Origin of the sequence: Pseudomonas sp. B21-010, from assembly GCF_024749325.1 — a bacterium.
Taxonomy (GTDB): Bacteria; Pseudomonadota; Gammaproteobacteria; order Pseudomonadales; family Pseudomonadaceae; genus Aquipseudomonas; species Aquipseudomonas kilonensis.
Map to the genome: position 1 here is coordinate 1,776,735 of NZ_CP087198.1, position 457,485 is coordinate 2,234,219.

Annotated in this window: 420 protein-coding genes, 1 other RNA gene and 3 pseudogenes (2 of these 424 running past the window's edge); 241 read left to right on the forward strand and 183 right to left on the reverse strand. The window is 60.1% G+C overall.

The genetic code is table 11. The annotated features are described in order from the left end of the window. The 21 genes from fliM to LOY50_RS07950 all read left to right on the forward strand — a co-directional run. Positions 1-289: the 3' end of a flagellar motor switch protein FliM gene (gene fliM / locus LOY50_RS07850; protein ID WP_018611773.1), read on the forward strand. Its footprint begins 680 nt before the window's first position; only the last 289 of its 969 coding nucleotides appear in the window; its start codon lies off the left edge, out of view; its stop codon occupies positions 287-289. A gap of 71 nt (positions 290-360) precedes the next feature. After that, complete coding sequence (gene fliN / locus LOY50_RS07855; protein ID WP_003199107.1) at positions 361-819, forward strand: flagellar motor switch protein FliN; 459 nt, start codon at positions 361-363, stop codon at positions 817-819. Continuing rightward, on the forward strand, positions 820-1,257 hold the full coding sequence (gene fliO, locus LOY50_RS07860; RefSeq protein WP_253472433.1) for a flagellar biosynthetic protein FliO: 438 nt from the start codon (positions 820-822) through the stop codon (positions 1,255-1,257). Then, a complete protein-coding gene (gene fliP, locus LOY50_RS07865) occupies positions 1,257-2,006 on the forward strand; it encodes a flagellar type III secretion system pore protein FliP (protein WP_253472435.1) in 750 nt (249 codons plus the stop codon). The genes fliO and fliP overlap by 1 nt, the downstream gene beginning before the upstream one ends. Before the next feature lie 23 nt (positions 2,007-2,029). Beyond that, positions 2,030-2,299: a flagellar biosynthesis protein FliQ gene (gene fliQ, locus LOY50_RS07870; RefSeq protein WP_003199113.1), complete on the forward strand. Its 270-nt coding sequence runs from the start codon at positions 2,030-2,032 to the stop codon at positions 2,297-2,299. Positions 2,300-2,303: 4 nt separating this feature from the next. Further along, the gene (gene fliR / locus LOY50_RS07875) at positions 2,304-3,086 is read left to right on the forward strand and encodes a flagellar biosynthetic protein FliR (RefSeq protein ID WP_214510742.1); all 783 of its coding nucleotides are present in this window, start codon (positions 2,304-2,306) and stop codon (positions 3,084-3,086) included. A gap of 3 nt (positions 3,087-3,089) precedes the next feature. Then, complete coding sequence (flhB, locus tag LOY50_RS07880; RefSeq protein WP_253472437.1) at positions 3,090-4,226, forward strand: flagellar biosynthesis protein FlhB; 1,137 nt, start codon at positions 3,090-3,092, stop codon at positions 4,224-4,226. A gap of 232 nt (positions 4,227-4,458) precedes the next feature. Continuing rightward, a complete protein-coding gene (gene flhA / locus LOY50_RS07885; protein WP_253472439.1) occupies positions 4,459-6,588 on the forward strand; it encodes a flagellar biosynthesis protein FlhA in 2,130 nt (709 codons plus the stop codon). Positions 6,589-6,599: 11 nt separating this feature from the next. Continuing rightward, positions 6,600-7,949, forward strand: a complete 1,350-nt coding sequence (gene flhF, locus LOY50_RS07890) for a flagellar biosynthesis protein FlhF (protein ID WP_258690586.1) — start codon at positions 6,600-6,602, stop codon at positions 7,947-7,949. 116 nt (positions 7,950-8,065) lie between these two features. Continuing rightward, complete coding sequence (gene fleN / locus LOY50_RS07895) at positions 8,066-8,896, forward strand: flagellar synthesis regulator FleN (RefSeq protein ID WP_003184001.1); 831 nt, start codon at positions 8,066-8,068, stop codon at positions 8,894-8,896. Continuing rightward, the gene (gene fliA / locus LOY50_RS07900; RefSeq protein ID WP_014337177.1) at positions 8,893-9,636 is read left to right on the forward strand and encodes an RNA polymerase sigma factor FliA; all 744 of its coding nucleotides are present in this window, start codon (positions 8,893-8,895) and stop codon (positions 9,634-9,636) included. Before fleN ends, fliA begins: the two co-directional genes overlap by 4 nt. A gap of 167 nt (positions 9,637-9,803) precedes the next feature. Further along, the gene (locus LOY50_RS07905) at positions 9,804-10,175 is read left to right on the forward strand and encodes a chemotaxis response regulator CheY (RefSeq protein ID WP_003199125.1); all 372 of its coding nucleotides are present in this window, start codon (positions 9,804-9,806) and stop codon (positions 10,173-10,175) included. 18 nt (positions 10,176-10,193) lie between these two features. After that, positions 10,194-10,979 carry a protein phosphatase CheZ gene (locus LOY50_RS07910; protein WP_214510745.1) on the forward strand — a complete coding sequence of 262 codons (786 nt, stop codon included), beginning with the start codon at positions 10,194-10,196 and terminating at the stop codon, positions 10,977-10,979. Positions 10,980-11,009: 30 nt separating this feature from the next. Next, positions 11,010-13,262 (forward strand): chemotaxis protein CheA, encoded by a 2,253-nt coding sequence (locus LOY50_RS07915; protein ID WP_258690587.1) that lies wholly within the window; start codon positions 11,010-11,012, stop codon positions 13,260-13,262. Between the two features lie 48 nt (positions 13,263-13,310). Next, positions 13,311-14,456, forward strand: coding sequence for a chemotaxis response regulator protein-glutamate methylesterase (locus tag LOY50_RS07920; RefSeq protein WP_253472443.1), 1,146 nt, complete (start codon positions 13,311-13,313; stop codon positions 14,454-14,456). Further along, positions 14,456-15,196, forward strand: a complete 741-nt coding sequence (locus LOY50_RS07925) for a flagellar motor protein (RefSeq protein WP_072408495.1) — start codon at positions 14,456-14,458, stop codon at positions 15,194-15,196. Before LOY50_RS07920 ends, LOY50_RS07925 begins: the two co-directional genes overlap by 1 nt. A gap of 15 nt (positions 15,197-15,211) precedes the next feature. After that, on the forward strand, positions 15,212-16,096 hold the full coding sequence (gene motD / locus LOY50_RS07930; protein ID WP_214510748.1) for a flagellar motor protein MotD: 885 nt from the start codon (positions 15,212-15,214) through the stop codon (positions 16,094-16,096). Positions 16,097-16,145: 49 nt separating this feature from the next. Then, positions 16,146-16,937, forward strand: coding sequence for a ParA family protein (locus LOY50_RS07935; protein WP_214510749.1), 792 nt, complete (start codon positions 16,146-16,148; stop codon positions 16,935-16,937). A gap of 96 nt (positions 16,938-17,033) precedes the next feature. After that, on the forward strand, positions 17,034-17,909 hold the full coding sequence (locus LOY50_RS07940; RefSeq protein ID WP_253472445.1) for a CheW domain-containing protein: 876 nt from the start codon (positions 17,034-17,036) through the stop codon (positions 17,907-17,909). A 72-nt stretch (positions 17,910-17,981) separates the two neighbouring features. After that, the gene (locus LOY50_RS07945) at positions 17,982-18,467 is read left to right on the forward strand and encodes a chemotaxis protein CheW (protein WP_003199144.1); all 486 of its coding nucleotides are present in this window, start codon (positions 17,982-17,984) and stop codon (positions 18,465-18,467) included. 1 nt (position 18,468) lies between these two features. After that, positions 18,469-18,864, forward strand: a complete 396-nt coding sequence (locus LOY50_RS07950; RefSeq protein ID WP_024618185.1) for a DUF2802 domain-containing protein — start codon at positions 18,469-18,471, stop codon at positions 18,862-18,864. Between the two features lie 450 nt (positions 18,865-19,314). On the opposite strand, the gene LOY50_RS07955 is transcribed toward LOY50_RS07950, so the two are convergent. Next, on the reverse strand, positions 19,315-19,644 hold the full coding sequence (locus LOY50_RS07955) for an EscU/YscU/HrcU family type III secretion system export apparatus switch protein (protein WP_253472447.1): 330 nt from the start codon (positions 19,642-19,644) through the stop codon (positions 19,315-19,317). Then, positions 19,641-21,212: a flagellar hook-length control protein FliK gene (locus LOY50_RS07960; protein ID WP_253472450.1), complete on the reverse strand. Its 1,572-nt coding sequence runs from the start codon at positions 21,210-21,212 to the stop codon at positions 19,641-19,643. The genes LOY50_RS07955 and LOY50_RS07960 overlap by 4 nt, the downstream gene beginning before the upstream one ends. 198 nt (positions 21,213-21,410) lie before the next feature. Here LOY50_RS07960 and ccmA point away from each other — a divergent pair, with 198 nt between their 5' ends. From ccmA to LOY50_RS08015, 11 genes are all read left to right on the forward strand, one after another. After that, complete coding sequence (ccmA, locus tag LOY50_RS07965; RefSeq protein WP_258690588.1) at positions 21,411-22,046, forward strand: cytochrome c biogenesis heme-transporting ATPase CcmA; 636 nt, start codon at positions 21,411-21,413, stop codon at positions 22,044-22,046. Further along, entirely contained in the window at positions 22,043-22,711 is a 669-nt protein-coding gene (ccmB, locus tag LOY50_RS07970; protein ID WP_003199151.1) for a heme exporter protein CcmB, read from the forward strand. The genes ccmA and ccmB overlap by 4 nt, the downstream gene beginning before the upstream one ends. Positions 22,712-22,805: 94 nt before the next feature. Continuing rightward, positions 22,806-23,561, forward strand: coding sequence for a heme ABC transporter permease (locus LOY50_RS07975; protein WP_258690589.1), 756 nt, complete (start codon positions 22,806-22,808; stop codon positions 23,559-23,561). Then, the gene (gene ccmD, locus LOY50_RS07980; protein ID WP_042729135.1) at positions 23,558-23,734 is read left to right on the forward strand and encodes a heme exporter protein CcmD; all 177 of its coding nucleotides are present in this window, start codon (positions 23,558-23,560) and stop codon (positions 23,732-23,734) included. Before LOY50_RS07975 ends, ccmD begins: the two co-directional genes overlap by 4 nt. After that, the gene (gene ccmE / locus LOY50_RS07985; RefSeq protein WP_003199160.1) at positions 23,731-24,186 is read left to right on the forward strand and encodes a cytochrome c maturation protein CcmE; all 456 of its coding nucleotides are present in this window, start codon (positions 23,731-23,733) and stop codon (positions 24,184-24,186) included. Before ccmD ends, ccmE begins: the two co-directional genes overlap by 4 nt. 3 nt (positions 24,187-24,189) lie before the next feature. Then, positions 24,190-26,178 carry a heme lyase CcmF/NrfE family subunit gene (locus LOY50_RS07990; protein ID WP_258690590.1) on the forward strand — a complete coding sequence of 663 codons (1,989 nt, stop codon included), beginning with the start codon at positions 24,190-24,192 and terminating at the stop codon, positions 26,176-26,178. Then, positions 26,175-26,711 carry a DsbE family thiol:disulfide interchange protein gene (locus LOY50_RS07995; protein ID WP_214510756.1) on the forward strand — a complete coding sequence of 179 codons (537 nt, stop codon included), beginning with the start codon at positions 26,175-26,177 and terminating at the stop codon, positions 26,709-26,711. Before LOY50_RS07990 ends, LOY50_RS07995 begins: the two co-directional genes overlap by 4 nt. After that, the gene (locus LOY50_RS08000) at positions 26,708-27,181 is read left to right on the forward strand and encodes a cytochrome c-type biogenesis protein (protein ID WP_253472459.1); all 474 of its coding nucleotides are present in this window, start codon (positions 26,708-26,710) and stop codon (positions 27,179-27,181) included. Before LOY50_RS07995 ends, LOY50_RS08000 begins: the two co-directional genes overlap by 4 nt. Next, positions 27,174-28,376, forward strand: a complete 1,203-nt coding sequence (ccmI, locus tag LOY50_RS08005) for a c-type cytochrome biogenesis protein CcmI (protein WP_253472462.1) — start codon at positions 27,174-27,176, stop codon at positions 28,374-28,376. Before LOY50_RS08000 ends, ccmI begins: the two co-directional genes overlap by 8 nt. Positions 28,377-28,390: 14 nt before the next feature. Continuing rightward, positions 28,391-28,798: a hypothetical protein gene (locus LOY50_RS08010; RefSeq protein ID WP_258690591.1), complete on the forward strand. Its 408-nt coding sequence runs from the start codon at positions 28,391-28,393 to the stop codon at positions 28,796-28,798. Positions 28,799-29,253: 455 nt separating this feature from the next. Next, positions 29,254-31,347 carry an LTA synthase family protein gene (locus LOY50_RS08015; protein WP_253472468.1) on the forward strand — a complete coding sequence of 698 codons (2,094 nt, stop codon included), beginning with the start codon at positions 29,254-29,256 and terminating at the stop codon, positions 31,345-31,347. Positions 31,348-31,411: 64 nt separating this feature from the next. On the opposite strand, the gene LOY50_RS08020 is transcribed toward LOY50_RS08015, so the two are convergent. Further along, positions 31,412-31,564: a DUF3309 family protein gene (locus tag LOY50_RS08020; protein ID WP_253472471.1), complete on the reverse strand. Its 153-nt coding sequence runs from the start codon at positions 31,562-31,564 to the stop codon at positions 31,412-31,414. A 312-nt stretch (positions 31,565-31,876) separates the two neighbouring features. On the opposite strand from LOY50_RS08020, the gene LOY50_RS08025 reads away from it, so the two are divergent. The 3 genes from LOY50_RS08025 (at position 31,877) to csrA (ending at position 33,434) form a co-directional block, all read left to right on the forward strand. Then, positions 31,877-32,692, forward strand: a complete 816-nt coding sequence (locus LOY50_RS08025; protein ID WP_003199173.1) for an SDR family oxidoreductase — start codon at positions 31,877-31,879, stop codon at positions 32,690-32,692. Positions 32,693-32,749: 57 nt separating this feature from the next. Further along, positions 32,750-33,082, forward strand: coding sequence for a YnfA family protein (locus LOY50_RS08030; RefSeq protein ID WP_214510871.1), 333 nt, complete (start codon positions 32,750-32,752; stop codon positions 33,080-33,082). Positions 33,083-33,233: 151 nt separating this feature from the next. Further along, entirely contained in the window at positions 33,234-33,434 is a 201-nt protein-coding gene (gene csrA, locus LOY50_RS08035; RefSeq protein WP_003199177.1) for a carbon storage regulator CsrA, read from the forward strand. Here csrA and LOY50_RS08040 read toward each other — a convergent pair. The 5 genes from LOY50_RS08040 to mnmC form a co-directional block, all read right to left on the reverse strand. Next, positions 33,423-33,650 (reverse strand): YheU family protein, encoded by a 228-nt coding sequence (locus LOY50_RS08040; RefSeq protein ID WP_003199186.1) that lies wholly within the window; start codon positions 33,648-33,650, stop codon positions 33,423-33,425. The two genes, csrA and LOY50_RS08040, sit on opposite strands and share 12 nt — an antisense overlap. 211 nt (positions 33,651-33,861) lie before the next feature. Further along, a complete protein-coding gene (locus LOY50_RS08045) occupies positions 33,862-35,052 on the reverse strand; it encodes an osmoprotectant NAGGN system M42 family peptidase (protein ID WP_063322377.1) in 1,191 nt (396 codons plus the stop codon). A 187-nt stretch (positions 35,053-35,239) separates the two neighbouring features. Next, entirely contained in the window at positions 35,240-36,985 is a 1,746-nt protein-coding gene (ngg, locus tag LOY50_RS08050; protein ID WP_258690592.1) for an N-acetylglutaminylglutamine synthetase, read from the reverse strand. A gap of 3 nt (positions 36,986-36,988) precedes the next feature. Beyond that, positions 36,989-38,761: an N-acetylglutaminylglutamine amidotransferase gene (locus LOY50_RS08055; protein ID WP_258690593.1), complete on the reverse strand. Its 1,773-nt coding sequence runs from the start codon at positions 38,759-38,761 to the stop codon at positions 36,989-36,991. Between the two features lie 278 nt (positions 38,762-39,039). Then, positions 39,040-41,022, reverse strand: a complete 1,983-nt coding sequence (gene mnmC / locus LOY50_RS08060; RefSeq protein WP_258690594.1) for a bifunctional tRNA (5-methylaminomethyl-2-thiouridine)(34)-methyltransferase MnmD/FAD-dependent 5-carboxymethylaminomethyl-2-thiouridine(34) oxidoreductase MnmC — start codon at positions 41,020-41,022, stop codon at positions 39,040-39,042. A gap of 516 nt (positions 41,023-41,538) precedes the next feature. On the opposite strand from mnmC, the gene pap reads away from it, so the two are divergent. Together pap and LOY50_RS08070 are read left to right on the forward strand one after the other, a co-directional pair. Continuing rightward, the gene (gene pap, locus LOY50_RS08065) at positions 41,539-43,053 is read left to right on the forward strand and encodes a polyphosphate:AMP phosphotransferase (protein WP_258690595.1); all 1,515 of its coding nucleotides are present in this window, start codon (positions 41,539-41,541) and stop codon (positions 43,051-43,053) included. A gap of 103 nt (positions 43,054-43,156) precedes the next feature. Continuing rightward, the gene (locus LOY50_RS08070; RefSeq protein WP_258690596.1) at positions 43,157-44,341 is read left to right on the forward strand and encodes a thiolase family protein; all 1,185 of its coding nucleotides are present in this window, start codon (positions 43,157-43,159) and stop codon (positions 44,339-44,341) included. Positions 44,342-44,530: 189 nt separating this feature from the next. On the opposite strand, the gene LOY50_RS08075 is transcribed toward LOY50_RS08070, so the two are convergent. Further along, positions 44,531-44,728, reverse strand: a complete 198-nt coding sequence (locus LOY50_RS08075; protein ID WP_253472489.1) for a DUF6316 family protein — start codon at positions 44,726-44,728, stop codon at positions 44,531-44,533. A 190-nt stretch (positions 44,729-44,918) separates the two neighbouring features. Here LOY50_RS08075 and LOY50_RS08080 point away from each other — a divergent pair, with 190 nt between their 5' ends. After that, positions 44,919-45,881, forward strand: coding sequence for a DMT family transporter (locus LOY50_RS08080; RefSeq protein WP_258690597.1), 963 nt, complete (start codon positions 44,919-44,921; stop codon positions 45,879-45,881). A 174-nt stretch (positions 45,882-46,055) separates the two neighbouring features. Here the strand turns inward: LOY50_RS08080 and LOY50_RS08085 are convergent, their stop codons facing one another. After that, on the reverse strand, positions 46,056-47,450 hold the full coding sequence (locus tag LOY50_RS08085) for a class II fumarate hydratase (protein WP_253472495.1): 1,395 nt from the start codon (positions 47,448-47,450) through the stop codon (positions 46,056-46,058). A gap of 202 nt (positions 47,451-47,652) precedes the next feature. Between LOY50_RS08085 and LOY50_RS08090 the strand changes: the two genes are divergently transcribed. The 7 genes from LOY50_RS08090 (at position 47,653) to LOY50_RS08120 (ending at position 55,650) form a co-directional block, all read left to right on the forward strand. Further along, on the forward strand, positions 47,653-48,180 hold the full coding sequence (locus LOY50_RS08090; protein ID WP_214510769.1) for a DUF2059 domain-containing protein: 528 nt from the start codon (positions 47,653-47,655) through the stop codon (positions 48,178-48,180). A gap of 12 nt (positions 48,181-48,192) precedes the next feature. After that, positions 48,193-48,492, forward strand: a complete 300-nt coding sequence (locus LOY50_RS08095; RefSeq protein WP_014337210.1) for a BolA family transcriptional regulator — start codon at positions 48,193-48,195, stop codon at positions 48,490-48,492. 260 nt (positions 48,493-48,752) lie between these two features. Further along, positions 48,753-49,694, forward strand: a complete 942-nt coding sequence (locus LOY50_RS08100) for a rhodanese-related sulfurtransferase (RefSeq protein ID WP_214510770.1) — start codon at positions 48,753-48,755, stop codon at positions 49,692-49,694. Positions 49,695-49,730: 36 nt separating this feature from the next. Beyond that, complete coding sequence (locus tag LOY50_RS08105; RefSeq protein ID WP_258691213.1) at positions 49,731-50,333, forward strand: DsbA family protein; 603 nt, start codon at positions 49,731-49,733, stop codon at positions 50,331-50,333. Beyond that, positions 50,326-52,152 (forward strand): ABC transporter ATP-binding protein, encoded by a 1,827-nt coding sequence (locus tag LOY50_RS08110; RefSeq protein ID WP_214510771.1) that lies wholly within the window; start codon positions 50,326-50,328, stop codon positions 52,150-52,152. The genes LOY50_RS08105 and LOY50_RS08110 overlap by 8 nt, the downstream gene beginning before the upstream one ends. Before the next feature lie 190 nt (positions 52,153-52,342). Further along, a complete protein-coding gene (locus tag LOY50_RS08115) occupies positions 52,343-54,802 on the forward strand; it encodes an EAL domain-containing protein (RefSeq protein WP_258690598.1) in 2,460 nt (819 codons plus the stop codon). Between the two features lie 77 nt (positions 54,803-54,879). Continuing rightward, positions 54,880-55,650, forward strand: a complete 771-nt coding sequence (locus tag LOY50_RS08120; protein WP_250886181.1) for a TenA family transcriptional regulator — start codon at positions 54,880-54,882, stop codon at positions 55,648-55,650. A gap of 273 nt (positions 55,651-55,923) precedes the next feature. Here LOY50_RS08120 and LOY50_RS08125 read toward each other — a convergent pair whose 3' ends face one another. The 5 genes from LOY50_RS08125 to LOY50_RS08145 form a co-directional block, all read right to left on the reverse strand. Then, complete coding sequence (locus tag LOY50_RS08125; protein WP_214510773.1) at positions 55,924-56,850, reverse strand: GGDEF domain-containing protein; 927 nt, start codon at positions 56,848-56,850, stop codon at positions 55,924-55,926. A 354-nt stretch (positions 56,851-57,204) separates the two neighbouring features. After that, entirely contained in the window at positions 57,205-57,945 is a 741-nt protein-coding gene (locus LOY50_RS08130; RefSeq protein WP_258690599.1) for a YciK family oxidoreductase, read from the reverse strand. A 229-nt stretch (positions 57,946-58,174) separates the two neighbouring features. Then, on the reverse strand, positions 58,175-58,846 hold the full coding sequence (gene mupP / locus LOY50_RS08135) for an N-acetylmuramic acid 6-phosphate phosphatase MupP (protein WP_214510775.1): 672 nt from the start codon (positions 58,844-58,846) through the stop codon (positions 58,175-58,177). Positions 58,847-58,850: 4 nt separating this feature from the next. Continuing rightward, positions 58,851-59,549, reverse strand: coding sequence for a bifunctional 2-polyprenyl-6-hydroxyphenol methylase/3-demethylubiquinol 3-O-methyltransferase UbiG (ubiG, locus tag LOY50_RS08140; RefSeq protein ID WP_014337219.1), 699 nt, complete (start codon positions 59,547-59,549; stop codon positions 58,851-58,853). 61 nt (positions 59,550-59,610) lie between these two features. After that, positions 59,611-60,942 (reverse strand): TRZ/ATZ family hydrolase, encoded by a 1,332-nt coding sequence (locus LOY50_RS08145; protein WP_214510776.1) that lies wholly within the window; start codon positions 60,940-60,942, stop codon positions 59,611-59,613. A 106-nt stretch (positions 60,943-61,048) separates the two neighbouring features. On the opposite strand from LOY50_RS08145, the gene mtnA reads away from it, so the two are divergent. The 28 genes from mtnA (at position 61,049) to LOY50_RS08285 (ending at position 94,882) form a co-directional block, all read left to right on the forward strand. Next, positions 61,049-62,125, forward strand: a complete 1,077-nt coding sequence (gene mtnA, locus LOY50_RS08150) for an S-methyl-5-thioribose-1-phosphate isomerase (RefSeq protein ID WP_253472502.1) — start codon at positions 61,049-61,051, stop codon at positions 62,123-62,125. Between the two features lie 445 nt (positions 62,126-62,570). Next, complete coding sequence (gene gyrA, locus LOY50_RS08155; protein ID WP_253472505.1) at positions 62,571-65,240, forward strand: DNA gyrase subunit A; 2,670 nt, start codon at positions 62,571-62,573, stop codon at positions 65,238-65,240. A gap of 280 nt (positions 65,241-65,520) precedes the next feature. Beyond that, positions 65,521-66,606, forward strand: a complete 1,086-nt coding sequence (gene serC / locus LOY50_RS08160) for a 3-phosphoserine/phosphohydroxythreonine transaminase (RefSeq protein ID WP_003199231.1) — start codon at positions 65,521-65,523, stop codon at positions 66,604-66,606. Then, positions 66,606-67,700: a prephenate dehydratase gene (gene pheA / locus LOY50_RS08165; protein ID WP_014337224.1), complete on the forward strand. Its 1,095-nt coding sequence runs from the start codon at positions 66,606-66,608 to the stop codon at positions 67,698-67,700. Before serC ends, pheA begins: the two co-directional genes overlap by 1 nt. Positions 67,701-67,713: 13 nt before the next feature. Continuing rightward, complete coding sequence (hisC, locus tag LOY50_RS08170) at positions 67,714-68,826, forward strand: histidinol-phosphate transaminase (RefSeq protein WP_253472508.1); 1,113 nt, start codon at positions 67,714-67,716, stop codon at positions 68,824-68,826. 28 nt (positions 68,827-68,854) lie between these two features. Then, the gene (locus LOY50_RS08175; RefSeq protein WP_258691214.1) at positions 68,855-71,062 is read left to right on the forward strand and encodes a bifunctional prephenate dehydrogenase/3-phosphoshikimate 1-carboxyvinyltransferase; all 2,208 of its coding nucleotides are present in this window, start codon (positions 68,855-68,857) and stop codon (positions 71,060-71,062) included. After that, positions 71,059-71,748: a (d)CMP kinase gene (gene cmk, locus LOY50_RS08180; RefSeq protein WP_014337227.1), complete on the forward strand. Its 690-nt coding sequence runs from the start codon at positions 71,059-71,061 to the stop codon at positions 71,746-71,748. The genes LOY50_RS08175 and cmk overlap by 4 nt, the downstream gene beginning before the upstream one ends. Positions 71,749-71,868: 120 nt before the next feature. Next, complete coding sequence (rpsA, locus tag LOY50_RS08185) at positions 71,869-73,563, forward strand: 30S ribosomal protein S1 (RefSeq protein WP_014337228.1); 1,695 nt, start codon at positions 71,869-71,871, stop codon at positions 73,561-73,563. 230 nt (positions 73,564-73,793) lie between these two features. Continuing rightward, positions 73,794-74,072, forward strand: coding sequence for a hypothetical protein (locus LOY50_RS08190; RefSeq protein WP_018602958.1), 279 nt, complete (start codon positions 73,794-73,796; stop codon positions 74,070-74,072). Positions 74,073-74,208: 136 nt separating this feature from the next. Next, the gene (gene ihfB, locus LOY50_RS08195) at positions 74,209-74,505 is read left to right on the forward strand and encodes an integration host factor subunit beta (protein ID WP_003199243.1); all 297 of its coding nucleotides are present in this window, start codon (positions 74,209-74,211) and stop codon (positions 74,503-74,505) included. 26 nt (positions 74,506-74,531) lie between these two features. Next, complete coding sequence (locus tag LOY50_RS08200) at positions 74,532-74,756, forward strand: LapA family protein (protein WP_253472511.1); 225 nt, start codon at positions 74,532-74,534, stop codon at positions 74,754-74,756. A gap of 190 nt (positions 74,757-74,946) precedes the next feature. Continuing rightward, positions 74,947-75,981, forward strand: coding sequence for an LPS O-antigen chain length determinant protein WzzB (locus LOY50_RS08205; RefSeq protein ID WP_253472514.1), 1,035 nt, complete (start codon positions 74,947-74,949; stop codon positions 75,979-75,981). Positions 75,982-76,914: 933 nt separating this feature from the next. After that, a complete protein-coding gene (tviB, locus tag LOY50_RS08210; protein ID WP_253472517.1) occupies positions 76,915-78,192 on the forward strand; it encodes a Vi polysaccharide biosynthesis UDP-N-acetylglucosamine C-6 dehydrogenase TviB in 1,278 nt (425 codons plus the stop codon). Positions 78,193-78,252: 60 nt separating this feature from the next. After that, positions 78,253-79,278, forward strand: a complete 1,026-nt coding sequence (locus LOY50_RS08215; protein WP_258690600.1) for an NAD-dependent epimerase/dehydratase family protein — start codon at positions 78,253-78,255, stop codon at positions 79,276-79,278. Positions 79,279-79,295: 17 nt separating this feature from the next. Next, the gene (locus LOY50_RS08220; RefSeq protein ID WP_253472523.1) at positions 79,296-79,871 is read left to right on the forward strand and encodes a DapH/DapD/GlmU-related protein; all 576 of its coding nucleotides are present in this window, start codon (positions 79,296-79,298) and stop codon (positions 79,869-79,871) included. Positions 79,872-79,970: 99 nt separating this feature from the next. After that, a complete protein-coding gene (rffA, locus tag LOY50_RS08225) occupies positions 79,971-81,101 on the forward strand; it encodes a dTDP-4-amino-4,6-dideoxygalactose transaminase (RefSeq protein ID WP_253472526.1) in 1,131 nt (376 codons plus the stop codon). Next, positions 81,098-82,504, forward strand: coding sequence for a lipopolysaccharide biosynthesis protein (locus LOY50_RS08230; protein ID WP_258690601.1), 1,407 nt, complete (start codon positions 81,098-81,100; stop codon positions 82,502-82,504). The genes rffA and LOY50_RS08230 overlap by 4 nt, the downstream gene beginning before the upstream one ends. Continuing rightward, a complete protein-coding gene (locus LOY50_RS08235; RefSeq protein ID WP_258690602.1) occupies positions 82,505-82,915 on the forward strand; it encodes a hypothetical protein in 411 nt (136 codons plus the stop codon). Beyond that, positions 82,912-83,784 carry a glycosyltransferase gene (locus LOY50_RS08240; RefSeq protein ID WP_258690603.1) on the forward strand — a complete coding sequence of 291 codons (873 nt, stop codon included), beginning with the start codon at positions 82,912-82,914 and terminating at the stop codon, positions 83,782-83,784. Before LOY50_RS08235 ends, LOY50_RS08240 begins: the two co-directional genes overlap by 4 nt. Before the next feature lie 61 nt (positions 83,785-83,845). Then, positions 83,846-84,805 (forward strand): EpsG family protein, encoded by a 960-nt coding sequence (locus LOY50_RS08245; protein WP_253472535.1) that lies wholly within the window; start codon positions 83,846-83,848, stop codon positions 84,803-84,805. A 118-nt stretch (positions 84,806-84,923) separates the two neighbouring features. Beyond that, positions 84,924-86,813: an asparagine synthase (glutamine-hydrolyzing) gene (gene asnB, locus LOY50_RS08250; protein WP_253478455.1), complete on the forward strand. Its 1,890-nt coding sequence runs from the start codon at positions 84,924-84,926 to the stop codon at positions 86,811-86,813. Beyond that, positions 86,810-87,943 carry a glycosyltransferase gene (locus LOY50_RS08255; protein WP_253472538.1) on the forward strand — a complete coding sequence of 378 codons (1,134 nt, stop codon included), beginning with the start codon at positions 86,810-86,812 and terminating at the stop codon, positions 87,941-87,943. Before asnB ends, LOY50_RS08255 begins: the two co-directional genes overlap by 4 nt. 96 nt (positions 87,944-88,039) lie before the next feature. After that, entirely contained in the window at positions 88,040-89,182 is a 1,143-nt protein-coding gene (locus tag LOY50_RS08260) for a glycosyltransferase family 4 protein (protein WP_258690604.1), read from the forward strand. After that, a complete protein-coding gene (locus LOY50_RS08265; protein WP_253472544.1) occupies positions 89,175-90,131 on the forward strand; it encodes an SDR family oxidoreductase in 957 nt (318 codons plus the stop codon). The genes LOY50_RS08260 and LOY50_RS08265 overlap by 8 nt, the downstream gene beginning before the upstream one ends. Positions 90,132-90,179: 48 nt before the next feature. After that, a complete protein-coding gene (locus tag LOY50_RS08270; protein WP_253478458.1) occupies positions 90,180-91,196 on the forward strand; it encodes a glycosyltransferase family 4 protein in 1,017 nt (338 codons plus the stop codon). A 115-nt stretch (positions 91,197-91,311) separates the two neighbouring features. Continuing rightward, a complete protein-coding gene (locus LOY50_RS08275) occupies positions 91,312-93,306 on the forward strand; it encodes a nucleoside-diphosphate sugar epimerase/dehydratase (RefSeq protein WP_253472547.1) in 1,995 nt (664 codons plus the stop codon). A gap of 113 nt (positions 93,307-93,419) precedes the next feature. Next, positions 93,420-93,755 carry a helix-hairpin-helix domain-containing protein gene (locus tag LOY50_RS08280; protein WP_253472550.1) on the forward strand — a complete coding sequence of 112 codons (336 nt, stop codon included), beginning with the start codon at positions 93,420-93,422 and terminating at the stop codon, positions 93,753-93,755. Positions 93,756-94,021: 266 nt separating this feature from the next. After that, positions 94,022-94,882, forward strand: coding sequence for a bifunctional 2-polyprenyl-6-hydroxyphenol methylase/3-demethylubiquinol 3-O-methyltransferase UbiG (locus LOY50_RS08285; RefSeq protein ID WP_253472553.1), 861 nt, complete (start codon positions 94,022-94,024; stop codon positions 94,880-94,882). A gap of 322 nt (positions 94,883-95,204) precedes the next feature. On the opposite strand, the gene LOY50_RS08290 is transcribed toward LOY50_RS08285, so the two are convergent. Beyond that, on the reverse strand, positions 95,205-96,224 hold the full coding sequence (locus tag LOY50_RS08290; RefSeq protein WP_253472556.1) for an acyltransferase: 1,020 nt from the start codon (positions 96,222-96,224) through the stop codon (positions 95,205-95,207). 327 nt (positions 96,225-96,551) lie between these two features. On the opposite strand from LOY50_RS08290, the gene LOY50_RS08295 reads away from it, so the two are divergent. Together LOY50_RS08295 and LOY50_RS08300 are read left to right on the forward strand one after the other, a co-directional pair. Next, positions 96,552-97,205, forward strand: a complete 654-nt coding sequence (locus tag LOY50_RS08295; RefSeq protein ID WP_253472559.1) for a GntR family transcriptional regulator — start codon at positions 96,552-96,554, stop codon at positions 97,203-97,205. Positions 97,206-97,220: 15 nt separating this feature from the next. Further along, positions 97,221-98,072, forward strand: coding sequence for a DUF1989 domain-containing protein (locus tag LOY50_RS08300; protein ID WP_028236958.1), 852 nt, complete (start codon positions 97,221-97,223; stop codon positions 98,070-98,072). A gap of 153 nt (positions 98,073-98,225) precedes the next feature. Here LOY50_RS08300 and LOY50_RS08305 read toward each other — a convergent pair whose 3' ends face one another. Together LOY50_RS08305 and eat are read right to left on the reverse strand one after the other, a co-directional pair. Continuing rightward, on the reverse strand, positions 98,226-98,393 hold the full coding sequence (locus tag LOY50_RS08305) for a DUF2897 family protein (RefSeq protein ID WP_003183831.1): 168 nt from the start codon (positions 98,391-98,393) through the stop codon (positions 98,226-98,228). A gap of 120 nt (positions 98,394-98,513) precedes the next feature. Next, positions 98,514-99,878, reverse strand: coding sequence for an ethanolamine permease (gene eat, locus LOY50_RS08310; protein ID WP_253472563.1), 1,365 nt, complete (start codon positions 99,876-99,878; stop codon positions 98,514-98,516). Between the two features lie 395 nt (positions 99,879-100,273). Here eat and kdpF point away from each other — a divergent pair, with 395 nt between their 5' ends. The 6 genes from kdpF (at position 100,274) to LOY50_RS08340 (ending at position 108,497) form a co-directional block, all read left to right on the forward strand. Then, the gene (gene kdpF / locus LOY50_RS08315; protein ID WP_063322338.1) at positions 100,274-100,363 is read left to right on the forward strand and encodes a K(+)-transporting ATPase subunit F; all 90 of its coding nucleotides are present in this window, start codon (positions 100,274-100,276) and stop codon (positions 100,361-100,363) included. Between the two features lie 8 nt (positions 100,364-100,371). Beyond that, positions 100,372-102,066 carry a potassium-transporting ATPase subunit KdpA gene (kdpA, locus tag LOY50_RS08320; protein ID WP_258690605.1) on the forward strand — a complete coding sequence of 565 codons (1,695 nt, stop codon included), beginning with the start codon at positions 100,372-100,374 and terminating at the stop codon, positions 102,064-102,066. Positions 102,067-102,076: 10 nt separating this feature from the next. Then, positions 102,077-104,131, forward strand: coding sequence for a potassium-transporting ATPase subunit KdpB (gene kdpB / locus LOY50_RS08325; RefSeq protein WP_258690606.1), 2,055 nt, complete (start codon positions 102,077-102,079; stop codon positions 104,129-104,131). A gap of 260 nt (positions 104,132-104,391) precedes the next feature. Continuing rightward, entirely contained in the window at positions 104,392-104,937 is a 546-nt protein-coding gene (gene kdpC, locus LOY50_RS08330) for a potassium-transporting ATPase subunit KdpC (RefSeq protein WP_214510804.1), read from the forward strand. 162 nt (positions 104,938-105,099) lie between these two features. Beyond that, positions 105,100-107,751 carry a sensor histidine kinase KdpD gene (locus LOY50_RS08335; protein WP_258690607.1) on the forward strand — a complete coding sequence of 884 codons (2,652 nt, stop codon included), beginning with the start codon at positions 105,100-105,102 and terminating at the stop codon, positions 107,749-107,751. Positions 107,752-107,798: 47 nt separating this feature from the next. Continuing rightward, positions 107,799-108,497, forward strand: coding sequence for a response regulator (locus tag LOY50_RS08340; protein ID WP_253472578.1), 699 nt, complete (start codon positions 107,799-107,801; stop codon positions 108,495-108,497). Positions 108,498-108,614: 117 nt separating this feature from the next. Here the strand turns inward: LOY50_RS08340 and LOY50_RS08345 are convergent, their stop codons facing one another. Beyond that, positions 108,615-109,652 carry a patatin-like phospholipase family protein gene (locus LOY50_RS08345; protein ID WP_253472582.1) on the reverse strand — a complete coding sequence of 346 codons (1,038 nt, stop codon included), beginning with the start codon at positions 109,650-109,652 and terminating at the stop codon, positions 108,615-108,617. A gap of 207 nt (positions 109,653-109,859) precedes the next feature. Here LOY50_RS08345 and LOY50_RS08350 point away from each other — a divergent pair, with 207 nt between their 5' ends. From LOY50_RS08350 to LOY50_RS08360, 3 genes are all read left to right on the forward strand, one after another. Continuing rightward, the gene (locus tag LOY50_RS08350) at positions 109,860-110,150 is read left to right on the forward strand and encodes a hypothetical protein (protein WP_003199317.1); all 291 of its coding nucleotides are present in this window, start codon (positions 109,860-109,862) and stop codon (positions 110,148-110,150) included. A gap of 105 nt (positions 110,151-110,255) precedes the next feature. Further along, positions 110,256-111,017 carry a CHAD domain-containing protein gene (locus tag LOY50_RS08355; RefSeq protein ID WP_258690608.1) on the forward strand — a complete coding sequence of 254 codons (762 nt, stop codon included), beginning with the start codon at positions 110,256-110,258 and terminating at the stop codon, positions 111,015-111,017. A gap of 240 nt (positions 111,018-111,257) precedes the next feature. Then, complete coding sequence (locus tag LOY50_RS08360; RefSeq protein ID WP_046063748.1) at positions 111,258-112,055, forward strand: acyl-CoA thioesterase II; 798 nt, start codon at positions 111,258-111,260, stop codon at positions 112,053-112,055. 8 nt (positions 112,056-112,063) lie between these two features. Here the strand turns inward: LOY50_RS08360 and LOY50_RS08365 are convergent. The 3 genes and pseudogenes from LOY50_RS08365 to LOY50_RS08375 form a co-directional block, all read right to left on the reverse strand. Continuing rightward, positions 112,064-112,282 (reverse strand): annotated as a pseudogene (locus LOY50_RS08365) (terminase); the annotation flags it as partial. Positions 112,283-112,582: 300 nt separating this feature from the next. Further along, positions 112,583-114,064: a methyl-accepting chemotaxis protein gene (locus tag LOY50_RS08370; RefSeq protein ID WP_258690609.1), complete on the reverse strand. Its 1,482-nt coding sequence runs from the start codon at positions 114,062-114,064 to the stop codon at positions 112,583-112,585. A 246-nt stretch (positions 114,065-114,310) separates the two neighbouring features. Continuing rightward, the gene (locus LOY50_RS08375) at positions 114,311-115,117 is read right to left on the reverse strand and encodes a TatD family hydrolase (protein WP_258690610.1); all 807 of its coding nucleotides are present in this window, start codon (positions 115,115-115,117) and stop codon (positions 114,311-114,313) included. 235 nt (positions 115,118-115,352) lie between these two features. Between LOY50_RS08375 and LOY50_RS08380 the strand changes: the two genes are divergently transcribed. Together LOY50_RS08380 and LOY50_RS08385 are read left to right on the forward strand one after the other, a co-directional pair. After that, the gene (locus LOY50_RS08380) at positions 115,353-116,774 is read left to right on the forward strand and encodes a transglycosylase SLT domain-containing protein (protein WP_253472661.1); all 1,422 of its coding nucleotides are present in this window, start codon (positions 115,353-115,355) and stop codon (positions 116,772-116,774) included. Between the two features lie 100 nt (positions 116,775-116,874). Then, positions 116,875-117,309: a DoxX family protein gene (locus LOY50_RS08385; protein WP_253472664.1), complete on the forward strand. Its 435-nt coding sequence runs from the start codon at positions 116,875-116,877 to the stop codon at positions 117,307-117,309. A 694-nt stretch (positions 117,310-118,003) separates the two neighbouring features. Here LOY50_RS08385 and LOY50_RS08390 read toward each other — a convergent pair. Continuing rightward, positions 118,004-118,129 (reverse strand): hypothetical protein, encoded by a 126-nt coding sequence (locus tag LOY50_RS08390; RefSeq protein ID WP_256575060.1) that lies wholly within the window; start codon positions 118,127-118,129, stop codon positions 118,004-118,006. A gap of 421 nt (positions 118,130-118,550) precedes the next feature. Between LOY50_RS08390 and LOY50_RS08395 the strand changes: the two genes are divergently transcribed. After that, entirely contained in the window at positions 118,551-118,859 is a 309-nt protein-coding gene (locus LOY50_RS08395; RefSeq protein ID WP_212796954.1) for a class I SAM-dependent methyltransferase, read from the forward strand. Positions 118,860-118,867: 8 nt separating this feature from the next. Here LOY50_RS08395 and greB read toward each other — a convergent pair whose 3' ends face one another. Genes greB through LOY50_RS08410 form a run of 3 tightly spaced genes read right to left on the reverse strand, consistent with a single transcriptional unit; the run spans position 118,868 to position 122,587 of the window. Further along, the gene (greB, locus tag LOY50_RS08400) at positions 118,868-119,365 is read right to left on the reverse strand and encodes a transcription elongation factor GreB (protein ID WP_003199337.1); all 498 of its coding nucleotides are present in this window, start codon (positions 119,363-119,365) and stop codon (positions 118,868-118,870) included. 34 nt (positions 119,366-119,399) lie between these two features. Continuing rightward, positions 119,400-121,904 (reverse strand): ABC transporter permease, encoded by a 2,505-nt coding sequence (locus tag LOY50_RS08405; RefSeq protein WP_253472667.1) that lies wholly within the window; start codon positions 121,902-121,904, stop codon positions 119,400-119,402. After that, positions 121,904-122,587, reverse strand: coding sequence for an ABC transporter ATP-binding protein (locus LOY50_RS08410; RefSeq protein WP_063322323.1), 684 nt, complete (start codon positions 122,585-122,587; stop codon positions 121,904-121,906). Before LOY50_RS08410 ends, LOY50_RS08405 begins: the two co-directional genes overlap by 1 nt. A gap of 10 nt (positions 122,588-122,597) precedes the next feature. On the opposite strand from LOY50_RS08410, the gene LOY50_RS08415 reads away from it, so the two are divergent. The 3 genes from LOY50_RS08415 (at position 122,598) to LOY50_RS08425 (ending at position 124,754) form a co-directional block, all read left to right on the forward strand. Then, entirely contained in the window at positions 122,598-123,203 is a 606-nt protein-coding gene (locus LOY50_RS08415; protein ID WP_214510814.1) for an arylesterase, read from the forward strand. 56 nt (positions 123,204-123,259) lie between these two features. After that, positions 123,260-123,553: a hypothetical protein gene (locus LOY50_RS08420; RefSeq protein ID WP_003199347.1), complete on the forward strand. Its 294-nt coding sequence runs from the start codon at positions 123,260-123,262 to the stop codon at positions 123,551-123,553. A gap of 229 nt (positions 123,554-123,782) precedes the next feature. Beyond that, positions 123,783-124,754, forward strand: coding sequence for a L,D-transpeptidase family protein (locus LOY50_RS08425; RefSeq protein WP_258690611.1), 972 nt, complete (start codon positions 123,783-123,785; stop codon positions 124,752-124,754). Positions 124,755-124,895: 141 nt separating this feature from the next. Here LOY50_RS08425 and oprI read toward each other — a convergent pair whose 3' ends face one another. Then, a complete protein-coding gene (oprI, locus tag LOY50_RS08430; protein WP_003183784.1) occupies positions 124,896-125,147 on the reverse strand; it encodes an outer membrane lipoprotei OprI in 252 nt (83 codons plus the stop codon). Between the two features lie 633 nt (positions 125,148-125,780). On the opposite strand from oprI, the gene LOY50_RS08435 reads away from it, so the two are divergent. Further along, positions 125,781-126,062: a GNAT family N-acetyltransferase gene (locus LOY50_RS08435; RefSeq protein WP_003199362.1), complete on the forward strand. Its 282-nt coding sequence runs from the start codon at positions 125,781-125,783 to the stop codon at positions 126,060-126,062. A gap of 174 nt (positions 126,063-126,236) precedes the next feature. Here the strand turns inward: LOY50_RS08435 and LOY50_RS08440 are convergent, their stop codons facing one another. Beyond that, a complete protein-coding gene (locus LOY50_RS08440; RefSeq protein ID WP_003199364.1) occupies positions 126,237-127,313 on the reverse strand; it encodes a 3-deoxy-7-phosphoheptulonate synthase in 1,077 nt (358 codons plus the stop codon). Positions 127,314-127,580: 267 nt separating this feature from the next. Between LOY50_RS08440 and LOY50_RS08445 the strand changes: the two genes are divergently transcribed. The 4 genes from LOY50_RS08445 (at position 127,581) to cysB (ending at position 131,142) form a co-directional block, all read left to right on the forward strand. Next, positions 127,581-128,534 (forward strand): putative 2-dehydropantoate 2-reductase, encoded by a 954-nt coding sequence (locus tag LOY50_RS08445; protein WP_046063755.1) that lies wholly within the window; start codon positions 127,581-127,583, stop codon positions 128,532-128,534. 20 nt (positions 128,535-128,554) lie between these two features. Then, positions 128,555-129,460, forward strand: coding sequence for a 5'-nucleotidase (locus LOY50_RS08450; RefSeq protein WP_003199368.1), 906 nt, complete (start codon positions 128,555-128,557; stop codon positions 129,458-129,460). A gap of 96 nt (positions 129,461-129,556) precedes the next feature. Further along, positions 129,557-130,057 carry a universal stress protein gene (locus tag LOY50_RS08455; RefSeq protein ID WP_214510815.1) on the forward strand — a complete coding sequence of 167 codons (501 nt, stop codon included), beginning with the start codon at positions 129,557-129,559 and terminating at the stop codon, positions 130,055-130,057. 110 nt (positions 130,058-130,167) lie between these two features. Further along, positions 130,168-131,142, forward strand: a complete 975-nt coding sequence (cysB, locus tag LOY50_RS08460) for an HTH-type transcriptional regulator CysB (protein ID WP_003199376.1) — start codon at positions 130,168-130,170, stop codon at positions 131,140-131,142. Between the two features lie 7 nt (positions 131,143-131,149). On the opposite strand, the gene LOY50_RS08465 is transcribed toward cysB, so the two are convergent. Both LOY50_RS08465 and LOY50_RS08470 read right to left on the reverse strand, forming a co-directional pair. Then, positions 131,150-131,632 (reverse strand): transcription elongation factor GreAB, encoded by a 483-nt coding sequence (locus tag LOY50_RS08465; protein WP_253472670.1) that lies wholly within the window; start codon positions 131,630-131,632, stop codon positions 131,150-131,152. 2 nt (positions 131,633-131,634) lie between these two features. Then, on the reverse strand, positions 131,635-132,027 hold the full coding sequence (locus LOY50_RS08470) for a hypothetical protein (RefSeq protein WP_258690612.1): 393 nt from the start codon (positions 132,025-132,027) through the stop codon (positions 131,635-131,637). Positions 132,028-132,148: 121 nt separating this feature from the next. Here LOY50_RS08470 and earP point away from each other — a divergent pair, with 121 nt between their 5' ends. After that, positions 132,149-133,282: an elongation factor P maturation arginine rhamnosyltransferase EarP gene (gene earP / locus LOY50_RS08475; RefSeq protein WP_258690613.1), complete on the forward strand. Its 1,134-nt coding sequence runs from the start codon at positions 132,149-132,151 to the stop codon at positions 133,280-133,282. A gap of 48 nt (positions 133,283-133,330) precedes the next feature. Next, the gene (locus LOY50_RS08480; RefSeq protein ID WP_160388943.1) at positions 133,331-133,900 is read left to right on the forward strand and encodes an elongation factor P; all 570 of its coding nucleotides are present in this window, start codon (positions 133,331-133,333) and stop codon (positions 133,898-133,900) included. A gap of 249 nt (positions 133,901-134,149) precedes the next feature. Here the strand turns inward: LOY50_RS08480 and LOY50_RS08485 are convergent, their stop codons facing one another. The 3 genes from LOY50_RS08485 to LOY50_RS08495 form a co-directional block, all read right to left on the reverse strand. Beyond that, positions 134,150-135,163 carry an alpha/beta hydrolase gene (locus LOY50_RS08485; protein ID WP_258690614.1) on the reverse strand — a complete coding sequence of 338 codons (1,014 nt, stop codon included), beginning with the start codon at positions 135,161-135,163 and terminating at the stop codon, positions 134,150-134,152. Positions 135,164-135,198: 35 nt separating this feature from the next. Beyond that, on the reverse strand, positions 135,199-135,618 hold the full coding sequence (locus tag LOY50_RS08490; protein WP_003199389.1) for an organic hydroperoxide resistance protein: 420 nt from the start codon (positions 135,616-135,618) through the stop codon (positions 135,199-135,201). A gap of 322 nt (positions 135,619-135,940) precedes the next feature. Further along, positions 135,941-136,402 (reverse strand): MarR family winged helix-turn-helix transcriptional regulator, encoded by a 462-nt coding sequence (locus LOY50_RS08495; RefSeq protein ID WP_003199391.1) that lies wholly within the window; start codon positions 136,400-136,402, stop codon positions 135,941-135,943. 145 nt (positions 136,403-136,547) lie between these two features. On the opposite strand from LOY50_RS08495, the gene LOY50_RS08500 reads away from it, so the two are divergent. Continuing rightward, positions 136,548-137,297: a sulfite exporter TauE/SafE family protein gene (locus LOY50_RS08500; RefSeq protein WP_258690615.1), complete on the forward strand. Its 750-nt coding sequence runs from the start codon at positions 136,548-136,550 to the stop codon at positions 137,295-137,297. Here LOY50_RS08500 and LOY50_RS08505 read toward each other — a convergent pair. Continuing rightward, the gene (locus LOY50_RS08505) at positions 137,287-138,141 is read right to left on the reverse strand and encodes a LysR substrate-binding domain-containing protein (RefSeq protein WP_027912697.1); all 855 of its coding nucleotides are present in this window, start codon (positions 138,139-138,141) and stop codon (positions 137,287-137,289) included. The two genes, LOY50_RS08500 and LOY50_RS08505, sit on opposite strands and share 11 nt — an antisense overlap. Positions 138,142-138,238: 97 nt before the next feature. Here LOY50_RS08505 and LOY50_RS08510 point away from each other — a divergent pair, with 97 nt between their 5' ends. Both LOY50_RS08510 and LOY50_RS08515 read left to right on the forward strand, forming a co-directional pair. Beyond that, entirely contained in the window at positions 138,239-138,457 is a 219-nt protein-coding gene (locus tag LOY50_RS08510; protein ID WP_003199394.1) for a DUF1127 domain-containing protein, read from the forward strand. 64 nt (positions 138,458-138,521) lie between these two features. Next, positions 138,522-139,742 (forward strand): winged helix-turn-helix domain-containing protein, encoded by a 1,221-nt coding sequence (locus tag LOY50_RS08515; RefSeq protein ID WP_258690616.1) that lies wholly within the window; start codon positions 138,522-138,524, stop codon positions 139,740-139,742. Between the two features lie 126 nt (positions 139,743-139,868). Here the strand turns inward: LOY50_RS08515 and LOY50_RS08520 are convergent, their stop codons facing one another. Then, on the reverse strand, positions 139,869-141,215 hold the full coding sequence (locus LOY50_RS08520) for a class II 3-deoxy-7-phosphoheptulonate synthase (protein ID WP_003199400.1): 1,347 nt from the start codon (positions 141,213-141,215) through the stop codon (positions 139,869-139,871). 142 nt (positions 141,216-141,357) lie between these two features. On the opposite strand from LOY50_RS08520, the gene LOY50_RS08525 reads away from it, so the two are divergent. Both LOY50_RS08525 and LOY50_RS08530 read left to right on the forward strand, forming a co-directional pair. Continuing rightward, the gene (locus tag LOY50_RS08525; RefSeq protein ID WP_003199402.1) at positions 141,358-142,113 is read left to right on the forward strand and encodes a spermidine synthase; all 756 of its coding nucleotides are present in this window, start codon (positions 141,358-141,360) and stop codon (positions 142,111-142,113) included. Between the two features lie 489 nt (positions 142,114-142,602). Beyond that, positions 142,603-144,276: a DEAD/DEAH box helicase gene (locus tag LOY50_RS08530; RefSeq protein WP_014337279.1), complete on the forward strand. Its 1,674-nt coding sequence runs from the start codon at positions 142,603-142,605 to the stop codon at positions 144,274-144,276. Positions 144,277-144,452: 176 nt separating this feature from the next. On the opposite strand, the gene LOY50_RS08535 is transcribed toward LOY50_RS08530, so the two are convergent. Continuing rightward, the gene (locus LOY50_RS08535; protein ID WP_258690617.1) at positions 144,453-145,220 is read right to left on the reverse strand and encodes a class III extradiol ring-cleavage dioxygenase; all 768 of its coding nucleotides are present in this window, start codon (positions 145,218-145,220) and stop codon (positions 144,453-144,455) included. A 104-nt stretch (positions 145,221-145,324) separates the two neighbouring features. Here LOY50_RS08535 and LOY50_RS08540 point away from each other — a divergent pair, with 104 nt between their 5' ends. Both LOY50_RS08540 and LOY50_RS08545 read left to right on the forward strand, forming a co-directional pair. Further along, a complete protein-coding gene (locus LOY50_RS08540; RefSeq protein ID WP_258690618.1) occupies positions 145,325-145,978 on the forward strand; it encodes a thiopurine S-methyltransferase in 654 nt (217 codons plus the stop codon). A gap of 271 nt (positions 145,979-146,249) precedes the next feature. After that, positions 146,250-146,396, forward strand: a complete 147-nt coding sequence (locus LOY50_RS08545; protein WP_253472691.1) for a nucleoid-structuring protein H-NS — start codon at positions 146,250-146,252, stop codon at positions 146,394-146,396. Between the two features lie 687 nt (positions 146,397-147,083). Here LOY50_RS08545 and htpX read toward each other — a convergent pair. Together htpX and LOY50_RS08555 are read right to left on the reverse strand one after the other, a co-directional pair. Next, positions 147,084-147,971, reverse strand: coding sequence for a protease HtpX (gene htpX / locus LOY50_RS08550; RefSeq protein ID WP_003199411.1), 888 nt, complete (start codon positions 147,969-147,971; stop codon positions 147,084-147,086). Positions 147,972-148,272: 301 nt separating this feature from the next. Continuing rightward, positions 148,273-149,484 carry a pyridoxal phosphate-dependent aminotransferase gene (locus LOY50_RS08555; protein ID WP_003199412.1) on the reverse strand — a complete coding sequence of 404 codons (1,212 nt, stop codon included), beginning with the start codon at positions 149,482-149,484 and terminating at the stop codon, positions 148,273-148,275. Between the two features lie 220 nt (positions 149,485-149,704). Between LOY50_RS08555 and msrB the strand changes: the two genes are divergently transcribed. From msrB to LOY50_RS08570, 3 genes are all read left to right on the forward strand, one after another. After that, positions 149,705-150,097 (forward strand): peptide-methionine (R)-S-oxide reductase MsrB, encoded by a 393-nt coding sequence (msrB, locus tag LOY50_RS08560; RefSeq protein WP_063322309.1) that lies wholly within the window; start codon positions 149,705-149,707, stop codon positions 150,095-150,097. 122 nt (positions 150,098-150,219) lie between these two features. Next, on the forward strand, positions 150,220-150,705 hold the full coding sequence (locus LOY50_RS08565; protein WP_214510824.1) for a glutathione peroxidase: 486 nt from the start codon (positions 150,220-150,222) through the stop codon (positions 150,703-150,705). Beyond that, on the forward strand, positions 150,702-151,163 hold the full coding sequence (locus LOY50_RS08570) for a MarR family winged helix-turn-helix transcriptional regulator (protein WP_057451054.1): 462 nt from the start codon (positions 150,702-150,704) through the stop codon (positions 151,161-151,163). Before LOY50_RS08565 ends, LOY50_RS08570 begins: the two co-directional genes overlap by 4 nt. On the opposite strand, the gene LOY50_RS08575 is transcribed toward LOY50_RS08570, so the two are convergent. Beyond that, on the reverse strand, positions 151,147-153,468 hold the full coding sequence (locus tag LOY50_RS08575) for a response regulator (RefSeq protein ID WP_258690619.1): 2,322 nt from the start codon (positions 153,466-153,468) through the stop codon (positions 151,147-151,149). The two genes, LOY50_RS08570 and LOY50_RS08575, sit on opposite strands and share 17 nt — an antisense overlap. A gap of 163 nt (positions 153,469-153,631) precedes the next feature. Here LOY50_RS08575 and LOY50_RS08580 point away from each other — a divergent pair, with 163 nt between their 5' ends. Both LOY50_RS08580 and LOY50_RS08585 read left to right on the forward strand, forming a co-directional pair. Beyond that, entirely contained in the window at positions 153,632-154,522 is an 891-nt protein-coding gene (locus LOY50_RS08580) for an ATP-binding protein (protein WP_253472699.1), read from the forward strand. Beyond that, positions 154,519-155,001: a GAF domain-containing protein gene (locus LOY50_RS08585; RefSeq protein ID WP_258690620.1), complete on the forward strand. Its 483-nt coding sequence runs from the start codon at positions 154,519-154,521 to the stop codon at positions 154,999-155,001. Before LOY50_RS08580 ends, LOY50_RS08585 begins: the two co-directional genes overlap by 4 nt. Before the next feature lie 125 nt (positions 155,002-155,126). Here the strand turns inward: LOY50_RS08585 and LOY50_RS08590 are convergent, their stop codons facing one another. The 3 genes and pseudogenes from LOY50_RS08590 to LOY50_RS08600 form a co-directional block, all read right to left on the reverse strand. Then, entirely contained in the window at positions 155,127-158,075 is a 2,949-nt protein-coding gene (locus tag LOY50_RS08590; protein ID WP_258690621.1) for an HD domain-containing phosphohydrolase, read from the reverse strand. A gap of 116 nt (positions 158,076-158,191) precedes the next feature. Beyond that, positions 158,192-161,812 carry a transporter substrate-binding domain-containing protein gene (locus LOY50_RS08595; RefSeq protein ID WP_258690622.1) on the reverse strand — a complete coding sequence of 1,207 codons (3,621 nt, stop codon included), beginning with the start codon at positions 161,810-161,812 and terminating at the stop codon, positions 158,192-158,194. A gap of 10 nt (positions 161,813-161,822) precedes the next feature. Further along, a pseudogene (locus LOY50_RS08600) lies at positions 161,823-161,906 on the reverse strand (DNA-binding response regulator); the annotation flags it as partial. Between the two features lie 50 nt (positions 161,907-161,956). Here LOY50_RS08600 and LOY50_RS08605 point away from each other — a divergent pair. After that, positions 161,957-163,522 (forward strand): recombinase family protein, encoded by a 1,566-nt coding sequence (locus tag LOY50_RS08605; protein ID WP_258690623.1) that lies wholly within the window; start codon positions 161,957-161,959, stop codon positions 163,520-163,522. A gap of 457 nt (positions 163,523-163,979) precedes the next feature. After that, entirely contained in the window at positions 163,980-164,531 is a 552-nt protein-coding gene (locus tag LOY50_RS08610) for a hypothetical protein (RefSeq protein ID WP_258690624.1), read from the forward strand. A 526-nt stretch (positions 164,532-165,057) separates the two neighbouring features. Here LOY50_RS08610 and LOY50_RS08615 read toward each other — a convergent pair. Further along, positions 165,058-165,522: a hypothetical protein gene (locus tag LOY50_RS08615; protein ID WP_258690625.1), complete on the reverse strand. Its 465-nt coding sequence runs from the start codon at positions 165,520-165,522 to the stop codon at positions 165,058-165,060. 21 nt (positions 165,523-165,543) lie between these two features. Next, positions 165,544-165,861, reverse strand: coding sequence for a hypothetical protein (locus LOY50_RS08620; protein WP_258690626.1), 318 nt, complete (start codon positions 165,859-165,861; stop codon positions 165,544-165,546). Positions 165,862-165,989: 128 nt separating this feature from the next. Between LOY50_RS08620 and LOY50_RS08625 the strand changes: the two genes are divergently transcribed. The 5 genes from LOY50_RS08625 (at position 165,990) to LOY50_RS08645 (ending at position 172,858) form a co-directional block, all read left to right on the forward strand. Beyond that, on the forward strand, positions 165,990-166,202 hold the full coding sequence (locus LOY50_RS08625) for a helix-turn-helix transcriptional regulator (RefSeq protein ID WP_309475814.1): 213 nt from the start codon (positions 165,990-165,992) through the stop codon (positions 166,200-166,202). 478 nt (positions 166,203-166,680) lie between these two features. Next, entirely contained in the window at positions 166,681-166,896 is a 216-nt protein-coding gene (locus LOY50_RS08630; RefSeq protein ID WP_258690628.1) for a hypothetical protein, read from the forward strand. A 143-nt stretch (positions 166,897-167,039) separates the two neighbouring features. Continuing rightward, on the forward strand, positions 167,040-167,666 hold the full coding sequence (locus LOY50_RS08635; RefSeq protein ID WP_258690629.1) for a recombinase family protein: 627 nt from the start codon (positions 167,040-167,042) through the stop codon (positions 167,664-167,666). Between the two features lie 704 nt (positions 167,667-168,370). Continuing rightward, entirely contained in the window at positions 168,371-171,292 is a 2,922-nt protein-coding gene (locus LOY50_RS08640) for a cold shock domain-containing protein (RefSeq protein ID WP_258690630.1), read from the forward strand. Between the two features lie 687 nt (positions 171,293-171,979). Beyond that, positions 171,980-172,858 carry a hypothetical protein gene (locus tag LOY50_RS08645; protein ID WP_258690631.1) on the forward strand — a complete coding sequence of 293 codons (879 nt, stop codon included), beginning with the start codon at positions 171,980-171,982 and terminating at the stop codon, positions 172,856-172,858. Positions 172,859-172,974: 116 nt separating this feature from the next. On the opposite strand, the gene LOY50_RS08650 is transcribed toward LOY50_RS08645, so the two are convergent. After that, positions 172,975-173,556 (reverse strand): response regulator transcription factor, encoded by a 582-nt coding sequence (locus tag LOY50_RS08650; protein WP_258690632.1) that lies wholly within the window; start codon positions 173,554-173,556, stop codon positions 172,975-172,977. Between the two features lie 77 nt (positions 173,557-173,633). Here LOY50_RS08650 and LOY50_RS08655 point away from each other — a divergent pair, with 77 nt between their 5' ends. Continuing rightward, the gene (locus tag LOY50_RS08655) at positions 173,634-173,762 is read left to right on the forward strand and encodes a hypothetical protein (RefSeq protein WP_258690633.1); all 129 of its coding nucleotides are present in this window, start codon (positions 173,634-173,636) and stop codon (positions 173,760-173,762) included. Positions 173,763-173,939: 177 nt separating this feature from the next. Here the strand turns inward: LOY50_RS08655 and LOY50_RS08660 are convergent, their stop codons facing one another. The 4 genes from LOY50_RS08660 to LOY50_RS08675 all read right to left on the reverse strand — a co-directional run bounded on the left by LOY50_RS08660 (position 173,940) and on the right by LOY50_RS08675 (position 176,509). Beyond that, complete coding sequence (locus LOY50_RS08660) at positions 173,940-175,268, reverse strand: deoxyguanosinetriphosphate triphosphohydrolase (protein ID WP_003199435.1); 1,329 nt, start codon at positions 175,266-175,268, stop codon at positions 173,940-173,942. A 202-nt stretch (positions 175,269-175,470) separates the two neighbouring features. After that, on the reverse strand, positions 175,471-175,806 hold the full coding sequence (locus LOY50_RS08665) for a hypothetical protein (RefSeq protein ID WP_253472708.1): 336 nt from the start codon (positions 175,804-175,806) through the stop codon (positions 175,471-175,473). After that, complete coding sequence (locus LOY50_RS08670; RefSeq protein WP_003199439.1) at positions 175,803-176,192, reverse strand: phage holin family protein; 390 nt, start codon at positions 176,190-176,192, stop codon at positions 175,803-175,805. Before LOY50_RS08670 ends, LOY50_RS08665 begins: the two co-directional genes overlap by 4 nt. Before the next feature lie 2 nt (positions 176,193-176,194). After that, positions 176,195-176,509 (reverse strand): YqjD family protein, encoded by a 315-nt coding sequence (locus LOY50_RS08675; protein WP_003199441.1) that lies wholly within the window; start codon positions 176,507-176,509, stop codon positions 176,195-176,197. 339 nt (positions 176,510-176,848) lie between these two features. Here LOY50_RS08675 and LOY50_RS08680 point away from each other — a divergent pair, with 339 nt between their 5' ends. Continuing rightward, positions 176,849-178,057, forward strand: a complete 1,209-nt coding sequence (locus tag LOY50_RS08680; protein WP_258690634.1) for an ammonium transporter — start codon at positions 176,849-176,851, stop codon at positions 178,055-178,057. Between the two features lie 8 nt (positions 178,058-178,065). Here the strand turns inward: LOY50_RS08680 and LOY50_RS08685 are convergent, their stop codons facing one another. Beyond that, positions 178,066-179,778, reverse strand: a complete 1,713-nt coding sequence (locus LOY50_RS08685; protein ID WP_258690635.1) for a monovalent cation:proton antiporter-2 (CPA2) family protein — start codon at positions 179,776-179,778, stop codon at positions 178,066-178,068. 189 nt (positions 179,779-179,967) lie between these two features. On the opposite strand from LOY50_RS08685, the gene LOY50_RS08690 reads away from it, so the two are divergent. The 3 genes from LOY50_RS08690 (at position 179,968) to LOY50_RS08700 (ending at position 181,571) form a co-directional block, all read left to right on the forward strand. Further along, positions 179,968-180,219 carry a glutaredoxin family protein gene (locus LOY50_RS08690; protein ID WP_253472716.1) on the forward strand — a complete coding sequence of 84 codons (252 nt, stop codon included), beginning with the start codon at positions 179,968-179,970 and terminating at the stop codon, positions 180,217-180,219. 69 nt (positions 180,220-180,288) lie between these two features. Continuing rightward, positions 180,289-180,609 (forward strand): hypothetical protein, encoded by a 321-nt coding sequence (locus LOY50_RS08695; protein WP_003199451.1) that lies wholly within the window; start codon positions 180,289-180,291, stop codon positions 180,607-180,609. Between the two features lie 71 nt (positions 180,610-180,680). Further along, entirely contained in the window at positions 180,681-181,571 is an 891-nt protein-coding gene (locus tag LOY50_RS08700) for a pseudouridine synthase (RefSeq protein ID WP_214510835.1), read from the forward strand. Between the two features lie 1,328 nt (positions 181,572-182,899). Here LOY50_RS08700 and LOY50_RS08705 read toward each other — a convergent pair. Together LOY50_RS08705 and mobA are read right to left on the reverse strand one after the other, a co-directional pair. After that, the gene (locus LOY50_RS08705; protein ID WP_003199454.1) at positions 182,900-183,121 is read right to left on the reverse strand and encodes a YgdI/YgdR family lipoprotein; all 222 of its coding nucleotides are present in this window, start codon (positions 183,119-183,121) and stop codon (positions 182,900-182,902) included. Positions 183,122-183,196: 75 nt separating this feature from the next. Then, positions 183,197-183,799: a molybdenum cofactor guanylyltransferase MobA gene (gene mobA / locus LOY50_RS08710; protein ID WP_258690636.1), complete on the reverse strand. Its 603-nt coding sequence runs from the start codon at positions 183,797-183,799 to the stop codon at positions 183,197-183,199. A 78-nt stretch (positions 183,800-183,877) separates the two neighbouring features. On the opposite strand from mobA, the gene moaB reads away from it, so the two are divergent. Together moaB and glp are read left to right on the forward strand one after the other, a co-directional pair. Continuing rightward, positions 183,878-184,417 (forward strand): molybdenum cofactor biosynthesis protein B, encoded by a 540-nt coding sequence (moaB, locus tag LOY50_RS08715; RefSeq protein WP_053120541.1) that lies wholly within the window; start codon positions 183,878-183,880, stop codon positions 184,415-184,417. A gap of 22 nt (positions 184,418-184,439) precedes the next feature. Next, complete coding sequence (gene glp, locus LOY50_RS08720) at positions 184,440-185,627, forward strand: gephyrin-like molybdotransferase Glp (RefSeq protein WP_253478461.1); 1,188 nt, start codon at positions 184,440-184,442, stop codon at positions 185,625-185,627. 59 nt (positions 185,628-185,686) lie between these two features. On the opposite strand, the gene LOY50_RS08725 is transcribed toward glp, so the two are convergent. Beyond that, positions 185,687-185,995 carry a hypothetical protein gene (locus LOY50_RS08725; protein WP_250886185.1) on the reverse strand — a complete coding sequence of 103 codons (309 nt, stop codon included), beginning with the start codon at positions 185,993-185,995 and terminating at the stop codon, positions 185,687-185,689. A gap of 349 nt (positions 185,996-186,344) precedes the next feature. Here LOY50_RS08725 and yegS point away from each other — a divergent pair, with 349 nt between their 5' ends. Next, positions 186,345-187,262: a lipid kinase YegS gene (yegS, locus tag LOY50_RS08730; protein WP_253472725.1), complete on the forward strand. Its 918-nt coding sequence runs from the start codon at positions 186,345-186,347 to the stop codon at positions 187,260-187,262. Here yegS and LOY50_RS08735 read toward each other — a convergent pair. The 3 genes from LOY50_RS08735 to LOY50_RS08745 form a co-directional block, all read right to left on the reverse strand. Continuing rightward, a complete protein-coding gene (locus LOY50_RS08735; RefSeq protein WP_214510838.1) occupies positions 187,246-187,905 on the reverse strand; it encodes a response regulator transcription factor in 660 nt (219 codons plus the stop codon). The two genes, yegS and LOY50_RS08735, sit on opposite strands and share 17 nt — an antisense overlap. After that, positions 187,902-188,795, reverse strand: a complete 894-nt coding sequence (locus LOY50_RS08740; RefSeq protein ID WP_214510877.1) for a sensor histidine kinase — start codon at positions 188,793-188,795, stop codon at positions 187,902-187,904. Before LOY50_RS08740 ends, LOY50_RS08735 begins: the two co-directional genes overlap by 4 nt. Positions 188,796-189,028: 233 nt before the next feature. Continuing rightward, a complete protein-coding gene (locus LOY50_RS08745) occupies positions 189,029-189,499 on the reverse strand; it encodes a hypothetical protein (protein WP_253472727.1) in 471 nt (156 codons plus the stop codon). Between the two features lie 482 nt (positions 189,500-189,981). On the opposite strand from LOY50_RS08745, the gene LOY50_RS08750 reads away from it, so the two are divergent. Further along, on the forward strand, positions 189,982-190,905 hold the full coding sequence (locus LOY50_RS08750) for a chemotaxis protein CheV (RefSeq protein ID WP_003183670.1): 924 nt from the start codon (positions 189,982-189,984) through the stop codon (positions 190,903-190,905). 71 nt (positions 190,906-190,976) lie between these two features. Continuing rightward, the gene (locus LOY50_RS08755) at positions 190,977-191,786 is read left to right on the forward strand and encodes an MOSC domain-containing protein (RefSeq protein WP_258690637.1); all 810 of its coding nucleotides are present in this window, start codon (positions 190,977-190,979) and stop codon (positions 191,784-191,786) included. Between the two features lie 236 nt (positions 191,787-192,022). Here the strand turns inward: LOY50_RS08755 and LOY50_RS08760 are convergent, their stop codons facing one another. From LOY50_RS08760 to LOY50_RS08785, 6 genes are all read right to left on the reverse strand, one after another. Continuing rightward, a complete protein-coding gene (locus LOY50_RS08760; RefSeq protein WP_014337306.1) occupies positions 192,023-192,307 on the reverse strand; it encodes a pyrimidine/purine nucleoside phosphorylase in 285 nt (94 codons plus the stop codon). Positions 192,308-192,400: 93 nt separating this feature from the next. Further along, a complete protein-coding gene (locus tag LOY50_RS08765; RefSeq protein WP_253472731.1) occupies positions 192,401-192,943 on the reverse strand; it encodes an exonuclease domain-containing protein in 543 nt (180 codons plus the stop codon). A 62-nt stretch (positions 192,944-193,005) separates the two neighbouring features. Continuing rightward, positions 193,006-194,976 (reverse strand): acetyl/propionyl/methylcrotonyl-CoA carboxylase subunit alpha, encoded by a 1,971-nt coding sequence (locus LOY50_RS08770; protein ID WP_258690638.1) that lies wholly within the window; start codon positions 194,974-194,976, stop codon positions 193,006-193,008. 134 nt (positions 194,977-195,110) lie between these two features. Next, positions 195,111-196,268: a citronellyl-CoA dehydrogenase gene (gene atuD / locus LOY50_RS08775; protein ID WP_258690639.1), complete on the reverse strand. Its 1,158-nt coding sequence runs from the start codon at positions 196,266-196,268 to the stop codon at positions 195,111-195,113. Positions 196,269-196,301: 33 nt separating this feature from the next. After that, positions 196,302-197,918 carry a geranyl-CoA carboxylase subunit beta gene (gene atuC, locus LOY50_RS08780; RefSeq protein ID WP_258690640.1) on the reverse strand — a complete coding sequence of 539 codons (1,617 nt, stop codon included), beginning with the start codon at positions 197,916-197,918 and terminating at the stop codon, positions 196,302-196,304. Positions 197,919-198,061: 143 nt separating this feature from the next. After that, positions 198,062-199,894 carry an acyclic terpene utilization AtuA family protein gene (locus LOY50_RS08785; protein WP_258690641.1) on the reverse strand — a complete coding sequence of 611 codons (1,833 nt, stop codon included), beginning with the start codon at positions 199,892-199,894 and terminating at the stop codon, positions 198,062-198,064. Positions 199,895-200,074: 180 nt separating this feature from the next. On the opposite strand from LOY50_RS08785, the gene LOY50_RS08790 reads away from it, so the two are divergent. From LOY50_RS08790 to LOY50_RS08800, 3 genes are all read left to right on the forward strand, one after another. After that, positions 200,075-200,701 (forward strand): TetR/AcrR family transcriptional regulator, encoded by a 627-nt coding sequence (locus LOY50_RS08790; RefSeq protein ID WP_258690642.1) that lies wholly within the window; start codon positions 200,075-200,077, stop codon positions 200,699-200,701. Positions 200,702-200,818: 117 nt separating this feature from the next. Further along, positions 200,819-201,595, forward strand: a complete 777-nt coding sequence (locus LOY50_RS08795; protein ID WP_253478464.1) for an ABC transporter substrate-binding protein — start codon at positions 200,819-200,821, stop codon at positions 201,593-201,595. 70 nt (positions 201,596-201,665) lie between these two features. Then, a complete protein-coding gene (locus LOY50_RS08800) occupies positions 201,666-202,679 on the forward strand; it encodes a GNAT family N-acetyltransferase (protein WP_258690643.1) in 1,014 nt (337 codons plus the stop codon). 118 nt (positions 202,680-202,797) lie between these two features. Here LOY50_RS08800 and LOY50_RS08805 read toward each other — a convergent pair whose 3' ends face one another. Continuing rightward, the gene (locus LOY50_RS08805; protein ID WP_024619408.1) at positions 202,798-203,346 is read right to left on the reverse strand and encodes an RNA polymerase factor sigma-70; all 549 of its coding nucleotides are present in this window, start codon (positions 203,344-203,346) and stop codon (positions 202,798-202,800) included. A gap of 283 nt (positions 203,347-203,629) precedes the next feature. Here LOY50_RS08805 and LOY50_RS08810 point away from each other — a divergent pair, with 283 nt between their 5' ends. Next, entirely contained in the window at positions 203,630-216,616 is a 12,987-nt protein-coding gene (locus tag LOY50_RS08810) for a non-ribosomal peptide synthetase (protein ID WP_258690644.1), read from the forward strand. A 101-nt stretch (positions 216,617-216,717) separates the two neighbouring features. On the opposite strand, the gene LOY50_RS08815 is transcribed toward LOY50_RS08810, so the two are convergent. After that, positions 216,718-216,984 (reverse strand): hypothetical protein, encoded by a 267-nt coding sequence (locus LOY50_RS08815; RefSeq protein WP_024619516.1) that lies wholly within the window; start codon positions 216,982-216,984, stop codon positions 216,718-216,720. A 168-nt stretch (positions 216,985-217,152) separates the two neighbouring features. Here LOY50_RS08815 and LOY50_RS08820 point away from each other — a divergent pair, with 168 nt between their 5' ends. Further along, positions 217,153-217,959, forward strand: a complete 807-nt coding sequence (locus tag LOY50_RS08820; protein WP_258690645.1) for an alpha/beta fold hydrolase — start codon at positions 217,153-217,155, stop codon at positions 217,957-217,959. Between the two features lie 170 nt (positions 217,960-218,129). On the opposite strand, the gene dsbG is transcribed toward LOY50_RS08820, so the two are convergent. The 3 genes from dsbG to dsbD are packed head-to-tail and all read right to left on the reverse strand — an operon-like array spanning position 218,130 to position 221,469. Then, entirely contained in the window at positions 218,130-218,897 is a 768-nt protein-coding gene (dsbG, locus tag LOY50_RS08825) for a thiol:disulfide interchange protein DsbG (protein ID WP_253472751.1), read from the reverse strand. Then, positions 218,873-219,742 carry a TlpA disulfide reductase family protein gene (locus LOY50_RS08830; protein ID WP_258690646.1) on the reverse strand — a complete coding sequence of 290 codons (870 nt, stop codon included), beginning with the start codon at positions 219,740-219,742 and terminating at the stop codon, positions 218,873-218,875. The genes dsbG and LOY50_RS08830 overlap by 25 nt, the downstream gene beginning before the upstream one ends. Then, positions 219,742-221,469, reverse strand: coding sequence for a protein-disulfide reductase DsbD (gene dsbD, locus LOY50_RS08835; protein ID WP_253472758.1), 1,728 nt, complete (start codon positions 221,467-221,469; stop codon positions 219,742-219,744). The genes LOY50_RS08830 and dsbD overlap by 1 nt, the downstream gene beginning before the upstream one ends. Before the next feature lie 175 nt (positions 221,470-221,644). Between dsbD and LOY50_RS08840 the strand changes: the two genes are divergently transcribed. From LOY50_RS08840 to LOY50_RS08855, 4 genes are all read left to right on the forward strand, one after another. Continuing rightward, entirely contained in the window at positions 221,645-222,325 is a 681-nt protein-coding gene (locus tag LOY50_RS08840; RefSeq protein WP_013692602.1) for a response regulator, read from the forward strand. Further along, entirely contained in the window at positions 222,322-223,653 is a 1,332-nt protein-coding gene (locus LOY50_RS08845; protein ID WP_253472761.1) for an ATP-binding protein, read from the forward strand. The genes LOY50_RS08840 and LOY50_RS08845 overlap by 4 nt, the downstream gene beginning before the upstream one ends. A gap of 214 nt (positions 223,654-223,867) precedes the next feature. After that, positions 223,868-225,280, forward strand: a complete 1,413-nt coding sequence (locus LOY50_RS08850; protein ID WP_258690647.1) for an aspartate aminotransferase family protein — start codon at positions 223,868-223,870, stop codon at positions 225,278-225,280. Between the two features lie 84 nt (positions 225,281-225,364). Further along, complete coding sequence (locus LOY50_RS08855; protein ID WP_079305605.1) at positions 225,365-225,592, forward strand: MbtH family protein; 228 nt, start codon at positions 225,365-225,367, stop codon at positions 225,590-225,592. A 172-nt stretch (positions 225,593-225,764) separates the two neighbouring features. Here the strand turns inward: LOY50_RS08855 and LOY50_RS08860 are convergent, their stop codons facing one another. Next, a complete protein-coding gene (locus LOY50_RS08860) occupies positions 225,765-226,661 on the reverse strand; it encodes a LysR family transcriptional regulator (protein WP_258690648.1) in 897 nt (298 codons plus the stop codon). 102 nt (positions 226,662-226,763) lie between these two features. On the opposite strand from LOY50_RS08860, the gene LOY50_RS08865 reads away from it, so the two are divergent. Further along, on the forward strand, positions 226,764-227,609 hold the full coding sequence (locus LOY50_RS08865) for a type 1 glutamine amidotransferase domain-containing protein (protein ID WP_258690649.1): 846 nt from the start codon (positions 226,764-226,766) through the stop codon (positions 227,607-227,609). A gap of 70 nt (positions 227,610-227,679) precedes the next feature. Here the strand turns inward: LOY50_RS08865 and LOY50_RS08870 are convergent, their stop codons facing one another. Then, positions 227,680-228,498 (reverse strand): pyruvate, water dikinase regulatory protein, encoded by an 819-nt coding sequence (locus LOY50_RS08870; RefSeq protein ID WP_014337326.1) that lies wholly within the window; start codon positions 228,496-228,498, stop codon positions 227,680-227,682. Positions 228,499-228,682: 184 nt separating this feature from the next. Here LOY50_RS08870 and ppsA point away from each other — a divergent pair, with 184 nt between their 5' ends. The 9 genes from ppsA to LOY50_RS08915 all read left to right on the forward strand — a co-directional run bounded on the left by ppsA (position 228,683) and on the right by LOY50_RS08915 (position 237,263). Continuing rightward, a complete protein-coding gene (ppsA, locus tag LOY50_RS08875) occupies positions 228,683-231,058 on the forward strand; it encodes a phosphoenolpyruvate synthase (RefSeq protein ID WP_214510859.1) in 2,376 nt (791 codons plus the stop codon). A 182-nt stretch (positions 231,059-231,240) separates the two neighbouring features. Beyond that, a complete protein-coding gene (locus LOY50_RS08880; RefSeq protein ID WP_258690650.1) occupies positions 231,241-232,230 on the forward strand; it encodes a lysophospholipase in 990 nt (329 codons plus the stop codon). Positions 232,231-232,356: 126 nt separating this feature from the next. After that, positions 232,357-232,848, forward strand: coding sequence for a ribonuclease E activity regulator RraA (gene rraA / locus LOY50_RS08885; RefSeq protein WP_003199517.1), 492 nt, complete (start codon positions 232,357-232,359; stop codon positions 232,846-232,848). Positions 232,849-232,873: 25 nt separating this feature from the next. Continuing rightward, positions 232,874-233,869, forward strand: a complete 996-nt coding sequence (locus LOY50_RS08890; protein WP_253472777.1) for a zinc transporter ZntB — start codon at positions 232,874-232,876, stop codon at positions 233,867-233,869. A gap of 63 nt (positions 233,870-233,932) precedes the next feature. Continuing rightward, on the forward strand, positions 233,933-234,178 hold the full coding sequence (locus LOY50_RS08895; protein WP_003199521.1) for a hypothetical protein: 246 nt from the start codon (positions 233,933-233,935) through the stop codon (positions 234,176-234,178). A gap of 2 nt (positions 234,179-234,180) precedes the next feature. Further along, on the forward strand, positions 234,181-235,005 hold the full coding sequence (locus LOY50_RS08900) for a mechanosensitive ion channel family protein (protein WP_003199523.1): 825 nt from the start codon (positions 234,181-234,183) through the stop codon (positions 235,003-235,005). A gap of 91 nt (positions 235,006-235,096) precedes the next feature. Further along, positions 235,097-235,687 (forward strand): RNA polymerase sigma factor SigX, encoded by a 591-nt coding sequence (gene sigX, locus LOY50_RS08905; RefSeq protein ID WP_003183614.1) that lies wholly within the window; start codon positions 235,097-235,099, stop codon positions 235,685-235,687. Between the two features lie 108 nt (positions 235,688-235,795). Then, entirely contained in the window at positions 235,796-236,830 is a 1,035-nt protein-coding gene (locus tag LOY50_RS08910; protein WP_214510862.1) for an OmpA family protein, read from the forward strand. Positions 236,831-237,122: 292 nt separating this feature from the next. Beyond that, on the forward strand, positions 237,123-237,263 hold the full coding sequence (locus LOY50_RS08915; protein WP_258691296.1) for a hypothetical protein: 141 nt from the start codon (positions 237,123-237,125) through the stop codon (positions 237,261-237,263). A gap of 214 nt (positions 237,264-237,477) precedes the next feature. Here the strand turns inward: LOY50_RS08915 and cobA are convergent, their stop codons facing one another. The 8 genes from cobA to LOY50_RS08955 all read right to left on the reverse strand — a co-directional run bounded on the left by cobA (position 237,478) and on the right by LOY50_RS08955 (position 249,209). Further along, the gene (gene cobA, locus LOY50_RS08920; RefSeq protein ID WP_258690651.1) at positions 237,478-238,233 is read right to left on the reverse strand and encodes a uroporphyrinogen-III C-methyltransferase; all 756 of its coding nucleotides are present in this window, start codon (positions 238,231-238,233) and stop codon (positions 237,478-237,480) included. Positions 238,234-238,244: 11 nt separating this feature from the next. Next, positions 238,245-240,962, reverse strand: a complete 2,718-nt coding sequence (locus tag LOY50_RS08925; RefSeq protein WP_258690652.1) for a nitrate reductase — start codon at positions 240,960-240,962, stop codon at positions 238,245-238,247. Beyond that, on the reverse strand, positions 240,962-241,279 hold the full coding sequence (gene nirD, locus LOY50_RS08930) for a nitrite reductase small subunit NirD (RefSeq protein ID WP_018605256.1): 318 nt from the start codon (positions 241,277-241,279) through the stop codon (positions 240,962-240,964). Before nirD ends, LOY50_RS08925 begins: the two co-directional genes overlap by 1 nt. Continuing rightward, positions 241,276-243,729: a nitrite reductase large subunit NirB gene (gene nirB, locus LOY50_RS08935; protein WP_258690653.1), complete on the reverse strand. Its 2,454-nt coding sequence runs from the start codon at positions 243,727-243,729 to the stop codon at positions 241,276-241,278. Before nirB ends, nirD begins: the two co-directional genes overlap by 4 nt. Positions 243,730-244,155: 426 nt before the next feature. Beyond that, the gene (locus LOY50_RS08940) at positions 244,156-245,826 is read right to left on the reverse strand and encodes a bifunctional protein-serine/threonine kinase/phosphatase (protein ID WP_258690654.1); all 1,671 of its coding nucleotides are present in this window, start codon (positions 245,824-245,826) and stop codon (positions 244,156-244,158) included. A 9-nt stretch (positions 245,827-245,835) separates the two neighbouring features. After that, positions 245,836-247,047 (reverse strand): NarK/NasA family nitrate transporter, encoded by a 1,212-nt coding sequence (locus LOY50_RS08945; RefSeq protein ID WP_253472792.1) that lies wholly within the window; start codon positions 247,045-247,047, stop codon positions 245,836-245,838. 360 nt (positions 247,048-247,407) lie between these two features. Further along, a complete protein-coding gene (locus tag LOY50_RS08950) occupies positions 247,408-247,983 on the reverse strand; it encodes an ANTAR domain-containing response regulator (protein ID WP_003199539.1) in 576 nt (191 codons plus the stop codon). Between the two features lie 14 nt (positions 247,984-247,997). Next, on the reverse strand, positions 247,998-249,209 hold the full coding sequence (locus LOY50_RS08955) for a CmpA/NrtA family ABC transporter substrate-binding protein (protein ID WP_253472795.1): 1,212 nt from the start codon (positions 249,207-249,209) through the stop codon (positions 247,998-248,000). Between the two features lie 180 nt (positions 249,210-249,389). Between LOY50_RS08955 and LOY50_RS08960 the strand changes: the two genes are divergently transcribed. From LOY50_RS08960 to LOY50_RS09045, 18 genes are all read left to right on the forward strand, one after another. After that, the gene (locus LOY50_RS08960) at positions 249,390-250,127 is read left to right on the forward strand and encodes a helix-turn-helix domain-containing protein (RefSeq protein WP_258690655.1); all 738 of its coding nucleotides are present in this window, start codon (positions 249,390-249,392) and stop codon (positions 250,125-250,127) included. A gap of 58 nt (positions 250,128-250,185) precedes the next feature. Further along, the gene (gene sctC, locus LOY50_RS08965; RefSeq protein ID WP_258690656.1) at positions 250,186-251,781 is read left to right on the forward strand and encodes a type III secretion system outer membrane ring subunit SctC; all 1,596 of its coding nucleotides are present in this window, start codon (positions 250,186-250,188) and stop codon (positions 251,779-251,781) included. Next, positions 251,778-252,884 (forward strand): type III secretion system gatekeeper subunit SctW, encoded by a 1,107-nt coding sequence (gene sctW, locus LOY50_RS08970; protein ID WP_258690657.1) that lies wholly within the window; start codon positions 251,778-251,780, stop codon positions 252,882-252,884. Before sctC ends, sctW begins: the two co-directional genes overlap by 4 nt. Before the next feature lie 23 nt (positions 252,885-252,907). Beyond that, a complete protein-coding gene (locus tag LOY50_RS08975; protein ID WP_258690658.1) occupies positions 252,908-254,959 on the forward strand; it encodes an EscV/YscV/HrcV family type III secretion system export apparatus protein in 2,052 nt (683 codons plus the stop codon). Between the two features lie 13 nt (positions 254,960-254,972). Further along, positions 254,973-255,380: an Invasion protein B family gene (locus LOY50_RS08980; protein WP_258690659.1), complete on the forward strand. Its 408-nt coding sequence runs from the start codon at positions 254,973-254,975 to the stop codon at positions 255,378-255,380. Further along, complete coding sequence (gene sctN / locus LOY50_RS08985) at positions 255,377-256,663, forward strand: type III secretion system ATPase SctN (protein WP_258690660.1); 1,287 nt, start codon at positions 255,377-255,379, stop codon at positions 256,661-256,663. The genes LOY50_RS08980 and sctN overlap by 4 nt, the downstream gene beginning before the upstream one ends. After that, positions 256,647-257,102 (forward strand): type III secretion protein, encoded by a 456-nt coding sequence (locus LOY50_RS08990; RefSeq protein ID WP_258690661.1) that lies wholly within the window; start codon positions 256,647-256,649, stop codon positions 257,100-257,102. Before sctN ends, LOY50_RS08990 begins: the two co-directional genes overlap by 17 nt. After that, a complete protein-coding gene (locus LOY50_RS08995; RefSeq protein WP_258690662.1) occupies positions 257,099-257,995 on the forward strand; it encodes a type III secretion effector protein in 897 nt (298 codons plus the stop codon). Before LOY50_RS08990 ends, LOY50_RS08995 begins: the two co-directional genes overlap by 4 nt. Next, positions 257,992-258,915, forward strand: coding sequence for a FliM/FliN family flagellar motor switch protein (locus LOY50_RS09000; protein WP_258690663.1), 924 nt, complete (start codon positions 257,992-257,994; stop codon positions 258,913-258,915). Before LOY50_RS08995 ends, LOY50_RS09000 begins: the two co-directional genes overlap by 4 nt. Then, complete coding sequence (locus LOY50_RS09005; protein ID WP_024618104.1) at positions 258,908-259,567, forward strand: EscR/YscR/HrcR family type III secretion system export apparatus protein; 660 nt, start codon at positions 258,908-258,910, stop codon at positions 259,565-259,567. Before LOY50_RS09000 ends, LOY50_RS09005 begins: the two co-directional genes overlap by 8 nt. A gap of 8 nt (positions 259,568-259,575) precedes the next feature. Beyond that, on the forward strand, positions 259,576-259,830 hold the full coding sequence (locus tag LOY50_RS09010) for an EscS/YscS/HrcS family type III secretion system export apparatus protein (RefSeq protein WP_014337351.1): 255 nt from the start codon (positions 259,576-259,578) through the stop codon (positions 259,828-259,830). A gap of 4 nt (positions 259,831-259,834) precedes the next feature. Next, positions 259,835-260,638, forward strand: a complete 804-nt coding sequence (sctT, locus tag LOY50_RS09015) for a type III secretion system export apparatus subunit SctT (protein ID WP_258690664.1) — start codon at positions 259,835-259,837, stop codon at positions 260,636-260,638. Next, positions 260,613-261,647, forward strand: a complete 1,035-nt coding sequence (locus LOY50_RS09020) for an EscU/YscU/HrcU family type III secretion system export apparatus switch protein (RefSeq protein WP_024618102.1) — start codon at positions 260,613-260,615, stop codon at positions 261,645-261,647. Before sctT ends, LOY50_RS09020 begins: the two co-directional genes overlap by 26 nt. A gap of 338 nt (positions 261,648-261,985) precedes the next feature. Beyond that, the gene (sicA, locus tag LOY50_RS09025) at positions 261,986-262,468 is read left to right on the forward strand and encodes a type III secretion system translocator chaperone SicA (protein WP_258690665.1); all 483 of its coding nucleotides are present in this window, start codon (positions 261,986-261,988) and stop codon (positions 262,466-262,468) included. Between the two features lie 2 nt (positions 262,469-262,470). Next, positions 262,471-264,240 (forward strand): type III secretion system translocon subunit SctE, encoded by a 1,770-nt coding sequence (gene sctE / locus LOY50_RS09030; protein WP_258690666.1) that lies wholly within the window; start codon positions 262,471-262,473, stop codon positions 264,238-264,240. A 24-nt stretch (positions 264,241-264,264) separates the two neighbouring features. After that, positions 264,265-265,362, forward strand: a complete 1,098-nt coding sequence (locus LOY50_RS09035; protein ID WP_258690667.1) for a cell invasion protein — start codon at positions 264,265-264,267, stop codon at positions 265,360-265,362. A 13-nt stretch (positions 265,363-265,375) separates the two neighbouring features. Beyond that, on the forward strand, positions 265,376-266,482 hold the full coding sequence (locus tag LOY50_RS09040; RefSeq protein WP_258690668.1) for an IpaD/SipD/SspD family type III secretion system needle tip protein: 1,107 nt from the start codon (positions 265,376-265,378) through the stop codon (positions 266,480-266,482). Between the two features lie 86 nt (positions 266,483-266,568). Further along, positions 266,569-266,829: a phosphopantetheine-binding protein gene (locus LOY50_RS09045; protein ID WP_258690669.1), complete on the forward strand. Its 261-nt coding sequence runs from the start codon at positions 266,569-266,571 to the stop codon at positions 266,827-266,829. A gap of 255 nt (positions 266,830-267,084) precedes the next feature. On the opposite strand, the gene LOY50_RS09050 is transcribed toward LOY50_RS09045, so the two are convergent. Further along, positions 267,085-268,314: a hypothetical protein gene (locus tag LOY50_RS09050; protein ID WP_258690670.1), complete on the reverse strand. Its 1,230-nt coding sequence runs from the start codon at positions 268,312-268,314 to the stop codon at positions 267,085-267,087. Positions 268,315-268,687: 373 nt separating this feature from the next. Here LOY50_RS09050 and LOY50_RS09055 point away from each other — a divergent pair, with 373 nt between their 5' ends. The 11 genes from LOY50_RS09055 to LOY50_RS09105 all read left to right on the forward strand — a co-directional run bounded on the left by LOY50_RS09055 (position 268,688) and on the right by LOY50_RS09105 (position 277,167). Beyond that, positions 268,688-269,869: a winged helix-turn-helix domain-containing protein gene (locus tag LOY50_RS09055; RefSeq protein ID WP_258690671.1), complete on the forward strand. Its 1,182-nt coding sequence runs from the start codon at positions 268,688-268,690 to the stop codon at positions 269,867-269,869. Beyond that, on the forward strand, positions 269,866-270,330 hold the full coding sequence (locus LOY50_RS09060; protein ID WP_258690672.1) for a transglycosylase SLT domain-containing protein: 465 nt from the start codon (positions 269,866-269,868) through the stop codon (positions 270,328-270,330). Before LOY50_RS09055 ends, LOY50_RS09060 begins: the two co-directional genes overlap by 4 nt. Positions 270,331-270,459: 129 nt before the next feature. After that, positions 270,460-271,635, forward strand: coding sequence for a PrgH/EprH family type III secretion apparatus protein (locus tag LOY50_RS09065; RefSeq protein ID WP_258690673.1), 1,176 nt, complete (start codon positions 270,460-270,462; stop codon positions 271,633-271,635). A 3-nt stretch (positions 271,636-271,638) separates the two neighbouring features. Next, positions 271,639-271,902 carry a type III secretion system needle filament subunit SctF gene (gene sctF / locus LOY50_RS09070; RefSeq protein ID WP_258690674.1) on the forward strand — a complete coding sequence of 88 codons (264 nt, stop codon included), beginning with the start codon at positions 271,639-271,641 and terminating at the stop codon, positions 271,900-271,902. A gap of 58 nt (positions 271,903-271,960) precedes the next feature. Further along, positions 271,961-272,269, forward strand: coding sequence for a type III secretion system inner rod subunit SctI (gene sctI, locus LOY50_RS09075; RefSeq protein ID WP_258690675.1), 309 nt, complete (start codon positions 271,961-271,963; stop codon positions 272,267-272,269). Beyond that, on the forward strand, positions 272,266-272,988 hold the full coding sequence (locus LOY50_RS09080) for an EscJ/YscJ/HrcJ family type III secretion inner membrane ring protein (protein ID WP_258690676.1): 723 nt from the start codon (positions 272,266-272,268) through the stop codon (positions 272,986-272,988). The genes sctI and LOY50_RS09080 overlap by 4 nt, the downstream gene beginning before the upstream one ends. Beyond that, a complete protein-coding gene (locus tag LOY50_RS09085; RefSeq protein ID WP_258690677.1) occupies positions 272,975-273,541 on the forward strand; it encodes a secretion system protein in 567 nt (188 codons plus the stop codon). Before LOY50_RS09080 ends, LOY50_RS09085 begins: the two co-directional genes overlap by 14 nt. Beyond that, positions 273,513-274,220 (forward strand): oxygen-regulated invasion protein OrgB, encoded by a 708-nt coding sequence (locus LOY50_RS09090; RefSeq protein ID WP_258690678.1) that lies wholly within the window; start codon positions 273,513-273,515, stop codon positions 274,218-274,220. The genes LOY50_RS09085 and LOY50_RS09090 overlap by 29 nt, the downstream gene beginning before the upstream one ends. Beyond that, the gene (locus LOY50_RS09095; protein WP_258690679.1) at positions 274,210-274,647 is read left to right on the forward strand and encodes a hypothetical protein; all 438 of its coding nucleotides are present in this window, start codon (positions 274,210-274,212) and stop codon (positions 274,645-274,647) included. The genes LOY50_RS09090 and LOY50_RS09095 overlap by 11 nt, the downstream gene beginning before the upstream one ends. Before the next feature lie 47 nt (positions 274,648-274,694). Next, complete coding sequence (locus LOY50_RS09100) at positions 274,695-276,050, forward strand: hypothetical protein (RefSeq protein WP_258690680.1); 1,356 nt, start codon at positions 274,695-274,697, stop codon at positions 276,048-276,050. 97 nt (positions 276,051-276,147) lie between these two features. Continuing rightward, on the forward strand, positions 276,148-277,167 hold the full coding sequence (locus LOY50_RS09105) for a quinone-dependent dihydroorotate dehydrogenase (RefSeq protein ID WP_258690681.1): 1,020 nt from the start codon (positions 276,148-276,150) through the stop codon (positions 277,165-277,167). Between the two features lie 386 nt (positions 277,168-277,553). On the opposite strand, the gene rmf is transcribed toward LOY50_RS09105, so the two are convergent. Then, complete coding sequence (gene rmf / locus LOY50_RS09110; RefSeq protein WP_003223300.1) at positions 277,554-277,769, reverse strand: ribosome modulation factor; 216 nt, start codon at positions 277,767-277,769, stop codon at positions 277,554-277,556. 531 nt (positions 277,770-278,300) lie between these two features. On the opposite strand from rmf, the gene rlmKL reads away from it, so the two are divergent. Then, a complete protein-coding gene (gene rlmKL / locus LOY50_RS09115) occupies positions 278,301-280,571 on the forward strand; it encodes a bifunctional 23S rRNA (guanine(2069)-N(7))-methyltransferase RlmK/23S rRNA (guanine(2445)-N(2))-methyltransferase RlmL (protein WP_258690682.1) in 2,271 nt (756 codons plus the stop codon). 143 nt (positions 280,572-280,714) lie between these two features. Further along, the gene (locus tag LOY50_RS09120) at positions 280,715-283,099 is read left to right on the forward strand and encodes a GGDEF domain-containing protein (protein ID WP_258690683.1); all 2,385 of its coding nucleotides are present in this window, start codon (positions 280,715-280,717) and stop codon (positions 283,097-283,099) included. 99 nt (positions 283,100-283,198) lie between these two features. Here the strand turns inward: LOY50_RS09120 and dacB are convergent, their stop codons facing one another. Beyond that, a complete protein-coding gene (gene dacB / locus LOY50_RS09125) occupies positions 283,199-284,665 on the reverse strand; it encodes a D-alanyl-D-alanine carboxypeptidase/D-alanyl-D-alanine-endopeptidase (RefSeq protein ID WP_253472810.1) in 1,467 nt (488 codons plus the stop codon). 48 nt (positions 284,666-284,713) lie between these two features. On the opposite strand from dacB, the gene LOY50_RS09130 reads away from it, so the two are divergent. Further along, positions 284,714-284,908: a hypothetical protein gene (locus LOY50_RS09130; RefSeq protein WP_253472813.1), complete on the forward strand. Its 195-nt coding sequence runs from the start codon at positions 284,714-284,716 to the stop codon at positions 284,906-284,908. Next, positions 284,898-285,242, forward strand: coding sequence for a YggL family protein (locus LOY50_RS09135; protein WP_003199553.1), 345 nt, complete (start codon positions 284,898-284,900; stop codon positions 285,240-285,242). The genes LOY50_RS09130 and LOY50_RS09135 overlap by 11 nt, the downstream gene beginning before the upstream one ends. A gap of 159 nt (positions 285,243-285,401) precedes the next feature. On the opposite strand, the gene LOY50_RS09140 is transcribed toward LOY50_RS09135, so the two are convergent. Next, the gene (locus tag LOY50_RS09140) at positions 285,402-286,592 is read right to left on the reverse strand and encodes a benzoate/H(+) symporter BenE family transporter (RefSeq protein WP_003199555.1); all 1,191 of its coding nucleotides are present in this window, start codon (positions 286,590-286,592) and stop codon (positions 285,402-285,404) included. Positions 286,593-286,836: 244 nt separating this feature from the next. Between LOY50_RS09140 and LOY50_RS09145 the strand changes: the two genes are divergently transcribed. Next, positions 286,837-287,601, forward strand: a complete 765-nt coding sequence (locus LOY50_RS09145; protein ID WP_253472816.1) for a GntR family transcriptional regulator — start codon at positions 286,837-286,839, stop codon at positions 287,599-287,601. Between the two features lie 122 nt (positions 287,602-287,723). Here LOY50_RS09145 and guaD read toward each other — a convergent pair whose 3' ends face one another. The 4 genes from guaD to xdhA all read right to left on the reverse strand — a co-directional run bounded on the left by guaD (position 287,724) and on the right by xdhA (position 293,863). After that, a complete protein-coding gene (guaD, locus tag LOY50_RS09150) occupies positions 287,724-289,028 on the reverse strand; it encodes a guanine deaminase (RefSeq protein WP_253472818.1) in 1,305 nt (434 codons plus the stop codon). Positions 289,029-289,047: 19 nt separating this feature from the next. Beyond that, positions 289,048-289,890: a xanthine dehydrogenase accessory protein XdhC gene (xdhC, locus tag LOY50_RS09155; RefSeq protein ID WP_253472821.1), complete on the reverse strand. Its 843-nt coding sequence runs from the start codon at positions 289,888-289,890 to the stop codon at positions 289,048-289,050. A gap of 126 nt (positions 289,891-290,016) precedes the next feature. Beyond that, on the reverse strand, positions 290,017-292,416 hold the full coding sequence (gene xdhB, locus LOY50_RS09160; RefSeq protein ID WP_258690684.1) for a xanthine dehydrogenase molybdopterin binding subunit: 2,400 nt from the start codon (positions 292,414-292,416) through the stop codon (positions 290,017-290,019). Further along, positions 292,409-293,863 (reverse strand): xanthine dehydrogenase small subunit, encoded by a 1,455-nt coding sequence (gene xdhA, locus LOY50_RS09165; protein ID WP_258690685.1) that lies wholly within the window; start codon positions 293,861-293,863, stop codon positions 292,409-292,411. Before xdhA ends, xdhB begins: the two co-directional genes overlap by 8 nt. Before the next feature lie 383 nt (positions 293,864-294,246). Between xdhA and LOY50_RS09170 the strand changes: the two genes are divergently transcribed. From LOY50_RS09170 to ffs, 6 genes are all read left to right on the forward strand, one after another. Further along, positions 294,247-294,906 (forward strand): GntR family transcriptional regulator, encoded by a 660-nt coding sequence (locus LOY50_RS09170; protein ID WP_253472830.1) that lies wholly within the window; start codon positions 294,247-294,249, stop codon positions 294,904-294,906. 2 nt (positions 294,907-294,908) lie between these two features. Next, positions 294,909-298,397: a chromosome segregation protein SMC gene (smc, locus tag LOY50_RS09175; protein ID WP_258690686.1), complete on the forward strand. Its 3,489-nt coding sequence runs from the start codon at positions 294,909-294,911 to the stop codon at positions 298,395-298,397. 258 nt (positions 298,398-298,655) lie between these two features. Next, positions 298,656-299,501 (forward strand): cell division protein ZipA, encoded by an 846-nt coding sequence (gene zipA / locus LOY50_RS09180; protein ID WP_058545536.1) that lies wholly within the window; start codon positions 298,656-298,658, stop codon positions 299,499-299,501. Positions 299,502-299,696: 195 nt separating this feature from the next. After that, a complete protein-coding gene (ligA, locus tag LOY50_RS09185; protein ID WP_258690687.1) occupies positions 299,697-302,054 on the forward strand; it encodes an NAD-dependent DNA ligase LigA in 2,358 nt (785 codons plus the stop codon). A gap of 259 nt (positions 302,055-302,313) precedes the next feature. Next, entirely contained in the window at positions 302,314-303,474 is a 1,161-nt protein-coding gene (locus tag LOY50_RS09190; RefSeq protein ID WP_258690688.1) for a putative zinc-binding metallopeptidase, read from the forward strand. A 453-nt stretch (positions 303,475-303,927) separates the two neighbouring features. Next, positions 303,928-304,024: signal recognition particle sRNA small type (gene ffs / locus LOY50_RS09195), an RNA gene on the forward strand. A 192-nt stretch (positions 304,025-304,216) separates the two neighbouring features. Here the strand turns inward: ffs and LOY50_RS09200 are convergent. After that, positions 304,217-304,723 (reverse strand): DUF4823 domain-containing protein, encoded by a 507-nt coding sequence (locus LOY50_RS09200; RefSeq protein WP_253472842.1) that lies wholly within the window; start codon positions 304,721-304,723, stop codon positions 304,217-304,219. 201 nt (positions 304,724-304,924) lie between these two features. Next, positions 304,925-305,239 carry a helix-turn-helix domain-containing protein gene (locus LOY50_RS09205; RefSeq protein ID WP_253472845.1) on the reverse strand — a complete coding sequence of 105 codons (315 nt, stop codon included), beginning with the start codon at positions 305,237-305,239 and terminating at the stop codon, positions 304,925-304,927. Positions 305,240-305,577: 338 nt separating this feature from the next. Between LOY50_RS09205 and LOY50_RS09210 the strand changes: the two genes are divergently transcribed. Beyond that, the gene (locus LOY50_RS09210; protein WP_258690689.1) at positions 305,578-307,326 is read left to right on the forward strand and encodes a bifunctional diguanylate cyclase/phosphodiesterase; all 1,749 of its coding nucleotides are present in this window, start codon (positions 305,578-305,580) and stop codon (positions 307,324-307,326) included. Here the strand turns inward: LOY50_RS09210 and LOY50_RS09215 are convergent. Further along, positions 307,272-308,042, reverse strand: coding sequence for an ABC transporter substrate-binding protein (locus tag LOY50_RS09215; RefSeq protein ID WP_258690690.1), 771 nt, complete (start codon positions 308,040-308,042; stop codon positions 307,272-307,274). The genes LOY50_RS09210 and LOY50_RS09215 overlap by 55 nt on opposite strands. Before the next feature lie 143 nt (positions 308,043-308,185). Here LOY50_RS09215 and dnaX point away from each other — a divergent pair, with 143 nt between their 5' ends. From dnaX to recR, 4 genes are all read left to right on the forward strand, one after another. Then, positions 308,186-310,261 (forward strand): DNA polymerase III subunit gamma/tau, encoded by a 2,076-nt coding sequence (dnaX, locus tag LOY50_RS09220; protein ID WP_258690691.1) that lies wholly within the window; start codon positions 308,186-308,188, stop codon positions 310,259-310,261. Positions 310,262-310,325: 64 nt separating this feature from the next. Further along, on the forward strand, positions 310,326-310,664 hold the full coding sequence (locus tag LOY50_RS09225; protein ID WP_214508885.1) for a YbaB/EbfC family nucleoid-associated protein: 339 nt from the start codon (positions 310,326-310,328) through the stop codon (positions 310,662-310,664). Positions 310,665-310,876: 212 nt separating this feature from the next. Continuing rightward, complete coding sequence (locus LOY50_RS09230) at positions 310,877-311,905, forward strand: NADP-dependent oxidoreductase (RefSeq protein WP_258690692.1); 1,029 nt, start codon at positions 310,877-310,879, stop codon at positions 311,903-311,905. A gap of 66 nt (positions 311,906-311,971) precedes the next feature. Beyond that, the gene (gene recR / locus LOY50_RS09235; RefSeq protein ID WP_003199585.1) at positions 311,972-312,574 is read left to right on the forward strand and encodes a recombination mediator RecR; all 603 of its coding nucleotides are present in this window, start codon (positions 311,972-311,974) and stop codon (positions 312,572-312,574) included. Positions 312,575-312,698: 124 nt separating this feature from the next. On the opposite strand, the gene LOY50_RS09240 is transcribed toward recR, so the two are convergent. From LOY50_RS09240 to ccoN (LOY50_RS09325), 18 genes are all read right to left on the reverse strand, one after another. After that, complete coding sequence (locus LOY50_RS09240; protein ID WP_003199587.1) at positions 312,699-313,247, reverse strand: adenine phosphoribosyltransferase; 549 nt, start codon at positions 313,245-313,247, stop codon at positions 312,699-312,701. 76 nt (positions 313,248-313,323) lie between these two features. Then, a complete protein-coding gene (gene fnr, locus LOY50_RS09245; RefSeq protein ID WP_018608622.1) occupies positions 313,324-314,058 on the reverse strand; it encodes a fumarate/nitrate reduction transcriptional regulator Fnr in 735 nt (244 codons plus the stop codon). Between the two features lie 94 nt (positions 314,059-314,152). Further along, positions 314,153-315,535 (reverse strand): oxygen-independent coproporphyrinogen III oxidase, encoded by a 1,383-nt coding sequence (hemN, locus tag LOY50_RS09250; RefSeq protein WP_258690693.1) that lies wholly within the window; start codon positions 315,533-315,535, stop codon positions 314,153-314,155. A gap of 283 nt (positions 315,536-315,818) precedes the next feature. Next, entirely contained in the window at positions 315,819-316,502 is a 684-nt protein-coding gene (locus LOY50_RS09255) for a sulfite exporter TauE/SafE family protein (RefSeq protein ID WP_046065274.1), read from the reverse strand. Further along, positions 316,495-316,713, reverse strand: a complete 219-nt coding sequence (gene ccoS / locus LOY50_RS09260; protein WP_003183505.1) for a cbb3-type cytochrome oxidase assembly protein CcoS — start codon at positions 316,711-316,713, stop codon at positions 316,495-316,497. Before ccoS ends, LOY50_RS09255 begins: the two co-directional genes overlap by 8 nt. Positions 316,714-316,737: 24 nt before the next feature. Then, positions 316,738-319,188 carry a heavy metal translocating P-type ATPase gene (locus LOY50_RS09265; RefSeq protein ID WP_258690694.1) on the reverse strand — a complete coding sequence of 817 codons (2,451 nt, stop codon included), beginning with the start codon at positions 319,186-319,188 and terminating at the stop codon, positions 316,738-316,740. 165 nt (positions 319,189-319,353) lie between these two features. Next, positions 319,354-319,893 (reverse strand): FixH family protein, encoded by a 540-nt coding sequence (locus LOY50_RS09270; RefSeq protein WP_214508889.1) that lies wholly within the window; start codon positions 319,891-319,893, stop codon positions 319,354-319,356. Positions 319,894-319,904: 11 nt separating this feature from the next. After that, positions 319,905-321,320 (reverse strand): cytochrome c oxidase accessory protein CcoG, encoded by a 1,416-nt coding sequence (gene ccoG, locus LOY50_RS09275; protein WP_214508890.1) that lies wholly within the window; start codon positions 321,318-321,320, stop codon positions 319,905-319,907. A 431-nt stretch (positions 321,321-321,751) separates the two neighbouring features. Beyond that, entirely contained in the window at positions 321,752-322,162 is a 411-nt protein-coding gene (locus tag LOY50_RS09280; protein ID WP_258690695.1) for a type II toxin-antitoxin system VapC family toxin, read from the reverse strand. Then, on the reverse strand, positions 322,163-322,417 hold the full coding sequence (locus tag LOY50_RS09285; protein WP_258690696.1) for a type II toxin-antitoxin system Phd/YefM family antitoxin: 255 nt from the start codon (positions 322,415-322,417) through the stop codon (positions 322,163-322,165). A 151-nt stretch (positions 322,418-322,568) separates the two neighbouring features. Beyond that, positions 322,569-323,552 (reverse strand): cytochrome-c oxidase, cbb3-type subunit III, encoded by a 984-nt coding sequence (gene ccoP / locus LOY50_RS09290; protein ID WP_003199603.1) that lies wholly within the window; start codon positions 323,550-323,552, stop codon positions 322,569-322,571. Further along, positions 323,549-323,734 carry a CcoQ/FixQ family Cbb3-type cytochrome c oxidase assembly chaperone gene (locus LOY50_RS09295; RefSeq protein ID WP_003183474.1) on the reverse strand — a complete coding sequence of 62 codons (186 nt, stop codon included), beginning with the start codon at positions 323,732-323,734 and terminating at the stop codon, positions 323,549-323,551. The genes ccoP (LOY50_RS09290) and LOY50_RS09295 overlap by 4 nt, the downstream gene beginning before the upstream one ends. 6 nt (positions 323,735-323,740) lie before the next feature. Then, positions 323,741-324,349 carry a cytochrome-c oxidase, cbb3-type subunit II gene (gene ccoO, locus LOY50_RS09300; RefSeq protein ID WP_003199605.1) on the reverse strand — a complete coding sequence of 203 codons (609 nt, stop codon included), beginning with the start codon at positions 324,347-324,349 and terminating at the stop codon, positions 323,741-323,743. Then, on the reverse strand, positions 324,349-325,791 hold the full coding sequence (gene ccoN, locus LOY50_RS09305; protein ID WP_003199607.1) for a cytochrome-c oxidase, cbb3-type subunit I: 1,443 nt from the start codon (positions 325,789-325,791) through the stop codon (positions 324,349-324,351). The genes ccoO (LOY50_RS09300) and ccoN (LOY50_RS09305) overlap by 1 nt, the downstream gene beginning before the upstream one ends. 481 nt (positions 325,792-326,272) lie before the next feature. Beyond that, entirely contained in the window at positions 326,273-327,226 is a 954-nt protein-coding gene (ccoP, locus tag LOY50_RS09310; protein ID WP_253472875.1) for a cytochrome-c oxidase, cbb3-type subunit III, read from the reverse strand. Beyond that, entirely contained in the window at positions 327,223-327,426 is a 204-nt protein-coding gene (locus LOY50_RS09315; protein ID WP_253472878.1) for a cbb3-type cytochrome c oxidase subunit 3, read from the reverse strand. The genes ccoP (LOY50_RS09310) and LOY50_RS09315 overlap by 4 nt, the downstream gene beginning before the upstream one ends. Positions 327,427-327,429: 3 nt before the next feature. After that, on the reverse strand, positions 327,430-328,038 hold the full coding sequence (gene ccoO, locus LOY50_RS09320) for a cytochrome-c oxidase, cbb3-type subunit II (RefSeq protein ID WP_258690697.1): 609 nt from the start codon (positions 328,036-328,038) through the stop codon (positions 327,430-327,432). A 10-nt stretch (positions 328,039-328,048) separates the two neighbouring features. Further along, positions 328,049-329,473 carry a cytochrome-c oxidase, cbb3-type subunit I gene (ccoN, locus tag LOY50_RS09325; RefSeq protein WP_003199614.1) on the reverse strand — a complete coding sequence of 475 codons (1,425 nt, stop codon included), beginning with the start codon at positions 329,471-329,473 and terminating at the stop codon, positions 328,049-328,051. Positions 329,474-329,568: 95 nt separating this feature from the next. Here ccoN (LOY50_RS09325) and LOY50_RS09330 point away from each other — a divergent pair, with 95 nt between their 5' ends. Continuing rightward, positions 329,569-330,258, forward strand: coding sequence for an alpha/beta family hydrolase (locus tag LOY50_RS09330; protein ID WP_258690698.1), 690 nt, complete (start codon positions 329,569-329,571; stop codon positions 330,256-330,258). 167 nt (positions 330,259-330,425) lie between these two features. Here the strand turns inward: LOY50_RS09330 and LOY50_RS09335 are convergent, their stop codons facing one another. The 3 genes from LOY50_RS09335 to acnA form a co-directional block, all read right to left on the reverse strand. After that, positions 330,426-331,991, reverse strand: coding sequence for a PAS domain-containing methyl-accepting chemotaxis protein (locus tag LOY50_RS09335; RefSeq protein ID WP_253472884.1), 1,566 nt, complete (start codon positions 331,989-331,991; stop codon positions 330,426-330,428). An 86-nt stretch (positions 331,992-332,077) separates the two neighbouring features. Then, a complete protein-coding gene (locus LOY50_RS09340; RefSeq protein WP_253472887.1) occupies positions 332,078-332,866 on the reverse strand; it encodes a CPBP family intramembrane glutamic endopeptidase in 789 nt (262 codons plus the stop codon). A gap of 325 nt (positions 332,867-333,191) precedes the next feature. Then, on the reverse strand, positions 333,192-335,933 hold the full coding sequence (gene acnA, locus LOY50_RS09345) for an aconitate hydratase AcnA (RefSeq protein WP_258690699.1): 2,742 nt from the start codon (positions 335,931-335,933) through the stop codon (positions 333,192-333,194). Positions 335,934-336,105: 172 nt separating this feature from the next. Between acnA and rlmM the strand changes: the two genes are divergently transcribed. Both rlmM and tusA read left to right on the forward strand, forming a co-directional pair. Beyond that, positions 336,106-337,179, forward strand: a complete 1,074-nt coding sequence (rlmM, locus tag LOY50_RS09350) for a 23S rRNA (cytidine(2498)-2'-O)-methyltransferase RlmM (RefSeq protein WP_253472907.1) — start codon at positions 336,106-336,108, stop codon at positions 337,177-337,179. Between the two features lie 188 nt (positions 337,180-337,367). Continuing rightward, positions 337,368-337,619: a sulfurtransferase TusA gene (tusA, locus tag LOY50_RS09355; RefSeq protein WP_014339369.1), complete on the forward strand. Its 252-nt coding sequence runs from the start codon at positions 337,368-337,370 to the stop codon at positions 337,617-337,619. Here tusA and LOY50_RS09360 read toward each other — a convergent pair. Further along, the gene (locus LOY50_RS09360) at positions 337,616-339,019 is read right to left on the reverse strand and encodes an MATE family efflux transporter (protein WP_309475807.1); all 1,404 of its coding nucleotides are present in this window, start codon (positions 339,017-339,019) and stop codon (positions 337,616-337,618) included. The two genes, tusA and LOY50_RS09360, sit on opposite strands and share 4 nt — an antisense overlap. Positions 339,020-339,312: 293 nt before the next feature. Between LOY50_RS09360 and pdxB the strand changes: the two genes are divergently transcribed. After that, positions 339,313-340,455 (forward strand): 4-phosphoerythronate dehydrogenase PdxB, encoded by a 1,143-nt coding sequence (gene pdxB / locus LOY50_RS09365; protein ID WP_253472910.1) that lies wholly within the window; start codon positions 339,313-339,315, stop codon positions 340,453-340,455. A 256-nt stretch (positions 340,456-340,711) separates the two neighbouring features. On the opposite strand, the gene LOY50_RS09370 is transcribed toward pdxB, so the two are convergent. Continuing rightward, on the reverse strand, positions 340,712-340,891 hold the full coding sequence (locus tag LOY50_RS09370; protein WP_003199629.1) for a PA1571 family protein: 180 nt from the start codon (positions 340,889-340,891) through the stop codon (positions 340,712-340,714). Between the two features lie 249 nt (positions 340,892-341,140). Here LOY50_RS09370 and LOY50_RS09375 point away from each other — a divergent pair, with 249 nt between their 5' ends. Further along, on the forward strand, positions 341,141-342,922 hold the full coding sequence (locus LOY50_RS09375) for an ABC transporter transmembrane domain-containing protein (protein WP_258690700.1): 1,782 nt from the start codon (positions 341,141-341,143) through the stop codon (positions 342,920-342,922). A gap of 184 nt (positions 342,923-343,106) precedes the next feature. Here the strand turns inward: LOY50_RS09375 and LOY50_RS09380 are convergent, their stop codons facing one another. Beyond that, positions 343,107-345,035, reverse strand: a complete 1,929-nt coding sequence (locus LOY50_RS09380; RefSeq protein WP_253472932.1) for a transglycosylase SLT domain-containing protein — start codon at positions 345,033-345,035, stop codon at positions 343,107-343,109. Between the two features lie 213 nt (positions 345,036-345,248). On the opposite strand from LOY50_RS09380, the gene LOY50_RS09385 reads away from it, so the two are divergent. Further along, positions 345,249-347,168: an ATP-binding cassette domain-containing protein gene (locus LOY50_RS09385; RefSeq protein WP_258690701.1), complete on the forward strand. Its 1,920-nt coding sequence runs from the start codon at positions 345,249-345,251 to the stop codon at positions 347,166-347,168. A 195-nt stretch (positions 347,169-347,363) separates the two neighbouring features. On the opposite strand, the gene LOY50_RS09390 is transcribed toward LOY50_RS09385, so the two are convergent. Then, positions 347,364-347,804 carry a universal stress protein gene (locus LOY50_RS09390; protein ID WP_003199636.1) on the reverse strand — a complete coding sequence of 147 codons (441 nt, stop codon included), beginning with the start codon at positions 347,802-347,804 and terminating at the stop codon, positions 347,364-347,366. A 102-nt stretch (positions 347,805-347,906) separates the two neighbouring features. Here LOY50_RS09390 and LOY50_RS09395 point away from each other — a divergent pair, with 102 nt between their 5' ends. From LOY50_RS09395 to LOY50_RS09425, 7 genes are all read left to right on the forward strand, one after another. Continuing rightward, positions 347,907-348,344 carry a hypothetical protein gene (locus tag LOY50_RS09395; RefSeq protein ID WP_253472938.1) on the forward strand — a complete coding sequence of 146 codons (438 nt, stop codon included), beginning with the start codon at positions 347,907-347,909 and terminating at the stop codon, positions 348,342-348,344. A 487-nt stretch (positions 348,345-348,831) separates the two neighbouring features. Continuing rightward, positions 348,832-350,979, forward strand: a complete 2,148-nt coding sequence (gene fadB / locus LOY50_RS09400) for a fatty acid oxidation complex subunit alpha FadB (RefSeq protein WP_214508904.1) — start codon at positions 348,832-348,834, stop codon at positions 350,977-350,979. 30 nt (positions 350,980-351,009) lie between these two features. Beyond that, positions 351,010-352,185 carry an acetyl-CoA C-acyltransferase FadA gene (gene fadA, locus LOY50_RS09405; RefSeq protein WP_018604861.1) on the forward strand — a complete coding sequence of 392 codons (1,176 nt, stop codon included), beginning with the start codon at positions 351,010-351,012 and terminating at the stop codon, positions 352,183-352,185. Positions 352,186-352,293: 108 nt separating this feature from the next. Continuing rightward, complete coding sequence (locus tag LOY50_RS09410) at positions 352,294-352,530, forward strand: DUF1653 domain-containing protein (RefSeq protein ID WP_003199644.1); 237 nt, start codon at positions 352,294-352,296, stop codon at positions 352,528-352,530. Positions 352,531-352,645: 115 nt separating this feature from the next. Beyond that, entirely contained in the window at positions 352,646-355,258 is a 2,613-nt protein-coding gene (topA, locus tag LOY50_RS09415; RefSeq protein WP_214508906.1) for a type I DNA topoisomerase, read from the forward strand. A 216-nt stretch (positions 355,259-355,474) separates the two neighbouring features. Then, positions 355,475-355,999, forward strand: coding sequence for a DUF6586 family protein (locus LOY50_RS09420; protein WP_018604864.1), 525 nt, complete (start codon positions 355,475-355,477; stop codon positions 355,997-355,999). Positions 356,000-356,105: 106 nt separating this feature from the next. Continuing rightward, entirely contained in the window at positions 356,106-356,339 is a 234-nt protein-coding gene (locus LOY50_RS09425) for a hypothetical protein (protein ID WP_003183419.1), read from the forward strand. Between the two features lie 71 nt (positions 356,340-356,410). On the opposite strand, the gene sulA is transcribed toward LOY50_RS09425, so the two are convergent. Together sulA and lexA are read right to left on the reverse strand one after the other, a co-directional pair. Further along, positions 356,411-356,884 (reverse strand): SOS-induced cell division inhibitor SulA, encoded by a 474-nt coding sequence (gene sulA, locus LOY50_RS09430; RefSeq protein ID WP_003199648.1) that lies wholly within the window; start codon positions 356,882-356,884, stop codon positions 356,411-356,413. Positions 356,885-356,894: 10 nt separating this feature from the next. After that, a complete protein-coding gene (gene lexA / locus LOY50_RS09435; protein ID WP_003199651.1) occupies positions 356,895-357,503 on the reverse strand; it encodes a transcriptional repressor LexA in 609 nt (202 codons plus the stop codon). 241 nt (positions 357,504-357,744) lie between these two features. Here lexA and LOY50_RS09440 point away from each other — a divergent pair, with 241 nt between their 5' ends. The 3 genes from LOY50_RS09440 (at position 357,745) to LOY50_RS09450 (ending at position 362,966) form a co-directional block, all read left to right on the forward strand. Further along, the gene (locus tag LOY50_RS09440) at positions 357,745-358,452 is read left to right on the forward strand and encodes a TetR/AcrR family transcriptional regulator (RefSeq protein ID WP_013692622.1); all 708 of its coding nucleotides are present in this window, start codon (positions 357,745-357,747) and stop codon (positions 358,450-358,452) included. A 183-nt stretch (positions 358,453-358,635) separates the two neighbouring features. After that, positions 358,636-359,634 (forward strand): beta-N-acetylhexosaminidase, encoded by a 999-nt coding sequence (gene nagZ / locus LOY50_RS09445; RefSeq protein WP_258691216.1) that lies wholly within the window; start codon positions 358,636-358,638, stop codon positions 359,632-359,634. Positions 359,635-359,675: 41 nt separating this feature from the next. Then, complete coding sequence (locus tag LOY50_RS09450; protein ID WP_258690702.1) at positions 359,676-362,966, forward strand: DEAD/DEAH box helicase; 3,291 nt, start codon at positions 359,676-359,678, stop codon at positions 362,964-362,966. 205 nt (positions 362,967-363,171) lie between these two features. On the opposite strand, the gene LOY50_RS09455 is transcribed toward LOY50_RS09450, so the two are convergent. From LOY50_RS09455 to mfd, 3 genes are read right to left on the reverse strand one after another with little or no spacing between them, the layout of a single operon-like run. After that, positions 363,172-365,865: a DEAD/DEAH box helicase gene (locus LOY50_RS09455; RefSeq protein WP_258690703.1), complete on the reverse strand. Its 2,694-nt coding sequence runs from the start codon at positions 365,863-365,865 to the stop codon at positions 363,172-363,174. Positions 365,866-365,876: 11 nt separating this feature from the next. After that, a complete protein-coding gene (locus LOY50_RS09460; RefSeq protein WP_258690704.1) occupies positions 365,877-366,443 on the reverse strand; it encodes a peptidoglycan binding protein CsiV in 567 nt (188 codons plus the stop codon). A gap of 10 nt (positions 366,444-366,453) precedes the next feature. Beyond that, the gene (gene mfd / locus LOY50_RS09465; protein ID WP_258690705.1) at positions 366,454-369,903 is read right to left on the reverse strand and encodes a transcription-repair coupling factor; all 3,450 of its coding nucleotides are present in this window, start codon (positions 369,901-369,903) and stop codon (positions 366,454-366,456) included. A 168-nt stretch (positions 369,904-370,071) separates the two neighbouring features. Between mfd and LOY50_RS09470 the strand changes: the two genes are divergently transcribed. Continuing rightward, the gene (locus LOY50_RS09470; RefSeq protein WP_214508911.1) at positions 370,072-371,535 is read left to right on the forward strand and encodes a glyceraldehyde-3-phosphate dehydrogenase; all 1,464 of its coding nucleotides are present in this window, start codon (positions 370,072-370,074) and stop codon (positions 371,533-371,535) included. 153 nt (positions 371,536-371,688) lie between these two features. Here LOY50_RS09470 and LOY50_RS09475 read toward each other — a convergent pair whose 3' ends face one another. Next, a complete protein-coding gene (locus LOY50_RS09475) occupies positions 371,689-372,987 on the reverse strand; it encodes an MFS transporter (protein WP_253472952.1) in 1,299 nt (432 codons plus the stop codon). Between the two features lie 314 nt (positions 372,988-373,301). Between LOY50_RS09475 and LOY50_RS09480 the strand changes: the two genes are divergently transcribed. Both LOY50_RS09480 and sthA read left to right on the forward strand, forming a co-directional pair. After that, the gene (locus LOY50_RS09480) at positions 373,302-374,291 is read left to right on the forward strand and encodes an FAD:protein FMN transferase (RefSeq protein WP_258691217.1); all 990 of its coding nucleotides are present in this window, start codon (positions 373,302-373,304) and stop codon (positions 374,289-374,291) included. Positions 374,292-374,502: 211 nt separating this feature from the next. Then, positions 374,503-375,897 carry a Si-specific NAD(P)(+) transhydrogenase gene (gene sthA / locus LOY50_RS09485; RefSeq protein WP_003183399.1) on the forward strand — a complete coding sequence of 465 codons (1,395 nt, stop codon included), beginning with the start codon at positions 374,503-374,505 and terminating at the stop codon, positions 375,895-375,897. Positions 375,898-375,939: 42 nt separating this feature from the next. On the opposite strand, the gene LOY50_RS09490 is transcribed toward sthA, so the two are convergent. After that, positions 375,940-376,662 carry a glycerophosphodiester phosphodiesterase family protein gene (locus LOY50_RS09490; protein WP_063322173.1) on the reverse strand — a complete coding sequence of 241 codons (723 nt, stop codon included), beginning with the start codon at positions 376,660-376,662 and terminating at the stop codon, positions 375,940-375,942. Then, positions 376,659-377,255 carry a PilZ domain-containing protein gene (locus tag LOY50_RS09495; RefSeq protein ID WP_253472955.1) on the reverse strand — a complete coding sequence of 199 codons (597 nt, stop codon included), beginning with the start codon at positions 377,253-377,255 and terminating at the stop codon, positions 376,659-376,661. Before LOY50_RS09495 ends, LOY50_RS09490 begins: the two co-directional genes overlap by 4 nt. A gap of 94 nt (positions 377,256-377,349) precedes the next feature. Here LOY50_RS09495 and LOY50_RS09500 point away from each other — a divergent pair, with 94 nt between their 5' ends. The 3 genes from LOY50_RS09500 to LOY50_RS09510 all read left to right on the forward strand — a co-directional run bounded on the left by LOY50_RS09500 (position 377,350) and on the right by LOY50_RS09510 (position 380,599). Next, positions 377,350-378,600 (forward strand): lipoprotein-releasing ABC transporter permease subunit, encoded by a 1,251-nt coding sequence (locus LOY50_RS09500; RefSeq protein ID WP_003199675.1) that lies wholly within the window; start codon positions 377,350-377,352, stop codon positions 378,598-378,600. Positions 378,601-378,607: 7 nt separating this feature from the next. Continuing rightward, complete coding sequence (lolD, locus tag LOY50_RS09505) at positions 378,608-379,291, forward strand: lipoprotein-releasing ABC transporter ATP-binding protein LolD (RefSeq protein ID WP_162843734.1); 684 nt, start codon at positions 378,608-378,610, stop codon at positions 379,289-379,291. 63 nt (positions 379,292-379,354) lie between these two features. Beyond that, positions 379,355-380,599 carry a lipoprotein-releasing ABC transporter permease subunit gene (locus LOY50_RS09510; protein ID WP_253472958.1) on the forward strand — a complete coding sequence of 415 codons (1,245 nt, stop codon included), beginning with the start codon at positions 379,355-379,357 and terminating at the stop codon, positions 380,597-380,599. Positions 380,600-380,787: 188 nt separating this feature from the next. Here LOY50_RS09510 and LOY50_RS09515 read toward each other — a convergent pair whose 3' ends face one another. Together LOY50_RS09515 and LOY50_RS09520 are read right to left on the reverse strand one after the other, a co-directional pair. Then, positions 380,788-382,137: a heavy metal sensor histidine kinase gene (locus tag LOY50_RS09515; RefSeq protein WP_253472962.1), complete on the reverse strand. Its 1,350-nt coding sequence runs from the start codon at positions 382,135-382,137 to the stop codon at positions 380,788-380,790. After that, positions 382,134-382,814, reverse strand: a complete 681-nt coding sequence (locus tag LOY50_RS09520; protein WP_253472965.1) for a heavy metal response regulator transcription factor — start codon at positions 382,812-382,814, stop codon at positions 382,134-382,136. The genes LOY50_RS09515 and LOY50_RS09520 overlap by 4 nt, the downstream gene beginning before the upstream one ends. A 157-nt stretch (positions 382,815-382,971) precedes the next feature. Between LOY50_RS09520 and LOY50_RS09525 the strand changes: the two genes are divergently transcribed. Together LOY50_RS09525 and queF are read left to right on the forward strand one after the other, a co-directional pair. Continuing rightward, positions 382,972-383,517, forward strand: coding sequence for a plastocyanin/azurin family copper-binding protein (locus LOY50_RS09525; protein WP_253472968.1), 546 nt, complete (start codon positions 382,972-382,974; stop codon positions 383,515-383,517). A 61-nt stretch (positions 383,518-383,578) separates the two neighbouring features. Continuing rightward, on the forward strand, positions 383,579-384,409 hold the full coding sequence (gene queF, locus LOY50_RS09530; protein ID WP_013692631.1) for an NADPH-dependent 7-cyano-7-deazaguanine reductase QueF: 831 nt from the start codon (positions 383,579-383,581) through the stop codon (positions 384,407-384,409). 186 nt (positions 384,410-384,595) lie between these two features. Here queF and LOY50_RS09535 read toward each other — a convergent pair whose 3' ends face one another. Both LOY50_RS09535 and LOY50_RS09540 read right to left on the reverse strand, forming a co-directional pair. After that, positions 384,596-384,859: a DUF4404 family protein gene (locus LOY50_RS09535; RefSeq protein ID WP_214508918.1), complete on the reverse strand. Its 264-nt coding sequence runs from the start codon at positions 384,857-384,859 to the stop codon at positions 384,596-384,598. A gap of 109 nt (positions 384,860-384,968) precedes the next feature. After that, positions 384,969-385,589, reverse strand: a complete 621-nt coding sequence (locus LOY50_RS09540) for an HAD family phosphatase (RefSeq protein WP_214508919.1) — start codon at positions 385,587-385,589, stop codon at positions 384,969-384,971. Positions 385,590-385,791: 202 nt separating this feature from the next. Here LOY50_RS09540 and LOY50_RS09545 point away from each other — a divergent pair, with 202 nt between their 5' ends. The 3 genes from LOY50_RS09545 to rssC all read left to right on the forward strand — a co-directional run bounded on the left by LOY50_RS09545 (position 385,792) and on the right by rssC (position 388,491). Beyond that, positions 385,792-386,481: a VacJ family lipoprotein gene (locus LOY50_RS09545; RefSeq protein WP_092344347.1), complete on the forward strand. Its 690-nt coding sequence runs from the start codon at positions 385,792-385,794 to the stop codon at positions 386,479-386,481. Positions 386,482-386,827: 346 nt separating this feature from the next. Continuing rightward, positions 386,828-388,009, forward strand: a complete 1,182-nt coding sequence (rssB, locus tag LOY50_RS09550) for a two-component system response regulator RssB (protein WP_053120765.1) — start codon at positions 386,828-386,830, stop codon at positions 388,007-388,009. Further along, a complete protein-coding gene (gene rssC, locus LOY50_RS09555; protein ID WP_018609990.1) occupies positions 388,009-388,491 on the forward strand; it encodes an anti-sigma factor antagonist RssC in 483 nt (160 codons plus the stop codon). The genes rssB and rssC overlap by 1 nt, the downstream gene beginning before the upstream one ends. A 203-nt stretch (positions 388,492-388,694) precedes the next feature. Here the strand turns inward: rssC and tal are convergent, their stop codons facing one another. Together tal and dusA are read right to left on the reverse strand one after the other, a co-directional pair. Continuing rightward, complete coding sequence (gene tal, locus LOY50_RS09560; RefSeq protein WP_214508920.1) at positions 388,695-389,621, reverse strand: transaldolase; 927 nt, start codon at positions 389,619-389,621, stop codon at positions 388,695-388,697. A 178-nt stretch (positions 389,622-389,799) separates the two neighbouring features. After that, the gene (dusA, locus tag LOY50_RS09565) at positions 389,800-390,819 is read right to left on the reverse strand and encodes a tRNA dihydrouridine(20/20a) synthase DusA (protein ID WP_258690706.1); all 1,020 of its coding nucleotides are present in this window, start codon (positions 390,817-390,819) and stop codon (positions 389,800-389,802) included. Positions 390,820-390,911: 92 nt separating this feature from the next. Between dusA and LOY50_RS09570 the strand changes: the two genes are divergently transcribed. Continuing rightward, positions 390,912-392,063 carry a site-specific integrase gene (locus tag LOY50_RS09570; protein ID WP_258690707.1) on the forward strand — a complete coding sequence of 384 codons (1,152 nt, stop codon included), beginning with the start codon at positions 390,912-390,914 and terminating at the stop codon, positions 392,061-392,063. Here LOY50_RS09570 and LOY50_RS09575 read toward each other — a convergent pair. From LOY50_RS09575 to LOY50_RS09635, 13 genes are all read right to left on the reverse strand, one after another. Beyond that, complete coding sequence (locus LOY50_RS09575) at positions 392,038-392,313, reverse strand: pyocin activator PrtN family protein (RefSeq protein WP_003183360.1); 276 nt, start codon at positions 392,311-392,313, stop codon at positions 392,038-392,040. The genes LOY50_RS09570 and LOY50_RS09575 overlap by 26 nt on opposite strands. An 8-nt stretch (positions 392,314-392,321) precedes the next feature. Next, positions 392,322-392,573: a hypothetical protein gene (locus LOY50_RS09580; protein WP_258690708.1), complete on the reverse strand. Its 252-nt coding sequence runs from the start codon at positions 392,571-392,573 to the stop codon at positions 392,322-392,324. Continuing rightward, the gene (locus LOY50_RS09585) at positions 392,570-393,196 is read right to left on the reverse strand and encodes a hypothetical protein (protein WP_258690709.1); all 627 of its coding nucleotides are present in this window, start codon (positions 393,194-393,196) and stop codon (positions 392,570-392,572) included. Before LOY50_RS09585 ends, LOY50_RS09580 begins: the two co-directional genes overlap by 4 nt. Next, a complete protein-coding gene (locus LOY50_RS09590) occupies positions 393,189-395,183 on the reverse strand; it encodes a DNA cytosine methyltransferase (RefSeq protein WP_258690710.1) in 1,995 nt (664 codons plus the stop codon). Before LOY50_RS09590 ends, LOY50_RS09585 begins: the two co-directional genes overlap by 8 nt. Further along, positions 395,176-395,445: a hypothetical protein gene (locus LOY50_RS09595; RefSeq protein ID WP_258690711.1), complete on the reverse strand. Its 270-nt coding sequence runs from the start codon at positions 395,443-395,445 to the stop codon at positions 395,176-395,178. The genes LOY50_RS09590 and LOY50_RS09595 overlap by 8 nt, the downstream gene beginning before the upstream one ends. A 58-nt stretch (positions 395,446-395,503) precedes the next feature. Then, positions 395,504-395,710 carry a hypothetical protein gene (locus LOY50_RS09600; protein WP_258690712.1) on the reverse strand — a complete coding sequence of 69 codons (207 nt, stop codon included), beginning with the start codon at positions 395,708-395,710 and terminating at the stop codon, positions 395,504-395,506. Continuing rightward, positions 395,707-396,054, reverse strand: a complete 348-nt coding sequence (locus tag LOY50_RS09605) for a hypothetical protein (protein ID WP_258690713.1) — start codon at positions 396,052-396,054, stop codon at positions 395,707-395,709. The genes LOY50_RS09600 and LOY50_RS09605 overlap by 4 nt, the downstream gene beginning before the upstream one ends. Before the next feature lie 25 nt (positions 396,055-396,079). Further along, the gene (locus tag LOY50_RS09610) at positions 396,080-398,803 is read right to left on the reverse strand and encodes a toprim domain-containing protein (protein ID WP_258691218.1); all 2,724 of its coding nucleotides are present in this window, start codon (positions 398,801-398,803) and stop codon (positions 396,080-396,082) included. A 12-nt stretch (positions 398,804-398,815) separates the two neighbouring features. After that, a complete protein-coding gene (locus tag LOY50_RS09615) occupies positions 398,816-399,049 on the reverse strand; it encodes a hypothetical protein (RefSeq protein ID WP_258690714.1) in 234 nt (77 codons plus the stop codon). Positions 399,050-399,124: 75 nt separating this feature from the next. Next, a complete protein-coding gene (locus LOY50_RS09620) occupies positions 399,125-399,496 on the reverse strand; it encodes a hypothetical protein (RefSeq protein WP_003199719.1) in 372 nt (123 codons plus the stop codon). Further along, positions 399,493-399,783 carry an ogr/Delta-like zinc finger family protein gene (locus tag LOY50_RS09625; RefSeq protein WP_003183346.1) on the reverse strand — a complete coding sequence of 97 codons (291 nt, stop codon included), beginning with the start codon at positions 399,781-399,783 and terminating at the stop codon, positions 399,493-399,495. Before LOY50_RS09625 ends, LOY50_RS09620 begins: the two co-directional genes overlap by 4 nt. After that, positions 399,780-400,253, reverse strand: coding sequence for a YmfL family putative regulatory protein (locus tag LOY50_RS09630; protein WP_003199723.1), 474 nt, complete (start codon positions 400,251-400,253; stop codon positions 399,780-399,782). The genes LOY50_RS09625 and LOY50_RS09630 overlap by 4 nt, the downstream gene beginning before the upstream one ends. 29 nt (positions 400,254-400,282) lie before the next feature. Continuing rightward, positions 400,283-400,495 carry a DNA-binding protein gene (locus LOY50_RS09635; RefSeq protein WP_027912655.1) on the reverse strand — a complete coding sequence of 71 codons (213 nt, stop codon included), beginning with the start codon at positions 400,493-400,495 and terminating at the stop codon, positions 400,283-400,285. 84 nt (positions 400,496-400,579) lie between these two features. Here LOY50_RS09635 and LOY50_RS09640 point away from each other — a divergent pair, with 84 nt between their 5' ends. From LOY50_RS09640 to LOY50_RS09655, 4 genes are all read left to right on the forward strand, one after another. Beyond that, entirely contained in the window at positions 400,580-400,900 is a 321-nt protein-coding gene (locus LOY50_RS09640; RefSeq protein ID WP_258690715.1) for a helix-turn-helix domain-containing protein, read from the forward strand. 11 nt (positions 400,901-400,911) lie between these two features. After that, positions 400,912-401,256: a YebY family protein gene (locus LOY50_RS09645; protein ID WP_258690716.1), complete on the forward strand. Its 345-nt coding sequence runs from the start codon at positions 400,912-400,914 to the stop codon at positions 401,254-401,256. Between the two features lie 128 nt (positions 401,257-401,384). Then, positions 401,385-401,546, forward strand: a complete 162-nt coding sequence (locus LOY50_RS09650; protein WP_155953896.1) for a hypothetical protein — start codon at positions 401,385-401,387, stop codon at positions 401,544-401,546. Between the two features lie 132 nt (positions 401,547-401,678). After that, the gene (locus tag LOY50_RS09655; protein WP_050590470.1) at positions 401,679-403,079 is read left to right on the forward strand and encodes a P-loop NTPase fold protein; all 1,401 of its coding nucleotides are present in this window, start codon (positions 401,679-401,681) and stop codon (positions 403,077-403,079) included. A gap of 28 nt (positions 403,080-403,107) precedes the next feature. Here the strand turns inward: LOY50_RS09655 and LOY50_RS09660 are convergent, their stop codons facing one another. From LOY50_RS09660 to LOY50_RS09785, 26 genes and pseudogenes are all read right to left on the reverse strand, one after another. Next, positions 403,108-404,373 carry a phage late control D family protein gene (locus LOY50_RS09660; protein ID WP_258690717.1) on the reverse strand — a complete coding sequence of 422 codons (1,266 nt, stop codon included), beginning with the start codon at positions 404,371-404,373 and terminating at the stop codon, positions 403,108-403,110. Continuing rightward, positions 404,370-404,810, reverse strand: a complete 441-nt coding sequence (locus LOY50_RS09665) for a phage tail protein (protein ID WP_027912651.1) — start codon at positions 404,808-404,810, stop codon at positions 404,370-404,372. The genes LOY50_RS09660 and LOY50_RS09665 overlap by 4 nt, the downstream gene beginning before the upstream one ends. 6 nt (positions 404,811-404,816) lie before the next feature. Further along, positions 404,817-407,762 (reverse strand): phage tail tape measure protein, encoded by a 2,946-nt coding sequence (locus tag LOY50_RS09670; protein ID WP_258690718.1) that lies wholly within the window; start codon positions 407,760-407,762, stop codon positions 404,817-404,819. After that, positions 407,752-407,871, reverse strand: coding sequence for a GpE family phage tail protein (locus tag LOY50_RS09675; protein ID WP_003183333.1), 120 nt, complete (start codon positions 407,869-407,871; stop codon positions 407,752-407,754). Before LOY50_RS09675 ends, LOY50_RS09670 begins: the two co-directional genes overlap by 11 nt. Before the next feature lie 8 nt (positions 407,872-407,879). Beyond that, on the reverse strand, positions 407,880-408,209 hold the full coding sequence (locus LOY50_RS09680; RefSeq protein ID WP_258690719.1) for a phage tail assembly protein: 330 nt from the start codon (positions 408,207-408,209) through the stop codon (positions 407,880-407,882). Positions 408,210-408,259: 50 nt separating this feature from the next. Then, positions 408,260-408,775, reverse strand: a complete 516-nt coding sequence (locus LOY50_RS09685) for a phage major tail tube protein (protein WP_214508931.1) — start codon at positions 408,773-408,775, stop codon at positions 408,260-408,262. Positions 408,776-408,832: 57 nt separating this feature from the next. Beyond that, complete coding sequence (locus tag LOY50_RS09690) at positions 408,833-410,002, reverse strand: phage tail sheath protein (protein WP_258690720.1); 1,170 nt, start codon at positions 410,000-410,002, stop codon at positions 408,833-408,835. 111 nt (positions 410,003-410,113) lie between these two features. Next, entirely contained in the window at positions 410,114-410,542 is a 429-nt protein-coding gene (locus tag LOY50_RS09695) for a phage tail assembly chaperone (RefSeq protein ID WP_258690721.1), read from the reverse strand. 1 nt (position 410,543) lies between these two features. Next, the gene (locus LOY50_RS09700) at positions 410,544-412,445 is read right to left on the reverse strand and encodes a phage tail protein (protein ID WP_258690722.1); all 1,902 of its coding nucleotides are present in this window, start codon (positions 412,443-412,445) and stop codon (positions 410,544-410,546) included. Beyond that, positions 412,442-413,059, reverse strand: a complete 618-nt coding sequence (locus LOY50_RS09705; RefSeq protein ID WP_258690723.1) for a phage tail protein I — start codon at positions 413,057-413,059, stop codon at positions 412,442-412,444. The genes LOY50_RS09700 and LOY50_RS09705 overlap by 4 nt, the downstream gene beginning before the upstream one ends. Then, positions 413,059-413,970 (reverse strand): baseplate J/gp47 family protein, encoded by a 912-nt coding sequence (locus LOY50_RS09710; protein ID WP_258690724.1) that lies wholly within the window; start codon positions 413,968-413,970, stop codon positions 413,059-413,061. Before LOY50_RS09710 ends, LOY50_RS09705 begins: the two co-directional genes overlap by 1 nt. Continuing rightward, positions 413,967-414,311, reverse strand: coding sequence for a GPW/gp25 family protein (locus LOY50_RS09715; protein ID WP_258690725.1), 345 nt, complete (start codon positions 414,309-414,311; stop codon positions 413,967-413,969). The genes LOY50_RS09710 and LOY50_RS09715 overlap by 4 nt, the downstream gene beginning before the upstream one ends. Then, positions 414,308-414,880, reverse strand: a complete 573-nt coding sequence (locus tag LOY50_RS09720; protein WP_258690726.1) for a phage baseplate assembly protein V — start codon at positions 414,878-414,880, stop codon at positions 414,308-414,310. The genes LOY50_RS09715 and LOY50_RS09720 overlap by 4 nt, the downstream gene beginning before the upstream one ends. Positions 414,881-414,955: 75 nt before the next feature. Further along, positions 414,956-415,675, reverse strand: a complete 720-nt coding sequence (locus LOY50_RS09725; RefSeq protein WP_258690727.1) for a DUF4145 domain-containing protein — start codon at positions 415,673-415,675, stop codon at positions 414,956-414,958. Between the two features lie 99 nt (positions 415,676-415,774). Next, a complete protein-coding gene (locus LOY50_RS09730; protein WP_258691219.1) occupies positions 415,775-416,239 on the reverse strand; it encodes a phage virion morphogenesis protein in 465 nt (154 codons plus the stop codon). Further along, positions 416,236-416,712 (reverse strand): phage tail protein, encoded by a 477-nt coding sequence (locus LOY50_RS09735; protein ID WP_258690728.1) that lies wholly within the window; start codon positions 416,710-416,712, stop codon positions 416,236-416,238. The genes LOY50_RS09730 and LOY50_RS09735 overlap by 4 nt, the downstream gene beginning before the upstream one ends. After that, positions 416,709-416,897 (reverse strand): annotated as a pseudogene (gene lysC, locus LOY50_RS09740) (Rz1-like lysis system protein LysC); the annotation flags it as partial. The pseudogene lysC and the gene LOY50_RS09735, both read right to left, overlap by 4 nt. Further along, positions 416,809-417,252: an Rz-like lysis system protein LysB gene (lysB, locus tag LOY50_RS09745; protein ID WP_258690729.1), complete on the reverse strand. Its 444-nt coding sequence runs from the start codon at positions 417,250-417,252 to the stop codon at positions 416,809-416,811. The gene lysB and the pseudogene lysC, both read right to left, overlap by 89 nt. Continuing rightward, a complete protein-coding gene (locus tag LOY50_RS09750) occupies positions 417,249-417,455 on the reverse strand; it encodes a hypothetical protein (protein WP_258690730.1) in 207 nt (68 codons plus the stop codon). The genes lysB and LOY50_RS09750 overlap by 4 nt, the downstream gene beginning before the upstream one ends. After that, positions 417,452-418,294 carry an N-acetylmuramidase family protein gene (locus tag LOY50_RS09755; protein ID WP_258690731.1) on the reverse strand — a complete coding sequence of 281 codons (843 nt, stop codon included), beginning with the start codon at positions 418,292-418,294 and terminating at the stop codon, positions 417,452-417,454. The genes LOY50_RS09750 and LOY50_RS09755 overlap by 4 nt, the downstream gene beginning before the upstream one ends. Next, entirely contained in the window at positions 418,291-418,614 is a 324-nt protein-coding gene (locus tag LOY50_RS09760) for a phage holin, lambda family (protein WP_258690732.1), read from the reverse strand. The genes LOY50_RS09755 and LOY50_RS09760 overlap by 4 nt, the downstream gene beginning before the upstream one ends. A 45-nt stretch (positions 418,615-418,659) precedes the next feature. Continuing rightward, positions 418,660-418,872 (reverse strand): tail protein X, encoded by a 213-nt coding sequence (locus LOY50_RS09765; protein ID WP_003199765.1) that lies wholly within the window; start codon positions 418,870-418,872, stop codon positions 418,660-418,662. Beyond that, positions 418,872-419,333 carry a head completion/stabilization protein gene (locus LOY50_RS09770; RefSeq protein WP_258690733.1) on the reverse strand — a complete coding sequence of 154 codons (462 nt, stop codon included), beginning with the start codon at positions 419,331-419,333 and terminating at the stop codon, positions 418,872-418,874. Before LOY50_RS09770 ends, LOY50_RS09765 begins: the two co-directional genes overlap by 1 nt. Before the next feature lie 104 nt (positions 419,334-419,437). Continuing rightward, a complete protein-coding gene (locus LOY50_RS09775) occupies positions 419,438-420,136 on the reverse strand; it encodes a terminase endonuclease subunit (RefSeq protein WP_258690734.1) in 699 nt (232 codons plus the stop codon). A 10-nt stretch (positions 420,137-420,146) separates the two neighbouring features. Then, positions 420,147-421,154 carry a phage major capsid protein, P2 family gene (locus LOY50_RS09780; RefSeq protein ID WP_258690735.1) on the reverse strand — a complete coding sequence of 336 codons (1,008 nt, stop codon included), beginning with the start codon at positions 421,152-421,154 and terminating at the stop codon, positions 420,147-420,149. Positions 421,155-421,197: 43 nt separating this feature from the next. Continuing rightward, positions 421,198-422,028, reverse strand: coding sequence for a GPO family capsid scaffolding protein (locus LOY50_RS09785; protein ID WP_258690736.1), 831 nt, complete (start codon positions 422,026-422,028; stop codon positions 421,198-421,200). A 167-nt stretch (positions 422,029-422,195) separates the two neighbouring features. Here LOY50_RS09785 and LOY50_RS09790 point away from each other — a divergent pair, with 167 nt between their 5' ends. Beyond that, positions 422,196-423,956 (forward strand): terminase ATPase subunit family protein, encoded by a 1,761-nt coding sequence (locus tag LOY50_RS09790; RefSeq protein WP_258690737.1) that lies wholly within the window; start codon positions 422,196-422,198, stop codon positions 423,954-423,956. 26 nt (positions 423,957-423,982) lie between these two features. Beyond that, positions 423,983-424,978 (forward strand): phage portal protein, encoded by a 996-nt coding sequence (locus tag LOY50_RS09795; RefSeq protein ID WP_258691220.1) that lies wholly within the window; start codon positions 423,983-423,985, stop codon positions 424,976-424,978. A 13-nt stretch (positions 424,979-424,991) separates the two neighbouring features. On the opposite strand, the gene LOY50_RS09800 is transcribed toward LOY50_RS09795, so the two are convergent. Then, the gene (locus LOY50_RS09800; protein ID WP_258690738.1) at positions 424,992-425,243 is read right to left on the reverse strand and encodes a hypothetical protein; all 252 of its coding nucleotides are present in this window, start codon (positions 425,241-425,243) and stop codon (positions 424,992-424,994) included. Beyond that, positions 425,240-425,557 (reverse strand): hypothetical protein, encoded by a 318-nt coding sequence (locus LOY50_RS09805; RefSeq protein ID WP_258690739.1) that lies wholly within the window; start codon positions 425,555-425,557, stop codon positions 425,240-425,242. Before LOY50_RS09805 ends, LOY50_RS09800 begins: the two co-directional genes overlap by 4 nt. Before the next feature lie 248 nt (positions 425,558-425,805). Between LOY50_RS09805 and LOY50_RS09810 the strand changes: the two genes are divergently transcribed. Beyond that, the gene (locus LOY50_RS09810; RefSeq protein ID WP_258690740.1) at positions 425,806-426,444 is read left to right on the forward strand and encodes a hypothetical protein; all 639 of its coding nucleotides are present in this window, start codon (positions 425,806-425,808) and stop codon (positions 426,442-426,444) included. A gap of 161 nt (positions 426,445-426,605) precedes the next feature. Here the strand turns inward: LOY50_RS09810 and LOY50_RS09815 are convergent, their stop codons facing one another. The 8 genes from LOY50_RS09815 to LOY50_RS09850 all read right to left on the reverse strand — a co-directional run bounded on the left by LOY50_RS09815 (position 426,606) and on the right by LOY50_RS09850 (position 432,534). Further along, complete coding sequence (locus LOY50_RS09815) at positions 426,606-426,818, reverse strand: hypothetical protein (protein ID WP_258690741.1); 213 nt, start codon at positions 426,816-426,818, stop codon at positions 426,606-426,608. Positions 426,819-427,866: 1,048 nt separating this feature from the next. Then, positions 427,867-428,079, reverse strand: a complete 213-nt coding sequence (locus tag LOY50_RS09820; protein WP_080766451.1) for a hypothetical protein — start codon at positions 428,077-428,079, stop codon at positions 427,867-427,869. A 323-nt stretch (positions 428,080-428,402) separates the two neighbouring features. Next, the gene (locus LOY50_RS09825; RefSeq protein WP_024616334.1) at positions 428,403-428,687 is read right to left on the reverse strand and encodes a type II toxin-antitoxin system RelE/ParE family toxin; all 285 of its coding nucleotides are present in this window, start codon (positions 428,685-428,687) and stop codon (positions 428,403-428,405) included. Continuing rightward, positions 428,677-428,919 (reverse strand): hypothetical protein, encoded by a 243-nt coding sequence (locus LOY50_RS09830; RefSeq protein WP_024616335.1) that lies wholly within the window; start codon positions 428,917-428,919, stop codon positions 428,677-428,679. Before LOY50_RS09830 ends, LOY50_RS09825 begins: the two co-directional genes overlap by 11 nt. A 220-nt stretch (positions 428,920-429,139) precedes the next feature. After that, complete coding sequence (locus tag LOY50_RS09835) at positions 429,140-429,862, reverse strand: metallophosphoesterase (RefSeq protein ID WP_258690742.1); 723 nt, start codon at positions 429,860-429,862, stop codon at positions 429,140-429,142. A 93-nt stretch (positions 429,863-429,955) separates the two neighbouring features. Beyond that, positions 429,956-430,555 (reverse strand): putative adenosine monophosphate-protein transferase Fic, encoded by a 600-nt coding sequence (locus LOY50_RS09840; protein ID WP_258690743.1) that lies wholly within the window; start codon positions 430,553-430,555, stop codon positions 429,956-429,958. Continuing rightward, positions 430,555-430,725, reverse strand: a complete 171-nt coding sequence (locus LOY50_RS09845) for a YhfG family protein (protein WP_003199786.1) — start codon at positions 430,723-430,725, stop codon at positions 430,555-430,557. Before LOY50_RS09845 ends, LOY50_RS09840 begins: the two co-directional genes overlap by 1 nt. Positions 430,726-431,386: 661 nt before the next feature. Further along, positions 431,387-432,534 (reverse strand): IS3 family transposase gene (locus LOY50_RS09850; RefSeq protein WP_258689295.1). Its coding sequence is split into 2 segments (ribosomal slippage): positions 431,387-432,279 and positions 432,279-432,534, totalling 1,149 coding nucleotides; the frame shifts between segments, so codons are not numbered across the junction. An 88-nt stretch (positions 432,535-432,622) separates the two neighbouring features. Here LOY50_RS09850 and LOY50_RS09855 point away from each other — a divergent pair. The 3 genes from LOY50_RS09855 (at position 432,623) to LOY50_RS09865 (ending at position 434,303) form a co-directional block, all read left to right on the forward strand. Then, on the forward strand, positions 432,623-432,898 hold the full coding sequence (locus tag LOY50_RS09855; protein WP_018610006.1) for a hypothetical protein: 276 nt from the start codon (positions 432,623-432,625) through the stop codon (positions 432,896-432,898). Positions 432,899-433,147: 249 nt separating this feature from the next. Further along, entirely contained in the window at positions 433,148-433,435 is a 288-nt protein-coding gene (locus LOY50_RS09860) for a metal-sensing transcriptional repressor (protein ID WP_258690744.1), read from the forward strand. A 7-nt stretch (positions 433,436-433,442) separates the two neighbouring features. After that, a complete protein-coding gene (locus LOY50_RS09865; RefSeq protein ID WP_258690745.1) occupies positions 433,443-434,303 on the forward strand; it encodes a nickel/cobalt efflux transporter in 861 nt (286 codons plus the stop codon). A 10-nt stretch (positions 434,304-434,313) separates the two neighbouring features. Here LOY50_RS09865 and LOY50_RS09870 read toward each other — a convergent pair whose 3' ends face one another. After that, positions 434,314-435,261: a LysR substrate-binding domain-containing protein gene (locus LOY50_RS09870; protein WP_258690746.1), complete on the reverse strand. Its 948-nt coding sequence runs from the start codon at positions 435,259-435,261 to the stop codon at positions 434,314-434,316. 180 nt (positions 435,262-435,441) lie between these two features. On the opposite strand from LOY50_RS09870, the gene LOY50_RS09875 reads away from it, so the two are divergent. Next, positions 435,442-436,737, forward strand: coding sequence for a dicarboxylate/amino acid:cation symporter (locus LOY50_RS09875; protein ID WP_258690747.1), 1,296 nt, complete (start codon positions 435,442-435,444; stop codon positions 436,735-436,737). Between the two features lie 10 nt (positions 436,738-436,747). Beyond that, a complete protein-coding gene (locus tag LOY50_RS09880; RefSeq protein WP_258690748.1) occupies positions 436,748-438,262 on the forward strand; it encodes an amino acid racemase in 1,515 nt (504 codons plus the stop codon). Positions 438,263-438,392: 130 nt separating this feature from the next. Here the strand turns inward: LOY50_RS09880 and LOY50_RS09885 are convergent, their stop codons facing one another. After that, positions 438,393-439,310, reverse strand: a complete 918-nt coding sequence (locus LOY50_RS09885; RefSeq protein ID WP_258690749.1) for an AraC family transcriptional regulator — start codon at positions 439,308-439,310, stop codon at positions 438,393-438,395. Between the two features lie 186 nt (positions 439,311-439,496). Here LOY50_RS09885 and LOY50_RS09890 point away from each other — a divergent pair, with 186 nt between their 5' ends. Both LOY50_RS09890 and LOY50_RS09895 read left to right on the forward strand, forming a co-directional pair. Beyond that, positions 439,497-440,546, forward strand: coding sequence for an NAD(P)-dependent alcohol dehydrogenase (locus tag LOY50_RS09890; RefSeq protein WP_258690750.1), 1,050 nt, complete (start codon positions 439,497-439,499; stop codon positions 440,544-440,546). Between the two features lie 526 nt (positions 440,547-441,072). Next, a complete protein-coding gene (locus tag LOY50_RS09895) occupies positions 441,073-442,296 on the forward strand; it encodes an MFS transporter (protein WP_258690751.1) in 1,224 nt (407 codons plus the stop codon). A 207-nt stretch (positions 442,297-442,503) separates the two neighbouring features. On the opposite strand, the gene LOY50_RS09900 is transcribed toward LOY50_RS09895, so the two are convergent. Further along, entirely contained in the window at positions 442,504-442,992 is a 489-nt protein-coding gene (locus LOY50_RS09900; protein ID WP_258690752.1) for a hypothetical protein, read from the reverse strand. A 135-nt stretch (positions 442,993-443,127) separates the two neighbouring features. On the opposite strand from LOY50_RS09900, the gene arsN2 reads away from it, so the two are divergent. After that, entirely contained in the window at positions 443,128-443,559 is a 432-nt protein-coding gene (arsN2, locus tag LOY50_RS09905; RefSeq protein WP_258690753.1) for an arsenic resistance N-acetyltransferase ArsN2, read from the forward strand. Here arsN2 and chrA read toward each other — a convergent pair. Next, positions 443,556-444,914, reverse strand: coding sequence for a chromate efflux transporter (chrA, locus tag LOY50_RS09910; protein ID WP_258690754.1), 1,359 nt, complete (start codon positions 444,912-444,914; stop codon positions 443,556-443,558). The genes arsN2 and chrA overlap by 4 nt on opposite strands. A 178-nt stretch (positions 444,915-445,092) precedes the next feature. Between chrA and LOY50_RS09915 the strand changes: the two genes are divergently transcribed. From LOY50_RS09915 to LOY50_RS09940, 6 genes are all read left to right on the forward strand, one after another. Further along, a complete protein-coding gene (locus LOY50_RS09915; RefSeq protein WP_258690755.1) occupies positions 445,093-445,752 on the forward strand; it encodes a ribonuclease T2 in 660 nt (219 codons plus the stop codon). Positions 445,753-446,149: 397 nt separating this feature from the next. Continuing rightward, positions 446,150-447,721 carry a GGDEF domain-containing protein gene (locus LOY50_RS09920; protein WP_258690756.1) on the forward strand — a complete coding sequence of 524 codons (1,572 nt, stop codon included), beginning with the start codon at positions 446,150-446,152 and terminating at the stop codon, positions 447,719-447,721. Between the two features lie 205 nt (positions 447,722-447,926). Continuing rightward, positions 447,927-450,503 carry an EAL domain-containing protein gene (locus LOY50_RS09925; protein WP_258690757.1) on the forward strand — a complete coding sequence of 859 codons (2,577 nt, stop codon included), beginning with the start codon at positions 447,927-447,929 and terminating at the stop codon, positions 450,501-450,503. 69 nt (positions 450,504-450,572) lie between these two features. After that, entirely contained in the window at positions 450,573-451,367 is a 795-nt protein-coding gene (gene xth / locus LOY50_RS09930; RefSeq protein WP_258690758.1) for an exodeoxyribonuclease III, read from the forward strand. Positions 451,368-451,484: 117 nt separating this feature from the next. Further along, positions 451,485-452,309 carry an arylamine N-acetyltransferase gene (locus LOY50_RS09935; protein ID WP_258690759.1) on the forward strand — a complete coding sequence of 275 codons (825 nt, stop codon included), beginning with the start codon at positions 451,485-451,487 and terminating at the stop codon, positions 452,307-452,309. Between the two features lie 124 nt (positions 452,310-452,433). Continuing rightward, positions 452,434-453,954 (forward strand): nucleobase:cation symporter-2 family protein, encoded by a 1,521-nt coding sequence (locus LOY50_RS09940; RefSeq protein WP_214508968.1) that lies wholly within the window; start codon positions 452,434-452,436, stop codon positions 453,952-453,954. A gap of 219 nt (positions 453,955-454,173) precedes the next feature. On the opposite strand, the gene LOY50_RS09945 is transcribed toward LOY50_RS09940, so the two are convergent. Next, complete coding sequence (locus tag LOY50_RS09945) at positions 454,174-454,527, reverse strand: hypothetical protein (protein ID WP_214508969.1); 354 nt, start codon at positions 454,525-454,527, stop codon at positions 454,174-454,176. Positions 454,528-454,788: 261 nt separating this feature from the next. On the opposite strand from LOY50_RS09945, the gene LOY50_RS09950 reads away from it, so the two are divergent. After that, positions 454,789-455,610: a shikimate 5-dehydrogenase gene (locus LOY50_RS09950; protein ID WP_253473044.1), complete on the forward strand. Its 822-nt coding sequence runs from the start codon at positions 454,789-454,791 to the stop codon at positions 455,608-455,610. A gap of 6 nt (positions 455,611-455,616) precedes the next feature. Here the strand turns inward: LOY50_RS09950 and LOY50_RS09955 are convergent, their stop codons facing one another. Next, positions 455,617-456,264 (reverse strand): YceH family protein, encoded by a 648-nt coding sequence (locus LOY50_RS09955; RefSeq protein WP_253473047.1) that lies wholly within the window; start codon positions 456,262-456,264, stop codon positions 455,617-455,619. 130 nt (positions 456,265-456,394) lie between these two features. Between LOY50_RS09955 and LOY50_RS09960 the strand changes: the two genes are divergently transcribed. After that, positions 456,395-456,904 (forward strand): DUF1993 family protein, encoded by a 510-nt coding sequence (locus LOY50_RS09960; RefSeq protein WP_253473050.1) that lies wholly within the window; start codon positions 456,395-456,397, stop codon positions 456,902-456,904. Positions 456,905-457,115: 211 nt separating this feature from the next. On the opposite strand, the gene sstT is transcribed toward LOY50_RS09960, so the two are convergent. Continuing rightward, a protein-coding gene (gene sstT, locus LOY50_RS09965; RefSeq protein ID WP_253473052.1) for a serine/threonine transporter SstT crosses the window boundary here: on the reverse strand, positions 457,116-457,485 show its final stretch. 863 nt of this gene lie beyond the right edge of the window; 370 of the gene's 1,233 nt are visible here — the last part of the coding sequence; its start codon lies beyond the right edge, outside the window — the gene reads right to left on this strand; it ends in the stop codon at positions 457,116-457,118.

Consider the following 457,485-nt stretch of genomic DNA (forward strand, 5'->3'; position numbering starts at 1 on the left):
AATGCTCGACGCCGGTTTCCAGTCGGACCTCGACGATCAGGACGAGCGCTGGATCAACGCTTTGCGCCAGGACGTGCTGGATGTCGACGTGCCGGTCGGCGCTACCGTCGCTCGGCGCCAACTGCGTCTGCGGGACATCCTGCACATGCAGCCGGGGGACATCATCCCCGTCGAGATGCCGGAAGAGATGATCATGCGCGCCAATGGCGTGCCGGCCTTCAAGGTCAAGATGGGCTCTCACAAAGGCAACCTGGCGTTGCAGGTGATCGAGCCGATCGAACGCCGCTGAGCGGTGTCGAACGCCTTAAGTTTGTAACGGTTTTTGCTTCTAACTGAATTTTTGCCCGCCGAGGACACATGATGGCTGACGATATGAATACCCAGGATGACCAGGCGCTGGCCGACGAATGGGCTGCGGCCCTGGAAGAAACCGGCGATGCCGGGCAAGCCGATATCGACGCCTTGCTGGCGGCCGACACTGGCGCCCATGCGTCCAGCCGCCTGCAGATGGAAGAGTTTGGCAGCGTGCCGAAGAGTCATGAACCGGTGACGCTCGATGGCCCGAACCTGGATGTGATTCTCGATATCCCGGTGTCGATCTCCATGGAAGTGGGCAGCACCGACATCAACATCCGCAACCTGCTGCAGCTCAACCAGGGCTCGGTGATCGAACTGGACCGCCTGGCCGGTGAGCCGCTCGATGTACTGGTCAATGGCACCTTGATCGCCCATGGCGAAGTGGTGGTGGTCAACGAGAAGTTCGGCATTCGCCTGACGGACGTGATCAGCCCAAGCGAACGCATCAAGAAGTTGCGCTGAGTGAAAGCTTTCTTCGCAGCAGCCGCGATGCTGCCATTGAGTGTGCTGGCGGCCGAACCGGTTGCCACGGCCGTCGCTGCGCCGGCAGCAGGCAGTGGTGTCGCCGGGCAATTGGCGCAATTGGTGCTCGGCTTGCTGCTGGTGCTGGGCTTGATCTTCTTTCTCGCCTGGCTGTTGCGGCGTGTGCAGCAGGCGGGGCCGGCTGGCAAGGGGCAGGTCATCGACATTGTCGGTACCCGCGCGCTCGGGCCGCGCGACCGGCTGGTGCTGGTGCAGGTCGGTAACGAGCAGATCCTGCTGGGCTTGAGCCCGGGCACCATCACCGCCTTGCACGTCCTCAAGGAGCCGGTGCAGGTGCCCTCCGCCGAGCAGGCCAGCCCCGAATTTGCCCAGCGCCTCATGGAACTGTTAGGTAAAGACCAGAAGGATAAAAAGTAATGCCGTTGCGCATTCTGTTGGCATTGGCCTTGATGCTGGCCGCACCGTTGGCATTCGCCGCCGATCCGCTGTCGATCCCGGCGATCACCCTCGGAACCAACGCCGAAGGGGCCCAGGAATACTCGGTCAGCCTGCAGATCCTGCTGATCATGACCGCGCTGAGTTTCATCCCGGCGTTCGTCATGCTGATGACCAGCTTCACCCGGATCATCATTGTCTTTTCGATCCTGCGCCAAGCCCTGGGCCTGCAACAGACCCCCTCGAACCAGATCCTCACCGGCATGGCGCTGTTCCTGACCATGTTCATCATGGCGCCGGTGTTCGACCGGGTGAACCAGGATGCGTTGCAACCTTACCTGGCAGAAAAAATCACCGCCCAGGATGCCGTGGTCAAGGCTGAAGTGCCGATCAAGGACTTCATGCTGGCCCAGACTCGCAGCAGCGACCTGGAGCTGTTCATGCGCCTGTCCAAGCGTACCGACATTCCCAGTGCCGATCAGGCGCCGCTGACCATCCTGGTGCCGGCGTTCGTGACCTCCGAGCTCAAGACCGCGTTCCAGATCGGCTTCATGATTTTCATCCCGTTCCTGATCATTGACCTGGTGGTCGCCAGTATCCTGATGGCCATGGGCATGATGATGCTTTCTCCGCTGATCATTTCCCTGCCGTTCAAGATCATGCTGTTTGTGCTGGTGGATGGCTGGGCGCTGATCATCGGTACCCTGGCGGGCAGTTTCGGTGGTGTTTAGGCCTTTTGTGCGGGGAGGGCGATATGACGCCTGAAGTAGCGGTAGACCTGTTCCGTGAAGCGCTCTGGCTGACGACCACGATGGTCGCCATCCTGGTGATCCCCAGCCTGCTGGTGGGGTTGCTGGTGGCGATGTTCCAGGCCGCGACCCAGATCAACGAACAGACCTTGAGCTTCCTGCCGCGCCTGCTGGTGATGTTGGTGACGCTGATCGTCGCCGGGCCCTGGCTGGTGCAAACCTTCATGGAATACATCCTGCAGTTGTACGGCAGTATTCCGCAGTTGATCGGCTGACCTCATGTCGATGCTCGCGCTGACGGACACCCAGATCAGTTCCTGGGTGGCATCGTTCGTCCTGCCACTGTTTCGCGTCACCGCGGTGCTCATGAGCATGCCGGTCTTCGGCACGACCCTGGTGCCCCGGCGCGTGCGCCTGTATTTCGCCCTGGCGATCACGGTGGTCATCGCGCCCGGGCTGCCGCCGATGCCATCGGTTCATGCGCTGGACCTCAGCGCACTGATGCTGGTGGCCGAGCAGATCCTTATCGGTACCTTGATGGGGTTCTCGCTGCAGCTGTTCTTCCAGGCGTTCGTGGTGGCCGGGCAAATCATTTCGATCCAGATGGGCATGGCCTTCGCGTCCATGGTCGACCCCACCAATGGCGTGACGACGGCGGTGATCGGTCAGTTCCTGACGATGCTGGTGACCCTGTTGTTCCTCGCCATGAACGGGCATCTGGTGGTGTTCGAGGTCTTGACCGAGAGTTTTACCACCATGCCGGTGGGCAGTGCGTTGCTGGTCAATCATTTCTGGGAAATCGCCGGCAAGCTCGGTTGGGTCCTCGGTGCGGCGATGGTGCTGGTATTACCCGCGATCACCGCGTTGCTGGTGGTCAACATCGCCTTTGGCGTGATGACCCGGGCGGCGCCGCAACTGAACATTTTCTCCATTGGTTTCCCGCTGATCCTCACGCTGGGCATGGTGATTTTCTGGATCAGCCTGGGGGATATCCTCAACCAGTATCGGCCGCTGGCCACCGAGGCCTTGCAGCTGCTACGCGACATGGCACAGGCACGCTGAACCATGGCCGAGAGCGAGAGTGGCCAGGACAAGACAGAAGACCCCACGGAGAAGCGCCTGCGCGAATCCCGGGAAAAGGGTGAGACCGCCCGCTCCAAGGAACTCAATACGCTGGCGGTGATGCTGGCCGGGGCGGGTGGGTTGCTGATCTATGGTGGCGGGTTGGCCCTGGACCTGCTGGAAATCATGCGGCTGAATTTCTCGCTGCCCCGTGAGGTGCTGCTCACGCCGGGGTCCATGACTCAGTATCTGCTGCACTCAGGCAAAATCGCGATTCTGGCGATACAGCCGGTTCTGATCTTCCTGTTGCTGGCCGCTGTTATCGGCCCGATTTCCCTGGGCGGCTGGTTGTTCGCCGCCGGTAGCCTGGCCCCCAAATTCAGTCGGATGAACCCCGCCGCTGGTCTTAAGCGCATGTTTTCGACCTCGGCGCTGATGGAACTGCTCAAGGCTTTCGGGAAATTCCTGCTGGTTCTGTTTGTCGCGCTGACGGTGTTGCAGTCCGACATCGACGATCTGTTGCGCATCGCTCACGAGCCGCTGGAGCAGGCCATCATCCACAGTGTGCAGTTGGTGGGGTGGAGCACGTTGTGGATAGCCTGCGGCCTGATCCTGATCGCTGCCATCGACGTGCCGATCCAGCTGTATCAGAGCAAGCAGAAGCTGATGATGACCAAGCAGGAAGTGCGCGACGAGCACAAGGACTCGGAGGGCAAGCCGGAGGTCAAGCAGCGGATTCGCCAGTTGCAGCGCGAAGTGTCCCAGCGGCGGATGATGGCTGCGATCCCGGACGCCGATGTGGTCATCACCAACCCGACCCACTATGCCGTGGCGCTCAAGTACGACCCCGAGAAAGGCAACGCTCCCGTGCTGCTGGCCAAGGGCAGTGACTTCCTGGCGCTGAAGATCCGTGAGATCGCCGTGGCCAATGAGGTGATGCTGCTCGAGTCCCCGGCACTGGCACGGTCGATTTACTACTCCACCGAACTCGACCAGGAAATCCCCGGCGGCCTGTACCTGGCCGTGGCACAGGTGCTGGCCTACGTCTACCAGATCCGCCAGCACCGCGCCGGCAAGGGCAAGCGCCCCGAACCGCTCAAGGACCTGCCGATCCCGCCGGATTTGCGGCGTGATTCCTGAGTCGGGCTGGCACAAAAAACTGTGGGAGCGAGCTTGCTCGCGATTGCGCTGGTTCAGTCGACTAAGGGGGTGACTGACAAGTCGCTATCGCGAGCAAGCTCGCTCCCACAGGTTCGCGTCCCTTCAACCCCTCTATTTCAGCCGCCTACAAAAGTTGGAAGGCTTCTTGCAATACCCCGTCTGCGCCCCCTCCGGGCGTCAAAAGTTTGCTTCACAGGAACGGGGAATATTGGTGGATCGCTCTCAGTTATTCAGCGCCGCGCGCAGCAATGTCGTAGACCTCAGCCGGGGTAATCTGGGCGTGCCGCTGTTGCTGCTGGTCATGCTCGCCATGATGATGCTGCCGGTGCCGCCGTTCCTGCTGGACGTGTTCTTCACGTTCAACATCGCCCTGTCGATCGTTGTGCTGCTGGTATGCGTATACGCCCTGCGGCCGCTGGATTTCGCTGTATTCCCAACCATCCTGCTGGTGGCCACGTTGTTGCGCCTGGCGCTGAACGTGGCATCCACCCGGGTGGTCATGCTCCATGGCCAGGACGGGCATGCCGCCGCCGGCAAGGTGATCCAGGCCTTCGGTGAGGTGGTGATCGGCGGTAACTACGTGGTCGGTATCGTGGTCTTCGCCATCTTGATGATCATCAACTTCGTCGTGGTGACCAAGGGTGCCGGGCGGATTTCCGAGGTGAGCGCGCGTTTTACCCTCGATGCGATGCCCGGCAAGCAAATGGCGATCGACGCCGACCTCAACGCCGGCCTGATCGATCAGAGCCAGGCCAAGCTGCGCCGTCTGGAAGTGGCCCAGGAAGCCGAGTTCTACGGTTCCATGGACGGTGCCAGCAAATTCGTACGCGGTGACGCCATCGCCGGTTTGCTGATTCTGTTCATCAACCTGATCGGCGGCATGGCCGTCGGTATCTTCCAGCACAACATGACGTTTGGCGACGCCGGCAAGGTCTACGCCTTGTTGACCATTGGTGACGGTTTGGTGGCGCAATTGCCATCACTGTTGTTATCTACAGCGGCTGCGATCATGGTAACCCGTGCTTCGGGCTCCGAAGACATGGGCAAGCAGATCGGCCGGCAAATGTTCGCCTCGCCCAAGGCCCTGGCGGTTGCCGCTGGGCTGATGGCGGTGATGGGCCTGGTGCCGGGGATGCCCCATGTTTCCTTCCTGAGCATGGCGGCCATGGCGGCAGGCGGTGCCTACCTGTTCTGGAAGAAGCAGAACGTGCAGAAAGTCCAGGCCCTGCAAGAGGTCAAGCGTCAGCAGGAACTGCTGCCGTCGCCGGCACGCGCCATGGAAACCAAGGAACTGGGCTGGGATGACGTGACGCCAATCGACATGATCGGCCTGGAAGTCGGTTACCGCCTGATTCCATTGGTCGACCGCAACCAGGGTGGTCAGTTGCTGGCACGGATCAAGGGGGTGCGCAAGAAGCTGTCCCAGGACCTGGGCTTCCTGATGCCGACCGTGCATATCCGCGACAACCTCGACCTGGCGCCGAGCGCCTATCGCCTGACGCTGATGGGAGTGATCCTGGCCGAAGCCGAGATCTACCCCGACCGCGAGCTGGCGATCAACCCGGGGCAGGTCTACGGCAGCCTCAACGGCATCACCGCCAAGGATCCGGCTTTCGGCCTGGAAGCGGTGTGGATCGAAATCAGCCAGCGGGCCCAGGCGCAGTCCCTCGGTTATACCGTGGTGGACGCCAGTACGGTGGTGGCGACCCACTTGAACCAGATTCTGTACAAGCACTCCAGCGAGCTGATTGGTCACGAAGAAGTCCAGCAACTCCTGCAAGTACTGGCCAAAGGCTCGCCGAAGCTGGCCGAAGAGCTGGTGCCGGGTGTGGTTTCGTTGTCGCATTTGCTCAAGGTGCTGCAGGCGCTGTTGGCCGAACAGGTGCCTGTGCGCGACATACGCAGTATTGCCGAGGCTATCGCCAACAACGCTTCCAAGAGTCAAGATACCGCCGCCCTGGTGGCTGCGGTTCGGGTCGGAGTGTCCCGCGCAATCGTCCAAAGCATTGTAGGCACTGAGTCTGAGCTGCCTGTGATCACCTTGGAGCCAAGGTTGGAACAGATATTGCTCAATAGTCTGCAGAAGGCAGGACAAGGCTCGGAAGAGGGTGTTCTGCTGGAGCCAAGCATGGCCGAGAAGCTGCAGCGTTCGCTGATCGAAGCAGCCCAGCGGCAAGAGATGCAAGGCCAACCGGTGATCCTGCTGGTGGCCGGTCCGATTCGCGCGATGCTCTCGCGATTCGGGCGCCTCGCGGTCCCGGGGCTGCATGTGCTGGCGTACCAGGAAATACCGGACAACAAGCAAGTGACCATCGTTGCGACAGTAGGGCCCAACGGCTGAGGTAGTGGTTTATGCAAGTGAAGCGTTTTTTCGCCGCCGACATGCGTCAGGCCATGAAACTGGTTCGTGACGAGCTGGGCGCTGAAGCAGCCATCATTGGCAACCGTCGTATTGCCGGCGGTGTCGAGCTGACGGCGGCCCTGGATTACAAACTGTCTGCGCTGGCCCCACGGGTTCCGAACATGGAACTCGAAGATGAGCTGCGCAAGACCCAATCGCGCATCGCCAGCGCCCAGGCCGAACTGAGCCTGCGCAGCAGCGAAGGCGAGGGCGCGGCAGGCACCAATCGTCAATTGTTCGCCGGTCAGCCGCTGACCGCCGGCCTGCCGTTGACCGCTGCCGAGCCGCTGATCGAGCAGGCCCACGCCGAACCGCGTCGTCCTGAGCGGGCGCCCGCAGCGCCTGCCCGGGGTGTCGATCCGCGTGCCCTGGATTCGATGCGCTTTGAACTCAACAGCCTGCGCGAGCTGATGGAAGTCCAGCTCGGCTCCCTGGCCTGGAACCAGCTGCAAGGCAGCCGTCCAGCCCAGGCCAACCTGTGGCGTCGCCTGCAACGCATCGGCCTGTCCGGCCCGTTGTCCCGGGACCTGCTGGCGCTGATCAATGGTATCGAGGAGCCTCGCCAGGCCTGGCGCATGTTGCTGGCGCACCTGGCGCGGATGATCGCGACCCCGGAAGTCGAGCCGCTGGAAGAAGGCGGGGTAATTGCCATGGTCGGTCCTGCCGGCATGGGCAAGACCACCACCCTGGCCAAGCTCGCCGCCCGTTATGTACTCAAGTACGGCGCCCAGAGCATTGCCCTGGTGAGCATGGACAGTTTCCGCATCGGTGCCCAGGAGCAGCTCAAGACCCTCGGCCGGATCCTCAATGTGTCGGTGACCCATGTGGATCCGGGTCAGTCCCTGGCCCAGGCGCTGGAGCCGCTGCTGCGCAAACGCGTCGTGCTGATCGATACCGCAGGCCTGCAAGCCAGCGATCCAGCCCTGCGCATGCAGCTCGAAAGCCTGGCCGGACGTGGTATCAAGTCAAAAAATTATCTCGTGTTGGCAACCACCAGCCAGAAACAGGTTCTAACCGCCGCATACCACAGCTACAAACGCTGCGGGCTGGCCGGCTGCATCCTGACTAAGCTGGACGAAACGGCAAGCCTGGGCGAGGTGTTGAGCCTGGCGATCGGTCATGAACTACCGGTGGCCTACCTGACCGACGGGCCGCGGATCCCGGATGATTTGCATCTGCCGCGCCGTCATCAACTGGTCAGTCGTGCCGTGAGTGTGCAAATGCAGGAAGAACCCAGCGAAGAAGCCATGGCTGATATGTTCGCTGATATCTACCACAGTCCGACCAAGCAGGTCGGCTGAGGTTATCATGAATATTTTTTGTACCTACATCGATGGTCTGCCATGCATTGTTCCGTATGCGAACGCGCAGCCAGTAATGTGGCCTCCGTCTAAGTAAGACAAGGTAAAGAACGAACATGGGCAGCATGCATCCCGTACAGGTGATCGCGGTGACCGGCGGCAAAGGTGGCGTCGGGAAGACTAACGTGTCAGTGAACTTGTCCCTGGCTCTGGCAGAGCTTGGCCGACGGGTCATGCTGCTGGACGCCGACCTGGGCCTGGCGAACGTCGACGTGTTGTTGGGGCTTACACCCAAACGCACGCTGGCGGACGTGATTGAAGGGCGCTGTGAGCTGCGTGACGTGTTGTTGCAGGGGCCGGGCGGGATTCGCATCGTGCCGGCTGCCTCAGGCACCCAGAGCATGGTTCACCTGACCCCGGCCCAGCACGCGGGCCTGATCCAGGCTTTCAGCGACATCGGCGACAATCTCGATGTGCTGGTGATCGACACCGCAGCCGGTATTGGTGACTCGGTCGTCAGTTTCGTCCGCGCGGCCCAGGAAGTGCTGCTGGTGGTCTGCGACGAACCGACGTCCATCACCGACGCCTATGCCCTGATCAAGTTGCTTAACCGCGACTATGGCATGAACCGCTTCCGCGTCCTGGCCAACATGGCCCAGAGCCCGCAGGAAGGACGCAACCTGTTCGCCAAGTTGACAAAGGTCACGGATCGTTTCCTGGATGTCGCCCTGCAATACGTCGGCGCAGTGCCTTACGACGAAAGCGTACGCAAGGCCGTCCAGAAGCAACGTGCCGTTTATGAAGCCTTTCCACGTTCCAAATGCGCGCTGGCGTTCAAGGCAATCGCCCAGAAGGTCGATACCTGGCCGCTGCCGGCCAACCCTCGCGGGCATCTGGAGTTTTTCGTCGAGCGTCTTGTGCAACAAACAGCAGGGCCCGTGCTATGACAGCCAGCGGTTACAACCATCTCTACAAAAAATCGGCACGGGACGCCCAATACGAATTGATCGAGCGTTACGCGCCACTGGTCAAGCGTATCGCCTATCACTTGCTGGCGCGGTTGCCGGCCAGTGTCCAGGTCGAAGACTTGATCCAGGCGGGCATGATCGGCCTGCTCGAAGTGTCGAACAAATACGACGCGAGCAAGGGCGCGAGTTTCGAGACGTATGCCGGTATTCGCATTCGCGGGGCCATGCTCGATGAAGTCCGCAAGGGCGATTGGGCTCCGCGTTCGGTACACCGCAATACCCGCATGGTCAGTGATGCAATTCGGGCAATTGAAGCTAAAACCGGGCGCGACGCTAAAGATCACGAGGTTGCGGCCGAACTCCAGTTGAGTCTCGACGATTATTACGGGATTTTGAACGATACCTTGGGCAGCCGCCTGTTCAGTTTCGACGACCTGTTGCAGGACGGCGAACATGAAGGGCTGCACGAGGATAACGCGAGTGCTCACATGGAGCCGTCGCGTGACCTGGAAGATGAACGTTTCCAGAGCGCGCTGGCGGATGCGATTGCCAATTTGCCGGAGCGTGAGCGGCTGGTCTTGGCGCTGTACTACGACGAAGAGCTGAACCTCAAGGAAATCGGTGAGGTCCTGGGGGTCAGCGAATCGCGGGTCAGCCAGTTACACAGCCAGTGCGCGGCCCGTTTGCGGGGGCGTTTGGGGGAGTGGCGAGCGCGCTGACAGGCAGTGTGGGGAGACTGCGAACGAGGCTGGCCTGGCAGGTGCTGTACCAGTCTCCATCCGTTGTGCTCCAGACCGTTGTCGAGTGTTGTGCCGGATTGATTGAAATGGCGCGTCCAGGTGCTGGGCGCGTTTAAGACTGCTTGGAGGTCGAATTGGACAAGAACATGAAAATCCTCATCGTTGATGACTTCTCAACGATGCGGCGGATCATAAAAAACCTGTTGCGTGACCTTGGGTTCACCAACACGGCCGAAGCAGATGACGGGACCACTGCGCTTCCGATGTTGCACAGTGGCAACTTCGATTTTCTGGTCACCGACTGGAACATGCCGGGCATGACCGGTATCGACCTGTTGCGCCAGGTGCGTGCCGACGAAAAACTCAAGCATCTTCCGGTGCTGATGGTCACTGCCGAAGCCAAGCGCGAGCAGATCATCGAAGCGGCCCAGGCCGGTGTAAACGGCTATGTGGTCAAACCCTTCACGGCCCAGGCGTTGAAAGAGAAGATCGAAAAAATCTTCGAACGCATCGGTTAACGGCGCCACGGGGGAGCTATGGATAACGAATCTTCAATGGGTGATTTCGAATCGACCCTGAAAAAACATGCCCGCGAACTGGTCGACAGCCTTGAAAAAGGTCGCTTTAGCGATGCGGTTCAAATGATCCATGAGCTCAACCAGACCCGTGACCGCGGTCTGTATCAGGAGGTGGGCAAGCTCACGCGTGAATTGCACAGCGCGATTGTCAATTTCCAGATCGACCCGAATATGCCGCAGGCCGAGGAAGTCTCGCAGATCACCGACGCCACCGAGCGTCTGGGTTATGTGGTCAAGCTGACCGAGGCTGCGGCCAACCGCACCATGGACCTGGTGGAAAGCGCAACGCCCCTGGTCAACGGCCTGAGCGACGAAGCCCAGGCCTTGAGCACCGACTGGGGTCGGTTCATGCGGCGCGAAGTCGGCGCCGAAGAGTTTCGGGAGCTGGCCCGTCGGGTCGACGGTTTCCTGACGCGCAGCAGCACCGAGAACCGCGCGGTGGCCAGTAACCTCAACGATATTCTGCTGGCTCAGGACTATCAGGACCTGACCGGCCAAGTGATCAAGCGTGTGACCCAACTGGTCACCGAAGTGGAGAGCAACCTGCTCAAACTGGTGTTGATGGCCAGCCAGGTCGACCGCTTTGCAGGCATCGAACACGACCGTGAAGCGATGCTTGCTGAAAAAGATCCACAAAAACATCTCTCTCAGGGTGAAGGTCCGCAGATTCATGCCGATAAAAGAGAAGACGTTATGTCCGGTCAGGACGATGTGGACGATTTGCTGTCCAGCCTTGGATTCTGAGTTTTAGCCCTGTTTTAGGAGCAGCCATTAATGAGCTTCGGCGCCGATGAAGAGATCCTTCAGGATTTCCTGGTTGAGGCCGGCGAGATTCTAGAGCAACTGTCCGAACAGCTGGTCGAGCTGGAAAGCCGACCAGATGATGCGGATCTGCTCAATGCAATTTTTCGCGGTTTCCACACTGTAAAAGGAGGCGCCGGCTTCCTCCAGCTCAACGAGCTGGTGGAGTGCTGTCACATTGCCGAAAACGTGTTCGACATCCTGCGCAAGGGTGAGCGTCGCGTTGATTCGGAACTGATGGACGTGGTGCTTGAAGCGCTGGATGCGGTCAATAGCATGTTTAGCGAAGTGCGTGAGCGCTCGCCGATCACCGCTGCCACCCCCGAGCTGCTCGCTGCGCTGGCGCGTCTGGCCGAGCCACAGTCGGCTGACGAAGTGGCTCCGGTTGCCGAGGCTGCGGTTGAAGAACCGGTCGCCGAGGAATCGGGGGACATCACCGATAACGAATTCGAACAACTGCTGGACTCCCTGAATACCGTCAAGGCTCAGGCCGAGGCGCCGGTCGCTCAGGTTGCACCTGCTGCGCCAGCCGCCGGTGGGGCTGCCAGCGATGAAATCACCGATGCCGAGTTCGAGTCACTGCTCGACCAGCTCCATGGCAAGGGCCAGTTCGCAGCTGATGCCGTGGTCCCGGCGGCGGCCCCCGCCGCGCCGAAAGCCGCGGGCGACAGCTCGGACATCACCGACGACGAATTCGAAGCCTTGCTCGATCAGTTGCATGGCAAGGGTACCTTTGCCGTTGAGGCACTGGATTCGGCCATCGCTTCGGCGCCGACACCGGCCAAGCCTGCCGCTGCTGCCGCGGGTAGCGACCTGATCAGCGACAACGAATTCGAATCACTGCTCGATGAGCTTCATGGCAAGGGCAAGTTCAGCGAAGTGGGTACTGCTTCTGCTGCGCCTGCTGCCACTGCGGCTGCACCGGTGGCCAAGGCTGCGCCCAAACCCGTTGCCAAGGCACCGGAACCGAAGGCCGAGCCAGCCAAGCCTGCCGCTGCCGCCCCGGCGCCAGCCCGTGCTCCGGCGGCGCCGCCGCCCGAGAAACCGGCCAGCGAAGCCGAGACCACCGTTCGGGTCGATACCGCACGCTTGGACGAGATCATGAACATGGTCGGCGAACTGGTGCTGGTGCGTAACCGTCTGGTGCGCCTGGGCCTCAACAGCCAGGACGAAGCCATGTCCAAGGCCGTGTCGAACCTCGACGTGGTCACGGCGGACCTGCAGACCGCGGTCATGAAGACCCGGATGCAGCCGATCAAGAAAGTTTTCGGACGCTTCCCGCGCCTGGTTCGCGACCTGGCTCGCCAGCTCAAGAAAGAAATCAATCTGGAACTGGTGGGTGAAGAAACCGACCTCGACAAGAACCTTGTCGAGGCCCTGGCCGACCCGCTGGTCCACTTGGTGCGCAACGCGGTCGATCATGGCATCGAGTCGCCGGAAGAACGCGAAGCCTCGGGCAAGGTCCGCAGCGGCAAGGTGATCCTGGCCGCCGAGCAGGAAGGCGACCACATCCTGCTGTCGATCTCCGACGACGGCAAAGGCATGGATCCGAACGTGCTGCGTTCCATCGCGGTGAAACGCGGTGTGATGGACAAGGATGCCGCTGACCGCCTGAGCGACACCGAGTGCTACAACCTGATCTTCGCCCCGGGTTTCTCGACCAAGACCGAGATTTCCGACGTGTCGGGCCGTGGCGTGGGCATGGACGTGGTGAAAACCAAGATTTCCCAGCTCAACGGTTCGATCAATATCTACTCGACCAAGGGCCAAGGCTCGAAGATCGTCATCAAGGTCCCGCTGACCCTGGCGATCATGCCGACCCTGATGGTGATGCTGGGCAACCAGGCCTTCGCCTTCCCGCTGGTCAACGTCAACGAAATCTTCCACCTCGACCTGTCGCGCACCAACGTGGTGGACGGCCAGGAAGTGGTGATCGTACGGGACAAGGCACTGCCACTGTTCTACCTCAAGCGCTGGTTGGTCAGCTCCGCCGCTCATGTGGAGCAGGGCGAGGGCCATGTGGTGATCCTTTCGGTGGGCACCCAGCGGATCGGCTTCGTCGTCGACCAGTTGGTGGGCCAGGAAGAAGTGGTCATCAAGCCGTTGGGCAAGATGCTCCAGGGCACCCCGGGCATGTCCGGCGCCACCATCACCGGCGACGGCCGCATCGCGTTGATTCTCGATGTGCCAAGCATGCTCAAGCGTTACGCCGCCCGGCGTATTTGATTCTGGAGGGGCGTGGCCAAGGGCCGCGCCTCGTCTAACGGAGTGTTTATGGTAGTTAAAGTCCTGGTGGTGGACGATTCGGGGTTTTTCCGCCGCCGCGTCTCGGAAATTCTTTCGGCGGACACGAGTATTCAGGTCGTCGGTACCGCGACCAATGGCAAAGAGGCGATTGATCAGGCCCTGGCGCTCAAGCCGGACGTGATCACCATGGACTACGAGATGCCGATGATGGACGGCATCACGGCCGTGCGGCATATCATGCAGCGCTGCCCGACGCCGGTATTGATGTTCTCGTCCCTGACCCATGAAGGCGCCCGGGTGACCCTCGATGCGCTGGACGCCGGGGCGGTGGATTTCCTGCCGAAAAATTTCGAAGACATTTCGCGTAACCCAGACAAGGTTCGGCAGTTGCTGTGCGAAAAGGTCCACAGCATCTCCCGCAGCAATCGCCGTGTCGGTGCCTACAGCGCACCGGCGCCAGCCCCTGTTGCGGCGCCAAGCCCGGCTCCATCGCCGACGCCGACTGCATCGAGCAGCTTCAATCCGGCACCGGTACGCAGTGCTCCGGCACCAGCACCTGCGCCGGCTCGCCCGGCGCCCGCCAGTACGTCATCGCCGGCGCCCAAACGCAAAGCCTACAAGCTGGTCGCTATCGGTACGTCCACGGGTGGCCCGGTGGCACTGCAGCGGGTCCTGACCCAGTTGCCGGCCAACTTCCCGGCCCCCATCGTGCTGATCCAGCACATGCCGGCGGCATTCACCAAGGCTTTCGCGGAGCGTTTGGACAAGCTGTGCAACATCAGCGTCAAGGAAGCCGAGGATGGCGACATCCTGCGTCCAGGCCTGGCGTTGTTGGCTCCGGGTGGCAAGCAGATGATGATCGATGGCCGTGGCGCGGTGAAAATCCTGCCGGGCGACGAGCGTCTGAACTACAAGCCTTGCGTGGACATTACCTTCGGTTCCGCGGCCAAGTCCTACGGTGACAAAGTTCTGGCGGTGGTGCTCACCGGCATGGGCGCCGACGGTCGCGAAGGCGCGCGCCTGCTCAAGCAGGGCGGCAGCGCAATCTGGGCCCAGGACGAAGCCAGCTGCGTGATCTACGGCATGCCAATGGCCATCGTAAAGGCCGATCTTGCCGACGCGGTGTATGGATTGGACGACATCGGTAGACACCTGGTCGAGGCCTGCCTGTAATGGATGTGCTCAGCCTGATCGGCATCATCATGGCGTTCGTTGCCATCATTGGCGGCAATTACCTGGAAGGCGGTCATCTGGGCGCGCTGGCCAACGGCCCGGCGGCGTTGATCGTGCTCGGTGGCACCATTGGTGCGGCGCTGTTGCAGTCGCCCATGAGCGCTTTCAAACGCGCCATGCAAGTGCTGATCTGGATTCTGTTCCCGCCCCGTGTCGACCTGGCCGGTGGTATCGATCGGGTGGTGAACTGGAGCCTGACCGCTCGCAAGGAAGGCTTGCTGGGCCTGGAAGGTGTGGCCGATGCCGAGCCCGACAGCTACTCACGCAAAGGCCTGCAATTGCTGGTGGACGGCGCCGAGCCGGAAGCCATCCGCAGCATCCTGGAAGTGGATTTCTACACCCAGGAAAGCCGCGATATCGAGGCGGCCAAGGTATTCGAAAGCATGGGCGGCTACGCGCCGACCATCGGCATCATCGGTGCGGTGATGGGCTTGATCCATGTGATGGGCAACCTGGCCGATCCATCGCAACTGGGCAGCGGCATCGCCGTGGCGTTCGTTGCCACGATCTATGGTGTGGCGAGTGCCAACCTGGTGCTGCTGCCGATCGCGGCCAAGCTCAAGGCCATCGCGTTGCGCCAGTCGCGCTATCGCGAAATGCTGCTGGAAGGGATCCTGTCGATCGCCGAAGGTGAAAACCCGCGCTCCATTGAGTTGAAGCTCCAGGGCTTCATGGACTGATGGGAGGCAAGGAACATGGCTCGTCGCAGGCACACAGAAGAACACGTCAACCATGAACGCTGGCTCGTTTCCTACGCCGACTTCATCACGCTGCTGTTCGCCTTTTTCGTGGTCATGTATTCGATCTCGTCGGTCAACGAAGGCAAGTACAAAGTCATTTCCGAGGCATTGATCGGTGTCTTTACCGACTCCGACCGTGCCCTCAAGCCTATCCCCATCGGCGAGGAGCGGCCCAAGACCACGACCCCGGCCAAGCCATTGGTCAAGGACAGCGAGCAGGTCGATGCCGGTATTGCCGGCGGTCGTGATCCATTGAAAAGCATCGCCGACGATATCAGCGCGGCGTTCGGCGACCTGATCAGTTCCAACCAGATGACCGTGCGCGGCAACGAGTTGTGGGTCGAGATCGAGCTCAACTCCAGCCTGTTGTTCGGCAGCGGCGACGCCATGCCCAGCGACATGGCGTTCAACATCATCGATAAGGTCGCGACGATCCTCAAACCCTTCGACAACCCGATCCATGTCGAAGGTTTCACGGACGATCAGCCGATCCGTACCGCGCAATACCCGACCAACTGGGAACTGTCCTCCGCCCGTTCGGCGAGCATCGTGCGCATGCTGGCGATGCAGGGTGTGAACCCCGGTCGCCTGGCCTCGGTGGGCTACGGCGAGTTCCAGCCAGTCGCCAACAACGCCACTGCCGAGGGGCGTGCGCGCAATCGGCGGGTGGTGCTGGTGGTGTCGCGCAACCTCGATGTGCGTCGCAGCCTGACCGGTACCGGTACGGCCAATGCAACTCCGGATGCGGCATTGAAGCGGGCTGGCACACAAACTGCACCGGCTCCGGTCAAGTCGCCGGGAAGACAGAGTGCCGTCAATTCTCCGTCACCCGCTTTATAACCGAGCTATTTCTCGGTCGAGCCTGTTTCGGCCGGGAGGAACGATCCGAATGAGAGTCTGGGCAGTCGCCAATCAAAAAGGTGGTGTGGGCAAGACCACATCTTCCATCGCTTTAGCCGGGTTGCTGGCCGAGGCGGGCAAGCGCGTGGTCATCGTCGATCTGGATCCCCATGGCTCGATGACCAGCTATTTCGGCTACGATCCCGATAGCCTGGAGCACAGCAACTACGACCTGTTCCTGCACAAGGGCGTTGTGCCCGAGGGCCTGCCGGGGCAGTTGCTGTTGTCCACCAGCGACGAGCGGATTTCCCTGCTGCCATCGAGCACCGCTCTCGCCACCCTGGAGCGACAGTCGCCCGGGCAGGGCGGGCTGGGCTTGGTGATCGCCAAGAGTCTGGCGCAGCTGTGGCAGGATTTCGATTACGCGATCATCGACAGCCCGCCGTTGCTGGGTTTGCTGATGGTCAATGCCTTGGCTGCCAGCCAGCAGTTGGTGATCCCGGTGCAGACCGAGCACTTGGCGGTCAAGGGCCTGGAGCGCATGGTCAATACACTGGCGATGGTCAACCGCTCGCGCAAGCAGACGCTGGCCTTCAACATCGTGCCGACCTTGTTCGATCGTCGCACCCAGGCGTCCCTGGGCACCCTGCGGGTGTTGCGGGACATGTACCCCGAGGACATCTGGCAAGGCTATATCCCCGTCGATACCCGCTTGCGGGACGCCAGCCGCGCAGGAGTGACCCCCTCGCAATTCGATGGCAAGAGCCGTGGCGTGCTGGCCTACCGGGCGCTGCTCAAGCACCTGTTGGCCCAGCAGCTTGTTCCACAGCAGGTGGCTTAAGGTGACGAGGCTTTCCACTGGCATTGCGTTCGCTTGTGAACGCTCAAGTCCTACCGCATTCATGCCGATAACCTCTTCAAGTGGCGCACTGTTCCTATGAGCCGCCCGATAAAGACAACCTCGCGTCCGCAAATGGCCCTGCAATCCTATCTGGATGGGCTGCTGCAGGAAGCGACCGAAGAATTGCCACCACTGCCAAGCGTGATCGAGGCGTTGCCCGAGAATGTCGAAGCCAAGGGTGTGCTGGATGAGTTTCAGGCGGCCGTGCTCGAAGAGCAGGCCCGTGATGCACAGAAATCAGTAATGGCTGCGGCGGTCGAGGCACCGTTCATCAAGCCTCAGGTGGCGGTCATGGACGCGCCTGCGCCGATCCTGGCGTCGGTCTCGACCGTTGCCCCGCTGCTGCAAGGCCTGGTGACGCCGGTGGTGGAAATTCACCTGCCGCCGAGCAGCCCGCCACCACCGGTGCCGGGCGACGATCGTCCGGCCTGGGCTGCCGAGCCGTTCGAGTGTTTGTTGTTCGATGTGGCCGGGTTGACCCTGGCGGTGCCGCTGGTATGCCTGGGATCGATTTATTCCCTGGCCGGGCAGGAATTGACGCCGTTGTTTGGCCAGCCGGAATGGTTTCTCGGAATCCTGCCGAGCCAGGCCGGCAACCTGAAGGTACTGGATACGGCGCGCTGGGTCATGCCGGACCGTTATCGCGATGACTTTCGCCAAGGCTTGCAGTACGTGATTTCAGTGCAGGGTTACGAGTGGGGTTTGGCGGTGCATCAGGTCAGCCGTTCGCTGCGCCTGGACCCGAACGAGATCAAGTGGCGTAGCCATCGAGGGCAACGGCCATGGCTGGCCGGTACGGTGATCGAGCATATGTGCGCCTTGCTGGACGTTTCCGAGCTGGCGGAGCTGATCGCCAGCGGCGGGGCAAAACACCTGGGCGGCAGCAAGAAGCCGGTCCAGAAACCGAAATAAGACAACCGGCGGCGCACAGCGTCGCCGGACAGAATACACGCCGCCACAGGCGGTTTTTCGAGGGGTCAGGGTATGAATGATAAGGCGTCGTCTCAAAAGGGTTCTGAAGATCCGATTCTGCAATGGGTAACCTTCAAGCTCGATAACGAAACCTACGGCATCAACGTGATGCGCGTTCAGGAAGTGCTGCGCTATACCGAGATCGCCCCGGTACCGGGTGCTCCGAGCTATGTGCTGGGCATCATCAACCTGCGTGGCAACGTGGTTACGGTGATCGATACCCGTCAGCGCTTCGGCCTGATGAATGCCGAGATCAGCGACAACACCCGGATCGTCATCATCGAAGCCGACAAGCAAGTGGTTGGCATCATGGTCGACAGCGTCGCCGAAGTGGTTTACCTGCGTCAGTCGGAAATCGAGACTGCGCCGAACGTGGGTAACGAAGAATCCGCCAAGTTCATTCAGGGCGTGTGCAACAAGAACAACGAGTTGCTGATTCTGGTTGAACTGGACAAGATGATGAGCGAAGAAGAGTGGTCGGAACTGGAGAGTATCTGATTTGATTCTTGAGGTAGCAGTCATTGTCCTGTTCCTTTTCTGGGCAGGCACGCTGGCGATGTTCTTGGCGTACATACGTGGCCAGCGGCAGATCGCCGCTCAGCAGGCCCAGGGCGATGCGCTGCGCGACCAGCGCATCAGGGACCTGGCCAAGCGCGTCGACGATTACCAGAACGGCACTGTGCGCATGGGCGAAGCGCTCCATGAGCTGCGTGCCGTGGTCGCGCCGTTGCCGGATAAACTCGCCCAGTTGGAACAGCGCGACCCCTCCAGCCTGTCCTTCGCCCAGGCCGCCCGCCTGGTGGGTATGGGCGCCAGTGTCGACGAACTGACCCAAGCCTGCGGCCTGACCCAGGCCGAGGCGGAGTTGATGAGCAAGCTGCACAAGGGCGGCTGATCGCCTTCACCCCAATCCAATGTGGGAGCGAGCTTGCTCGCGATAGCGGTGTGACAATCAACAGAGATGTTGAATGTGAATCCGTCATCGCGAGCAAGCTCGCTCCCACAGGTTTTTCTGGTGCTCACACACAGATCCTTCCAACCCAAGCGCAATCCCTGTGGCGAGGGAGCTTGCTCCCGCTGGGCAGCGCAGCGGCCCCCGGCTTTTTTGCGGCTACTGCGCCCCCTCGCCCCAGGTGTAGCGTCGTTGCTATCAGTGGTCGTCGCCGCGTTCGGTGACATCCTTCTCGATACTCGGCACATTTGTGGGAGCGAGCTTGCTCGCGATAGCGGTGTGACAGTCAACAGAGATGTTGAATGTGAATCCGCCATCGCGAGCAAGCTCGCTCCCACAGGTTTTTCTGGTGCTCACAGACTGGTCGTTCCAGCCCGGACACCGCTGCGTTGATCAGTAATCGTCGCCGCGGTCGGTCACATCCTTCTCGATACTCGGCGCATTCGGGTCGTAGCCCTGGGGAAACTTGCCCTTGAGGTTCCAGGCGAACGCAATGATCTCGGCAATCGTGCGGTACAGCTCTTCGGGGATGCTGTCCCCCAACTCCATCCGCGCCAACAGCTTCACCAGCTCGGCATTTTCATAGATCGGTACTTCGCTTTCGCGGGCGATACGCAGGATTTCCTCGGCCAGGGCTTCGTCGCCCTTGGCGGTGAGGGTCGGGGCGTGGTGGCCGTCGTACTTGAGGGCAATGGCCTGGCGGGGTGCGGTATGGGTTGTCATGCGGTTTCGTCCACCCAGCGTTGTTCCAGGCGAGTCTTGGGGCCTTGGGGCGGGGTGCCGAGGTGGCAGTCCAGGTCGCCGACGTTCAGGCCACAAGTCACCAGGCGCTCACGCAAGGCTGTCAGGTTGCTTTCGATCAGGCTCGCTGTATACGGCCGTTCGGCCCACAACTGGCTGGACAGGCTGCCGCTGAGCAACTGGGCCTGAACCTGCAGTGGGCCGAGCGGTTCCATGTCGAACGCCAATTCCACCCGCCAGAGCTGCTGTTTTGGCTCGCGTTCTTCCCTGCGCTCGTTTGGTTGCTCCCGGGGCGGGGTTTCCTCGCGCTGGAACTTGACCTGCAACGGCACGATGTCCTGCAGGTTGCGCATCGGGATTTCCAATTGCCAGGTGCTCATCAGTCGACCGTCGTCGGTCAGGCCGGTCTGCTCCAGGCTCGACAATTGATGGCTTTGCAGGCGTGACACGGCGGCAGCGGCCAGGCGCAGCAGGTGTTCGAGGTCGCCGTCTTCGTCCTGGCCTTGCATCTGGCGCGAGGGCAGGGGGAAGCTGGTGGGTTGCGGCTTGGCGCTGACCTGGCCGAGCATCCCCAGGGCGCTGCGTACGAAGCTAGGCAGGACTTGGGCCAACGTATTGGCGGCAATGATGGCGCTGAGGTTGGTGGAGGCGGGCAGGGCCGGTGTCAGTTGGGCGATCAGTTTCAGCAGGTCGCCTTTCATGTCCGGCGCCAGGCTCGGTGGTTGCCCGGCGAGCAATTTGCTTTCCAGGAATACGCCGCTGGCGACCATGGCTTGGGCCAAACCCTTGGGTGTGCTCAGTTGCTGGACGTCCGGCAGGCCAGCCAGCAAGCGAGTTACAGCGGCGCGCAGCTCGGCGCCGGTGTCGTCGGTGGCCGGAAGGTTTTGCAGGACGGTGATCAGGCTGTCCAGCGAGCCCTGCTGGCTCATTTGCGTGACCAACTGCTGACTCACCGCCAATTGCTCCTGGCGGTTGCTCAGCGGAACGAACTTCAGCGTCTGGGTATCTTGCACCTGGGCACTCAACAGCGTGCCGATACGCAGCGGTCGCGGGCTGTCGATGTCCAGGGTGCTGCCCGCCTGGGCGGTGTTGAGCAAGCTTACCAACGATCGATACACCGCCGGTTGCCCTGGTAACTGCGGCAACGCCTGGCTGGTCAGCACTTTGCCTTGCAGCAGGGTGCCGACCGGCAACTGCGCGGTGTCGATTCGGGTGAGGGTGGCGACGCTGGAGGACACGGCCTGTTGCACGGCAATCGCCAGATTGCTGGCGGACGGCTGGGTCACGGCCAGGCTGGTGCCCTGGGGCAACGGCTGGGTGCTGGTGGCCTGGACAGTGGTCTGGCGGCCGCTCTCCAGGGTGACCTTGAGCAGCAGCTGGAAAGTCTGGTCGGCCTGCTTGAGCGACAGCACTTCGGCCTGGGCAGTCTGGCCCGAGCTGATCAGGCCTTCGGTCGGCACCAGCAGTTTGAGCAGCTCGCCATTGACCGCTGGCATACGCGTGGTTGCCGTGGCCTGGGGCAGCGGCAGGATGTTCATGTCGCCTGTCATCTGCGGTCTTACCTTGGGAAAATAAGCCCTCTTTAGCGTAGGGCATCACATGTATAATGCCGCCCGTCTTTCAGGGAGTGGCGAAAACCTTGCAATTGTTTGACGCAGCTCTGTGGAACAGGCCGTCAATGCATCTATGCTGCATCTCTTTAACGGCCGCTGCACCGCCGACTTGAACCGTATAAGGCCCGCGATCCCTTGACCAGTCCTCTCCTGCAAACCGTCGGCCTCGCCTGTGAGCGAGACTTGCGACTGCTTTTCGAAAATCTCGAATTGAGACTCTCGCGTGGCGATATGGTGCAAATCAGTGGTCCCAACGGCAGCGGCAAGACCAGCCTGCTGCGCCTGCTGGCCGGTTTGATGCAACCGACCGCAGGCCAGGTGTTGCTCAACGGCCAGCCCTTGCACAGCCAGCGTAGCGAACTGGCCCGCAACCTGCTCTGGATCGGCCATGCCGCCGGTATCAAGGATTTGCTGACCCCCGAAGAGAACCTCAGTTGGCTCTGCGCATTGCATACGCCGGTTGGCCGCGAAGCGATCTGGCAGGCGTTGGCGGCGGTAGGGCTGCGCGGCTTCGAAGACGTGCCGAGCCATACCCTGTCTGCCGGCCAGCAACGCCGTGTGGCCCTGGCCCGGCTGTACCTGGACAGCCCGCCGCTGTGGATTCTCGACGAACCATTCACCGCCCTGGACAAGCAGGGTGTCGCGCAACTCGAGGAACACCTGGCCCAGCACTGTGAAAACGGTGGCATGGTGCTCTTGACCACCCACCACACGCTGGCGCGGATGCCGGCCGGTTATCGCAACATTGATCTGGGGAACTGGGCCGTATGAGTGTGTTTGGCCTGTTGCTTGCCCGCGAGGCGCGCCTGCTGTTCCGGCGTCCGGCCGAATTGGCCAATCCGCTGGTTTTCTTCGCGATCGTGATTGCGTTGTTCCCGTTGGCGGTCGGGCCAGAGACTCAATTGTTGCAAACCTTGTCTCCGGGACTGGTCTGGGTCGCGGCGCTTTTATCGGTCCTGCTCTCGCTGGACGGGCTTTTCCGCAGTGATTTCGAAGACGGTTCACTGGAACAGTGGGTCCTTTCGTCGCACCCCCTGGCCCTTCTGGTTTTGGCCAAGGTACTGGCACACTGGGTTTTTTCCGGGCTGGCACTGGTATTGCTCTCGCCGCTGCTGGCAATGATGCTGGGGCTGCCCGGCGCGTGCATGCCGGTGCTGCTGGTGTCGCTGCTGCTGGGTACGCCGGTGCTGAGCCTGCTCGGCGCGGTGGGCGCGGCATTGACGGTGGGTTTGAAGCGCGGCGGCCTGTTGCTGGCGCTGCTGATCCTGCCGTTGTATATCCCGGTCCTGATCCTGGGCAGTGGTGCCTTGCAAGCGGCGTTGCAAGGCATGCCCGCGACCGGTTATCTGCTGTGGCTTGGGAGCCTGACCGCCCTGGCGATAACCCTGACACCCTTTGCAATAGCCGCTGGCCTGAAGATCAGCGTCGGCGAATAATAACGAGGCCTGGTCAAAAATTGACCACTTCTTTGGAAGTAAAGGCTGCCCCGGCGGTTCGTGACGGCGAGCCGCAACCGTGATGGAAACAGCAATGAACTGGACCTGGTTTCACAAGCTCGGCTCACCCAAGTGGTTCTACGGCATCAGCGGCAAACTGCTCCCATGGTTGAGCATCGCTGCATTGTTGTTGATTGGTTCTGGCGTGGTCTGGGGCCTGGCCTTCTCACCGCCGGACTACCAGCAGGGCAACAGCTTCCGCATCATCTACATTCACGTGCCCACGGCGATGCTGGCCCAGTCCGTCTATGTGATGCTGGCGGTGTGCGGTGTGGTCGGGCTGGTGTGGAAGATGAAGCTGGCCGACGTTGCCCTGCAATGCGCCGCGCCCATCGGTGCCTGGATGACCGCCGTGGCGCTGGTCACCGGGGCCATCTGGGGCAAGCCGACCTGGGGTTCGTGGTGGGTCTGGGATGCGCGACTGACGTCGATGCTGATCCTGCTGTTCCTGTACTTCGGTCTTATTGCGCTGGGCAACGCCATCAGCAATCGTGACAGCGCCGCCAAGGCCTGCGCGGTACTGGCGATTGTCGGCGTGATCAACATCCCGATCATCAAGTATTCGGTGGAGTGGTGGAACACCCTGCACCAGGGCGCGACCTTCACCCTTACCGAAAAACCGGCAATGCCCGTCGAAATGTGGCTGCCGCTGTTGCTGACCGTGCTGGGTTTCTACTGTTTCTTCGGCGCGGTGCTATTGCTGCGCATGCGCCTGGAAGTGCTCAAGCGCGAGTCCCGGGCCAGTTGGGTGAAGGCCGAAGTACAGAACAGCCTGGAGGCCGCTCGATGAGTTTCGCTTCATTCGGCGATTTCCTCGCCATGGGCCATCATGGCCTGTATGTCTGGTCAGCCTATGGCATCTGCCTCGCGGTTCTGGCCCTCAACGTGGCGGTGCCGATCCTGGCCCGCAAGCGGTATCTGCAACAAGAGGCGCGTCGTCTGCGCCGGGAGAACGGTCAGTGAATCCGCTGCGCAAAAAACGTCTTGTCATCATTCTTGCGATCCTGGTGGGTGTCGGCGCCGCGGTCGCCCTGGCCCTGAGCGCCCTGCAGCAGAACATCAACCTGTTCTACACCCCGACCCAGATCGCCAACGGCGAAGCGCCCAAGGATACCCGCATCCGCGCTGGCGGCATGGTGGAAAAAGGCTCGCTGGAGCGCTCCGGGGATTCCCTGGACGTGAAATTCAATGTCACCGACTTCAACAAGACCGTGACCATCACCTATCGCGGCATCCTCCCGGACCTGTTCCGCGAAGGGCAGGGCATCGTCGCCCTGGGCAAGCTCAACGCCGACGGAGTGGTGGTGGCCGATGAAGTGCTGGCCAAGCACGACGAAAAATACATGCCGCCGGAAGTGACCAAGGCGCTGAAAGACAGCGGTCAGTCGGCGCCTGCTCCCGTGAAGGAGGGCTGATCGATGACTGCTGGCATCTTTATTCCCGAGTTGGGCCACCTGGCGATGATCCTGGCCCTGTGTTTCTCACTGGTACAGGCCGTGGTGCCCTTGCTCGGTGCCTGGCGCGGCGACCGCTTGTGGATGAGCCTGGCCCAACCGGCGGCGTGGGGGCAGTTTGCCTTCATGTTGTTTGCCTTCGGTTGCCTGACCTATGCGTTCATGGCCGACGATTTTTCCGTGGAGTACGTCGCCAGCAACTCCAACAGCGCCTTGCCCTGGTACTACAAGTTCAGCGCGGTATGGGGCGCCCACGAGGGGTCGCTGTTGCTCTGGGCGTTGATCCTTGCCGGCTGGACCTTCGCCGTCTCGGTGTTTTCCCGGCAGTTGCCCCAGGTGATGCTGGCCCGGGTGCTGGCGGTGATGGGCATGATCAGCACCGGTTTCCTGCTGTTTTTGATCGTCACCTCCAACCCGTTCGAGCGCATCCTGCCGCAGATGCCGACGGATGGCCGCGACCTCAACCCATTGCTGCAAGACATCGGCCTGATCGTTCACCCGCCGATGCTCTACATGGGCTACGTCGGCTTCTCCGTGGCCTTCGCCTTCGCCATCGCCGCGTTGCTCGGTGGGCGCCTCGATGCCGCGTGGGCACGTTGGTCGCGTCCGTGGACCATCGTCGCCTGGGCCTTCCTCGGCATTGGCATCACCCTTGGCTCGTGGTGGGCCTACTACGAGCTCGGCTGGGGCGGCTGGTGGTTCTGGGACCCGGTGGAAAACGCCTCGTTCATGCCCTGGTTGGTGGGCACGGCGCTGATCCATTCCCTGGCGGTCACGGAAAAACGCGGTGTGTTCAAGAGCTGGACCGTGCTGCTGGCCATCGCGGCGTTCTCGCTGAGCCTGCTGGGGACGTTCCTGGTGCGCTCGGGCGTGTTGACGTCGGTGCACGCCTTCGCCTCGGACCCTGAGCGCGGGGTGTTCATCCTGATGTTCCTGCTGTTCGTGGTCGGCGGCTCGCTGACGCTGTTCGCCCTGCGTGCGCCGGTGGTCAAGAGCCAGGTCGGCTTCAACCTCTGGTCACGGGAAACCCTGTTGCTGGGCAATAACCTGGTGTTGGTGGTGGCTGCGTCGATGATCCTGCTGGGGACGTTGTACCCGCTGGTGCTCGATGCGTTGTCCGGCGCCAAGCTGTCGGTGGGGCCGCCGTACTTCAATGCACTGTTCATCCCGCTGATGGCGATCCTGATGGTGGTGATGGCCATCGGCATGCTGGTGCGCTGGAAAGACACCCCGGTCAAGTGGCTGCTGGGCATGTTGACCCCGGTGCTGCTGGGCACGGTCGCTCTGGCCGTGGTGGCCGGCGTGGCGTATGGCGACTTCAACTGGGCGGTGCTGGCGACGTTCGTGCTGGCGGCCTGGGTATTGCTGGCGGGTGTACGGGACATCTTCGACAAGACCCGGCACAAAGGCCTGATCAAGGGCCTGCCGACCCTGACCCGCAGTTACTGGGGCATGCAGGTCGCCCACCTGGGCATCGCCGTCTGCGCCCTGGGCGTGGTGCTGTCCAGTCAGAACAGCGCCGAGCGCGACCTGCGCCTGGCGCCGGGTGAGTCCATGGACCTGGCCGGCTATCAGTTCGTTTTCGAGGGCGCCAAACATTTCGAGGGCCCGAACTTCACATCCGACAAAGGCACTGTGCGGGTCATTCGCAACGGCCAGGAAATCACCGTGCTGCACCCGGAAAAACGTCTCTACACCGTGCAGAACTCGGTCATGACCGAAGCCGGCATCGATGCCGGTTTCACCCGCGATCTCTACGTGGCGCTGGGCGAGTCCCTGGGTGACGGCGCGTGGGCGGTACGGGTCCACGTCAAGCCGTTCGTACGCTGGATCTGGTTCGGTGGCTTGCTCACCGGCCTGGGTGGGGTGTTGGCGGCGCTGGATCGGCGTTATCGAGTCAAGGTGAAAACCCGGGTGCGTGAAGCCCTGGGCGTGACGGGAGCCACTGCATGAAACGTTGGTTGATGTTGGTGCCGCTGGCGCTGTTCCTGTTGATGGCGGTGTTTTTGTACCGGGGGTTGTACCTGAATCCGACCGAGTTGCCCTCGGCGATGATCGGCAAGCCGTTCCCGGATTTCTCCCTGCCATCGGTGCAGGGCGATAAGACCTTGACCCGCGCCGACCTGCTGGGCAAGCCGGCGCTGGTCAACGTGTGGGGCACCTGGTGCATCTCCTGCCGGGTCGAGCACCCGGTGTTGAACAAGCTGGCCCAGAACGGCGTGGTGATCTACGGCGTCAATTACAAGGACGTCAATGCCGACGCTCTGAAATGGCTCGCCGAGTTCCACAATCCGTATCAACTGGACATTCGCGATGAAGACGGCTCCCTGGGCCTGAACCTGGGTGTCTACGGCGCGCCGGAAACGTTCTTCATCGACGCCAAGGGTGTCATCCGCGACAAGTTCGTCGGCGTGATCGACGAGCAGGTCTGGCGCGAGAAACTGGCCGCCAAGTATCAGGCACTGGTGGACGAGGCCAAGCCATGAAGCGCTGGTTAGCCGCCGCCGTCCTCGGCCTGAGCCTTGCCGGCGTGGCCCACGCCGCCATTGATACCTACGAATTCGCCAACGACGGCGAGCGCGAGCGGTTTCGCGAACTGACCAAGGAGCTGCGCTGCCCCAAGTGCCAGAACCAGGACATCGCCGACTCCAACGCGCCAATTGCCGCCGACCTGCGCAAGGAAATCTTCCGCATGCTCGGCGAGGGCAAGGACAACCAGCAGATCATCGATTTCATGGTCGATCGCTACGGTGAGTTCGTGCGCTACAACCCCGCCCTGTCCTCCAAGACGGCGCTGCTCTGGTTCGGCCCCGCCGGGCTGTTGTTCGGTGGTTTCGTGGTCATTGCAATGATCGTGCGCCGCCGCCGGGTCCAGCGCACCGCCGCCCCGGACACGCTTTCTGTCGAAGAGCGCCAGCGCCTCGACCAACTGTTGGATAAAACCAAGCATGATTGATTTCTGGCTCGCCGCAGGTCTGCTTCTTCTGGTTGCCCTGAGTTTTCTGTTGATCCCTGTACTGCGTGGTCGCCGCGCCCAGTTGGAGGAGGACCGTACCGCGCTCAACGTGGCGTTGTATCAGGAACGCGTCGCCGAATTGCAGATCGAGCGGGAGGAGGGCGTGCTCAACGCCGCGCAACTGGACACCGGTCGCGCCGAGGCCGCCCGTGAATTGCTCGCTGACACCGAGGGTGCCGATGCGCCGCGCGAATCCCGGCTGGGCAAGCCGTTGCCGTTGCTCGCCGCTGTGCTGGTGCCGGTGTTGGGCCTGGCGCTGTACCTGCATTTCGGTGCCAGCGACAAGGTCGAGCTGACCCGTGAATTCGCCCAGGCGCCGCAGTCGATGGAAGAGATGACCCTGCGACTGGAACGTGCGGTGGCGGCGCAACCGGATAACGCCGAGGGCCTGTATTTCCTCGGGCGTACCTACATGGCGCAGGATCGGCCCGCAGACGCGGCGAAGGTCTTCGAACGCACCGTGGCGGTGGCCGGTCGACAACCCGAATTGCTGGGCCAATGGGCCCAGGCGCAGTATTTTGCCGATGGCAAGAAATGGTCGGATAAGCTCCAGGCGCTGACCGACGAAGCGCTGAAGCTCGATCCGAAGGAAGTCACCAGCCTCGGCCTGTTGGGCATCGCCGCTTTTGAGGGCGAGCGCTATCAGGACGCAATCGATTACTGGGGGCGCCTGTTGGTGGAACTGCCGGAGGGCGACAAGTCCCGTGAAGCGCTGCAGGGCGGCATTACCCGTGCCACCGAGAAGCTGCAAGCCAGCGGCGGCAAGGTTGCCCAGGCGCCGGTGGCCAAGGCTGCGGCACTGCTCAAGGTGCGCGTCGACCTGGCGCCGGCACTCAAGGCCAAGGTGCAGCCGGGCGACAGTGTGTTCATCTTCGCCCGCGCCGTTTCCGGCCCGCCCGCGCCGCTGGCCGCCAAGCGCCTGACGGTCGCCGATTTGCCGGTCACGGTAGAGCTGGGTGACGCGGACGCAATGATGCCGCAGTTGAAACTGTCGAACTTCCCCGAAGTCCAACTGGTGGCGCGCATCTCCCGGGCCGGCCAGCCGACCGCGGGTGAGTGGATCGGCCGCAGCCAGCCCCTGGCGAGCAGCACCACGGCGCCGCAACAACTGACCATCGACAGCCCGGACAAATAACAGGAATTCGCACCATGACCGCCATCGCTCGTATCACCCTGCTCACGCTCGTCATGGGCCTGAGCGCTTGTGCGGTCCAGCGTCCGTCGGAGCCCTCGGCACCGCTGCCACCGATCCCGCCGTCGACCCCGACCAGCAAACCGGTCCCGTCCACACCGCCGGGCAAACCTGTCATCCCGAACAAACCGGCCAAACCGCTGCCGCGTACTTCCGCCAGCTTCGCCCCACCGCCGGGTGGCAACAGCCATTGGGACGCCAAGCTTGGGGTCTATGTGCTGGACAACCAGACGAACACGTTCTATCGCCAGCGTACCTATTACCGCTGGAACAACGGCTGGAGCCGTTCCGTGAGCCCGAATGGTCCGTGGGAAGACACCTCCATCGAAGGCGTGCCAGCGGGTCTTGGACGCCAGTTTCATTGACAATGATCGTTTTCACACTGGACTGGAAGTGATCGGCAACCCAGTGGCGAGGGCGCTTGCTCCCGCTGGGCTGCGTGTAGGAGCTGCCGAAGGCTGCGATCTTTTGATCTTTCGCTTGGGACTCAAGTGTCTAGGGAAAGGTCGCAGCCTCGTCGCACTCGACAGCTCCTACAGAGCCGAGCGGGAGCAAGCTCCCTCGCCACAATAGCGTTCGGCTCAACTTCAGCAGCAGGCCGGGCTTTTTGTGTTTCTGAATATTCTTTGAACGAAATTTTCACAAAATCTTGCGGACAATCCCCCGCGCTCATATCGCCGCCGGTTATTTAATGGCAATGCCATAGCCGTTCGTGCAACATTTGCGCTCTCGCGCAAGCCCCGAGGCCAGGCTTTGGTCAACAGAGGGCGCGCCGTTGTTTCTTTTTGTCACTCCAATTCCGATAGGGTCCTTAAACGACATGGCAATCCCGGACGCCCTGAATCAGCAGCGTACTACGCATCGCCTGCTGCAACCGACCGTCAAATCGCACCTGGCCTACACGTTGCTTTGTGCCTTTGTGATGATGGTCATGTTCAGCCTGCTGCGCGTGGCGCTGCTGGTCTATAACCGCGAGATGATCCTCGACACGCCGGCTTCGACCTTTGTTGAAGCCTTCGTCAACGGCCTGCGTTTCGACTTGCGCCTGGTGGTCTACCTCTGCATCCCGTTGCTGCTGGCGTTGTTCAGCGCAAGGGCCATGGCGGCCCGTGGGTTCTTTCGTTTCTGGCTGACCGTCACTTCCAGCATCGCGCTGTTCCTGGGCTTGATGGAGATGGATTTCTACCGTGAATTCCACCAGCGCCTCAACGGCCTGGTCTTCCAGTATGTAAAGGAAGACCCGAAAACCGTGATGAGCATGCTCTGGTACGGTTTCCCGGTGGTGCGCTACCTGCTGGCGTGGGCCGGCGGCACCATCATCCTCAGCCTGGCATTCAAGGGCGCCGACCGCGCCACGCGTCCCCGTGGGCCGTTCAGTGGCGGCACCATTGGTACCCGGCAGATCGCCCCGTGGTATGGGCGTGTCGCGGTGTTTGTCGTTTGCCTGCTGGTCGCCGTGACCGCCGCGCGCGGCACCTTGCGCCAAGGGCCGCCCCTGCGCTGGGGCGACGTCTACACCACCGATTCGAACTTCGCCAACCAGTTGGGCCTCAACGGCACCTTGTCGCTGGTGGCCGCGGCCAAGAGCCGGATGTCCGAAGACCGCGACAACATCTGGAAAGCCACCCTTGAGCAACCGCTGGCACAGCAGACCGTGCGCGATATGCTGGTGATGCCTGACGATAAACTGGTGGACACCGCGACAGCCGCCGTGCGCCGCGACTACACGCCGCCGGCGGACAAGACCCTGCCGATCAAGAACGTGGTCGTGATTCTCATGGAGAGCATGGCCGGTCACTCGGTGGGTGCCCTGGGCGCGCCGGGCAACATCACGCCTTACCTGGACAAACTGTCCAAGGAAGGCCTGCTGTTCGACCGTTTCTTCTCCAACGGTACCCACACCCACCAAGGCATGTTCGCCACCATGGCGTGCTTCCCGAACCTGCCGGGTTTCGAATACCTGATGCAGACGCCGGAGGGCAGCCACAAGCTGTCGGGCCTGCCGCAACTGCTCAGCGCCCGTGACTACGACGACGTGTACGTCTACAACGGCGATTTTGCCTGGGACAACCAGTCGGGTTTCTTCAGCAGCCAGGGCATGACCACATTCATCGGGCGTAACGACTTCGTGAACCCGGTGTTCTCCGATCCGACCTGGGGCGTGTCCGACCAGGACATGTTCGACCGAGGCCTGATCGAGCTCAAGGCGCGGGAAAACGGCAAGCCGTTCTATGCCTTGCTGCAAACCCTGTCCAACCACACCCCTTATGCGTTGCCGACGCCGTTGCCGGTCGAGCGGGTCACCGACCGTGGCAGCCTGAACGAACACCTGACCGCCATGCGCTACGCCGACTGGGCCCTGGGCCAGTTCTTCGAGAAGGCCCGCAAGGAGCCTTACTTCAAGGAAACCCTGTTCGTCGTGGTCGGCGACCATGGCTTTGGCAACGAACGCCAGATCACCGAGATGGACCTGGGCCGTTTCAACGTGCCGATGCTGTTGATCGGCCCGGGCATCCAGGAAAAATTCGGCCAGCGTAACCACACCGTGGGTACCCAGGTCGACATCGTGCCGACCATCATGGGCCGGATCGGTGGGCAAGTACGGAACCAGTGCTGGGGCCGTGACCTGTTGAACCTGCCGCAAGGCGATCCCGGTTTTGGTGTGATCAAGCCGTCGGGCAGCGAGCAGACCACGGCGATCATCCGCGATGACCACATCCTGGTCCTGCCGAAGGAAAAGGAAATGGAGCCGAAGATGTATCGCTATGAACTGGGCGCCAACCCTGGTGCGGAAATCATCCCGAATGCACCGGACACCGCGCCGATGAAACTCAAGCTCGAATCTTTCCTGCAAACCGCGACCAAGAGCCTGCTGGATAACACCGCCGGCGTCGTTGACGGCAAGCCGGACTGATAAACGGCGTACATAAAAAAAGAGGCCTGCCAAGGCCTCTTTTTTTTTGCGCTTACTTAGTGGTTTATATCTTGCCCAGGAGTAGCAGGACCAACAGCACCACCAACACCACACCGATGATACCGGACGGGCCGTAACCCCAACTTCTGGAGTGCGGGAAGACTGGGAGACCACCGATCAGCAGGAGGATCAGGATAACGATAAGTATTGTGCCCATTGTAGATTTCCTTATTGGTCAGTTCTGGAGTGATACAACTTCCAACTACCAGCGCGCATGCGTTAAATCCGGGCGGCTTAATAAGTCCGACCGTCGCGGCTTGTAGAAAATTCAAAGTTTTTGTAGGAGCTGTCGAGTGAAACGAGGCTGCGATCTTTTTCAGCCTGGAGGAAGACTAAGGATCGCAGCCTCGTTCCACTCGGCAACTCCTACAGTTTGCCCTCGCCATTCAGCAATCTGATGGAGCGTGGGTCCGTTGAACGCCTTCGCTACACTCGGCCTATCTCTCCCGGAACAACAAGGCTGTCTGCTATGCAAAATCGCATGATGATCACTGGTGCCGGCTCTGGCCTGGGTCGCGAAATCGCGCTGCGCTGGGCCCGCGAAGGATGGCGCCTGGCCTTATCGGATGTCAGCGAGCCGGGCCTCGTGGAAACCCTCAAGCTAGTGCGGGGTGCCGGTGGCGACGGCTTCATCCAGCGCTGCGATGTGCGCGACTACAGCCAATTGACTGCGTTTGCCCAGGCCTGCGAAGAGAAGTTCGGCGGTATCGATATCATCGTCAACAATGCCGGCGTGGCCTCGGGCGGCTTCTTCAGTGAACTCTCCCTGGAGGATTGGGACTGGCAGATCGCGATCAACCTGATGGGTGTGGTCAAGGGCTGCAAGGCGTTCCTGCCGCTGCTGGAAAAAAGCCGTGGCAAGATCATCAACATCGCCTCCATGGCAGCCCTGATGCAGGGCCCGGCCATGAGCAACTACAACGTGGCGAAGGCGGGTGTCGTGGCGCTGTCGGAAAGCCTGTTGGTGGAACTGGCGCAGCAGGAAGTTGGCGTACACGTGGTGTGCCCGTCGTTCTTCCAGACCAATCTGCTGGATTCCTTCCGTGGCCCGACCCCGGCCATGAAAGCCCAGGTTGGCAAGTTGCTGGAAAGCTCACCGATCAGCGCCACGGATATTGCCGACTACATCTATCAGCAGGTCGCCCAGGGCCAGTTCATGATCCTGCCCCACGAACAGGGACGCATGGCTTGGGCCCTCAAGCAGAAGAACCCACAGTTGCTGTACGACGAAATGACCGTCATGGCCGACAAGATGCGCGCCAAGGCCCGGCAAAACCTCAATTGACCTGGATGCCCGATGTCCTCAGGATGGCGCCATTCGGCCTTCCTGATGGACATCTGCATGCTCAATTACCTGTGGTTTTTTCTCGCCGCGCTGTTTGAGATCGCGGGCTGCTACGCCTTCTGGATGTGGTTGCGCCAGGGCAAGAGCGCCTGGTGGATCGCCCCGGCGTTGCTCAGCCTCACATTGTTCGCCCTGTTGTTGACCCGCGTCGAAGCGACGTACGCCGGGCGCGCCTACGCCGCCTATGGCGGCCTCTATATCATTGCCTCGATCGGCTGGCTGGCGATGGTCGAGCGAGTGCGACCACTGGGGTCCGACTGGATTGGCGTGGCGCTCTGCGTGTTGGGGGCGAGTGTGATTCTATTCGGCCCGCGGTTCTCGGCGCCCTGAAATAACCGGCGGTCCGACAGGGTTTTGCAGGAAATTTCCGTCAGTCACAAGAACTTTGCTTGTAGGGCCTTACTGAATTCTCGCGGGTGTCTTGAGAACGGGAAACAGGCCGGGCATGGTCAGGGTCCAGACATTCTTAAGGACAAGAACCATGCTTGTATTAAGCCGCGCTGTAGGTGAGTTGATTTCCATCGGTGACGATATTTCCGTCCGTGTGCTGTCGGTCAGCGGCGGCACGGTGCGTTTTGGCGTGGAAGCGCCACGGCACGTCGATGTCCATCGCTCCGAAATCTACGACAAGATCCAGAAGAAAAAGGCCCATGCCACCCGCAAGGCCTGTTCAGTCGAATAGGTGTTTGGGCACGTCGTGCTTGAGCATCAGTTGGCACTGTTCACTTTCGGGGTCGAAGACGATCAACGCCTGGCCCTTGGTCAGGGCTTGCCTGACTCGCAGAACCCGCGTTTCCAGGGGGGTGTCGTCACCATTGTCGGTGCCGTCGCGGGTCACGAAATCCTCGATCAGGCGGGTGAGCGTGTCGACTTCGAGTTGGTCGTGGGGGATGAGCATGGGGTACCTCGGCTAGACAATGGGGCGATGCTACGGCCAATGGGCTTTTGCGGCTAGCCTTGGGTTTTGTGGGGCCTGTTCTGGCCTCATCGCGAGCAAGCTCGCTCCCACATTGGTTCTGCGTCGAGCACAAAGTTCAAGTCCAATGAAGATCAACCTGTGGGAGCGAGCTTGCTCGCGATGGCAATAGCCCAGACAGTGAAATGTTGGATCAGCTATCGGAACGCTGCCCCACCAGGCTATCCACCGATGGCACCCGGGTATCACTTTCCATCTGGGTATCGTGTTCGATCTGATGACTGAAGCGGTCCAGTGAGCCTTGGGCTGGTTGCGCGTCGCTGGCGAACACCGGCGGGCTGAGGATGTAGGCGCCGAGCAGGCGACTGAGGGCGGCCAGGCTGTCGATGTGGGTGCGTTCGTAGCCATGGGTGGCGTCGCAGCCGAAGGCGAGCAGGGCGGTACGGATATCGTGGCCGGCGGTGATGGCTGAATGAGCGTCGCTGAAGTAGTAGCGGAACAGGTCGCGGCGTGCCGGTACCTCGTTCTCCTTGGCCAGTTTCAGCAAGTGCCGCGACAGATGGTAGTCGTAGGGGCCTCCGGAGTCCTGCATTGCCACGCTGACCGAATGTTCGCTTGAGTGCTGGCCAGGGGCGACGGGCGCGATGTCGATGCCGACGAATTCGCTGACATCCCAGGGCAGTGCGGCGGCCGCACCGCTGCCGGTTTCCTCGGTGATGGTGAACAGTGGGTGACAATCGATCAGCAGTTCTTCACCGCTGTCGACAATCGCCTTGAGCGCCGCTAGCAACGCCGCGACCCCAGCCTTGTCGTCCAGGTGCCGGGCGCTGATGTGGCCGCTTTCGGTGAATTCCGGCAAGGGATCGAAGGCGACGTAATCGCCGATGCCCACCCCCAGGGTTTCGCAATCGGCGCGGGTGGCGCAATAGGCGTCCAGGCGCAGCTCGATGTGGTCCCAACTGATGGGCAGCTCATCCACGGCGGTGTTGAACGCGTGCCCGGACGCCATCAACGGCAGCACGCTGCCACGGATCACGCCGGTGTCGGTGAACAGGCTGACCCGGCTGCCTTCGGCAAAGCGGCTGGACCAGCAACCCACCGGCGCCAGGGTCAGGCGGCCGTTGTCCTTGATGGCCCGTACCGAGGCACCGATGGTATCCAGGTGCGCCGACACGGCCCGGTCGGGGCTGCTCTTGCGCCCCTTGAGCGTGGCGCGGATCGTGCCACGGCGAGTCATTTCAAAAGCGATACCCAGCTCTTCGAGCCGCTCGGCGACATAACGCACGATGGTGTCGGTAAAGCCGGTAGGGCTGGGAATGGCGAGCATCTCCAGCAGGACCTTTTGCAGGTATTCGAGATCCGGTTCGGGAATTTTACTGATCATGGAAACTCCTGATGGGTTGAGCGCATCGATGGTTTCGATGAGTGTGTCCGACTGTTGAATGGCGGTGCCTGAACCAGCTCATCGCGAGCAAGCTCGCTCCCACAGAACACAGAATGTGTAAACACCAGAAATCCCATGTGGGAGCGAGCTTGCTCGCGATGGCGTCTGTTCAGGCACTACACCTCTGCTAGGCCACCGTCTGGCTATGGGGAAACAACAAATCCACAAAGCGCTCGGCGGTAGGTTGTGGTTCGTGGTTGGCCAGGCCTGCGCGTTCGTTGGCTTCGATGAACACGTACTCGGGTTGATCGGCCGCCGGCACCAGCAGGTCGAGGCCGACCATGGGGATGTCCAACGCCCGGGCGGCGCGCACCGCTGCATCGACCAGGGTCGGATGCAGGATCCCGGTGACATCCTCCAGCACGCCGCCGGTATGCAGGTTCGCCGTACGCCGTACGAACAGGTGCTCCCCGGCGGGCAGCACGCTGTCGTAGTCGAACCCCGCCGCGCTGAGCGTGCGCAAGGTCTCGGCATCCATCGGGATTTTGCTTTCGCCGCCCGTGGCCGCTTGCCGTCGGCGGCTCTGGGCTTCGATCAGCGCACCGATGGTGTGCCGGCCATCGCCGATCACCTCCGCCGGGCGCCGGATCGCCGCCGCCACCACTTCAAAACCGATCACCAGGATGCGCAGGTCCAGCCCCTCGTGGAAACTTTCCAGCAAGACCTGGCTATCGAACTGCCGGGCCGCTTCGATGGCGCTCTGCACCTCCTCGATGGTGTGCAAATCCACCGCCACGCCTTGGCCCTGTTCACCGTCCAGCGGCTTGACTACCACCCGTTCGTGCTCGTCGAGAAACGCCAGGTTGTCATCGGCATTGCCCGCCAACTGTTGGGCCGGCAGGTTCAGGCCGGCGTTTTTCAGCACTTTGTGGGTCAGGCTTTTGTTCTGGCACAGCGTCATGCTGATGGCGCTGGTCAGGTCGCTCAAGGATTCGCGGCATCGGACCCGGCGGCTGCCATGGACCAGGGTGAACAAGCCGGCCTCGGCATCGTCCACCTGCACGTCGATGCCTCGGCGGTGAGCTTCTTCGACAATGATTCGCGCATAAGGGTTGAACTGCGCTTCGGGGCCTGGCCCCAGGAACAACGGCTGGTTGATGCCGTTCTTGCGTTTGATGGCGAAGGTCGAAAGATTGCGAAAACCGAGTTTGGCGTAGAGGTTTTTCGCCAGGCGATTGTCGTGCAACACCGACAGGTCGAGGTAACTCAAGCCACGGCTCATGAAATGCTCGATGAGGTGACGCACCAGCACTTCGCCAACACCGGGCCGCGGACATTGCGGGTCGACGGCCAGGCACCAGAGGCTGCTGCCGTTTTCCGGGTCGTTGAAGGCCTTCTGGTGATTCAGGCCCATGACGCTGCCGATCACCGCACCGGTGTCGTTATCTTCGGCCAGCCAGTAGACCGGGCCGCCCTCATGGCGCGGGGTCAGGCGCAGTGGGTCGATAGGCAACATGCCCCGGGCCTGGTAGAGCTGGTTGATGGCCTGCCAGTCGGTCTCGCTCTGGGCCCGGCGAATCCGGAAACCGCGAAACACCCGGGTGGACTGGCGATAGTCGCTGAACCACAAGCGCAAGGTGTCGGACGGATCGAGGAACAGTTGTGCCGGTTCCAGCCCCAGCACTTGCTGGGGTGCGGCCACGTACAAGGCAATGTCCCTTTCGCCGGGTTGTTCGTTGAGCAGTTCCCGGGCCAGGCTCGCCGGGTCCGGGAAGGTATGGCCGATCAACAGTCGGCCCCAGCCGCAATGCACCGCGATCGGGTCGGCGCCCAATTCGCTGCCGTCTTCGGCCAGGCGTGCCTGCAGGCGTTCGTAGGAGGGCGCCTGGCCGCGCAAGAGGCGTTGGTTGTGAACGGTTGCGTGAGGTTTCATCGATCAGATTCCTTGCTCGCTGAGCCACAGGTTCAGCGCCGCCAGTTGCCACAGTCGCGAGCCGCGCAATGGCGTGAGCTGGCCGTTGGGGTCGGTGAGCAGGCGGTCGAGCATGGCCGGGTTGAACAGGCCGCGATCCTGGCTCGGGTCCAGCAGCAGTTCGCGGACCCAGGCCAGCGTATTGCCTTCCAGGTGCTTGAGGCCTGGCACCGGGAAATAGCCTTTCTTGCGGTCGATCACCTCGCTGGGGATCACCCGCCGGGCGGCTTCCTTGAGCACCTGTTTGCCGCCATCGGGCAGCTTGAACTTCGCCGGGACCCTGGCCGAAAGTTCCACCAGGCGGTAGTCCAGGAAGGGCGTGCGGGCTTCCAGGCCCCAGGCCATGGTCATGTTGTCGACGCGCTTGACCGGGTCGTCCACCAGCATCACGGTGCTGTCCAGGCGCAGGGCCTTGTCTACCGCCGCATCGGCCCCGGGCTGGGCGAAATGTTCTTTGACGAAGTCACCGGCCGCGTCGTTGGCCGTCAGCCATTTGGGCTGCACGGTGGCGGCATATTCTTCGTAGCTGCGGTCGAAGAACGCGGCGCGATAGGCCGCGTACGGATCGCTGGCGCCATCGACCTGCGGGTACCAGTGGTAACCGGCGAACAGCTCGTCGGCGCCCTGGCCGCTTTGCACCACTTTGCAGTGCTTGGCCACTTCCCGCGACAGCAGGTAGAAGGCGATGCAGTCGTGGCTGACCATCGGCTCGCTCATGGCACGGAACGCTGCCGGCAGTTGCTCGATGATCTCTTTTTCGTCGATACGCAGTTGGTGGTGGCGGGTGCCGTAGTGCTTGGCGATCAGGTCCGAATACTGGAACTCGTCACCGCGCTCGCCGCCAGCATCCTGGAAACCGATAGAGAAGGTCGACAGGTCTTCTACGCCGACTTCCCGCAGCAGGCCCACGAGCATGCTCGAATCCACGCCACCGGAAAGCAGTACGCCGACATCCACGGCGGCGCGTTGGCGAATGGCGACCGCTTCACGGGTGCTGTCGAGCACGCGGTCGATCCAGTCTTCCAGGTTCAGGTGCTGTTCGTCGGCCCGTGGTCCGTAGGGCAGGGTCCACCAGGTTTTCTGCTCGGTGCTGCCGTCGGCTTCGATGCGCATCCAGGTGGCGGGAGGCAGTTTTTCAACACCGGCCAGCAAGGTGCGGGGTGCCGGGACCACCGCGTGGAAATTCAGGTAATGATTGAGAGCCACCGGGTCGAGCATCGGGTTGATGTCGCCGCCCTTGAGCAGCGCCGGCAATGCCGAGGCGAAACGTAGCCGTTGGCTGGTGCGCGACAGGTACAGCGGCTTCACGCCGAGGCGATCGCGGGCGATGAATAGCCGCTTGGCATCGCGTTCCCAGATGGCGAAGGCGAACATGCCGTTGAGCTTGGGCAGCAGCGCTTCGCCCCAGGCGTGATAGCCCTTGAGCAGCACTTCGGTGTCGCCACCGGAATAGAAGCTGTAGCCTAGGGCTTCGAGCTCGCTGCGCAGTTCCGGGTAGTTGTAGATCGCGCCGTTGAAGGCCAGGGACAGGCCCAGCTGATTGTCGATCATCGGCTGGGCCGAGCCGTCCGACAGGTCCATGATTTTCAGGCGCCGATGGCCCAGGGCAATCGGCCCCTGGCTATGAAAACCCCAGGCGTCGGGGCCGCGAGGGGCCAGGTGATGGGTGATTCGCTCTACGGCCGCAAGGTCCGCAGGTTGTTGATCGAAACGTAACTCTCCAGCTAATCCGCACATAAGTCCTTACCGGTTTTTCCGTTGGGGAGGGGTCAAGCCGCACCCGCCAAAAGGGCGGGTACCCTGAAACTGACCGGAGGGATTGCTGTGAGTTTTAGATCGATGCGTTATAAGCCGGCGGGTAGGGGGTGCCCCATGCCTCACGGGATAAGAGGAACCTGTGGGAGCGAGCTTGCTCGCGATAGCAGTGGGGCAGTCAACTCAGATGCCAACTGATCCACCGCCATCGCGAGCAAGCTCGCTCCCACAAGGGATTGGGGCACACCATTAAATGGGTGTTAGACCTTGCCCCGAATCAATGCCCGCAACGCGAACCGGTTCGGATGGCAGGCCTCGGCCACGCTGCGGGGCAGTGGCAGGGGTTCGTTGTCCAGCCAGGCGGCGATCAGTTCGCCCGACAGCGGGGCGGTGATCAGGCCTCGGGAACCGTGGCCGCTGTTGATGTACAGGCCATCGAGCCACGGGCAGGGAGTGTCTGGCACCTGTCGGGCGTCCTTGCCGAGGGCCGCATAGGCCTCGGTAAAGGCCGGGCGGTCCGCTAATGGGCCGACAATCGGCAGGTAATCCGGGCTGGTGCAACGGAATGCCGCACGGCCTTCGAGGCGTTCCGGGTCCAGGCTACCGGCGTTCAGGCGGTCCACCAGGTCCAGGGAGATTTCTTCGAGCATCTGCAGGTTGCCGGCGTGCTCGGCAGCGGTGGGCGTCAGGTCGTCGTTGTTGAAGTCGAAACTGGCGCCCAGGGTGTGCTCACCCAGCCGCGGCGGAGCCACATAGCCTTCGGCGCACACCACGGTCGCCAGGCTCTGGCTGCGGCTGGTTTGCGGCAGTCGGGTGATTTGCCCGCGAATGCGCTTGAGCGGCAAGTCGGCGGCCGGTTCGAAACGTTTGATTTCGGCGGCGCTGGCGAGGATCGCCACCGGCGCGCTGGCCAGGCATCGTTCGCCGTCCCATGCCTGCCAATGGCCGTCCACGCGGCGCAGTTGCAGCACTTCATGATGGGGCTGTACGTCGATCGCCGTGCGTGAGGCTTGCCAGCGACACAACGCCGGTGGATGCACCCAGCCGCCCTCGGGATAAAACAGACCACCAGAGGCCAGGCCGATGCCGGACCGCACCTGCGCCTCGGACTGATCGAGGGTGTGCAGCAAATCCCTTGGGAACGCCTCGGCCAGTTGCGCCTGACGCTCGGCTTCCTTGCTGTTGAAGGCCAGTTGCAAGACGCCGCAGGCGTCCCAGTCAGTGCCGCGTTGCAGTTGCTCCAGCACGCGCCGGGTGTAACCGAAGCCGCTGAGGATCATCTGCGACAACGCCGTGCCGTGGGCCGAAAGCTTGAGATACAGCACACCCTGGGGGTTGCCGGAAGCTTCTTCGGCCAACCCGGCATGACGCTCCAGCAGCGTCACCTGCCAGCCACGCGCGGCGAGGCTGGCGGCGCTGGCACAACCGGCCAGGCCGCCGCCGATCACCAGTGCCCGGCGTTCGCCGGTCAGCGCGGCGGGGCGGGCGTACCAGGGTTTTGCCGAGGACGGCGCCGGTGTCTGCTCCGGCCAGCCGAGAAACACACCGCGCAGGATTTCCCACTTATGACCAATGCCCGGCGTGCGCTTCATCTTGAAGCCTGCCGCGTTCAGCAACCGCCGGACCCAACCGGTGCTGGTGAAGGTGCTGAGGGTAGCGTCGGGGGCGGCCAGCCGGGCCAGTTCGGCGAACAGCTCGGCGGTCCACATCTCGGGGTTCCTGGCCGGCGCGAAGCCGTCGAGGAACCAGGCGTCGATCTGTCCGTCCAGCTGCGGCAACTGCTCCAGGGCATCGCCGATCAACAGGGTCAGCGTCACCCGTCCGCCTGCCAGGACCAGGCGCTGGAAACCCTGGTGGATGGCCACGTACTGCTCAAGCAATTGCTCAGCCTGAAGGCTCAGTTGGGGCCACAAGGCCAGGGCCCGGCGCAGGTCCTCGGGGCTCAAGGGATACTTCTCGACACTGACGAAATGCAGTCGGGCGCCTGCCGGTGCGCACTGTTCGAACAGCTGCCAGGCGCAGAGGAAATTCAAGCCGGTGCCAAATCCGGTTTCGCCGATCACCAGCCGCCCGTCATCGGCCAGGGCCGCGAAACGCTCGGCCAGGTTGTTCTGCTCAAGGAATACATAACGGGTTTCTTCCAGCCCCGACTGGTCGGAAAAATACACATCGTCGAACACCCGCGAACGCGGGCGACCCTGATCATCCCAGTCGAGTTGGGCGTGTTGCTGGATGGGCGTCATGGCTGGCTCGGTCAAAACTGAGCGGCCATTCTAGCCGATCGATTGCCGATTGCTCCGGTGCATACGCATCTGTAGGAGCTGTCGAGTGCAACGAGGCTGCGATCTTGTCCCGAACAATTGAGTCGAAAGCGAACGATCAAGATCAAAAGATCGCAGCCTCGCTTCGCTCGGCAGCTCCTACACAAAGCACACGGGCCGCATCCAATCTGTAGGAGCTGTCGAGTGCAACGAGGCTGCGATCTTGCCCCAGTCAATTGAGTCGAAAGCGAACGATCAAGATCAAAAGATCGCAGCCTCGCTTCGCTCGGCAGCTCCTACACAAAGCACACGGGCCGCGTCCAATCTGTAGGAGCTGTCGAGTGCAACGAGGCTGCGATCTTGTTCCGAACAATTGAGTCGAAAGCGAACGATCAAGATCAAAAGATCGCAGCCTCGCTTCGCTCGGCAGCTCCTACACAAAGCACACGGGCCGCATCCAATCCGCTAGTCTTGGCCCATCCCCGGAAGGAGCTGCCCATGTTTGAATCCGCTGAAATCGGTCATGTCATTGATAAAGACACCTTCGAGGCCGAAGTGCCGGCCCTGCGTGAAGCGTTGCTGGAGGCGCAGTTCGAGTTGCAGCAGCAGGGCCGGTTCCCGGTCATCGTGCTGATCAATGGCATCGAAGGCGCGGGCAAGGGCGAGACGGTGAAGTTGCTCAACGAGTGGATGGATCCGCGGCTGATCGAAGTGCGCACCTTTGACCAACAGACCGACGAGGAATTGGCGCGGCCTCCGGCGTGGCGCTATTGGCGAATGCTGCCGGCCAAGGGGCGCATGGGAATTTTCTTCGGCAACTGGTACAGCCAGATGCTGCAGGGCCGGGTCCATGGCGAGTTCAAGGACCCACGGCTCGACCAGGCGATTGCCGGTGCCGAGCGCCTGGAAAAAATGCTTTGCGACGAAGGCGCACTGATCTTCAAGTTCTGGTTCCACCTGTCCAAGAAGCAGATGAAGGCCCGGCTCAAGGGGCTCAAGGATGACCCACTGCACAGCTGGCGCATCAGCCCGCTGGACTGGCAGCAGTCCCAGACCTACGACAAGTTCGTCAAATACGGCGAGCGTGTGCTGCGCCGCACCAGTCGCGATTACGCCCCGTGGCATGTGATCGAAGGCGTGGACAGTTATTACCGCAGCCTCACCGTCGGGCGGATCCTGCTCGACGGCTTGCGCCAGGCCCTGGACCGTCCGAAGGTCAAACCGCAAAAGGTCGGCGTGGCGCCGCTGCCCGCGCTGGACGGCCAGGTCACGCTGCTCGACAGCTTGGACATGACCCGTCGCCTGGACAAGGCCGATTACGAAGAACAGCTGATCACCGAGCAGGCGCGGTTCGCCGGCCTGCTGCGGGACAAGCGCATGCGCCAGCATTCCTTGGTGGCGGTGTTCGAGGGCAATGATGCGGCAGGCAAGGGCGGGGCGATCCGGCGGGTCGCGGCAGCCCTGGACCCGCGTCAATACAGCATCGTGCCGATTGCCGCGCCCACTGAAGAAGAGCGCGCCCACCCCTACATGTGGCGGTTCTGGCGGCATATTCCCGCGCGGGGCAAGTTCACCATGTTCGACCGCTCCTGGTACGGCCGGGTGCTGGTGGAGCGGGTCGAAGGGTTTTGCAGCCAGGCCGACTGGCTGCGGGCCTACGGAGAAATCAACGACTTCGAGGAGCAGGTTGCCGATGCCGGCGTGGTGGTGGTCAAGTTCTGGCTGGCCATCGACAAGGAGACCCAACTGGAGCGTTTCCAGGAACGCGAGGACATCCCGTTCAAGCGCTTCAAGATCACCGAGGATGACTGGCGCAACCGCGACAAGTGGGACGCTTACCGGGCCGCCGTGTGCGACATGGTCGACCGCACCAGCACCGAGATTTCCCCTTGGACATTGGTGGAAGCCAACGACAAGCGCTGGGCGCGGGTCAAGGTGTTGCGCACCCTCAACCAGGCGCTGGAGGCGGCTTTCGAGCGAAGTGCAAAGCAGGCTCGCAAGAAGAAGGGCTAGGGCGATGGGTGCGCATACGCGGGGTGAATGATTGTCGCAGTCGGTTATGCAGTGGATTTATGCTCGATTCACTCTCAACCGACTCCAACAATGAGGTACAGCCATGCGTGAAGTGGTGATCGTCGACAGCGTACGGACCGGCCTGGCCAAGTCCTTTCGCGGCAAGTTCAACATGACCCGTCCAGACGACATGGCGGCCCATTGTGTCGATGCCTTGCTGGCGCGCAACGACATCAACCCGGCCAGTGTCGAGGACTGCATCGTCGGGGCCGGGTCCAATGAAGGCGCCCAGGGCTACAACATCGGGCGCAACGTGGCGGTGCTCTCGCGATTGGGCACCGGCACCGCCGGCATGACCCTCAACCGCTTCTGTTCCTCGGGCCTGCAAGCCATTGCCATCGCCGCCAACCAGATCGCTTCCGGTTGCAGCGACATCATCGTGGCGGGCGGCGTGGAATCCATCAGCCTGACGATGAAAAGCGTCAACACCGACCACCTGATCAACCCGCTGCTCAAGGAGCAGGTGCCCGGGATCTATTTCCCCATGGGCCAGACGGCCGAGATCGTTGCCCGTCGTTACCAGGTCAGCCGCGAGGAACAGGACCGCTACGCCTTGCAGAGCCAGCAGCGCACCGCCAAGGCCCAGGCGGCCGGGTTGTTCGATGACGAAATCATCTCGATGGCGGTCAAGTACCGGGTCGAGGACAAGAACACTGGCGCAGTGCAGATCCTCGACGGTGTGGTCGATCGCGACGATTGCAATCGCCCGGACACCACCTACGAAAGCCTGGCAGGCCTGAAGCCGGTGTTCGCCGAAGACGGTTCGGTGACGGCGGGCAACTCGTCGCAGTTGTCCGACGGGGCTTCGATGACCTTGGTGATGAGCCTGGAAAAGGCCCTGGCGCTGGGGCTCAAGCCCAAGGCGTTTTTCCGTGGTTTCACCGTGGCCGGTTGCGAGCCGGACGAGATGGGCATCGGCCCGGTGTTTTCAGTGCCCAAGCTGCTCAAGGCCAAGGGCTTGCAGATCGCCGATATCGATCTGTGGGAACTCAACGAGGCCTTTGCTTCCCAGTGCCTGTACAGCCGCAACCGACTGGAAATCGATCCCGAGAAATACAACGTCAACGGCGGCTCGATCTCCATCGGCCATCCATTCGGCATGACCGGCTCGCGGCAAGTGGGGCATCTGGTGCGCGAGCTGCAACGACGCAACCTGTGCTACGGCATCGTGACCATGTGCGTGGGTGGCGGGATGGGGGCTACGGGGTTGTTTGAGGCGGTGAGATAGCCACGGGCTTATGGCGCCAGAGGCTTTTGTGGCCATGGAGCTTTGGTGGCGAGGGAGCTTGCTCCCGCTCGGCTGCGAAGCAGGCGCCAAGCGGCCGATGCGGTTTATTGATGGGGCAGGGGCCGCTTCGCGACCCAGCGGGAGCAAGCTCCCTCGCCACAAGAGCGCGGAGCCAGCCATGGGTTTGACTTAGCTGGCAACCTGAGTCAACTGCTGCATCCGCTGGATATACGCTGCTATCTCCATTTCTGCCGCCTCGCGGGTGGCGAACGGACCCTCCTGGGTGCCCTCACGTGTATTGAAATAAAACTCGCCGTTAACCCGGCAGATCCGGTCACTGCGAAAAATAGTCGTAGGGGCGGGATCCAAGGCGCGTTTTCCAAGCATGTCGGGTCTCCAGAGCGCAGCGAGGTCTGTTTCAAATGAGCATATGTGTTGTCCCTGATTCCCGCCTGTCCAGCCGATCGACGGCTACGACCCCTACAATCCCATGGGCGGCCTTTGCCCAACTGTCCCTGTGTCGTGACGCAATAGACGCCTAGAATGGACGTCCTTTGTCTTGGGCTTCGAGGGTTGCATGCACATATCGTCCGGTCGCTGGGTCTACGGTCTGTTCCTCGCCCTGCTGACTGCCCTGCTCTGGGGAATCCTGCCGATCAAGCTCAAGCAAGTGCTGCAAGTGATGGACCCGGTCACCGTGACCTGGTTTCGCTTGCTGGTGTCCGGCGGTTTGCTGTTCATCTATTTGGCCGCCACCCGGCGCCTGCCCAGTCACAAGGTCCTTGGCCCACGCGGCGGCTGGCTGGTGGCGATGGCGGTGCTCGGGCTGGTGGGCAACTACGTGTTGTACCTGATGGGCCTGAACCGCTTGAGCCCCGGCACCGCACAACTGGTGGTGCAGATGGGGCCGATCATGTTGCTGGTCGCCAGCCTGTTCGTGTTCAAGGAGCGTTTCAGCGTGGGGCAGGGCATCGGCCTGCTGGTGTTGCTGATCGGTTTTACGCTGTTTTTCAACCAGCGCCTGGGCGAGTTGCTGACGTCCCTGAGCGACTACACCGCCGGAGTGCTGATGGTGTTGCTGGCGTCGACGGTCTGGACGTTTTATGCCCTGGGCCAGAAGCAACTGTTGACGGTGTGGAATTCGTTGCAGGTGATGATGGTGATCTACCTGTTCTGTGCGTTGCTGCTCACGCCCTGGGTGCATCCGTTGGAGGCGCTGCAATTGAGCCCGTTGCAAGGCTGGCTGTTGCTCGCATGTTGCCTCAACACCCTGATTGCCTATGGCGCGTTTGCCGAAGCCTTGGCCCATTGGGAGGCGTCGCGGGTTAGTGCGACCCTGGCGATCACGCCGCTGGTGACGTTCGCCGCAGTGGCGATGGCGGCTTGGTGGTGGCCTGATTATGTCCATGCCGAGCAGATCAATCTGCTGGGGTATGGCGGGGCGGTGCTGGTGGTGCTGGGGTCGGCGCTGGTTGCCCTGGGCCCGTCGCTGATCGCCGGGCTCAGGGCCAGGCGCGAGCGTTTGGCTGTCGGGCGTTAGCCCGCTGTGGGAGCGAGCTTGCTCGCGATGGCGGTCTGTCAGGCAACAGTGATGTCGAGCCTGCCGGCCTCATCGCGAGCAAGCTCGCTCCCACAGTGATCTTCAGTGGACGCAATAGGCCCCCTTGTGGGAGCGAGCTTGCTCGCGATAGCGGCCTATCGCTCAACGCAACACTCAGCCCTGGCTACCCGCCTCCAGCATATTCTCCGGCCGCACCCAGGCATCGAACTCTTCATCGGTCAGGTACCCCAGTTGCAGCGCCGCCTCACGCAGGGTCAAGCCTTCGCCATAGGCTTTCTTGGCGATTTCCGCAGACTTGTCGTAGCCGATGTGCGGGTTCAGTGCAGTCACCAGCATCAACCCACGCTCCAGGTGCGCGGCCATCTGCTCGGCATCCGGTTCGAGCCCGGCGATGCAGTGCTGCTGGAAGTTGCTGCAGCCATCGGCCAGCAGGCGAATCGATTGCAACAGGTTGTGGATGATCACCGGTTTGAACACGTTCAACTGCAAATGCCCCTGGCTGGCGGCAAAGCCGACGGTCACGTCGTTGCCCATGACCTGGCAGGCCAGCATCGACAAGGCTTCGCACTGGGTCGGGTTGACCTTGCCGGGCATGATGGAACTGCCCGGTTCGTTGGCCGGCAGTTTCACCTCGGCGAACCCGGCCCGGGGTCCGGAGCCCAGCAGGCGCAGGTCGTTGGCAATCTTCATCAAGGTCACGGCGAGGGTTTTCAGTGCGCCGGACAGGGACGTCAGGGGTTCATGGCCGGCCAGCGCGGCAAACTTGTTCGGCGCGGTGACGAACGGCAGGCCCGACAGCGCCGCCAGTTCAGCGGCAATCGCTTCGCCGAAACCATGGGGTGAATTGAGCCCGGTGCCGACCGCCGTGCCGCCCTGGGCGAGTTCGCAGACCGCCGGTAGCGCGGCGCGGATCGCTCGTTCGGCGTAATCGAGTTGGGCAATGAACGCCGACAGTTCCTGGCCAAAGGTGATTGGCGTGGCATCCATCATGTGGGTACGGCCAGTCTTGACCAGCTTCATGTAGCGCGCCGCCAGTTCCGCCAGGCCTCCGGACAGCTCGCTGATGGCCGGGAGCAATTGCTGGTGGACGGCCTGGGCGGCAGCAATGTGCATCGCGGTGGGGAAGCAGTCGTTGGAACTCTGCGAGCGGTTGACGTGGTCGTTGGGGTGCACGGGGCTCTTGCCGCCGCGGGGGTTGCCGGCCAGTTCGTTGGCGCGCCCGGCAATCACCTCGTTGACGTTCATGTTGCTCTGGGTTCCGCTGCCGGTCTGCCAGACCACCAGTGGAAACTGGTCGTCATGCTGGCCGTCGAGCACTTCGTCGGCGGCCTGTTCGATCAGGCGGGCGATGTCGGCGGGGAGGTCGCCATTGCGATCATTGACCCGTGCGGCGGCTTTCTTGATCAGTGCCAAGGCGTGCAATACCGACAGCGGCATGCGTTCGTTGCCAATGGCGAAGTTGATCATGGAACGCTGCGTCTGGGCGCCCCAGTAGGCGTCGTCCGGGACTTCAACCTGGCCAAGGCTGTCGGTTTCGATACGGCTCATCGGGTCAAACTCCTTAAGGGCTGAATGCGCAGTTTAGGCCCAGATGGGCGGCACCGGTTCCCTCAATCATCCCTCAATCTAGGGGCGGTGGGTTCGGCCCGTCAATCGGACCCGGCAAGCATCGGGGTTGAGGCCCAGCGTTTTTTAGGCGCAGAATGGTCGCCCTTGGGGTTTTACCTCGCCTGTAATGAAAGGAAACTCGATGACCCGTCTTCGTGCCATCTGTACCGCAGTTGCTCTGGTGTGTGCCAGCGGCCCTGTTTTCGCCGATACCGCCAGCCACAACGCCAGCGCCGAAGCGTTCCTGACCCTGGCGCACGCCGACAAACTGGGCACTCCGGTATATATGCAAGTGCAGCAGATGTTTGCCCAGCGCTTTGAACAGACCAAGGCCCCTGAGTCGAAAAAAGCCACCCTGGAAACCTACCAGGCCAAGGCCAATGCCGCGTTGGACCAAGCTATCGGCTGGAACAAGCTCAAGCCGGACATGGTCAAGCTCTACACCAGCAACTTCAGCGAATCGGAGCTCAAGGACCTGGTTGCTTTCTATCAATCGCCACTGGGCAAGAAAGTCCTGGAAAAAATGCCGCAGCTGACCCAGCAATCGGCCCAACTGACCCAGGCCAAGCTTGAAAGCGCGGTACCGGTGGTCAACAAGCTGCTGGCGGACATGACGGCCGAGCTCGAGCCAAAAGCCGCCGCCCCTGCCCCTGCCAAGAAAAAGCCGTAAGCGGAGCCTGGTATGAGCATGCAACAACGCATCGAATCGACACTCGGGCTCTTGCAGCCCGAGCACTTGCAAGTGCTGGATGAAAGCCACATGCACAGCCGTGGCCTGCAGACCCACTTCAAGGCCGTGGTGGTCAGCCAGCAGTTCGAAGGGCTCAATCGCGTCAAGCGCCACCAGAAGGTCTACGGCACGCTGGGCGAGCTGATGGGCGAATTCCATGCGTTGGCGCTGCACACCTACACCCCCGAAGAATGGGCCCAGATCGACGCAGCCCCGGCTTCGCCGACGTGTGCCGGTGGCAGCAAGCACTGAGCTGGTAACCTGTTCTTAATGGCGAGGAGGCTTTTGTGGCGAGGGAGCTTGCTCCCGCTGGGCTGCGAAGCGGCCCCCTGAGCGACGGCTTCGCCGTCGAACGGGAGCAAGCTCCCTCGCCACAATTGATCCGACCCCACGGAGCGTGCAGCTCCTAAAGCCACATTGTTTTTGTTAGAATCCGCAACGCGCCTTCCCGGGCGCGTTTTTTTTCGCATCCGGTTCACCCTTTACGAGGGTAGCCACCTGGAGAAACACCCATGGCACAACCTATTGTCGTGGCGGCACTGTATAAGTTCGTCACCCTTGAAGATTACGTCGAGCTGCGTGAGCCCTTGCTCAAGGCCATGCTCGACAACGGCATCAAAGGCACGTTGCTGATCGCCGACGAAGGCATCAACGGCACGGTCTCCGGCACTCGCGAAGGCATCGACGGCCTGCTGGCCTGGCTCAAGAACGATCCGCGCATGATCGACATCGACCATAAAGAGTCGTACTGCGATGAACAGCCGTTCTACCGCACCAAGGTCAAGCTCAAAAAAGAAATCGTCACCCTCGGCGTCGAAGGCGTGGACCCTAACAAGCAGGTCGGCACCTATGTCGAACCACAGGACTGGAACGCGCTGATCAGCGATCCGGAAGTGTTGTTGATCGACACCCGTAACGATTACGAAGTGTCCATTGGCACCTTCGAGGGCGCCATCGACCCCAAGACCACCAGCTTTCGTGAATTCCCTGAATACATCAAGGCCAACTTCGACCCGGCCAGGCACAAGAAAGTCGCGATGTTCTGCACCGGCGGCATTCGTTGTGAAAAAGCCTCCAGCTACATGCTCGGCCAGGGGTTCGACGAGGTCTATCACCTCAAGGGCGGCATCCTGAAATACCTCGAAGAGGTCCCTCGGGAAGAAACCAAGTGGCGCGGCGACTGCTTCGTGTTCGACAACCGCGTAACCGTCCGCCACGACCTCAGCGAAGGGGACTACGATCAATGTCACGCTTGTCGTACTCCGGTAAGCGTAGAAGACCGCGCCTCGGAGCACTATGTGCCTGGCATCAGTTGCCCGCACTGCTGGGATAAACTGAGCGAGAAGACCCGTCGCAGCGCCATCGACCGGCAGAAGCAGATCGAGTTGGCCAAGGCTCGCAACATGCCGCACCCGATCGGCTACAACTACAAGCAAACATCTTCCGAGGCTTGAACCATGGCGTCACGCCTGCTCTATGTGATGGACCCGATGTGTTCCTGGTGCTGGGGCTTTGCGCCGGTGGCCGAGGCGTTGGTAGAGCAGGCGCAGGCCGCGGGGGTGGAGTTGCACCTGGTGGTGGGTGGTTTGCGCACCGGCAGCGGTTCGGCGCTGGAGCCGACTACCCGGCGCTACATTCTTGAACACTGGCAGGCGGTCATCCAGGCCACCGGCCAGCCCTTCAAGCTTGAAGGCGCGTTGCCGGACGGTTTCGTCTACGACACCGAGCCTGCCTGCCGGGCACTGGTCACGGCCCGCAGCCTGGCCCCGGACCTGGCCTGGAAGTTGGTGAAGCTGATCCAGCAGGCTTTTTATGTGCAAGGTCGCGATGTGACCCACGCCAGCGTGCTGGTGGAGCTGGCCGAACAGGCCGGGCTGCCCCGCATCGAATTCGCCGCGGCCTTCGATCGCGCCGATCAACATGCGGCCACCGCTGCGGATTTCACCTGGGTACAGGACCTGGGCATTGCCGGGTTCCCGACACTGTTGGCCGAGCGTGATGGCCAGTTGGCCTTGCTGACCAACGGTTACCAGCCCCTGAGCCAACTGTCGCCTTTGCTTGGCCGCTGGCTGGAGCGCGCGACCTGTGCCTGATCGGCCGCCAGATACATCGGCCTCGCAGCGCATCGACCGGTTGAGTTGGGCGGAAATCCGTCGCCTGGCCCTCAAGCATAAAAAAGCCCTGTGGATCGCCAACGGCGTGGCCGTGCTGGCGACGCTGTGCAGCGTACCGATCCCGTTGCTACTGCCGTTGCTGGTGGATGAAGTCCTGCTGGGGCATGGCGATGCGGCCCTGAAAGTCATGAACCAGGCGTTGCCCATGGGCTGGCAGCGCGCGGCCGGCTACATCGGGCTGATGTTGCTGGCGACCCTGGCCCTGCGCTGTGGCGCATTGCTGTTCAACGTGGTGCAGGCGCGCTTGTTCGCCCGCTTGGCCAAGGACATCGTCTATCGCATTCGCATCCGCTTGATCGAACGTCTCAAGCGAATTTCCCTGGGCGAATACGAAAGCCTGGGCAGCGGCACCGTGGCGGCCCATCTGGTCACCGACCTGGACACCCTGGACAAATTCATCGGCGAAACCCTCAGTCGTTTCCTGGTGGCGATGCTGACCCTGGTGGGCACCGCCGGGATCCTGGTGTGGATGCACTGGGAGCTGGCGTTGCTGATCCTGCTGTTCAATCCGCTGGTGATCTACGCCACGGTGCAGCTGGGCAAGCGGGTCAAGCACCTCAAGAGGCTGGAGAACGACAGCACCTCGCGCTTCACCCAAGCCTTGACCGAAACCCTGGATGCCATCCAGGAAGTGCGCGCCGGTAACCGCCAGGGGTATTTCCTTGGCCGCTTGGGGATGCGCGCCAAGGAGGTCCGCGATTACGCCGTGAGTTCGCAGTGGAAAACCGATGCCTCGAACCGCGCCAGTGGTCTGCTGTTCCAGTTCGGCATCGATATTTTTCGCGCAGCGGCCATGCTCACCGTGGTGTTTTCCGACCTGTCCATCGGCCAGATGCTGGCGGTGTTCAGCTATCTCTGGTTCATGATCGGTCCGGTCGAGCAGCTGTTGAACTTGCAGTACGCCTATTACGCCGCCGGTGGTGCCTTGAACCGGATCAATGAACTGCTGGCCCGGGCCGACGAGCCCCAGTACACGGGCGTCGTCGACCCATTCAAGGGTCGTGACACGGTGGGCATCGAGATCCAGGGGCTGAGTTTCGGCTACGGTGAGGAGCTGGTGCTCAACCAGTTGAACCTGTCCATCTCGCCGGGCGAGAAAGTCGCCATCGTCGGGGCCAGCGGCGGCGGCAAGAGCACCCTGGTACAGCTGTTACTGGGACTGTACACGCCACAATCGGGCAGCATTCGTTTTGGTGGCGCCACGCAACAGGAGATCGGCCTGGAGACCATCCGGGAGAATGTTGCAGTGGTGTTGCAACATCCGGCGCTGTTCAACGACACGGTGCGGGCCAACCTCGCCATGGGGCGTGAGTGCAGTGACGACGACTGCTGGCGCGCTCTGGAAATCGCCCAGCTCGATGCCACCGTACGGGCGCTGCCCCAGGGCCTGGAGAGCGTCGTTGGGCGTTCCGGAGTGCGGCTGTCGGGCGGACAGCGTCAACGGCTGGCCATCGCTCGCATGGTATTGGCCGACCCACGGGTGGTGATTCTCGACGAAGCCACCTCGGCACTGGACGCTGCGACCGAGTACAACCTTCACCAGGCATTGGCGCGTTTTTTGAGCGCACGCACCACGCTGATCATCGCCCACCGGCTCTCGGCGGTGAAGCAGGCCGATCGGGTATTGGTGTTCGACGGTGGGCAAATCGCCGAGGACGGCGATCATTTGCAGCTGATTGCCGAAGGTGGCCTGTACGCCCGACTCTATGGTCATTTGCAACAGATTCAGCAGCCTTGAGTTTCTAGCGCTTTTCTGCGCTTAGTATCGGAAAAAAAGCAGGCAAACACGCCGATTTTTCTGAATTCCACGCAAAGTCTGTCGATCTGTTCATCCATTCATTCGAAGGGTTGAAAACTAGCCTAGGCTATTGAGTCTGGAGCGGAATTCTGGCGGGTGTTTGTCCGGCGATACCTGTGCAAGGGACCTCATGAAGCAAAAGCAGACTCTCGGAACACCACGGCTGCTGGGCATCGTCTGGCCCTTTATTGCCGTCGTGCTATTTCAGGCATTGCTTGGCGGCGTCAGCCTTTACGTGCTGTCCGCCGTTCGCGGCTATGTGGCGGGAGAGAGTCTCTGGTCCAAGGGGCAGAAAGACGCCATCTATTACCTCAACCTCTACGCTGACAGCCGCGACGAGGCGATTTTCCGCAAATACCAACAAGCCATTGCCGTCCCCGAGGGCGGTCATGACCTACGGGTGGCGCTGGACCGCGAACCGCCGGATCTGGAAGCTGCACGGGCCGGAATTCTCCAAGGTGGCAACCATCCTGATGACGTGTCCAGCGTGATCTGGTTGTACCTCAATTTTCGCCACTTCAGTTACCTGGAAGAAGCCATCGATCTCTGGACGGTGGGCGACGGCTACCTGATCGAGCTGGATAGCGTCGCCCGGCAGATGCACAGCAGCATTACCGCAGGCCAGGCGTCGGAGGCGGATATCCGCGGCTGGAAGGCCCGGATATTTGCGATCAACGATTCCGTTACCCCGGCTGCCAAGGCATTCAGCGACGCACTGGGCGAGGGCTCGCGTTTCATCCTGCGGCTCTTGTTGGTGACCAATTTCGCCACGGCCCTGGGGTTGATCGTCCTGGCGTTGTTGCGGACCCATAAATTGCTCGCCCAGCGGCAGGTGTTTGCCAATGCGCTGCAGATGGAGAAAGAGCGGGCGCAGATCACCCTGCAATCCATTGGCGACGGGGTCATCACCACCGACGTCGAGGGTGCCATCGCCTACATGAACCCCGCTGCCGAAGCGATGACCCATTGGAAAACCGAACACGCCACGGGCTTGCCCCTGGGGGCGTTGTTCAATTTGCTCGATGACAATGCCCAGACCGAGGGGCTGACCCTGATCGAGCACATCCTCAGCGGCCGGCTCAGCGGTGCCAGCGAACATTCCAAACTGATCCAGCGCCTGGATGGCAGCACCGTATCGGTCACCCTGGTGGGCGCGCCAATCCGTCATGCGGGCAAGGTCAGCGGCGCCGTGCTGGTGTTGCATGACATGACCCAGGAACGCCAATACATCGCCAACCTGTCGTGGCAGGCCACCCATGACGCCCTGACTGGCCTGGCGAACCGCCGGGAATTCGAGTATCGCCTCGAGCAGGCCTTGCACAACCTCACTCGCCAGGTCGGGCGCCATGCCTTGATGTTTCTCGACCTGGATCAGTTCAAGCTGGTCAACGACACCTGCGGCCATGCAGCGGGTGACGAATTGTTGCGGCATATCTGCGCCTTGCTGCAATCAGGGTTGCGGGAAAGCGACACCCTGGCCCGGCTGGGCGGGGATGAGTTCGGGATCTTGCTGGAGAACTGTTCGCCGGAATCGGCGGAAAAAATTGCCGAAGGGCTGCGCCAGACCGTGCAGAACCTGCACTTTGTCTGGAAGGGCCGGCCGTTCGTGACCACCGTGAGCATCGGCCTGGTGCATATCGCCCAGACACCGACGACCCTCGAGGCGTCCCTGCGGGCTGCCGACATGGCCTGCTACATGGCCAAGGAAAAGGGCCGCAACCGGGTCCAGGTCTACCATGCCGACGACTCGGAGCTGTCCCTGCGTTTTGGCGAAATGGCCTGGGTCCAGCGCTTGCACATGGCCCTGGAGGAAAATCGCTTCTGCCTCTACGCCCAGGAAATCGCCGCGTTGGGCCCGGGCGAGCATGGCGGCGGGCACATTGAGATCCTGTTGCGCCTGCATGACGAAGCCGGGCGGATGATCCTGCCGGACAGCTTCATTCCCGCGGCGGAACGCTACGGCTTGATGACGTCCCTGGACCGTTGGGTGGTGGAGAATGTCTTCAAGATCATCCGCCAGTGCCTGAATGAATCGCGACAAGGGCCCATGGCGATGTGTGCGATCAATCTGTCAGGCACAACTATAGGAGATCAGGCGTTCCTCGACTTCCTGCGTAAACAGTTCGCGGCCTACTCGATTCCGCCGGAAATGATTTGTTTTGAAATTACAGAGACCAGCGCTATTTCGAATCTGGGCAGTGCGATCCGCTTTATCAATGAACTCAAGAGCTTGGGATGTTACTTCTCGCTGGATGACTTTTGCGCCGGAATGTCTTCATTCGCTTACCTGAAACATTTACCTGTAGACTTCCTGAAGATCGACGGGAGTTTCGTAAAGGATATGCTGGACGACCCGATTAACCGTGCAATGGTCGAAGTGATCAATCACATCGGCCACGTCATGGGTAAGCGCACGATTGCCGAGTTTGTTGAAACCGCCCAGATCGAGCAGGCATTGCTGGAAATAGGGGTGGATTACGCTCAGGGGTATGTGATCGAACGCCCGCAATTGTTTACCTGCGACACGTTGCAATGTCGGCCGGCCCGGCCCCAGCCGTTGTTATTCAAGGCCCCCGGCACGTTCCGCTGAACCTCTTGTTGATCCGGAAAATCACAATCAAAAGGAGCCCGACAGTGATCGACACATTCAACCGAACAGGCCCGCTCATGGACGCCACGAGCTATCCGAAATGGGCACAGCAGCTCATTACCGATTGCAGCGAGAGCAAGCGCCGGGTTGTCGAACACGAACTGTACCAGCGCATGCGCGACAACAAGCTCAGCGCCAGGACCATGCGCCACTACCTCATTGGTGGTTGGCCGGTCGTCGAACAGTTCGCTTTATACATGGCACAGAACCTCACCAAGACCCGCTTTGCCCGCCACCCCGGCGAGGACATGGCGCGTCGCTGGCTGATGCGCAACATTCGTGTCGAACTCAACCATGCCGACTACTGGGTCAACTGGAGCGCCGCCCATGGCGTGACCCTGGAAGACCTGCAAGCCCAGCATGTGCCGCCTGAGCTGCATGCCTTGAGCCACTGGTGCTGGCACACCAGTTCCTCGGATTCGCTGATCGTGGCCATCGCCGCGACCAACTATGCGATTGAGGGGGCCACGGGAGAGTGGTCGGCGCTGGTGTGTTCCAGCGGTGTCTACGCGGCCGCTTTCGCCGAGGAAGACCGCAAGCGGGCGATGAAATGGCTGAAGATGCATGCCCAGTACGACGATGCCCATCCTTGGGAAGCGCTGGAAATCATCTGTACGCTGGCGGGAATGAACCCAAGCAAAGCCCTGCAAACGGAGCTGCGCCAGGCCGTGTGCAAGAGCTATGACTACATGTACCTGTTCCTGGAGCGTTGCATGCAACTGGAGCAGTCGGAGACGGTGAGCAAGTCCTCATCCACCCGTGAGCGCCTGGCACTGGCGGAAAGCTGATTTCTACCGCTACAGATCGCCACAACTTGTGGGAGCGAGCCTGCTCGCGAAGGGGGCTGACAGTCGACGGGGAGGTCGACTGCCAGGCCGCTATCGCGAGCAGGCTCGCTCCCACAGCTGTTTTGGGTGGGTGCTGGTTTGTGATCGCCGCAAGACTTTGTGGGAGCGAGCTTGCTCGCGATAGCGGTGGGTCAGCTGCGCAGATGTTGGATGTGCTGCCGTCATCGCGAGCAAGCTCGCTCCCACAAGGATGTGGTGTTCCTAATTGTCGTTTCAGCCTGCCATTGCCAGTCGATTACGTCCTTCGCGCTTGGCCACGTACAGTGCGCTGTCAGCCCTGCGCAGCAGGCTTTCCGATGATTCCCCCGGTAGCAGGGTGGCGCAACCCAGGCTGACCGTCAGCTCGATCCTTGTGCTCGCGGCGAAATAATCCTGGGCCTGGGCGGCGTAGCGCAGTCGTTCGCCGACCATGGCTGCAGCATCCCGGCTGGTGTTGGCCAGCAGGATCAGAAACTCCTCACCGCCGAACCGGAACACCATGTCCACGTTACGCAGTTGGCCCTTGATCGACTCGGCCACAGCCTTGAGCACTTCGTCACCAACGCCGTGACCATGGCTATCGTTGATGCGCTTGAAATGGTCGATGTCGAGCATCAGCACCGACAAGGGCTGCGAATGACGCTTGGCCATGTCGATTTCACGCATCAGCGTCTGGTCCATGGCAATGCGGTTGCCGGTACCGGTCAGCGGATCGCGCAGGGCGCTCTGGGTGGCGGCGCGATAGAGCAATGCGTTGCGCAGTGGATACAGCAGCGTCGACATAATGGATTCAAGGTCGCTCTGTTCCGCTTCGGTGAAGCGCTGGTTGCGACGGAATACCAATTCACCCAGGTGTTCGCCTTCATGGCTGAGGTTATAGCTGAGGGTGTGATGCCCGCGTTGCCCGAACTCCAGGCGCAAGTCACTGGCCTTGTGCTGATAGGCCAACGCATCCAGGGGCACCAGCCGCTGGATTTCCCGGAAAAACAGGCCGAGGATGCGCTGTGGCTCCAGGCTGGTCTGCAGCTGCTGGCTCAGTTGCTGGCGCATTTGCGAAAGACTGACGGAGCGTGCCGCGAGCGGCGATGGCTGGCCAAGACCCAGACGTTGCAATTTGGCGCTGTCGAAGTCGATCGCGTTGATCTGGGTGGGCGTTTTCATATGGCGTTAGCCCCTAAGCTAAATCTGTCCTGGCAGGTTGGGTGTGGCGGCTTTGGGCTGCGCGTCGTACTGGTCCTTCAGTCCCGTAGGACCATTGAGCTAAGTTTAGTCCGCTTTCCCTGTCAGGCATAAATCTCGTCTCGATGTCCGTTACCCGCCGAACATGGCGTGTTTGAGGATATTTAGAGCGAAAGTCGTGCCATTCGGTTCACTTCAATAAAAATACTTTAAAAATCAATGAATTATAGGCAGGTTGCGACATTTTCAGCGACGTGGGTTTGGCGGTTCGCCTGGTTTGGCATCGAATAGAGCCTGCATCGCGACGGTAAGTCGTCGCGATGCAGGCCGAGGCCATTATTGCGCGTTGAGCGCCTGGCCGTTGACGCCGGAGCTGTCCGGGCCCATCAGGTACAGGTAGACCGGCATGATCTCCTCGGGCGTCGGATTGTTGAGCGGGTTTTCCCCCGGGTAGGCCTGGGCGCGCATGCTGGTGCGGGTGGCGCCGGGGTTGATGCTGTTGGCGCGCACGGCGGCGACGGTGTCGACTTCGTCGGCCAGGGTCTGCATCAGCCCCTCGGTGGCGAACTTGGACACGCCATAGGCGCCCCAGTACGCCCGGCCCTTGCGTCCGACGCTGCTGGAGGTGAACACCACGGACGCATCCTGGGACAGCTTGAGCAGGGGCAGCAAGGTGCTGGTGAGCATGAACATCGCGTTGACGTTGACGTGCATCACCCGCATGAAGTTCTCACCGGACAACTGTTCCAGCGGCGTACGCGGGCCGATGATCGAGGCGTTGTGCAGCAGGCCGTCCAGATGACCGAACTCGGTTTCGATCATCGCCGCCAGTTCATCGTACTGATGAGGCAGCGCGGTTTCGAGGTTGAACGGGATCACCGCTGGCTGCGGATGACCGGCCGCTTCGATTTCATCGTAGACCTGGGTCAGGTTGGCTTCGGTCTTGCCCAGTAGCAGCACGGTGGCGCCATGGGCGGCGTAGGCTTTCGCCGCAGCGGCACCGATACCGCGACCGGCGCCGGTGACCAGAATCACCCGGCCATTGAGCAGGTCGGGTCGGGCGGAATAATCAAACATAAAAGAACCTCAACAAATAAAGCGGCACGGTACTGTGGGTGCAGAGCAATCATGGCCAGTGAGCTTAGTGAGCTTAGTGAGCTTAGTGAGCTAGGTGGGCTCTTGTGGCGAGGGAGCTTGCTCCCGCTGGACCGCGAAGCGGTCCCCAGGCGACGGCTTCGCCGCCGGACGGGAGCAAGCTCCCTCGCCACAAAAGCGACATCACCAAAGCGACATCGGCAGAATCAGCTCAGCAACCGCACAACGCGTTATCCAGCACCTCGCGCAGCGCCGATGGGTGATCGATCACCACATCCGCGCCCCAGTGCCTGGGGTTGTCGTCCGGGTGGATGTAGCCGTAGGTCACCGCGCAGGTCTTGGTGCCAGCGCTGCGACCGGACTCGATGTCCCGCAGGTCATCGCCCACGAACAGCACGCTGGCCGGGTCCAGGTCGAGCATCTTGCACGCCAGGGTCAGCGGTTCCGGGTCTGGCTTGCTGTTTTTCACGTGGTCAGGGCAGATCAGCACTTTCGAGCGTTCGGCCAGGCCCAGTTGCTGCATGATCGGTTCGGCGAAACGCACCGGCTTGTTGGTGACCACGCCCCAGATCAGGTTGGCCGCTTCGATATCGGCCAGCACCTCGGCCATGCCGTCGAACAAGTGGCTGTGGACCGCGCAATCCTTGAGGTAGCGGTCGAGGAACTCCTGGCGCAGTTCCTCGAACCCCGGTGATTCCGGGTCCATGGAAAAGGTCACCGCGACCATCGCCCGGGCACCGCCGGAAATCTCGTCGCGAATGTGCTGGGTGTTCATCGGTGGCAAGCCACGGTCGGCGCGCATGGCCTGGCAGATGGCGATGAAGTCCGGCGCGGTGTCGAGCAGCGTGCCGTCCATGTCGAAGAGAACCGCTTTGAGACGCATCGACTTACTCCTCGCGCAGGGTCTGGATCATGTAGTTGACGTCAACGTCGGCGGCCAGCTTGTAGTGCTTGGTCAGCGGGTTGTAGGTCAGGCCAATGATGTCCTTGACGGTCAGCCCGGCCGCACGGCTCCAGGCGCCCAGTTCGGAAGGGCGGATGAATTTCTTGAAGTCGTGAGTGCCGCGAGGCAGCAGCTTCATGATGTATTCGGCGCCGACGATGGCGAACAGGTAGGCCTTCGGATTGCGGTTGATGGTGGAGAAAAACACCTGGCCGCCCGGCTTGACCATGCGAAAGCACGCGCGGATGACCGAGGACGGGTCCGGCACGTGCTCGAGCATTTCCAGGCAGGTGACCACGTCGAATTGGCCGGGCATTTCTTCGGCCAGGCCCTCGGCGGTGATCTGCCGGTATTCCACGCTGACGCCCGACTCCAGTTGATGCAGTTGTGCAACCGCCAGTGGCGCTTCGCCCATGTCGATGCCCATCACCGTCGCCCCGCGCTGGGCCATGGCTTCGCTGAGGATGCCGCCGCCGCAACCGACGTCGAGTACCTTCTTGCCAGCCAGGTTGACCCGTTCGTCAATCCAGTTGACCCGCAGCGGGTTGATGTCGTGCAGCGGCTTGAATTCACTTTCACGGTCCCACCAGCGATGGGCCAGGGCTTCGAATTTGGCGATTTCGGCGTGGTCGACGTTGCTCATGTGCAGATCCTCGAAAAGCTTGAAAAATCAGGTGCCCCGAGCCGTGGCTCAAGGGGCGTGGTTATTCGTTGTGGCCGCTGATGCGGCGACCCCAGGCCTGGGCCGTGGCGATCAGTCTTGATTCGTCCATGCGGGTCAGTCGGCCATCTTCCAATAGCGGCTTGCCGCCCACCCACAGGTGTTTTACGCAATCGCGACCGGTGGCATAGATCAACTGCGACACCGGGTCATAGATCGGCTGCTGGGCCAGGCCCGACAGATCGAAGGCCACCAGGTCGGCGGCCTTGCCGACTTCCAGCGAGCCGACTGTCGCTTCGATGCCCAGCGCCCGGGCACCATTGAGCGTGGCCATGCGCAGTGCCCGATGAGCATCCAGGGCCGTGGCGGAACCGGCGACGGCCTTGGCCAGCAGGGCGGCGGTGCGGGTTTCGCCCAGCAAGTCCAGGTCGTTGTTGCTCGCCGCACCGTCGGTGCCGAGGGCGACATTGACGCCGGCCTGCCACAGGCGCTCCACTGGGCAGAAACCGCTGGCCAGCTTCAGGTTCGATTCCGGGCAGTGGATCACGCTGCAATTGCTTTCTACCAGCAAGGCCTGGTCTTCGTCGCTGATTTGAGTCATGTGCACGGCCTGAAAGCGTGGCCCCAGCAGCCCAAGTCGTCCCAGGCGTGCCAGCGGTCGCTCCGCGGTGTTATCCACAGCCTGCTGCACTTCGAAGGCGGTTTCGTGAACATGCATATGAATGGCCGCGTCCAGTTCCTCGGCGATCACGCGGATTTTCTCCAGGTTTTCGTCGCCCACGGTGTAGGGCGCGTGCGGGCCGAATGCGACTTTGATTCTTGGGTGGTGCTTGAGGTCGCCAAACAACTCGATGCCCTGACGAATGGCTTCGTCGGCGCTGGCGGCACCGGGGATAGGGAAATCGAGGATTGGAATCGCGATTTGCGCACGAATACCGCTGTCGTGGACACACTCGCTGGCGATCTTGGGGTAGAAATACATGTCGGAGAAGCAGGTGATGCCGCCCTTGATCTGCTCGGCGATGGCCAGGTCGGTGCCGTCGCGTACGAAATCCTCATCGACCCATTTGGCTTCCGCCGGCCAGATGTGCTGTTCCAGCCAGGTCATCAAGGGCAGGTCGTCGGCCAGGCCGCGGAACAGGGTCATGGCCGCGTGGCCGTGGGCGTTGATCAGGCCGGGGCTGAGCAGCATGCCGGGCAGCTCACGGACCTGGGCGGCGTCACACTTGAGTGCTTCTGCCCGTGGGCCGATGAACACGATGCAGCCGTCCCGGATGCCCAGGCCATGATCCTTGAGCACTACACCGGCGGGTTCGACAGGCACCAACCAGGTCGGCAGCAATAATAAGTCGAGCGCAACGGCAGGCTTGGGCATCGTGGAACGGTTCCATGGGGTATAAAGGATGGCGAAGTATACCCGAGCGTCTTCGCGGAGGGATCGCTATAATCGGCGGCTTTTGTTCTTGAGTACGGGGTGAAGGATGCGCGATCGACTATTGGCTGCGGAGAAGGTGAAGGCCATCGATTGGCGTGATGGCGTCCTGTACCTGTTGGACCTGCGTGTCTTGCCGTTCGAGGAAAACTGGGTCGCCTGCACCTGTGCCGCCGATGTGGCCGAGGCCATTGGCTCGCTGGTGGTGCGCGGCGCGCCGGCCATCGGTATCAGCGCGGCTTATGGTGTCGTGCTGGCGGCGCGGGCCAGGAAGGCCGAGGGCGGTGATTGGCAAGCGGCCCTGGAGGCTGATTTTGCCTTGCTGGCCGAGGCCCGGCCGACAGCGGCGAGCCTCTTCTGGGCGCTGGATCGGATGCGCGACCGGTTAGGGCGCTTGAAAGAGCACGCTGAGCCGCTGGCGGTACTTGAGGCCGAAGCCATCGCGATCCACGAAAGTGACCGCGAAGCCAACCTGACCATGGCCCAGCTCGGTGTCGACCTGATCCGCAAGCACCAGGGCAACGCCCAGGCCATCCTCACCCATGGCAGCACCGGCGCCCTGGCGACCGGCGGCTTCGGCACGGCCTTGGGAGTCATCCGTGGCGCGTATACCGAAGGCATGGTGGAGCGCGTCTATGTCGACGAAACTCGTCCATCGCTGCAAGGCTCGCGCCTGACGGCGTGGGAGCTGGCCCGTGAGAGCATCCCGGTGACCCTCAACGCCGATTCCGCCGCTGCCCACATCATGAAGACGAAAGGTGTGACCTGGGTGGTCGTCGGTGCCGACTGCATCACCGCCAATGGTGACGTGGCGAACAAGATCGGTACCTATCAACTGGCGGTCTGTGCCATGCACCATGGCGTGCGTTTCATGGTGGTGGCGCCGAGTTCGACCATCGACATGAGCCTGGCCAGCGGTGAAGACATTCCGGTCGAGGAGCGCGATGGGCGTGAGCTGCTGGAAATCGGTGGCAAGAGGCTCGGTGCGGAGGTGGACGCCTTCAACCCAACGTTTGATGTCACTCCGGCGGATTTGATCGATGTCATCGTCACGGAGAAGGGCATCATCGAGCGCCCGGACACCGCCAAGCTGGCGCAGTTGATGTGCCGCAAGCGGTTGCACTGAAGATTTTTGCTGTCTGGTCCATCGCCATCGCGAGCAGGCTCGCTCCCACAGTGGATAGGAGGTGTGTCTGAAATTTCAGGCACAAAAGATCCTTGTGGGAGCGAGCCTGCTCGCGATGAGGCCCTTAAAGGCAACAAATCCCTTGCATTTTCGCCCTGATTCTCCATCCGCAGCGCTTCTAAGCCCCTCTGGTCCCATATCAGCCTGTCACCGGTCAACTAACTACGCACCATGCGCATCTGGGGGATAGGTGCGTGGCGGCTCTTGTGATAACATCCGGCGGTTTCCAAGGCTGCCTCGCGAGGTGGCCTTTACTGCGCAGATCCATGGCATAACTCGTTGATTTGTCGTAAGTCGCTGCACGGCACTTGTTCTGCAGCGGCGAGCTTCGTTCGTCCCATCTGGATGTGACGAGGTTTCACCAGAAAAAGGAATCAGGCTTCTCATGGGCGAACTGGCCAAAGAAATCCTCCCGGTCAATATCGAAGACGAGCTGAAACAGTCCTACCTCGACTACGCAATGAGCGTAATCGTCGGGCGGGCGCTGCCGGATGCGCGCGATGGCTTGAAGCCCGTGCACCGGCGTGTGCTGTTCGCGATGAGCGAGCTGGGCAACGACTTCAACAAGCCGTACAAGAAATCTGCCCGTGTCGTCGGCGACGTGATCGGTAAGTATCACCCCCACGGCGACACTGCCGTGTACGACACCATCGTTCGTATGGCGCAGCCATTCTCCTTGCGCTACCTGCTGGTAGACGGCCAGGGCAACTTCGGTTCCGTGGACGGCGACAACGCCGCGGCCATGCGATACACCGAAGTGCGCATGACCAAGCTGGCCCACGAACTGCTGGCCGACCTGCACAAGGAAACCGTGGACTGGGTGCCGAACTACGACGGCACCGAAATGATCCCGGCGGTCATGCCGACCCGTATTCCGAACCTGCTCGTCAACGGCTCCAGCGGTATCGCCGTGGGCATGGCGACCAACATCCCGCCGCACAACCTCGGTGAAGTCATCGACGGTTGCCTGGCCCTCATCGACAATCCCGAGCTGACCGTCGATGAGCTGATGCAATACATCCCGGGTCCGGACTTCCCGACCGCCGCGATCATCAACGGTCGCGCCGGCATCATCGAAGCCTACCGCACCGGCCGTGGCCGCATTTACATGCGCGCCCGTTCCACCGTCGAGGACATCGACAAGGTTGGCGGCCGCCAGCAGATCGTCATCACCGAGCTGCCGTACCAGCTGAACAAGGCTCGCCTGATCGAGAAGATCGCCGAGCTGGTGAAAGAGAAGAAGCTCGAAGGCATCACCGAGCTGCGTGACGAGTCCGACAAGGATGGCATGCGCGTCGTGATCGAGTTGCGTCGTGGCGAAGTGCCTGAGGTGATCCTCAACAACCTCTACGCCCAGACCCAGCTGCAAAGCGTGTTCGGCATCAACATCGTTGCGCTGATCGACGGCCGTCCGCGGATCCTGAACCTCAAGGACCTGCTGGAAGCTTTCGTACGTCACCGTCGCGAAGTGGTCACCCGCCGCACCGTGTTCGAACTGCGCAAGGCTCGCGAGCGTGGTCACATCCTTGAAGGCCAGGCCGTTGCCCTGTCGAACATCGACCCGGTGATCGCCTTGATCAAGGCCTCGCCAACGCCGTCGGAAGCCAAGGAAGCGCTGATCAGCACCCCTTGGGAGTCCTCTGCGGTGGTGGCGATGGTCGAGCGCGCTGGCGCCGACTCGTGCCGTCCGGAGAACCTCGACCCGCAATACGGCCTGCGCGAAGGCAAGTACTTCCTGTCCCCGGAACAGGCGCAAGCCATCCTGGAGCTGCGCCTGCACCGCCTGACCGGCCTGGAGCACGAGAAGCTGCTGGCCGAGTACCAGGAAATCCTCAACCAGATCGGCGAGCTGATCCGCATCCTCAACAGCGCCACGCGCCTGATGGAAGTGATCCGCGAAGAACTGGAAGTGATTCGCGCCGAGTACGGCGACGTGCGCCGCACCGAGATCCTCGATGCGCGCCTGGACCTGACCCTGGGTGACATGATCCCGGAAGAAGAGCGCGTGGTGACCATTTCCCACGGCGGCTACGCCAAGACCCAGCCGCTGGCCGCCTACCAGGCCCAGCGTCGCGGCGGCAAAGGCAAGTCGGCGACCGGCGTCAAGGACGAGGACTACATCGCTCACCTGCTGGTCGCCAACAGCCACACCACGCTGCTGCTGTTCTCCAGCAAAGGCAAGGTGTACTGGCTCAAGACCTACGAAATTCCGGAAGCGTCCCGTGCCGCACGTGGTCGTCCGCTGGTCAACCTGTTGCCGCTGGACGATGGTGAATACATCACCACCATGCTGCCGGTGGAGGAATACACCGAAGGTCACTACATCTTCATGGCTACCGCCAACGGCACCGTGAAGAAGACCCCGCTGGAATCCTTCAGTCGCCAGCGCAGCGTCGGCCTGATTGCCCTGGAACTGGACGAAGGCGACGTGCTGATTTCCGCCGCCATCACCGACGGCGAACGTGAGGTCATGCTGTTCTCCGACGGTGGCAAGGTCACTCGCTTCAAGGAATCCGACGTACGTGCCATGGGCCGTACCGCCCGCGGTGTGCGCGGCATGCGCCTGCCGGAAGGCCAGAAGCTGATTTCCATGCTGATCCCCGAAGAAGGCAGCCAGATCCTCACCGCTTCGGCGCGTGGTTATGGCAAGCGCACGGCCATCAGCGAGTTCCCTGAGTACAAGCGTGGCGGCCAGGGCGTGATCGCCATGGTCAGCAACGACCGTAACGGTCGTCTGGTTGGTGCTGTCCAGGTGCTCGATGGCGAGGAGATCATGTTGATCTCCGACCAGGGCACCCTGGTGCGTACGCGAGTCGCCGAAGTCTCGAGCCTGGGCCGTAACACCCAGGGCGTGACGCTGATCAAGCTGGCCAGCGACGAAACGCTGGTAGGGCTTGAGCGAGTGCAGGAGCCATCGGAAGTCGAAGGCGAGGAGCTGGAAAGCGAGGAAGGCGAAGGCACGGCATTCGACGGCACCCTGGGTGCCGATGTCGACGACGTGACCGGCGACCAGCCGCTCGACGCTGCCGCAGACGAAGAAGAACCGCAGGACTAAGCGGACACGCGGGGGGCGGATGAAGATTCGCCCCCTTGTTGTTTGTCTCGTTTGAAAATTTGCGACACTGCACATTCCCCTATGGGGTGATGCTGCTTCCCTGAGGTTTCAAGCCTTGAGTGAACGGCCCCCTGTGGGAGCGAGCTTGCTCGCGATGACGGAGTGGCATTCAACATCAATGTTGACTGTTGCGCCGCTATCGCGAGCAAGCTCGCTCCCACAGTTAGTGCGGTGCAGACCCAAAGATTTATGTGACCACCAGATCAGAGCGAGATTGGATGTGAGCAAGAGAGCCTATAACTTCTGTGCCGGCCCGGCGGCGCTTCCTGAGGCGGTCCTGAAGCGCGCCCAGGGTGAACTTCTCGACTGGCACGGCAAGGGCCTGTCGGTCATGGAAATGAGTCATCGCAGCGATGAGTTCGTATCCATTGCCACCAAGGCCGAGCAGGACCTGCGTGATCTGCTGAACATCCCGTCCAATTACAAGGTGCTGTTCCTGCAGGGCGGCGCCAGCCAGCAGTTCGCCCAGATCCCGTTGAACCTGCTGCCGGAAAGTGGCAAGGCCGACTACATCGATACCGGTATCTGGTCGCAGAAAGCCATCGAAGAAGCTTCGCGCTACGGTCACGTCAACGTGGCTGCCACCGCCAAGCCCTACGATTATTTCGCGATTCCCGGCCAGAACGAATGGAACCTGTCCAAGGACGCGGCCTACGTTCACTACGCGCCGAACGAAACCATCGGTGGCCTGGAATTCAACTGGATCCCGGAAACCGGCGACGTGCCATTGGTGGCCGACATGTCTTCGGACATTCTCTCGCGCCCTGTGGATATCTCCCGTTTCGGCATGATCTACGCCGGTGCCCAGAAAAACATCGGCCCAAGCGGCATCCTGGTCAGCATCATTCGTGAAGACCTGCTGGGGCGTGCCCGTTCCCTGTGCCCGACCATGCTCAACTACAAGGTCGCGGCCGACAACGGCTCGATGTACAACACCCCGCCGACCCTGGCCTGGTACCTCTCCGGCCTGGTGTTCGAATGGCTGAAAGAGCAGGGCGGTGTCGAAGCCATTGGCAAGCTCAACGAAGTGAAGCAGCGCACGCTGTATGACTTCATCGACGCCAGCGGCCTCTACAGCAACCCGATCAACAAGACCGACCGTTCGTGGATGAACGTGCCGTTCCGCCTGGCCGACGACCGTCTGGACAAGCCGTTCCTGGCCGGTGCCGACGAACGTGGCCTGCTGAACCTCAAGGGCCACCGTTCGGTCGGTGGCATGCGTGCCTCCATCTACAACGCCGTCGACATCAACGCCGTCAATGCGTTGATCGCCTACATGGCAGAGTTCGAGAAGGAACATGGCTGATGTCTGAGCAAGAACTCAAGGCGCTGCGCCTGCGCATCGATGCCCTGGACGAAAAGGTCCTGGAGCTGATCAGCGAGCGTGCGCGCTGTGCCCAGGAAGTCGCCCGGGTGAAGATGGCCTCCCTGGCCGAAGGCGAAGTGCCGGTGTTCTATCGTCCTGAGCGTGAAGCTCAGGTGCTCAAGCGTGTCATGGAGCGCAACAAGGGGCCGCTGGGCAACGAAGAGATGGCGCGCTTGTTCCGCGAAATCATGTCGTCGTGCCTGGCGCTCGAGCAGCCGCTGAAAATCGCCTACCTGGGCCCGGAAGGGACCTTCACCCAGGCAGCGGCCATGAAGCACTTCGGTCACGCCGTGATCAGCAAGCCGATGGCGGCCATCGACGAAGTCTTCCGTGAAGTCGCCGCCGGCGCGGTGAATTTTGGCGTGGTGCCGGTGGAAAACTCCACCGAAGGCGCGGTCAACCACACGCTGGACAGCTTCCTCGAGCATGACATGGTGATCTGCGGCGAAGTCGAGCTGCGTATCCACCATCACCTGCTGGTCGGCGAAAACACCAAGACCGACAGCATCAGCCGGATCTATTCCCACGCCCAGTCGTTGGCCCAGTGCCGCAAGTGGCTGGACGCCCATTACCCGAATGTCGAGCGCGTGGCGGTATCGAGCAACGCCGAAGCGGCCAAGCGGGTCAAGGGTGAGTGGAACTCGGCGGCGATTGCTGGCGATATGGCGGCCGGCCTCTACGGGCTGACTCGCCTGGCCGAGAAAATCGAGGATCGTCCGGACAACTCCACGCGGTTCCTGATGATCGGTAGCCAGGAAGTGCCGCCGACCGGCGACGACAAGACGTCGATCATCGTCTCCATGAGCAACAAGCCCGGTGCGCTCCATGAGCTGCTGGTACCGTTCCACGACAACGGTATCGACCTGACGCGGATCGAGACCCGTCCGTCGCGCAGCGGTAAATGGACCTACGTGTTCTTCATCGATTTTGTCGGCCACCACCGCGATCCGCTGGTAAAAGGTGTGCTGGAAAAAATCAGTCAGGAAGCAGTGGCACTCAAGGTGCTGGGTTCCTACCCCAAGGCAGTTCTTTAAGGGCGGATAGCAAATGAGTGGCAACTTCCTCGCTCTGGCTCAGCCAGGCGTGCAACAACTCTCGCCTTACGTTCCGGGCAAGCCCGTGGACGAACTGGCCCGCGAGCTGGACCTGGATCCGGCCAGCATCGTCAAGTTGGCGAGCAACGAAAACCCGTTGGGTGCGAGCCCCAAGGCGCTGGCGGCGATCCGCGACGAGCTGGCCGAGCTGACCCGTTACCCCGATGGCAATGGGTTTGCACTGAAAAGCCTGCTGGCCGAGCGCTGTGGCGTCGAGCTCAACCAAGTGACGCTGGGCAATGGCTCCAACGACATTCTTGAGTTGGTGGCGCGCGCGTACCTGGCACCGGGTCTCAACGCCGTGTTCAGCGAGCACGCGTTTGCGGTCTATCCGATCGCGACCCAGGCCGTCGGCGCCGATGCCCACGTGGTTCCGGCCAAGAACTGGGGGCACGATCTGCCGGCCATGCTGGCTGCCATCGACGCCAACACCCGCGTGGTTTTCATCGCCAACCCGAACAACCCGACTGGTACCTGGTTCGACGCCCAGGCCCTGGACGACTTCCTGCAAGACGTGCCCGCGCACGTGCTCGTGGTGTTGGACGAGGCCTACATCGAATACGCCGAAGGCAGCGATTTGCCCGATGGCCTGGATTTCCTCGCGGCCTACCCGAACCTGCTGGTTTCGCGCACGTTCTCGAAAGCCTACGGCCTGGCCTCGCTGCGGGTTGGCTACGGCCTGTCCACCGCCGTGGTGGCCGATGTGCTGAACCGCGTGCGCCAGCCATTCAACGTCAACAGCTTCGCCCTGGCAGCCGCCTGCGCCGCATTGCAGGATGAGGCCTACCTGGCTGAAAGCCGTCGCCTGAACGCGGCCGGCATGCAGCAGTTGGAAGCGGGGTTTCGTGAGCTGGGCTTGAGCTGGATTCCATCCAAAGGCAACTTCATCTGCGTCGACCTGGGGTGTGTCGCCGCGCCGGTGTACCAGGGGCTGCTGCGCGAAGGCGTGATCGTGCGTCCGGTGGCCAACTACGGCATGCCGAACCACCTGCGCATCACCATCGGCCTGCCAGCGGAAAACAACCGTTTCCTTGAGGCGTTGAGCAAGGTTCTGGCTCGTGGTTGATGTCACTTCGCTGCAACCTGCTGCCCCTATGATCGGTCGCCTGGTGGTGGTCGGCCTGGGGTTGATTGGCGGTTCGTTTGCCAAGGGCTTGCGTGAAAGCGGTCTGTGCCGCGAGGTGGTCGGTGTCGACCTGGATCCGCAGTCGCGCAAGCTGGCCGTGGAGCTGGGAGTGGTTGATCGTTGCGAGGATGACCTGGCGATCGCTTGCCAGGGCGCGGACGTGATCCAGTTGGCGGTACCGATCCTGGCGATGGAAAAACTGCTGGCGCGTCTGGCGACCATGAGCCTGGGGCAAGCGATCCTGACCGACGTCGGCAGCGCCAAGGGCAACGTCGTACGTGCGGCCACCGAGGCCTTCGGCGGGATGCCGGCGCGTTTCGTGCCCGGCCATCCGATTGCCGGTTCCGAGCAGAGCGGGGTGGAAGCCTCCAACGCCGAACTGTTTCGTCGCCACAAAGTGATCCTCACGCCGCTGGACCAGACGGATCCAGCCGCGCTGGCGGTGGTGGACCGTTTGTGGCGCGAACTGGGCGCCGATGTCGAGCACATGCAGGTCGAGCGTCACGATGAAGTGTTGGCGGCCACCAGCCACTTGCCGCACCTGTTGGCGTTCGGCCTGGTGGATTCATTGGCCAAACGCAATGAAAATCTTGAGATCTTCCGTTACGCTGCCGGCGGTTTCCGCGATTTCACGAGAATCGCTGGAAGCGACCCGGTCATGTGGCACGACATCTTCCTCGCCAACCGCGAAGCTGTCTTGCGCACACTCGATACATTTCGCAGCGACCTCGACGCCTTGCGCGGCGCGGTCGATGCAGGGGACGGGCACCAATTGCTGGGCGTTTTCACACGCGCCAGGGTGGCCCGCGAGCATTTCAGTAAAATCCTGGCCCGTCGGGCCTATGTGGACGCTATGAACTCCAACGATCTGATTTTCCTGGCACAACCTGGTGGCTCCCTTAGCGGGCGTATTCGTGTACCGGGCGATAAATCGATTTCCCACCGTTCGATCATGCTCGGCTCCCTGGCCGACGGCGTGACCGAGGTGGAAGGCTTCCTCGAGGGCGAAGACGCCCTGGCGACGCTGCAAGCGTTTCGCGACATGGGAGTGGTCATCGAAGGTCCGCACCATGGTCGCGTGACCATCCATGGTGTCGGCCTGCACGGCCTCAAGCCTGCCCCGGGGCCAATCTACCTGGGTAACTCCGGAACCTCGATGCGCCTGTTGTCCGGCCTGCTGGCCGCGCAGGACTTCGACAGCACCCTGACCGGTGATGCCTCGCTGTCCAAGCGCCCGATGAATCGCGTCGCCAACCCGTTGCGGGAAATGGGCGCGGTCATCGAGACTGCCGCCGACGGTCGTCCGCCGATGATCATCCGCGGTGGCAACAAGCTCAAGGGCCTGACCTACACCATGCCAATGGCCAGCGCCCAGGTGAAATCCTGCCTGCTGCTGGCGGGTCTCTACGCCGAAGGCAAGACCACTGTCACCGAACCGGCCCCGACCCGCGACCATACCGAGCGCATGCTGCGCGGCTTCGGCTACCCGGTCACGGTCGATGGCGCCACGGCGTCCGTCGAGTCTGGCAGCAAGCTGACCGCGACCCACATCGAAGTGCCGGGCGACATCTCGTCGTCGGCATTCTTCCTGGTGGCCGCCTCGATCGCCGAAGGCTCCGACCTGGTGCTCGAGCACGTCGGCATCAACCCGACGCGTACCGGCGTGATCGACATCCTGCGCCTGATGGGGGCTGACATCACTCTGGAAAACCAGCGTGAAGTCGGCGGCGAGCCTGTGGCGGACCTGCGCGTACGAGCAGCTAAACTCAAGGGTATCGAGATTCCGGAGGCGCTGGTTCCGCTGGCCATCGATGAGTTCCCGGTGCTGTTCGTGGCGGCCGCCTGTGCAGAAGGGCGCACCGTATTGACGGGCGCCGAAGAGCTGCGGGTCAAGGAATCGGATCGCATCCAGGTGATGGCTGATGGCTTGCTCGCCCTTGGCGTCAAGTGCCAGCCAACGCCGGACGGCATCATCATCGACGGCGGCCAGATCGGCGGCGGCGAAGTCCATGGTCACGGTGACCATCGTATCGCCATGGCCTTCAGTGTTGCGTCTTTGCGCGCCAGCGCGCCGATTCGCATCCATGATTGCGCCAACGTCGCGACGTCGTTCCCGAACTTCCTGGCGCTGTGCGCACAGGTCGGTATCCGAGTGGCACAAGAGGCGCAGTCGTGAATATCAAGGCACCGGTCATCACCATCGATGGTCCGAGCGGTTCGGGCAAGGGTACCGTCGCCGGGATCCTGGCCAGGCAGCTGGGCTGGAACCTGCTTGATTCGGGTGCCTTGTATCGTCTATTGGCGTTCGCTGCCGCGAACCATGGCGTCGACCTGACCAACGAAGAGTTGCTCAAGGCACTGGCCGCTCATCTGGACGTGCAATTCATTGCCGCGACCGACGGTCAGCTCCAGCGCATCATTCTGGAAGGCGATGAGGTCAGTGACGTCATTCGTACCGAAAGCGTGGGCGCCGGGGCCTCCCAGGTCGCCGCGCTGCCGGCGGTGCGCGAAGCCTTGCTGCAGCGCCAGCGCGCATTCCAGGAGCCGCCGGGGTTGGTGGCGGACGGTCGCGACATGGGTACGGTGGTTTTCCCTGATGCGCCGCTGAAGATTTTCCTCACCGCCAGTGCGGAGGAGAGGGCGCGTCGCCGATATTTGCAGTTGAAGGGCAAAGGCGAGGATGTTAGTCTGTCGAGTCTGCTAGATGAGATCCGTGCACGCGATGAGCGTGACACCCAGCGCGCAGTAGCCCCGCTCAAGCCGGCGGCCGACGCGATACAGCTGGATTCCACGGAGTTGTCCATCGATCAGGTGCTGCAACGCATCATGAGCGAGATCGCCATTCGCGATATCGCCGGGTGACCAGGAAGCTTCGCAGGGGACCAGTCATAGTCCTGCGATGCTTCTTTTATATGAAACTAACCCACATCGTCTGGGATGTGGAGGCGGGCGTATTCTTCGCCCTAATCAACAGGAATTAAAATGAGCGAAAGCTTTGCGGAACTCTTTGAAGAAAGCCTGAAAACCCTGAACCTTCAGGCAGGCTCCATCATCACCGGTGTTATCGTTGATATCGATTACCAAGCTCGCTGGGTAACCGTTCACGCTGGTCTGAAGTCTGAAGCACTCATCCCGCTTGAGCAGTTCTACAACGACGCTGGCGAACTGAACATCAACGTCGGTGACGAAGTTCACGTTGCGCTGGACTCGGTTGAAGATGGCTTTGGTGAAACCAAGCTGTCCCGTGAAAAAGCCAAGCGCGCTGAATGCTGGATCGTTCTGGAAGCGGCTTTCGCAGCTGAGGAAGTGGTCAAGGGCGTTATCAACGGTAAGGTTAAAGGCGGCTTCACTGTCGACGTTAACGGCATCCGTGCGTTCCTGCCAGGTTCCCTGGTTGACGTCCGTCCAGTGCGCGATACCACGCACCTGGAAGGCAAAGAGCTGGAATTCAAGGTCATCAAGCTGGACCAGAAGCGCAACAACGTTGTCGTTTCCCGTCGCAGTGTCCTGGAAGCCGAGAACTCCGCCGAGCGTGAAGCTCTGCTGGAATCGCTGCAGGAAGGCCAACAGGTCAAAGGTATTGTCAAGAACCTCACCGATTACGGCGCATTCGTCGATCTGGGTGGCGTCGATGGCCTGCTGCACATCACCGACATGGCCTGGAAGCGTATCAAGCATCCTTCGGAAATCGTCAACGTTGGCGACGAGATCGATGTCAAGGTTCTGAAGTACGATCGCGAGCGTAATCGTGTTTCCCTGGGCCTCAAGCAACTGGGTGAAGATCCATGGGTCGCTATCAAAGCCCGTTACCCAGAAAGCACCCGCGTCACCGCTCGTGTTACCAACCTCACCGACTACGGCTGCTTCGCTGAGCTGGAAGAAGGCGTTGAAGGCCTGGTACACGTTTCCGAAATGGACTGGACCAACAAGAACATCCACCCTTCGAAAGTCGTACAAGTCGGCGACGAAGTGGAAGTCATGGTTCTGGACATCGACGAAGAGCGTCGTCGTATCTCCCTCGGCATCAAGCAGTGCAAGTCCAACCCATGGGAAGACTTCTCTGGCCAGTTCAACAAGGGCGATAAAATCTCCGGCACCATCAAGTCGATCACCGATTTCGGTATCTTCATTGGTCTGGACGGCGGCATCGACGGCCTGGTTCACCTGTCCGACATCTCCTGGAACGAAGTGGGCGAAGAAGCCGTACGTCGTTTCAAGAAGGGCGACGAGCTGGACACCGTTATCCTGTCGGTTGACCCAGAGCGCGAGCGCATCTCCCTGGGCATCAAGCAACTGGAAAGCGATCCGTTCTCCGAGTACGTTCAAGAGAACGACAAAGGCGCAATCGTTAAGGGCATCGTGAAAGAAGTTGACGCCAAAGGCGCCATCATCACTCTGGCCGACGATATCGAAGCGACTCTGAAAGCCTCCGAAATCAGCCGAGACCGCGTTGAAGACGCGCGCAACGTTCTGAAAGAAGGCGAAGAAGTAGAAGCCAAGATCATCAGCGTTGACCGCAAGAGCCGCGTAATCCAGCTCTCCATCAAGTCGAAAGACGATGCTGAAGAGAAAGAAGCAATCCAGAGCCTGCGCGACAAGCCAGCTACCTCTGACATTGCTGCTGGTCCTACCACTCTGGGCGACCTGCTGCGTGCACAGATGGAAAAACAGAACTGAGTTCTGTCAGACCATAGAAAAAGGGCGACTTCGGTCGCCCTTTTTTGTGCCTGCGATATTTTCAGATTTTTCCGACTCCCATAAGCGCTGCCAAACTGCGACCATTCGAGATGCTACGAAACCAACCCCTCAACCGGAGTGTCTCTTTTATGAAGCAGATCAATAATCTATCCAAGGGAGTTCCGGCTTGTGTGCGTAATGGGTCCAGGCTCTCTACCTAAAGGATCTGAATGAACAAGTTCTTTCTGGTGTTGGTCGTCCTGATGCTGGCGGGTTGCTCTACAAGCGCCAAGACCCACGCAGTGCGTGGTGTCAGCGGTATCGAGGTCGACTGCTCGGGATTGGGTTCCGGCTGGGAGAAGTGCCATAAGAGAGCTGCAAGGGAGTGTAAAGGTGCTGGCTACAAGGTGATTACCCGATCCGACGACGCGAAGGACGAAGATTGGTATCCCTTTGGTTTCAATCCGGCTGGCTATGTGACTCGTACGATGCTGGTCATCTGTCGGTAGCATCTCCCTGCTTGCGCGGAAAGAGGCGGTAGGGGAGTCAAGAAGAATGTCAATACTTGGGCTGTTCAAATCCCTCCGGTCATGCTAAAACCTTTTCAAGCGATTTTCCTAGCTGCTTGAAAAAGAAGGGAAAAATATGACGAAGTCGGAGTTGATCGAACGAATTGTCACCCATCAAGGGCTGCTCTCATCCAAGGATGTGGAGCTGGCCATCAAGACCATGCTTGAACAGATGTCCCAGTGCCTGGCGACTGGAGATCGCATCGAGATCCGCGGTTTCGGCAGCTTTTCCCTGCATTACCGCGCTCCGCGGGTTGGGCGCAACCCCAAAACGGGTCAGTCCGTCAGCCTTGATGGAAAGTTCGTCCCTCATTTCAAGCCAGGCAAAGAGCTTAGGGATCGTGTGAATGAGGAGGAGGGGGATGAGCTCTGACGGAGGTTTGAAAAGAAGGGGTATCTATGCGAAACTTTAAGCGCTTTGCGCTTGTCATACTAGCGCTGCTTTTGGTCTCTGCTATCGTACTGTTCGTGCTTGAAAATAATCAGCCAGTCTCACTGTCGTTTCTGGGATGGTTAGTGCCGCAGCTTCCGGTTTCGATTTGCGTGCTGCTGGCGCTTCTCGTTGGTATGGTAGTAGGCCCTTTGCTTGCATGGCTGGTGGGGACGCGTCGACGGTTGAAATAATGGATGTGTGAGCCCAGTAGTCTTGGTGTAAGGATCGCTACCGATAATTTTTCTGACTTTGGGTGTGTTTTGCTTGTAATTAATCTCTCTTTGTTTGCCGCTTTTTCCAGCGGAACACTGCTCGTCGTGCCTTTTAATGCGCTCGGTGTGCCTGTAAGTGGCGTCTTAAAAAATGGAAGAGAGGCCGTACATGCAGAATAATCGTGTTGAAGAGCGTGGCGCCGATGAAATAGATCTCATTGAACTTGTGCGTGGGCTTTGGGCTGAGAAATGGTTGATAGTAGGTATCACTCTCTTAGTTACGGTAGGCGCAGCGGCTTACGCATTTCTTAGTAAGCCGGTATATGAAGCCGAGCTTTTTATCATGCCTCCTACTCAAAACGGCATTGCCGAGTTGAATTACGGGCGAGGAAAAAGTACCGAGCTGGATACCTATTCCATCAAGCATGTTTATGATGTTTTTGCTCGAAATCTCCAGGGTGAGTCTCTTCGGCAGGCTTTCTTTAATGAAATATATCTACCTTCGCTTGAGGAGTCGCAGCGCAGGGGAGCGCTTGACCGCTTATATGAGCGCTTTTCTCGGGAACTGGTAATCAAAGGGCCTGGCAAGAGTACTCCGGATCGTTTCTCGGTGGCTGTTCAAGGCAGCGATCCCATACGCGCAACTGAATGGGCCAAAGCCTACGTCGCGCGCGCCAGCGAGGCTGCTGAGTCAGAACTAATCAAGAACGTGACGACTGAAGCGTCTGTGAAGGCGCGTAATCTCGAGCAGCGTATTATTAGTTTGCGTGAGGCTGCACAGCGGATCCGTGAGGATCGAATTCAGCAGCTGCGTGAGGCGCTGAAGATCGCTGAGTCAATTGGTCTAACGACGTCGACTATAAACTCTTCTGCTGCGGTCGATATAACGGTAGATGCCGGCAATAAGATGGATTACCAGCGAGGCAGTAAAGCGCTAGCAGCTGAGATCAAGGCGCTGGAATCAAGGACATCGGATGACGCATTTATATCAGATTTGCGATCGTTGCAGATGCGTTATAATTTTTATCGTAAATTAAATATAGACCCTGAGCGTATTTCTGTTTATCGGCAGGACGGTAATGTTGAAGTTCCCGCAAGTCCGATAAAACCACGCAAAGCTTTAATTCTGATTATTGGTTTTGCCGCTGGTCTAGTGCTTGGTGGTTTTCTTGCATTGATCCGGATGTTTTTTAAACGGCTGTAAGTAAAGCAGCTGGTTCGATTTGATTTCATCTTTTGGAAGGGTGCTTTAAATGCCTATCCTCCAAAAGGTTTTTGAAGGGTTGGTTCGAATATCGTAAGGCGGCCGTCTCCTTAGGACCTAAGGCAGTCGGAAAGGGCGAGCTTTGGGGCTTCATCGTGAGCCCTATTTTTGCAGGTGGCCGATGCCCCGCCTATGCATTGCGTAGGCTGGTTATTCGCTTCGCGAATCCCGAAATTCTGAAGGCCAAATGCTGAAATATCCCCTCTGCCAGCAGACAGGCATCCCGCCGCGTTCCCAGCGCGCAGGGCCAATTTAAATCCCAGGTGTGCGGCAGGCCAAAAGCATTCTTGATCTTTGCAATTGCGACTACGGATTTTCTTCTGATAGTCGTATAATCTGTGCGTCTAATTCGTTGTTTTTCATTTGCTGCTCTGAGTAATCCGAGAAATTTGCCTATTCTCAGGCCCCAGATGAGGGGGCTCGTGGGCGGAGCGGGAAAGAATTAATGTTTCAGGTACTGATCATGAGTATTGGTAAGACGACTATTGAATCTAATCCTTTTTGGCAGAAAGGTCGATGCCTGGTGCGATGCGGGTCCATACGAAAAAAATCGATAGGTCGGATTCTACCAGCGCAGTTCTCTTTAGGGTGGCGCGTTCTTCCCTTGTATAAAGAAAATGCGAAAGGGGAGGCTCAATCCTTCCAAGTCTTGCTATTCAAGGACCTCTCCAACAATTTTTTTGCTGATGTAGAGCGGCATTGGTTAAGTTCTGCTCTCAGGATAGATAATACAATAAGCTCTTTCGCCGGTTTTCTACTATCAGCTAGCTCCAGAGTACAAGAGGTAACTGACGCTCGTCGGACGGTATTTTCAAATGCGCGTTTGTTGCTTTTAAATAAAACTTATTAATTTATTGAACTGGGTTTTTAATTATGCATGAATTGAAGAATATCAAACTTGCCGTCATCGGTCTTGGTTATGTAGGGCTACCTTTAGCTGTTGAGTTCGCTAAGCACCGTTCGGTAGTTGGATTTGATATTAATCAGCCTCGTATAGATGCTCTAAAATCTGGGTGCGATGTTACACTTGAAGTAAGTGCTGTAGAGTTAAAAGAAGCCAAATACATCAGTTATAGCTGCTCTTTGGATGACCTTGCTCAATGTAATACCTTTATCGTTACCGTGCCAACACCTATCGATAAATACAATCAGCCAGATCTTATGCCGCTGATTAAAGCATCCGAAACTATAGGTAAAGTTCTTAAGAAGGACGATATCGTTATTTATGAGTCGACTGTCTATCCAGGCGCTACCGAGGAAGAGTGTGTTCCAGTATTGGAACGAATTTCCGGTTTGACCTATAATGTTGACTTTTTTGTGGGATACAGCCCTGAGCGTATCAATCCGGGGGACAAGGAACACCGTGTTACCACGATAAAAAAAGTGACTTCAGGTTCTACTCCCGAAACCGCGGATCTCATCGATGATTTGTATAATCAAATTATCATCGCGGGAACTCATAAAGCCAGCAGTATTAAAGTAGCCGAAGCGGCAAAGGTTATTGAGAATACTCAACGTGATCTTAATATTGCTTTGATTAATGAACTGGCGATTATTTTCAATAAAATGGGAATTGATACGGAAGCCGTATTACAGGCTGCGGGTACTAAATGGAATTTCCTGCCGTTTCGACCAGGCTTGGTAGGTGGGCATTGCATCGGTGTTGATCCATATTATTTGACTCATAAAGCCCAAGCTATTGGTTACCACCCTGAAATTATTCTTGCGGGACGGCGCCTAAATGACAGCATGGGCGCCTATGTCGTTTCTCAGCTTGTTAAAGCCATGCTAAAGCGCCGCATTCATGTTGATGGGGCCCGCGTTTTAATTATGGGGCTAGCATTCAAGGAGAACTGTCCCGATCTTCGTAACACTCGTATTGTAGATATTGTTAATGAACTGGCTGAATATAACATTGATGTCGATGTCTATGATCCATGGGTAAGCGTTGCGGAGTCTGAACATGAGTACGGCATTACGCCAATAGCTGAACCGCAAGCCGGCTTTTATGACGGGATTGTTCTTGCCGTGGCACATAATGAATTTCGAGAGCTTGGCGCTGAAAGTATTCGAGGATTTGGTCGGTCCAAGCATGTATTGTATGATTTGAAGTATTTATTGACGGCTGACGAGTCCGATATTCGATTGTAATAAAATACGACATGGACAACGTCGCTTTAGATTTATGGTAACTAAAAACCTGGAATTTTTATGACTCGCTACGAAACCCTTTTTGAAACACTCCCATTATCCCCGAAAAAATGGTTGATTAGTGGCGTGGCGGGGTTCATTGGATCAAACTTACTTGAAACTCTGCTCAAGCTTGATCAATATGTTATCGGTTTGGATAATTTCTCAACCGGACATAAGCACAATCTTGAAGAGGTCAGGAAAGAAGTAACTGCGGAACAATGGCGACGTTTCGAGTTTATTGAGGGAGATATACGCAATTTAGAAGTTTGTGAGCAGGCTTGTTCTTCTGTTGATTATGTGCTGCATCAAGCCGCTCTTGGATCCGTCCCGCGATCATTAAACGATCCGATAACAACCAACTCTACCAATATAGACGGTTTTTTGAATATGTTGGTGGCGGCCAGAAATGCAGCGGTAAAAAGTTTTACCTATGCTGCAAGTAGCTCGACTTACGGTGATCATCCTGGTTTGCCTAAAGTTGAAGATGTTATCGGTAAGCCATTATCGCCCTATGCAGTAACAAAATATGTAAATGAATTATATGCAGAAGTTTTTGCTCGCTGCTATGGATTCAATACTATTGGTTTACGCTACTTTAATGTATTTGGAAAACGTCAAGATCCAGAGGGCGCTTACGCTGCGGTGATCCCCAAATGGACTTCGTCTATGATCAAGGATGAAAGTGTATTTATTAATGGTGATGGCCAAACCAGCCGTGATTTTTGCTTTATAGAAAATACCGTGCAAGCTAATCTTCTAGCTGCTACAACCACCGACAAAAACGCTCTAAATCAAGTTTATAATGTTGCGGTAAGCGGTCGCACTGATTTAAATATGTTGTTTTCTATTTTGAAGAATGAATTGCTAAAAAACAATATTCCTTACAAAAAAGAAGTGGTCTATCGTGATTTCCGTGAAGGGGATGTAAGACACTCCCAGGCCGATATAAGTAAGATACAAAGTTTATTGGGGTACGATCCACAATTTAATATTGAGCAAGGCATCAAGCGCGCGATGCCTTGGTATGTTGATTTTCTTAACTGATTTGCGGGAGATGTAGGATGGCTTATTTGAATTCTACCGAGCTTAAGGCGCTAGGCCTCAAAAAGGTCGGCGAGGGCGTAAAAATAAGCGATAAGGCTTGCATCTATAATGCAGAAAATATCGAAATAGGAGATTACTCTCGTATAGATGATTTTTGCATAATATCCGGCAATGTTAAGATTGGGAAATATAATCACATTACTCCGATGTGCCTAGTAGCTGGAGGAATCCCTGGGATCGTATTGGAGGACTTTTGTACGCTGGCATATGGAGTGAAAGTATTTGCTCAATCAGATGATTATAGTGGTGAAACACTTACAAATTCTTTAATACCTAAGCAGTTCAAAAAGGAAAAGTTTGCTGCTGTAGTGTTAGAGAAACATGTGATTGTCGGTGCAAATTCTACAATTTTTCCCGGAGTCACTATTCAGGAGGGATGCTCGGTAGGTGCTATGACTTTGGTTACCAAGGATACCGGGTCGTGGGGCATCTATTTGGGGATCCCCGCGAGACGCATTCGGGATAGGAAAAAAGATTTATTGGCGCTGGAGAGTAAGTTTTTGGCCTACGCTTCCCAGCTAAAAAGTGAGTAGATCGATTATCAGATCGTTGGTTTTTGGCTTCTGGGCATTTTAAGTAGTTTTAACTCATGTCCTTATAGCGCTCCATAACTGAATTGATGAGAAAAAGCTATGATTCCTTTCAATAAACCACCATATACTGGCAATGAAGAAAAGCATGTCTTGTCTGCTATGCGCAGTGACAAAATATCAGGCGATGGATACTTTAGCGGTCTATGCCATCAATGGTTCGAAAGAGAGCTGCCTTGTAAAAAAGCCCTATTGACCCCCTCGTGTACGCATGCTTTGGAGATGGCTGCCATATTGGTGGATATTCAGCCAGGCGATGAAGTTATAATGCCAAGTTATACCTTTGTTAGTACAGCTAACGCTTTTGCTCTAAGGGGAGCAACCATCGTTTTTGTTGATATCAGACCTGATACAATGAATATTGATGAGAATCTTATTGAACAAGCTATAACAGAAAAAACAAAAGCTATTGTTCCTGTCCATTACGCTGGAGTTTCTTGTGAAATGGACATAATTATGGCCATTGCTGCGCGCCATAATATTTTTGTAATCGAGGATGCAGCACAAGGTCAAGGGGCGAGCTATAAAGGTCGTGCTCTAGGTAGTATTGGACATCTAGGGGCTTATAGTTTTCATGAAACGAAAAACTATACGAGCGGCGGCGAAGGAGGGCTATTAATAATCAACGATTCTCAGTTTGTTAATCGAGCTGAGATAATTCGTGAGAAAGGAACCAACCGTAGTCAGTTTTTCCGTGGAATGGTCGATAAATATAGCTGGGTAGATATTGGAAGTAGTTATTTGCCATCTGATCTTCAGGCCGCCTATCTTTGGGGGCAGCTAGAGGTTTCGGATACTATAAAGAAAGCAAGAATGGATGTATGGGTTAAATATAGCACAGGTCTCCAATCTTTGGAGAGGGATGGCTATATTACTCTCCCAACGGTGCCCTCTGAATGTGAGCATAATGCTCATATGTTTTATTTAAAGGTGGCTAATTTAGAAGTTCGAACTCAGCTGTTGAAGCATTTATCTGATGCCGGTGTTCATGCTGTTTTCCACTATGTGCCTCTTCACTCTGCGGCATGCGGGGAACGTTACAGTCGTTTCCATGGCAGGGACACTCAAACAACAAGCGGAAGTGAGCAGCTCATTCGGTTGCCCATTTGGTACGGGATATCTGAAGAAAATATTATTCAGATTATTGACGCCGTTCAGAGATTTTTTCGTTGAACGTAAGAACAGTTTTTATTTATGCCTCGGGAATCGGTTTCGGGGCAATACTTAGTCTCATCACGCTGCCTATACTCGCTTGGATGTTTTCTCCCGAAGATGTCGGGCGAGTCGCGTTATTTCAACTGTCGTTATCTCTAATAGTTGTTTTCTTCTCTTTTGGACTCGACCAGTCTTATGTTAGAAAATTCAATGAAGTGGATGATGCGACAGTTTTGGCAAGAGCGTGCATAGCGCCAGGTTTATTGTTGTTGCTATTTTCAATAATTGTTGCATGTTTTTACGTCGAAGAAATTTCCTTTCGCCTGTTTGATATTAAAGATTTTACGCTGTTCACTATTTTTTGTTTTTCGGCCATTATGTTGTATTTGGAGCGTTTTTTTTCCGTTTTTATTCGGATGAAAGAAATGTCTTTTGCCTATAGTATGACTAGGGTGCTTCCCAAACTTTTATTCTTGGTTCTTGTTGCTAGTCTATTTTTGTTTCCAGAAAAGAAAAGTTTTATCATTTTGTCTGGTATGCAAAGTATAAGCTGGTCGTTAGTTGTAATTATCATGCTTTTTTTTCTGAATGATAAATATATTTCGTTCAGATGTGAATTCTTGGAAAGCCAGAGGCTGAAGGAGCTAATCAGCTTTGGCTTTCCGTTAATGATAAGTGGAATCGCTTTTTGGGGATTGAATTTTATAGATAGAATAATGCTCAAGGAGTTTTCATCGTTGGCGCAGCTGGGTATTTATGCGGTGGCATCTACCTTGGCGGGAGCTGCAATCCTATTTCAACAAATTTTCACAACAATGTGGCATCCACTGATTTATAAATGGGTGTCAGAAGATTTAGCTGAAGGAAAGATGAAAGGAGTAGCCGACGCGGTCCAGGTATTCTCATTATTGCTAATTTGTCTAGCCGCTTTGTTTTCCTTCTTGATCAGCTATTTTCTTCCTGTTGAATACCTAACGGTTCAATTTTTACTACCTGCATGCTTGGTTCCGCCGCTCTACATGATGGTGACGGAAGTCACTGGGATCGGGATTAGTATCTCAAAAAAGACGAAATTCCTTCCTGTCATCACCATTATTTGTATGGCCGTAAATTTAAGCTTGAATTATTTTCTGATACCTTCATTTGGCGCTGGTGGCGCAGCAGCCGCTACGGCTATTTCCTTTTTTCTGTACTTAATACTTAAAACAGAAATGTCAAATTTTTTGTGGGTCTCGTTTTCAAATATAAAATTTTATGTGTGCTCGATACTAGTAATCCTGCTAAGTGCTTTTGGCGCCCTCTATGGTAATGAGTATGAGGCAGAAATACATGTCGCTTGGTTTGTGATCTTAATGATCTGTATTTTGAGCTATATCGGACAGATACAGCAATTTTATGTTTTGGCGAAAGGTCGCTTCTAAATGTTATTCGTTCATGGTTCTTTAGCAATCGGTGGAATTGAAACATTCTATGTGCGGATGGCTCAATGCAGAAAAAAGAAAGGATTGATGACTAAATTTTTAATTCTTTCACCTGAAAGTAAAAGTGATGCTGAGCTTGTGCGTCGAGCCAGAGAGTATGCGGATGTATATTTTCTGGATGAAATACTTTTGTTGCCGCTTCCGAGGCGTGCTGTTGTTTATCATTTTTCTTTGCTCTATCCGCTCCAATATTCGATGCTGAAAGAAATATTTGATGGGATTAGCAGTGCGCATGTTTCGAACGGATTTTGCGCCCATATGCTGATACGTTTAAGCGCAATCATAGGAAGGAGCTTACCTATCTCGATAGGTCTTTACCATTCCATGGAGTTTTCTTGGGGGGGGGCTTGAAAAAATTACCTTTCTTCGAAAAAAACAATCGTCAAATATTTTTCTGTTTGCATAACGCACGTGGTTTGATTTTTTTTAACGAAAAGATGGTTGAACGTTATTCAACCATAACTGGAAAGGACTTCAGTGATGTTAGCTTGTTTCCTCTTGGAGTGGTTGACCAGTTAGCAAACCCCATCCCCAAAAAGTTCGGTGATGAACTGTCCATTTGTTCGGTGGGTCGTCTAGTGGAGTTTAAAGGGTATAATCTCTGGATGCTAGATGTAGTTAACAGTCTCCGAAAGTTGGGGGTTAAAGTTAGTTATAGTATCTACGGATATGGTCCTTTAGAAAACATAATGTCGGATAAGATAAAAGCGCTGGATCTGGAAGAGGTTGTGTCTCTTAAGGGAAGCCTTGAATATTCAGCTTTCACTGATGTGGTGTCGCAATTTGACGTTTTTGTGGGGTCAGGAACCGCTTTGGTTGAGGCTGCCGGATTGGGCGTTCCATCGCTGATCGGAATTGAGAATACCAATGAGCCTTCTACATACGGTTTTTTGAGTGAGTTGCCTGGTTTCTCTTATAATGAGGACGGGTTGTATCCTAAGAAAGATGTGGTAAAGATGTTTGTTGATTTTAATAATTACACGGAGGCTGAGAAACAGGCGTTAAGTGAGGCACACGTAGCAAAGTCGGCAATATTTTCTGTCGAGACGTGTGTGGAGAACTTTGCCAAGGTCAGTCCGGAACCCGTGTTGGATTCAAGTTTGATATCGAAGTCGCGCGTGCTTTATCGTCTGCTTTATACGGGCAGTTTTGTAGTGTACTCGTTTTTGTTAAGGCTTAAGGGACGGACGTTGAGTCAGACAGTAAGTACGGTTGAGTGACTGAGAAAATTATTGTCGGATAGTAAGAATTAGGAGAGTAGATATTTATTTCTCAATTAACATGTCTCGCTATTTATTGGCCTGTTTTATATTGGCGTTGATATTCGCTTTGGGCCTGGCTTCGCTGCCAGTTGATGCTTTTGTGGATAGAGAAAACTATCTGACATATGCTTCAAGTTCCGCGGAAATTTTTGAGCGAGGGAGCGGAGAGGGATGGCTTTATATTCTTACAAATGAGCCGGTATGGTTGTTGGTGAATGTCGCACTTTCGTTAGTGTTTGCTGATGAAACGGTGGTAAGACTTGTCGTATTTCTATCCGCATTCATAACTGCTTATCTATCCCTTAAGATTGATAGTAAGTACTTTTTGATCTTGTTGCTGTTTTTACTTTTGCCGCAAGTGATGAAAAATTATATTGTCCATCTCCGACAGGGTTTGGCCGTAGCTTTTTTTCTAATTGGATGGTTTTCAAGAGGTAAATGGGTTCGTAATCTGTTTATGCTCCTTACTCCTTTTGTTCACGCTTCGTTTTTCTTTGTGCTGGTTATTTACTACTGTAGTGTAATGTTGGCTCGGCTTAGATTTTCGTCAGGGTTGCGAATTATAACCTTTACGTTTGTTGGTTTAGGCGCCGCATCCGTTACTCTTTGGTTGGCTTCCAGTCTAGGGGCAAGGCAAGCAGAGGTTTACGGAGAAGGTAGTTTACAGATTAGCGGTTTGGGTTTTGTGTACTGGCTTACTATTGCCATACTATTTCTGCTGCAAGGGAAGAAGTTTCTTAACAGCAATAGTTTTCAGATGGGGATGCTTGTTTTTTATTTAGCTATATATTTTTTTCTACCCATATCAGCAAGGATTTTCGAGAGTTCTGTGCTTCTTGTGTTGATTTCCGGGCTTCGATTGACATCATGGCGGTTGTATCTGTATTTGTTGCTATTGTTGTTCTATTTCCTAATGCTATGGATTCCTAGACTTTCCCAACCTGGTTTTGGATGGGGAGTGGAAAATTATATAGGCTGAAATTGAGGGCGCGTGATATTTTAGTTGGTCGCGCACCGTGATTAATGCAACACTATTGCAATGTAATGGTCGAGCGCTTTATTATGCATCGCATGGTGATTTTAAGGACAAGAACCTAATGTGTGGGTTTTCCGGTTTTTTGACGTTAAAGGCGGATCTTGACGATTCTCCAGGGCTCTTGAGAAGAATGGGCGATGCTATTTATCACAGGGGACCTGATGATAACGGCGAGTGGTTCGACGGAAATGCGGGAATTGGTTTTTCTCACCGAAGATTGGCAATTATCGACGTTTCGGCTGCGGGGCATCAACCGATGGCTTCACCCTGCGACCGGTATGTCATTGCCTTTAACGGTGAAATCTATAATCACTTGGAACTTCGAAGCCGTTTGGCTAATGAAGGGCGTAGCTTTTGCTGGGCTGGGCACTCTGATACCGAAACATTGTTAGCCTGTTTTTCGGCATGGGGTATAGAAAGCACGCTTCGCGCGACGGTGGGAATGTTTGCGATCGCCTTATGGGATCGTGAAACTCGTGTCTTGACTCTGGCCCGTGATCGTATGGGTGAAAAGCCTCTTTACTGGGGGTGGCAAGATGGAGTGCTTTTGTTCGGTTCTGAGTTGAAGTGTCTTAAGGTGCATCCAGCATTCAAGGCTCAGATCAGCCGTAATGCATTGGCTCTTTTAATGCGTTATAACTATATTCCAGCGCCGTATAGTATCTATACAGGAATAGCTAAACTGTTGCCGGGTCATTATTTGCAGTTGTCAGCCGGGCCAATAAGTGAGGAAAGTCAGCCTATTCCCTTTTGGGAAATGAATGTTGCGGTCGAAGCAGGCATCGCGAATCCCTTTAATGGTACAGAGGAACAGGCCATTGATGCACTGGAGTCTGAGCTAGTTCAGGGGATTGGTAGGCAAATGTTAGCGGATGTACCGCTTGGCGCTTTTTTAAGTGGCGGTGTAGATAGCAGCACTATTGTTGCTCTGATGCAAAAGCAAAGCAGCCGTCCAGTCAAAACGTTCACAATCGGGTTTCACGAGTCAGGATATAACGAGGCTGAGCACGCGTTAGAGGTAGCTAGGCATCTGGGAACGGAACACACGGAAATATATATCCAATCCAGTGACGCCTTGGACGTAATTCCTCGCCTACCTGGGATCTACTCTGAGCCTTTTGCGGATAGCTCGCAAATTCCCACTTATCTCGTGAGCCATCTCGCCAAGCAGCAGGTGACTGTCGCCCTTAGCGGCGACGGCGGCGATGAGTTGTTTGGGGGGTATAATCCTTATCAGTTTGCTCCACGTATGTGGGGTGTGTTTGATCGTTTGCCTCTGTCGTTACGAGGCGCCGCAGCATCGGTTATGGGGCTTGCTCCTCTTCCAGGAAAAATGCAAAAGCTTTTAGAGGTTATGGGAGCGCCGGATCGCGAGGAGTTCTATCGTCGGCTACTTAGTCATTGGCAGCACCCAAACCAGCTGGTTTTGGGCGCTTTTGAGCCCCCTACATTGTTAAACTCAAAAAGTTCTTGGCCTTCAGTAGATAATTATCAAAATTGGATGATGGCCATGGATGCCAAAACCTATATGACTGATGACATTCTGGTGAAGGTGGATCGAGCCGCGATGGCAAACAGTCTGGAGACTAGAGTGCCAATGCTAGATCACCAGGTTGTAGAGCTGTCATGGCGTCTGCCGCTGAGTATGAAAATACGTGACGGGAAAGGTAAGTGGATACTCCGTGAAGTGCTATATCGTCACGTGCCTCGAGAAATGATAGAGCGTCCCAAAAAAGGATTTTCCGTACCTATTGCGTCTTGGTTGCGAGGCCCCCTCAGGGATTGGGCTGAAACACTGCTGCAGGAACAGCGTCTTAAAAAGGAGGGCTATTTTAATTCCACCATAGTTAGAAAAGCATGGAGTGACCACCTGACTGGCAAAGCGAATAATTCCACCAAGCTCTGGAGCATATTGATGTTTCAAGCATGGCTGGAGGCTCAGAGCTCATGAAAGTCATTCATGTCATCGTTGGATTAAATATTGGCGGTGCTGAACTTATGCTCTTGCGACTCTCTGAGTCGTTTAATAATGATATTGATCAAAATCATTCCATCATTTCATTAACTGATCTGGGTAGATTGGGAGCAGAACTTCGAGCGAGAGGACGAGACGTTACCACCCTGAATATGCGAGGCGCTCTTGATGTTCCAAGAGTGCTTTTTAATCTATATAAAATTTTTCGAAAAAATGCCCCCGATGTTGTTCAAACTTGGATGTATCATGCAGATTTGATTGGTGGTGTCGCTGCTAGATTAGCCGGCGTTCGTAATGTTATTTGGGGAATTCGTACCACTAATGTGAATAGCGGCGTTAGTAGAGTTACGGGATGGATTCGACAATGTTGTGCTATTTTATCTCATTTCGTTCCTAAATTGATCATCTGTGCTGCCAATGCATCTAGGGTCGAGCATGAGCGAATCGGCTACAACAGTGCGAAGATGATGGTCATTCCCAATGGATTCGATCCTGAGGTGCTAACGGCTTCGGTGCAGGAGCGGCAAGCTCTTCGCATAGCTGCTGGTTTTTCTCCAGAAGATTTGGTGGTGGGCAGTCTCGGCCGATATAATTTGGCGAAAGATCACGAAAATTTTATTTCGACAGCTTCGCTGTTGCTTGGCGATTATCCGAATGTCAAGTTTTTACTTGTTGGTCGTGATCTGACCTCTGAAAATAAACCATTAATGACATTGATTCGTTCGACCGGATACCCCGAGCGTTTCGTATTACTGGGCGAACGAAAGGATGTCCCCGTTTGCCTAAAGGCTATGGATATCTTTTGTCTGCATTCACGGACAGAGGGGTTTCCAAACGTATTGGGTGAAGCTATGACCATGGGATTGCCCTGCGTGGCGACGGATGTCGGAGATGCCGCATTCCTAGTCGGTGAGACAGGGATAGTGGTTGAGCCACAGAACCCTCGTGCCTTGGCTGAAGGATTGAAGTGTTTAATTTCGGCAGGAGACGTTTATCGTTCCGATTTGGGCCAAAAAGCACAGCTTCGGATCTATGAGCATTTCACAATGCGCTATGCCAAGTCTCGTTTCAGCGAGGCTTATAAGAAAATTTGCCCAGGGAAGTAATGCGTGTGATGTTTGGCGAGATGGTGCATCTTAAGCTATTCTTGACTTCGATTTTTTCAAAGCCACGCTGCCTCAAATCTAGCTGGATATACAGCAATGACAGATAAACTGCTGATGATTGTGAATGACCCTGCTTTTTTTATTTCGCACCGACTGGCAATTGCTGAAGCTGCAAAAGAGATGGGGTATGAGACGCACATTGCGACTATGGACGGCGAAGCTGTAAGCAGCATTACGGATAAAGGGTTTATTCATCACTTGTTGCCCCTTTCCCGAAGTGGAAGTAATCCGTTCAGTGAGTTGTTTTCTTTATTTTCTGTCTGGCGTCTGCTTTGGAAAGTAAAGCCGAAAATCCTGCATTTGGTTACGATCAAACCCGTAATTTACGGAGGAATCGCTGCACGCTTTGCGCCAGTGAAAGGGGTTGTCGCCGCAGTTTCAGGTCTCGGATTTGTATTCGTTTCCCAAGGGATTAAAGCCACTCTATTACGTAAAGTGGTGAATTTTTTCTATAAGCTAGCCTTGGGCAAAAAAAATCTACGCGTAATTTTCCAGAATCCGGATGATTGTGCTGTTCTGACAGGTTTTAGCATAGTAGATAGAAACAAGGCCGAGATGATCCGCGGGTCTGGTGTCGATCTGAATCTGTATTCGTTTATGCCAGAAAATATGTCTCAAACCCCCGTTGTCTGTTTCGCTGCCCGGCTGTTGCGGGACAAGGGAGTAATCGAATTTGTCGAAGCTGTGAAAATTCTTCAATTAAGGGGAGTTGCTGCCCGGTTTCAGATTGTCGGTGATGTCGATCTTGGAAATCCGGCGACCATTACTCCTGCGGAAATTGCGACTTGGCGGGACGAAGGAATCATCGAGTTATTAGGCTATCGTAAGGACATTGGAGAGTTGTTCACCAATGCCAATATTGTAACGTTGCCCTCCTATCGCGAAGGGCTACCTAAGGTTTTAGTTGAGGCTGCTGCATGTGGCCGGGCGGTCGTTACTACAGACGTTCCTGGTTGCCGTGACGCGATCGATCCCAATGTTACGGGCTTGCTTGTCCCAGTACGAGATGCTATGGCTTTGGCCGATAGTCTTGAAGAGCTGATCCAAAACGCTGAGGTTCGACAGAGGATGGGAATTGCGGGTCGAGCGTTGGCGGAAAGAGCATTTAATATAAAAAAAATAGTACAGCAACATCTGGATATTTATTCAAAGTTAGAGCGAGCGTCTAATTGTGAGTGAGAAAGTTCTCGTCACCGGAGCAAACGGATTTGTCGGTTCTGCGCTGATTAAACTATTGTTATCTCATGACAAACAAGTGGTAGCGCTTGTCCGACAGAATACTATAGATTTTCCAGCGGACGTTCAGACTGCAATTTTACCTGAAACCGGTATGATCTCCGATTCGGTTATGAATGGTGTTCGATCGCTTGTTCATTGTGCCGCACGTGTTCATATCATGAACGATAGCTCAAGTGATCCACTGGCTGATTTTCGTAAGGTAAATGTGAGCTTTACTCTTGATTTGGCGCGTAAGGCAGCTGTAGCTGGAGTGAAGCGATTCATTTTTTTAAGCTCCATAAAAGTTAATGGGGAGGCCACTGTCCCTGGCTGCCCATACCAAGCGGATGATACTCCGGCACCGATAGATCCATATGGCATTTCAAAAATGGAGGCAGAGCAAGGATTAAAACGTATCGCCGAAGAGTCTGGAATGGAGGTTGTTATTATTCGTCCGGTTTTAGTATACGGCCCAGGAGTAAAGGCAAACTTCCGTAGCATGATGAGTTGGTTGAGTCGTGGTATTCCCTTGCCGCTAGGTGACATTCGAAACAAACGAAGCCTGGTCTCTCTGGGTAATTTGGTAGACTTGATTCTGGTCTGCCTGGATCATCCAAAAGCAGCAAATCAAATATTTATGGTTAGTGATGGTGAGGATGTTTCCACTACTGAGCTATTGGTACGGATGGGGAAGGCTTTGGAAAAAAAAGCTGTGTTAATTCCCATGCCACCAGTTGTTTTGAATATAGGCGCTGCCTTGCTCGGGCGCAGGGATATAGCCCTTAGGCTTAACGGTTCGCTTCAGGTTGACATTAGAAAAACTTGCGAGCTATTGGACTGGCGTCCTGTTGAGAGCTTGGATGAAGGCCTGCGGAAGGCTGCTAGGGATTTCAAGTCAAATGCAGTTTAGTTATTTTTTACCTCTCAGCGGAAGATGCTTGCGGATGGAGTTTTGATGATGGTCCTGCTTTTTTCCTTGCTGCTAGTTGCTCTTGGGTCGCTGTTTTTAACGTCGCTTTTAAGACGCTACGCATTAAGCCGTAGTCTAATTGATATTCCTAACGCCCGGAGTTCTCATTCAATTCCTACTCCTCGGGGGGGCGGAGTTGCTATTGTATTGTGCTTTTTGGTAGCTATGCCTCTTTGGGGAGGCGATGAGCTATCCTGGAACGCTGTCTTGGCGATGTTCGGGGCGGGAGCCGGCGTCGCTATACTTGGTTTTCTTGATGATCATGGACATATCGCCGCACGTTGGCGACTCTTGGGGCATTTCAGTGCCGCTGCCTGGGCATTGTTCTGGCTAGGAGGCGGATTGCCTGTTATGGATATCATGGGCATGACGGTGGATTTTGGCTGGGCAGCTTACCTCTGCGCCGGTCTATTTCTGGTCTGGATGCTCAACCTCTACAATTTCATGGACGGTATCGACGGCATCGCTAGCATTGAAGCGATTTGCGCTTGCTTGGGAGCTTGTCTGCTCTATTGGTTAGGCGGCTTTGAAACGTTGATCGTGGCTCCCCTGGTACTCGCGATGGCGGTGGCAGGTTTTCTGTATTGGAATTTCCCACCTGCCCGTATCTTCATGGGCGACGCAGGAAGCGGCTTTCTTGGCATCACCCTGGGAGTGCTTTCTCTGCAGGCGGCTTGGGTTTCATCCAATCTGTTATGGGTTTGGCTCATCCTGCTCGGTGTTTTTATCGTTGATGCAACCGTCACCTTGATACGGCGCTTGCTACGGGGTGACAAAGTCTACGAAGCTCATCGTAGCCATGCCTATCAGTTTGCTTCGCGTCATTATGGGCGACACCTGCCGGTGACGTTGGCAGTCGCTGCGATCAACGTATTCTGGCTGCTACCTCTGGCTGCAAGCGTCGTATTGTGGAACATTGATGGGGCGTTGGCGTTAATTGTGGCTTACGTGCCGTTAGTGGTGATTGCCATCAAGTTCCATGCCGGCGAGCTTGAGAAGGCCTGATATCAAGGCAAGGTTGGCGTTTTTCGGTTATCGATTGTCCAACGGACGATCATGTAACGGCGTTCATCAGGAATGGATTAGTTTTCAGGAGCTGGCCAAGGTGCGGGAAGGGTCCATGGGTAAATTAAGAACAGCGTTATTGGGGTTGCCAAGACGCCATAAACGCACAATTCAAGTGGCCACTGATGTCATTCTGGTCTGGATCGCCCTGTGGCTGGCGTTTGTCGTTCGGCTGGGGTTGGAGGCGCTGGCCAGTCCGGTCGAAACCCACCTCTGGCTTTTTGCATCTGCTCCCCTGATCGCTATCCCGATTTTCATACGCTTCGGTATGTATCGTGCTGTCATGCGTTATTTCGGCAACGATGCGCTGATCACTATCTGCAAGGCGGTCAGTCTTTCGGCGTTACTGTTGGCCTTGGTGGTGTATTGGTACAGTAACCATAAAACCGTGGTACCGCGCTCTATTATCTTCAATTACTGGTGGTTGAGCCTGATCATGATCGGTGGGCTTCGCCTGATGATGCGCCAGTACTTCCTGGGTGACTGGTTCACCGCAGCTCAACATGTACCATTTACCAATCGTGACGATGGTCTGCCCAAGGTTGCCATTTATGGTGCCGGGGCAGCGGGTAACCAACTCGTGGCGGCATTGCGTATGGGGAGAGTCATGCGGCCGGTCGCGTTCATAGACGATGACAACAGCATCGCTGACCGTGTGATTGCAGGATTGCAGGTCTATCAACCTAAACACATACAAAGAATGATTGATGCTACGGGGGCACAGGAAATATTGCTGGCCGTCCCGTCCTCTTCACGCGGTCGTCGTCGGGAGATTCTGACACTGCTTGAGGGTTTTCCCCTTCATGTACGTAGCGTCCCCGGTTTTATGGATCTGGCCAGTGGTCGAGTCAAGGTCGATGATATCCAGGAGGTAGACATTGCCGACCTCCTAGGGCGTGATCCCGTGCCGGCACAAGCCGATCTGCTTGAGCATTGCATCACAGGCCAGTCGGTTCTGGTTACCGGCGCCGGCGGTTCGATAGGCTCAGAACTTTGTCGGCAAATCTTGGCGCTCAAGCCAACTACATTGCTGCTTTTCGAGCATAGCGAATTCAATCTCTACAGTATTTTGTCCGAACTGGAACCGCGTATTGCCCGGGAGTCATTGTCTGTTCGGCTGTTGCCAATCCTGGGGTCGGTGCGCAATCAAGAGAAGTTGCTGGACGTGATGAAGACTTGGAATGTCGACACGGTTTATCACGCAGCAGCTTATAAGCATGTGCCTATGGTCGAGCACAATATTGCCGAAGGTGTTCTGAACAACGTAATCGGAACGCTGAATACCGCACAGGCTGCGTTGCAGTCTGGTGTGTCAAACTTCGTCCTGATCTCCACTGATAAGGCCGTGCGCCCGACAAATGTGATGGGCAGTACCAAGCGGCTTGCTGAATTGACCCTGCAGGCGCTAAGTCGGGAGCTGGCTCCGGTATTGTTCGGTGACCAAGCGAATGTCTCACGTGTCAATAAAACTCGATTTACCATGGTCCGGTTTGGCAATGTGCTGGGTTCGTCTGGCTCGGTCATTCCGTTATTTCATAAACAGATCAAATCTGGCGGGCCGCTGACTGTTACGCATCCAAAAATCACACGCTATTTCATGACTATCCCCGAGGCTGCTCAGTTGGTGATCCAGGCGGGCTCCATGGGGTTGGGAGGGGATGTGTTTGTGTTGGATATGGGCGAGCCGGTGAAGATCGTCGAATTGGCGGAAAAGATGATTCATTTGTCCGGCCTGAGCGTTCGGTCGGAAAAAAATCCCCACGGCGACATCTCGATCGAGTTTACGGGCCTGCGCCCAGGCGAGAAGCTTTATGAGGAGTTGTTGATAGGCGACAACGTGGTGGCAACCCAGCACCCGATGATCATGAGTGCCAATGAGGACCACTTGCCGTGGGATGTGCTCAAGGCCGGGCTGGCTGAATTGCTGGCTGCTATCGAACGTGATGATTACGCGAGAGTTCGTCAATTGCTTCGTGACACTGTCTGCGGCTATACCCCGGACGGGGAGATTGTCGATTGGATCTATCAGCAGCGTCGCCTGGAACCTTGATTTTTACACAAGCTGTAACGTAGCCATTTTTGACAGCCGTCAATCATCGCCTAAGTTTGAGGGGCAGCTTCGGAAAAGCTGCTTTCTCTTAACGATGTCATGGAGCGTCACTTATGCGTACAGGCTATTTCTACTCTCTGGTCTTTGCTTTTCTCACCAGCGCTTCAATAGCTGCCATCGCTGCGCCTGGGATCAAACCCGAGATGACGGCAGCGCCGCAGATTATTGAACAGCGGGGAGAACAACAAAACGCCAAGGTAGATCTCAACGAGGCGGATGCCGCTACGTTGCAACGAGAATTGATAGGAATAGGCAAGGCCAAGGCCGAGGCGATTGTTGCATATCGTTCGAATAATGGCGCTTTCGCCTCTGTGGACGAGCTGCTGGAAGTCAAGGGAATTGGTAAGGCGATCCTGGACAAAAATCGTGACAAGCTGGAAGTGAACTGAAATGTGATCATGAAGAAGGCCAGTTGAGAAGACTGGCCTTTTTGCGTTCTGGCCAATGGGAACTGCTTTGGATAATGCGGGTCACTTATAGTCACGATGCTGGGTTGCGGTTGTGGCAGGTTATGTGGAAGCGATAGTACCCAGCCTTGGAACGGCACCTGACGGCTGCGGGGACGTCGAGTGAAGCAGCTTACTGTTTTTGTTCGTTGGCAAGTCTAATGTGAGCTTGAAACCAAGCTTCAATTACTACTCCAAGGATGATTTCGATGACTGAATCTATTACAGAGAAGACTCATAGCGAAGAGATGACAAGCGGAGAACGATTTGCCTTTGGGGCAAACTGGTCAAACTTCCTAACGGTACTGAACGAGGATCGTATTCAACAGGCCATAGAGAGTCTCAAGACCATGCTTGGAGTCGAGACGCTGGATGGTAAGAGATTTCTTGATATCGGTAGCGGCAGCGGTCTATTTTCATTAGCCGCGAGGCGTCTTGGAGCAAGTGTCGTCTCGTTTGATTATGATCCCCAGTCAGTCGCTTGTACCAATGAGTTGCGTAATAGATTTTACAAAGGCGATGAGCGCTGGGAGGTCAGGACCGGCTCAGTTCTTGATACTTTATTTTTGCGCAGCTTGGGAAGTTTCGATATCGTTTATTCTTGGGGGGTTCTGCATCATACCGGCGATATGTGGACCGCCTTGCGAAATGCGGAGCGAAGCGTTTCCAGTGAGGGACGGATTTTTATAGCGATCTATAATGAACAAGGTTTTTATACTCGTTATTGGACCTTTGTTAAGCGCAATTATGCTAAGTACAATTTTATACGTCCTGTTTTCATTTTGATCCATGGTGTTTACCCAACTTTCCCAAGGTTGCTACTTAGGTTCGTGCGCCGTCGGAAGTATAATCGTGGGATGAGCATCTGGTACGATCTGCTTGACTGGCTGGGTGGATATCCCTTCGAGGTTGCCACGCCGGAAAAAATATTTGAGTTTTACAAGGAGCTAGGTTACCAATTGCTGAAGTTGAAAACTGTGGGAGGTAGACTGGGTTGCAATGAATTTGTTTTTGAACGCATCAAGCCGGTTCAAGAGAGCGGTGGAGTATCAATGGCTCGCGATGCTTGATTGTTTTGATCCAATGCTGAAAGAGATGCGTTATTTTTGTATCTCTTTCATTTTTTCTTGTTGTTTTTTTAATTTTAATATCGTCTGATTAAGAAATAATAACGGATCCAAAGTATGTGCACCTTAAACCCCACTCATGACAAGGTGGACTACGTTTATTTGGTATCTCCGGTGAGCTGTTCAACGGCAGCGCGGGTTTGTATTCTCCTACGACGAGGTAAGTGGTAATCGTCTCCAAGACAGGATGCATTTTTGGTATCTCAGGAGGGCAATCAAAAGTTGACTGTCCTCCAAGCTTGCAGAGATTATATTGCAAATTAAGCTAGGGTGTGATTGGTTTTTGAACCGTCTTTTTTGACGTTGATTTGACGAACCTTGAAATAGGCCTCTCAATAAATGTAAAGCTGGCCCACGATACCGCAAGAATGCTGACGATAATCAAGGAGAAAGTTAGCGTTTCGTCTAAATTAAAACGTATCTGAATTGCCATCCAGCAGCACATAATCAATACGTGGCATAGATAAGTTGAGTAGGACCAGTCGCCAAGTTTAGTGATCCACCCCAGCTTATCGAACAATTTCTCCTTGGAAATCGCGGCAATAACTATCAGGGCGCAGGCTATACCGAACGTCCAAGGATTATGCGTCACTGGTCCAAAATGAACTAGCATCCAGCCAGCAGTTATCGTCAATGCAACAGCGGCCAAAGAGTTTAAACGCTGTATGAGTCCGATTTTGTAGGCGAGTGCTATCGCTATGCCAATTAAAAACTCATAGATTATTTTGTTTTCATAAAATTTAAAGTTGCTGCCGAGTTTGGTTGAGAAGTTTTGTAAAACAATTATGCCAATAAAGAGCCCAGGCAGCCTGAACGATTTTGGAAGGAAGAGGCAGAGAAGGAATACTGTATAGAAAATCATTTCATAATTCAGCGTCCAGCCAACGGTTAGGAGAGGGAATAAGCCTATCCCTGAAGGGTTTTGTGCAGGTATGAAAAATAAGCTTTTAAGAAGAAATATTGGTTCGAACTGAGTAAGGGGTATAAAGGTTGGTGCTGTAAGTAATATTTCGGATGATATTAATGTAAATAACCAATAGGCGGGTACAATTCTCGAGAGGCGATGCATTGCAAATGTAGTGGGTGTTATGTTCTTTTCGAATGCCGATAGGTAGATGACAAAACCGCTAATTATGAAAAATAGATCGACGCCAATATTTCCATATAGGTGCAGGGCTGTGGGCAAAGGGCCTGTTAATTGGTTGTTCTGTACAATTTGCAAGTAGTGGTGGAATACAACTAGCCAAGCGGCGAGGGTTCTGAGTGCTTGAATTGAATTTAGCATTGTCTTGTCGCTTGAAAAAATAGTAATTATACCTAAGTTAACGTTTGTGTGGCGGGTAAATTGTGCAGGTTTAGTCGGTGCGACCTGTCCAGCTATTGACTCCAGGTAGACGGCGTTGCTTACGTCGCGACTGCGCGGAATTTCGTTTCACAGTTCAGAAAAAATACTAAGCGCCATATCGCACATAGCCCATAGCACAAGCTAACGAGCCCATCGCTGTGCAGCTATGCGCGAGCTTATCGAAGGACGCTAGGGGGCAGTATCACTTGGCATGAAACGTGATTGTTCACTACCAGTAGATTGTTGAACAATTCTGAGGCGCAGAGCATGACCGACGGACCTTCCTTAGCTGACCAAATTACCCTGGAACTGCGCGCCGACATCATCGGCGGCCGCCTGCTGCCAGGCATGGCGCTGGTGGAGAACAACCTGGTCTCGGCCTACAACGCCTCCCGCAACACCATCCGCGAAGCGTTACACCGCCTGGGCCAGGAAGGGTTGACCCGTTACGTGCGCAACAAAGGCGTGATGGTCCGCAGGTTAGGTGTCGATGATGTACGAGATCTGTTCAAGGTCCGTCGCACCTTGGAGCTTCAAGCCATCTTGGGCAGCCAGCCATTGCGCGAGTATCAGTCCGACCGGATGCTCGAAGCTCTCGAGGCTGCGGATTTGGCTCGCGAGCGTGAAGACTGGCGTTCGGTTGGTACCCATGGCCTGGCGTTCCATCAGCACATCGTCGGATTGATGCGCAGTCCATTACTTGATGAGTTTTTCACCAATGTGGTTGCACAACTGCGCCTGGTATTTAGCTCCGCGCCCGATGAGGCGCGTTTCCAAGCACCGTGGCTAGCGCGTGACCGCTATATCCACGATTGCCTGGCCGAGGGCGACAAGCTTGTGGCCTACGAAGCGATGAGTCTTTACCTCGACGATTCCGAGCAACTGCTTCTGCAACTGCTAACGCCCACCCATCACCACTGATCAAGGACCCGCGCCATGTACAAAGATTACCCAGCCGCCTACCAGGTCAGCAAAGGCTCAGCCCTGCAAGTGGACAAACCCTTCTACGACCGCATCCGCACCCAGCAGGACAAACGCACCTTGATCGAACAGTTCGAGGTACCCATCCGCACTGGCCGCGCTTGGCACGTACCTGCCGGTCATGTGTTCCGCGTCACGACCCCGGTAGGCCCGCAGGTGGGGGACTTCAACGTCTGGAATGCCCACGATCCACGGGAACGCTTGTGGGCAGCGCGCACGCGCCAGCTTCAAGGCGCCCACGTCAGCACCCATGATCGGTTGTGGTCGAACCTGCCATTCCTGCGGCCCTTGGTGACCATCACCGATGACAGCCTGGCCGGTTATGGCATTGATGAGCATGGTGGCCGACTGCACGATCTGCTGGGTACGCGCTGTGATCCCTATGTGAACAAGATGCTGACTGGCGAGGATTTTCATCATCACTGCCATTCGAACCTGACCCGTGCTGTGTTGCCCCACGGCCTGACGGAATTCGATGTGCATGACGTGCTGAATATTTTCCAGTGCACGGGGCTTAATCATGACGACATGTACTTCATGAAGGCCTGTCCGGCGCAGAAGGGCGATTACCTGGAGTTTTTTGCCGAGATCGATCTGTTGTGCGCCCTGTCCACTTGCCCGGGTGGTGACTTGTCGCTGGCGATGTGGGGGCCGGATGCGCAGGATCCCCTTAGCGTCTGTCGTCCGCTGGGGGTTGAGATCTATCGGTTGGAAGATTCATTGCTGGAGGGCTGGAGCCAGCCTGAGCGGGCGGCGTACAAGGGGCTGCATGGCTTGCATATCGCCAAGGCGGATTGGGAAAAGTGATGCAGCAGGCGCTGGCTTTGTAGGAGCTGGCGAAGCCTGCGATCTTTTGATCTTCGCTCCAGACTCAATTTATAGGAGAAAGATCGCAGCCTCGTTGCACTCGACAGCTCCTACAGACCCAGCGGGAGCAAGCTCCCTCGCCACACAAGCAGCTCAACGATCCTTGGCCTCCTTCGCATCCATTTCCGCATTGCGCTCGGCAACGCGCTTGCGTTGCTCATCGGTCAGCTCGACCTTGTTGGCGGTGTCGCGCAGCATCATCAGACCACCAACGATCGAGCCGATTGCAACAATCAGAATCAACCAGGCATACCAGGGCATAGGGTTCTCCTTGAGGGGGCGATGGACGGACGAACATTTCGCCGATCCATCGCACCTACCACTTATGAGCGAAGGTTGCTCGCAGTGGTTCAATACTACGCCCGTTCGGCCAGCTTCACCTCAAAGCCCGGTCAGCATCGCATCGGCGGGAGCGTCTGCGCGCAGTTGTGCGGTGAGGATGAAGTAGACGAAACCCACCGCCATGAAGCCGAGGAAGATCAGCCCGATCAGCGCGTTGAACCAGGCCATTGCTACCAGGCACACCACTGCCAGCACCAGGGCGATGCCCGGCACGATCGGATAGCCCGGTGCGCGGAAAGTACGTTCCAGGTTGGGTTCGGTTTTACGCAATTTGAACAGGCTGAGCATGCTCATGATGTACATGACGATGGCGCCGAACACGGCCATGGTGATCATCGCCGCAGTCAGGGTCATGCCGCCGAGGTTGATCAGGCCGTCGCTGTAGATTGCGGCAATGCCGATCACTCCACCGGCGATGATGGCCCGGTGCGGGGTCTGGAAGCGTGACAGTTTGGCCAGGGAGGCGGGCAGGTAACCGGCGCGGGCCAGGGCGAAGAACTGCCGCGAGTAGCCAAGGATGATGCCGTGGAAACTCGCCACCAGGCCGAACAGGCCGATCCACACCAGCATGTGCAGCCAGCCGGAGCTTTCGCCGACCACGGTTTTCATGGCTTGGGGCAGGGGATCGTTGATGTTCGACAGGGTGCGCCAATCGCCGACGCCGCCGGCCAGGAACATGACGCCCATCGCCAGGAACACCAAGGTCAGGATGCCGCTGATGTAGGCCTTGGGAATCGTGCGTTTCGGGTCCTTGGCTTCTTCGGCGGCCATGGCCGCGCCTTCGATGGCCAGGAAGAACCAGATGGCGAAGGGAATCGCGGCAAACATGCCGGCGATGGCCGGTGCACCGAACACATCGGAACCGGCCCAGCCGTTCAGGGCAAAGCTGCTGAAGCTGAACGCCGGGGCCACGACGCCCATGAACACCAGCAGTTCGACCACCGCCAAGATGCAGACGATCAGCTCGAACGTCGCGGCCAGCTTGACCCCGAGGATGTTCAGGCCCATGAACACGATATAAGCGCCGACCGCTGCGTGTTTCGGGTCCAGGGCCGGGAACTGCACGTTCAGGTAGGCGCCGATGGCCAGGGCAATGGCCGGCGGGGCGAAGACGAATTCGATCAGCGTCGCCAGGCCGGCAATCAACCCGCCTTTCTCGCCGAAGGCGCGACGGCTGTAGGCAAACGGCCCGCCGGCATGGGGAATGGCGGTGGTCAGTTCGGTGAAGCTGAAAATGAAGCAGGTGTACATGGCCGCCACCATGAAGGACGTCACCAGAAAGCCCAGTGTCCCGGCCACGCCCCAGCCGTAGCTCCAGCCGAAATACTCGCCGGAAATCACCAGGCCGACGGCAATACCCCATAAATGCAGGGTGCCCAGGGTGGGTTTGAGTTGTGTGTTCATCGGTGGCTCCCCTCGATCAATAGCAAAAGCGCTGGGGAGGGGCAGTGCAGTGGGCGTGCCAGTGTGGCGAGGGCGGTCGTAATGGATGAAATCGTGTCGTATCGGGGATGTTCCCTGCCGGATGGCTGGGTTTTGTGCCCCAGTTCAGAGCATTGGTGCCTGGGCTGGCCTTATCGCGAGCAAGCTCGCTCCCACTAAGAGCCTTCAGTGGACGCAAATTCTTTATTCACAACAGATCCCATGTGGGAGCGAGCTTGCTCGCGATAAGGCCACCCCAGCCAACATTTTTTACGGATTCTTTACCCCCTAGCACGGCTCTCGATCTCGCTCCTTTACAGCCTCCCTGCCGACAATCACTCCACACACGGCACGACGCCGTACCACGGAGAAATCCCATGAATGTTCTGGACGGGGTGTCGCTGCTGCTGGCAGGGGCGCTGTTCATTTATCTGCTGGTTGCGCTGTTGCGCGCCGATCGGAACTAGGAGCGGCTATGCACGGTTATGACTACGGGCTGATCCTCGCCTTTTTCGCCCTGGTGCTGATTCCGGCACCGTTTCTGGGGCGTTTTTACTACCGGGTGATGGAAGGCCAGCGTACGTGGCTTTCGCCGATCCTCGGCCCGGTGGAGCGCGGTTGCTATCGCCTGGCGGGTGTCGATTCCACCGCTGAGCAGAGCTGGCAGAAATACACCCTGGCCTTGCTCGCGTTCAACCTGGCGGGTTTTGTCTTGCTGTTCGCCATTCTGCTGCTGCAGGGATATCTGCCGCTCAATACCGAGCAACTGCCCGGCATGGAGTGGACCCAGGCCTTCAACACGGCCGTGAGTTTCATGACCAACACCAACTGGCAGTCCTACAGCGGTGAAGCGTCCCTGAGCTACCTGAGCCAGATGGTCGGCCTGACTGTGCAGAACTTTGTCAGTGCCGCCACCGGCCTGGCCGTGCTCGTGGCGCTGTGTCGCGGTATCGGGCGCAAGTCCGCTGCGACGCTGGGTAATTTCTGGGTCGACATGACCCGCGCCACCCTCTACGGGCTGTTGCCGTTGTGCCTGCTGCTGGCGTTGTTCCTGGTCTGGCAGGGCGTGCCGCAGACCTTTGCGCACTATGTGCACGGGGTCACGCTGCAGGGCGTCGACCAGGTCATCCCGTTGGGGCCGGCCGCCAGCCAGATCGCGATCAAGCAACTGGGCACCAACGGTGGCGGTTTCTTCGGCGTCAACTCGGCGCATCCGTTTGAAAACCCGACGGCCTGGAGCAACCTGTTCGAAGTCGCTTCGATCATCCTGATTCCCGCCGCGTTGGCGTTCACCTTCGGCCATTACGTCAAGGACCTGCGCCAGAGCCGGGCGATCATCGCCTGCATGCTTGCCTTGTTCCTGATTGGCGGTGCCACGTCGCTGTGGGCCGAATACCAGCCGAACCCGGCCCTGAACAACCCGGCCGTCGAGCAAACCGCGCCGCTGGAAGGCAAGGAAGCACGCTTCGGCACCACCGCCACGGTGCTGTGGTCGGTGACCACCACGGCGGCTTCCAACGGCTCTGTCAACGCCATGCATGACAGCCTCAACCCGCTCAGCGGTATGGTTGCGCTGGTGAATATGATGGTCGGCGAGGTGATCTTCGGCGGCGTCGGGGCCGGGCTCTACGGGATGTTGTTGAACGTGCTGATCGCGGTGTTCCTGGCTGGTTTGATGATCGGTCGCACCCCGGAATACCTGGGCAAGAAGCTGGGCGCCCGGGAGGTGCAACTGTTGGTGGCAACCCTGCTGGTGATGCCTGTCAGCGTGCTGGTGCTGGGGGCCGTCGCCGCAAGCCTGCCCGGACCGGCCGCAGCGGTGAGCAATCCGGGTGCCCATGGTTTCAGCCAGTTGTTGTACGCCTACACCTCGGCGGGGGCGAACAACGGTTCGGCATTTGCCGGGTTCGGCGCCAACACACCTTTCCACAACCTGATGCTGGGCCTGGGGATGTTGATCGGCCGGTTCGGCTACATCCTGCCGGTGTTGGCGTTGGCCGGCAGCCTGGCCTTGAAGAAGACCGCGCCGATTGGCCAGAACAGCTTCCCCACCCACGGCCCGCTGTTCGTGACCTTGTTGACCGTGACCATCCTGCTGGTGGGCGGCTTGACCTTCCTGCCGACCCTGGCGCTGGGGCCGATTGCCGAACACCTGAGCATGGGCTTCTGAGGACCTGATGATGAATATGCCGATGAGCAAAACCGTCGCCGCCAAGGCGCCGGAACAACCGAAGACCCACCTGTCGGCCCTCTGGCGGCCGGCGCTGGTGCAAGCCTTCGTCAAGCTCGATCCTCGCCAGTTGCACCGCGCACCGGTGATGCTGGTGGTGGAACTGACCGCGATCCTCACCACCGTGTTGTGCTTCATCCCCGACAGTACCGTACCGACGTTCGTCGCTGCGCAAATCGCGCTGTGGCTGTGGTTCACCGTACTGTTCGCCAACTTCGCCGAAGCGTTGGCCGAAGGCCGCGGCAAGGCCCGGGCCGACAGTCTCAAGGCTGGTAGCGAAGGCCTCAACGCACGTCGCCAGACCGCCAGCGGCTTTGAAATCATCCCCGCCACCCGTCTGCGCAAAGGCGATGTGGTGCGCGTCGAGGCCGGCGACATGATCCCCGGCGACGGTGAAGTGATCGAAGGCATCGCCGCGGTCAACGAGGCGGCGATCACCGGCGAATCGGCGCCGGTCATCCGCGAGTCCGGCGGCGATCGCTCGGCCGTCACCGGCAATACGCGGCTGGTCTCCGACTGGCTGCTGATACGCATCACCAGCAATCCCGGCGAGTCCACCCTGGACCGCATGATCGCTTTGGTGGAGGGCGCCAAGCGCCAGAAAACGCCGAACGAGGTGGCGCTGGATATCCTGCTGATCGGCCTGACGCTGATCTTCCTGCTGGTGGTGGTGACGCTGCAACCGTTCGCCCATTTCGCCAACGCCAACCTGCCGCTGGTGTTTCTGGTGGCGCTGCTGGTCACCTTGATTCCCACCACCATCGGCGGGCTGCTGTCGGCCATTGGCATCGCCGGGATGGACCGGTTGGTGCGCCTGAACGTGATCGCCAAATCCGGTCGCGCGGTCGAGGCGGCGGGGGACGTGCATGTGTTGATGCTGGACAAGACCGGCACCATCACCTTTGGCAATCGTCGCTGCACGGCGGTCTATGCCGCCCCCGGCGTGAGTGCCAAGGAGCTGGCAGAAGGCGCGTTGTTTGCCTCGTTGGCCGATGACACGGCCGAAGGCAAGTCCATCGTCGAGTACCTGCGAGGTTTGCATTCACTGCCCGAGCCGGGTGTCGACGCGCTGACAGCCGTGCCGTTCAGTGCCGAAACCCGTTTGTCTGGAGTCGACTATCAGGGCCGCATCTACCGTAAGGGCGCCGTGGACTCGTTGCTGGACTTCATCGGCCTTGCACGCAATGAGTTGCCGCAGGCATTGGCGCGGGAGGTCGACAAGATCGCCCAGAGTGGCGGCACGCCGCTGCTGGTGTGCATGGACGGTCGGTTGCTAGGGGCCATCCACCTCAAGGACGTGGTCAAGCCGGGCATTCGCGAGCGCTTTGCCGAGCTGCGCAAGCTGGGGATTCGCACGGTGATGGTCACCGGCGACAACCCGCTGACCGCCGCGGCGATTGCCGCCGAGGCCGGTGTCGATGACGTGCTGGCGGAGGCCACGCCGGAGAAAAAACTGGCGCGTATCCGTCATGAGCAAAATGACGGTCGGCTGGTGGCCATGTGCGGCGACGGTGCCAACGATGCCCCGGCCCTGGCCCAGGCCGATGTCGGCATGGCGATGAACGACGGCACCCAGGCCGCGCGGGAGGCGGCCAACATGGTTGACCTCGACAGCGACCCGACCAAATTGCTCGATGTGGTGCAGATCGGCAAGGAACTGCTGGTGACCCGTGGCGCATTGACTACCTTTTCCATCGCCAACGACATCGCCAAGTATTTCGCGATCCTGCCGGCGCTGTTCGCTTCGATTTATCCACAGCTCGGCGTGTTGAATGTGATGCACCTGAGCAGCCCCCAGAGCGCGATTGTGTCGGCCATTGTCTTCAATGCCTTGATCATCGTCGTGCTGATCCCCTTGGCCCTGCGCGGTGTGCGAGTGCAAGCGGCAAGTGCGGCGGCGCTGTTGCGACGCAATCTGCTGATTTATGGCCTGGGCGGGATCGTGGTGCCGTTCGTGGGGATCAAGGCGATCGATATGTTGCTGACGGCGTTGCACCTGGTTTGAGCCTGACGTGCGGTGAACCAATTTTTGTTGCAGGACGATCGCTCCCGCCGAGCTCTGTAGGAGCTCTGCAGGAGCTGTGTAGGAGCTCTGTAGGAGCTGTCGAGTGCAACGAGGCTGCGATCTTTCCCCAGACACTTGAATCCCAAGCGAAAGATCAAGATCAAGATCAAAAGATCGCAGGCTTCGCCAGCTCCTACAGAGCCCAGCGCGAGCAAGCGCCTTGCCTGGAAGTTAGCTGTTTCTTATTCGAGGATTTTGACATGTCCACTCTGATTCGCCCGGCCTTGAGCCTGTTGCTTTTGATGTCCCTGATCACCGGTGTCGCGTACCCGCTGGTGGTCACCGGCGTGGCGCAAGTCGCCTTTCCCACCCAGGCCAATGGCAGCCTGATCGTCGATGCGGCAGGCAAGGTCCGTGGCTCGACGCTGATCGCCCAGGATTTCACCGGCGATGCCTGGTTTCATCCACGGCCATCGGCCGGTGCCTTCGCCACGGTCGCCAGCGGCGCCAGCAACTTCTCCCCGAGCAATCCAGCCCTGGCCTCGCGGGTGATCGATGACGCCCAAAAACTCCAGGTGCCCGGCCAGGGTCCGGTGCCGCTGGCATTGCTGACCACCTCCGCCAGCGGGTTGGATCCGCACTTGCCTCCGGCGGCGATTGCCTATCAACTGGCGCGTGTCGCCGCCGCGCGCAACCTGCCGGCCTCGACCTTGCAGCAACTGCTCGACGACAACACTGAGCAATCCTTGGTGGGCCCGCCAGTGGTGAATGTGCTGGCGCTGAACCTGGCCCTGGAAAAACTGTAAAACCTGTGGGAGCGGCGCCTGTGGGAGCAAAGCTTGCTCGCGATGAACGATTACACGGTCCATCCGTTGAACTGTGTCGCCTTGATCGCGAGCAAGCTTTGCTCCCACAGGTCCGGCTCCCCACAAGGTGTTTGATCAATATTTGAAAGAGATTTCCACGCCATGAGCGACTCCGGCCGCGCCGACGCACTGTTAGCCAATCTGCCCCGTAACGACCGTGGCCGGCTCAAGGTCTTCCTGGGCGCGGCGCCCGGTGTCGGCAAGACCTACGCCATGCTGCAAGCGGCCCACACCCAACTGCGTCAAGGCGTGAAAGTCGTCGCCGGGGTGGTGGAGACCCATGGTCGTGCCGAAACCGAAGCACTGCTCGGTGGTCTGGCACAGCAGCCGTTGGTGCGCTCGGAATATCGCGGCGTGACGCTTGAAGAAATGGACCTCGATGGCTTGCTCGCGGCCCGGCCGGCCTTGGTGCTGGTGGACGAACTGGCCCACAGCAACGCCCCCGGCAGTCGTCATGCCAAACGCTGGCAAGACATCCAGGACTTGCTTGCCGCCGGTATCGATGTCTACACCACCGTCAACGTCCAGCACCTGGAAAGCCTCAACGATCAAGTGCGCGGTATCACCGGCGTGCAGGTTCGCGAGACGTTGCCGGACTGGGTCTTGCAGGAAGCCGATGAACTGCTGCTGATCGACCTGCCATCGCGCGAACTGCTGGAGCGCCTGCGTGATGGCAAAGTCTATGTGCCGGAACAGGCTCGCGCGGCGATCGATGCGTTTTTCACCCAGACCAACCTGACCGCGTTGCGTGAACTGGCCATGCAGACCGCCGCCGCCCAGGTCGACAATGACTTGGCCCAGGGGTATCGACAACTAGGCCAGGCCGCTCCGGCGGTGCGTGGACGCTTGCTGGTGGGCGTGGACGGTGATGTTCAGGCCGAGCGTCTGGTGCGTCATGCCAGCCGCGTCGCCCAGCGTCGGCATCTGCCCTGGAGCCTGGTGCATGTGGACAATGGCGGCGCGCGGGACGAGTCGTCGCGCCAGTACCTGCAAAATGCCCAGCAACTGGCTGAACGCCTCGGTGGGGAAGTGGTGCTGCTGCGGGCCGGTGAAGTCGCCAAGACCTTGATCCAGCATGCCAGCGAACGGCGCGCCACGCTGCTGCTTGTGGGGCAGTCCCGACCACGTTTGTGGCGGCGGCTGTTTGGCGGTGGCTTGGCTTCACGCTTGCTGCGCGATGCTCGGGGTCTGGAAATCAACGTGCTGGACAGCGATGAGCAACCGCGTCCCGCTCGCGAGCGTTCAAGCTCCCTCCAGACCGGGTTCGACTACGCGCTGGCGCTGGTGGCGACCGTGGCGGCCAGTGCATTGGCCTGGGGCATTTCCGGGGTGCTGGCATTACCCAATATTTCCCTGGTGTTTCTGATGGCGGTGTTGCTGGTGGCGGTACGCAGCAGCCTCGGCCCGGCGCTGGCCTGCGCGGCGCTGTCGTTCCTGGCCTATGACTTCCTGTTCATCCCGCCGAATTTTTCCTTCACCATCCAGCGCGAAGAAGACGTTCTGACGCTGGTGTTTTTCCTGCTGATGGCGGCCCTGACCGGCAACCTGGCGGCCCGCCAGCGCCGACAATTGCAAGCCTTGCGCGACACCCAGCAGGAAACCGGCGAACTGCTCGACCTGTCGCGCAAACTCACTGCCGCCACCGACCGCCAGGCGGTGATCAGCGCCGCCGCGCAGCACCTCAACGGCCTGCACGACTTGCAGCTTTGCCTGCTCAATCGCGATGGCCAGAGCGATTGGACGGTCGAGACCGGCGAGCCGTTGACATTCACCGAGGCCGAGCGTGCCGCGGCCGACTGGGCCTGGCAGCACGACCAGCCCGCCGGTGCCGGCACCGGGACGTTGCCATCCGGACGCTGGTGGTGGTGGCCGCTGTCGGCGGAAGGCGGGCCACTGGGGTTGCTGGGTGTGTGCCCGAACGAAGGCAAGCCATTGAGCGGCCAGCGTCGGCGTTTGCTGGCGGCCCTCAGTCAACCATTGGCCCAGGCATTGGCCCGGGCGCAACTGGCCCAGGACCTGGAAGCGGCGCGCCTGCACGGTGAAACCGAGCAATTGCGCAGCGCCTTGCTGGCTTCGGTGTCCCATGACTTGCGCACGCCGCTGACGTCCATGCGCGGCAGCATCGACAGCCTGTTGGCGCTGGGGGAGGCGATCCCTCTGGCCGATCGCCGTGAACTGCTCGAAGGCACCCGCGATGAGGCCGAGCGGCTGGATCGCTACATCCAGAACCTGCTGGACATGACCCGCCTTGGCCACGGCGCCCTGAAGCTGGCGCGGGACTGGGTAGCACCGGCCGATATCGTCGGCAGCGCACTGAACCGCTTGCGGGCGGTGTTGGCGCCGCTGGCGGTCGGCGTCGAGGTGCCTGCTGACCTGCCCTTGTTGTATGTCCACGCGGCGTTGATCGAACAGGCCCTGGTCAACGTGCTGGAGAACGCTGCGCGATTCTCGCCGGCCCACGGGCGGCTACTGTTGAGCGCCGGCACGACGGACAGCGAGGTATTTTTTTCGGTCGCCGACGAAGGTCCCGGGATCCCTCAAGACGAGCGGGAGAAAATCTTCGATATGTTCTACACCGCTGCGCGCGGTGATCGAGGCGGGCAGGGCACAGGGCTGGGGCTGGCGATCTGTCAGGGCATGGTCGGTGCCCATGGTGGGCGAATCAGCGTCGATGACGGCCTCGATGGGCGCGGCACCTGCATTACTTTGCATCTGCCTTTGCAGACACAGCCGGGCATGGACGATGAAGCTTGAGCGGCTCTGCGGTACTCTCTTTCCACCGATTGCATTGAACGGATCCCATGAGCCAGACCGCGACCCTTTTGGTCATCGATGACGAACCGCAAATCCGCAAGTTCCTGCGCATCAGCCTGAGCTCTCAAGGCTACCGGGTGCTGGAAGCCGGCACCGGCGCTGAAGGGCTTGCCCAAGCGGCGCTGAACAAGCCCGATCTGCTGATACTCGACCTGGGCTTGCCGGACATGGACGGCCAGCAGGTGTTGCGCGAGTTTCGCCAATGGTCGACGGTGCCGGTGCTGGTGCTCTCGGTGCGGGCCAGCGAAGCGCAGAAGGTCGAGGCGCTGGACAACGGTGCCAACGATTACGTGACCAAGCCGTTCGGCATCCAGGAATTTCTCGCCCGCATCCGCGCCTTGTTGCGCCAGGCGCCGGCAGGCGAGCCACAGGAAGCCGCGCTGAAGTTCGGCCCGCTGACGGTGGACCTGGCCTATCGACGGGTGCTGCTGGACGGCACCGAAGTGGCCCTGACCCGCAAGGAGTACGCGGTACTGGCGCAACTGGCGCGCCACCCGGGGCGGGTCATCACCCAGCAGCAACTGCTCAAGGACATCTGGGGCCCCACCCACACCGAAGACAGTCACTACCTGCGGATCGTGGTCGGCCACCTGCGCCAGAAACTGGCCGACGACCCGACCCGACCTCGGTTCATTGTGACCGAGGCGGGGGTGGGGTATCGGTTGTTGGGGGAGGGTGGGCTTTAGTCTTGTGTTGTCTGGAAGGCTGCCATCGCGAGCAAGCTCGCTCCCACAGGGTTCACCGTCGATCAATGTGGGAGCGAGCTTGCTCGCGATGAGGCCCGAACAGCCACTCGAAATCTCTCAGCTCTGGTCACTCTCATACCGATCCAAGGTATCGCTGGCAATCTCCCGCCCCAACGCGATCAGCTCCGGCGCCTTGTAGAACTCGAAGAACCGGCACACCCGTTTTGGCACGTTGATCAGCACATCCGGCGGGTAACCGGCAATCTTGTATTGGGCCAGCGAGGTCTGCATCACTTCGAAACTCTGGTTGATCAAATCCAGCAACGAGGCCGGGCCGACGTTGTCGATGATGAACGAACCGGTGGCGGATTTCGGTGCGCCTTCGTTCTCTGGCGCGGCGGCCGGTTGTTGGCCTTCGGGCTCGGCCGAGTCGATCCACGGGTTGATGTCCGCGGCCTCGGCCTTCAAGGCTTCCTGCTCCAGCAGCAACAGCTGCTCGGCCTGCTTGCGGCGAAATGGCAGGCGCGAACCCAGGGAGTTCACCAGGGTGTCGAAGCGGCGCCGGAACGCGGCGGGGCGCGGGATCACCGGTAACCGATATTGTTTCTGATTGGTGGCGTTGAGGTTGACCGCGATGATCAGGTCGCAGTGGCTCGACACCACTGGTACGATCGGCAATGGGTTGAGCAGGCCGCCATCCACCAACATGCGGTTGCCTTGCATCACCGGCGTGAACAGGCTGGGAATTGCCGCCGAGGCGCGCATTGCCTGATGCAGGCAACCTTCCTGGAACCAGATTTCCTGCTGGTTGGTCAGGTCGGTCGCGACGGCGGTGTAGGGGATGCGCAATTGTTCAATGTTGATTTCGCCGACGATCTTGCGGATCTGCCCGAAGACCTTTTCGCCACGGATCGCCCCCAGGCGAAAACTGACGTCTACCAGGCGCAGGACGTCCAGATAATCCAGGCTTTCGATCCAGTTGCGGTACTCCTCAAGCTTGCCCGCCGCATAGATCCCCCCCACGACCGCGCCCATGGAACAACCGGCGATGCAGGCAATGTCGTAGCCACGTCGTTCGATTTCTTCGATCACCCCGATATGGGCATAGCCCCGGGCGCCACCCGAACCCAATACCAATGCGACACGTTTTGTCATGACCCGGCCTCTTGTCGAACAGATTTCAACAATGCACCCATCGACGACTTGGCTCAATCGTTGTGGCGCACGCGTCGTTTTTTGACACGCCGTGGCGGCATTTGCGTATGCTCGGCCACACTTGAATTTACGCGGTCAAGCAAGGCACTTTTCGCCGTTGCCACCGTCTTAATAGCACGACTGTTGACCTGACTTGAGGTGTTATTGATGAAAGCCCGGATCCGCCTGCCCTTGGTGGCTTCTTTGATGGTTTTGGCCCTGGCCGGTTGCGCAGGCAAAACCGCTTACCGCGACAGTTGTGGCAGCCAGCTCGACAGCGCTTGGCATGAACTGGACCTGGCCAAGGCTGAAGGTTTTGCCGGCACCGTTAGCTACTCCAAGGCCCTGTCCCTGCTGACGGGCGCCAAGACCCAGCAGCAATTCGAAGCGTTCGAAGGCTGCGCCAAGAAAGCCGAGAAGGCGCGTTTCTACATTCGCGAGTCCCGCGCCGGACGATAAAGGCAGCGACAAGCAATCAACTGCAAGCTACAAGGGAAGGACGCAGAATCGTTTTTCACTGGTAGCTTGCGGCTTGACGCTCAGCGCTGTGTACGGAGTACGTCCATGATTGATCGGCTGGTGGCCCGGATACTGGGCCTGGAAGTCCGCCTGTTGGCCTGTCAGGCCCGCTTGAATGCCCATACCGACAGCGAAGCGCTGCATGACCTGCGAACCACGGTACGCCGTTTGCGCAGCCTGCTTCGTCCATTGCGTGGTTTGCCCGGCGTCGAACAGCTGGAAACGGCTGCTTCGGCGGTCGGCACCCTGACCACGCCCTTGCGCGACCGGGAAGTGTTGGCCGCTTACCTGGAGCAGCATGGTCAGGCCGAGGCGGCGCAGCGACGCCAGGTGCAAATGGTCGAGGCTTATCCCGCCGTGGCCGCGAGCGTTGAACTGGCGCAGTTGCTGATGATCCTCGATGCCTTCCCGCGCTTCATTCGCGCCGCCCAGCGTGAGGGGCTGCTGAAGGGCTTGCGCAAACGCATTGAAAAGCGCCTGGACAAACAGTGGAAGAAACTCGGCGAAGCCCTGCGCGATCCGGCCCATGACCGCCATCGATTGCGCCTGCTGATCAAGCGAGTGCGTTATGCCATCGAAGCCTACCCTGAACTCGACCGTCTGCCCGAAGCGGCTATGCCCCGGCTCAAATCCGCCCAGGCCGCGCTGGGCGATTGGCACGATTGCTGGCAATGGCTGGCCAGGGCCAAGGAAGAAACCGATCTGCACGCTTGCGTGCCAACCTGGCACGCCGCGATGGAAAAGGCCGAGGCCAAGTCCGACAAGGTGCTCGACAAGCTGATTGTCAGTTGCTTCGAAAAATCCTGAACCCAGCACATCCCCCTGTGGGACTCTTCCCCCCTGTGGGAGCGAGCTTGCTCGCGATAGCGGCGGGTCAGCTTGTATAAGGATTGACTGATACACCGCCATCGCGAGCAAGCTCGCTCCCACAGGGGAAATTCTAGATCCTCGGCTTTTCTGTCAGTCTCTTTGGCCGGAATGAGCCCTGTGCCGCCAGCCCGGGCTGGTTAAGATTCCTTCATCCTTTTCCCTGTTTTCGAGGTCGTCATGCGCTTTTCCGATTTGATCGATGCCGTGCGCCGGCAGCCAGGTGCGGTGAGCATCGCGCCTGAATGGGGCCAGGGGCGGGCCAGTTTTGGTGGGTTGGTGGCGGCGCTGCAATATGAGGCGATGCGTGCCCAAGTGCCGGCGGATCGCCCGGTGCGCTCGCTGGCGATCACCTTTGTCGGCCCGGTCGAACCCGACGTGCCTGTCAGTTTCGAAGTCGACGTATTGCGTGAAGGCAAGGCAGTGAGCCAGGTGTTGGGGCGCGCGGTGCAGAACGGCCAGGTGGTGACCGTGGTGCAAGGCAGTTTCGGCGCATCGCGCTCATCCGTGGTGGCGGTGCAGGCCGATCCCGCGCCAGAATTCAAAAGCGTGGAGCAATGCCAGGAGCTGCCTTACGTCAAGGGCATGACCCCGGAATTCATGCGGCACCTGGCGATGCGCTGGAGTGTTGGCGGCTTGCCGTTCAGCGGCAACAAGTCCCGCAGCATGGGCGGGTGGGTACGCTTGCGCGGTGATGTGCAGGAGGAGCCGCTGAACGAAAGTCATATCCTGGCCTTGGTGGACGCCTGGCCGCCGGCCTTGTTGCCTCACCTTTCGCAAATGGCCCCGGGCAGCACGCTCACGTGGACCATCGAGTTCGTCCAACCGCTGCTGGAGCTCACGACACTGGACTGGTGCAAGTACCTGGCCGAGATCGAACATGCCCAGGACGGCTACGGCCATGTCGCCGCGAAGTTCTGGAGCGCCGATGGCCGCTTGATCGCCCTGAGTCGGCAGACGGTCACGATCTTCGGTTAAGGCTCTACGTGACAGTGGTGTTGCAAGCCGAGTGCCGCGAGCAGGCCGATGATGCCGATGGCGACATCGCCCAGGCTCAAGCTGAACACCCCCGACACAATCAGCAGAAACGCGATGATGAACAGCGGTACGGCAATCAGGTGCAACACCAGGTGGGTGGGGTGGGGATGATTGTCAGGGTAGGCGCGCCATTGCCAGGCTGGAAGATGGGGGTGACGTTTGCCCATGATGCTGTTCCTTGAATGAAACTGAATAATCCAAGGATAGGTCCGGTCGGGCGGGGCGGCGAATGGCGGTTGGCTATCGAAGCGATAGATGGCCATATAGTTTTGCTGTTGGCAAGGAACTGCTGTTGTGACAAAGAGCTGCTTTTGTGGCGAGGGAGCTTGCTCCCGCTGGGGCGCGCAGCGCCCCCAAGAAGCTGAGCCCCATCAGCCTCAGACACACCGGGCTTGCAGTTTGGGTCCGCTGCGCGGCCCAGCGGGAGCAAGCTCCCTCGCCACAGAAGCCCCAGTCAAGCCAGCGCTCTACAGTTTCAACTGCCCAATCGCCTTGCTCAACTCGCCCGCCAAGGTCGCCAGTTCATGGCTGGTGGTGGCTGAGTCGACGGTTTGGCGCACGGTGTTTTCGGTCACGTCGCGAATACTCACCACCGCCCGGTTCATTTCCTCGGCGACATGGCTTTGCTGTTCGGCCGCGACAGCGATCTGGGTGTTGCTCTCGCGCATTTGCGCCACCGCTGCGGTGATCTGTGCCAAAGCATCGCCGGCCTCGCGGGCCTGTTGCACGCAATCGTCGGCCTTGAGCGAGCTCTCCTGCATGAAGTCCACCGCGTCTCGGGTCCCGGCCTGCAGGGCCGAAACCATGGTGGTGATTTCATCGGTGGAGGTCTGTACCCGCTTGGCCAGGTTGCGCACCTCGTCGGCCACCACGGCAAAGCCTCGGCCCATGTCTCCGGCCCGCGCCGCTTCGATGGCCGCGTTCAGGGCCAGCAGATTGGTTTGTTCGGCGATGCTGTGGATCACACTGACCACGCCATTGATCTTCTGGCTGTCTTCGGCCAGACGCTGGATCATTTCGGCGGTCTGCTGCACACCCGAAGACAACCCGGTGATCGACTGTTGCACCCGGGCGACCACTTCGTGACCGTTGCCGGCCAGGGTGTCGGCGGTTTTCGACAGATCGCGGGTGGCGCCGGCATGCTGGGCGATGTGATAAACCGTGGCGGACATTTCGTTGATCGCCGTGGCCGCCTGATCGGTTTCGCTTTGCTGGCCGAGCATGCCGTGGCGAACATCGTTCATGCTCGACGCCAGGCGCGCCGCACCACTGTCCAACTGCCGGGCGGTGCTGGCAACGGTGTCGACGACCCGTTGATAACCGGCCTGCATGGCGTTGAACGCCGCCGCCATCTGGCCCACTTCGTCCTTGCAGGCCAGGGGCACGCGGGCGGACAGGTCGCCGGTTTTTTCCACGTGCAGCATCACGTCTTTGAGCGTGTTGAGCTGGCTGAGCAAAAAACGGATCAACAGCTGCGAGGCGCCCAGCATCGCCAGCATCAACACGAACACGGCTGCGGCGTATTGGCTGAAGCGTTCACCGAACACTTGGCTCAGGCTCACACCTTGGGCCAGCACGGCGAGTTGTTGGCCATCACCTCGACGGATCACTTGGGCGCCCAGCAGCGGGTCATCGCCAAACAGCGGCCCGGTGTCGAGTTCGACCCAGCCGTTGGCCTGGGCCAGCGAAGGCAACGGTTGTTCGTTGAGAACGGGGACCTGGTCGCGCTGGAATGCCAGGAGATAGTCGACCTTGGGCAAGGGCGTTCCGGCAGGCCAGGCATCAAGCAAGTGTGCCTGGGCCTGGGCGTTCGCCTGGGCCGCATGGTTACGCGCCTGCTGTTCGAGGTGCACCGCGTAGAGCACCAGCAGCAAAGTAGTGACAAAGGCGACCGCATTGACCGCCCAGAATTTGTATTTCAGCGAGATATTGCTAAGCCAGGCACCCATGGAAGGTCTTCTCTGATAGCGGAAACAGCATTGGCAAGGTGCCATTATTCTGCCGCTACTCAGGTGACGGGATTTTGATATGGGTCAACAGACAACATCGACCCCAGGATTTGATGTGGGCCCACAGGCAACCAGATCCCCTTGTGGGAGCGAGCTTGCTCGCGATAGCGGTGTGTCAGTCAGCCTGTGTGCAAGCGGGTTCACCGCTATCGCGAGCGAGCTCGCTCCCACAGGGATTTGTAGAGGTCAGGAGAGTGTGGGCAAACCAAAAAACGCCCGGGCGCAGGCGGTACTGTGGGCTGCCAGGTCTTCCTGGGTTTCGCCCCGGTGCAAGGCCACTTCGCGCAGGACCTCCGTCAGGTAGGCCGGTTCGTTGCGACCATTCTTGGGTTTTGGCCGCAGCGTGCGAGGCAGCAGGTACGGCGCGTCGCTTTCGAGCATCAGCCGACCGCGGGGAATTTCGCGCACCAACGGGTGCAGGTGCGTGCCCCGGCGTTCGTCACAGATCCAGCCAGTGATGCCGATGTGCAGGTCCAGGTCGAGATAACTGAACAGCGCCTTCTTTTCACCGGTAAAGCAATGCACCACGGCGGCCGGCAACTGATCGCGAAAATCCCGGAGGATGTCCAGCAAGCGCTGGTCGGCGTCGCGTTCATGCAGGAACACCGGCAGTTGCAACTGGACCGCCAAGGCGAGGTGTTCTTCCAGGACCTTTTCCTGCTGCGGTCGGGGAGAGAAGTCCCGGTTGAAATCCAGTCCGCATTCGCCCACCGCGCGCACGCGGCTGTGCATCAGCAGATCCTTGAGGTGCCGGGCGCTGTCGGCGGTCCAGTCGCTGGCGCTGTGAGGGTGAATGCCGGCGGTGGAAAACAGTCGCTCGCCAGTTTCGTCGAGGCGGTGGCACAGCTCCAGAGCCTGTTCGCTGCCCTCGATACTGGTGCCGGTCAAGACCAGTTGGCAGACCCCGGACTCATAGGCGCGCTCGAGCACCGCTTGATGTTTGTCGGCGAAACTGGGGTTGGTCAGGTTGACGCCGATATCGATGAGTTGCATGGTGCTACCTCGGCCCAAAGGCTGGAAAGCATATCAGAGCTGTAGATTTATAAGAAAAGCCAAGAACTACAACGAGTTGAGGCTGTCTGTTAAGGCCGCGAGACACATCGGGTTGGTATAAAAGCCATCACTGTGCCAGTCTTTCGCACTTTTTCAGCGCCCCAGGCGCTCTGTTTCTGTCGACTCAGCCTCGTTTTCAAGGGAGGCGGTCCGCAGTATTCCTTCCGGAGAGTGGATGACACGTCCCCAGGTATTGCTACTGTTGTGTTGTTCGCTGTTGTTGCCAATACCGGCCGAGGCGCGGCTGCCCGGGCCGGTCCAGGCGGTGGCGCCGGGCACGGTGCGCGACCTGGCGCAAATCCGCAGCAGCCGTGTGTTGAAGGTTTTGGTCAACCAGAGCCGCAACAGCTCCGGTGAAGTCCAGGGCCAACCCATTGGCGTCGAATACCATCGGCTGCGAGCCTTCGAGCAATACCTCAACGGCCACGCCCGGGATGGCCAGCAAATCACCCTCAAGATCATCCCCATGGCCAAGGATCAGCTGCTCGGCGCCTTGCAGCGCGGGGAGGGCGACCTGGTAGCGCCGGGTGAGTTGCTCGAACTGCAGGCCGGCCATGCGGTCAGCGCCAGCGATCCGATCCGTACCGACGTGCCGTTGCTGCTGGTGGGTATCAAGGGCGAGAAGCGCTACACCCGTGTGGAACAACTTTCCGGCAAGACCCTGGCCCTGCCCAACGGCAGCGCTGCGGGGGACGCGGTGAACCAGATCAACCAGAAACTGGCGCTGCTCAAACTGCCGCCGGTGAAGGTCGAATGGGTCGATCCCACCTTGGCTGTGGAGGATGTCCTGGAAATGGTCCAGGGTGGGATTTTCCATTTGACCATCGTCGAGCAGCCCATCGCCGAGCGCTGGAGCAAGATCCTGCCCAAGTTGCGCTTCGACCGTCAGGTGCTGATCGGCGAGCCGAGTGACGAGTATTGGTTCGTTCGCCGTGACGCCGCCATGCTGCGGGCGAGCATCGACCGATTCCTGGCGACCTACAAGGTGCCCGCCAACGAGGACGCGGCATTCCTGCGCATTTACCGTCGTTTGTACCAGGTCCACTATCCGCTAGCCCGGGCTGATCGCCAGCGTCTGGAAAAACTGCGCCCGGTGCTGCAAAAACATGCCGATGCCCAAGGCATGGACTGGCTCAACCTGGCGGCCCTGGCCTTCAAGGAATCAGCCCTGCAACCTAACGCCCGCAGCGGCACAGGCCCTACTGGCCTGATGCAGATCACCCCATCGGCGGCTCAGCGGGTCGGCGTCGATAACATCCAGAACCTGGACGCCAATGTGCAGGCTGGCGCCAAGTACCTGGCCCTCATCCGCCGCAAGTTCTTTGCCAGCCCCAAGCTCAACGAGCGCGAGCGCATGGCCTTCGTCCTGGCCGCCTACAACATGGGTCCTGAGCGCGTCCAAGGCATGCGAGCCGAGGCCCGACGGCGGGGACTGAACCCCAACCAGTGGTTTTTCCAGGTCGAGCGCATTGCCATGGAACAGGTGGGAATGGGCGCCGTCAGCTACGTTAATAGTGTCAACAAGTACTACTTGGCGTTTGATCGTGAGCGAGAGTCGCTGGAACTTGGAGATCAAAAGGTCGCCCAGCGGAAATAATCGATAAATTCGATTTGTATCTCGCATTTTTTGCGCTTTTGGTACAAGTTTTTTTGATTAATATAGCGACCAACAACCACATACCTAGGGATGAACCCGCATGAGCTCGTTGATCAATAAAGTCTTGTTTACCCGCGCTGGCTACGGCCTGACTGTCCTGCGCATCGCCGTTGGTGTCATATTCGCTGCCCACGGCTCGCAGAAACTCTTTGGCCTGTTCGGTGGCTACGGCCTGGCAGGCACGGCGCAGTGGATGGAGAGCATCGGCCTGACCCCGGGCTACGTGATGGCGACATTGGCGGGCGGTACCGAGTTTTTCGCCGGGCTGGCGCTGATCATCGGCCTGCTGGCGCGTCCTGCGGCACTGGGCCTGGCCTTCCTGTCGCTGGTGGCGATTTTCTCCGTGCACATCGGTAACGGCTTGTTCATGGCCAACAACGGTTATGAGTTTGCCCTGGCGTTGCTGGCGGGCAGTGTTGCCGTGCTGATCGAAGGTGCGGGCAAGCTGTCGGTCGATCGCGCCATCGCGGGTTGATTGCTCGATTTGAACCCGTCTTGTACGTGATGCTGTTCACTTCGGAAAAACGGCGCTTCTTTCAGAAATGGGAAGCGCCGTTTTTTTGGGGTTTTGTTGCTTTGGTGTGTATATCCGTTGCTGCGGTAACGGCGGCTTATGGTTCCGCTCTTACAGCGGGTCACTTTTGGAAGAGCGCCAAAAGTAACCAAAAGCGTTTTGCCCCACCACTCGGCACCTCGCCTAGGCTCGGTGTGCCCTCACTCCGGCATTGCTCCGTGGGCCGCCGCGAAGGGCCATCCATGGCCCAGCGCGGCTATCCCGGCATCCATGCCGGGATGCCCACTCCACAATGCCTGCGTTCGGCCAGCGTGGTTAACGGGGCGCCGAGATCAACGTCCACCGCGAGGCGGCCTTAGAGCCGACCTGGTTCTTGGTGGGACCGTGTTTTTCCTGTGGGAGCGGGCTTGCTCGCGGAGGCGGTGTGTCAGTTTGCGGTGATGTTGGATGTGCCGGCCTCATCGCGAGCAAGCTCGCTCCCACAGTGGTTTTGTGTCGGACATAATTTTGTGTTCACTGGAGATTCTGTGTGGGAGCGAGCTTGCTCGCGATAGCGGTGGCTCAGCCCCAAAAATGCTGGCATGTGTCCCCCGGTCTTGCTCTTGCTCTTGCTCTTGCTCTTGCTCTTGCTCTTGCTCTTGCTCTTGTTCTTGCTTTAGATCTTGATCTGGGGCGCCCCGTTAACCACGCTGGCCGAACGCAGGCATTGCGCAGTGGGCACCTCGGCATGGATGCCGAGGTAGCCGCGCTGGGCCATGGATGGCCCTTCGCGGCGGCCCACGGAGCAATGCCGGAGTGAGGGCACACCGAGCCTAGGCGAGGTGCCGAGTGGTGGGGCAAAGCGCTTTTGGTTACTTTTGGCGCTCTTCCAAAAGTGACCCGCTGTAAGAGCGGAACCATAAGTAGCCGTTACCGCAGAAACGGATACATACACCAAGCCACGCCTCTCGGAACAGATAATCAGAAAACAGCATTACCGTCTTCTACGGGCCTTTTTATGCGGAGTGATTCTTGACACTGGCCAGTCAGCTTCTCTAGGATGCCGCTCATGCGCCGATTTAAACAGCTACTTGCGGGGCGCCAGGTGACTCAATCCAGTCGCCGATAGAAGCCGAAGACAAGGCTTCGAAATACCGCTAAAGCGCTGGTTCGGTGTTGCCTCTCACCTGCCATGCAGACTTTTGAGGCAGAGACACGACACGATGAACGCACCCAGCCCCCTAGTACGTCTTGCGCCGATTACGGCGAACCTTGTGCAACGCAATCCGAAAATTCTCCTGGGCGGCACTCACCAGCCAACGCTCTTGCGCTATCTCGACGGCTGGCCACGTCGTAATCATGGGCCCGCTGCTTTCCTGATCCAGTTTGTCGAAGACGGCGAGTCACTGGCGCGGTTCGCCAATGACAGTTTCGACCTGGCTGTCATCCAGTCCCCCTGTGCGGCGGACGCTCCTGAAATGATCCGGCAGTTGACCCGTGTCGCCCGGCAGGGATTGATCACGCGCCGCTGAGGCGAGGATTACGGATACGCGATGTCCACGATGTAGACCCGTTTCTCGCCGGTAGGCGTCTGGACGCTGACCTCGGCATCCAGGGCCTTGCCGATCAGGGCTCGTGCCAACGGTGAGTCGATACTGATCAGGTTCTGTTTCAGGTCCAGCTCGTCCGGGCCGACGATGCGATAGCGTGATTCCTTGCCATCCTCATCTTCGACCGTCACCCAGGCGCCGAAATACACCTTGTTCGGATCGCTGGGTTTTTCACTGACCACTTTGAGCGCTTCAAGGCGCTTGGTGAGGAAGCGCACGCGACTGTCGATTTCCCGCAGCATTTTCTTGCCGTAGGTGTATTCGGCGTTTTCCGAACGATCACCCTGGGCCGCCGCCTCGCTGACCGCCTGGGTCACCTGTGGACGGCGCACATGCCACAGCTCATGGAATTCAGCGCGCATCCGCGCTTCACCCTCGGGGGTGATCAGCGCGGTGCCGGCGGTGCGGGGTGGGCGATAACGGCTCATGGCAACTTCTTGTAATAGCGAAGCCGGGAGTCTATCAACCCTCGCGCAATACTGTCAGCGGGCTGGCATTGAGCGCTCGACGGGTGCCGAACACACCGGCCGCGCCGATCAACAAGGCCCCCAGCAGCGGCAATGCCAAGAGCCAAGGATGCGGATGCCAGGGCAGGTCGAAGGCGTACCGGTAAAGCACCAGGCTCACCAGCTCCGAACCCAGGGCCGCGAGCAGGCCACTGACCGCGCCCAGCAGGCCGAACTCGATGCGCCGGGCCTTGACCAGCAGGGGCCGTTCAGCGCCCAGTGCGCGCAATAGCGCGCCTTGGCGAATGCGCTCGTCGAGGGTCGCCTGCAGGCCGGAAAACAGCACCGCCATCCCCGCTGCCAGCACAAACAGCAACACATACTCCACCGCCAGGGTCACCTGGGCCAGGATGCTGCGCAGTTGCTCGAGCAGGGCCTCGACTTGCAGGATCGTCACCGCCGGAAAGGCCCGGGACAGGTCGACGATCTGTTGGTCGTGGCCCGACGCCAGGTAGAAACTGGTGAGATAGGTCGCTGGCAGATCCTTCAATGTGCCGGGCTGGAAGATCATGAAGAAGTTGGGCTGGAAATTGTCCCAGTTGATCTCCCTCAGGCTGGTGACCTTCGCTTCACGATTGACGCCGCCCACGCTGAATACCAGGCGGTCGCCCAGCTTGATCTTGAGGTTCTCGGCCACTTTGCCTTCCACCGAAACCCCCGGGATATCGTCCGGTGGCTGCTGAGCCCACCAGGTCCCTGCGGTGACAACGTTGCCCGCCGGCAGGTCCGCAGCCCAGGTCAGGCTCAGGTCACGTTGCAGCGCCCGGTCACCCGCAGAGTCCTTGGTGACGAACTCTGTGGCCGGCTCGCCATTGATGCTGATGAGGCGCCCGGGGACCACGGGGTAGAGCGGGGCCGATTGCGCCGACAGCGCCAGCAGCTTGTCGGTGAAGGCCTGTTTGTCGTTGGGCAGGATGTTCAGGGCGAAATAGTTCGGGGCATTTTTCGGCAACTGGTTTTGCCAGGTGTCCAGCAATTCACCGCGTAACAGCGCGATCAACGCCATGGACAACAGGATCAGGCCGAACGCCAGGGCCTGGCCGGCTGCCGCCAAGGGATGACGCAGCAATTGGCCGAGGCCCAGCCGCCAGGGCAGGGAAGCGCGGGCCAGCAGGCGACGCAGGCTCTGGAGCAGCAACAACAACAGGCCGCCGAGCACCAGCGCGGCGACGACGCCACCGCCCAGCAGGGCGAAGGTGAGGACCAGGTCCAGGCTCAGGCGCCACATGATCAGGCCCAGGGCGCCCAGCGCGGCACCGTAGATCACCCAGGAGCTGGAGGGGATCGGCAGCATGTCCCGGCGCAGCACGCGCAACGGTGGTACCCGGCCCAGCGCAGCCAATGGCGGCAGGGCGAACCCAGCCAGGGCCACCAGCCCGGTGCCGATCCCGGCGACTGCCGGCAGCAGGCCACCCGGCGGAACGGTGGTGGGCAGCAGGTCGTGCAGCAGGGCGAACAGGCCCAGTTGGGCGATCCAGCCGAGCAGGGCGCCACTGATGCTGGCGAGCAGGCCCAGTACCGTCAATTGCAGGCTGAACAGCACCATGGTTTCCCGGCGTGACAGGCCCAGGCAACGCAGCAGCGCGCTGGCATCGAAACGTCGGGTGGCAAAGCGGTTGGCCGAGAGCGCGACGGCGACACCGGACAGCAGCACCGCCACCAGGCTGGCCATGTTCAGGTAGCGCTCGGCCTTGCCCAAGGCGCCACCGATCTGCCGGTTGCCGTCGCGGGCATCCTGCAGGCGCTGGTTGGCTTCAAGGCCAGGCTTGACCAGGTCGCGGTAGGTTTGCAGCGCTGGCGCTGGGCCGCGCCACAGGTCGCGATAGCTGACACGGCTGCCCGGCTGGACCACGCCGGTGGCCTCCAGGTCCTTGAGGTTGATCAGCACCCGCGGGGTGAGGCTGTAGAAGTTGCCGGCGCGATCGGGCTCATAAGTCAGCACGCGGCTCAGGCGCAAGGTCTGGTTGCCAACGTCGATGCTGTCGCCGATCTTCAGGTCCAGTGCCGTCAGCAGCCGTGCTTCGACCCAGGCCTCGCCAGGGTTCGGGCGTCCGCCGGTTTCTTCCGGGGCAAACGGGGTGGGGGTGCTTTTCAGCTCGCCGCGCAAGGGGTAGCTGTCATCGGCCGCCTTGACGCTGGACAGCTGGATGCCATTGTCGGTGGCCACGACACTGGAGAACTCCACGACCCGGGCGTGTTCCAGTCCCAGGTCGGTGCCGCTGCGGATCTGCTCCGGGCGGGCGGGGGAACTGCCTTCGAGCAGCAGGTCGGCACCGAGGAATTCGGTGGCGCGCATCATCATCGCGCCGTTGAGGCGGGCACCGAAATAACCGATGGCGGTACTCGCCGCCACCGCCACCAGCAGGGCGAAGAACAACACCCGCAACTCACCGGCGCGGGCATCGCGAAGCAATTGACGGACAGCGAGACTGAACAGGCGTAACAGCGGCAAGCGTGCCATCAAGGCTCCAGAGGGGCGACCATCTCGCCGGCTTCAAGTCGGATCAGGCGCCGGCAGCGATGGGCCAGGCGTTCATCGTGGGTGACCAGCACCAGGGTCGTGCCGCGTTCCTTGTTCAATTCGAACAGCAGGTCGCTGATGCGCTCGCCGGTGTGGCTGTCGAGGTTGCCGGTGGGTTCGTCGGCAAACAGCACGTCGGGTTCGGCGGCAAAGGCGCGGGCAATCGCCACCCGTTGCTGTTCGCCACCGGAGAGCTGGCGCGGCGAGTGGGTCAGGCGCTGGCCCAGGCCAACGCGCTGCAACAGTTGCGTGGCGCGTTCGCGGGCGTCCTTGCGGCCGTCCAGTTCCAGCGGCAGCATGACGTTTTCCAGTGCGTTGAGGCTGTCGAGCAACTGGAACGACTGGAAGACGAAACCGACATGCTCGGCGCGAATTCGCGCACGCTGGTCTTCATCCAGTGTGCTGAGGGCCCGACCGGCGAGCGTCACCTCGCCGCTGCTGGGCAGGTCGAGGCCGGCCAGCAGGCCCAGGAGAGTGGATTTGCCGGAACCGGACGCGCCGACGATGGCCAGGCTATCGCCTTTGTTCAGTTCCAGGCTGAGTTCGTGCAGGATGGTCAGTTCACCTTCCGCGCTGGAGACCACTTTGCTAAGGTCTGTCGCGGTGAGAATGCTTGAGCCCATGGAGAGTCCGATGCGTGTGTGGTTTTTGAGTGCCGGCCTGGCCTTGATGTGCATGGCCCAGAACGCAGCGGCGGGTACAGTCCTGATCGTTGGCGATAGTATCAGCGCGGCTTTCGGCCTGGATACCCGGCAAGGGTGGGTGTCGTTGCTCGAGCAACGGCTCAAGGCCGAGGGTTTTGACGATAAAGTGGTCAATGCGTCCATCAGTGGCGACACCAGCGCCGGAGGCCAGGCGCGGCTGCCGGCGCTGCTTGCAGCCCATAAGCCGGACCTGGTGATCCTGGAACTGGGCGGCAACGATGGCTTGCGCGGACAGCCGCCAACACAATTGCAACAAAACCTTGCAGCGATGATCGACAGCGCTCGCGCCAGCGGTGCCCAGGTGCTTTTGCTGGGCATGCAACTGCCTCCCAATTACGGACGGCGCTACACCGATGCCTTTACCCGGGTCTACAGCACCCTGGCCGAGGAGAAAAAAGTCCCGCTGGTGCCGTTTTTTCTCAAGGACGTCGGTGGCATCCCGACCATGATGCAAGGCGACGGATTGCACCCGTCCGTCGCGGCCCAGGGCAAGTTGCTGGAAAATGTCTGGCCGACACTGAAACCGCTGCTTTGACGCTTTTCTACCGGCGGGCTTTCGGCTAATGTGGCGCCCCCGATTTGGAGCCCCCGATGCCGCGTCCCGCCTGGTCCTTGTTTGCCTACCAACTGATCGAGCCTGACGAGCAGCTGGATCTGTTCGCCTGCCAGGAAGTACGGGTGCACCTGGTGACCCGGCAGTTGGAACTCGGTGGCTCGGCCGACCGGACTCTCTGCGGCAGCCTGCTGCCGGCCCAACCGCGCTGGTCGAGCGTCGATCGCAAGATTTTCCAGGATCATCGCCTGTGCTCGTTGTGCCGGGCGATCCTGGAGTCCCAGAAGCGCGGCACCTCGCCAATCTGGCCGGAGTTGCGGTTCGAGTTGTAGTCCCCGTTCCAGTGTGGGAGCGAGCTTGCTCGCGATAGGGCCGGCACCTCCAATACAGGGCGAGCAGGCCCACCGCTATCGCGAGCAAGCTCGCTCCCACAGGGGGCATTTCAACTTCCAGGCATGCTGCACATCGGACGCCTCTGTACCGCTCTCCCCGAAATAACAGGTGGCAGTGTACAATCGCCGTTTTCATAACCCCTTGTTCGATCTGCGAAGGATTTCCCGGATGTTGCCGCGCTTGCCTGCCGTCGCCCGCTGCCTGTCTCTTGCCGCCCTGTGTATGGCGGGCCCCGTTGCAGCCCTGGAGCTGCCTCTGCCACCGCCGGGTGAAGACATCGTTGGCCAGGTGCAGGTTATCAAGGCCAAATACGAAGACACCTTCGCCGACCTGGGTACCACCTATGACCTGGGCTACAGCGAGATGGTCGCCGCCAACCCGGGGGTCGATCCCTGGTTGCCGGGCGCAGGCGCCGAGATCGTGCTGCCGACTCGTTTCATCCTGCCGCCGGGCCCGCGCGAAGGCATCGTGATCAACCTTGCCGAGTACCGTCTCTACTATTTCCCCAAGGGGCGGAACGTGGTCTACACCTTCCCGCTGGGGATCGGGCGTGAGGGCTGGGGATCGCCGATCGCCCACACCAGCATCATCGCCAAGACGCCGAACCCGACCTGGACCCCGCCGGCATCGATCAAGGCCGAACACGCCGCTGACGGTGACCCGCTGCCGAATGTCGTGCCCGCCGGCCCTGATAACCCGCTGGGTCCCTTCAAGTTCACCCTGGGCACCCCGGGTTACCTGATCCATGGTTCGAACAAGAAGTTCGGCATCGGCATGCGGACCAGCCACGGCTGCTTCCGGATGTTCAACAATAACGTGCTGGAAATGGCCGGCATGGTGCCGGTGGGTACATCGGTGCGGATCATAAACGACCCCTACAAGCTGGGCTTGAGCGGTGGCAAGGTGTACTTGGAGGCTCATACACCGCTGGACGACAAGGGCAACCCGTCGGTGGTGGACAAGCACACCTCGGTGATCAACGCGATGCTCAAGCGTGAAGACATCACCAGCAACTTGCGCATGAACTGGGACGTGGTGCGGGACGTGGTGGCGGCCGAAGATGGCATGCCGGTGGAAATCGCTGTTCCGAATACCTCGGCACCGATGGTCACGAGCGCGCCGATCGACTTGCAGCAGTAAAAGACTCGACAACAACCCGCCGACGTTTCGCGATGTCGGCGGGTTTTTTATTGCTTGGGAAAACACCGGGCAACAGCTCTCGAATCCAAAAAAAAAGCCGACCCAAAAATGGGTCGGCTCGATAACAATCCCGAGGGACTATTACTTGCGGCTAGCTTTTTCCAGCATGCGCAGAGCACGCTCGTTAGCTTCGTCAGCAGTCTGTTGTGCTTTTTGAGCAGCAGCCAGAGCTTCATCAGCTTTACGGTAAGCTTCGTCTGCACGAGCCTGGGAGCGAGCTGCTGCGTCTTCGGTAGCAGTCAGACGTGCTTCGGTTTCTTTCGATGCGCTGCTGCAACCGGTAGCCAGAACTGCGGCCAGGGCCAGAGCAGAGAATTTCAGAACGTTGTTCATCGGTTTCCCCTTCAAGGACTTTCTATTAGTGACTGTCTCCCCAGACTGAGGAGTTAGCCGGCGTACATACTACCCATTACTTGTAGTAAGTAAACTGACGTAGCGCAAGAAGCAAAAAAATTGTAGGCGGTGATTCTTTTTCGAGCAACTTTTCTTCGGGGTGTTTAAAAAATATACAGACCAAAGCCCATGGCTGGAGCGCGCTGGCGGAAAAAAGTTCCGCGGCGGGGCGAACTCTTGCAGCCCTCGCTAACGTCGTTGTTTATTGATTCACCTACACTTTTGTACGTTTTTTGTGCAATGCCCCAGGCATCTTTATTGGTAATGGCGGTGACTTTAACTACGCGCGCTCGTCTCAAGACTCAACAACTGGCGATGTTCAGCTATTGCACCGCGACCGACTACAGCGCGACGATGGCGCTCAATCGATAAACCCGACCAGGTTACCCCTTCGATGACAGGCGTGCCTTGAGCATTTGCGTCATTGGTGCCTACTATTCACGACGTGCTCGGGTTTGAGCGGATCGGTTTTGGCGCTCGGTGACCAGGAAGGCACGGGGTGGCGTAGATGTTCCTTCGCCGGAAAAACATCGGTAAGGTAGGGGTCGGCATTCAGACCCGCGAGGAGTAGTGATGAGCGAGGCGGTTACCATCCACCATGACCAGGCTGGTCATCAGTTCGAGACCAATGTGGACGGTCATCGTGCCTATCTGACCTATATGGACCTGGGCAAGCAGACCCTGGATATCTATCGCACCTTCGTGCCCAACGCCTTGCGCGGCCGGGGCATCGCGGCGGCGTTGACCGAAAGTGCGCTGCAGTACGCCGAAGAAATGGGCTACACGGTGATCCCATCCTGCTCCTACGTGGAGCGCTACATGGAGCGTCACCAGCGGCACGCGGCGAAACTCTGAGAAAAAGCATTCCCAAAAAAAACGCCGGGCTGAAGAGCCCGGCGTTTTTTTATGTCTTGAGGAAAGTAAAAGATCGCAGGCTTCGCCAGCTCCTACATCCCCGCTCCAAATATGTGCAGGAGCTGTGTAGGAGCTGCGTAGGAGCTGTCGAGTGAAACGAGGCTGCGATCTTTTTCAGCCACGCTGCCGCTTCGGCAATACATCCTTGAGCTTGGCATGCATGCTGCGCAGGGTGTTCTCGGTGGCGCTCCAGTCGATGCAGGCATCGGTGATGGAGACGCCGTACTGCAAGTCGGCGAGGTCTTTCGGGATGGCCTGGCAGCCCCAATTCAAGTGGCTTTCGACCATCAGGCCGATAATCGACTGGTTGCCTTCCAGGATCTGGTTGGCCACGTTCTCCATCACCAGCGGTTGCAGTGCCGGGTCCTTGTTGGAGTTGGCGTGGCTGCAGTCGACCATGATGTTCGGCTTGATCTTGGCTTTGTTCAGCGCCTGTTCACACAGCGCGACGCTGACCGAATCGTAGTTCGGCTTGCCGTTGCCACCGCGCAGTACCACGTGACCGTAGGCGTTGCCCTTGGTGGTGACGATCGACACGCCACCTTCCTGGTTGATGCCCAGGAAGCGATGTGGGCTGGAGACCGACTGCAAGGCGTTGATCGCCACGGTGAGGCCACCGTCGGTGCCGTTCTTGAAGCCCACTGCCGACGACAGGCCGGAGGCCATTTCGCGGTGGGTCTGGGATTCGGTGGTGCGCGCGCCGATGGCCGACCAGCTGATCAGGTCCTGCAAGTATTGCGGCGAGATCGGGTCCAGGGCTTCGGTGGCCGTGGGCAGGCCCATTTCCGCCAGGTCCAGCAGCAATTGGCGACCGATGTGCAGGCCGTCCTGGATCTTGAAGGAGTCATCCAGGTAAGGGTCGTTGATCAGGCCTTTCCAGCCGACGGTGGTCCGAGGCTTCTCGAAATACACCCGCATGACCAGGTACAAGGTGTCGGAGACTTCCGCAGCCAGCACCTTGAGGCGCTCGGCGTATTCGTGGGCGGCCTTGATGTCATGGATCGAGCAGGGCCCGATGACCACGAACAGGCGATGATCGGTGCCGTCCAGGATGTTGCGGATGACTTCCCGGCCCTTGGTCACGGTGCGCAGGGCAGCGTCGCTCAGGGGAATATCGCGCTTGAGCTGGTCAGGCGTGATGAGGGTCTCGTTGGAGGCGACGTTAAGGTCGTTGATCGGTAAATCAGCCATCGTGTTACTCGTCAGGTCACGGGTGCCGGCCGCCAGCGATCCCCGCGCGGCGGTGCACAGCGGATTTTAAGCGCGTCGGGGAGCCGAACCTTATCGCGTTACGAGGCTGCTCGACAATGGGCTGGGACGGGTTTAATGCCCTAAAGGCTGGGGAAAAGGCCTTGGAGATGGCTCTGCAACAGATTCGTGAGCAGATGTAATGAAGATTGCATGCCATGCCGCTCGCGCTGATAGTGTGCAGGGGCTTTTACCAGGAGAGTTGCAAAGATGCAGGCAGGCGTGAAACCGCGGATCGGGATGATCGGCACCGGGGCGATCGGTGGGTTCTACGGCGTGATGCTGGCGCGTGCCGGTTTTGACGTGCACTTTTTACTGCGCAGCGAATTTGCTGCCGTGGCCGAAGCCGGTTTGCGGATCGACAGCGCGGTTCACGGTACGCTGGCCCTCAACCCCGTCCAGGCGTATCGCTCGGCAGCCGATATGCCGCCCTGCGACTGGCTGCTGGTCGGCGCCAAGACCACCAGTAATGCCGAGCTGGCCCCGGCCATTACCCAGGCTGCCGCTGACGGTGCAAAAGTCCTGTTGCTGCAGAACGGCCTGGATGTCGAAGACGATCTTCGCCCTTTGTTGCCCGATTCGTTGCACCTGTTGGGTGGCCTGTGCCTGATCTGCGTGCATCGCGTCGGCCCTGGTGTCGTCACCCACCAGGCCCTTGGTGCGGTCAACGTCGGCTATCACAGCGGTCCTTGCGCCGATCAGGCACAACGCATGGTGATCGTCGAAGAGGCGGCGACGTTGTTCCGCAGCGCCGGTATCGACGCCCAGGCCATGCCGGGCCTGCAACAGGCCCGCTGGCAGAAGCTGGTGTGGAATGTGCCGTACAACGGTCTTTCGGTTCTGTTGGGCGCCAGTACCACGCCGTTGATGGCCAACGACCATAGCCGCGAATTGATCCAGGCACTGATGGGGGAGGTGGTCCGCGGTGCGCAAGCCTGCGGGCATCATATCGCGCCGGGTTATGCCGAGTATCTGTTCACGATGACCGAGAAGATGCCCGACTACTGGCCGAGCATGTACCACGATTATTCCCACAAGCGTGCGCTGGAGCTGGACGCGATCTACGGCCGGCCATTGGCGGCAGCGAAAGCGGCAGGGTGTGAGCTGCCGAAAATCGAAGCCTTGTACCAGGCGTTGGCATTCGTGGACCGATATAACCGCTGAGCGGGCGAAAGGGGAGCGCTATGGCAAACAACATCGACGACAAACTGGTGCTGGCGATTTCGTCGCGGGCGCTGTTCGACCTGCGGGAAAGCCACAAGGTGTATTTGTCGAGTGGCGTCGAAGCCTATCGGCAATACCAGATCGAGCATGAAGACGAAGTCCTGGCACCCGGTGATGCCTTCGCCCTGGTGCAAAAGCTGCTGAACCTCAACGAGCACCTGGGGCGTGCCCGGGTCGAGGTGATCCTGGTTTCGCGCAACAGCGCCGACACCGGCCTTCGAGTGTTCAACTCGATTCATCATTATGGGCTGGCGATCTCGCGCGCGGCTTTCGTGGGCGGCCGCAGTCCTTACCCGTACCTCAAGGCGTTCGGTTGCGATCTCTTTTTGTCCACCCACGCTGAAGACGTGCGCAGCGCCCTGGACGCCGGGTTTGCCGCCGCGACCATTCTGTCGGGTGGTGCCAGTCGCGCGGCCAGCGAGGAACTGCGCATTGCCTTCGACGGCGATGCCGTGCTGTTTTCCGATGAGTCGGAGCGTGTCTATCAGGCCGATGGGCTGGAAGCCTTCCAGGCCAGCGAGCGACAGGCCGCCCGCGAGCCGCTGCGAGGCGGGCCGTTCAAGGGGTTCCTGGCGGCGCTCAATGCACTGCAGCGCGAGTTTCCCGAGGACGCCTGCCCCATTCGTACGGCGCTGGTGACGGCCCGTTCGGCACCTGCCCACGAGCGGGTCATCCGGACCTTGCGTGAGTGGGATATTCGCCTGGACGAGTCGTTGTTCCTGGGTGGCCTGACCAAATCGGCCTTCCTCGAAGCCTTCGCCGCCGATGTTTTTTTCGATGACCAGACCGGCCATTGCGAACTGGCCCGGGAGGTGGTCGCCACCGGTCACGTGCCCCACGGTATCAGTAACGAAATGAAGCCCTGACTGCCCTTGGTCCGGGACTTCAAGCCGCACGTCGCAGTCCCCGAGGCGCTGCTAAGCTGAATCAATCTCCGCCATTTTGGCACGCGAGGAGGTCACATGATTCGTTCGATGCTGTACGCCACAGACCTGGGCCTGTACGCCCCTTATGTGATGCAGCATGCCTTGGCGTTAGCACGGACGTTTGAAGCCGAGTTGTATGTGGTGCATGCGGTAGAACCGATGGGGCTGTTCGCCGAGTCGGTGTTGCAAAGCTATCTTGACGAGCAGGCGCTGAACGAATTTCACCGCCAAGGTCTGAATACGGTGATGGCCAATATCGAACAGCGAGTGCTCGACAGTTTCCGCGAGGAGTTGGGAGACGGTCAGCAGGATTTGCAACTGATCAAGTCGGTCAGGGTGTACCAGGGCGATCCTTCCCAAGTCATCCTGGAGCAGGCTGCGAAACTCTCTGTCGACTTGCTGATCGTAGGCAGTCATTGCCAAGGGGCAAGCGGTGAGACCCCCTTGGGCAGAACCGCTGCACGGGTATTGCAGTTATCCCGGGTACCGGTCTACCTGGTACCGCTGGTACAGCGCCGACGCCAAGGAGAGGGCTGAGGCTAAATGATGGCTTTTTATAAAAAGTTCTAGATTTATTGTCGAAACCTTTCATATAGTTATATACCGTCGCTGATGCCCGTGGCGTCCAACTGCTTTGAGGGATACATATGAAGCTTCAACAACTGCGCTACATCTGGGAAGTGGCGCACCACGACCTCAACGTTTCCGCTACTGCCCAAAGTCTCTACACGTCGCAACCCGGCATCAGCAAGCAGATCCGCCTGTTGGAAGATGAACTGGGCGTCGAAGTCTTCGCCCGCAGTGGCAAACACCTGACCCGCGTGACTCCGGCCGGCGAGCGCATCATCACCACCGCTGGCGAGATCCTGCGCAAGGTCGAAAGCATCAAGCAGATCGCCCAGGAGTTCTCCAACGAGAAAAAAGGCACCCTGTCGATCGCCACCACCCACACCCAGGCCCGCTACGCGCTGCCGCCGGTGATCAGCAACTTCATCAAGCAATATCCTGACGTGGCGCTGCACATGCACCAAGGCTCGCCGATGCAGATCGCCGAGATGGCCGCCGATGGCACGGTGGATTTCGCCATTGCCACCGAAGCCCTGGAGTTGTTCGGGGACCTGGTGATGATGCCGTGCTATCGCTGGAACCGCTGCGTGGTCGTGCCCCAGGGCCATCCGTTGACCAAGCTGCCGAAGCTGACCCTCGAAGCCCTGGCCGAATACCCGATCGTGACCTACGTATTCGGTTTCACCGGTCGTTCCAAGCTCGACGAAGCCTTCAGCCATCGTGGCCTGACGCCGAAAGTGGTGTTCACCGCCGCCGACGCCGACGTGATCAAGACCTACGTTCGCCTGGGCCTGGGCGTGGGCATCGTCGCGAAGATGGCTGTCGATACCAAGCTCGACAGCGACCTGGTAGTACTGGATGCCAGCGAGTTGTTCGAATCCAGCGTGACCAAGATCGGTTTCCGTCGTGGCACGTTCCTGCGGGGTTTCATGTGCGATTTCATCGAGAAATTTGCACCGCACCTGACCCGGGAAGTCATGGCCAAGGCCATCCAGTGCCACAACAAGCAAGAACTCGAAGAGTTGTTCGACGGCGTCGAACTACCGGTGCACTAAGGCCTTTCTAGATCGCCTCGGTGACAGCGAACTGTTGCCGGGCGCCCGCTACCACGATCTCTACTTCATCCCCTTCGAACTTGCCCAGAAGGCCGCGGCCCAGCGGTGAGCGGGGGGTGATGACGGTGATCGGCTGGCCCACCAGCGAGACCTTCAAACCCGCTGCATCCGGCCCCAGGAAGAGCCATTGCTGACGGCCGTCCTCATCTTCCAGCCCGATCAATGTGCCGACCTGAATACCGCGCTGCTCGTCGTAAGGCCTTGGCGTCAGGTTCTGGCAGAGGGTGAGGGCCTGGCGGATTTCTTCTACGCGCCTGGCTTGTCCGGCGGCGAGGTAGGACGCCTCGAGGCCGAGGGTGTCGTACTTGTTCTCGGCGATGTTTTCTTCGTGGGTCGCGGTTTCATAGGCGGTCTGCGCAGCGCGTTCGGCGATGTCGAGATCAATCTTGAGCTTGTCGAGAATCAACTGGTGGACGGTCTGTTTGTTCATGGTCATTCGCAGAATTGCAGAACGTTGGCGCGGCTTTTTTCACTGGGCGCATTCTGGTCCTGTTGCAACCAGAACTGACACTTGGGGTTGGACAGGTTGCGCGGATTGTTGCGGGCCTGATCGAGCGCTTGGCGCTGCTCGTTCCTCTGCAGGTTCTGCTGATACTGCTCGAACATCGGTGTGGGCGGCTCGGGGGCCGGTTGCACCGCCGGCACCGGTGGTTGCACCAGTTGATGGACGGCGGCGGCCACGGGTGCCAGTTGTTCGTTGAACAGAAATCTGGACAGCAGCCAGCCCGTCAACACGATGGCGAGGAACCCCAGCCACAGGCCCAGGGCGATGCTGAAGGTCAATTGCAAAGCCGTGAGGCGCGAGGGTGTCGAGTGATCGGGCATGGCTGCTTCCTGGCAGGGTCATGGGCAGGCGATGATTGTCGCATGAAGATTAATCGCCGTCGGCTCTTCTGCGTGATCGGTTTATTCGGGACAATCAGGCCTTTGCCACAGGGAGTCGGGAATGACCGTGCGTTGGGATATTTTTTGCACCGTCGTCGATAACTTTGGCGACATTGGTGTCACGTGGCGCCTGGCTCGGCAGTTGGTGGCCGAACATCGATGCGCGGTGCGGCTATGGGTCGACGACCTGCGTGCCTTCGAACGAATTTGCCCGGAAATCGACATCACCCTGTCCGAGCAATGGCAGCAGGGCGTGCAAGTGCGTCACTGGCCCGGGGAGTGGGCGGTCACCGAAGCTGCCGACGTGGTGATCGCCGCGTTTGCCTGCCAACTGCCGAGCGCCTACATGGATGCGATGGCCGCGCGCCAGACGACGCCCCTGTGGATGAACCTTGATTATTTGAGCGCCGAGGACTGGGTGATCGGTTGCCACGGCCTACCGTCGGTCAAATACAAACACGTGCAGAAATATTTCTTCTTCCCGGGCTTCCAGGAAGGAACAGGTGGCCTGCTGCGTGAGGCGGGGCTTCTGGAGCGCCGCCGGCAATTTCAGCAGGATGCCGAGGCGCAACGAATGTTCCTGCAAGGGCTGGGCGTCGAGCGGGCGCCGAATGCCTGCCTGATCTCGCTGTTTGCCTACGAGAACGCCGGGTTGGCGAGCTGGTTTGACGCAATGGCCGCCGATGCCCAGGCGTTTCATGTGCTGGTTCCCGAAGGGCGGGTACTCGGTGATGTCGAGCGTTGGCTCGGGGTCGATGATCTGGCGGTCGGTGCGGTACATCGACGCGGCGCGTTGACGGTGCAGGTGTTGCCGTTCATCCGCCAGGACCAGTACGATCAATTGTTATGGTGTTGCGATTTCAACGCCGTGCGTGGCGAAGACTCCTTCGTGCGCGCCCAGTGGGCCGGCCGGCCGTTGCTCTGGCACATCTACCAGCAGGAAGAAGACGTCCACCTGGAAAAACTCGAGGCGTTCCTCAGGCTCTACACCCAGGGGCTTTCCCCGGCGGCGCAAAAAGCGATCAGCGGTCTTTGGCGGGCCTGGAATGCCGGCCAGGACATGACCGAATATTGGAAAGTCAGCCGTGAACAGCCGCAGGAACTGGCCGAACATGCCCAGGCGTGGTGTCTGGAACAGGCCTCGCGAGCCGATCTTGCCGCAGCGCTGGTGAAGTTTTATGTAAATTGGATATGATACGCGGCCTAGATTTTTGTAAATCCCATCCAAATTCGGATATTCGCAATGAAAACTGGTAAAGAACTGAAACCCGGGACCGTGATCCGTCTCGAAAACGATCCTTGGCTGGTTCAGAAAGCTGAGTTCACCAAGTCGGGTCGTAACAGCGCGATCATGAAGACCAAGCTGAAGAACCTGCTGACCGGTTACAAGACCGAGATCGTCTACAGCGCCGATGACAAACTGGACGACGTGATCCTCGACCGCAAAGAAGCGACCCTGTCCTTCATCAGCGGCGACACCTACACGTTCATGGACACCACTGACTACACCATGTACGAGCTGAACGCCGAAGACATCGAAAGCGTTCTGCCGTTCGTTGAAGAAGGCATGACCGATGTCTGCGAAGCCATCTTCTTCGAAGAGCGCCTGGTTTCTGTAGAGCTGCCGACCACCATCGTGCGTCAGGTTGACTACACCGAAGGCTCCGCTCGCGGTGACACTTCCGGCAAGGTGATGAAGCCTGCCAAACTGAAGAACGGTACCGAGCTGTCGGTAGCTGACTTCATCGAAATCGGCGACATGATCGAGATCGATACCCGCGAAGGCGGTTCCTACAAAGGCCGCGCTAAATAAGCGAAGCCTTGTGTATGAAAAAGCCCGACCATTGAGTCGGGCTTTTTTATTTCAGGACTACACACCAAATCCCCGTGGCGAGGGAGCTTGCTCCCGCTGGGCCTGTAGGAGCTGTCGAGCGAAGCGAGGCTGCGATCTTCCCAGACACTTGAGTTTCAGCGAAAGGTTAAAAGATCGCAGCCTTCGGCAGCTCCTACAGCGCAGCCGAGCGGGAGCAAGCTCCCTCGCCACAAAAGCTTTGGCGTGCAGTCACTTCAGGTGTTGCTTGAGCTCCTGCGACGCCTGCAGCATTGCCGAACGCACCGCGGGCACCTGGCTGACCACGTTGAGCAAGCCATAGTCGTGGATCATGCCGTTGTAGCGTACGGCCGTGACGGGTACACCGGCCGCGTCCAGCTTGCGGGCATAGGCTTCACCTTCATCACGCAAGACGTCGGCCTCGGCGGTTTGTACCAGCGCGGGCGGCAGGCCCTTGAGTTGTGCGGTGCTGGCGCGCAGCGGCGAGGCATAGATCTCGCTGCGTTGCCCGGCATCGGTGGTGTAGTTGTCCCAGAACCACTTCATCAGGTTTTTACTGAGGAAGTGCCCTTCGGCGAACTGGTTGTAGGAGGCCGTCTCGAAGCTGGCATCGGTCACCGGCCACAGCAACGCCTGGAAACGGATCGCCGGCGTGCCTTTGTCCTTCGCCATCAGGGCCACGACCGCCGCCATGTTGCCGCCGACGCTGTTGCCCACCACGGCCAGGCGCTTGCCGTCGACGTTGATCTGCTTGCCGTGTTCGGCCACCCATTTCGTGGCGGCGTAGGCCTGGTTGATCGCCACCGGGTAATGCGCCTCGGGTGAGGGCGTGTAGTTGACGAACACCGCGACAGCGCCCGAGCCCGCCACCAGATCCCGAACCAGGCGTTCGTGGGTCGGGAAGTCACCCAATACCCAGCCACCGCCGTGGAAGAACATGAACACGGGCAACTCACCCTTGACCCCCTCCGGGCGAACGATGGTCAGGCTGATCGGCTGGCCATCGACCTGGATGTTTTTCTCGCTGACGTCGGCCTTGGGCAAGGTCAGCTTCACCCCCGCCTGGGCGCCCACCAGTACGGCGCGAGCGTCCTTGGGCGCCAGTTGCTCCAGGGGCTTGCCAGTGCCGGCATTCAGCACGTCGAGAAACGCCTGGGTGTTGTGCTCGACGATGCCGTCGGCGAAGGCACTGCTGACGCTGAGGGCGAGAAGGGTACCGGCAAAGGCTTTGCTGAGCGTGTTCATGTGCATCTCCTTAGGTTCGGGTCCAGGGTCGGTGGTCAGACGGTGACGTGCAGGCGCACATCAACGTTGCCGCGGGTGGCGTTGGAGTACGGGCAGACTTGGTGAGCCGCATCCACCAGGCTTTGCGCGTCGGCCTGGTCCAGCCCTGGCAGGCTGATGTGCAGGTCGATGTCGAGGCCGAAACCGCCGGGGATCTGGCCGATGCCGACATGGGCGGTAATCGAGGCGTCGTCCGGGATCTTGCGTTTGCTTTGGCTGGCAACGAATTTCAGTGCGCCGATGAAGCAGGCCGAGTAGCCGGCGGCGAACAGTTGCTCAGGGTTGGTCGCCGCACCGCCTGCACCACCGAGTTCCTTGGGCGTGGCGAGTTTGACGTCGAGGATATTGTCACTGGAGATCGCACGACCATCACGGCCGCCGGTGGAGGTTGCGATTGCGGTGTAGAGAGTTTGCATGATGAGAGCCTCGCTTCTGGGTTGGTGTTTTTGCGCTAAATGTTTGCGCGCTAAGTAGGTGTGAAGCGAATGTATAGCGCTAATATTTTGCGCGCAAGATAAATTTTCGAGGCGAGTTGAATTTGCGCCGCCGAAAGGGCGTGTAACCCTTGAGCTAGAGCGTTTCAGCGCAGAAAAAAAATTTAGATGGGCGAGTTACAGATCAGGGAGCGGCAGGACTGCCGCCATCGCGAGCAAGCTCGCTCCCACATTAGATTTGCGTCTGGGCATCCAGTGTGGGAGCGAGCTTGCTCGCGATAGCGGTGGGGCAGTTGGGGGTAAGTCAGAGGCTGTCTTGCAAATGCCCGCGCAGTGCCTGCAGGTCAAGTTGCAGCTTCTTCAACTGCTCCAGGGTCAGGCCGCTGGCAGCGAGGATGCACTGGGGGATGTCGAGGGCTTTTTCGCGCAGGGCGCGGCCCTGTTCGGTGAGTTCGACAATCACTACGCGTTCGTCTTCACGGCTGCGGGTGCGGCTCAGCAGGCCTTCGGCCTCCAGGCGCTTGAGCAGTGGCGTCAACGAGCCGGGGTCTGTCAGCAGGCGCGTGCTGATTTCACCGACGGTCAAACCATCCTTTTCCCACAACACCATCATCGCCAGGTATTGCGGATACGTCAGGCCAAGAGCCTGTAGCAGCGGCTTGTAGACTTTGGTCATCAGCAGCGAGGTGGAGTGCAGGGCGAAACAGACCTGGTTGTCGAGCAGCAGGGCTTCGCAGGCTTCGGGGGTGTCGCGCAGGGTGTTCATGGCAAAACCTTCAATCAATGATCGTTACGAATCTAGCGGGCGAATCTTTAATGCGCCAGATAATTCTGATGCCCTGAACCGATGTTACGTTTCCCCGCTGGCGCCGACTGCGTAGGATAAGGCCCCTAAGGAAAGGGGAATCGTCTTGTTCGAATTTGTGCTGTTTTTGGTGTTTGGTGCCGTGTTGGGCACGCTAGGGGGATTGTTCGGGATCGGTGGCGGCCTGATTGCCATTCCGGTGCTGGGCGTCTGGTTCGGCCTCGACCAGCAACTGGCCCAAGGTACGGCGCTGGTCATGGTGGTGCCCAACGTGATGCTCGCGTTGTGGCGCTATCACCAGCGCAATCGCATCGAATTGCGCCATGTCCTGCCGTTGGCTTGCATGGGTTTCTGCTTTGCCTGGCTGGGTTCGATCTGGGCCGTGGGGGTCGACGCGAACAGCATGCGGATCGGCTTCGTCGCGTTCCTGATCGCGCTGACACTCTACAATCTGGTCCGCATGTTCGCCGCCAACGCACCGGCTTCGGCGCAGATGCGTTATGGCTGGCCATGGCTCGCTGTGCTGGGGGCGGCGTCCGGCACCATGGGCGGTCTATTCGGTGTCGGCGGGGCTGTTGTCGCCACGCCGATCCTGACCAGTATTTTTGGCACCACCCAGGTGGTTGCCCAAGGCTTGTCCCTGGCGCTGGCCTTGCCCAGTACCGGCGTGACCCTCGCCACGTATGCGTTTCACCACGAAGTGGACTGGAGCATCGGCCTGCCGTTGGCCGTCGGAGGCTTGCTGAGCATCAGTTGGGGGGTGAAAGTCGCCCACGCCTTGCCGGAGCGGCTGTTGCGCGGGCTGTTCTGCGGTTTCCTGGTGCTCTGCGCGGTGCTACTCGCCTTTAAAGTTTGAAGCCTTCGACGATGTGCTCGGCCAGGCACTCGGTGATCGGCGATGGGTTATGCAGGTTGCGGATCAGCATGATGCTGGCCTCGGGCAGTTCCGGCAGGTCTTCAGCCTCGCCCAGTACGCGCATGTCCGGGGTCAGCAGGCTTTCCAGTTGCGCCGTGATTGCCAGGCCGGCGCCCACCACCGCCATGAGCGCCGACAGGCTCGAACTGTTGTATGCCACGCGATAATCGCGGCCCATGGCATCCAGCGCATTGCAGGCCCATTGCCGGCAGAAACAGTCACTGTTGAACATCGCCAGCGGCAGCGGTGTTTGTTCATGGACGTTGAAGCAGGCGGCTTCGGCCCAGACAAAGCGCTCCTTGCGCAGCAACTGGCCGATTTCGTCCCCGGGTTTGCGGGTGACGATGGACAGGTCCAGGTCCTGGCGCAGCAGCAACTGCTTGGACGATTCGCAGTGCACTTCAATTTCGATCAGCGGGTAGAACTGAGCGAAGCGCTGCAGGATGCCTGGCAGGAAGCGCATCACGTAATCGTCCGGCGTGCCGATGCGCACCGTGCCGACCATGTGCGGTTCGCGCAGGGTATTGAACACCTCGCTGTGCAGCTTGAGGATCCGTCGCGCGTAACCCAACAGCACCTGGCCTTCAGCGGTGAGCTTGACCTGGCGCCCATCACGCTCGAACAGCCGGCGTTGCAACACGTCTTCTTCCAGCCGCTTCATCTGCATGCTGACGGCAGACTGGGTGCGATTGACCAATTCCCCGGCCCGGGTGAAACCGCCCTGGTCGGCGATGGCGACAAAGGTACGCAGCACTTCCGTATCGATGCTCGGGTAACTCGACAATTGATCAATCTCCGAGATGTATTGCATAAGAAACATTCGTTGGATTGATCTTATCGTTAGCGCGAGACTTGATCCATCCCCAACGGAGGACATCACGATGAAAGGTCAAAAAGGTTATCTACTGATAGACAAACTCTCCCACGGCTTTTCCGTCAGCGCCCTGCTGCACAAGTTTAGTCGCTGGTACGAATTGCACCACGAACGCGAACTGCTGGCCGGAATGAGTGACGAGGCGCTCAAGGACATTGGTGTGAGTCGTGCCGACGTGGAGCAGGAAGTGGTTCGGCCATTCTGGGACGACCCAATGCACAAATGAGCCATCCTTTCCTACACAAACCCCTTATTGGTGAGGTAGGTTGCGAGCAGACAAGGAGATCTTCATGCCCGCGACTCTGTCCTTTACCCTCAAACAGGCCCGGCGTCTGGCGTTGGCCGCCCAAGGATTCGATGGGCGCTCACCGCCAGCTTCGGTGCAACCCTCACGCCTCAACCGTCTGATCGAACGCCTCGGCGTCCTGCAGATCGACTCAGTCAATGCGTTGGTGCGCTCGCATTACCTCCCGCTGTTCTCCCGCCTCGGTCACTACAATCGCGATTTGCTCGATCAAGCCGCCTGGAGCCAGGGCCGACGTCGCACGCTGTTCGAATACTGGGGCCATGAAGCGTCGCTGCTGCCGATGTCGATGTATCCGCTGATGCGCTGGCGCATGGATCGGGCTTCGGGTGGCGAAGGGATCTACCAGCAATTGGCGCGTTTCGGCCAAGAACGCCAGGATGTCATCCGCCGCGTCCTGGCCGCGGTCCAGGAACAGGGCGCCCTGGGTGCTGGCAGTTTGTCTACGCGCAAGGAAAAGGCCGGGCCGTGGTGGGACTGGAGCGCGGAGAAACATGCGCTGGAATGGCTGTTCGCCGCGGGCGAAGTCACGGTGGCTGGGCGACGCGGGTTCGAGCGGCTCTACGACTTGCCCGAACGGGTACTGCCGGCCGCGATCCTGCAGCAACCGTTGCCGGACGAGGCCCAGGCCCAACGCGGCTTGCTGGTGCATGCTGCCGACGCCTTGGGCATTGCCACCGAGAAAGACCTGCGCGACTACTTTCGCCTCGCTCCGGCCGACTGTCGCGGGCGCCTGGCTGAGTTGGAAGAGTTGCTGCGCTGCCAGGTGCAGGGCTGGAAGCAACCGGCCTGGTGCCGGCCCGCGGCGAAAATACCTCGCAAGGTCGCCGCCAGTGCCTTGCTGTCGCCGTTCGACTCGCTGGTCTGGGAGCGCGGCCGTACCGAGCGGTTGTTCGACTTTCGCTACCGGCTGGAGATCTACACCCCCGTGCACAAGCGGGTGTATGGCTATTACGTGTTGCCGTTCCTGCAACACGAACGCATTGCCGCCCGGGTGGACCTGCGGGCAGAACGGGCCTTGGGGCAGTTGGCCGTGCATGCCGTGCACGAGGATGCGTCGGGGCTGGACGAGGAGGGGATGCAGGCCCTGGCGCTGAACTTGAGGCGCATGGCCCGGTGGCTGGGGCTGGAGCGGGTCCAGCTCAATTGTCAGCGGGTGAGTGGGGGGCGGTTGGCGGTGGCATTGGCCCAGATCGAGGGTGACTGAGCCGACGCCTTCGCGAGCAAGCTCGCTCCCGCAAGGGATCTTGGGTGACCACAAGTTTTGTGTTCACCGCCGATCCAATGTGGGAGCGAGCTTGCTCGCGAAGCGATTGAACCGGCGAAGAAGAACCTACCGCCGAACCTGCTTCAAGGTTTCGGCAATCAAAAACGCCAGCTCCAGCGACTGATCGGCATTCATCCGCGGGTCGCAGTGGGTGTGGTAGCGGTCCGATAGCCCGTCCTCGGTAATCGGGCGCGCGCCGCCGATGCATTCGGTGACGTTTTGCCCGGTCATTTCGATGTGAATCCCGCCGGCATAGGTGCCTTCGGCTTCGTGGACCTGGAAGAACTGCTTCACTTCACCGAGGATCTGCGCAAAGTCGCGGGTCTTGTAGCCGCTGCTGGCCTTGATGGTGTTGCCGTGCATCGGGTCGGAGCTCCACAGCACTTGCTTGCCTTCACGCTGCACGGCGCGCAACAGCGGCGGCAAGTGTTCGCCGACCTTGTTGGCGCCCATCCGGGCGATCAGGTTCAGTCGGCCGGGGTCGTTCTGCGGGTTGAGCACGTCGATCAGGCGGATCAGGTCGTCCGGGTCCATGCTCGGGCCGACCTTGACCCCGATCGGGTTGTTCACCCCGCGCAGGAATTCGACATGGGCGCCGTCCAACTGACGGGTGCGGTCGCCGATCCACAGCATGTGGGCCGAGCAGTCGTAATAATCGTTGGTCAGGCTGTCACGGCGCACGAAGGCTTCTTCGTAATTGAGCAGCAACGCTTCGTGGGCAGTGAAAAAGCTGGTTTCGCGCAGTTGCGGCGAGCTGTCCATGCCGCAGGCGCGCATGAATGCCAGGGTTTCGTCGATGCGGTCGGCCAGGTGGCTGTATTTTTCCGCCAGGGCCGAATTGGCGATGAAGTCCAGGTTCCACTTGTGCACCTGGTGCAGGTCGGCGAACCCGCCCTGGGCGAAGGCGCGCAGCAGGTTCAAGGTGGCGGTGGACTGGTGGTAGGACTGCAGCAAGCGCTCCGGGTCCGGTACGCGGCTTTTCTCGTCGAAGCCGATGCCGTTGACGATGTCGCCCCGGTAGGCCGGCAAGGTCACGCCGTCGATGGTTTCGTCGTTGGCTGAGCGCGGCTTGGCGAACTGCCCGGCCATGCGCCCGACCTTCACCACCGGGCAGCCGGCGGCAAAGGTCATGACGATCGCCATCTGCAAGAGCACCTTGAAGGTGTCGCGGATCTTGGCCGCCGAGAACTCGGCAAAGCTTTCGGCGCAGTCGCCGCCTTGCAGCAGGAACGCTCGGCCCTGGGTCACCTCGGCGAACTGACGGCGCAACTCCCGGGCTTCACCGGCAAACACCAGTGGCGGATAACTGGCCAGGGTCTGCTCCACCTGCAACAGGTGCGCGGCGTCGGGGTAGCGGGGTTGTTGCTGGATCGGCAGGGCGCGCCAGCTGTCAGGGCTCCAGGGTTGGCTCATCATGATCTCTAGGTGATTTACGCTCGGACGGCCATGTTATCAGCAAATTAGTGCGTGACCTGCTCCGGTTGCTTCGCGGACAATCGGGCCTTTGTCCCGTATTCGCAGGCTCAAGCCGGCACGGCCACCATCAGGAGATGAAATGACAGAGGAGCGCGTCGAGCATTTGCTCGCCGAGGTGCACGACGAGTTCGGCATGATTCGCGTATTCGAAGTGGCCGATTACCGGTTTCTCGAGTTTGGCGATGCCATCGAGCAGAGTTGCGTGTTCACAGCCGATCCGAGCTGGCTCGAATATGACTATACCCGCGCCATGCTCATCGGCGCGTTGTGTCACGAGCAGCCGGAAAGTGCGCTGTTTCTGGGGCTGGGCGCTGGTACGTTGACCCAGGCCTGCCTCAAGTTCCTGCCGTTGGAAGATGTCGAGGCCATCGAATTGCGCCCCGACGTGCCGCGCCTGGCCATCGAATACCTGGGGCTGGATGACGATCCGCGGCTGTACATCCGCGTCGGCGATGCACTGGAACTGCTTGAAAGCGCCGAGCCGGCGGACCTGATTTTCGTCGACCTCTATACCGATGTCGGTCCTGGCGTCGGGCACCTGGCCTGGGGCTTCCTGGAAAATTGCCAGAAACGCCTCAACCCGGGCGGCTGGCTGGTGATCAACCAGTGGGCCACCGATGACGGCAAGCCATTGGGGGCGGCGCTGTTGCGCGGCTTGTACCACCGGCATTATTGGGAGCTGCCGGTGAAGGAGGGCAATGTGATCCTCATCGTGCCGGCGGACCTGGATCAGGAGCTGGACATGCAAGGACTGGTCGCCAGGGCCGAAGGGCTGGCACCGCGACTGGGTTATTCGTTGCAGTCGTTGATCAAGGCCATCCGGCCGGCGACCTGATCGAGCAAAGCCATAAGTCCTTGTGGCAAGTGAATGCCCCTGTGGCGAGGGAGCTTGCTCCCGCTGGGTCGCGAAGCGGCCCTTCGATTTCAGATATCAACCCAGGCGTCTGCTTCGCAGCCGAGCGGGAGCAAGCTCCCTCGCCACAAGGGCGAAGACGTGTGGAGGTGAATCGTTTTAGCTCGCTGTCCCAAGGCCTTGTGACAGCGAGCCCCATAACGGTGTTTGGCAATAAAAAAAGCTCCCTTTTTGGGCGAATTCCGGTATAGTGCGCGCCGGCCTTTAGCCGGGCCGCGTCAAGGTAGCGCAATTCCCCGAAGTCAGCTTCGGTTGCATGTCCGCACAACGGATGCTTCCACGACGTTCTTTTTCATTCATTCGTTTTCGCAAATCCCCGCCGACAAAGCAGCCAGGGCGACTCTTGAGTCTCAACACGGCATGCGCAGCTTTGGAGCATGGGTCTTTGCGGATGCACTTAGAGGCAGACCCATGACCCAGGAAACCGGCGGCTTCGCCGCTTTTAATCTCAACCCGAACATTCTTGCTGCCGTCACTGCGACCGGCTACGAAGAACCTTCGGCGATTCAGCAGCAATCGATCCCGATCATCATGGCCGGCCACGACATGATTGGCCAGGCGCAAACCGGTACGGGTAAAACCGCTGCGTTCGCCCTGCCGATCCTGCATCGCATCGATCCTGCCAAGCGCGAACCGCAAGCCCTGATCCTGGCGCCAACTCGTGAGTTGGCGCTGCAAGTAGCAACCGCTTTCGAAACCTATTCCAAGCAGATGCCTGGCGTTACTGTTGTGGCCGTTTACGGCGGTGCCCCGATGGGCCCACAACTGAAAGCCATCCGTAATGGCGCGCAGATCGTTGTCGCCACTCCGGGTCGTCTGTGCGATCACCTGCGTCGTGACGAAAAAGTCCTGGCTACCGTGAACCACCTGGTTCTCGACGAAGCCGACGAAATGCTCAAGCTGGGTTTCATGGATGACCTGGAAGTCATCTTCAAGGCCCTGCCAGCGACCCGCCAGACTGTATTGTTCTCGGCTACCCTGCCGCAATCGATCCGTGCCATTGCCGAGCGCCACCTGCGCGATCCGCAACACGTGAAGATCCAGACCAAGACCCAGACCGTCACCGCGATCGAACAGGCTCACCTGTTGGTTCACGCTGACCAGAAGACGTCTGCCGTTCTCAGCTTGCTGGAAGTGGAAGACTTCGACGCCCTGATCATGTTCGTGCGCACCAAGCAAGCGACCCTGGACCTGGCCAGCGCCCTGGAAGCCAAAGGCTACAAAGCCGCTGCGCTGAACGGTGACATTGCCCAGAACCAGCGTGAGCGCGTGATCGACTCCCTCAAGGATGGCCGCCTGGACATCGTTGTGGCGACCGACGTTGCTGCCCGTGGCCTGGACGTTCCGCGCATCACCCACGTGTTCAACGTGGACATGCCGTACGATCCGGAATCCTACGTTCACCGTATCGGCCGTACTGGCCGTGCTGGTCGCGAAGGCCGTGCGCTGCTACTGGTCACCCCGCGTGAGCGTCGCATGCTGCAAGTGATCGAGCGTGTAACTGGCCAGAAGGTAGCTGAAGTTCGCCTGCCGGACGCCCAGGCCGTTCTCGATGCTCGCATCAAGAAACTGACCAACAGCCTGTCGCCACTGGTGGCTGACGCCGAATCGACCCACGGTGATCTGCTCGATCGCCTGACCGCCGACATCGGTTGCACCCCACGCGCCCTGGCCGCCGCACTGCTGCGCAAGGCCACCAATGGCCAAGCGCTGAACCTGGCTGCAATCGAGAAGGAACGTCCCCTGGTGCCGAACAACGCACCGCGTGGCGATCGTCCTGAGCGCACCGGTGATCGTCCGGACCGTGGTGATCGCGAGCGTCGTGCTCCGATCCCGCTGGCCGAAGGTCGTGCTCGCTGCCGTACCGCGCTGGGTGCCCGTGACGGCATCGCTGCCAAGAACCTGCTGGGTGCCATCCTTAACGAAGGCGGCCTGGCCCGCGAAGCGATCGGCCGCATCCAGGTGCGTGACAGCTTCAGCCTGGTAGAGCTGCCGGAAGATGGTCTGGAGAAGTTGCTGACCAAGCTGAAAGACACCCGTGTGGCTGGCAAGCAGCTCAAGCTGCGTCGCTATCGCGAAGATTGATCGGCTCTTGGGCTGATTGATCGAACATGAAAAATCCCCGACTGGTTCGGGGATTTTTTATGCCTGTCGTTTGGTGTTCTGTCATGGAAAGTGGTGTGGAGGCCAATCGCGAGCAAGCTCGCTCCCACAGAAAATCCAATGTGGGAGCGAGCTTGCTCGCGATTGAAGCGACCCGGTCAATCGAACCGATAGATGTCCATCCCCAGCGTCCCCATCGTGAACCCCGTATGGGCGATGCTGAACTTGCTCCCCGCACCCCGGGCAAAATACAGCGGCAGCAAGTGCTCATCGCTGGGGTGGCTGCGCACGGCGTTCGGCGCCTGGCGACGGTAATCATGCAGCGCAGCCTCGTCGTCGGCCGCCAGCTTCTCAACCATCCAATCCCGAAAGGCCTTGGCCCAGGGCTCGATGCTGTCGGGGTCGGCGTTCCAGTCCAGGTCGCGCAGGTTATGGGTGATGCTGCCGGAACCGATCAGCAAGATGCCCTGCTGACGCAGGCTCGCCAGGGCCTGGCCGACCTGTGTCTGCAGTGTCGGTCCCTGGCGGCTGGGCAGGGAAACCTGCACCACCGGGATGTCGGCCTCGGGGTACATCAAAGACAATGGCACCCAGACGCCATGGTCGGACGGCCGTTGAGGGTCGAGGCGTGCCGGCAGGTTCGCGGTGTTGAGCATGGCTGCGACTTGCGCCGCCAGTTGAGGATCGCCAGGCGCGGGGTATTGCACCTCATACAGGGCTGGTGGAAAGCCGCCGAAGTCGTGCCAGGTGCGCGGCTGCGGATTGGCGCTGACCAGCAGTTCGTTGCTTTCCCAGTGGGCGGACACGATGACGATGGCCTTGGGCTTGGGCAATTGAGCGGCCAGGCGAGCCAATGCCGGACCGCTGTCGCCGGGCTCCAGGGCGAGCATCGGTGAGCCATGGGAGATAAACAGGCTGGGCAGCATGAAGGGACTCCTGAGCGTTAAGATGGGGTCATCTTCCATCAGGTCAATGATCTAAATCTAATATAAGTTTTAGCCCGTTTTTATCGAATTTCTTGGAGTGAATCATGGAGCCCGATTTTTGGCACAAGCGCTGGTCATCGAACCAGATTGGTTTTCACTTGCCGGAGGTGAACCCCTACCTGCAACGTTTCTGGCCGCAATTGGGATTGGCCCAGGGCAGTCGGGTGCTGGTGCCGTTGTGTGGCAAAAGCCTGGATCTGCTGTGGCTGGCTCATCAGGGCTATTCGGTGCTGGGCGTGGAGTTGTCGGAAAAAGCCGCCACGGATTTTTTCCTTGAGCATCAGCTTGAGGCGGTTGTAAGTGAAGAGGGCGCTTTCAGGGTGTTCCGTGCCGGTGATATCGAGATTCGCTGCGGTGATTTCTTTGCCCTGGACCCGCAGGATGTGGCCGATTGCACGGCCCTGTACGACCGCGCTGCATTAATCGCGTTGCCCCTTCCGATGCGCGAACGGTACGCGGCTCATCTGCAGAAGATCTTGCCCGATGGGGTCGGCTTGTTGATTACCTTGGATTACAACCAGGATGAAATGCCTGGCCCACCGTTTTCCGTCGGGGATGATGAGGTGCAGCGGCTGCTGGGAGGTGTCTGGCAGTTGGAGGTGTTGCAGGAGCAGGATGTACTGGGGGAGAGCTGGAAGTTTTTGCAGGCGGGTGTGAAACGGTTGGATGAGCGTGTTTATCGGCTGTCCAGAGGTTGAAGCGGTGGTTGTGCTGATGCCATCGGGAGCATGCTCGCTCCCACATTGGATCTGCTGTGAACACAAAACCTGTGGTCACCCAAGTTCCTTTGTGGGAGCGAGCTTGCTCGCGAAGGCGGCCTGACAGGTGGCCTGGATTTTGTTGATTGAGTACATATCCGTTGCTGCGGTAACGGCTGCTTAGGGTTCCGCTCTTACAGCGGGTCACTTTTGTAAGAGCCGGGAGCCGGACCAGCCAAAAGCAACCAAAAGCGCTTTGCCCCACCACTCGGTGCCTCGCTTAGGCTCGGCATGCCTGAACGAAGGCATTGCTCCGTGGGCCCGCCGCGAAGGGCCATCCATGGCCCAGCGCGGCTATCCCGGCATCCATGCCGGGATGCCCACTGCGCAATGCCTGCGTTCGGCCAGCGTGGTTTAACGGGGCGTTCAGATCAAGATCCAAAGCAAGAGCAAGAGCAAGAGCAAGAGCAAGAGCAAGAGCAAGAGCAAGAGCAAGAGCAGGGCTCATGCCAGCATCTATGTGGCTGAGCGACCGCTATCGCGAGCAAGCTCGCTCCCACACTGGATCTTCAGCGCCCCCCTGTGGGAGCGAGCTTGCTCGCGATGGCGCCGGCACATCCAACATCACCGCAAACTGACCCTCCGCTTTCGCGAGCAGGCTCGCTCCCACAGGAGGAACACGGTCTTACAAGAGCCAGGTCGGCTATCAGGCCGCCTCGCGGTGGACGTTGATCTCGGCGCCCCGTTAACCACGATGGCCGAACGCAGGCATTGCGCAGTGGGCAACCCGGCATGGATGCCGGGTTAGCCGCGCTGGGCCATGGATGGCCCTTCGCGGCGGCCCACGGAGCAATGCCGGAGTGAGGGCATGCCGAGCCTAAGCGAGGCACCGAGTGGTGGGGTATGAGCGTTTTGCTTACTTTTGCGCTTCTCAAAAGTGAGCCGCTGTAAGAGCGGAACCCTAAGCCGCCGTTACCGCAGCAATGGATATACACACCAAAACAAGTACCGCAAAAAAAGCCAAAAAAACGGCGCTTCCCATTTCTGAAAGAAGCGCCGTTTTTTCTAAGTGAACAACATTACTGCGGTTTTTTGATCCCAGCGATCAACCCCGACGACGCAGTGCGTCAATACGTTCTTCCAGCGGCGGGTGGCTCATGAACATGCGAGCCAGGCCCTGCTTGATGCCACCGTTGATGCCAAAGGCATTCAGGGTGTCGGGCATGTGCACCGGCAAGCCTTGCTCGGCGCGCAGACGTTGCAGGGCACCGATCATGGCGCTGGTGCCGGCCAGGCGTGCGCCGGCGTCGTCGGCGCGGAACTCGCGCTTGCGCGAGAACCACATGACGATGGCGCTGGCGAGGATGCCCAGTACCAGCTCAGCGAAGATGGTCGCCACGTAGTAGGCGATGCCCTGGCCTTCTTCGTTCTTGAAGATCACCTTGTCGACGAAGTTGCCGATGATCCGGGCAAAGAACATCACGAAGGTGTTCACCACGCCCTGGATCAGTGCCAGGGTCACCATGTCGCCGTTGGCGACGTGGCCGATCTCGTGGGCCAGCACGGCCTTGACTTCATCGGGCGAGAAGCGCTCGAGCAAGCCCTGGCTGACGGCGACCAGTGCGTCGTTCTTGTTCCAGCCGGTGGCGAAGGCGTTGGCCTCGTAGGCCGGGAATATACCGACTTCGGGCATCTTGATGCCGGCTTCGCGGGACAACTGCTCGACGGTTTGCAGCAGCCATTGTTCGTGGCGAGTGCGCGGCTGGCTGATGATCTGGGTGCTGGTGCTCATCTTCGCCATCCACTTGGAGATGAACAGCGAGAACAGGGAACCGGCGAAACCGAACACCGCACAGAAAATCAGCAGCTGATTGAGGTTGAGATCAACCCCATTGGCCGCCATGAACCCGTTGAAGCCGAAGAGGCTCAGGGTGATGCTGGCAATCAGCACGACCGCCAGGTTAGTGGCCAAGAACAGCAGGATGCGCATCATGGTTGTGAAAATCTCCTCGTGCTAAAGATGTAGCGTTATGCGGGGTATATAAGGTGCCGCCGCAGGCTATTCAACTCGCCGACTATTTCAAACTGTGTCCTACAGCTGTCCTAAATGTTTGAAAGACTTTTCTGAAAGTGACTGGGGAAAAAAATATGGCGCCTGCCCCCCGTGAACATTGAGCCGGGGTGCCCGTTGGCTGCCCAACCCCTAGTGTAGAAGGCGTGGTGGAGTCGGCAGAACGGATATGTTGCTGAATCAAACAGCGTGCGAGGCGAGGGCTCCCCGCACGCTGTCTGGCTTATTGACGGTAGGACTTGAGGAAGTTGCCGATCCGGCCAATGGCCTGGTCGAGGTCATCGACCCGCGGCAGGGTCACGACGCGGAAGTGATCCGGCCATGGCCAGTTGAACGCCGTGCCCTGGACCACCAGCAGCTTCTCGGACAGCAGCAGGTCGAGGACGAATTTTTCATCGTTGTGGATCGGGCAGACCTTCGGGTCGATCCGCGGGAAGGCATACAGCGCGCCCATCGGCTTGACACAACTGACGCCGGGAATGTCGTTGAGCAGTTCCCAGGTTCGATTGCGCTGTTCCAGCAGCCGGCCCTGGGGCAGGACCAGGTCGTTGATGCTCTGGTAGCCGCCCAGCGCCGTCTGGATCGCATGCTGGCTCGGCACGTTGGCACACAGGCGCATGTTGGCCAGCATGTCGATGCCTTCGATGTAGCTCTGGGCGTGATGCTTGGGACCGGAAATAACGACCCAGCCTGAACGGAAACCCGCTACCCGATAGGATTTGGACAGGCCGTTGAAGGTCAGGCACAGCAGGTCCGGTGCCAGGGATGCAGTGCAGATGTGCACGGCGTCGTCGTAGAGGATCTTGTCGTAGATCTCGTCGGAAAACACCACCAGGTTGTGCTGGCGGGCCAGTTCCAGCATGCCCAGCAGCACTTCCCTGGAATACACGGCGCCGGTCGGGTTGTTCGGGTTGATGATCACCAGTGCCTTGGTATTGGGCGTGATCTTGGCCTTGATGTCCGCGAGGTCGGGAAACCAGTTGGCCTGTTCATCGCACAGGTAATGCACTGGGTTGCCACCGGACAGGCTCACGGCAGCGGTCCACAGCGGATAGTCCGGCGCCGGCACCAGCACCTCGTCGCCGTTGTTGAGCAGGGCCTGCATGGACATCACGATCAGCTCGGACACGCCATTACCCAGGTAGATGTCTTCGATGCCGACGCCTTCGACCTGCTTCTGCTGGTAGTACTGCATCACGGCCTTGCGGGCGCTGAACAGGCCCTTGGAGTCGCTGTAGCCCTGGGCGGTCGGCAGGTTGCGGATGACGTCCTGGAGGATTTCATCGGGCGCTTCGAAACCAAAGGGGGCCGGGTTACCGATGTTCAGCTTGAGGATGCGATGGCCTTCCTCTTCCAGGCGTTTGGCGTGCTTGAGCACCGGGCCGCGAATGTCGTAGCAGACGTTGGCGAGCTTGTTCGATTTGCTGACCTGCATGGCGATGTGTTCCCGAAAATGAACGATCCAGGCGGTGTATGAACTACCGTACTGGGAATCCTGCGTCTGTGCCCAGGCCTGACGCGGTATAGGCGCCACAATCCGTTTGAATGCGCATGACGTGACTGCCAGACTGGCGTCTGACGAGGCGCAATCATACGTGCCGCCCGATCTGCGGAAAAGCGTCGGATCGGGCTTTTTCAATTGCCGAGGTAGGACGATGGAAAAGTTGGAAAAAACCCTTGAAGAATGGCGCTCCATGCTCGACCCGGAGCAGTACAACGTCTGTCGGCTGAAGGGCACCGAACGGCCATTCTCCGGTAAATACAACGCCACCAAGACCGACGGCGTGTATCACTGCATCTGCTGCAACGAGCCGTTGTTCGATTCGCAGACCAAATTCGATTCCGGTTGTGGCTGGCCGAGTTTCTACGCGCCGATCGAGGGCAGCGCGGTGGTGGAGGTGCGGGACGTCAGCCACGGCATGATTCGCACCGAGGTGGTCTGCGCCAAATGCGACGCCCACCTGGGCCACGTCTTCCCCGACGGCCCGCCGCCCACGGGTTTGCGGTACTGCATCAACTCGGTGTGCCTGGACCTGGTGCCCCGGTAGAGACTGTTCATCCCAACTCCCCTGTGGGCTCCACAGGGCATGGGTCGGACAATTAAATTGCACACAATTGAATCGTTCGCTATCTTCGCCGCCTGTCCTATGAATTTTCCGGAGCCTTTGCCATGAGCGACAACCTGCTGAGCATCCCGTGCACCACCATCAAGGGTGAGCAAAAGACCCTCGCCGATTTCGCCGGCAAGGCTGTGCTGGTGGTCAACACGGCCAGCCAGTGCGGGTTCACTCCGCAGTACAAGGGGCTTGAGGCGTTGTGGCAGACCTACAAGGACCAGGGCCTGGTGGTGTTGGGCTTTCCCTGCAATCAGTTCGGCAAGCAGGAGCCGGGCGACGAGGGGGCGATTACCGATTTCTGCGAGCTGAACTTCGGTGTGAGTTTTCCGCTGTTCAAGAAAATCGAGGTCAACGGCGCCAACGCCCATCCCCTGTTCGTCCAGCTTAAACAGCGAGCGCCCGGCGTGCTGGGGTCCAAAGGCATCAAGTGGAATTTCACCAAGTTCCTGATCGGCAAGGACGGCCAAGTGGTCAAGCGTTTTGCACCGACCACCAAGCCCCAGGACCTGACCGGTGAGATCGAAGCGCTGCTCAAATGAATGACCTGTCAGTCGATTCGCTGAAGCTCGACAGCCAGTTGTGCTTCAAGCTGTACGCTGCTTCGCGCGCAGTGATCCGTGGCTACAAGCCGATGCTCGATCAACTCGGCCTGACCTATCCGCAATACCTGGCGATGCTGGTGCTGTGGGAATGGCAGGACACGGCCCCGCCACAGCCGACGGTCAAGGCCCTGGGTGAGCGTTTGCTGCTGGATTCCGGCACGCTGACGCCGCTGCTCAAACGCCTGGAACAGCTGGACCTGGTCCAGCGCCAGCGTTCGGCCCGGGACGAGCGGGAGGTGCACTTGAGCCTGACGACTGCAGGGCGAGCCTTGCGTGAACAGGTCGGCCCGCTCAAGGCCCGCCTGTTGTGCGACAGCGGTATCGACCTGGACCGCCTCGGAACGTTGCGAGACGGTCTCGATCACCTGTTGGGCCAGATCAAAGCGCTGACGTAGTCGGCACCCACTGGTCCAGCACTGCCGCCAGTTCTTCGCGGCGGAACGGCTTGGACAGGTAATCGTTCATGCCGGCCGCACGGCAGCGCTCGCGTTCCTCGGGCATTGCGTTGGCCGTCAGGGCGACAATCGGCAGGTCCGACCAGCGCCCGCTTTGGCGGATCTGTCGGCTGGCTTCGTAGCCATCCATCACCGGCATGTTGCAGTCCATCAACACCAGGTCGAACACCCGCTGTTCCAGTTGATCCAGGGCTTCGCCGCCGTGGGCCGCGACGGTGACTTCGCAGCCCAGTTTTACCAACATCCCCTTGGCCACCAGTTGGTTGACCGGGTTGTCCTCCACCAGCAGCACCCTTCCACGCCTGGACGGCGCCATGGCTTCGATCTGTGCGTCATTGATGACAGTCGCCTCGCTTTGCATGGCGCGCCGCAGAATCTGGTACAGCGCGTGGCGCGCCAGCGGCCGGGCCTGTTGTATCAGCGGGGCGAGGGCGGCGGCTTCTTCGCTGGGCATGAAGCTGCCATAGGCGGTCACCAGCAGGATCGGTGCGTCAAAGGTTGGCCGCAGGTTGAACAGGCATTCCGGGCAGTCGGTAATCAGTACGTCGGGTGTGAGCCCCAGCAACCCGTCGTCGATGGAGCGCTGCACATAATCCAGGCCCCATCCCGGCAACAGCATGCCCAGCAACTCGGCCAGGCCGCTGCTGCTGGCGGTGATGGCGACGACGTTGCCGCGCAACGGTTCGACCGGCGTTGCCGGGAGATGGCAGGGCAGGGGCAGGTCGGCACAGAACTGACTGCCAAAGCCGGCCTCGGAACTGATGGTCAACCGGCCCTGCATGGCTTCGCAGAGGTTGTAGGTCAGTGCCAGGCCCAGCCCGGTGCCACCGAACTGGCGGGTAATCCCGGCGCCGGCCTGGGTGAACGGCTGCAGGATTCTCGCCTGGGCTTCCTGGGGGATACCGATGCCCGTGTCGCAGACCTCGATGCGCACGCCGCCTTCGTAATGACTCAACTTCACGTCGACCCGGCCGAAGCGCGTGAACTTCAGTGCGTTGGACAGCAGGTTGCTGACGATCTGACGCACCCGGGTCGGGTCGCCGAGTACCTGCGCCGGGAACTGTGGGTCGATCAGGCAGGCCAGTTCGACACTGGGTGCCGCGTTCTGGGAAAGCAGGTTGGCGGTATCCTCCACCAGGGAGCCGAGGTCGAACGGGATGCGTTCGAGTTCCAGTTGACCGGCGTCGAATTTCGACAGGTCGAGGATATCGTTGAGCAGTTCGACCAATACCTTGCCCGAGTCATGGGCAATCGATAGTTGCTGTTGTTGTTCGGCCGTCAGGGGGCCGTCCAGGGACAGGGCGATCATTCCCAGCAGGCCGTTGAGTGGTGTGCGGATCTCGTGGCTCATGTTGGCGAGGAAGGCGGAGCGGGCCTCGGCCATGTCCAGGGCCGTGCGCCGGGCCACTTCCAGTTCCTCGTTGGACTGGCTGAGGCGGGCATTGCTGGCCTTGAGTTCGGCGGTGCGTGCCGAGACGATGTTCTCCAGTTGCGCGAGGTATTCGGTGAGGCGATTTTCGGCCGTGCGCCGCTGCTGGATTTCGGTGGAGATGTTTTCGAACTGCTGGTTGGCGACGGAAACCAGTACGCCGATTTCATCGGACTGGTGGCCGGCAGGGCATTCCAGGCGGTTCTGTTCAATGCTGCTCGGGTCGCGGCTGCTCAGCTCACGGATGACTCGCACCAGGGGCTTGGTCAGCATCACGTAGAACAGCGCCAGCAGCAGGCCGGTCAGGATCAGGCTGCGGGCAAAGCCGTTGAGCAAGGTGACTTCGGCACGGCGCAGGAAACGACTGCCGAACGCATAGGTGTCGACGTCCAGTCGCAGCATGCCCAGGGATTCACCGGGCAGGTGGTCCAAGTAGAGGCGGTCCTCGAACTGACGCTGGGCGCCGAACAGGAAGTCGCTGATGAACCGGTAGCTGCTTTGCAGCTCGGGCCGCTTGACGCTGGCGAGCACGGTATTGTTGTTGTCGATCAGCTCGGCCCCGATGATGGCCGGTGAGCGCAACAGGCCCATGGACAGCTCCTGGGCGAGCTCGGCGTCGATGTTGTAGGCGATGCGCGAGGCCGGGTTGTGGCTGATTTCCAGCAGCGAGAGGATTTCACGGTTGATCGACGCGTCTTCGCTGGCATAATCGATGCCGATCTGCATCAGGCTGAGCAAGGTGCCCAGCACGAAGCCCACCAGGACGGTCAGGCGGGCCTGCTTATAGGAAAGCCGTTGAGTGAATCTGATGTCCATTGAGTGCTGAACCACTTACGTTTCCCTTCGCCGCTCAAGCATAGCTGATCATCTCTGAATACCGGTGCAGCCGGTGTGTATTGTGTGAAGTAGACCCGCCAATGGATACGGCGTTTCGTAGCTCGAGCGCCATCATTGCTGTGAACTTGTCCGAGGAGAAGACGTGGACTCGCGATTGAATGCTTTTCTTGAGCGTGCCGATGCCGTGCTGGCCCGGATCGAGCCTTTGCTGCCGGCGCCCCGGCCCACCATCGATTGGACCCAGACCCTGGCCGCCCGCTGGCAGCGTGACGGCCGTAGCGGCTACCTGCTGCCGCTGCAGGTCAGCCTCGACATGCGTCTGTCGGACCTGATCGGCGTGGACCGCCAGGTCGGACAACTGGGCCGCAACACCCGGCAGTTCATCGATGGCATGCCCGCCAACCATGCCTTGCTCTGGGGCTCGCGTGGCACCGGCAAGTCGTCCCTGGTACGCGCCCTGTTGGCTGAACATGCCCCGCATGGCCTGCGCTTGATCGAGATCGAGCGCGATCACCTGGCCGATCTGCCTCGGGTGGTGGAGCAGGTTGCGAAACTGCCCCAGCGCTTCGTGTTGTTCTGCGATGACTTGTCGTTCGAATCCGGTGAAGGCGATTACCGCGTGCTCAAGAGCGTGTTGGATGGATCCCTGGAGCAGGCGCCGGACAACGTGTTGCTGTATGCCACTTCCAACCGTCGTCACCTGGTGCCGGAGAAGGAAAGCGACAACGAGAACTGGAAACGGGTCGACGGCGAACTTCACCCCAGCGAAGCGGTAGAGGACAAGATCGCCTTGTCCGACCGCTTTGGCCTGTGGCTGTCGTTTTATCCGTTTACCCAGGAGCATTTCCTCAACGTGGTGGAGCACTGGATCGGCGAACTGGCGGCCAAGGCCGGACTGGCCTGGCAGCGCGACGAAGCGCTGGATGTACTGGCGGTGCGCTGGGCAACCGGTCGCGGCAACCGCAACGGACGTTGCGCCTATCAGTTTGCCCGTTATTGGGTAGGCCTGAAATTGTTGGAGCACAAGGCATGATCGATTTGAAGGGCACCGGAGTCGGCCTTGACGGCTACGCGTTGTTATCGGCACAGCTGGAATCCTTGCTGGCCGATGAGCGTGACTTCATCGCCAACGCCGCGCAGTTCTCGGCTTTCCTGTCCAGTCAGCTGGATGATCTGAACTGGGCCGGTTTCTACCTCAATCGCAACGAAGAGTTGGTCCTGGGGCCGTTCCAGGGCCAGATCGCCTGCGTGCGGATCCCCTTTGGCCGCGGCGTGTGCGGTACGGCGGCCGCGACCCGGCAGACCCAGCGCGTCGAAGACGTCCATGCCTTCGCCGGGCACATCGCCTGCGACAGCGCGTCGAACAGCGAACTGGTGGTGCCGCTGGTCAAGGACGGGCGCCTGATCGGCGTGCTCGACCTGGACAGTCCGAAACTGGCGCGCTTTACCGAACATGATCAAGCCGGCATCGAGCAGTTGGCCGAGATCTTCCTGCGCCTGACGGATTGCTGACTCGCTTTGCGTAGGAGCTGGCGAAGCCTGCGATCTTTTGATCTTTTGATCGTTCGCTTGAGGTTCAAGCGTCAGGGGAAAGATCGCAGCCTCGCTTCGCTCGTCAGCTCCTACAGGGATAGCTTTCATGCCTTCAACCCTGCCTTGACCAGCAGGCCGTGGGGATCGACTTCATCGATCTGGTGCGGGTCGAGGAACTGGTTGGCGTAGCTCTCGTAGATTTTTTCTTCGATGAACAGCCCGAACAGCTCGGGATCGAGATGGGCGTCACGGCACATGGTGGCCATGATGCCCAGGGCCTCGCTCAGTTTCTTCGCTTTCTTGTAGGGGCGGTCGGCCGCCGTCAGCGCTTCGAAAATGTCGGCAATGGCCATCATGCGCGCCGGCAGGCTCATCTCTTCGCGTTTGAGGCGCTTGGGATAGCCGCTGCCATCCATTTTCTCGTGATGACCGCCAGCGATCTCCGCCACGTTGTCCAGGTGACTGGGGAAGGGCAGCTGGCTGAGCATCAGGATCGTCTGCACCATGTGATGGTTGATGACGTAGCGCTCCTCGCGGGTCAGCGTGCCGCGCGTGATGCTCAGGTTGTAGAGCTCGCCGCGGTTGTATTTCCAGGCCGGTACGTCGAGCTGGAAGCCCCACGGGTTGTCCGCTGGGATCAGTTCGGCCGCGTGGCGCTCGAGCAGGTGCTCGGGCTTGTCTGCCAACAGCGGCTCGCTGACCGGCAGAGTCGGCTTGGGCGTGCGGGCCTGGCGCCGGTTCTCTTCCCAGGAAACCCCCAGGCGATCGTCGAGGGTCCGGGTCCATGGGCGTTGGGCAATCTGTTGCAAGCGTTGCAGGTCGGCCTCGGCCATGGCTTCGGCGCCCAGGTTGCAGCGGGCGACGAAGGCAAAGTCGTCATCCAGGGCCGTCAATGTCGCGTCGCGCTGTTGCGCCAGGGATGACGGCTCGCCGCCGCTTGCCACGGCCTGCCAGTAATCGACCCAGGCGTCGCGCTTGAGCACCTCGAAGCGGGTGCGTATCTCGTGGATCCGGTCGTTCAGGGTTTCCAGCTTGGTGGCCTTGTCGACCACATATTCGGGGGTGGTGACCTTGCCGCAATCGTGCAGCCAGGCGGCGATGTGCAGGGCTTCCCATTCGTCCTCCGTGGGCCGATAGGTGTCGAATGCCGGTGCCTGGCTGGCGGCGGCCGCCTGGGCGAGCATCAGGGTCAGGACCGGCACCCGCTGGCAATGGCCGCCAGTGTAGGGACTCTTGGCATCGATCGCGCCGGCCAGCAATTGGATGAAGGCGTCCAGCAACTGCTTTTGCCTGGCTTGCAGGCGCTGGCCCTCGATGCTCACGGCGGCGGCACCGGACACGGCCTGCAGGAAGGCGATGCGGTCGGGCTGAAGTTTTTCCAGGTCGGCTTCGGTGCCGCTGTCGGTGATCAGCAGTACCAGTACCCCGACGGTTTCCTGGTGCCGATTGCGCAAGCGAATACCGATCAAGTGGACCCGTGGCGAGTCCAGTGCTTGCAGGACGCTCTGCAGATCGGCCGCCTGTTCGAAGCCCAGGGAGGCCACGAGGTTGTCCGCGGTGGCCAGTTGCTGGAGCCATTGTGGGCTGTCGCCAGCCTGTAGCTCATGGCTGCGCAACTTGAAGGCGTCGAGGTCCCTGGGCGTTCCATTGATTACCAACCCGTACGGCTTGACCCGATTGTCGTCGTTCTCGCGCAAGTAGATCAGGCCGGCCTGGGCCTGGCCGATTTTTACGGTTTCAAATAACACCCGTTCCAGCAACGGGGCGAAGCGGGTTTCGGCGCGCAGGCTGGCGGTGATTTCAAAGAAACTCGCCAGGGTCTCTTTCATGCGCGCCATCGACACGCTCAACTGATCGACTTCCAGCACCGGGGAGCGACGGGACACCGGGTAGTTGAAGTCAAAGCTGCGAATGGCATCGGCCTCCTGCACCAGTTCGCGCAAAGGCTTGACCAGGATCCTGGACGTCAGCCAACCCAGGGGCAGGCACAGCAGCAGGGTGGCGAGGGTGATGAGCGCGCCTTGCCAGCGCATGCGATAGGCATTGTCCAGCAGCTCATCTTCAGGGACCAGCAACGCCAGTTCCAGGCCCTGGGGGCCGCCTTCCTGCATGTGGCTGCGAGAAACGATCCACTGGCGTCCGTCCGCTTCCAGGCGCGTGGTGTCGGTGTTGTCATCGAGCGCGGCGGCGATGGCCGGGCTGAGGTCGCGGGCCTTGATCAGGCGCGCCGACTGGACGTCGGCGAGCAGCCGGCTGCTGTCGGGATAACCCACGGCGTTGCCCTTGGGATCGAGCAAGACGACTTCGGTGCCGGTGGTCACCTTATGCTTGGCCAGGGTCTGGGACAGGGCCGCCAGGGTCAGGTCGGCGCCGATGACCGCCTGCTCGCCACTGCGCCGGGCGAGGGTGGTGCCGACGTTATGAGTGGAGAAAAATACGTAGGGCTCGGTGGTGATCTGCTCGGTGCTGCCGGCGGCGCTGCGAAACCAGCTGCGGCTGCGGGGGTCGTAGGTTTCGTCGGCAATGTCCCGGCGCCCGATGAGCGTCAGCGTCTCGTCGTAGAACAGCGACTGGGAATGAATCGGGCCTTGTTCGGTTGCCCGCTCCACGGTCCAGACTTGGTAGGCCGCCTGGGCCGGTGCCTGCAGGGCGGCTTTCAGGGCCGCGGTGCGCAATGGCCGGACCATCATGAAGTTGCCTTGATGATCGCCCAGGTACAACGACGCCAGGTTCGGGTTGTCCCGCAGTGCCTGGCTGAAGGGCACGAGCAGGGTCAGGCGTTGCGCCAGCTGGGGCGTGCGCGTCGCCGGATAGTCGGCCAGCAGGCTCAACAGATGGCGGATGGGTTCGTAGGTGTCGTACAGATCCAGGCGCACGTCCTGTTCGATACGGTTGAACAGTTTTTCACTGCTGGAGAGGATGATTTGCGTGGTTTGCCGGTAATTGAAAATCCCCAGCACCACCCCGGTCAGCAGCAAAAGCAGGGTAAACATCACGCTGATGTGGACGTGCAGGGGGAACCGGCGTTTGTCCGGACGCGGTGCGCTGGGCATTGCAGTCACTCCAAGTGTCAGGGGGCGTTCTCGATGGGTGTTCCCGCGTGCAAGGGAAACCGATCGAGAACCCCCCAGGTACGCACTGCTGAGCGAATAGCATAGTAAACGCTGGATTATTTTGCCTTGGCGATCTCCGTTTCGAGGGCCCGCTCCAGTTCGCTCATGGCGCGGTCGAGGGCGTCGATGCAATCGCTGATCCGCCCAGGTGCCTGCGCCTGGTGACAAGCGTGCTCCAATGCCTCGCACCGCTGGATCAGCGAGGTCGCCTGGACGATGCGGGCGACGCCTTTTATCTTGTGCGCTATTTCGGTCAGCGCTTGCCGGTTTGCGCCGCGGGCGACGTCCAGCAACTCCTGGCGGTCCGAGCGGCTGCTGCTGAGTAATTCAGCCAGCAGGCGCTGGTTGGACGAAGGGTTGCCGCCAGTCAATGCCTGCAGGCTTTGTATGCTGAAAACCGCTGGGCGGCCGGCGGGTTTGACCGCTTTGATCCATTGGCTCAAGGCGCTCAGGCTGATCGGCTTGAACAGGCAGTCGTCCATCCCGGCGTCTTGGCAACGTTGTTTTTCCTCCGGTTGTGCATTGGCGGTGAACCCCAGGAGGGTGCAAGGTGGCCGTTGCTGCTCGGACTCATCGCGGCGAATCGAGCGGGCCAGTTCATAGCCGCTCATGATGGGCATGTTGCAATCGGCGATGACCAGATCGAAATGGTTCTTTTGCCAGACATCGAGCCCGTGGGCACCATCATGGGCGACCTGATAGTGATGGCCGAGGTATTCCAGTTGCTGCGACATCAGCAGGCGGTTGGCGGGATGATCGTCCACGATCAGGACGTTCAGGGTGGCCTGGGCCGCTTCGATGACCGGTTCAGGTGGGGGGCGAACCGGCTCCGTCGACAGGACGGTCAGTTGCAGGCGGACCTGGACCTGGGTGCCGACGCCGAGTTGGCTGCTCATGTGCAGGCTGCCGCCCATCATCCGGCACAGGTTGCGACTGATCACCAGCCCCAACCCCGCGCCGTTGCGGGCCATCCGGCTGGTGTTATCGACCTGGGCAAACGGCTCGAACAAACGTTGCAGGTCCGCCGGACCAATACCGATGCCGCTGTCGTTGACCTCCAGGTGCATCTGTAGAGCGTCGTCCCGGTCGGTTGGAAGCAGCCGGACCTTGATCACTACCTGGCCCTGCTCGGTAAATTTGAGGGCATTGCTGATCAGGTTCGACAGCACCTGTTTGAACCGCAACGGGTCCATCAACACGTCAGGGCTGCCCTCGGCGTCGTCGAACTGCAAGGACAACGCCAGGTTTTTTTGCCGGGCCACGCCCTCGAATACCCGAATGACCGATTGCAGCAGGGCCCTGAGATTGACGCGTTCGGGGGTCAGGCTCAGGTGACCGGATTCGATACGGGCGATGTCCAGGATATCGCCTATCAGCTCGAGCATCCCTGAGGCCGATTCGTACGCGACTTCGATGGTCGAACGGTCCACACGGCCTTTTTCGGCCTGTTTCAGGGCCAGTTCAAGCATGCCGATCACCGCGTTCATGGGGGTGCGGATTTCATGGCTCATGGTTGCCAGGAACGTGCTTTTGGCGCGGTTCGCGTCATCGGCCTGTTGCTTGGACGCGCGCAGTTCCTCGAACAGCTGGCGCCGCTCACTGATGTCGATCCAGCCGCCGATGATGCCTTGCACTTCGGCGGCAGAGTTTCGGTAGGGGAGGATCCAGTGATAGATCGTCAGTTGCCTGTCCCCGATGTGCAGGGGCCGATCGACGATCAGGGCGGTGCCTTCGGCCATGACGCGTTGGTAGTCCGCCTGGTACTCCTGCGCTTCGAAGGCGTTGCTCATGGATCCTGGCATCTGGCTCTTGCCGATGACGTCTTCGCGTTTGACGTCGAACGTTTGCAGGTAACTGTCGTTACAGCTTTGCAGGATGTCGTTGCGATCCCTCACGTAGATGGGGTGGGGGGTGCCGTTGAGCAGTGCGTGCATGAATTCGAGTTGATCATTGAGGGCCAGTTCCGCCCTTTGACGTTGCCTGATCTGGCGCTGCATGTAGGCGTTCCACGCCAGGGAAAACAGCAACAACAGGCCAACGCCCGCGACGATCTGGAGGAACAGGCGGTTGTAGGTGCGCCAGGTGTGTTCCGTGGGCGAGACGTAACCGCGCCAGCGGTTGTTGATGACGCCCAGTTCGTCAGGGTCGATGCTGGTCAGGGCCTTGTCGAGGATGGCGTTCAACTCTGTGGCGTTTTTTGCCGTGGCCAGCGCGAACATGGCCTGTTGGGTGCTCACCGTGCTGCTGATTTGCAACCTGTCGCGCCACGCATGGGAAGAGATGAAGTAGTTGGCCATCACTTGCGAGTTCACGCTGCCGTCGACCTGGCCATGGGCGAGCATTTCCACGGCGTGCAAGGGGCCGTCCGTTTCGATGATTTGAATGTTTGGGTACTGGCTGCGTAGCCATTCAATGACCGGATTGCCTTTGGCGATTGCCAGGCTGGCGTGGCCGAACTGATCGAGTGTCGTGGGCGTGTCGGACTGTTTGCGGGTCAGCAGGACGAACGAGCTGTCGACGTAGGGGCGGCTGAACTTCAATTGGAGTTGTCGTTCACGGCTGGGCAAAAGTGCGGCGATCATGTCGGCTTGATCGTTGAGGACCGCAGCAATCATTTCGCTGTCGCTCTGGCGGCGCTGGATGTCCAGGCGCAGGCCGGTGCGCAGCCGGATCAGTTCCAGCAGGTCGGCACTGATGCCGCGAAAGTCCCCGTCCGCATCGAAGAAGGTAAAGGGCGCGGAGGTTTCGTTCACCACCACCCGGACCACCGGATGCCTCGCCAGCCAGCGTTGCTCGCGGTCGGTCAGTTGTATCCTGTGGTCCGTGAGATACAGGTCGCTGCCTGCACTCCAGCGCTTGGAGATGGTGGCTTGCTCGGCAATGGAGACCTGGCTCAGCGTAGCGTTGATGACTTCCAACAAGCGGGTGTCGCTACGTCGTACGGCGAAACCGAACCCATGGGATTCGTGTTTGCCGAAGCTGACCATGCGGATATTGCTCAAGTAGCCCTTGTTGATCATGTAGTGGGTGGAAAGGGTATCGCCGAGAAATACATCGGCCTGGCCGAAGGCGACGGCGTTAATGGCATTCTGGTAGGACGGGTAGGTGGTGATGAGTGCCTTGGGGTAGAGTTTTTCAATTTCCCGCAGCGGCAGGTAGTGATACACCATGCTCAGTCGCAACCCTTCGAGATCGTCAGTCAGGGATCGGCTTTCATTCGTTCGGGTGACGAGAACGGGCTGGTCCACTGCGTACGGCGTCGACAGCACAATGTCGGGGTTGCGCGCCTCGAAACCGTTGGCGGTGCCAAGCATATCGATTTGCCCGTCCTTGAGTGCGGCCATGGCCGCCTCGCGGGAGTCGAAGCGCAGGACTGTCATGGGCAGGCCGGTGGCCTTGGCGATGATGTCGGCGTAATCGGCCGTCAGGCCTTCGTAGTCGTGTCCGCTGGTGGAGAGATCGAAGGGCGGGTAATCCGGGGCGGAGGTTCCCAGGACCAGCGCTTGCCGATCCTGTAGCCAGGCGCGGTGAACATCATCCAGCTTGACCTCGGCATGGGCCATGGACGAGCGGCCCAGCAGGGTGTATTGCTCGGGCGCATGCGCTGCCGCCGCGGGCATTCCTGTATATAACGCCGCACTGATCAGCAGAAGACATTCGGTTATGCGTCTGAGCATCCTGTTTTTCTCACACCAGCGCGTTGCGCTTCGCCATTTCAATCAGATCGACCAAGGACTTGACCTTGAGCTTCTGCATCAGCCGCTTCTTGTAAGGTTTTCAGATGTATACAATGGGAGCTCAAGTACCGGTCAGAGGGCGCCATGCCTACAGCATTCAGCTATGCACGATTCTCCAGTGCCATTCAAAAGAAAGGCTCAAGCCTTGAGCGTCAGCAGGCAATGGTCGGCAGCTGGTTGCTTCGACACCCCAATTACGCTTTGGGTGACATCACGTTCCAAGACTTGGGCAAGAGCGGTTGGAAGGGCGATCACATCAAAGACGGCGGTGGTTTTGCTGAGTTGCTGGCCGCTGTAAAAGCTGGCGTGATTCAGGCCGGGGATGCTGTTTTGGTTGAGTCTATCGACAGGGCCGGCCGCTTAGACACTCTGGATATGCTTACAAGAGTGATCGCTCCGATTCTGGACGCTGGCGTATCCATCATTACCCTTGATGATAACGTCATCTACACACGCCAGAGCTTGGATGGCGGTTCTATCTACATTCTGCTGGGCAAAATCCAAGCTGCTCGCCAGTACAGCGATAATTTGAGCCGTCGTCTCACGGCATCCTATGACTCTCGCCGTAGGCTCGCGGCTGAGGGGAAGACGCCCAAAAGAATTACGCCCGTATGGCTTACCTCTAATGGTGTAGTGATCCAAGAGATCGCTGATCAGGTCAAACAAGCCTTTGAGTTGTACGCGTCAGGACTTGGCAAAGCCGTCATTGCAAAACGGATGCGTGAGTCTGGTATTGCTGCACTAGCTAAAACCTCTGGGCCAGGTGTCGAGGGCTGGCTTCGTAATGAGGCCGCGATAGGGCGCTGGAATGGCTCTCAGGTGTACGAACCAATCGTAGACATCTCGCTGTTTCAGCTAGCACAGATTGAGGGCGAGAAACGCAAGACTGCCCCACGGGCAAAGACAGCCGCTCATTTTCTTGTGGGGTTGGTGAAGTGTGGATGCTGTGGCCACAACTTCATCATGCGCACCATCGGAGGTGTTCAGATTTCCATGAGGTGTAGGAAGCGGCAGGAGCTTAAAGGCTGCGACAACAAGAAAGTGATTCCGAAGGAAATCATTGATACGGTTTACAAGTACACATCTGGTACTGCTGCCTTGGAGGTTGTGAATCGTGAACACAACGGCGTGAATGAGAAGGCGATCATTGCGGCTGAGGCCAAGCTACTTGAAATCTCAAAGCAGATGCAGGAGCTATCCTCTGCAATTCTCACTGTAGGTGCCATTCCTGAAGTGTTGTCTCAGCTTCAGCAAGTGCAGGAAGCACGGGAAACCACCGAGCGACAATTAGCAGTGCTCAAGGCAACTGTAGTTCCGTCAGCTAGCGGATGGATCGAGCAGGGCAAAGTGTGGGCGCTTGAGCGAAACGATCCTCAGCGCCTCTCCGCTATGCTCCGTAGCGTTGGTTACACAATCACGATTCATCCTGATGGTCGTCTCGTCTCGGGCTCTGGTGCATATCGGTACGCCGGTGTTGATCGAAAGGAAAACCGATACAGACTGTTGCAGGGTGACAAGCTCATGTTAATCCTGAAGGGGCCAGATGAGGATTACCCGTACTGGGAGCCGTTTGAGGAAGTGGCGGGGGAATCGACGTGGGATGAGTCGGATTATGACAACCTGAGACGCCAGTACGAAACATCAGAGTGAAACGGATGTAGGTTAGCCGAAGGGGTGACGGCCTCGAAAACCCCTTCAAAACCCTCCAAAACTCGGAAAACATTGCCTACTTTCGCCATACTTCAATCTCCAATTTCGGTTTTATCCCGTATTTACGGGACTTAACGAGCCTCCGAACCAAGCAAAGGGCGCATTCCGCACCGGAAATCGGTTTCATCAAAGATTTGCACACTAACGGGCGAGGAATCGAAGAATCTGATAGTGCAAGACCCATCTCCTGGATCAACAAGTTCACGCCGAGTCAATCTTTTAGATTGACAGGAGGTGGCGCCTTGTGTATATTTTCGCCTCAACCAAACATACCGAACACGTCCCGCACCCTTACAGTGCCAGATGATCGGTACAGTGTTGTCTACGATTTACCAAACTAACCGGCATAACCCCGAGGTACTGCCTATTGAAATGAACTTGAACAGGAGAACAATCCATGTCGCAACCATTCGTTTTAAATTTGATCCCCGCCATTGAAGACATTGCACCGCAGAACCCAAAGGGTGCCGGTCGCAAGCCAGTATCTACAGTCAACCCGATTGCACATATCGCAGGTGAACTGTTATTCGACAATCCGGCGTGGCTGTCGAGCATCATCTTTGGTAGTTGTCTAACCGCCGCAGGACAATCACAGAATGTTTGTAATGTTTCCATGCGTGACGTGCGAGGCACCTTGCTACTCAAGGAGTTTACCGTGCAGGCGGTGATGACAACAGGAATCGCCAAGCGACAGGCAGAGCGTGTTATCAAAGCGGTTCGACATGCTGCTCACGGCATCCATGGATACCTACTGCGACGACCAAAACTGCTACGTCGCTACGAGGATAACTACGACTGTAGACTTGAATCCAAGCTTGCCTATTCCCATGTGGCTCTCGTGCCCTACAAGCCGTTACGGGAGGTGCCAGAGCATATTGATGCCATGCGTCTGGCTGGGGACTACCTTGCGTATGGCGAGGCTCTGAGAGCGTTCCGCAAGGAGTGTTAATTAGCGTCGGAAAGGAAGAGAGTATTTCCAACAGGAAGAAGAGTATCCCGCATCAGGCGATACTACATTTGTGACCGGAACACCCAACCTGGTCATGATTGATCATTTTTTAATTAACGACGGAAAGAGAAAGAGCGATAACACCAGACGGTAACGTCTGAATGGGATAACCCATTTCATAGACAATAGTCGTATCGTCCCGATTCTGAATCAGCACACCAGTAAATTAATAGAGCATCAACACACATCCAAGCTCTTGCTCTTGATCTGCTCCCACCGAAGGTGATGTGCAATAACTGTCAGTGTCCACTGACGAGATACTATCGAATACGTCCGTATTCGTTTTTGCACCAACAAACAAGAGCAGATCAAAATCACAAGCGAAGAGCTGGATTTGTGTAAATTTTGTTTATTACTGGAGTACATCCGGAAAAACATAGGTGGTCACGCCGTGGCTGAGTACGGTTGAAAACTGACGTTTTCGGTGCGAATACTCCAAACGAAGTTTGAGAGATCAATCTCTTGACTATTCGTCAATGGCAAGCCCAACGGACTCAGTGATAGACCTGAATCTGGCAGTCGCAAAGGTTCTCTTGGGAAGATTGTCGATTTTCAGTATCACTGATTTTGTATTCAAAAATTCACGCTTTAAGATTGATTGATCTTGATTCGTTGCTGGTGCAAGTTCTTTGTAGTACTCGTCCGAACACATGCCAGTAAAACTCAGGCTTTTACCATTGACTTGGCCTTGAGCCTTGAAGCTTGACTCCCCTTCAGGACAAACACCCTCACCACTGATTAGATACGCTAAGCGCATATCCTGCCCGTAGGGAATGACTCGAATGTAGTCGTGTTCGCTTTCTTTACTGACGACAGTAGCTTTATTGGACCAGCCAAGGGACCAGTATTTTGAACTCAGATTTTCTCCAGCGTAGGCGAATGCAGATAGGAACGCAAAGCAGGGTGCAATTTTCAAAAACATACGGTTCATGTGCTTTCCTTTATCCTGCTATCAACGCAACCAACCATTGGCTGTCATGGCAGTCTTGCCGCTTGGTAGCTGAATCAAGGCTGACTTGTCTCCCTCTTTCGGACCCTCGATGAAATTGACCTTGGTAGCCGTTGAGATTGTTCGACACTTACCCGATTCAATCAGACGTCCAGCCTCATCTTCATCCTGATCAAGCGACGCTTCCACCATCTTGGTCCAGTCACCGGCTTTGAAACAAACCATCGAACCAGCCTTCAGTGTTCGCTGAGGGTAGGTGTCCGCCATGGCGGTAGATGCGAGAAGGGGCAGTAGGCACAGCAAGCGAGAAACGGTGTTCATCAAGCGATTCCTTTGATGTGGATTCATGTATTGGGTTGTCATATTCACAGTATATTGTGAAGACCCGTTGAAGCTCAACCACGACAGTGCCCGCTCACTAGCGTGGAGTGATTGCATTGGAAATCGGGGTGGCCTTTGGGCGTGTACTGCGACGGAAAAGACAGGAAGCGGGCTTTACCCAAGAACAGTTGGCGCTGGAAGCAGATGTGCAACGGAATTACGTCAGCCTGATCGAGAGGGGCGTCAATCAGCCTACGATTGTTGTCTTATTCAAGCTTGCTAGCGCATTGAAGTGCAGCCCATCTACGCTGATCCTCCTGGTGGAGGAGGAATTGGGTTAATGGGGGGCGGATTGGTGATGTCGAATCTCAGCCATTCAATGACCTCGGCGGCCACTTCCAGCATTCCCCAACGGAAAAGAGTAGGCTGAGGCCGAGTAGGCGCCAGCCTTAGTGGGCGGTCAAAGAGCTTGGTCGAACTGCTTTCAAATTACTTTTGTTGCACTGGATACACCAAGAGCTGCCAAGCAATTTTTGCCGAGGTGTGATGCTGGCGGTGATTTTGAGGTGGTAACGTGTGCCCCCCCGCAATCGCAATCTCGTCTCCACATCCCGTGCACTTGTAGATTCCCGGATGGGGAGCTGCTGTTCCGGGAGTATGCACAAGGTCGAATGCCTGGTCTTCGGTATGAATGAGCGAGGAACCATTCTTGTAAATCGCCATAAGAATTTCCTATCCAAGTGAGCCATCGCGGAGTGGTTTAATAAATGTAGCCTTTTGGCATCATCATGCAACCCTCCCACCTCAAGGACGAAAGCCATGCCAGATAACCCAGAATCCAACATCGCCACAGCGGACGTGCTCACCCTGTTGTTGCATAACCAGCACGCCTTAGCCGCAGCAATCGAAGAGTTGTCCCTGTGGGTAAGGTTGCAGGGAGAGCCCGTCGTTCATATGAATGTAGTAACCGCGTTGAAAACCCTCGATGTGAACGCATCAGCCATCACCGCTGGAATTCTCAAGCTCCGGCAATAGACGCTATCAAAGCAGTAGACCTATCCGGTAGTGCGGCGGAAGCTCCGTTGCTGCCAAAATAAACTATCAGTAAAGTATTTAAAATAGCTTAGTGATAGTTTATCATTGATCTATCAAATCAAGACTCTAAAGGATAGTCAGCCATGAACGCCCACTTGTACCTCCGAGCATCGACTAAAGATCAAGACGCCAACCGTGCAAAAGTGGCTCTGGAGTTGTTCGCTGCCGAGAAGGGATTGAGCATCGTTGGCGTGTATGCAGAAAACATCAGTGGGACCAAGCTCAACCGTCCTGAGCTGCTTACCTTACTCGATACTGCCGAGAGTGGAGACGTGCTATTGGTCGAGTCTGTAGACCGCCTCAGTCGACTCTCACAGGCTGACTGGGACACTCTCAAGGCCACCATCAAGGCCAAAGGACTGCGGTTGGTTGTAGCTGATCTGCCTACCAGTCACATGCTGGTTGAAGCGAAAGGAATCACTGGGCAAATCATGGATGTGGTCAACAACATGCTGATTGACCTCATGGCAACCATGGCTCGACTGGATCAAGAGAAACGTGTGGAGCGCATCAAGCAGGGTTTGGAAAACAAGAAAGCTGCTGACCCTGAATGGAAGCCGTCAGGTAAAGGAAGGAATGCTGCAAAGTGGGCTGAGGTACAGGCGCTGATGAAGAAGCATCCAACGATGTCTGCTGATCAGATCGCCAAACTGGCTGACTGCGGTGTTGCCACGGTTTACAGAATCAAGAAAGAAACGAAGGCGGGGTGACGCTGGCTGCTACACAGATACTTCTGATCAAGCTGTCCGGGGCCACGTGCCCCAACTTATTTTAGAAAAGCTGCGGCTTTCATTTAGCCTCCTCGCACTTGACTTAGCACCTCGGGCAAAACCACCAGACTTACTTTTTCAGGCTCCTACACAAGCGCCCCCACCCTCTGGCCATTCCCAAAAATCGGCGAGGCCAGGAACTGGCTGGATCGAGTGATGTAGAATACGTCGCCTGCTCACACCTTCAGTTTATTAACCGCCGTGCATGGTGGCAGTCCTTTGGTGTGCGCAGGTCTTGATTTACAGCACCACATCTCGTTCTCCCAACGCAATTTCTAACACCTGTTCTGGAGATAGTCTTTGCGAGTAATCCGCATCACTAAAGTACTTATCCGGTGAGAAAATCAGCCAACACCGAAATTGGACACTGCTAGCGGCGGGCGGCCTAGGTGTTGGAAAATGGGTCTGTCACTTTTATGGGGCGTCTTTACATGAACCTAAATGGGAATTTCTCATTTTAAATCAGTGCCTTGCAGGGAATCCAAAAAAATGCCAGCTTAACTAGATAAGGATGATCCCTAACTCATCGTGATAATGAGCGGGGGAGCATTGACAAAAGTCTCCAAAATATTATTCTAAATTCGGAGTTCTTGGCGTACAACGGTATGCATGAGTGCAAAAAACAGGAAAGGAAGACCAGTTTTATGAGCAATGTTGATAATGCCGAAGAGAAATTAAAGGTTTTGCTTTCCGATATAAGAGCGAATATAGCATCGATTGAGAGTGAGGAGGATGCTAAGGTCCAAATCATAAACAGGATGTTTAATGAATGTCTGGGTTGGTCTTTCACTAAATTTTCATGTGAAAAAGAGCACGCATCTGGTTTTTCTGATTATTTGATGAGGATAGGCGAAGAGCCATCATTGATAGTTGAGGCTAAGAGAATTGGCATTCTTGAAATAGATTCAGCGGTTATTGATAAGCTACGAACTCTTAAAATTTCTGGTACATCATTAAAGAAATCGATGCCCGGGATACAGCAGGCTTTTATGTATGCCAGCGACGCGGGTATCCCTGTTGCAGTCGTGACTGATGGCCTTCGTTGGATTGTATTCAAAACTTGGGTGCAAGGTTCAAGCTACAAGGAAAAAGAAGCTTTTGTATTCCCGTCTTTGGAAGCAGTAGAGAATTCGTTTAGTACTTTTTATGATTTGCTGTCTTATAGCTCGTTTGTGGATAAGACGTATAATCTATTATTTGATGGTGTTCATAATAGCCGTCAAAATCTGAGCCTGCCTCTCAAGGCACCTGTTGAAGTGGATGAAATCAGTATTCTTCAAAAGTCGTCCATCGCCTTTGATTTAGAAAAGATATTTAATGGTTTTTTTACTCAGCTAACCGGCGATCAAAACTCTGAAATCATGAATGAGTGTTTTGTTGAGTCGAATGAAAGTCGAATTGCAGACTACTCTCTGGAAAAAATAACCAATAGTATTTTAAACAATATGCCGACTGATAATAACCGTGTCGGCAGTGAGCTAAGTGAACTAATTAAAGGTAATGTTCAAGCTGAGTTGGCCTCGGATTCCGACATGTCGGTGTTTATTGTTGGCCCTACAGGATCGGGAAAAACAACCTATATAAATAGGTTTTTCTCAAAAATTCTTCCATCTGTAACTCGAGAAAATTGTTTAACATTGAGCATTAATTGCTTAGATGCGACTGGTGATGAGGGAACTGTTGCGGCCTGGATTACTGAGGAGACTATAATATCCTTAGAGAAAATCTTATTTGAAGAAGGATATCCTGAATACAATGATCTTCTTGGTATGTACTTTAGCCACTATAAGAGGATGGCTGCTGGGCATTTTAAGAAAATCTACGAAAATAACAGAGAGTTATTTGATGAGAAGTTTTCCGCTTTCCTTGAAGGAGAGGTAAGAGCAAATCGCGAAGGTTATCTTGAAAGCTTACTTCATTTTGCGATTCACAATCGAAAAAAGCTTCCGATCATAATTGTTGATAATACAGACGAATTTTCGCTAGAGTTCAAGACTAAAGTATTCCAGCTTTGCAACTCTTATAGGCGAAAAGTCAAGTATTGTATGCTTATGTTTCCTGTTACGGACAAATCAGCTTGGAGCTTTTCCAAAACTGATATATTCACAATTCACCAATCTCGTTCTTTCTTTTTGCCGACACCATCTCCTAGGGAAGTCTTTAGGAAGCGAATTGAGTTCCTTAATAAGAAGCTAGTTACTGCTGATGTTGCGGAGAAAAAAGAATACCTAACTAGCAAAGGGATTAAGATCGAGCTGAAGGATGTCAATAAGTTTGCTCAGGTTTTGGAAGATGTCTTTGTTGAGAATGATTTTACTGCTAAAACGTTGGGCGAGCTAACAAACTACAATATCAGATCAATCATGAGTCTTTCCAAAAGAATCATAACATCACCTGTTATGAAGATTGAAGACCTAATTGCTACTTACGTAACAACTGAGCCAATAAGCTATAATAAGTTTATCGATGCTTTGATACGTGGTGATTATGAAGCCTATCGGGGTGTGACGGGCGAAGACGGTGGGGTCATATCGACATTTAAGGTCAATTCTTCAAAAGTTCACTCCCCGCTTTTGATGCTGAGAATTCTGGCTTTATTAAAAGCAACAAGAATCACTGGCAGGGATGTGGAGGAGAGACATTTAACAGTTCATTCTGTGGTGCAGTACTTTGAAGCAATTGGAACAGACGTAGTAGACCTGCAAAGGTGTCTAACGGAGCTAGTCTCTCTTAAACTAGCTGAGCCCTACGACCCATCCGTTAGTGTGCTCAGCGACAATCAAAAGCTGGCTATTACTTACAGGGGGCTAGCTCATTATGATCTATCCACTAGGAATAATGTGTATTTTTATCAGATGGCTGTCACCACTGGTATAGCTGATCCAGAGACCGCATCGAATATCCGGCAAGTTTACAAGTCAAGCCGATCTTTCGTAGATAAGAGCTCCGCAGTTAAGAAGCTCTTCTCGTTCTACTTGCTGAGCGAAGATGTAAAGTTTATAGCTTCCACGCAGGATAGAGAGCAGTTTGACTGTCAAAGAGAATTGCTTAGAGATATTAAGTATTTCGGTATTGGTAGAGCTGCACGTCAGGGTAGTGAGATCGAAAGGTTTACTGAACTGCTTGGGAAGCAACTGATTGGGCAGGTAGCCAATTATGATCCTGAAAAAGATTTTGGATTTATGTCTATCAAGGAGGTTGGGCAGGACGTCTATTTTAAGAGAGCTAATCTTAGGGTAGATAGTGTAGATGATATTTACGATTCGGATGTCGTGTACTGTACCTTGGGTAAAGGGCCCAAAGGAATTGTGATCGATACCATCGAGAGTCTTGTTGAAGGCAGGAATAACCTGCAAAAAGAGGGTTGCGTAATTAAGGCTTATGACTCAAAGCGTGGTTTCGGTTTTGTATTGGTGGGCGAGTCCTCTAACGAGGCATTCTTTCATCGAACAGCTTTTCCACAAAATTTTTACGAGCGGCTTAAGGTAGGAGTAGAGTTTATGGCTGAGATAAGATCGAAAGATGATGGAAGGTTGCAAGTTAGGCGTTGCATTGGGTTGCTTTGAATCGCGTGTGTTTGTTTTTCAGATGTAAGCCCCCTATTTCTTAAGAGGAATTGGGGGCTCAGCAGTAAAATTTGCTGGAGTTTAAATTCAATCAAAGGCGTTGTTAAGCGTCATCCGTCACGGTTTATTGTGCTCAATGTGTATATGTGAAATAGTTGCTTATAGTAGGGGGTGCCTTTGTCCTGCATGTACTCGCGTACAACATAAGGTGTAAGCATCGGCATTCTGTCGTTAATGATGTTGGCGTCAGAGGCAGCGCTAGTACCGCCTGCCGACATCTGGCCTAGCTGTTTGTTAAGTTCCTTGTTATCTTCCATAGATGTACCAGTAACGGAAGATGCTTGCTGTCGAATGTTCCAAGTGTCAGTAATCTGGTCAAGAGTATTGCAAGCAGCAGCTAAATGTTGAGGTGTTGTGTCTGTTTTATGGTTTGGTTCTGGTGTTAGGTCTTGCTCTGGCAGTATCACCAGTTAACGATTTCCTCTGCTGTTTCCTCGTCTCTTTTTTAGGGCAAAAGATATAGTTCGAGCCAAGCAAGATGACCAATGGTCTTTTTTTGCAATGAAAGACCAGCTTATATTTAGTGAGCCTTCGAGCCCGTGCGTCATGGATTAACGGTGTCCCTCACCATTCCAGATGCAGCGTTCGGCATGGTAATATAGAGTTTTGCCGTGCTTGGGGAAGCTTGTGGGTATCAAGGAATATTTGAAAAAACTGCCATGGTGGGGGCAATTAATTGTAGCTGGGCTTTTGTTCGTCGTCGGCCAGATCGCTTCCACCGTTATTCAAACCGGCAGTCTTCCTAACTGGCTGTCTAATTCGATTTCATGGATTTCTCCTAAACTTTCATCAGCAGCTAGTGTCCTCATGGAAAAGACCTTCCCTCTTTGGTTTGTGTTGCTGATGGGCTGCCTAGTAGCGTTAGGTGCGGGATTTTCTGTCCTTATCGTTGGTAGAAAGTATCGAGGCATTAAACATCAGTTCGACGCCCTCCAGCACAGTAATAGTGAGCTTGTGCAGGAGCATAATACGCTGAAAGAGGCGAAGGAAGCTATTGCAAGGGAACTTTCAGGTTTGAGGAAAACCCACGCAGATATATCTGGCTCTCTAGCCGGTGTGAAAAGCCAGCGTGATGATGCGCTTAATGAGGTGAAGCGTCTTAAGAGTAAAAGTCCAAGCCTGCTACAGGGTTTCGCTTCCGCAGCTTTGCATGATCAGAGCCCGCGCTCGACGATCCTTGGAACAAGTTTTTCGAGAGGTTTTAGGATTCCGTCTGAGAAAGAGAGGCAAGAGCTTGACTGTGCAGATATTCTAGATAATGTGATGTTGTGTACAATTAAAGAATCAGCTGCCAGCATTGAGGATATTCAACAATTAACCAGCATGCCCGTACTAAAGCTTGAGTCATGCCTTAAAATATTGAGCAATAATAATTATGTTCAAGCTATAAGATTTGGTGGGCGCCCTCGCTATCAACTTACTCCAAGAGCTAGGAAGCACTTCAAGTGCAAGGAAAATGGTATAAAGTCTGAGTTGTCTTTTGTCATGGGAGATAGCTTGTTGTAGGGCTGGGCTACTCTATATTCACACCCTAGCCTGACTTGGGCAATTCACGACACTACCAAGGCTAGGATTCTGGTAGTACCGCTCTAGGGCGATGCTGCTACAAAGCCCTGCAAGGCTTAGGGTGTCATTGTGTACATGTGAAATTCTTGCTTATAAGTACTGACGGTCTTATTGCTTAGAAACATTCCCTTGGCTATTTCCTTGTTGGTACGGCCCTGGGCAAAAAGTTGCAGCACCATCAGTTCCCGATCATTGACACTTTTGAAAAGGTCCAGCTCGATACTGCGTGGGTCATCCGGGCGTACCGGATTCAGCGCCTGGCTGGGAAAGTAGTTGTAGCCGGACAATACCGCTTTGATTGCGCTGACAAGTTCGCTGAGGTCTTCCTGTTTACAAACGTAACCAGAGGCACCGGACTGCATGCATCGAATGCCGAAGAGCGTCGGCGACTGGGCCGTGAGCACCAGCGTCTTGAGCGGAGTGGTCATGGCGTTGAAGCGCGAGAGGATTTCCAGCCCGTCGAGTTTGGGAATGCTGATGTCCAGGATAACCAGGTCTGGCATGCATTCGCGCACCATTTGCATCGCGTCGACGCCGTTGTCAGTTTCTCCTACGACCTTATAGCCCTCATGCTCCAGAAGCATGCGTACAGCGAGGCGGATGACCGGATGATCGTCGACAATGAAAACGGAGTTCATGAATAAATTACCCTGCGAACTTGAATAAAGCGCGCACCTTAGCCCACTTACAACCAGGGCCGTACGAAGAGACGGGCATGCAACTTCAATTTCAGAAGTTTCCTACAAAAAAAGAGGCAAGATATTACGATGTAATCGGTTTTTTAGTCGGTGGACGACAACAAGAGGGGGATGTGTTGGCAGTGTGTGAAGGGATATTTCTTTGATAGTGTTGTTTGTGCAAACAAAAGAAGCGTTTAACCGCGGTTTGTGTAAACCATACAGTTATTTATCTACTTCAAACTCCTTGTGGCGCAGCGCTACAAAATTCACATTCACCGCCAATCCCTGTGGGAGCGAGCAAGCTCGCTCCCACAGGTTTTGTGCCAGGCGCAGCACACATTTTATTGGCGCGTGCGGCCGGTCATCTCCTGGGCCATTTCGCTGGCGTAGCTGTCAGTCATCCCGGCGATGAAATCGATCATTCGCAGGAAAGCGCTATGCAAAGGGCCGTTGGGATCCGGCGCATTGTTCCCCAGCAGGTCGAGAATGCGGCGATTCTTGAACGAAGGCGTGCGGCCCCCATGCTGTTCAAGGGCGGCCCCGCAAAATCCGTTGAGCAGGATTTCCAGCGTGGTGTAGGCGCCGATTTCATGCAGGGTCTTGCGCTTGTCCTGGAAAATTTTCCGGCGCGCCATGTCCTTGGCATTCAACACGCAGCGTTTTGCCGGGCCGTGCATATGTTCCACGAGATCCCCTGGCAATGTGCCGGCAAGCAAGGCTTCCTGTTGTTCGACAAAAGCCCGGGCGGCGGCGTTGGTCAGGTGTTCGATGGCCTTGCCCCGCAGGATCGCCAGTTTGCGTCGCCGCGAGTCCAGCGGCCCCAGCTGCCGGTAAGTGTCCGGAAGATCATCGCCCACCAGGTCCAGGAGCAGCGATTCCACCTGGGGGTATTCCAGGAGATCCATCTCCACGCCGTCTTCCAGGTCGATCAGCGCGTAGCAGATGTCATCGGCGGCTTCCATCAGGTACACCAAGGGATGCCGTGCCCAGCGTTGATCCTCGATCTGTGGCAAACCGAGTTTGTGGGCAATCTGCTCCAACAGTGGCAGTTCGCTCTGGTAGCAACCGAACTTGTGCTTCTTGTAGCCCAGCGAGTCCGCGTGGCGGGCAGTCCAGGGGTATTTCAAATAGGTGCCGAGGGTGGCATAGGTCAGCCGCGTTCCGCCGTCGAACTGATGGTATTCAAGTTGGGTGAGGACGCGGAATCCTTGGGCGTTACCTTCGAAGTTGAGGAAGTCGTTGCGCTCGGCTTCGCTCATTGCATCGAGCCAACCACGGCCGGCGGCTTGCTGGAACCAATAGCGGATAGCATCTTCGCCGGAGTGACCGAACGGCGGGTTGCCAATGTCGTGGGCCAGGCAGGCCGATTGCACCACCATGCCCAGGTCGCTTGGCTCGCACCAGTCAGGCAGGGCATTGCGGATGGTTTCCCCCACGCGCATGCCCAGGGAGCGCCCGACGCAGCTGACTTCCAGGGAATGGGTCAGGCGCGTATGGATGTGGTCGTTGCTGGAGACCGGATGCACTTGCGTCTTGCGTCCGAGGCGGCGGAAGGCGCCGGAAAAGATGATGCGGTCGTGGTCCTTGTGGAAAGGACTGCGGCCCAGTTCTTGCGGACTGTGCAGCGGTTTTCCGAGGCGTTCGCGAGTCAGCAGGGTGTGCCAATCCAAGGCTGGTTGCTCCGTTCGATGATGTCGGTGTCCTAGCTTCCCGGTTCGTGGGCTGCCCTGCAAGGCCTATAGGCCTGCACCGACTCGATACATAACCCTGTGGCGAGGGAGCTTGCTCGCGCTTGAGTGCGAAGCACCCACAAAAATGGGCCTGCTTCGTAGTCCAGCGGAAGCAAGCTCCCTCGCCACGGTATGCAGGTCCTCAGGGTTTGCGCAGGTCTTTGGCCAGCTTGACCAACGGCAGCAATGTCGTTGCCAGGCGGATCAGGCCTGTCAAGCCACCGCCACCACCGTGGCGAGTCCGTTTGCCGGTGAGGAAACCGAGCAGGGACACTGCCGCCACGCCCCACAGTGGCGCGTGCTTGATGCCGAAGCCTTCGTGCCAGCTTTGCGTCAAGCTGCGTGCCCGTTGCAAGGGCTGCAGTAATTGGCGTGTTTCCTGACGGATTTCCTGGCGATGCATTTCCATGCGCAGACGCACCAGCGCCTTGCGCATTTCCTGTCGTGTCCGGGCTTGAGGAATATCAGGCAGGCTCATGGCAACAGGCGCTCCCGGTCGTTGGCCAGTTCTTCGAGGGTGGCGTGGAAAGGAGACGACTCGTCGTAGATCGCTGCCTTGAGCCGAAGCCCGCAGAACAGCGCCGCCAGCAGATAAAACAGGCACAGGCCGATAATGCCGGCCAGACGATAAGTGTCCCATACCAGGATCAGTACCAGCGCCGAAAGCCCGACCAACAGCAGCAGGCCGAACACCAGCGCAAGGCCGGCGAACAGCAGGAGGCTGACGGTGCGTGCTTTCTGTTCCTGCAACTCCATGCCGAACAATTCGACGTGGCTATGCAGCAAGCCAAGGAACGCCGCGCCCAGGCGACGAGCAGTCGGTTGTGTGCCCGCTTCGGACGAGCCGGATTCGTCGATACCCATCATTAGCGCCGTGTCGCCAGCAGGCCAATCAGAAAGCCAACGCCTGCCGCAATGCCCACGGATTGCCAAGGGTTGGCCTGTACATATTCCTCGGTGGCGACCACCGCAGCCTGGCCGCGTTCGCGCATGGAATCTTCCGTCAGCTTGAGCGTTTCGCGGGCGCGCAGGAGGGTTTCGTGAATCTGGCTGCGCAGTGCATCGGCTTGATCGCCTGCCAGCGTCGCGGTGTGATCGAGCAACCGTTCCGTGTCGCTGACCAGCGTCTGGAAATCTTCCATCAGGGTTTCTTGAGCAGTCTTTGCCTGGGTTCTGGCCATTGGTGAATCTCCGTAAGTGACGTCTGAAACGTTCGAGTATGAGCCTTGCCGGAAGGTTCAGTACAAGTGACTGGTACAACTTTTGCTCAGGCTTTTGCCATGTACTGGTGCATCAGCCTGCGCCAGTGCGCTGAAGCTGGGCGAAAGCCCGAAAAACCTTAACCCAAATAATCAAAACCCGCGAAGCACCTCCAAGCGGGATTTCGTTTTGACCGTTCTTGCGCACCAAAGCGGTTCATCGGCCTGCGTACGGCCAATGAGCCGTTTCAACTTGGTGCGTTCGCAAGGCAGGCGAACCGGTTTGGTGCTTTTTTCAACTTTTTCAGGTCTGCCAATACCATGGAAAATATGCAAAGTGCCGTGGACGGTCTGGTCCACAGCTCCAACACGCTGTTCATCCTGCTCGGCGCAGTCATGGTCCTGGCCATGCATGCCGGCTTTGCGTTTCTTGAAGTGGGAACGGTCCGGCAAAAGAACCAGGTCAATGCGCTGTCGAAAATCCTCAGCGATTTCGCGGTCTCGACCCTGGCCTATTTCTTTATAGGCTATTGGATTGCCTACGGTGTGACCTTCCTGCAACCGGCGGCGGTGCTCAGCGCCGATCATGGCTATAGCCTGGTGAAGTTCTTCTTTCTGCTGACCTTTGCCGCTGCGATCCCGGCCATCATTTCCGGCGGTATTGCCGAACGTGCCCGGTTCGTCCCGCAGTTGTGCGCCACGGTGCTGATCGTGGCGTTTGTCTATCCGTTTTTCGAAGGCGTGGTCTGGAACGGCAATTTTGGCCTGCAGGCCTGGCTGCAAGCCCGGTTCGGCGCCAGTTTCCATGACTTCGCCGGCTCCGTGGTGGTGCATGCCATGGGCGGCTGGCTGGCGTTGGCTGCCGTGCTCTTGCTCGGCCCGCGTAACGGCCGATACCGGGACGGTCGCCTGGTGGCGTTCGCGCCTTCGAGCATTCCATTCCTGGCCTTGGGTTCGTGGATCCTGATTGTCGGCTGGTTCGGTTTCAACGTGATGAGTGCCCAGACCTTGCCCGGGGTGAGCGGGCTGGTGGCGGTCAATTCGTTGATGGCCATGGTGGGCGGTACCGTGGCGGCATTGATTGTCGGACGCAATGACCCAGGCTTCCTGCACAACGGCCCGCTGGCCGGTTTGGTGGCGGTCTGTGCCGGTTCCGACCTGATGCACCCGGTCGGTGCGTTGGTCACGGGGGCCATTGCCGGTGCCTTGTTTGTCTGGTGCTTCACCGCGGCCCAGGGCAAGTGGAAGATCGACGATGTGCTCGGCGTCTGGCCGCTGCATGGGCTGTGCGGTGTCTGGGGTGGCATCGCCTGTGGCGTCTTTGGCCAGAGCGCCCTGGGCGGCCTGGGTGGGGTCAGCCTGATCAGCCAATTGATTGGCACGGCGCTGGGAATTGTCGTCGCCCTGGCAGGCGGGTTTGCGGTCTATGGCGTGATCAAGGCCGTGTTGGGGCTGCGCCTGACACAGGAAGAAGAGTATTACGGCGCCGACCTGTCGATTCACAAGATCGGCGCGGTCAGCCAGGACTGAGCGTGGCACTATGGCTCCTTGTCCTGGTTGCCAGGATAAAAGCCATGGAGCAGGCGATAGCGGTCGTGACGAACCTGATCCACGTGATGCCGGACCTGCTGCTCGGGCAGGCCGAGCATGATCAGGGCGTGGGAGGCCAGCATCAGGCTCGACTCCAGCAGCTCCGGGACCACTTCGCTGGCCCCGGCAGCCTGCAACTCGGCCAGTTGGCTGTCGTCACGGGTGCGCACCAGGATCGGTACCTGGTGATTGACCTGGCGGGCCGCCTTGAGCACGGTGATGGCGATGTCGGTCTTGTCCACCGCGATCACCAGCAACCTGGCGCGGCTCAAGCCAACGGCCGCAAGCAGGTCACCTCGTCGTGAATCCCCGTAATGCACGCAGTTTTCCCCGACGGTGGCTTCCTGGATGATCACCGGGTCGTCATCCAGGGCGACGAACGCCTGGCCTTCGCGGCGCAGGAACCGCCCGATGGATTGACCGACGCGCCCGTAGCCGCAAATGACCACATGGCCCGACAAGCCGGCATTGAGTGCGCTGATCTGGTCCAGTTGCGCCTCTTCGTTGGGTTTGCGATGCAGGCGCGCGGCGATGCGTGGCGCCGCACGCAGCAACAGCGGGGTCAACAGCATCGAGCAGAACGTCGCGGCCAGCAGCAGGCCGCTGATGTCGGCGGGCATGAGGCGGTTCTGCTGCATCAGGGCCATCAGGGCAAAGCAGAATTCACCGCCCTGGGCCAGCGCCAGGCCACTGCGCCAGGCGGTTTCAACGTCGCTGCCGCGCCATTTCACCAGGACGGCGACCACGCAGCCCTTGATGAGCATCAGGCCGAGGGTCAACCCCAGGATCAACAAGCCGTCATCGAGGAACAGCTGCAGGTCGATCAGCATGCCGATGCTGACGAAGAACAGCCCCAGCAGGATGTCGCGGAACGGGCGTATGTCGGCTTCGATCTGATGCCGGTAGTGGCTTTCCCCCAGCAGCATGCCCGCCAGGAAAGCTCCCAGGGCCGGTGACAAACCGAGCAGGTGGGTCAGCCATGCCGTCAGCAACACGATCACCAGGGCCAGCAGGACGAACAATTCCGCGGACCGGGACGCCGCCACCTCATGGAACAGCCGGGGCAACAGCAGTCGGCTGGCCAGCAGCAGGCCACCGAACAGAACCAGGGTCTTGCCCAAGGTCAAGGGCAGCGCCCAGTACCACGGGTGGTCGCTGCTGCCGGCGAATACCGGCACCAGGGTCAACAACAGCACCGCGACAACGTCCTGGAACAACAACACGCCGATGGCGTTCTGGCCATGGCTGCTGAAGATCTCTCCCAGGCTGGTCAACTCCTTGCTGACGATGGCCGTGGAGGACAAGGCCAGCCCTGCGCCGAGCAACAATGCGGCGATCACAGGCGCGCCGCCCAATGCCAGCAATCCCGCCAGGACCGCCCCCGAGCACAGCACCTGCAGGCTGCCGAGGCCGAATACGACCCGACGCAGTTCGAGCATTTTCGACAGGGAAAACTCCAGCCCCAACGAGAACAGCAGGAACACCACCCCGAGTTCGGCCAGGTCTGGCAGTTCTTCGCTGTCGTTGACCCAGTCCAGCGCGGTGGGCCCGACCGCCAGCCCGACGCAGAGATAACCCAGCACGGGTGGCAGGCGCAGCCGCCTGAACAAGGCGATGACCACCAGGGACGAGGCAAGGATGATCAGCAGGTTGGCAAACAAGGGGAACTCCGTTTCAAGGCTACAACGCACAGCGTAGAGGGGAAAATGCGACAAGCGTCGCTGGAAAAGCATTGGCGCTCAGTGATTTGCATCAGCGTTTTACTGAAACACGCTGAAGCGAGCCTGCGACTCGACGGTTTTCCGAGGTGGGCCTAGAATGACCGTCTATCTTTTTTGGGTCTACCCGCCATGCTTCCTGAATGCCAGTTGTTCGGCACCCTGGGGTGTCATCTTTGCGAAGTAGCCGAAGCTGAACTGATGCCTTTCGTCGAACATGGATTGTTGGTGGAGTTGGTGGACATTTCAGATCGCGAAGACGTGGTGGAGGACTATGGGTGGCGGATTCCCGTGCTGCGCAGGCTGGATACCGGTGCGGAACTGGACTGGCCCTTCGAGGCCGAACAGATCGTGACATTCCTCCGTTCGTCCGTCAGTTCCTGATACTGCGGTTGGCGAAAGTAGTGTGCTTCGGTTACTGTATGTGCATACAGCTATCTGGAGTGCGTCCCCTTGGTCAATGTCGAACAACTGAAAAGCAGCGTGAACAGGATGTCCGCGGACGTTGTGCGCGAGGCAGTCCTGGAACTGCGCCTGGATGGCTTGGTTACCGAAGGCAAGACCCCCTTCAATAAACTGCATTTCAATACCTGTTTCGCCGAGATTGAAGCGTTGTTCCAGCGTGCCGGCTATCACAAACAGTTGGATGTGGTGGGTTACCAGGGCTTGCTGTACGCGCTGTACGATCCAGGTCGCTGGGAGGCGGTGGAAGTGCTGCGCTGGTTGAAAGAGTTCACCGAAGCGGCGGCAAAATCGACGTCAGTCACCGCGTGAGCAATCATTGCTGGGCTGGCCTGTGCGACTGGCGGATAATACCGCCTCGCAAAAATGCCTAAGAGTTTTCAATGTCCGGTTCGTCGTTTTCCGCCGCTCATCATCAGGCCAGTACGCTGTACCTGCCGCCCGGTTCCTGGCAGACGGTGCTGGAGTGCCTGTGCGAGCATTTCAGCGCCATCAGTCGCGAACAGTGGCTGGACCGGATCGCTCGGGGCCGGGTATTGGACGGGGAGGGCAAGGCGATCCAGGTCGACTTGCCGTACCGCGAAGGCCTGCGCATCCACTACTTCCGCGAAGTGCCCGACGAGAAGACAATCCCGGTGGTGGAGTCGATCCTGTACGCCGACGAACACCTGGTGGTGGCAGACAAGCCGCATTTTCTGCCTGTCACCCCAGCGGGCGAATACGTCGAGCAAACTTTGTTGCGACGGCTGATCCGGCGGTTGGACAATCCTCATCTGGTGCCTCTGCACCGCATCGACCGGCATACGGCCGGGCTGGTGTTGTTTTCGGCCAACCCGAACACCCGCTCGGCGTATCAGTCGTTATTCCCGACGCGGCAGATCGAAAAACGCTACCAGGCCATTGCCCGCGCATTGCCCGGGCTGACCTTTCCACGGGTGCATAAAAGCCGGATGATCGATGGCGAACCGTTCTTCCGAATGCAGGAAGGGCCCGGCGAGCCCAATACCGAAACGGCCATCGAAGTGCTGGAAAGGAACGGCGAGTTGTGGCGCTATGGCTTGTATCCGGTTACGGGTAAGAAGCATCAGTTGCGGGTTCACATGAATGCCCTTGGGGCGGGGATCTGCAATGATCCGTTTTATCCTGATGTGCTTCGGGATGTTGAGGATGATTACTCGAATCCTTTGAAGCTGCTGGCTCAAGGGTTGCGTTTTGTTGATCCGGTTACTGGCTTGGAACGTGTGTTTGAGAGCGGTATTTCGTTGCAGTGGTAGTTTTTTGTTAAGGGGGAATGGTGTGTATATCCGTTTCTTCGGTAACGGCTACTTATGGTTTCGCCCTTACGGCGACTCACTTTTTTTCAAACGCCAAAAAAAGTAAGCAAAAAAGGCTTGCCCCACCACTCGGCACCTCGCCTAGGCTCGGTGTGCCCTCACTCCGGCATTGCTCCGTGGGCCGCCGCGAAGGGCCATCCATGGCCCAGCGCGGCTATCCCGGCATCCATGCCGGGATGCCCACTACGCAATGCCTGCGTTCGGCCAGCGTGGTTTAACGGGGCGTCCAGATCAAAATCCCAAGCAAAGCAAGAGTGGGGTATGTCCAGCATCTATGTGGCTGGGCCACCACTATCGCGAGCAGGCTCGCTCCCACATGGGGCTGCGGGTATTCACAGCACCTGCGCACGATACAAAACCTGTGGGAGCGAGCTTGTTCGCGATGACATAGGCACATCCACCATCACTGTAAACTGAACCACCGCTATCGCGAGCAAGCTCGCTCCCACATGGGGCTGCGGGTATTCACAGCATCAGCACACGACACAAAAACCTGTGGGAGCGAGCCTGCTCGCGATGACATAGGCACATCCACCATCACTGTAAACTGAACCACCGCTATCGCGAGCAGGCTCGCTCCCACATGGGTGGCGGGTATTCACAGCATCTGCGCACGACACAAAAACCTGTGGGAGCGAGCTTGCTCGCGATGACATAGGCACACCCACCATCATCACAAACTGCACCACCGCTATCGCGAGCAAGCTCGCTCCCACATGGGGTGGCGGGTATTCACAGCATCTACGCACGACACAAAAACCTGTGGGAGCGAGCCTGCTCGCGATGACATAGGCACATCCACCATCACTGTAAACTGAACCACCGCTATCGCGAGCAAGCCCGCTCCCACAGGAGAAACGCGGTCTTACCAAGAGCCAGGTCGGCTGTTAGGCCGCCTCGCGTTGGACGTTGATCTCGGCGCCCCGTTAAACCACGCTGGCTGAACGAAGGTATTGCGCAGTGGGCAACCCGGCATGGATGCCGGGTTAGCCGCGCTGGGCCATGGATGGCCCTTCGCGGCGGCCCACGGAGCAATGCCTTCGTTCAGGCATGCCGAGCCTAGGCGAGGCACCGAGTGGTGGGGCATGTAGCGCTTTGGTTACTTTCGCGCTTTTCGAAAGTGACCCGCTGTAAGAGCGGAACCGCCAGTGGCCGTTACCGAAGAAACGGATATACACCCAAAACCCAAAACCAAGCCCAAAAAAAAGGCGCCTCCCTCTTCAGGAAGCGCCGTTTTTTCTAGCGACTTAGGGCAGCAGCGTTACAGATTACAAATCCTTAACGGTACGAACCTGATCCTTGTTCACACGAGTCTGCTTGCCATCCAGTTGCTCGAATTCGTAGAAGCCGCTTTCTTCATCGTAATGTGGGGTATCGACGGCCTGGATTTCGCGACCGTCATTCAAGGTGATCACTGTTGGCGAAGCGCACCCGGCAAGGGTGGCGAGGCCCAGAGCGAGCATGAACGTGGCGAGGGTCCGTTGTGTCATGGTGTTTCTCCGAAATGGATTCTTCAAGTTACTGACCTTCAGACGTATACATCGCGCGCAAGTTCCTGGCTAGTGTCAATCTGACACGCCTTTGTGCCGGGCCAGTAACTCCGGTGTGTTCAGATTTGCCAGGCGGGGATCGTCGGCTGGGCATTGCAAGGCAACGGCGTGCAGTGCGCGCATGATACGACCGGGGCTGCGTTCGCCTTCGCGCCAGGCTTGTTCGAAGCTCGCTGCCAGGGCCAATGGGATGACACACAGCAGCGGCTCCCAGTGCTCGCCGTGGCGCACCATCAGCGGTTTGTCGGGGTGCTGGCTGGCCATCCTGCGCATGTTATCGAGCAGGTTGGCGTCGATTTGCGGCACATCACACGGCAGCACCAGCAAATACGGATGCTTCGCAGCCTTGAGGCCTGCCCGGATACCTGCCAGGGGCCCGGGAAAGTCGCCTTCCTCGTCATGCACCAACTGATCGGCATACATCGCATAATGTTGCGGGTTGCGGTTGCAGGAGATGATCAGGTCATCGCTCATGGCGCGGGTCTGGCGATGCAGATGGGCAATCAGCGGTTCGCCTTGCCACTGCACCAGGCCTTTGTCCTGGCCGCCCATGCGTTGTCCGCGACCACCCGCCAAGAGCAGGATGGAGCAGGATGGCAGCGGCGTGTTCGGGGTCATGGCGTGTCTCCGCGCGGGCGAAAAAATGAAGCGCTGTGATATAACACCGGGCTGTTTCCTTCACAACTGGACGAGCCTATGAAAGCCAAGGCTGATGTACCTTTCGTGCCGCTCAATATCGCGGTGCTGACTGTCAGTGATACCCGTACCCTGGAAACCGATACGTCCGGACAGGTCTTCGTCGATCGGCTCACGGCGGCTGGCCACAACCTGGCGGCGCGGGTCCTGCTCAAAGATGATTTGTACAAGATCCGGGCGCAAGTCGCGACCTGGATTGCCGAAGACGTGGTGCAGGTGGTGCTGATCACCGGCGGCACCGGTTTCACGGGGCGTGACAGCACGCCGGAAGCCGTCACGTGCCTGCTGGACAAGCAGGTCGATGGCTTTGGCGAGTTGTTTCGACAGATATCCGTGGCCGACATCGGCACGTCCACCGTGCAGTCCCGCGCGCTGGCAGGCCTGGCCAATGGCACGCTGGTGTGTTGCCTGCCGGGTTCGACCAACGCGGTGCGTACCGGATGGGATGGCATCCTGGCCGAACAGCTGGATGTGCGGCATCGGCCGTGCAACTTCGTGGCTCATTTGAAACAGGCAGCGCCTTGTGAATCCCGTGGGTAAACCGGGCAAGGCCGGGGCCTTGATGGCCGTTGAGGTCGCATTGGAACGACTGCTCGAGATGGCGGCGGCCACGCCGATTGTCCAGCGCGAGCATTTGCCTTTGGCCGCGGCGTTAGGGCGAGTGCTCGCCGGGGATCTGGTGTCGACCCTAGATTTGCCGCCATGGCCCAACAGCGCCATGGACGGCTATGCCTTGCGGCTGGCTGACTGGAACGGCGAGCCATTGAAGGTCAGCCAGCGGATTTTTGCCGGGCAGGCCCCAGAGCCGCTGGCCGTTGGCACGTGCGCGCGGATCTTCACCGGGGCGCCAGTCCCTGCTGGCGCCGATTGCGTCGAGATGCAGGAAAATGCCGTGGTTGAAGACGACCAGCGGGTGCGCTTTACCGAGCGTATGGTCAGCGGGCAGAACATTCGCCCCCAGGGGCAGGAGACCACCGTCGGCGAGCAAGTGCTCTCTGCCGGCACTCGCCTGGGGCCGATCGAGCTGGGGCTGGCCGCCTCCTTGGGCTGTGCATCGCTGGAAGTGGTGCGCAAAGTCCGCGTCGCAGTCCTGTCCACGGGGGATGAGCTGGTCGAGCCCGGGCAGGCGTTGGGCCCAGGCCAGATCTATAACAGCAACCGCGTGCTGCTGTGTAGCTGGCTGCAACGCATGGGTTGTGACGTGATTGACGCGGGTATCCTGCCCGACGATTTATCGGCCACCCGCGAGCGCTTGGCGCAGTTGTCTGATGTCGATCTGATCCTGTCCACCGGTGGCGTATCGGTGGGGGAGGCGGATTTCCTGGGCATCGCCTTGCGCGAGGACGGCGAGCTGGCGCTATGGAAACTCGCCATCAAGCCGGGTAAACCGCTGACGTTCGGGCATTACCGTGGCGTGCCGGTCATAGGCTTGCCTGGAAACCCTGCCTCGACCCTCGTGACTTTCGCACTGCTGGCACGGCCCTACCTGCTAAGACGCCAGGGCGTTCAGTCGGTGGCGCCGCTCAAGTTCAAGGTGCCGGCCGGTTTCGCCTGGCCGAAGGCAGGCAGTCGACGAGAATACTTGCGAGGCCGCATGGAGAATGGTCGAGCGATCATCTACCGGAATCAAAGCTCGGGTGTCCTGCGCAGCGCCGCCTGGGCCGAAGGGCTGGTCGAAGTGCTCGAGGGCCGGACGCTGGTGGAGGGCGATGAAGTGGGTTTCATTCCCTTGAGCGAAGTCCTGGGCTAGCACTGTGGCAGGTGTTCTGCGGCCCGAGCCGGATCCTCGGGCCTTCACGCGTCTCACCTTCATCGTGTGAGCAGCATCACCACCTGATCGAATCGATTGTTCGCAATCCAGCCCAGCAGGCCGAGCACCACCGCTGCAGCGCCAGCCGAATAGGCCAGCCTGTGGCGGATCACCTTTACGTCGGTGCGAATTTCATCCATGTCTTTGCGGATGTATTTGAGGTGGGTTTCCAGTTCAACGACGCGCGGTTCCAAATCAATTCCTCCAACGGGATTACTGCAACTTTTGCATTCGTTCCGAGTATCGGCCCGCCCGCTTCCAAGGGGCGCGCGCTGCTGGGGCAACAGCTTGTATTCACGGTTATGCATGGGACGGTTCATCCCCTTGGCCATAACTGTTCAAACGACTGATCCGGCCCCAGCGGGCCGTGACGTATCCATCCATGGGTAAGTGCTTCCTTGTGTGAAGAGGGTTTTAGCGTTCCAGCAAAACAGAAGGCCAAGGTGTCTCAATACCGCTAGAGGGTCAATTGAGCTGATTCGCCAGATCTTGTAAGAAAACTCTTCGAATCAAGACGTCCCGGTCGAACGAGCTGCCCTGCGGGTTTTCTCCCGGGGGGGCAAGCCTTCCTGCTTTTTTAATAAATTGAGATATTTCGGGCTTTTTCGCTCGAATGAGCGGTCCCATTTCCTGAACCTTCCAATGACGGAGACAACGATGAGCAAAGGCAAGGCGCTGTTGATTTTGCATGGCAAGCAAGCGCTCAACGAAGAGGTTCGCACGGCAGTGATGCTCAAGCGCGAGCAGGGCTGGGACCTGGCGGTACGGTTGACCTGGGAGGCGGGTGATGCCCAACGATGCGTCGATGAGGCGCTGGAGGCCGGTTATACGCGGCTGATCGCCGGCGGCGGTGATGGGACCTTGCGTGATATCGCCGAAGCGATCGTCCTCCATTCGAGTGATGCCAGCCTGGTACTGCTGCCGCTGGGCACTGCCAACGATTTCGCCCGGGCGGCTGGCGTTCCGTTGGAGCCTGCGCAGGCCCTGGATTTGCTCGACGTTGCGCCGCAGGCCGTGGATGTGGGTGAAGTCTGCGGCAGGATTTTCCTGAACATGGCCACCGGCGGTTTTGGCAGCCAGGTGACGGCGAACACTTCCGAGGACCTCAAGAAAGTCCTGGGGGGCGCGGCCTACCTGTTCACCGGCCTGTCACGATTCAGTGAGCTGAGTGCCGCCTATGGTGAGTTGCAGGGCCCCGATTTCCACTGGCAGGGCGATTTGCTCGCGCTGGGTATCGGCAATGGCAGTCAGGCGGGGGGTGGCCACGTGCTGTGCCCGCAGGCGTTGGCCAATGATGGGTTGCTGGACATCAGCATCTTGCCGGCGCCTCAGGAGGTGGTCAGTACATTGAAGGACTTGCTGGCGGGTGGCCTGGGCATCGACAACATGTTTGTCCGCGCGCGCTTGCCATGGGTGGAGATCAAGGTCGCGCAAGGCCTGGATATCAATCTCGATGGCGAGCCGTTGCAGGTAGATGCCCTGCGTTTCACTGTCCGCCCAAAAGCACTGCGCGTGCACCTGCCGTCCGATTCGCCGCTGTTGGGCGGCGCGACGGCGCTCAATCGTCCAGGCTGATGATCTGTTCGCGCACCGCGAACAGCACAAGGCCGGCCACGTCATGGATCTGCAGGCGCTTCATGATTTGCGCCCGGTGGGTTTCCACGGTCTTGATGCTCAGGTTCAGGCCGTTGGCTATTTCCCGGGTGGACTTGCCGCGCACGATCAGCCGCAGTATTTCCAGCTGGCGTGCCGTCAGGTTATGAGTCCGGGCGGGGTCCGACTGATGCTTCTGGACGCGAGTCAGCGCCTGGTTGATCACGGTATGGGCGATGGCCGGGCTCAGGTAGCGTTCGTTGTTGCGCAGCGCCTCCAAGGCGTGTTTCAGCTCATTGGCGGTGGTGTCCTTGAGCAGGTAGCCATGGGCTCCTGATTCCAGCGCCTGCATGATCAGCGCCGGATCCGTATGCATGGACAGAATCAGCACCTTGCTGTGGGGGCGCACCCGCTTGAGCTGTTGCAAGGCGTCCAGGCCGCAGGTGTCCTTCATGGAAATGTCCAGCAGCACGATATCGGGGTTCAACCGTTCGACCAGTTCGACCAATTGCGTGCCATCGCTGGCCTCACCAATGACGGCATAGCCCGGGATATCCATGACCAGCGCGCGTACGCCGGCCCTGATCAGGGAGTGGTCATCTACCAGGAGCAAATTACAAATCAAAGGAGAACCTTATTCTTACTGGCTCGTTCCAGGGCTCGCGGCGCCCAGGGAAAGCGTGCTTCGATGTGCGTGCCCTTGCCGGCCTCGCTGATGACCTTGAGGGTGCCGCCCAACTGTTCGACTCGCTCCGACATGCCGGCCATGCCCCGTTGGCCTTCGCGAGCAGGGTGGGTGGCGGGGACAAACCCCTGGCCATCGTCGCTGATCAGCAGGGTCAGGCCGTCAGGCAGGCGTTGCAAGCGTACCAGCAGATTCGTCGCCCGGGCATGACGCAAGATGTTGGTGACCGCTTCCTGGGTGATCCGGAACACCGCGACCGACATTTCCTCCGGGATGCCTGCCATGCGCTGTTGGCAATCGAGGCTCCACTTCACCGGGGCATTGGCCAGGGTCTTGAGCAGGTGCGCCCGCAGGCTGGCCTCCAGTCCGAGGCTGGTCAGTTGCCGGGGGTTGAGGATCGCCGATACGTCGCGGACCTTGTTGAGGGTTTCGTCCAGGGTCTCGCAGAGTAGCGCGCATTGGCCTTGCAATTCTTCCGGCATCCGCCGCTTGAGCCATTCGCCTTGCAGTTTCGCTGCGGTCAGCAACTGGCCAATGTCGTCGTGCAATTCGCGGCTGAGGCGATGGCGCTCGTTTTCCTGGACCTCAAGCAACCGGTCGGCCAGTTCCTGAGGCTGGAACTTGATGGATTTGCGTGACAACCGATGGTGGATCCAGACACAAGTCATGGCTGCGACATTCAGTACCAGCAGGCTCAACGGCACCGTGTAGGCGTACAGGTAGGCCAGCAGGCAGCCGAGGGTCGAGCAGATACACAATAATAATGTGAAGCGACGGGCGTTTTCTCGGGAGGGAGGCCAGGTGATGAATGACTTGAGGCTGGCGTACATAGCGGATGGAGCCAATGAATGTTCGCTGCGGGCTGGCCGGTCAGCGCATCTGACAGGCCCGGTCGGGTAAACGTTTTCAGGTCGAGGGCAGCTTCGGTCGGCGGCTTTACGGCGCTGTCTTGAAGTGGCTGACGCGCGAGATAGTACCACTTCACCTATCGTTGGTCGCGCTCGGCATGGCGCGGTGAAAGCGCTACGTACCTGGCACGCAGCACTGAGCCGGCATCATCGTCTCAGGCTTGTTTCTGGGGGTAGGATACCAACGCCAGCGGACTTGACGCTGCCGATGCCTGGCCGGGGCTCTGGCCTACCTGGAAAGCGAATGCCTCGATCAACGAAATCTGTTCACTGCTGTCCAGGCCCAACTGGCCGGTGGTGTGATCGACCAGTTCCAATTGCCAGGCCATCAGGGTTAAACAATCCTTCAGGGCGTCCAAGGCTCGGTCATGCAACTCCATGTGGTTTTGCGCGTGACTGAGCAAGCCATGGATATGCAGTGAAAACTCCGAAACGGCTTCCAGCGCCAGGGCATTGGCCTTGTTCGACAGTTTCAGCAAGGTGCTGAGCATGCAATCGATGGCGTCCTTGTCGTTGTTGATCAATTGCAGATGGCTCAGGCATTCCTCCGACTTGGCCAACAGCGTCTCGGCCTCGATCAGAAGCTCGGGAAGACGCTGAGTCCAGTTCCTACGATCGTTCGGCATGCTTATCTCCACAACATCATGTCAGGCGAAAGAAAACCGCTTATGGCGAACGGTTGGATCTCAAGGTCGGCCGCGGTCGGACGCACGGCGACACATCCCTGCCGTTCAGCGAAAGCGAATTCGCAAACAATTGCACGGGTGGGATCGGCCGAAAGACTGGAGGTCCGATGACCTTTGGTCGCGCACAAAAGCCTGACTCCGTTCAGCAATGAGAATGGCGTCACATTAATGGCTATTGGATAACGGGAATATCAGGTTGGACCTGATTGTGCCTAGGGGAATCCCTTAGGCAGGGGAACTTTGCACGCAAACCTGGGTCGCGCGGCAGAGAAAAGGTGCAGATGAAATCATGAAGTCAGTAAAACATGATGTTAATGTGACATCAATACCCCGTGATTGTATTTTATCCGGGGGTCAAGATTCGGTTCGCGCAGCCGATATCTCATTCATTGGATTCATCCGAACAAGCCCAGGAGTCATCGATGGCCGGCATTCTCGACACAGTAGATCAACGAACCCAACTGGTGGGTGAGAATCGCCTGGAAATTCTCATGTTCCGCCTGGCGGGTCGACAGTTGTTCGCCATTAACGTGTTCAAGGTCCAGGAAGTGCTGCAGCTGCCGAAGCTGACCCTGATGCCGCAGCGCCACCCGTTCGTGTGCGGCGTGGTCAATCTGCGGGGCCAGACGTTGCCGGTGATCGACCTGTCCCAGGCCATTGGCATGCGTCCGCTGGTGCCGGGCCCCAACAGCACCATCATCGTGACTGAGTACAACCGCTCGGTTCAGGCATTTTTGGTGGGCGGTGTCGACCGCATCGTCAACATGAACTGGGAAGCCATCCTGCCACCGCCGACAAGCGCTGGCCGTGAGCACTACCTGACGGCCATCAGCAAGGTGGACGATCAGTTGGTGGAAATCATCGACGTGGAAAAAGTCCTGGCCGAAATCGTGCCGTACAACGCCAAGGTCTCCCGGGACAAGCTCGAAGACCCGGTGCTGGAGCGCGCCCGTGGTCGCGAAGTGTTGCTGGTGGACGACTCCAACGTCGCGCTCTCGCAACTGCGCGATACCCTGGGGCAACTGGGCGTGAAAATGCACATCGCCAGCGACGGCCTCAAGGCCCTGAACATGCTCAAGGCTTGGGCCGATACCGGCGAGGTGATGACCGATAAATTGCTGATGATCTTCACCGACGCGGAAATGCCGGAAATGGACGGCTACCGGCTGACCACTGAAATCCGCAACGACCCGCGCTTGCGTGGGCTCTATGTCGTACTGCACACCTCGTTGTCCGGCAGCTTCAACGATTCGATGGTCAAGAAGGTCGGTTGCGACAACTTCCTCTCCAAATTCCAGCCGGACAAGCTGGTCGATGTGGTGCGCCAGCGGCTGATGCTCGACTGAAACCGATGGTGGTTTGCTTCAATGGCCGGCTCGTATAAGGTGGCATTTTTTCGCCACCAGGGAAGTTGACCATGTTGCGGCTGAGCGCGCTGTATCGGTATCCGTTGAAGTCCGGCAAGGGCCAGCCCTTGCAAGGGATCGGCCTGGACAAGCTCGGGCTGGACGGTGACCGGCGCTGGATGCTGGTGGATGAGGGCACGGGGCGTTTCCTGACCCAGCGAGCCGTGGCGAAGATGAGCCAGCTCTCAGCCTTGTGGAACGAAGCGGGTGGCCTGACGCTCAGCGCGCCGGGCCATGGCGCCGTCGACGTGCCGCTACCGCCCGTGGTGGAAGAACAGCGGCGCGGGGTGACCATCTGGCGTGACACCTTGCGTGTGCCGGATGCCGGTGACGAGGCCGCGGCCTGGGTCAGCGAATTCATCGGCAATCCTACCCGCCTGGTGCATGTGCCGGTGGATCTGGCGCGTACCACCGCCGCCGGTTATGGCAAGGATGACGACAAGGTTGCCTTTGCCGATGGTTTCCCCCTGCTGCTGATTGGCCAGGCATCCTTGCAGGATCTGTCGAACCGGGTTGGTCGTTCGCTGGAAATGTTGCGCTTTCGCCCCAACCTGGTGGTCGAGGGCAGCGAGGCGTTTGCCGAGGACGGCTGGAAGCGCATTCGTATCGGCGAGGTTGAGTTCCGGCTGGTCAAGCCATGCTCACGTTGCATCATGACCACGGTCGATCCGCAAACCGGCGAACGCGATCCGAATCGCGAACCCTTTGCCACGTTGCAGCATTACCGTTCGACACCGGACGGTGCGATGTTCGGCCAGAACCTGGTCAACGACAGCAACGGTCGGCTTGAAGTCGGCATGCCGGTTGAAGTGCTCGAATAAAAAAATCCGTAAACAAAAATGCCCGTGTCATTGGACACGGGCATTTTTGTTTATCACGCAAGCATTTTTTGTAGGCTTTTGTGGCGAGGGAGCTTGCTCCCGTTGGGTTGCGAAGCAGCCCCTGCATTCCAGTCATCACATCGTAGGGGACGCTGGCGCGTCCAGCGGGAGCAAGCTCCCTCGCCACAGGGTTAACCATGCCCCCAAAAGGGGAGCAGCTCTGGTGGTTCGCCGAATCAGCCGCGGTACTCACACAGGTAAGCGGTATCGACGGCCACTTTGAGCTGGAATTTGCTGTTGGCCGGAACATTGAACTGGCTGCCGGCCTCGAAGGTTTCCCAGTCGGTGCTGTCAGGCAGCTTCACGGTCAGGGCGCCGGAGACCACGTGCATGATTTCCCGTTGGGCCGTGCCGAACTCATATTCGCCCGGTGCCATGACGCCGATGGTCGCAGGGCCTTCGGCAGTGCCAAAAGCGATCGACTTGACGGTGCCGTCGAAGTACTCGTTGACTTTAAACATGGGCGATTCCTCGAAAAAGGGGCTGAAAAAGGCCGGCCAGTATGCACAAGGCCGCAACATTCGTCATCTGCCACACTGGGAGGTGGCTGCCGCTCAACGCGCAAGCACCAGGGGCAACAACCGCGCGGTATTGCGCGCGTCTTCCAGCGCACGGTGCTGTTGACCGCAGAATTGCAGGCCAGCCAGTTGCAGCGCGCCATTGAGCCCCAGCGGTCGCTCCAGTCGCCGGGCCTTGGCGAAGCGTTGCTTGAGGTTCATGTGCGGCACCTGGCCGAGGACACTGTGCAACTGCTGGTGCTGCCATTCCTGAAGCAGTTGCTTGCGGTCGTAATCGCCCCAACTGACCCAGCTTTCCAGCTTCGACTGATACGGCGCCAGCCAGCGCTCGAACGCCGGCCAGACCTCGGTCAAGGGCGCGGCATTGTCGATATTGGCCTGGGTGATGTGGGTCAGTTCGCGGCAGAAGGGCGTGAGCAGCGGCCGCCTCAGGGGCCGCACGAAGCGCTGGAAATGATCCACTTCGCGGCCGTCACGATTCACCAGCGTGGCGCCGATTTCGATAATTTCCATTTCGGTTACCGGCCAGCCACCTTCATCGGTGGTGGCCTCCAGATCAATCACCAGCCAGTGAGGCATTGCAGGGTTCCCGGTATCGGCGTGCTGATGGGTTTGAGCGTAGTCAAACCCTCGGCATCCGACTAGTGGGCTGTTTCAACGCGCAACAAAACCTGGCGATTTTTCACCTGGTCACCCCGCGTGACCTGCAATTGCCTGACCACCCCGTCGATGCCTGCCTTGAGTGGATGCTCCATTTTCATCGCTTCGAGCACCATCAGCAGTTGGCCTTGGCGCACCGTGCTGCCTTCGCTGACCAGCAGCTCGACAATGGCACCGTCCATGGGCGCCTTGAGCATGCCGTCGTTGGCACTGGCCTTGGCGGCGATGGGGGCATGGGTTCGGTCCTGCAGGTGCAGGCCGCCGGGTCGGGTGGACAGCCAGAGATCGTTGCCATCGAGGCGCCACGCATGCCGCCGGCGAATCCCATCGATCACCAGTGTTGCGCCATGGGGGGCAGCGTCGAGCAGCCTCAGTTCGATCAAGCACCCGGCACTGCGGATGTTGAATGTGCCGTCGGTTTTGGCCACCAGGCTCAGCGTCCAGTCGTGCTCGCCGACGCCGATCCGGTAGTGCAGCGCCGCGCCGATGCTGTTGCGCCATCCGCGCAGGCCCGGAGCATGCCGTGCTTGCGAGGCCTGATAAAACGCCGCCGTGGCGATGGCGAGTTGTTCGGCTGAGGGCTCAAGGGGCCGGAGCGCCGCATGATCGGCAAAGTGTTGCCCGATGAATCCGTTACCGAAGTCACCGTCGATGAACCGCGGGTGTGCCAGCAACCCGGCGAGCAATCGCTGGTTGCTCTGGACGCCAAGCAGCACGCAATCTTCCACCGCTCGCAACAATTTGCGTCGGGCCTCCTCGCGAGTGGCGCCGTGGACGATGAGCTTGCCCAGCATCGAATCGTAGAACGGGGTGATGGCTTGGCCCTCCAGCAGGCCATGGTCGATTCGCACGCCGTCCAGTATGGGCGGCTCCCAACCGATCAACCGCCCGGTCTGGGGCAGGAAATCCGCCGCCGGGTCCTCGGCGTACAGCCGCACTTGCATGGCGTGGCCGGTGAGCGTCACCTGCTCCTGGCGCAGGGGCAGCGGCCTGCCGGCGGCGACGTCCAATTGCCAGGCCACCAGATCCAGGCCGGTGATCAACTCGGTGACCGGGTGTTCGACCTGCAGGCGCGTATTCATCTCCAGGAAGTAAAACCGACCGTCCGCAGCGAGCAGGAACTCCACGGTCCCGGCCCCGACATAATTCACAGCGCGTCCGGCCTTGAGTGCTGCGTCGCCCATGGCCTGGCGCAGGTCGGCGGTCATGACCGGGCAGGGCGCTTCCTCGATGACTTTCTGGTGGCGCCGCTGGATCGAACAGTCCCGTTCGCCCAGGTGGATCAGCTGACCATGGTGGTCGCCGAAAACCTGCACTTCCACATGCCGCGGATCGATCAAGGCCTGTTCGAGGATCAACTCGTCGCTGCCAAAACCGTGCAGGGCCTCCGAGCGCGCGCTGCGCAACTGCTCCAGCAGGTCCTCGGCCCGCTGGACCAGGCGCATGCCTCTGCCTCCGCCACCGGCGCTGGCCTTGATCATCAACGGGTAGCCGATACGCCCGGCTTCGCGCTGCAGCGTGTCGTCGTCCTGGGCGGCACCCTGGTAACCGGCGATGCAGGGAACGCCGGCTTCAATCATGGCGTTTTTTGCCCGGCGCTTGCTGCCCATCAGGTCGATGGCCTCGGGGCTGGGGCCGATGAACACGATGCCGGCCGCTTCGCAGGCCTTGGCGAACCCGGCATTTTCCGAAAGAAAGCCGTAGCCGGGATGGATCGCATCGGCCCCGCAGCGCCGGGCTGCATCGAGCATGGCCGAGGGGTTGAGGTAGGACTGCTGCACCGCGGCTGGGCCGATCAACACCGCTTCATCGGCCATGCGCACGTGCAGCGCCTCGGCGTCGGCCTCGCTGAACACCGCCACCGTGCGATAGCCCAGGGCCTGGGCGGTGCGCTGGATCCGGCAGGCGATTTCGCCGCGGTTGGCGATGAGGATTTTGCTGAAGGCGGGCATGGGGTTATTCCTGGCGTTTTGCGGTGTCTGTTAGGGCCTCATCGCGAGCAAGCTTTGCTCCCACAATGCCCGGTGATTGAATTCACCTGTGGGAGCAAAGCTTGCTCGCGATGGCGGTCTGGCAGGCGATGTACTCACTTGTTCTTCCCCGGCAAAATCCCCATGAGCTTGCAGATGATGCCCAGCATGATCTCGTCCGCACCGGCACCGATGGACACCAGCCGCACGTCGCGATAGGCCCGGGCGACCGGGTTGTCCCACATGAAGCCCATGCCGCCCCAGTATTGCAGGCAACTGTCGGTGGTTTCCCGGGCCAGGCGTCCGGCCTTGAGCTTGGCCATCGACGCCAGCCGCGTGACGTCCTGGCCATTGATGTACTGCTCGGTGGCCTGGTAGACCAGCGCCCGCAGGCATTCGATCTCGCTGGCCAGCTCCGCCAGGCGAAAGTGGATCACCTGGTTGTCGATCAGGGCCGCGCCGAAGGTCCTGCGTTCCTTGCAGTACTCGATGGTGCTGTCGATGCAATGCTCCAGGCCCTTGAGCATGTTGGCCGCGCCGAACAGGCGTTCTTCCTGGAACTGCAGCATCTGCATCATGAACCCGGCGCCTTCCTGGCCGATGCGATTGCGTTGTGGCACTCGCACGTCGTCGAAAAACACCTGGGCGGTTTCCGAGCTGCGCATGCCGAGTTTGTCCAGGTGCTGGCCGAGGCTGATGCCGGGGCTGTGCATCGGCACCATGATCAGCGATTTGTTGACGTGGGGTTTGTCATCCGAGGTGTTGGCCAGCAGGCAGATGAAATCGGCGCTGGGTGCATTGGTGATCCACATCTTGCTGCCGTTGATGACGTAGTCGTCGCCGTCCTTGCGCGCCGTGGTCTTGAGCCCGGCGACGTCGGAGCCGGCGCCAACCTCCGAGACGCCGATGCAGCCCACCTGTTCGCCGCGAATGGCCGGGCGCAGGAACGCTTCACGCAACTCATCGGAGCCGAAACGGGCCAGGGCCGGGGTGCACATGTCGGTCTGGACACCGATGGACATGGGCACGCCGCCGCAATGAATGGTGCCGAATTCCTCGGCCGCGACGATCGAATAGCTGTAGTCCAGGCCCATGCCGCCGAAGGCAGCTGGTTTGGAAATGCCCAGCAGGCCCAGCTCGCCGGCCTTGCGGAAAACCTCGTGGATGGGAAAACGCCCGGCTTTCTCCCATTCGTCGACGTAAGGGTTGATGTCCTGCTCGACAAACTGGCGAACGGTGCGCCGCAGTGCTTCGTGTTCCTGGGTGAAGATCATTTTTGGTGTTCTCCTGTGAGCCGTGGAGCGTCCTCAGAAACGGGCCACGCCGAAGCTGTTGGCTTGCAGTGGCCGCTGCTCGGCCTGGTGACAGATGTCCAGCAGCAAGCCCAGCAAAGTGCGCGTGTCGCGCGGGTCGATGAGCCCGTCGTCCCACAGGCTGGCGCTGCCGTAGAGGGCGGTGGACTGGCTGTCGAGTTTCTGCGCGGTGGTTTGCTCGAGCAGGTCCAGCATCTTCGGGTCGGGGGTCAGGCCGTTCTTGATCTGCGTGGCCTCGGTGACCATGCGCAGGACCTTGCCGGCCTGGGCACCGCCCATCACCGCCGTATGGCTGTTGGGCCAGGCGAAGATGAAGCGTGGGTCCAGCCCACGGCCACACATGGCGTAATTGCCGGCGCCGTAGGAACCGCCCACCACGACGGTCAGCTTGGGCACTCGGGCATTGGCCACGGCCTGGATCATCTTGGCGCCATGCTTGATCACCCCCTGTCGCTCCGACTCGGTGCCGACCATGAACCCGGTGGTGTTGTGCAAAAACAGCAACGGCGTGCGGCTCTGGTCGCACAACTGGATGAACTGTGCGGCCTTGCTGGCGCCTTGTGGCGTGATCGGTCCGTTGTTGCCGATCAGGCCGCAGGCGTGGCCGCGAATGTGCAGGTGACCGCAGATCGTCTGGGCGTCGAACTCGCTTTTGAAGGCCAGGAAATTCGAGCCGTCGGCGATGCGGGCGATGATTTCCTGCACGTCATAGGGCTTCTTCGGGTCGTCGGGGACCAGTCCCAATAATTCGTCGGCAGGGTAGAGCGGCTCCGTCCAGCTCCGTTCGGGCTGCGGTGGCAGTTGCGCATTCCAGGGCAGCAGGCTGAGAATCTCCCGGGCCAGGCGCACGCCGTCGGCGTCGTTCTCGGCCAGGTATTCGGCGGTGCCCGCCACCTGCGCATGCATCTGCGCACCGCCCAGATCCTCCTCGCTGGCCACTTCGCCGGTCGCGGCCTTGAGCAACGGCGGCCCGGCCAGGAACAGCCGCGCCTTGTCGCGCACCACCACCACGTAATCCGACAATCCTGGCTGATAAGCCCCGCCTGCGGTGGCCGAGCCATGCACCACGGTGATCTGTGGCAGGCCCATGGCCGACATGCGTGCCTGGTTGGCGAAGCAGCGCGCGCCTTCGACGAAAATCTGCGCGGCGTAATTGAGATTGGCGCCACCACTTTCGGCGAGGGTGATGATCGGCAGTTTGTTTTCCATGGCGATCTGTTGCAGGCGCAGGGTCTTGTACAAGCCGCTGGGGGAAATCGTGCCGCCCTTGATTGCGCTGTTGTTGGCCACCACCAGCACCCGCACCCCGGACACGTAGCCGATCCCGGCGATCAGGCCGCCGCCGGCCTGGCTACCGTCCTTGTCGTCATGGAGTTTGTAGCCGGCCAGGCTCGCCAGTTCGAGGAACGGCGCGCCAGGATCGAGCAGCAGGTTCAGGCGCTGGCGCGGCAACAGTTGGCCGCGTTGGTCGAACTTGCCCTGGGCCTGGGCGGCTTTCTCCAGCACGGCCTGTTCGAGCTGGCGCAACTGTTCGACACCGGCCAGCATCGCCGCGTGGTTGCGCGTGAAGTCAGCGCTGTGGGGATCAAGGTGCGATTCGAAGATTGGCATGAGGATTCCTCTTGCTCGAACGGATTAGCGCAAAATCGCCCCCCCTGTAGGAGCTGCCGAAGGCTGCGATCTTTTGATCTTGATTTTTATCTTTCGCTCGCGACTCAATTGTCCGGGACAAGATCGCAGCCTCGTTGCACTCGTCAGCTCCTACGGGTCAGGCATGCATCAGGGCGGTGTGGGGAGGCGTTGACCCGGTCGGCAATGTGTTGCGGCACCGGAATCTGGATTTCCAGCAACTGCTGGGCGAACGCCTTGCCCTGGGGATCAATGCGCAGGCTGGCGACACCGCCGCCGCCGAGGGCGTTTTCCAGCAGGAAATTCAAACTGTGGGTGCCCGGCAGATACCAGCGTTCGACCCGGCCCAACCGCGGGTCGAGCACGTGGCTCATCCAATCGACCATCACCTCCGGCGTCAGCGCTTCGGCGATCCAGGGCAGGTATTCGGGTTCCCGGGCGATCACGCCAATATTGCTGTGGTTGCCCTTGTCGCCGGAGCGCGCCACCGCCAGTTTGACCAGCGGCACGCTGGCATCGGCCCGGCCCTGGGGTTTGGGCACATCCGGGGCGACCGGCAGATCGACGGTGCGTAGCGGTTCGAAAGTGGGCAGGGGGCAAGGGTGACGCTGGCCGTCGAGTTCGATGTCGAGCCGGCAAGTGGTTTTGTCGATCAGGAACGAGAACAGGCGAATCAACGGCGACACCGTCGGCCGACCGCCGACCAGACCCGTCAGCCCCGGCGCCATGCCGGTGGCGGCTTGGGCGATTTCCCTGGAAAACAGCACCAGCGGCTGTTTGTCCGGGTGCCGTACCGCCAGCTTGATCACCACCTCACGGCTGTCCCGGCGCTGGCCGTGCTGGCCGTAAGTGGCTTCGCTGCCCAGCAGTTCAATGTTCACTTCGCTGTAGGGCGCCCAGCCACGTTGGCTGAAAATCTGTGAGGTCTTGGCGACGATTGCCTGGCTGACCCGTTCAGCCTTGGCCACCGCATCAATGCCGGCGATCAGGCAGGTGGCGGTGCAGCGCCAGCCGTCCGGCCAGGTGGCGCTGACCTTGTATTGATCGGTGGGCGGCAAGCCCTTGGCGCCGTGGACGCGCACGGCGTGCTTGCCTTGCTGGATCAACCTGACGTGGCTGAAATCACAGATCACGTCCGGCAACAGATAGCCTTGCGGGTCGCCGATTTCGTAGAGCAACTGCTCGCCGACGGTCAATGGCGTGACCAATCCGCCGCTGCCTTCGGTTTTGGTAACCGTGAATTGGCCGTCGGCGCTGACCTCGACGATGGGAAAGCCGATGTGCTCATAATCCGGCACTTGCTGCCAGTCGGTGAAGTTGCCGCCCGTGCACTGGGCGCCGCACTCGATCAGGTGCCCGGCCAGTGCGGCCTGGGCCAATCGGTCGTAATCGTCCCAGGCCCAGCCGAATTCATGCACCAGGGCGGCGCTGACCACGGCGCTGTCCACCACTCGACCGGTGATCACGACATCGGCCCCCAGGCGCAACGCCTCGACAATGCCGGGCGCGCCAAGGTAGGCGTTGATCGACACGCACGCGCAGGGCAGGGGCTCGCCACTGAACATTTCACGGATGCCCTGGGCGGCGAGCCGTTCGAATTGCGGTTGCAGGTCATCGCCCAGCAGCACGGCGATCTTCAACGGCACGCCCGCCTGATCGCAGGCCGCTTGCAGGGCCTTCGCACAGGCCTGGGGGTTGACCCCGCCGGCGTTGCTGATGACGCGGATGCCGTCGTCCTGCAAACGCTGTAGCAGCGGTGTGAGGACCTCGATGAAGTCCGTGGCATAGCCGCTCGAAGAATCCTTCAGCCGCGCTCCCGCCATGATCGACATCGTCACCTCGGCCAGGTAATCGAACACCAGGTAATCCAGCGCCCCGCCCTCGACCAGTTGCGCCGCCGCAGTACAGGTATCGCCCCAGAAGGCGCTGGCGCAACCGATACGGATCGTTTTGGGCATGGCGTTCCCTCCGGCAAAGGTGGCTCGAGACTACCAAGCAAGCGCTTGGTTTGTAAACGACCGCTGGTTCTTCTGGCCGAGCGCTTGCTTGGTTGCCTCGGTCAGCTTAAATTGCCCGCGCCACTGATGGTTTGATGTGCAATGCTCGCGCGTGGGTTGATCGACTGTAGGAGATAATGGGTGGACGAGCAAAAAGCCCTGAGCGTGATGCGGGAGCTGGTCGACAACGGGCAACTGACCGACCCGGACAGTGCTCGCGGCAAACTGCTCCAGACCGCCGCCCACCTGTTTCGCAACAAAGGCTTCGAGCGCACCACGGTGCGTGACCTGGCCAGTGCCGTGGGCATCCAGTCGGGCAGCATCTTTCACCATTTCAAGAGCAAGGACGAAATCCTGCGGGCGGTGATGGAAGAAACCATCCGCTACAACACCGCATTGATGCGCGCCGCCCTGGCCGAGGCCGACAGCGTGCGTGAGCGGGTATTGGCGCTGATCCGCTGCGAATTGCAGTCGATCATGGGCGGCACCGGTGAGGCCATGGCGGTGCTGGTCTATGAATGGCGTTCGCTATCGCAGGACGGACAGCGGCACGTGCTGGCCCTGCGTGATATTTATGAAGACTTGTGGCTCGAGGTCCTGGGCCAGGCCAAGGAGGCCGGGTATATTCGTGGAGACGTGTCCATTACCCGGCGGTTCCTCACGGGAGCGTTGTCCTGGACCACCACCTGGTTTCGCGCCGAAGGCAGCCTGAGTCTCGATGAGCTGGCCGAGCAAGCCCTGATCCTGGTGCTTGAAGAAAAACAATAATCGAGCAATGCCTTGAATGACCGTGTGTGGCTGGCTAAGTGGCTGAAACCGCCTAGCTTGATTGTTATTGATGGGACTTTTGGGGAGTGGGTTATCTTGACGTTTTCGCCGATGGGGATGACCTCGCGTCTGCTGCTGGCTGTTCTGGCCGTTTTCCTGGCGCTGCCGACCGAGGCAGCGCAACTGGTACGGATCGGCGCGGCGCATTTTCCGCCTTATACCGTTCGTCCCGAAAACGGCGCCGACACCGGCCTGCTGCCGCAAATGGTGGAGGCCTTGAACCAGGCGCAAACCGACTATCAGTTCGTGCTGGTGCCGACATCGATCCCGCGCCGCTTCAATGATTTCAAGCAGGGCCGGGTCGACATGGCGATCTTCGAGAACCCCGAGTGGGGCTGGCAAGATGTGCCGCACACCTCGGTGGACATGGGCCTGGAGGATGCGGAAGTCTTCGTCGCGCAGCGCGAGCCGGATCGAGCGCAAAGTTATTTCACCGACCTCAGGGGCAAGCGCCTGGCCCTGTTCAGCGGTTATCACTACGCCTTCGCCGAATTCAACGCCGACCCCAAGTTCCTCGCCGGCCAATACAACGCCACGCTGACGTATTCCCATGACAGCAACCTGCTGATGGTCTTGCGTGGGCGTGCGGATATCGCCTTGGTGACCCGTTCGTACCTCAACGATTACGTATTGCGCAATCCCGAAGTCGGCCCGCAATTGCTGGTGTCTGAACGCATCGATCAGGTTTACCACCATTACGCGTTGATCCGCCCGCAGGCGCCCATTTCCAGTGAGGCGTTTGCGCAGTTGCTGCAAATGTTGCGGGATAACGGTCAGTTGCTGAAGATTTTCCAGCCCTACCAGATTCATCTGGTGCCCACGCATTCCCATTGAACGCGCCACTAAATTTCCCTTCCTGGCTCACGTCCCTCGTTGACTACCGACGAATACGCGAGCCCCTCCCATGTCCAACCTCAACCACCCGACGACGCTGCCCTTGCCCGGCGGCCGTCGCCTCGGCGCCGATGAAACCGAACGCCACCTGAGCCTGATGCTCGAAGGTGCGCCGCTGATCCGGCTGCGCCTTGCGCGCGGTCCCGAGTTGCACGTGCACTTGCAGGAAATCAACGACCGCCCGGTCGGCCCGGCGCTGTGGGCGGCCTGCTATTGGCTGTTTGCTCGCGACCCCGATTGCCAGCGCCTGACCTGGCACCTCGACGAGCGCCCCGGCGAAGCCTTGCTCAGCGGTTTGTTGACGGCCACTGAACGTGCCGGTGAATACATTTGCGAGCGCACGATGTTCTGGCAATTGCCGCAGCCCTGGCTGGGAGTGTCGTTCAACGGCAGCTACCCGCAACACATGACCATCACCGATGGCCAGCGCCATCCACGCCGGCCCATCAAGCCCCGTGGCGAGGTGTACCGGCGTTTCGATGCGCGGCTGGGGGCCTGGGTGTCCTTGCGCACCCTGGAAATCGAGCAGGACCTTACGCGTTTCAACCGCTGGCAGAACAGCCCGCGGGTGGCGAGTTTCTGGCAGGAGGAGGGCAGCCTGGAACAGCACCGCGAGTACCTGGGCAAGCTGCAGGCCGATCCCCGGGTCTTGACCCTGATCGGTTGTTTCGATGACCAGCCGTTCGCTTACTTCGAAGCCTATTGGGCCAAGGAGGATCGGATCGCGCCGTTCTATGACGCCGGCAACTACGATCGCGGCATCCACATGCTGGTGGGTGAAGAGCAACACCGGGGACCGCACAAGGTGGCCAGTTGGTTGTCGGCGCTGGTGCATTACCTGTTCCTGGACGATCCGCGCACCCTGCGCGTGGTCGCCGAGCCCCGGGCCGACAATGCCCGGATGATCGGGCACCTGCACAACCAGTGCTTCCATTGTGAAAAGGAATTCGATTTCCCCCACAAGCGCGCGGCGCTGATGATCCTGGGGCGTGAGCGGTTTTTTGATCGGTGTGGGTTGATGTAGGGGGGACAGGGCCTTAGGGCCTCATCGCGAGCAAGCTCGCTCCCACAGTTTTTGTGGTCACTGAATTCCTCTGTGGGAGCGAGCTTGCTCGCGATGAGGCCGGCAAAACCACCGCAAGTTACCGCCGGGCGAAGGTATCCCCCCGAACCCCCGACACCTTGCGGCAATGCACCAGGGCATCGCGGATCATGAAGTTCACCAGGGTCGGCGAGACGCCCAGTTCCTTGGCGATGTCCTTCTGTGGCACGCCATGCAGGCGATACATCTCGAAGGCATAGCGGGTGCGGCTGGGCAGCTCGGTCAGCGCGTCGGCGATGTGCTCCAGCGTGGAGAAGTTGATATGGGAGGTTTCTGGCGAAGCACCCTGGATCACCACGTTCAACCCTTCCTCTTCCGGCCCCGAGTATTTCTGTTCCAGCGCCTGCTTGCGGTAGTGGTCGATCGCCAGGTTGCGCACGATCTGGAACAGATAGCTGAGCTGCGCCTTGAACGAGGAGGTGATCTGCGGCGCCGATTGCAGCCGGAAAAACGCGTCCTGCACCACATCCTCCGCACGGGATCGGCAGCCGGTAATACGTGCCGCGATCTTGACCAGGATCAATCGGTTGTCCACGAATGCCTGGAGTAACGGTGAGTCGCACCTGCTTGTGGATACTTGTTCCGTCATGGAATTCACCTTGCTGCAAAAAGTTAGCGGGACGTCCGGATGCCGCACTCGTCCTACACATCGAGCGCCAAATTAGGCTTAATGATAATGATTGTCAATTGAGAAGAAGAATTATTGATGTAATGAAGTCCAGCCTCGGTGCTGCGACCCATTGCCGCGACGCGTGGCCGTCGGATGCTTCGGTGCGCTGCTTCGGTGAGTAGGCTCCTCGACTAATTATTTGTCGGGACTATCCGTTCCCATGGGTGACAACTTGCAAGCCGAATCCAGGCAGGAACCCCCCATGACCGACGCGTTCGAACTCCCCATCACCCTGGCTCATGCCCTCCAGCGCCGCGCCGCGTTGACGCCGGACCGGGTGGCCCTGCGCTTCCTCGCCGACACCCCTGGGCAGGGTGTGGTGTTGAGTTATCGCGACCTGGACCTGCGCGCCCGGACCATCGCCGGCGCTTTGCAGGCCGAGGCCGCGCTGGGGGATCGCGCCGTGCTGCTGTTCCCCAGCGGCCCGGATTATGTCGCGGCGTTCTTTGGCTGCCTCTACGCCGGGGTGATTGCCGTGCCGGCCTATCCGCCGGAGTCCGCCCGTCGCCACCATCAGGAGCGTTTGCTGTCGATCCTCAAAGACGCCGAACCGCGCCTGTTGCTCACCAGCAGCGATCTGCGCGAGCCATTGCAAGCCATCGAATCGGCACCGCCGGTGTTGTGCGTCGATACCCTCGACCCGGCCCACGCCGGGCAATGGCGGATGCCGACGCTGCAGGACGACGACATTGCCTTCCTGCAATACACCTCCGGCTCCACCGCGTTGCCCAAGGGCGTGCAGGTCAGCCACGGCAACCTGGTGGCCAACGAACTGCTGATCCGTCATGGCTTCGGCATCGACCTGAACCCCGATGACGTCATCGTCAGCTGGCTGCCGCTGTACCACGACATGGGTTTGATCGGTGGCTTGTTGCAGCCGGTGTTCAGCGGCGTTCCGTGCGTATTGATGTCGCCGGCCTACTTCCTGGCCCGACCCCTGCGCTGGCTCGAAGCGATCAGTGAGTACGGCGGCACCATCAGCGGTGGCCCGGACTTCGCCTATCGGCTGTGCAGCGAACGGGTCAGTGATTCGGCCCAGCAACGTCTCGACCTGAGCAGCTGGCGCGTGGCCTATTCCGGTTCCGAGCCGATCCGCCTCGACACGCTGGAGCGGTTTGCCGAGAAGTTCGCCCCGTGCGGCTTCACGCCGGACAATTTCATGGCCTCTTACGGCCTGGCCGAAGCGACGCTGTTCGTCGCCGGCACGCCACGCCGCCACGGCATTCCTTCGCTGCGGGTGGACGATGCGGCCCTGGCGCAAAACCGTGCCGAGCCGGGGCAGGGCAGTGCGGTGATGAGTTGTGGTGTCAGCCAGCCCGGACACGCGGTGCTGATCGTCGAGCCCGCCACGTTGCAGCCGTTGGCCGACCATCAGGTCGGTGAAGTCTGGGCCGCCGGCCCGAGCATCGCATTGGGCTACTGGCGCAACCCTGAAGCCAGCGCCAAGACCTTTGTCCAGCACGACGGGCGGACCTGGCTGCGTACCGGTGACTTGGGTTTCCTGCGCGGTGGCGAGCTGTTCATCACCGGTCGCCTGAAAGACCTGCTGATCGTGCGCGGGCATAACCTCTATCCCCAGGACATCGAGCAAACCATCGAGCGCGAAGTGGAGGTGGTGCGCAGGGGCCGCGTGGCCGCGTTCGCGGTCAACGATAACGGCGAGGAAGGCATCGGCATCGCTGCGGAAATCAGCCGCAGCGTGCAGAAAATCCTCCCGCCCGAAGCCTTGATCAAAGCCATTCGCCAGGCCGTGGCCGAGGCCTGCCAGCAAGCCCCGAGCGTGGTGGTGCTGCTCAATCCCGGCGCGTTGCCCAAGACCTCCAGCGGCAAGTTGCAACGCTCGGCGTGCCGCAGTCGATTGGCCGACGGCAGCTTGGACAGTTATGCACAGTTCCCGTCAGCCGAGGCAGAAGTCGCTGACGAATCTGCGCCGTCATCCGAGCTGCAAACGCTCATCGGCCAAATCTGGCGGGAGCAGCTGCAGGTCGAACACGTCCAGGCTGACGATCATTTCTTTCTGCTGGGCGGCAACTCCATCGCCGCCACCCAGGTGATCGCACGGCTACGGGAAACCCTGGGGCTGGAGTTGAACCTGCGCCTGCTGTTCGAAGCCCCGACCCTGGTTGCGTTCGCCACAGCGGTGGCGAACCAGCAACAGGACGGCGGCCAGCCTCAAGGCGCGATCAGCGCATTGTCGCGCGACGATGCGTTGCCGCAATCCCTGGCCCAGAACCGTTTGTGGATTACCTGGCAGCTCGATCCGGCGAGCCATGCCTACAACATTCCCGGCGCCTTGCACCTGCGCGGCGAGCTGGACGAAGACGCGTTGCGCACCAGCTTCCAGCAATTGATCGAGCGTCATGAGTCCCTGCGCACGCGGTTCCTGGAGCGGGATGGCGTGGCCCTGCAACAGGTCGATCCGGCCGGTGAATTCAAGCTGCGTGTCATCGACCTTGGCGACCTGCCTGCCGACTCGCGCGAAGCCCGGGCGCGGCAGGTTCGAGAAGACGAAGCGGCCACGCCGTTCGATCTGGAGAAGGGGCCGCTGCTGCGGGTCAGCCTGTTGCGTCTCGACGAGGATGACCATCAGCTGCTGGTGACACTGCATCACATCATCGCCGACGGCTGGTCGATGAACGTGTTGGTCGAAGAGTTTTCCCGGCTGTACGCCGCTGCGTCCCAAGGCCAGGTCGCCGGTCTGGTGCCGTTGTCCTTGCAATACGCCGACTACGGCAGTTGGCAGCGCCAGTGGCTCGCCCAGGGCGAGGCCGAGCGCCAACTGAGCTACTGGAAGCAGCAACTGGGCGCGGAACATTCGGCCCTGGTGCTGGGCACGGATCACCCGCGCAGCGCTCAACGCCAGCGCAGTGCCGCACGGCATAGCCTGCGCCTGGACAAGGGCCTCGGCGATACCTTGCGCCAAGTGGCCCAGGCTCACGACGCAACGCCGTTCATGCTGTTGCTGGCAGCCTTCCAGGCGCTGTTGCAGCGTTACACCGGCCAATCCGACATTCGCATCGGCGTGCCCAACGCCAACCGTCCGCGCCTGGAAACCCAGGGCCTGATCGGCTTCTTCATCAACACCCAGGTGCTGCGTGGGCAGGTCGATTCACGTCAGCCATTCGCTGCGCTGCTGGCCCAGGCCCGAGAAGCCACACTCGGTGCCCAGGCCCACCAGGACTTGCCGTTCGAACAATTGCTCGAAGCGTTTCCCGAGGCGCGTGAACAAGGCCTGTTCCAGGTGATGTTCAACCACCAGCAGCGTGACTTGAGTGCCTTGCGGCGCCTGCCGGGGTTGCTGGCCGAGGAGTTGCCGTGGCACAGCCGCGAAGCCAAGTTCGACCTGCAACTGCACAGCGAAGAAGATCGCAACGGCCGGCTGACGTTGTCGTTCGACTACGCCGACGAACTGTTCGAGGCGGCAACCATCGAGCGGCTGGCGGCGCATTATTGCAACCTGCTGCGGGCGGTCTGTGCCGATCCTCAGCAAGCCATCGGCGATGTGCCGTTATTGGGCGCCGATGAACACAGCCAACAGCAGCAATGGAGCGCGGCCCCGTGCGCGCCGGCCAGCCAATGGCTGCCGGAGCTGTTGCACGAACAGGCCCGCTGCACGCCGCAACGCACTGCGTTGCGCTGGGACGGTGGTCAACTCGATTATGCCGAGCTGCACGCCCAGGCCAATCGCCTGGCCCATTACCTGCGGGACAAGGGCGTTGGCCCGGACGTGTGCGTGGCGATTGCCGCCGAGCGTTCGCCGCAGTTGCTCATCGGTGTGCTGGCCATCATCAAGGCCGGCGGCGCCTATGTGCCGCTGGATGCGGACTACCCGGCCGAACGCTTGGCCTACATGCTCCACGACAGTGGCGTCGACTTGCTGCTGACCCAAACCGCGCTGCTCGAGCGTTTGCCGGCTTGCGACGGTGTCAGTGTCATCGCCATGGACGCCCTGCACCTGGAGCAATGGCCGAGCAATCCGCCGGGCTTGCACCTGCACGGCGACCACCTGGCCTACGTGATCTACACCTCCGGCTCCACCGGCCAGCCCAAAGGCGTCGGCAATACTCACGCGGCCCTGGCCGAGCGCCTGCAATGGATGCAAGCGACCTACGGGCTGGATGCCAGTGATGTGCTGATGCAAAAAGCGCCGATCAGTTTTGACGTGTCGGTCTGGGAGTGCTTTTGGCCACTGATCAGCGGCAGCCAACTGGTATTGGCTGGCCCCGGAGAGCACCGTGACCCGCACCGCATCGCCCAGTTGGTGCAGCAGTTTGGCGTGACCACGTTGCACTTCGTACCGCCGTTGCTCAGCCTGTTTGTCGATGAGCCCCTGAGCGCCCGTTGCAGCAGCCTGCGTCGGTTGTTCTCTGGTGGCGAAGCCTTGCCCGCCGAACTGCGCAACCGGGTGTTGGCGCAACTGCCGGCGGTGCAACTGCACAACCGCTACGGCCCGACCGAAACCGCGATTAACGTCACCCATTGGCATTGCACCGAGGCCGATGGCGAGCGCTCGCCGATCGGCCGTCCCCTGGGCAACGTCCTGTGCCGGGTACTCGACAGCGAGCTCAATCTCGTGCCGGCCGGTGTGCCCGGCGAGCTGTGCATCGGCGGCCTGGGCCTGGCCCGGGGTTACCTCGGCCGTCCGGGCCTGAGCGCCGAGCGTTTCGTCGCCGACCCATTGGGGCCGGCCGGTGCGCGGTTGTACCGTACCGGCGACCGCGCGCGTTGGAACGCCGACGGCGTGATCGAGTACCTCGGCCGCCTCGACCAGCAGGTCAAGCTGCGCGGTTTCCGGGTCGAGCTGCAGGAAGTTGAAGCGCGCCTATTGGCCCAGGACGGCGTCGCCCAAGTGGCGGTGTTGGTGCGCGACACCTCGGCCGGCCCGCAGTTGATCGGCTATTACACCGCCCCGGATGTCGCTCAGGACCAGGACGCGTTGAACATTCGACTCAAAACCGCCCTGGCCGCCGAGCTGCCCGACTACATGGTGCCCACCCAACTGCTGCGTCTGGAGACCATGCCCCTGGGCCCGAGCGGCAAGCTCGACCGCCGTGCCTTGCCCGAACCGCAGTGGCAGGTGCGCGAGCACGTCGAGCCGGCCAGCGCCCTGGAGCAACAAATCGCCGGCATCTGGCGCGACGTGCTGGGTCTTGCGTGCATCGGCCTGCGGGACGATTTCTTTGCCCTCGGCGGCCATTCGCTGCTGGCGACCCAGATCATTTCCCGCACCCGCCAAACCTGTGACGTCGAGCTGCCGCTGCGCACTTTGTTCGAGGCCAGTGAGCTGGGAGCCTTCGCTGAACAAGTGCGCTTGATCCAGGCCAGCGGCCAGACCAACCGCCAGCCGCCCATCGAGAAGGTCGACCGCAGCCAACCAGTGCCGCTGTCCTATTCCCAGCAGCGCATGTGGTTTCTCTGGCAGATGGAGCCGGACAGCCCGGCCTACAACGTCGGTGGCATGGCGCGCTTGCGCGGGGTGTTGGATGTCGGCCGCTTCGAGGCGGCCTTGCAGGCGTTGATCCTGCGCCACGAAACCCTGCGCACCACGTTCCCGAGCATCGACGGCGTGGCTCGCCAGCAGGTGCACGGCGAGACGGGCCTGTGCATGGACTGGAAGGACTTCTCGAGGCTGGCCGCCGACGTCCGCCAGCAGCGGGTGCAGCAACTGGCGGACAGCGAAGCCCACCAGCCCTTCGACCTGGAAACCGGGCCGCTGCTGCGGGCCTGCCTGGTCAAGACCGCCGAGCATGAGCATTACTTTGTGCTGACGCTGCACCACATCGTCACCGAAGGCTGGGCGATGGACATTTTCGCCCGTGAACTGAGCGCGCTGTACGAAGCCTTTATCGACGATCGTGAATCGCCTCTGGAACCGTTGCCGGTGCAGTACCTGGACTACAGCGTCTGGCAGCGTCAGTGGCTGGAGTCCGGCGAGCGTCAGCGACAACTCGACTATTGGACCGCGCAACTGGGCCGCGAACACCCGCTGCTGGAACTGCCCGGTGACCGTCCGCGTCCATCGGTGCAAAGTCATCGCGGTGAATTGTTCCGTTTCGACCTCAACGATGATTTGGCGGCGCGGGTCCGTGCCTTCAACGCGCAACAGGGCCTGACCCTGTTCATGACCATGACCGCGGCCCTGGCCGTGTTGCTCTATCGCTACAGTGGCCAGACCGACCTGCGCATCGGCGCGCCGGTGGCGAACCGCATCCGTCCGGAAAGCGAAGGGCTGATCGGCGCGTTCCTCAATACCCAGGTGTTGCGTTGCCAGCTCGACGGGCAGATGTCGGTGGGCGAACTGTTCGAGCAGGTGCGCCACACCGTCATCGAAGGCCAGTCCCACCAGGATTTGCCGTTCGATCATCTGGTGGAAGCCCTGCAACCGCCGCGCAGTGCGGCGTACAACCCGCTGTTCCAGGTGATGTGCAACGTGCAGCGCTGGGAGTTCCAGCAGAGCCGCACGCTGGCCGGCATGACGGTGGAATACCTGGTTAATGACGCCCGGGCCACCAAGTTCGACCTCAACCTGGAAGTCACCGACCTGGATCAGCGCCTGGGTTGCTGTTTGACCTACAGCACCGACCTGTTCGACGAGCCGCGCATCGCGCGCATGGCTGGGCACTGGCGCAATCTGTTGGAAGCGTTGCTGGTCGATCCGGCCCGACGCCTGAGCGAACTGCCGTTGCTGGACACCCGCGAGCAGCAACAGCTGCTCGACAGCCTGGGCGTCGAGCCCGGTGAGCATCGCCTGGACCAATGCCTCCACGCACTGTTCGACGAACAGGCGCGGATGCGTCCCGACGCACCAGCGCTGACGTTCGCCGGGCAGACCCTGACGTATGCGCAACTGGACAGCCGCGCCAATCGCCTGGCCTGGATGCTGCGCGAGCGAGGCGTCGGGCCGCAGGTGCGGGTGGGCCTGGCCCTGGAGCGTTCGCTGGAAATGGTCATCGGCCTGCTGGCGATCCTCAAGGCCGGCGGCGCCTACGTGCCGCTGGACCCGGAATACCCGCTGGACCGCTTGAGCTACATGATCGAGGACAGCGGCGTCAGCCTGCTGCTCAGTGACCGGGCGATGTTCCAGGCCCTCGGTGCGTTACCCGAGGGCGTGGGCTGCTGGTGCCTGGAAGATGATTCGGCGGCCCTGGCCCAATACCCGGATCAGCCGCTGCCGCTGATCAACCTGCCGCAACACCAGGCGTACCTGATCTACACCTCCGGCTCCACCGGCAAGCCCAAGGGTGTGGTGGTGTCCCACGGTGAAATCGCCATGCATTGCCAAGCGGTGATCCAGCGTTTCGGCATGCGCCCGGACGATTGCGAGCTGCATTTCTATTCCATCAACTTCGATGCGGCCACCGAACGCCTGCTGGTGCCATTGCTCAGTGGCGCCCACGTGGTGCTGCGGGCCCAGGGCCAATGGGACGCCGAGGAAATCTGCGGGCTGATTCGCCGGCATCGCATCAACATCCTTGGCTTCACGCCCAGTTACGGTAGCCAGTTGGCGCAGTGGCTGGCGACCCAGGGCCAGACCTTGCCGGTGCGCATGTGCATCACCGGCGGCGAAGCCCTGACGGGCGAGCATTTGCAGCGCATTCGCGCGGCGTTCAACCCAAGCCTGTTCTTCAACGCCTATGGCCCGACCGAAACCGTGGTCATGCCGTTGGCGAGCCTGGCTCCGGAGCGACTGGAAGAGGGCGCGGCCAGTGTGCCGATTGGCAGCGTGATTGGCGCCCGCATGGCGTACATCCTCGACGCCGACCTGGCGTTGGTGCCCCAAGGTGCCACAGGTGAGTTGTATGTGGGCGGCGCCGGTCTGGCCCAGGGTTATCACCAGCGTCCGGGGATGACCGCCGAGCGTTTCGTCGCCGACCCGTTCGCCACCGAGGGCGGACGCCTCTATCGCACCGGCGACCTGGTGCGCCAGGGTGCCGACGGTCTGGTGGAATACCTGGGGCGGATCGACCATCAGGTGAAAATCCGCGGCTTCCGCATCGAACTGGGAGAAATCGAAACCCGCCTGCTGGAACATGACGCGGTGCGCGAGGCCGTGGTACTGGCCCTCGACACGCCGGGGGGCAAGCAACTGGCGGGTTACCTGGTGACCGAGGTCGCCGAACAGGGCGGCGAGCAACAAGCGACCCTGCGCGAAGCCTTGAAAAACCACCTCAAGGCACAGTTGCCGGATTACATGGTGCCCACGCACCTGATCCTGCTGGCGAGCATGCCGCTGACCGCCAACGGCAAGCTCGACCGCCGCGCCTTGCCGCTGCCCGATCCCGAACTCAATCGCCAACACTACGTGGCGCCGAGCAATGCCCTGGAGCAGACCCTGGCGGCGATCTGGTGCGACGTGCTGAACGTCGGGCAAGTGGGCCTCAACGATAACTTCTTCGAGCTGGGCGGCGATTCGATCCTGTCCATCCAGGTGGTCAGCCGCGCCCGGCAGCAGGGCATTCATTTCACTCCCCGGGACTTGTTCCAGCACCAGACCGTGCAGACCCTGGCCGCGGTCGCCACGCGCAGCCAGCAGGTGCTTGCCGAGCAGGGCCTGTTGCAGGGTGAGTCCGGGCTGACGCCGATCCAGCACTGGTTCTTCGAGCGCCGGATCCCCAACCAGCACCACTGGAACCAGGCGCTGGTGCTGGCGCCGACCACGGCCCTGGCGCCGCAACCGCTGGAGCAGGCACTGCGCAGCGTCTTCCAGCACCACGATGCCTTGCGCCTGGGCTTCGACGAAAGCGCCGGGCACTGGCGGGCCGAGCATCAGTCGTTGTCTGACGCGGCGCTGTTGCGGCACGTGTCCGTGGACACCGCGCAGGATTGCGAAGCGTTGTTTGCCGAGACGCAGAGCCGTTTCAATCTATCAACCGGGCCATTGCTGCGCGCAGTGCTGGCGCAGTTACCCGATGGCCAGCAACGGTTGCTGATCGTCATCCATCACCTGGTGGTCGACGGTGTGTCGTGGCGGGTGCTGATGGACGATCTGCAAACCGTCTACCGCCAGCTCACCACCGGGCAGGAAGTACAACTGTCGGCCAAGACCAGCCCATTGCGGGACTGGGCCGCGCGTTTGCAGGCTTACGCCGGCAGCGAATCCCTGCGCGAAGAACTGGGGTGGTGGCAAGCGCAGTTGAGTGGCGCGCAGGTGCAGCTGCCGTGCGTGAATCCCGAGGGCGGGCTGCAGGAACGTCATGCTGAAACCGTCAGCGTACGCCTGGACGCCGAGCGCACCCGGCAACTGTTGCAACAGGCGCCGAGCGCCTATCGCACCCAGGTCAACGACCTGCTGCTCACGGCGCTGGCCCGGGTGCTGTGCCGCTGGAGTGGTCACGCATCGGCCCTGGTCCAGCTCGAAGGCCATGGCCGCGAAGCGCTGTTCGACGACATCGACCTGACCCGCACCGTCGGCTGGTTCACCAGCGTCTATCCCATACGCCTGAGCCCAGCGGCCGAAGGCTTCGGAGCGTCGATCAAGGCCATCAAGGAACAATTGCGCGCGGTGCCCCACAAGGGCCTCGGCCATGGCGTATTGCGCTACCTGGCCGACGCGACGACTCGCCAGACGATGGCCAACTTGCCGCATGCGGCGATCACCTTCAACTACCTGGGCCAGCTCGACCAGACCCTCGGTCAGGATGCGCTGTTCCAGCCGCTGGATGCGCCGTTGGGGGCGATCCACGATCCCGAGGCGCCGCTGCCTAATGAGCTGAGTGTCGACAGCCAGGTCAGCGGTGGCGAGTTGGTGCTGCGCTGGACGTTCAGCCGTGAACGGCATGATCGTCAGGCTATCGCTACCCTGGCCGAGGCCTACCTCGATGAGTTGCAACGCCTGATCGAGCACTGCCTGACGGACGAGGCGGGCGGCCTGACGCCATCGGACTTCCCCCTGGCGAAGCTGACCCAGGGCCAGCTCGACAGCCTGCCGGTGCCGGCCGGGCAGATCGAAGACGTCTACCCGCTGACGCCGATGCAGGAAGGCATGCTGTTGCACACCTTGCTGGAACCGGGCACGGGCCTGTACTACATGCAGGATCGCTATCGCATCAACAGCGAACTGGACCCGCAGCGTTTTGCCCAGGCCTGGCAGGCGGTCATCGCCCGGCATGAAGCCTTGCGCGCGTCGTTCTGCTGGAACGTCGGCGAAGACATGCTGCAAATCATCCACAAGCCGGGCAGCACGCCGGTGGATTATCTCGACTGGTCCGAGGTGCCCGAAGACGCCCAGGAAGCCAAGCTCCAGGTCCTGCTCAAGAACGAGCGCGAGGCCGGTTTCGATCTGTTGAACCAGGCGCCGTTTCACCTGCGACTGATTCGGGTCGGCGCGGCGCGCTACTGGTTCATGATGAGCAACCACCACATCCTCATCGATGCGTGGTGCCGTTCGCTGCTGATGGACGACTTCTTCGAGATCTACACCGCCCTGGGTGAAAACCGCGAACCGCAGTTGACCGTGCCACCGCGCTATCGCGACTACATCGGCTGGTTGCAGCACCAGAGCCTGGCCGAAGCCCGCCAGTGGTGGCAGCGCAACCTGCAAGGCTTCGAGCGAACCACCCCGATCCCTGGCGACCGGCCGCTCCTGCGTGAGCACGCCGGTGACAGTGGCGGCATGATCGTCGGCGACTGCTACACCCGTCTCGATGCCCGGGACGGTGCGCGGCTGCGGGAGCTGGCACAGGCTCAGCAACTGACGGTCAACACGTTCGCCCAGGCGGCGTGGGCCCTGGTGCTGCGACGGGTCAGCGGCGACCGCGATGTGTTGTTCGGCGTCACCGTGGCCGGGCGCCCGGTGGAGCTGCCGCAGATGCAACGCACCGTGGGGCTGTTCATCAACAGCATCGCCTTGCGCGTGCAGATGCCTGAGGACCATCAGCGCTGCAGCGTGCGCCAGTGGCTCAGCGATTTGCTGGACAGCAACATGCAACTGCGCGAGTACGAATACCTGCCGCTGGTGAGCATCCAGGAGGTCAGCGAACTGCCCAAGGGCCAGCCGCTGTTCGACAGTTTGTTCGTGTTCGAGAATGCGCCGGTGGAGGTCTCGGTGCTGGACCGCGCCCAAAGCCTCAACGCCACTTCGGACTCGGGCCGGACCCACACCAATTTCCCGCTGACGGCGGTCTGCTATCCGGGCGATGACCTGGGGCTGCACCTTTCGTACGACCAGCGCTACTTCGATGAAAGCACCGTCCAGGGGCTGCTCGGCGAGTTCAAGCGGTTGCTGCTGGCGTTGATGGAGGGCTTGCACGGCGACATGAGCGAGCTGCCGCTGATCGGTGCTCAAGAACAGGATTTCCTCATCGAGGGCTGCAACCAGAGCGAGCATGCCTATCCGTTGGAGCAGAGCTACGTCGAGCTGTTCGAGGCGCGGGTTGCGGCCCATCCGCACCGCCCTGCGGTCAGTTGCCTGGACGCGAGCTACAGCTACGCCGAGTTGAATGCACGCAGCAACCGCCTCGGCCACGCCCTGATCGCTGCCGGTGTCGGCCTGGACCAGCCCGTGGCGCTGCTGGCCGAACGGGATGCCGAGTTGCTGGGCATGATCATCGGCAGCTTCAAGGCCGGCGCCGGCTACCTGCCGCTGGACCCGGGCCTGCCGAGCCAGCGCCTGAGCCGCATCATCGAATTGAGTCGCACGCCGTTGCTGGTCTGCACCCAGGCCTGCGAGGCCCAGGCCCAGGCGTTGCTGGACGAATTCGCCTGTTCCGCGCGGCCAAAGTTGCTGGTGTGGGAAACCGTCCAGGCCAGCGCTCTTTCGCTGGAAAACCCAGGGGTCTACAGCGGGCCGGATAACCTCGCCTACGTGATCTACACCTCCGGCTCCACCGGCCTGCCCAAAGGCGTGATGGTGGAGCAGCGGGGCATGCTCAACAACCAACTGAGCAAAGTGCCGTACCTGGCGCTGAGCGAGGCGGATGTGATTGCCCAGACGGCTTCGCAAAGCTTCGATATTTCGGTCTGGCAGTTCCTCGCCGCGCCGTTGTTCGGTGCCCGGGTCGACATCGTGCCCAACGCCATTGCCCACGACCCGCAAGGGCTGCTGGAGCATGTACAGCAGCAGGGCATTAGCGTGCTGGAAAGCGTGCCGTCGCTGATCCAGGGCATGCTCGCCCAGGAACGCATCGGGCTGGACGGCTTACGCTGGATGCTGCCCACCGGCGAAGCGATGCCGCCGGAACTGGCGCACCAGTGGTTGTTGCGTTACCCGGACATCGGCCTGGTCAACGCCTACGGCCCGGCGGAATGCTCCGACGACGTGGCGTTCTTCCGGGTCGACCTGGCCTCGACCCGTGGTACGTATCTGCCGATTGGCACGCCCACCGACAACAATCGTCTGTACCTGCTCGACGGCGCGCTGGACCTGGTACCGCTGGGGGCGGTGGGTGAGTTGTGCGTGGCGGGCACCGGGATCGGGCGTGGTTATGTCAGCGATCCGTTGCGCACCGCCCCGGTCTTTGTGCCGAACCCGTTCGGCGCGCCAGGGGAGCGGCTGTACCGTACCGGCGACCTGGCGCGGCGGCGCCGCGACGGGGTGTTGGAGTACGTCGGGCGCATCGACCATCAGGTGAAAATCCGCGGCTACCGCATCGAGCTGGGGGAAATCGAAGCGCGCTTGCATGAACAGCCAGAAGTGCGCCATGGGGCGGTGGCCGTGCAGGAGGGCGTCAATGGCAAGCATCTGGTGGGCTACCTCGTCGCCACCGACTCGGCGCTGAAACCCGCCGAGCGCCTGGAGCGCATCAAGCAGCGCCTGCGGGCCGAACTGCCGGAATACATGGTGCCGCTGCACTGGCTGTGGCTCGAGCGCCTGCCCCTCAACGCCAACGGCAAGCTCGATCGCAAGGCCTTGCCGGCCCTGGAGATCGGCCAGTTGCAAAGCCAGGACTACCAGGCGCCCGGCAATGAACTGGAGCAGACCCTGGCAGACATCTGGGCCCAGGTGCTGAAAGTCGAGCGGGTCGGGGTGCGGGATAACTTCTTCGAACTGGGCGGCCATTCCCTGCTGGCGACGCAAATCGCCTCACGGGTGCAAAAGGCCCTGCAACGCAACGTACCGCTGCGAGCGATGTTCGAATGCAGCACGGTGCAGGAACTGGCCGACTACATCGATGGGCTGGCGGCCAGCGAAATTACCGAGGAGAAGGTGGATCGGTTGAATGATTTGATGGCGGAATTGGAAGGAATGTAGTTCTGCGGCGTCTATGAAGACCTCATCGCGAGCGAGCTCGCTCCCACAGGGTTTGTGATCGACACAAATCCCATGTGGGAGCGGGCTTGCTCGCGAAGGCGTCACGACGTAGCGCAACAAGCCTCGGGCCTGGTGAAAAAGGTCACGTCGGGTCCAAAAGCCCCGAGCTTTTGAATCGTATCGTTCACGGCATCCAGCAGGCCGAGTTGTTCCGGGGTCGGCGTAGATCCATAGACGGCCACCAGGGCCTCAAAAAACTGAAGCTTTCCCTTGGCTATTTGCCCGGACGCTTTTTCTGTATTGCCCGCTTTGGGTTGCAAGAGAACCACCTGTTCCCGGGCGAAGGTTTCAAGCTCAGCTTTTGTCATGATGATGCTTCCTTTCGTTGGTAGTCGAGTTTTCAAGCTATCCCCAGCGGCTGAGCATTTCTACTGTCAGGTCTTACAGGTCGTTGCGGCGCAATACCGGCGGTTGACGCTGACTACCCGCCACGTCAGTCTCCCTGGGCTATTCATTTCCAAACAAGGAGGTCACCCATGCCCTTTGCAATCATTGACGGACAACCGCTTCACTACCTGGACCAAGGCCAGGGCCCGGTGGTGCTGCTGGGCAGCAGCTATCTGTGGGACCACACCATGTGGGCGCCGCAGATCGAGGTGTTGTCCCAGCATTATCGGGTCATCGCCTTGGACTTGTGGGGCCACGGCCAGTCCGGGTGTTTGCCTGAGGGCATGACCTCCCTGGACGACCTGGCCCGTCAGGCGTTGACGTCGATGGATTACCTTGGCATCGACTGCTTCAACCTGGTCGGGCTTTCGGTGGGCGGGATGTGGGGTGCGCGGCTGGCGCTGGCGGCGCCTGGGCGCGTGCAGTCGCTGGTATTGATGGACACCTACGTCGGCGTCGAGCCGGAGGCGACCCGCCAGTATTACTTCTCGCTGTTCGACAAGATCGAAGCCAGCGGCAGTATTCCCGAACCCTTGCTGGACATCATCGTGCCGATCTTTTTCCGGCCGGGGATCGACCCGCATTCGGCGCTCTACCAGCAGTTCCGGGCCACACTGGCCGCGCTGCCGACCGATCGCCTGCGCGACAGCATCGTGCCGCTGGGGCGGATCATTTTCGGTCGGGACGACATCCTGCCGCGCCTGCATGAACTGGACGCCAAGCGCACGACGGTGATGTTTGGCGACCAGGACAAACCGCGGCCACCGTCCGAGTCGCTGGAGATGGCCGAGTTGATCGGTTGCCCCCATGTGGTGATTCCGGAGGCGGGGCACATCTCCAATCTGGAGAACTCGGAATTCGTGAATCGGATGTTGCTGGGACTCTTGCGTCGCTGATCCACCGCTATCGCGAGCAAAGTCGCTCCCACAGGGGACCTGTGATCGACGCAGATCCAATGTGGGAGCGAGCTTGCTCGCGATTGCGGTGTGTCTATCACATCAATGCTGACTGATCTGCCGCTATCGCGAGCAAGCTCGCTCCCACCAGGGGTCTACAGTGAGGCTCGTTACTTCGGCCCGAGAATCTTCACCAGTTTGTCCGGCGACGGCGCGCCTTGCTGCTGTTGCAGCTCGCCTTTTTCATCCAGATAGAAAATCGCCGGGGTGGCGGACAGTTCCAGCTCGTCCATCAACTGCTGGTTGGCGTCCAGTTTTGCCTGGATGGCCGGCGGTATGTCCTTGAGCGCTTTGAGCGGGCTGCCCTTGCCGGCCTTTTCATGCTCGGCCAGGGCTTTTTCCGGGTCCTTGGCCGCCAGCAAGGCGGCGGATTTACCCGGGCTGTCTTCGCGGATGATACCCACCATGATGTGGCGCAACTGCACCTTGCCGGCCTTGACCCAGGGCCGTGCCTGTTCCCAGAACATGTTGCAGTACGGGCAGTTCGGATCGCTGAACAGGTACACCGTGCGTGGTGCGTCCTTGTTGCCGTCGGCGATCCAGTTGCTACCCTCCATCTTCGCCCAGATGGCCTTGGCCATCGGTGCATAAACCAGTTTTTGCAGTGGCTCGGCGCTCAGGTCCTTGCCGTCGGCGTCGTACAGGTTGCCCAGCAGGACGTGTTGCCCATCCGGGGTCAGGTACAGCGCCATGCCACGGTTCTGGTATTGCGCCGCATAACCGCGCAAGCCGTCCGGCGCGTCGAAGGTGCCGATGATTTTTGCGCCCTTGGCTTCGATCTTCTTGATCGCTGCAGGCAATTCTTCGGCCTGGAGCAGCGGGGCCTGCGACAGTGCGGCGGCAACGGCCAGGGTCAGCAGGTGGCGGAGGCGGGGCATGGCGTTTTCCTTGTGGCGGAGTGGGGCGTCGTGGACGAGTCCGGCGTTTCGAAGTTTTCCAAGGCGCGAGCCAGGCTCGCTTCCGACAATTCCCCCAGGTGGCTGCCCAGCAGGCGACCGTCGGCGCTGTAGAACAGGGTGGTCGGCAGGGCCATGGAGCCGACGGCCTGGCCGAGGCGGCCGCTGCCATCGAACAACATGTTGTCCAGGCTCAGGCCTTGGGTGGCAAGGTAGGTGCTGACGCTTTGCATGCTTTCGGCCTGATTGACGAACAGGAAGGTCAGGTCCGGACGCTGTTGCTGGGCTTCTTCGAGCACCGGCATTTCACGGCGGCAGGGCGGGCACCAGGTGGCCCATAGATTGATCACCAGGGGGCCGCCCTGGTAATCGGTGAGTTTCACGGTCTCGCCGTCGGCGGTGCGCAGGGTGATGTCCGGCAGCCGGGTGCCTTGTTCATAAATTGTCAGCGACAGGGTCGCCACCAGCCAGAACAGCAAGCCGCTGCCGACGCCGAAGCCCAATGGCCGGCGCAGGGGCGGACGGCGGCGGGCCCACAACAAGGCGCCAATCAGCAGCGCCACGATGCCCGGCCAGGCCAGGAAGCCACCGTCGCGCAGGTCGACGATCTGCCACGGGTCGTCCCGGTAATGTTGCCAATAGGCGACGACGAAGCCGATCCGTGCGGCCAGCAGCCCCAGGAGAAACAGCACGAACAGCACCGACTCGGGGTTTTCGCCACCGCGCTTGGCCACCCGCCAGCCGACGAAGGTCGCCAGCGCCAGGGCGCTGATGAGCAACAGGTGGTTGAGGGCAATGGCAAAGGTGCCCAAGGTAAACGTCAGCATCAGCGCGCGTCCCGGGTGAGGTTCCAGCGCTCCAGGAATGCCTTGGCGTCGACTTCCCCGGTGATCCGCTGGCTGCGGCGTTCTTCACCGTCGGCGCCGATCCACAGCAGGCTCGGCGGCCCCGGCACTTGGTAACGGCCCAGCAGTTCGCGGCTGGCGGGGCTGTCGGCGGTGACGTCCAGGCGCAGCAGGCGCACACCGCTCAGGGCGTCGAGCACTTCGCTGCGGCCGAAGACCTGTTTTTCCATGATCTTGCAGGACACGCACCAGTCGGCGTAGTAGTCCAGCAGCACCCACTGGCCCTGGGTCTTGGCGGCGTCCAGTTCCCGTTGCAGGGCGGCGGGCTCGCTGACCGTGACGAACGCGTCGTGGGCACTGACGGTCGCGCGGCCCTCGGTGCCGGCGTAGACCTTCAGGGGCTGGAAGAAGTCATCGCCGCCGCCCGCTGCGCCAATCACCAGCAGGCTGCCCCACAAGCCGAACAGCAACGAGGCGCTGCCGCAGACATAGGCGATGCGGCCGAACCCTTCGGTCTGGCGCCAGGCGCTGTAGGCGGCGATCAACAACAGCACGCCCCACAGGCCGACCCACAACGAACCGTCGATGATCGGGCGAATCATCAGCAGCGCGGTGCCCAGGAACAGGAAGCCGAACACACCCTTGAGCAGGTTCATCCAGGCGCCGGGCTTGGGCAGGAAGCGGTTGCCCACGGTCACCAACAGCAACAGCGGCAGGCCCATGCCGATGCCCATGGTGAACAGGATCAGCCCGCCGTGCAGCGCATTGCCGCTCTGGGCGATATACAGCAGCGCACCGGCCAGCGGCGCGGTCATGCACGGGCCCACCAACAGGCCGGACAGCGCCCCGAGAATGCCGGCGCCCACCAGGCTGCCACCGCGGCGCTGGCGCCCGGCGTTTTCCAGGCGGTCACGCAGGGCGGCCGGCAATTGCAATTCGAAGAAGCCGAACATGGGCAGCGCCAGCAACACGAATACGGCTGCGAAGCTGCCCAGCAGCCACGGTTGTTGCAGCAGCGCCTGGAGGTTGGCGCCCAGCAGCGCGGCGAGCACGCCCATGGCGGCGTACACCAGGGCCATGCTGATCACGTAGCTGCCGGCCAAGGCCAGGCCGCGTCTCGGTCCTGCACCGCTGCCTACCACCAACCCGGCCAGGATCGGCAGCATCGGCAGCGAACAGGGGGTGAACGCCAATAGCAGGCCCAGGCCGAAGAACACCAACAGGCTCCAGCCCAGGGCCCGTTGTTGCAGGCCGCTGGCCAGGGCCTGGTCCGGCGCCTCGCCGCTGGCCGCCACCGGTGCGCTGCCACCCAGGTCGACCACTTGGGTCTGGGGTGGATAGCACAGGCCGGCGTCGGCGCAGCCCTGGAAGCCGACCTTGATCTTGCCCGTGGCACCGGCCGGAATCTTCAGCTCCAGCGCTTGGCGATAGACCTGCTGGTCGCCGAAAAACTCGTCGCTGTGGGCTTCACCCTCCGGCAGCTGGGGTTTTTGCGCCTCGGCCAGGCCATCGAACTTGAGCCGCTGCTGGTACAAGTAGTACCCATCGGCGATCTGCCAGAACAGCTGGGTTTCACCGGAGTCCAGGCGTTCGGAGGTAAACACGAACGCCTTTTCCACCGGCAGGAAATCGGGTTTGGTTTCGAAGGGATTGGCGGCCTGGGCCAGGCCCGCGATCAGGAACAGCCACAGCAAAAACAATCGACGCATGGATAAAGCCTTAGAACGAAGCAAGTGGAAAACACAATGGCGGCTGGCGATTAACCGTCGATTAACCCGACGACGACCGGCAGGCCGCAATGATCGCCCATGTTGGCTGTACTCGTCGCATAATGTCGGCTTAATCGGCCGGCGGCCTAATGTACCTTTTTCCACGGGGCTTACCATGCGCGTACTGGTCTGCGAAGACGATGAGTTGATTGCCAGCGGGATCGTTGCCGGCCTTACGGCGCAGGGCCTGACTGTCGAGCACGTCGCCACCGCATCGGCGGCGCGGGCGATGGTCGGCGTGGCGGAATTCGACGTCATGGTGCTGGACTTGGGATTGCCCGACGAGGACGGTCTCAAGCTGCTCAGGCAACTGCGTCAGCAGGGCTTGGAGACGCCGGTGCTGATCCTCACTGCCCGGGACTCGGTAACCGACCGGGTCGACGGCTTGCAGGCCGGCGCCGATGACTACCTGCTCAAACCCTTCGACCTGCGCGAACTCGCGGCGCGCCTGCACACGTTGCTGCGACGCGTGGCGGGGCGCAGCGTCAACCTGATCGAGCACGGTCGCCTGACCTACGACCCCAGCAGTCGGGAAACCACCCTGGACGGCCAGCCGGTGGATCTGTCCCGGCGCGAGCAATCGCTGTTGCAGGCGCTGCTGCACAGTCGCGGCCGGGTGCTGTCCACCGAACAGCTCAAGGACAGCGTCTACGGGTTCAACGACGAATTGGAAAGCAACGCCCTCAACGTCCATATCCATCACCTGCGGCGCAAGTTGGGCAACGGGATTGTCGAGACTGTGCGCGGCCTGGGCTATCGCCTGGGGCCGGCCGAAGGTGGAGAGTCTTCCAAGTGATGAGCCTGCGACTGCGCCTGAGCCTGACCCTCGGCGCGGCCTTTGCCCTGATCTGGGCCCTGGCCGCGGCGTGGATGCTCAGTGACCTGCGCAACCAGATGATGTTTTCCCTCGACCAGCGCCTGGTGGCTTCGGCGCGGATGGTCGCCGGGTTGCTGGAACAGATGCCACCGTTGCCCAGCAAGGGCGACGGCACGCATTTGAGCTCCGAGCAATTGAGCATTCCTGGCGGCATGGCCTGTCAGGTCAGCTCCTTGCGCGGCGAGATTCTGGCCCGCAGCCACGGCACCCCAGAGCAAACCCTGGAAGCCGAGAAAATGGGTTTCCACGACCAGATGATCGACGGCGCGCCCTGGCGCAGCTTCACCCTGGCCCGGGGTGACTTGCGCGTCACGACCGCCGACCGCCAGATCGAACGCGAAGCCCTGAACATGTCGATACTGCTGGCCGCCTCGGTGCCGGTGGGCGTGGCGTTGCTCGGTTGCTTGTGCCTGTTGTGGCTGGGTATTGGCCAGGGCCTGGCACCGCTCAATCGCATTCGCGATGCGCTGATGCGGCGCAGCGCCGACTCCCTGGAGCCCTTGCAGATCCATCCACTGCCCAGCGAATTGCGACCGCTGCTGGAGACCCAGAACCAGTTGTTCCAGCGCATCGGCAAGACCATCGAGCGCGAGCGACGGCTGACCGGCGACGCCGCCCACGAGTTGCGCAGCCCGCTGACCGCCATCAAGACGCACCTGCAAGTGGCGCGCATGACCGAGGGCGCCGCCCGCGATCAATCCCTGGCCCGGGCCGAGGAGGGCGCCGACCGCATGCATCGCACACTCGAACAGTTGCTGCTGCTGGCGCGGGTCGAAGGCAGCCTGTCGTTCGACGATGGCGTGCAATGCAACGCCGAGCAGGTCGCCCGGCTGGCGATCCAGGATGCCGCCAGCAGTGATTCGCGGCGGATCAGGCTGCACGTATCCCCAGGGTTGTCCGATGCACCGGTGCAGATGCCGGCGGTGCTCTCCATCGCCGCCTTGCGCAACCTGCTGGATAACGCCCTGCGCCATACCCCGGACGATACCGATGTGGAGCTGAGCCTGGAGATGATCGGCCAGCGCGTGCGCTTCCAGGTCCGCGACCACGGCCCCGGCATCGCCGCCGACGACATCCAGCACCTGACCCAGCGCTTCTGGCGCAACGGCCAGAGCACCGGCTGCGGCCTGGGGCTGGCGATCGTCCAGGCCATCGTCCAGCGTTGCGGCTGCGGCCTGCATTTCGACACGCGCCCGGATGGGCTGCGAGTCGAATTGACTGTGCCGGTTCAGGTGTTACCGGCCTGATTCACTTTAGCAATGGCCTGTAGGAAGGCTTTGCTCCCACAGGCTTCAAGGACAAACCACTGATCGCGCTGACGGAGAAAGTTCTGCCCGAGAGTAAATCCCTGCATTGCTGATGCGTTTCCACAACAGGAAACCTGCATGTGCGCTCCGACCGGAGATGCACCTGTGCGGTGTGTCGTTGGGTCATTACTTCAGTGTATTGCGGGGTCGAGGGATGTCAGTCGCCAACAGTCTTATCGAAGCACAGCCGGCCCGGGTCAGTCCTGCGCCGGCCGAGACGCTCTACCAGTTCAATGAGTCGCCGCTGCTGGCCCGCCAGAGTCGGCAGGAGTCCAATGCCCGCAGCTACCCACGGCGGATTCCCCTGGCCCTCAAGCGTGCCAAGGGGCTGTATGTCGAGGACGTCGAGGGGCGCACCTTCATCGATTGCCTGGCCGGCGCTGGCACACTGGCGCTGGGGCATAACCATCCGGTGGTGATCGAAGCGATCCAGCAGGTGCTGGCCGATGAGCTGCCCTTGCATACCCTGGACCTGACCACGCCGGTCAAGGACCGTTTCGTCCAGGACCTGTTCGGCCTGTTGCCGGCAGAGCTGGCCGCCGAGGCGAAGATCCAGTTCTGCGGCCCCACCGGTACCGATGCGGTGGAAGCCGCCCTCAAGCTGGTGCGCACCGCCACCGGCCGCAGCACCGTGCTGTCGTTCCAGGGCGGTTATCACGGCATGAGCCAAGGGGCGTTGAGCCTGATGGGCAGCCTGGGGCCGAAGAAACCCTTGGGCGCCTTGCTCAGCAGCGGCGTGCAGTTCATGCCATACCCCTACGATTACCGCTGCCCGTTCGGGCTGGGCGGTGTGGCGGGCGTGAAGGCCAATCTGCATTACCTGGAGAACCTGTTGAATGACCCCGAGGCCGGCGTGCAATTGCCGGCAGCCGTCATCGTCGAAGTGGTGCAGGGCGAGGGCGGGGTGATTCCCGCTGATCTGGACTGGCTGCGCGGCTTGCGGCGGATCACCGAGCAGGCGGGGGTGGCGTTGATCGTCGACGAAATCCAGAGCGGCTTTGGCCGTACCGGCAAGATGTTTGCGTTCGAGCACGCCGGGATCATCCCGGACGTGGTCGTGCTGTCCAAGGCCATCGGTGGCAGCCTGCCGCTGGCGGTGGTGGTTTATCGCGACTGGCTCGACACCTGGCTGCCAGGTGCCCACGCCGGGACCTTCCGTGGCAATCAGATGGCCATGGCCGCCGGTTCCGCAGTGATGCGCTATCTGCAGGAGCACGACTTGCCGGCCCACGCCGCCGCCATGGGCGAACGCTTGAGCGAGCACCTGCGCATCCTGCAGCGAGACTTCCCACAACTGGGCGATATCCGCGGTCGCGGGTTGATGCTCGGCGTCGAACTGGTGAACCCGGCGGGTAAACCCGATGCGCTGGGCCATCCGCCGGTGCATGCACGGCTGGCGCCACGGCTGCAACGTGAATGCCTCAAGCGCGGGCTGATCCTGGAGTTGGGTGGCCGGCAGGGCGGCGTGGTGCGGTTCCTGCCGCCGCTGATCATCACAAAGGCGGAAATCGACCGGGTTGCCGAGATTTTCGGGCGTGCCCTGCAGGCGGCGGTTGTCGAGGCCTAATTTTCACTCGGGCCCGTACGTTCCTTTCATATCCTGGCTGCGCATGCGCCGCAGCGAACCTCGAGCAAAGATGGAGAGACACCCATGACTTCAGTATTCGACCGCGAGGACATCGTCTTTCAGGTCGTGGTCAACCACGAAGAACAGTATTCGATCTGGCCAGACTACAAGGCCGTCCCCGAAGGCTGGCGTACCGTCGGCAAAAGCGGGTTCAAGAAGGAATGCCTGGCCTACATCGAAGAAGTCTGGACCGACATGCGCCCGCTGAGCCTGCGCAAGAAGATGGACGAGCAGGCGGCTGCGGTTCACTAAATGCAGAGCTTGTGGCAGGAAGGAAGCTTCCACAGGAAGGCTGCGGGAGAATAAAAATCCTGCAGTCACATCAGAACCCCTGTGGGAGCGAGCTTGCTCGCGATGGCGGCGGATCAGCAATATCGATGCTGCTGACACTCCGCCATCGCGAGCAAGCTCGCTCCCACAGGGGCTATTGCGCGATCAAAAAATCAATCAACGCCCGTGCCGCCGCCGGCAGTTGTCGGTGCGGCGGGTAGATGATTGAAAACGGCCGGCTGCGTCCGCCGAAGTCTTCCAGCAAAGCCACCAGTTCCCCGCGCTCGATTCGCTCCCGGACAATGAACTCATAGGTCTGGCAGATCCCCATCCCGGCCTGGGCCAGGGACACGATGCCCAATACATCGTCGGACACCTGCACATTGCCCACCGGCAGCCATTCCCGATCTTGATGATTTTCGCGAAACAGCCAGGGGGCGATGCGTCCGCTGCTGGGCATCACGAAGGGCAGGCAGGCGTGTGCAGCCAGTTCATCGACGTGCCGGGGCGTTCCGGCGCGTGCCAGGTAGTGCGGCGCGGCCACCAGGCAAAGGCGGGCGTCTTCGAGCTTGCGGCCGACCAGCCCGCTGTCCGGCAATGGCCCGAGGCGGATCGCCAGGTCATACCCCTCGGCCACCAGGTCGACATTGCGGTTGGTGATGCTCAGCTCGACCCGCACTTGCGGGCACGCCTGGGCGAAACGCGACAACAGCGACGGCAGGCGGTAATGACCGTAGGTCGTCGGCACGCTCAGGCGTACGCGACCGGTCAGGACACCGTCCTGGCCCTGGATCCGCCGCTCGGCATCGTCAATCAGGGCAAAGGCCGAGCGCGACTGTTCCAGGTACACCGTGCCGGCATCGGTCAGGTTCAGCCGCCGGGTTGTGCGTCGTAACAATTGCACCCCAAGCCGGGCTTCGAGGCGGGAGATGGCGCGGCTCAGGACCGAAGGCGTGGTCCCCAGCGCCACGGCGCCGGCGCTGAGGGTGCCTTTTTCCACGACCGTGACGAAGGCTTCCACGTCCGCCAGATGATCGAAACGACGAGCCATTATTGCCTCCAGAGGCCAGGTGATGTTCCGGGTGGCCAGTTTATCGCCGGTAAACGCATCAATACAGTGAGCCATCTTTTATCGAAGCGTTCTGGAGTCATCATGAAAAAGCTCACTACCTTGGCAACGTCTGTCGTTCTGGCAGGCATCAGCGTCGCGGCCCATGCCGATAACGTGCTGGTGGTCCTGTCGGACGCCGATCATCTGGATCTGAAAAATGGCCAGGTCTTCTCCACCGGCTTTTACCTCAACGAATTGCTGCAACCGGTGAAACTGTTGCTGGAGGCGGGTCACCAAGTGACGTTCGCAACGCCCGAGGGCAAGGCGCCGACGCTGGACCGTTCCTCGGTGGACAAGATGTACTTCAACAATGACTCGGCGGAGCTGGAGCGCTACCAGGCGTTGCTGGCGCAGTTGAACATCACCTCGGCCAAGGACTCACCGGTGATCAGCCTGGCCCGTGTCGAGCAGATCGGCCTGGAGCGGTTCGACGCCCTGTACATCCCCGGCGGGCACGCGCCGATGCAGGATTTGCTGACCAGCGCGCCGCTGGGACGGGTGCTGACGCATTTTCATGACAAGGGCAAGACCACCGCGCTGGTCTGCCACGGGCCGATAGCGCTGCTGTCGACCCTGCCCGATGCCAGGGGCTTCGTCGACCAGTTGGCCGCCAGAGGCCAGGCCTCGGCCAAGGCCGACTGGATCTACGCCGGGTACAAGATGACGGTAATCAGCAATCAGGAAGAAGAACTGGCCAAGGGGCTTCTGGGCGGCGGGAGCATGAAGTTCTATCCACAAACCGCACTGGAACAGGCGGGTGGGCAATACCGTAGCAACACATCGCCATGGATGTCCCATGTGGTCATGGACCGGGAGTTGATCACCGGCCAGAACCCGGCGTCGGCGCTGGAGGTGGGGCAGGTGTTGGTCGAGCGGTTGAAGCGCTGACCCAGCACCACCACCGATTCCCCTGTGGGAGCAAGCTCGCTCCCACAGGTTTTGGCTTAAGGCCTCTACCTTACTTGAACCGCCGCTCCACCCCTTTCTCCACCAGGATCTTCGCCGAAATCTCCTCCACGGAAAAATGCGTGGAGTTGATGTGTGGAATATTCTCCCGCCGGAACAGGTTTTCCACCTCGCGCACTTCGAACTCGCACTGGGCATAGCTCGAGTAGCGGCTGTTGGGCTTGCGCTCGTTGCGGATCGCGGTAAGGCGGTCCGGGTCGATGGTCAGGCCGAACAGCTTGTGCTGGTGGGCACGCAGGGCGCTGGGCAGCTGCAGGCGCTCCATGTCGTCTTCGGTCAGCGGATAGTTGGCCGCACGGATGCCGAACTGCATCGCCATGTACAGGCACGTCGGCGTCTTGCCACAGCGCGACACGCCCACCAGGATCAGGTCGGCCTTGTCGTAATAATGCGTGCGGGCCCCGTCATCGTTGTCCAGCGCGAAGTTGACCGCCTCGATCCGCTCCATGTAGTTGGAGTTGTGGCCAATAGAATGGGATTTGCCGACCGAGTAGGACGAGTGCTCGCTCAGTTCCTGTTCCAGGGGCGCCAGGAACGTGGAAAAAATGTCGATCATGAAACCATTGGACGTCGCGAGAATCTCACGGATGTCCTGATTGACGATGGTATCGAAGATAATCGGGCGGAAACCGTCGGTTTCGGCGGCTTTATTGATTTGCTGTACCATGGCCCGCGCCTTGTCGACGTTGTCGATGTACGGTCGTATGAACTTGGCGAAGGTAATGTTTTCGAACTGTGCCAACAGGCTTTGGCCTAGCGTTTCGGCCGTAATGCCGGTGCCGTCGGAGATAAAGAAAGCAGATCGTTTCATTTGCGCCTTGGGCCTTAAGCTAGTGAGCTAGTGACGATTCTTGGATATGATAGGCGCGATTTGCTGGCCGCCAGTGGTCCGCATTCTCACTTATTTTCCAGGTCCAGGCCATATCGCCGGTCATCGCTCCCCTGGAGCCACCGGTGCCTTGAGCTTTTCCAACACAGTTAGTGGAGAGATCACCTTGGTAGAGTACGTAGTTTCCCTCGATAAGCTCGGCGTCCATGATGTGGAGCATGTGGGGGGCAAGAACGCATCCCTGGGCGAGATGATCAGCAACCTCGCCGGTGCCGGTGTATCGGTACCAGGTGGCTTCGCCACGACCGCCCAGGCTTATCGTGATTTCCTGGAACTGAGCGGCCTGAACAAGCAGATCCACGATGCGCTCGATGCCCTGGACGTCGATGACGTCAATGCCCTGGCCAAGACCGGTGCCCAGATCCGCCAATGGATCATGGACGCCGAGTTCCCCGAGAAACTGAACGCCGAGATTCGCACCGCTTTCGCCAAGCTGTCCGAAGGCAATCCCGACATCGCCGTCGCCGTGCGTTCCTCGGCCACCGCCGAAGACCTGCCGGATGCCTCCTTCGCCGGCCAGCAGGAAACCTTCCTGAACATCCGTGGCGTGGAAAACGTCATCCGTGCCGCCAAGGAAGTCTTCGCCTCCCTTTTCAACGACCGTGCCATTTCCTACCGCGTGCACCAGGGCTTCGACCACAAGCTGGTTGCCCTGTCCGCCGGTGTGCAGCGCATGGTCCGCTCCGAAACCGGCACCGCCGGCGTGATGTTCACCCTCGACACCGAGTCGGGCTTCCGTGACGTGGTGTTCATCACCGGCGCCTACGGCCTGGGTGAAACCGTCGTGCAGGGCGCTGTGAACCCGGATGAGTTCTACGTCCACAAAGGCACGCTGCAAGCCGGTCGTCCGGCCATCCTGCGCCGCAACCTGGGCAGCAAGGCCATCAAGATGATCTACGGCGACGAAGCCAAGGCCGGTCGTTCGGTGAAGACCGTCGACGTGGACAAGGCCGAGCGCGCGCGTTTTTGCCTCAGCGATGCCGAAGTCAGCGAGCTGGCCAAGCAGGCGATGATCATCGAGCAGCACTACAAGTGCCCGATGGACATCGAGTGGGCCAAGGACGGTGACGACGGCAAGCTGTACATCGTGCAGGCCCGTCCGGAAACCGTGAAGAGCCGCACCCAGGCCAACGTCATGGAGCGCTACCTGCTCAAGGAAACCGGCACCGTGCTGGTGGAAGGCCGTGCCATCGGCCAGCGCATCGGCGCCGGCAAGGTGCGGATCATCAAGGACGTCTCGGAGATGGACAAGGTCCAGGCCGGCGACGTACTGGTCTCCGACATGACCGACCCGGACTGGGAACCGGTGATGAAGCGCGCCAGCGCCATCGTCACCAACCGCGGCGGGCGTACCTGCCACGCGGCGATCATCGCCCGTGAACTGGGGATCCCGGCCGTGGTGGGTTGCGGCAACGCCACCCAACTGCTCAAGGACGGCCAGGGCGTGACCGTGTCCTGCGCCGAAGGCGATACCGGCTACATCTTCGAGGGCGAACTGGGCTTCGACATCAAGAAGAACTCCGTGGACGCCATGCCGGACCTGCCGTTCAAGATCATGATGAACGTCGGCAACCCGGACCGCGCCTTTGACTTCGCGCAACTGCCGAACGCTGGCGTGGGCCTGGCCCGCCTGGAGTTCATCATCAACCGCATGATCGGCGTGCACCCCAAGGCACTGCTGAACTACGACGGCCTGCCGCAGGACATCAAGGACAGCGTCGACAAGCGCATTGCCGGCTACAACGATCCGGTCGGTTTCTACGTCGAGAAGCTGGTGGAAGGCATCAGCACCCTGGCGGCGGCGTTCTGGCCGAAAAAGGTCATCGTGCGCCTGTCGGACTTCAAGTCCAACGAATACGCCAACCTGATCGGCGGCAAGCTCTACGAGCCGGAAGAAGAGAACCCGATGCTGGGCTTCCGTGGTGCTTCGCGCTATATCAGCGAATCGTTCCGCGACTGCTTCGAGCTCGAATGCCGCGCCCTCAAGCGTGTGCGCAACGAAATGGGCCTGACCAACGTCGAGATCATGGTGCCGTTCGTCCGGACCCTGGGCGAAGCGAGCCAGGTCGTCGACCTGCTGGCGGAAAACGGCCTGGCCCGTGGCGACAATGGCCTGCGCGTGATCATGATGTGCGAGCTGCCGTCCAACGCGATCCTGGCTGAAGAATTCCTCGAGTTCTTCGACGGTTTCTCCATCGGTTCCAACGACCTGACCCAGCTTACCCTGGGCCTGGACCGCGACTCCGGGATCATCGCGCACCTGTTCGATGAGCGGAATCCGGCGGTCAAGAAGCTGCTGGCCAACGCCATTGCCGCCTGCAACAAGGCTGGCAAGTACATCGGCATCTGCGGCCAGGGCCCGTCGGACCACCCGGACCTGGCCAAGTGGCTGATGGAGCAGGGCATCGAAAGCGTTTCGTTGAACCCGGACTCCGTGTTGGAAACCTGGTTCTTCCTGGCTGAGGGTCAGGCGGCGGTCTGATCTTTGATCGACTAAAGCCTGTGAGTTGACTTTGTGGGAGCGAGCTTGCTCGCGATAGCGGTGGGTCAGCAAAATTTAATGCTGACTGACACTCTGCCATCGCGAGCAAGCTCGCTCCCACAGGTTCTGTGGTTGTAGGGCGGGCTCCACAAGGATGCCGCCCTTTTTTGTGCAAGAAGATCATGCAAAGCAGCAGCAACCTCTTTCCTGTCGCCCTGATCAGCGCCGAGCGGCGCGGTGATCTGAGCGAAGATGTCTATCGCTTGAAACCCGGCAACAGCCCGGACGCCAGCGTCGAACTGGCCGTCACCCGGCTGGGCATGGCCGATGCCTGCGAGACCCGTGGGGTCCCGGTGATCCTGTTGCACGGCAGTTTTTCCAACCGGCGTTTCTGGTATTCCCCCAAGGGCCTGGGCCTGGGCGCGTACCTGGCGCGCCTGGGGTTCGATGTCTGGATCCCCGAGATGCGCGGCCATGGGTTGTCCCAGCGCAACCTGGGCTATCGCCACAATCGCGTGGCCGACTACGCCCGCTACGACTTGCCGGCCATTGGCGCCTTCGTGCGTGAGCAGAGCGGGCAAGTGCCCCACTGGATCGGTCACTCCCTGGGGGGCATCACCCTGGCGGCCGCCCTGGGCGGTCATTACCTGGGCGAGCCGGCGGTGGCGTCGGCGGCGTTTTTTGGTACCCAGGTCAGCCGTACATACTGGCCGCTGAAGATTCCGCCAGTGGAGTGGAGCGGTCGCTTCATTCTCAAGCGTTTTGCCCAATTGTCCGGTTCAAGGCTCAAGCGCGGCCCCGAGGACGAGCCCATCGGCCTGGCCCTGGAAAGCATGCGCTGGTACGGCCTGTTCGGACGTTTCGGCGATGCCGAGAAGAACTGGTGGGCCGGGTTGGCCGATGTCCAGTTGCCGGTGTTGGCGGTGAGTGCCGCAGGCGATCACCAGGACCCGACCTGGGCGTGCCGCAAACTCTTCGATCAGATCGGTTCCGAGCACAAGCAGTTTGTCTGCCTGGGCCGGGGACAGGGTTTCACCGAAGACTTCGGTCACGTCGAGATGCTGGTCAGCAAGGCCGCACACCTTGAGGTCTGGCCGCTGGTGGCGCGTTGGCTCAAGGATCAACAGGCCCCTTTGCCGGCCGAACAGCCCCAGTTGGCCGAGGCGGTTTGAGGCGAAGGCTCTGACAAGGTCATTTCGCTCTGGTCGGCTTGCGGCTAAGATATGACGCTTCAAGCGGTTCCAGTCACAAACGGTTGCTCATTCAGTCCGACGTTCCAGCCTTTCAGGAGTTGTTCGATGAACCATTACCTCACGCCCGACCTGTGCGACGCCTACCCGGAACTGGTGCAGGTGTTGGAGCCGATGTTCAGCAATTTCGGCGGTCGCGATTCCTTCGGCGGCGAAATCGTGACCATCAAGTGCTTCGAGGACAACTCGCGGGTCAAGGAGCAGGTTGAACTCAAGGGCAACGGTAAGGTGCTGGTGGTCGATGGCGGCGGTTCCCTGCGTCGGGCGCTGCTGGGGGACATGCTGGCGGAAAAAGCCGCGAAAAACGGCTGGGAAGGGCTGGTGGTCTACGGTTGCATCCGCGACGTCGACATCATTGCCCAGACGGATCTCGGGGTTCAGGCCCTGGCCAGTCACCCGATGAAGACTGACCGGCGCGGCGTTGGCGAACTCAATGTGCCGGTGACCTTTGCCGGCGTGACGTTTCGCCCGGGCGAGTATGTCTATGCGGACAATAACGGCGTGATCGTCTCGCCAAGCCCGCTGAAAATGCCTGAATGAAGCAGTACAGCCATAAGGGATGAGGATGTTCGAGGAAGAAAACGCGCAGTGGGGGCTGGTACATGCCCTGGTGCTGGACGGTAAAGGCGGCGCGCGTTCCATAGCCCGGACCGAACTCGACGATTTGCAGTTGCAGGCCCATGAAAGCCTGTGGCTGCACTGGGATCGCAGTCATCCGCAAACCCACACCTGGTTGCGCAAATCCAGTGGCCTGAGCGAGTTCAACTGCGACCTGCTGCTCGAAGAAAACACCCGGCCGCGGCTGTTGCCGTTGCCCAATGCCGAGCTGCTGCTGTTCCTGCGGGGGATCAATCTCAACCCGGGCGCCGAACCTGAAGACATGGTGTCGGTACGGATCTTTGCGTCCGCCCAGCGGGTGATCTCCCTGCGCCTGCGTCCGTTGCGCGCCACCGATGAGCTGTTGGCGCAGCTGGCCGAGGGCAAGGGCCCGAAGACGGCGTCCGAACTCATCCTCTACATGGCGCAATACCTCACCAATAAGGTGCAGGACCTGGTCACCTGTCTCTCCGAAATCGTCGATGGCGAGGAAGAAAAACTCGATACCGACGAACGGTATACTCCCGAGCACGACGCCATTTTGCACATCCGTCGAAGGGCTGCCGGGCTCAAGCGATTCCTGGCGCCACAGCGGGACATTTTCGGCCAGATGACGCGGCTCAAACTGCCATGGTTCTGCGACGATGACGGTGACTACTGGAACGAATTGAACAACAGCCTGACCCGTTACCTCGAGGAGCTGGAATTGACTCGAGAGCGCGTGGGGCTTGTGCTGGAGGCCGAAGACCGACGTCTTTCGGTGCGCATGAACCGCACCATGTACCGCTTCGGTATCGTCACCGGGATTTTCCTGCCGATGAGTTTTCTCACCGGCCTTCTGGGTATCAATGTCGGCGGTATTCCGTTTTCCGCAAGCCCCTACGGTTTCATGGTTGCCTGCCTGCTGATGATCTGCGTCGCGACGGGGCAGTGGTTGTTGTTCCGCCGTTTGCGCTGGGTGTGATGGGGTTTCATGTGACCCGACGAAATTTGATCGCGTCTTCCACAGACATCACGAGAGGTGCGTATGCACGATCCGTTTGAACAGTCTTTGCGCGACATGCTCAAGGCTTCGCCGTCCAGTCGGGACGACGATGCATGCCTGGGACGTGTACTGAAAACCGCCAACCGCCAGGTCGGCGCGGGCGATCTGTTCAGCCTGCTGGGCCGCTGGTTGCCTGCGCTGATGATCGCCCTGAATAACGGATCGGCCCATCTCTCGCCGGTTTCCCGCCGTAAACCTGTTACTCGCACCGCTGATAAGGCTGATTGAATATGGAACTTGATCTCTGGACCCAGAGCCTCGTCACGGCGATGACTGCGTTGTGGACCAAAGTAGCTAACTTCATCCCGAACCTCTTCGGCGCCCTGGTGGTGCTGCTGTTGGGCTTTGTCGTGGCCAAGCTGCTGGACACGCTGCTGTCCAAGTTGCTCGCCAAATTGGGCCTCGATCGCCTGATGGGCGGCACCGGCCTGACCAAATTGCTGTCCCGTGGCGGCATCCAGGTACCGATCTCGACCCTGGTCGGCAAGATCGTGTATTGGTTCGTATTGCTGATTTTCCTGGTTTCGGCAGCAGAATCCCTCGGCCTTGAGCGAGTTTCGGCTACGCTCGATATGCTCGCATTGTATTTGCCGAAGGTTTTTGGTGCTGCGCTGGTGTTGCTGGTCGGCGTTCTGCTGGCGCAACTGGCCAATGGGCTGGTGCGCGGCGCGGCCGAAGGCGTTGGGCTGGACTACGCCGCTGGCGTAGGGCGAATTGCCCAGGGCCTGGTGATCATCATCAGTATTTCGGTGGCGATCAGCCAGTTGGAGGTCAAGACAGACCTGCTCAACCACGTGATCGTGATCGTTTTGATTACCGTTGGTCTGGCGGTTGCGCTGGCAATGGGATTGGGAAGTCGTGAAATCGCCGGTCAGATCCTGGCGGGAATCTATGTGCGTGAATTGTATGAGGTTGGGCAACAAGTGCGTGTTGGCGAGGTCGAAGGCCAGATCGAAGAGATTGGCACGGTGAAGACCACATTGCTGACCGAGGAGGGCGAGCTGGTGTCGCTTTCCAATCGGATCCTGCTGGAACAGCATGTGAGTAGCCGCTAACCCGGCAAACCCTGCTAATGTATGCCGCCGCAAAATGCCTGCTATCGCAGGCTGCGGCGCACATTGACCTAGACTGTCGGCCCGACTTGTTTTGAACAAACCCCAATCGCTATCTACGCGCTACGACCCCCGTGATCTCTCTGATGAGGAGTTGGTCGCGCGCGCGCATACCGAGCTGTTTCACGTAACGCGCGCCTATGAAGAATTGATGCGCCGTTACCAGAGAACATTATTTAACGTTTGTGCACGATATCTTGGGAACGATCGCGATGCTGACGATGTCTGTCAGGAGGTGATGTTGAAGGTGCTGTATGGGCTGAAGAACTTCGAGGGGAAATCGAAGTTCAAGACCTGGCTCTACAGCATCACCTACAACGAATGCATCACGCAGTATCGCAAGGAACGGCGAAAGCGTCGCTTGATGGACGCTTTGAGCCTGGATCCTCTGGAGGAAGCGTCGGAAGATAAGGCGCCCAAGCCCGAGGAGAAGGGGGGACTCGATCGTTGGCTGGTCTATGTGAACCCGATCGATCGGGAAATTCTGGTGCTACGATTTGTCGCAGAGCTGGAATTCCAGGAGATCGCAGACATAATGCATATGGGTTTGAGCGCGACAAAAATGCGTTACAAGCGCGCGCTTGACAAATTGCGTGAGAAATTTGCAGGCATTGCTGAAACTTAAGTTCGGCGCAAATATCTCTTACGTGTAGGCAAGTTCTGATAGACTTGCCGCCGAGTTGTCCCCCGGTTTGCGGGACTGCTTCACAATCACCAGATGGGGATTTAACGGATGAAACTGAAAAACACCTTGGGCTTTGCCATTGGTTCTTTGATTGCTGCCACTTCGTTCGGCGCTCTGGCACAAGGCCAAGGCGCAGTTGAAATCGAAGGCTTCGCCAAGAAAGAACAATTCGACAGCGCTCGTAACTTCAAGAACAACGGCAACCTGTTCGGCGGTTCGGTTGGTTACTTCCTGACCGACGACGTTGAACTGCGTCTGGCCTACGACGAAGTGCACAACGCACGTTCCGACGACGGTCGTAACATCAAGGGCGCCAACACCGCTCTGGACGCCCTGTACCACTTCAACAACCCAGGTGACATGCTGCGTCCGTACGTATCGGCTGGTTTCTCCGACCAGAGCATCGGTCAGAACGGCTCCAGCGGTCGTAACCGTTCCACCTTCGCTAACGTTGGTGGCGGCGCCAAGCTGTACTTCACCGAGAACTTCTACGCCCGTGCCGGCGTTGAAGCTCAGTACAACATCGACCAGGGCGACACCGAGTGGGCTCCAAGCGTCGGTATCGGTGTGAACTTCGGTGGCGGCTCCAAGCCTGCTGCTGCTCCAGTTCCAGCTCCGGCTGAAGTCTGCTCCGACAGCGACAACGATGGCGTGTGCGACAACGTCGACAAGTGCCCTGACACCCCAGCCAACGTAACCGTTGACGCTGATGGCTGCCCAGCTGTTGCTGAAGTCGTACGTGTTGAGCTGGACGTGAAGTTCGACTTCGACAAGTCGGTTGTCAAGCCTAACAGCTACGGCGACATCAAGAACCTGGCTGACTTCATGAAGCAGTACCCATCCACCAGCACCACTGTTGAAGGTCACACTGACTCCGTCGGTCCTGACGCTTACAACCAGAAACTGTCTGAGCGTCGTGCAAACGCCGTTAAGCAAGTTCTGACCAACCAGTACGGTGTTGAATCGTCCCGCGTTCAGTCTGTTGGCTACGGCGAATCCCGCCCAGTTGCTGACAACGCCACTGAAGCTGGTCGTGCAGTTAACCGTCGCGTAGAAGCGCAGGTTGAAGCCCAAGCTAAGTAATTAGCCCACAGCTTTGGAGGAGCCCGGCCTAGGCCGGGCTTTTCTTTGCCTGGGATTTATGACTCAGGGCTGGATCACTGAACCTGTGGGAGCGAGCTTGCTCGCGATGGCGGCCTTACGGTTAACCAGGATTTTTGGTTTGAGTACATATCCATTGCTGCGGTAACGGCTGCTTAGGGTTCCGCCCTGACGGCGGGTCACTTTCGAAAAGCGCGAAAGTAACCAAAGCGCTTCTGCCCCACCACTCGGTGCCTCGCCTAGGCTCGGCATGCCCGAACGAAGGCATTGCTCCGTGGGCCGCCGCGAAGGGCCATCCATGGCCCAGCGCGGCTACCTCGGCATCCATGCCGAGGTGCCCACTGCGCAATGCCTGCGTTCGGCCATCGTGGTTAACGGGGCGCCCGAGATCAACGTCCACCGCGAGGCGGCCTAGTAGCCGACCTGGTTCTGGGTGATCGCGTTCCTTCTGTGGGAGCGAGCCTGCTCGCGAAAGCGGCCTGACAGCCGACCTATCTCTCCCGGTCATACTCCAATCCCATTGTGGGAGCGAGCTTGCTCGCGATTTGCGGTGTGTCAGTCACCATCCAGGCTGCTGATACATTGCAATCGCGAGCAAGCTCGCTCCCACATTTGGTAGGGGTTGTATGTCAGAGAGCTGAAACCTGGGCCCAGGCAGACGGGGAGGCGGCCAGTTCAGCCGCGCCGGCCACTGCGCCAATCACCAGGATCGCCGGGCTCTTGAGTTGAAAGGTGCTGGCATCGGCTTCCATCGAGGCCAGGTCGCTGCGGCAGTCACGCTGGTGGGGCAGGGAGGCGTTTTCGATCATGGCCACGGGTGTGTCCGCCGCCAGGCCGCCGGCCAGCAATTGCTCACGAATTTCGCTCAGCTTCGCCACACCCATGTACACCACCAGCGTCGTGCCGCTTTGCGCCAAGGCTTGCCAGTTCAGGCTGCTGCCGTCCTGGGTGTGGGCCGTCACCAGCGTCACGCCCCGGGCAACCCCGCGCAGGGTCAGTGGAATATCGCACTGGGTCGCCCCCGCGAGGCCGGCGGTGATGCCATTGACCATCTCCACTTCGACACCCTGCTCGCGCAGCCACTGCGCCTCTTCACCGCCGCGGCCGAAGATGCACGGGTCACCGCCCTTGAGGCGCACCACGCATTTGCCCTGGCGGGCATAACGCAGCATCAGGCGATGGATAAAGGCCTGGGGTGTAGAGCGGCAGCCGCCGCGCTTGCCCACGGCAATGATGCGCGCATCGGGGCAATGTTCCAGCACCGCGGCGTTGACCAGGTCGTCGATCAGCACCACGTCGGCCTCGCCCAGGGCGCGCACGGCTTTGAGGGTCAGCAATTCAGGGTCACCGGGACCTGCACCCACCAGCCAGACTTTTGCGTTCATAGTGTTTTTCCTCACGAGATAGCCGCCAGCGGTTGCGCAGTGGCAACCAGCAGGCGCTTGATTTCCGGTACGCAGGAACCGCATTGCGTGCCACAGCCCAGTTCCTGTTTGAGCCCCTGCAAGTCCAGGCCACGTTCGATACCTGCGCAGATCGCACGCTGGCTGACGTTCATGCAGTTGCACAGCGTTTTACTGCCACCCGTTGCGGCGCCGACGTTGCCCGGCGGCGCGCTCAAAGGCGCCAGCAGCCAGCGCCGCAGTTGTTCATCGGCACGACCTTCCAGCCACAGGTTTTGCAACCAGTGGCGGGCCAAGGTTTCGCCGGCCAGGCGAATAGCGGTGATGCGGCCGTTTTCGATGCGCACCCGTTTACCGATGGCGCGACGCGGGTCGTCATAGGCCAGCACCGGCCCATCGATCAGGCCCAGTTGTTCGTCGATGGCCTGGAGCAGTTGCGGTTCAGGGGCAACGGCGCTGGCAGCGCGAATCAGCAACGCGGGACGCTCACGACCAGTCAGGCTCAGGCTGACGTAGGAAAATGCCTCACACAGGGGGCGCAGGGCCTCCAGATGTTGTTGAACATCGCCTTCGATCAAGGCGAAAAGCTGCCAAGGCAGGTTCACCGGTTCCAGGCGCACGCCGCTGTGCTTGAGTTCCGGTTGTTTCGACAAGGGATCGAAGGCTGGTTGCGTCAGGGTGTTCACGCCGCCCTTGAGGAACCGGTCGCCCCAGTGCATGGGCAGGAAGGCCTGGCCGGGACGCACGCTGTCGTCGCTGTCCACGGCCACGATCACGCTGCCGCGACGGCTCTTGAGGCTGACCAGGTCGCCCGCTTGCAGGCGATGGCGTTGCAGTTCGTCGGGGTGCAGGCTGAGTACCGCTTCGTTCACATGACCAAACAACTGCGCGGCGGTACCGGTACGGCTCATGCCGTGCCATTGGTCGCGCAGGCGGCCGGTGTTCAGGGTCAACGGGTAGCGAGCGTCACGCAGTTCCTTGGCGGCGCGATACGGGTCGGCCACAAACCGTGCCCGGCCGCTGTCGGTCGGAAAAATCCCGTCTACGTACAGGCGCGCCGTCCCGACCGTGGCGCCGTCCGGGAAGGGCCATTGCTGAGGGCCGAGTTGATCGATCAGGGCATGGCTGATGCCGGACAAGTCCAGGTCGCGGCCACGGGTCAGCTGTTTGTATTCATCGAACAGTTGGGCCGGGCTTTCAAAGGCGAACAGGCTCGGCAAGCTCGGGCGCAGGTGTTTTTCCAGGCGTTGTGCGAAATCCACGGTGATTGCCCAGTCCGCACGTGCTTCACCCGGTGCGGCGATGGCCCGGCGGACGTGGGAAATGCGCCGTTCGGAGTTGGTCACCGAACCTTCTTTCTCGCCCCAACTGGCCGCTGGCAGCAGCAGGTCGGCAAACGCGGCGGTTTCGGTGGTCCGGAAAGCTTCCTGCAACACCACGAATGGACAGGCTTGCAGGGCTTCACGTACCGCGGTCTGGTCCGGCATCGATTGGGCAGGGTTGGTGCAGGCGATCCACAAGGCCTTGATCTTGCCGCTGCGCACCTGCTCGAACAGCTCGATGGCGCTCAAGCCAGTGGTGGTGGGCAGTTGCTCAACGCCCCAGTAGCGGGCGACTTCCGCACGATGTTCCGGGTTGGCGGCTTCACGATGGCCCGGCAGCAGGTTCGACAGGCTGCCGGTTTCTCGTCCGCCCATGGCGTTGGGCTGACCGGTCAACGAGAACGGTCCCGCACCCGGTCGGCCGATCTGCCCGGTGGCCAGGTGGAGGTTGATCAGGGCGCTGTTTTTCGCGCTACCGGCGGTGGACTGGTTCAAACCCATGCACCACAACGACAGGAAGCTCGGCGACGTGCCGACCCATTCGGCGCACTGCTGCAGTTGTTCGACGCTGATACCGCACAGCTGGGCGACCATGGTCGGGGTGTAGTCGCGTACCAGGTTCTTCAGCTCCGCCAGGCCTTCGGTGTGGGCCTTGATGAAGTCGCGATCGACCCAGTCTTCCCACAGCAGCAAGTGCAAAATCCCATGGAACAAGGCGACATCGGTGCCCGGCAGGATCGCCAGGTGCAGGTCCGCCAGGTCGCAGGTGTCGGTGCGCCGGGGGTCGATGACGATGATTTTCATCTGCGGCCGGCGGGATTTAGCCTCTTCGAGGCGGCGAAAGAGGATGGGATGGGCGTAGGCCATGTTACTGCCGACGATCATCACGCAGTCGCTCAATTCCAGGTCTTCGTAGCTGCAGGGCGGGGCGTCGGCGCCGAGGCTGCGCTTGTAGCCCACCACGGCGGAGGACATGCACAGCCGCGAATTGCTGTCGATGTTGTTGGTGCCCACCAATGCCCGGGCGAGCTTGTTGAAGGCGTAGTAATCCTCGGTCAGCAATTGGCCGGAGATGTAGAACGCCACGCTGTCGGGGCCGTGTTCGGCGATGGTCTCGGCGAAGACACTGGCAGCGTGATCCAGGGCGCTGTCCCAGTCGGTGCGGGCCCGGGCCAGGCCTTTGCCCAGGCGCAACTCGGGGTAGAGCGCGCGGGCGGCGAGGTCGCCGGTCAGGTGCAGGGTCGAGCCTTTGCTGCACAGTTTGCCAAAGTTGGCCGGATGGGCGGGATCGCCGCTGACGCCGAGGATGCGCTCGTCGTCATGCTCGATCAGGACGCCGCAACCGACCCCGCAATAACAGCAGGTCGAGGCAGTGGTCTGGCGGTTCATCAGCTTGCGTCCCGCAGTGCCAACTGCACCCGGCCGTTCTCGACCCGGGCCGAATGATGATGGGCGCAGCCCACGTCCGGGGCCTGGGCCTGGCCGCTTTCCAGGTCGATCTGCCAGTTGTGCAGCGGGCAGGCCACGCGCTTGCCGTAGACCAACCCTTGGGACAGTGGGCCACCCTTGTGCGGGCAACGATCATCGAGGGCGAACACTTCATCGTCGCTGGTACGAAAAATCGCGATGTCGCCTTTCGGGCCGTTGATGATGCGCGAACCAAGGATATTGATCTCTTCCAGTGCGCAGATATCCAGCCAGTTCATGCCGGCACCTCCAGGTTTTTCACGGGAATGACCTCAAACTCTTTTTTCAGCTGGGGTTGTTCCAGGCGCTGTTTCCACGGGTCTTGTTCCAGCGACAGGGAAAACTTCAGGCGTTCATGGAGCGCCTTGCGTCGAACCGGATCTTCCAGCACGGCTTTCTTGATGTGCTCCATGCCGACCCGCTGCATGTAATGCACGGTGCGTTCGAGGTAGAAGGCTTCCTCGCGGTACAGCTGCAGGAAGGCGCCGTTGTATTCGCGCACTTCTTCGGCAGTCTTGAGCTTGACGAAAAACTCCGCGACCTCGGTCTTGATCCCGCCGTTGCCGCCGATGTACATCTCCCAACCGGAATCGACGCCGATAATGCCGACGTCCTTGATCCCGGCTTCCGAGCAGTTGCGTGGGCAACCGGAGACGGCCAGCTTCACCTTGTGCGGCGACCACATGTTGAACAGGTCGTGCTCCAGCTCGATGCCCAGTTGGGTGGAGTTCTGCGTGCCGAAGCGGCAGAACTCGCTGCCCACGCAGGTCTTCACGGTGCGGATGGACTTGCCGTAGGCGTGGCCGGACGGCATGTCGAGGTCTTTCCACACGCCGGGCAGGTCCTGCTTCTTGATCCCCAGCAAATCGATGCGCTGGCCGCCGGTGACCTTGACCATGGGCACGTTGTACTTGTCGGCCACGTCGGCGATGCGCCGTAGTTCCGAAGGGTTGGTCACGCCACCCCACATCCGCGGGACCACGGAGTAGGTGCCGTCTTTCTGGATGTTGGCGTGGGCGCGTTCGTTGATCAGGCGCGACTGTGGGTCGTCGTGGGCTTCGCCAGGCCAGGTGGAAATCAGGTAGTAGTTCAACGCCGGGCGGCAGGTGGCGCAGCCGTTGGGGGTGCGCCAGTTCAGGTAGCTCATGGCCCCGGCGATGGTCAGCAAATGCTGGTCGCGGATCGCCTGGCGGATCTGGCCATGGTTGAGGTCGCTGCAACCGCAGATGGCTTTTTCGCTTTTCGGCTTGACGTCCGCCGCACCGCCGACGGTGTTGATCAGGATCTGCTCCACCAGGCCGGCGCAGGAGCCGCAGGAACTGGCGGCCTTGGTGTGTTTTTTCACGTCATCAACGCTGAACAACCCGTGTTCCTGGATCGCCTTGACGATGGTGCCTTTGCACACGCCGTTGCAGCCGCAGACTTCGGCGGTGTCGGCCATGCTCATGGCTTTGTCCTGGCCCTGGTGGCCGACGTCTCCGAGGGCGTTTTCTCCAAACATCAGGTGATCGCGGATCTCGCTGATGCCGTGGTTCTCACGGATCTGGCGGAAATACCAGCCGCCGTCTGCCGTATCGCCGTACAGGCAGGCGCCGACCAGTACGTCATCCTTGATCACCAGCTTTTTGTAGACGCCGCCGATGGGGTCGGAAAGGGTGATGGTCTCGGTGCCTTCGCCGCCCATGAAGTCGCCAGCGGAGAACAGGTCGATGCCGGTGACTTTCAATTTGGTCGAGGTGACCGAACCCTTGTAAGTGGCGAAGCCCAGTTGCGCGAGGTGGTTGGCGCAGACCTTGGCCTGTTCGAACAACGGCGCCACCAGGCCGTAGGCGGTGCCGCGGTGGCTGGCGCATTCACCGATGGCGTAGATGCGCGGGTCGTAGGTTTGCATCGTGTCGTTGACCAGGATCCCGCGGTTGCACGGGATGCCGGATTTTTCCGCCAGTTCGGTGTTGGGACGGATGCCGGCGGCCATCACCACCAGGTCGGCGGGGATGATGTCGCCGTTCTTGAACTGGACCGAGCCGACCCGGCCATTGCCGGCGTCGTGCAAGGCCTGGGTCTGTTCGCTGAGGCGGAATTTCAGGCCACGGCTTTCCAGGGCGGTCTGCAGCAGTTGGCCGCTGGTCTTGTCCAGTTGCCGTTCCAGCAGCCATTCACCGATGTGGACGACAGTCACATCCATGCCCCGCAGCTTCAAGCCGTTGGCCGCTTCCAGGCCGAGCAGGCCGCCGCCGATGACCACGGCGTGCGTGTGGGTCTTGGCGGTGTTGATCATCGCCTGGGTGTCGGCGATGTCGCGGTAGCCGATCACGCCTTCCAGGGTGTTGCCAGGAATCGGCAGGATGAAGGGTGTGGAGCCAGTGGCGATCAGCAGGCGGTCGTATTCGGCTTCGCTGCCGTCTTCGGCGATGACCCGGCGCTTGATCCGGTCGATCTCCACCACTTTACGGTTGAGCAGCAGCTTGATGTTGTTGTCCAGGTACCAGCTCAGGTCGTTGAGCACGATCTCTTCGAACGTCTGCTCACCGGCCAGCACCGGCGAGAGCAGGATGCGGTTGTAGTTGGTGTGGGGCTCGGCGCCGAACACCGTGATGTCGTATAGCTCGTTGCTCAGCTTGAGCAGTTCCTCGAGGGTTCGAACCCCGGCCATGCCGTTGCCGATCATCACCAGTTTGAGTTTCTTCATCAGGGTTCTCCGCAAGCTCAGGTCCGCTTTATCACGGCGATCGGACTGGCTCGGTCATTTTTACGAAAACAAAAAAAGGCGTCCCGCTAGCAAGCTAGCGAGGACGCCTTTGTCCTGGTCCCGTTCTCTCGGGAAGCACCGCCTTCATCGTTGGAGGCGTTGCCTTATGTATGTTGATAGGGGGTATGCAGTGGTTGTGCCAACTGGCTCGAAGGTGCGGATTTATTGAGCAGCGAGCTGGTTGAGCGGATTGGGGAGGGGTTTATTGCACCGTATCAAAGCGTGTTGCCCGGTAATGGAGCGTGGAAGGGCTGGCGAGAAAGCTTTTGTGGCGAGGGAGCTTGCTCCCGCTCAAGCGCGCAGCGGTTGCCTGTTTTTTGGGTCTGCTTCGCAGCCCAGCGGGAGCAAGCTCCCTCGCCACGGTTGTTATGAGTGAAACACTAGAAACAGCAGCACCAGATTCACCACCAACGACACCAGCGCCAACGTCCGCCAGACCTTCAGCGGCTCTCTTTCCAGCAACGGCCTGGGCCTGACGCTCAAACTGCGGCGCTCGCCCTGTTCCAGCAGCAACAACCATTCCTCGGCGGTTTCAAAACGCTGCTCCGGATCCGCTGCGACGGCGCGGTCCAGGCTTTGCCCGAGCCATTCGGGCAGGTCTGGCCGATAGCGGCTGGCACTGACCGGCACGCCAAAGCGCGGGCGTTGGAAGGCTTCGATTTCGCCGTAGGGATAGTGCCCGGTCAGGAGGAAATACAAGGTCACGCCGACGGCATACAAATCCTGCTGCGCCGTGGGTGCGGTGCCGCCGAAAGCTTCCGGAGCGATGTAGCTGGGGGTGCCGGGCAAGACGTTGGCCTGGTCCTCGGACAGGCCCGGGCAGTAGGCCAGGCCGAAATCCAGCAGGCGCAATTCCCCGTCGTCGCCCAGGTGCAGGTTTTCCGGCTTGATGTCGCGATGGTAGATCTGCCTGCGATGCAACAGGCCTACTGCCCGTACCAGCCGTTGCGCCAGGTCCAACCACTGGGCCAGGGGTAGCGGCCCGGCCTGGTGGAACAGCTCGGCCAGGGTCGCACCCGGATATTCTCGCATCACGTAGTACAAATGCTGGCGCTGGGGAACACCATGGACCTCGGGAAACTGCCGCCCGGCGACGCGCTTGAGAAACCATTCCTCCGAGAGCAAGGCCTGCCCAGCGCGGCTATCGTCCCGTAGCTGCACGGGCAAGGTTTTCAGCAGCCAGGGTTGGCCCTGGCCGTCGCGTACCCGGTAGAGCAACGATTGCTGGCTGTGACCGAGCAGGCTTTCGATCTGCCAGCCCTCGAACACCTGGCCCGGTTTCAGCGCAGGCGGCAGGGGCCATTGCTGCAACTGGATCAGGGCATCGCCGATGCTGGCTTCACCCACGGCATCGACCCGCACCAACAAGGCGCTGGCGTTGTCCTGGCTACCGGCCAGGTGCGCGGCGTTGACCAGCGTTTGCGCGGCCAGGCCCAGGTCCGGTTGGTCGCGCAGGATGCCGGCGATGGCCGTGTCCCCCAGGACTGCCCAGACACCATCGCTGAGCAATACGAAGGTTTCGTCGGTGCGCAGTTCACCGTCGAGGAAGTCGAGGATCAGGTGTTGATCAAGTCCCAGGGCGCGCTTGAGCACATGTTGCATGCCTTGCTGTTCCCAGACGTGATCCTCACTGACCCGTTGCAGATGATCGGCGTGCCAGCGGTAGACCCGGCAATCGCCGACATGCGCGAGGGTGAAGCGCCGGCCCCGCAGGACCAGGGCGCTGACGGTGGTGAGCAGCGGTTGCCCGCCACCGTTGGCTTGCAGCCAGCGGTTCTGCGCCAGCAACAGCCGGTCCAGCGCCTGGGCCACGCCCCAGGTCTGCGGTGTGGAGTAGTAGTCCAGGGCCAGCGCTTGCAAGGTCGAACGGGCGGCCAATCCGCCATCGGCGCATTGGCTCACGCCGTCGGCGATGGCGAACAGGTAACCCTTGCTGGCGGCCAGGGCCGGGGCGGGGGTGACCAGGCGCAGGGCGTCCTGGTTTTCCTCCCGCGGGCCGATGGCACTGGCTTCGGCGAAACTCAATTGCAGGCTCATGGTTGCAGCTTATACCCGAGCAGCGGTGACAGCTGCCGAACCCCAAGTGGTTCTCCAGCGACGCTTGACGCCGTGCAGGCCGAACCAGGCCAGGACACCGAGGCTGGCAAACAACCACAGTGCCAGTTGATAGCTACCGGTGCTTTGCTTGATCGCGCCCATGCCCGCCGCCAGGGCGAAGCCGCCGATGCCGCCGGCCATACCGATCAGGCCGGTCATCACGCCGATCTCGCGGCGGAAGCGTTGTGGCACCAGTTGGAACACCGCGCCGTTGCCCGCACCCAAACCGAGCATGGTGCAGACGAACAGGGCCAGGGCGGCGTAGGAGCTTGGCAGGTTGAAACCCACTGCGGCGATGCAGACGGCCGCTACGGTGTACATGCCCAGCAAGGTGCGGATGCCGCCGAAACGGTCCGCCAGGGCGCCGCCCAATGGACGCATCAGGCTGCCACCGAAGACGCAGGCGGCGGTGTAGTAGCCAGCGGTGACCGGGCTCAGGCCATATTGGTCGTTGAAGTAGCCGGGCAGGGCGCTGGCCAGGCCGATGAAGCCGCCGAAGGTCACGCTGTAGAAGAACATGAACCACCAGCTGTCGCGGTCACCCAGGGCCTTGAGGTAGTCGGCCATGGATTTGGCTTTTGGCCGCTCGGGGGCGTTCTTGGCCAACCAGGCGAAGATGACCAGGGTCAGCACCAGCGGGATCAGCGCGAAGCCGAACACGTTGGTCCAGCCGAAGGCCACGGCCATGACCGGTGCGATCAGTGCCGCGAGCACGGTGCCCGAGTTACCGGCCCCGGCGATGCCCATGGCCTTGCCCTGATGCTGTGGCGGATACCACTGGGAGGCCAGCGGCAGGGCCACGGCGAACGAAGCGCCGGCCACGCCCAGGAACAGGCCGAGCAGCAGGGCTTGTTCGTAGCTGTGGATGCCCAGTTTCCAGGCGCAGAACAGCGCACTGATCACGATCACCTGGCCGACCATACCAGCGGTTTTTGGCGAGATCCGGTCGGCCAGCAGGCCCATGAACAAGCGCAGCACGGCGCCAGCCAGGATCGGCGTCGCGACCATCAGGCCGCGTTGCTGGGTGGTCAGGTGCAGGTCGGCAGAGATCTGTACCGCCAGTGGACCGAGCAGGTACCAGACCATGAAGCTCAGGTCGAAGTAGAGGAAGGCCGCGAACAGAGTCGGGGTATGGCCGGATTTCCAGAAGCTTGAATTCATCGCGCACCTCAGCTGTAAAAGTCTCGAGAAATGAGTCAGTGCTTTGAGCAGTGCGCCGTCTGTGGTCGCACCACCGGTCCCGAAGGGCCAAAACAAAAAAACGCCGCAACCCGGATCGCCAGAGAGGCAAGAAGGGTGTGCGACGTCTTTGTCGTAGGTGGGGCAACCGCCGTTGGTTACCTGTGGGTTTGCTTAAGCGAGATCTGTGCCAGGTCTGTCATGATCGTTCCTACGCTCTGCGTGGGAATGCATCTCGTGACGCTCTGCGTCACCTTGTGAAGCGGAACGCGGAGCGTCCCTGGCGGCATTCCCACGCAGAGCGTGGGAACGATCATTAGTAGGGCTGGCGCTACAAGGCTTTCAGCCCAGCAGCTCATTCATGGCAATGATCTGCTCCGCCACCTGGATCAGTTTCTGCTGGCGGCTCATGGCCTGGCGGCGCATCAGGGTGTAGGCCTGTTCCTCGTTGCATTCCTTCATCTTCATCAGCATGCCCTTGGCCAGTTCGATGCGCTTGCGTTCGGCCAGTTGCTGGTCCCGGGCCAGGAGTTGGGCGCGCAGGGCCTGGTCGCTTTCGAAGCGGGCCATGGCCACGTCGAGGATCGGTTGCAGGCGCGCGGCGTGGATGCCTTCGACGATGTAGGCGCTGACGCCCGACTTGATCGCCTGGCGCATCACATTGGGGTCGTGCTCGTCGGTAAACATGACGATCGGTCGTGGCTGGTCGCGACTGACCAGCACCACCTGCTCCATCACATCGCGCCCGGGTGACTCGGTATCGATCAGGATCACGTCCGGACGCACCGTTTCGACGCGCGCTGGCAGGTCGATGGTCAGGCCGGACTCGTCGATCACTTCGAACCCGGCCTCAATCAGGGCAGCCTTGAGGCGACCGACTTTTTTCGCGGTGTCGTTGATCAGCAGGATACGCAGCATGGTCGTGGCTCCTGTCAGCGGCTGGCGAGAAGGGGAGCCGCATCGCTCAAGGCGTGCAGTTTGAAGCTGCGGGCGTACCCGGCCGGGTCCGAGCCGTCCCAGGTGGTGCCGTCGATCAGTTGGCTGCTGCGCATGTCCTGGCGCGGGGACGCGATGTCGAGCGCCGCGCAGGCTTCGCGGTACAGCTTGAGTTGCTGGACGCCCTGGGCCACGGCCAGGTAATCCGGGTCTTCGCGCAGCAGGCCCCAGCGGCGGAACTGGGTCATGAACCACATGCCGTCCGACAGGTACGGCAGGTTCACCTCGCCGTTGCCATGAAAGCGCATGGCGTGGGGATCCTGCCAGCTGTTGCCCAAGCCGTCGGCATAAATCCCCAGCAGGCGCGGCTCGATGCAGTCCAGCGGGGCGTCGAGGTATTCGGGCGCAGTCAACAGTTGCGCGGTGCTGCGACGGTTTTCGCTGCTTTGTTCGATGAAGCGGCTGGCTTCGAGGATCGCCATCACCAGGGCCCGGGCGGTATTGGGGTATTGCTCGACGAACGCGCGGGTGCAACCGAGGACTTTTTCCGGGTGATCGGGCCAGATGGTCTGGGTGGTCGCCAGGGTGAAACCGAGGTTTTGTTTCACCGCGCTGGCGCACCAGGGCTCGCCGACGCAAAACCCGTCGATACGCCCGGCTTGCAGGTGCGCGATCATTTGCGGCGGAGGCACGACCACGCTGTCGACATCCGACAACGGGTGGATGCCCTGGGCGGCGAGCCAGTAATAGAGCCACATGGCGTGGGTGCCGGTGGGGAAAGTCTGGGCGAAGGTCAGTTTCGGGCGAGTTTGGTGCACGTGCCGTTCCAGTGCTTCAGGACTGGTCACGCCTTGGGCCTGCAAGCCATGGGACAGGTTGATGCTCTGGCCGTTCTGGTTCAGCCCCATCAGCACGGCCATGTCGCTCGCCGCGACCCCGCCGATGCCCAGATGCACCGCATAGATCAGGCCATACAGGCTGTGGGCGGCATCGATTTCACCGCTGACCAGCTTGTCGCGCAGGTTGGCCCAGGACGCCTGGCGCTTGAGGTTCAGGGTCAGGCCGTAGGGCTGGGCGAAGCCCTGGGTGGCGGCCACGACGACCGGGGCGCAGTCGCTCAAGGCCATGAACCCGAGGTTGACCGCGCTCTTTTCCGGGGCATCGCTGCCGTTGACCCAGGCCAGGGGGTTGGCTGGAACTTCATTCATCGCGCATCACCTTCCACTTAATCAGTCTGGCACTCATTTGGCCTTTGGCACCGGCGCCGATGAGCAGTAATGGTGCAAGGCATATGCCAGCCGAGCTCTCATCACCTTCCCATCAAGATTCCAGGCGTCGTGTCTTTCATTCTGTCGGTCCTTCCAACGCCACGTAGCAAAGGAGACGGCATGCAGGACACAACAATTCGCGCCACGGCATTGCCCGATCTGGGTGAGCGCGTGCTGCACCTGCGCGTGGCCCAGGCCCCGGTGCAGATATACGCTGCGCGGTTGGGCCGCAGTCACTGCCTGCCCGTCGGTTGGGAGGGTTTGGTGGTGCAGAGCGATTCGCTGCGCTTGAGTGGCGGCGAGTTGCATGTCACGCCGGTTTGCGAAGCGACGGTGGTCAAGCTGCAGGCGTTCCTGGACATGAGCGATGTCCTGGTGGATGCCGGGCAACGGCTGCACGCGGAGCCATGGGCCTTGTTGCCGGTGGCGGGCGAAACCGTCCGTTCGCCGCAACGGCTCGAACGCTGGTACATCGGCCAGGCGATGGACGGTGCCGCGGCCTATCACGCCGTTGCTCGTCTGTTGCGTCATCACGAGAGCTACGGGCTCGTGCGTTTCCTTCTGGAGCAAGGCACCCACAGCGAAAAACTGAACACGCTGGCGCAACGCTACGGCGTATCGGTTTCGCATTTTCGCAGGCTCTGTCGCCAAGCCCTGGGCTCTGCCGCCAAGCCGGCCTTGCGTGGCTGGCGCACGGCCCAGGCGCTGTTGAACATGAGTCTTCAGGACGGCTCGTTGACCGATGTCGCGCTGGAGTTCGGCTTTGCTTCTTCGTCACATTTTTCCAAGGAGATCCGCGAACTGGTGGGTTTCGCACCCAGCAGCCTGGCGGATATCACCTACCTTCCAGGCAAGTGAGCCGATGAGCCGCCAACCGTTATCCCCATCCCTTTTATTCGTCTGTCTTAGCGCTGTGATGCTGCTCGCATCCGGTGCCGCAAGGGCCGATGTCTATACCTTCGAGGCTCGCGAGCAGAGCGCGCGGACCTTTTTCAGCGAGCTGTCCGGGTCATTGGGCAAGCCGGTGATTGTCAGCAAGGCCGCGGCGGCCAAGCGCATTGGCGGTACGTTCGACCTGCGCACGCCGCAACGGACGTTCGAGCGAGTCAGCGTGCAGATGGGGTTGATCTGGTACAGCGATGGCCAGGCGATCTATTTGTATGACGCCTCGGAAATCAAGAGCGCGATGATGTCGCTGCAGACCCTGACCGTCGCCAAGCTCCAGGCGTTCCTGGGGCGTTCGGGCTTGCACGATGCGCGTTATCCGCTGCGCCACGACGGTTTGCGGACCTTCCATGTGTCGGGTCCGCCGATGTATGTCGACCTGGTGGTGCAAGCGGCCGGGTTGATGGACAACCAGCGCTCGGAGCTGTTGCTGGGCAAGCAGCAGATTGGCGTCATCCATGTGCGCAACACCTTCGTCAGCGACCGTAAATATGAGCTGCGTGACGACAAGGTGACAATCCCCGGGCTGGCCACCGTGATCGAAGCGCTGTTGCGCGGCGAGAAGCAGCAGGTCGAGCCAACGGTGGCCCAACCTTCGACCCGGCAGCCACGAGGCGCGATGCCGGTGTTTCCCCTCGAAGGCCTGGCGAACAGCTCTTCGGACCAGGACCCGACGGCACCGCGAATCATTGCGCGCGAGGTGGCCGCCGGCAACATTCGTGTGGTCGCCTACCCGGACACCAACAGCCTGTTGGTCAAGGGGCTGCCCGAGCAGGTGCGCTTTATCGAGAACCTGGTCAATGCCCTGGACACGCCGAAACGCCATGTCGAGCTGTCGCTGTGGATCATCGATCTGCACAAGGATGAACTCAATCAGTTGGGTATCAACTGGCAAGGCGCGGTGAAGTCCGGCGGGCAATTCAGTGCCTCGCTCAACGCCGGTTCGGCCACCACCCTCGACGGCGCCTCGTTCGTGACCCAGGTCATGGCGCTGGAGCGCACCCACCGGGCGAACGTGGTCTCGCGACCGGTGATCCTGACGCAGGAAAACGTGCCGGCGATCTTCGACAACAACCGCACGTTCTACGCCCCGCTGGTGGGGGAGCGCAGCGTTGACCTGCAGCACATCACCTACGGCACGCTGGTCAGCGTACTGCCGCGTTTCGCCCAGGCGGACGAGATCGAGATGTCGCTCAATATCGAGGACGGCAACGAAGTCGAGAACCCCGGCCGGGGTGAGCAACAGAGTGCGTTGCCGACGGTCGGACGCACGCGCATCAGTACCGTGGCACGGGTGCCCCAGGGCAAGAGCCTGCTGGTGGGCGGTTTCACCCGTGATGACCATGGCGAGCAGATCGGACGCGTGCCAGTGTTGGGATCGATTCCGTGGATCGGCCGCTTGTTCAGCTATCGCCAGGACCGCTCGGCCAACACGGTGCGGGTATTCCTGATCCAGCCCAAGGAAATCCGCGACGCCCTTGAACCCGTGGAGACGGGCATGCCGTTGCTGACTCCCGAGCAGCACGAACGTGTGCGTCGAATGTACTTCCGGATGTCAGAGCGATGATCCTGCCAACGGTTTCCAGCGGTGGCCGGGTTGCCCAGGCGCGGCTGAACGCCGAGAAGGCCGCCGAACATCCACAACCGCAAGTCGACGCCGAGGCGGGGCTGGACGACAGCGCAACGGCGGCGGTGGCGCAGCGCATCGTGCAGATCAGCGACGAGCTGTCGGCGGCGCTGACGCAGTTCCGTGGCCGGCGCTTGTTCGAACTCAAATCCGAGACGCTGACCGACACCTTCGAACGCGTGCTCGAGGACGACACCGTACCCAAGGCACGACAGGTGCTGAGCTTGGCGCGGCTGGCGGACAAGCCCGTGGCCTGGTTGCTGCAAATGGCGCGCAGCCTGTTCCCCGACGACAGCGACCTGGCGCTGGTGCTGCGGGCGTTGTTGCGCCGCCGGAACCTGGAAACCCGCACCCGCCAGCGGCTCGAAACGCTGTTGCAGACGGTGGTTGCCCAAGGTTCGCCCAAGCGCATGAACGCCGGGATCAATGCGGCGCTCAAGGCCAGAATGTTCGGCAGGAGCATGGCGGTGCGGGCCGGTTTGCTGCGCGAGACCTACCGGGATTTTCTCGAGTCCGACGAAGGCCCGCTCAGTTGCTACCAGGACTGGATTGCCCTGTACGGCCCGGCACAGCGCACGAATGTGCTGGCCTTCATCGAAGCCGCGCTGCTGACCGACATCAGCGCCCAGGACCCCAGTTGCTCACGCATCGAGTTCGGCCAACTGTTGACCCGGGTCACCGACCTCAAGCGCCTGCGCTCGGCTGATGCGCTGTTTATCGGCGCCGTGCTCGGCGATGCACTGCTCTGCCGGCATAACCCCCACGAGGCCGACTGGCTGGTGTTCATGTTCGGCGTGTTGACCTACCCCGATGACCTCGACCAGCTGTTGCTCGGGGCGTTGGGGGAGGGGGTGTTGCTCAGTGCCCACCGGGAGCGCTCGGCGGTGTTGCAGGCCGTGCGTCGGCTCAGCCTGCAATTGCCGACGCCGCTGTTTGCCGATGAAGAGGCGCCGCAACGCCTGGCCATCCAGTTCACCCGCCTGGCCGACGTCGCCTATGCCCACGAACTCATCGAACAGCGACTGCCCGGTGACCGCCCATGATCTTGTCCCGGAGCCAGGCCTGAATGCTCAACGTGTTCTTGCGCAATGTCGGCGCGCGCCCGGAGCTGCTGATCCTCACCTTGATGGTGATGATCATCGCCATGCTGATCATCCCCTTGCCGACGGTGCTGGTGGATTTTCTTATCGGCCTGAACATCGTCATCTCGTTGCTGGTGTTCATGGGCTCGTTCTACATCGAACGGATCCTCAGCTATTCGACGTTCCCGGCGCTGCTGCTGTTGACGACCTTGTTCCGGCTGGCGCTGTCGATCAGCACCAGCCGGCTGATTCTCAGCCAGGCCGATGCCGGCGAGATCATCGCGTCGTTCGGCGACTTCGTGATCGGCGAAAGCCTGGTGGTGGGTTTCGTGATTTTTTCCATCGTCACCATTGTCCAGTTCATCGTGATCACCAAAGGCTCGGAACGGGTCGCCGAAGTGGCGGCGCGCTTCTCCCTGGACGGCATGCCCGGCAAGCAGATGAGTATCGACGGCGACCTCAAGGCCGGTGCCATCGATGCGGCCCAGGCGCGGGAAAAACGCAGCGTGCTGGAGCGTGAAAGCCAGTTGTACGGTTCTTTCGACGGGGCGATGAAATTCATCAAGGGCGATGCCATCGCCGGCATCATCATTATCTTCGTCAATTTCATCGGCGGCATGGCCATCGGCGTCGGGCAATTGGGCATGGACATGTCCACGGCCTTGTCCAACTACACGCTGTTGACCATTGGCGATGGCCTGGTCGCGCAGATCCCCGCGCTGCTGATCGCCATCGGCGCCGGCTTCATCGTCACCCGGGTCAACGGTGATGACAGCAACCTGGGGCGCAACATGCTTGCCCAGATGCTGGGCAACCCGTTCGTGCTCGGTGTCACCGCGTTGCTGGCGGTGGGCGTGGGCCTGTTGCCCGGTTTTCCGCTGCTGACCTTCCTCTCGATTGCCAGTGTGCTCGGGCTGGTGGTGTTTGTGCGCCACCGCAAGTCCTTGCGCCAGGCCAGCCCGGGCGAAAGCCGTAGCGAACCTGCCGAGCCAGGCGCGGCGCAGGGTGAGTCGGGATTGCTCGACGACGTCGACAACGTTGCCACTGAAACCATCGCCCTGATGCTACTGGTGCCCCCAGCGCGCCTGCAAGCGTTGGAGAAGGAGCGTTGGGCGGCGCGCTTTCGCAGCCAGTTCTTCGTCGATTACGGGCTGCGCATTCCCGAACCGCGGCTACGGGCCAGCGAGGCGTTGCCGGCCCATCAAGTGGCAGTGCTGATCAATGAAGTGCGCGCCGAGCAGTTCGATATTCATTTCGATCACTGGCGCCTGCTGGACTATTCGCCGCAGCTGGAGCCGTTGGGCTTTGCCCTGGTGCGTGGCAACGACAGCAATCGCCTCGGTGGTGTCTGGGTCACCGCCGCCGACCGCGAGCGCGTGCAGCAGTTGGGCTATCACCTGCGACCTGCCGACGAAGAATGCTATCGCTGCCTGGTCACGCTGCTGGCGCGCAACATCCAGGAGTTTTTCGGCGTGCAGGAAACCAAGCAGCTGCTCGACGAAATGGAAGCGCGCTACCCCGACCTGCTCAAGGAAGTCTATCGCCACGTCACGGTGCAGAAGATCGCCGAAGTGCTGCAACGCTTGATCGGCGAGCGCATCTCCGTGCGCAACATGAAGCTGATCCTCGAAACCCTCGCCCATTGGGCCTCCCGGGAAAAGGATGTGCTGGCGCTGGTCGAGCACGTTCGCGGCGCCATGGCCCGCTACATCAGCAACAAGTTTGCCCAGGGCAACGATCTGCGCGTGCTGCTGCTGTCGGCGGAGTTTGAAGACGTGGTGCGCCGGGGCATCCGGCAAACCTCGGGCGGCAGTTTCCTCAACCTGGAACCGGCCGAATCGGAAGAACTGATGGACCGCCTCAGTGTCGGCCTGGACAGCGTGCACATCGCCCACAAGGACATGGTGCTGCTGTGTTCGGTCGATGTGCGGCGCTACATCAAGAAACTGGTCGAGGGACGTTTCCGGGAGCTGGACGTGATGTCGTTCGGCGAAATCTCTGAGACCGTCTCGGTCAATGTCATCAAGACGCTTTAAGGAAATTCTGCACATGTTACCGATGGATATTGCCGACCTGTTACGCGAAGCGCTGCGACACAGCGGCTGCGTGGACAGCCAGATTGGGCATTTCGACAGCCACAGCACGATAGAAATGCAGATGAAGAATCTGCCGGACATCAGTGTGGCTGAGGTGGAAGGCGATGTGTGGGTTTGGGCAGCGGTCGCCGAAGCGACGCCATCGTCATTGAATTATTGTGCTTTCAACCTGCTGCAGTTCCTGCTCGAAGGCAACCCGTTTTCCCGTACCGGGCAATTGCACTTGTGCGAAGTCGAAGGGCGGCTGGAGTTGCGTTTTATGGCCAGCGCCTATGCCTTGAACGCTGCCGAGCACTTGGCCCAAGCGCTGGATTCCTTTGTGCAAGCCATTGAACGGCTGTTGGACATCCTGCGTCGATGAGCCTGCGGCTGGAACGGCTCGCGGCCCATCCCTTGCGCTTGAGCGGCCCATTGATCGAAGCGGCGCTGCGGGAGGTGGTGGTCGGCGAAATCTGTGAAGTGCGCCGGCATTGGCGCTCGCCCCAGGTGGTGGCCCGGGCGCAGGTCATCGGCTTCAAGCCTGGTGCGGTGCTGCTCAGTTTGCTGGGCGAGGCGAAAGGCTTGTCCCGGGAGTCGATGATCGTGCCCACCGGCGCCACCTTGCAACTGACCTGCAGTGACGCCTTGCTCGGCAGTGTGGTCGATCCCCAGGGCGTTATCGTCGAGCGCCTGGCGCCGTCGACGGCGGTGGCCCAGCGCGACTGTCCGGTGGATGCCGACCCGCCGTCGTACCAGCAACGGCGCCCGGTGGTGGAGCCCTTGCGCACCGGCATTCGGGTCATCGACGGTTTACTGACCTGCGGTGTCGGCCAGCGCATCGGCATTTTTGCCGCCGCCGGCTCCGGCAAAACCACCTTGATCAACATGCTGATCGAACACACCGATGCGGATGTTTTCGTGATCGGCCTGATTGGCGAGCGCGGGCGCGAAGTGACCGAGTTCATCGAGCATTTGCGCCAGTCGCCCAAGCATTCCCGTTGCGTGGTGGTGTACGCCACGTCGGATTTTTCCTCGGTGGATCGCTGCAACTCGGCGCTGCAGGCCACCACCATCGCCGAGTACTTTCGCGACCAGGGCCGGCGCGTGGTGTTGTTGCTGGACTCGTTGACGCGCTACGCCCGCGCTCGCCGCGACCTGGCCTTGGCGGCCGGTGAAGCACCGGCGCGGCGCGGCTATCCGGCCTCGGTGTTCGATGCCTTGCCGCGCTTGCTCGAACGTCCGGGTGTGACCGCGTCGGGCAGCATCACCGCCTGGTACACGGTGCTGCTGGAAAGTGACGACGAGCCGGACCCGATCGCCGAGGAGATTCGCTCCATTCTCGACGGCCACGTCTACCTCAGTCGGGCCCTGGCCGCCAAGGGGCACTACCCGGCCATCGATGTCTTGCGCAGCGTCAGCCGGGTGGCGACGCAAGTCACCTCGCCACAGGTCCGGCAACTGGCGGCCGCGACCCGGGACACCCTGGCGCGGATTGAACAATTGCAGATGTTTCTCGATATGGGCGAGTACAGCCCGGGCGTGGACGCGGCCAATGACCACGCGCTGCAACGTCGCGAAGCCCTCAGCCAGTGGCTGCGCCAGCCGACGGATCAATGCGTTGAACCGGATGAAACCTTGCGGAGCCTGCATGAACTCATTGCTTGATCGACGGCGCCTGCTGGCCTTCAGTCAGTTTCGTCGGCAACGCGGCGAGCAGGCGCTGTTGCGTGTCCAGCGTCAGTTGCAGCCGCTGTTGCAGGAACAGTCCGGTTTCGAGGAACAGGAGGCTGCGCTGCAACGTTTGTTGAGCAGCCATCGGGCCAATGACTGTGTGCTGGATCACGGGCAGTTGTTGGCGCTGTTGCGAACCCAGGCGGTCATCCGTCGGCGCATCGATCTGCTGCGCGTCGAGCGTGACCGCGTGGATCAGCAGCGCCGACAGGTCGAGCAACAGCTGCAGATGCAGCGCGAACAACTGCGCGGGCTGCAACGCAAACACGACAACTATGAGCGCGCTGTTCAGCAGCTGTTGCGTGGGCAACGGTTGGAGGCGGTGCGTCGCGAAGAACGAGAGCTGGAAGAGTTGATTGGAGTTCGGCGATGAAAGAGGTCTGTGTGCCACCAACCCGTCTGGTCCACGCCTTGGAACCGGTCGACGAAGACCCGCTGGATGAGCTGCAAGACCTGCTCATCCCGGTGGCGGAGGATGAGCTGCCGCAAGGCGTGCTGGACCTTGTGGTTGCGCTGGTTCGGCAGCAGCGGCCCCCGATGGAAACCGCCCGTGTGCCGGCCTGGCAGGCGATGAGCGTGGGGCAGGAAACGCAGGCGCTCGATCGTGATGAAGCGCAGCCGATTGCCCGGGAAACGCGGGCGGTTGAACCCGATGGCAGACGATTGCCCGCCCGGGAAACAATGGCTGTGCCACAAGCAGGTCCAATGTTCAGCGAGCCCACGCAACGCCCGTTACCGCAACGCCTGCAGCCTGTTGTTGCTGTCATCGATAAAGCCACAGTGCCGAGGGATGGGGTGTCGATCGAGCCGCAACCAATGGCCCCTGTCATTGTTCCCCGTGCACGGTCGGCCCCCCGTATCGACGAACAGTTGCCCCAAGCGCCGTTGAGTTTTCAGGGCGCGCGCCATGGGTCACCGGTTGCACCGTCGGCGCTGCCTGCACCAGCGCTACCGCCAGCGCCGCCGCCAGCGCTTGAGGCCATGGTCGAGGCCTTGCCGGACACGGGCCGGGGCTTGCTGCAAATACCGTTCAGTCGAGGGGCCGCCAGTGGACAGATCACGATCAGCCGGCTGCCTGAAGAGCCCACTCGGAACCTGATGCTCAGCCCAAGCAATGCCCTGGTGCTCGAGCAGCTCAAGGCACCTTTCGAGCTGGCCCGGGAGCCAGCCTGGCGCTTGGCTGACAGTGGCGGTGAGCAGCCGCGCCAGGGCTCGCATCAGGCGCCGGATGAGGAGCAGGACGAACAGGGCGAGCGTCCGGCATGAGCGCGTTGCAGTTACGGCGGGTCGACCTTTTGGCGCATGCCCAGGCCCAGGCGATTCAACGCTGGCGGCGTGCCGGGCGCGACGCGGGGTTGGGCAAGGTGCCAGAGCGCTCCGGCTATTTGCGGTTTTGCGCCCAGGGTGACGGCGGCGAGTGGCAGGGGCTGATCGAGGCCCATGATTGGCTGCATCGCGCGCTTCCACAGTTGCGGTCTTTGCTGACGAGCGAAACGTCGTGGACGAATGTCCTCGGATTGTTTCGCGCCGCGCCGCACCCCTTGCTGCTGGAGGTGGATGAGCTGCACTACCGGGCGTTGTCCGACATCGACGGCGTCGCCCCGGCGCGATTGCCAACCCGCGACCTGCCATGGCTGGACACCCCTCGGGGACGGGTTTGGTTGCTGCAACTGCCGCCGGCACGTCTCGCCAGCGAGCGCTTGGACGCCGACTCATGGCTGGATGAATTGCCGTTGCACCTGGAACTGGTTCTCGGCGTCAGCCACCTGAGTCTTGCCAGCCGCAGACGCCTGGGTGAGGGCGATGTCCTGCGCATCGTCCAGTGCACTCAACGGTGCTGCCTGGCCGACCGTTGCCTCGGCACTTTTACCTTTACCCAAGAGGGGCTACACATGCAACCGACTGTGACCGATGCCGATCCAGAGCAGCCGCCGGAGTCTGGCGCGGCCATCGACCTGGGCGCGCTGCCGGTGCGCCTGGAATTCCTGCTCGCCACCCATCAAACCGACCTGGCAACGCTGTCGCGCATCATCGAGGGACAACTCATCCCGTTGGCCGAAGATGCCGCGCGGCACATCGAGGTGCGCGCCAACGGCAAGCCGGTGGCCCAAGGGGAACTGGTGCAGTTGGACGGCCAGTTGGGGGTCGAGTTGTTCAAGGTCTATCGAGCGGGCGCCGATGAATGACGTCTCGCTGATCGCGCTGCTGGGGTTCGCTTCGCTGCTGCCGTTCCTGGTGGCGGCGGGCACCTGCTACATCAAGTTCTCCATCGTCTTCGTCATCGTGCGCAACGCGTTGGGCCTGCAGCAGGTGCCATCGAACATGGCGCTCAATGCGATTGCCCTGATGCTGGCGATTTTCGTCATGACGCCGGTCATGAAGCAGGGCCATGACTACTACAAGACCGAGGCGGTGACCTTTACCGACATTGCGTCGGTGGTGGACTTCGCCGAGAACGGCCTGGGCAGCTACAAGGATTACCTGCGCAAGTACACCGACCCGGAGCTGGCGCAGTTTTTCGAGCGGGCCCAGGCGTTCCAGGCTGAAACCGACGCGGGCCTGCCTGCCGATGAAGAGGTTGAGGCCTCGCTGTTTTCGCTGCTGCCGGCCTATGCGCTGAGTGAAATCAAAAGTGCCTTCAAGATCGGCTTCTATCTGTACCTGCCCTTTGTGATCGTCGACCTGGTGATCTCCAGCATCCTGCTGGCACTGGGCATGATGATGATGAGCCCGGTGATCATTTCCGTGCCGATCAAACTGGTGTTGTTTGTCGCACTGGACGGCTGGGCGTTGCTGTCGACCGGGCTGGTCAAGCAATACCTGACCTTGCTGGCCTAGGTGCACCGATGAACGATCTGGTCTATGCCGGCAACAAAACCCTGTACCTGATCCTGCTGATGGTGGCCTGGCCGATCATCGTTGCCACGGTGGTCGGCCTGGTGGTCGGGTTGATCCAGACCGTGACGCAGCTGCAGGAGCAGACGCTGCCGTTTGGCTTCAAGCTGTTGGCGGTGGCGGCGTGCCTGTTCCTGCTTTCGGGCTGGTACGGCGAAACCTTGCTGGATTTCAGTCGTGAAGTCATTCGCCTGGCGTTGAGTTAGGCCGATGTCGTTGACGTTGTTCTTCGAGCTGTACGCCTGGTTCGCTGCGGCGGTGTTGGGCGTGGCGCGTCTGGCGCCGATTTTCTTCATGTTGCCGTTTCTCAATGGCAGCGTGCTGACCGGTGTCACGCGCCAGGCTGTGATTGTGCTGGTGGCGCTGGGCTTCTGGCGCTATGTCGGCGTGCCTACGCCAGCCCTCGACAGCGTGGCGTTCCTCGGTCTGGTGCTGCGCGAGGCGGGGATCGGCGTGCTGCTTGGCGTGCTGCTGGGTTGGCCGTTCTGGGTGCTGCATGCCATGGGCAACCTGATCGACAACCAGCGCGGGGCCATGCTCAGCAGCACGGTGGACCCGGCCAACGGTGTCGACACCTCGGAGTTGGCGAATTTTCTCCAGTTGTTTGCCGCGACGGTTTATCTCGAAGGTGGCGGCCTGTTGTTGATGCTCGAAACCGTCGGCCACAGTTATCGCCTTTGCGCGCCAGCGAGCAGTTGTGAGCTGCACCTGCCTGCACTCTATTCATTGCTCGATGCACTGGTGAGCAGGACCCTGGTCATCAGTGCGCCGGTGGTGGCGACCTTGCTGGTCAGCGAGGCGCTGCTTGGGTTGCTCTCGCGGTATGCGCCGCAGATGAATGCTTTTTCGGTGTCGCTGACGGTCAAGAGCCTGGTGGCGCTGGTGGTCTTGATGCTGTATTTCGGCGTGCATCTGCCGGACGAAGTGCTGCGCATGGGCATGCTGTCCGACGGCTTGGCGCAGTATCTGGATGGCGGGGAGGGCGGAGATGTCATCCAGCGCCTCGAAGACTGAAAAGCCCACCGCCAAGCGCCTCAGGGATGCGGCGCGCAAAGGACAGACGTTCAAGGCCAAGGACCTGGTCATCACTTGCCTGACCCTGTGTGGCATCACCTACATGGTCTTCAACAGCTCGTTGATCGAGGTCATGGAGGTCTACCGGCGCATCATCGCCAGCGATTTTGACGCCGACCTGCAAGCCTACTCGGCGATGCTGGTGCTGGTCGGCCTCAAGGCGTTGCTGCCGCTGTTGCTGGTGTGCGTGCTGACCAGCGCCTTGCCGGCCTTGCTGCAAAGCGGTTTTGCCTTGGCCAGCGAAGCGTTGAAACTGAATCTGGGCGCCTTGAACCCGGTCAATGGCTTCAAGAAGCTGTTCAGCCTGCGCACCGTCAAGGACACCTTCAAGGCGCTGTTGTACCTGGGCAGTTTCGCCATGGCGCTGTGGATTGTCTGGCTGACCCAGCGGCAATTGCTGTTTGCCCAACTGTTCGCCCAGGCGCCGGCGTTATTCGCGATCTGGGGGCGTTTGCTGCTGGTGTTGGTGCTGGCATTCCTGGCCTGCGTCCTGCTGATCGTCGTGCTCGATGCCCTCAGCGAATACTGGTTGTTCATGAAAGACCAGATGATGGACAAGGATTCGGTCAAGCGTGAACACAAGGAGCAGGACGGCAACCCGCAGATCAAGGGCCGTCGCCGCGACTTGCACATGGAGCTGTTGTCGGAGCAGGTCAAATCCGATGTGCGCAGCTCGCGCATGATCATCGCCAACCCCACCCACATTGCCATCGGCGTGTATTTCCGCCCGGAGATCACGTTGCTGCCGTTTATCTCCCTGATGGAAACCAACCAGCGCGCCCTGGCGGTTCGGGCGTACGCCAAGGAAGTGGGGGTGCCGGTGATCAACGACATCGCCTTGGCCCGCCGCATCTTCAAGACCCACCAGCGTTACAGCTTCCTCCAGGTGCAGGAAATCGAGGAGGTGCTGCGGCTGCTGATCTGGCTTGAGCAGGTTGAGCAGGCGTGAGGTCAGGCACGGTCCTTGTGGCGAGGGAGGAGGATTGTGCGACTCCGTTCGATTGAAGAATAACCCTGTGGCGAGGGAGCTTGCTCCCGCTGGGCTGCGCAGCAGCCCCCTCCAAAAGGTCACTCATTCCATCTGAAGTACCGTGCCGCCTGGCTTTTTTGGGCCGCTTCGCGCCCCAGCGGGAGCAAGTTCCCTCGCCACAAAAGCGGCTTTGCCACAAGAGTCGTCTCGTCGGCCTGGGTTTTTAGTGGCATGAGCGCAATTTGGCAGCGTGCTTGCCGGCGTTTTGGCCCAATGCACCGGTCAGCGACGCTGACGTTTTTTCAGGAGTGTGGCTGATGAGTCGCGATAACAAACAAGACGAGCAGGTGGCCCTGGACGTCGTCGATGCAATGCTCGGTGGTGCGGCGTTGAAAGACGTGCAAGGCATCAGCGACGAGCACATGGACGGTCTCTATGCCTTCGCCTTCCAGTTCTATGAACAGGGGCGATTGGACGACGCCGAGAAGTTCTTTCACTTCCTGTGCATCTACGACTTCTACAACAGCCATTACTGGATGGGACTGGCTGCGGTGCACCAACTCAAGCAAAACCACCAGAAAGCAATCGACCTGTATGCCATCGCTTTCGCCCAAGGCAAGAACGACTACCGACCGATGTTGTACACCGGCCAATGTCACTTGGCCCTGGGCAAGGTCGGCAAGGCCCGGTTGTGTTTCGAATACGTGCTCGAGCAGGCCAGGGAAGACGATCTGCGCGAGCAAGCCAAGGTGTATCTCGACACCCTGGCCCACATGGAACAGCACTGTTCGGAGGACTGAACATGAGTGAAATAAGGACTGCTTTCAACCCGGCGCTTCACGGCGCGATGAGCCGCAGCGAGGCCTTTGAAAAATACGGCGCAGCGGCCAGCAAGGCCGCCAGGACCGCGGATTTTCAGGAGGCCGGCCAGAAAGCGCTGGCGGACCTGATGTCGGTGAAATACGAAGGTCACGACGGCCCGTCCACCGCCAGTACCGGCCGGCCCGCATTGCACCCGCCAGCACCGCGGGCCGATGGCAATAAACAGGAAACCAGCGGCGATCTGTTCACGTTATTGATGGCGATGATCAGCGAGCTGATCGGCGAGGTCGACGTCAAGAAACTGAAAAATCGCCTGGCGATGCTGCAGAGCATGGCTGGCGCCAAGCAACAGGCCCATGAAAACCTCTCGGCTGAATACACCGCTGCCGTCCAGGCGATGGAGGCCGCCGAGGGCAATGTCGGCAGCAGCCAGGAACACCTCGAACAACTGCGCGATCGGGTCTTGCACTTCCAGGGACTGCTGGATGAAAGCGAGGCGCGGCTGGCGCAACTGGACCCTGAATCGCCCGAATATGCACAGGAGCTGGCCCGTCGCGACCAGCTAAAAGGCGAAGTGGCGAACCATACCCAAGCCTTCAATGTGGCGACCGATGCGCATCTGAAGCTGATCGAGGTCGCCACCGTCTGCGCCAAGGCTGTGGGCACGGTATTCGCGAAAGTGGTCTCATCCAGCGTGAACAGCTCGACCCCCAAGCCAACCGATGAAAAGGCCCTCAGCAGCAGTGCGCTGGCGTTGTTGAACCGCTTGAAAATCATCGAACTGCTTGGCGAGTCGGCGCAGAACAAGGAAGAGCTCAACCAGGAGCTGTTCCAGGAGTTGCAGGCCAGGCTTCAGGCACACATGGAGCGTGAGTCGGAAAAATACCTGGAGGAAGTGCGCAAGGCCGAGGCCTTGCAAAAAACCATGGGCTGCATCGGCAAGATCGTCGGGGCGATCCTGACGGTCGCAACCATCGCCGCCGGGGTCCTGACCGCCAACCCGGTGCTCATCGCCGTGGGCGTGGTCGGCGCGGCCGTGATGATTGCCGACTCGGTGATCCAGGACAAAACCGGCGTGTCGTTCATGGCTGAAGCCATGAAGCCGCTGACCATTGTCATGCAAGAAGCCATCAAGCTGTTCACCGAGATCTACACCAAGTTGCTGATCGGCCTGGGCGTTGATGAAGACACGGCCAAGAAAATCGCGCAGATCGCCGGCATGATCCAGGGCATCGCTTCTACCTTGGCGGCTGTCGCGTTGGTGGCCGTGGTCGGGGTGCAGGTGATCGGGCCGATGGTCAGTGCCATCGCTTCGAAACTGGCCTCGGTGGTCGCCCAGGCCACGCCTGCCGCGATGCAAGCGATGAAGCAGGTGGCGACTTCGGTTGGTAACACCTTGACCCAGATGCTCACCCAGTTGCGCGGGTTCATCACCAATGGTGCTGATCCGGTATTGCTGGCGCGTTACGCCGCCAACCTGGAGATCGCCCAGGCCGTTACCGAGTTCGGCAACGTGGCGGTGCAGGGTGGGCTGCAAATCAAGAGCGGCCAGCACCAGGCCCAGGCCGCCGTGCATCTGGCCGATGTGCGGGTACGCATGGCCATCAGTGAGGAAATCAGCGCCTACCTGACCCAGGTGGTCGAGAACTATGGACAGGCGATGCAGGAGCGAACCCGGCAAATAGAGCATGTGTTTGCCGATATGCAACGCAGCCATTCCGTCAGCCTGCAAATGGTTCGGCATGTTTGAAATCACGGACAACAGGTATCCACGATGACCACTATTCACGTTCCAACCACAATCGCATCCCCTGTCATTGACCATGACCGGATCAATGACGCCGGGCTGGGCGAGTTGATTGCCCAAGAGCAATTTTCAAAGCGCAAGTCTCTTGAGGGGGCGTCGATCCTCGACCAGATCGCTGCAAAGCAGATACTCCAGAACGGCCCCTTCGCGGCCCCTTCTGCTGCGGAGCTGGAAAGCCGGATCAATGCCTATCAGCCCACCGAAGCGGATCGGGAGGACTTCTCTGAAGCCAAGTCCATGGTCGGCGATGATGTGCGCAACGATCTGGTTTTCGACCCGGGCGCCTGGGAGAAACACGCCAACGTACTGGTGGCCGCGATCATCGCCCTGAACATCGCACGAGTCGCCAATGCGCAACTGCGCGGCCACTTCAGCGTCATGGCCGCCGACGCGGCGAAGTCCCAAGGCGCGGCCATTATCGAGTCCGGCAAGGCGGCGCTGAACAGCGCCATTACCGCCGCGGTGGTGTCCGGCGCCATCGCCGGGTTCGCCATGGTCAAGACCTTCCAGGGCCAGGCGATGAAGCATGCGGACATCGACCTGCATCGCCGCAACGCCATGGACGCGGGCAATCTCGAACGCGACCTCAAGCTGGAGCGCAATCGCAATGAGTGGAGCCCGGACACCACTTACAAGATCAAGACCCTCGATGATTTTGCCCGGCCGACCACCGTCGACTTCAAACCCAAGGGCTCGACACTGACGAACCAGGAGCAGGCCTGGTTCGACGGGGAAATCCTCAAGGCCCAGAAGGTCGGTCAAACCTCCGATTGGCTGAGCCAGATGGGCAGCAAGGGTATCGAAAAGAAACTGGAAATCGGCCGCGCGCTCAATGCCATGTCGATGAGCATGAGCCAGGTGGTGGCGAACATCGTGCGCATGAACGAGCACGCCGCCCGTGAAAAAGAAGTGTTGATGCAAAGCGCGCAGAACAGCCAGAAGAGCCTGAGCGATGAGGTCGGCCAGAAAGACGCGGCCGAGGCGGCGTTGTTGCAGAAACTGATGGACATGGTGATGCAGCTTTTTCAATCGCGTAGCGAAGTTATCGGTGCCCTGAGGGGATAAGAGGAACAGATCTATGGAAATCACCCAAACCCTTCATTCGCCAGTCCCATTGTTGCCGAACCTGAAGGCCGTCACGGATACCGCGCCGCCTGCGGAGGTACCTGTCGAGATCCAAACGGTCAGTCCTCCGGTGCATTTGCTCGAAAGGTCCATGAACGCAATGAATCGCAGCCTGGGCCATTTGCTCAAGTGCCCGTCAATCATCGCCAAGCCTCTGGAAGGCACGGCCGCCGAGACCACAGCACAACACCTCGTCGCGGAGTTCGTCGAACAGATCCACTCCAAGCGTGACCGAGCGCAAATGTGGGCAGTGCAGGTGCGCCAGTGCGGTGCCGTGATGACCCACAGCCAGAAAACAGGGCTCTTGGATGAAAGCCAGCGCCAGCAGCTCAATGACGAACAAAGCAAGATCCTTCGCGCCCTCCAGGAACATCTGGAAGAGAACAAGCCCCGTGAGATCACGGAGGCTTTGGATGCGACGATCAACTCATCGAATGACTTCTTTGAAAAACTGCTCGAACTGATCGACCTGATCAAGAACGGTTACCTCGCCGGCTACGAGCACATCATTGCGGCTTATTCGGACTTCTTTTCCGACTTCAACAGCGAAATCACCGCGATGATGAAGGACTGGATCGAAGGGGCGAACGACGGCAAGGAGGTCACGTTGAATGTGGGCGCGTTGCGCAATGCATTGGATAGACTGATCGCAAAATATTCCCTACCCAACTCCGCTGCCATCCTCTTTCCCAAACCACCTGAAACAGGCGCCACTAAGGAAGAGGCAGAAAACTGGCTCAAGGCACTCGGCCTACCTGCAAGTTGCCTCAAGCAGAATCCCGCCCCGAACGGTCCTTGGTGTGTCGTCATCGACACCGGGCCACTGACAACGATGAAAAGTAGTCTACCGTCGGGCGGCGGCACGGTGACCTGGGATACCGCCAAATTCAACGCCTGGCAAACCGGCTTCAACGCCCAGGAGGAACGCATGAAAAACATGCTGCAGTCGTTTACGCAGAAGTATTCGAATGCTAATTCTTATCATGACAATTTCAATAAGACCTTGTCGGCGCATTTGAATCAGTATGCGGATATGTTGAGGGCGATGTTGAATTTTTGAAGAGAAAAATAAAGAGCGCTAATTTTTTAGTAGTCCGGTATGGCTTAATTATTAGTTGGCTTGCCGGATTTTTTATGGGAGGGGGTGTGGTGAAGTCATTGAGGAAAATAGAAGTTGAACAGGAGGTAGTTAAAGTGCTGGCGAGTAGTCTTGCACAGAGTGATCGATTGATCGAGGCTGATTCGCGGCTGGTCGAGGAGCTGTATCTTGACTCTATTGCTTTGATTGAATTGGTGCTGGGGTTAAATGAGGTGTTCGGTATTGAACTGTCCGAGCGTGAAGTTGCTGAGTGGAAGACGGTACGGGAAATATGCTGTTCGGTAACGCGCTATATAAAATTGAGGTAAGTGTCAGAGCTTTGTAAGATAAAGGTGGAGCGGTATAAGTGTTTGATTGACGTTCTTGGGGTGATACTGTTTTGTAAGTTTTGGGGGGTTAATATTTATAGTGTGAGTGTTAGGGTCTCAGCTTGATGCTGAGCAAGGGCTGTGTGTTGAGGTGTCTTGCGTGAAGAGAATTTAGATGCGCAATTAAGATGATTCACTGCCTCTCTAGGCGAGTGGGATAGAGACCGTCGGAAGACGGTCTCAGCTTTACAAGGTTTAATTAAGACTGCTCGAAGTAGTATTTTTACGCTCGTTCAGTTGTCGGGCTAGTTCTTCATCGTGGACTTCAATGGTTAGCTGTCTATCGAATAAATCATCCTGATTGCGGGAGATTAATTTTTCCAGCGCATCGCTGTCCATTTCTGCTAACTCGATATTAATGAATGCTGCAGTATCCTCAGAGAATTCACGATGTTCGATCTCGTTGTGGGCTTCCATTTGATAGATTGCGAGCGCTGGAAGAAGTGAGGTTTCCATGTAGTTTGGTTCTTTGTAATCGGCCAGGTGTTTCTCTTCTCCTGCTGTAAGTGGTGTGCCGGCTTCGAATTTTGAGACTAGTAATGTGTTTAGATCGTCGCTCAGAACAAGCACTTGTAGATGGGTTATCTGGTCTTGAATCATGCTGGTGAAGGCTTCGTTGCTTTCTATTTTTATTTCTGGAAGTGCTTTAATATCGTTGTTTTTCTTGAAGGATATAGATGTATCGGAAGCAGCCTTGCTTGTATGGGCAAGGGTCAGTGTCGTGCCCATCACGGCTGCATGCGTTTCTACGCTGTGTGGTTTAACTATAGGGAAATGATTTAGATCATCCTGTGCGTACAAGGCTTTCCCTGTGGGTTTCATTTCCGCTTCTGAAATATATTTCGCCGTGCGTGCTTCATTACTGGCTTGGGATTTCGATGAGGCTAATTCATATTTTGAAAAGGCATCTCTTTGTGAGGTTGAGGCTGTTTTTGGAGCTTCTTGATATTCAACGTTGATATATCCTCCCGCCAAGACTCTTGATGCTAATGTCCAGCGATGGTAGTGAGGGCTATCTTCTTCTCCAAGACCGCTACCTCTGACATTAAAAGAGTGAAGGCGAAGATTCCAACCCTGTTCAGGGTTGGACATTAAATAGAACTTGTTGAAGAATGGCGCTTTGGCGGAATTTTCCTTGCAGTTTATCAATAAATTGTCGTTGGATTTGATATGTTCCAGTATGGCTATAATATCCTTTTTTGAAATGGGCTCGATGTCTGCGGTTACTCCAGGGCGTTGTTGAAAGCCAAGCTCGGTTTCTGGGCGGAAGTGTTCATAGCGCTCACTGATCATTGAGAACACATTTTGATAGATTTTTTCATTTTCGTGTTTTTTAGGAGCGAATTCGGTGGTGGTGCTGATAGATGATGTTTCGTTTGTTGTAGGACGGGCTGAAAAGTTAGAGCTGATGTTTGTAATAGTCATGATCTTATTTGCCAGGGATAGGGATGGTTACGATAAAGTCTCTTCTGAGATATTTGCTTGTACAAAAAGCTCATGATCATGCTTGTCGGTAACTGAATGTAGTAATTGAGTTTGTGGTATGGCCTGTTGATCGCAAGCCTACAGCTCTTGTCGTGTTTTCTTACAGCTATAAAGTTAAAGTCCTACGGAATCCCCCCACACATCTTCCTATAGTCACGCAGCTCGCCATCCCGAGCCTGTGCCCACCACAGGCTCAATCGCGCTTCAGTAACTTTCTATAGAGAAGTCTCAACGTATGGACAGTGCAACTGATCAAACCCCAGTCAAGTCATTCGCTTTTGACCACTGGCTACTGCAAAGCGACGGAACGCTGATGCGAGATGGACAAGGAGTTCATGTTCCACCCAAAGAACTGCACGTACTGCGCCTGCTGCTGAAGTCGGCGGGTACGGTCGTGAGTAAGGATTATCTGCTCGATCATGTCTGGCCGCGGATGGATGCGGCGGAGGAGTCGTTGACCCGTTGTATCTATGCCTTGCGCAAGTTGTTCAAGGAGCACAAGGGCTACATTGCAACGGTTTACGGCCAGGGTTATCGGTTCACCGGTTCCGTGGTCGAGCTCGATGTGCCGAGCCAGGCGAGGGCGGTGGCGCCGTCGTTGGCAGTGTTGCCTTTGCGCAATCTGGACGAGATCGCCGCGCTGGATCTGCAGGACCTGATGATTCGCCAACTGACCACGGCGTTCGGTGAGGCGTTGCATGTCATCCCCTCGGGGCTGATCGCGGCCAGCGGTGTATCGGACGATGTGCGGGCGTTGGCCGGGCGGTTGTCGGCGGATTATTGCTTGAACGGTCGTTTTATCGGTGCGGGTGGGTTGCAACACTGGTCGGTCGAGTTGATTCGTGGCTGCGATCAGTCTCTGCTGCATGGGCAGACGCTGGATGCCTGTGATCTTGGGGAGGCGCTTGGCGTGTTGACCAGCCTGGTGGCCCAGTGTGTACCCGGGTTGCGTCCGGTCGGTGATCGCTGCGGGTCCTATTCGGCGGCGGTGGCGTATCTCAACGGGTTGTGCAGCGTGCAGCAGCACACGGTGCAAAGCCTCGGCGATGCCCTCGTGCTGTTCAGGCAGTGCGTGAAGCTCGACGCCGGGTACGCACCGCCCTGGTGTGGCTTGGCGGATGTGTGGCTGGGGCGGGTGATGATGGGCCTGGGTGACACGGAGCGCGCCATCGAAGAGGCGCATGCGGCGGTGTCCAGTGCGTTGATGCTGGACCCCGGCAGCATCCCGGCGTTGACGCGCCTGGCGTTGCTCACCAGTTTGCGCGGTTGCGAACAGGCGGCCCAGGTGTTGTTCCGGCGCTGCCTGTTGTCGGCCGATCAGGCGGACGTGTTGTACTTTCACGCCTGGCATCACTGGTTCTGGCGGCGCAACGAGCAAGCGGCGCAGATGATCGACCAGTGTCTGGCGCATGATCCGGACTGTGTCCGGGCGCAGATCTTGCGGGTGCGCATTCACGAACAGCTGACGTGGATCGGCGAGAGGCGCCTGGCATGAAGCGGCGCCGGAAAACCTGGTTATGCGTGCCGGTGTGTCTTGGCCTGGGGTTTGGCACGCCCCAGGCACAGGCCTGGTGTTGGAGCAGGGCGGGGCAGTTGCACGCCATCGAGCCCGAACTGCTCCAAGCGATTGCCGAAGTCGAATCAGGTCTGCGCTCGGACGCCATCAACCACAACCGCAACGGCACTCGCGATATCGGGCTGATGCAGATCAACAGCATTCATCTATCGCGCTTGAGTGCCCAGGGCATCACCGAGCAACGCCTGCTGGATGAGCCTTGCCTGTCGGTAGAGGTCGGTGCCTCGGTGCTGGCCGGGTTTATCGCCCGTTACGGTTACAACTGGACGGCGGTCGGCGCCTACAACGCGGGCAATGCCCCGGATCGCCAAGCGGCGCGGCTGCGTTATGCGCGCAAAGTCTGGCAACGTTACCAAGTGATCACCCAGGCCGGGGACTGACGGCGTCACGAACGGGCCCCGCGCAGGATTCTGATCCTTTGCAGCACGCAATCGGCAGAATTGGATCAGGAATTCTGCGGCCGGCCTTTCTAACCTACCTGCTCATTCGACCTTCCTGGAGTTTGGACGGTGACAGTCCCTACGGCCCCCACGCTACAGCCCTGCATCCTGCGGATCCTCAACGGTCCGTTGCAGGGCTGCGAATTCCCGCTCGGCGAGGGCACGACCCTGTTCGTCGTCGGGGCAGTGGAGGTGTTGGGGGACGGCGCACGTGTTGCCAGCGTGCCGGCGGATGCGATCTTCGTTCCCCTGGAGGAGGGTGGCTGCAATTTCGAGGTACTGGCCGACCAGGCCACGCCGGACGGTGTGCCGGTGCGCTTGCTCGGTGATTCGGTCGAAGTGCGTCACTGCGTCTTCCAAACCCGCGTGCAGCTCGGCGGGTTGCAAGTGGCCTTGCGTCCAGCAGATCAATCCTGGGCGCCCGAGTGTCTTGGTCCGGCAGATAGCCCGTGCAATGCCGCCGTGTTCAGCGGATGGCGTGCCCATTGGACCCGCGGGATTGCCGGTGCTCTGGCGTTGGCTGCGTTGGTCTCTGTGGTCAGCCTCTGGTCGATGCCGGGGCCGTCGCCTGAAACCGATATTCGTGCGTTGATCGCCGGCGCCAGTGCGCCGGTCCAGGTGCTGCGCGGTCGTGATGAGGCGGTTTATGTCTTCGTGTCTTCCGAGCGCGATGCCGGTTGGAGCCGGCAGGTGCTGACGCGCCACGCCCGCCTGAACAGCGAGGTACTGATGCTGGACCAGGAGCGTCGCCGGCTGGAGCAACTGCTGGTCGACCATGATCCGCAACTGGCGTGGCACTTCCTGGACCTCAAGGATCCGTCGGTGCCGCGGCTGTTGCTCAGCGCACAACGCAACCTGCTCACGCCCGACAAGGAGGCCAAGCTGCTCGATACCGTGCTCGCGGCGGCGCCGTATGCCCGCGATGTCGTGCTGCAGATGCAGGATGACGCGCTGCTCGCGGACCTTGCGCAGGGCGGTTTGCAACGCCTGGCATTGACCTTCAGCCGGGTCGAACACGCAGATGGGCTCTCGTTCGCCATCGAGGGCAACCTGCAGGATGCCGACCTGGCCGCCGCGCGCCAGTACGTCGACGATTTCTACCGGCAGTGGGGGGATCGCTACGTGCATTTCACTGTCGAGCTCAAGGACGACGCGCTCAAGGGCACGTCGTTTCAAACCGGCCCCCAGGGCTACGTCAAGACGAGCCCTTCGTCCTGGCATTTTCCAAACAACCAGAATAGGTGACCCATGCCTGGTATTCCGATCATGTTCCCCGTGTTTCCTGATGACTTTCTTGGCGAGCAAGCCGCAGCGTTCGAGCGTGGCGCCCAAGGCCTTAAAGATGCACTGGATCAAGCGCTGGAGGACCTCAAGCTCGATGCCTCGGACCCTGGAAAGCTAGCGGCCTACCAGACCGCATTTTCCTCCTACACGGTGTTCCGCAACGCCCAGACCAACACGATCAAGGGCTTCAAGGATATCGACATGGCGATCATCCAGGCGGCCCGCTGACGCTTTCCCTTTCGACTGGCCATTGCTCGTGACGATGGCCATTTCATGAGTGCATCGTATGTCTATCCAGAATCTTGCCCCGTCGCTTATCGCCCGGTCCGCCTTCGTTGAGTTGCGTGGCCCGCAGGAAGGCCCGGTCGTTTCCCTGGAGTCGCGCTTGATCGAAGCGTTTGCCGGTTCCGCCGTCGACAGCGCGCAAGACGTTTCGTCGATCAATCAGTTGTTGCAGCGCCCGGATATCACCGACCCTGAAGTATTGGCCCAGTTGCAGGAGCTGACAGGGCAGTACAACGTGGATATCAACTTGCTCAACGTGCTGGTGCGCAAAGCCGTGGGCACGGCAGAAACCCTGTTGCGTGCATCATGAAACCGGGCGTGCTTCTGCTGTTGTTGTGCCTCGCGCTAGTGGGGTGCCGCCAGCCGAACCTGCTGGAAGGGCTGGATCAGCAGCAGGCCAATGAAGTGCTGTCGGTGTTGCAACGCAACAACATTGCGGCGGTGAAAGTCGACACCGGTAAAACCGGTTATGCGGTAAAAATCGACGCCCTCGATTTTTCCGCTGCCGTCGATCTGCTCAATCTCTATTCGCTGCCTTCCCGGCCACGCCTGCAAGTGGCCGAGATGTTTCCGTCCGATTCCCTGGTGGCCTCGCCCCGTGCGGAAAAGGCCCGCTTGTATTCAGCGCTGGAACAGCGCATCGAACAGTCGCTGAGTGTGCTCGAAGGCGTGGTGTCGGCGCGAGTCCATGTCAGTTACGACCTGGATGCCGGCGAGGGCGGGCGCAAGTCGCCGCCTATTCATCTCGCGGCGGTGGTGCTGCATGAGCGCGATGTCGAGCCGCAGTTGCTGATCACCGACATCAAGCGTTTTCTCAAGAACAGTTTCGCGACGGTGGAGTACGAAAACGTCTCGGTGGTGCTGTCCAAGCGCTCGGCGACCCAGCATGTCGCGCCGTCGGTGGCTGTGACGCGGGGGCATTCGCCGTGGCCGTGGTGGTTGGCGGCGATCAGTGCGGTGCTGTTGGCCGGTGGCGGCACTTGGGTCTATCGCCAGTCAAGCGCAGGGCGGCGTGATGTCGGAGCTTGAGTGCCTGGAACAGATCCTCGCCGAGCCTTTGGCGTATCTGCATCCCCAGCGTCTGGTTGTACCGGTGGGATTCGAAGGCGTCGAGGCGCGCACGTTGCTCAACCGGATCGTGCTCGAAGGGTTGGGACTGCAAGGACCGTGGCCTTCGACGCCGCTGACGGGTGTGGCGAAGCAATGGGTTCGCCATTGGCGACAATTGCCCTATATCGCCTTGCTGATGGGTGCCTATCGCTTGATGCCCGACCTGACGCGCGGCGCCGCACTGCTGCGCCTGCCGGGAGCGGTTCGCCGGTTCGCCAGCTTCAATCTGGGCCCGAGAGGCGGCCTGCCGATCGAGTGTGCGCCGGTTTCGACGGCGCAGGTCGAAGCGGCCGGCCTCAATGCGTTGTGGAGTTGGCGAGAGCACGTGCCTCGTCTTTTGCTCGAACGCCTGGACCTGCAGTTCCCCGAGCCGGTCGTTCGCCTGCATCGGCAATGGCCAGTCGCGAAACCTGATCCCATTCTTTTCTTCTTAGCGGTGCAGCATGCTCGACTCCATCCGACCCCTGACTGACCTGCCCGCGTGCGAAGACGTGCGCCTGGCCCGCGAAGACATCGCCGCCGCGCGCCGTCGCCAGCGCTTACAGCTGGAGGCCCAACGCCGCGCGCGGGAGTGTCTCGAGCAAGCGCACCGTGATGTCGAGGCGGTGCATGCACAGGCGTTCCAGCAGGGCTATGCCGAAGGCGTCCTGCGTGCGAGCGAACATCTGGCTGAAGGCCTGCTGAAATCGCAAAGCCTGGGGCTGCAATTGCGCAGCGATCTGGCCCGGGCCGCTGGTGATCTGCTCGGGCAAGCCTTGAGTCGCCCCGAGTGGCTGGATGAAATGCTGGAACGTTGGCTGGCCGGGCAGGCGGGCGACTCGGGCGCGGTCCTGCACCTGTTGTTGCCAATGCATTGCCGTCCACGCGGCCAAGCGCTGTGTGAGAGCGTGGGCAGGCGATGGAACGGCGAGCTGATCCTGGAATATCACCCGCAAGACCGCTATGTGCTGCGCCTGGCGGATCAACTGCTGGAGTTCGATGTCGAGGCGACCCGGGAACGGCTGGTGCCCCGGTTACTGGCGAGCCTCGCCAACCTGCCGGAGACGGTGCGCTTGTTGGATCAGGCCTCAAGGCAGGCGCTGGCGGACGTGTGCGCAAGCTTCACCGGTTTCGCGCCAACCGACACTGCCGAGGTTCGCCATGAAGATTGAATCCATGACGGTTTCCAGTCTGCTCGATCACGACGCGAATGAGTCGGTCCAGACCCTGGAATCGCGGCTCCTGGCGGCCCGCGAGCAAGCACCTGACAGCAAACGCCCGGACCCTGAGTTCGAGCACTTGTACCAATTGCTGCTGGCCATGGAAGGTCAGGGGGAGAAGGCGATTCATGAGTTTCTCCGCACACTGCGGGGACCGGATGGTGAAACGGCTGCGTACCCCACCGCCCGGGCGTTGATGGCGATCACGCTGCAGGTTTTGGTGCGATTGAAGAACGAGGGGTTGGAAAAGTCGCAGCTTTATAAAGAGGTCAGCGGTGCCAATGGGTTGGCATTTGCGATGGATGTTTTCGTCAAGGGTTTTATGCGGGAGGTGTTCCAGCCGATGGGGGATGAGGCTTGGGAGAAGAGTGAGTGGTGAGAGACGCTTAAGAATAACGCTTATAAAAATAACAAGGAGAAACACATATGCGAGTTGATACTTCATTTACCCCTTCAATAGCTTCCACGGCGTCCGGCAGCGTTTCATCCTTAGAATCTACGATCAGTCCACTTGATGCTTCGAAGTTGGAGATTGGGGATTTTAGCGTGAAGTCGCTAGGAACAAATCGAGAAATTACAGCCGGTTTCGAGCTTATGGACCGCGCGACAAATCCATACGTTGGGGAATTAAAGACTGGCTTGGGGGAGTCGGACATGGATGCGGTGGTGCAAATTGAGCGATACGTCTACAACGGTGACATACCCGAAGGAGATGAAAAAAACGGGATTTTTGCCACCTTAAATGTAGGAGCCACAGGCACCGAAACCCGAGAGGGTCGACTGAAGGCTGTGCTTGAGGCAGGGTTGGGATTACTCGAAGCCGCCAAGGGGCCAGGGCTCAATGCGCTGAATATCGCCATGCACACAGGGACAATCATTGTGCTGGCTACCCTTTTGCGCGAGTACATTGCCTCTCTGGTTGTGGATGCTATTGGCGAAGGTGATACACCTGAGGCCTCTCAGGCGTGGGCGGCTGTTGCGCTGGCGATGACGGGCCCTGCGCTAATGTTGGCGGGAAAAATCGGCGAGTGGTACGCAACTGGGGAGCGACCGACCGCGCTTTCGATAGTGTCGTGTCTCTGCATGGCAAGCGCGGTGATGGGAAGTACGATCGCGGCAGGTGTGACGGGCACGGCCTCGAAGCTACTCCCCTCAGTCGGCGGCCTTGCCTATAACGGGGCCAGGGCTGCGGCTGAACTCGTCAGTCATTTGAAAGTTGACAACGCAGGACTTCCGAATTTGAAGTCAAACGTGGCTACAGCTGCGTTTCATGGAGTGGTCTTCGGTGCGTTGAGGGAAGTGGTTAGCCTTATGCCGTTGAGCGGTCCTGCCAGGGCGGCCGCGCAGTTGAGTTACGATTTCGGGGCGGATGCTATTCAGGCTGGGCTGAACGGTTTCGCAATGATAGGCGATAAGGCCTTCTCGATTTTCTCCAGATGTTTGCTATCCCCCTCGCGAGGACTGGACTCGGTATTTTCTGATCCGGATTCTTTGCAACAAATGAAATTGAAGGTGCGCGCTGGCCTCCGGCTGCCCACTGGAACCCATTTGGCGGATGCGGCGACCCTTGGGGGGCTACGTCTCTCGTTTGGTCACGCTGTCAACCTGGTCGGAGGCGCAGTAGCGTTATGGCTAAGTGGAACCGAGATCAGCGACGATAACCAAGGCCATATTGTCAACTGTTGTCTTGCTGCGACGATGATGCTTCTTTACGTCTTTCTCAGCTATGGCACCTCAAAAGACACTCGCAACACTTATGCCCTGGATACGCCCCTTCCTTGACCGAAACCGAGGAGCCGACAACCATCGGTTGCTCGCTCCCATCCCTCCACCCCGCTATAATCCGCGCCTCATTTCTTCGAACGAGTCAAACCCACCCATGTACACCCTGGCCCGTGAGCTGCTGTTCAAACTTTCCCCGGAAACCTCCCACGACTTGTCCCTGGACCTGATCGGTGCGGGCGGACGTTTGGGCCTCAATGGGTTGCTGTGCAAGGCCCCGGCGAAATTGCCGGTGACGGTCATGGGCCTGGAGTTCCCCAACCCGGTCGGGTTGGCGGCGGGCCTGGACAAGAATGGCGCGGCCATCGACGGGTTCGCCCAGTTGGGTTTCGGTTTCGTGGAAATCGGCACCGTCACCCCCCGACCGCAGCCGGGCAACCCCAAGCCACGGCTTTTCCGCCTGCCGCAAGCCGAGGCGATCATCAATCGCATGGGGTTCAACAACCTGGGCGTCGATCATCTGCTGGCCCGTGTGGCCGCGGCCAAATACAAGGGCGTGCTGGGCATCAACATCGGCAAGAATTTCGATACGCCGGTGGAACACGCCGTTGACGACTACCTGATCTGCCTGGACAAGGTCTACGCCCACGCCAGCTACGTGACCGTCAACGTCAGCTCCCCCAACACCCCGGGGCTGCGCAGCCTGCAATTCGGTGATTCGCTCAAGCAACTGCTGGCCGACCTGGCCCGTCGTCGTGCGGAACTGGCGTTGATTCACGGCCGGCACGTGCCGCTGGCAATCAAGATCGCCCCGGACATGACCGACGAAGAGACCACCCAGGTGGCCCAGGCCCTGATCGAGACGGGCATGGACGCGGTAATCGCCACCAACACGACCCTGGGGCGCGAAGGTGTCGAAGGGCTGGAACACGGTGACGAGGCGGGCGGTTTGTCTGGCGCGCCCGTGCGTGACAAGAGCACCCACACCGTGAAGGTGCTGGCCGCTGAATTGGCGGGGCGCTTGCCGATCATCGCCGCGGGCGGGATTACCGAAGGCCACCACGCCGCCGAGAAGATCACCGCAGGGGCGAGCCTGGTGCAGATTTATTCGGGCTTTATCTACAAGGGGCCGGCGTTGATTCGTGAATCGGTGGATGCGATTGCGGCGTTGGGTTGATTCCCAGGGTTAGTCAGATCCATCTGTGGCGAGGGAGCTTGCTCCCGCTGGACTCTGTAGGAGCTGGCGTAGCCTGCGATCTTTTGATCCTGATCGTTCGCTCTCGACTCAATTGTCTGGAACAAGATCGCAGCCTCGTTGCACTCGGCAGCTCCTACAGGGCGCAGCCCAGCGGGAGCAAGCTCCCTCGCCACAATAATGTTCACAGCTCAGGCATTCATAAGTGTCCATGAAGCTCAGGCACTCACAGCGTTCATGAAACCCAGGCATTAAAAAGGGCTCCTCGAAGGAGCCCCCTGGGCCGTAGCCCGCCGTCCGGATGGGACGTGCGTGGTTAAATCGATATGGGTGTCAAATTGTCGAGTTCTTGAGTATTAAGCCCTGTGTCAGCCGACGGCGTGAAGTTCGTTGAGTCTGTGGATACCCGCAGTGCCGGTCATACCGTCCCAGTTGTCGCCGCGTCCTTCTCGCCAGCCATTGATCCAGGCTTGACGTACCGACGGTAGAGTAAAGGGGCAAAGCTCACGGGATTTACCACCAACGCCATATTGGTAACCACGTAAAAATGCTCTTTCCAACGGATCACGCTTAAGTCTTCTCATAGGGTGTTGCCCTCACTTGTTGACTGTTACTTAGCGTCGACCTCTATCGAGGCCGGGGCAGAATCATTCTGCCGTTGGTGGCTCGTTGCCGGCGTGACGAGCCGAGGTGTTGACGCCGTTGCGACGTCAACCTGTGTTGAGTTCTAACCAAAGCGTCACATGGATGGAATGATCGTTTTGTCATAAGCACGTAACAATAAAGATGTTAGGGCGATAAGTAACTTGATGTTCGTTGACCGCTTTTGAGCAAGACCCCTGTATGATCGGCCCTGCGCCGAAAGGGGTAGGCCTGGCTCGGATGAGAATGTCCTCCCGTTGCACTCGGGTACTATTCGACGAAAGGGTCGAGTTTTCACAATTTGTTGCACAGAATTTTTTTTCTGCCTTCGCATCTAAGCTCTTTTAACCTGAGCGGCGAGGGCGGCACGGCACACTTTCGTGCCACGCGGGTGCTCTTGAGAAAAGCACCTGATTGAACCCGGCCCGGCAATGCGTTGCCCGGTCCACTTAGCCAAAGGCTCTGGAAATCCCATGTCCGATCGTTTCGAACTCTTCCTCACTTGCCCCAAGGGCCTCGAAGGCCTGCTCATCGAGGAAGCCGTCGGGCTTGGCCTTGAAGAGGCGCGCGAGCACACCTCGGCCGTGCGCGGCATGGCCGACATGGAAACGGCGTATCGCCTGTGCCTGTGGTCGCGCCTGGCCAACCGCGTGTTGCTGGTGCTCAAGCGCTTCCCGATGAAGGACGCCGAAGACCTCTACCACGGTGTGCTGGATGTTGACTGGCAAGACCACATGCTGGCCGATGGCACCCTGGCGGTAGAGTTCAGTGGCCACGGCTCGGGCATCGACAACACCCATTTCGGTGCCTTGAAAGTCAAGGACGCCATCGTCGACAAGCTGCGCACGCCGTCGGGCGAGCGACCGTCCATCGACAAGCTCAACCCGGATCTGCGCATCCACCTGCGCCTGGACCGCGGCGAAGCGATCCTCTCCCTCGACCTCTCCGGCCACAGCCTGCACCAGCGCGGTTATCGCCTGCAGCAAGGTGCCGCGCCGCTGAAGGAAAACCTCGCCGCCGCGATCCTGATCCGCGCCGGTTGGCCGCGCATCGCCGCTGAAGGCGGGGCACTGGCCGACCCGATGTGCGGTGTCGGCACGTTCCTGGTTGAAGCCGGCATGATCGCCGCCGACATGGCGCCGAACCTGCGTCGCCAGCAGTGGGGCTTCACCGCCTGGCTTGGCCACGTGCCGGCGTTGTGGAAGAAACTCCACGAAGAAGCCACCGAGCGCGCCGCTGCCGGCCTGGCCAAGCCACCGTTGTGGATTCGCGGCTACGAAGCCGACCCACGGCTGATCCAACCAGGCCGTAACAACGTCGAACGTGCCGGCCTGAGCGAGTGGATCAAGATCTATCAGGGCGAAGTCGCCACCTTCGAGCCGCGTCCGGACCAGAACCAGAAGGGCCTGGTGATCTGCAACCCGCCGTACGGCGAGCGTCTGGGCGATGAAGCCAGCCTGCTTTACCTCTACCAGAACCTCGGCGAGCGTCTGCGCCAGGCTTGCCTGAACTGGGAGGCGGCGGTATTTACCGGCGCGCCGGACCTGGGCAAGCGCATGGGCATTCGCAGCCACAAGCAGTATTCGTTCTGGAACGGCGCCTTGCCGTGCAAGTTGCTGCTGATCAAGGTGTTGCCGGACCAGTTCGTCACTGGCGAACGTCGCACCCCGGAACAGCGTCAGGCCGAGCGTGAGCAGGCCGCCTACGATCAGGCCCCGGAAGTACCGCAAGAGCGCCAGTACAACAAGAACGGCAACCCGATCAAGCCAGCACCGGCGCCGGCCCCTGTGGTCGAGCAGGCGCGGTTGAGCGAAGGCGGGCAGATGTTCGCCAATCGCCTGCAAAAGAACCTCAAGTTGCTGAGTAAGTGGGCCAAGCGTGAAGGCGTGGACTGCTACCGGGTCTACGATGCCGACATGCCGGAATACTCCATGGCCATCGACCTGTACCACGACTGGGTACACGTCCAGGAATACGTCGCGCCGAAGTCCATCGACCCGGAAAAAGCCTCGGCCCGGCTGTTCGACGCCCTGGCGGCGATTCCCCAGGCGCTGAACATCGACAAGAACCGCGTGGTGATCAAGCGCCGCGAGCGTCAGAGCGGCACCAAGCAGTACGAGCGCCAGAGCGCCCAGGGCAAGTTCACCGAGGTCAATGAAGGCGGCGTGAAGCTGCTGGTCAACCTCACCGACTACCTGGACACCGGGCTGTTTCTCGACCATCGGCCGATGCGCCTGCGGATCCAGAAAGAGGCGGCCGGCAAGCGCTTCCTCAACCTGTTCTGCTACACCGCGACCGCCAGCGTCCACGCTGCCAAGGGCGGGGCGCGCAGTACCACCAGCGTTGACTTGTCCAAGACCTACCTGGACTGGGCGCGGCGCAACCTGTCGCTCAATGGTTTTTCCGACAAGAATCGCCTGGAGCAGGGCGACGTGATGGCCTGGCTGGAAGCCAGCCGTGACGAGTACGACCTGATCTTCATCGACCCGCCGACCTTCTCCAACTCCAAGCGCATGGAAGGCGTGTTCGATGTGCAGCGTGACCACGTCCAGTTGCTGGACCTGGCCATGGCGCGCCTGGCGCCGGGCGGTGTGCTGTATTTCTCCAACAACTTCCGCAAGTTCCAGCTCGAGGACAACCTCGGCGAGCGTTATGCGGTGGAAGAAATCACCGCCAAGACGATCGATCCGGATTTTGCCCGCAACGGCAAGATCCACCGCGCCTGGAAGATCATGGCGCGTTGAGTCGGGGCTGATTGGATCCACGAAGCCTTGTAGTTCAAGGCTTCTAGCCTCGTTTGGGGACTGGTCAAAGTGGTGGCGAATAGCTATAACTTAGGCTGTGTCCAGGGCAGCGCCTATGCCTGGTTCCTCTCTGAGTTGTGTTTATGGCATTGCATCAGGTGCGCCCCAGGATCCTGGGCTTTATCAGCGAAGATGTATCGGCCTGGCTGGTGGCTTCGCTGGTGCTGCTGGCGGGTGCCTTCCTGACTGGCGTGCTGACCTGGGCGATGATGAACCTGGTCAATCAACAACTGCGCCAGCGTTTCGAGATGGAAGTCGAGGAGCGTTTCAGCCGCATTGAGGAACAGTTCCAGGACGAGGAGCAACTCCTCGGCAGTCTCGGACGCTTTTTTGCCAACTCCGAAAGGGTCTCCAACAGCGAATTTCGTGGTTACGCCGTCGCGCTGTTGCGCCGTACCCGGGCCTTCGCTTGGGTGCCCAGGGTGCTGCGCGACGAGCGGCAAGCGTTCGAACAGCGGGCGCAGGCAGAAGGGGCCACTCAATTTACGATCCGCGAGGCGGACGGCCACGGAGGCCTGCGACCGGCCGCCGAACGAGACGAATACGCACCGCTGCTCTACATCCAGAGCCAGGCGTCCTACGGGACACCGCTGGGCCTGGACCTGCTTTCCGAACCCGTGCGCCGCGCCACCCTCGAGCGGGCCCGCCAGCACGGCGGGTTGGTGGCCTCGCAACCCGTGGACTTGATGGGCGCTGACCCGGCATTTTCCCGCGGGCTACTGCTGGTCGCGCCGGTGATCAGGGAGTCGGCCAGCGAACCGCTCGGATATGTGGTGGCGGTCATCAGCATGCGGCAACTGGCGGGCGAGGGGCTGCCGGCGTCCGGTCACGACAATCTGTCGATGCGGGTCATGGACCCGTCTACCAAAAACGGCGAGGAGGCATTGTTCGAGTCCCGCAACCCGCCTGGCCAGAGCGATTTGGCGGCGACCCGCCTGTTGCGCCTGGCCGATCGCGACTACCGGGTGGAGTTACGGCCCAGTCAGGTGTTCCTGTCGACCAATCATTCTTCGGTCACGACCATGGTGATACTCGGCGGCTTGCTCAGCCTGCTGCTCAGCGCCTTGCTCTATGTGCTGGTCAGCCAGCGGCAGCGGGCCTTGAAACTGGTAGAGCAACGCACCCGTGAACTGCGCGCCCGGGAGCAGGAGCTGCGCGGAACCCACGGTCAGTTGCGCGGTGTGCTGGATGCCGCGACCCAGGTCGCGATCATCGCCACCGACCTGCGCGGCGTCATCACCACCTTCAACGCCGGTGCCGAACAGATGCTCGGCTACCCGAGCTACGAGGTCCTGCAGAGCATGACCCTGGAAAGCCTGCATGTACCGCGCGAACTCCAGGCCCGCGCCGCCCAGCTCGGCGCGCGCTTTGGCAAGCCGATTCCGACGTGCCACGCGATGCTGCTCGAGGGCGGCGAGCAGGGCGGGCAACAGGCGCGGGAGTGGACCCTGGTGCGCCGCGATGGCAGCCACCTGACCGTGAACATGCTCGCCACACCGATGCTCGATGACCAGGGGCTGTGGGTCGGGCACCTGGCGATCTGCATCGACATCACCGAACGCAAGCGCGTCCACGAAGCATTGGCCGCCCGTGACCTGTTGCTGAAAAAGCTCAGTGCCCATGTACCCGGGGGCATCTACCAGTTCAAAATGGATTTCAGTGGGCGCTTCAGCGTGATCTATGCCAGTGACGGCATTCGCGACATCTATGAGCTGGAACCCGATGTGCTGGTGCAGAACGCCGAGGCGATTTTCTCGCGTATTCATCCGCTGGACAGTCCGCGTGTCCGCGCTTCGGTTCGTACTTCGGCCCGCACCTTGAGCCCGTGGCGGGAAGAGTATCGGGTGCAATTGCCCGTGCGCGGCCAGCGCTGGGTGCGCGGCGAGGCCACGCCCGAGGAACTGCCCGGCGGCGGGGTGTTGTGGCACGGCTATATCTCGGATATTTCCGACCTCAAGCGCGTGGAAGAAGAGCTGCGGGCGTTGTCCGTGACCGATGCCTTGACCGGCATTCGCAACCGTCGCTATTTCCAGGATCGCCTGACCTCGGAGATGGCCCGGGTCGAGCGCGGTTCCGGGGGGCTGGCGGTCATCATGCTCGACATCGACCACTTCAAGCGCATCAACGACCAGCATGGCCACGCAGTGGGCGACCGGGTGTTGCAGGCGGTTTGTCAGCGCGTCGCCCAGCGGTTGCGGCGCACCGATGTATTTTGCCGGCTGGGTGGGGAAGAGTTCGTCGTGCTGTGCCCGGACACTGACAGCGAAAATGCCTACACCTTGGCATTGGAGCTGTGGGAAGGCTTGCGGGCGGCGCCCATCGAGGGTGTGGGGTTTGTCACCGCCAGCTTCGGTATCGCCACCTGGCGCGCCGGGGAGGGCGCCGATGCGCTGCTGCTAAGGGCTGACTCGGGCGTGTATGCGGCCAAGCAGGCCGGGCGGGATCGGGTTGAGGTGCAGTTGGGTTAGCCACATATCATCGCGATATCGGTGGTTCAGTTGATGAATAGACTGAATGACATACCGCTATCGCGAGCAAGCTCGCTCCCACATTGGGTTTGTGCTGTGTCAGAGCACCGAAGCCGTCTGCGGCAGTTTCGGCTGGCGGTACAGGTCCAGCAGCACCTGGTCCAGCACCGACGAGGCACCCCATGGTTTTGGATCGTTGAGAATCGCCACCACCACCCAGGTGTTGCCATTGATGTCACGGCTGAAGCCGGCGATGGCGCGGACGGTGTTCAGGGTGCCGGTCTTGACGTGGGCTTCGCCGGCCATGGCGGTGGTCTTCAGGCGTTTGCGCATGGTGCCGTCGGTGCCGGCAATCGGCATCGAGCTGATGAACTCGGCCGAGTACGGGCTGCGCCAGGCGGCTTGCAGCATGGCCGCCATTTCCCGGGCGCTGACCCGTTCGGCGCGGGACAGGCCGGAGCCGTTCTCCATAACCAGGTGCGGCGCGGTGATGCCTTTCTTGGCCAACCACTGGCGCACCACCCGTTGCGCGGCCTTGGCGTCATCACCGTCGGCTTCGTTACGGAACTGCGCGCCGAGGCTCAGGAACAGTTGCTGGGCCATGGTGTTGTTACTGTATTTGTTGATGTCGCGGATGATCTCCGCCAGGTCCGGGGAGAATGCCCGGGCCAGCACCTTGGCGTTGCTCGGGGTCGCGGCCAGGCGGTCCGTGCCCTGGATGCTGCCGCCCAGCTCTTTCCAGATCGCCCGCACCGCTCCTGCGGTGTAGGTGGCATGGTCCAGCAGCGACAGGTAGGTCTGGGAGCTGCAACCGTCACCGAGCTGGCCGCCGACGGTCACCGTCACGCTGCCGTCCGTCTGGGCCACCGGGTTGTAGCGCACGCCACCGGCGCACTGCTTGGAGTTGACGGCCTTGACCTGGTTGTCGATGCGAATACTCGCAATCGGTGGCTCCACCGACACCAGCACCCGGCCGCCGTCATTGCGGGCGACGAAGCGCAGGGCCTTGAGGTTGACCAGCAACGAGTCGGGCTTGACCAGGAACGGTTTGTTTTCGTCGTTGCCGTCGTCGTTGAATTCGGGCAGTTGCGGCTGGATGAAGAAGCCGCGGTCCAGCACCAGGTCGCCGGTGACCTGCTGCACGCCGTTGGCCCGCAGGTCGCGCATCAGCAGCCAGAGTTTTTCCATGTTCAGCTTGGGATCACCGCCGCCCTTGAGGTACAGGTTGCCGTTGAGGATCCCGCCGCTGAGGGTGCCGTCGGTGTAGAACTCGGTTTTCCACTGGTGATTGGGGCCGAGCATCTCCAGGGCCGCGTAGGTGGTCACCAGTTTCATGGTGGAAGCGGGGTTAACCGAAACGTCGGCGTTGTACAGGGTCGGGGTGCCGGGACCGTTGAGCGGCACCATCACCAGGGACAGCGCGTCGTCCTGCAGCTTGCTGGCCTTGAGGGCCTTTTGCACGTTGGGCGACAGGGCGGTGTTGATGGTGGCGGCGTAGGTGGTGACAGGGAGGGCCAGGGGAAGAAGAAGGCTGGCCAGAAGCAGTGGACGCAAAGATTTGATCATTTGAAATAAAACCCTACGGGCGAGGGGGAAAATAACGAGGACATGAAAATGAACGCCCTCAACGGTCATGAAAGTGTCGGCATTATGCCCCAAGCCGCAGCCGCTTGGGCCGTGCCTGAGCCCTTCGGCCGCTATTTTTTACCGACGGTAGGTCGATACGCCCGATCAGTCGGGCAATCGGCGCACCAAACTGGTAAAGTGCCGGCCGTTATTACTTATGAGGATTGTTCCAATGGCGACTAACCGTTCCCAGCGTCTGCGCAAAAAACTGTGCGTGGATGAATTTCAAGAGCTGGGTTTCGAACTGAACCTGGATTTCAAAGAAGATCTGGCCGATGAGGCTATTGACGCTTTCCTCGACGCTTTCCTGAAAGAAGCCATGGAAGCCAACGGCCTGGGCTACGTCGGCGGCGACGACTACGGTCTGGTTTGCCTGCAGAAGCGTGGCTCGGTTTCCGAAGAGCAGCGCGCTGCCGTTGAAGCCTGGCTCAAGGCACGTCCTGAGCTGACCAGCGTTGAAGTCAGCCCGCTGATGGACGTCTGGTACCCGGAAAAGCCGATCAATCCGGTCGCTTGATGGTCAGAAACCGGCAGCCCTTTCGGGCGCCGGTTTTTTTGTGCCTGTCTGTTGGGTAGCTGTTGCCCTTCAGGCCGCTATCGCGAGCAAGCTCGCTCCCACAGTGGTGATGTGGGCGACACAAATCCCCCTGTGGGAGCGAGCCTGCTCGCGATGCTTTTAAGCGCTACGCCAGTTCAGGATCAGCAAGGTCAACACCCCCGCCACAATCCCCCAGAACGCCGAACCGATGGAGAACAGCGTCAGCCCCGACGCCGTGACCATGAAGGTGATCAACGCCGCTTCCCGCTCCTTCACTTCGCTCATGGCGATGCTCAAGCCATTGATGATCGACCCGAACAGCGCCAAGGCCGCGATGGACAGCACCAGCTCCTTGGGCAGTGCCGCGAACAACGCCGCTAGCGTCGCGCCGAACACCCCGGCAATCCCGTAGAAGATCCCGCACCAGACCGCCGCCGTGTAGCGCTTGTTGCGATCTTCGTGGGCGTGGGGGCCGGTGCAGATCGCCGCGCTGATGGCCGCCAGGTTGATGCCATGGGAGCCGAACGGCGCCAGCAGTAGCGAAGCGATGCCGGTGCTGGTGATCAACGGCGAGGCCGGCACGTTATAACCGTCGGCCCGCAGCACGGCGATGCCGGGCATGTTCTGCGAGGTCATCGCCACCACGAACAACGGAATGCCGATGCTGATGGTGGCCGCCAGGGAAAAGTGCGGCGTGGTCCACACCGGTGTCGCGACTTCCAGGGCAAAGCCGCTGAAGTCCAACAGCCCCAGCAGGCCCGACAGCGCCGTGCCGATCAACAGCGCTGCCAGTACCGCGTAGCGGGGCGACAGGCGCTTGACGATCAGATAGGTGAAAAACATCCCCAGCACCAGGCCGGTGCGATGCTGGGTGGCGACGAAGATCTCGCTGCCGATCTTGAACAGGATCCCCGCCAGCAACGCCGCCGCCAGCGAGGCTGGAATACGCTTGACCAGGCGCTCGAAACTGCCGGTCAGGCCACAGATCGTCACCAATACTGCACAGGTGATATAGGCGCCGATGGCCTCGCCATAACTCACGCCGCCCAGGCTGGTGATCAGCAGCGCTGCGCCGGGTGTCGACCAGGCGATGGTGATCGGTGTGCGATAGCGCAGCGATAGCCCGATGGAGCACACCGCCATGCCGATGGAGATCGCCCAGATCCACGAGGAAATCTGCCCGCTGGTCAGCCCGGCTGCCTGCCCGGCCTGGAACATCAGCACCAGGGAACTGGTGTAGCCGGTCATCATCGCGATGAACCCGGCGACGATGGCTGAAGGCGAGGTATCGGCCAATGGACGAAGTGGCGTGGTCGTGACTTCGGTCATGGTGGGCGGTGGTCCTTGTTGTAGATTGGCTGGGCTTGATCGCGCCGCAGGTTTTGGGTTTGCAGCCTAAACTCAACGCAGTAGCCGATTGCAATACAGCCATGCCCGCAAACAGCCGTACAGTCGTGTTGCCATCAGAGGTTGTGTACAATCGGGCTGTTTTTTACGCGATACTTGCCAGCGACCCGCTGTGCCGTATTACAGTCACGGTCAATTCGCCGCAGTTCTCCCGACTCGAGTGCCCATGAACGAACAGTTGCAGCCCCTCAAGAAACAACCGCGAGCCGGTAAAGCCGGCCGCAGCGGAACCCAGGACGATATTGTCTATGCGCATATCTTCGAGGCCATCCTCGAACAACGCCTGGCGCCCGGTACCAAGTTGAGCGAAGAGGCACTGGGGGAGATTTTCGGGGTCAGCCGCACGATCATTCGTCGGGCGCTGTCACGCCTGGCCCACGAAGGTGTGGTGTTGCTGCGGCCCAATCGCGGTGCCGTGGTGGCGAGCCCGAGTGTCGAAGAGGCTCGCCAGGTGTTCATGGCCCGGCGCCTGGTGGAAAGGGCGATCACCGAATTGGCGGTGCAGCATGCCACGGCCGAACAATTGGCTGAGCTGCGGCAGATGGTCAGCGACGAGCGCGACAGTTTCTCCCGCGGTGACCGCGGCGCCGGCATCCGTTTGTCGGGCGAGTTCCACCTCAAGTTGGCCGAAGCGGCGAAGAACGCGCCGCTGATCAGTTTCCAGCGCAGCCTGGTGTCCCAGACGTCGCTGATCATCGCCCAGTACGAAAGCGGCAACCGTTCCCACTGTTCCTATGACGAACACACCCAGTTGATCGACGCCATCGAGGCGCGCGACGCGACGCTGGCAGTGGACCTGATGATGCATCACATGGACCACATCGACAGCAAGCTCAACCTCGACGAGGAAAGCGCGTCGGATGACTTGCATGCGGTGTTCTCGCACCTGCTGCAGAGCAAGAAGCCTGGGCGGTCGCCGGCCAAGCTCTGAGGGTTGAATCAGTCATACCGCCAATCGCGAGCAAGCTCGCTCCCACAGTGGATTTCTGTCGTTCACATAACCTTTGTGGGAGCGAGCTTGCTCGCGATGGCGATTCAACAGGCAATAAATATCTACCGCTGATGCACCAATTTACCGGCCGCAAAAGTCTGCATCACCGTCCGGTCATCCCCCAGCGTCATCAACACAAACAACCGCTCGGCAATGTCCTTGGCCTGCTTGAGGCGATAGCCCAGCAGCGGCGTGGCGTTGTAGTCCAGTACCAGGAAGTCCGCATCGGAACCCGGTTGCAACGTCCCGATTTTGTCCTCCAAACGCAGGGCCCGGGCGCCGCCGAGGGTGGCCAGGTACAGCGACTTGAACGGGCTCAGCCGCGCGCCCTGCAACTGCATGACCTTGTAGGCTTCGTTCAGGGTTTGCAGCAGCGAAAAACTGGTGCCGCCACCCACGTCGGTACCCAATCCCACGTGCACTTTATGCCTCTCAGCCATCGGCAGGTTGAACAGGCCGCTGCCGAGAAAAAAGTTCGAGGTCGGGCAGAAGGCGATGGCCGAGCCGGTCTCTGCCAGGCGTGCACATTCGTCGTCGCACAAATGCACGCCATGGGCGAACACTGAGCGCTCGCCGAGCAACTGGTAGTGATCGTAGACGTCCAGGTAACCCTTGCGCTCCGGGAACAGCTCTTTGACCCACTGCACTTCCTGCAGGTTTTCACTGATGTGGGTCTGCATGTACAAGTCTGGGTATTCCCCCAGCAACTGGCCGGCCAGGGCCAGTTGTTCCGGGGTGCTGGTGGGGGCGAAGCGTGGGGTCACGGCGTAGTGCAGGCGGCCCTTGCCGTGCCAGCGCTCGATCAGCGCCTTGCTCTCGGTGTAGCTGGATTCGGCAGTGTCGATCAGGTAGTCCGGGGCGTTGCGGTCCATCATCACTTTGCCGGCGATCATCCGCAGATCGAGCTTCTGGGCCACTTCAAAAAACGAATTCACCGATTGCGGGTGCACGCTGCCGAACACCAGCGCGGTGGTGGTGCCGTTGCGCAGCAATTCCTTGACGAAAATATCAGCCACGGCATCGGCGTGGGCCTTGTCGGCGAACTGGCTTTCGCAGGGGAAGGTGTAGGTGTTGAGCCAGTCCAGCAATTGCTCGCCATAGGCGCCGACCATGCCGGTCTGCGGCAGGTGGATGTGGGTGTCGATCAAACCAGGGGTGATCAGCGCGTCCGGGTAATGAGTGACTTCGATGTCCGCTGCCAGGGTCGGCAGCAGGTCGCGGGCGTGGCCGATGGCGCTGATCTGGCCGTTTTCCACCACCAGCAAGCCGTCCTCGAAATATTCATAGGACGCCTCGATACCGACTTCAGCTGGGTCGGCGAGGCTGTGGAGCAGGGCGGCGCGGTAGGCTTTGCGTGTCAGGGGCATGGGCATTCTCAACGAGTGTTCAACGGTTCGCCTGGCTGCGGCGCGAGGCCGGCAGCAGCTTGGCAATCGGTTCGGCGCGGGCGGTCTGCTGGCCGAAATCGGCGTTATAGGTGGCGATGATTTCGCCGGCGATGGAGATGGCGATTTCCACAGGCAACTTGCCTTTGACTTCGCCGATACCCATCGGGCAACGCATGCGCTGCAAGGTGCTGCTGTCAAAACCACGATCACGCAGGCGATGCTCGAACTTGACCCGTTTGGTCTTCGAGCCGATCAGGCCGAAGTAGGCAAAGTCGTTGCGCTTGAGGATCGCGGCGCTCAGTTCCAGGTCGAGCTGATGGTTGTGGGTCATGACGATGCAGTAGCTGCCGACGGGCAATTCGTCGACTTCATCCAGTGGTTCTTCGGTGACGATCTTGCGCACGCCATGGGGCAGCTGTTCGGGGAATTCCGCCTCCCGCGAGTCGATCCAGCGCACCTTGCAAGGCAGGCTCGCCAGCAGCGGCACCAGGGCGCGGCCGACGTGGCCGGCGCCGAACACGGCGATCTGCGCCTGGACCTGGCCCATGGGTTCGAACAGCAGCACGGTGACGCCGCCGCAGCACTGGCCCAGGCTCGCACCGAGGCTGAAGCGCTCCAGATGGGTGTTCTGCTGGCCGCTGGCGAGCATGTGCCGGGCGATTTCCATGGCCTTGTATTCCAGGTGCCCGCCACCAATGGTGTCGAACGTCTGGCTGGCGCTGATGACCATCTTCGAACCGGCGTTACGTGGGGTGGAGCCGAGCTCTTCGATGATCGTCACCAGCACGCAGGGTTCGCCGCGGGTTTGCAGGTCGGCGAGGGCGCTGATCCAGTTGTACATATTCACCTCGACATCTCTTTGTCTGTTCCGGCCTCATCGCGAGCAAGCTCGCTCCCACATGGGATCTCCAGGGTTAACAAAATCCCTGTGGGAGCCGAGCTTGCTCGCGATAGCCGCGCCGCGGTCCTAGAGCGAAGCCACTTCGGCTTCAGCTTCCTCAACCTTGACTGCCTTCAACCCACGCATCTGCTCACACCCCCACAACACCCGCTCCGGCGTTGCCGGGGCGTCGATGTTCGGCTGGTGCTGGTAATCCCCCAGGCTCGCCACGGCGTCCTTGATGGCGCACCACGCGGCGATGCCGAGCATGAACGGCGGCTCCCCCACGGCCTTGGAGTGGAACACCGTGTCTTCGGGGTTCTTGCGGTTTTCCACCAGCTTGACCCGCAGGTCCAGCGGCATGTCGGCCACGGCGGGGATCTTGTAGCTGGCCGGGCCGCAGGTCTCTAGCTTGCCCTTGTCGTTCCACACCAGTTCTTCCATGGTCAGCCAGCCCATGCCCTGGATGAAACCACCCTCGACCTGGCCGATGTCGATGGCCGGGTTCAGCGAGGCGCCGACGTCGTGGAGGATGTCAGTGCGCAGCATCTTGTACTCGCCGGTGAGGGTGTCGACGATTACCTCGGCACAGGCCGCGCCATAGGCGTAGTAGTAGAACGGTCGGCCTCGGGCCTGGCTGCGGTCGTAGTAGATTTTCGGGGTCTTGTAGAAGCCGGTGCTCGACAGCGAGACCTGGGCGAAATAGGCCTGCTGCACCAGCGCCTCGAAGCTCAGGATGTGATCGCGCACCCGCACATGGCCGTTGTGGAATTCCACATCTTCTTCGCTGACCTTGTACTGTCGCGCGGCGAATTCCACCAGGCGCCGCTTGATGGTTTCGGCGGCGTTCTGCGCGGCCTTGCCGTTCAGGTCGGCACCGCTGGAGGCGGCGGTGGGCGAAGTGTTTGGCACCTTGTCGGTGTTGGTCGCAGTGATTTGCACGCGGTCCATTTCCACCTGGAACACCTCGGCCACCACTTGGGCGACCTTGGTGTTCAAGCCTTGGCCCATTTCGGTGCCGCCATGGTTCAGGTGGATGCTGCCGTCGGTGTAGACGTGGATCAAGGCGCCGGCCTGGTTGAGGAAACTGGCGGTAAAGGAAATGCCGAATTTCACCGGGGTCAGTGCCAGGCCTTTTTTCAGGATCGGGCTATTGGCGTTGTAGCGACGGATCGCTTCTCGGCGCTCGGCGTACTGGCTGCTGTCTTCAAGTTCGGCGGTCATTTCCTCGAGCATGTTGTGCTCGACGGTCTGGTAGTAGTGGGTGACGTTGCGTTCGGTCTTGCCGTAATAGTTGGCCTTGCGCACCGCCAGCGGATCGAGCCCCAGGTGCCGGGCGATGGCATCCATCACCTCTTCGATGGCGACCATGCCTTGTGGTCCACCGAAACCACGGTAGGCGGTGTTCGACGCGGTGTTGGTCTTGCAGCGGTGGCCATTGATGGTCGCATCGCCCAGGTAGTAGGCGTTGTCGGCATGGAACATCGCCCGGTCGACGATCGAGGCCGACAGGTCCGGCGAGCAACCGCAGTTGCCGGCCAGTTCCAGGGCGATGCCGTGCAGGCGCCCGGTGTTGTCGAAACCCACGTCGTATTCGATGTAGAAGGGGTGGCGCTTGCCGGTCATCAGCATGTCTTCGACACGGGGCAGGCGCATTTTGGTCGGCTGCCCGGTGAGGTGTGCGATGACGGCGCACAGGCACGCCGGGCTGGCGGCCTGGGTTTCCTTGCCGCCAAAGCCACCGCCCATGCGGCGCATGTCCACCACGACTTTGTTCATCGACACGCCCAGCACTTCGGCCACCAGCTTCTGCACTTCGGTGGGGTTCTGGGTCGAGCAGTAGACGAGCATGCCGCCGTCTTCGGTGGGCATCACCGAGGAAATCTGAGTTTCCAGGTAAAAGTGTTCCTGGCCGCCGATGTGCAGCGAGCCCTGGATGCGATGCTCGGCGCTCGCCAGTGCCGTGGCCGAATCGCCGCGCTGGTGGGTGTGGCTGTCGAGCACGAAGTGCCGCTTGCGCAGGGCCTCGACCACGTCCAGCACCGGTTCCAGGTCTTCGTATTCAATGATTGCGGCCATCGCTGCCTTGCGCGCGGTGTCCAGGTCCTTGGCGGCGACGGCCAGCACCGGTTGGCCGACGAATTGCACGTCATCGATGGCCAGCAACGGATCGCCGGGCAGCAACGGGCCGATGTCCTTCAGGCCAGGAATGTCTGCATGGGTAATGGCGATGCGCACGCCTTCGAAGGCGTAGCAGGGCGCGGTATCGATACGAATGATCCGGGCGTGGGCGCGGTCCGACAGCCGGGCATAGACGTGCAACTGGTTGGGGAATTCCAGGCGGTCATCGATGTACTGCGCCTCGCCGGACACATGCTTGGCGGCGCTATCGTGCTTGACGCTGCGGCCCACGCCGGTGGTCAGATCGCGGGCGAACAGTTCGGCGAGTTCGGCTTGGGTCTTCTCTACGGTGTGATGGTTAGACATAAGCGGTCACCCGAGTCTCGATGTGCGGCGTTTGCAGTTCGATGAAGTATTTGCGCAGCAAGTTGCGGGCGCTGAGCAGGCGATATTCCTTGCTGGCGCGGAAGTCCGACAGCGGGGTGAAATCCTCGGCCAGGGCGGCGCAGGCGCGTTCAATGGTGCTGTCGGTCCACGGCGCACCGATCAATGCGGCTTCGCAATGCTTGGCGCGTTTTGGGGTCGCGGCCATCCCGCCGAAAGCCACGCGGGCGTCGCGGACCATGCCGTTGTCGATGCGCAGGTTGAAGGCCGCGCATACGGCGGAAATGTCATCGTCCAGGCGCTTGGAGACCTTGTAGGCGCGGAACGCCTGTTCGGCGCTGGCTCGCGGCACGATGATCTTTTCGATGAATTCGCTTTCCTGGCGGGCGGTGACCCGGTAGTCGATGAAATAGTCTTCCAAGGCCAGGGTGCGGCGGGTCTGGCCCTTGCACAGCACGATCTGCGCGCCGAGGGCGATCAGCAGGGGCGGCGAGTCGCCAATCGGTGAGGCGTTGCCGATGTTGCCGCCGAGGGTGCCCTGGTTGCGGATCTGCAGCGAGGCGAAGCGCTGCAGCAGTTCGCCAAAGTCCGGGTACTCGGCTTTCAGGGCTTCGTAGCAATCGGAGAGGGTGGCGGCGGCGCCGATCTCCAGGCGATCGTCGAAGCGTTCGATACGCTTGAGTTCGGCGACGTTGCCCACGTAGATCATCACCGGCAGGGTGCGGTGAAATTGCGTGACTTCCAGGGCCAGGTCCGTGCCGCCAGCCAGCAGGCGCGCCTGGGGATAGGCGTCGTAAAGATCGGCCAGGTCGGCGACGGTCAGTGGCACCAGGCAGCGTTTGTCGCCGCTGTTGAGCTCACCGGTCTCGGTCGGCGCAATGGCTTTGAGGCGGGCGATAGTCTCAGCCTCACGGGCATCGAACTGGTCGGGTTGTTTGCCACAGCAGGCCTGCTCGGCGGCGGCCAGGATCGGCCGGTAGCCGGTGCAACGGCAGAGATTGCCGGTCAGGGCTTCGTGGGCTTTATGGGCGTCGGGTTGTTCGCTGTTCTTTTGCAGGGCGAACAGCGACATGACGAAGCCTGGTGTGCAAAAGCCGCATTGCGAGCCGTGGCAATCGACCATCGCCTGCTGGACGCTGTGCAATTGGCCCTGGTGCTTGAGGTCTTCGACGCTGATCAGTTGCTTGCCGTGCAGGGACGAGACGAAGGTCAGGCAGGCATTGAGGCTGCGATAGCGAATGCGTTCACGGCCATCGGCGTCCGTTTCCAATTCGCCTACCACCACAGTGCACGCGCCACAGTCGCCACTGGCGCAGCCTTCTTTGGTGCCTGGTTTACCAACGTGTTCGCGCAAATAGTTGAGTACGGTCAGGTTCGGGTCCAGGGCGTGCTCGCTACGGAGTTCCTGGTTGAGTAAAAACTGGATCACGGAAGGCCTCGCAGACTCATTATTGTTGTATCGACGTGGGCCTGAATTTATCAGGTCTGACTTTTCGGTCAACGATTTTCTGACTTAAGGGTCAAGAAAATCTCTTTGGTCGATGAACAACGATCGATGGACACTGTAGAACCCTGTGGGAGCCGAGCTTGCTCGCGATGACGGCGGTACATTCAGTATGGATGCAAGCTGATATACCGCTATCGCGAGTAAGCGCGCTCCCACAGGTTCTTCCACAGGTTCTGTTTCAGCAGGAACGCTCAAACTTTTTTTGCTTGAATCGTGCCAAAAACCCGGTACAGGCCCTGCGCCATGACGTATCGAGTGCGCTACACTGCGCCGCTTGTGCAAATCGAAGAGTTTGAAGGACAACCATGACGTTCAAGGCCCCGGACAGCCTCGCCGAGCAAATCGCCCATCACCTCGCCGAACGCATCATTCGCGGCGAAATGAAACCGGGAGAGCGCATCCAGGAGCAGAAGGTCACGCTGGCGCTCAACGTCAGCCGCGGTTCGGTCCGCGAGGCCTTGCTGATCCTGGAACGACGCCACTTGATCGCGATCCTGCCGCGCCGCGGCGCCCACGTCACCGAACTTACCGAGCACAAGGTGCGCAGCCTCTGCACGTTGATGAGCGAGCTGTACATCCTGCTGGGCAACGCCGTGGCCCATGGCTGGAAAGAGCAAGTCGACATGGCACCGTTCGTGGCGATCCAGCAGCGTCTCAACGAGGCCTACGCGCGCCAGGACATCCGCACCTTCGTCGATGAAAGCTTCAGTGTGATGCGCGCCGCCTATCCCTTTGCCAACAACCCGTACTTGCAGGAAACCGTCGAGAACCTGCAACCGGCCATGAGCCGTGCCTATTTCCTGGCCCTGGACCAGCGCAAGGCGGAAATGAGCGAGTTCCTCGACCTGTTCCAGCGCCTGCTCGCCGCCGTGCTGGCCCGTGATTTGCCGCAGATCCGCATCGTGCTCACGGCCTACGCCCAGCGCAGTTGCGACCTGGTGGTCTCTGCCCTGACGAAGGCCTGAACGTGCGGCTCAAGTGCATCAAGCTGGCGGGGTTCAAATCCTTCGTCGACCCGACCACGGTGAACTTCCCCAGTAACATGGCGGCGGTGGTCGGGCCCAATGGTTGCGGCAAGTCGAACATCATCGACGCCGTGCGCTGGGTGATGGGCGAAAGTTCGGCCAAGAACCTGCGCGGCGAGTCGATGACCGACGTCATCTTCAACGGCTCCACCAGCCGCAAGCCGGTGAGCCAGGCCAGCATCGAGCTGGTGTTCGATAACTCCGACGGCACCCTGGTGGGTGAATACGCGGCCTATGCGGAAATCTCCATTCGTCGCAAAGTGACCCGCGACAGCCAGAACAGCTATTTCCTCAACGGCACCAAGTGCCGGCGTCGCGACATCACCGATATCTTCCTCGGCACCGGCCTGGGCCCGCGCAGCTACTCGATCATCGAACAGGGCATGATCTCCAAGCTGATCGAGGCCAAGCCCGAAGACCTGCGCAACTTCATTGAAGAAGCCGCCGGTATTTCCAAATACAAGGAGCGGCGGCGCGAGACCGAAAATCGCATTCGTCGCACCCACGAGAACCTCGCGCGGCTGACCGACCTGCGCGAAGAACTCGAACGCCAACTCGAGCGTTTGCACCGTCAGGCCGAGGCCGCGAAGAAGTACCAGGAATACAAGGGCGAGGAGCGCCAGCTCAAGGCCCAGCTTTCCGCCCTGCGCTGGCAGGCGCTGAACGAGCAGGTCGGCCAGCGTGAGGCGATCATCGGCAACCAGGAAGTCAGCTTCGAAGCCCTGGTAGCCGAACAACGCAACGCCGACGCCGCCATCGAACGCCTGCGCGACGGTCACCATGACCTGTCCGAGCGCTTCAATCTGGTGCAGGGGCGCTTCTATTCCGTGGGGGGCGACATCGCCCGGGTCGAGCAGAGCATCCAGCATGGTCAGCAACGGCTGCGGCAGTTGCAGGATGACTTGAAGGAAGCCGAGCGGGCGCGCCTGGAAACCGAGTCGCACCTGGGCCACGACCGTACGCTGCTGCTGACCCTTGGCGAAGAACTGGACCGGCTCACGCCAGAGCAGGAAATCACCAGCGCCGCCGCCGAAGAGGCCGCCGCGGCCCTGGAAGAAGCCGAGCTGACCATGCACGGCTGGCAAGAGCAGTGGGACAGTTTTAACCTGACCTCGGCCGAGCCGCGGCGCCAGGCTGAAGTCCAGCAGTCGCGCATCCAGCAGTTGGAAACCAGCATGGAGCGCCTGGCCGAACGTCAGCGCCGTCTGTCCGAAGAGCGCACCTTGCTCGCGGCGGATCCGGAAGACGCGGCGATTCTGGACCTGAGCGAGCAACTGGCGGCCAGCGAAGCCACCCTCGAAGACTTGCAGGCCAGCGAAGACGCCCAGGTCGAACGGCTTGAGCAACTGCGCCAGGCCTTGCAAGTGGCCTTGCAGAACCAGCAGCAGGGCCAGGGCGAATTGCAGCGGCTCAATGGGCGTTTGGCTTCGCTGGAAGCCTTGCAGCAAGCCGCGCTGGACCCAGGCACCGGCGCCGCCGAATGGCTGCGCGACCAGCACCTGGCCGAGCGTCCGCGACTGGCCGAGGGCCTGAAGGTCGATGCCGGTTGGGAGCTGGCGGTGGAAACCGTGCTGGGTGCCGACCTGCAAGCAGTGCTGGTGGATGACTTCGGCGGCTTCGACCTGTCGGGTTTCACCCAGGGCGATCTGCGCCTGCTCAGCCCGGCTGGCGACGGCGTACGAATCCCCGGCAGCTTGCTGGACAAGGTCGAGGCCCAGGTCGACCTGTCGCCCTGGCTCGGGCAGGTCAAGCCGGTGGACAGCCTTGAACAGGCCTTGGCCCTGCGTGGGCAATTGGCGGTCGGCGAAAGCCTGATCAGCCGTGACGGCTATTGGGTTGGCCGGCATTTCCTGCGGGTGCGCCGGGCCAGCGAAGCCGAGAGCGGCATGCTCGCCCGTGGCCAGGAAATCCAGCGCCTGGGCGCCGAGCGCGAGGAGCGCGAGGCTAGCGTCGAAGCCCTGGAAACCGAATTGCAGAACCTGCGGGCGCAACAGCGTCAGCAGGAGAACGGCCGCGAACACCTGCGGCGGCTGTTGCAGGATGAAGCGCGCCAGCAAGGCGAGCTCAAGGCGCAGTTGTCGGCCGGCAAGGCCAAGGTCGAGCAGCTGGCGTTGCGCCGCACCCGCCTTGAAGAAGAAATCGCCGAACTGGGCGAGCAGCGGGCGTTGGAGCACGAACAGATCGGCGAGGCGCGTTTGCAGCTGCAAGACGCCCTCGATGCCATGGCGCTGGACACCGAGCAGCGTGAACTGCTGCTGGCCCAGCGTGACAGTCTGCGCGAGCGCCTGGACCGGGTGCGCCAGGAAGCACGCCAGCACAAGGACCATGCCCATCAGTTGGCGGTGCGCCTGGGCTCGCTCAAGGCCCAGCACGATTCCACGCGCCAGGCGTTGGAGCGGCTGGAAATGCAGTCCGAACGCCTGACCGAAAAACGCGAGCAGTTGAGCCTCAATCTGGAGGAGGGCGAAGCGCCGCTGGAAGAGCTGCGTCTCAAGCTCGAAGAATTACTCGACAAGCGCATGAGCGTCGACGAGGAGCTCAAGACGGCGCAGATCGCCCTGGAGGACGCCGACCGCGAACTGCGCGACGCCGAAAAGCGCCGCAGCCAGGCCGAACAGCAATCGCAACTGATTCGCGGCCAGATGGAACAGCAGCGCATGGAGTGGCAAGCCCTGACGGTGCGGCGCAAAGCCTTGCAGGACCAATTGCTCGAAGATGGCTACGACCTCGACGGCGTGCTCGCCACCTTGGTGGCCGGGGCGAACGAGAAGGACGCCGAGGAGGAGCTGGAACGCATTGCCCAGCGTATCCAGCGCCTGGGGGCAATCAACCTGGCGGCCATTGACGAGTACCAGCAGCAGTCCGAGCGCAAGCGCTACCTGGACGCCCAGAACGACGATCTGGTGGAAGCGCTGGAGACCCTGGAAAACGTCATTCGCAAGATCGACAAGGAAACCCGCAACCGCTTCAAGGATACCTTTGATCAGATCAACGGCGGTTTGCAGGCACTTTTTCCAAAAGTTTTCGGTGGCGGCAGCGCTTACTTGGAACTGACGGGCGAAGATCTACTCGATACAGGGGTGACAATCATGGCGCGTCCTCCTGGCAAGAAGAACAGCACCATCCATTTGCTCTCCGGGGGCGAAAAGGCGCTGACCGCGCTGGCCCTGGTCTTTGCCATCTTCAAATTGAACCCGGCGCCGTTCTGCATGCTCGACGAAGTCGACGCACCACTGGACGACGCCAACGTAGGCCGTTACGCACGGCTGGTGAAGGAGATGTCTGAAACGGTGCAATTCATCTACATCACCCACAACAAGATCGCCATGGAAATGGCCGATCAGTTGATGGGTGTGACCATGCATGAGCCGGGCTGTTCGCGGCTGGTGGCGGTGGATGTGGAGGAGGCCATGGCCATGGTGGATGCCTGAAGAACGGGTTGCAGGGCTTCTACTTGGAGCGCTATAGGTATTTTTTACCCTTGGGCCTGTTGTTCAAATCACAGTTTGGGCACAAGCCTGTGCGACAGACGGTGTAAAGTTATCTTTGGTCGTGCTAGTTTAATGTCAATTTTTCGTATGCGTGGGCAAAAGGCCATTCAGAACATAGAGTTGGCGCCACGTTTTAAAGCGGTTTGCAAATAGCTAAGCCCCTTATTTTTCAGCATTTTTATAGAGGCACGGGATTACATGGAAATCGGTCTGCGCGAGTGGCTGATCGTCATCGGCATCATTGTCATTGCCGGTATTCTTTTCGACGGCTGGCGCCGCATGCGCGGCGGCAAGGGGAAGCTGAAGTTTCGCCTGGACCGCAGCCTGTCGAACCTGCCCGATGAGGACGACAGCGCCGAGCTGCTGGGCCCGCCCCGGGTGCTGGACACCCACAAGGAACCGCAGCTGGACGAACACGACTTGCCGTCGATGAGCGCGCCTGCCCGTGAGCCACGGGAATCGGGTTCCAAGCGCGGCAAGCGCAACAGCGAGCCATCCCAGGGTGATTTGAACCTGAACCTCGACCTGGATGGTGGTCCGAGCTTCAGCAGTCGCGACAGCGACTTCCCGGACGAGAACAAAACCTCGAGCGCCGACAAGGATCAGGCCCAGGCTGAAGAAGTGCTGGTGATCAGCGTGATCTGCCGCGACCCGGCCGGCTTCAAGGGCCCGGCGTTGCTGCAGAACATCCTGGAAAGCGGCCTGCGTTTCGGCGAAATGGACATTTTCCATCGTCACGAGAGCATGGCCGGCAACGGCGAGGTGCTGTTCTCCATGGCCAACGCCGTCAAGCCTGGCGTGTTCGACCTGGACGACATCGATCATTTCAGCACGCCGGCGGTGAGTTTCTTCCTCGGCCTGCCGGGCCCACGTCATCCCAAGCAAGCCTTCGACGTGATGGTGGCCGCGGCGCGCAAGCTGTCCCAGGAGCTCAATGGTGAACTCAAGGATGACCAGCGCAGCGTGCTGACTGCCCAGACCATCGAGCACTACCGCCAGCGCATCGTCGAATTCGAGCGCCGGGCGCTGACCCAGAAGCGCTGAGGCCAAAGATCGCTGGCTTGTAGGAGCTGACGAGTGCAACGAGGCTGCGATCTTTCCACTGACGATTGGGTCGTGAGCGAAAGATCAAAAGATCGCAGCCTCGTTGCACTCGTCAGCTCCTACAGCGCCTGCATGCGATCGAAGTATTGAGAATGAGCAGCTTAGGCTGCTCTTTTGCTTTATGAGAGAACACCCATGAACGCCGTTGAAACCCGCATCCAAAAGCTGCGTACCGAGCTGGATCAGCACAACTACCGCTACCACGTCCTCGACGAGCCGAGCATCCCGGACGCCGAGTACGACCGCTTGTTCCACGAGCTCAAGGCCCTGGAAGAGCAACACCCGGAATTGGTGACCAGTGATTCCCCGACCCAGCGCGTCGGCAGCGTGGCGCTGTCGGCGTTCAGCCAGGTGCGTCACGAGATCCCGATGCTCAGCCTGGGCAACGCCTTCGACGAAACCACCATGCGCGAATTCGACCGGCGGGTGACTGAAGGCCTCGATCTGCCCATGGGCGATTTGCTGGGCGGTGGCGCGGCGGTGGAATACAGCTGCGAGCCGAAGCTCGATGGCCTGGCGGTCAGCCTGTTGTATCAGGACGGCATGCTGGTGCGCGGAGCCACGCGCGGTGATGGCACCACGGGCGAGGACATCAGTGTCAACGTGCGTACCGTGCGCAATATCCCTCTCAAGTTGCAGGGCAGCGGCTGGCCGCCAGTGTTGGAAGTGCGCGGTGAGGTGTACATGTCCAAGGCCGGCTTCGAGCGCCTCAACGCTACGCAACTGGAAGCGGGTGGCAAGACCTTCGCCAACCCGCGCAACGCGGCGGCGGGGAGCCTGCGCCAGCTGGATTCCAAGATCACCGCCAACCGCCCGCTGGAATTCTGCTGCTACGGTATCGGCCAGGTGACTGCGGACATTGCCGATACCCATATTGGCAATCTCAAGCAGCTCAAGGCCTGGGGCCTGCCCATCAGCCGTGAATTGAAGCTGGCCCACGGTATTGACGAATGCCTGGATTACTACCGCGACATCGGCGAGCGGCGCAACGCGTTGCCTTATGAGATCGACGGGGTGGTGTTCAAGGTCAACAGCATCGCCTCTCAGCGCGAGCTCGGTTTCCGCGCCCGGGAGCCACGCTGGGCCATCGCTCATAAATTCCCGGCCTCTGAAGAACTCACCGAGTTGCTGGACGTCGAGTTCCAGGTCGGCCGCACCGGTGCTGTCACGCCCGTGGCGCGCCTCAAGCCGGTCAAGGTCGCTGGCGTGACCGTGGCCAACGCCACCTTGCACAACATGGACGAAGTGGCGCGCCTGGGCCTGATGATCGGCGACACCGTGATCATCCGTCGTGCCGGTGACGTGATCCCGCAAGTGGTGCAAGTGATCACCGAGCGCCGCCCGGACGATGCCCGCCCCGTGGAGATCCCCCAGCAGTGCCCGGTATGTGGTTCCCATGTCGAGCGCACGCAACTGATCAAGCGCAGCAAGGGCCGTGAAACCATCAGCGAAGGCGCGGTGTACCGCTGCGTCGGTCGCCTGGCCTGTGGTGCGCAGCTCAAGCAGGCGATCATTCACTTCGTCTCGCGTCGGGCCATGGACATCGAGGGCCTGGGCGAGAAGAGCGTCGAGCAACTGGTGGACGAGGGCCTGGTGGGTTCGCCTGCCGATCTGTATGCCCTGACCTTCGAGCAGGTGGTCGACCTGGAGGGTTTCGCCGAACTGTCGAGCAAGAACCTGCTGGCGGCCATTGTCGATAGCAAGAAGCCGAGCCTGGCGCGTTTCGTCTACGCCCTCGGTATCCCGGACGTGGGTGAGGAAACCGCCAAGGTCCTGGCTCGCTCTCTTGGTTCGCTGGAGCGTATGCAGGCGGCTTTGCCCCAGGTGCTCACCTACTTGCCCGACGTCGGCCTGGAAGTGGCCCACGAGATCCACAGCTTCTTCGAGGACCCACACAACCGCCAGGTGATCAAGGACCTGCTGCGCCACGGTCTCGAGATCCAGGACCAAGGCGAGTTGGGCGCCGAGTTCTCCGCCAGCACGACCCTGGGCGGCTTTCTCGACAAGCTGAACATCCCCTCGGTCGGGCCGGGCGGGGCGCAGAAACTGGCAGACAAGTTCGGTTCACTCGAAGCGGTGATGAATGCCGACTGGCTGGACATGCGCCAGGCGTTGCCGGAAAAGCAGGCCAACGCCGTGCGCGAGTTCTTCGCCATTGCCACCAACCGTCAGCAGGCCGAGGCAGCGGAACAACAGTTGCGCGACTTTGGCATGCATTGGCAGAGCGAGAAGAAGGTCGTCGAAGGCTTGCCCGAGGCGGGGCATACCTGGGTGCTGACCGGTTCGCTGGAGTTGATGAGTCGCGACGTCGCCAAGGACAAGCTGGAGAGCCTGGGGGCGAAGGTCGCCGGTTCCGTGTCGGCGAAAACCCACTGCGTGGTGGCGGGGCCGGGGGCGGGCTCGAAATTGACCAAGGCCAACGAGCTGGGGCTCAAGGTGCTGGATGAACAAGCCTTTGTCGATTTCTTGACTGGGCATGGCATCGCGTTCTGAGGGCGCTCGGCTTTTTGTGGCGAGGGAGCTTGCTCCCGCTGGGCTCTGTAGGAGCTGGCGAAGCCTGCGATCTTTTGATCTTGATCTTTCGCTCACGACTCAATGGGCAGTGGAAAGATCGCAGCCTCGTTGCACTCGACAGCTCCTACAGTGCAGCCCAGCGGGAGCAAGCTCCCTCCCCACGGTCTATGACGCAACGCGTTGGAACGATCATGAACGTAAGGTGATCTAGTCTTGCAGGCTCCAGGGAGAGATCGCCATGTACCGCTTCTTCGAACAACTGAGCTCACGCATCGCCGCGCCGTTCCTGGGCGATCGGTCACGTAACAGCAAGGTCTGGCCGTGCCGCTGTGGCCAGTCGTTGTTTTTTCGCAATAGCCAATGCCTGGCCTGCCTGGCGGCGCTGGGTTATCAACCTGAGCAGAGTCGCCTGACGTCCTTGCAACCTGGCGAGCAAGCCGGGACCTGGACGCTGGACGCTGATCCCCAGGCCGGGCTGTTCCGCCGTTGCGCCAACCTCGACACCGCGGCGGCCTGTAATTGGCTGCTGCCGGACAACGGGCACGACACCCTGTGCGTCGCCTGTAGCCTGAACCGCACCATTCCCGACCTGTCGATCCCGGAAAACCCAGAACGCTGGCGCAAGGTCGAGACCGCCAAGCGTCGACTGGTCGCGCAACTGATTACTTTCGGCTTGCCTGTCATCCCGAAAACCGTCGACGAAAACATCGGCTTGGCGTTTGATTTCATCGGTGTCGACCCCGACGGCACGCCACCCACCACCGGTCACGCCAGCGGGCTGATCACCCTTGACATCAAAGAAGCTGACGATGCCCATCGAGAATACGTGCGCCAGCAGATGCGTGAGCCGTATCGCACCTTGCTCGGGCATTTCCGGCATGAGGTGGGGCACTATTACTGGGACCGGCTGATCGCCAACAGCCACTGGCTCGAAGCCTTTCGCGAGCTGTTCGGCGATGAGCGCGTCAGCTACGCCGAAGCCCTGGAGCGGCACTACCAGCAAGGCGCGCCGCTGGACTGGCAAACCCGCTACGTCAGCGCCTATGCCACCATGCACCCGTGGGAGGACTGGGCGGAAACCTGGGCCCATTACCTGCACATGATGGACGCGGTGGACACCGCCCTGGGGTTCGGTATGAGCGCCCGGGAAATGGATTTCGACTACCAGCCGTTCCCGCCCGAAACCCTATACGATTCCGAGCACGCTGGCGGTACGGCCTTCCTCTCGTTCGTCAACGCCTGGATCGAGTTGGCCGGCATGCTCAACGAACTGTCCCGCAGCATGGGCCAGCCGGATTTCTACCCGTTTGTCGTACCGGCCGCCGTTATTACCAAGCTGCATTTCATCCATCTGGTGATCCAGGAGGAGGGTGGTCGGGCGGATGAGGTGCTGTTGTAGTTTTCTGTGGAAGCAGCTTGCAACCCTGTTGAATGTACCGACGCCTTCGCGAGCAAGCTCGCTCCCACAAGGGGGGCGACTGTTCACAGCACCGGCTTCCAAGCGCAGAGCTTTAGTGGGAGCGAGCTTGCTCGCGAAAACGGTGGGTCAGCTTGCATCCATGCCTGATGTGCCGATGTCATCGCGAGCAAGCTTTGCTCCCACAAGGGGGGCGACTGTTCACAGCGGCGGCTTCCAAGCGCAGAGCTTTTGTGGGAGCGAGCTTGCTCGCGAAAACGGTGGGTCAGCTTGCATCCATGCCTGATGTGCCGATGTCATCGCGAGCAAGCTTTGCTCCCACAGCAAGTGCTTGAACATCTTCAGTTTTTTAATCCGGCACGAACGGTTGTAACTTCTTGCCAGATAGGTACAATGGCGCGGCTCGCCGTCAGGCGGGCGTCGTTATGGTGACCCCATCGGTCCCCCCGCAACGATTACCCGTGAACCTGGTCAGATCCGGAAGGAAGCAGCCACAGCGGGAACATTGTGTGCCGGGGTGTGGCTGGTGGGGTTGCCTCCATAACGCCCGAGCCTTCGTTCGCAAGGTTTTCCAAACTCCAACCATTTCTTTTATTTCGCTGATCGATATCGATCGTTGTGTTCTGCTGTCCGGATTTTGCCTCGGCCAGGGCAAGCGAGTGCTGATGGAGAGGTCCGGTCCGTCCTGCTCGACGGACCGAGCTCCTATCGCAGAGCGCTTGGATCAGTATTGAGCTTTCACATACTCAGCAATCGGCTCTTGCAGCAGATCCTGCGGATGATCCCCGCCAAAGGTCGCCCATTTGCTCTTGCCTGACAGGACCGCAGACCCCAGTGGCTGCTCTCCTGTCGGGCCATAAATGGCGAGTTTTACTTCAATCTTGTCCGGGAGCCCCGACCATTCTGTGGCGCGTTCTTCCCAATGCAGGATTTCCGGGATGACGTAGTAACCCGAAGGGCTGTTCTGTCTCAGGCAGCTCAATTCACGGCACGAACCCATTACCGTTACACGGTTGGTGTAATAGGAGAAGGCCGTCTTGACGGCGGCGGCGGTCATATCGCCAGATGCCGGGTAGGGGGTCGTTTCGTAGCGGCCGTCGACTGGTGTGGCGATGGTGACGGGCAGTTGCCGATCAAGTTTTTCCTGGCTGGGGAGTACGTCTTGTTGTGCGTATTTGGCGGTGCAGCCGGTGGCGAGTATCGAGACAAGAATGATCGAAAGTTTATGCACAGTGTTCCCTGGGATTTTATTGTGTCGACGAGTTGTAGGCGTCATGGGGACGCAGGAATCAACGCGTTGATAGTCCGGGCTCGGGGCAAGTGATGTCAACGTGACATTGTGTCTTGCGTCGCCCTCGGAATTGGGCGAGCGAGCAAAGAGAACCCCGGCCTGTCTCCCGCCGGCAGCCTCGGCTTCTCTTTCACATCTGCATCAAGGCTTGGACAAGGCCTGGTCGACCGCCGTGATCAGTTTTTCCAGGTCCTTGGAGGTGGCTTTGTGTATGACACCGAACAGATACGCCCGCTGTTCGTCCTCATCGCCCATGTCGGCAAAAAAGGCTTTGAGTTGTACATCCAGCACATTGGCAAGCAGGAGCAAGGCTTCGACGCTGGGGGTGTAGGTGCCGGTTTCGAAGCGGCTGATGGTTTTGGGGTCAAAACCGGTTTTTTCGCCAAGTTCAGCCTGAGTAAGCCCTGCTACTTTGCGGTAGCGTCTGATGGCTGGACCCAAACTTGAAATTCGCATCGCTTAATTCCCATTTAGAATCAAGAACTTAACGATAGATTTTCGCATTAGGCAACCGCGTGATCCATCACCTTGCTTTGCAAAATGTGATGTGTTTCGTAGAATCGGCCTTTGGCACGGGTATTTGGTGACCTGCTTCAGAAGCCGGGGTGTGTGCAGAGACCAGGCCTTGCGTTTCTTGCCGCGATACCAGGCAAGGGCTGAAGCCCTCCCTTGGCACCACCAGGGCCCGCGCTCCAGCTGTTCTCAAAGTGTTTGAGCCTAGTTGATTTTCGCCTGTCTTGGAGGCGGTGCAACCGCGCGCGACAAATGAGCCTGACTCATGGATGACTGCTTCGATGGATAAGAAGTACCGCAGAGCCGTTGACGCCGCCGCGATTTTTTCCGAAACCGATCTGAGCGGGCGCATCACCTACGTCAACGATCAATTTTGCAGCCTTTTTGGTTACCGGCGCGATGAGTTGCTGGGCGTGAATCATCGCCTGCTCAATTCCGGCCAGCACCCTGAAGAGTTCTTCAGCGCCATGTGGCGCACCATTGCCGTGGGCCAGGTCTGGAAAGGGGAAATCTGCAACCGGGCCAAGGACGGTACGCTGCACTGGGTCGATACCACCCTGGTGCCGGTGATCGATGACGAAACAGGGCACATCGAACGCTACCTGGCGATTCGCTTCGACGTCAGCGAAAAGCGTCGCCTGCTGCATTCGCTGCAATGGCGAGTCGGTCACGATGTGCTGACCGGGCTGCCCAACCGCACTTATCTGTCCGATCTGCTGGACCAGGCCCTGGAGTTTTCCCGTGCGGAAAACTTGCCCCTGGCAGTGTGCATGCTCGACCTCGATGGCTTCAAGGCGGTCAATGACGGCTATGGTCACGCCAGTGGCGATCGGCTGCTGGTGGAGGTCGCCAGGCGCCTGCGCAGTATTGTGCGTGGCGAGGATGTGGTGGCCCGGCTGGGTGGGGATGAGTTCGTGCTGGTGCTGCGCCATGTGCGTGGGATGGATGAGTTGCATGCCGCGTTGAACCGGGTGTTGATCGCTGTTTCCATGCCGTATGGCATTGACGGGAAGGACATCAAGGTCTTCGCCAGCATTGGCGTCACATTGTTTCCGTGGGACAACGAAGACGCCGAGACCTTGTTGCGCCACGCCGACCAGGCGATGTACGTGGCCAAGCAAAGCGGTCGCAATCGTTTCCATTTGTTCGATGTGTCCCGGGACAAGGAAGTGCGAGCCACTTACCAGACCGTCGAGCGGGTCCGCCAGGCGCTTGCCGGCAATGAGTTGCGGCTGCATTTCCAGCCCAAGGTCAACATGCGTCATGGCGCCGTGGTCGGCCTGGAGGCGCTGCTGCGCTGGAAGCATCCGCAACGTGGCCTGGTGCCGCCTCGGGAGTTCCTGCCGCTGGTGGAAGAGACCGACCTGATCGTCGAGATCGGCGAGTGGGTCATGGAGCAGGTATTGACCCAGTTGCAGCAATGGCAGCAAGCGGGGCAGGGCTGGCCGGTGAGCATCAATATCTCGGCGCGGCATTTCCAGCGAGCGGATTTTGTCGAGCGGCTGCGACAGGTGTTGGAGCGGCATCCGGCGGTACCGCCACGCCTGTTGGATCTGCAGATTGTCGAATCGGTCGCGGTGGAGAACCTTGCCCACGTCAGCGCTTGCCTCCAGGCCTGCCATGCCTTGGGCGTGGGGTTTTCGCTGGGTGGTTTCGGCACAGGCTACTGCTCGCTCAATGATCTCAAGCACCTGCGCACCCAAACCATCAAGATCGACAAGACCTTTGTCCGCGACATTCTCCATGACCGCGACGACCTGGCACTGACCAAAGCGGTGATCGGCCTGGCCCGGGCGTTTGGCCGTGAGGTGGTCGCCGAAGGGTTGGACAGCCTTGAGCATGGCCAACTGCTGCTGAACCTGGGCTGTGAGGTGGCACAAGGTTATTTCATCGCACGGCCCATGCCGCCCGAACAGATACCCGGCTGGGTGCAGGGCTTCATCCCGCCTTTGCAATGGCAGCAGCGGCCGGGCGATCAGGGGGAGGGCGCCTCGCTCCTGGACTGGGATGCATCACTGCGGCCAGTGTAAAGCTGGATGATCGCGTCGATTTCCCCGGAGGTTTTCATGTCCAGCAAGGTCCTCAGAATGCGTTGCGCTGGAATGTTCGGATCGTTGCGCACGTAACAGTTCAACTGCTGTTCCTGAAGCACAGCCACTGCATGGAGTTGTCGATCCGCAGTATGGCGTTGATTGAACCAGTCCAGTGCCCATTGGTTGCTGACCGCATAGCTATAGCGGCCGGCCAGCAGTTTCGCCAGCACTTGCTCCTGGCTGCGAGCATCGTCTCGGTGCAGTTGGCCGCTGTTGAACAAGGGTTGCAAGGTCGGGTAGGTATAGCCGAGCACCGTGCCTATGGCCTGGTGCGCCAGCGTTGCCGGTGCTACCGCCGCAGGTGTGCTTGCCGTGGCAACGAGCAGGTCGCGCTGGAAAAACAACGGGATGCTCCACAGATAATTGCCGCTATCACTCACCCAGTCAGGGCTGACGTAGCAACGTACGTCGATCTCGCCGTGTTTCATGGCGCCGTCCAGTCGGGCGCGGGACAGGACGTGGAATTGCGCTGGCAGTCCCATCTGGGTCGCCAGGCTGGTCATTACATCGGGAAGGATGCCCTGGGTCGGGCGGCCTCGTTCGATCTGCACCATGGGCATCGCCCAGCCGTCGGTAACGGCGAAACGCAAGGGTGCCTCCTCGGCAAAGCAACTGGTTCCCAACAACAGCAAAGCCCCCATGGCTGAGCGCATAAACTCTCCTGACTGTGCAAATCCGTGTCGACAACCGAGTCCCTGATTCAATCTTAGTCAGATTAGACGAGCACACCGGATGCAATTTCGCCCCTGCTCCGCTAGCATTAGCCGCTTATGTTCCTTCGTTGCGACGGTTTTCGATGAGTTATCAGGTTCTTGCACGTAAATGGCGTCCGCGCTCGTTCCGCGAAATGGTCGGCCAGACCCATGTGCTCAAGGCTCTGATCAATGCCTTGGACAGCCAGCGGCTGCACCATGCCTACCTGTTCACTGGTACCCGTGGCGTGGGCAAGACCACCATCGCGCGGATCATCGCCAAGTGCCTGAACTGTGAAACCGGCATCACCTCCACGCCTTGCGGCGAGTGCTCGGTCTGCCGGGAAATCGACGAGGGCCGTTTCGTCGACCTGATCGAGATCGACGCCGCCAGCCGCACCAAGGTCGAAGACACCCGCGAGCTGCTCGACAACGTGCAGTACGCGCCGAGCCGTGGGCGCTTCAAGGTCTACCTGATCGACGAAGTGCACATGCTCTCCAGCCATTCCTTCAATGCGCTGCTCAAGACCCTTGAGGAGCCGCCGCCCTACGTCAAGTTCATCCTGGCGACCACCGACCCGCAGAAGCTTCCTGCAACGATTTTGTCGCGGTGCCTGCAGTTCTCCCTCAAGAACATGACGCCGGAACGGGTCGTCGAGCACCTGACCCACGTACTGGGCGTCGAGAACGTGCCCTTCGAGGACGATGCGCTGTGGCTGCTGGGCCGCGCCGCCGATGGTTCGATGCGCGACGCCATGAGCCTGACCGACCAGGCCATCGCTTTCGGTGAAGGCAAGGTCATGGCCGCGGATGTCCGGGCCATGCTCGGTACCCTCGATCACGGCCAGGTCTATGACGTTTTGCATGCGCTGATCGAAGGCGACGCGAAGGCGCTGCTCGAAGCGGTGCGTCACCTGGCCGAGCAGGGCCCTGACTGGAATGGCGTGCTCTCGGAAATTCTCAACGTGTTGCACCGGGTCGCCATCGCCCAGGCCCTGCCTGAAGGCGTCGACAACGGTCACGGCGATCGTGATCGCGTACTGGCCCTGGCCCAGGCGTTGCCGGCCGAAGACGTGCAGTTCTATTACCAGATGGGCCTGATCGGCCGTCGCGACCTGCCCCTGGCCCCCGATCCGCGCGGCGGCTTCGAAATGGTCCTGCTGCGAATGCTGGCGTTCCGGCCAGCCGACACGGCGGACGCCCCGAGGCAAGCGCTAAAGCCAGTGGGGATCAGCCAAGCCACAGCTGATTCCGCCAAGCCAGTGGCTGCCGCGCCCGTCGTTGCGCCGGCAGTGGCTTCGGCTCCGGTAGCGCCGGCACCTGTGGCACCACCGACCCCGACGCCTGTTGTCGCGGTCCCTGAGCCAGAACCTGAACCGGTCGTCGAGGCGCTGCCCGAGCCGGTCGCCGAAGCCGTTGTCGATCTGCCCTGGAACGATCCGATCGAGCCCGAGGTTGCCCAGCAACCTGCCGTGGAGCCGGTCCTGGAGACCATCGCCGAGCAGCCCGAGTTGCCGCCGATGCCTTTGCCGACGCCCGACAGCGTGGTGCCCGATGCGCCTGAGTGGGTCGCCGCGCCGGTGCCCGAACCGACAGTGGCCGACGTCGATGTCGCCACGCCAGGCCTCGACCAGGACGACGAACCGCCGCTGGACGAGGATTACATCGAGCCAGACATGGATTCGGCCTACAGCTACCTGGACGACTTGGCCAGCGAGCACGCCGCTGAGCCGGCCCCGGAGCCCGAGCCGGAACCCGCGGCGATGCCAGCCACCGGCCTGGCCCTGCAATGGCTGGAACTGTTTCCTAAACTGCCGATCAGCGGCATGACCGGCAGCATCGCCGCCAACTGCACGCTGATGGCCGTAGAAGGCGACCACTGGCTGCTGCACCTGGACCCGGCCCACAGCGCACTGTTCAACGCGACCCAGCAACGTCGCCTCAACGATGCGCTGAACCAGTATCACCAGCGCACCCTGACGCTGACCATCGAGCTGATCAAGCCTGAGCAGGAGACCCCGGCCCAGGCCGCGTCCCGGCGCCGTGCCGACCGTCAGCGCGAAGCCGAGGAGTCGATCCACGGTGATCCATTCATCCAGCAGATGATGCAACAGTTCGGCGCCGTGGTTCGTCACGATACTATCGAACCTGTCGAGGCCCCGGTCACGCAGGGCTCATAACTGAAGGCGCCGGGCCGAACGGGCCGGGCGCGTTGTTTATCCAAGTACTTTCGAGGTGATTCCCATGATGAAAGGTGGCATGGCCGGCCTGATGAAGCAGGCGCAGCAGATGCAGGAAAAAATGGCCAAGATGCAGGAAGAACTGGCCAACGCCGAAGTCACCGGCAAGTCCGGCGGCGACATGGTGACCGTGGTCATGACCGGTCGCCACGACATCAAGCGCGTCAGCATCGACCCAAGCGTGGTCGAAGGCCTGAGCGAAGACGACAAGGAAATGCTCGAAGCCCTGTTCGCCGCCGCCGTCAATGACGCGGTGCGCAAGATCGAAGCCAACAGCCAGGACAAGATGTCTGGCGTGACGGCCGGCATGCAACTGCCGCCGGGCATGAAACTGCCGTTCTGATTCGCCATCCCGGTCGGGATGGGCTACACACAATGCCAGGCATCGCGCCTGGCATTTTTGTTTCTGTCGTAGGGGCGAGCGGTGACAGAAACCTTAGCTGTGGGAGCAAGCCTTGCTCCCACAAGTACCCGTTGAACAAACATCGAACGCCGCCCCTTCGGCAATGGTCTGCTTCCTATACGTGTCCGCTCAACGAACAAGGAGACGCATCCATGTCATCGCTTTCCAGTCAGCGCATCGTCCTGGCCTCCCGCCCCCAAGGGGTGCCCACGCCGGAAAATTTTCGTCTTGAACACGTGACACTGCCGGATCTGGCGGAGGGACAAATTCTGCTCAAGACGCAGTTCCTGTCCCTGGACCCTTACATGCGCGGGCGAATGAGTGACGCGCCTTCCTACGCTGCTCCGGTAAAAATCGACGAGGTGATGACCGGCGGCGCCGTCAGCCGCGTGGAACGCTCGATGCACCCGAAATTCCAGGAGGGTGATCTGGTGGTGGGGGCCACCGGTTGGCAGAGCCACAGCATCAGCGATGGGCGCAACGTGATGCCCATCCCTTCGGGGCTGCCGAGCCCGTCGATGGCCTTGGGGGTGCTGGGCATGCCGGGCATGACCGCTTACATGGGGCTGATGGACATTGGCCAACCCAGGGCCGGGGAGACCCTGGTGGTGGCGGCGGCCTCGGGTGCGGTGGGCTCGGTGGTCGGCCAGGTGGCGAAGATCAAGGGCCTGCGTGTCGTCGGCGTCGCGGGTGGCAGCGAGAAATGCAAGTACGTGGTCGACGAGCTGGGGTTTGACGCCTGTGTCGATCACAAGAGCGCACGTTTTGCCGAGGAGCTGGCGCAGGCTTGCGACAAGGGCATCGATATCTATTACGAAAACGTCGGTGGCAAGGTTTTCGATGCCGTCGTGCCGCTGCTCAACGCCAAGGCGCGGATCCCGCTCTGTGGCCTGATCGCTTCCTACAACGATCATCAAGCGCCGAGCGGCCCGGATCGCTTGCCGCAGTTGCAGCGCACGTTGCTTAACAAGCGTGTGCGGATCCAGGGGTTTATCGTGTTTGATGACTACGGTGACCGTCAGCCGGAGTTCATCAGCGCCATGGCCTCTTGGGTGCGTGATGGCAAGGTCAAGTTCCGTGAGGACGTGGTCGATGGCCTTGAGAATGCGCCACAGGCGTTTATCGGGTTGTTGGAAGGGCGCAATTTCGGCAAGTTGGTGGTGCGGGTCGCGCAGGATTGAGTATTTGACGCTAATCGGAGGCGCGGGTATAAACCGCGTCTCGTTGTTATGTCGGACATTTCCTCCATGAGCTTCAGCCCTTTGATTCGCCAACTGATCGATGCCCTGCGAACGTTGCCGGGTGTAGGTCAGAAAACTGCCCAGCGCATGGCGTTGCAATTGCTCGAGCGTGATCGCAGCGGCGGTTCACGCCTGGCCCAGGCCCTGAGCCAGGCCATGGAAGGCGTAGGGCATTGCCGTTTGTGCCGCACCCTCACTGAAGACGATCTCTGCCCACAATGTGCCGACCCGCGTCGGGACGACAGCCTGCTTTGCGTGGTGGAGGGGCCGATGGATGTGTACGCGGTGGAGCAGACCGGTTTTCGTGGCCGTTATTTCGTGCTCAAGGGCCACTTGTCACCGCTTGATGGCTTGGGGCCTGAAGCCATCGGCATTCCACAGTTGATCGCGCGGATCGAAGAAGCGGGTACTTTCACGGAAGTCATCCTTGCTACGAACCCGACGGTCGAAGGCGAAGCCACCGCCCATTACATCGCCCAACTGCTCAACAACAAAGGCCTGATCGCCTCACGCATCGCCCACGGCGTGCCGCTGGGTGGGGAGCTTGAGTTGGTGGATGGCGGGACACTGGCGCATTCGTTTGCGGGGCGCAAGCCGATCGCCTTGTAACAGCAACACAAATCCCTGTGGGAGCGAGCTTGCTCGCGATAGCGGTAGACCAGCCAATATCTATGTTGGCTGACACACCGCTATCGCGAGCAAGCTCGCTCCCACAGGGTGACTCACTCGACCATTATTTTTCGCTGAGCGAGAACTGCGTCAGGCAGAACGTCGGTATCCCCATGTCTTCCAGGCGCTGGGAGCCGAGCAGCTCCGGCAGGTCGATGATCGCCGCGGCTTCGTGGACCTTGGCGCCCATGCGGCGGATCAGGTTGGCGGCGGCGATCAGCGTGCCGCCAGTGGCGATCAGGTCATCGAACATCACCACCGAATCACCCTCGCACAAGCTATCGGCGTGCACTTCAAGGAAGGCTTCGCCGTATTCGGTCTGGTAACCCTCGGCCAGCACATCGGCCGGCAGCTTGCCTTGCTTGCGGAACAAGATCAGCGGTTTGTTCAACTGATAGGCCAGGATCGAGCCAATCAGGAAACCCCGCGCATCCATCGCGCCGATATGAGTGAACTCGGCCTCGACGTACCGGTGGGCGAAACTGTCCATGACCAGTCGCAGGGCGGTTGGGGATTGGAACAGAGGGGTAATGTCGCGAAAGATCACGCCGGGCTTGGGGAAATCGATCACCGGGCGGATCAGGGATTTGATATCGAAGGAGTCAAAGACCATCGTGGAGGTGTCCTGGCTGAGCTGCAAACACGGCAGTATAGCGCGGCTGGGAACATCCCTCAGCCGCGCGCGGCCATCAGCCTTCGATCGAGCCGCCGGCCAGGGCGCAGAGCTGGATCGGGTCGAGAATGTGAATTTCCTTGCCTTCGGCGGCAATCAACTCGTTCTGCTGGAAGCGGGTGAATACCCTGGACACGGTTTCCACCGCCAGGCCCAGGTAGTTGCCGATTTCGTTGCGCGACATGCTCAAGCGGAACTGGTTGGCCGAGAACCCGCGGGCGCGGAAGCGTGCCGAGAGGTTGACCAGGAACGTGGCGATACGCTCGTCGGCGGTTTTTTTCGAAAGCAGCAGCATCATTTGCTGATCGTCACGAATTTCCCGGCTCATGACCCGCATCAACTGGCGGCGCAGTTGCGGCAGCTGTATGGACAACTCGTCCAGGCGATCGAAGGGAATTTCGCACACCGAGGTGGTTTCCAGCGCCTGGGCCGAGACTGGGTGGGACTCGGTGTCCATGCCGGACAGGCCCACCAGTTCGCTGGGCAGGTGGAAGCCGGTGAGCTGTTCTTCGCCGCCGTCGCTCAGGTTGAAGGTCTTCAAGGCGCCCGAGCGCACCGCATAGACCGAATCGAAGGTATCGCCCTGGCGAAACAGGAATTCACCTTTTTTCAACGGGCGGCCCCGTTTAACGATGTCGTCCAGCGCGTCCATGTCCTCCAGATTCAGCGAAAGTGGCAGGCAGAGGGGGGCCAGGCTGCAATCCTTGCAATGGGCCTGGTTGTGGGCGCGCAGTTTGACTGGCTCGGACATTTCTTAAATCCTTGTGGGAAATCACGCATAAGGCGTAAGGGTACCCCAGAGCAGACAGTCCGGCCAGCGTGGTTTCGTCGTCAAATTGTCGCGCTCAGATGACGCGGGAGAAGCGTTGGCGATTGTGCAGGTCCAGATAGGCATCGAACACCATGCACACCGATCGCACCAGCAGGCGCCCGGCGGGCAATACCCGGATGTGGGTGTTATCCAGCTCGATCAGTCCATCCGCAGCCATGGCTTGCAATTGCGGCCACTGCGGCGCGAAGTAACCGCGAAAGTCGATGTTGAAGGTTTGCTCGATCTCGGCGAAAGGCAGGTGGAAATGACAGATCAACTGCTGGATCACCGCGCGCCGCAGCCGGTCGTCAGCGTTGCAGATCAGCCCGCGACTGGTCGCCAGTTGCCCGTCGGCGAGAGTGTTCTGGTAATGGTTCAGGTCACTGCTGTTCTGGCAGTACAAATCGCCGATCTGGCTGATGGCTGACACGCCAAGGCCGACCAGGTCGCAATGGCCATGGGTGGTGTAGCCCTGGAAGTTGCGCTGCAACGTAGCCTCTTCCTGGGCGATTGCCAGTTCGTCGTCGGGCAGGGCGAAGTGGTCCATGCCGACATAGCGGTAACCGGCGGCGGTCAGTTGTTCGATGGTGTCTTGCAGCATCGCCAGTTTCTGCTCCGGGTTCGGCAAGTCCTGGCTGTTTATGCGCCGCTGGGGCATGAAGCGTTCCGGCAGGTGGGCGTAGTTGAACACCGAGAGCCGGTCCGGTTGCAGATGGATGACTTCCTGGACGGTGCGGGCGAAGTTTTCCGGGGTCTGCTTGGGCAGGCCGTAGATCAGATCGATGTTGATCGAACGGAACTGCAAGGTCCGGGCGGCTTCGACCACGGCACGGGTTTCTTCCAGGCTTTGCAGGCGATTGACGGCTCGCTGCACCGCTGGATCAAGGTCTTGCAGGCCGATACTGACCCGGTTGAAACCCAGTTCACGCAACAGGCCCATGGTCGACCAGTCGGCCTCCCTGGGGTCGATTTCGATGCCGTAGTCGCCGGAATCGTCGTCCAGCAGGTTCAGATGCTTGCGCAGCTTGGCCATCAGTTGGCGCAGTTCGTCGTGGCTGAGGAACGTCGGGGTACCGCCGCCAAAGTGCAGCTGTTCTACGCGCTGCGTGGGGTCCAGGTGGCAACCGATCAGTTGTATTTCCTGTTCCAGGCGCTGCAGATAGGCGTGGGCACGACCGCGGTCCTTGGTGATGACTTTGTTGCAGGCGCAGTAGTAGCAGATGTTCGCGCAGAACGGTATGTGCACATACAGCGACAACGGCCGCAGGGCCTTGCGGCTGTCGCGCAGGGCGTGGAGCAGGTCGAAGGTGCCCACTTGGCTGGCGAACTGCGCCGCAGTGGGGTACGAGGTGTAGCGTGGTCCCGCCAGGTCGTAACGGCGGATGAGATCTGAGTCCCAACAAATGGTGTCGAGCATGCGGGCATTCCCCGGATAGACTGGCATGGGGCGAGTCTAGGGGCGCGTGGGCGTGGCCGTTTTGATTTGCGTCAACGGGCTCGCTGCGAAGGAGGGTGTGCATGGTTTTTGAGGGCGACGCATGACCTGTGGGAGCCGAGCCTGCTCGCGATGACGGCGGCACATCCAGCAGGGATGTCAGCTGAACCACCGCTATCGCGAGCAAGCTCGCTCCCACATTTGATCTGGGGCGCTCACACGTCTCCTGTGGGAGCGAGCCTGCTCGCGATTGGGGGCGACTTGGTCAATGCCCCATGAGCCAATGTTGATGCGGCCCCGGCAGTGTCCATATCCCGAAAATAATCACCAACAAACCACCGGCCATGCGCACGCTGCGTTTGCGCAGTAGGGCGGTGACGCGTTCGGCGGCCAGGCCGGTGGCGAGCAGTACCGGCCAGGTGCCCAGGCCGAAGGCGAGCATCAGCAACGCGCTGTCCAGCGCATTGCCCTGGCTGGCGGACCAGAGCAGGGTGCTGTAGACCAGGCCGCACGGCAGCCAGCCCCACAGCGCGCCGAGCAGCAAGGCCCGGGGCAGGCTCGACACCGGCAGCAAACGGTTGGCGACGGGTTGGATGTGCCGCCACAAACCACGCCCCACGCTTTCGATGCGCGTCAGGCCGCTCCACCAGCCCGCCAGGTACAAGCCCATGGCAATCAACAGCAAGCCGGCCAGCACCCGCATGATCATCGCTGCCGGACTGTTGGACACGGCCCAACCGGCCAGGCCAATCAGCAACCCGGCGGTGGCGTAGCTCAGGATCCGCCCCAGGTTGTACGCCAGTAGCAACCGAAAGCGCCGGCTGCGTTGTTCCTTGGGGATCGCCAGGGTCAGGGCGCCCATCAGGCCGCCGCACATGCCCAGGCAGTGGCCGCCGCCGAGCAGGCCAAGGATAACCGCCGAAACCAACAGTGGCGCCAGATCAAGCATGGGGCGGAGCCTTGTCGTCCGGCTTGCGGGCCTCGCCACTGGCTTCGTCCACCGCCGCCTTGTGGTTCGGGTCCTGGTCGTCGAACAGAATGCTGTGGGCCGGCCCGTCGAGGTCGTCGTACTGGCCGCTGTCCACGGCCCAGAAGAAAATGTACACGGCGATGGCCACGATCAGCAGCGCGGCCGGGATCATCACGTAGAGAGCTGGCATGTCGGAACTCCATGCCCGCGCGGCTCAGGCCGGCAGCGGGCGGGTATCGGGCGTGGCGTCGAAAACCTGCGTCTTGGGCTGACGCGTCAGCCTCAGCGCATTCAACACCACGGTCAACGAACTGATGGACATGCCGACCGCCGCCCACACCGGCGTAATCCAGCCGAGGGCGGCGAACGGCAACATGAGGCCATTGTACAGCCCTGCCCACACCAGGTTCTCAATGATCACCCGGCGGGTGCGTCGAGCCAGGCTGAAGGCGTGGATCAGGGCGTCGAGGCGGTTGGACAGCAGCACCGCGTCGGCGCTGGTCTTGGCCAGGTCGGTGGCCGAGCCCATGGCAACACTGATGTCCGCCGCCGCCAGCACGGGCACGTCGTTCACCCCATCGCCGAGCATCAGCACCTTGCGGCCCTGTTGGTGCAACTGCTGCAACACGGCCAGTTTGTCGTCCGGGCGCAGCCCGCCGCGAGCCTCATCGATACCCAGCTCGCCGGCGACGCTGGCAACCATGGGCGAACTGTCACCCGACAACAGCAGCGTCCGCCAGCCCCGTGCCTTGCAGGCCGCCAGCAGGGCTGGGGCATCGACGCGCAAGCGGTCATCGAGGACGAACCAGGCCAGGGGCCCGATCTCATCGCCCAGCAACAGCCACTGCCCGGGTTCATCCGGCATCACCGGCACCGTCGCGCCACTGAGTTCGCAGACAAAACCGGGTTGGCCGATGCGCAGGCGCTGTTCTGCCACGAGGCCTTCCAGCCCCAGCCCCGGGGTGCTGTGTACCTGCTCGGCGGCCAGTGGCGCGCGGCCGAAGGCGCGGGCGATAGGGTGTTCCGAGCGGTTTTCCAGGGCCGCGGCCAAGCCCAGGCATTGATCGCTGTCGAGGGCCGCCAATGGCCGAATGGCGCGCAACGCCAGGCGGCCTTCGGTGAGGGTACCGGTCTTGTCGAAAATCACCGTGTCGATCTGGTTCAGGCCTTCCAGCACATGACCGCGCGTCAGCAGCAGGCCGAGCTTGTGCAAGGTGCCGGTAGCGGCGGTGAGGGCGGTCGGCGTGGCGAGGGATAACGCGCAAGGGCAGGTGGCGACCAGCATCGCCAGGACGATCCAAAACGCGCGCGAAGCGTCCAGTTGCCACCACACCAGCCCGATGACGGCAGCGGCGACCAAGGAGAACAGCAAGAACCATTGGGCGGCGCGGTCGGCGATTTCCGCCAGCCGTGGCTTCTCGGCCTGGGCCCGCTCCAGCAGCCGCACGATGGCCGACAGTCGGGTGTCTTGCCCGAGGGCCAGCACCTCGACCGTCAAGGCCCCTTCGACGTTCAGCGTGCCGGCGGTGACCGCGTCGCCCACCTGGCGAGGCTGTGGCAGGTATTCACCGGTCAGCAGCGATTCGTCGATGCTGGACTGCCCCTCCAGGATCCTGCCATCGGCCGGCAGGACTGCCCCGGGATGCACCAGCACCCGGTCACCGGTGCGCAATTCGCTGAGCAGGATGCGTTCACTCTGGCCGTTATCCTCCAGGCGCAGGCACGAGGCCGGCAACAGATTGACCAGTTGGGCGGTGGCGGCAGCTGTGCGCTCCCGGGCCCGGCGTTCCAGGTAACGGCCGGCCAACAGGAACAGGGCAAACATGCCCACGGCGTCGAAGTACAACTCGCCGACGCCGGTAATCGACGTCCAGATCCCGGCAACGTAGGCGCTGCCGATGGCCAGGGACACGGAAACGTCCATGGTCAGGTGGCGGGTACGCAGGTCGCGCATGGCGCCTTTGAAGAACGGCGCGCAGCTATAGAAGACGATGGGCGTGGTGAGGAACAGGGCAACCCAGCGCAGGATGGTGTGCATCTCCGGGCTCAGGTCGATGTTGAATTCCGGCCAGGTGGCCATGGTCGCCATCATCGCCTGGAACCACAACAGACCGGCCACACCCAATTGGCGCAGGGCCAGGCGGTTTTGTGCGGCGAGTTGTTCACAGGCCTGGTCGGCCTGGTACGGGTGGGCGACATAGCCGATCTGGCGCAATTCGGCGAGCAGCGTGCTCAGCGGCAGTTGAGCGTCGGCCCAGCGTACATGCAGGCGATGATTGGACAGGTTCAGTCGCGCTTCGGCCACGGCCGGCAGGCTGCGTAATTGTTTTTCAATCAACCAGCCGCAGGCGGCGCAACTGATGCCTTCCATCAACAGGGTGGTTTCGGCCAGTTCGCCTTCATGGCGCACGAATGATTGCTGCACGTCTGGGCGATCGTACAGGGCCAGTTCATCGGTCAACTGGACGGGCAGGGATTCGGGGTTGGCCGACGCTTCGCTGCGATGCTGGTAATAACTTTCCAGGCCACCGGCGACAATGGCCTCGGCCACCGCCTGGCAGCCCGGGCAGCACAGCTCGCGGGTTTCACCGAGGACAACGGCGGTGAAGCGACTGCCGGGGGGGACGGGCAGGGCGCAGTGGTAGCAGGGCTGTGGAGTGGTCATGGGTATCGCATGAAGGCCTGGCATAGTGGGCTTGCAAGGAGGTACACAAACTGTAGGAGCTGCCGAAGGCTGCGATCTTTTGATCTTTCGCTTGGGACTCAAGCAGCAAGGGAAAGATCGCAGTCTCGCTTCGCTCGGCAGCTCCTACAGGGGCTGTCGTCTGGTTTACTTTTTCAGGTCTTCAGCGCCTTGCAGCGGTTCATCGCCGAGCAAGAGGTCCTGGCCGTGATTGATCTGTTCTTCTTCGAACAGGCGCCAGGTCTTGTCGTTCTCCACCCCCAGCAATTCGACAAAGCGCCGGCCTTCGATCTTGTCCGCCAACTGACCGACGTAGCGCCCCGGTTCGCTGTCGTTGCGGGTCAGGACGATCTTGCGGTCCTTCTCCGGTTGGGTCGGCGAGATCAGGCTCAGTTCCAGGGTCTGGGGACGGCTGTTGCCGTTCAGGCGCAGGTTCACTTCACCGGTGAGTTCGTCCATTTGCACGTTGGCACGCAGTTGCAGGGTCTGGGCCAGCAATTCGCGCTCCAGCGAGCGGTTGATGCCCTTGCCGGCTTCGTAATAGTTGTCGTTGACCAGGTTGTCCGGGTTCTTCACCGCAATGGTCACCATCGTCAGGCTCAGTGTCACCGAACAGGTCAGGATCGCGATGATGATCCACGGCCAGAGGTGCTTGTACCAAGGGCTGGTGGCGGTTGCTGCAGGCATGTTCAGTTCTCTCAACGAGTTTGTGGGCCGATGAACCGGCTCTTGGCTTCGACATGTACGCTTTCGTCATCGGCGTCCTTGAGGATGAAGGTCACCTCGTTGGTGCTCGATGGCAGTTGTTCCGGTGCGCTGGACAGCTCGACCGGCTGGCTGTAGATCTCGCCGGCCGCGACCTTGATTTCCCGCCGGCCTTGCAGCTTGAGGTCGGGCAGGCCGGCGGCTTCCAGGACGTAGGTATGGTCGCGTTGGTCTTTGTTCATGATCTTCAGGCTGTAGACGTTCTCGATTCGGCCTTCGGCGTTTTCGCGGAAGAGCACGCGGTCCTTGCTGACGTCGAAACCCACCAGCGAGCGCATGAAGAACGCCGCCGCCAACAGGCTCATCATGGTCAGCAGCACCAAGGCATAACCGATCAGGCGCGGGCGCAGTTTATGGGTTTTCTGCCCCGAAAGGTTGTGTTCGGTGGTGTAGCTGATCAGGCCGCGTGGATAATCCATCTTGTCCATGATGTTGTCGCAGGCATCGATGCAGGCTGCGCAGCCGATGCACTCGATCTGCAGGCCGTCGCGGATGTCGATACCGGTAGGGCAGACCTGGACGCACATGGTGCAGTCGATGCAATCCCCCAGGCCCAGGGCTTTGTAGTCAACGCCCTTCTTGCGCGGGCCACGGCTTTCGCCACGACGCGGGTCGTAGGAAACGATCAAGGTGTCCTTGTCGAACATCACGCTCTGGAAGCGTGCGTAAGGGCACATGTAGATACACACTTGCTCACGCAGCCAGCCAGCGTTGCCGTAGGTGGCGAGGGTGAAGAAACCCACCCAGAAATACGACCAGCCATCGGCCTGGCCGGTAAAGAACTCGAACACCAGTTCGCGGATTGGCGTGAAGTAACCAACAAAGGTCATGCCGGTGACGAAGCCGATCAGCAGCCACAGGCTGTGCTTGGTGAGCTTGCGCAGGAATTTGTTGGCGCCCATGGGGGCCTTGTCGAGCTTGATGCGCTGGTTGCGGTCGCCTTCGGTGACTTTTTCGCACCACATGAAGATCCAGGTCCACACGCTCTGTGGGCAGGTGTAGCCACACCACACTCGTCCTGCATAGACCGTGATGAAAAACAGGCCAAAGGCGGCAATGATCAACATCCCGGACAGCAGGATGAAATCCTGGGGCCAGAAGGTGGCGCCGAAAATAAAGAATTTGCGCTCCGGCAGGTTCCACCAGACGGCCTGATGGCCACCCCAGTTCAGCCAGACCGTACCGAAATACAGCAGGAACAAGAGCGCGCCGCCAGCCATTCGCAGGTTGCGGAACAGACCGGTGAAGGCGCGGGTGTAGATTTTTTCCCGAGAGGCATACAGGTCGACGCTTTTGTTCGCGTCCTTGGCAGGCGGGGTGACGTCATGTACCGGAATCTGGTTACTCATCAAATGCATCCCACGGCAGTGGAAAAGTGCCGTGGCCAGTACGTGCCGACCACGGTCAGAAAGGGTGTTGCGGTGGCGCAATGATACGCCTGTCGCTCTAGCCCAAGGGTGCGACCTTTGGTCGCGTTGGGGGTCTGCATAGAATGGTGTAGTGGATGTAACAAGTCATGACTCAGATCAATTGACTATAGCTATTTCATAACGTCGGCGAAACGAAGAGCGCGCTCTGCAGGCTGTTCTGTTTCGTGGCGAGGGAGCTTGCTCCCGCTCGGCTGCGCGTAGGAGCTGCCGAAGGCTGCGATCTTTTGATCTTGATCTTTCGCTCTCGACTCAATTGTCAGTGGAAAGATCGCAGCCTCGTTGCACTCGACAGCTCCTACACCGCCCCCCAGCGGGAGCAAGCTCCCTCGCCACAAAAGGCCACCTTGTAATCAGCCAACCCACGGGTTGAGCACCGCCACGCCGCTGCTTTGAAAATCACTCACGTTGCGGGTCACCACGGTCAACCCATGAACCAGGGCGGTGGCGGCGATCAACGCATCGCATTCATTGCTGCGGTCAGGCACATGCAGGCGAGCGCAACGCAATGTGACGGCACGGTCCACGGCCAGGATCCGGCCGGCAAAGGCAGGCATCACATGATTATCCAGCCAGGCCCGCAGGCGACTGCCCTGCGTCGGGTCCTTGCGTTCGAAGCGCAGCACGCCGGTTTCCAGTTCCAGTACGGTGATCGCCGAGACATACAGGCTGGGAGCAGGGACGCTGCGCGCCCAGGCTTGGACGTTTTTGTCTGCCTGGGGTTTGCGCAGCTCCGAGATGACATTGGTATCGAGTAGAAACATTCAGGACAGGTCCACCGAGCGGGGGGCGATGACGGCACGCTCGGTATCGAAGTCGATGTCCGGCGCATCGGGCATGACCAGCAACTCGACAATGCTGGTGCCGATGCCGGTCAGTTTCAGGTACTCCTCAATGCTTAGCAGTACATGGGCCGGCTTGCCACGGTCGGTGATGATCACCGGCCCTTCACGGGTGGCTTTTTTGGCACCACTTGTGTCGTGGTTGAATTCGCGGCTGGAGATGGTGGTGATGGACATGGAGGTGTCCTCGTTTGAACTTGAATGTAGGCACGTTACTACCGGGGTGGTTGGCCGGCAAGCGAAACAGATTTACCCAGGTTTTTCGGCCGGTAACAAAAAGGCCCCGCCAATCAGATTGGCGGGGCCTTTGGTGTATCAGCTACTTGTCTTACTGGGCGTCAGCGGCCGGAGCCTTTTCGCCATGAGACAGGCTATAGACATAGGCGGCCAGCAAGTGGACCTTGTCGTTGCCTTGCAGGTCAGCCTGGGCAGGCATCTGGCCCTGGCGGCCGTAACGGATGGTCTGCTGCAGTTGAGCGAAGCTCGAACCGTAGATGAACGCCGCAGGGTGCGTCAGGTCAGGTGCGCCCATGGCGGGCGTGCCTTTGCCGGCTGGGCCGTGACAGGCCACGCAGTTGGCCGCGAACAGTTTCTGGCCGTTGGCCGGATCGGCCTTGGCGCCTTCCGGCAGTTTACGGCCGTGCAGGCTGGTCACCAGGTAGGAAGCCACGTCAGCGACGCCTTGCTCGCCGACCACGGCAGCCCAGCCCGGCATCACGGCGTGACGACCGCCCATGATGGTGGTCTTGATGGTTTCCGGCTCACCGCCCCAGCGCCAGTCGGCGTCGGTCAGGTTGGGGAAGCCATAGGCACCCTTGGCGTCGGAACCGTGGCAAACCGAGCAGTTGGAGGCGAACAGGCGGCCACCCATCTTCAGGGCTTGCGGGTCCTTGGCGACTTCTTCGATCGGCATGGAGGCGAACTTGGCGAAGATCGGACCGAACTTGGCGTCCGAGCGAGCCATTTCCTTTTCCCACTCGTGAACGCCCGTCCAGCCGGTCTGGCCGTTGGCGAAGGCGGTCTGCTTTTCGGTGTCCAGGTAGTTGTAGCCTGGCAGCAGGCCTTTCCAGTTACCCAGGCCAGGGTAGAGCACCAGGTAACCGAGGGCGAACACGATGGTGCCCACGAACAGCATGAACCACCATTTCGGCAGTGGGTTGTCGTACTCCTCGATCCCGTCGAACGAGTGGCCGACGGTCTCGTCCGTCTGCTCGGCGCGCTGGCCCTTGCGGGTCGACAGCAGCAGCCAGGTCAGGGAGAAGATCGTTCCCAGGCTGAGGACTGTGACGTACAGACTCCAGAATGTAGTCATTCTTTGTTACTCCTAGAAGCTTGCTCGACGTGCTTGATGGCTTCGGGATCATCCGCGAACGGCAGCAAGGTCGCGTCGTCAAACTCCGACTTGCGCTTGGGGCTGAACACCCACAGGGCCAGACCGATGAAGGCCACCATCACGACGACGGTGCCCAGGCCGCGAATCATCCCGATATCCATAAAGAATCACCGTTTGCTTTTGATGATGGTGCCCAGGCCTTGCAGATAGGCCACCAGCGCGTCCATTTCAGTCTTGCCCTTGACGGCATCCTTGGCACCGGCGATGTCTTCGTCGGTGTAAGGCACGCCCAGGGTGCGCAGGACTTCCATTTTCTTGGCGGTGTCTTTGCCGTCGAGCTTGTTTTCTACGAGGAACGGGTAGGCCGGCATTTTCGACTCAGGTACCACGTTGCGCGGGTTGTACAAGTGCGCACGGTGCCAGTCGTCGGAGTAGCGGCCGCCAACGCGGGCCAGGTCCGGACCGGTACGCTTGGAACCCCACAGGAACGGGTGATCCCAGACGCTTTCACCGGCGACCGAATAGTGGCCATAGCGTTCGGTTTCGGCGCGGAACGGACGGATCATCTGCGAGTGGCAGCCGACACAACCGTTGGCGATATAGATGTCACGGCCTTCCAGTTCAAGGGCGGTACGTGGCTTCATGCCTTCGACCGGCTTGTTGGTCACGTCCTGGAAGAACAGCGGAACGATCTGGGTCAGGCCGCCGATGCTCACGGCGATGACCATGAAGAAGGCCAGCAGGCCGATATTCTTCTCTACTGCTTCGTGCTTCATCAGTGAGCTCCAACTACGGCGATCTTGGCGGCGGCTTCAGCTTCAGCCGGGTCAGAGGCACGAACGGTGCGGTACACGTTGTAGGCCATGAACAGCATGCCGCTGGCGAAGAACGCGCCGCCCAGGGCTCGGACGATATAGCCCGGGTGGCTGGCTTGCAGGGCTTCGACGAACGAGTAGGTCAGGGTGCCGTCGTCGTTGATTGCACGCCACATCAGGCCTTGGGTGATGCCGTTGACCCACATCGAGGCGATGTAGAGCACGGTGCCGATGGTCGCGAGCCAGAAGTGCGCGTTGATCAGGCCGGTGCTGTGCATCTGCGCACGACCGAACAGTTTCGGGATCATGTGGTAGATGGCGCCGATGGAAATCATCGCCACCCAGCCGAGCGCACCAGCGTGCACGTGGCCAATGGTCCAGTCGGTGTAGTGGCTCAGGGAGTTGACGGTCTTGATGGCCATCATCGGGCCTTCGAAGGTCGACATGCCGTAGAACGCCAACGAGACCACCAGGAACCGCAGGATCGGGTCGGTGCGCAGCTTATGCCAGGCGCCCGACAGGGTCATCATGCCGTTGATCATGCCGCCCCAGCTTGGCGCCAGCAGGATGATCGACATCGCCATGCCCAGGGACTGCGCCCAGTCTGGCAGTGCGGTGTAGTGCAGGTGGTGCGGACCGGCCCAGATGTACAGGGTGATCAGCGCCCAGAAGTGCACGATGGACAGGCGATAGGAATAGATCGGACGCTCGGCCTGTTTCGGCACGAAGTAGTACATCATCCCCAGGAAACCGGTGGTCAGGAAGAAGCCTACGGCGTTGTGGCCGTACCACCACTGGATCATCGCATCGGTCGCGCCCGAGTAGGCCGAGTACGACTTGAAGAAGCTGACCGGCAGGGAAGCGTGGTTGACGATGTGCAGCATGGCTGTCACGACGATGAACGCACCGTAGAACCAGTTACCGACGTAGATGTGCTTGGTCTTGCGCTTGACGATGGTGCCGAAGAACACCAGACCGTAGGTCACCCAGACAATGGCCAGCAGGATAGCCAGGGGCCATTCCAGCTCAGCGTATTCCTTGGTGGTGGTGTAACCCAGTGGCAAGGTCACGATCGCACCGACGATGACCGCTTGCCAGCCCCAGAAGGTGAAGGCGGCGAGGCTGTCGGAGATCAGTCGCGTTTGGCAGGTTCGCTGCACGACGTAGTAAGAAGTGGCAAACAATGCACAACCACCGAAGGCGAAGATCACCAGGTTGGTGTGCAGCGGGCGCAGGCGTCCAAATGTCGTCCATGGCAGATCGAAGTTCAACTCCGGCCAGACCAGTTGCGAGGCGATGAAGACACCGAGCCCCATGCCAAGGATCCCCCAGACCACCGTCATGATGGCGAACTGGCGGACTACCTTATAGTTATAAGCAGTCGGACTGATTGCTGTGCTCATTCTAAGGTTCCACGGTTTGGGTGTTTTATTAGGATAAAAATCGGTCGCAAGTATGGAGAAAGCGGGGGGTCATTGCAACGCGCCATGACCTGGGTCAATGCTTTCCAAAGCTGATTCTGCGGCCTTTCCATGTTTCTTGTAGGGACAAAAATGGCCCACGGCAAAATGTCGCAACGAAGGAATGAGGCGAGGGGGTCAGGTCGGTTGTAACGGGGTGTGTTCAAACACGGCGTTCGGGTGATGCCAGGCAACTGTCGCAACAGCCGGTATTCACCTGCCTTTGCGGCCTTTTTGACGAACGATTGTCGAACGCATCGGGTCGGGTCGACCTGAAACCGGCAGTCGCCAGCGCACGCAAAGGCAAGCTTAGACCCGATTCCGGGGAACCGAAAGAAAGACTATGGGAGGGTGCGACAATGCGTCGCGCAGGGACACGGAACAGCCGCATCCAGACGGATGCGGCTGTTCACGCGGTCAAGATTTATTCGCTTTTGTGTTCGGCTTGCAGGCGCTCGGCACCGGCGGCGTGGGACAGGCTGTAGACGTAGGCGGCCAGCAGTTGCACCTTGTCATTGCCCAGCAACTCATTCTGCGCTGGCATGTGGCCCTGGCGACCATGGCGAATGGTCTGCTGCAACTGTGCCAGGCTGGTGCCGTAGATGAAGCCGGCCGGTTGCGTCAGGTTCGGCGCGCCCATGGCTTCGGTTCCCTGGCCGTTGGCGCCGTGGCAGGCGACACAGGTGGTGCTGAAGGCTTGCTGGCCGGCTTGCAGGTCGGCACCGCTGTCCGCCGGCAGAGGCAGGCCGGCCAAGTCGTGGCGTACGTACGCGGCCACATTCTTGACCCCGGCCTCTCCCAGCACTTCGCCCCAGGCCGGCATCGCCGCCATGCGGCCGCCCATGATGGTGGTCTTGATGGTGTCGGCAGCGCCGCCCCAGCGCCAGTTGCTGTCGGCCAGGTTCGGGAAGCCGAAGGCACCCTTGGCGTCCGAACCATGGCAGACCGAGCAGTTGGAGGCGAACAGGCGGCCACCCATCTTCAAGGCCTGTGGGTCCTTGGCCACTTCCTCCACGGGCATGGCGGCGAATTTGGCGAAGATCGGTCCGAACTTGGCATCGGCCTTGGCCATTTCCTTTTCCCATTCATGGGCGCCGGTCCAGCCGTTCTCGTAGCCTGGCAGGATGCCTTTCCAGTTGCCCAGGCCCGGATAGAGGACCAGGTAGCCGACGGAAAACACCAGGGTGCCGGCGAACAACAGGAACCACCACTGCGGCAGCGGGTTGTCGTACTCCTCGATGCCGTCGAAGCTGTGGCCCATGGTCTGGTCGACGCTGCCCTTGGTCTCGCCCTTGCGAGTGCCGATCAGCAACCACGTCAGGCCGATGAGGCTGCCGATGGTCAGTACGCAGATCCACGTACTCCAGAAGGTGGTCATGGCCGGGTGCTCCTTGTTGCAGGGTCTTGGGGGGTGGCGATGTCGGCAGCTGGCTCGTCGGCGAACGGCAGCAGGCGCGCTTCGGCGAACTCTGGACGACGTTTGCTGCTGAATACCCACAGGGTCAGGCCGATGAAGGCGATGAACACCACGACCGTGCCCAGGCCGCGGATCATTCCAGTACTCATTTCAAGAACCATGGCTCACCTCTTGCTCTTGATGGCAGTGCCGAGCACTTGCAGGTAGGCCACCAGCGCGTCCATTTCGGTCTTGCCCTTGAGCGAGGCCACGCTGCCCGTGATGTCGTCGTCGGTGTACGGCACGCCCAGGGTGCGCATGGCGCGCAGCTTGCCTTCGGTGTGGCTGCTGTCTACCACCTGGGTCACCAGCCACGGGTAGGCCGGCATTTTCGACTCGGGCACGACGTTGCGCGGGTTGTACAGGTGGGCGCGGTGCCAATCATCGGAGTAGCGCGCGCCGACCCGTGCCAGGTCCGGCCCGGTGCGCTTGGAGCCCCACAGGAATGGGTGGTCCCAGACGCTTTCGCCGGCGACGGAGTAGTGGCCGTAGCGCTCGGTCTCGGCGCGGAATGGACGGATCATCTGCGAGTGGCAGCCGACGCAACCTTCACGAATGTAGATATCACGGCCTTCCAGTTGCAGGGCGGTGTAGGGCTTCATGCCGTCCACCGGTTTATTGGTCACGTCCTGGAAGAACAGCGGCACGATCTGGGTCAGGCCACCAATGCTCACGGCCAGGACCATCAGCAGCATCAGCAGGCCGACGTTTTTTTCGATTGTTTCGTGTTTCATGGTGGACTCCTCAGGCCATCTGCGCGGCAGCGGCGGCTTCGGCAGGCTGGTAGGCCCGCACGGTGCGCCAGGTGTTGTAGGCCATCAGCAGCATGCCGAGGAGGAAGATCGACCCGCCCGCCAGCCGCACGACGAAGCCTGGGTGGCTGGCCACCAGGGTTTCGACGAAGGAGTAGGTGAGCGTGCCGTCTTCGTTCACCGCACGCCACATCAGGCCCTGGGCGATGCCGTTGACCCACATCGAGGCGATGTAGAGCACGGTGCCGATGGTCGCGAGCCAGAAGTGCGCGTTGATCAGGCCGATGCTGTGCATCTGTGGCCGGCCGAAGACTTTCGGGATCATGTGGTACAGCGCACCGATGGAAATCATCGCCACCCAGCCGAGCGCGCCGGCATGGACGTGGCCGATGGTCCAGTCGGTGTAGTGGGAGAGGGCGTTGACGGTCTTGATCGCCATCATCGGACCTTCGAAGGTCGACATGCCGTAGAACGCCAGGGACACCACCAGGAACCGCAGGATCGGGTCGCTGCGCAGCTTATGCCAGGCCCCCGACAGGGTCATCATGCCGTTGATCATGCCGCCCCAGCTTGGCGCCAGCAGGATCAGCGACATCACCATGCCCAGGGACTGTGCCCAGTCCGGCAGCGCGGTGTAGTGCAAGTGGTGAGGGCCGGCCCAGATGTACAGGGTGATCAGTGCCCAGAAGTGCACGATGGACAAGCGATAGGAATACACCGGGCGCTCGGCCTGCTTCGGCACGAAGTAGTACATCATCCCCAGGAAGCCTGCGGTGAGGAAGAAGCCTACGGCGTTGTGGCCGTACCACCATTGCACCATCGCGTCCGTGGCCCCGGCGTACACCGAGTAGGATTTGGTGAAGCTCACCGGCAGCTCCAGGTTGTTGACGATGTGCAGGATCGCCACGGTCAGGATGAACCCGCCGAAGAACCAGTTACCGACGTAGATGTGCTTGGTGTTGCGTTTGGCCACGGTGCCGAAGAACACAATCGCGTAGGCCACCCAGACGATGGTGATCAGGATGTCGATCGGCCATTCCAACTCGGCGTATTCCTTGGAACTGGTGTAGCCCAGTGGCAGGCTGATGGCCGCCAGCAGGATCACCAGTTGCCAGCCCCAGAAGCAGAACGCGGCGATTTTCGGCGCGAACAGCTGCGTCTGGCAGGTGCGTTGCACGGAATAAAACGAACTCGCAAACAACGCGCACCCGCCGAAGGCAAAGATCACTGCGTTGGTGTGCAGTGGGCGCAGGCGGCCGAAGCTGGTCCATGGCAAATCGAAGTTGAGTTGTGGCCAGACCAATTGGGCGGCGAGAAAAACCCCGAGCCCCATGCCGACGATGCCCCACACCACCGTCATAATGGCGAATTGGCGGACCACCTTGTAGTTGTAGGCGGTACTGATAGAAGTGTTCATGGTTCCCCATCCACGGTTCAGCCGAAGTAGCGCCTGCGCAAGGCAGTGCGGCGTTCTTCGCCTGGAGTTATAGGCAGACTAAAAGCGAGGTCAGCATGGACAAACAGCACAAGGCCAGTATTGACGGGGATCAATGGGCGCGATGTGTGGCCGAACACGGCTGGTTATGGACTGCCGGGCAATCGGTCGCCAGCGCCAGGGCGCCAACCCTGATCCTGGCCCATGGTGCCGGTGCGCCAATGGACAGTGGCTTTATGGCGCAAATGGCCGCGCGCCTTGCCGCGCAGGGCGTCAACGTATTGCGCTTCGAGTTTCCCTACATGGCCCAGCGGCGCCAGGATGGGGGCAAGCGTCCACCCAACCCGGCGCCTAAGTTGCTGGAATGCTGGCGTGAGGTGTACGCCACGGTGCGGCCTTATGTCGCTGGACGGCTGGCGGTGGGGGGCAAATCCATGGGCGGGCGTATGGCGAGCCTGCTGGCCGATGAACTGGGCGCCGATGCGCTGGTGTGCCTGGGGTATCCCTTCTACGCGGTGGGCAAGCCGGAGAAACCGCGGGTCGAGCATCTGGCGGCGTTGAAGACCCGGACCTTGATCGTCCAGGGCGAGCGCGATGCGTTAGGCAATCGGGAGGCGGTGCAGGGGTATGCCTTGTCACCGGATATTGAAGTGATGTGGCTGGCGGCGGGGGATCATGATTTGAAGCCGTTGAAGGCTTCGGGGTTTAGTCATGAGCAGCATCTGGAGGCTGCTGCGGGAAAGGTGGCGGCGTTTCTTCAGGATTGATGGCGTCTGTCCTGGCCTCTTCGCGAGCAAGCTCGCTCCCACAGTGGAATGCATTTGAATGAGCGACCCCAACCCCTGTGGGAGCGAGCTTGCTCGCGATAGCGATCTATCAGGCAACAAAAAACCCGGAAGCTTTCGCTATCCGGGTTTTCTGTATCAAGCAACGATCAGCGGTTAAACCGCTCTACCAACGAATACTGCGTATTGGCCGTGCGGGTCAGCTCTTCACTCAGCAGTGCCGAGCTGTGAGCCTGGCCAGAGGTCTGGTCGGCCAGCTCCGAGATATTGCTGATGTTGCGGCTGATCTCCTCGGCCACTGAGCTTTGCTCCTCGGTGGCGGCGGCGATCTGGGTGGTCATGTCGGTGATGTGGGCTACTGCTTCGCTGATCCCCACCAGTGCCTCGTCCGCTTCCATGACCCGCGCCACGCCTTCTTCGGCCTGGCGATGGCCGGCGTCCATGGTCTGCACGGCGTTGGTGGCGGTCTGCTGGAGCTTGGCGATCAGGGCGTGGATCTGCCCAGTGGATTCGCTGGTGCGTTGTGCCAGTTGCCGCACTTCGTCAGCCACCACGGCAAAGCCACGGCCCATCTCCCCGGCACGGGCCGCTTCGATGGCGGCGTTGAGGGCCAGCAGGTTGGTCTGGTCGGCGATGCCTTTGATCACGTCTACCACGCCACCGATCTCGTCGCTGTCCTTGGCCAGCTGGGTCACGGTCTGCCCGGTCTCGCCGACCACCACCGACAGGCGCTCGATGGCTTCGCGGGTTTCGCCGGCGATGTCGCGGCCGCGGCTGGTCAGGCGGTTGGCTTCCTGGGTGGCATCGGCGGTGCGCTGCACGTGGCTGGCGACTTCCTGGGTTGTTGCCGCCATCTGGTTGACGGCCGTAGCGACCTGTTCGGTCTCCACCCGCTGGCGCTCCAGGCCACTGGAACTGCTATGAGCCAGGGTATTGGACTGGCGAGCCTGGTCGTTAAGGTGCTCGGCGGTGTCCTGCAGGCGGGTCAGGCAGGTTTTCAGGCGTGCTTCCTGGCTGAGGATCGACATCTCCAGGCGTGCCTGGACGCCACGGCTGTCGGTGTACATCCGGGCGATCAGTGGGTCGGACGTGGTTTGCTCGGCCAGGCGCAGCAGGCGCTTGATCCCGCGTTGCTGCCATTGCAGGCCCATCAGCCCCAAGGGCACCGACAGCACGGCCGCCAGGGCAAAGCCCCAGGAGGAATCCAGGAACGCGCCGACGACGAAACTCAACTGGCTGACCAGGATAAACGGTAGCCAGTCCTGCAGCATGGGCACCCATTTGTCGCTGCCCGGAACCGCGGACTTGCCTTGGTTGATGCGTTGATAAAGCGCTTCGGCCCGAGCGATCTGTTCGGCGGAGGGCTTGACCCGCACCGATTCGTAGCCGACCACCTGATTGCCCTCGAACACGGGCGTGACATAGGCATTGACCCAGTAATGGTCGCCGTTCTTGCTGCGGTTCTTGACGATGCCCATCCATGGCAAGCCTTGTTTCAGCGTACCCCACATGTGTGCGAACACCGCGGATGGGACGTCGGGATGGCGCACGAGATTGTGCGGCGAACGAATCAGTTCTTCCTTCGAATACCCGCTGATGTCAACGAACGCGTCGTTGCAGTAGGTGATCACGCCCTTGGCGTCGGTGGTCGAAATCAATCGTTGCTGGGCCGGGAAGGTCCTTTCGCGTTGTGTGACGGGTTGGTTGTTACGCATGTGTGTTGATCCGCAAGACTTTGAAAGGCTATGAAAGGTTGTCGGCGGTGTCAGGTTTTAATTGAAGTTATTTTTGCCTGTCGCTATCACGCCAGCATCGGGTAGGTAAATAGGGCGAAATGAAGCAGATTGAGGAGAAAATGCGTAGCAATCGCCGCGCCCAGGCCGCCAAAACGATACGCCAGGCCGTAGCCGACCCCCGCCAGGCCCGACAACAGCACCCATTGCCAACCTGCGCCAGCGTGTACCACGCCGAACAGCAGCGAGGTCAGGAGCAGCGCCAGGTTGTCGCCGTAGCCCAGGTGTTTGAAGCGCCGGCTCAAGCCTCCCTGAATGTAGCCACGAAACAGCGCTTCCTCCACGAGCGTCACCAATAAAAGATTATTGAGCACCCACAACCAGGCGTGATCCGGCCATTTTGGTGCCCAATGGATCATGCCCAGCAGCATCGCCCCGCCGAGGGCCAGCACCGCGCTCAGCGCCAGCCCCAGGGCCGTGGCATAGACCGACAGGCGAAATGAGCGCCGGCCGACGATCCAGGGGCAGGCCAGCAGCAGCCAGAATCCGATCAGGGGCTTGTCCTGGTTGAAGTACATGGCAAATGGCGCGGCGTCGTCGGTCAAGCGTTGCGCGGGGATCGCCCGGCCATTGAAGAAGCCGGGCATCCAATGCAAGGCCAGCGCCAGGGCCATTACCACAAATAGAATGTGACCGAGAAACCGGCCGATTGGCATGGGTTGCTGGCGAACGGCATACCCGGCGAACAGCAATAGCGCGACTGAGATGAGGGCGGTCCAGGCCAACTGGCCGTAGGCCAGGGCCAGGCCATAGCCGATGGCGAGCATGGCCAGATAGGGCCAAGGTAAAGCGGGCATATAACATCCTTTTAGACGGTAGAGCTTTGGGCGAAAGTGGCCGCCGCGTCTATGACGCTGCCAGGTCGCGCAAAGAACACGTTTTGTATCCATGCAGGTTCATGCGTAGGAGGGGCAAGCCGTTGGCTGACTCGGTTCCGTGAGTGCCGACGGGATTATAGGCAGGCTCGTGCAAAGACGCCGCCTGTTAAAACGCTAATAACGGTCAGTAAGCCGCAGAACCTGTGGGAGCGAGCTTGCTCGCGATAGGGGCTTGTCAGTCAACATCGATGTTGGCTGTTCTACCGCTATCGCGAGCGAGCTCGCTCCCACAGGGGGCTGATCTTTAGCCGGCAATCAATTGCCGCAACACATAGTGAAGGATCCCGCCGGCCTTGAAATATTCCACTTCATTCAAGGTATCGATCCGGCACAGCACTTCGATTCGCTCCTGGCTGCCGTCCTCGCGGGTAATGACCAGGGACAGGTTCATGCGCGGCGTCAGTTCGACGTCATTGAGCCCGAGGATGTCCAGGGTTTCCTTGCCCGCAAGGTTCAGGCTCTTGCGGTTCTGGTCGAGCTTGAACTGCAACGGCAGCACACCCATGCCCACCAGGTTGGAGCGATGGATGCGCTCGAAGCTTTCGGCGATCACCGCCTTGACCCCCAGCAGGTTCGTGCCCTTCGCTGCCCAGTCCCGGCTCGATCCGGTGCCATATTCCTGGCCGGCGATCACCACCAGCGGCGTGCCTGCGGCCTGGTACAGCATGGCGGCGTCGTAGATCGGCATTCGTTCGCCACTGGGGATGTAGATCGTGTTGCCACCTTCTTCGCCGTCGAGCATTTCGTTGCGAATGCGGATATTGGCGAAGGTGCCGCGCATCATCACCTGGTGGTTGCCACGCCTGGAACCGTAGGAGTTGAAGTCTCGCGGCTCCACGCCTTGTTCACGCAGGTAGCGACCGGCCGGGCTGTCCGCCTTGATGTTGCCGGCCGGGGAGATGTGGTCGGTGGTCACCGAGTCTCCCAACAGGGCCAGGACACGTGCACCCACGACGTTCTTGACCGCCGGTGGCGGCCCGTCGATGTCGTCGAAGAACGGCGGGTGCTGGATGTAGGTCGAGTCGTCCTGCCAGACGTAAGTCGCCGCCTGCGGCACTTCGATGGCTTGCCATTGCTCGTCACCGGCAAACACGGCGGCGTATTCCTTGTGGAACATGCTGGTGTTGACCTGGGCTACGGCGGCGGCCACTTCCTGGCTGCTGGGCCAGATGTCCCGCAGGTATACCGGTTTGCCGTCCCGGTCGTTGCCCAGCGGCTCGCTGCTGATGTCGATGCGCACGGTGCCGGCCAGGGCATAGGCGACCACCAGCGGCGGCGAAGCCAGCCAGTTGGTCTTCACCAGTGGGTGCACCCGGCCTTCGAAGTTGCGGTTGCCCGACAAGACCGAAGCCACCGTCAAGTCGGCTTTCTGGATGGCTTTTTCGATGGGCTCTGGCAACGGTCCGGAGTTGCCGATGCAGGTGGTGCAACCATAGCCCACCAAGTCGAAACCGAGTTTATCCAGGTACTCGGTCAGGCCGGCCGCCTTGTAGTAGTCAGTGACCACCTTGGAGCCCGGGGCCAGGGAGCTCTTGACCCAAGGCTTGCGGGTCAGGCCTTTTTCCACGGCTTTTTTCGCCAGCAGCCCGGCGGCCATCATCACGCTGGGGTTGGAGGTGTTGGTGCACGAAGTAATGGCGGCAATCACCACCGCGCCGTTTTTCAGGCGATGGGTGTGGCCTTCGTATTCGTATTCGGCTTCGCCCACCTGATCGGCATTGCCCACCGCGACGCCACCGCCACCTTCACTTTCCAGGCGACCTTCTTCTTTGCTGGTGGGTTTGACCTGCAACCCCAGGAAGTCGCTGAAAGCCTGGCCGACATTCGGCAGCGAAACCCGGTCCTGCGGGCGTTTCGGTCCGGCGAGGCTGGCCTCGACGCTGCCCATGTCCAGCTCCAGGGTGTCGGTGAACACCGGTTCCTGGCCGGGCAAGCGCCACAGGCCTTGGGCCTTGCAATAGGCCTCGACCAATTTCACCGTTTCCGCTGGGCGTCCCGACAGGCGCAAGTAGTCCAGGGTCACATCGTCCACCGGGAAGAAACCGCAGGTGGCGCCGTATTCCGGGGCCATGTTGGCGATGGTGGCGCGGTCGGCCAAGGGCAGGTCGGCCAGACCGTCGCCATAGAACTCGACGAACTTGCCCACCACGCCTTTCTTGCGCAGCATCTGCGTGACGGTCAGCACCAGGTCGGTGGCGGTGATGCCTTCGCGCAGCTTGCCGATGAGTTTGAAGCCGATGACCTCGGGAATCAGCATCGACACCGGTTGGCCGAGCATGGCCGCTTCCGCCTCGATCCCGCCGACGCCCCAGCCCAGTACGCCGAGGCCGTTGATCATGGTGGTGTGGGAGTCAGTGCCCACCAGCGTGTCGGGGAACGCGTAGGTGCGACCGTCTTCCTCTTTGGTCCACACGGTGCGGCCCAGGTATTCGAGGTTGACCTGATGGCAGATGCCAGTGCCCGGCGGCACCACGCTGAAGTTGTCGAAAGCGCTCTGGCCCCAACGCAGGAAGGCGTAGCGTTCGCCGTTGCGCTGCATTTCGATGTCGACGTTCTGCTCGAACGCCTGGCTGCTGGCGAATTTGTCGACCATCACCGAGTGGTCGATCACCAGGTCCACCGGCGACAGCGGGTTGATCCGCTGGGGATCGCCGCCGGCCTTTTCCACGGCGGCACGCATGGCGGCCAGGTCGACCACGGCGGGGACGCCGGTGAAGTCTTGCATCAACACCCGCGCGGGGCGGTATTGAATCTCGCGGTCGGAGCGGCGCTCCTTGAGCCACCCGGCCAGGGCCTTGAGGTCGGTGCCGGTGACGGTTTTTTCATCTTCCCAACGCAGCAGGTTTTCCAGCAGTACCTTCAACGACATGGGCAGTTTGTCCAGGTCGCCCAGGCTTCGGGCGGCATCCGGCAGGCTGAAGTAGTGGTAGGTCCTGGCGTCGACTTGCAGTGTTTTAAGGGTCTTCAGGCTATCGAGGGACGGCATTGAAATCACTCCTTTGAGTCCGCACGGCTACGGACTGACGGAACGGACAGAGCCTTTAACCTAGCCCTGTTTTGAGCGTATGACTAATCACTGGACTCTATGGGCAGGTTCGCGGTTCCGAACTCCGCTATCATGCGGCGGTTTTCGTGACAGGCTTTGCTACGGAGTTTCAATGAACACGCTTTTCATGCACTGCCGGCCGGGCTTCGAAGGCGAGGTCTGTTCCGAGATCGCCGAGCACGCGGCCCGACTCAACGTGGCCGGCTACGCCAAGGCCAAACCGGCCAGTGCCTGCGCTGAATTTGTCTGCACCGAAGACGGCGGCGCCGAGCGGCTGATGGGCGGCCAGCGTTTCGCCGAACTGATTTTTCCGCGTCAGTGGGCGCGCGGTACTTTCATCGATTTGCCGGAAACCGATCGCATCAGCGTCATCCTGGCCCACATGGCCGCTTTCCCGACCTGTGGCAGCCTGTGGCTGGAAGTGGTGGATACCAACGACGGCAAGGAACTGTCGAACTTTTGCAAAAAATTCGAAGGCCCCTTGCGCAAGGCGCTGATTGGCGCCGGCAAGCTGGTGGACGACCCGCGCAAGCCGCGCCTGCTGCTGACCTTCAAGAGTGGCCGCGAAGTGTTCCTGGGCCTGGCCGAATCCGATAACTCGGCGATGTGGCCCATGGGCATTCCCCGCCTGAAGTTTCCCCGGGAAGCGCCGAGCCGTTCCACCCTCAAGCTTGAAGAGGCCTGGCACCATTTTATTCCCCGGGACCAGTGGGACGAGCGCCTGCACAGCGACATGACCGGCGTGGACCTCGGCGCCGCGCCGGGCGGCTGGACCTGGCAACTGGTCAACCGGGGCATGCTGGTGACCGCCATCGACAATGGCCCGATGGCCGAAAGCCTGATGGACACCGGCCTGGTGCAGCATCTGATGGCGGACGGCTTCACGTTCAAGCCCAAGCAGCCGGTGGACTGGATGGTCTGCGATATCGTCGAGAAGCCGGCACGCAACGCGGCGATGCTGGAGGAGTGGATTGGCGAAGGGCATTGCCGCGAGGCCGTGGTCAACCTCAAGCTGCCGATGAAACAGCGTTATGCCGAGGTCAAGCGCCTGCTCGAACGTATCGCCGAGGGGTTCAAGGCTCGGGGGATCAAGGTTGAGATCGGTTGCAAGCAGCTGTACCACGACCGCGAGGAAGTGACGTGCCACCTGCGGCGGTTGGACACCAAAAAGCCCAAGTCTCGCTAATCCCCTAAGGACAATGAGACCCCCTGTGGGAGCGAGCTTGCTCGCGATGGCGCCGGCACATTCAACATTGATGCAAGCTGACCCACCGCTATCGCGAGCAAGCTCGCTCCCACAGGGTGCGGCGTTAAGCCAGGGGTGACCGAACGCCGACATTGCGCGACAATGCCGGCCAGTTTCAGGAGTAGAACATGAGTGAAATGAACGATACGCCGGTGGACGGCACGCTGGATGCCACGGGTCTCAATTGCCCGGAACCGGTGATGATGCTGCACCAGCACATCCGCGACCTGGTCCCCGGCGGGCTGCTGAAAGTGATCGCCACCGACCCCTCGACTCGCCGCGACATCCCCAAGTTTTGCGTGTTCCTGGACCACGAACTGGTGGCCCAGCAGGAGGAAGCGGGCACTTACCTCTACTGGATTCGCAAGAAACTCGCTTAATCCGTCGAGCGGCTGAGGCGGATCTGCTTGCGCGCGCTGCGTGCCAGGCGGATCGACAGCATCAGCGCCGCGCAGCTCAAGCCCACGATCAGGCCTTGCCACAATCCGCTCGGGCCGCTGGCGGCACCGAGCCAGTCGGTCAGGCCCAGGGCGTAACCCACCGGCAGGCCGATCCCCCAATAGGCGAACAGGGTCAGGATCATCGTCACCCGGGTGTCCTGGAAGCCGCGCAACGCGCCTGCTGCCGTGACCTGGATCGCATCGGAAAACTGGAACAGCGCCGCGTAGACGATCAGCATCGACGCCACGTTGATCACCACCGGATCGGCGGTATAGATCGCCGCGATGGGCCCGCGTAGCGCGAACATCAGGCTCGCCGACAGGCAGGCGTACGCCAGGGCCGTGCCCATGCCCACCCCAGCAGCGAAGCGCGCTTCGCGAGGCTGACGACGGCCCAGGGCCTGGCCGACCCGCACCGTGACGGCCATGCCCAGGGAGTAGGGGATCATGAACACCAGGGAACTGAAGTTCAGCGCGATCTGGTGCCCGGCCACCACTGTGGCGCCGAGGCTGCCGATCAGCAGCGCAATCACCGCGAAAATACTCGACTCGGCGAACACCGCAATGCCAATCGGCAGGCCGATGCCCAGCAGGCGCTTGATCACCGCCCATTGCGGCCAGTCGAAACGGCTGAACAGCCGGCTCGACTGATAGGCCGGTGCCCAGCGCGCCCAACCGGCCATGCCCAGGGCCATGACCCACATCACGATGGCCGTGGCCCAGCCACAACCGACGCCGCCCATGGCGGGCACGCCCAGGTGCCCGTAGATAAAGATGTAATTGAGCGGAATGTTCAGCGCTAGCCCACATAACCCCAGCACCATCGCCGGCCGCGTGCGACCCAGGCCATCGCTGAAGCAGCGCAGTACGTGATACAGCGCCACCGCCGGCAGGCCCGTGCCGATGCCGCGCAGGTATTCCATGCATGGGCCAATCAGTTCAGGGTCGACTTTCATGATGTGCAGGATCGGTTCGGCGCTGAACAGCGCCAGCGTCGCGATCAACCCCACCACCAATGCCAGCCACAGCGCCTGGCGCACCAGCGGCCCGATCTCGTCGAACGTACCGGCACCGAAGCGCTGGGCAACTTTCGGCGTGGTCGCCAGCAATGTGCCGGTCATCAACAGGAACACCGGCACCCATATCGAGTTGCCCAGGGCCACGGCCGCCAGGTCTCGCGGGCCAACCCGACCGGCCATCACCGCATCGACAAACCCCATGGCGGTGGTTGCCAGTTGCGCCACCATGATCGGCAAGGCCAGGGCCAGCAAGGTCCTGAGTTCCAGGCGAACGCGGGCCGGGCGGGAGAGGGTGGTGGGGGTATCGATGACAGGGTTCACAGGGAAAGCGTCCGAAAAGGTTAAGCGCAAGGCGGCGAATTCTACGCTTTGACGCAGTGGTCAGGAAAAATCCTGTGTTGTGGATTTGTAATCGTTCGCTCAGTCGTGCAAATGCTGTTGTGGCGAGGGAGCTTGCTCCCGCTCGACTGCGCAGCAGTCGCCTGCACTTTGGGCCCGCTTCGCAGGCCAGCGGGAGCAAGCTCCCTCGCCACAATTTAGTTCACTGAGGTAATGCGCTGGCCCATCGAGGCGAGGAACGCCTACACTGCGCCTCCCGCCAAAGGAGCTCTGCCATGCTGATCGTCGCCGACGAAAACATCCCCCTGCTTGATGCATTTTTCCAAGGATTCGGCGAAATCCGCCGGGTACCGGGCCGGGGGATCGACCGGACGATGGTCGAGCAAGCCGACGTGCTGCTGGTGCGTTCGGTCAGCCAGGTCAATCGGGCTCTGCTGGAAGGCAGCAAGGTGCGCTTCGTCGGCACCTGCACCATCGGCACCGATCACCTGGACCTGGATTATTTCGCCGAAGCCGGTATCCGCTGGGCCAGCGCGCCGGGCTGCAATGCCCGTGGCGTGGTGGACTACGTGCTGGGCAGCCTGATGACCCTGGCAGAAATCGAAGGTGCGCAACTCGAGCAACGAACCTTCGGTGTGGTCGGTGCAGGCCAGGTGGGCGGGCGGTTGATCGAGGTGCTCAAGGGGCTGGGCTGGACCGTGAAGGTCTGCGATCCGCCGCGTCAGGCCGCCGAGGGGGGCGACTATGTGAGCCTGGAGCAGATCATCGAGCAGTGCGATGTGATCAGCCTGCACACACCGTTGACCCGCGACGGTGAGCAACCGACCTGGCACCTGTTCGACGAGGCGCGCCTGAACCAGCTCAAGCCCGGGACCTGGCTGATCAACGCGGCCCGCGGCCCGGTGATCGATAACGCCGCGCTACGCGAAGTGTTGCTGGAACGCGAAGACCTGCAAGCGGTGTTGGATGTCTGGGAGCAGGAACCCACCGTGGATGTGGACCTGGCCGATTTGTGCGTGATCGCGACCCCGCACATTGCCGGTTACAGCCTCGATGGCCGCCAGCGCGGCACCGCCCAGATCTACCAGGCCTTGTGCGCTTTCCTGGAGCGGCCGGTTGAAGTCAGCCTCAGCGACCTGTTGCCTCGGCCTTGGCTGGGTGGCATCACCCTGGATGCCGCAACCGACCCGGCCTGGGCCTTGGCGGCGTTGTGCCGGAGCGTGTATGACCCCCGTGGCGACGACGCGAACTTTCGCCGCAGCCTGGTGGGCAGCGTCAGCGAGCAACGCAGCGCGTTCGACGCCTTGCGCAAGCATTATCCGCCACGGCGGGAAATCGATAGCTTGAAGGTGCGTATCGAAGGGCAGTCGGCGGCCTTGCAACAGATCGTGACGGCATTGGGCGCCACTGTTATTTGATCACCGCTCTTGTGGCGAGGGAGCTTGCTCCCGCTCGGCGGTGTAGGAGCTGGCGAAGCCTGCGATCTTTTGATCTTTCACTTGGAACTCAAGCGCCAATGGAAAGATCGCAGCCTCGCTTCGCTCGACAGCTCCTACAGCGCAACCCAGCGGGAGCAAGCTCCCTCGCCACAAGAGCCTGGCCACAGGCGTCTGCAAAATCGGCAGACATAAAAAACCCGACATCAAGGTCGGGTCCAATTGAAGACGGGCTGTATCACTTTTGTTCGGCAGGCTTGACCAGTCGTTTTTCCAGCTCGCTGCAGGCTTTCTGGATCATGTCTTCGGTGATCGGTACTTCGCGCCCTTGGGCATCGATGAACGAGCAGCCCAGAGACTGGTCCGGTTGCGTGCGGATTACTTGAATCTTGTCGTCGCTGCTGTGTTGCAAGGACATGGCCTGTCTCCTCATCAGGTTGTGTGCCTACTTTAATGTCGCCAGGTGACCGAGCCATGACACTCCTTGTAGGTTCATGGCGACACCTCCACTCAATCAGAAACGCAGTTGCGTTTCCAGCCAGACTTTAGACCGATAACATCTAGCCTCTAGTCGTTGTGGTCATATTTAACCTGACTCATTCTGATTCAATTTGGTTCCGCTACGCTTTGGCGTCGCTGGCCGGCCTTTTTCCTGCTGCATTATCGGATGCCCTTGATGCTTTCTTCCCGACATCGCCGTGCCATACGCCTGGCCAACGGCTTCATCGCCCCTTATCGCAAACAGGTCGCCGGCGCCTTGCTGGCCCTGATTGTCACCGCCGGTATTACCTTGTCCATGGGCCAAGGCATCCGGTTGCTGGTGGACCAGGGCTTCATGACCCGCTCGCCGCACCTGCTCAATCAATCCATCGGCCTGTTCATGGTGCTGGTGGTGGGGTTGGCGATCGGTACGTTTGCCCGTTTTTACCTGGTGTCCTGGATCGGCGAGCGGGTGGTGGCCGATATCCGGCGGCAGGTCTTCAACCATCTGGTGTACTTGCACCCCGGTTTCTACGAAAACAACCGCAGTTCGGAAATCCAGTCGCGGCTGACCGCCGATACGACCTTGCTGCAATCGGTGATCGGTTCGTCGCTGTCGTTGTTTTTGCGCAACGCCTTGATGGTGGTGGGCGGCATCGTGCTGCTGTTCATCACCAATCCCAAGTTGACCAGTATCGTGGTGATTGCCCTGCCGCTGGTATTGGCGCCGATCCTGGTCTTTGGTCGGCGGGTGCGCAGTCTGTCGCGCCAGAGCCAGGACCGCATTGCCGACGTCGGCAGCTACGTCTCCGAAACTCTTGGCCAGATCAAGACCGTGCAGGCTTACAACCACCAGGTCCAGGACGAGCGACGATTCTCCGTGACGGTGGAGCAGGCCTTCGACACCGCCCGCAAGCGCATCGCCCAGCGGGCCTGGCTGATCACCCTGGTGATCGTGCTGGTGCTGGGCGCGGTGGGGGTGATGCTTTGGGTCGGCGGCATGGATGTGATCGCCGGGCGGATTTCCGGCGGTGAGCTGGCGGCATTCGTGTTCTACAGCCTGATCGTCGGCAGCGCCTTCGGTACCCTGAGCGAGGTGATCGGCGAGCTGCAACGGGCGGCGGGCGCTGCCGAGCGCATTGCCGAGTTGCTGCGTTCGGAAAACATCATCCAGCCGCCGGCTTCAGGCCTTGTCATGTTGCCGGAGCGGGTCCGGGGCGATCTGCGCCTCGAAGGCGTGCGTTTTTCCTACCCCTCCCGGCCGGACAGTTATGCGGTCGACGGTCTCGACCTGAGCATCAAGGCCGGCGAGACCCTGGCCCTGGTCGGGCCTTCCGGTGCGGGCAAGTCAACGGTGTATGACCTGCTGCTGCGTTTCTACGATCCGGTGCAAGGGCAGATCCTGATCGACGACGTGCCGTTGACTCAACTCGATCCGCTGGACCTGCGCCGCCACTTCGCCCTGGTTTCACAAAACCCGGCGCTGTTTTTCGGCACGGTCGAAGAGAACATCCGCTACGGCAACCCTGGCGCAACGTCCGAGCAGGTGCGTGAGGCCGCGCAGATTGCCCACGCCCATGACTTCATCGAAAAAATGCCCGACGGCTATCAGACACATCTGGGCGACGGTGGCCTGGGTCTGTCCGGCGGCCAGCGCCAACGCCTGGCCATCGCCCGGGCGTTGCTGGTGGACGCGCCGATCCTGCTGCTGGACGAAGCCACCAGCGCCCTCGATGCGCAAAGCGAACACCTGATCCAGCAAGCCCTGCCCAACCTGATGAAAAACCGCACGACCCTGGTCATCGCCCACCGCCTGGCCACGGTGAAAAACGCCGACCGGATCGCGGTGATGGACCAGGGCAAGGTGGTTGCCGTGGGCACTCACCAGGAGCTGGTTGCCAGCAATGCGCTGTACGCGCGGCTGGCGGCGTTGCAGTTCAATGTGGGGTTGGAGACGGCAACCGACTAAGTATGGTCCCTTGTGGGAGCGAGCTTGCTCGCGATAGCGTTGAGCCAGCTTGCATCCATGTTGAAGGTGCCACCGCCATCGCGAGCAAGCTCGCTCCCACAGGGTTCAGCAAGCGAGCAAAAAGAAATGCCCGCATCTTTCGATGCGGGCATTTTTTCTTCTCGGGAACAGCTTTCGCTAATGATCACTGATCATCGAAATACCGCTCATGCCAATCCACCAGCGGTTGCGGCGAGTTGAGTTTCTGGCCGTAGATCACCGAGTACGACAACACGTTCTGCACGTATTGGCGGGTTTCGTCGAAGGGAATGCTTTCGACCCAGACGTCAAAGCTCAAGTGGTCGGCGCCGCGCAGCCACTGGCGCACGCGACCGGGGCCGGCGTTGTAGGCCGCCGAAGCCAGGACGCGATTGCCGTTGAACTGGCTATGAACCTGGCTCAGGTACGCCGCGCCCAACTGGATGTTCTTGTCCGGGTTCAACACTTGCTGTGGTGAGGCCAGGGGAATGCTGAACTTGCGCGCGGTTTCCTTGGCGGTGCCGGGCATCAGTTGCATCAGGCCTGCGGCACCGACGCCGGAGCGGGCGTCGTCCATGAAGGCGCTTTCCTGGCGGGTGATGGCGAACGCCCAGCTTGGATGCAAGCCGCGGATCTTGGCTTCGCGTACCAGGGTGTCGCGGTGGGCCATCGGGAAGCGGATGTCCAGGTCGTCCCAGTACTTGGCCTGGCTGATGGTGCGAATGGCCGGGAAATACCACTTCAGGTCATAGGCCAGTTTGGCCTGGGCGACCATTTCGTCACGGTTGAAATGACGGCTGACGTGATACCACTCGCGGCGCCCGTCGACGATGTCCCCACGGGCATGAAATTCCAGCGCCCGACGCACGCCAGGGGTGTTGCGCACTTTGTTGATCAGCGCCTGGCTCATCACCAGCGGCTTGTTGACGAGCGAGTACGGTGACTGGGAACGGTCGGCGGCCAGGAAGCCATAGAAGTCTCGTTCACGGGCCAGGTGCTTGTAGAGCGCCAGCGCCTCGGGGTTCTGCGGCTGCGCCAGTTCCAGCGTGCGGGCTTGCCAGTACCGCCAGCGATTGGTGCTCGACAGCGACTCGGGCAGGCGACGGGTCAGTTGGTAGGCATCGTCCCAGCGGGCCAGGCGCAGGAGCAGGCGCAAGCGCCATTCCGAAACGGTGTCATCGCGCAGTTCCGGGTCGTATTTCGTCATCACGTCCAAGGCCCGGCTGTCGAAGCGCTTGGCCAGGGTCAGGCCGATTTCCCGGGCAATCGCAACTTTTTCATCACGGGAAAAATGCATGGTGCTGGCGTAGCCGTCCAGCAGTGCCATGGCCTTTTCCGGATCCTGGCGGGCCAGGCGACGCAGGCCGAGGCTGACGATGTCGGACATCGGTTCATCGGCCGGGGTGAAGCGCGAGGGCTGGTTGAGCAACTCAGGCTTTTGCGCCACGTCCACCAGCAGCTTGCCGCGGGGGGCGAGGGTGGTCAGACCGCTGACCAGGCTGTTGGCCAGCGGGTAGTTGCGGGCCTGGGCCGCCAGTTTTGTGCGTTCCCAGCGTTTCTGTTCGGTCAACTGGCCCTGGGAGGCCCATAGGCCGAACAAGGCATCGCACGCCTGGGGCTGGGATTTGCCGGAGAGCCACAGCTTTTCGGTATTGGCATAGCCTTCGGCTTTCAAGCCATGGCTGAGCTGGTACTGGGCGTTAAGGCAGTCCAGTTCGGTGAAATTGAGCTTGGGGTCGTAATACTTGACGAAGGTCTCCCAGTCACCGCGCTCGGTCAGCCAACGCAGCCAGCGCAACTTCATCCAGTTGGCCTGGGGCAGATCGCCGTGTTCGGCGAGGAACTTCTCGATTTCGGCGTTGCTGGCGCTCTTGAGGCGAGCGGTCAATTCGTCGTAGGCCAGATAGGGTTCCAGCGGATAATCGCGCAGGGCCTGGCTGTAGCGAAAGTAAGGGCCGGAATCACCCTTGGCCAAGGCGCGCTTGGCCTCGTCGTAATATTGGCGTTGAGTGGAGATATCCACCGCCTGCGCGGATTGAACGGCAGTGGCACATACAAAAAGACACGATAAAACACTGAAAAGGCGACTGCGCATGAGACGTCCGGGCATAAAAAACATGACAAGCCCAAGGGGTAACCCAGGGTAACTGTCTGTAGCTTAGCCTTTTGCCAGCAGCCGGCGAAAGCTTTGCAAGGCCGTCAGTGCAAGTTCGCAACATTTGTTATGCAGAGTGCTTCGGTGGCGAAATTGGCGGACCCCTGAGGCCTCATCTCAGGTAGAATGCGCGCCCGGTTTTTGGAGAAGCTCATGACCCTGCTCAAATTCAGCGATGTGTCCCTTGCTTTCGGCGCTATGCCGTTGTTGGACAAGGTGTCCTGGCAGATCGCCCGTGGTGAGCGGGTGTGCATCATCGGCCGCAACGGCACTGGCAAGTCCAGCATGATGAAGCTGGTCAAGGGCGATCAAAAGCCCGATGACGGCTCGGTCTGGCGCGCGCCAGGCCTGAAAATCGGCGAATTGCCCCAGGAACTGCCGGTGGCCGACGAGCGGACCGTATTCGACGTGGTTGCCGAAGGCCTGGACGGTGTCGGCGCGCTGTTGGCCGAGTATCACCACCTGAGCCAGAACATCGTCACCGATGCTGACCTGGACAAGTTGATGCACGTGCAGCACGACCTTGAAGCCCGAGACGGCTGGCGTCTGCAGCAACTGGTCGACAGCACCCTGAGCCGCCTGCAACTGCCGGCCGACAAGACCCTCGCCGAGTTGTCCGGCGGCTGGCGTCGTCGCGTCCTGCTGGCCCAGGCCCTTGTGTCCGAGCCGGACCTGCTGCTGCTCGACGAACCGACCAACCACCTGGACATCGGCGCCATCGCCTGGCTTGAAGAAGCCTTGAAGGACTTCCAGGGGGCTGTGCTGTTCATCACCCACGACCGTTCCTTCCTGCAAAACCTGGCGACCCGCATCCTTGAACTGGACCGTGGCGGCCTGATCGACTGGAACGGCGACTACGCCAGCTTCCTGGTGCACAAGGAAGCGGCGCTGGCAGCGGAAGAAACCGCTAACGCGTTGTTCGATAAGAAACTGGCCCAGGAAGAAGTCTGGATTCGCCAGGGCATCAAGGCGCGTCGCACCCGCAACGAAGGCCGTGTGCGGGCGCTGAAGGCCTTGCGCATGGAACGCAGTGAACGTCGCGAGCGCACCGGCAAGGCCAACATTCAGTTGGATACCGCTGACAAGTCCGGCAAGCAGGTGATGGTCCTTGAGAACGTGAGTTTCGCGCATCCGGGCGGCCCGTTCCTGATCAAGGACTTCTCCATGGTCCTGCAGCGCGGTGATCGCATCGGCCTGCTGGGTGCCAACGGTACCGGCAAGACCACGCTGCTCAAGCTGATGCTCGGTGGCCTGGTGCCGACCAATGGCAAGGTGGAGGAGGGCACGAAGATCGACGTCGCCTACTTTGACCAGTTGCGCCATCAGTTGGACCTGGAAAAGACCGTGATCGATAACGTGGCCGAAGGTCGCGATTTCATCGATATCGATGGTCAGAGCCGCCATGTGTTGAGCTACCTCGGCGATTTCCTGTTCAGCCCCCAGCGTGCCCGTACGCCGGTCAAGGCGCTGTCGGGTGGCGAGCGCGCCCGTCTGTTGCTGGCCAAGTTGTTCAGCAAGCCGGCGAACCTGCTGGTGCTCGACGAACCGACCAACGACCTGGACGTGGAAACCCTGGAGTTGCTGGAAGAGGTGTTGCTGACCTTCAATGGCACCGTGCTGATGGTCAGTCACGACCGGGCATTCCTCGACAACGTGGTCACCAGCACCCTGGTGTTCGAAGGCGAAGGCCTGGTGCGTGAATACGTCGGTGGTTATCAGGACTGGCTGCGCCAGGGCGGCTCGCCGCGTCTGCTGGGGGTCACCGAGAGCAAGTCTGGCAAGGCCGACCTGAATTCGGCCGTGGTCAAGACCGAGCCAGCCCCGGTAGCCGCCGCAGCGGTGCCGGCACCGGCCAAGAAAAAACTCAGCTACAAACTGCAGCGTGAGCTGGAGGCGTTGCCGGGTGATATCGACGCGAAGGAGCAGCAGATCGCTGCGGTGGAAGCGGAGATGGCTGACGCCGGTTTCTACCAGCGACCTGCTGCCGAAACCGCCAAGGTGATCGCGCACCTGGAGCAGTTGCAGGCCGAGCTGGACGCACTGGTCGAGCGCTGGGCTGAACTGGACGCTTGATCCGCTGTTGAAAAAATCCCGGAATTCAGCAATGAATGCCGGGATTTCTATTTGAAACGCTATTCCCCTGTAGGGGTGAGCCTGTGGGAGCAAAGCTTGCTCGCGATGAAGGCATCTCGGTCTGTCGAATGACCGCGTTATCGTTCATCGCGAGCAAGCTTTGCTCCCACAGGCTCGCTCCCACAAGGGTAGGGTTTATGTGCGCTTGACCAGATGCACCGCCAGCACGTCGCAAGGCGCACCATGCAGCACGTCGTTGGCGGTCGAGCCCAGCAACAGCGCCAGGCCGTGGCGACCATGGCTGCCGACCACAATCAGGTCGCAGCCCTGCTCCTTGGCCAGGTGATGGATCTCCTGGCGCGGCTGGCCGTAGGTCAGGTGGCTGAATTCCTTCTTCAGGGCCGGGTATTTCACGATCAGTCGGTCAAGGCGCTCCTTGGCCTGGTCGAATTGCTGCTGCTGCAACTGGGAAAGGTCCATAGGCACGTCGCCGCCGAAGGCCATGGCCATCGGTTCGACGATGTGTACCAGCGACAGCTTGGTGTCCCGGCTTTCGCAAAGGGCGAGGGCGCGCTTGACGACCGGATCGCATTCTTCAGTGAGGTCGACGGCGACCAGAACGTGTTCGTAGTACATGGAAAGCACTCCAGAGAATTGCGATACGGTAAGTATGGCTGGTTTCAAGCGCATTGACGGCGACGTGGCTCAATGGGCTCATCAGAATTCGGGAGTACGAATATGACGGTCTGGATAGTGGTGTCAATCCTGTTGGTGGTGTTAAGTCCGCTGGCATGGTTGCGGCCGTCCCGTGTCCAGAGCGGTCGCATGGCCCTGCGCATGGAGGCACGACGCCTGGGCCTGGCCATGCAGCTGGCGCCGCAGGAGTGGCCGCACTGGCTCGGCCAGCAGCCGCCAAACCCCTGCGCCCAGTACCACCGGCCCCGGCGCGGCAAGGAACCGGCGGTCTGGAGCTATTGGCAGACGGCGCCAGGCGTCTGGGTCAACCGGTGGCGAGAAGTCTGCCAGGATGAATCCCTGCTCAATCATTTCGAAAAATTGCCGGCCAACGTCTACAAAGTTGAAGCCGATCGGCAAATGATTGCCTTGTACTGGGGCGAGAAGGGCGAAGCGACTGTTTTGCAAGATATTTGCACGGTGCTCAAGGCGCTGGCCTGAGGCATAAAAAAGCCCGACAGTCTCATCGGGCGGGTTGGCCAGGCAGGCCGGTAATCAATCTCATGCCAGGACGTGCGTTCGTAACGTCCTTTTGTTCCTAATCCTCAATCGCGTCCCGACAGCGTAGACCGCTGGTTCCGGTCTGTCTGGAATTAGGGCGATTTTTCTAATTATTGATTCTATGAATAGCGGCTCATGCGGCGCCGTGTTGCGGATCCGTACGGTACGGAAATGACCGTGAAGTCGCGTTCACGCCTGTGTTTAGGGCGATTGACAATTGTCGGAAATTCCGTGAAGGTGACGTACCCAAATCAAACGGGCGTATGAATTGAGCGTTTGTATTTTCAGAATGCTCCTACAGACCCCGACTATCGCGTTGACGGGTGTGCCTGGCGGATTGGCGTAGCATCGACGGTAACGTCTATGCCGAACCAGTGGTCAGCGTTCAACGTGTACTGTTCAGCTTCCATATCGTGGAGATCAGTTGATGATTTACGAAGGTAAAGCCATCACGGTTAAGGCTCTTGAAAGTGGCATCGTCGAATTGAAATTCGACCTCAAGGGTGAGTCCGTCAACAAGTTCAACCGTCTAACCCTGAATGAATTGCGTCAGGCTGTAGACACTATCAAGGCAGATGCTTCGATCAAGGGTGTGATCGTCAGCAGCGGCAAGGACGTGTTCATCGTCGGCGCCGACATCACCGAATTCGTCGACAACTTCAAGCTGCCCGATGCCGAACTGATCGCTGGCAACCTCGAAGCCAACCGTATTTTCAGCGACTTCGAAGACCTCAACGTACCGACTGTCGTGGCCATCAACGGCATCGCCCTGGGTGGCGGCCTGGAAATGTGCCTGGCGGCGGATTACCGCGTCATGGCCACCACGGCCAAGATCGGCCTGCCGGAAGTCAAGCTGGGCATCTACCCAGGCTTCGGCGGCACCGTGCGCCTACCGCGCCTGATCGGTGCCGACAACGCCATCGAGTGGATTGCCGCCGGCAAGGAAAACCGTGCTGAAGACGCGCTGAAGGTCGGTGCCGTGGATGCCGTGGTCGAACCTGGCAAGCTCCAGGAAGCGGCCCTTGAAACCATCAAGCGCGCCATCAGCGGCGAGTTCGACTACAAGGCCAAGCGTCAGCCGAAGCTCGAGAAGCTCAAGCTCAACGCCATCGAACAAATGATGGCCTTCGAAACCGCCAAGGGTTTCGTGGCCGGTCAGGCAGGCCCGAACTACCCGGCGCCGGTCGAAGCGATCAAGACCATCCAGAAAGCCGCGAGCTTCGGTCGCGACAAGGCCCTGGAAGTCGAGGCCGCCGGCTTCGTCAAGCTGGCCAAGACCTCGGCAGCGCAAAGCCTGATCGGTCTGTTCCTCAATGACCAGGAGCTGAAGAAAAAGGCCAAGGCCTACGACGAAATCGCCAGTGACGTGAAGCAGGCCGCCGTGCTCGGCGCCGGCATCATGGGGGGCGGTATCGCGTACCAGTCGGCGTCCAAAGGCACGCCAATCCTGATGAAGGACATCAACGAACACGGGATCGAGCAAGGCCTGGCCGAAGCCGCCAAGCTGCTGGTCGGCCGTGTCGACAAAGGTCGCATGACCGCTGCGAAGATGGCCGAAGTGCTCAATGGCATTCGTCCGACCCTGTCCTACGGCGATTTCGGCCATGTCGACCTGGTGGTCGAAGCCGTTGTCGAGAACCCGAAGGTCAAGCAGGCGGTACTGGCTGAAGTCGAAGACAAGGTCAAAGAGGACACCATCCTGGCCTCGAACACCTCGACCATCTCCATTTCGCTGCTGGCCAAGGCCCTCAAGCGTCCGGAGAACTTCGTCGGCATGCACTTCTTCAACCCGGTGCACATGATGCCGCTGGTGGAAGTGATCCGTGGCGAGAAGTCCAGCGAACATGCCGTCGCCACCACCGTGGCCTACGCCAAGAAAATGGGCAAGAACCCGATCGTCGTCAACGATTGCCCGGGCTTTCTGGTCAACCGCGTGCTGTTCCCGTACTTCGGCGGTTTCGCCAAGCTGGTCAGCGCTGGCGTGGACTTCGTGCGCATCGACAAGATCATGGAAAAATTCGGCTGGCCGATGGGCCCGGCGTACCTGATGGACGTGGTCGGCATCGACACCGGCCACCACGGTCGCGACGTCATGGCCGAAGGTTTCCCGGACCGCATGAAGGACGATCGTCGTTCGGCTGTCGACGTGCTCTACGAAGCCAAACGCCTGGGCCAGAAAAACGGCAAGGGCTTCTACGCCTATGAGACCGACAAGCGCGGCAAGCAGAAGAAAGTCGCCGACTCGTCGGTGCTGGAAGTGCTCAAGCCGATTGTCTACGAGCAGCGCGAAGTCACCGACGAGGACATCATCAACTGGATGATGATCCCGCTGTGCCTCGAAACCGTGCGTTGCCTGGAAGACGGTATTGTCGAGACCGCTGCCGAAGCCGACATGGGTCTGGTCTACGGTATCGGTTTCCCTCCATTCCGTGGCGGTGCGCTGCGCTACATCGATTCGATCGGTGTTGCCGAGTTCGTTGCCCTGGCTGACCAGTACGCTGATTTGGGCGCGCTGTACCACCCGACCGCGAAGCTGCGTGAAATGGCCAAGAACGGCCAGCGCTTCTTCGGTTAAGCGCCCAACGACTAGAGCGAGAGAACATTTATGAGCTTGAATCCTAGAGACGTCGTGATTGTCGACTTCGGTCGTACGCCGATGGGCCGCTCCAAGGGCGGCATGCACCGCAACACCCGCGCCGAAGACATGTCGGCGCACCTGATCCGCAAGCTGCTGGAACGCAACGTCAAGGTCGACCCCAACGAAGTCGAAGACGTGATCTGGGGCTGTGTGAACCAGACCCTGGAGCAGGGCTGGAACATCGCCCGCATGGCCTCGCTGATGACTCAGATCCCTCATACGGCGGCGGGCCAGACCGTCAGCCGCCTGTGCGGTTCGTCCATGAGCGCACTGCACACCGCCGCCCAGGCGATCATGACCGGTAACGGTGACGTGTTCGTCGTCGGTGGTGTCGAGCACATGGGCCACGTGAGCATGATGCACGGTGTCGATCCGAACCCGCACATGTCGCTGTACGCGGCGAAAGCCTCTGGCATGATGGGCCTGACTGCGGAAATGCTTGGCAAAATGCACGGCATCACCCGCGAACAGCAGGACGCCTTTGGCGTACGCTCCCACCAGCTCGCCCACAAGGCGACCGTGGAAGGCAAGTTCAAGGATGAGATCATCCCGATGCAGGGCTACGACGAGAACGGCTTCCTGAAGCTGTTCGACTACGACGAAACCATTCGTCCGGAAACCACCCTGGAAAGCCTGGCGGCCCTCAAGCCGGCATTCAATCCGAAGGGCGGCACCGTGACAGCCGGTACCTCGTCGCAGATCACCGACGGTGCCTCGTGCATGATCGTGATGTCGGCCCAGCGTGCCCAGGACCTGGGTATCCAGCCGATGGCGGTGATTCGTTCGATGGCCGTGGCGGGTGTGGACCCGGCGATCATGGGCTATGGTCCAGTACCGGCCACGCAGAAAGCCTTGAAGCGCGCAGGCCTGGGTATTGCCGATATCGACTTCTTCGAACTCAACGAAGCTTTCGCCGCACAGGCCTTGCCAGTGCTGAAAGATTTGAAAGTGCTCGACAAGATGAACGAGAAGGTTAACCTGCACGGCGGCGCGATCGCCCTGGGTCACCCGTTCGGTTGCTCCGGTGCGCGTATCTCCGGCACGCTGCTCAACGTCATGAAGCAGAATGGCGGCACTTTTGGTGTGTCGACCATGTGCATTGGCCTCGGCCAGGGCATCGCCACTGTCTTCGAACGCGTCTAAGCGTTGCGTTGATGGAAGCCGGGGCCAAGTGCCCCGGTTTTTGTTTTTTCGGGTTTAGTAAAAAAGATTTTGTTTTTATTTTGAAAAAATTTGAGTGAGTGCCAAAGCATGCCGATACAACCTGGGCTCTACCAGCATTACAAAGGTCCGCAGTACCGCGTATTCAGCATCGCGCGGCATTCCGAGACCGAGGAAGAAGTGGTCTTCTATCAAGCCCTGTATGGCGATTACGGCTTTTGGGTGCGTCCCTTGAGCATGTTCGAGGAGTCCGTCGAGGTTGACGGCGAACAGGTGCCACGCTTTGCTTTGGTGCAGGCCGAGGAGAGCATTTTTTCCAAGCCTTGAGGCCGGTATGCGGGCAACCCTGCGCTTGACCTCACCTTGCAGCCACTATATATAGCGGTGCCGCGTCAGGCGCCAACCGCCTTTCACTTTTTAGAATTCAGGAATTTTCTGATCCATGGGCAAATCGCTGGTCATTGTGGAATCCCCGGCTAAGGCCAAGACCATCAACAAGTATCTGGGCAACCAATACGTGGTGAAGTCGAGTATCGGCCATATCCGAGACCTGCCCACCAGCGGTTCGGCTAGCGCCAGCAAGGAGCCAGCCGCCAAGCGCGGCAAGGCTGCTGCCGGTGAAGCGCCGGCGCTGTCGCCGAAAGACAAGGCGCGCAAGCAGCTGGTCTCACGCATGGGGGTCGATCCGGAACACGGCTGGAAAGCCAAGTACGAGATCCTCCCGGGCAAGGAAAAGGTCATCGAAGAGCTGCGCCGGCTCGCCAAGGATGCCGACACCATCTATCTCGCGACGGACTTGGACCGCGAAGGGGAAGCCATTGCCTGGCACCTGCGCGAAGCCATTGGTGGGGATGACAGCCGCTACAAGCGCGTGGTGTTCAACGAAATTACCAAGAAGGCCATCCAGGAAGCCTTCTCCCAGCCGGGCGAGCTGGATATCGATCGGGTCAACGCCCAGCAGGCGCGTCGCTTCCTCGACCGCGTGGTGGGCTACATGGTTTCGCCCCTGCTGTGGGCCAAGATCGCCCGTGGCCTGTCGGCCGGTCGTGTGCAGTCGGTCGCCGTGAAGCTGGTGGTGGAGCGCGAGCGGGAGATCCGTGCGTTCATCCCTGAAGAGTACTGGGAAGTCCACGCCGACCTCGGCACCGCCAAGGGTGCCACCGTGCGCTTCGACGTGGCCCGGGAGAAGGGCGAGGCCTTCAAGCCGCTCAACGAAGCCCAGGCCATGGCTGCGCTGGAAAAACTCAAGGCTTCCAGCTACAGCATCGTCAAGCGCGAAGACAAGCCGACCAGCAGCAAGCCGTCGGCGCCGTTCATCACCTCCACGTTGCAGCAGGCCGCGAGCAATCGCCTGGGCTTTGGCGTGAAGAAAACCATGATGATGGCCCAGCGTCTGTACGAAGCCGGCTACATCACCTATATGCGTACCGACTCGACCAACCTTTCGGTCGATGCCGTGGCGATGGCGCGCACTTATATAGAAAGCGAGTTCGGCAAGAAGTACCTGCCGGACACGCCGAACGTCTACAGCAGCAAGGAAGGCGCGCAGGAGGCTCACGAAGCGATTCGTCCGTCCGATGCCAACACCGAGCCAAGCAAGCTGTCGGGCATGGAGCGCGATGCCGAGCGTCTCTACGAGCTGATCTGGCGCCAGTTCCTGGCCTGCCAGATGCTGCCGGCGCAATACCTGTCGACCACGGTCAGCGTCGGTGCCGGTGACTTCGAGCTGCGCGCCAAGGGCCGCATCCTGAAGTTCGACGGCTACACCCGCGTCATGCCGCAGATCACCAAGCCTGGGGATGACGACGTCCTGCCGGACATGGCCCAGGGCGACGTGATGAAGCTGATCAAGCTTGATCCGACCCAGCATTTCACCAAGCCACCGGCCCGTTACTCCGAAGCCAGCCTGGTCAAGGAAATGGAAAAGCGCGGCATTGGTCGTCCTTCGACCTACGCAGCGATCATCTCCACCATCCAGGACCGCGGCTATGTGGCGCTGCACAACCGTCGTTTCTATTCGGAAAAGATGGGTGACATCGTCACCGAGCGCCTGTCCGAGAGCTTCTCGAACCTGATGGATTACGGCTTCACCGCCGGTATGGAAGAGAACCTCGACGATGTGGCCCAGGGCGAGCGCGACTGGAAAAACGTTCTCGACGAGTTCTACGGCGACTTCAAGAAGAAGCTCGAAGTGGCCGAAAGCCCGGACAGCGGCATGCGCGCCAACCAGCCGGTCATGACCGATATCCCGTGCCTGACCTGCGGGCGCCCGATGCAAATCCGTACGGCCTCGACCGGCGTGTTCCTCGGTTGCTCGGGCTACAGCCTGCCACCCAAGGAGCGCTGCAAGGCGACGGTCAACCTGGTGCCGGGCGACGAAATCGCCGCGGACGACGAGGGTGAATCGGAATCCCTGGTGCTGCGCGGCAAGCATCGCTGCCCGATCTGCAGCACGGCGATGGACGCCTACCTGCTGGATGAAAAGCGCAAGCTGCACATCTGCGGTAACAATCCGGACTGTGCCGGTTATGAGATCGAAGAGGGCACTTATCGCATCAAGGGCTACGAAGGCCCGAGCCTGGAGTGCGACAAGTGTGGCAGCGAGATGCAGCTCAAGACCGGCCGTTTCGGCAAGTTCTTCGGTTGCACCAACCCGACCTGCAAGAACACCCGCAAACTGCTCAAGAGCGGTGACGCGGCGCCGCCGAAGATGGACCCGGTGAAGATGCCTGAGCTCAAGTGCGAGAAGGTCAACGACACCTACATCCTGCGCGACGGTGCCTCCGGCCTGTTCCTGGCGGCGAGCCAGTTCCCGAAAAACCGTGAGACCCGTGCACCGTTGGTGATGGAAATCGTGCCGCACAAGGACGAGATCGATCCGAAGTACCATTTCCTCTGCGAAGCGCCGCAGAAGGATCCGGAAGGGCGCCCAGCGGTCATCCGCTACAGCCGCAAGACCAAGGAGCAATACGTGCAAACCGAAGTCGACGGCAAGCCGACTGGCTGGAAAGCCTACTACGACGGTGGTAAGTGGACGGTGCAAGACAAGAGCTGATGGCAGCACTCACGTGTGACGAGGGGGCTTGCTCCCGCTGGGCCGGTCCGACGTTTCGGACGTAGCCGCCCCAATAAGTCTCAAGTGAACAAAAGGCCGCATGACAACCCACAGGTTTTCATGCGGCCTTTTTGTTTTTGGCTTGCAGTGGCCTCGGTTGATCCATGACACTGTCGCACTTGCGTGACGCTTTCATTTCGTTGGGGAGATGCCGCCATGGCCCACGAACTCTATACCCGCACCAATCAGAAAATCTATTTCGCCGGTCTGTCGCTCGAAGCGCTCACCAGGGCCGAAGATGGACGTGCGATGAACTCTCCGGCGCTGCTCCAGGCAGGGCGCGAATCCGCGCTGTTTCACCTGTACGGTGCATTGTTGGGGTTGTGCCATGAAATCGCCGGTTTCTATCGCCTGCCACAAGCGAACGCACCTCGGGCCGAGCTGCTGTTGACCCGCGAAGCGTTGGAAACCATTGCTATCCCGGAGTTGGCCGAAATGGTCGAACTGGCGCACAACCCGGAAACCTGGCTGGCGAAGCTATTGGCGGCCCATGCGGCGTTGTTCGAGCCGCCGCGAGCCCCACGCAAGCCCAAAGGGGACGTGACCCAGCCGTTGATCGTGGCGGTCAATCTGGACGAACAAGAACCCGAGCAGGAGTTGAGCCGGGAGGAGCTGGAGAGCTGGCGCCAGAACCTCAAGAGCCTGGCGATACGCTTTCGTGAAGGGTTGAACGAGTGCTGAGTTCGCCCCCGGCCCGTTACGTTGGTTGATAACACTTGGTCAAGATCCCGAGCGGAGCCTGGCCGATGACTATATAATCCTCGCCTTTCGTGGAGAACAGACTTTTATGCCTACGTCCTTTCTAGAAATTGTCGAACTTCCTGATGGCCGCATCGAGCTGCGCAGGGCTGAGGACGAGGGTTCTCTGGTTACCCTGAACTTCTCCGAAGATGCCAAGGTATTCCTCCAGGGCCAACACGTCGAAGTCGCCAAGGCGATGCTGAGCGTGGGCGTCCAGATGGCAGGTCGCCTGGTTGAAGGCGAATTCAACAAGGAAGAGGGGCCGCGGGTTCTTCATTGATCCCGTCTGTCGGCTTTTTTGGATAGTGTGGCTGGTCGGCTTCTCTGCCTTGGAGAAGCCCCGCGTTCGTCTTAGCCCAATCGAATATTCAGACTTTGCGCGTCCCCGGTACGGGCGGCGCTGATCAACTGTTGCCGTGCGGTCGCGGTTAGCGGGTTGAGCCAGCTGACCACGGTGTGGCTGCGGCCCAGGCGCAAGGCTTCGCAGGTCAACTGTTGAGCGCTTTGGGTGCCCCGCGGCTGCAACAACAGGATGCGTTCGCGGTTCAGGCCGGCATCCCGCAGCCAGGCCTGGGTGACGCTGGCCGGTGGTGCGATCAGCGTCAGCCAGCGAGCATCCTGGTCCTGGCTGAGTTCTCGCAGAATCGGCGCCAGCAGGTTCAGGCAGTTTCCGGCCGCACCACGTAACGACAGTTCGCTGAAAGCCTCGGGCTCGACGCCCCAGGGCGACTCGATGACCTCTTTCAGGACTGGAACCAGCGGTTGGGCCATGAATGCCTCGAACAGCGGAAGTTGTGTGTGTTGTGGTGTGTGAGGGAACTGCATAAAGCCTCCTTTAGCGGCGAATGACGCCGACGCTCAAGCCTTCGATGACCAGGTCCTGATCTTTCAGGTTCACTTCGATGGGCGCGAACTCCGGGTTCTCGGCGATGAGCCAGACCTTGCTGCCGTCGCGCTTGAAGCGCTTGACGGTCACTTCGTCGCCGATTCGCGCCACCACGATCTGGCCGTTGCGGGCTTCGCGGGTGGTATGGACGGCCAGGAGGTCACCGTCGAAGATGCCGATGTCCTTCATGCTCATGCCGTGTACACGAAGCAGATAGTCGGCACGAGGATGGAAGAACGAAGGATTGATGTTGCAGGACTCTTCGACATGCTGCTGGGCCAGGATCGGTGCGCCTGCCGCTACCCGGCCGATGATCGGCAGGGTGGTTTCGTCGGCCTTGGCTTCGAAGCCGGGGATGCGAATGCCACGGGATGCGCCCGGGGTCATTTCGATAGCACCCTTGCGCGCCAGCGCCTTGAGGTGTTCTTCAGCCGCGTTGGGCGACTTGAAACCCAGTTCCTGGGCGATTTCCGCGCGGGTTGGCGGGTAGCCGTTGTCTTCGAGGCAGCGTTTGATGAAGGCCAGAATCTCTGCTTGGCGTGGCGTCAGCTTTAGCATATTGATCGCTCTGTCTTTTTATACAGTGACTGGGATTATATACAGTGGACGCCGCTTGGCAATCCTCCTTTTTTCACCGGCCGCTGGACGGTCGGTCGGGCTGTTGGATGCGACATGGCTACCACCCGTGAAAAGGTGTGGTTAAATACGTGACCGGGCGTTCGCAAAACGCCCCGGCAGGCTTGACAACCCCTGGGCTGAAACGTATGTTTCAAACAAGTGTTTGTCAGGCGGAGTAACCATGGCCCAGTCGGAAACCGTTGAACGCATTCTCGATGCTGCCGAGCAGTTGTTCGCGGAAAAAGGTTTCGCTGAAACCTCGTTGCGTCTGATCACCAGCAAGGCCGGGGTAAACCTGGCGGCGGTGAACTATCATTTCGGCTCGAAAAAGGCCCTGATCCAGGCGGTATTCTCGCGGTTCCTCGGGCCTTTCTGCCTCAGCCTCGATCGCGAGCTGGAGCGCCGGCAGGCCAAGCCTGACGTCAAGCCGACCCTGGAAGAGCTGCTGGAAATCCTGGTCGAGCAAGCCCTTGTCGTGCAACCGCGCAGCGGTAACGACCTTTCCATTTTCATGCGCCTGTTGGGCCTTGCCTTCAGCCAGAGCCAGGGCCACCTGCGACGTTACCTGGAAGACATGTACGGCAAGGTTTTCCGGCGCTACATGCTGCTGGTCAACGAGGCCGCACCGCGCATTCCGCCCATCGAGTTGTTCTGGCGGGTGCACTTCATGCTTGGCGCTGCGGCGTTCAGCATGTCCGGTATCAAGGCGTTGCGCGCCATCGCTGAAACCGACTTTGGCGTGAACACCTCGATCGAACAGGTCATGCGCCTGATGGTGCCGTTCCTGGCAGCCGGCATGCGTGCCGAAAGTGGTGTCACCGATGAAGCCATGGCTGCCGCGCAATTGCGTCCGCGCAGTAAATCGACACCGGCGCTGGCCAAGGCGTAAGCGCACGGGTGGGCGCGGCTGCCGACATCCGCTAAGCTAGCCGCCCATGCCGACTCTCGTTTCGAACCCGTTCCATTTTTCATTGCATGACCGCGACCTGCCGGGCCTTGGGCCCAGCGGTGTGGTCGTGCCTGTGTTACCGCGCGGGTTCATCGCTATTAAGGAAATGCTATGACTGCTGGCCTGCAAGGCTCGTTGATGGTGGACGTCGCCGGTACCTGGCTGACGGCCGAAGATCGCCACCTGTTGCGCCAGCCCGAGGTAGGCGGCCTGATCATTTTTGCCCGCAATATCGAGCATCCACGGCAGGTGCGCGAGCTGAGCGCGTCGATCCGCGCCATCCGCCCTGACCTTTTATTGGCGGTGGATCAGGAAGGTGGTCGTGTCCAGCGGCTGCGCCAGGGTTTTGTGCGGTTGCCGGCGATGCGGGCGATAGCCGACAACCCGAACGCCGAATACCTGGCCGAACAGTGCGGCTGGATCATGGCCACTGAAGTGCTGGCGGTCGGTCTCGACTTGAGCTTTGCCCCGGTGCTTGACCTCGATTACCAGCGCAGCGCCGTCGTCGGCAGCCGTTCCTTCGAAGGCGATCCCGAGCGCGCTGCGTTGTTGGCCGGTGCCTTCATCCGCGGCATGAGCGCCGCCGGGATGGCCGCCACTGGCAAGCATTTTCCGGGGCATGGCTGGGCCGAGGCCGATTCCCACGTGGCGATTCCGAACGATGAGCGCAGCCTGGAGCAGATTCGCGCCAACGACCTGGTGCCGTTTGCCAGGCTGAGCAAACAACTGGCCGCCGTCATGCCGGCCCATGTCATCTACCCGCAGGTTGACGCCAATCCAGCCGGGTTTTCCCGCCGCTGGCTGCAGGACATCCTGCGCGGCGAGTTGCAATTCGATGGCGTGATCTTCAGTGATGACCTGTCGATGGCCGGGGCTCATGTGGTCGGTGATGCTGCCAGTCGTATCGAGGCTGCTTTGACGGCGGGTTGCGACATGGGCTTGGTGTGCAATGACCGTGCTGCCGCGGAGTTGGCCTTGAGCGCTGCCCAGCGCCTGAAGGTCAAGCCTTCGGCACGGATCGCCCGCATGCGCGGCCAGGCCTGTGCCTCCACTGAATACCGTCAGGACCCTCGCTGGCTGGCGGCGCTCGGCGCGCTGAGGGCTGCCCAGCTGGTTGATTGAGGAAGTGTCGTGACTGATATGCGTAATGCTCGGCGGTGCCCATGACCCAGCCAATTGAGGCGCTTCTTGAGACGGATTGGGGAGAAGACTTCCATCAGAGTTACCTTCAGCGCGGGTTCGACTACGCCGAGAGAGACCGAGTACGGATACTGCGGATAGACGAGCAATCGATTCACGCCGAATGCGAGGGTGGCGGCGATAATGTCTATCAGCAGGTGATCGAGCTCACTCGTTATCGGGGCTACGACGGCGTTCGTTACGAATGTTCGTGCCCGGTCGGTAACAGCTGCAAGCACTGCGCTGCCGTCATGTTCCATTTGATGTGGAATCCGCAAGCGCTGGAGGCCGGCTCCGCCAGCGAGCGCCTAAGTTCTGAACTTGAAACCTGGATCAAGGGTATTCCCGAGTGGGACGCCGATTCGCTACCGAGCAAAAAAGACGCCGATGTCCGGATCTTCTACAAACTCAAGAAGACGCATATAGGGCAGTGGATTTTGGAACTCTTCAAGGGGCGCCAGCTCGATGATGGTTCCCTGAAGGATCTGAAAGCGTTTGGCCAACTGACGGACATGCTGAATCGTTCTCCGAATTATATGTCCGACGTCGACAAGCAAATTGGCCAGTCGCTTATCAGCAGTCAGCATTATCACAGCCAGAACAGCTTTCCGTTGCAAGGTCGCAGCGGCGCCGAAGTGCTGGCGCTGGCATTAAAGTCCTCGCGCTTGTTCCTGGATTTCGACCCGCCGCAGCCATTGGGCGCAGGTCCGCTAAAAAATGCGCAGTTTTTCTGGGCTGAGCAGGCCAATGGCAACTATCGGTCTCGGTGGCGCAGTGGCGATCAGGTACTGGATAACCTCCTGGTGCTTGAGCCGCTTCATTATCTGGATTTATCGCGCAGGGAACTTGGCCGGCTGTCCTATGAAGTGGACGACAAATTGGCGTGCCATTTATGCCGTGCGCCGGAGGTACCCGCTCGGGATGTTGTGCTTTTCAGCCATAGGATCAACGCTGTCGACCGACCTATCCCGCCGCCGAAAGAACTGACTGAGCGCATCATCGAAGGTGTTGAACCGCGAGCGGTGTTGACGTTGGGAAGTGCAATCAACTTCCGGCACTGGAAATCTGTTCCAGAACATCGCGCGGCACTGACCTTTATTTATGATGGTCATGTGGCGGACGACAAAGCATCCACCGAACTGTCGATCCTGTCCGGAACCGAAATTTTGCGCATTCAGCGTAAACCGGATGTCGAGCAAGCCTTTCGCACCGTTCTGCGTAAGGTAGGTTTCAAGAAAACCAATCGCAAGAGCCTTGCGCTGGCGGACATCGGGGGTGAGCTATTTCAAATGGCGGATGACGACGCCTGGTTGGTCTTCATGGACAAAGGCCTGCCGCGATTGCGTGCCGCCAATTGGCAGATCGATATCGAAGCGGGTTTTCATTTCGATCTGCAACCGGTGGAGCAGTTGTACGCCGACATCGAGGAGCCTCCCGGTCGAGAGTGGTTCGATTTACAACTGGGCATTATCGTCGATGGAAAACGGCACAGCCTGCTGCCGATCTTGCTTCATCTGCTTCGCTCAAGCCCCGAGATGATGACCCCGGACAACTTGGGTCGTCGCGGTGACGAAGAGTTGATGTTGCTCGATCTCAACGGCGGAAAATTCGGGGCGGGTCCTGGTGTGAAGGTCGCGTTGCCATATGGGCGGGTCAAGCCGCTGATGGCAACGCTTGGTGAGTTGTACATGAAGGAGCACCGGGGTGACTCGATACGGTTGAATGCCTTTGATGCGGCCAGGTTGAATGTGCTTGAAAGCGTGCCATTGACCTGGCAAGGCGGGGAGCGGTTGCGTACGTTCGCCAAGCGATTGAATGAGTCGACTCACGTGCATGTCCCTGCGCCGGCAGGGCTCAAAGCCAAGCTGCGACCTTATCAGCTCGAAGGGCTCAATTGGATGCAGACGCTGCGCGAGCTGGAAGTTGGCGGCATCCTGGGTGATGACATGGGCTTGGGTAAAACCTTGCAGACCCTGGCTCACCTGCTTTGCGAGAAACAGGCCGGGCGCCTGGAAGTCCCGGCGCTTGCAGCCATGCCCACCAGTCTGATTCCCAACTGGCTCGACGAAGCGGCACGCTTCACGCCGCAGCTCAACGTCGTGGCGCTTCATGGTGCAGCCCGGCAAAAAGATTTCGCCAGCCTTGCACAGTACGACCTGGTTCTGACGACTTATGCCTTGTTGCCGCGGGATTTGGAGGTGCTGAAACCCCAGGCCTGGAGTGTGCTGATTCTCGATGAAGCGCAGAACATCAAGAACCCCACCAGCAAGGCCGCCCAGGCTGCTCGCGAACTCAATGCCCGGCAGCGCTTGTGCCTGTCCGGTACGCCCCTGGAAAATCACTTGGGCGAACTCTGGTCTCTGTTTCATTTCCTCCTGCCCGGCTGGTTGGGGGATAACAAAAGCTTCAACCGAGACTACCGGACGCCGATCGAAAAACATGGCAACAGCGAGCGAATGCACTATCTGACGGCGCGAATAAAACCGTTTCTGCTGCGGCGTAAAAAGGAACAAGTCGCTACTGAGCTGCCACCCAAGACTGAAATCGTCCATTGGGTCGACCTCAGTGACGGGCAGCGGGATGTCTATGAAACCGTGCGTGTGGCCATGGACAAGAAAGTGCGCGACGAAATCGCTCGCAGCGGCGTGGCCCGTAGCCAGATTATCATTCTCGATGCGTTGCTCAAGTTACGCCAGGTCTGCTGCGACCTGCGGCTGCTCAATACCGTACAGACCGCCAAAGCGCTACGTTCCGGCAGCGGCAAGTTGGTCAGTTTAATGGAGATGCTCGAAGAGTTGCTCAGCGAAGGGCGCAAGATTCTGCTGTTTTCCCAGTTCACCTCGATGCTGGCCCTGATCGAGGAGGAACTGCAAAAGCGCAGCCTGACCTATTCCTTACTGACCGGATCCACCACGGATCGCCGCACCCCGGTGAGGGAATTTCAGAGTGGCAAGGTGTCGCTGTTTCTAATCAGCCTCAAGGCCGGCGGTACGGGGCTCAATCTGACGGCTGCGGACACGGTGATTCACTTCGATCCGTGGTGGAACCCAGCGGTGGAAAATCAGGCGACCGACCGGGCTTATCGGATCGGTCAAAACAAGCCAGTGTTCGTCTACAAGCTGATTGCCCGAGGCACGGTGGAAGAGAAGATACAGGCGCTTCAGGAGGATAAGGCCGCGTTGGCGGGCAGTCTGCTGGATGGCGGCGCGACGGGTGGGTGGAAGCTTGAGCAGAGCGATATCGAAGCGTTGTTTGCACCGTTGCCCAAGACCTGATTCACCGGCACATTCACTGGCTATGTCGCCTGATAGTCAGTCATCGCGAGCAGGCTCGCTCCCACATATTGTCCGCGCACATCAAGTGACTCGGTCACCTGTGGGAGCCGAGCTTGCTCTCGATGACGGCGGCACAGTCGACATCCGCGCCAACTGAACCACCGCTATCGCGAGCAAGCTTGGCTCCCACAGGAATTGAGGGGTGTCAGCGTTTTTCCAGCTTGTCAGGCAGCGGCGCGAACAATGCTTCGATATCGTCGCTCTGCAGTTTCCAGTCTCCAGCCACGCGTCCGTCCAGCACGCCGGCGGCGAGGTCGGATTTTTCCTTTTGCAGTAGCTGGATCTTCTCTTCCACCGTGCCTCGGGCAATCAGCTTGTAGACGAATACCGGTTTTTCCTGGCCGATGCGGTAGGCGCGGTCGGTCGCCTGGTTTTCGGTGGCCGGGTTCCACCATGGGTCGTAGTGAATCACGGTGTCGGCCTCGGTCAGGTTCAGGCCTACGCCACCAGCCTTGAGGCTGATCAGGAAGATCTGACGCTTGCCGCTCTGGAACTCCTTGACGGGCGTGCGTCGGTCGCGGGTCTGGCCGGTCAGGAGGGCGTAATCGACGCCGCGTTTCTTCAGCTCATCTTCAATCAGCGCCAGCATGGACGTGAATTGGGAAAACAACAGCACCCGGCGACCTTCTTCAAACAGCTCTTCGAGCATTTCCATCAGGCTGTCGAGCTTGCCCGAGGTGCTGCCTCGGGCGGGCAGGGTAGCGTCGTTGATCAGGCGCAGGTCGCAACACACCTGGCGCAGCTTGAGCAGGGCTTCGAGAATGATGATCTGGCTGCGGGCCACGCCTTTGCGGGTGATCTCGTCGCGGACCTTCTTGTCCATTGCCAGGCGCATGGTCTCGTAGACGTCCCGCTGGGCGTCGCTGAGTTCGACCCAATGGATGATCTCGGTCTTGGGCGGCAACTCCGTCGCCACTTGCTCCTTGGTCCTGCGCAGCAGGAAAGGTTTTATCCGACCGTTGAGGTGCTGCAGTCGTACATCGCTGCCGCGTTTTTCTATCGGTACACGGTAATCGCGGTTGAAACTCTTGACGTCCCCAAGCCACCCCGGCAGCAGGAAGTGAAACAGCGACCACAATTCGCCCAGGTGATTTTCCAGCGGCGTGCCGGACAGGCACAGCCGCTGGCGGGCGTTGAGCTCGCGGGCGGCCTGGGCGGCTTTGCTGGTGGGGTTCTTGATGTACTGGGCTTCATCGAGGATCAGCACGTGCAGCGGCTGCGTGGCCAGGCGCTCGACATCCTTGGGCAGCAGGGCATAGGTGGTGAGGACCAGGTCGTAATCGGCCAGTCGGTCGAAATATTTCTTGCGCCCGGCGCCGTAAAGCGCCAATACCTTGAGCTGCGGCGTGAAGTGAGCCGCCTCGTCGAGCCAGTTGGGGATCAGGCTGGTCGGCATGACGACCATGCACGGCCGGTCCAGGCGTCCGGCGTGTTTTTCGCTGAGAATGTGCGCCAGGGTCTGTAGGGTTTTGCCCAGGCCCATGTCGTCCGCGAGAATGCCGCCGACTTCCAATTGCCTGAGCGATTGCATCCAGCTCAAGCCTTCGAGTTGATAAGGTCGCAGCGTTGCGTTCAGGCCCTCGGGCGCGAGGGCGGTGTAATCCTTGATGTCCCGTAGGCGTTGCGCCAGGCCGCGAATGTGTTCGCCACCTTCCCAGGTCAGCGGCATGTCCTGCAGCGGGTTCAGGCGCAGGGCGTCCGCGCTGTTGAGGCGCAGTTTGGTGGTGCCGGGCTCTTGCAGGTAAAACTCGCCCAGGGTCGCCAGCACCGGTTTCAGCCGGCCATAGGGCAGGGCCACCTGTTGCGGGCCGAACTCCGAGTTCGGGCGGTTGGGCAGGTTGACCAGAATGAGTTCGTCATCCCGACGCCGGGCCAGGCGTTCCGGGTTGAACAATTCGATGTGCGAGCGCATCAGGTTCAGCAGGATCGGCAGCAGGCTCAGGCGTTCGCCGTTGACGATGATCCCCAGTTCGAGGTCGAACCAGTCCCGCTCCGGCGTTTCCTCGACGGTGGCGTACCACTCGTCCACAGCCGTCAGGTCGAAGCCGAAGTCCTCGTCGATCTGCAGTTCCCAGCCCTGGGTGCGCAGTTTCGGCAGGTCATTGAGGGTGAAGGTCAGCCAGGCACTGTCGTTGACCATCTCGTACAGTTCGCCAGCGCTTTCCGGCAGGGCCTTGCTTTGTCGGGTCGCGACCTTGAAGCCGAGGATTCGCAGCTGTTCGCGGTAGGACTGTTCCACGTCGGTGTGGCGTTTTATCCGCAGAGTCTGGGTTTCCTGGCGAATCAGCACGTCGGTGTTGCGCTGGCCGCTGACGTATTCGTCCAGGTAACTGAACGACAGTGCGGCGCGGTGTTGGATGTAGCGCTGCATCTTGCCGTTGCGCGGCTCGAAGGCGCTGAACTCGATACTGGCCAGCCACAGGCGCGGCACCGGTTGCACGTTGTCCACCAGCACTTGTGGCGGGGCCTTGGGGCTGCGGTTGTCCAGCACGGCCTGGAGTTTCTCCAGCAACTGCGCGTCTTTTTCGGCGGCCGGGTAGGCCAGGGTTTCCTGGACTTGCAGCAACACCGCCGCGCAGTGCTTGCAGTTGATGCGCACCGGGCAGGAGCACGCGGCTTCGAGCAGAATCAGCGTGCCCTTGGCTGACTCTTTAAGGCGAATGGTCTGACGGTAGACGTTACCGCCAGAGCCTTCGCAACTGGCGGTGATGGTGCTGTCGCCGGCTTCGACAATCCTGACGCGGTTTTCCAGCGCATAACGGCGCCCGCGCTCCAGGCTCTGTTCCTTGAATCGATTGACCCAGGAAGGTGCCAGGGGTTTGCTCAGGGGCGAGGGCATAGGTGCGCCAATCAGTCCGGAATGACTTCAGGTGCCTGCCGTGGCGCGGGCGCGGTCAACGAGGTGATCTTGATCAGCAGGCCAAGATGCCCGTTGTCGAGGAAGTTCAGTTGGCCATTCTTGGTATGGCTCTGCTGCTTGAGGCGCTCGCTGGAGGTGACCAGGCCATTGGCGTTGATCTGGTTGATCCAGAAATCGGCATCCACGTCGGTGAAACGGCCCAGCTTCAGTTCCAGGGTGCCCTCGATGGGGAATTGCCCGAACTGTTCGGCACCGTCGCTGATGGCAATTTTGCGCCCCTGTTCACCGAGGGTCTGCTGCCAGGCCTTGTGCATCAATACCGTGTATTGGCCGCTGGCGGTGAGTTTCTCGACGATGTTGCCCATGGCCGGCGTGCGCTGGCTATACGCGCCCAGGCGTTGCGCGCCGGCGTCCCAGTCTTCCGGTGCGGCGCGGCTGACAATCGCCGGCTCGGCATTCTGGCGCACCAGGATCATTTCAACCTGATACAGGTCGTCGGCAAGCGCCAGGGGAGCGACCAGGGTCAACAACAAGGTCAGTGAGCGAAACAGGCGCATGTGGCGTCCTTCAAACAGTGGTCGGAGTGAGGCGCTCGAACAGCGCTTCTACGGTATTGAAGCGCTCTTCCGCGCGCTCCATGGGCACCATGAATTTGAACATCGTGGCACCTTCGAACTTGTAGCGTTTGGGTTGGCCCTGGATCAACTTGATCAGCACCAGTGGATCGACCGGCGTCTGGGCCTCGAACTCGATCCGGCCGCCGTTGGGGCCGCCGTCGACTTTCTTGATGCCCAGTTGTTCGGCCTTGAGCTTGAGCAGCGTGGTACGCACCAGGTTCTTGGTCGGTTCCGGCAGCAGGCCGAAGCGGTCGATCATCTCCACTTGCAGGTCCTTGAGGCCTTCCTCGTCGCTGGCCGAGGCGATGCGTTTGTAGAGGATCAGCCGTGCGTGAACGTCCGGCAGGTAGTCTTCCGGGATCAACGCCGGCACCCGCAGGTTGATTTCCGGCCCGCCGCCCAGGGGTTGGTCGAGGTTCGGCTGTTCGCCCTTGCGGATCGACTTGACCGCGCGTTCGAGCATTTCCATGTACAGGGTGAAGCCGACGGCCTGGATCTGGCCGCTCTGGCCGTCGCCGAGCAATTCGCCGGCACCGCGGATTTCCAGGTCGTTGGTGGCCAGCACGAAGCCGGCGCCCAGGTCCTGGGTATTGGCGATGGCTTCCAGGCGCTTTTCCGCATCCGGGGTGATCTGCTGGCGCGGTGGCGTCAACAGGTAGGCATAGGCCTGGTGGTGGCTACGACCGACTCGGCCGCGCAACTGGTGCAGCTGGGCCAGGCCGAATTTGTCGGCGCGCTCGATGATGATGGTGTTGGCGCTCGGCACGTCGATGCCGGTCTCGATGATGGTCGAGGCGATCAGCACGTTGAAGCGCTTGTGGTAGAAGTCGCTCATCACCTGTTCGAGTTCACGCTCGCGCATTTGCCCGTGGCCGATGCCGATCCGCGCTTCTGGCACCAGTTCGGCGAGGTCGGCGGCGCATTTCTCGATGGTCTTCACGTCGTTGTGCAGGTAATAGACCTGGCCGCCACGCAGCAACTCACGCAGCAAGGCTTCCTTGACCGTGCTTTTGTTCTGCTCCATGACAAAGGTGCGCACCGACAGGCGCCGGGCCGGCGGCGTGGCGATGATCGACAGATCGCGCATGCCCGACACCGCCATGTTCAGCGTGCGCGGGATCGGCGTGGCGGTCAGGGTCAGGATGTCGACTTCGCTGCGCAGGGCCTTGAGCTGTTCTTTCTGGCGTACGCCAAAGCGGTGCTCTTCGTCGATGATCACCAGCCCCAGGTTCTTGATCTTCACGTCGTCCTGCAGCAGCTTGTGCGTGCCGATGACGATGTCGATCTTGCCCTCGGCCAGGTCGGCCACGGCGGCGTTCACTTCCTTGGTGGATTTGAAACGGCTCATCACTTCCACGGTCACCGGCCAGTCGGCAAAGCGGTCGCGGAAACTGTTGTAGTGCTGCTGGGCGAGCAGGGTGGTCGGCACCAGGATCGCCACCTGCTTGCCACCGTGCACGGCAATGAACGCGGCGCGCATCGCCACTTCGGTCTTGCCGAAGCCCACATCGCCACACACCAGCCGGTCCATCGGTTTGGGCGCGAGCATGTCGGCGCGCACGGCTTCGATGGTGGTCTGCTGGTCGACGGTTTCTTCGAACGGGAAACCGGCGCTGAAGGTTTCGTAGTCGGCTTTCGGATCGGCGAAGGCATAGCCCTCGCGGGCCGCGCGCCGGGCATAGATGTCCAGCAGCTCGGCGGCCACGTCGCGTACCTGTTCGGCCGCCTTGCGCTTGGCTTTCTGCCAGGTTTCCGAGCCCAGGCGATGCAGTGGGGCCAGGGCGTCGTCGCTGCCGGTGTAGCGGGCGATCAGGTGCAGGTTCGCCACCGGCACGTAGAGCTTGGCACCCTCGGCGTATTCAAGGGTCAGGAACTCGGCGGCCTGGCTGTCGATTTCCAGTGTCGCCAGGCCCAGGTAGCGGCCCACGCCGTGGTCGATGTGCACCACGGGCGCGCCTTCGCGCAGCTCGGTGAGGTTCTTGATGACGGCGTCGTTGGCGGCGTCGGCGCGTTTCTCGCGACGGCGGCGCTGCATGACGCGCTGGCCGAACAAAGGACTTTCGGCCACCAGTGCCAAGGCTGGGTCATCCAGGACCAGGCCGTCGTTCAGCGGCGCGATGGTAATCGCCAGGCGATCCTTGCCGGCGACGAAGTCCGGCCAGCTGTCCACCGTTTTCGGTCGCAGCTTCAGGCGCTCAAGCAGCTCCAGCAGCACTTCGCGACGACCCGCGGATTCGGCGGTGAACAACACGCGGCCGGGGAATGCATCGAGAAAGCCGGCCAGCGCCGCCAGGGGTTGCGTGGCCTTGGCTTCGATGGCCAGGTCCGGCAACGCCTTGGCCGGGAAACGTTCACGGCCGACGCCGGTTTCCACGTCCTGCTGGCTCGCCACCACCCGTGGCCAGCTCTTGAGGCGGGCAAAACAGTCTTCCACCGGTAGGAACAGCTCGGCCGGCGGTAATAGAGGCCGGGAAGGATCGACGCGACGTTCTTCGTAGCGGTTGCGCACGTCGTTCCAGAAGTTTTCCGCGGCCTGTTCGATGCCCGGCAGGGAAAACACCTGGGTGTCCTGGGGCAGGTAATCGAACAGGGTGGAGGTTTCTTCGAAAAACAGCGGCAGGTAATACTCGATGCCGGCGGGCGTGATCCCGCTGCTCAGGTCCTGGAAGATCGGGCAGCGCCGGAAATCCACATCGAAGCGCTCGCGAAAGCGGGCCTTGAAGCGGGTCACAGCGTCTTTCTGCAGCGGGAACTCCTTGGCCGGCAACAGGCGGATCGACTGCACTTTATCGATGGACCGCTGGTTTTCCGGGTCGAAGGTGCGCAGGGTCTCGATTTCGTCATCGAACAGGTCGATGCGATAAGGCAGTTTGCTACCCATCGGGAACAGGTCGATTAAGGCGCCGCGTACCGCGAACTCGCCGTGCTCGTACACCGTGTCGACGCAGCGATAGCCACTGGCCTCAAGGCGAGTGCGCATTTGCTCGACATCGAGCTTCTGGCCGATGTCCAGCACCAGGCTGCTGCCAAGCAGGAATTGGGTCGGCGCCAGGCGATGTAGGGCCGTGGTGATCGGCACTACCAAAACGCCATGACTGAGTTCCGGCAGCCGATAAAGGCTGGCGATTCGCTGGGAAATGATGTCCTGGTGCGGCGAAAACAGATCGTAGGGCAGGGTTTCCCAGTCCGGAAAATGCAGGACTGGCAAATCCGGAGCGAAGAAACTCAGCTCCTGTTCCAGCCGCTCGGCGGCTTGGCTGTCGGCGGTCAGCAGCAGGGTGAAACGCTTTGCAGCGCTGGCAGCCTCGGCGATGGCCAGGCTCAGGGCGGCACCGGGCAGGTTGCCCCAGTGCTGTTTACCTGCCGCGGCAGGGAGAAGCGGAAGACGCAGAACGGGCACGGAAGATTGAGCTCCAGCATTGCGACAAAGTCGACAATTGTAGCGGGGGAAGAGGGCTGCTGTCAGTCGCAGACTACCCGGGCAGACAGGAAAACCACGGTGCGACAGGCGCGCATTGCTCCGCCGATGACTCGGCGGCATAATGTAGCCCCTTTTTTCAGCCCCTACATGTGGAAGGTTACCGTGACTCAGAAGCCCGACCAGTGTCTTGGTGAATGGATTGATCGTGAAGCTCTCGCAGAAGCGATGATCCCTCTCATCGGTCAGCTCTACCGCAATAACAACGTGGTGAGCTCGATCTATGGCCGCAGCCTGATCAACCAGTCTGTCATCGCGATCCTCAAAGCCCATCGCTTTGCTCGCCACCGTTCTTCCGACGACAGCGAACTCTCCGTCCACGAAACATTCCCCCTGCTTAAAGCCATGAGCGAGCTCAAGCTCGGCGCGGCTTCGGTGGATCTGGGCAAGTTGGCGTTCAAATTCCGCAGCGAAGGCAATGGCCGTAGCGCCGAGCAGTTCGTTCGTGAAGAGATGGCCGATGTGGTTGGCCAGCAGAACGCTTCGCCTCGCAAAGGCACTGACGTGGTCCTGTACGGCTTCGGTCGTATCGGCCGTCTGCTGGCGCGCATCCTGATCGAAAAAACCGGTGGCGGCGACGGCCTGCGCCTGCGGGCCATCGTGGTGCGCAAAGGTGCCGATAACGACCTGACCAAGCGCGCCAGCCTGTTGCGTCGTGATTCGGTCCATGGTTCGTTCAACGGCACCATCATCATCGATGAAGAAAACAACACCATCCTCGCCAACGGCAACCTGATCCAGGTGATCTACGCGAAGAACCCGGCCGAGGTGGACTACACCCAGTACGGCATCAAGGACGCACTGCTGGTGGACAACACCGGCGTATGGCGTGATGCCGAGGGCCTGGGCCAGCACCTGGCCTGCCCGGGCATCGACCGCGTCGTGCTGACAGCGCCTGGCAAGGGCAAGCTGAAGAACATCGTTCACGGCATCAACCACGGCGAAATCACCGCTGACGACAAGATCGTCTCCGCTGCTTCTTGCACCACCAACGCCATCGTGCCGGTGCTCAAGGCGGTGAACGACAAGTTCGGCATCGTCAACGGTCACGTTGAAACGGTTCACTCGTACACCAACGACCAGAACCTGATCGACAACTTCCACAAGGGCGATCGCCGTGGCCGCAGCGCCGCGCTGAACATGGTCCTCACCGAGACCGGTGCCGCCACCGCCGCCGCCAAGGCCCTGCCTGAACTGGCCGGCAAGCTGACCGGCAACGCGATCCGTGTGCCGACGCCGAACGTGTCGATGGCCATTCTCAACCTGAACCTTGAGAAAGCCGCCACCCGTGAAGAGATGAACGAGTACCTGCGCTACATGGCGCTGCACTCCGACCTGCACAAGCAGATCGACTTCGTCAATTCCCAGGAAGTGGTGTCCACCGACTTCGTCGGCTCGCGCCACGCCGGTGTCGTGGATGCTGAAGCTACCATCAGCCAAGACAGCCGCGTTGTTCTGTACGTTTGGTACGACAACGAGTTCGGTTACAGCTGCCAGGTGGTTCGCGTGATGGAAGACATGGCCGGTGTAAACCCGCCAGCGTTCCCGCGCTAAGCCTTAGCTGCTTGTGAAAACGCCCCGACTTGTCGGGGCGTTTTTTTTGTCTGGGATTTGTGGTGCCTGGGCTGGCCTCATCGCGAGCAAGCTCGCTCCCACAGGATGTACACGGTCACCTGTGGGAGCGAGCTTGCTCGCGATAGCGATGTGTCAGGCGCCGCCGACCACCGAGGCCTGCGCCGTCCGCAGTGCATGCCGATTGCCCTTGAACAGCACCAGGGTCGCAATCAACCCCAGCACCGCCGCGCCACTGAGCCATATCCCCGGCGCGGCCTTGTTATCCAGTACATGAATCAGATAGGTACAAGCCGCCGGGGTAAACCCGCCGAACGTCGCTGTCGCCAGGCTGTAGGCCAGGGAGAAACCGGTGGTGCGCACCTCGACCGGCATGATTTCCGTCAAGGCCACGACCATTGCACCGTTGTACGATCCATACAGGAACGACAACCACAGCTCGACGATCAGCAAATGGCTGAAACTGGGGTTCGCCACCAACCAGGACAGCGCCGGATAGGCGGTGAGGATCGCCAGGACAGTCGCACCGAGCAGCAGGGGTTTACGTCCGATCTTGTCGGAAAACGCCCCCATCACGGGCAGCCAGAAGAAATTCGACAAGCCGATGCACACCGTGACCAGCAGCGCATCCAGGTCCGACAGGTTCAACTCGGCCTTGCCGAAGGTCGGTGTGTAGGCGGTGATCAGGTAGAACGACACCGTGGTCATCACCACCAGCGCCATGCCGGCCAAGACAATGCCGAAGTTCTGACCAATGGAGCGGACAATATCCGACAGGCTGGGACGATGTTTTCTCGCTTGGAACTCAGGTGTTTCTTCCAGCGAACGACGGATCACGAATATGGCCGGGACAATCATGCACCCCACCAGGAACGGTACGCGCCAGCCCCATTCGCCCATTTCCTGGGGGCTCAGCCAGTGATTGAGGCCAACCCCCAGCAGGCCGGCGAACACCACGGCAGCCTGTTGACTGGCGGATTGCCAACTGACAAAGAAGCCCTTGCGCCCCGGTGTGGAGATTTCCGCCAGGTAAACCGACACGCCACCGAGTTCCACGCCGGCGGAGAAGCCTTGCAGCAATCGGCCCAGCAGCACCAGCAACGGGGCCGCCACGCCGAGGGCAGCGTAGCCCGGCACGCAGGCGATCAGTATGGTGCCCGTGGCCATCAGCGCCAGGGTGATGATCAAGCCTTTGCGACGGCCGTGGCGGTCGATGTAGGCACCGAGAAAAATCGCACCGAGGGGACGCATCAGGAACCCGGCACCAAACGTGGCCAGGGACAACATCAGCGAGGCGAACGCACTGTCGGCGGGGAAGAACGTCTTGGCGATGGCCGTGGCGTAGAAGCCATAGACCATGAAGTCGAACATCTCCAGGAAGTTGCCGCTGACAACGCGAAAAATCGCCTTGCCGTTGCTCGTTTGGGAAGACATGTGTAGGTACTCACTCTGGCAAATCTTGTATGGAAGCGCTGCACCCCTGTGGGAGCCTTGCAGGAACCTTGGAACCTTGGAACCTTGGAACCTTGGAGCCTTGGAGCCTTGGAACCTGTGGAAGCAAAGCTTGCTCGCGATGCAGGCGATACGGTTTAGCTGCAAGACCGCGTCATCGTTCATCGCGAGCAAGCTTTGCTCCCACAGGGCTCCATTGGCTCCCACAGGGTTTTTTGCGCGCGCCGGAGTTCATAATGGCGGGCGCGGTTTTGAGGGGAGATGAAGATTTGTTAACTGGACGATGGATTGGGCTTGTGGTGCTGGCCGGCGTGTTGTCGGGTTGCGGCAACGGCGACACCCTGGAGCGCTTCGACGGCCCGACCATGGGCAGTCATTATTCGATTCAGTACGTCAGGCTTTCCGCCGGGCCCACTGCGAAAACGGTGCAGGCCGAGGTGGAAAGCATCCTCGCCGAAGTGGATCGGCAACTCTCGACCTATCGCAGCGACTCGGACATCGAGCGTTTCAACGCGCTGCCGGCCAATAGCTGTCAGGTCATGCCCGGTCCGGTCCTGGAGTTGATCCGCGTAGGTGAGCAGTTGTCGGTTCAAAGCGACGGCTCCTTCGACCTGACGGTGGAACCGCTGCTGAACCTGTGGGGCTTCGGTCCCCAGTCTCGCGAAGAAAAAGTACCGACCGCCGAAGCCTTGACCTTGGCGCGCCAGCGCGTCGGTCATGGTCATTTGCGCATCGAGGGCGACCGGTTGTGCAAGGACACTGCGGTGGAAGTCGACTTCAACAGTGTCGCCGCAGGCTATGCCGTCGACCGCATCGCCGCCAGGCTCCAGGCCCTGGGGATCGACAGTTACCTGGCCGAAGCCACCGGCGAACTCAAGGCCTTGGGGCGCAAGCCCGATGGTTCGGCCTGGCGTATCGCCCTGGAAGAGCCCCGGGACGACCGGCAAGTGGCCGAACGTGTCATCGAGGTCAATGGCTACGGGGTTTCCACCTCGGGCGACTACCGTAAATATTTCGAACAGGGTGGTAGGCGTTATTCCCACACTTTTGACGCACGCACCGGTACACCAGTCCTACATAACCTGGCGTCAGTCACGGTGATTCATCCTTCGGCGTTGATGGCCGATGGACTATCGACGCTGTTGCTGATTCTTGGTCCTGAACGGGGTTGGGACTATGCCGAAAAGCACGGCATTGGGGTATTTTTTGTGCTGCGCGATGGCAATGGCTTTGTTACACGTACCAACGATGCGTTTGAGCGCATAAGCAGCGGAAAAGCCCAATGATGACAGCGTCATGAAAGGCGACCTGTGGCGAAATAGCGCAGGCAAAACTAGCCTACGACGCGACCAAGGGGTAATGTGCGCGGCGTTGACGCTTCTATAGACTGTGGCCGGGCTCGTGAACCGGCCCCAAATTGTTCCTTCATGCCGCAGGCCGGCATGATTTAGCCGTCGGTGCCAAGTGAGGCACAGCGGCCTGTTCTGAGGAGTATGCATGGCTGTCTACAACTACGACGTGGTGGTACTGGGTTCCGGCCCGGCGGGGGAAGGCGCGGCAATGAACGCGGCCAAGGCAGGGCGCAAGGTGGCGATGGTCGACAGCCGTCGGCAGGTCGGCGGCAACTGCACCCACTTGGGTACCATCCCGTCCAAGGCCTTGCGTCACTCGGTCCGGCAGATCATGCAGTTCAACACCAACCCGATGTTCCGTGCCATCGGCGAACCGCGCTGGTTCTCCTTCCCGGACGTGCTCAAGAGCGCCGAGAAGGTGATCTCCAAGCAGGTGGCCTCGCGCACCGGTTACTACGCCCGCAACCGCGTGGACGTGTTCTTCGGCACCGGCAGCTTTGCCGACGAGCAGACGGTCGAAGTGGTCTGCGGCAATGGCGTGGTCGAGAAACTGGTGGCCAAGCACATCATCATTGCCACCGGTTCGCGCCCGTATCGTCCGGCCGACATCGATTTCAACCATGCGCGTATCTACGATAGCGACACCATCCTGAGCCTGGGTCACACCCCGCGCAAGCTCATCGTCTACGGCGCTGGCGTGATCGGTTGCGAATACGCCTCGATCTTCAGCGGCCTGGGTGTGTTGGTGGAACTGGTGGACAACCGCGGCCAGTTGCTGAGCTTCCTGGACTCGGAAATCTCCCAGGCCCTGAGCTATCACTTCAGCAACAACAACATCACCGTGCGCCACAATGAAGACTACGACCGCGTCGAAGGCGTCGACAATGGCGTGATCCTGCACCTCAAGTCCGGCAAGAAGATCAAGGCCGACGCCTTGCTCTGGTGTAACGGTCGTACCGGCAACACCGACACCCTGGGCCTGGAAAACATTGGCGTGAAGGTCAACAGCCGCGGCCAGATCGAAGTCGACGAGAACTACCGTACCTGCGTGCCGAACATCTACGGTGCCGGTGACGTGATCGGCTGGCCGAGCCTGGCCAGTGCCGCCCACGACCAGGGCCGCTCGGCCGCTGGCAGCATTGTCGACAACGGCAGCTGGCGCTTCGTCAACGACGTACCGACCGGGATCTACACCATTCCGGAGATCAGCTCGATCGGCAAGAACGAGCAGGAGCTGACCCAGGCCAAGGTGCCTTATGAAGTGGGCAAGGCCTTCTTCAAGAGCATGGCGCGGGCGCAGATCGCTGGCGAGCCGCAAGGCATGCTGAAGATCCTGTTCCACCGCGAGACCCTGGAAGTGCTGGGCGTGCACTGCTTCGGCTACCAGGCGTCGGAGATCGTGCACATCGGCCAGGCGATCATGAACCAGCCGGGCGAATTGAACACGTTGAAGTACTTCGTCAACACCACGTTCAACTACCCGACCATGGCCGAAGCCTATCGGGTAGCGGCCTATGACGGGCTCAACCGGCTTTTTTGAGCGGCTCCGGCCGGTGGCCTGAGCCGGCCGGGGAGACCGATTTCAGCAATTCTCGAGGGTGGCAGTGGCCAAACCGGGAAAGTCTGTAATCAGGCTGTCAGCGCCAAAGTCGGCGAGCCTGCGCATCAGCGCGGGCTCGTTGACGGTCCATACCGACACATGCAGCCCCTGGCGCTGCGCCTTGATCAGGCGTTCCGGCGTGCACAGGGTCCAGTTCAGCGCCAGAATCTCGCAGCCGTAACTCTGGGCGACCTTCAACGGGTCGAGCCAGGCGTATTCGGCCACCAGTCCGCGGGAGATGTCCGGGGTCAGGTCCAGGGCCGCCTTGAGTACTTCCCGGGAACTGGACGTGATGGTGATTTTGTCCAGCAGCCCGAAACGCTGGGCCATTTCGCGAATGCCCAGCACCGTGGCGGCGGCGCGGGTGCGCGAGGCGCTCTTGACCTCCAGTTGCCAGTGCTCGAAATCACACTTCTCGAACAGCTCCTCCAGGCGTGGGATCGGGCACGGCTTGATCCAGCCCGGGCCACCCTTGCGCGCATCGTAGGTCACCAGCTCGGCGGCGGAATGCTCCACCACTTTGCCGCGCCGGTCCGTGGTGCGCTTGAGGGTCGGGTCGTGGATCACCATCAACTCGCCGTCCATCGAAAGGTGCAGGTCCAGCTCGCAACGGCGTACGCCGTGCTTGAGGCACTCCTGAAAACCGGTCAGGGTGTTTTCCGGCGCTTCGCCCTTGGCGCCGCGGTGGCCATAAATGAGGGTCACGGTTCTTCCTTATTGATACCTGAGTCGTTCTGTTCCCGGGCCAGGCGACGCTCTTGCGCCTGTTTCTGCAGGATGTAGCGAGCCAGCAACTGGCGCTGGGCGTCGGTCGGGCGTTCGAACTCGGTGCCGACGTCGTAGCCGTCGCCCTTGGGGTCGCAGTGGGTGACCCGCGCCCGCAGCAACAGGCCGAGGGCTTGCGGCATCAGCACCAGCTTGATCGACAAGTGGGTGCCGACCGCGATCGGCGTGGGGTGTTGGAAGTCGACGCCGCCTTCGGAAATGATCACCGGTTGCGGTTCGCCGATTTCGCCGAGCACCGTCAGGGCAATGACCTGGCTGAGCAGGTCGATGCGTTTGTTCATTGCCTTGAGGTAGGCCGCGATGCTGCGTTCGCGCTCGCTGATCTGGCGCAGCAGGTGCTGTGATTCGAATTCGCTCAGGTGCAATTCACTGAGCAGATTGAACAATGGAGAAGCATCCTGCAACACTTCCTGGTCAGCAGCTTCAGGAATGGACAGGGGCCGAATTTCCAGTGCGATCGTGTCCTCGATACGGTAGTATTCGCGGCGATCTTCTTCATCTAATGTCGACATGGCGAACCCATGGTAGCGGCGGTGGTCTGAGTGTAAAGCTGGTTTGTGACCCCCGCCACAAGGACGTTCCTTTTCCCTCCGAACAAGCCCCGACATGTTCAGACCTCTCTTCGTATTTATCGGCACGCGTTATACCCGTGCAAAGCGTCGCAATCATTTCGTGTCGTTCATTTCCCTGACGTCCATCATCGGGCTGGCCCTTGGCGTGGTCGTGATGATCGTCGTGCTCTCGGTGATGAACGGCTTCGACCATGAGATGCGCACCCGCGTGCTGGGCATGGTGCCCCACGCGACCCTCGAATCCGGCGAAGCCATCAGCGATTGGCCGAGCCTGGCCGCCAAGGTCAAGCAGAACCCGCAGGTGCTGGCCGTCGCGCCGTTCACCCAGATGCAGGGGCTGCTGACCAACGACGGCAAGGTGTCCAAAGTGTTGCTCAATGGCATCGACCCCGGGCTCGAGCGGCAGGTGTCGATCATCGACAACTTCATGCAACAGGGAAAACTCGATGACCTGGCGCCAGGCAGTTTCGGCATCGTCATCGGTGACAAGGCCGCGGCCAAGCTCGGCGTTGCCATTGGCGACAAGCTGACGTTCGTCGCCCCGGAGGTCACCGTGACCCCGGGCGGCATGTTCCCGCGCATGAAACGCTTTACCGTGGTCGGCATTTTCCATGTCGGCGCCGGCGAGCTGGACGGTTACCTGGGCGTCACCAACCTCCAGGACCTGGCGCGCCTGCACCGCTGGAAGCCGGATCAGGTCCAGGGCCTGCGGTTGAAGTTCGACGACCTGTTCCAGGCACCGCGCGTCGCGTGGACCATCGCCCAGCAACTCGGCGAAGACCGCTACTACGCCCGGGACTGGACCCGCACCCACGGCAACCTGTACCAGGCGATCCGCATGGAAAAAGCCATGATCGGTCTGCTGCTGTTGCTGATCGTTGCCGTGGCGGCGTTCAACATCATCTCCACGCTGGTGATGGTGGTGAACGACAAGAAGGGCGACATCGCCATCTTGCGTACCCTCGGCGCCACGCCGGGGCAGATCATGCGGATCTTCATGGTCCAGGGCACGGTCATTGGCGTGATCGGTACGTTCGTCGGCGCCCTGGTCGGGATGTTCGCCGCGCTGAACGTCAGCGCCGCGATTGCCGCCCTCGAAGGCCTGATCGGGCACAAGTTCCTCAACGCCGACGTGTACTTCATCGACTACCTGCCATCGCAATTGCAGGCCGATGACGTGTTGATGGTCTGCGGCGCCGCGTTGGTCCTGAGTTTCCTCGCCACCCTGTATCCTGCCTGGCGTGCCGCGCGCACCCAGCCTGCGGAGGCGTTACGTTATGAGTGAGTCGGGCATGAGTGAAAAAGCAATCTTGAGTTGCCGCAACCTGGGCAAATCCTACGAGGAAGGTCCGGAGTCGGTGGTGGTGTTGTCGGGCCTGCAACTGGAGTTGCATCCTGGCGAGCGCGTGGCGATTGTCGGCACCTCCGGGTCGGGCAAAAGTACCTTGCTCAACCTGCTGGGCGGCCTGGATACGCCGACCGCCGGCAGTGTCTGGCTGGCAGGCGAAGAGCTTTCGGCGTTGAACGAGAAGGCCCGCGGCCTGCTGCGCAACCGTTCCCTGGGCTTCGTCTACCAGTTCCACCATTTGCTGCCCGAGTTCACCGCGCTGGAAAACGTCTGCATGCCGCTGTTGATTGGCCGCACGGCGATTCCTGAGGCCCGTCAGCGCGCCACGGCGTTGCTGGAGCGGGTAGGGCTGGGGCATCGCCTGGAGCACAAGCCGGCCGAATTGTCCGGTGGTGAACGCCAGCGCGTGGCGATTGCCCGGGCCCTGGTCAACAAGCCTGGCCTGGTGATGCTCGACGAGCCGACCGGCAACCTCGACTCCCACACCGCCCAAGGCATCCAGGATTTGATGCTGGAGCTCAGCACGTCGATGCGCACCGCGTTCCTGGTGGTGACTCACGACATGAACCTGGCCCGGCAGATGGACCGCGTCCTGCACTTGCAGGAAGGTTGCCTGACGCCCATCTGACCGACCGAAACCCGGCGTTTGCTACATACGCCGGGTCTTTTATTTTTATACGGTGCCCCGCGAATGTTCAGACCGTTATCGATCTTTATCGGCACGCGCTATACCCGCGCCAAGCGCCGCAATCGCTTTGTTTCGTTCATTTCCATGACCTCGATGATCGGCCTCGCCCTGGGTGTGCTGGCGATGATCGTAGTGTTGTCGGTGATGAACGGCTTCCAGCGCGAAATGAGCTCGCGCATCCTCGGCATGGTGCCCCACGCCACTATCGTCGGTGTCAATCCGATCGACGATTGGCAGCCGGTGGCCGCCGCGGCGCTGAAAAACCCTGAAGTGACCGCTGCCGTGCCGTTTACCGAGATGGAAGGGATGCTGAGCCATAAAGGTTCGATGCAGCCGATCCAGATCAGCGGCGTCGACCCGGCCCAGGAAGGCAAGGTGTCCATCGTCGCCCAGCATATCGTCCAGGGGCGTCTCGATGCGTTGAAGCCGGGCGAGTTTGGCGTGGTGATCGGCGAAATCACCGCCCGACGTTTTCGCCTGAACGTTGGCGACAAAATCACCCTGATCGTGCCGGAAGTCAGCACGGCCCCCGGTGGCATCACCCCACGGATGCAGCGGCTGAATGTGGTGGGTGTGTTCAAGGTGGGCGCCGAGCTGGACGGCTCCATGGCGCTGATCCACCTGGCCGATGCCGCACAGATGCAGCATTGGCAGCCGAACCAGGTGCAAAGCGTGCGTCTGGCGGTGAAGGACTTGTACGCAGCGCCGAAGGTCTCCGGTGACATTGCTACCGGTCTTGGCGCGGCCTACAAGGCCGACGACTGGACCCACACCCAGGGCAGCCTGTTCAGTGCCATGAAAATGGAAAAAACCATGATCGGCTTGCTGCTGCTGATGATCGTCGCGGTGGCGGCGTTCAACATCATCGCCACCCTGATCATGGTGGTGAACGACAAAGGCGCGGACATCGCGATCCTGCGCACCATCGGCGCCACCCCGCGGCAGATCATGGCGATTTTCATGGTCCAGGGCACGGTGATCGGCGTTGTCGGTACGCTGATTGGCGGCGTGCTGGGGGTGGTCGCGGCGCTGAACGTCAGTGCGCTGGTGGGCTGGCTGGAACGGGTCAGTGGCCAGCACATCTTCAGTTCCGATGTGTACTTCGTCAGCAACCTGCCGTCGGAGCTGCAGCGTGGCGACGTGGTGCTGATCTGCTCGGCCGGGTTTATCCTGAGCTTCCTCGCCACGGTGTACCCGGCGTTGCGTGCGGCGAAGATCGAACCGGCGCAGGCGTTGCGGTATTCCTGAGAGACTGCAAAAGTGGGTTTGCGGGGCCTCTGCAAGCCCACTGGCAAGTGACGATTGCCTTTGTGGCGAGGGAGCTTGCTCCCGCTGGAGTGCGAAGCGCTCCTGATCCTGATCCAGGCCAAACGCTTTTGGGGCTGCTACGCAGCCCAGCGGGAGCAAGCTCCCTCGCCGCAGGGGTTGCGTCGGGCTCAATCCCCCTTCGGCAATTCGATCAGGAACCGCGTCCAGCCATCGGCCGATTCACAGCGAATCTGCCCGCCATGGGCGCGGATGATCGAGCGGGTGATGGCCAGTCCGAGGCCCGCGTGTTCGCTGCTGCCCTCCTGGCGGGCCGGGTCGGCGCGATAGAAGCGGTCGAACAGGCGCGGCAGCAAGTCCGCTGCAATCCCCTCGCCGCTGTTCTCCACGCTTATGCTCACCCTTTGAGACGCATCGACAATGCGCACCCGCACTTCGCCGTCAGCGGGGGTGAAGCGCAGCGCATTGTCCAGCAGGTTGGAGAGCGCCCGGCGCAACATGTTGCGGTCACCCTCGATGCGCCCATCGCCCTCGCGGCTCAGGCGTACGTTGGTGTCTTCGGCCAGCGGCGCGAAGAAGTCCAGCAGCACGTCCACCTCTTCGGCCAATCGCAGCGGTTCGCGATTGAGCGCCAGCAAGCCGTGGTCGGCCTTGGCCAGGTACAGCATGTCGTTGACCAGTTGCGCCATCCATTGCAGTTCTTCGAGATTGCTGTGCAACGCCTCGCGGTAATCCTCCAGGGGGCGTTCGCGGGTGAGGGTGACCTGGGTGTGGGTCAGCAGGTTCGACAGCGGTGTGCGCAATTCATGGGCGATGTCGGCAGAAAACGCTGAAAGCCGCTGAAACGCATCGTCGAGGCGTCCGAGCATGGCGTTGATGCTGTGGGCCAATTCCGCCAGTTCGGCGGGCATTTGCTCTTCGGGCAGTCGGGCGTTGAGTGAGCGGGCCGAGACACTGCCGGCAATGGCGCCCATGCGCCGCAAGGGGCGCAAGGCCCGCCGGGCGGCCCAGGCGCCCAGCAGGGCGGTGGCCAGGGCCGAGAGGCCGACGGTCAGCCAGATCAGGCGCTGCATGCGTTGCAGGAAGTGCTGGTGGTGGGTGATGTCCAGCAGCAGGGTCAGCTGCGGCGAATTGGCTCGATCGGGATACAGCGGCGCATTCAATACACGGTAATCAGTGTCGGCATCGCTGAGGGTCGACAGGCCGGGCCGCTCTGGCAATTGCGCTGGAATCCGGATCGAGCTGTCGTACCAGCGCACACCATCGCTGCCCTTGATGCGCAGCGCCAGGTCGGCCTGGCGGCTCAATTCATCTTCCAGGCGCGCCTGGGTCTGCTCAGCGTCGAGGTCTTGCAGGGCCCGGCGCAGGCCGATCAACTTGCCTTCGAGCAGTTGCTGGTCCAGTTCGATGAAGTGCGCCTCGCTGCCACGGCTGAACAACACCCCGGCGAACAATGACACCACGGCGGTGCAGGCGGCGAACAGCAGCGCCAGGCGGCTGCTCAGCGACAACCGCCTCACAGGCTGCGCTCTTCAAGCACATAACCCATGCCCCGCACGGTATGGATCAGTTTGCTGGGGAAGTCGTCGTCAATCTTGATTCGCAGGCGTCGTATCGCGACTTCGATGACGTTGGTGTCACTGTCGAAATTCATGTCCCAGACCTGGGACGCGATCAGCGATTTGGGTAGCACTTCGCCCTGGCGGCGCAGGAGCATTTCCAGCAAGGCGAATTCCTTGGCGGTGAGGTCGATGCGCCGGCCGCCGCGTTCGACACGACGGCGGATCAGGTCCAGGCGCAAGTCGGCCAGTTGCAGGCTGGTTTCCTGTTGCGTCGAACTGCCTCGACGCAACAGGCTGCGTACCCGCGCCAGCAACTCGGAAAAGGCAAAGGGCTTGACCAGGTAATCATCGGCGCCCAGCTCCAGGCCGTGTACGCGATCCTGTATCGCATCCCGCGCGGTGAGAAACAGCACCGGTGTCTCCAGCCCGGCGCCACGGACAGCTTGCAGGATCTGCCAGCCATCGCGGCCGGGCAACATCACGTCGAGGATCAGCAGGGCGTATTCACCGCTCAAGGCCAGTTGCTGGCCGGTGATGCCATCGGCCACCAGGTCGGCATTGAACCCGGCTTCACCCAGGCCCTGGCGCAGGTATTGGCCGGTTTTGGTTTGGTCTTCGACGATCAGCAGTTTCATGGGCAGCTCAGGGCATGGTTTGAACGTGGGCGTTATACCGCGGCGGCCGGGCTCGTGGCACAACCTGACAGAGTTGTAATGCAACTGTCAGTCAATTGGCAGCCGCACCGATCTAGAGTCTTGGGCAAGTTGAACCTTACCTTGTCGGAGTATGAACATGTTGATGGTAAACCGTCTGATCCTGGCCGCCTCCGCGTGGGTATTGAGTAGCTCGTTGTGGGCATCGCCCGGTGCGCACTTTGATTTCGGCCAGCCCGCACCGGCGGCCAAGGCCAGTCGCACCATCGAGGTGGTGATGGGCGACATGTCGTTCAATCCTGGCACGCTGGATATCAAGGCAGGCGAGACGGTGCGGTTTGTACTGATCAATAAAGGCCAGTTGTTGCACGAATTCAACCTCGGTAACGCCGCGATGCATGCCCAACACCAGCAGGAAATGCTCAAGATGCAACAGAGCGGCATGTTGACACCCACCGGGATGAAACCGGGAATGGACCATGCCTCGATGAATCCGGCCTCGATGGAGCACGGTGGTAAAGACGGCATGATGCGCCACGACGACGCTAACAGCGTGCTGGTTGAGCCGGGCAAGTCCGCCGAGCTGACCTGGGTTTTTGACAAGGCTACCCGGCTGGAATTTGCCTGCAATGTCCCCGGTCATTACCAGGCCGGGATGAAGGGCGACCTGACAGTCAGTCAGTAAGCACTCAAAGGCTGCGGCAAAGGCTGATAGAATCGGCTGATTCTTCAGTCAGGTTTCCGTCATGCATCCCGCAGCCGAACATTCGCCGCTGGGCAAATCCAGCGAATACATCGCCACGTACACGCCGTCACTGCTGTTCCCGATCCCGCGCACGGCGAAATGGGCGGAACTGGGCCTGACGGCCGAGACCCTGCCGTACAAGGGCGTGGATTTCTGGAACTGCTTCGAGCTGTCGTGGCTGCTGCCGTCCGGCAAGCCGGTGGTGGCCATCGGTGAATTCGCGATCCCGGCGGATTCGCCGAATATCATCGAGTCCAAATCCTTCAAGCTGTACCTCAACTCCTTGAACCAGACCCCGTTCGCCGATACCGCGAGCCTGGAAGCGACCCTGCGCCAGGACCTGTCGGCGGCTGCCGGCAAAGCAGTGGGCGTGCGGATCCGCAGCCTCAAGGACGTGGAGCGTGAAGGCATCGTGGCGTTGCCCGGTACGTGCATCGACGATTTGGACATCAGCGTCGACTCCTACGCGCACCCGCGCCCGGAGCTGCTGCGTTGCGATGCTTCGCGCATCGTCGAGCAAAGCCTGCACAGCCACTTGCTCAAGTCCAACTGCCCGGTGACCAGCCAGCCAGACTGGGGCAGCGTGGCGGTGGAATATCGCGGCGCGGCCCTGGACCCCGCCAGCCTGCTGGCCTACATCGTCAGCTTCCGCCAGCATTCGGATTTCCATGAGCAGTGCGTGGAGCGGATCTTTCTCGACCTGCAGCGCTTGCTCAAGCCGGAAAAGCTGACGGTGTACGCGCGGTATGTGCGTCGGGGCGGGTTGGATATCAACCCGTATCGCAGCACCGAAGACGTGCAACTGCCCAACCACCGCCTGGTCCGCCAATAAACGTTCCTTGTGAAAGTGAGCTCTTGTGGGAGCGAGCTTGCTCGCGATGAGTCCGGTACATTCGACATTGATGTCAGCTGACACACCGCTATCGCGAGCAAGCTCGCTCCCACAGGGAATGCGGTTCAGTTTTGTGAAACTAAAAAGCCCCGCTAGCGACAGCAGGGCTTTTTGCATTTAAAGGGTTCAGATCCCCATATTGCCCAACGCTTGCACGATGTTGCGCAAGGTCCCGGCAAGGGTGGGGTGTTCCACCTCGAAGCGTTCGACAGCCAGGTTCACATTGTCGGCGAGGTTGTTGTCCGGTGCTTTGGTTTCCAACTCAAGCTCAAGTTCGATCTTTTGCATCAGCGCGTGCAGGTCATCGCGCTCGACTTCGGAAAGCGGTGGATTCTGGTCCAATTGCTCGCGCAGTTTGTTGAGCTGTTCTTGCAATTCGCGGGCAGGCATTGGCGTACTCCCTTTATTGATAGGCACAGCCATGGACCGCGACAGTGTGTCAAAAGTCCGTGGCTTGCCTTAAGAGTAATCCACACTCACGCTCCCTGCATGATCCCGGTCATGGCTTCTCGCCTTTGAGTCGGCGCAGGCTGATGTCCGCCAGACAGGTGTCGAGTTCGCCCAGGTGATCGATCACCGAATGCACCCCCAGGCCGAACAATTGCACGGTGGCCTTGGCGCGCTTGGTTTCCCGTTCCTGTTGGCTCAGCGCCTGCCATTCGCCAGGCGCCAGGCCACACAGCGAGCCGCAGGACGCCAGGCCGATGGTCCACAAACCGGCGTTGAGCCCTGACTGCAACAACCGGGGTTCGCCACTGACCAACACGCAACCGTCCAGTTGCTGGACGTTCAGCGCCATCAGCGCCTGCCAGCAGGCATGTGGTGCTGGCCAAGGATTATTTGTTGCTGGAAGTTGCGGCGGTTTGATCCACGTCGGCAATGAGGCCGCCAAGGCATGACTGACGGCAGGCGGCAGTTCGTCGAGCCAGGCGCAGGGAATTTCCTGGCGCTGCAGGTGGTGCAAGCTCTCCAGGGCGCCCGGTGTTGGCTGCGCATGCTCGACTGGCGCTGCCCCTGGTTGACGGATGCGTGCACCGAAATCCACCAGGCATCCGCTCAGGCCAAACAGTACGGCGGTCAGGCTGGGGGCGAGGAGGGGCAGGGCTTCGGCGCGGGGCATGGGAACGTCCTTGAAATAACCTGCAGCCTAAAGGGCCTCGATGACAGTCCGGTGACAGTGAAATGAAGGGTGCCAGTCGTGGAAACGTCCTACGGCCTACTTGTTTTTTCGGTGCTGCCTATCCACGCGTTCCGTCTTATACTAGCCACCTTACCGCCTGGGCTCGGCGCCCTTGCCTGATTAATCCAAGGAGTTTTCCCCTATGCGCTGGAGCCATCGTCTAGCTCAGCTGTGTTTGTCAGCCAGCGTCGTGCTGGTTCCGTTCGCCGCCCAGGCCGCCACGGAAGAAGATCCTTGGGAAAGCATCAACCGTCCGATCTTTACCTTCAACGACACCATTGATACCTACGCGCTCAAGCCACTGGCCCAGGGTTATCAATACGTGACGCCGCAGTTCCTCGAAGACGGCATTCACAACATGTTCCGCAACATCGGTGACGTGGGCAACCTGGCCAACAACGTGCTGCAGGCCAAGCCGGCCGCTGCCGGGGTCGACACCGCCCGGTTGATCTTCAACACCACCTTCGGCCTGCTGGGCTTTTTCGATGTGGGCACCCAGATGGGCCTGCAGCGCAGCGATGAAGATTTTGGCCAGACCCTGGGCTACTGGGGACTGGGCAGCGGGCCATATGTAATGCTGCCGCTGCTGGGGCCAAGCACCCTGCGTGACGCGCCGGCCAAGCTGGTCGATGACTACACCGCCCCGTATCGTTATATCGATAACGTCTCGGTGCGTAACTCCATTCGAGGCCTGAACGTCGTCGACACCCGCGCCAGCCTGTTGTCGGCCGAGAAGATGGTGAGCGGCGACAAGTATGTCTTCATCCGCAACGCCTACCTGCAAAACCGCGAATTCAAGGTCAAGGATGGCCAGGTCGAAGACGATTTTTAATTCCGACCTGTAAAACCACGAAGGCGGCCCACAAGGCCGCCTTCTGTGCTTTTGGCGTCGTGTTTGAGCGGGTTTCATCCTTCCATTGAGTTACGCTTCGCTCGGTTCTTATAACTCTCTGTACTTTGACAAATAAAGACGGCAAGCGGCTATCTGCCTGAGCTTGAAACGCCCCGCGGATGGGAGTACCGTCTGCGCCTTAGAAGGGCACCTCTGATGTAGTTGTGTGTAGGGCAAAGGCCTGAAACCGGTACGACAGAGAGGCTAGAAAGCGAATCCAGTAGTGCGTGCAAGGCCAGACGGCCCAGCCCGCTACGCCAACCTAATTCTGGCGCCGTTTGCCCACATGCCAAAAACCAGTGCCACGCTGCTGATAATCGATGATGACGAAGTGGTGCGAGCCAGTCTCGCAGCCTACTTGGAAGACAGTGGTTTCAGCGTCCTGCAGGCCAGCAATGGCCAACAGGGTCTTCAGGTATTCGAGCAAGACAAGCCCGACCTGGTCATCTGCGACCTGCGCATGCCGCAGATGGGCGGACTCGAACTCATTCGCCAGGTCACCGAGATTTCCTCGCAGACTCCGGTGATCGTGGTTTCGGGCGCGGGCGTGATGAACGACGCGGTCGAGGCGTTGCGCCTGGGCGCGGCGGATTACCTGATCAAGCCCCTTGAAGACCTTGCGGTGCTCGAGCACTCGGTGCGCCGGGCCTTGGACCGTTCGCGCCTGTTGGTCGAAAACCAGCGCTACCGCGAGAAGCTGGAAACCGCCAACCGCGAGCTGGAAGCCAGCCTGAACCTGTTGCAGGAAGACCAGAACGCCGGGCGTCAGGTGCAGATGAACATGCTGCCGGTCAGCCCCTGGACCGTCGACGATTTCCGTTTTGCCCACCAGATCATCCCGTCGTTGTACCTGTCGGGCGATTTCGTGGACTATTTCCGGGTCGACGAGCGGCGAGTGGCGTTCTACCTGGCGGACGTTTCCGGCCATGGCGCTTCTTCGGCATTCGTCACGGTGCTGTTGAAGTTCATGACCACGCGCCTGTTGTTCGAATCCAAGCGCAACGGCACGCTGCCAGAGTTCAAGCCTTCTGAAGTCCTTGGGCATATCAACCGAGGCCTGATCAGTTGTAAGCTGGGCAAACACGTCACAATGGTCGGTGGAGTCATCGACGAGGAGACTGGTTTGTTGACCTATAGCATCGGCGGTCACCTGCCTTTGCCTGTGTTGTATACGCCAGACAGTGTGCGTTACCTGGAGGGGCGTGGTTTGCCGGTGGGCCTGTTCAACGAGGCCACCTACGAAGACCACGTACTGGAATTGCCGCCGACATTCAGCCTGACGCTGATGTCTGATGGCATTTTGGACCTTTTGACAGAACCTACACTCAAAGAGAAAGAAGCGGCCTTGCCTGAACGGGTGAGTGCAGCGGGCGGCAGCCTGGAAGGCTTGCGTCAAGTGTTTGGATTAGCCACGCTCGGGGAGATGCCGGATGATATCGCCCTGTTAGTGTTGAGCAGGAACCTTTGATGAGTACCGGTAGAATCCAGTTCGCCGAGCAGGACGGCACCTTTGTCCTGAAGTTTGTCGGTGAAGTGCGCCTGACCCTGTGTTCGGCGCTGGATGCGACTATTGAGCGGATCTTCACCTCGCTGAACTTCAGCGCCATCGTGATCGACCTGACCGAAACCCGCAGCATCGACAGCACCACATTGGGCCTGCTGGCCAAACTGTCGATCCTGTCGCGGCAGAAGGTCGGCCTGCTGCCGACAGTCGTCACCACCCACAACGACATTACCCGTCTGCTGCAATCGATGGGCTTCGACCAGGTGTTCAACATCGTGGGCGACCCTGTGCCGTGCCCGGAATGCCTGGACGACCTGCCTGACCAGGACCAGTCCGAAGAAGAAGTGCGGATCAAGGTGCTCGAAGCCCACAAGATCCTGATGGGGCTCAACGACTCCAATCGTGAAGCCTTCCATGACCTGGTGAATGCGCTGGAAGGGCCTTGACCCCTGGGTTTTGCTTAGGCAGACCGGCCCCATCGTCGGAACGCCGCCCGGAGCAAGCTCGCTCCCACATTGGAATGCATCACCTGTGGGAGCGAGCTTGCTCGCGATAGCGTCTATCGATCCGCCACATCCCTCAGGCCAAGCCGCACAAAAAAGGGCGAACCCACCAAGGTTCGCCCTTTTTGCATACCTTGTGAATCAGCTCAAAGCTTGGCTTGCAGCAACGCCTCCAGCTTCTCCTGGTCCCGGGCAAACTGACGAATACCTTCCGCCAGTTTCTCGGTCGCCATGGCGTCCTCGTTGGACAACCAGCGGAACTGCGTTTCATTGAGGATCAAGCGCGCTTCCCCGGCTTGCCCTGGCGCCAGCTTGCGCTCCAGCTTGCCTTCGTCGGCGGCCAGTTTTTCCAGCAGGTCCGGGCTGACGGTCAGGCGGTCGCAGCCGGCCAGTTGCTCGATCTGGTTGAGGTTGCGGAAGCTCGCGCCCATGACCACGGTCTTGTAGTCATTGGCCTTGTAGTAGTTGTAGATGCGCGTCACCGACTGCACGCCCGGATCATCAGCGCCGGTGTAGTCGTTGCCATTGGCTTTCTTGTACCAGTCGTAGATACGGCCCACGAACGGCGAAATCAGGAACACCCCGGCATCGGCGCAGGCGGCAGCCTGGGCGAAGGAGAACAGCAGGGTCAGGTTGCACTGGATGCCTTCACGCTCCAGCTGCTCGGCGGCACGAATGCCTTCCCAGGTGGAAGCGATCTTGATCAGCACGCGCTCGCGGCCAATGCCGGCCTTGTCGTACAGATCGATCAGGCGATGCGCACGCTTGAGCATGGCCTCGGTGTCGAACGACAGGCGCGCGTCCACTTCAGTGGAGATACGCCCAGGGATCACTTTCAGAATTTCTTGCCCGACCGCCACGGCAAAACGGTCGCTGGCCAGGCCCACATCGCCCTTGCAGTCCGCCACGCAGGCGTTCAGCTGCTCGGCATAACCTTGAATGGCCGAGGCCTTGAGCAGCAGGGAAGGGTTGGTGGTAGCGTCCACGGGTTTGACGCGGGCGATGGCCTCGAAGTCGCCGGTATCGGCCACAACGGTGGTGAACTGTTTGAGTTGTTCCAGCTTGGAAGTCATGAGCGTGCTCTGTCCTATGGGTCCGTTGACATTACCCGAGGGCCGGCAGCCACTCAAGGGCGTGAAGGGGTATCGACGGGCCCCAGCGGCAACAACCTGAAAACGGCTGTTTGAAAGGCCGGGGCGGTATCGGTAGATACGATGCCAAAACAGCGCGCAGGTTCAAAGCAAGTGACGGTTAACGCCCTTCCAGCAGTTGCCCCGCCTGATCCAGCAGCGCCAATGGATCCTTGGTTTTGTGAATGTCCACCGACAACAACTGCCGAAACCGCCGCGCCCCCGGGAACCCGGTGCCCAGGCCCAACACGTGACGAGTGATGTGATGCATCGCCCCGCCAGCGGCCAGGTGATCGGCGATATAAGGCCGCAACTGCGCCAAAGCCTCGGCCCGGGTGATGATCGGCGCGGTGCTGCCGAACAGCTGCTGATCGACTTCAGCCAGCAGATACGGGTTGTGATAAGCCTCGCGCCCCAGCATCACACCGTCGAAGGTCTGCAAATGCTCGTGGCACGCCTCCAGCGTCTTGATCCCGCCGTTGAGCACAATCTCCAACTCCGGAAAATCCGCCTTCAACCGCGCAGCCACGTCATAACGCAGTGGCGGGATGTCGCGATTCTCCTTCGGCGACAACCCCTCCAGGATCGCAATCCGCGCATGCACGGTAAAACTCGTGCAACCGGCCTCACGCACCGTCCCGACAAACTCACACAACTGCTCGTAACTGTCCCGCCCATTGATCCCGATGCGATGCTTGACCGTCACCGGAATCGACACCGCATCGCGCATGGCCTTCACACAGTCAGCCACCAACCCCGGATGCCCCATCAGGCAGGCGCCGATCATGTTGTTCTGCACCCGGTCGCTGGGGCAGCCGACGTTGAGGTTGACCTCGTCGTAACCGTGCTCCTGGGCCATACGGGCACAGGCGGCCAGGTCGGCTGGGACGCTGCCGCCCAGTTGCAGGGCTAGCGGGTGTTCGGATGGGTGGTGGCGCAGGAAGCGTTCGTGGTCACCGTTGAGTAGGGCGCCGGTGGTGACCATTTCGGTGTAGAGCAGGGCGTGTTTGGAGAGGATGCGTAGGAAGAAGCGACAGTGGGCGTCGGTCCAATCCATCATGGGGGCCACGCTGAAGCGCCGGGACGGCTCAGGCCGCGTATTCTCTAGCTTTGAGCCTGTTTTTGCAGTGTTTGTATTCAACGCGTTTCGTACCGATTTTCGGGGGTTTTGGGGCGTTTTTACCAAGCGGTTGGTACAATGTACCAACCGAATCAGTACGTGTACCAATTCTCATGGCAACGATCAGATTACGCAAAAAGGCCGACGGCACCATCAGCTACACAGCTCAGATCCGCATCAACCGCGACAAGGTAACAGTCTACCAAGAGAGCCAGACCTTCGCCCGGAAACAGGCGGCGCAGGCCTGGGCGCGCAAGCGAGAATCCGAACTGGATGAACCAGGTGCAATTGAGCGAGCGAACCGCAAAGGCGTCACGCTCAAAGAGATGATTGACCAGTACCTGATCGAGGTCGAGAAAGCCCGGCCGCTGGGCAAGACGAAACGAGCAACCCTCACCGCCATTGGCGAAACGTACATGGGCAAGCTGGACGATACGCAGGTCAACACGCAGTGCCTGGTCGATTACGCGCTATGGCGGATGAGCCCCGAGGGGGGAGGCGTCCAGCCGCAGACCGCCGGCAACGACTTGGCCCACCTCGGGGCGGTGCTTTCCATAGGCAAGGACGCCTGGGGTTACCAGCTTGATCCTCTGGCGATGGGGGGCGCACGGCGCGTACTGCGCAAGCTCGGCTACAACTTGAAGAGCCGCGAGCGTGACCGGCGGCCCACGCTGGACGAGCTGGGCGAGCTCATGAAGCATTACCAGGACATGCAGGCCCGGCGTCGAAGCATCATCAACATGATGAAAGTGGTGGGCTTCGCGCTGTTTTCGACGCGCCGTCTCGACGAAATCACCCGGATTCGCTGGGACGACCTCGACGAGCCCGGCCAGCGCGTGTTGGTTCGCGACATGAAGAACCCAGGCCAGAAGATCGGCAACGACGTGTGGTGTTACCTGCCAGACGAGGCCTGGAAGATCCTCCAGACTATGCCCCGTGCCGGGGAGGATATTTTTCCCTACAGCCCTGAATCAATCTCCACGTCCTGGGCGAAGGCCTGCAAGCTCTTGAATATCCAAGATCTGCACTTCCATGACCTCAGGCACGAAGGTGTAAGCCGTCTGTTCGAAATGGACTGGGATATTCCCCGGGTGTCGAGCGTTTCAGGACACAGGGATTGGAATTCGCTGAGGCGCTACACCCACCTACGTGGCAAGGGTGATCGCTATGTGAAGTGGGAGTGGTACGAAGAGATATTGAGGGCGCCCGTCCAACTGGGCGCCGCATCAATGAAGTGGCTCAAACGGCGTGTTTTAACCCGTTGAGCTGGTTGTTCTCCTTAACCGCGGCTGCGCGCTGTAAATCGAGATACGCGGCCAGGTCGGTGATATGGATCCCCTTGGCTGACTTCTGGCTGCGTTCCAGGCGGGTGATGGGGATCTTGATCTGCCCGCTCATCACCTTGCGTTGAAACATGTCAGGCGTCAGGTGCGTGAAGTAGTCCCGGCAGACCTGCTCCAGCGAGATAATCGCCTGGCCGTCGTACTGGGCCATCAGGATAAAGGCTGTGTTCATGATGTCCCTCACATCCGAAACGATTGATGAATGAGCGTCGGCCGGGCGGCACGTCCTGCCGGTTGTGCAACTTCAGCCTGGATTTCGCAAACGAACCGATGCCGCTTTCGGTTGTGCGCAGTCAACGTCTCGGTCAGACGTGGCACGACTTCGGCGCATTGCTCGTAGGCGGAAGGACCGTTCCAACTATCAGCCCTTACCACCTGGCAATCCGTACGGGTCGCATCCGCGCACAGGTAAAGCAAAAGGTATACGGTCATGGTGCATTCCTCGCGCCGCAGTTCGGGCAGTCGTCGAAGCGCTGGCGCTCGCTCAGGAAGCGCCCGCAGCCGTCGCAGTTAGTGAGATTGCTGTATGTCCTTGTGCGCTGGACCTTGATCTTGGGCAACCGCAGGCCGGCCTCCCGGAGCGCCTGTTTGTGATCGAGCAACGAAGCCCGCACAACCGGGCGCGAACGAGCGGCAATGTAGCCGCAAGGCCAGAGATCAAATCCTTGCGACCGGTAATTAAATGCATCCTCGCCGCCGGGGTGTATTGCGTCTTCCAGATTGGCCGTCGGACCAGCCCCCCCTAGCCAGACCAGATCGTTTCCATCCCAGTCGCGTGCATATGCCACATAGAAACGGCCGTCCGTGTTGCGGTTGGCCTCAGCTTCGGAGCGGGTGAGGTATTGGCAATCAACTCCCGTTTCTGACCGAGACCGCGTGTAGCTCACGGGCAACGGTAGGTCGGTTTGTCTGCTCTCGTACTGCTTCACTGCACGTTCCCACGTGAACTGCTCTGCCTCATTGAGATTCGAGGTGTAGCCGCCACCGTTGCGCCAAAACGTGGCTCGGCTACCGACGTTACTGCGGCTGTCCTGCAAGAAAAAGAGGTCAGACATGACCAACCTCCTGCTGAGCCACGCTCAGTGCAACCGCCACCGGCCGCACCCAAATCGATACATTGCTGAGCATGAACGTCTCCCCAGCCTCGGCGAGCAGCAGCGTCATACCGAACACATCGGCCATCGCCTTCGCCGCAGCCCGTGGCACCGCATTGCCGATGCGCTCCCGGTGAAGGCCGTCGTTGACGCCGTCCAGCTGGAAGAAACGCGCTTGCTCGATCTTGCGAACACGCTGCATCAAACGGATTTCATGCGCGGTCTGCGGATCTGCTGACCAGTGCTCCTCGGGATCGAACAGCGATTGCAGCGCGGCCAGCTCCAGCGTGGTGAAGGGGCGGTGCCAGGTGCCGTCGAGGCTGGTGATCATGCAGGTCAGCCGGTCGTTGGGCGCCGGCATACGCTGGTCCGCAACCGACCACCGACCGTTGTCGTGGCAGGCACTGGCGGAAACAGCGCCTGCCGGATCCTTCCAGTTGACTACCCCGTAATGACCACCGGTCAAATAGGCATCGCCCTTGGTGCGGAACATGCCCGGGCGCGGATCTGCGATGGATAGGGCTCCGCTGGCAACCTGTTGTGAGCCGGTCACAGTCCTGGCGTTGTCATCCCAGGGGGTGATGCGCAACTTTTGCGAGCTGGCCCCTGGGTGCCAGTTCTTATAGGCAGGGTCCGCCACGGCAAAAGCGCCTTGCCCGGTGGTGCTGCCGGCGATGACGGTACCGGCCGGCTTGCTGTAGTCGGTCACCAGGTACTTCCCGAATCCCTTGGAGGGTTGCCGAGGGTCGGCCACGGCCTGGCCTCCAGAGCTTGGCCCGTGCCCTGCGGTGACGGTGCCGGCGGCGTGGTCGTTGTGAACCACGCGGAACACGTTGTTGTGCCGCTCGCCGCTCATACGCGGGTCTGCAACGCTGAACGTCCCTTGCCCAGGGCTTCGTTGGCCTGTGACAACGCCACAGTGGCGGTCGTAGGGCAGCACGCCGTATTGGGTGTATTCGAATTTGCTCGCCGGCCGTGGGTCCGCTACTGAGAACTTTCCATTGGTAGGGCTCGACCGGCCGGCAACGGTACCGGCGGTGTCCTGCCATTCATGTACACCGAGATAACCGGCGCGGTACTCCGGCACGATTACAAAATCGCGCAGGTGGCCGTCCTCGATCGCGAACCGACTCAGGCTGCGCCAATCCTTACCGGCCTCAACCAGGGCCAGGCGTACCCATGTCTTCCACTGCAACGCCGGAACCCGATGCATCGGTCCAGCCTGCTCCACGTCACCTGCCAGTGGCATACGGCACAGCACGTCTCCCACGGCCCGCAGGCTGCGTTTTTCCGGTTCGTACAGGAATGCCGGTACCTTTTCGACGTGCCTGGCGACCAACAGAAAACGCTTACGGCTTTGGGCCAATCCGCCGATTTCGCCACAGTCATGGGTGGTCTCGGCCACGGCGTAGCCGTAGTGGCGCAGCAGCTTGTTGATCTGGTCTAGCAAATGCCGCCCACGGGTTGCCAGGCGCGGTACGTTTTCGAACACGATCAGCGACACGGGGTTGTGCTTCCAGGCCTCACACATCAGCCAGACACAACGCAGAGTTAGTTCGTTGAGCGCCTGATATTTCGGCGTCTGGCTCATGGTTTCCGACAGCAAGCCCGATGCGCCTTTGCAAGGGCTGCTGATGAACACGGCGTCAGGGTCTTCATTGCCGGCGGCGCGGCGAAGATCCTCGGCGGTGGTCTCTTTCCAACCGGCGGGCGGCTGCTGCCCATGGAAGGCGATGTACTGCTGCCGGGTGAACAAATCCATGAGCGTGCCAGGTACGCCGGTCATCATCTGGAAGTCACGCAACCCGGCCGGGTCAACGTCAACGCCTCCCAGGCAGCGCCATTCTGCTTGGATTGGACCAAGGGTGGGCTTGGAGTCGCTGAAGCCAGCGGCACCGCTGCCAAGGCCGCAGCAGAGGTGGAAATGGGTGAAGGTGCGCTTAAGCATCGTCGCGCCCCCCCAACAAGGCTTTGGTGAGTGCATTGGGTTCGCCTTCACGGCTGAGCTTGTTGAGTGGCTGCAAGCTCTGGCCGTGGCGTGATTCCACCAGCGCGACCTGGTCTTCAATCGCCTTGATGGTGCCCTTGCGCACGCTGAATTCAACACTGCGCGCCATGGTCCTGGCGACGACAAAGGAAACATCGTCGCCGACTTTCAAAGGGTTCGTGCTAGCCTCTACGGCGCTGCTGCTTGGGTTCTGTGCTTGCATGGTGCTGCTCCTTAGTGGTGGTAGGTGTCGGGGAGTTGGCGCTCCTCGACACCATCTTTCAGGCCGTTGTGGCCTGGTCTTGCTTGATGATCGCTATGACTTCGTCCCGGTCCTTCGCATAAGCGAAAGGCAGCTCACCGCCTGGGCGAGTGATGGGGTAACGCGCTTCTGGCAACCGGCACTCGGCCACGGTGTAGCCGCTGTCGGTAACCCAGCAGTTCTGCTGCACTTGCCCGTCTCGGTTGCGTTTCGGTGCCCACTTCATGCCCAAGCCCTGATCAGTTCTGCCCATATGGCGTCGCCGTTGGGGAAGTAGGTGTGCACCTCCTGTTCCGGTGAGAAATCCAGTTGCAGAACGGCCAGGCAGTCGTCGAACAACGCTGTGTCCAGGCCGCGCAGGCTTGTCAGCACGAATGGGTAGTCGTGGCCGTTGTAGAGCCCGACCAGGAAACGGCCGATAACGGCGCTCTGGCCTGTACCGCGCAGGGCGACAGGGACCAGACGGTTCAGTGCCTCGATACCGGCCTTGCGGATGGCGGGGCGCTTTGCTTCGAATTCCTGTAACTGCTGGAACCAATTGGTCTGTTGTTTTTGAGGCGCCGTGTTCATGCGAACTCTCCTGTTGTTGCGGTGGTTAAACGCCCTGGAAAACCCAGCAGCGGATGGTTTTCGGTTTGTCGAAAGCGTCCAGCAAGCGCGCCGAGTTAACGGGCTTGTTCGATTCCAGAAATTTGGGTGACTTGCTGGTCTTGAGCAGGCGTTTCAGGTCGCTGAGCGCGGGCACCTGCTGCCGCTTGTTGGCGGCCATCTCGACGAATTCGTTGAGGTTCACGGCGATCAGCCCATCCCGACGCGCATGGTTGAGCGCGCCTTTCTCATCCAGGCCATTGAGGAACTCGTACAGGTCCCAAAACTCGCGCACGGTCGGGTGGTCGGCGTTGATTGCCTGCTGTCGCTCCAAGGCCATGCGGCTGACCTCAGCGTGCGCGAGAGCTTTGCGGCGTTCGCCCAGGGGCACGACTTCTGCCAATGCATCCACCAGGCTGCGCAGTTGGGCGTGGTTCTTGGCGATACGCACGGTGCGCACGCCGGGCTGGGCCAGCAGCTCCTGCTCGTAGCGGGAGGTGTTTTCCTCCATCAGGCGCATGGTGTTGGCTTCGCGTTGCAGGGCCTTGACCAGGAAGCCGCTGATGTTTTCCATCGGCATGCGTTCCAGTTGCTCGGCGAACTGCTTGGTTTCCGGCGTGTGGTGCTCCCGCGTCAGGTGGACATGGCAAAGTCGCTGCAGGATGGGTTCCGAGGCGTTCACCGGGTTGTTCTGTGCGATCAACAGGGCGGCGCGGAACGGCGGCTCATGGGTGTCGTTGCCATTGTTCTTCACGCCGGTGGAGCGAACGCTACGGCCGTTATAGGCGGTTTTCAGTTCGTCCCAATCGAAGTGCTTAACCGGCTGGCCATCCTTCTGTTCACGCTCCGACTCGATCAGTACCACCGGTAAGTTACTGACCTGCGAGAAATTTCGCGCACGGCTCGCGGCTGTCGCTTTGGAAGGGTCGAAACCCTCGTAGTCAGTGCGTCCGACCAGTTTCCACAGCAGCTCGATCAATGTGGTTTTGCCTGAACCGGCTTCACCTACCAGCTCAAGAAACATCAGGGACTTGTGGATCTGCCGGATCTGCTCAGCGTGCAAGGCGCCCAGCCACCAGGCCAGCACCACCAGGCCCTGTACGCCAAAGCAGCTCCAAAAAATGTCGAACCAACCCTCGTTATAGGCATTGAGGTCAGTATTGATGTGCAGCACCGGCGACTGGCTCTGCGACTTGATGCTCAGCTTGCCGAGGTCGAAGAAGTCTTCCTTGTTGCGCTTTTGTATCGTCCCGCCGAAGAAAGCCAGATCGTTGAAAACATAGGCACCGTGCTCGCGGCTGTAGCCGATCCATTCGATGGTGTTCACGGTTTTCAGGCAATCGAGCTGGGGCGCCAGGATCCGTTTCAGTTGTTGGGCGCTACCCTCGAACATCGCGCCATTGGAGACGTTGAGCAGGCGATTCGCGAATTCAGGCGCAGAGGTGAGCTGCTTGGCCGTGAACGTACTTTTGATGACAGCCCCTTGCGGGCGCTCGATGCGGAAGTAGTACCAGGCCTCGTCGGTCAGGTCGTTGCGCATGTAATACAGCGCCTGGAAATTGCAGTTGGCGATGCTGGTGACCGAGCCCGACTGACGTAACGCCTTGTAGCGCCGCTGTTCATCCGTGAGCAACTGATCCTCATGCCGGTCCGAACTCTCAAGGTCACCCATGGCACGGTCGTACCGTTCAAGGTCCAGCCGAAACCAGTACAGGCGCTTGCGGAATGAAAAATGGAATTCCTTGCGCTCGTCACGCAGGTAGATGAGAAAACCCTTTTCCTCGGCGGAATCAGCCAGCAGCAAGTCCCCGTGGTGCAGGGCTTCGTCGAAGTCTCGCTCGATCTGCTCGGCGCGTTTGTCGTCGCCCTCAATCGACTTCCACCGTAGGTGAAGGTCGTTCCAGTCCACTTTTTTGCCGTTGGGCTGCGGAATCACTGCCGCTTTGCAGGTAAATCCCAGGTCGCGGGCCTCCTTTGCCCAGCGGCGCATGTTGGCCTTTGCGACTGGCTCGTTATCAAGCGCCCAGACAAGGCGTGGCAGGCGCTTGTCAGCGTCATGGCGAAGTTTGAACAAGGCCTTGAGCGAGTCGGTCGGGCAGGGTGCGCTGGACATCATCGACACGGCCGAGGTGTCGTTATGCAGCAGTGCGATGGCGTCGAAGATGCCCTCGGTGATCCAGAGTTCATCGACGTTCAACAGGTCCACGCTTGGCGGGCACCACCAGACGCCCTTGTAACCTGGCTGGCCTTCGCCAGTTGGACGGAAGCGGGCTTTCATCTTGCCGAATCGGTCAGGTCGGTCTATCAGGCGCTCCCAGTAGCCGCCTTTTTCCAGGGGGAAACGCACCGTGGCACTGCCGATGTTCAGCCGGCTATCCCAGTAGTGCTCCTGGGTGAACCAACCGGCGATCAACTCGAATTTGAAGCCCCGCGCAAACTCAAGGTAGGCGCGTGCCGTGGCAACCGGGTTATCTGGCGTTGACGGTGCGGTCTTGCTCCAGTCGTTGAACAAGTCGTCGTAGACGTCCTTGACGTGGACGCGGTGGCCGCATTTTTCCGGCCGCCCACAGATCAGCGTCCAGGGCGAATCGTAGAAGGTGTACAGGGTCTTCTGGCCGCAGCTTGGCGCAGGGCATACACCCTTGCGCATGTAGTTGGTGCCGGGCATGTGCTTGAGCTGGTAGTCCCGCTCAATGCGTTGGATGACGTCGGCTCGCAGCCTTTGTTCCATTTCCATCGTGGCTTACTTCGCTTCGTCGAGACTGTGTTTAATGGCGCCAATCAGGCGTTTTTGCGCGGACATCACCGGGAAGGCCGCGAGCAACGAGCCATGCCGCAAACCCTCGGGGATCCTGCGAAAGCGGTCGTCGTACCAATGCTCGTTGAACTGCTGGGCGTACTGGCTTCGTAGCGCTTGGAGCAGCGCTTCGGCCTCTTCGCGGGGCAGTTTTGCGGTGATGGCGACGTCGATTTGCATGGTCCACCTCGGATTTCGGGCAAAGCTCACCCAAACCCACGGGATGCGGGGCAGGGCGGGTTGTTTAAACGGGGTTTACTGAGGGTGTTGCTTCAGCGCGTCATCGCGCTGGGCGAGCAGGGTCTGCGGCAGCAGCCTTGCCGGAACCGGGTACCGAAGGTCGGCCCGGGTATCGATCAGGTGGACGACAGTGCTGCCTGGGCTGTTGCCCCAGTCCACGCCGATCCACTTGCGCTGGTTGATGACCTGTAATTCGGTCCAGGCGTTGTGCACCAGCTTCTGCGCCATGAACACCGGCACTTCCAACGCGGTGGTCATGTGCCGAACGCAGTTTTCGTACAGCAGGTCAGAGTCCACCAGATGTTGCGCTTCGTGCCGTTGCAGGTAGGCGAACGCCACCCGTTGCATGCTGCTGCGGTAGTCGTGGTCAAGCTCTTCATGGTTCATTGCGCACACTCCATTTCCATTTGGTCGAGCAGGTCGGGTTGATCGTTGGCGGACTTCATCGCGGCACGGCGCAGGGCAATGTCGGCGATGGGCAACTTGACGGAGGGGTTAGCCATACCGCTGGGGCTCATTTCATGAGTCATTTCGAACTCAGCCCGCACCGACCAACCGCAGGCCTCGTTGGTGCATTGGAGGTAGGCCACCCGCAGGAAGATGTGCGTGCCTTCGCTGGTGCGGATACGCATGCGGCCGAGGCAGTGAGGGCAGACAAGTTTGTAGGTGCTCACCCAGCGAACCCCCGACCGTGCAGTTGAATGGTCGCCAGCACTTCGGCGTAGCGGGCTGACATGTACTTCATCAGGGCGGAAACAATGACTTCGGCCTCACCCTGCTCAATGACACCGTCGTCCAGGGCCTGGGCAATGATCTGGTCAACCAACCCACGCTTGGCGGCAGCTCTTACGGAGCGGTTGTACAGCTCGACGTTATCCAGCGTTCCAGGCACCGCGACGGGCACAAACATGCCGCCATACATGCCGGTAATGTAATCCGCGAGATATGACGTACCCGCAACTTGCTCGAGGCGATGGATATGTTCATCGCTCAGTGGCCGGCTGCCGGCGTTCTCATAGGCCTGGTTATCAAACTTCTTGATCGGCATCCCAAGGTCAGCTGCGGCGTAATGCCGGCCCCCGGGGTAAGCGGCAATGACGGCGCTGACTACGTCTTTGCGGTTGGCTAGAACTGAGCGTTTCATCTTCTGGTTTCCTACCTGAGCCAACGGGCCTAATTTGTGACGACGCCGTCTTTGATACCGAGCAACACCGCAGCACGGTGGGACTCGCCCCGCAGACATTTCTTCTGTCCGTTCAACACGGCGTACACCGTTGACGGGGTCAAGTTGTGCTGGTCGGCCCAGTCTTTGGCAGAGAGGCCTTGATGCGCGAGTCGCTCACGTGCCTTTCGGCAAGCTTGCTCCGTGGGGTATGCGTTCGGCATAGTCTCGTTTCGTGTGATTTCGTGTGATGACAGGCGGAGTATTTCCCATGTTTGTGGGAATGTCAAATCGTCGTGGAGACGTTTGTGGGAATTGGTGATCGCCTAAAACAAGAGCGCGAGCGCTTGGGCTTCAATCAGACCGAGTTCGCGGCGAAGGCTGGCGCCTCGAAAAACAGTCAGTACAACTATGAGAAGGGCGAGCGCAGCCCGGATGCCAGTTACCTGGCAGCAGTTGCTGAACAAGGGGTGGATGTCCTCTATGTGGTGACCGGCCAGCGCTCATCTATGGGCGAAAGCCAGCTGTCCAACGACGACTTGGAAATCGTGATGCACGTGCGCAGTCTGGGCGATGAGGACAAAGGCGCGGTGATGCGCCTACTTAGGGCTTTTACAGTGAAAAAATAAGGAGTTGTGGCATGAAAAGGATGACGATATCGGTAGTGGCGCTGGCAATGCTCGCTTCGGGTGTGTGTGGTGCCCAGGAGAAAAGTCAGAGGGTTTCGAGCAAAGACTACGGAGACGCTTGGCCGTTTACGGTCGATAACGTTGACCTGCTTTGCTTTGGACCGTCGCCCAAGGCGTTGGCCCGGACGTCGGATGGGACCGTCTACGCATTGAGCGGGAGTGCACGGAGTCAGGCAAAAGATCGCGGTTGGTCGGACGGCCAGGACATCACCAAACCCAATCCAACGATGCCATCCATCAAGATGGACTACAGCGATATCGTGCAACGTGCTCAGGCGCTCTGCGGCGGGGCGTAATTTGCAATAAAATTTTTTCCGATGGGCTGGTGACACACCGAAACATGCTGAGAATGACGCACTCCCCGGGTGCTTTGGTTGGTGCCGATGTTGGTGCCGGGCGCCCGACGTGTTGAATGGAGTGACACATGTCAGTGATGAAAGAGGTAGAAATCAACTTTCCCGAGGTAATCGAGTTGCCTGGGCTTGATGAGCGCGAGCGGATGATTGTGCAGCTCTTCAGGCAGCTCGATGAAGTGCAACAGCTAGATATATTACGGTTTCTGAACGTTTTATTAGGTGCTCGGTGAATAGGGCCCGGTGCTACGCCGGGCGTCATTGAACTCAGCATTGGTTTTAGATGTAGAGTTTTTCTGTTATTGGCTGTGCCGGGCTCAACGCTGTACTGAGTTTCCTACTGACGATTCTAAAAGGGGCGGATAATGGTAGATGCTACTGAAATATGGGCTGATGATCTTATGGATCGGCAGCCAAGCGCGAAATTCTTGACGTCCTATATGCTCGCAAATCCCCATGTTAAAGTATTGAATGTGAATTCCCCTTGGGGTGCAGGAAAATCGTTTTTCTTGAATTGTTGGAAAAATGAGCTGGATAACGATTACGTATGTGTTTTTTTTAACGCTTGGGAAACTGATTATACAGCTGAGCCCCTTATTGCGTTGATCACTTGCATTGAACAGCAGACAAAAGACAACTTGGATCTAACTCTTCATGATGCAGGTAGGACCGCAGTCAATGCGGCCGCTTCAATTGTTAAGAAAGCCGCCCCGTTGATTGCTAAAGGATTAGTGAAGAAATATATCGGAGTAGAACTCAAGGAGCTGCTGGGAGAGGAGGGCGATCAAGAAGGTGCGGATTTTGCAAGCGATGTTGTCAGCACGCTTATCGCTGATCAAGCCAAAACTTTACAGCACGTTGATGAATTCAAAAAAGCAATAATTGAGAGGTTTTCTCAGGCTGCGGATAACAAAGGCTTGAAAAAACCTGCCTTTATATTTATTGATGAACTAGATCGTTGTCGTCCGACATATGCGATAGAGTTGCTTGAGCGTATTAAGCACTTTTTCGAGCTGGAAAATTGTCGTTTCATTATTGCCTCGGACTCGCGGCAATTAGCTCACTCTATACGTGCGGTTTATGGGCAAGGCTTTTCATCTGAAAGGTATCTGAATAGGTTTTTTGATGCTGAGTTTAATTTAAATAATGCGGATATATATAGTTTGGTTCACCAAAGTCTTCCGAAAATTTCCTCGGTTGAGTTGGGTTTGAACGTTATGGGGAAGGTTGTAGGTAATTATTTTCCCGGAGACTCTGAGTGTGTTTATCCCAAAAAAGATACTGTGGTTAGTTATATTCAGGGTTTCACTGAAAATGCGATAATTATGGTCGGTTTGTGCAAGTATTTTAAGGTCGAGCTTCGGGAGTTGATGAATTATACTAGGCAAATTAAAAGTGCTTGTGACTCTATTCAAGGGTCGGTGCATTTTTTTTGGTTAGCGTATCTGGTGTTTTTCAAAGCCTCAAAATCCGAATTTTATTCGGATCTATGGGTGTCTGGAAAGTCACGACAGGCGATAGCTGCTTATGATGAAAAAGAAGCGGATCCTGTTACTTTTTCTTTTACAACAGAGTTAGCAACTGTGAGTCACTTAGCGACATACTATTTGGCTTTGTTGGAGTCTGATCATCAAAGTCGTAGTAGCATGGCGCAAAGTGTAAGCTCGTGGAGGTCGCCGGTTTACTTTGCGTTGTCTAGGGAGAGCGAAATCTTAAAATTACAAAGCTACAAGGATGTCGTGGAGTTGGCGCACAGACTGAGCTAGTTAATAGGTGGTGCAGGTCGTCATGGCGTTAGGGTGTGACCTGCATCCGCTTCCACTCCCGATCCACCGCCCGCTTGGCTGTTTTCTCGCTTGCGTACAACCACCGCAACCGCTTCGGCTTGCTCTGATCCCCAGCCGTCACAGTCTTTTCCTTCCCTGTTTTCTTGTCGCGGTAGTACGCGATGATCCCTGTGTAATCCCCTTTGTTTTCCTCCGCCAACCCCTCAACCGTATCCTCGGGCAACTTGCTCTCCAGCTCCAGGCTGACGGTGTATCCGTTATCCGGGCTGAGGGTGTGCTGCACGTTACCGCCGTACCAGATGATCTCGTCAATTTCCGGCTTAACGCCCTGGAGCGTGTAGGTCAGTTCGGGAATGAGGTCAGGCCGACCCCGGGCGAGGGTGTAGCTGAGCGTCGCGCTGCCACGTTGCAGGCGATTGAATTCCGCCCGGGCTGCGCGCAGGGCGGACTGGCGGTCGCTGAAGGTGTGGCGTAGGTCTTTGAGGTTTTCACCACCGCCGGCGATAGCCTTCTGTTTCTTCGCGCTGTTCACGTCATAGAAATAGGCGCGCACACCGTCGTAGCTGTCGCGGTCAGCTTGCAGGTAGCGGTGTTGGTCTCCATCGGCGCGGTTGAGGGTGATATGCGGCAGCTCGGCGCCGGTGGCCGTCTTGCCGCCGCCCGCCGGCAGGCATAGCAGGCAGCCGGCCTTGACGGTGACCACCGCGTCGAACTCTTCCCCCACGCGGCTGATCAGGTTGGCATCGGACTCGTTGGCCTGGTCCAGCTGAAGGATGGGCAATCCGTCCAGGGCGCCGGCAATGGTGGCGGTGAGGCCGTTGCCCAGGGCGATGTCGCCCAGGACGTCGCCGAGGGTGGTGTTGCTCCAGCTGCGTTCGCGCTTGGTCTTCAGGCCTTTGCGAAGGTCTGCTGAGCGGGCGCGGATGCTCAACACATCCGGAGCGCCGCTGTGTTCGGTTTCATCGACGGTGTAGGTGCCTTTGTCCACCAGGCCGGTGTCGCTCCAACCCAGCCACAGCCGGATGGTCGCGCCTTTGGGCGGGATCGCCAGCAGCCCGTCGTGGTCGCTGAGGGTGATGCTGAGCTGGTCGGCCTCGATACCGCGATTGTCGGTCAGCTCCAGGCTCATCAGCCGTGGGCTGATCAACTTGGCGATGTCGTTGCCATCGACCGTGATACGAAACGCCGGCACCGGGTAGGCCGCATCGCGGCGGTAGCGCTCGACCAGGTCTTCGACGTAGCCGGTAACCTTGGACAGGGCTGCATCAATCACAGCAGTGCCCTCAAGATGTTGACGCCTGCGCTAGTACCGGCGCCGAGTAGATCGATCCGGTCGTCATCGATGCGCTTGAGGTTGACCGTGAATTCAATGCGCCGAGGCGTACCGTCACGGAAGAACAGCGTTTTGGTTTCGCTCAGACCATCGATAATCCACAGGCCGTAGATCCGGCCGCTGCCTTCGACCATCGGCCAGGCCTTGCCGGTGTTCGCCATCAGGCGCAGGGCGTCGAGGCTAAGGGCGCTGCCGGCCAGCTCCGGCAGGATGACGCCGGGTAGGGTGATGGTATCGTCGCCGCGCCCGACAAACTGCCGAGCCGGAGCGGCACCGACACGGCTGTTGCTCGCATGTCGCCACTCGGTTTGGCGTTGCAGCTCCTGGTAAGCGGCGGTGGACAGGCTGAACACGAACATACCCAAGGCAAGCATCATGGTGGGTTACTCCAGATCTGACAGTTTGCTGCGTTGGCGGGCGGCTTTTTCGCTGGTGATGCGCGCCAGCTCGGCCCGCACGGCGCGGCTGATCGCCTGGGCGTCCATGCCTGGCGTGGTGTGGATGTTGATTTCGTAGGTGTCGTGGCTGTCATGGACCGGCGCCGGGGCAGGGCTGATGGGTGCGCGGTTATCGATCGACAGCGAGGAGGCAGCGGCAGCCCCGTCCGGGAATTGCGGCAACGGCATGGCAGCCAGAGGCATGGCGGTTGCACCGAGGGCCAGTGTGCCGGCCGCCGTGAGTTGTTTGCTCAGGCTGGTCATGGCGCTCAGCGGCCCGTTTTGACTGCCCTCAAGACCCTGGGCCAGGCCGGCCATGGTGAAGCCGCCCAGCTCCGCGAACACACGGGAGGGGCTGTGGATGTCGAGCTTTTCCTTGAACCAACCAATCACCGCATCGCCTGCCCCGGTGATGGCCTCCTTGGCTACGGCCAGGCTGTTGGTGATGCCATTTGCCAGGCCTTGAATCATCTGCGTACCCAGTTCAGCGAACTGTGTAGGCAGGCCTAACAAAAGGCTGAGCATATTGCCGATGACTGCACCGAAACGCTCGCCCATTGACTGAGCGGCGCCACCGACGTCTTCGACGGGCGCAAGTAGCTGGCCGAACCAGGTGATCAGGCTGCTGACGCCATCTGATATCAGACTGAACAGCGGGCGTGCGATGCTGCCCAGAAGCTCCATGGCCGCGCCGACACCTGGCAGCGTCATGACGGCCTGGCCCAGGTTCAGCAGCGATTGGCCGAGCCCCGCGAAACTATCCAGGACTGGTTGTAGTGCACCGACCAGGCCTTGCCAGAAACCGAGAAAGAAACCCTTGATGGGGTTCCAATATTTGTAGACCAGGACACCAGCGGCAACCAAGGCCGCGATGGCCGCCAGCAGCCAGCCGATGGGCGTCGCCATAATGGCGGTACCGACGGCACTGATCGCGCCGCCGAGCATCGGTAGCACGCTGGCGGCAGCTAGGCGGGCGCTGCTGACGAAAGCAGGTAACGCACTGAGCAAGCCACCAGCCGAGCGAGTGGCTACCAACGACCGCCAGACTTTCCCGAGCCTGCCGATGTTGGCACCGGCGCCTGCTGCTGCGGTGCGCGTGCCGATCAACTGGGCCTTAACAATGCCCAGGCGAATGCCAAACATACCCATGCCGTACCGCACCATGGCGAATGGGCCGAGGAGGCTCGCCATCGTCAATGCCAGGCCACCAAACACGAAGGCCAGACCGGCCACAGCCGCTACCACCTTGACCAGGCCGCCGGCCAATCTTGGGTTCTCCCGAGCCCAGGCGCCGATGCTGTTGGCAACCTCCCCGAGCGTGCTGATGATTTGTTTCAGTTCGGGCGCAACAGCGGCGCCAAACTCGGCCAGGGCGTTGGTGAAGCTGCCCTCTGCGGCCTCCATGACGTTGGTGAGAGTGGCGAGTTGTTCGTTGACCCGCTTGCGCAGGTCGGCTTGGTTTTGCAGCTTCTGTTGCACTTCCCGATAACCCGCGATCCCCTTGTTCATCATGGTGTTCAAGGTGGTCATGGTTTCGGAGTCGTCCCCGAACAGCAGCTTGATTGTGGACGTGCGGTCCTCGTCGTTCAGGGACTTGAGTTTTTCGACCTGGGCGAACAGGTTTTCCAGGCCGGCGAAGTTGCCTTTGTCATCGGTGAACTTGAAGCGGATGTTTTTGCCTTCCAGCTCCATGATCTTGTTGACGTCCTTGATCCCGTCCTTGTCCAGGCCGGCCTGGAAGATCTTCCGGTAGGCGTTACCGGCCGCGCCGCCTTCCATGCCAGCCTGGTCCATCATGATCAGCAGCGGTGCCAGCTCGGCGGCCGCGTCGATGCCCGATTTTTTGATGGTGTCCATGACCGGCGCGATCTTGCTGAAGCCCTGGAGCATGTTGGTCGGGTCTACACCCGAGTAGAACCCCCGCTGAATAATGTCCATCAGCGCCATCATGTCTTTTTCGGATGTTCGGGTGGCGTCCTGCATCTTCGCGGCAAATTCAGCCGCGGCGGTTACGGGCATCTGCAACTGAACGCCCAAATACGCAGCCGCTTCGCCGGTGCCGCCGAGGATGCTTTTTGCGCTGAGGCCTTGGCGCCGCAGCATGGTCATCATTTCCTGAAAGTCGGCCGTAGTACCAGGTAGGCGGTCGCCCAGCTTGGTCGCCAAATCGGTGATTTTCTGGAAGTCTTCAGACACCTTGCCGGTGTCGTCCATCATCGAAACCTTGAGTTGCGTGGCCGAGTCTTCGTTCGGCGCAAAGGCACCGATGGCCTTAGCCACCGGCCGACTCGCCGCATATCCCACACCCAGGCCGGCGGCGCCGTTCATAGCCATGTTGCCGGCGAGGTTCTGGGTTTTTTCCAGCTTGGTGCGCTCGATGGCAAGGCGCTTTTGCTGCGCATTCAACGCGACCAGGCGTTTGCCCTGTTCGCTGATGCTGGCGTTGGTGGCGCTGATTTGCTCGCGCAGCTGGCGTTCGTGGCTGCTGAGGTTTTTGGTGCTGATACCGGCGCCTTGCAGTTTGCTGCGCAGTACCTGGAGCTGTTCGCCCTGTTGTCGATGTTGTTCCTTGAGTTTCTGCGCTTCGCGAACGGCTGCCCGAAAGTCCTTGGTCATTGCCTTGGTCGGCGCACCGGTGGCAGCGAACTGCTGGGACAGCGCCCGTACTTTATCGCGGGCAGCGACAAGGACCTGTTCGGTTTGCTCGGCGGCAGCGCGCTGGGTGCGCCAGGCGCTGACGTCCTTCTGCTGGGTGTTGAGTTCCTTGAGGCGGTCGCGGGCTTCCTTGAGGGCGCGGGCGGCACCGATGCTGCCGTTGTTGATGGCCTTCAGGGGGCCGCTCGCCTTGTCGATGGCGTTGAGCAACACCTGAAGTTTTAAGTCATTCGCCATCGGTGGAACTCCGCACCCGGGCGCGTTCGCGCCACTCCATCAGTTCTTGCAGGCCTAGCTGGTCCATGTCAGCCGGTGCCCAATGGAAAACCACGGCCAAGTCGGCCATGGCGTCTTCTACGCAACGAGGGACGCGTCCGTCTTCACCGACTTCTGCAACAAAAAACCGGAGATCTTGCTGCCACAGGCGAGCAGGTCGGCCGGGTCCATGCTGGCAACTTCCGGCGCGGTGATACCTGGTGCGCTGATGCGAGGCAAGATCTTGATGAGGGTGGCCACGTCCATATTCAGCAGGTCCACCAGTTGCACACCGCGCAGCTCGCCGGATTGCGGTTTGCGCAGGGTGATGCTGTCGATGACGGTCTTGCCACGGGTGATCGGGGTGTCCAGGGTGACGGTGTTGTCGTCAATCGGCGGCAGGGCTTCGAGGGTGTCTTCAGGTTTCATATGTGGCTCCAGATTGCAGGGTTAACCGCCCTGGGTCAGGGCGAGAAGGCTTAGATGCCGAGGGCTTGGCGCTGCTTTTCCAGCATGTCCACGCCGTTCACGTTCTCGATGAAATTGAGTAGATCGATTTCGATGATCTCTTCGTTATCGACGATCAATTTGTAATAGGTGCAGGTAGTGGTGATGCTGTGCTCGGTGTCTTCTCCCGGCTGCGCATCGCCCATTTCGATGGTCTCGTGCCGGCCGCGCATCACCACCTCAACGGCGCTGATCTCGGCGGTGTCGTCCTGCTGGAACGAGCCGGTGAAGCGCAACGCGACGCCTGAGGCGTTTACGGCGCCGAACTGTTTAAGGGCGATCAGATCCAGGCCGCCGGTCTTCCATTCGAACTGGATGCCATCATCCGAGAAGCCGAGATCGGCCTTGACCGGGCCGTTCATGCCGCCACCGCGATAAGCTTCCATCTTGCGGCCCAGCGGCGGCAAGGTGACGGTCTTGACTACGCCGAGGTAGCTGTTGGCATCGTTGAAAAGGTTGAGGTTCTTGAGTTTGCTTGGCATAGCCATGGTGGTGTTCTCCGTTGCGCTGACGCGGGGACAACTCCCCTTGCGGGGAGGCCCTGGTTAGCTGTTGATCTTGCTGGCGAAGTCGATCAAGTAGCGGTCGGTGATGCGTTGCCGCAGCGTGAGGTCTTCCAGCGGTGGCACCGGCGTGTAGTCGTAGTCCAGGAACAGCCTGCCGGCCTTGAGCGTGTCCTTATCGTTGGCATCTTCCGGGTACCAGCACTGGCCGCCGATCAGGTAGCCCGCCGCGATCATCTCGCGGAACTTGGCATTGACCCCTTCGATGATGTCGCGCACCAGGGAGGCATGCATGGGCTTGTCCACGGCCCACATGTGCGCCTCGGCCATGGTGTCGGCAAGGATCTGCGCGGTGCGGGTGTAGTTCTCGAAGGCGAACAACGGGTCTTCGCTGGTGGTACGGCTACCCCAGAAGCGGAAGCCGCCCTCGTTGATGAGCGTGGTGACTTCATTGCTGTTGAGGTAGTTGGCGTCCGTGGCCGGGTTTTGCAGATCCCAGAACACGTCGGCGCTGATGCCGGTGACGCCGTTGACCGCGACGTTGGACAGCGTCTTGTGCCAGCCCACCTCCTGATCGATCTTGGCGCGTAAACCCAATGCCCGGGCTACGGCCGAGGCGGTGACGGTTGCGTTGGTGACGGTGCTCCAGTTCTGGAACTCCGGCCAGATGACCATGGCTTCGCGGGCACCGAAGTTATCACGATAGGCGACCACCTCTTCCTTCGTTTTGCAGCCCCAGGCGCTGACGTAGGCGAAGGCCCGCAACTGCTGGGCGATGGTGACCAGGGCGGTGGCAACCGGCAGGCTGTCGAGGCCTGGCACACCGAGAATGCGCGGCACCATGCCAACGCGAGCCTTGGCGGCGAGCAGGGCTTTCATGCCGGTGTATTTGCCCTCGGCCGTGGTGGTGCCGATCAGGGCGCTGGTGGTTTCTGCCTCGGTGGCACCTTCCTTCACCCGCACGACGATGGTGTAGGGCTTGGTTTGGTCGGCGATGGCCTGAAGACTCTTCGCCAGGGTGCCCGTGGTGCCGGCTTTGCCGATGGCGGTTTGGACGTTGGTCAGCAGTACCGGTGTGTCGAATGGGAACGCGGTGGCATCGGCGTCGTCGGCCGTGCAGACCATGCCGATAACAGCGGTGGGGATGGTGCGAATGGGGCGGGTGCCGTCGTTGAGTTCGATGACCCGCACGCCGTGAAGATAATCGGCCATGGGTTTGCCTGCGCAGTGATTGGGATGACAGTGCACAGGCTGCCGCGCGCGCGCCGGTTGGGCGAGCGCGTGGGCTTGTAGGGAGGGGCATTACAGAAGGCGGTTGGGTTTTTACTGGAGTTGTTCAGCGATCCAGGCCGGAGCGACCGGCCTGAACTCAATGTCCGGAAATACTTCTGCCTGCGGCCAGTCCCTTAGCGCTTGGCGATACGCCAGCAGTTCGGAGAATCGTTCCAGTGTCAGCGTTGGTGTTAGCTGCAAATCCTGCTCATCGCGATGTCGTGTTACCAGCCACTCTGTGTTTCGGATTTCTGAATCACGCCAATTTCGCTCGAAAGCGATCAACTGGTCAGGAGGTGTGATCCGGTCAACGGCCTTCGGCCAACCGTTGACGACGATTATTTCTTTGCCTTGATCGATGGAATTTCTAAGGTCCTGGTACTCCTTTTGGGCAAGTTCTACACAGACCTTGTCGATAGCATCGCCATAAGGCTCCCCTGGATAAAAGCCGCCAGTTTCGGCACAGAAGAAAATAGCCATATCAATACCCCCAATATTCCCAAGTGCCAATCACAGTAGGCATAGCGACTGTGGACTGGTTATTCACGCACACGGTGACTGTCGTTTTGGACGAACCGTTAGGTCGGGGTTGGACGTTTGCCAAGCCCTGGTTATGGACCGTTCCTGAACCCGAAAGTAGACCGTTGGGAAAAGCTTTGGGTAACGTAATCACCAGTCCGACATAGGCGCCGCTCGCGAGAGAGGTTGCACTGAACGTACCCCACTGACGGATCAGCCCCCCCGGATAATGCTGATAACCGCTCGCGCCAATTGATGGCTTGAAGTCTTCAGCGGTAACCCCGACCAGCCAAGGGGTCCACTCTGCGGCGTTCTGCATGACACGCACGGCAAAGATCGGTGTTTGACCGCTGGATAAGCCCCCCGTGATCCGCTGTACCAGATAGTTGTTACTGGCGTAGCCCTCGACAACGAGGCTATAACGGACCGATGGGGACCAGCCAGGAGGCAGGTTTAACAAGCCTGACAAGGGGGTCAGATAATTCCCAGGAGTTGAATAATTATTCAGGTCCACCTCGGTGCTCAAGAAGCCTCGGCCGGTGCCGAAAGCGCCCACAGTCATCAGTGCTCCGGAAGTCAGATCCAATGGACTTGACTGTTTTTTTAACGCGCTAGACAACGCGTCCGGAATCGAACCATTTTCCGCATACCAAGTGATCCCCGCACCGGTCGAAAGTGTGATCGTGTCCAGCGCCTTGAGCACCAACTGACCAGGTGCAATGCCTGCCACATAGTCCGTACCTTGCAGGATGATGGTCGCGCTGCCGGTCGATACGTTGGTGAACGATATAGCCCCGCCATTGAACCCAGTGCTTGCTTTCGGCAGTGTGATATTCACCGGACTTTCAGAGTTGATGATGTAGGATTTCCCGAACGCATCGGCTGTCAGGACGGTGCTTACGTCAAGCCCCCCAATGCCTGAATGGTTGCCCAGGGCCCGCTGTACAAATGCAGTATTGGCGAGTAACTGGCTGCTGTTGCTCACCGGTGCCGTAGGTGCCGTGGGGGTTCCCTGGAGGGCAGGGGAGTTGATCGGTGCGTAGCCCTGCGTCACGTTTTGGAAAGTCAGCGCCGTGGTGCCCAGAACAATCGCCCCGTCTGTCACCAGCTGCCACCGGGTATCGGCCTGGCTGGAACCTTGCTCAACGGAAACCAGCAACGCCGATGTCACTTCAGCGCTGCTGTCGGCATCTGGAGCACGCTGCCAAGTAGAGCCAGCCGCGACATAGATGCCGTTGTCCTTGGCAGCCGTCTGGTTCTTCACCAACACCCGGTCACCAGCCAGCAGCGTCACGCCATCAACGACCTGCAACCCGGTCAGCGCAATATTTCCCGTGGTCGTTACGCGCACTGATTGCTTGCTGTCGAGCTTGTACAGTTCCTCAAGAATTTTGGAATCTACGTACTGACGTGTCGCCAATACAACTGAGGGATCGATCTTCAGTTCCACGTTAGCCGTATTGCTGACGATCAGGTTCATCCGCACAACTTGTGTGCGGCCTGAGCCTTGGGTCAGTAATGGTTTGAAACTCGGCGCGCAGTTAGCCACAGCCACCAGATCACCGGCGACGTCGTACAGCCCCACTTCACGAATCCACCAGCCACCGACGTTCTCGGGGATGACCTGTTCGGCAATGATGATGTTCGGGTTGGCTGGGTCAACCTTGAGCTGATTCAGCGGGGCACGTCGGCGCTCGTTGATCAACTGTGTCTGCTGCTCGTTGGGCATTGGCTCCGTGTCGTTGGCATCGCCTACGCCCATTTGCGCGAATGTCCAGGGCACGCCCAGGGCGTCCGCGTTGGCCTGCTTGGCCTTGCCGATGGCAGTGAGGATGGCGAAAAACTGGCTGTTCTGGTCTGTCATGGGTAGATGTCCATGGTGTCGATCTGGTGTTCACGGCCGCCCTGGTGGATGTAGCCCGTGACCTCGATGTCTCGCTGTGTGGGTGGGTAGATATCAATCTCGTCGCCCTCAGTGATGCAGGCGCCGATATGAACTGAACCGGTGGTTTCCAGGCTGATGGCGAGCCCGGTGAGGTGGCGTGTCAGGGGCTTGGCGTCGTCGATCAACCAGGTGAGTTCCTGGTACATCTCTTCGGTGATACCGGTGTCGAGCACGCCGACCTTGAGCTTGAAGGTGGCGCGAGGGCCGACCGGAACGGTCTGCCACCATTCGATGATTTCAATCAGGTAGCCGAGGGGTTCAACGACACGGCGTAGAGAGCCGATAGTGCCCTTGCGCGAATGGATGTAGTACGCGCTGCGGATGGCGGCGCGCTTGGCCGCTTCGGTCCACTTGCTGTCCCAGCGATCCACGGAGAAAGCCCAGGCCAGGTAGGGCAAAAGGGGCAGTGGGCAAAGGTCGGGGTTGTACAGCGTGCGCAACGGAATCGGTACACGCTGGATCTGGGCCAGCGCCTGCGCCGCTTGGCGCTCCAACGGCGTCGAATTGCTTGGGAGAAGGGGCGCGTCAGTCATTATTCAACCCCCAGCGCCAAATCAACGGCCGTGCAGTAGGGAGCCTGGTACTTCGTGGCAACGATGTCCGCCCAGTTCTCCAGCACGACCTTGCGCACGCCCTCAACGTGCAGCGAGGCGTGGATAATCGATTCCGAAACCTCCAAGCCCAGGCGGCGCCGTTGGTGCACGAAAGCCAGCAACTGCGCATTGGCCGCCGCGAGAATCAACTCGCTCTCAGGGCCGGACGTCGAAAGAAACAGCTTGGCCTTGACCTGGTAGTTGATGACCTGCGCGCTTTGCACGGTGAGCCGATCCGCGACAGGGCGGCGGTCGTCGTCGCTGAGGTAGGCATTGACCTTTGCCAGCAGCGCGGGCGAGGCGGTGCCGTCACCCAGGATCGATTGCACCGTCACCACGGCCTCGGCCGGGGCGGGACTTTCGGCAGTGGCGTCGGCAACCTGGCCGTCGGCAGAGCGCGCATGAAAGATATAGCTGTTGCGCGGGCCGGCGGTGCTGAGGCCTTCCCATGCCATTTGAGCCCGCTCCCGCAGGCTGTCGTCGCTTTCCATCAGCAACGGGACCGGCGGCACGGCCGAGGGCTTGGCGGCCTGGATGACCAGGCGCTTGACGTTGAAGTTGCCGGCCAGGTTCTCTAGGTCGCTGCCCTTGGCGAGGGCCAGCATGTTGGCGACAGACGCCTCATTGACGCGCTGGCGCCACACCGTCTCGCGATAGGCGTTCTCCTGGAGCAGTTTGGTCAGGGGCTCAGATTCCAGCTCAAGCCGTGCCGCGATCTCGGCTTGTTCCTCGACCGGCCAGAGGCCGATGGCGTAGGCCTTGCGCTCGGTGAGGATCTGCTCGTAATCGACCTGCTCAACGACCTCGGGCGCGGGGAGCTGGCCCAGGTCAATCGCGACGAATGAGTTCATGCGCTCCCCCCCAAGTTCAGAGGCACGCTCAGGCTCAGCGGCTCGTTGCTATCGACGATGCTGCCCTCGATATCCAATGAGGATTGACCTTGCAGCGTGGCGCCCTGGAACTGCACGCGGCTCAAGCTGATACGCGGCTCCCAGCGCATCAGCGCCATGACCGTGGCCGCGTACACCTGCAACCGGGTGACATCGTTGAACGGGTGGTCCACCAGCTCAGGCAGTAGGCTGCCGTATTCGCGGCGCATGACCCGGGTACCAATGCGCGTGCTGAGGATGTCGCTCATGGATTGGGCGATGCTTTCCTCGGTGCTGATGGCGGCGCCGGTGTGTCGGTTCATTCCGGTTTCCCCGTCTTGCCGCTGCCAGGCATAACGCCGCCGTGCGGGTGTTTCACCAGGCTGATGCCGGCGGCTACCACGTCTACCGAGACGGTGACCTTACCGGTGACGTTCTGGTTGCCGGTCTGGGTGTAATCGCCCTGGTGCGTGATGTTTCCGACGATGTTGATGCCGCCGGTGCTGACCAGGTTGGTGGTGCCACCATCGGTGAGTGTGGCGTCGAGATGGTGAGCTACGCTGTCGTACTCGATCACCGTGCCGTCGCGGTAGGTGGCGCGGTGTAGGCCTTCGCGGTCGCCGTTGGCGGGGATCTGGTCGCTGAAAAGCCCGGTCAGGGCGACACCGTTGCCGAGTTGGCCCGAGGGGCTGAACAGCAGAACTTGTTCGTTGACCGTCGGAGGGTTCCATTCCCGGTCGGCGCCGGCCCGCAGGGCGATCCACGGCAGCCAGGCAGTGGTCAGGGTTCCGGTTTTGACCTGCACACGCGGGGGTTGCATCTGGACGGCAGCGATGGTGCCGAAGCGGATGAGGTTTTCGATCAGGCGGGCGAGGGTGGCTAAGTCGTTCATGGCGCCGATGGTGGCGCCATGCGTGCGGGAGTGCAGCTTCGAAGAGTTGTAGAGCGAAGATTTACAGGATTATGTTTAGGGTTTTGCTTTTGGGGTCTTAGGGGCTCGAGGGGGGCGGGCAGGTATGTTTTTAGCGACGGCTAAGGCTGCTTTCCCACTGATCACAGTCCGATAAATGAACTGTTCAAGCGTGATCAGCAGTGTTTGGAACTCGTCTTGATTTGGTGACCAGGCTCTATGAGCGGCAGCACTACCTGCATCGGTCACTACCGCTAGCGTTTCCGATTCAGTTTCCCCTATAAAACCAACTTCAAGAAGATGCTTAACTTTCGCCTCTAAACTGAGTGCAGGGTCAACTTTAAGAACTTCCGTGGAACGGTCAAACGCTGTTCTCAAGCCTACTGAAGCCAGAATGAACGAGTCTTGTTCATATGCTTGATACATCTCGTTCAAGATCGTAAATAACTGAGGGTCGATTTTCGCAATGTCCCACACCCAATCCGGCTTTTTGCTTTTTTTTTCCGGCGTTGGAAAAGTAGTAATTGTGCATGGATTGACAGCGATATCTTGTCCTGTTTTTGGATCGTATTCGAAGTCCCAGTTCTCTGAGTCCCAGCTACTTTGATGAAAAAAAACTTCTTCGCAGCCTCGGCACTGTGCCAATTTGTAATCGCTCTGCCCCCACATTGGGTGCTGTTCATCGACCGAATCCCAACGCCGCTCGAACTCACCATGAATAAAGCAGGTCCTTTCTCCATCGCAACGGGGGCAATGTGCCTTGAAAGTTTTTGTCATCTCTTAAGTGACTCCCTCACCATTGACAATTTCGACTGCGACCCGGATAGCTTTTACCTCTTTTCGAACTAAAATGAAAATATCATTGAGGGAAAACTCTTACGTCCGAGCCGTGAAGTAAGCAAGCATCTGATCCCGAATTAGATCCAGGTCGGCATCGGTTAAACCAAGCACTTCCCTCTGCTCATATTTCACGTCAGGTGCCCCGCGTTCAGCTCGATCTTTCAGGCCGTACTGGTGCACCCGGGCAATGCGTGCAATTCGTCCCGTGAACCCGACGCTTATCGCATTTCCACCACCTTGAACCTTCAAAAAGCTCGCCGTGCGCAGCTTCTGAAACATCTGCACCTTTCGCTTCACTCGGCCTTGCTTCGCCCGCAGGTTGCGCTGCTTTCGCGGCGCGTACTTGCTCCCGTCCGGGTTGCGCTGGGCAATGATTCGCTGTTGCTGGCTGCGCCGCAGGGCCTGGCCGATGCTGCGGGCCAGTTTGTTGCGCGATGCCGGTTCCAGTTGTCCCAGCAGGCCGGCTGCCCAATCCTCCAGCGTTTCTAATCGGTTGGTCACTTCGGCACGACCCATTCACTGCCGGTGCCTTGGGCACCAGGTATCCACGCCGGGTCAAGGAATGCGGCCACCTGCTTGGGTTCGCCAGGATGGTGGATGGTGGTATTGCCGTCGGCGTCTTTCCCCACAACCACACGCTCGGTCAGCGGCAGTGTCAGGCTCAGGTCCACCTTGCTGTTGTCCAGGATGTCTGCCTCGAACTGAATGCCCTCGGCGGACTTGTTCAAGTTCTCCAGCAGCTCGGACTGGTTCACGCTCAGCCAGCCCAGCAACGGCAACATCACGCTGTCGGGGTGACCGGCGTAGTCGGTGAGGATGACCTGTAAATCAAAGCTGTATTCGAACGACAGCGAGGCAGCCGCGGTGCAGCGGATTTTGCCGTTGTCGATGAAGATCAGCAGCCGGTCGGGGTTGTGCTTGAGTTCGGACACTGTGCTCAGCAAATGGGCGCGCAGGCTTTCGGGTTTGTTCATGGGGCCGCCTGTTGATGGTTGAACACCATGTCTACCTGGCCGGCGCATTCAGCCCATGCGGCTTCGATGCGGTCCTGGTCGGTGAGCTGATCGCCGTTATTGAGTGGGCTTGTCGCCGGCAGGGTGCAGGGCACCACGGCCGGACAACCACTGACGATAAGCGTCGGCGCCGGTGAGGGCGGGGCGCTCGCGCAGCCGGCGAGCAAGCTCAGGCAAAGGCTGGTCAGCCCAGTTGCGAAGGTCTTCGTTTTCACGTTTCAGCGCCTCGATGGTTTGCTCGCGCTTTGCCAGGCCCTGGCGTAGCTGATCCTGCTGGGTCCGCAGGGCTGCTTGGGCAACGCGTTCGGCGTTCAGGGTGGTTTGCAGCGTGCCGACCGTGGTGCGCAGCCTGTCAGCTTCAGCGCGTGCGGTTTTGGTGTCCTTCTCCGCCAACTCGGTGTTCTTCTCGGCTACGGTGAGGCGCTGTTCCTGGCCCCAGATCAGCAGAGCCAGGGCGCCCAGCAGGGCGACGCCGTACAGCGCCTGGCGCAGGGTGCTCATGCGCGGTACCAGCCCAGTTTGTTCATGCTGCCGACGTCCAACAGCTCCACCGGACCTCGCACGATGACTACCCGACAACCGGGTGTCATGTAGGCCAGGGCTTCGCACAGCAGCTCCATATCGGCTTGCTCAGTATTTTCCGGCACCACCAACAGGTTGCCGTCCTGGACATCCAGTTTGCGCACCGCCTCCAGATCGATCATGCCGCCACCGCCTGGCCGCAACCGCACTCAGCGTGCCGTTCATAGGCCCGCTGGAGCTTGATGTCGTACAGGTTCCGCTGGTAGTCAGGGCCGTTGTAGAGTTTGGCGAATTCGGCCCATTTACGGCCTTTCAACGCCTTATGCAGCACCGGGTCGGTCTGGATGAAACGCACGAAGGCGGCGAACTGTTGAGACTCGCCTGCGCTCATGTCCTCGACCAGCGCTTGCACGCTGGCATAGCCCAGACGCTGCCAGTGAAAGCCCATGATCTGGAACGCGCCCCAGGAGGCGGACTCCAGCGCGGCGGTGTCATCGATCAGACGCGCATGGCTCAGGCGCTGGTGCTCAGCAGTGCCGCCGGCATAACCGCCGGACTTCGGGTTGACGATGGACGGATTGGCGGCGGCCAGTTGGTCGGCGTGGCGCTTGAGTTCGTCGGGGTTGTCGCCTTCATGGCGCGGCGTGGCGAGCTGGCGGTACATGATGTGCCGCTCGAACAGAATCACCGGCTTGCCATTCGCCAAGAAGCCCTTGCCCTTTGATTCAACCTCGTTGACGGCGTAGACGCTCGCCAGCGGAACGTCGAGTACCTGCGCGGCCTGCACCAGGTCTTCGTTTTTCAACAGGAGCTGGCAGTTTCCGCCGGCCAGGCTGGCCTGGGTCTTTTCGCCGGCAACGCCATCGGCGACCAAGCCGACTTTCAACTGATACGCCCGCACGGCGGCCTCGGTGGAATCGCCATAGTCGCCATCCACCACCAGCGCGGCGCCGTGGTCGTTCAGGCCTTTTTGCAGGATGCGCACCGCCTGGGAGCGGTCGCCGTGGCGAAGCGTCGTCATAGCTGTTCTACCTTGCGAGTGAAAAACTTCTTGGCAGCGGCGCGAGTCCCCTCGACTCCAAGCAAACCGATTACCCCACCGAAGAACGGTGCGGTTGAGGCGGGGATACCGAGCAGCGCCAAGCCATGACTGGCGGCCAGTGCCAGGGCGCCGCAAAGGGGGGCCTCGACTGCCATCCGCCGCAAGGTGCCGCCGCCATACATAATCCGTAGCGCTGCGATGGTCAGACCCAGGATCCCCGCATAAAGGGCAGGCCAGTTTTGTTCGAGCCAGGCGGCGAGCCAGGCCCAGGTGTCGGGACGTTCAGGCATGCGCTTCATTCCGTAATCCAGGGTTGGTGGGTTCGTGGGCTCGTTGCAGGTTGATCAGTCCCATAGGTTCACCATCTGCCGCTGTGGCGCAGCCGTCTGGGCTTCGGGCATCTGCACGGCCAAGCCTTGGGGCAGGATCGGCCCGTAGTCGGCCAGACCGGGGTTGGCTTCGAGTACCGCTTCGGTTACGCCAGCGGTGCGGCCGTAGTGACGCCAGCACAACGCGTCAACGGTGTCGTTTTGAAAGGCGCGGACGGTGACGGGCATCAGATCAGCTCCACGGTGGTGCGGTTGATGCCAAGGAAGTCACGCACAGCCCAGCGCAAGTCGCGGCGGTAATCGTCAATGTTTGGCGTGAGGTCTTCGGCGTTCTGGTTGCCGTTGTTGGTGCTGTCGTAGGAGCGGTAACGCTCACACACTTCGGCGCCGGTGGCGGCTTCGATGGCGCGGCGGTAGAGGTGCACCAGGACAGATACGTCGTTGATTTTTTCGCCGGGAACGTCTGCCAGTTCGGCATGGCCTGCGGCTTGTTGGATGGCGCGCCATCCGCTCAGCTCGCGATTGACGCTGATGGCGGCGGCAACAGCGGCGGTTTCCAAACGTGGCGCGGTGACGCTGGCATCGATCCGCAGGGTGGCTCGCAGCTCGTCGAGATCAATCGAGGGCCAGAAGGCGTCGGTGTTGATATGGCCGCTGGCGACGGGGCCGCTGGCTACGAATCCGCTCATGGAACAGCACTCAAAAATAGGTCGCCGGTGGTCGGGGCTTCACGTTCAGGAGGAGCGGCCTGGCCGATCCGCCCCGAGCCGGCGGGGTGCGTGGGGACGCTCGGTTAGCCGGCAGTGCCGGCAAGTTTGTTGAGCAGGCGTTCGGCCCGCTCCAGATCTTTCTTGCCACCGCAGGCGTCGTGCAGGGCGATAGCTTTTTTCAGTAGATCCACACCGGCCTGGACCTTGCCGGGTTGGCCCGGGGCCTCCTCGGTGATGCCTTCCAACGTGGCGCGGCCCATGGCGAGAAACAGCTTGGCGCGGGCCTGGTCGGGCATGTCTTCGGCGTCGGTGAGTTCGGCGGTGCGGTGCAGGATCGCCAGGTCGAACGATTCGCCAACCTTCTGAGCCTTGAAGGCTGCCGTGGCGACTTCCTCGGCTACCAGGCAACCCAAGGTGCGGGCGAAGCGGTCGGGCATGACCATCTTGTGTTCCAGCACGTAGGTCGCGATGTCGAGCCCTCCGGTGAAGTCACCGGCATCGAAGCGCCAGACCATGACGGTGGTCAGTACCTCGTCCTGCGCGCCCTGGCCGCCTTCCAGCACACCTTGCACGTAGGATTCATAGCTCGGCAGCAACTGGCGCTTGAGTTCGGCCTTGCCCTGGTTGGACTGGACCTGTTTCAGGCGCAGGCGGTCTTGCAGCAGTTGGTTGAGCTGGTGTTCGTAGGCTGTAGCGCCGGCCATGGTTTGGGTGGGTTCGGTCGCTGCCGCCTCAATGGCGGCAGTGACACGTTCAAAATGGCGGCGGCAGGGGTTGGTCATGGTGGCCGCCTCAGTTCAGGGTGATGTTTTCGGCCATGGCCGCGCAGCCCAGGTCTTCGATGACGTAGCTTTCGTTCACCGATTCGTAGTTCTCGATGCGGTCGCGCTTGGCGTTGTCCACAACGGTGCGGCGGCGGGTACCTTCCTGCCAGTACAACGACAGGTTATCCAGGCGGGTCACCAGCAGGCCGTTGGCCGGGAAGTGCGGCACGCGTACCGCTGGCAGGTTGCCGAGCCGTTTTTGACTGGTGACGATGTCGGCCGCCAGCATTTCGGTCGGCGCCTGGACCTTGTTGATGATCGGGAAATACTTGTCGGCCAGCAGTTGGCGACCGCAGATGACCACCAGTTCGGTGTCCTCCTGATACCAAGGCTCGATGAACTCGTTGACCATGCTAACGACCAGGGCGTCGATGTTTTCGAAATCCTTGCCGGAGCCGATTTCGATTTTGCCGCTACCGGCCACTACCTCATCCAGAACCCGGGCGGGGTTCTCCAGGCGCATTTTCTGAAGCCAGCCGATGTTGACGTCCTGCAACAGCGGGTTGGTGAGCGGGTTGGATGTAGCGGCACGGCTGATCCCGTTCCAGCCAATCATGATCCGGTTGAGGGCCTGGGCTTTGATGATGGCGTCGCGGATGCGTGCCTGGAAGTCCTTGAACTTGGCCCACTGGTCCAGCTTCTGATAGCGCAGACCGGTATCGAAGTTGGTTTGGGTGCAGGTGTACCCACGGTCGTCCAGGCCGCTTGGATCGCGTGGTTCGCGGTCTTTGACGGTGGTGTCGGTAGTGCTGGCAATGGTGCCGTCGATACCGATGCCAATCTTTTCACCCGACTGTTCCGATACGGGGTAGAAGTTGATTGCGCTGAGGAACGCGCTGGATTCCTGCATGCGGGTTTCCAAGGTCTGGGCGACGCTTGGGTCTGCGGTGAATTTGGTGGTGACGTCAGTCACCCCATGCAGCTGCGCCAGTTGTTGCAGGTAGGCGTTGAACAGTACTCGGGTGTCGTTACGCATGTTGATCGTCCTTCATGATTCGGGGCTGTGGTTGGGCTGACTGTCAGCAGTCGGTCACGACCAGGTCATTGCCGCCGGTTACAGGCGGGCGCGTTTTCTGGCTGTGGTCCTGGGTGGTGGAGAGCTTGTTTTTCAGCTCCGTGAGTTCCGTGCTGACCTGGTCGAGCTGGGTTTTCAGCCCCGCCGAGAATTTCTTTTCGGCGGCCAGTTGGTCGGGTAGATCCTTGACGTGTTCGGCGATGGCTTCGACGGCTTCGCCGATCTGGGCGAACTCGGTGTCGTCCTTGGCCTGCTTGCCGGTCAGCAGCGCTTGCACCTTGTTGAACAACTGGGCGCCGATGCTGGGCTTCTCTTCGATTTCCTCGAACTTCAACTCGGCTTCCACCGCCTCGGTAAACATCGACGTTGCCGAGTAGTGGCGATCCTTGAAGGGGCTGGCGTCAGGTTTCTGGGCTGAGAACGCCAGGACGTCGGTGCCCAGGCTGGCGGGCGAGTCAGTGACCGCCAGGCCAACGATGTAGGCCTCGCCGGTGTCGGCAAAGCTGTCGTCGATTTCGATAGAGGTGTAGATCTTCTGTTTCGCCTTGTTCATGGCGATCAGCTCTGGGGTGGGCTCAACTTGGGCGAACAGGGCCAGTTTTTTCTGGCCGTTGATGTCCACCTCTTCGGCCTTCACGGCCAGGACATCGCCGTAGGCCTTGAACGGGCTATCGGGCAACAGGCTGCGGAAATGCTCCAGCCAAATACGGGCGCCGTAGGTAGACGGGTTGAAGTTCTTGGCGGCCTGTTCCAGCCAGCTGCGTTTGATGGTGCGCTTGTCCGAAGTAGCGCCCTCGACGGCGACGCGGAACCAGTTGCTGCGAAACTTCTTCATGCCGGGAATCCTCAGTGCGTGGGGCGCCTGCTGGGTTGAGCAGTGCGTTGCAATGAGGGGCATGGTCGTCACGGGCGCGAGCGGCGGCAACGAGGCGGGACTGTAGGCGGGGAGGGTACAAGGGGCGGCGCTATTGAGTCGTCGCCTTGGGCGGCAGCATCTCGGCCATGACGACGACCTGCCTGCTGCCTATCGATCCACGACGCCAATCCAAGTTCCTGTACTGGATGGGTTGGCGCATCTGCGAGATTGCCGAGGCTACGGGCGAAAAGGAAAAAACGCTACACAGCTGGAAGGCCCGCGACGAGTGGGACCGGGCCGACAATGTTGAACGCATCGGTGGCGCCCTGGAAGCGCGCTTGGTGCAGTTGATCCTCAAGGACAACAAGACCGGCGGCGATTTCAAAGAGATCGATCTGCTGCATCGACAGCTTGAACGCCAGGCCCGCATTCAGCGTTTCCAGGGCGGCGGCACCGAAACCGACCTCAACCCGAACCTCGCCAAGCGCAACGAGGGGCCGAAGAAAAAGTCACCGAAGAACGACATCAGCGAAGACCAGATCGAGCTGCTGCGCGAGGCGTTCATCGACGGCTGTTTCGACTACCAGAAAGATTGGTACCGGGCCGGCAACCAACGCACCCGCGTCATCCTCAAGAGTCGGCAGATCGGCGCCACGTATTACTTCGCTCGCGAGGCGTTTATCGATGCCCTGGACACCGGTCGCAATCAGATTTTTCTGTCGGCTTCGAAGAACCAGGCCTACCTGTTCCGTGGCTACATCCAGGCCTTCGCCCGGGAAGTCATCGGCGTTGAGCTGACCGGTGACCCGATTGTGCTGCCCAACGGCGCCGAGCTGTTTTTCCTCGGGACCAACGCCCGCACCGCCCAGGGCTATCACGGCAATTTCTACTTCGACGAATTCTTCTGGACGTTCAAGTTTGAGGAGTTGAACAAGGTCGCCTCGGGCATGGCGATGCACAAGAAGTGGCGCAAAACCTATTTCTCCACACCGTCGAGCATGGCCCACGAGGCCTACACCTTCTGGACCGGCGAGCGCTTCAACAAGGGCAAACCCGCCGCGCAGCACACCAAGGTGGACGTGTCCCACGGCGCACTCCAGCAGGGTCGGTTCTGCGAGGACCGGTTATGGCGCCAGATCGTCACGATCCTCGACGCCGAGCGGGGCGGGTGCGATCTGTTCGACATCGAAGAGTTGCGCCGGGAGTACAGCCCCGAGGCCTTCGCCAACCTGCTGATGTGCGAGTTCGTCGATGACGGCGCGAGCATCTTCCCGCTGTCGGTGTTGCAGTCTTGCATGGTCGATAGCTGGGTGGAGTGGGCCGAGGACTACAAACCTTTCGCCATGCGCCCGTTCGGCGACCGTCAGGTATGGGTCGGCTATGACCCAGCCGAGACGGGCGATTGTTCCGGCCTGGTGGTGGTCGCGCCGCCCCTGGTGCCCGGCGGCAAGTTCCGCGTGCTCGAGCGCCATCAATTTCGCGGCATGGACTTCGCCGCCCAGGCCGCCGCCATCAAGGGCGTGTGCGACCGCTACTGGGTCACCTACATCGGCATCGACGTCACCGGTCTGGGCAGCGGCGTAGCCCAGCTGGTGCGCCAGTTTTTCCCGGCGGTGACCACCTTCAGCTACTCGCCCGAGGTGAAAACCCGCCTGGTGCTAAAGGCCTACGACGTGATTCACAAGGGCCGGTTGGAGTTCGACGCCGGCTGGACCGACATGGCCCAGTCGCTCATGGCTATTCGCAAAACCATCACCGCAGGTGGCCGGCAGTTCACCTACACCGCCGGCCGCAACGACAACACCGGCCATGCCGACCTGGCCTGGGCGCTCTTCCACGCATTGCAGAACGAACCGCTCGAAGGGCAGACCGCTGCCAATACCGGGCGAATGGAGATTTTCACATGACCGAACAACTCGCCAGCCAAGAACTAATGCCGGCCACCCTCGACGCCGCCAGTGCGGGTACCCAGGTGTTCAGCTTCGGTGACCCGACGCCGGTGCTGGGTGGTCGGGAGGTGTTCGACTACCTGGAGTGCTGGTTCAACGGGCGGTGGTATGAGCCGCCGTTGTCGCTTAACGGGTTGGCTCGGTCTGTGGGAGCGAGCGTGCATCTGCATTCAGGGTTGATGTTCAAGCGCAACCTGTTGAGCAAGACGTTTATCCCGCATCCGATGCTATCCCGGGCGGCTTTTGAACAGTTCGCGCTGGATTTTCTGTGCCTGGGAAATGGCTATCTGGAAAAGCGCCGTTCGGTGCTGGGTAGCACGAGGCAACTGGTGCCGTCGCTGGCGAAGTACATGCGGGTCGGGCCGGAAGGGCAGTTTTACCAGGTGCAGGGCTGGAAGAATGAGCACGCGTTTGAGCCGGGGAGCATTTTCCATCTGCGTGAGGCGGACTTGCACCAGGAGATTTATGGGCTGCCGGAGTGGATCAGTGCGTTGCAGTCGGCGCTGTTGAATGAGTCGGCGACGCTGTTTCGGCGTAAGTATTACGAGAACGGCAGTCACGCCGGTTTCATCCTGTACATGACCGATGCGGCGCAGACTGAGGCGGATATCGACGCTTTGCGTAAGGCGCTGAAGGAGTCCAAAGGACCGGGGAATTTTCGGAATCTGTTTGTTTACTCACCCACGGGCAAGAAGGATGGGATTCAACTAATCCCTGTCAGCGAGGTAGCGGCCAAAGACGAATTCAACTCGATCAAGAATCAGACCCGTGATGATGTGCTGGCGAGCCTGCGCATTCCACCGCAGTTGATGGGGATCGTGCCGCAGAACGCGGGTGGGTTTGGATCGATCAGGGAGGCGGCGCAGATCTACGCGGCCAACGAGCTTGAGCCTATTCAGACGCGGATGACGCAGCTGAATCACTGGCTAGGGGAGGAGGTCTTGCGCTTCAAGCCCTACGCAACCGCTGAGGAGGCTTAAAGTCCTCGCGCAACTAACGAGGCGAGGTCAACACCGGCAGTTCGCTCAGCAGCGCGGCCAGCGCGTGCCACGGGTGTTTGGCACACTCACTGTCAATCGCGCAACCGGCGCCGTGCTGGAACGGCTCCCCGGCGTCCCGAGCGAACTGGCCCACGCCACAAAGGGCGCACAACAACATATTGCCGTCCAGCACCCAGCGCAGGGACCAGTTGTTCAGGCCCTCGTCGCGGAGGTACCGGGCCGCGTTACGGTCACGCGCGCTCATTCAGGGACCACTCCAGAAGGCCCGCCATGACTGGCCGCATCGTTCATGAAGGTAGCGACCTCGGCATGCTGCAAAGCCTGGTCGCGCACCAGTCGAGAAAACCATACGCTTAGACGGGTGACGCTGCGCGCTTGCTGCTGGCCGACCGCCTGCAAATAGTCGAACAGCTCGCTTTCTAACGTGCTGGCCGACTGCGCCAGGACTTCCGGCCTGATTGCCCGGGCGATACGTGCGGCCAAGTCGGCCACCTCAGGGGCGTAGCTGCGCAAGGCACTCAAGCGCTGCTCATAGGACGGCGTAACGGGTAACGGCATGGCGGTACGTCCTTTTCGAGTGAGGGGCCCCCAGTGCGTAAAACCAGAGCCAGGGGGGGTGAACCAGTGTAGGGGGTTGTGGTCACCGTGCCCAATAAAGAGGCCCCACACCTGGCTTGGGTGTGTGGGCCTATTTGACATAAATGGCGCTATTCGCAGCCCAGCCTCGGCATGAAACAAAAATAAGAAGGGTTCGGATCAGCCATGACAGAATCCACGATGTCATTTTGTAATCATGGAGTTTATAGATGAACCGTTTTGCGCATTTTTTTGGAATTCTGGCCACGGTCGTAAGCTTTGCTACCTCCGCTGCCTCTTCCCTCCAGGACATTAACTATTCGGTAGTCAGTGATAAGTCTAAGCGCGATATCAAGCGAGCGGTCGAGGTTGTTCTAGATGAACGCGTGGATCAACCCACACTTGAAGCATTGGCGAATCAAATCAAAAACTCGAACCCAATGAGTTTTCAACGAACCTTCATCAGCTGGCGGATCAAAGGTGAGGATGGTGGTGGGTACTGGGCCAAGACAGATTTTGACCCGACATTAAACGTTCAGTTTCTGGGGGCCACAGTTGCTGAGTACAATAAACTTAAGACCACCGGCACGGCAGCCGATGGAGAGGTGTTTGGTAGCTGGCTTATTAACTGGGGTGCCGATTACAAAATGGTGGGTTACCGAAAAGGCGGTAAAATATTTATCCGCTCCACGTTTACAGATGGCTCGTCGGGAACCAAAGAGTTTGTTTCGAAGAAGGTCTCCGGTCGATCCGTTCTAGTCGATGCTGAAGGAAGCGATTTCGGTGAATACTACCTCGTCAACGTTCAGGGTGATCTGGAGTTCTGGGGCGAAAACGGCAATTTCTATACGGCTAAAAAAACTGACTGAAGCGCTGACGCGTTCGGATCCGAGTTTGCGCAAAATTGCGTCGAACCACACCATCTATAAACGCTTGGTCTAACGCCAAACGACAAAAGCCCGCCAATAGGCGGGCTTTTTTGTGTCGGTGATTTAATGAAAACGTCGCTACTCGTAACGCGACGGGTCACTCACGCCGGCGCAGTAGTGAACTCCTCCACCGTCATTTCGCCGAGATAAGACACGCTCAACAATGAAGCAGACGCCATACCAAGCACCTTATGAGCATTGTTGATCGACGCCTGAGTCACCCGGGCTTGAGGCAGCCCCATGGCAACAGAGTTATGCACGGTAGAGTTGCCAGTCACTTGGTAGAACGTGAATAGGTAGTAATGATGTTTCATGGACTCCAAACCTCTCCTTGGATGATGGCTCATTGTAATCACAGTGGCCGAGGCGGTGGGGTGCCTTTCGGTTATTACCCGTATGCAAACTCAGCCACGTACGTCCATTTGTACTGCCTACAGAACACCGCTGCCTTGCGGCGCTTGGCTCGGCAAACCCAAGTGGTCCTCCGCGAATTGGAAGTACGCATAAACGGTCACCCCTACCTAACCCATGACAGTCGATAACGCAGCTACTACGCCCGCGAGGCGCTTCATTCGATCCTGGAAATGCCTCGATACGGTGCGTTTTTTCGGGGCTGTGGCGTGCTTCACACCTGGCGCGCGCCGTCGTCCCCCCACCGCGCCTCCGGTCTAAATAGGTCTTTTTTTCCGCACACCTGCGGACTGCTCGAAACGAGCCCGGCCGGGGGCCTTCTGACGATTCTGGGAGGTGCAAAAGCCTGCGGATCCCTGCATGCCGAGGGGGTTCGCTCATTGGTCTCGACAGGCGCTTGGCTTGAGGGGAAGGGGGCGGTTCAGAAAAAGAGTAATTTCAGTAATCAGGGGGAAGGGATGGCCTGGAGCCCACGTATTCCGTGGCTTTGCTGATTACAAAGATGAGTAACAAAGAGGTAACTAAAAAAGTAATAAATTATCAAGCCATTGAATTTAAAGGGTTTTTTGTTTTGTGAGAGTTACGTCAAATAAGAGTAATCAGATTACTTCAATATTACTTAAAAATTACTCTTTTCGGATCTGATAAAGTCCTTTGTTTTCAATGGATTACAGGCTGAATCGGGCCGATGTTACTCATGTTACTCTTTTTTTTGCCCCCCCCTGATACTTCTCTTTTGCTAGCCCATACGTGCGGACGCGTACGTGCGACCGGCATTTTGTCGAGTCGATGATTAACATGGGGGCTGGACTGGGTTGGGCAATGCTAGGGATTGGAGCGACAAGCACTACAGCGCGCCCATGAGCACGCTGTTTGGTGGCTGAACAGAACCTGGAGGACAGTGAGTGGTGTGAAAGTGTTCGGCTTTTGCCTGCACAGCAAGGCTCGTATTTACGAGGCACGCCCTCTGATTCGAGCCAGGCCTTGTTTGATATGGCCTGCGTTTTCACCAATCGTGCTAAGTGCGCCTCGAACGTTCTCACCCGTCTCTGAAGCGTCTTGCTGCTCAGCCCACAGAGTCAGCTCCATTACGGCCGCTTCTAGGGCTAATTGATTTTGATAAAGCCGTTCCAGAACATCCGCTAGAGAGTATTCGCTTGCCATAGGTGCCGACTCGATTCGAAAGAAATTAAGCATAGCAGTAGCCAATGTGCGGGATTTGCTGGAGGCAGCGAGAACGGGGCCGGGCTTCGGTGCGTTGGAATGGTGTTGGTACAAAAGTGGTACTGGTTTTTTCGGGGGGCGCTACAAGGCACGTTTTACGAGGGCTGTAGCATTAGGAGTTCCAATCCATCATCGGCGCGACGGAGAAACGGTGGGAGAGCGGGGCAGTTTGTAGGGGCATTGGGAATCTGAATCAGCGAGGCGGATGGCACAGTTTATCAGGGAAGGGCAGGACGTGTTGGGAGCGCAATATTGCGCCGACTTCACCAGTTGGTGCGGGGGCGTTGTCGAGTGTGGAATACGCCGAGGATTTGGAGGCGATCACCGTGTACGCGGTACGGAATCAGGTAAGACCAGTTTGGGACCGCCCATTCCCGCGTCTGTTTGACTCGTCCTTCTCGACCCATTGCGGGAAACTGAGCCAATTTGTCTACGCTGGCGAAGATCGCTTCGGAGAAGTCGTCAGCAGCCTTGGGGTTTTCAAGTGCAATATAGCTGGCTTCGTCCTCCAGGTTTTTGAGTGCTTTTTCCAGCCACTCAACCTGCATTCTGACTCCAGCGCCGAGCACGCATCGCTGCCACTTGCTCATCGGTAGCAAATTTGCCTTGGTCAGCTTCCTTTACGGCAAGTTCGATCTGTGTGGTCAGCGCTTTTTCGTGTTCGATGAAGTCGCGAAGAACGTCCATCGCCAAGTAGCTCGCACTTTGGCCGTTGGTCTTGGCCAGATCGGCGAGGGAGTTCGATAGGTCTTCGGGCAGATTCAGGGATATGCCGGACATGGCAGCCTCGATGGTGGACGTTTTCGGGCATCTTACACCGTTGACCGAGCGCTTGAATCAGCAGGCCGTCGCAAGGTGTGTCTCGACGTGAGTTGTTCCCCTCGTGCGCTGATCTGAAAAAGCCTCACAGACGCCGCCGTCCCGGGGGTAAATGTGGGATATGGAATGGCATGACGTTGATCTCACACCGAGAATCAAAGCCAATGAGACTGCCCCATTCTCACTGGCTCATGCTTATGCTGATTATGGTTTCGGTTTGGATGTCTACCAGGCTCAATGCACCGTCGGAAAATGAGCAGCCGGTGTCGATATAAACGACGTTGCCCAGGTGTATAACACGGGGTACTGTTGAGTGCCCAACATAGAGCCGATCTATCCCTTTAATGGAAGTGAGGTCTTGTTGCTCGATTTTCTCTCTTGCATACAGCGCTGTTTTCAAGGCTTGCCGTTGATGTGACTCTCCAGAATTTCCAGTGATAGCGTCTTTGGCTTCCTGCCATCCATCGTCACTTCGGATGACAGGAACTTCGGCATGAACTATTCCAATTGTTTGATCGCTTGGTAAATTGATTTCAATGATCAATGGAAGTGCTTGCAGGGCTTTTGATAGTTCTTGTTGAATGTCGGGTTGTAACTCGTAGAGCCAGGCACCACCGTTTCGGATATGTCGGGGTATGTCGCCATGGCCGGAGATACAGTCAATAAGCATCTGCTCATGATTGCCGCGTACGGCATGGAACCACGGCTTCTCAAGCCAGTTCAATACATCCATGGAGTCGGGACCTCGGTCGATGAGGTCTCCCACGGAAAAGATGCGATCCAGCTCAGTGTTGAAGTTTAGTTTGTCTAAGGCTGCTGTTAGAAGTTTGAAATGCCCGTGAACGTCGCCCACCACAAAATCACGACCTTTTTTGTTGGATGGGAAAGATCTCGTCCTGTACATTTTCAGTGCTTCAGCAGATGTTGATTGGCGGTGACTGTATCACTTGGCGAAATAAACAGTAAGCTGCTGAGCGGGGGGAATAACGTTGTGCGGTCAAGCTTGAATCGCCTGCCCAATACACTTCTCAAAAACCTGCTCCATAGGCTCCATGACGCCGTTGTAAGCCGCGATATTGGCGTAGATCCACTCGTCCTTCTCAATCCCCCACCAACTGATTTCAAACCCGGCATTCATGATGAGGTGTTCAAACAGGATGCGTTGCGCACGACCGTTGCCTTCGCGGAAGGGGTGTACGACATTGATGTCGGAATAGGTCTCTGCAACAGCAACTATCAGCTCAGCCCGCTCCATGCCCTCGAACCAGTTTGCTGCTGCCAGGGCGGTGAAGATCTTGCTGGCTTGCTTCTCCATGTACTCGGGTTGGCAGAAGCGGGTGGCTTGTTTGGACATGCCAACGGTGCGCAGCTCTCCGGCCCATTCGAACAGGTCTGAAAAGAGGATTCGATGAATGTTTTGAAGGTAGGCCAGGCTATAGGGAGGAGGGCTGAACTCGACGTTGTCCGCTGCGATGGCCGAGAGCTGTTGTTCGGCTTCGCTTAGGGTCGGCTCGTCTCGAATATCGAGTTTGTTGCGAAGGACGGTGGAGCCGGGATAGCAATAAGCGTCCTCGCCGACTCCATATTTGTCAGGCATCAGGTTCTGGTCTGGGTGAAGGCCTTCAAGACCTCTTCACGCGTTGGCATTTTGCGTTCGCCGTCGGCGAAGGTCGTTTTGAAACCTTCCAGACGGAGGCTGGCCGCGTAGTTGGATCTGCGCGTCCTGGCGGCATAGGCTTTTTTGGTTTCAAGGCTGACATTGCCCACGGGGCTGGACCTCAAATGGCGCTGGTGGGCGGATTATAGCCCATCCCGCAAGCGTGGCCTATGTTGCTGCCTGGACGAAAAGTATTGGGCGCATTCGTTTCGAGATTTTTCCTTGTGCTCATAGCTGTGCAGCCCAATCCATCGCCGGACACCCCCATCGGAAATTTCCCTCAAGACGCGTCGCTCCCCGCTGACTATCCACCCGATCACCCCGTGCGCTAAGTTCTCTCCGTCGCTGCAAATTCAGCGGCAGGGTGTGGAAGCCCTCTTCACTAAGACGCGTAGCGTCGCAAAATTTAAAGCAGGCGCTTTTCTTATGTCTGCTGTTAAATTATGGCGGCTGTACGCGGGGCGTCTTCGGACGCGCCGAGATCCTTAGTGCTCGGACCTTCCACACCCGCGTACAGCTGCCACCCATCATGTGGAAGTGATGTCGGCAGATTTTTTCTCACTAAGGAATCAGCCAATGAAAAAGCTCACCCCCAACCCTCCGAAAACCACAACCAATCCAAGGTGGCTTTCGTCTAGCGTCATCCAAGAACCTCTCCTGCCAAATATCCGAATTTCGATCCCGAATTCGCTCTCTTTGCCAGCGGCATCCCAATCCGCCACTGACCTCCCTGAGGTGGTCAACTTTTTCCGGACACCTCAATCGGTGTTTTCAGGCTGTTTGCCGCTCGTACTGATTGGGCGGCAAATAGTCTAACGATGAATGCATTCGTCGTTCATTGTAGAACCGCACAATGTAATCCGTGACGTCCTTGATTGCTTCATCATGGTTGGCATAGTCTTTCCTCCAAACGCGCTCCATCTTCAGGTTCAAGAAGAAACGCTCCATGACTGCGTTGTCCCAGCAGTTGCCCTTGCGGCTCATGCTGCAGCGCAAGCCATGTCGTGTCAGCAAGGTTTGGTAAGTAACGCCTGCATACTGGCTGCCCCGATCTGAGTGCGCGATCAGACCCGGTTCAGGCTGTCTCTGTGTGATGGCCAGTTGCATAGCGCCGCACACCAACTCTGCGCGCATATGCGGTGCCATGGCCCAGCCCACGATCTTGCGTGAATACAAATCCATGACAGCCGCCAAGTACAGCCAGCCGCTTCGGGTGCGAATATAAGTGATGTCAGCAACCCATGATTGGTTGATCTGCTCGGGGTTGAACTGGCGGTTGAGCAGGTTCTCAGCTACCGGGAAATTATGATTACTGTCGGTGGTATGAACGAACTTGCGCTTCCAGATCGGGCGTAAATCCTGTTGTTTCATCAGCCGACGGACCTTGTGCCGCCCAATGGATACGCCATCGCTACGCAGCGCTTTCATCACCCGACGACTGCCATAACAGTGCTCATTGGTCATGAACGTAGCTTTGACCCGAGCTGCAATCGGACAGACAGCTTTTGGCTTAAAAGACCGCTGACGAGCTTCATAGAACCCCGAACGGCTGATCCGCAAAACCCGGCAGATACGTATTAGCGAGTAGGCCTTGCATTGCATTTGGTGAACCAATTGGTGGATCACTTCAATTCGCGGGCAAAGAAGGCCGTAGCTTTTTTTAATATGTCGTTGTCCGTCTTCAGCTCGCGGATCTGCTGCTCAAGCTGACGAATACGCTGTTGCTCGCTGGTTAACGGTTTGCCAATCCCTGTACCACCTAACTGCTCGGCTTGGTACTGCTGGACCCAGCGGCGCACGGCCGTGTCACTCAAGTCTAAATCGGTACAAACGGAGTTCACGCTCAGGCCCTGGTCAACAATCATCTTGCAGACTCTTAGCTTGAAAGCGGCGTCGAATTTTCTGTACTTCTTGGTCATGGAATACTCCTCAATAGGTGTAGTTTCACCTATTGAGGTGTCCGGGACTATTAGACCAGCTCACCCAACCCCGCAGGAGTAACCCCTCATGTCCCGCTACATGCCTATCACCGGTATCGAAAACAATTTCCACGCGCTCCTGATCGACACAGAAGCGCCGTTGGACGTGCTGCACGACACGGCCGCTTACCGCATCGCCGCTGTCACCCAGTTGCTGGAAAACCTCGCCATGCGTTCCGACATCAGTACGGACGCCGTGATACTCCATGATTTCGCCCAAGTGCTAGCGATCCCCCTGCGCGATGGGTGTGATTTGCTGGATGTGATTGGGCGGCGACTGCAGGCGCAGGTTTTGGCGCTGTAAGGGAAGTAGGCGACCTCACGAGGTCGCCTGCACTGTCTTGCTCATCACCCTGTGCAGTTTGCAATCCTGTGGGAGTGAGCCTGCTCGCGATAGCGGTGGGTCAGTTGGTGAGGATGTTGGATGTGATGCCGTCATCGCGAGCAAGCTCGCTCCCACAGGTTAGTCGGCGGCGTTTTGAAGGGTTTGCTTATATCCCCCCCGGGGGGATAGGATGGTGACATAAATTCATCGAAACCCAGGGCTCAAACCATGACTGAGCAGGACCACGAACATCCCCACCAAAGCCATGCGGCGATCGTCAAGCGTCTTAAGCGCGCGGACGGTCATTTGCGCAGCATTATCACGATGATCGAAGAGGGCCGTGAGTGCGTGGATATCGCCCAGCAGTTGCATGCGGTGGAGAAAGCGGTGTGCCAGGCCAAGCGGACGTTGATCCAGGATCACATCGATCACTGCCTGGAGGACACCGTTTCGTCGTTGCATAAAGGCGAGCGCGCGCCGCTGGAAGCTTTCAAACAAATCACCAAGTACCTCTAGGCCCGACATGCCCAATTTTGCTGAACTGCTGCAACAGGGTGGCACTCACGCCTGGCTGTATTTCCCCAGCGCTATCTTGCTGGGCGCCTTGCATGGCCTGGAGCCGGGTCATTCGAAAACCATGATGGCGGCGTTTATCGTGGCGATTCGGGGCTCGGTCAAGCAGGCGGTGTTGCTGGGCTTGGCGGCTACGCTATCCCACACTGCGGTGGTGTGGCTGGTCGCGATCGGCGGCATGTACCTGGGCCAGGGGTTGGACGCCGAAACCACCGAGCCTTATTTCCAACTGGCATCCGCTGCGCTGATCATTGCCATCGCGCTGTGGATGCTGTGGCGTACCTGGCGCGGCGAGCAGATGTTCAGGTTCGCGCAAAGTCACGACCACCATCATCACGATCACGATCACGATCACGATCACGATCATCACCACCACGAACATGACCACGGGCATCCCGACCCCAAAGGCCTGGCGCTGTCGCTGGAGGGTTATCAGGACGCCCACGAGCAGGCACATGCCAACGATATCCGCAGGCGCTTCACCAATCGGGAGGTCACCACCGGCCAGATCATTGTGTTTGGCCTGACGGGCGGGCTCATTCCTTGCCCCGCGGCCATTACCGTGCTGCTGCTGTGCCTGCAAGTCAAAGAAGTCGCGCTGGGCGGTCTGCTTGTCCTGTGCTTCAGCATCGGCCTGGCGATTACCCTGGTGACCGTGGGGGCGGCGGCGGCCATTGGTGCACGGCAGGCTTCCAATCGCTGGCCTTGGTTGGGCACCGTTGCTCGCCGGGCACCTTACCTGTCGAGTCTGCTGATCATCGGCGTCGGTCTCTACGTGGGGATCCATGGCTGGATCGGCTTGAACGCGTAGCCTCCACCGATCAGTTCGCACCTTCTGGCGCAGAGGGTGCGCTGCCCGGCCGCTGCAGCGAAGCGCCTTCCAAGGTCTTCCACAGCTTACGCATCGTTGGGTTGCGATTGGCAATCGCACAGTACGAGCGAATCTCCAATCGCGTGCTCCATTGCTCGCCACCGGCCCGCACCAACAGCCCACGCTCCAACTCGTCGGCCACCGCACTCTGCGGCAGCCAGGCCACGCCGTAGCCCTCGATGGCCATGCGCATCAGCAGCATCGCCATGTCCGCTTCATAACAGCGCTCCAGCGCGATCGGTTCAGGGCCGTTGTTGATGACGATGTCCGCCACGCGCCCCAGGAATGTCGTTGCCGTATAGGCGAGGTAGGGGACCGGTTTGCCAGCACGGCCGGGCAGGCGGAACAGCGGGGCGCCCTTGCGGTTGGGCGCGCACAGGGGGATGAACGCATCGTGGCCGAGCACCAGGCTGCCAAAACGCTCGGGGTCCAGCAGGATGGGCGCAAGCGGATGGTGGTAGACCATCATCAAGTCGCAACTGCCTTCCTCCAGTGCAATGACGGCGTCATGAATATTGGCGGCCACCACCCGGGCGTTGAACTGTTCGTTGTGTTGCTGGAACTGCGAGAGCCACTTGGGCAGGAAGGTCATCGACAGGCTGTGGCCGGCGGTGATCTGGATCGAGCGTCCGGGCATTCGTTCCACGTCGCGCAGCGTCGAGCGCAACCTCAGTAATCCGGCGAGGGCCTCTCGGCTTTCATCGCAGAAGGTGACTCCCGCGGGTGTGAGTTGGACAGGGTAGGTGCCCCGGTCCACCAGCTTGACGCCCACCCATTCCTCAAGTGAGCGGATACGCCGGGACAAGGCCGATTGCGTCACGCAACGCACCTCGGCGGCGCGGGAGAAATTTTTCCATTCGCCAATCGCCAGAAGGTCATCCAGCCATTTGAGTTGCATATCGGAATCCCCGTTGTGAGCGCTCGATTTTACTGCGCAATCCCCGGCCCAGCGCGGCCTTTTGCTAACTATTCCAAAAGCGCATGGGGTTAGCTGGATTACTCATCATCCTTCCGGATCCGCTCCTTAGAATCGATCCTGCCAAGTAAAAAACTCCAAGAACTACTTGAGGACAGCACCGTGAAGAAGAATAAGCTCCCACGTCGAATTGCAATGGGCATTGCCCTGGGCGTACTTGTTGGTTGGGCGTGTCACCATTTCGCAGGGAGCGAGCAAAGTGCCAAAGAGATCGCCGGTTACTTCTCGATGGTCACTGACATTTTCCTGCGCATGATCAAGATGATCATCGCGCCCCTGGTCTTCGCGACATTGGTGGGCGGTATCGCCAGCATGGGCAATTCCCGTTCCGTTGGCAGGATCGGGGCTCGGGCAATGGCCTGGTTCGTCACTGCTTCGCTCGTGTCGCTGCTGATCGGGATGGGCCTGGTCAATCTGTTTCAACCCGGTGCCGGGCTGAACATGGACGTGGCCCAGCACGCAACGGCGGCCGTGCCGGTCAATACCGGCGACTTCAGCCTCAAGGCGTTCATCGGTCATGTGTTTCCGCGCAGCATTGCCGAAGCGATGGCCAACAACGAGATCCTGCAGATCGTGGTGTTTTCGCTGTTCTTCGGCTTTGCACTGGCCGGCGTGAAACGGGCGGGTTACACCCGTATCACCGATTCCATCGAAGAGCTGGCGAAGGTGATGTTCAAGATCACCGACTACGTGATGGCGTTCGCGCCGATTGGGGTGTTTGCCGCCATCGCCTCGGCCATTACCACCCAAGGGCTTGGCCTGCTGGTGGATTACGGCAAGCTGATCGCCGAGTTCTACCTGGGGATCATGATTCTCTGGGCGCTGCTGTTCGGCGCTGGCTACCTGTTTCTCGGCCGCTCGGTTTTTCACCTCGGCAAGCTCATTCGCGAACCGATTCTGCTGGCTTTTTCCACCGCCAGCAGCGAATCCGCCTACCCGAAAACCATCGAGGCGCTGGAGAAGTTTGGCGCGCCCAAACGCGTGTCCAGCTTCGTGCTGCCCCTCGGTTACTCGTTCAACCTCGACGGTTCCATGATGTACCAGGCGTTCGCCATCCTGTTCATCGCCCAGGCCTACAACATTGATTTGAGTTTCACCCAGCAGTTGCTGATTCTTCTGACGCTGATGATCACCAGCAAGGGCATGGCCGGTGTCGCGCGGGCTTCGGTGGTCGTGGTCGCGGCCACGTTGCCGATGTTCAATCTTCCCGAGGCGGGGCTGCTGTTGATCATTGGCATCGACCAGTTCCTCGACATGGCCCGCACCGCCACCAACGTGGTGGGTAACAGTATTGCGACGGCGGTGGTCGCCAAGTCCGAACCACAGGAAGAGGCCGACGAGGACGAGGGCGCACATGCCCCGGTTCGGTCGCGATCCGAGCCGGTGCCGGTGGCTTGAGGAGACGTTCATGAAGGCTAAAGCGCAGTCGAGTCACAAGGCTTCTGTGGTGCGCAAGTTGGGCATCGTCGGTGGGCTTGGGTCACTGGCCGGGGGCGATCTGTTCTACAAGTTGGTCAAGTCCCGGGCGGTGCTCGAGGATCAGGGGCGCTACCATTTCCTGTTCGAACAGCACCCCTTCAAGGACGTGCTGCTGCCGTTGGACCAGGGCGCGAGCATGACGTCGCGTAAGTTCTATGTGTTCCAGGTGTGCAAGTCGTTCGAGGACAGTGGCTTCGATGCGGTGATGCTCCCATGCTTTGCCAGCCATACCTTTCGCGCCGAAATCGAGGAGGAGTTGGGCATTCCCGTGCTGGACATGATGGCCGCCTTGACCCGGCACGTCAGCCACACGGTGCTGCCCCAGACGACGTTAGGGGTGATCGCCTCCGATTTCGTGCGCCATTGCGGATTGTTCGAGCGACATTTCGGCAAAGACTTCCAGATTGTTTACCCCGACGCAGACGCTCAAGCGGGGTTGATGGAGGCGATGTACGGTCTCAACGGCATCAAGGACGGTCATCTCGAAGGCGTGCCGCTTGAAGCGGTCTACCAGGCGTGCCTCTCGTTGCAGGCCCAGGGTGCGACGGTGATCCTGCCCGGCATGACCGAGCTGTCCCTGGTTTGTGCCGATTTGCAGCGTCGCGGGATCACCGTGCTGGACGTCAATGAGATCTACGCCGACTTCGCTACGCTGGACCAGCAGCCCAGGCGCCCACCTTTCAAACTGGGCATCGTGGGAGGCGTCGGGCCTGCCGCCACGGTGGACTTCATGGCCAAGGTGGTGGCCAATACCCCGGCGGGAAAGGACCAGGACCACATCAAGATGGTGGTCGAGCAAAACCCGCAGATACCGGACCGGACGGCCAACCTGCTGCGCGATGAAACCGACCCGACGATGGCGATGTATGCCACGTGCAAACGTCTCGAAAGTGCCGGCGCCAACGCCATTGCGATTCCCTGCAACACCGCCCATGCCTTCGTCGAGCGGATCCAGGCGCACCTGAGGGTGCCCATCGTGAACATGTTGAGCGAGACGGTGGAGTGGATCGCGCGGACCTATGGTTCGGGCAAGGCGATTGGCCTGCTGGCGACTTCCGGTACGGTGCAGAGCCAGGTCTATCACCAGGCGGCGCGCCATGCCGGGCTCCAGGTCCTCACGCCAGGTGTCGATTACCAGGCGATGGTCATGGACGCCATCTATGGACCGCGGGGTATCAAGGCTGGCTTCACGCAGGGACTCTGCAAGGAGCAGCTGTTGCTGGCGGCCGAGCATTTGTGCGAGCTGGGGGCGGGGGTGTTGATCCTGGGGTGTACGGAGTTGCCGCTGGTGTTGGCGCATTGCGAGGCGTTGGATATCAATGGGCACAGGGTGGCACTGGTTGATCCGACGATGATTCTGGCGTTGAAGTGTGTGGCGTTGGCGCAAAAGCCTGTGAGGCCAATGAGAGCCCTGAAAACTCCTGAGGATCTTACTGCGATTTGATGCTTGAAAATGGGCCCCCTGTGGCGAGGGAGCTTGCTCCCGCTTGAGTGCGAAGCGCTCACAAAAAGGGGCTGCTCCGCAGCCCAGCGGGAGCAAGCTCCCTCGCCACACTGAATCAAGCCTGGCTCAATCAAACCGCCTTGATGTGGTTGGCCGGCCCGCGCAGCGCCGCAATGTCCCGCTTGGGCGGCACGCCAAACAAGCGGGCGTATTCGCGGCTGAACTGGGAAGGGCTTTCATAGCCCACCTTGAAGGCCGCACTCGCCACGTCCACGTGCTCGTTGAGCATCAAGCGTTTTGCTTCGTTCAACCGCAGCCACTTCTGGTATTGCAGCGGGCTCATCGCCGTGAGCTGGCGGAAGTGGTGGTGAAACGTCGGCGCACTCATTTGCACCCGCGCCGCGAGGTCGTCTACGCGCACGGGTTCGGTGTAGTTCAATTTCAACCAGTCGATGGCCTTGGCGATCCGGTAGCCCTGGCTATCGACCGAAACGATCTGCCGCAGTCGGGCGGCCTGGTCGCTGAGCAGCAGCCGGTAGTGAATCTCGCGCTGGATCAACGGCGCCAGGATGGGAAGCGCTTCGGGCTCATCCAGTAACCCCAGCAGGCGCGCGAACGGTTCCAGCAGGTCCGGCGTTGCGGTGCCGATTCCCGCGCCGATCCCGACCGCTCGATCACGCGGCGGCGACAGGCTGCCTTGGGCGATCAGATCGGCCACCGTGCGCAAGTCGAGCCTCAGGACCAGGCCCAGGCAGGGCTGTTCCGGGCTGGCCTGCATCACCTCGGAATTGGCCGGGATGTCCAGGGAGGTCATGAGGAACCGCCCGGTGTCGTAGCCATAGGCTTCGCCGCCGATCCAGACCTGCTTCTCGCCTTGAACCACCAGCACGATGCTCGGTTCGATCATGCAAGTCACCGGCGGCGCCGGGGCGTCACGCCGGAAGAAGACGAGGCCGGCGATGGGCGTTTCAAAGTCGCCCGGGTGTGAGGTCCGGGCGCCGATGATGGCGGCCAGAGTCTCTTGTACGGATCTGCGTTGGATGGCCATGTCGGGTCCGGGTGTCATCTGAGCTCAAGCGCTATAGGCAGAACATTAACTCGCCAAGCGAAGCGCTGCCTATACGCAATAGAAACACTCATAGGATCAGGCAAGCATCTCAGCGTAATGCACTACCGGTCGGCCGGGCTGAACCCTGAAGATACAACCTCATTCAATCCAGCAAGGAGTTTTCTGATGCGTGTACAAGCCTATGGCGCCCACGCGGGCGACAAGCCCCTTGAACCCCTGCAGATCACTCGTCGCACGCCGGGCGCCCACGACGTCCAGATCGACATCGCTTTTTGTGGTATCTGCCATTCGGACCTGCACCAGGTGCGTGCCGAGTGGGCGGGTACCCAGTTCCCTTGCGTACCGGGCCACGAAATCGTCGGCCGGGTCGCGGCGGTCGGCGCCCATGTGTCCGGCTTCAAGACCGGCGACCTGGTGGGCGTTGGCTGCATCGTCGACAGCTGCAAGCACTGTGACGACTGCGACAGCGGCCTGGAAAATTATTGTGACGGAATGATCGGGACCTACAACTTCCCAACCCCGGATGAGCCCGGTTGGACGCTGGGTGGCTATTCGCAAAATATCGTGGTGCATGAGCGCTATGTGTTGCGTATTCGTCACCCCGAAGCCCAGCTTGCCGCCGTCGCGCCGCTGCTCTGCGCGGGCATTACCACCTATTCGCCGCTGCGCCACTGGAGCGTCGGGCCGGGCAAGAAGGTTGGTGTGGTTGGCATTGGTGGCTTGGGCCACATGGGCATCAAGCTCGCCCATGCGATGGGGGCTCATGTCGTGGCGTTCACCACGTCCGAGTCCAAGCGCGAGGATGCCAGGCAGTTGGGGGCCGACGAGGTCGTTGTGTCGCGCAATGCTGAAGAAATGACCGCGCACACCAAGACTTTCGATTTCATCTTGAACACCGTGGCGGCCCCTCACGATCTGGACGCGCTGCTGGTGCTGCTCAAGCGCGACGGCACGATGGCCCTGGTGGGCGCCCCGGCAACTGCGCATCCTTCGCCGAATGTCTTCAACCTGATCATGAAGCGACGCACCCTCGCCGGGTCGATGATCGGCGGCATCCCCGAGACCCAGGAGATGCTCGATTTCTGCGCAGAGCATGGCATCGTCGCCGACATCGAACTGGTCCGGGCCGAGCAGATCAACGCGTCCTACGAACGCATGCTCAAGGGCGATGTGAAGTATCGCTTCGTGATCGATAACGCGACCTTGGCCGGCTGAAGGCAGGCGCCAACGGAGCGCTCGCCATAGCGGTCTGCCTGAGACGGTGATGTTGGATATGCCGCCATCATCGCGAGCAAGCTCGCTCCCACAGGGGGAGGTGTGGCGTGCACGAAATATGTGAACACCCCCGCTCAAAACTGTGGGAGCGAGCCTGCTCGCGATAGCGGTCTGCCTGAGACGGTGATGTTGGATGTGCCGCCGTCATCGCGAGCAAGCTCGCTCCCACAGGGGAATAGGTGGCAGGCACGAAATGCATGAACACCCCATTCAAAACTGTGGGAGCGAGCTTGCTCGCGATAGCGGTCTGCCTGAGACGGTGATGTTGGATGTGCCGCCGTCATCGCGAGCAAGCTCGCTCCCACAGGGGAATAGGTGGCAGGCACGAATGCATGAACACCCCCATTCAAAACTGTGGGAGCGAGCTTGCTCGCGATAGCGGTCTGCCAGAGATGGTGATGTTGGATGTGCCGATGTCATCGCGAGCAAGCTCGCTCCCACACAAGAAACACAGGATTGTTGTCCAATGACCGATACCTCATTACCTAAACCACAAGTCCAACCCGCCTGGGGCGCGGTACTTGCCATGGCTCTCGCCGCATTTGTGCTCGTTGCCTCGGAGTTCATGCCAGTCAGCTTGCTGACGCCGGTAGCGGCCGATCTTCACGTCAGCGAAGGGCAGGCCGGCCAAGGCATTGCCGTCTCTGGCGCCTTTGCCCTGATCACCAGCCTGTTCATCGCATCGATCGCCGCCCGGGTCGATCGCAAATGGCTTCTCCTGGGGCTGACCTTGCTGATGATCGTTTCTGGCACCGTGGTGGCGTTCGCGCCGAATTACCCGGTATTCATGCTCGGTCGCGCGTTGATCGGCGTGGCGATTGGCGGTTTCTGGTCGCTGTCGGCGGCCACGGCCATGCGGCTTGTGCCGGACGATCAGGTTCCGCAGGCACTGGCCATCGTCAATGGCGGCAATGCCTTGGCGACGGTGGTCGCTGCGCCGCTGGGCAGTTTCCTGGGGGCGATCATCGGTTGGCGTGGCGCGTTTTTCTGCATCGTGCCCGTCGCCGCCATCGCCCTGGTCTGGCTGCTGTTACGCCTGCCTTCCATGCCTTCGCAGGCGAAGCAGGGCAGCACCAATGTCTTCAAGTTGATGACCCGGGCACCGGTCGCGCTGGGCATGCTGGCGGTCAGTACGTTTTTCATGGGCCAGTTCATGTTGTTCACCTACCTGCGCCCGTTCCTTGAAACGGTGACACAGGTGAGTGTTTCCATGCTGTCCTTCATGCTGCTGGTGATCGGTGTGGCGGGGCTGCTGGGCACCTTTCTGATCGGCGCCTGCTTGAAAAACAACCTCTATCGGACGCTCATCGTCATCCCGCTGTTGATGGCCGCGATTGCCATTGCCCTGGTGGGCTTCGGTGGGTCGGTCACGATCACGACCCTCCTGCTCGGCCTCTGGGGCCTGGTGGCCACGGCGGCGCCCGTAGGTTGGTGGACCTGGCTTTCGCGAACGCTGCCGGAAGATGCCGAAGCCGGCGGCGGTCTGATGGTGGCGATCGTCCAACTCGCCATCGCCGCGGGCGCGACAGTGGGTGGCCTTCTGTTCGACCTGAGTGGCTATCGCGCGACCTTCGAAACCAGTGCGGCGGTGTTGGGCGTTGCCGCTGTTCTTGCGGTGCTGGCCGCTCGGTCAGCGCTCCGGGAGTTTTCATCGACTACGGATGCAGCGCCCTATGGCTCGGCGGGCTGATGTTCGATCCGTACTGGAGCTGGGCGGATACCCGATACGCGCAAGGTGCGGCTGACGAAATCGACAATGCCTTGCATAAACTCGTGGGAAGGCCGGTGGAGGAACTGACGCTACCGGTGCCAGGGAGCGATCCAACCGTCGAATCAGCGCCGCAGTTCTAGTGGGTTCTCCAACGAAATGGGCGACCTCAAGGGCCGCCCATTTGCGTTAAAGCCCCAGGCCTTGCTCTACCAGCGTGAGCAAGGTGTCCTCGTCCAGCATGGTGGGTTCAAGACGCGGTTGCCCGGTCTGGCGCAGGGCCTGGATATGCCAAAGCGATTCACCATGTTCGCCGAGTGTGCGCACGATGCAGTGTTCCTGCCCCTTCATATGGACTTCAATGCAGCCCTCGCCCTTGGACGAGAAACGCGCAATCGGGTCGAATGAAATGCGGTGATGATTGCCTTCGATCACCAATTGATCGATGGCGTAGCTGTACGTCGAACCGCTGGAATGACTTTCAAATACATGGGTGGGGTTGCGCCGAATGTCCAGGCCCGCCTCGCACACGGGCGCCAGCCAGATTTCGATCTGGCGATACAGTTCGTAGACCTGGGCGGGCCAGTGCTCGATCGCCAGGTCGGCGCAGTTGTCGGTATCCGCGCGGGTTTGCTGGGCTTTCCTCAGTTTGGCCGCTAGCTCGTCTGCCTTGCTCATGTCGATTCCCTGTCGTGATGATAGGTTGAGCTTAGCTGATGGGCTGGGGTGATCATTTGCGCTGGGTCATGTGGTGGCGTGTTGTTGAGTTTCGGTACGATGACGAGCGCCGGAACAATTTACGAGGAGCAAGTCATGCACATGAGAATACTGAGCAATAACGACCTGCGACCCTTGCGCGATGCACTCACCCTGGCCGGTCTTCCCGTCGACGACCTGGCGTATCCCGGTCGACAGTTTTTCAGCTTCAGCCACCAAGGCGTCGATGTGGCGTTTGCTGGTATCGAGGGGGAGGGGGCTGACCGGTTGCTGCGCTCACTGGTTGTCCTCGAGGGGCAGCGGGGGAAGGGTGCTGGCGCAGCGGTGTTGGCCGCTATCGAGGCGTTTGCGAAACGTGAGGGTGTAGAGCAGCTCCATCTGCTGACTGACAGCGCCGCCGCGTTTTTTACCGGCCAGGGCTATCAGGCGCGGGATCGCTCGCTGGCGCCTGCTTCGATCGGTGCGACGGCCCAATTCAAAAGCTTGTGCCCGGCTTCGGCGACGTACCTGAGCAAACGCCTCGTCTAGCGCAGCAAGTGCACCGCCAGCCCAGCCAGCCCGCACGCCAGCAACACCTGGATCACTCCCAGCTTGTAGCGAAACAGCGCAATGGCCGCTGCGATTGCGATGATTGCCGACGGCCAGTCCAAGGCACCTGCAAAACCATTGGGCCAGAGTACGTGGTAACCGAAGAAGCACGCCAGGTTGAGGATCACCCCGACCACCGCCGCGGTAATTGCAGTCAGCGGTGCGGTGAATTTCAGCGCGTTGTGCGTCGATTCCACCAACGGGCCGCCGGCCAGGATGAACAGGAACGAGGGCAGGAACGTGAACCAGGTCACCAGCGTGGCTGCGACGGCCCCGGCGAGAAACGCCTGTTCGGGACCAAACACCTGCATCACGTAGCCCCCGACGAAACCGACGAAGGCCACGACCATGATCAGCGGTCCCGGCGTGGTTTCGCCGAGCGCCAGACCGTCGATCATTTGTGTCGGCGTCAGCCAGCCGAAGTGTCCGACGGAGCCCTGGTACACGTAGGGCAAAACCGCATAGGCGCCGCCAAACGTCAGTAATGCAGCCTTGGTGAAGAACCAGGCCATTTGCGTCAGCGTGCCTTCCCAGCCGAACACCGCAGTCAGCAGGCCCATTGGCAACGCCCACAACAGGGCCCCGATGATCGCCAGCCGGGCGAGCCTGAAGGCGCTGAACCGGGCGTGGTCCGGAGGCGGGGTGTCATCGTCGATCAATGCCGGGCCGAAGGATTGGTGCTTGTCATCGTGGCCGCCCAGGCTGAATTTTCCCGGTACCCAGCGACCGCCCAGGTAACCGATGACGGCGGCACCCAGCACGATCAGCGGGAAGGGCACGTTGAAGGCGAATATCGCGGTGAACGACGCCGCAGCGATCGCCCACAGCCAATTGTTCTTGAGTGCGCGGGAGCCGATCCGGTGGGCGGCATGCGCCACGATTGCCGTTACCGCCGGCTTGATGCCGTAGAAAATGCCCGCCACCACCGGCACTTCGCCAAAGGCGACGTACAGCCAGGACAAGGTGATGAGGATGAACAGCGAAGGCAGTACGAACAACGCCCCGGCGATGATCCCGCCCCAACTGCGGTGCATCAGCCAGCCCAGGTACGTGGCCAGTTGCTGGGCCTCTGGCCCAGGCAGCAACATGCAGTAATTAAGGGCATGCAGGAATCGTCGTTCGGAAATCCAGCGTCGGCGCTCCACCAACTCCTGGTGCATGATCGAGATCTGCCCCGCAGGGCCGCCGAAGCTGATGAAGCCCAGTTTGAGCCAGAACCAGAAAGCCTCGCGCAGACTGACGGCGTCGGGTCGGGTCAGGGGCTGTTCGTCATCGGTTCGGGTCGGTTTGCTCATGGGCGACGGGGCACGTAAAAGTCAAAGGCGATCTACGTTATGGGGCGTTACGTAATTTAGATAGCCCCTCGGCAAGGTTTGCTTGTAAAAAACAGCCCTTCAGGATTTGACACACAAGGTTGAAACTATCATTGCCCGAGCATCCCGCTTTCGCACAATCGCCCCAAGGAGTGGGTCAATGAAACAACGTCTTGCCATTGTCGTGCTGATCGTACTGACACTGGGTTCCATGGGCGCGGCCAATGCCCGCGAATCCGGCAACGCACGGACGCAATCTGTGGCTGGGGTATTCGATTACTACTTGCTGGTGCTGTCCTGGTCACCGACGTTCTGCCTGACTCACCAGAAGGATGCGCAGTGTTCCGGCAAGGGCTACGGCTTTGTGCTCCATGGCCTCTGGCCGCAATACACCCGGGGCGGCTGGCCGCAATCCTGTGCCCCCCAGGTGCCGTTGACGGCGGCGGAGCAGAAGAAGGGCCTGACCTTGTTTCCCACCCGCAAGTTGATGGCGCATGAATGGTCCAAGCACGGCACTTGCAGTGGCCTGGGTGCCATGGGCTACCTGGAGGTTGCCGACAAAGCCTTGGGCGCGGTGAAAATCCCACCGCAGTTGCAACCGTTCAATTCCTCGTATTATTTCGAGGCAGATGAAATCATCCGGCTGTTCCGCCAAAGCAATCCAGGCATCGCACCTGACGGCATTGCGGTGATTTGCAGCGGGCCGCAGTTGTCGGAGGTGCGGGTGTGCATGGACAAGGACCTGGCGTTCGCCGCGTGTGGCAGGGGCGTCAGGACACAATGCCGGGCCGGGGAGATCCGGGTGCCGCCGGTACGGTGAGAACCAAGACCCATTGACCCCTGTCTCCAATCCGTACACCCGTGGCGAGGGAGCTTGCTCCCGCTCGGCTGCGCTGTAGGAGCTGTGTAGGAGCTGTGTAGGAGCTGTGTAGGAGCTGTCGAGTGCAACGAGGCTGCGATCTTTCCCCAGACACTTGAATCCCAAGCGAAAGATCAAAATCAAAAGATCGCAGCCTTCGGCAGCTCCTATACGGGGAATTTCCTCGTTCTGAAGAGGACGTTTTTATCGGCTAGCAGGCGAGTTTTTGGATCCACTGCAGCCACCCATCGGCTCTGCTGCACAGGCAAATTGCCGCCTCACAAGCGGTAGGCTAAGCTCACGAATATCGGGGGCTTTGAGCGAATTCGCTCATGTTTTGCCCCCTTCAGGAATTCGCTTGCCTATCCCTATTTTCGATCCTTTCCATGCCCCTGGCGGTGCCTTGAAGCGCCTGCCGTTGCTCAAAGCAGCGGTTACGTTCATCGCGACGGTGTGCCTGTGCCTGTGCGGTCTGCTTTACCTGCAACTGGAGCAATCGCGCAGCCACGACCTGGAGTCGGCCCGCGTTGCTTCGGCGACCCTTGCCCGGGCCATGGCCCAGCAGGCCCAGGACACCTTCCTCCAGGCTGATCTGGTATTGGCCAGTCTGGCTGATTGGATCCAGGTCGATGGCTATGGCGCCGCCGTACAACCACGCTTGCAGCAAACTTTTGCCCGCCGTGTGCAATCGCTCGAGCAATTGCATGGTCTGTTCCTGTTCGACAAGCACGGCCACTGGGTGGTGACCTCTTTTGACATCCTGCACAGGGGCGCAGGGGTGGCGGATCGGGATTATTTTACTTTCCACCAACAGAATGCCTCCTTGATCGCTCATATCGGCCCGGCGATCCGCAGCCGGCAAAACGGCGAATGGATCATTCCCGTTTCCCGGCGTTTGAACGATCAGGATGGCAACTTCCAAGGCGTGTTGATGGCCGGCATCAAAATGTCGTACTTCGACCGGTTTTTCAGGAGCTTCAATCTGGATGATCAAGGCGAGATGGCCCTGGCCTTGTCTGACGGGACACTGTTGGCGCGTCGACCTTTCGATCAGGCGCGGATCGGTCATCCGCTGGGTGACGAGAATATCTTCAAGCATGACGCGGCAAACGTGATGGCCGGCGATGCAGTCATCCGATCAACCATCGATGGCGTCGTCAGGCTGTATGGGCACCAACATTTAGAGGCTTATCCGCTGGTGGTCACCGCCGCGGTGTCCGAAGAGGCGATCCTGTCGGGGTGGCATGACAGGGCTTTCCAATCCAGTCTCATTGTCGGCCTGGTGGTGCTGGGCATTTGCTTGTTCGGCTGGGTATTCGTGCGCCAGGTACGTAACAGCGAACGGATCGAGGCGGACTTGCGCAAGGCTCAGGAGGCGTTGGAGCTGATTGCCACCCATGACAGCCTCACCGGGCTGGCGAACCGACGCCTGTTCGAACGGGCCCTGGACATCGAGTTCGGCCGGGGGGCGCGTCAGCGCAGCCCCTTGAGCCTGATCATGCTCGATATCGATTTCTTCAAGCGCTACAACGACGCCTATGGGCACGTAGCCGGGGATCATTGCCTGGCGGAAGTGGCCAAGGTGCTCAAGGACTGTTGCCATCGCAAGGCCGATCTGGCGGTGCGTTATGGCGGCGAAGAGTTCGCGGTCCTGTTGCCCGACACCAATCTTTCGGGGGCCATGGCGTTGGCCGAGCAGATCCGCCGCAGCGTCATCGACAAGCACATCACCCATTCCGGCTCCCCGACCGGCTACCTCACGGTGAGCCTGGGCTGCTATGCCTTTGTGCCCAGCGGCCAGGACAGCATCGAAGTCTTCATCCAGCGGGCCGATGCGGCGCTTTACCAGGCCAAGCACAGCGGCCGCAACCGGGTGGCGGTGTTATCGACCGACGACGGGCTCGATACGCTGGCGCGCTCGGATCGTTGAGGTCGGGTGGAATCATCGGCAGTCTGCCCCGGTCCACTATCGAGGCATTGCGCTGGCGAACTTCAAGCGGTGTGTAGTCTCTTTCGCAAAAAACCGTGGGCTTGCCAACTGATCAGGCAGTGGGTGCTAAGGTTGGGTAGACGACTGGCTCGGTCCTCTCCGTTCTCGATAGTGAAGCCAGCGTTGAAAGGACAGGAGTAGGTCAATGGATTCCACTGCTGATACCCCTTCACGCACCGCGCGTCACACACCGATTACCCATCGCCTGGTCGTGGCGGTCGGGGGGCTGTTTGTCCTGGGCGTCCTGGTGGCGATTGCCGCGCTGTTCAACATTGCGCAAAAGCTCGACGCGGAGGACTTGCGCAAGACGCATTTCTATACCGAGCGCGCCCTCGAGAATCGCATTACCGCCTCGAAAAACTACATCACCAGCTATGCCTATTGGACCACGGCCTATGACCACCTCAACGGTGAAGTCGATGTGCAATGGGCCTACGCCGAACAGAACATGGGCAAGACCCTGTTCACCAATGATGAATACGAGGGGTTGTTTGTCATTGATCGGCTACGCACCAAATATGCCGTGGTACGCGGGCTCAATGTCCAAGCGGATACCGCGGTTTATATGGACGCGCCGCTGACGGACCTGATGGACCAGCTCCAGGCGCAGCCCGACCTGACGATACCCATGGTCCGCTACACATTGTTCGAGGGCTGGCCGGCTATCGTCAACGCATCGGTGATTACGCCCAATGACGAACGGTCCCAGGTCGAGGCCAAAAACACCTCGGTCCTGCTGTTCGTCGACCAACTGACGCCCGTCAAGTTGCGCAAACTGGGCAAGAGTTATGGCCTCACCGATTTGAAGCTCAAGAAAGACACCGAGCTCAAGCCCGGCCAGCCGGCCGTGCCGCTGGACAATACCGGCTTCAGCCTGGTGTCTCGTCTGGAGCGCCCGGGCCTGCAATTGCTCTGGTCCCTGGTGCCGCCGCTGGGTGGGGCGCTGCTGATCCTGGCCCTGCTGACCGCTTACTTTTTTCGCTATGCATTGCGCACGGCACGGCATGTGGACGCCAGTTACGACAGCCTGGAACGGTCGGCGCACGCCCTTGAGGCCAGCGAGGAGCGCTTTCGAGCCGTGGCCGAAGCCGCTTCCGACTGGATCTGGGAAATCGACGGGCAGCAGCACATCACTTATCTGTCGGGGCGTTTCAATACGGTCACCGGTTTTTCCGACCAGCAATGGCTGGGGCAGGACATCGAGCAACTGCTGTATTGCGACACCACGCCGATTGCCCTCTGGTTGATCAAGTTGACGGAGGAGCAGAACGCCAACAGCTTACGCTGCTCCTACCGTGATTATTCCGGGCAACTGCGCTTCTGTCGGGTGTCGGCACGCCCGATCTACAACAAGGCCGAGGTGGTGGGTTATCGGGGCACCGCCAGCGACATCACCGATGAGGTGGCCGCCCATGCCCAGGTTCAGCACCTGTCGATGCACGATGCGCTGACCGGCCTGCCGAACCGCAACAAGCTGGCGCGACACCTGGATGATGCGCTGGTGGCCAAGGAGCATTCCGCCCCCCTGACGTTGCTGATGGTGGACCTGGACAATTTCAAGCCGATCAACGACTCCCTCGGCCACCCGGCCGGCGACGCGGTGTTGCTGGAAGTGGCCCGGCGGCTGCGCGACAGCACCCGCGAAGAAGACCTGGTGGCGCGCCTGGGGGGCGACGAATTCGTGGTGGTGCTCAGCGGGATGGACAATACCACTGAGATCGATCGATTCTGTGGGCGGCTGATCGACAGCCTGCAGCAACCGATCCTCTACGAAACCCATTCGTTGCACATCAGCGCCAGTATCGGTATCGCCCTGAGCCACCATCAGGGTTATGTGCCTGGTGAGCTGATCCGCTGCGCCGACATTGCCATGTACCAGGCCAAGTCCGAGGGCAAGAAAACCTGGTGCTATTTCGCCTCGCAAATGAACGATCAGATCCAGCATCGCCGCCAACTGGAAAGCGACCTGCGCCAGGCCGTGAAAAACAACGAATTCGTCCTGCATTTCCAGCCGCGCTACACCGTCGAGGGGCGGGAGATCGTGGCGGTCGAGGCGTTGGTTCGCTGGCAGCATCCAACCCAAGGCTTGTTGGCCCCCGACACGTTTATTCCATTGGCCGAGCAAACCGACCTGATTGTCCCGCTTTCGCGTTGGGTATTGCGTGAGGCCTGCGAAACCGCACTGACCTGGCCGGGAGAATTGATGGTCTCGGTCAACCTGTCACCGGCGCAGTTCGAGCGCAGCGATGTGGTGGAGGATGTGCGACAGGTGTTGATCGAAACCCGTTTCCCGGCGAGTCGCCTGGAACTGGAGATCACTGAAAACGTGATGCTCAACGACGTTGATGGTGCTCTGCAGGTCATGAATGCCCTGAAGGAACTGGGCGTGCGCTTGAACATGGACGATTTCGGTACCGGCTATTCGTCCCTCGGTTATCTGCGCACCTATCCATTTGATGGCATCAAGATCGACAGGCGTTTCATTGCTTCGATGAGCAACAGCAGCAATGACCGCGCCGTGGTGCAGGCGATCATCAACCTGGGCAAGGCCATGGGGCTGACGGTGACTGCCGAGGGCGTGGAAACCTTGGCCCAGCTAGGTTCATTGGGCTCGGACCAATGCCATGAAGTGCAGGGTTATTTACTCAGCCGGCCGATCGACAAGCAAGCCTTTGCGCAGTTGTTGGAGAAAGGCCAGCCCTTGCCGAAAACGGCTTCCTGAAGACCTGTTGCAACCTCTACGTCCGGTTGTCAGTCACAACTGTGACTTGGCATTTCGAGTTCTGGCGCTATGAAAAACCTTCGGATCGCGACCTTCAACATCAATGGCATCCGGGCCCGTCTGCCCAACCTGCTGGAATGGCTGGAGCGGGAAAAACCCGACATTGCCTGTTTGCAGGAGCTCAAGGCCGTGGACAAGGATTTCCCGGCGGCGGAGCTGGAGTCGGTGGGGTACGGGGCGACCTGGCATGGGCAGGCGTCCTGGAACGGCGTCGCGATCCTGGCCCGTGACGCGCAGCCGCTGGAGAGCCGTCGAGGTCTGCCCGGCGGGGATGACGACAGCCACAGTCGCTATCTGGAGGCGGCGGTGCATGGCGTGCTGGTGGGCTGCCTGTACCTGCCCAACGGCAACCCGCAACCGGGTCCCAAGTTCGACTACAAGCTGGCGTGGTTCGAGAGGCTGATCGAATACGCCCAAGGGTTGCAGGCCAGCGATCACCCTGTGGTGCTGGCTGGTGACTACAACGTGGTACCCACCGACATGGACATCTACAACCCGCGCTCCTGGCTCAAGGATGCGCTGTTGCAGCCAGAAAGCCGCGCGTGCTACCAGCGGCTGCTGGACCAGGGCTGGACCGATTCTTTGCGCCACCTGTATCCGGAGGAGCGGATCTACACGTTCTGGGATTATTTTCGCCAGCACTGGCAGAAAAACTCCGGGCTGCGCATCGATCACCTGCTGCTCAACCCTGCGGCCAGCGCCTACCTGAGCGAGGCCGGCGTGGACGCCTGGGTCCGGAACCAACCCCACCCCAGTGACCATGCACCCACCTGGATCCGGCTGGCGTCACGCAAGCGGCGGTGACCAGGGAAGGCACCCCGGTCGATTGTTGTCTCTGTGAGGGGAATGCCTTATACCTGGCGCCCTACAACAGTGCGCTTCTCGTGAGCGCAGCGCCGACCCTGGAAAAGGACACCCCTCATGAGTCACCCCCAACTGATCGACACGGCCCGCTATCTGCGGCGCCTGGGTTTCGACGCCCCCCCAGCGCCGACCCTCGACACGTTGCGTCAACTGCAACGGCGCCATACCGCCGAGTTCCCTTTTGAAACCCTGTCGACGTTGCTGCGTCAACCCGTGCCCATCGACCTTGAATCGGTCGAACGAAAAGTGTTCGAGCAAGGACGCGGCGGCTATTGCTATGAACTCAACCAACTGTTTTTGGCGTTGTTGCTGGAGTTGGGTTTCGACGCCCGCGGCATCACCGGGCGTGTGGTGATGAACGCGCCTGAAGGCTCTTGGGCGGCCCGGACCCACCGGTTGAGCCTGGTGACGTTCGACGGCGTGCGTTACATCACCGACGTCGGCTTTGGTGGCATGGTGCCCACTGCGCCGTTGCTGCTGGACAGCCGTGATGCCCAAGCCACCCCCCATGAGTCGTACCGCATCGAAACCCAGGCGGACGGTTACCTGCTGCGCGCCAACGTCGCCGACGAATGGCGGCCAATGTACCTGTTCGATCTGCAACGCCAGGAAGACATCGACTACACCCTCGGTAATTGGTACGTCTGCAGCCACCCGGAATCCCCGTTCATGGGCCGGTTGATGGTTGCACGCACCGGTGACGGGTTGCGCAAGACCCTGAACGGCAACAGCTATGCGGTGCACCGGATAGGGCAGGAGAGCGAACGCCGGGTGATCGCCGATGCCGATGAGTTGATCGACTTGCTCGAACAAGAGTTTGGCCTGCGCGTACCGCCGCGCGAGCTGTTGCGGCCGGCGATCGTGGGGTTGCTCCAGCCATAAAAAGGCTGTTGGCCGGGGGAACCTGTTCCTGGGTATGGCAACAAGTTGTATACAACTCTATGGACATTTGTCCTGAGTTTTGAATACAGTGTGCCCATAACAAAAAACAGGGAATCCCCGAACCATGAAAACGCCCCATGTTTCACTCCCACGGCCCGAGGACGAAAACCTTGGCGTCGGCGCGAATATGGCTTACGGCCTGCAACATGTGTTGACCATGTACGGTGGCATCGTCGCCGTGCCGTTGATCATCGGCCAGGCGGCCGGGCTCTCGCCCGCGGACATCGGTCTGTTGATTGCCGCGTCATTGTTCGCGGGGGGCTTGGCAACGTTGCTGCAAACCCTCGGCCTGCCGTTTTTCGGCTGCCAACTGCCCTTGGTGCAGGGCGTATCGTTCTCGGGCGTGGCGACCATGGTGGCGATTGTCGGCAGCGGCGGGGAAGGCGGCTTTCAAGCCATCCTTGGCGCGGTGATCGCCGCGTCCCTGATTGGTTTGCTGATTACCCCGGTGTTTTCGCGCATTACCCGGTTCTTTCCGCCACTGGTCACTGGCATCGTGATCACCACCATCGGCCTGACCCTGATGCCGGTAGCGGCGCGCTGGGCCATGGGTGGCAACAGCCACGCCGCTGATTTTGGCAGCATGGCCAATATCGGCCTGGCAGCGGTGACCCTGGTGCTGGTGCTATTGCTGAGCAAAATGGGCAGCGCAACCATCTCGCGGTTGTCGATTCTGCTGGCGATGGTCATTGGTACTGTCATCGCCGTGTTCCTTGGCATGGCGGACTTTTCATCGGTCAGCCAAGGCCCGATGTTCGGCTTCCCGACACCGTTCCATTTCGGCATGCCGACTTTCCACATCGCCGCGATCCTGTCGATGTGCATCGTGATCATGGTGACCCTGGTGGAAACCTCCGCCGACATCCTGGCGGTGGGCGAGATCATCGACACCAAAGTCGACTCCAGGCGCCTGGGCAACGGCTTGCGTGCCGATATGCTGTCGAGCATGATCGCGCCGATCTTTGGCTCCTTCACCCAGAGTGCCTTTGCCCAGAACGTCGGGCTGGTGGCGGTGACCGGGATCAAGAGCCGTTTCGTGGTGGCGACCGGCGGGGTCTTCCTGGTGGTGCTCGGCCTGCTGCCGTTCATGGGCCGGGTGATCGCGGCGGTGCCGACCTCGGTACTGGGCGGTGCCGGTATCGTGTTGTTCGGCACCGTGGCTGCCAGTGGCATCCGCACGCTGTCCAAAGTCGATTACCGTAATAACGTCAACCTGATCATCGTCGCCACCTCCATTGGTTTTGGCATGATTCCCATCGCCGCACCGAATTTCTATGACCATTTCCCGAGCTGGTTCGCGACCATTTTCCATTCGGGGATCAGTTCTTCGGCAATCATGGCGATCGCGCTGAACCTGGCGTTCAACCACTTCACCGCCGGTAACTCCGACCAGCAGTCGGTTTTCGCCGCCGGCACCGAGCGAGTGTTGCGCTATCAGGACCTGGCAGCGCTACGTGAGGGTGATTACTTCAGCGATGGCAAGCTGCACGACTGCGATGGCAACGAGATTCCCGTGGTGCCTGAGCCTGTTCACGGGGCGGCGGAGCATGCGCCGATCCGTTTGAAAAGCAGCGAGCACGTCTGACAAATCCCTCTGGCGAGGGAGCTCGCTCCCGCTGGGCTTTGTAGGAGCTGGCGAAGCCTGCGATCTTTTGATCTTTCGCCTGAGATTCAAGTGTCTGGGGAAAGATCGCAGCCTCGTTGCACTCGACAGCTCCTACGCAGTTGGAGCGGTTAACCAGTGGACATAAAAAAAGCCTGTGATCATCGATCACAGGCTTTTTTGTGCTACCCGGGAGGTTGATTACCAGCGACCGTAATGACCACGAGGTGGGCCATAGTAGTAGCCCCGTGGTGGCCCGTAATACACCGGCGCTGGGCGATAGTAGATCGGTTGCTCTACATACACCGGCTGTGGCTGGTAGTAGACCGGCGGTGGTTGCTGCACATAGACCGGCTGCGGTTGGTAGTAGACCGGTTGTTGCTGCACATACACCGGCCGATCACGGTTGATGAAGGCCGAGCCAACGATGGCCGAACCGACGATGGCACCAAAAACGGCGGGCCCCTCCCAACCACCACGACCGTGGGCGGATGCCTGGCCGGTGACCGCGAGTGCCCCCATGAGCAGGGCGATGATGGGAAGTTTACGATTCATGGCTGTTCCTCGTTTCGGCCCCGGCGCCTGTGGTCTGCAACAGACCCGATGAGGGTCGCGGGGATACTTGCTCTGACAACGATTTTCTCAGGATTTGCGACGCCGTTGGGTAAATATTGTGTAAGGTCTGTAGCGCTTTTCCTTACCGCGCTGCGTTATCCAGGGGCCTGGGACCGGGCTGAGCTGGCGGTATCATCATCGAATAAAACCTTTCGCAGCGGTGATTCCGTCTGTCCGAAAGTGAATTGCAAGGAGACACGCATGCAGATCAATCCCAACAAAGACACCCAACTGTGCATGTCGCTATCGGGGCGTCCCGGAAACTTCGGCCTGCGCTTTCATAATCACCTGTACGAACAATTGGGCCTGAATTTCTATTACAAGGCGTTCAGCAGCCAGGATTTGCCTGGAGCTGTGGGCGGTATCCGTGCCCTGGGGATTCGTGGATGCGGCGTGTCGATGCCGTTCAAGGAAGCCTGCATTGCCCTGGTGGATGAGCTGGATCCTTCCGCCGCCGCAATCCAGTCCATCAACACCATCGTCAATACCAACGGCCATCTGAAGGCCTACAACACTGACTACATCGCCATCGCCCAGTTGTTGCAAAGCCACGCGGTGCCCAAGGACTCGACCTTTGCCTTGCGCGGCAGCGGCGGCATGGCCAAGGCTGTGGCCAGTGCCTTGCGCGATGGGGGTTACAAGAGCGGGCTGATCGTTGCCCGCAATGAAGCCGCCGGGCGAGCCCTGGCCGAGTCCCTGGGGTATGAATGGCAAGCTGACCTGGGTACCCGGCGGCCACAGATGCTGATCAACGTCACGCCGATCGGCATGACCGGCGGCCCGGAGGCCGACCAGTTGGCGTTTGAGCCCGAGACCATCGCTGCGGCCGAGACTGTGTTCGATGTCGTGGCGATCCCGTCGGAAACGCCCCTGATCGTGCGCGCTCGGGCCGAAGGCAAACGGGTCATCACCGGGCTGGAAGTCATTGCGATCCAGGCCCTGGAGCAGTTTGTGCTGTACACCGGCGTGCGGCCCAACCTGGAGCAATTTGAAAAAGCCGTGGCCTTCGCCCGGTCGGTGTAGGCGCTGCTATTCCAGCCGCGACAGGCGTTCTTCCAGGGCCGCGATCCGCGCTTCGAGTTCTTCGAGGCGCTCCAGCGAGACAGCGCCGCCGGCTGCACGCTCCACCGGGTGCTGGCGGGCGGCGAGAATCGCTTCGATGTCCGCCGGATCGCCCATGGCGTGCACATAGCGGTCTTCGCGCTGGCCGGCCTGGCGTGGCACCAGCAGCGCCAGCCCCCGGGCGATCAGGCGTTCAAGCTGGTGCAAGACTTGTTCGGCGTCTTCGAAGTCGTGCATCCGCCCGCTGCGGGTCAGTAGCTCATTGACTGTTTGCGGGCCTCGCAGGAACAGCAGGCCCATCAGGATCACCTGGGCCGGTACCAGCTCCAGGGCTTTGTCGACCCGATGTTCCCAGCGGTCGGCGCGGCTGCCCATCACCAGTTTGGTAAAGCCGCGACCTTCCAGTGCCCGCAGGCTCTGGCCGACCTGGCCCGGGTTGAGGTTCATCACCGGTTCGCGGCTGGTTTTCTGGTTGCAGGCCAGTACCAGGGCATTGAGCGTCAGCGGGTAGGTCTCGGGGTTGGTGGCCTGCTTTTCGACCAGCGCGCCGAGGATGCGGATTTCCGTGCTATTGAGCCGTGGTTCTTCAGCCTGCTGTTGTTCTTCGATGCTCATCGCGCGTTCCCTATGCTGTGGAAGCCGCCTAGCCTAATCCTTGCGTAATAAAAGACAAGCTGTGCAACAAGCCGTGGCTATAATCGCAGCCGTTTGATTCATTCTTTCCTGCCACCTGCATGAGATCGCCATGACTATTTCCCTGTACGCCGCTTCCGTCCCGGTTTTCAAGCAGATGCTCAACGCGTTGAGCGATGTTCTGAACAAGGCCGAAGCCCACGCCACCGCGAAGAACATCGACCCGAACGCCTTCCTGCAAGCTCGCCTGTACCCGGACATGTTCCCGCTGGTGCGCCAGGTGCAGATCGCGGTGGACTTCGCCAAAGGTGTGTCTGCACGCCTGGCCGAGATCGAAGTGCCGAAGTATGAGGACAGCGAGACCTCGTTCGCCGAGCTGCAAGCCTTGATCGCCAAGGTCTTGGCCTTCATCGGTGACATCAAGCCTGAGCAGATCGATGGCAAGGAAGGCATCGAAATCGTTACCCGTCCGGGCACGCCGAAGGAAAAGCGCTTCAGCGGCCAGAACTACCTGCTGACTTACGGCCTGCCGCAGTTCTTCTTCCACGTCACCACCACCTACGCCTTGCTGCGCCACAATGGCGTGGAAGTGGGCAAGCGCGACTACATGGGCGCGTTCTAACCCCGCAGGCATGAAAAAGCCCGGGACGGTGTGGGCCGTTCCCGGGCTTTTTTGTGGCTGACTGGCACATCCTCGGCGGATGTGCCGCCGCTATCGCGAGCAAGCTCGCTCCCACAGGGGGATCTGTTGTGTAGCGGCTATTGTGTGAGCGCCGCTGCCCCCTGTGGGAGCGAGCTTGCTCGCGATAGCGATCGAACAGCCACCGTAATGGTTACGCCGTACGCGCGAGCTTCTCTTCCTCGCCCAGGCACGCCGCCGCCGTGAACAGCACATCCGTAGACGAGTTCAACGCCGTCTCCGCCGAGTCCTGCAGGACACCGATGATGAAACCCACCGCGACCACTTGCATGGCGATTTCGCTGGGAATGCCAAACAGGCTGCACGCCAGGGGAATCAGCAACAGTGAACCACCGGCCACCCCGGATGCGCCGCACGCGCAAATGGCCGCGACAACGCTCAGCAGCACCGCCGTTGGCATATCCACTGCGATACCCAGGGTATGCACAGCCGCCAGGGTCAGTACGGTGATGGTAATGGCGGCACCCGCCATGTTGATGGTCGCGCCCAGTGGGATCGACACC

Coding starts and splice junctions, on each gene's coding strand:
- fliN (WP_003199107.1), top strand. CDS start 361: ATGGCTGACGATATGAATACCCAGGATGACCAGGCGCTGGCCGACGAA.
- fliP (WP_253472435.1), top strand. CDS start 1,257: ATGCCGTTGCGCATTCTGTTGGCATTGGCCTTGATGCTGGCCGCACCG.
- fliQ (WP_003199113.1), top strand. CDS start 2,030: ATGACGCCTGAAGTAGCGGTAGACCTGTTCCGTGAAGCGCTCTGGCTG.
- fliR (WP_214510742.1), top strand. CDS start 2,304: ATGTCGATGCTCGCGCTGACGGACACCCAGATCAGTTCCTGGGTGGCA.
- flhB (WP_253472437.1), top strand. CDS start 3,090: ATGGCCGAGAGCGAGAGTGGCCAGGACAAGACAGAAGACCCCACGGAG.
- flhF (WP_258690586.1), top strand. CDS start 6,600: ATGCAAGTGAAGCGTTTTTTCGCCGCCGACATGCGTCAGGCCATGAAA.
- fleN (WP_003184001.1), top strand. CDS start 8,066: ATGGGCAGCATGCATCCCGTACAGGTGATCGCGGTGACCGGCGGCAAA.
- fliA (WP_014337177.1), top strand. CDS start 8,893: ATGACAGCCAGCGGTTACAACCATCTCTACAAAAAATCGGCACGGGAC.
- LOY50_RS07905 (WP_003199125.1), top strand. CDS start 9,804: ATGAAAATCCTCATCGTTGATGACTTCTCAACGATGCGGCGGATCATA.
- LOY50_RS07910 (WP_214510745.1), top strand. CDS start 10,194: ATGGATAACGAATCTTCAATGGGTGATTTCGAATCGACCCTGAAAAAA.
- LOY50_RS07915 (WP_258690587.1), top strand. CDS start 11,010: ATGAGCTTCGGCGCCGATGAAGAGATCCTTCAGGATTTCCTGGTTGAG.
- LOY50_RS07920 (WP_253472443.1), top strand. CDS start 13,311: ATGGTAGTTAAAGTCCTGGTGGTGGACGATTCGGGGTTTTTCCGCCGC.
- LOY50_RS07925 (WP_072408495.1), top strand. CDS start 14,456: ATGGATGTGCTCAGCCTGATCGGCATCATCATGGCGTTCGTTGCCATC.
- motD (WP_214510748.1), top strand. CDS start 15,212: ATGGCTCGTCGCAGGCACACAGAAGAACACGTCAACCATGAACGCTGG.
- LOY50_RS07935 (WP_214510749.1), top strand. CDS start 16,146: ATGAGAGTCTGGGCAGTCGCCAATCAAAAAGGTGGTGTGGGCAAGACC.
- LOY50_RS07940 (WP_253472445.1), top strand. CDS start 17,034: ATGAGCCGCCCGATAAAGACAACCTCGCGTCCGCAAATGGCCCTGCAA.
- LOY50_RS07945 (WP_003199144.1), top strand. CDS start 17,982: ATGAATGATAAGGCGTCGTCTCAAAAGGGTTCTGAAGATCCGATTCTG.
- LOY50_RS07955 (WP_253472447.1), bottom strand. CDS start 19,644: ATGACAACCCATACCGCACCCCGCCAGGCCATTGCCCTCAAGTACGAC.
- LOY50_RS07960 (WP_253472450.1), bottom strand. CDS start 21,212: ATGACAGGCGACATGAACATCCTGCCGCTGCCCCAGGCCACGGCAACC.
- ccmB (WP_003199151.1), top strand. CDS start 22,043: ATGAGTGTGTTTGGCCTGTTGCTTGCCCGCGAGGCGCGCCTGCTGTTC.
- LOY50_RS07975 (WP_258690589.1), top strand. CDS start 22,806: ATGAACTGGACCTGGTTTCACAAGCTCGGCTCACCCAAGTGGTTCTAC.
- ccmD (WP_042729135.1), top strand. CDS start 23,558: ATGAGTTTCGCTTCATTCGGCGATTTCCTCGCCATGGGCCATCATGGC.
- LOY50_RS07990 (WP_258690590.1), top strand. CDS start 24,190: ATGACTGCTGGCATCTTTATTCCCGAGTTGGGCCACCTGGCGATGATC.
- LOY50_RS07995 (WP_214510756.1), top strand. CDS start 26,175: ATGAAACGTTGGTTGATGTTGGTGCCGCTGGCGCTGTTCCTGTTGATG.
- LOY50_RS08000 (WP_253472459.1), top strand. CDS start 26,708: ATGAAGCGCTGGTTAGCCGCCGCCGTCCTCGGCCTGAGCCTTGCCGGC.
- ccmI (WP_253472462.1), top strand. CDS start 27,174: ATGATTGATTTCTGGCTCGCCGCAGGTCTGCTTCTTCTGGTTGCCCTG.
- LOY50_RS08010 (WP_258690591.1), top strand. CDS start 28,391: ATGACCGCCATCGCTCGTATCACCCTGCTCACGCTCGTCATGGGCCTG.
- LOY50_RS08015 (WP_253472468.1), top strand. CDS start 29,254: ATGGCAATCCCGGACGCCCTGAATCAGCAGCGTACTACGCATCGCCTG.
- LOY50_RS08020 (WP_253472471.1), bottom strand. CDS start 31,564: ATGGGCACAATACTTATCGTTATCCTGATCCTCCTGCTGATCGGTGGT.
- LOY50_RS08025 (WP_003199173.1), top strand. CDS start 31,877: ATGCAAAATCGCATGATGATCACTGGTGCCGGCTCTGGCCTGGGTCGC.
- LOY50_RS08030 (WP_214510871.1), top strand. CDS start 32,750: ATGCTCAATTACCTGTGGTTTTTTCTCGCCGCGCTGTTTGAGATCGCG.
- csrA (WP_003199177.1), top strand. CDS start 33,234: ATGCTTGTATTAAGCCGCGCTGTAGGTGAGTTGATTTCCATCGGTGAC.
- LOY50_RS08040 (WP_003199186.1), bottom strand. CDS start 33,650: ATGCTCATCCCCCACGACCAACTCGAAGTCGACACGCTCACCCGCCTG.
- LOY50_RS08045 (WP_063322377.1), bottom strand. CDS start 35,052: ATGATCAGTAAAATTCCCGAACCGGATCTCGAATACCTGCAAAAGGTC.
- ngg (WP_258690592.1), bottom strand. CDS start 36,985: ATGAAACCTCACGCAACCGTTCACAACCAACGCCTCTTGCGCGGCCAG.
- LOY50_RS08055 (WP_258690593.1), bottom strand. CDS start 38,761: ATGTGCGGATTAGCTGGAGAGTTACGTTTCGATCAACAACCTGCGGAC.
- mnmC (WP_258690594.1), bottom strand. CDS start 41,022: ATGACGCCCATCCAGCAACACGCCCAACTCGACTGGGATGATCAGGGT.
- pap (WP_258690595.1), top strand. CDS start 41,539: ATGTTTGAATCCGCTGAAATCGGTCATGTCATTGATAAAGACACCTTC.
- LOY50_RS08070 (WP_258690596.1), top strand. CDS start 43,157: ATGCGTGAAGTGGTGATCGTCGACAGCGTACGGACCGGCCTGGCCAAG.
- LOY50_RS08075 (WP_253472489.1), bottom strand. CDS start 44,728: ATGCTTGGAAAACGCGCCTTGGATCCCGCCCCTACGACTATTTTTCGC.
- LOY50_RS08080 (WP_258690597.1), top strand. CDS start 44,919: ATGCACATATCGTCCGGTCGCTGGGTCTACGGTCTGTTCCTCGCCCTG.
- LOY50_RS08085 (WP_253472495.1), bottom strand. CDS start 47,450: ATGAGCCGTATCGAAACCGACAGCCTTGGCCAGGTTGAAGTCCCGGAC.
- LOY50_RS08090 (WP_214510769.1), top strand. CDS start 47,653: ATGACCCGTCTTCGTGCCATCTGTACCGCAGTTGCTCTGGTGTGTGCC.
- LOY50_RS08095 (WP_014337210.1), top strand. CDS start 48,193: ATGAGCATGCAACAACGCATCGAATCGACACTCGGGCTCTTGCAGCCC.
- LOY50_RS08100 (WP_214510770.1), top strand. CDS start 48,753: ATGGCACAACCTATTGTCGTGGCGGCACTGTATAAGTTCGTCACCCTT.
- LOY50_RS08105 (WP_258691213.1), top strand. CDS start 49,731: ATGTGTTCCTGGTGCTGGGGCTTTGCGCCGGTGGCCGAGGCGTTGGTA.
- LOY50_RS08115 (WP_258690598.1), top strand. CDS start 52,343: ATGAAGCAAAAGCAGACTCTCGGAACACCACGGCTGCTGGGCATCGTC.
- LOY50_RS08120 (WP_250886181.1), top strand. CDS start 54,880: ATGGACGCCACGAGCTATCCGAAATGGGCACAGCAGCTCATTACCGAT.
- LOY50_RS08125 (WP_214510773.1), bottom strand. CDS start 56,850: ATGAAAACGCCCACCCAGATCAACGCGATCGACTTCGACAGCGCCAAA.
- LOY50_RS08130 (WP_258690599.1), bottom strand. CDS start 57,945: ATGTTTGATTATTCCGCCCGACCCGACCTGCTCAATGGCCGGGTGATT.
- mupP (WP_214510775.1), bottom strand. CDS start 58,846: ATGCGTCTCAAAGCGGTTCTCTTCGACATGGACGGCACGCTGCTCGAC.
- ubiG (WP_014337219.1), bottom strand. CDS start 59,549: ATGAGCAACGTCGACCACGCCGAAATCGCCAAATTCGAAGCCCTGGCC.
- LOY50_RS08145 (WP_214510776.1), bottom strand. CDS start 60,942: ATGCCCAAGCCTGCCGTTGCGCTCGACTTATTATTGCTGCCGACCTGG.
- mtnA (WP_253472502.1), top strand. CDS start 61,049: ATGCGCGATCGACTATTGGCTGCGGAGAAGGTGAAGGCCATCGATTGG.
- gyrA (WP_253472505.1), top strand. CDS start 62,571: ATGGGCGAACTGGCCAAAGAAATCCTCCCGGTCAATATCGAAGACGAG.
- pheA (WP_014337224.1), top strand. CDS start 66,606: ATGTCTGAGCAAGAACTCAAGGCGCTGCGCCTGCGCATCGATGCCCTG.
- hisC (WP_253472508.1), top strand. CDS start 67,714: ATGAGTGGCAACTTCCTCGCTCTGGCTCAGCCAGGCGTGCAACAACTC.
- LOY50_RS08175 (WP_258691214.1), top strand. CDS start 68,855: ATGATCGGTCGCCTGGTGGTGGTCGGCCTGGGGTTGATTGGCGGTTCG.
- rpsA (WP_014337228.1), top strand. CDS start 71,869: ATGAGCGAAAGCTTTGCGGAACTCTTTGAAGAAAGCCTGAAAACCCTG.
- LOY50_RS08190 (WP_018602958.1), top strand. CDS start 73,794: ATGAACAAGTTCTTTCTGGTGTTGGTCGTCCTGATGCTGGCGGGTTGC.
- ihfB (WP_003199243.1), top strand. CDS start 74,209: ATGACGAAGTCGGAGTTGATCGAACGAATTGTCACCCATCAAGGGCTG.
- LOY50_RS08200 (WP_253472511.1), top strand. CDS start 74,532: ATGCGAAACTTTAAGCGCTTTGCGCTTGTCATACTAGCGCTGCTTTTG.
- LOY50_RS08205 (WP_253472514.1), top strand. CDS start 74,947: ATGCAGAATAATCGTGTTGAAGAGCGTGGCGCCGATGAAATAGATCTC.
- tviB (WP_253472517.1), top strand. CDS start 76,915: ATGCATGAATTGAAGAATATCAAACTTGCCGTCATCGGTCTTGGTTAT.
- LOY50_RS08215 (WP_258690600.1), top strand. CDS start 78,253: ATGACTCGCTACGAAACCCTTTTTGAAACACTCCCATTATCCCCGAAA.
- LOY50_RS08220 (WP_253472523.1), top strand. CDS start 79,296: ATGGCTTATTTGAATTCTACCGAGCTTAAGGCGCTAGGCCTCAAAAAG.
- rffA (WP_253472526.1), top strand. CDS start 79,971: ATGATTCCTTTCAATAAACCACCATATACTGGCAATGAAGAAAAGCAT.
- LOY50_RS08235 (WP_258690602.1), top strand. CDS start 82,505: ATGTTATTCGTTCATGGTTCTTTAGCAATCGGTGGAATTGAAACATTC.
- LOY50_RS08245 (WP_253472535.1), top strand. CDS start 83,846: ATGTCTCGCTATTTATTGGCCTGTTTTATATTGGCGTTGATATTCGCT.
- asnB (WP_253478455.1), top strand. CDS start 84,924: ATGTGTGGGTTTTCCGGTTTTTTGACGTTAAAGGCGGATCTTGACGAT.
- LOY50_RS08255 (WP_253472538.1), top strand. CDS start 86,810: ATGAAAGTCATTCATGTCATCGTTGGATTAAATATTGGCGGTGCTGAA.
- LOY50_RS08260 (WP_258690604.1), top strand. CDS start 88,040: ATGACAGATAAACTGCTGATGATTGTGAATGACCCTGCTTTTTTTATT.
- LOY50_RS08270 (WP_253478458.1), top strand. CDS start 90,180: ATGGTCCTGCTTTTTTCCTTGCTGCTAGTTGCTCTTGGGTCGCTGTTT.
- LOY50_RS08275 (WP_253472547.1), top strand. CDS start 91,312: ATGGGTAAATTAAGAACAGCGTTATTGGGGTTGCCAAGACGCCATAAA.
- LOY50_RS08280 (WP_253472550.1), top strand. CDS start 93,420: ATGCGTACAGGCTATTTCTACTCTCTGGTCTTTGCTTTTCTCACCAGC.
- LOY50_RS08285 (WP_253472553.1), top strand. CDS start 94,022: ATGACTGAATCTATTACAGAGAAGACTCATAGCGAAGAGATGACAAGC.
- LOY50_RS08290 (WP_253472556.1), bottom strand. CDS start 96,224: ATGCTAAATTCAATTCAAGCACTCAGAACCCTCGCCGCTTGGCTAGTT.
- LOY50_RS08295 (WP_253472559.1), top strand. CDS start 96,552: ATGACCGACGGACCTTCCTTAGCTGACCAAATTACCCTGGAACTGCGC.
- LOY50_RS08300 (WP_028236958.1), top strand. CDS start 97,221: ATGTACAAAGATTACCCAGCCGCCTACCAGGTCAGCAAAGGCTCAGCC.
- LOY50_RS08305 (WP_003183831.1), bottom strand. CDS start 98,393: ATGCCCTGGTATGCCTGGTTGATTCTGATTGTTGCAATCGGCTCGATC.
- eat (WP_253472563.1), bottom strand. CDS start 99,878: ATGAACACACAACTCAAACCCACCCTGGGCACCCTGCATTTATGGGGT.
- kdpF (WP_063322338.1), top strand. CDS start 100,274: ATGAATGTTCTGGACGGGGTGTCGCTGCTGCTGGCAGGGGCGCTGTTC.
- kdpA (WP_258690605.1), top strand. CDS start 100,372: ATGCACGGTTATGACTACGGGCTGATCCTCGCCTTTTTCGCCCTGGTG.
- kdpB (WP_258690606.1), top strand. CDS start 102,077: ATGAATATGCCGATGAGCAAAACCGTCGCCGCCAAGGCGCCGGAACAA.
- kdpC (WP_214510804.1), top strand. CDS start 104,392: ATGTCCACTCTGATTCGCCCGGCCTTGAGCCTGTTGCTTTTGATGTCC.
- LOY50_RS08335 (WP_258690607.1), top strand. CDS start 105,100: ATGAGCGACTCCGGCCGCGCCGACGCACTGTTAGCCAATCTGCCCCGT.
- LOY50_RS08340 (WP_253472578.1), top strand. CDS start 107,799: ATGAGCCAGACCGCGACCCTTTTGGTCATCGATGACGAACCGCAAATC.
- LOY50_RS08345 (WP_253472582.1), bottom strand. CDS start 109,652: ATGACAAAACGTGTCGCATTGGTATTGGGTTCGGGTGGCGCCCGGGGC.
- LOY50_RS08350 (WP_003199317.1), top strand. CDS start 109,860: ATGAAAGCCCGGATCCGCCTGCCCTTGGTGGCTTCTTTGATGGTTTTG.
- LOY50_RS08355 (WP_258690608.1), top strand. CDS start 110,256: ATGATTGATCGGCTGGTGGCCCGGATACTGGGCCTGGAAGTCCGCCTG.
- LOY50_RS08360 (WP_046063748.1), top strand. CDS start 111,258: ATGCGCTTTTCCGATTTGATCGATGCCGTGCGCCGGCAGCCAGGTGCG.
- LOY50_RS08370 (WP_258690609.1), bottom strand. CDS start 114,064: ATGGGTGCCTGGCTTAGCAATATCTCGCTGAAATACAAATTCTGGGCG.
- LOY50_RS08375 (WP_258690610.1), bottom strand. CDS start 115,117: ATGCAACTCATCGATATCGGCGTCAACCTGACCAACCCCAGTTTCGCC.
- LOY50_RS08380 (WP_253472661.1), top strand. CDS start 115,353: ATGACACGTCCCCAGGTATTGCTACTGTTGTGTTGTTCGCTGTTGTTG.
- LOY50_RS08385 (WP_253472664.1), top strand. CDS start 116,875: ATGAGCTCGTTGATCAATAAAGTCTTGTTTACCCGCGCTGGCTACGGC.
- LOY50_RS08395 (WP_212796954.1), top strand. CDS start 118,551: ATGAACGCACCCAGCCCCCTAGTACGTCTTGCGCCGATTACGGCGAAC.
- greB (WP_003199337.1), bottom strand. CDS start 119,365: ATGAGCCGTTATCGCCCACCCCGCACCGCCGGCACCGCGCTGATCACC.
- LOY50_RS08405 (WP_253472667.1), bottom strand. CDS start 121,904: ATGGCACGCTTGCCGCTGTTACGCCTGTTCAGTCTCGCTGTCCGTCAA.
- LOY50_RS08410 (WP_063322323.1), bottom strand. CDS start 122,587: ATGGGCTCAAGCATTCTCACCGCGACAGACCTTAGCAAAGTGGTCTCC.
- LOY50_RS08415 (WP_214510814.1), top strand. CDS start 122,598: ATGCGTGTGTGGTTTTTGAGTGCCGGCCTGGCCTTGATGTGCATGGCC.
- LOY50_RS08420 (WP_003199347.1), top strand. CDS start 123,260: ATGCCGCGTCCCGCCTGGTCCTTGTTTGCCTACCAACTGATCGAGCCT.
- LOY50_RS08425 (WP_258690611.1), top strand. CDS start 123,783: ATGTTGCCGCGCTTGCCTGCCGTCGCCCGCTGCCTGTCTCTTGCCGCC.
- oprI (WP_003183784.1), bottom strand. CDS start 125,147: ATGAACAACGTTCTGAAATTCTCTGCTCTGGCCCTGGCCGCAGTTCTG.
- LOY50_RS08435 (WP_003199362.1), top strand. CDS start 125,781: ATGAGCGAGGCGGTTACCATCCACCATGACCAGGCTGGTCATCAGTTC.
- LOY50_RS08440 (WP_003199364.1), bottom strand. CDS start 127,313: ATGGCTGATTTACCGATCAACGACCTTAACGTCGCCTCCAACGAGACC.
- LOY50_RS08445 (WP_046063755.1), top strand. CDS start 127,581: ATGCAGGCAGGCGTGAAACCGCGGATCGGGATGATCGGCACCGGGGCG.
- LOY50_RS08450 (WP_003199368.1), top strand. CDS start 128,555: ATGGCAAACAACATCGACGACAAACTGGTGCTGGCGATTTCGTCGCGG.
- LOY50_RS08455 (WP_214510815.1), top strand. CDS start 129,557: ATGATTCGTTCGATGCTGTACGCCACAGACCTGGGCCTGTACGCCCCT.
- cysB (WP_003199376.1), top strand. CDS start 130,168: ATGAAGCTTCAACAACTGCGCTACATCTGGGAAGTGGCGCACCACGAC.
- LOY50_RS08465 (WP_253472670.1), bottom strand. CDS start 131,632: ATGAACAAACAGACCGTCCACCAGTTGATTCTCGACAAGCTCAAGATT.
- LOY50_RS08470 (WP_258690612.1), bottom strand. CDS start 132,027: ATGCCCGATCACTCGACACCCTCGCGCCTCACGGCTTTGCAATTGACC.
- earP (WP_258690613.1), top strand. CDS start 132,149: ATGACCGTGCGTTGGGATATTTTTTGCACCGTCGTCGATAACTTTGGC.
- LOY50_RS08480 (WP_160388943.1), top strand. CDS start 133,331: ATGAAAACTGGTAAAGAACTGAAACCCGGGACCGTGATCCGTCTCGAA.
- LOY50_RS08485 (WP_258690614.1), bottom strand. CDS start 135,163: ATGAACACGCTCAGCAAAGCCTTTGCCGGTACCCTTCTCGCCCTCAGC.
- LOY50_RS08490 (WP_003199389.1), bottom strand. CDS start 135,618: ATGCAAACTCTCTACACCGCAATCGCAACCTCCACCGGCGGCCGTGAT.
- LOY50_RS08495 (WP_003199391.1), bottom strand. CDS start 136,402: ATGAACACCCTGCGCGACACCCCCGAAGCCTGCGAAGCCCTGCTGCTC.
- LOY50_RS08510 (WP_003199394.1), top strand. CDS start 138,239: ATGAAAGGTCAAAAAGGTTATCTACTGATAGACAAACTCTCCCACGGC.
- LOY50_RS08515 (WP_258690616.1), top strand. CDS start 138,522: ATGCCCGCGACTCTGTCCTTTACCCTCAAACAGGCCCGGCGTCTGGCG.
- LOY50_RS08520 (WP_003199400.1), bottom strand. CDS start 141,215: ATGAGCCAACCCTGGAGCCCTGACAGCTGGCGCGCCCTGCCGATCCAG.
- LOY50_RS08525 (WP_003199402.1), top strand. CDS start 141,358: ATGACAGAGGAGCGCGTCGAGCATTTGCTCGCCGAGGTGCACGACGAG.
- LOY50_RS08530 (WP_014337279.1), top strand. CDS start 142,603: ATGACCCAGGAAACCGGCGGCTTCGCCGCTTTTAATCTCAACCCGAAC.
- LOY50_RS08535 (WP_258690617.1), bottom strand. CDS start 145,220: ATGCTGCCCAGCCTGTTTATCTCCCATGGCTCACCGATGCTCGCCCTG.
- LOY50_RS08540 (WP_258690618.1), top strand. CDS start 145,325: ATGGAGCCCGATTTTTGGCACAAGCGCTGGTCATCGAACCAGATTGGT.
- htpX (WP_003199411.1), bottom strand. CDS start 147,971: ATGATGCGCATCCTGCTGTTCTTGGCCACTAACCTGGCGGTCGTGCTG.
- LOY50_RS08555 (WP_003199412.1), bottom strand. CDS start 149,484: ATGCAGGTCAGCAAATCGAACAAGCTCGCCAACGTCTGCTACGACATT.
- msrB (WP_063322309.1), top strand. CDS start 149,705: ATGGAAAAGTTGGAAAAAACCCTTGAAGAATGGCGCTCCATGCTCGAC.
- LOY50_RS08565 (WP_214510824.1), top strand. CDS start 150,220: ATGAGCGACAACCTGCTGAGCATCCCGTGCACCACCATCAAGGGTGAG.
- LOY50_RS08570 (WP_057451054.1), top strand. CDS start 150,702: ATGAATGACCTGTCAGTCGATTCGCTGAAGCTCGACAGCCAGTTGTGC.
- LOY50_RS08575 (WP_258690619.1), bottom strand. CDS start 153,468: ATGGACATCAGATTCACTCAACGGCTTTCCTATAAGCAGGCCCGCCTG.
- LOY50_RS08585 (WP_258690620.1), top strand. CDS start 154,519: ATGATCGATTTGAAGGGCACCGGAGTCGGCCTTGACGGCTACGCGTTG.
- LOY50_RS08590 (WP_258690621.1), bottom strand. CDS start 158,075: ATGCCCAGCGCACCGCGTCCGGACAAACGCCGGTTCCCCCTGCACGTC.
- LOY50_RS08595 (WP_258690622.1), bottom strand. CDS start 161,812: ATGCTCAGACGCATAACCGAATGTCTTCTGCTGATCAGTGCGGCGTTA.
- LOY50_RS08605 (WP_258690623.1), top strand. CDS start 161,957: ATGCCTACAGCATTCAGCTATGCACGATTCTCCAGTGCCATTCAAAAG.
- LOY50_RS08610 (WP_258690624.1), top strand. CDS start 163,980: ATGTCGCAACCATTCGTTTTAAATTTGATCCCCGCCATTGAAGACATT.
- LOY50_RS08615 (WP_258690625.1), bottom strand. CDS start 165,522: ATGAACCGTATGTTTTTGAAAATTGCACCCTGCTTTGCGTTCCTATCT.
- LOY50_RS08620 (WP_258690626.1), bottom strand. CDS start 165,861: ATGAACACCGTTTCTCGCTTGCTGTGCCTACTGCCCCTTCTCGCATCT.
- LOY50_RS08630 (WP_258690628.1), top strand. CDS start 166,681: ATGCCAGATAACCCAGAATCCAACATCGCCACAGCGGACGTGCTCACC.
- LOY50_RS08635 (WP_258690629.1), top strand. CDS start 167,040: ATGAACGCCCACTTGTACCTCCGAGCATCGACTAAAGATCAAGACGCC.
- LOY50_RS08640 (WP_258690630.1), top strand. CDS start 168,371: ATGAGCAATGTTGATAATGCCGAAGAGAAATTAAAGGTTTTGCTTTCC.
- LOY50_RS08650 (WP_258690632.1), bottom strand. CDS start 173,556: ATGAACTCCGTTTTCATTGTCGACGATCATCCGGTCATCCGCCTCGCT.
- LOY50_RS08655 (WP_258690633.1), top strand. CDS start 173,634: ATGCAACTTCAATTTCAGAAGTTTCCTACAAAAAAAGAGGCAAGATAT.
- LOY50_RS08665 (WP_253472708.1), bottom strand. CDS start 175,806: ATGAGCCTGCCTGATATTCCTCAAGCCCGGACACGACAGGAAATGCGC.
- LOY50_RS08670 (WP_003199439.1), bottom strand. CDS start 176,192: ATGGGTATCGACGAATCCGGCTCGTCCGAAGCGGGCACACAACCGACT.
- LOY50_RS08675 (WP_003199441.1), bottom strand. CDS start 176,509: ATGGCCAGAACCCAGGCAAAGACTGCTCAAGAAACCCTGATGGAAGAT.
- LOY50_RS08680 (WP_258690634.1), top strand. CDS start 176,849: ATGGAAAATATGCAAAGTGCCGTGGACGGTCTGGTCCACAGCTCCAAC.
- LOY50_RS08690 (WP_253472716.1), top strand. CDS start 179,968: ATGCTTCCTGAATGCCAGTTGTTCGGCACCCTGGGGTGTCATCTTTGC.
- LOY50_RS08700 (WP_214510835.1), top strand. CDS start 180,681: ATGTCCGGTTCGTCGTTTTCCGCCGCTCATCATCAGGCCAGTACGCTG.
- LOY50_RS08705 (WP_003199454.1), bottom strand. CDS start 183,121: ATGACACAACGGACCCTCGCCACGTTCATGCTCGCTCTGGGCCTCGCC.
- mobA (WP_258690636.1), bottom strand. CDS start 183,799: ATGACCCCGAACACGCCGCTGCCATCCTGCTCCATCCTGCTCTTGGCG.
- moaB (WP_053120541.1), top strand. CDS start 183,878: ATGAAAGCCAAGGCTGATGTACCTTTCGTGCCGCTCAATATCGCGGTG.
- glp (WP_253478461.1), top strand. CDS start 184,440: ATGGCCGTTGAGGTCGCATTGGAACGACTGCTCGAGATGGCGGCGGCC.
- LOY50_RS08725 (WP_250886185.1), bottom strand. CDS start 185,995: ATGCATAACCGTGAATACAAGCTGTTGCCCCAGCAGCGCGCGCCCCTT.
- yegS (WP_253472725.1), top strand. CDS start 186,345: ATGAGCAAAGGCAAGGCGCTGTTGATTTTGCATGGCAAGCAAGCGCTC.
- LOY50_RS08740 (WP_214510877.1), bottom strand. CDS start 188,795: ATGTACGCCAGCCTCAAGTCATTCATCACCTGGCCTCCCTCCCGAGAA.
- LOY50_RS08745 (WP_253472727.1), bottom strand. CDS start 189,499: ATGCCGAACGATCGTAGGAACTGGACTCAGCGTCTTCCCGAGCTTCTG.
- LOY50_RS08750 (WP_003183670.1), top strand. CDS start 189,982: ATGGCCGGCATTCTCGACACAGTAGATCAACGAACCCAACTGGTGGGT.
- LOY50_RS08755 (WP_258690637.1), top strand. CDS start 190,977: ATGTTGCGGCTGAGCGCGCTGTATCGGTATCCGTTGAAGTCCGGCAAG.
- LOY50_RS08760 (WP_014337306.1), bottom strand. CDS start 192,307: ATGTTTAAAGTCAACGAGTACTTCGACGGCACCGTCAAGTCGATCGCT.
- LOY50_RS08765 (WP_253472731.1), bottom strand. CDS start 192,943: ATGCCTCACTGGCTGGTGATTGATCTGGAGGCCACCACCGATGAAGGT.
- LOY50_RS08770 (WP_258690638.1), bottom strand. CDS start 194,976: ATGCCCGCCTTCAGCAAAATCCTCATCGCCAACCGCGGCGAAATCGCC.
- atuD (WP_258690639.1), bottom strand. CDS start 196,268: ATGATCTTCACCCAGGAACACGAAGCACTGCGGCGCACCGTTCGCCAG.
- atuC (WP_258690640.1), bottom strand. CDS start 197,918: ATGCCAATCTTCGAATCGCACCTTGATCCCCACAGCGCTGACTTCACG.
- LOY50_RS08785 (WP_258690641.1), bottom strand. CDS start 199,894: ATGCCCAAAACGATCCGTATCGGTTGCGCCAGCGCCTTCTGGGGCGAT.
- LOY50_RS08795 (WP_253478464.1), top strand. CDS start 200,819: ATGACCTCGCGTCTGCTGCTGGCTGTTCTGGCCGTTTTCCTGGCGCTG.
- LOY50_RS08800 (WP_258690643.1), top strand. CDS start 201,666: ATGTCCAACCTCAACCACCCGACGACGCTGCCCTTGCCCGGCGGCCGT.
- LOY50_RS08805 (WP_024619408.1), bottom strand. CDS start 203,346: ATGACGGAACAAGTATCCACAAGCAGGTGCGACTCACCGTTACTCCAG.
- LOY50_RS08810 (WP_258690644.1), top strand. CDS start 203,630: ATGACCGACGCGTTCGAACTCCCCATCACCCTGGCTCATGCCCTCCAG.
- LOY50_RS08815 (WP_024619516.1), bottom strand. CDS start 216,984: ATGACAAAAGCTGAGCTTGAAACCTTCGCCCGGGAACAGGTGGTTCTC.
- LOY50_RS08820 (WP_258690645.1), top strand. CDS start 217,153: ATGCCCTTTGCAATCATTGACGGACAACCGCTTCACTACCTGGACCAA.
- dsbG (WP_253472751.1), bottom strand. CDS start 218,897: ATGCCCCGCCTCCGCCACCTGCTGACCCTGGCCGTTGCCGCCGCACTG.
- LOY50_RS08830 (WP_258690646.1), bottom strand. CDS start 219,742: ATGCTGACGTTTACCTTGGGCACCTTTGCCATTGCCCTCAACCACCTG.
- dsbD (WP_253472758.1), bottom strand. CDS start 221,469: ATGCGTCGATTGTTTTTGCTGTGGCTGTTCCTGATCGCGGGCCTGGCC.
- LOY50_RS08840 (WP_013692602.1), top strand. CDS start 221,645: ATGCGCGTACTGGTCTGCGAAGACGATGAGTTGATTGCCAGCGGGATC.
- LOY50_RS08850 (WP_258690647.1), top strand. CDS start 223,868: ATGTCAGTCGCCAACAGTCTTATCGAAGCACAGCCGGCCCGGGTCAGT.
- LOY50_RS08855 (WP_079305605.1), top strand. CDS start 225,365: ATGACTTCAGTATTCGACCGCGAGGACATCGTCTTTCAGGTCGTGGTC.
- LOY50_RS08860 (WP_258690648.1), bottom strand. CDS start 226,661: ATGGCTCGTCGTTTCGATCATCTGGCGGACGTGGAAGCCTTCGTCACG.
- LOY50_RS08865 (WP_258690649.1), top strand. CDS start 226,764: ATGAAAAAGCTCACTACCTTGGCAACGTCTGTCGTTCTGGCAGGCATC.
- LOY50_RS08870 (WP_014337326.1), bottom strand. CDS start 228,498: ATGAAACGATCTGCTTTCTTTATCTCCGACGGCACCGGCATTACGGCC.
- LOY50_RS08880 (WP_258690650.1), top strand. CDS start 231,241: ATGCAAAGCAGCAGCAACCTCTTTCCTGTCGCCCTGATCAGCGCCGAG.
- rraA (WP_003199517.1), top strand. CDS start 232,357: ATGAACCATTACCTCACGCCCGACCTGTGCGACGCCTACCCGGAACTG.
- LOY50_RS08890 (WP_253472777.1), top strand. CDS start 232,874: ATGTTCGAGGAAGAAAACGCGCAGTGGGGGCTGGTACATGCCCTGGTG.
- LOY50_RS08895 (WP_003199521.1), top strand. CDS start 233,933: ATGCACGATCCGTTTGAACAGTCTTTGCGCGACATGCTCAAGGCTTCG.
- LOY50_RS08900 (WP_003199523.1), top strand. CDS start 234,181: ATGGAACTTGATCTCTGGACCCAGAGCCTCGTCACGGCGATGACTGCG.
- LOY50_RS08910 (WP_214510862.1), top strand. CDS start 235,796: ATGAAACTGAAAAACACCTTGGGCTTTGCCATTGGTTCTTTGATTGCT.
- cobA (WP_258690651.1), bottom strand. CDS start 238,233: ATGAACGCAAAAGTCTGGCTGGTGGGTGCAGGTCCCGGTGACCCTGAA.
- LOY50_RS08925 (WP_258690652.1), bottom strand. CDS start 240,962: ATGAACCGCCAGACCACTGCCTCGACCTGCTGTTATTGCGGGGTCGGT.
- nirD (WP_018605256.1), bottom strand. CDS start 241,279: ATGAACTGGCTGGATATCTGCGCACTGGAAGAGATCAATATCCTTGGT.
- nirB (WP_258690653.1), bottom strand. CDS start 243,729: ATGAAGAAACTCAAACTGGTGATGATCGGCAACGGCATGGCCGGGGTT.
- LOY50_RS08940 (WP_258690654.1), bottom strand. CDS start 245,826: ATGAGCCTGCAATTGAGTTTCGCCGAAGCCAGTGCCATCGGCCCGCGG.
- LOY50_RS08945 (WP_253472792.1), bottom strand. CDS start 247,047: ATGAATTCAAGCTTCTGGAAATCCGGCCATACCCCGACTCTGTTCGCG.
- LOY50_RS08950 (WP_003199539.1), bottom strand. CDS start 247,983: ATGCTGCGTATCCTGCTGATCAACGACACCGCGAAAAAAGTCGGTCGC.
- LOY50_RS08955 (WP_253472795.1), bottom strand. CDS start 249,209: ATGAATGAAGTTCCAGCCAACCCCCTGGCCTGGGTCAACGGCAGCGAT.
- LOY50_RS08960 (WP_258690655.1), top strand. CDS start 249,390: ATGCAGGACACAACAATTCGCGCCACGGCATTGCCCGATCTGGGTGAG.
- sctC (WP_258690656.1), top strand. CDS start 250,186: ATGCTGCTCGCATCCGGTGCCGCAAGGGCCGATGTCTATACCTTCGAG.
- sctW (WP_258690657.1), top strand. CDS start 251,778: ATGATCCTGCCAACGGTTTCCAGCGGTGGCCGGGTTGCCCAGGCGCGG.
- LOY50_RS08975 (WP_258690658.1), top strand. CDS start 252,908: ATGCTCAACGTGTTCTTGCGCAATGTCGGCGCGCGCCCGGAGCTGCTG.
- LOY50_RS08980 (WP_258690659.1), top strand. CDS start 254,973: ATGTTACCGATGGATATTGCCGACCTGTTACGCGAAGCGCTGCGACAC.
- sctN (WP_258690660.1), top strand. CDS start 255,377: ATGAGCCTGCGGCTGGAACGGCTCGCGGCCCATCCCTTGCGCTTGAGC.
- LOY50_RS08990 (WP_258690661.1), top strand. CDS start 256,647: ATGAACTCATTGCTTGATCGACGGCGCCTGCTGGCCTTCAGTCAGTTT.
- LOY50_RS08995 (WP_258690662.1), top strand. CDS start 257,099: ATGAAAGAGGTCTGTGTGCCACCAACCCGTCTGGTCCACGCCTTGGAA.
- LOY50_RS09000 (WP_258690663.1), top strand. CDS start 257,992: ATGAGCGCGTTGCAGTTACGGCGGGTCGACCTTTTGGCGCATGCCCAG.
- LOY50_RS09005 (WP_024618104.1), top strand. CDS start 258,908: ATGAATGACGTCTCGCTGATCGCGCTGCTGGGGTTCGCTTCGCTGCTG.
- LOY50_RS09010 (WP_014337351.1), top strand. CDS start 259,576: ATGAACGATCTGGTCTATGCCGGCAACAAAACCCTGTACCTGATCCTG.
- sctT (WP_258690664.1), top strand. CDS start 259,835: ATGTCGTTGACGTTGTTCTTCGAGCTGTACGCCTGGTTCGCTGCGGCG.
- LOY50_RS09020 (WP_024618102.1), top strand. CDS start 260,613: ATGTCATCCAGCGCCTCGAAGACTGAAAAGCCCACCGCCAAGCGCCTC.
- sicA (WP_258690665.1), top strand. CDS start 261,986: ATGAGTCGCGATAACAAACAAGACGAGCAGGTGGCCCTGGACGTCGTC.
- sctE (WP_258690666.1), top strand. CDS start 262,471: ATGAGTGAAATAAGGACTGCTTTCAACCCGGCGCTTCACGGCGCGATG.
- LOY50_RS09035 (WP_258690667.1), top strand. CDS start 264,265: ATGACCACTATTCACGTTCCAACCACAATCGCATCCCCTGTCATTGAC.
- LOY50_RS09040 (WP_258690668.1), top strand. CDS start 265,376: ATGGAAATCACCCAAACCCTTCATTCGCCAGTCCCATTGTTGCCGAAC.
- LOY50_RS09050 (WP_258690670.1), bottom strand. CDS start 268,314: ATGACTATTACAAACATCAGCTCTAACTTTTCAGCCCGTCCTACAACA.
- LOY50_RS09055 (WP_258690671.1), top strand. CDS start 268,688: ATGCGAGATGGACAAGGAGTTCATGTTCCACCCAAAGAACTGCACGTA.
- LOY50_RS09060 (WP_258690672.1), top strand. CDS start 269,866: ATGAAGCGGCGCCGGAAAACCTGGTTATGCGTGCCGGTGTGTCTTGGC.
- sctF (WP_258690674.1), top strand. CDS start 271,639: ATGCCTGGTATTCCGATCATGTTCCCCGTGTTTCCTGATGACTTTCTT.
- sctI (WP_258690675.1), top strand. CDS start 271,961: ATGTCTATCCAGAATCTTGCCCCGTCGCTTATCGCCCGGTCCGCCTTC.
- LOY50_RS09080 (WP_258690676.1), top strand. CDS start 272,266: ATGAAACCGGGCGTGCTTCTGCTGTTGTTGTGCCTCGCGCTAGTGGGG.
- LOY50_RS09085 (WP_258690677.1), top strand. CDS start 272,975: ATGTCGGAGCTTGAGTGCCTGGAACAGATCCTCGCCGAGCCTTTGGCG.
- LOY50_RS09090 (WP_258690678.1), top strand. CDS start 273,513: ATGCTCGACTCCATCCGACCCCTGACTGACCTGCCCGCGTGCGAAGAC.
- LOY50_RS09095 (WP_258690679.1), top strand. CDS start 274,210: ATGAAGATTGAATCCATGACGGTTTCCAGTCTGCTCGATCACGACGCG.
- LOY50_RS09100 (WP_258690680.1), top strand. CDS start 274,695: ATGCGAGTTGATACTTCATTTACCCCTTCAATAGCTTCCACGGCGTCC.
- LOY50_RS09105 (WP_258690681.1), top strand. CDS start 276,148: ATGTACACCCTGGCCCGTGAGCTGCTGTTCAAACTTTCCCCGGAAACC.
- rmf (WP_003223300.1), bottom strand. CDS start 277,769: ATGAGAAGACTTAAGCGTGATCCGTTGGAAAGAGCATTTTTACGTGGT.
- rlmKL (WP_258690682.1), top strand. CDS start 278,301: ATGTCCGATCGTTTCGAACTCTTCCTCACTTGCCCCAAGGGCCTCGAA.
- LOY50_RS09120 (WP_258690683.1), top strand. CDS start 280,715: ATGGCATTGCATCAGGTGCGCCCCAGGATCCTGGGCTTTATCAGCGAA.
- dacB (WP_253472810.1), bottom strand. CDS start 284,665: ATGATCAAATCTTTGCGTCCACTGCTTCTGGCCAGCCTTCTTCTTCCC.
- LOY50_RS09130 (WP_253472813.1), top strand. CDS start 284,714: ATGAACGCCCTCAACGGTCATGAAAGTGTCGGCATTATGCCCCAAGCC.
- LOY50_RS09135 (WP_003199553.1), top strand. CDS start 284,898: ATGGCGACTAACCGTTCCCAGCGTCTGCGCAAAAAACTGTGCGTGGAT.
- LOY50_RS09140 (WP_003199555.1), bottom strand. CDS start 286,592: ATGACCGAAGTCACGACCACGCCACTTCGTCCATTGGCCGATACCTCG.
- LOY50_RS09145 (WP_253472816.1), top strand. CDS start 286,837: ATGAACGAACAGTTGCAGCCCCTCAAGAAACAACCGCGAGCCGGTAAA.
- guaD (WP_253472818.1), bottom strand. CDS start 289,028: ATGCCCCTGACACGCAAAGCCTACCGCGCCGCCCTGCTCCACAGCCTC.
- xdhC (WP_253472821.1), bottom strand. CDS start 289,890: ATGTACAACTGGATCAGCGCCCTCGCCGACCTGCAAACCCGCGGCGAA.
- xdhB (WP_258690684.1), bottom strand. CDS start 292,416: ATGTCTAACCATCACACCGTAGAGAAGACCCAAGCCGAACTCGCCGAA.
- LOY50_RS09170 (WP_253472830.1), top strand. CDS start 294,247: ATGACGTTCAAGGCCCCGGACAGCCTCGCCGAGCAAATCGCCCATCAC.
- zipA (WP_058545536.1), top strand. CDS start 298,656: ATGGAAATCGGTCTGCGCGAGTGGCTGATCGTCATCGGCATCATTGTC.
- ligA (WP_258690687.1), top strand. CDS start 299,697: ATGAACGCCGTTGAAACCCGCATCCAAAAGCTGCGTACCGAGCTGGAT.
- LOY50_RS09190 (WP_258690688.1), top strand. CDS start 302,314: ATGTACCGCTTCTTCGAACAACTGAGCTCACGCATCGCCGCGCCGTTC.
- LOY50_RS09205 (WP_253472845.1), bottom strand. CDS start 305,239: ATGCGAATTTCAAGTTTGGGTCCAGCCATCAGACGCTACCGCAAAGTA.
- LOY50_RS09210 (WP_258690689.1), top strand. CDS start 305,578: ATGGATAAGAAGTACCGCAGAGCCGTTGACGCCGCCGCGATTTTTTCC.
- LOY50_RS09215 (WP_258690690.1), bottom strand. CDS start 308,042: ATGCGCTCAGCCATGGGGGCTTTGCTGTTGTTGGGAACCAGTTGCTTT.
- dnaX (WP_258690691.1), top strand. CDS start 308,186: ATGAGTTATCAGGTTCTTGCACGTAAATGGCGTCCGCGCTCGTTCCGC.
- LOY50_RS09225 (WP_214508885.1), top strand. CDS start 310,326: ATGATGAAAGGTGGCATGGCCGGCCTGATGAAGCAGGCGCAGCAGATG.
- LOY50_RS09230 (WP_258690692.1), top strand. CDS start 310,877: ATGTCATCGCTTTCCAGTCAGCGCATCGTCCTGGCCTCCCGCCCCCAA.
- recR (WP_003199585.1), top strand. CDS start 311,972: ATGAGCTTCAGCCCTTTGATTCGCCAACTGATCGATGCCCTGCGAACG.
- LOY50_RS09240 (WP_003199587.1), bottom strand. CDS start 313,247: ATGGTCTTTGACTCCTTCGATATCAAATCCCTGATCCGCCCGGTGATC.
- fnr (WP_018608622.1), bottom strand. CDS start 314,058: ATGTCCGAGCCAGTCAAACTGCGCGCCCACAACCAGGCCCATTGCAAG.
- hemN (WP_258690693.1), bottom strand. CDS start 315,535: ATGCTCGACACCATTTGTTGGGACTCAGATCTCATCCGCCGTTACGAC.
- LOY50_RS09255 (WP_046065274.1), bottom strand. CDS start 316,502: ATGCTTGATCTGGCGCCACTGTTGGTTTCGGCGGTTATCCTTGGCCTG.
- ccoS (WP_003183505.1), bottom strand. CDS start 316,713: ATGCCAGCTCTCTACGTGATGATCCCGGCCGCGCTGCTGATCGTGGCC.
- LOY50_RS09265 (WP_258690694.1), bottom strand. CDS start 319,188: ATGACCACTCCACAGCCCTGCTACCACTGCGCCCTGCCCGTCCCCCCC.
- LOY50_RS09270 (WP_214508889.1), bottom strand. CDS start 319,893: ATGCCTGCAGCAACCGCCACCAGCCCTTGGTACAAGCACCTCTGGCCG.
- ccoG (WP_214508890.1), bottom strand. CDS start 321,320: ATGAGTAACCAGATTCCGGTACATGACGTCACCCCGCCTGCCAAGGAC.
- LOY50_RS09280 (WP_258690695.1), bottom strand. CDS start 322,162: ATGTTTCTACTCGATACCAATGTCATCTCGGAGCTGCGCAAACCCCAG.
- LOY50_RS09285 (WP_258690696.1), bottom strand. CDS start 322,417: ATGTCCATCACCACCATCTCCAGCCGCGAATTCAACCACGACACAAGT.
- ccoP (WP_003199603.1), bottom strand. CDS start 323,552: ATGACTACATTCTGGAGTCTGTACGTCACAGTCCTCAGCCTGGGAACG.
- LOY50_RS09295 (WP_003183474.1), bottom strand. CDS start 323,734: ATGGATATCGGGATGATTCGCGGCCTGGGCACCGTCGTCGTGATGGTG.
- ccoO (WP_003199605.1), bottom strand. CDS start 324,349: ATGAAGCACGAAGCAGTAGAGAAGAATATCGGCCTGCTGGCCTTCTTC.
- ccoN (WP_003199607.1), bottom strand. CDS start 325,791: ATGAGCACAGCAATCAGTCCGACTGCTTATAACTATAAGGTAGTCCGC.
- ccoP (WP_253472875.1), bottom strand. CDS start 327,226: ATGACCACCTTCTGGAGTACGTGGATCTGCGTACTGACCATCGGCAGC.
- LOY50_RS09315 (WP_253472878.1), bottom strand. CDS start 327,426: ATGGTTCTTGAAATGAGTACTGGAATGATCCGCGGCCTGGGCACGGTC.
- ccoO (WP_258690697.1), bottom strand. CDS start 328,038: ATGAAACACGAAACAATCGAAAAAAACGTCGGCCTGCTGATGCTGCTG.
- ccoN (WP_003199614.1), bottom strand. CDS start 329,473: ATGAACACTTCTATCAGTACCGCCTACAACTACAAGGTGGTCCGCCAA.
- LOY50_RS09330 (WP_258690698.1), top strand. CDS start 329,569: ATGGACAAACAGCACAAGGCCAGTATTGACGGGGATCAATGGGCGCGA.
- LOY50_RS09335 (WP_253472884.1), bottom strand. CDS start 331,991: ATGCGTAACAACCAACCCGTCACACAACGCGAAAGGACCTTCCCGGCC.
- LOY50_RS09340 (WP_253472887.1), bottom strand. CDS start 332,866: ATGCCCGCTTTACCTTGGCCCTATCTGGCCATGCTCGCCATCGGCTAT.
- acnA (WP_258690699.1), bottom strand. CDS start 335,933: ATGCCGTCCCTCGATAGCCTGAAGACCCTTAAAACACTGCAAGTCGAC.
- rlmM (WP_253472907.1), top strand. CDS start 336,106: ATGAACACGCTTTTCATGCACTGCCGGCCGGGCTTCGAAGGCGAGGTC.
- tusA (WP_014339369.1), top strand. CDS start 337,368: ATGAGTGAAATGAACGATACGCCGGTGGACGGCACGCTGGATGCCACG.
- pdxB (WP_253472910.1), top strand. CDS start 339,313: ATGCTGATCGTCGCCGACGAAAACATCCCCCTGCTTGATGCATTTTTC.
- LOY50_RS09370 (WP_003199629.1), bottom strand. CDS start 340,891: ATGTCCTTGCAACACAGCAGCGACGACAAGATTCAAGTAATCCGCACG.
- LOY50_RS09375 (WP_258690700.1), top strand. CDS start 341,141: ATGCCCTTGATGCTTTCTTCCCGACATCGCCGTGCCATACGCCTGGCC.
- LOY50_RS09380 (WP_253472932.1), bottom strand. CDS start 345,035: ATGCGCAGTCGCCTTTTCAGTGTTTTATCGTGTCTTTTTGTATGTGCC.
- LOY50_RS09385 (WP_258690701.1), top strand. CDS start 345,249: ATGACCCTGCTCAAATTCAGCGATGTGTCCCTTGCTTTCGGCGCTATG.
- LOY50_RS09390 (WP_003199636.1), bottom strand. CDS start 347,804: ATGTACTACGAACACGTTCTGGTCGCCGTCGACCTCACTGAAGAATGC.
- LOY50_RS09395 (WP_253472938.1), top strand. CDS start 347,907: ATGACGGTCTGGATAGTGGTGTCAATCCTGTTGGTGGTGTTAAGTCCG.
- fadB (WP_214508904.1), top strand. CDS start 348,832: ATGATTTACGAAGGTAAAGCCATCACGGTTAAGGCTCTTGAAAGTGGC.
- fadA (WP_018604861.1), top strand. CDS start 351,010: ATGAGCTTGAATCCTAGAGACGTCGTGATTGTCGACTTCGGTCGTACG.
- LOY50_RS09410 (WP_003199644.1), top strand. CDS start 352,294: ATGCCGATACAACCTGGGCTCTACCAGCATTACAAAGGTCCGCAGTAC.
- topA (WP_214508906.1), top strand. CDS start 352,646: ATGGGCAAATCGCTGGTCATTGTGGAATCCCCGGCTAAGGCCAAGACC.
- LOY50_RS09420 (WP_018604864.1), top strand. CDS start 355,475: ATGGCCCACGAACTCTATACCCGCACCAATCAGAAAATCTATTTCGCC.
- LOY50_RS09425 (WP_003183419.1), top strand. CDS start 356,106: ATGCCTACGTCCTTTCTAGAAATTGTCGAACTTCCTGATGGCCGCATC.
- sulA (WP_003199648.1), bottom strand. CDS start 356,884: ATGCAGTTCCCTCACACACCACAACACACACAACTTCCGCTGTTCGAG.
- lexA (WP_003199651.1), bottom strand. CDS start 357,503: ATGCTAAAGCTGACGCCACGCCAAGCAGAGATTCTGGCCTTCATCAAA.
- LOY50_RS09440 (WP_013692622.1), top strand. CDS start 357,745: ATGGCCCAGTCGGAAACCGTTGAACGCATTCTCGATGCTGCCGAGCAG.
- LOY50_RS09450 (WP_258690702.1), top strand. CDS start 359,676: ATGACCCAGCCAATTGAGGCGCTTCTTGAGACGGATTGGGGAGAAGAC.
- LOY50_RS09455 (WP_258690703.1), bottom strand. CDS start 365,865: ATGCCCTCGCCCCTGAGCAAACCCCTGGCACCTTCCTGGGTCAATCGA.
- LOY50_RS09460 (WP_258690704.1), bottom strand. CDS start 366,443: ATGCGCCTGTTTCGCTCACTGACCTTGTTGTTGACCCTGGTCGCTCCC.
- LOY50_RS09470 (WP_214508911.1), top strand. CDS start 370,072: ATGTGGAAGGTTACCGTGACTCAGAAGCCCGACCAGTGTCTTGGTGAA.
- LOY50_RS09475 (WP_253472952.1), bottom strand. CDS start 372,987: ATGTCTTCCCAAACGAGCAACGGCAAGGCGATTTTTCGCGTTGTCAGC.
- sthA (WP_003183399.1), top strand. CDS start 374,503: ATGGCTGTCTACAACTACGACGTGGTGGTACTGGGTTCCGGCCCGGCG.
- LOY50_RS09495 (WP_253472955.1), bottom strand. CDS start 377,255: ATGTCGACATTAGATGAAGAAGATCGCCGCGAATACTACCGTATCGAG.
- LOY50_RS09500 (WP_003199675.1), top strand. CDS start 377,350: ATGTTCAGACCTCTCTTCGTATTTATCGGCACGCGTTATACCCGTGCA.
- lolD (WP_162843734.1), top strand. CDS start 378,608: ATGAGTGAAAAAGCAATCTTGAGTTGCCGCAACCTGGGCAAATCCTAC.
- LOY50_RS09510 (WP_253472958.1), top strand. CDS start 379,355: ATGTTCAGACCGTTATCGATCTTTATCGGCACGCGCTATACCCGCGCC.
- LOY50_RS09520 (WP_253472965.1), bottom strand. CDS start 382,814: ATGAAACTGCTGATCGTCGAAGACCAAACCAAAACCGGCCAATACCTG.
- LOY50_RS09525 (WP_253472968.1), top strand. CDS start 382,972: ATGTTGATGGTAAACCGTCTGATCCTGGCCGCCTCCGCGTGGGTATTG.
- queF (WP_013692631.1), top strand. CDS start 383,579: ATGCATCCCGCAGCCGAACATTCGCCGCTGGGCAAATCCAGCGAATAC.
- LOY50_RS09535 (WP_214508918.1), bottom strand. CDS start 384,859: ATGCCTGCCCGCGAATTGCAAGAACAGCTCAACAAACTGCGCGAGCAA.
- LOY50_RS09540 (WP_214508919.1), bottom strand. CDS start 385,589: ATGCCCCGCGCCGAAGCCCTGCCCCTCCTCGCCCCCAGCCTGACCGCC.
- LOY50_RS09545 (WP_092344347.1), top strand. CDS start 385,792: ATGCGCTGGAGCCATCGTCTAGCTCAGCTGTGTTTGTCAGCCAGCGTC.
- rssB (WP_053120765.1), top strand. CDS start 386,828: ATGCCAAAAACCAGTGCCACGCTGCTGATAATCGATGATGACGAAGTG.
- rssC (WP_018609990.1), top strand. CDS start 388,009: ATGAGTACCGGTAGAATCCAGTTCGCCGAGCAGGACGGCACCTTTGTC.
- tal (WP_214508920.1), bottom strand. CDS start 389,621: ATGACTTCCAAGCTGGAACAACTCAAACAGTTCACCACCGTTGTGGCC.
- LOY50_RS09570 (WP_258690707.1), top strand. CDS start 390,912: ATGGCAACGATCAGATTACGCAAAAAGGCCGACGGCACCATCAGCTAC.
- LOY50_RS09575 (WP_003183360.1), bottom strand. CDS start 392,313: ATGAACACAGCCTTTATCCTGATGGCCCAGTACGACGGCCAGGCGATT.
- LOY50_RS09580 (WP_258690708.1), bottom strand. CDS start 392,573: ATGACCGTATACCTTTTGCTTTACCTGTGCGCGGATGCGACCCGTACG.
- LOY50_RS09585 (WP_258690709.1), bottom strand. CDS start 393,196: ATGTCTGACCTCTTTTTCTTGCAGGACAGCCGCAGTAACGTCGGTAGC.
- LOY50_RS09590 (WP_258690710.1), bottom strand. CDS start 395,183: ATGCTTAAGCGCACCTTCACCCATTTCCACCTCTGCTGCGGCCTTGGC.
- LOY50_RS09595 (WP_258690711.1), bottom strand. CDS start 395,445: ATGCAAGCACAGAACCCAAGCAGCAGCGCCGTAGAGGCTAGCACGAAC.
- LOY50_RS09600 (WP_258690712.1), bottom strand. CDS start 395,710: ATGAAGTGGGCACCGAAACGCAACCGAGACGGGCAAGTGCAGCAGAAC.
- LOY50_RS09605 (WP_258690713.1), bottom strand. CDS start 396,054: ATGAACACGGCGCCTCAAAAACAACAGACCAATTGGTTCCAGCAGTTA.
- LOY50_RS09610 (WP_258691218.1), bottom strand. CDS start 398,803: ATGGAACAAAGGCTGCGAGCCGACGTCATCCAACGCATTGAGCGGGAC.
- LOY50_RS09615 (WP_258690714.1), bottom strand. CDS start 399,049: ATGCAAATCGACGTCGCCATCACCGCAAAACTGCCCCGCGAAGAGGCC.
- LOY50_RS09620 (WP_003199719.1), bottom strand. CDS start 399,496: ATGAACCATGAAGAGCTTGACCACGACTACCGCAGCAGCATGCAACGG.
- LOY50_RS09630 (WP_003199723.1), bottom strand. CDS start 400,253: ATGAAACGCTCAGTTCTAGCCAACCGCAAAGACGTAGTCAGCGCCGTC.
- LOY50_RS09635 (WP_027912655.1), bottom strand. CDS start 400,495: ATGCCGAACGCATACCCCACGGAGCAAGCTTGCCGAAAGGCACGTGAG.
- LOY50_RS09645 (WP_258690716.1), top strand. CDS start 400,912: ATGAAAAGGATGACGATATCGGTAGTGGCGCTGGCAATGCTCGCTTCG.
- LOY50_RS09650 (WP_155953896.1), top strand. CDS start 401,385: ATGTCAGTGATGAAAGAGGTAGAAATCAACTTTCCCGAGGTAATCGAG.
- LOY50_RS09655 (WP_050590470.1), top strand. CDS start 401,679: ATGGTAGATGCTACTGAAATATGGGCTGATGATCTTATGGATCGGCAG.
- LOY50_RS09665 (WP_027912651.1), bottom strand. CDS start 404,810: ATGATGCTTGCCTTGGGTATGTTCGTGTTCAGCCTGTCCACCGCCGCT.
- LOY50_RS09670 (WP_258690718.1), bottom strand. CDS start 407,762: ATGGCGAATGACTTAAAACTTCAGGTGTTGCTCAACGCCATCGACAAG.
- LOY50_RS09675 (WP_003183333.1), bottom strand. CDS start 407,871: ATGGCCGACTTGGCCGTGGTTTTCCATTGGGCACCGGCTGACATGGAC.
- LOY50_RS09680 (WP_258690719.1), bottom strand. CDS start 408,209: ATGAAACCTGAAGACACCCTCGAAGCCCTGCCGCCGATTGACGACAAC.
- LOY50_RS09685 (WP_214508931.1), bottom strand. CDS start 408,775: ATGGCTATGCCAAGCAAACTCAAGAACCTCAACCTTTTCAACGATGCC.
- LOY50_RS09690 (WP_258690720.1), bottom strand. CDS start 410,002: ATGGCCGATTATCTTCACGGCGTGCGGGTCATCGAACTCAACGACGGC.
- LOY50_RS09695 (WP_258690721.1), bottom strand. CDS start 410,542: ATGGCTATTTTCTTCTGTGCCGAAACTGGCGGCTTTTATCCAGGGGAG.
- LOY50_RS09700 (WP_258690722.1), bottom strand. CDS start 412,445: ATGACAGACCAGAACAGCCAGTTTTTCGCCATCCTCACTGCCATCGGC.
- LOY50_RS09705 (WP_258690723.1), bottom strand. CDS start 413,059: ATGACTGACGCGCCCCTTCTCCCAAGCAATTCGACGCCGTTGGAGCGC.
- LOY50_RS09710 (WP_258690724.1), bottom strand. CDS start 413,970: ATGAACTCATTCGTCGCGATTGACCTGGGCCAGCTCCCCGCGCCCGAG.
- LOY50_RS09715 (WP_258690725.1), bottom strand. CDS start 414,311: ATGAACCGACACACCGGCGCCGCCATCAGCACCGAGGAAAGCATCGCC.
- LOY50_RS09720 (WP_258690726.1), bottom strand. CDS start 414,880: ATGAACGACTTAGCCACCCTCGCCCGCCTGATCGAAAACCTCATCCGC.
- LOY50_RS09725 (WP_258690727.1), bottom strand. CDS start 415,675: ATGACAAAAACTTTCAAGGCACATTGCCCCCGTTGCGATGGAGAAAGG.
- LOY50_RS09735 (WP_258690728.1), bottom strand. CDS start 416,712: ATGAACAAACCCGAAAGCCTGCGCGCCCATTTGCTGAGCACAGTGTCC.
- lysB (WP_258690729.1), bottom strand. CDS start 417,252: ATGAGCACCCTGCGCCAGGCGCTGTACGGCGTCGCCCTGCTGGGCGCC.
- LOY50_RS09750 (WP_258690730.1), bottom strand. CDS start 417,455: ATGATCGATCTGGAGGCGGTGCGCAAACTGGATGTCCAGGACGGCAAC.
- LOY50_RS09755 (WP_258690731.1), bottom strand. CDS start 418,294: ATGACGACGCTTCGCCACGGCGACCGCTCCCAGGCGGTGCGCATCCTG.
- LOY50_RS09760 (WP_258690732.1), bottom strand. CDS start 418,614: ATGAAGCGCATGCCTGAACGTCCCGACACCTGGGCCTGGCTCGCCGCC.
- LOY50_RS09765 (WP_003199765.1), bottom strand. CDS start 418,872: ATGCCCGTCACCGTCCGCGCCTTTCAAAACGACACCGTTGACGCGTTG.
- LOY50_RS09770 (WP_258690733.1), bottom strand. CDS start 419,333: ATGAGCGGATTCGTAGCCAGCGGCCCCGTCGCCAGCGGCCATATCAAC.
- LOY50_RS09775 (WP_258690734.1), bottom strand. CDS start 420,136: ATGACCAACCCCTGCCGCCGCCATTTTGAACGTGTCACTGCCGCCATT.
- LOY50_RS09780 (WP_258690735.1), bottom strand. CDS start 421,154: ATGCGTAACGACACCCGAGTACTGTTCAACGCCTACCTGCAACAACTG.
- LOY50_RS09785 (WP_258690736.1), bottom strand. CDS start 422,028: ATGAAGAAGTTTCGCAGCAACTGGTTCCGCGTCGCCGTCGAGGGCGCT.
- LOY50_RS09790 (WP_258690737.1), top strand. CDS start 422,196: ATGACGACGACCTGCCTGCTGCCTATCGATCCACGACGCCAATCCAAG.
- LOY50_RS09795 (WP_258691220.1), top strand. CDS start 423,983: ATGCCGGCCACCCTCGACGCCGCCAGTGCGGGTACCCAGGTGTTCAGC.
- LOY50_RS09800 (WP_258690738.1), bottom strand. CDS start 425,243: ATGAGCGCGCGTGACCGTAACGCGGCCCGGTACCTCCGCGACGAGGGC.
- LOY50_RS09805 (WP_258690739.1), bottom strand. CDS start 425,557: ATGCCGTTACCCGTTACGCCGTCCTATGAGCAGCGCTTGAGTGCCTTG.
- LOY50_RS09810 (WP_258690740.1), top strand. CDS start 425,806: ATGAACCGTTTTGCGCATTTTTTTGGAATTCTGGCCACGGTCGTAAGC.
- LOY50_RS09815 (WP_258690741.1), bottom strand. CDS start 426,818: ATGAAACATCATTACTACCTATTCACGTTCTACCAAGTGACTGGCAAC.
- LOY50_RS09820 (WP_080766451.1), bottom strand. CDS start 428,079: ATGGCAAGCGAATACTCTCTAGCGGATGTTCTGGAACGGCTTTATCAA.
- LOY50_RS09825 (WP_024616334.1), bottom strand. CDS start 428,687: ATGCAGGTTGAGTGGCTGGAAAAAGCACTCAAAAACCTGGAGGACGAA.
- LOY50_RS09830 (WP_024616335.1), bottom strand. CDS start 428,919: ATGTCCGGCATATCCCTGAATCTGCCCGAAGACCTATCGAACTCCCTC.
- LOY50_RS09835 (WP_258690742.1), bottom strand. CDS start 429,862: ATGTACAGGACGAGATCTTTCCCATCCAACAAAAAAGGTCGTGATTTT.
- LOY50_RS09840 (WP_258690743.1), bottom strand. CDS start 430,555: ATGCCTGACAAATATGGAGTCGGCGAGGACGCTTATTGCTATCCCGGC.
- LOY50_RS09855 (WP_018610006.1), top strand. CDS start 432,623: ATGTCCCGCTACATGCCTATCACCGGTATCGAAAACAATTTCCACGCG.
- LOY50_RS09860 (WP_258690744.1), top strand. CDS start 433,148: ATGACTGAGCAGGACCACGAACATCCCCACCAAAGCCATGCGGCGATC.
- LOY50_RS09865 (WP_258690745.1), top strand. CDS start 433,443: ATGCCCAATTTTGCTGAACTGCTGCAACAGGGTGGCACTCACGCCTGG.
- LOY50_RS09870 (WP_258690746.1), bottom strand. CDS start 435,261: ATGCAACTCAAATGGCTGGATGACCTTCTGGCGATTGGCGAATGGAAA.
- LOY50_RS09880 (WP_258690748.1), top strand. CDS start 436,748: ATGAAGGCTAAAGCGCAGTCGAGTCACAAGGCTTCTGTGGTGCGCAAG.
- LOY50_RS09885 (WP_258690749.1), bottom strand. CDS start 439,310: ATGGCCATCCAACGCAGATCCGTACAAGAGACTCTGGCCGCCATCATC.
- LOY50_RS09890 (WP_258690750.1), top strand. CDS start 439,497: ATGCGTGTACAAGCCTATGGCGCCCACGCGGGCGACAAGCCCCTTGAA.
- LOY50_RS09895 (WP_258690751.1), top strand. CDS start 441,073: ATGACCGATACCTCATTACCTAAACCACAAGTCCAACCCGCCTGGGGC.
- LOY50_RS09900 (WP_258690752.1), bottom strand. CDS start 442,992: ATGAGCAAGGCAGACGAGCTAGCGGCCAAACTGAGGAAAGCCCAGCAA.
- arsN2 (WP_258690753.1), top strand. CDS start 443,128: ATGCACATGAGAATACTGAGCAATAACGACCTGCGACCCTTGCGCGAT.
- chrA (WP_258690754.1), bottom strand. CDS start 444,914: ATGAGCAAACCGACCCGAACCGATGACGAACAGCCCCTGACCCGACCC.
- LOY50_RS09915 (WP_258690755.1), top strand. CDS start 445,093: ATGAAACAACGTCTTGCCATTGTCGTGCTGATCGTACTGACACTGGGT.
- LOY50_RS09925 (WP_258690757.1), top strand. CDS start 447,927: ATGGATTCCACTGCTGATACCCCTTCACGCACCGCGCGTCACACACCG.
- xth (WP_258690758.1), top strand. CDS start 450,573: ATGAAAAACCTTCGGATCGCGACCTTCAACATCAATGGCATCCGGGCC.
- LOY50_RS09935 (WP_258690759.1), top strand. CDS start 451,485: ATGAGTCACCCCCAACTGATCGACACGGCCCGCTATCTGCGGCGCCTG.
- LOY50_RS09940 (WP_214508968.1), top strand. CDS start 452,434: ATGAAAACGCCCCATGTTTCACTCCCACGGCCCGAGGACGAAAACCTT.
- LOY50_RS09945 (WP_214508969.1), bottom strand. CDS start 454,527: ATGAATCGTAAACTTCCCATCATCGCCCTGCTCATGGGGGCACTCGCG.
- LOY50_RS09950 (WP_253473044.1), top strand. CDS start 454,789: ATGCAGATCAATCCCAACAAAGACACCCAACTGTGCATGTCGCTATCG.
- LOY50_RS09955 (WP_253473047.1), bottom strand. CDS start 456,264: ATGAGCATCGAAGAACAACAGCAGGCTGAAGAACCACGGCTCAATAGC.
- LOY50_RS09960 (WP_253473050.1), top strand. CDS start 456,395: ATGACTATTTCCCTGTACGCCGCTTCCGTCCCGGTTTTCAAGCAGATG.